Raw genomic sequence first — 461,373 nt, 5'->3', positions numbered from 1 at the left:
TATCTCGAAGAAAGAATACTCCCGGCTTTAAAGTTGGATCACAGGCTTCCTCCGAATCAATTAACTCAGTAGAGATTGCCTTTGTGTCAACTCTTCCGACCAGAAGGATGCCATCTTTTACGGAGCCCAGCTGCAACTCATCGCTGCGACCTTTTTGAGTACAAATCATAACGATAATTCCATAGGCTCTTCCCTGTCTTATAAGCGCTCTAGTTTTGGAAATGATTCTTAAAATTTGTTCTTTATGTTCTCGATCCCAGTAGCCAACATTCAGAAGGATATTCGCTTCATCGAAGCAGACGACCAGTTTGCTCAGCCCTAGTTCTTTGACATGTTTGATACCTTCGCCTAGCTTACTCTTCCTAATTTCTAATTCTCGCGCCACTTCATTTAAAACTTCTTCAATAGAATCCAAGTTTTTAGAGTCGGACGAATCGACGACCGGAAGTTCTGGGAAATCAAAAGGCTTGGTAGAAATCACAAATTTTTGATCAAATTGCTTTAAGACTAGGTTGGCGCACTGAGTTTTTCCAGATCCGGCTTCACCACAAAGATAGAGAAGAGAGATATTACTGATATCTATCGACACCTGCCTTTTTAGACCGTCTTGTCCAATCAACAGCATCCAAGGGTTATCATTGCTCATTTTTTGGGGAAATGCTTTGGCTGGAAACCTCTCAGCTACTATATGAAAAATGGATTGAATAAAAAACCATCTTGGCCAATTTCTTTCGACAGCAATGACAAAAGGCTGACCAAATTTATCTTTGAGCCAAGGAAACTTAGCTCGAATACTGGAAACACTAGTTTCTCTGTTAAAACGAAGCAGATAGATATCTTTGTAGAATCTTAAAGCCCACAAAGCACCAGTTTCTTTATCCGCGAAACCACTAGCTCTCAAATCTTTGCGACGAGCTCTCCAGTTAGCAACAACCAGGATAATTGCGACGACCAAGACAACCGCAAGCGCCCCACCTAAAAACGAATATTTCTTAGTAACAACAAATTTCCAAGCTAACTTAACCAATTTTTCTAAATCTAATGTTTTCATAAAATTCTCCATTAAAATGGGAGGGCGGCAAAGTTTCCCGATTATTTGATTTGTTTGCGAATGCGAATTGAGAAGTCAGCAAAACGACCACTTGGGTATGCGGTTACATACACTTGGAAAGTCCCTTTACCTTTCTTGTCTAACGCAACGTCTGACTTGAGATCTTTTGTCGCCATGATGATCACGGCTTTACCACTTTCATCAATGTCAGGTACAGGAACTGCAACTTTTGCAAAGTACTCCGGCTCGCCTGACTCTGTCTGTCTCTGTCCGGACTCAATAATATCGAGCTCAGAAACTAGCGGAATGCGATGACTGTCTACTTTAACTTTTCGTTTCATTTGATACCTCCGTATCTAGGGATTTGCCGCCCCCATATTTATTAAATGTTCGCCAATCGTTTTTTCGCGAAATTTTCTTGTTCGTTAGAAGAACTGAAAGTTCGCTCCTACTGTTGGATACGGAAGTGCTCATTCCCTTTAACACGTTGAATAAGCCTTACTGGTCGTATCTTCCGTAGGATACGGAACCTTCAAAAACGACTGATTTCTCTTTAATTTGGAATTGGCGTGATCACGCCGTCTCAGAACAAAACAAAAAGCTCACTCCCGTATCCACAGGTAAGGACACAGGAATTCATTGACTTTTCTATGGGAAAATTAGATTGTGTGGGTGGTTAAGTGGCCTCGCGGGGCACCAAATCTAAAAATAAAAAAAGCGACCCAAAGTGGTCGCTTTTTTTATTTTTACCTTAGTATCCACGAGCGGGCTGGAACTCAGAACTTTGGGGGTTCCAAAAAATAGCAGGATGCTATTTTTTCGATGATCGCTTTGCGATCACGCCGAAGGCGCAAGGGCCACTATGGCCCGCAGTCGCACTCCCTCGCGGGGCACCTATGACTTGAAGCGGCCTCGATGGCCGATTCAAGTCACCGACGTTTCTGTTTTACCAGTATCAGAGTTAATTTTTGCGAACGAAGCACCAGGCACACCACCGTCCGTCATTTTTACGTTATTAGCCCCAGCCGTACCTGACGCCACAAAACGCAGACCCATAGTTTGAAGGTCATCTTTGCATTTAAAAACCAAGAGCACTTGCCAATATCTTCTTATTTTCTGATTCTCCTCGACCTTGATCCGTGCTGTGCTTCCTGTTTCATTCCGATAAGAAATGGATGAATAAGAAACAATTCCAATACTTATCTATTTTTGCTGTTTTGTTTTTCTCGTTTTATTTTTTAGGCAGAAAAGCCAAAACTGTTTCTTTGCCGGAAGTGACTTCGGTTGTGCAAGATTCTGCTGTTTCAAATGAGGCGCATGAAACCGCTTCGCCAAGTGAGCCGCAGAAAAAATCTTTGATTGGATTTATCAAACCTGGCACAGCACCTTCATTTCGCTCACTTATTGATGTTGTAACCAGCACGCACGGTGCGCCACTTTATCGTCAGCTCTTCGGTGGAAAAGCACTGGCACAGTTGCAGCCCGCTGATGTTCAGAAATTGCAGAGTTTATTCACGCAGGCTTATCCGCAGACGCGTGCGCAATATCAGGCTGTGATTGCTGATCGCGTGGGAATTTTGAAAGCGCTTGAAGAACAGATACCAGCGAAGCGTTCACCCAGCGCCACTCTTGCCCCACAGCTTAAAAGTTTTTATCAGACGGTTTTAGATAACAAAGACGAAAACTGGTTGGTAAAACGTCAGGCGTTTAAAAATGTAAAATCATTTCTGACGACTTCCGAGCGCGAGAACTATTATTCGCGCTTAGATTCGCGTGTTGTCGCTCTGGCTTCGCAGTCGGAAGCAGAACTTCTGCAAGCCGTGGTGCATGATGCGAAGTAAGCTTTACAAGTTTTCATTTCTATTCATCGCGTGTGTGCTGGGTTTTTCGTGGGGATATTTTTCTCCGTGTGATTTTACTCAGAGCAAAGCGGAATTTAGCTCCGAAGCTCCGTCTCAAGACCCGGTGTCATTTGCGACTTTGCCCTGCCCGACGGAAGAACAATATCAGGCGATGGCAAAACAAGTTCATCTGATAATTCCTGAAGGTCCACTAACGTGTGATCAATCCTACCGAGCGATCTTAGGTAAAGCTTTGCTATACATGAGTAAGCTTAAGATGAGTGCGCCAAAAAATTGGCTGCCCGATGTGCAAAAAGATTTTGCCGACAATTTGGAATACGTTGGCAAAAATGTTGTGAGCATCGAAAACGATCTGACACAAAAAAGTTCCATTGCTTACAACAACACTGTGGAAAAGAAAATCTACATCGGTGGATATTTCTTCGGCATGGATCCGCTTTCAGCCATTTCGACGATCATTCACGAGTCACGTCACTCAGTCCAAACAGCACAGAAACACGTTCTATGCCGAGGTGGAGACATTCCGCGCAGTGATGGCGGTTGTGATCAAAGTTTCGACGTCAGTGCCACCAGTGCTGGTGCCTACGCTTACGAAGTTTTGTGGAATGCAGGCATGGCCCTTTATGGTGTGAATCTATCACAAGCTGAAAGAGAATATCTTTCAACATGGGCGTTAGTTTATTTAGTAGGTCGCTTCAATGAAATCCCAGCTGCCCTTGCGAAGAAAGAAGACGTGCTTGCGGTCCTTGATCATAATCACGATATCATCATTATCGCGCCTGAAACTGGCGTTAGCAAAAAGCTTTCGCTCAAATATTCTTACCCTCATGAATACGCGACACGCATTGAATTCGCGTTCCGCAATAGCGGCATCATGATCTACACAAATCTAGGCCACCTGTATTCATGGAGTACCTTCGCGGGACTTCAGTTCTATAACGACAGTCTCATTCCGCGCGATATGTTTGTGATGGATGCCGCCCGCGTAGGAATGCCGGGACAGGCAAATCGCACTTATTTCTCGGTACAAACTTCAGAAAAAACATATTTAGCAGCAAAACTTCTAGACGGTGCAACAACCCTGAAACTGGTTAAATTCGTACCTGATCACGATCAACAAACAGCTCCGGATTTTTCGCGTTACTTCTTAGCGCAATTTGGTGATGTGGTGTTTTTGACAACGACGGGGGAACTTTATCTGATGTCGCAAGATACAGTGCCACTGTCCTTTTATAAAAAACCAGATGGCCTGCAAGATCCGCAAGGCTGGGTCCATGGTACTGGTGGCGTCGTTTACGAAGATCTTTATCTTTTAAATAAATCAGGAGAGCTTAAAACAGCGAGCTCTCAATTTGAAGAGATTGACGACTATCACTCAGTGACGACGTACACTCTTAAAAACAAAGATTTTCCAATTCAAGGAAGAGGCAGCAAATATTTCCAAGGGTTGAAATACGAAGCTTTGATGAACGATGCAGGTACGATCTTTTATCGCACTTACGGCAATGCTGATTCCAAACAAATCAGCATCCCCGGTGCCGTCGACTTTACAATTCTGCATGCGCCGACTGTTAGCTCAAAAGTGATGCCGAAATAATTATCGTTCAATGTTGTAAACTGATAAGCGATTTCGTTTCTTGGTTCGTGTCCTTGAGACGTGCATTCATAAACGCGAGCGCACGTTGTAAAGCTTGCTTGCCAGCATCACTATCCAGGTCAAATTGATATTCATGTTTAAGTTTGGGCGAATATTCCGCCTCAAAGAACAGCATGTCGTGACGAACTCCTAAAGATTCAGCTTTGCGAACAAGGGACAACGACTGCGGCATCACTGTATCACCATTTCCGACCGTCACAAAAAACGGAGGAAAATCGTGAGTCATGTGATCGACAACTGAAAACTCTTTAAAGCCGCTGGTGTTTTGAAAGTCTTTCTTACCAAAATACGACCACATCATCGCCTTGATATAACTTCCCCAGCCACCCTTCACGTCAACGATTGCAGGATCATAAATTCCACAATACAAAAGCAAACCCAAGACATTTTCTCGCTTCATCGTCGGAGCAAGTCCAATGGCCCTTGCGTATTCAGGTGATGACAAGATATTCGCAACTTGTGCCGTGATTTGCGCCCCTGCCGAATCCCCGGCTAAAAATATTTTCTTGGGATCAATCTTGAAAGCAGCTGCATGACGATTCAAATAACTAAGGGCCTTTAAAGCCTGGCGCACAGGTGTTGGATATCGTGCCCCGGGCGCCACCGAATAATCGATCGCCACAACCGTAAAACCCTTTGAAGCTAGAATCTTTGCGTAGTTGCGCACTTGTGACTTATTCCCCGACACCCAACCACCACCATGGGTCCACACAATCGTCGGCAAACCATGATTGAACTTTTCCAAATCGACTGACGAGAAAATATCTAACAGCGCTTCTTTATCCGTCGCATCGTAAGGCACATCCAATCTTTCGCTGATATGCTCAGGCACATGGCCTTCCATCTTGTGTGAAGCGACCGTAGCACCAACATTAAAAACCAAACGCACCAGCATCGATTTTGCGAACGGAGAAAAATAAGAAGAAACCTGAATAACGACGATCGCGAGAATTAAAACAACTGACACAGTTAAGAAGAACTTACGCATGAAACTCTCCTCGATGGCCCACAAAACTATATAGTTTATGTTAATCATCTACATAAAAAACTAATACTATTCTTTATCAGCTCTGCCGTTTATTTCTTAATACATCAACAACGCTTTCAAATTTATTTGAAATCAAAAACACAAAACGAAAGAGAGATTTATATGAACACATTCAAAGCAAAAGACGGTGCGACACTTTATTATAAAGACTGGGGCAAAGGACAACCAATTGTATTTAGTCATGGTTGGCCATTGAGCTCTGATGCATGGGAAGATCAAATGATGTTCTTGGCATCGAGTGGTTACCGTGTGATTGCACACGACCGTCGTGGTCATGGTCGTTCTGAACAAACATGGGAAGGTAACAACATGGATCAATACGCTGATGACTTGGCGACATTGATCGAAACTTTAAATCTACAAGACGCGATTCTGGTAGGTCACTCGACAGGTGGCGGTGAAGTGGCGCGCTATATCGGCCGTCACGGAACAAATCGTGTCGCAGGTGCCGTACTCGTCGGCGCCGTCACACCTTTGATGTTAAAAACCGAAGACAATCCAAAAGGCGTACCTATGGAAGTTTTCGATGGCATTCGTGAAGGTGTACAAAAAGATCGCGCGCAACTTTTTAAAGACTTTCCTGAAAAGTTTTACGGTGCAAATCGCCTACTTAAATCAGTCAGCGAAGGCGTGAAAGAGTCTTTCTATTTGCAAGGCATGCAAGGAAGTCTAAAAGCGCACTATGACTGTGTAAAACAATTCTCTGAAACAGACTTCCGCGATGATCTTCGTAAGTTTGATATGCCGACATTGGTCCTTCACGGAGATGACGATCAAATCGTCCCTATCGAAGTGACAGCGAAACGTGTTCCCGAATTCGTAAAACAGGCGGAACTTATTATTGTAAAAGGCGGCAGCCACGGCATGCCAACGACTCACAAAGATGAAATCAACAAAGAGTTGCTTTCATTCGCACAGAAAAATGCAAAACGCACAGTTTCGCGCGCCCAAGACAGAACTATGTAATTAGAAAAGGCGGCCTTTCAAAAGGTCGCCTTCCTTTGCACTAAGGAAAAAACTCCTTCATCAGAATTATGTAAAGAGTTTGGAATAAGCAGAAAAACAAATTTAGAAGTATTCCTTGAGTTCCCGCAAACCCATTCATCAATTCAAAACACTTTCAACAAACTCCGCGCTTCGTTCTTCCCAACTTGGCTTTGTGTTTTCAAAATCGAACTCACACAAACCAATAGGAGGTTTCTAATGAAGTTTTACGTATGCAGTCTTCTTGCGAGTGCGGCTATTGCAATGCCAGCGTTTGCCGCTCCAACATCAGTGGTGGCTGAAGAACAAGACAACAGCTCTGAAGTAGCTTTAGCATTCTCTGAAGGCACTTTGTTTAATCCACTTGCAGCTCCAGATGTCTGCAAAACGGTAAATTTGGATGACACTCAGAAAGCATCTTTGAAACAAGCGTACTACGAGTTCGCAAAACAAAAGAATACGCTTTCAGCAGAAGTTAAAAATGCGATGCTCGATGTGCTTCACACCTTCATGGATACAGCATCAACAAAAGACGATGCGAACAACAGTCTGACTGCTGCCAAAACGGCAATGGGCAATTTAGGTGACGCCGTTGGTACCCTTCAAGTTAAAATTTTCTATGATATTTTAAAACCAGAACAAAGAGAGCCTGCATTCAAATGTGCCATGGCTTGGGCAAAAATGAAAAAGGCACAAAAACTTAAAGAAATTTGTGCGGGTATGGGTCAACCAAAACCACCACAAAAACCAAATTCAAATCCAGCGCCATAAGCCTGGGATCAGACCAGAAGCCGCCGCTCATTTTGTAGAGCTGCGGCTTTTTTATTCGTTCATTGCTTTAAGAGCTAAGGGAGCAGAACCCTTTAAGAACTCAAAACTTTTTGTCGCTTTGAATTGCGATGTCACGTCACCTATCAAATCAAAGTTTTTAACTAGCGTGATCTTCTTAACCTCGCTGCCTTTTTTAAAATCAAGTTTCGGTAGTTGCACCCACACTATGTTGGGACTTAGTGTGTTCTCGTAAAAATATATACCTCTTGTTAAATCAGCAACGGTACGCCAGCGTGTTGTGGAAATATAAGGCCGCACCGGATCTGGCTTGCCAAAAGGTTGTGAAACATTTCGCAACACACTTAAAACTCCAGCCACGGATTCTCTATAGTCTGCGGGTGTTGGCAATTGTTGTGAATAATAAGCAGCTCGCACAAAGCGATCGGCAGCGGCAGTGGTTCCTGGCAAATCTTTATCACCTCCGAAACCTTTATAACGTTTCAGAGAATCCAATTGCTGATCAAACGGAGGAGAGTTCGTCATCACTGTGTATTTGCGATCGTGATACACCTTCCGCTGTGTATCGATGTATTCGATAATCGCGGTATCACCCGTTTTGTCCGAAATTGAAAGGTGAACATGGCCAGAACGCGGTCCCATTGCGGTGTTCACCGATGCCGTGACGACTTGAAACTGTTTATCATACATGGCTTCGATCGCTTCGTTCACCGTCGCAAAGTTATCCAAGAAATATTGCGCCCACAGACTGACGGACAAACCTGGTAAATTCGCATCGCGGGGACCGAAATCACTTTCAGTCAGATACAAAATATTCGCGGTCAATCCCTTCTCGTTAGTTCCATCAGCGGTGCCGATGTCGTACATCGAGATAACGACGCTGCCATATTTTGAAGTCCACTTCAGTGGATTCGTTTCGACTCGACCATCACGAGCAATGCCTCGTGGGAATAGCCACATGTTAGAGCCGGTCTCTTCCGACCAATCCATATTGCGCCCAACAATGACATCTTGATTTTTATGATCCCACATCACGCGTGTGCACGGAATGGCAGGAATTGCGATAAAAAGACTTAAAAAAATGGAAAGTGTTTTCATACTTTAAGGCTAATAAGTCTTAAAGTTTCCGTCGACCAGACTTGGTTTAATACAAAATGCGAATGTACAAAAAATAAAAGGAGCTTCCTCCAAGGAGCTCCTTTTATTTTATAAGTTTTTAAATTTTATTAAGCGTTAATTTCTTTATTTAGATTTTCAGTGTTCCGGTGTTTGCCTCCACGAAAAGTTGCAATCGAAATCTCTATTTTTTGCAGACTCTGTAAGAGTCTTCTTCTTAGAATTTTGTCAGAAACAGAAGCCTCCTTCGTGAATGACTGACTTGTTTTTGTCAGCGTTGGTTGAGTACCTATAAACATCGTAATTACTGCCAGTATTAAGAAGCGCATCCTTGCTCTCCCTCTGTTATTACTTAGACCTTGGTAGGTGCCTCGTCGGTTAACGGGAAAATCAAAATTTTTAAATTTTATTGGTTCGCATCCATAAGCAATTTAAGCAAAGGACTAAGGGCCAAATCCAATAGGCTCGTTTCGGCGCAACTTATCAATTGTTGTCAAATATCGATAAACTGAAAATGCACGATGCAATTTTGAGGGAACACAAATGAAGAAAATGGGACTGGTTTTATCTGGTGGCGGAGCCCGCGGTGCTTATCAAGCCGGTGTACTTGCAGCCGTACAAGAAATCAGCGAAAAATCCGGTGTTCCCGTCAAGTATGACTTCTTATCTGGTGTCAGTGCCGGTGCGATCAATGCAAGTTCACTTGCTTCCAATGCCGATAACTTAAAAGTTGCAACTGAATCACTCGCGAAACTTTGGAGTGACGTTTCTTTCGAAAAAGTTTTTTCCACGGATTCAATGACGATGGGAAAAATTGGTCTGCAATGGATGAGTGAGTTATCTTTAGGCGGTATGACGGGAACTACTCCCGGTAAAGCGTTGATGGATACGGCTCCCCTTCGCCAATTGATTCATTCAAATATGGATTACGCCAAAGTCGAAAAAAATATCGACGACGGCCATTTAACAGCATTAGCAATTACTTCGATTGATTACGCAAAATCTGCAACGACAACTTTTATCCAAGGCAAAAACGTTTTGCCTTCATGGGATAAGGGTCGCAAGCGCAGCGAACGCACAACAATTTCTACAGATCACATCATGGCCTCTTCAGCAATTCCATTGCTATTCCCGCCAGTAAAAGTCGACGACAGATTTTTCGGCGACGGCGCCATCCGCAATCACGCCCCATGCAGCCCGGTGATTTATCTTGGTGCTGAAAAATTATTAGTGATCGGCGTACGCTTACAATCTTCGACAACAGCTTACGAACAAAGAGCCGCTCAATACGCAACAGCTCCCAGCGTAGCCAGAGTCGTAAACACAATTCTAAACGGTGCACTGATGGACGCGGTAGAACAAGACGTCGAAAGATTACGTCGTCTGAACGACTACGCCATCGCCATCCCACCAGAACAACAACGAGCAGTCTCTCTAAGACCCATTGACCATTTGTTCATCTCTCCATCCGAAGACATCGGCGAAATGGCAGTCCAAAAAGCCCAAAAACTCCCAAGAGTCGTTCGCTATCTGTTGAAGGGCTTAGGCTCCCTCCAAGACGCCAGCGAACTAATCAGCTATTTACTCTTCGAACCAACCTTCTGCGCCGACCTAATAGAAATAGGCCGCAAAGACGGCCTATCCCACAAAGAAGAACTAATAAAACTCCTACAAAAATAAAAAACGCTGAAAAAAAACAGCGCTACAAAACCAACACACCCAACCAATAAAAGAAAAAAAATTCCACCAGATCCGTCGAAGGCAAAATTTGCGGGAGAAGTTAATTTAACTTTAGCGCATGAGGCCTTCGTGGGCGCCACGATGGCGCGCACCCGCGAGCCAAAGGCTCGTGGGCCACGACCGAGCCAGGAAGGCGTGCCGAAGAAGCTAAAGTTAAATTAACTTCTCCCGCAAATCCCCGCATTACTACCGATCTACTGAATCAAACTTTTTTCTTCTTATTGTCATTCATATGTTCGATTTTATCGCCAGCATCATAGATAGCTTTGCCAGTTTTAGGCGCTTTCTCAGAAATTTTCTGGCCGGCTCTTTCAATTTTATCGCCCACTTTGTGAGAGAGGGATTCTTTCTCATTTTTGTCGATAGCCATAAAATCCTCCTTGTCTTAAGACGGACGGACCTCGAAGTGAGGTGTCACTGCCGCTTAAAGATTCAAGAAGTGTTCCGACGTGAGCTAAAGCAAATTAGTTTTTACCTTGAAGGTTGGGGCAATTTCACTCTTTGGCGTTATTTCGCCCCACGCACCTGAGAAATCAATTCGAATGAACGCAGACGATCGTTATGATCAAAGGCATCTGACACAATCATCAATTCATCAGCTTGTGTTTCATCAATCAGTTTTTGTAAACCTGCTTTTACTTTTTCAGGTCCACCAATCACAGACGTGCGAAGCTTAGAAAGAACAATTTCTTTTTCCATCGGATTCCAAACCGCATCCATGTTTTCAACGGGAGGTTGCAAATTCACACGCTCGTTGCGAATGATACCAAGGAAGCGCATATACAATGACGTAGCTAAACGTTCCGCCTTTTCATCTGTATCCGCAGCGACCACTTGAACTCCGACCATCACTTTTGGTTCTTTCAAAACATCAGAGGGCTGAAAGCCGACGCGATAAAGATCAATCGCTCTCATCATCAGTTCAGGAGCGAAGTGTCCTGCAAAGGCATATGGCAATCCTAAAACAGCAGCCAGTTGTGCGCTGTAAAGACTTGAGCCCAATAACCACAATGGAACTTTTAAACCCGCGCCAGGAATAGCGCGAACTTTTTGACCGGGTTGTACTTCGGCAAAATAATATTGCAGCTCTTGAACAAGATCAGAAAACTCGGCTTCTCGCCCCGTCATTTCACGACGTAAAGCGCGCATCGTCAGTCCATCTGTGCCTGGTGCTCGTCCTAATCCAAGATCGATACGGCCGGGATACAAAGTTTCTAAAGTTCCGAATTGCTCTGCAATCACAAGAGGCGCATGATTCGGCAGCATAATTCCACCCGAACCCACACGAATCGTTTTCGTACCGCCCGCAACATAGCCTAACAACACCGCCGTCGCGGCGCTCGCAATACCATCAAGATTGTGATGTTCTGCCATCCAGAAACGCTCATAGCCCCACTTTTCAGCGTGTTGTGCTAAATCCAAAGTGTGTTTGAATGAATCGGCAATAGACATACCTTGCGCGACTGGAGCCAAATCTAAAACTGAGAGTTTTGTATCAACGAGTTTCTTCATATTTTTAATGTAACAGTATTTGATACTATTTAATATGAAAATCTAGTTCAGAGGACAAAGTATGACCCGATTGCTTACGAAAATTTCATGGCGAACAAGACGAAACGCAGATCGCACATTGCCAAAATCAGGAGCACAATGAGGACAGATGTTAGTTCAAAGTGAAAGGAGCATAAATATGGCTGATTTCACAAGTACTACAAGCTCTAGCGATTCTGGACTTCGTTCATCAAAAGGTCCGATAAATCAACGGTCACTTAAAAAACCTCTTGATGAAATTGCCAGTAAAGTTGATTTGAAAGGCATGTGGTCGAATGTTCAATCAAGAGCTCAAACAGCAATCAGCAGCTCTGAGGATTTCGTCAAAGCACGACCCCTTAGAGTTGTGTTAGGTGCGGCTGCAGTGGGATTCCTAGCGGGCATGATCGCGCGAAGAAGACACTGAGTACCCTAACGGATTACGAAAAGCTGCCTACAGCATGGCAGCTTTTCGCATTTTAAAAGGAGGCCCAATGAAAATGCAGCACAGATTTATTCTTGCCCTGTCAGCGAGCCTTATCGGTCTTTCCTATGCACACGCCATGAATACGCCTGACGAAATTAATGAAACCAAAAACACGATGCAGGCGCCGAAACCTAAAAGCGAAAAACCAAAAGAAAAACCAGTGAACATGCCGCCACCTCGCAAAACTCCGAAGCCCCACAATATGGAGCCACCTATTGCGAAGCCCGTGACGGAGCCAGAGAAAATGAAGAAGTTGCCACCAACGGAACCACCCGTTCCTGGAGAGCAACCACCAATAAGCAATTAACTATTTTAGGAAGTTTTTGATCATCTCATCGAAGTGGAATTTATTCTTGCGAAGAGCTTCGTCGATCGCATTCTTCAAAGCTGGATCAATATTCTTGCGATAGGCCACCGTGATTGAAAGCGGTGGCCAACCTACGACCTTGACCGCCTTTAACTGTTTTAAGTTACTTGTCTTCACCAAATATTGTGCAGTTGCATGCACATGAATATAGGCACCATCGACTCTTTTGCTTTCAACTAAATCAGAGATTCGTTGAGGCACGTCTTCGCCCGACACCTGAAACGATTTAATTTTGTATTTCTCATAAAAGCCGGGAACGTAAGTTCCAATCAGTTGACCAATGGTTTTACCCGCTAATTCTTGCGGTGTGATCGTATCTTTACCTGCATAACGATCTTTTCTGACAACAAGACCACCGGCTTCGTTAAACATGTCGACCGAGCTAAACGCAAAAATTTTCTCGCGCTCTGAAGTTCTAGCAACAAAGCACATCATGTCCAGATTGCCATTCGCAAGTTCTTTAAAGAGACGTGCCGTCGGTGATAAATCCCAAACAACCTTGAGATCATATTTCTTTTCAACTTCGGGAAAAATAAATGTGTTCAGAAATAACGGACCGACTCCACCTGGATTCGTTTCTCCGGCTTTGAAAACAGCCATAGGACCACCCTCAACAAGCCCCACTCGAAAAGTGGTCTTTGCCATAGCGAAGTGGACAGAAAAAAACATCATCCCGATGAATAGAATTATACGCATAGATGTTTATGCTAATTGCAAATGCGAAGGGCGTCTAACAGTTATTCTTGCTTTCCTACACTTGTCTGTATTTAACCGCGCCCCTAGACCCGATCTTTTGCTTCGGCGAAAGTTGAATATGAATGGAAAGCTTCGCCGACTTAATTCACAAAGTTTTAAAGGATGCCAAACCTGGAAAAATCCATCGTTTACGCATTTTAACTCGCCAAGCCCGAGCTGCATTGTGGCTTCATGACAGCACCAAAATTCACGAATACAAAGTGTTACGCAAGCTTGGTAATTTACTCGGAGACTGCCGCCAGAACGACGTCCTTTTAAAAGACGCAAAGACTTATGGCTTCAAAACCACCGCCATCAAAAAAACTCGCGATAAAAGTTATAAAAAGCTTCACAAATATTTAGAAGATCTAGAAATTAAAAAAATTGATAAAGCGATCACACGGCAAACACAAATTGCATTCTTCACGGATCATAAAAAAGAATTGCAAAAACGGATTTTAAAACCATTGAAGAAGTGGCCAACACAATTGCCCGTTGATAAAAAGGAATTGCACAAAATTCGCATCACGACAAAAAAAGCAATTTACCGTCTTGAACACTTGGGCATCAAATCAATGCCTTTAAAGACTCTGCAAAAATCTTTAGGTCGTCTGCATGACTTGGAAGTATTGGAAAAAGAGTTTGATTTGAATCCTCCCAATATTGTTTCCGAACAAAGGAAGCTGAAACATCGCGCTGAACTGAATTACAAGCATATACGCGCATCGGGTCAGCCACGAATTAAATAGGAAAAGTTAAAACCCACTGTTAGATTTTTCCCATGACAACACCAGCATGGAATATCGAATCAGAATACCCGTCTATTAACTCACAAGCCTTTAACGCCGATTGGGAAAGCGTCGTTGGTTATATGAACCAACTTGAAAAAGGTGTCGCAGAAATTAAAAAGGATTTGGCTAATCCTAGCGAGGGCACTCTTCAACAAGTTCAGAAGTTGCTTATCACCAACGAACAATGTGGCATCCTGGTTGGCAACTTATGGACGTATCTGCACTGCATGCTTTCTGTCGATGCGACGGATGCGGCTGCGAAAAGTAAAAGTTCAGAATTAGAAGTTCTTTACTCTAAAGGCTCACAAATCATGACGCCGATTGATTTGTTCATGCAGTCTTGCGATAAAACGCATTTCGAAAAAATTGCCGCGAACGAAAAGCTCAGTGGTTACCGTTTTACTTGGGAGCAACGTCGTGAACGTGCCGCTTATCAAATGACCGAAGCTGAAGAAACGTTGCTTGAAGGTCTTTCGGTTTCGGGTCACAGCGCGTGGCACGGTTTGTATCAAGACCTCAGTGGTAAATTGCGTGTGCAATTGAAATATCCAGATCGCACAGAAGAAGTGGGTTTGGCAAAAGCGCACTCGATGACACGCACATCGAATGAACAAGATCGTCGTGTCGCATGGGAAGGTATTCAAGCCGCTTGGACTGAACATCAAGAAACAGCCGCGGCGATTCTGAACGCGCTTGCGGGCTGGCGCCATGAAGTGAATGGCAAACGTTCACGCAACAAAACAATGACCTTCCTGGATCAACCTTTGTGGGACAATCACATCAAACGTGAAACTTTGGATGCGTTGATGACCGCTTGTCGTAATAATATCGCTGACATTCAAAAAGCTCCGCTGTTGATGGCGAAAGTGATGAAGAAACCAAAATTAGATCCGTGGGATTTGTTGGCCCCAAGCCCAATTTCTGGTTCTGGTAAAGAGTTGACGTTTGAAGAAGGCGCAAATCTTATCAGTAAATCATTCGGTGAAGTTTCTTCTGACATGGGCGACTTCGTTAAAATGATGGTGAAGAACCAATGGATCGAAGGCCGTGTTCTGCCTAACAAAGGCACTGGCGCATACTGCACGGGCTTTGCTAAAAGTCTTGAGCCACGCGTGTACATGACTTACATGGGCTCTGCCAATGACGTTTCGACGCTAGCACATGAATTGGGTCACGCTTTCCACTCGTGGGTAATGCGCGACATGTCCCGTGGTGAAATGAATTATCCAATGACTCTTGCAGAAACGGCCAGCATCTTTGCTGAAACTGTGTTGCACGATGCTTTGGTGAAGAATGCAGCGACTCCGGAAGAAAAAGTTGAATTCGCATGGAGTGACATGGAAAACGCCATGGCGATGCTACTAAACATCCCAAGCCGTTTTGAATTCGAAAGAAAATTCTACGAACGTCGCAAAGAACGTATGTTGAATTCTAAAGAGCTTCGCCAATTAATGGATGAAACTTGGACAGAATGGTACGGCACAAGTCTTTCAAAAAATGATGATCTGTATTGGGCCCATAAGCAGCATTTCTCATTCGCGGGAATTAGCTTCTACAACTTCCCATACACGTTTGGTTACTTGTTCAGCTTAAGCATCTATGCTCGTCGTAAAGAGCTGGGTGCAGACTTCATGAAGACTTATGTTGCGATCTTGCGCGACACAGGCCGCATGACCGCTGAAGATTTGATCAAAAAGCATTTGAACGAAGACATCACAAAACCACAGTTCTGGCAAAAATCGATCGACGTGATCAAAGAAAAGATCGCGAACTTCGAAAAGCTCACTGCGAACTCTTAATTTCTGAAACAGACAAAATAAAAAAAAGCCGCTGGAAACAGCGGCTTTTTTATTTGAATCACTGGTTAGAAAGAAGCCCTAGTGATTGTACTCATCATGACCTGTATCTTTTAGATGAGACAAATCTTTAAGAAGTTGGGTTGCAGTCGCTGTGTCGCCCGCCAACAGTGCTTTTTGCAAGTTGACGCAAGCTTCAACAACTTTGCGAATCTCTGCTTGGTAGCCTTGCATCGCTGCCGCTTGTTGGCTGCTTGGAAGATCACTGATATTTTCAGGAACTTGATCGTAAGTGGCACGGAAATACAAAGCCGCATCGTAAGCCAAAGCCGCGTTGGCTTCGTTTTTAGAAGAATCATTGATTGAAGCTGCGATAGCTTTCAAATTCTTCTCTGCCGCCTTCATGTTTTGCTTCAAGCTGCCAGTTTGTACGTCGAACGCTGCTACTTGAGCCGACATCAACTTCGTATTGGCATTAACAGAAGTCTTACGGTGAGCGTGATCGATGAAGTCGTTTAACTTTTCGCTTTCTTCATACAAAGGATCCCATTTTCTGTCAGCAGCTTTAGTCGCAAGCATCGCTTGGAAACTTGCTTGGTAGTGAGCCAACTGGTCTTTGAATTCAGCCATGAAGTACACGAAGTCTTCAACGTATTCTTTAAGCTCGTCACCTTCTAAGAACATGGCTTTACCAGGAAGCATATCACCTGTTGGATTATCAACAACCGCTTGAGCGCAAGACATTGCAAGACCGATTTTAGTGATCGCATCTTGGATATCCGCATCCGTCACAGTTTCATTTGGATATTTTGCGCCCAACAATGCAATGTGATCAGCTTGGCCAACATATTTGCCGAAGTTGATCATCACACGTTGAATCGTCAAATGGTCATCTTTAGCACCCAATGGGCAAGCCATTGAAGCGATAGGAGCAAAAGTCAAAAGTACGTATAAAAGAAGTTTCATGGAAATAACCTCGTTTTTGGAAGGCCCATGAAGTAACCAAATCCCTAAACAAAGTCATCCGCAGCATTTTTACGATGAATAAATGAAAACCAATTGCCTGAAGCGTGGGCCAATAACCAATTTATGCAGGAATGAGGCGAACGAAATGGGTCCCACGAATATCACCCAGGCGTTCCACAAGCGCTTTGCCTTGCAAAATTTTTTCACACTCTTTGAGGGAATTCCAACCGTGTTCCGAGAGATCACGAAGAAGTAAATAGGCCTGCCCGCGCGCCGACAAACTATTGGCAATCGCAAACAGTAATTCTTTAAAACCAGAATCGATAAAAAAGCGACAACGATTTTTGAATTCCGAAGGAGACAAGCTCCCCTTATCCGCGAAAAAATAAGGCGGATTGCATAAGATCAAGTCATATCTTTGCGCAAATTCCGGAGCACTTAAACACTCATAATTTTCATTCACAAAATTCAGATCACAAGCAACTGATCCTAGGCGTGATTTATTTTCCATGAAGTGAGGCAAATAAACATTTTGCACTTCTAAGAAATCAAAAATCTGCGGTGTTCGTTGCCATTCTTTCTGACAGTGAAACAAGAAATCTAAACCGATGATGCCACATCCAGAACACAAATCTAATCCGCGCATTCCGTCAAGCTCAGAAGGCTTTAATAACTCAAACACCCGACGCGCCAAAAATACCGAATCGTGAGAAAATCGGTATTCTTCCGGTTGCGAGTAATTGAATGTGAAATGCGGATTGATTGATGACATCGAGGCAGATTTAAACTGCCCCGCTTAAGATCGCAACTTATTTGCAGATTTTTTCTAGAAGATTTGAAGAAGGCTCTAAACGATTGACAGTTCCGAAGTTTTTCGCGGCATAGGCCAAGACGTCCTTGTTGCCATCTTTTCCTACTGGAAAAAGTTCAGCGGAAACGCGGAACGTCGGCGTATAAGCGACACCAAAAACTTTGGCTTTCTGGCTTCCCTCTTTACTTAAACCCAAATACACAATCGGGCCGGTTTTACGTTCAACATCTTTTTGGGCGGCTACGAAATTTCCCAGCGAGTAAACCACTAAAGTTTCACGCCCATCCTGAGTGACATACTTTTCCCAAGGTTGCACCACATGAGGATGCGAACCCACAACGGCAACAGCTCCCGCTTCTAAAAAGCGATGGGCAAATACGACCTGACTTGAATCTGGCAACGGTTGATATTCTTGCCCCCAATGCGGGAATACAATCACTGCATCAACATCACTGCGAGCCGCAAGATCCTTAACGATTTGCACCGCACGCCCGTCTTTATAACAATTTAAAATCTGATCCTTGGAATCAAAACTCCCATTCGTCATTTCCGTACAACCGACAACGGCCACATTCAGACCTTTTACTTTTGCGATCTGATAAAAATCGGCATTACGTTCCGAAGAAAGTCGAGTGCCTACAGTTGGCAAACCAATAGCTCGAGCCGCTTGAAGAGTTTTATCAATACCCATCGAGCCACGATCCAAACTGTGATTATTCGCGACAGTTAGCAGATCGTAACCAGAGTCCTTCAGGTCTTTTAAAATTTGTGGGTGATAATTGAACAACATGTTCGTGCCAGAATAGACTTCGCCGTCATAGACAAAGCCGATGTCGCCATGATCGCGACCCTTGCGATCAATGCCCATCGCAGCGGGCCCCTCTAAATTCGCAAGTGACAAGTCCGCTTTTTGAATCAATGGATTAGTGCGCTTCCAGATTTGAGAGAATTTTTTAGTATCATTCACCACGATTTCATACAGTGGCTTATGAATCAGCACATCGCCAACAAACGAAACCGTCGCAATATCATTGCGGGTATCACACTTTGTTGAAAAACTAATGTCTTTAGACGAACTGTCAGCCGACGCCCATAGCGGTGCAAGCAGTAACGCAAAAAGAAACTGTCCGTGCTTCATAGATTTCTCCTGAGGCCCAGACAGTATCCATTCACCCAAAATAAGAGAAGTTACGACTCTCTAATATGTAAAGATTCGTCACAAGAGCTAAGCGCTTTCTTTCGCAGAAGTTACTCTGTCCCTTGCCACTTGCGCTTTACGCGAACGAGCTTTTGAATAACCGGCGACACGTTTCATGTTGGCATTTTCAAAAGCATGTTTTTCACGTAGAGCCTTATTAGAATTATCATAAATTTTCTGTTTATCTTGGTATAGAAAGTGATCGCGAGGAGAATCCTTCAACTCCACTTTCATTTTTGGCTGCACCGTTAACGATTTTTTTCTTGGATATAATAATTTTTTCGTGTCCTGATCCATGCGATCTAATTTTTTCTGATAGCGTTGCTGTGCTTGAGCAAGACTTTTCAAACGAAACTCAACAAGTCGCATGTCCCTCTCGCCCGCCGTACTTCTGGCAGTACGATATTTTCTAAGTAACTTTTCAAGCTGGAAGATGGCTGAATTCAAATGTCTGCGAGTGGACGCTTTGATTTCTGTAGGAAAACTGCCACTGAATAATTTGAACTCCGCTTTAGTCAGATTCTTTTTGGCCTGAGTATGAGCGCTTGCCATGATGTTCTCCTTTCGCTTCACTTTTACATTTTAAGCCCGCCCCACAAAGACCGTTAACGCGAAGACCGAGTCTTGTAGGAAAGCATAAAAAGGCCTAGCCTTTTTTACGTCGAAAGTTTAAATCTAGAGCCAGAACGGGAGTCCCCAATGGCGATCAAAAGAATCTGTGTGTATTGCGCTTCCAGCACTGGTACCAATCCTAACTTCGCAAAAGTCGCAAAAGAACTAGGCCACTTGCTTGCACAGAAAAATATTGAACTTGTCTATGGTGGAGCGAATGTTGGCATCATGGGCATTCTGGCGGATGCGGTGATGGAAAAAGGCGGCAAAGTCATTGGGGTGATGCCACAGAAATTAGTCGACATTGAAAAGGCTCACAAAAATCTTCCTGATCTTCGAATCGTCAACGACATGCACGAAAGAAAAGCGACAATGGCAGCATTAGCTGACGCCTTTATCGCCTTGCCCGGAGGCTTCGGTACTCTGGAAGAATTGTTCGAAGTTCTGACGTGGGCCCAAATCGGTTATCACCAAAAGCCTATTGCTATCATTGATGTCGATGGCTTCTATTCGCACCTGCAACAATTCGTGGATCATGCAACGGCAGTCGGTTTAGTAAAACCCGAAACGGCCAAGGGTTTTGAGCTCAGTTTTTCAGCATCTGAAGGCTTAGCTAAACTTTTAAAAGAAACCTAATGCTTTAGAGGGAAAAATACCCTGTATTTTTAGACATTTGAGCCGGAAACCCTTGCCCTTCCCCGGGCCGACCTGTAGCTTCCCGGGTCTTATGCAGACTACGAAATTTACTGATCTTCCTTTGATTGAGCCTCTTCAAAAAGCTGTTGCAGAATCTGGTTATACAAACCCAACTCCGATTCAGATCCAATCCATTCCCCACTTGTTGGAGGGACGCGATCTTTTGGGTTCTGCGCAGACAGGAACTGGCAAGACGGCAGCCTTTGCGTTGCCGATGCTTCAAACTCTTTACAAAAATCACCGTCGCCCGGAACCGAAACATCCGCGCGCTTTGATTCTTTCACCAACACGTGAATTGGCGATTCAAATTCACGAAAGCTTCAAAACTTACGGCAAGCACATTCGCATGCGCTATTCTGTGATTTTTGGTGGCGTGAACCAAGGTCCACAAACGAAAGAACTCGCAGCAGGTGTTGATGTCTTGATCGCGACGCCGGGTCGTTTGTTGGATTTGATCCAACAAAAATACGTGCACTTGAACAAACTTGAAGTTTTCGTTTTAGACGAAGCGGATCGTATGTTGGATATGGGCTTCTTGCCCGATATCCGCAAAATCGTGCAATTGCTTCCAGCACAACGTCAGAATTTGTTTTTCTCTGCGACGATGCCCCACGATATCAAGAAACTTGCGGACTCGTTGTTAACAAATCCTGTGCGTGTTGAAGTCAATCCAGTTTCTTCAACGGCCGAAATGATCGAACAATCCGTGATGTTCGTTGATAAGAGCAAAAAACGCGATTTATTGCGCACGCTTTTGAAAGACAAAGCGTTCCAACGCGTGATCGTGTTCACTCGTACAAAGCATGGTGCGAACCGTGTCGTTGAAACTCTTCAAAAGAATCAAATTCCTGCGGAAGCAATTCACGGCAACAAATCTCAAAACGCACGTCAACGTGCTTTAGAAAATTTGCGTGAAGGCCGTATCCGCGTGCTGGTCGCTACTGATATCGCTGCTCGTGGTATCGACATCGATAACATCACGCACGTAATTAACTTTGAACTTCCTCACGAAACAGAAAGCTACGTGCACCGTATCGGTCGTACAGCTCGCGCGGGTCAACAAGGCCAAGCGATCGCGTTCTGTGATGCAGAAGAAAAATCTTTCCTTCGCGAAATCGAAAAGCTTATCGGCAAATCGATTCCTGTGATTAAAGATCAGCCCTACCACTCTGAAGATGTGGAAAAAGCGGCGGTCATGTCTAAAGGTAAAGCGAAAGCGATCATCGAAGGTCGTGGCGAGCGTGAAGGTGGTGGCGGTGGTAAAATCCAAAAACGTCGCAGATTCAATCCGCGTAAAAAAGCTCCAACATTCGAAAAGAGTGCTAAGAAAAAATGAGTACACATTCAACCCAAGCAAAAACTTTGAAAGCTGTCCTAGTTGGTGTGCAACTGGGCCGCACGACAGATCAGGAACTCAACAGTTCACTTGATGAACTGTCACGTCTTGTGACGACCTTGGGTTATGATGTTATCGGCCGTATGTCACAACGTCGCTCTTCAACAAAGGGCGCTGCGGTTCTGGGCGATGGTAAGTTGCAGGAACTTTCTGAATGGACTGGTGGCACTGGTAAAGTGGCTGCGATGTTTGTTAAGAAAAAACATAAAGCAGCAATGCGCTTCAATCTTAACACCGACGAATTCGAAGAAGTTGTTGAAGAAGATTTCGTTGAAGAAGCGGAAAGCGATTCCGATCTTGAATCGTCTTCGGCAAAACCAAAAGAAACAGCCGATATCGTTATTTTCGACTGTGATCTTTCACCATCACAATTACGTAACTTGGAAAGTGCGACAGGTGCATCGGTTCTTGATCGTACTGGTGTGATCATTGAAATCTTCAGTCGCCATGCGCGTACACGTGCCGCTCGTTTGCAGGTCGAGATTGCTCGCCTGACTTACGTGGCTCCGCGTATTCGTGAAGTGGGCGCACTGGAAGATCGCCAAGGCGGTGGTGGCGGTAAAGGTGCCGGTGAATCCAGCATTGAGCTTGATCGTCGTAAAATCCGCGATCGCATTAAAGAACTTAAAACTGAATTGGGCGCCATCGGCCAAGAACATCTGACAAGACGTTCACGCCGTGCTCAGGAAAATTGTGTGGCCCTTGTTGGTTACACGAATGCTGGTAAGTCATCGCTTATGCGTGCAATGACTGGCAGTGAAGTTTTAGTGGCCGATAAATTGTTTGCGACTCTTGATACGACGGTGCGCTCGCTACATCCTGAAACGCAGCCTAAGATTTTGTTATCAGATACTGTTGGCTTTATTAAAAAGCTTCCGCATGATCTGGTGGCATCATTTAAATCAACTTTGGATGAAGCCCACAATGCTTCGTTGCTACTTTATGTGGTGGATTCTTCCGATCCGTCATTCCGTTCACAACTGGAAGTCACTAAGAAGGTTCTTGCCGAAGTCGGCGTTGAAGAGACTCCAAGCTTCTTGATTCTGAATAAACGCGATCGTTTGTCGGTGGAAGAAGCAGAAGCGTTGAAACAGGAATTCCCTGAAGCGATTCAACTTTCAACTCGTGATCCACAAGATCTTGCAGATCTTCGTGCACGTTTGGTTGATTTCTTTGAAGAAGATATGGTCGATGAGGACATCATCGTACCGTACAAGATTCAAAACGGCATCATGGGCGAAATCCGCAATCGTGTTAAAGTTTTGTCAGAGTCTTACGACGGGACTGGTGTCAAAATTCATGCGCGCGGTGCTCCTGAAGACTTCGCAAGAATTCGCAGCAAAATGAAAGAGCTTATCCTCGATCTAGAATGAAAATTCAGTCATGAATTTTCGGTAACTGGACGCATCTGCGTTCGTCTTTGAAACTGCCGTCTATGAAAACGACGGCACAATTTCCAATTACTGCTTTAGTCTCGACATTAAGCTTTGTCCTTGCACCACCGGTGCATGCAAAGCAAATCAACTCTATGGATCGCAGCACAGAACGACGCTTGCTGGGACCTCACTACGAGGGACGCTTGGTTCCGGTTGAAACCGACAGCCACGCGCAAGCACTGACAGACGCAGATCCGATGATCCTAGTTCACGGGATGTCAGGCTCAGCACAGAACTTCGTGAACTTGCTGCCGGCTGTGCAAAAAATTTCTCAATATCAATTATTTTATTTCGCTTATGACGATCTTCACCGTTCGTTAAAACGCTCAGCCCTTGAGCTTGCTCGCGGTATTCGTAAACTGCGCTCGCCGCGTGTGACGATCCTTGCACACAGCATGGGTGGTTTGGTGACTCGTGAAGCTTTGAACCTTTTGGCCAAGTCTGCACAACCTGAATTTTTGCCTGAAATTCATGTCATCGCGATCGATTCGCCTTGGCATGGTGGCAGTTCACGCAACTGCGACATGAAAGGGTCTCGCATTGATAACTTTGTCGAGTTATTCTTGCCAGCAGCTGTTGCTGATATGCGCTCCTGCTCTGATTTCTTTAAAGGTCTTTACGCGACCGAGTTGCCAGAAAAATTCTCGACAACTTTGTTCTTCGCAGAAGAAGGCGATCAAGCTTGGGATTATTCGGAAGGTCCTCTTCGCATGATCCCGCAAAAAATTGCCGATCACTACAACACCGGCAAAGACGTCAGTGGAACTTTGGCAGAGATGCACTTTTGGAAAGCGTTGAAAAGTTCATCGCAGTACACGTACTTCGAAGTCAGTCTGATGACTCTTTCAAAAGATCAAAAGCTAACGGCAGAGATGGTAAAAAAAGAATTGCAAACATTCTTCCCACGTCTGCCAGGCGACCATACGACGGTCTTAGCACCCCATCCACAACGCAAAATGGATTTGCCAAAGTATCTGGATCAAATTCTTTAAAACTTTAGGAGCCCTATTCGTGGGCTCCTTTTGCTTTTGCGACATACACTAAAATCAAACAGATGACGCAGAATCCGGCGGCTGCCAGATAAGGGGCCCCTGGCATATGCACAGGATTATCCGCAGCAGTATAACGTGCAAATAAATCGGTATAAAGCAACGGCCCGACAATCGCAGTTAAACTAGCGATAGAAATCAATGAACCTTGCAACTCCCCTTGCTCTTGAGGCGGAGTATTTTTAGAAATCAAAGACTGTAACGCAGGACCGGCAACACCTGATAGTGCAATCAACGGTAAGATCGCCCAAATCATCCATTCTTCAGGAGCTAAAGCGTAACCCGCAAGACTGATAAAGTTAATCCAGGTCCCAAGTTTCACCGAAGTTTCTTCGCCGATTTTTGGAATGATAATTCGAGTCAGATAACCTTGCCCCACCGCGACCATCAAACCCACCATCGAAAGTGATAGACCCACTTGCAACGCGGACCACTTAAATTTGTACTGCGTATACAACGTCCACACGCTTGGATGCGATTGCCCCGCAAGATACAACAACAAATAAATCCACACCAACACACCCATCGCTGAAGATGGTTTCAAAACTTTCAAGATGGATTTGAATGGATTCAATTTACTGATGTGAATATCACGACGATGTTCTGCATCTAATGATTCCGGTAAAATGAAATAACCAAACGCGAAGTTAAGTAAATTCAAAACGGCAGCGGCGATGAACGGAGCTTGATGACTGTAATCGCCCAACAAACCTCCAAGCCCAGGTCCTACGATGAAACCTAAACCAAAAGCTGCACCGATCATTCCGAAATTTGCAGAACGATTGCTGTCGTCAGAAATATCGGCCATGTACGAACTTGCGACTGTCATACTTGCGCCCGTTAAACCGGAAACAATACGTCCAGCAAACAAAAGACCCATCGTCGGCGCCAGTGCCATTAAGATGTAATCAAGACCTGCTCCCAAAAGGGAAACAAGTAACACAGGACGACGACCAAAACGATCTGACAGTGAACCCAAAATCGGTGAAGCCAAAAACTGCATCAATGCATACACAGAGATAAAGTAACCATAGTAGTGATTTACAAATTCTGGATTGTGGCCAAAGCGGCGAATCACTTCAGGAAATACGGGAATCAGCAAACCAATGCCAAGCGCGTCTAAGAAAATAGTCGCAAAGATAAAACGCACACTAGCGGCACGTTGAGTCGTCGTCGTCATCTAAACCTCGGTATGAACCATTCTGAGAAATACTCTGGATGACAGTAATGGATTATCCGACAAAAACACAACTGATTCCTCTGCATTTCAAAATGACTGTGCTATTCTTTTAAAAGGTCGGAGGTGCTTATCTATCACGGAGAACGCTTCAACAGCATCAGTCACTTAGTAGGCGCAGTTCTTTCTGTCGCAGGGACTTCTGTTCTTGTCACGCTTGCAAGTATTCAAGGCGATGCGTGGAAGATCGTGGGCACAAGTGTGTATGGCGGAATGCTGGTTTTGCTTTACACAATCTCGACTCTTTATCACAGCATGCAGGGCCGAGCGAAAAAGGTTCTGCAAAAACTCGATCACATCTCGATCTATCTTTTGATTGCTGGAACTTACACGCCATTTACATTGATCACTTTGCGTGGTCCCTGGGGTTGGTGGTTATTTGGAATTAATTGGTCGCTGGCAGCACTCGGAATTATTTATGAGCTGACACTTTCACATCGCACGCGCATTCCATCACTGATCATTTATGTTGTAATGGGTTGGTTGATTGTGGTCGCATTGAAACCACTGGCACTGGCTTTACCATTTGCGGGACTTGTGTGGTTGACTCTGGGTGGTGTGCTTTACACGGGTGGCGTCGCGTTCTTTTTGTTCGATGAAAAAGTCCGTCACTTCCACGGCATTTGGCATTTGTTTGTGATGGGTGGAAGCATCTGTCAGTACTTCTGCATTTTATTTTATCTCATTTAGTCAGAGTCAATGAAGCAGAGTCAAAACGGCTCTGCTTTGCTTGGCACTCATTTTGTAAATACTTCCTTTGTCGGAAACAAACCACATGGAGGTATTTAGTGAAACACATCGCAAGCATTCTTTTGATCGCACTTTTTTCCGTGAACACATTTGCTGGTGGACTTGGTGATTGGATTAAACCAGGAAGACCAAACCCATACGAACCAAATCCAGGTCGTCCTAACATCACATGTTCTGCACGTGATAACGGCTGGGAAGAACACTGGGGCGGTCACAGAGATTGTCGTGAGTGCGTTGCAAAACATGGCAACTGTACAGAGACATGTTCAGCCTCTTACTTCACTTGCCAAGCAGAAGGCGTAGACTACCGTGGATACAAAATGACTTTGGAAGGCCGCGCACCAAGTCGTTACGAAACAGAACGCCAAGTCATGGATCTTTGCCAACGCCAATACCGTTACCAAAACTGCCGCATTATTAGCTGCAACGAAAACTCTGAAACAGTGTCTCGTCGCTCATGCCGTTAATATTCTAAAGTTTTTTACGATCTGCCATAACAGATTTGTGTTATGGCAGATTCTTTGTTCGAGTCATCCTTTGGAAAAGCCCCTACCCGTGCTATCCTAAATAGATCAAAGGAGTGAAGCTTGAACGAAATTTACCGAGCCCTTCATTCACAGCGCCCCACTGATTTATCCACGCAACTTGATAAGTATGCGTGTGTCGCGATTATTCTGCGCGGACCAATGGATAATCTAGAGGTGGGCTTTATTGAACGTGCTGCCAACGACAGTGATCGCTGGGCCGGTCATCTCGCTTTTCCCGGTGGTAAAAAAGAAGATTCAGACTTCAGTGATTTAGGCGCAGCCTTGCGTGAAACATTTGAAGAGATCGGTGTCGATCTTCTACCAGAAGAACTCATGGGTCGTATCAACGATATACAGGCACGCAAGCATGGAACAATGCTTGAGTTCTTTATCCGCCCTTTCGTGTTTTACACAGAACGCGATTTTAATATCACACTCGACCCGCGTGAGGTTTCTGATTTCTTTTGGGTGTCAGTAAATGAGTTGCGCAATCCACAACGACAAATGAAATACGAATTGAAACGCGATGGTGTGACTTTGCATGTACCTGCGATTTCTTTAGATCACGAGCAACCGTTGTGGGGACTGACTTATATTATGACGATGGAACTATTGGATCTTCTGGAAAAACAACAAGTCGTCGAAAATTCTCTGTGATGTTTCAAGAAGTGACGCTGACTTGCCCAACAAGTCAGCAATGCTTCAGCCTAAGACAAAGATTTTTTAAAATTTCGCAAATTTTGCCTCAACTATCCAAAGGTCCAGCCGATAAGCTTACTACCTATAAGAAGGAGGCCTTGAATGTCTAAGGCTAAAAATGTAGTACGTCACGAATACATCTGGAATAAGGAGATTCGTGAATTGCCTTCTCGAACTGAGACAGGGCCACCTTAACTGCACCGGTTCTTTAATTTTAAAGAAGCGAAATAAAAAAACCAGAGAGAATAGGCTCCCTGGTTTTTTCTTTTTTTACGACTGTAAGATCAGATTATAGGATCGAGAATGTCGTAGAGATATTGAATGTCGTCGATTCCCACTCTGCCGTTTTAGGATAGAAATTCAAGTACGGAGCCAAGTAGATATCACGCGTGAATGCGTAACCCATACCAACACGTGAACTCAAAGTACGATTCCACAATACCGAGTGATCTTCAGTACCACGAGGGTTGATGAAGTTGATCGCAAGCGAAGTGTAAGCGCTGAATTTATCAGAGAAGTTGTATTTCACTTGCGGGAAGAAACCCAAGCTGTAACGGCCTGTGCCTGTTTCCAATTTCTTTTTTGGATTCGCAGCGCGATCGTACAAGTAGTAATCCAAGTTCGTATCAACACCGACTGCCGCACCTGAAGTGCCCAAGTTATAAAGCAAAGAGTTTGAATAGTTCACGCCAGCGAATTCGCCGATCGCGCGGTAGTCAGGATTTGTAACCGCAGTCACACCGTAAGAGTTGCGCATTTGCATATCCCAAACGCGAGCATTGCGATCATAAGACAAGAATGGATTTTTAACGTCGTAACGTTTCGCACCTTGAACCGGAGTCAAAGCACTCACACCCGTACCAACACCCACTGAACTTTTAGAGTCGATACGAAGACGCGCTGAAATCGAACCACCCAAAGATGTTTGATTCGTCGAAACACCACCGTCTGGTTTCGGTTGCATCTCGTTGCTCAAGTCACCCACTGGAGGGCCGTAATAGCTCAAGCTAAATTTCAAAGAGTAACGAGATAGCGAACCAGAATCCGCTTTCATTTTAGAATCCGTGATCTCTTTATCGTCTTCGAATTTTTTTTGTCCTAAAGCCTCGCCAACTTTGAGAGTTGAAGTTTGAGTTGCATCTGCAGAAGAAGAAGCAGAAGTCTCAGAACCAGCAGGTAATGAAAGAGTCGTTGTTGAGGTCTGAGCGTTGGCTGTCAAAGACAGACCAAGCAGGGCACTAAAAACAAAGGCTTTAGTCATCGAGATCTCCGGATTTTTTGGATTTTGGAAACACCCGAGTTTCTATCTGTTCGCACCCCAAAAGGAAAGTCAGGCTTTCATTAAGGGCACCGCGGCTGAAAAATATTCACTGCGTCGAAGATCGGATTTGATAAATTATCGAAGGTAAAAGCTCAATAACGTCTGAAGCCATCAGGGATAGCGGATCGCGGTGCAGAGCCCGCCAGTAGTCTGCACAAGCGCCATGTAAATAGGCACCTAAGCAAGCTGAAGTTGCGGGACTCAAATCACGTGCACGCAGGGCCGTAATCATTCCCGCTAACACGTCACCCGTGCCCGCTTTTGCCAAGCCGGAATTGCCCGACATAATTCTGTACGTGCGCCCTTTCCCCTGCACCAGCGAGTGATGACCTTTTAAAAGCACAATACAATTCATCAACTCTTGAGCTTGCATGATCGACTTCAGGCGCTGCTCTTGCACTTGCTCGCTGGTAGTTCCAAGACATCGCGCGAGCTCTCCTGAATGCGGAGTCACGATCCATGTTGGCAGAAGTGGAAATAATTTTTCTTCAGCACACACCGTAAGGGCATCAGCATCTAAAATCACGCGTTCGGTTTTTCGTTCTTTCAATTTCTCGATCACAGATGCTGTGAATTTATTCACACCAAATCCGGGCCCCACCAAGATCGCATCAAACTGAAGTGTTTCCCAGTTTTTCTCATTTAGATCACAAAGCAAAAAATCCGGATTTTCTAGAGAGGAAATCGCAATATCAGGTTGAGCCAAAGTCACATAACCACTGCCCATTCTTAACGCCGCACGTGCCGCTAGAACGCCCGCTCCAGGATAGCGCGCACTTCCCGCTAGCAGAAGACTTCGGCCTCGACGAGCCTTGTTGTCGCTAATAGAAAGCGGCGGCAGAAACGCTGCTGCAGCTTTGCGACGGAAATTAAAAACGGCTTCGTCTTTCTTCATGCGAACAATTCTATGACGGAGACGATGTGAGGTAAAGCTGCATTGCTCATTACAGATGAATCATCGTCTTGGGAACGTGTTCAGAACATGCTAATATGGACCCATGTTTAAGCGAATCGTATTTCTCGGAATCCTCTTGTTTGCTTCGCTGTCGTCTGCACAAGTTGAAAAGTGTATTCGTATCTTTCGTGTTTCAACCAACGACTACGCTCCGCTGTTTTATTTGAAAGACAATAAGCCTGCAGGTTTTACTCATGATCTTTATGCTGAAATCAAAAAACGTCTGGGCTGTGAATTTGTCGAGGAAAGTGTCGCTGCTCCCCGCGCGGTCAATGACTTCGCAAATTATCGCACCGATCTGACGGGCCTCGTTCCAGAAAATCAAATGCTGTCGCAATGGGGTGAATATGTGCCGTTGTATCGCACAGCCCGCATTCTTATTTTACGCAAAAACAAATTTCTGCCCAATCGCGATGTACAAGATTATATCGACAATAAAAAGCTCATTTTCGGCGCGCAAATTGGTGGCGCCTTCTTGCTTCGTCCCCATGAAACGGAACTGTTTAAAAAACAAAATCGTTTGATTGAAACGCCGAACCCTACGATCAGTTACAAATTGATTTCCGATGGGCGCATTGATGCGTTCTTTGTATCGCCCGTGATTCATCACTATTTCAAAGAGAAAGAAAAAGAATTTCGCACCATTCGCGACAACACTCATAAGCTGGAAGTGGGGATTTATCTTTCCAAAAAGAAGCTTAACAAAAATGAGCGCGACATGATTGTTCAGGCCTTTAAGGATATGAAGGCTGACGGAACACTGAAGAAATTGCTTCTTCCTTATTTAGACAAAGAAGATATTCCTTACTATGAGAATCTGTAATATAACGGGTTCATGATTATCAAGAGCGAAGCAGATTTAGAAGGAATCAAAAAGATTGGCAAGATCGTCGCCAATTGCCTTCAATACATGTTAAAGACAGCAGAGCCCGGCATGACAACGAAAGAGTTGGATGACTTGGGTGGTGCTTTTCTTGAAAAACATGGCGCGCGCTCGGGCCCAAAGCTTGTTTATAATTTTCCTGGTTTCAATTGCATTAGTTTGAATCACGAAGCGGCTCATGGTGTGCCTTCTGACAAAAAAATCAAGAAGGGCGACATGCTGAACGTGGACGTGTCTGCAGAGCTGAATGGCTACTACGCTGACAATGGCGGCTCGACAGTGATTCCCCCCGGTACCAAAAAAGACTTCCAATTGCTCGAGGCGACTCACAAGGCTTTGTACAATGCCATCTCGGGAGTCAAAGCTGGCGCGCCAATCAACGGTATTGGTTTACGCATTCAAGAGATTGCCGATCAGTATGGTTTCTCAATTATCGAAAACTTGGGAAGTCATGGGGTTGGCAGAAGTCTTCACGAAGAACCGGAATTTATAGCGGGCTTCTATGACAAAAAAGACAAGCGCATCTTAAAAGAAGGCCACGTTATTACGATTGAGCCTTTCCTTTCAACAGGAGCATGGGGCGTGGATGAGGAAAAGGACGGATGGACTCTGGTCACCGGCCCGGAACACCGCACAGCACAGTTCGAACACACGATGGTGGTTTTGAAAGACCGCGCCCTCATTGTTACGGTCCCCGACATTATTTTGTAATCATAGCGAACAAGAAATCATCCGACACGGCGTCCCGACGCTAGGATCTCTGAGAAAATGGTGAAACGCTTAAGTCGTCATTTTTAAGGAGGATTTATGAAACTTATTTTTGCATTGGCTGCAACTTTGATCGCATTCTCAGCACACGCTGAAGATCGTAAAATCGGAAACGTTATCGCGGTAGAAAGACAAGTTCCAAACATGTACGACACATGTGTAAAGAACGTGACTGGCGATACTTCAAAAGAACAATCGTTCTATTTCTGCGCTATCAACTTTTTGAAATCACCACTTGAGACTTCATCTTCAAAAGGTGGCGTGATTCGTTATAAAGAAGCAAACTGCCGCGTTGACGGTGAAGTTGCTAACGGTGTTTTGTTGATCACTTTCGGTCGTGAAAGCGGTAACACAGACTACGCAACAGCAAAAGGCTGCTTGCAACGTGCCTTGAACCAACCAAACAACATGTCATTCGTAGTTTACACGATCGAATAGCAGTTGCTGAGAAGTTGATTCTAAAAAGAAAAAGGGAAGCATTTGCTTCCCTTTTTTTATTTGTCTAATCGAGATCTCAAGGCTGCCGACTAGTGCGAGTCTACTACTTTTGTCGTTTTCACTTTGAACTTTAAGAAGAACAAAGGCACGAACGCGAACATAAAGACGAAACCTAAGATGAACATGATTTCACGGAAGCTCAGCATGAAGACTTGAGCTTGCACGCGGTTGTAGATACTGCGCAAAGCAATGTCAGCTTTTGAAGCCATACCCACGCTTGTCGCAAGTTTATCACCGCCCATCGACTGCAAGTACGTCGACCACGTGTTATGGTCCAACAAACTTACGTGCGGAGCCAAGTCGGCGTAATGCTGTTTTCCAGTCTTCGTCATCATTGTTCCGATAAAGGCGATACCGATAGAACCACCAATTTGACGGAACAAATTCAACATACCGGAAACCTGACCCATTGTAATACCAGTGAACTGCGACAAAATTGACGAGTTAATTGGTACGAACAAGAAGGCCATCGCAAAACCACGGATGTACAACGCTTGCAACACTTCGCTTTTCGACGATTGTGGCGTCAACAAAGTCATCGCATAGATACAACCAAGTACGCCTGTAATACCGATCGAGATCAGAAGTTTTGGATTCACTCCTTTACCCATCGCTTTACCAACGAATGGCATGATCATCGCCGTGATAATTGAACCCGGGATGAACAACATACCTGTTTGAGTCGCATCGTAGTGGAATGTTTGCGCAACAAACACCGGCAACACGAACACCAGACCGTACAAGAAGAACCCAAGTAGCAATTGCAAAATCGCACCGTTAAATACGATACCATTTTTAAACAAGCGCACATTCATGATTGGATCTTTCACGCGAGTTTCCCACCATGCAAACAGTGGCAAGCACACGACAGTCAAGATACCGCACAATGTGATGATTTTAGAGTCAAACCAGTCATTCGATTCACCACGCTCGAGCATGTATTGAAGAGAGCCGATTCCGAGTACCAGAAGCACCAAGCCCCACGTATCGAAAGCTTTTCTGTTTTCTTTACCGCCACTTGCGTACGGAGGATTTTCAATCGCCGCCAAACCGATAAGGATCGCAATGATACCCATTGGTAAATTGACGTTGAAGATCGATCTCCAACCGAAGTTATCTGTTAACCAACCACCTAATGTCGGACCCAAAGTTGGGCCGATCATCACGGACATACCGAAGATCGCTCCGGCAGTACCTGCTTTTTCTTTCGGGAATTGCTCGTAAATCAAAGTTTGAGAAGTAGGAAGCAAAGCGCCCCCTGCTAAACCTTGAAGGATACGGAAGAAGATCAGCGTGTAAAGATTTGGAGCGAAACCGCAGGCCACCGAGGTAATGGTGAACAAGCCGATACAGCCCAAAAAGTATTTACGACGACCAATACGTTCACCCGCCCAAGCAGACACCGGAAGTACGATGGCGTTGGCAATGGCATAACCTGTAACGACCATACTGATATCTTCCAGTGTGGCGCCCAAGTTACCCATCATTGTTGGAAGTGCGACGTTGACGATGGAGCTGTCGATAATCTCGAGCAGCGACGCCATCACGGCAACTAGCACTATCAATTTGGATTTAGTATTCATACATCAGCCGCTTTCAATGAGAGGGAAAATTCCCTCTCTTCGCGAATTAACGAACTCTTACAACAACATTCGCAGACAAACCCGCCTGCAATTTTTCGATATCTTCAGGAGTCAGATTCAAAAGTTTGATACGAACCGGAACACGTTGAACAACTTTAGTGAAGTTACCAGTGGCATTGTCTGGTGGAAGAAGCGAGAACACGGCACCTGTAGATGGGCTCATGCTTTCAACTTCGCCTTCGAAGTCTTTACCAGGAATAGCATCAACTTCGACTTTCACTTTTTTGCCTTTAGTGATGTTCGCGATTTCAGTCTCTTTAAAGTTCGCTGTCACCCAACGAAGAGATGAATCTACGAAACCAAACAACGGCTGACCCACTGGAATCACCATACCTGGTTCTACCGCTTTACGAGCGATACGACCGTCAGATGGCGCTTTGATTTCAGTGTAGCTTGCATTCAATTGAGCTTGTGCCACTTGTGCTTGGATCGCGACAACACGTTTGCTTAACTCACGAAACGTTGCTTCAGCAGTGTCGTATTGTTGACGAGACACAACGTTTTGTTTGTACAAGCTTGCCATACGATTGTAGTTCGTTTCAGCGTCACGTTGTTTTACGCGAGCTGATTCAAGATCTGCCTCGATAGCGCGAAGAGAGTTGTTGTAGTCTTTGCTATCGATACGCGCCAAAACTTGGCCCGCTTTAACAGCGTCATTTTCTTGAACTAAAACTTCCATCACGATACCAGACACTTTTGATGACAACATCAATGTGTGCGCGTTGATTTGCGCATTGTCTGTAGAAACATGCGACCATTCGTACCAGCCGAAGATGATCACCACGATCGCAGCAAGAACACCGCCGCCGATCATGACCTGTTTACGTTTACCTTTAAGCTTTTCCATAAAATTACAATTCCTTCCCTAAGGATAATTCTAGATTTACCAATGCTTCTGCCGCATTCACCTGAGCGTTAACAACGCCGGCGCGGGCTCTGAACAAATCAAGCTCTGCATCCAAAACTTCAGAACTTGTACGAGTTCCCGCTTTGAATGATTGAGAGGCTAAGCGCACACTCTCTTGAGCTTTTTCAACGTCGACCAATTTCGCTTTATAAATAGAAGCAGAGTAAAGGTAACGGCGTTTCCAGAAATCGAAGTCATAATTGTTTTTCAAACGTGCTTGACGAGTTGTCTCTGCCGCTTGAACTTGACGAGCATCCGCTTGCGCCGATCTTGCTGAAGAAGCAAAACCGTCAAACGCATTCCATGTCATAGCAAGACCTACTGAATAAGCATCGTTATAATCTTGCTCGTTAATGCCTCTGCTGACGTTATTGTAATAGTCAGCTTGCGCGAACACCGAAAATTTTGGGAACCAGTGTTTGTACGCCGCTAAATGTGCTTTGTGTGCACTCAACTCACGATCTTGAGTCGCTTGGTAGTCAAGGCGTTCAAACGTTGTTGGTTTTTGCAAATCCTTAACTTTCGATGCGTCAGGAACTGGCAATGAACCCGTAACACTTTGACCTTCATCATCAACACCCAAGTTGTTCAAAAGATTTTGGCGTGCAAGAAGAGTATTATCTTCCATGTTCAATTTTTCTGATTGTGCTTCATTCAATTGAACTTCCACACGCAGAACGTCGAAGTTAGTACCCGCACCACTTTGACGGAAAGCTTTGGCGCGATCCAAATGTTCTTGCAAAGTCTTGACGTTTTGATCAGAAACTTTTTCCAACTCGACTGCCGACAAAGCTTTGAAGAATTGAAGTTTCGTTTGTTGTCTTACTTGGAAACGAGCCCAGTCAGCTTCTTTCTCTGCCGCATCAGCCGCTAAAGAGTTAGCTCTATATGTGTCGTAGTTTGCAAAACCGTCGAAGAAAACCCAATCAGCACGCGCACTCCAAAGAGTGTATGGCTGAATCAACGCGATTGAAGTTGGCGGCGTATTCGGTGCAAATACGATCTGCTCCACCATGAACTTGTTATCCATAAGGTGAAGACCTGAAACATTTACCTTCGGCAAGAAGACTGAGAATGCTTCAACTTTCTTCCACTTTGCTTCATCTTTCATTGCCTCCGCCTTTTTAACCTGCGGAGAGCTGTCTTCAGCCGTCTTTAATGACTCTGTAAGCGATAAGTCGGCCGAACTCGCTGCCTGAGCGAAAACGCAGGCCAGAGTGAGAACCATAAATTTTAAGCTTTTCATCGGATCACCAATTTTTCTTGATTTTTGTTAGGACACTAACTAATATAGTTAGGTATCTAATTATTGTCAATGTTCGCTTTCACATTTGTCCATTCTTGATAATTAGGTGAAAGCAACCCTTTCTCAGATAGGAGAAAGCCCTATGGCTAAATTATTCCTTACGACCTTACCTTCGCAGGAAGAACTTCACGCGTCAGCTTGTCAGATGTTTCCTGAAGCCGAACCGATCTCGCTTTACAGCAACTTATTGTTTCGAAAAGTAGCGACAGATATCGAGATTCACTACGATAATTTCTTCGCGAAATACGACTTGTCTCCAGGACGCTTCACACTCCTTATGTTATTGAAGAAAAACCCTGAAGGCCTTATGCCATCAGAGCTTGCGCAGAAGGTAGGAGTGACTCAAGCAACGATCTCTGGCCTTATTAACAGCCTAGAAAAAGCTGAACTTGTTGCGAGAGAGACACACATTAAAGACGGCCGTGCGTTCGTGATCAAGCTGACTAACAATGGCCAAGATCTTCTGAAAAAAATTGCTCCAGAATGGTATCCAAAAATCATGAACTTCTGGGGACAGTTCACTGCAGAAGAAAAAACTAAACTCAACGCTCTGCTCGAACGAATGTCACAAAATATCCATCTGCTTAAATAAAATAAAAAAAAGCCCTGATCACTCAGGGCTTTTTTAGTTTTGGGTCAAAACTATTTTTTGTCAGCTGGGTTTAGTAGTCGCCCGATAAAGTACAAGCCAGAACTTCTTCGAGATTTGTTCCAACAGAATTTTGGAATGGACCGAAGTGATTGTATGACTTACCTGCTGCGAAATGCGGACTTACGCAACGATCTGTTGGCAATTTCAGTTTGCCGTTCACCAAGTTATACGGATGAGTCGCAGAAGACTTCGACGTATTCACTTGCACCGCGAACATACCCGTTACTTTTGAAGCACCACAGAAGGCGTTGAAAGTTTGTAGCGAACTACCTGTGATACGAATCATCTCGGCTTGTGAAGCTTTAGTAGAGATCGTGCACTTCGGATAAATTTTATTCCATTCACGAATACAAGCTTGAACGTTACCACCTGAATTCGGAGTGAATTGGAACAAACCAATGTTCAACTTCGAAGCTGCATCTTGATAAGGATCTTCATAGAACAACACACCTGCTGGTCTACGATAACCTGACGGAGCATATTTTGAAGCGACACTGTTGGATTTCGAAGTATTCGCTGACGTCAAAGACTCTGTATATGAAGTGCACATCATGAACTTCGACCACAATTTCGAAGCTTTCACGTAACCTTCACGATCACCTGACAAAGCTTGACGACGATACTCATTCATTTTGTTTGCGAACTCGTTTGCTTTTTTAATTGTCGATGCAGAAGGAATTTTCTTTCCGCCCAAAGTTGTATTCAAAGTATCTGCCGTCACATTACACAAGGGATGCGAGATCAAGCTGTTTGCAAGATAAGTGTTTTCATTGCTATTCATCCCGTAAGCATCAGCCACATAACCAAGACCGGCTTGCAATGGATGCATTTTCAATTCAACTGCGTAAGCGATACGATCTGAAAAACGATCTTGAGTATCAGGAGTTGTGTCACAGCTATCAGTATAGTGACCTTCCTGTGCATTTCTTTGTGGGATCAATTCACGGTAAGATTGGAATCTTGAATCAACAAGTTGTCCTACTGGATAAGACACTTCGTTGAACACGTTAAAATCTGCTGGAGTGATTGAACCTGTGATCGCCGCAGGTTCACGCACCGGAGTTGCTGACGGAGTCGGTGATGGAGTTGATGGTGTTGAACTCGCAGTGTCCTCTTTCACTGGAGCTTTCGCCATCGCGAAACCGTTTGAAGAGATCAAAGTTGTTACCAAGATAGAAGCCAAGATGTTTGTCGTAGTATGTGTTTTCATGCCTCCTAGATCGGAGCTAGGTCCTAAGACTTAAGGCTTCCTAGACCTTTTTCCCTGTCAAAAAGTCTTGTTTGAAAAAGCGTCGAATTACTATTCAGGAACTCTTCAGACTATGGTCCAGGGGAAAACTTAAGATCGTAATTAGAAACTCCGATAGAAGAGTTGTGACTAATTAAAGATCCAACACAGGAGTATCAAAATGAGTCAATACGATGTACCGAACCTCTTTAACTTTCTTCTTCATACGCCAGAGGCCGGTCTCAGAAAAATGCTTGTAGATAACAAGCCGTTCACTGAAGCTCACTTCAATCTTATGCTTAAGATCGTTCGTGGCTGCGATGAAGCGAAGTTCACAGAGCATTTCGAAAAGCAGGATTATCCGAAAGTGAAATTCGGTCCCGCTGATATCAAAATTAAAGAGAAATTTTGGGCAGACGCCATGACGACTTGGAACAATCGTGGACTTCTGACTCCAGCTGTGGCAACTAAGGCAGCCTAATCCATTCCGGCGCCGCCGGAGTATTAAAGGCTGGCTTACACTCCGGCTTCGTCGGAGTAGGACTGTATGATTGCGTATTTAGCTATTGAAAAATTTCTTCCTGAACTTTTGAAAGAACTGAAAGATGTTCGTTCCGTTCATGGAAACCTAGTTCTAACTGATGGGCCCTTACAGCAAACTGTCTGGGCCCATAATATTTGGTTGAACTGTGAAACCATTGCCTTTGAGTCTATCTCACAAGCTGCGAAAGCTTTAAAAGCGCGTGGTAAATTGTGGGCACACTACTCGGTTGAAAATCACCGCCGGACCGAACTTATTCAAGATCAATTGCCTAAGCTAAAACCTCGCATCCTTGATTTCTTGGGTGAGCTTCCTAAGGACCCACTGGGTGCCTGGACTTTATTAGATAAAAACACGCTATTATGTTCCAGTGAAACGGACTCCCCGTTTCCATTGGGTGTGATTCAGTTTAATGAAGATAAAAAAACTCCGCCATCGCGTGCTTATTTAAAACTGTGGGAACTATTTACGGTTGATGGCGTTCGCCCTAGCAAAGGACAAAGAGTTGTCGATTTCGGTAGCTGCCCGGGTGGATGGACGTGGGTTTTACAACAAATGGGTTGTGAGGTCGTCAGTATTGACCGCGCTCCATTAGACGAAAAGATCGCAAAACTTCCCCGCATCCAGTTCATGAAGACCAATGCCTTCAACGTGAAACCTGAGGACATCGGCGCGATCGACTGGTTTTTTTCCGACATCATCTGCTATCCCGAGAAACTTTTAGAGCTCGTAAAGAATTGGCAAAGTTCAGGACTATGCTCCAACTTCGTTTGCACTATAAAATTTCAAGGTAAGACTGATTTCGAAACGCTTGCGGAATTTCAGAAATTAGAAAATGCACGTGTTCGGCACCTGTACCATAATAAGCACGAGGTCACAGTATGGATAAGGAAATCTTCACCCTAGTTAGCAAAGAGAAAGAGAAAGTAAAACTCTTTCAAGATCTTGCTAATGCGCGTGCAGAAGTCATCTGCAAAGGCGATTCAGACAACCTTTGTAAATTAAAAGCTTATTCCTACAACGACCAAACACATTTCCTTGAGTGCAATAACAACTCAACGACCGTTTTAAAAAATGGCGAAGAATTTTTAGGCTACTTCTTCTTGGGTGGCGAGAAATACTACTTCGAAGGCAATATTCAGGTTTTGCATGGCGCCTATTCCATCGCTTTGCCAAAAGAGCTTTATCATCTGCAACGCCGCCAAAACTATCGCGTGAAAGTTCCAGAAAGTTACGGTGCTCACTTTGACATCTTAAAAGTGAATGGCCAACCGCAACCGATCAAAGGCATTCTTGCAAACCTCAGCAGCCAAGGCTGTTTAGTTGTTTACCGCATGGACAACCCACTTATGAAGGTCGGCGATAAACTTGACGGCAACCTGTTCATCGGCGGGCGCGAAGGCATTGAACTGGAAGGCATCGTTCGTCACATCAAAGTCGACGATAAAAACAAGGTCATCCAAACCTTCGGTATCGAATTCACTCCATTAAACCCGATCCTTGAAAATCGCCTGTTCGCGATCACAATGGAAATCCACAAAGAAATCTTCAAACGCAACTAACAGCGCTGTTCCAGTAATTATCACTCGCGCGACGTCTCATTCAGAGAATGTGTAGATAGTTACATACAGTGCCTAGTTTGCATGCGGTGAGGAACGTTTTACGTCACGTCCACTTGGTCCTTTGTTTGCTTTTCTAAGTAAGCATGGAAACACAAAACTGTATCACTAAAATTGTACTGATGGGTTCTTTGTTCGTTTCTGCTCACGCGTTTGGCGCTGCTGGCATGTGCCGCAGTGATATCGCGACAACAAGCGTTTATTTCATTCCGCACATTAAAGACTATTGTCACTCTTCAACTCCATGTGCGGCTTTTAAAAAGCAAGTGCGCATGCAAGGTTCCGGCACTCTTTCCGGAAATAGAATTCTGACATATACAGGTAAGACAGTCAGTCTTGGCTCTTGTGATACTGCTTTGGGTGCTGGTGGCGATTGTTTGATTCCGTATATCTCGGTAGCTGCTGATCCACGCTACTATAGCATCGGCGATATCATTAAAATGCCTAACTTAAAGGGTAAAGTGATGACTTTGCCGAATGGTAAAACGTTTGTTCATCCAGGTTATTTGATTGTGCACGATACAGGTGGTGCAATTAAAGGTCGTAACCGTTTCGATCTTTTCACGGGCTCAATGGATCCAGAAAGCAGAACAAATTCATTTGGATATTCTGCATCTGAAGCGACACAAATGATTGATGGTACGGACTGTTCGTCAAACAAGCAATTTACTGTGATTCGCAGAAACTCAGCACCTTATCAAAATTCATTGGTGGCTATCGAAGATGCGACTCGCAACACTTCAGGTGGTCGTATGATGATTGCTTCTTCTGAAGCTGGTAGCGAAGGTGTGCAATAATGAAATTCACTCGTCCTATGAAAATCGCGGCTTTACTGCTCTTGTGTTTTGCTTCAACGAGTTTTGCTGAAGAAAAATTCCTCGATATGTCCGAGCCGCCATTTTACATGCCGTCTTACGATGAATTTAAAAATCTGCAACAAGATCAAAAAGAGTTTTACCTAGATAAGGTTCTTCCACTGGCGAAGGACCTTCCTAATTTAGGCAAACTCAACAAGTCACAATTGGATGAAGCTTCGGAATGGTATGAAGGCTGGGGTGACATCCGCAAAAAAGTTTATCTGTCGTGCCAAGACGACAAAGACAATGAAGAGACTTGCGATAAACTTGTCGATCTACGTGTTGATGCGATTAATTTGAAAGCAAATCAAAAAGAACAAAATCGCGATGCCGACGAAAAAGCTCAGTCGGAAAAATCAGCTAAGGCCGACGGCAAAAAAAAGGCTGCTCTTGAAAAAGCAGCCACACCGACTACGGATAAAACCGAAAGCTCTGAAACTAAAACCGACAAATAATTATTCGCCCAATGGCACTGCGGGCTTCTTGTTGATCTCTTCGTATTCTTTATCGAGATCTTTTTCCATATTCTTTTTCTTTAGCTCTGCCTGTTTTTTCAAATCCGCCAGCTCTTTTTTATGTTCGTCATAGCGTTTTGTATAATCGCGGTGAAGCTGATTGAATTCATCGGTTTTGGCGCGGGCATAGTCGTCGAAGTTTTTACGCTTATCGCGCATTTCTTCCTCAAAGGCGTCACGTTTTTCACGTTGTCCTTCATAGAAGTCTTTGCGTTTTGATTCTAAGTTGTCGAAGAACTCCGTGCGTTCGCTGGAAGAATGTTTTTCTTTGGCGAAAGCTTCGCGCTTCTTCGTGGCATCTTTTGAAAACTCTTCGCGCTCTTTGTTTTGAGTTTTGCTGAAGTCTTCGCGTTTCTTCGTCATGTCTTTGCTGAAGGCTTCACGCTTTTTATTTAAGATTGATTGGAAATTATTGCGAACTTCCGATGGCGGTTTTGAAAGATCCGACATCATTTGATCCATGAAGGCTTTTTCGTCGTTTTCTTTTTTTACTTCTTTGGGGATGTTCTTGCGCAAAGCCTCGAGCGCTTCGCGATCTGCTTTCAAAGAATACTTATCATCAACAAGAGGAGTGTCATCAGCCGCATAGGTCTTCAGCGTGGCGAATGAAATCCCGACTGCTGCACACAGACCTAAGGCCAAAGCTTTGAAAGAACAGGACGCCTCAACACGTTTTGGGGCTGCTACACTCATGACGTTCTCCTTAAATTAGACTCCATTCAGTCTGTATTTATTTGAGAATAATTGGACTCTTACTAAAACTCAACCCGCCGATAAGAGGACTATGCTTTACGGAAGACGAGTGATCGAGCCTCAACGCGTTCCCCATGGACAAGGTTCCAAACGCTATATTTTGAACAAAGCCTTTCAGTATAAATACTGTTGGTACATGATCACGGCTGTCGCCGGCGGTGCTCTGCTATTTTTCCTTCCGACTTTCTATTTCGTTTCTCAGAACTATGAGCTTTTCAAAACTTTGGCTTACGATACACAACCTCATTTGGTGCAACATCTAGAGCGTGAAATTACGTGGTTGCGCGTTTTCTTAGCCGCGGCTTTCGTCCTGATCACGAGCGTGACGTTGTTCTTAAGTATGCGTATGACGAAGAATTTGTTGTCGCCACTGGTGACAATGGAAAAGCACATGCATCACCTGATGCTGGGACAATGGAATATTCCTGACTACCACATCCCTGCTGAAGATGACTTCCGCGATCTTTCTATGACTTACGATTATTTCTATCGCTCATTGAAAGCAAACACGGAAACAGAATTGCGCTTGCTTGAAAAGTTAAGCATCGATCCACAAAATCGTGAAGCTTATGCCGCTTGGAAAAATCTTTTGGCGATCAAGAGATCTCGTTTGGGTATTAAAGAAGAATTTATTACTAACGAGAGCGTCGTAGAGTTGAGCGAATTTGATCAGAAACGTCGCGTTTCTTAATCGCTTCACGCTTGTCATGGGCTTTTTTACCCTTCACAAGAGCGATCTCTAATTTAGCACGACCATTTTTAAAATAGATCTTAAGGGGTACACACGAGTACCCTTTTTCACGTAAAGCACCATAGATTTCATCAAGCTCTTTACGATTCAGCAAAAGCTTACGATGTCTTTCAGGCTCGTGATTATTGTAGCTAGAAGCTTTGTATTCGGCGATATGGGCATTTTGCAGGTATGCTTCATCACCACGAAAACTAATATAGGAATCTTTAAGTTGAACGTCTTTGTTACGCAAAGACTTCACTTCACTTCCCATAAGCATAAGACCCGCTTCGAATGTTTCTACAATCGTGTAGTCGAAACGAGCTTTTTTGTTTTCTTGAATGATCAAGATGTTACCGGTCATTACTCAAATCCAAACTTCTGATAAAGCTTAACAAACTGAACGGGGCTAAGCTCTTCCGCGCGAGCCGTTTCTTTAAAACCAAGCTCGGCAAGCCACCCGATCAACTGCTCATCAGTTAGCTTCTTTTGACTTAAAAGACCAGCCAAATTTTTCTTAAGAAGCTTACGTCTTTGTGCGAAAGCGTTCTTAACGAACGTCAGGAAAGCTTTGCGGTTCTTCACTTCCGGCACAATGCGCGTGAAAGCGAGGACTCGGCTTTGCACTTTCGGCGGCGGAGAAAAATCGCGTGCCCCCGCCTCTGTCACCATCGAGATCTTCCAGAAAACTTGCGCAATAACACTTAAAAGGCCGTAGTGATCGTCACTTGCAACCGCACGAATTCTTTGTGCGACTTCTTTTTGGAACATCAAAACCATGTGTTCAACACCGTGGTCTTCCAAAGAACGTTCGATCACAATGCTTGAAGAAATCTGATACGGAAGATTGCTGACGAAAACTAATTTCTTGCCAGCTGCTGCCGTATAGAATTGTTCCCAATCCAGGCGTAAGGCGTCTTCTTCGATAACTGGCAAACCTTGACCGCGCCAGTGTTCGGCAATCACATGATCCAGTTCGATCAATTGCAATGGCACGTTCATTTGTTTTAAGAAGAAAGTCAAAGCGCCGGGACCAGGCCCCACTTCAACCATGTATTCAGGAGCAAATTCTTTGACCTGATCTATGATGCGACCAATGACCACATCACTGACAAGAAAGTTTTGTCCTAGAGATTTTTTTGCAGTCACACCTAAAATTTCAAGTGCTTCCTGCAATCTTTCGCGGGCTGTGCTCATCTAAAATCCGATGCCAAGGCTTGCGGAGAAGGTCCCAAATCAATTTCCGATTTTTCACCGCGAGCCATGCGTAATGCACCCACGTAACCGATCATTGCAGCATTATCTGTGCAATAACGAATCGGAGGAATCACCAGACGAAGATTTTTCTTCGCAGCAAATTCTTCAGCGCGCGCACGCAATCTGGAATTCGCACTGACCCCACCAGTTAAAATAATTCTTTTCGCTTTATATACTTTTGCAGCTCTTTCAAGCTTCGCGATCAATACATCGACGATCGCCTCTTGGAAAGAAGCGCACAAATCAGGAAGACGTTCTTTCACAAGCTCTGGTCCCAACTGTTCCAACATACGTTGCCCAGAAGACTTCAAACCAGAAAAACTCATATCGAAAGTATCGTCATGAATCATGCTGCGTGGAAATTCAAACGCGTGTGGATCACCCTGCTTCGCCATTTGATCGACTTTCACGCCACCTGGAAAACCAAGGCCTGCCATCTTTGCGAACTTATCAAAACATTCGCCAGCCGCATCGTCTTTAGTTGTTCCAAGCACTTTGTATTCACCAAGTCCTGTGATGTGGTAAAGACTTGTGTGCCCCCCACTGATCGCAAGACCCACATAAGGATAATCAAAATCTTCAGGTGGTTGGTGTTGAATGTCTTTTAAGAAGGGCGCAAGCAAATGACCTTCCAGATGATTCACACCCAAGAATGGTAAATGTTTTGCTTGAGCCAAAGATTTCGCCGTCACTAAGCCGACAATCAAAGCACCGATAAGACCGGGACGATTCGTCACGGCGATACCTTGTACGTCATTCCAATTCATGTTGGCTTTTTTAAAGGCTTCCTCAATCAGAGGAATTAAGGCGATGGAGTGATTGCGAGCGGCGATTTCAGGAACGATGCCGCCATAGATTTCATGTTCCAAATCTTGAGAAGCAGCCACAACAGAGTGAACAAATCCTGAGCGATCAACAATCGCTACCGAGGTATCATCACAACTTGTTTCAATGGCTAAAACTCTATCGATCACCTTATTTTTTCAATCCTTTGATACGGATCTTAGCACGACGAGCCTCTTCTGACTTAGGAAATTTGTTCACAACCTCGTCATAAAAGGTTTTTGATTCGTCTTTCATACCCAATTCTTGGAAAGAAACACCGATTTTGTAAGTCGCATCGGCAAAATGTGAGCCTTTTGGATTTTCATCACGATATTTTTGATATTGAAGGATCGCTTGCTTCCAGTCCTTCTTAGTGAAGTATTCCTGGCCCGCTTCATAAGCGTCTTTGGCATCTTTTTTAGCAGATTTCGCAGAACGATCTGCTGAAGCCGCAACTGCTTGCGCTGCCACTGCTGCTTTCAAAGCTTGAATTTCTTGATTCATTTGGAAGTTTTCTTTTTCCATTTTGCTTAAAGCATCTTGGAGCAAAGCAACTTTTTGATTCAAATCTTGAGTCTGTTGAGCAGAATTTTTTAGAGCGCTTTCAACGCCTGAGTTGTTTTGACCCAAACGATTTTCAACGACATCTACACGACCCGTAAGAGATCTGATTTGTTCATCCACGTCAGCAAAACGATTTGAAGCATCGGCGTTTGCTCTTTGCATAGTCGATACTTGTTGTTGCATGACGGATCTTTGTTCGGTTTCACGAACATCATTTCTAGTTTGCAGACATCCCGTGAATGCGAAAGCGGCAGAAATTAGAAGAACTGAGTTTTTTAAGAAAGAATATTTTGTCATAGGACGTCTCCGGTTCTTTGACGAATAAGACGAGCGGAATTTTCAGCTTTTTCAGCGGAAACTCGAGCACGTACAAATTGTTCTTTTGCTTTAGCATAATCGCGGTCGTCGTAATAGAAGCGACCTTTGCGGTAAGCCTCTTCGGCTTGATGCCAGTATCCTGGCGAATGACGAGCGGCTTGAACAGAACGGGCCGCATCGATAGCGGCCCGAGCTAGAGAATAATCTTCAACAGGTGCGGGCGTAGTCTGACAACCGATAGCTGCCAATAATGCAATTCCGACGAGTAGTCTTGTTGCCTTCATCCCGACCCTTTACAGATTACTGAGCTGGTACGAAGTTAGCGCGACGGTTTTTAGCCCAAGCAGCTTCGTTGTCAGCAGTGTCTAGTGGTTTTTCTTTACCGTAGCTGATAGTGCTCAAACGGTCTGCAGCAACACCAAGGCTTACCATGTAAGACTTAACTGCGTTTGCACGACGCTCACCCAATGCTACGTTGTACTCGATAGTACCACGGTTATCGCAGTGACCTTCGATTTGTACTTTCACGCCTGGATTTTTCTTCATCCAGTCAGCATTCGCTGCGATGTCTTTTTTCGCAGATGAATCTAGGCTCGCTTTATCGTAACCGAAGTGAACAGTTACTAGACCAGAGATTTTACCTGAATCTGAACCCATTGGGTCGAAGCTCAATGGAGATGAGTCGATCGCTGTAGATTGTCCACCTGTTGGTGCAGTTTCGATATTTTCGTTTGATTGAGTTTGTTTAGATTTGCAACCTGCAACAAGCGCACAAGCAACAAGACCTAGAGCCAATTTACGAACCATGATGTCCTCCTATGAAGTTCGAATCGCTATGATTAATGAAAACTTTAATTTATAGCACAATATTGTCAAACCTTAGATTTCCTAAGTTGCGGCGTTGCTATAAACCGCGGAACGAAAAAGATATGCACAAAAGTTCAAACATCCTGTGGTTCGCCCTTCTAATCCTCAACCTACTTAGTGCTCCGGCGCAAGCTCAGTGGGAAGTTCGTCCCGAAATAAAATGGAAAGTCATTCGTACGGCTCATTTTGAAGTGATTTATAATGCGGAACAGCAGGACCTCGGGCTTCTTTACGCCGAGAAACTTGAGAAAGCCTATTATCAGTTACGTTCTTACTTTAGCGAAGCCCCGGAAAGAATCCCGGTTGTGATTAACGACAAAACCGATTTGACCAACGGTTACGCAACTCGAATCCCTTATCCCTACATCATGACTTACCCCGTATTGCCAGGGCCTGAAGACAGCTTGGCCGATACGGGCGATTGGGCCTTTGAACTTTTAGCGCATGAGTACACGCATATTCTGAACTTCGAACCTGCTGGCGGAGTGATGAAACCGCTGCGCTACATTTTTGGTAACGTCCTTGCCCCGAACCTGTTGCTACCAAATTGGTACAAGGAAGGTTTGGCCGTGAATGCGGAAACTCGTTTGGGTCATCATGGACGTTTGCGTTCGACGTATCAAGACGCCGCCATTCGTGCGATGGTCGATGAAAAGAACTTCTTCACCTTCGATCTTGCCGAAATCAACGAGATGATTCCAACATGGCCTGAAGGCATGCGTCCGTACTTGTTCGGTTCGTTGATGTGGAATCAAATGATTGCGGATCAAGGCGAAAAAGTGATCGATGATTTGAATCAACGTCATGGTCGCAGAGTTCCCTATTTCGTCGAAGGCCCCGCAAAAGATACTTTCGGTCACACTTACTCGACGGAATATGGCACCGCTTTATCGCAAGTTTCTGAATTGGCTTACGTACAACTAAAAACTTTACGTGAAGTGACACCGACGCCTATTGCGATCGCGAAAAACAGTTATCAATATATCACGGCGCCGGCGATTTCTCCGAATGGCAAACACTTGGCCGTGATCGCTGAAGATGACAGCAACAATCGGTCGGTGAAGTTGTTGTCGCGCGAAGATTTACAGCAAAGCTTCTTGGACTCCAAATCCGCTGACACCATTGAAAAGTTCGATCAAAACTTTGCCCCACCACTTAGCAATGACGAACCGATGTCAGGCAGTATTCAAAGAGTCAGCTGGTTCCCCGATTCTAAAAAATTAGTGTATGACAAAATCAATCTTGTAAATCGTGTCGAAAGTTTTTCTGATCTTCACGTCTATGACCTTGAAACCAAGGTCACTAAGAATTTAGGCAAGGGACTGCGTGGTCGCGAGCCTGCGGTTTCTCCGGATGGATTCAATGTCGCGTTTGTTAAGCTTGAAGGTGGTAAAACTCATCTGGCTATTTTGAAACTGGATAAGCCCGAGATGACTTACGAAGTTTTATTTTCAGCTCCGATGCAAGAACGCGTTTCATATCCGACTTACGTGAATGATCGCGAAATCGTTTTTTCTTGGCGTGACAACAAAGGCAACGAGTACCTGCATAAGTATTCCTTCGACACCAAGAAAGTCGAAAAGATACTGCCTGACTTTCCGAATGCGCGTTACGCCCGTATGACATCAGAAGGTTTGCTGTTTGCTTCGAATAAAAATGGCGCCAATAATTTGTACCTAGCCGATTCACGTTTAGGATCGGCCCGCCCCGTTTCGCACACGCTGACGGGTTTATTCATGGCAGACATTGATCCATCACGAAAAGATATCTTTGCGACGGTGATGACGGCGCAAGGTTATAAAGTCGGATCGATCTTGAAAGCTGACTGGCAACAAACTCCCTCTGAACTTCCAAAAATCGAGGCACTGCTAAAAGATCGTCTGCCTTCAGAAGTGGCGCACGATGAAGAAGCCAATGTCGCTGCGAAAGAATCCGTTTCAAAGGCGACGATTGATGATTACTCTCCTTACGGATACTTGTGGCCGCAATATTGGATTCCATTCGTGCTGACGTCATCAAGCGAAACAGGCCTGGTGCTGCAAGCGATGACGACGGGTTACGATCCTTTGAAAAAACATTCGTACTCGTTGTTGGGTTCGTGGGACACGCGCATTAACAAGGGCAGTATTTCTGGTTCGTATTTGAATCAAACAACATCATTACCATTCGTGTTGGCGGCCTATCGCAGATCTTCGTATTTGGGTGATGTGAACAACGAAATCGATGACACCTCTTACACGGGTGCTTTGCTACCAGACGTGTTTTTCTTTTCACGCTACACAAGTTTGCAAATTGGTTACGAGTACTTTTCAAGATCGTCAGAAACAAGCCCCACAACAAAACGCATGGGCCCGTTCACGATGCTGTCGTACACGAACTACACAAAATCAGGAGCACAAATCGCCCCTGAAAGCGGCGGCGGTGCTTATCTCGGTGTGTATGATTATCTTGCTGTCGAAGGTTATCTTCAACACTGGCAATACTTAATCGGCGGAGAAAAATACTTCAGCAATTTCTTGCCGAAACACAACTCCATCATGGTGCGCGCAAAAGGCGTTTATACTCCAGAAAGAATTCCTTCACTTTATGGTGTCTCAACAGATTCATTAGTTTTCGTTCCAGACAATCCACTGCCTGAATATATTTTGCGCGGCTACCAACGCGGGCAAATCTACGGCCGAAACATGGTGAACGTAAATCTAGAGTACAGATTCCCTGTCGTCGATATCTACAACGGCTCGGGCACAGACCCGATCTTCTTAAGAAGAATCTCAGGAGCCTTAGTCAGCGACGGCGCCGCAACAGACGGTATCTTCGTCAACACCGACACGGGTCGCGCTGAACAAGTAAACATGAAACGCTGGTTCTGGAGCGCCGGCATCGAAGCCAGAGGCGAAGCCACAATCGGTTACTTGTTACCAGTCACCCTGGTCGTCGGAGTTTACAACGCCTTCAACGCCCCCTCAGGCAACGAAGTCGTCTTAGGCTCAGCCCTCCAAGTCTCAGGCTTCTAAAAAAAAGAACTAACCGTTTCCGCAGGGAAAACCATCTAACAAACAGAAACGATGGTTTCCCCATCGCCCAACAAAAAAGAGGTCCCCCACCTCCAAGGGCGATGGGAAGTTCCCCCACTCACTCCATTCACAACTTCACAAGTTCGTCCTTTTATTCAAATAACAGTTTCCAAAAATCCAACCATTACAAATTCCACCACCCATAGTTTCGTATTTTAAATATTTTCGATCCCACCTTTTCAAGCTGACGATTGAAAGGTGAAAGTCGCGGGTCATTTAGGGTGAGGGTTTCTGGGGAGGGATTTAGCGGCAGGGACCTCCGTCGGCGCCACGATGGCGCGAACCCGCCAAAGGCGGGCGACGGCAGAGCCTGGATGGCGTGTCCCAGAGCTAAAGCCCTCACCAGGGACCCTTGCCCTAAATGACCGAACGAGTGGCGCACCGTTCTAACCGGTCCGTCTTGACAAAGCGCGAGGTACTCGAAATTATTGAAGATAACGACAACTAGCGATGGATGCGCTCTTTGTAAGCGGGGGGAATTAATGGAAAAAATCAGCTGGATTAAAGAACTTGTGAAAGCTGAACAACAGATGGAAGAGTCTGGTTTGGTCGACATGTCTTTTGGCTTCGACGCAGACAAGATTCTAATCAACGAAACAATTCAGTTTTTGCTCGAGCTAAAAACAGAATTCGTTGATGCTTCTACCTCGTTCAACGAATTGAAACCTTCGGCGTTAGGTCGTATCAAAATCTACGGTATCGCAAAGACACACGCAGATTTCATGTTGTTCCGTAACGGCTTCAAAATGATCTTCTCTTTGAAAGCTCCGGGACAAATCAGCATTCGTTTTAACTTCATCGGTACGAACTACATTCCAACTCCGGGTGCAGAGGCGACAGCTGCTGCAACGAACGTGATGGATGAACATATCGTTGAAGCAAAATGGGGTGCGTTCGGCGAGATCATCTGGACATACCAAGGCCAACCAGCAAAGTTGGAATACATGGTTCGCCACTACCTGACTCTTTTCATTAAAGAGAGCTCGAAGTAATTGCTTCGCAAAAAATTTTAAATTTCAAAAAACCCGTTTGGAAACAAGCGGGTTTTTTATTTTTAAAAACTAATGCATTTCCTTTATCACTTGCTCTATCCACTGCATAAGCGCTTGGGCCCGGCGTGAAACGTGTTTGCGAGATGGATAAACGATCGCTGTCGGCATTGGCTCTGCAGGAAAATCTTCTAGGACTCTGATTAATGATCCGTCTTTCAAGTTCGGCAGAATATCGTGCTCGGGAACTTGCACCATTCCTAAACCGGCCAGACAACACTCGACATAAGCGTCAGTGTTATTCACTGTGATTAATCCCTTCATTTTTACGAAATGAAGTTTGCCGTTTTCAAGGTATTCCCAATCAGCCGTTTTACCACCCAATCGCGAAGCATATTGAACGGCATAGTGGTTCGCAAGATCGCTGATTTTTTTAGGTTTCCCAAAGCGTTTGATATAGGAGGGACTGCAAACGTTGGCGATTGCCATCGGCTTTAACGGCTTGGCGATCAAATTTGAATTTTGCAGCTCACCACTGCGAATGACGAAATCAATTCCCTCTTGCACAAGATCGACAAGTTGATCCGACACCGACAACTCCACTTCGATGTTAGGGTACTGTTCATAAAATTCGTGCAAGCGCGGAATGATGTGATTCTTCGCAAGACGAGTCGACATACTGATACGCACTTTCCCCGTCAGTTGTTTTGGATCTTGTTTAAACAATCCCTCGAGCTCATCAAGGTCGGCTAAAACATTCTGACAGCGTTCGTAAAACAGCACTCCGTCTTGAGTTAACTTCACTTGCCTTGTTGTGCGATTCAAAAGACGCGCCCCCAACTGCGTTTCAAGTTGCTGAACGGCAGCCGACACCGTGGCCTTTGGAAGGGACAGGCTTTCAGCCGCCTGGGTGAAGCTTTCCATATCAGCCACATTCATGAATATTTTCATAGAGTTAACGTAATCCATAGCCCCACCTCATTGTTCAGAAATCACGAACAGTATATCCATTTTATGCCACTTTATCCAGATTTAGATAACGACTATCTTTAACTCATACGAACGAACTTAAAGCCGAAAGGGGCTGACAATGGATGCAAAAATCGCAGTTATCACAGGTGGAAGTCGCGGACTTGGTAAAAACACTTCAATCGCTTTGGCAAAAAAAGGTCACGACGTGATCCTTACTTACAACAGCAAGAAAGAAGAAGCCGAAGAGGTCGTGCGCACAATTGAATCGCTGGGACGTAAGGCGGTTGCACTGCAATTAGATGTTTCATCAATCAAAAATTTTCCAGCATTTGCGGCACAAGTTGCGGAAGTATTAAAGATGAAATTCAACCGTGAACGTTTTGATTTCCTGATCAATAACGCGGGCATTGGTATCAACGCTCCCCTTGCGGAAGTGACGGAAGAACAATTCGATACGTTGGTAAATATCCAACTGAAATCGGTCGTGTTCCTAACTCAAAAAATGTTGCCGCTACTGAACGACGGCGGTCGTATCGTGAACATCTCAACAGGGCTTACACGTTTCACACTTCCAAGTTATGGAGTTTATGCAGCGATGAAAGGTGCCATTGAAACTTTAACGAAATATATGGCGAAAGAATTCGGCGCGCGTGGCATTTCAGTGAATGCCGTTGCACCCGGTGCCATCGAAACGGACTTCACAAAAAATTCTTTGGGCAATCCACAAGTCCGCCAAGTCATTGTGTCGAACACCGCTTTGGGCCGCGCCGGTCAACCCGATGATATTGGGGGCGTGATTGCGGGTCTTCTTTCCGAAGAAAATCGTTGGATCACAGCTCAAAGAATCGAAGCTTCAGGTGGAATGTTTTTGTAAGAGTTTGCATACAAAAAAAGCCGGTCTGTACCGGCTTTTTTATTTAAGGAATATCGACATTCACTTCTTGAACTTCCCACAAGGTCACAAGTTCTTTAAGTTCTTCATTAATAGCTGCGGAAATATCTTCCGCAGATTTTGATTTAGAGTGATATGTCGAATGCGAATCCGCAACCAACACAACTTCATATCCAAGGGCATGCGCTTTTTTCACGTTCGCAGCAATACAGTACTCTGATTGCAAACCTGCGATAATAAGTTTCTTAATACCTTTTTGTTGTAAGCGTGAGTGCAATTCAGGATTCGTGAACGCATCGTTTTCATGCTTCTGCACAATCAGATCGCCGTCTTCAATCGAAAGCTCGGGATGAATCATCCAGCCTTCTGTGCGCGTTTCATCGGGCTCTCCAGGTTGACCGTTGTTCTGTACGTAAATGACGTGTGTGCCTGAAGCGCGGGCCAAATAAACCAACTTCTTCAAATTCCCCAGAAGACCTTCGGCATTATGAACAGGATTCTCGGGATCAAACATATTCACTTGCGCATCAATGACCATTAGAGCTGTAGGCTTTTGCATTCTGCTAGTTTATTACAAATGCCCCTAAAAAGCCATTTCTCAAAGTGACCTATGACAGGTCTAGTAATCACCTATTTCCGAATGCTCTATATCTATTCTATAGAATGAGTGTTCTAGTGAACCGTAGCTTTCGCGACACTCTATCACCATTCTTTGTTTCGTCGCTATATGAGGATCCGATCTCAGCAGGTCGGATCTTCGTCCCTTAATAACTAAGTCTGATTCGAATTCTTAACTTTGGAGAAAAATGTTAAAATCAAAAACCTGCCCTAATATGAACCACGGGCGAACCAACGTTTCTATACGCTTTTGTCCCAATTGTGGGGAAGAGCTTAATCCCACTCTTAAATCTCGCTGTGATAATGCAAAACACGCTCAACTTCTAAAGAATCGCAATGCCTTCTGCACGGACTGCGGAAAGAAACTTTTCGTTAAATAATTCGTGTCGAGCTACACGAATTCAGCTCTCACCTTGCGCGAAAAATCTTCAGAAATAAAATGGCATGAAGCCTCTTAAAGGAGAGTTGCATGCCTTCGTTAAATACCGAATTCAATTCTCCTATGCTGTCTAAAGCAGCGCATTTTTTGATGAAGCATAAGGTCGCCATCAAAAAAATCTGGGAAAACAAAGCGCGCAGTTTAATTCCTGAATATCCCCACGAAGCCGCTCTGAATCTGGATTTAAATTCTTTAGATCTTTTTTTGGACGACTTAGCAAAGAAATTAAATCAGTCTCCACAGTCCGTAGATACCGTCAGCAGCAAAGGTATGTCCTTCGCTTACGGAGGAAATCGCGCCACTATTGCAGGATATTTTCTGCCGCAGATTTTGAAAGAATACAGTCTGCTACGCGAAGTTCTTTTTCAGTGCTTGAAGGATGCCAACGTATTGACCTTTGAAGTGCAACTGCTGGTGAATCGCGAAATTGATAAGGTTTGCTCAAATGCCGCTAGTGAATTCGCCTCTATCCAAGCGCAAAAGACCGAAGCTGCGTTAGCAGCGGCTCGCTCGTCCAACCGGGACTTGGAACAATTTGCGGGAATTGCTGCACACGATTTAAAGTCGCCCATCAGTACGGTTATCAGTTTTGTCGAAGTTTTAAAAGAAGAGCTAGAAACCCATCCCCAAAATAAAGAAGCCATCGCCAAATATTTCGACATCATTTCGCGAACGGCCGTGCGCATGAGTGCCTTGATCGAAGCGTTGCTTAATTACTCAAAACTCACCAAAGCGCCTTCACAGTTTATCGCCGTGGATTTAAATACTCTTTTGAATGAAGTCTTAAGCAGCATTTCAAAAAACGTCGATAGCTTAAATGCAAAGATTCTTGCTCCGCAGAAGTTGCCCACAGTTTATGGAGACCCCACGCTACTAGGTTTAGTGTTTCAAAATCTTATCGCGAATGGCATCAAATTTCATCGCGACGAACAGCCGCTTATTCAGATCTCGAGTTCTTTGGATAAGTCCCAGAATTATTGGATCATTAGTTTTAAAGATAACGGAGTCGGATTCGATCCTAAATATAAGGAAGATATTTTTATTCTATTTAAAAAGATCAATTCAGAATCAAAAGAAGGCGCAGGGATCGGCCTTGCAACTTGTCGACGCATCATCGAACTTCACGGCGGTTCAATCTGGAGCGATTCACAACCGGGGATTGGTTCGAAATTCTCATTCTCTTTGCCGCGCACAAAATAAAAAAGCCACAGTCGTAAAACCGTGGCTTCTTAGTTTTAATAATTTCTTTTAGAAATTACTGAGCGTTTGCCATGATCCAGTCATAACCAGCGCTTACTTTGCTGTATACGCCTGGGTAGCCAGCACGTGCACAACCACGGCCCCAGCTTACAACACCGATCAAGTATGTTTGACCGTCGTCAGCTTGAGCAACCAATGGACCACCAGAGTCACCTTGGCAAGAATCTTTACCACCAGTCGTGTAACCAGCGCAGATCATACGATCAGTGATTTTGTTAGCGTATGATTTGTTGCAAGATGCAGCAGATACCAATGGAACATCAACTTTTTGCAAAAGATTTGGCAAAGAGTATGAACCTTCAGAAGTTGTACCCCAACCAGCAACAGTTGACATGATTGGTGTGCCATCGTCAGCGATAACGATATCAGTTTTGTTCAAAGCGATTGGAGCATAAGAAGAATCTTTGCTTAGCTCGATCAACGCGAAATCGTAATCAGTTGTTGAAGAGTTGTATTGTGGGTTAGCGATGATGCGTTTTGGAGCAATCGCTTCAGCATTTTGTGGTTGTTTTTGATCGTGAAGACCGATCACAACTTTATCAATTGAACCGCCCTTTACACAGTGAGCAGCAGTCAATACCCAGTTTTTCTTAATCAAAGAACCGCCACAGAAGTGACCATAAGATTTAGATTGAAGAGATACGATATATGGAAATTCACCGATAGCAGCTTCTTGACCGCCAACGATATTAATACCTACTTTACCAGGAGCAGCTTGAGCCAAAGATGCTGCAACGATAAGGCCTGAAACGATTAGATGGTTTAATACTTTCATTTTTTCCCCTCTTGTTTTGATTCTTTCAAAAAAGAACTTAATCAGTTTTGAGTTTTTAAAACATTCGGGCAAAGAAAAGTTCCAACTTGGAACCACTTCTGGTCCTTGGCGCAGTAGATATTTGTCACCACTTAAAGATTGTGAATTCGCAGCAGAAAGTATTTAGACAACTCTTTCGAAGCGCGAACTACGAGAATCAAAAACTTGAAAGCGAAGAGGATCAACACTTGTCACCTGCAAGGTGACGCTTTGTCCTTTGGAAATTTGTTGGCCAGAAAAATTAGAGATACGAAGAAGATCACCGTGGAAATTTAGAAGAACGCCTGTCGAAGAAGAAATGTCTTCTACGACAGCGCGAAGTATTTGACCTTTTTTAAGCGAATTTAAAAAGGCCGCCGTTGCCATTGACTATCCAAGGTCTCTTGATAAATCGATGCGACGGAATTCCACCGGGCGAATCACAGGCTCACCGATGTTTTTCTTAGGAATATGTTTTTGTTGCGCAGGTTTTTCACCTAGGAAGTTTTGCGCGATGTCTTGTGTGACATTCATGATGGAAGGAGCTTTTTGTTCTGCCTTCTTTTCTTCCTCTTCAACTTCTAGACATGCCGCTTTGAAAGCTTCGCCCAATTTTTTCAATTGGTCGTTTTCATTTCTTGGCACTTCAAAGATAGAACTGATGTCAGAAGTTTTCTCACGCTGCAAAGGAGCACCGAAAGAAATGTTATCCACATCACTTAAATCAGAAGAATCCGTCATCGCCGTTTCTTCATCCGTATGCGCTGCCCATTCTGGAAGGCTTTCTTCACAGAACATCAATTGATCGCGGTTCACTTTCGCGATGAACTCAATTTCACCACGCGAAAGCTCTGGGCATTGAGCTGCGATTTCTTCGATATCAGCACCTTGATGGGCCATGCGTGCTGCTTTGACATATTTAATAGTATTTTGGCGCTCAACAATTTCATTATGCGGAATACGATCTTGGAAGATTTTTGCAACTTCCAAAGATTTCTGCATAGATTGATCAATCTTCGCGATTTGCTTTTCAGAAGCTTGGATTTTCGCTTGGATATCTTTTACTTTTTGTTCCAGCAACGCCGTTAATTGATTGACCTGAGTTTCAGTGCGATCTGAAAGATCCTCAAGGACAGCAATTTTGCTTTGTAATAATTGAAGGCCTTTGCTTAGACGAGGATCATCTTTTGGAGGACGGTTTAAACGCACCCACATGCCCACGATTCCCGCCAACAGAATAACGTTCACAAGCAATTGTAGTAAGAACCAAAAACTCACCTAGGCCTCCCTCAAGACATCCGGGCAATACAGATTTAATTGTATGCTGGCGAAGGTCGCGCAAACAATGAGACCAAGGTCCATATTGTCTCAAGGTAAGACAAACCAGGACTGGACCTGGAGAATTTTGAGACGGCGTCATCTTATATGCTATCCTGCACTTAGGGGGAATTTAAGTATGCTTAGAACGTTAACTGGAAAGGCTCTGACGGCAACGTCGGCGGTGGTTTTCTTAGCTCTTTCTGCGTGTGGACCCGTAAAATTTTCAGCGGATTCATCAACTTCATCTGGTGATGTGCCTGTAACTCCTGCAACCCCTACTCCAGGCGTTTCACCAACTGTAACTCCGACAAATCTTCGCGATGTGACTTATTCAAACACGGTCACGGCATCTAATAATAAGCTCGACATCTTACTTGTTGTCGACGATTCGAACTCGATGCTTGCGGATAACCAGAAGCTTGCTGCGAAATTAGCCCCCTTCGTAAACACGCTTCAATCCAATGCAAATCTTGACTGGCAAATGTGTGTGACGACGACTCGTGCGCTTCCAATCAACTCTACGAACACAGCTTGGGGTGCATCGATTTATTGGCAAACAGGTGGCTCGTCTTTAAGTGTGATCTTGAAAAAAGGCCAATCAAGTCTGTCATCAGTGTTCACAAATACTATTAACTATATCGGTGCCGGCTGGGCTGGTACTGATGACGAGCGCGGTATTAAAGCGGCTTATCACCACGTTTATAATGGTGATTACCACTATTCTAATGCCAGTGGTTGCTATCGCGCTGATGCAGCGATCGCTTTCATTATCATTTCCGATGAAGACGAACGCAGTGTGGGTGGCGACGCTTCACAAAAATACTATGCCTCTGAATTGCAACCGCTTGAAGATGACGATCAACCAGCGAACTTCGTTAACTACGTAAAAGAAACTTTCGGTAACGACAAACGCTTCACAGTGAATTCGATCATCGTAAAACCGGGCGATACAGAGTGTATGAAAACTCAGGACGCTGGCGGCGCGAAAAGCCATTACGGCGTTAAATACAATGAATTGTCTTACCTGACTGGTGGTGGTGTTGGTAGCATCTGTGCTAACGACTTCTCAACGAACTTGAATTTGTTCGTGGATAAAATCACAGACTCTTTAAGCTCTATCCCGCTTGAGTGTACTCCGGTTGGCGAAGTAAGCGTGACGATCACACCAACAGTGGGTGTCGTATCAGCTTCCGTGCAAGGTATGAACTTGGTATTTAGCCAGCCGATCCCAGCGGGTCGCCAAGTCGACATTAAATACCAATGCTCTGCAGATTCCCGTGCACCAAGTTCGGTGAAAGCTCTGCCAAAAGCTTCTGAAGAAGGTATTTTCGCTAAAATCATTACGTTCTTCAAAAATTTGTTCTAATAAATCTTAAAAATTAAACTCAACGAACAGAGATAGCCCTAAAAGCTATCTCTGTTTTCTTTTGGCATAAGCTTCATTCCTTCTGCCGCATATCTTTCGCCATAAACTTTTCCTGGCGCAAACAGGTCGTTAAGAAAGCGACGATCATCGCTCGTTAACTTCACATCCAAAGCCTTAACATTTTCCACCAAGTACTTTTCGCGTTTCGTTCCTACGATAGGCATCAGGGACTGCGGGCGATGTAACAACCACGCCAGTGCGATTTGCGCTGGTGTCGCGTTCTTTTGTTTTGCGAAGTCTTCCAAGCGTTGCACCAACTCGTGATTGTGTTGATAGTTATCACCTTGAAAGCGTGGATTAGATTTACGGAAATCGTTGCTTGGTAACTTCGCAGGATCCACTTTGTTCGTCAGAAACCCGCGCCCCAATGGAGAGTAAGCAACGAATGTAATTCCAAGTTCCTCACACTCTTTCAAAACAGATTGTTCTGGATCACGAGTCCACAACGAGTATTCACTTTGCAATGCCGAGATGGGATGAACTGCATTCGCCTTTCGCAAAGTTTCGGCAGACACTTCAGAAAGACCGATATACCGAACCTTCCCCTGCTGCACAAGTTTCGCCATTGCTCCCACAGTTTCTTCGATCGGTGTATTGGGGTCCATGCGGTGCAAATAATAAAGATCAATGTGATCGGTATTGAGTCTCTTCAAACTTTCTTCACAGGATCTAATGACATAATCTGGCTTGCCATTGACCCCACGCGAAGTCACATTGTTAGGATCCCGCACGATGCCAAACTTCGTTGCCAAGAAAAATTTCTGACGACGATCTTTCATGGCTTTTCCGAGCAGAACTTCATTTGTATGCGGACCATAAATATCCGCTGTATCAAAAAGATTAATTCCCAAATCCAAGGCTTTATCAATTGTGGCCAGCGATTCAACGTCGTTTGTGTCGCCATAAAACTCACTCATCCCCATGCAGCCCAAACCTATTGCAGATACAGACTCATTTGTTTTACCGAGCTTAATAAATTCCATAGGAAACCTTTCTAATTTGTTAGCATGCTAACAATAACACCGATTCAAATAATTTGCAATGCGGCCGACACAGCGATAGTCTTATGGAACGAGGAAATTTATGTTTAATCTTTTGATTTTACCTTCTGAAGAGCAACTGAAGAGGGTGAAAAAGCAATATCCGCAGTTGAATTACACGACGATCACCAGCTTTCTTTTGCTGTTGCGCACGGCTACTGAAATTTCAACTTCTCTTGATAAGTTTTTAATGAAGTACAATCTTTTGCAGAACCGTTGGTTGATTCTTGTTATGTTGCTGCGTGAAGAAAACAAAACTCTATCTCCGCAAGATTTGACTAAATTTCTGGGCATCACTGGCGCGACGTTAAGTCGTCTGTTGGAAAGTCTTGATGAAGAAGGTTTAGTAAAGCGTGCCGTAAACAAAAAAGATCGCCGTGCTCACGAGATCACTTTAACGGCAAAAGGGCAGAAACTTCTTAATAAAATTATGCCTGATTATTACGATGCGATTGAAAAGACTTTCAAAGGCATGAACGAAACCGATCACAAAAACTTAGTAAAATTGCTAAAGATGATCCAAGCGTTTAAATAATAAAAAACTCCGGTGTTCAGCCGGAGTTTTTTCTTTAAGCCAGTTGTGAAACGAAATCCTTCATGCGAAGAATCGCCCGATTCATGGTTTCTTCAGAAACTGCGAAGCTTAAGCGCATAAATCCCTCTGAACCGCACTCAGCCCCTGGCACTGTCGCCACAAAGAATTGTTCCAATAAAATATCACAGAAATCTTTTGAAGTTCTGATGTGACGATCGCCGAAGTTTTTACCCAGGCAGTCTTTGATATCAACCCAGTAGTAAAAGGCACCTTCAGGCTTAGAGACTTTAAATTCAGGGATCTTCGCGAACTCTGTCACGCCTGAATCGCGTCTTTGAATCAGCTTTTTCACAACTTCAGCGATATCTGGTTCGCAGTCTTTAAGCGCTGCTAGAGCTGCATGTTGAGAAATGCTTGAAGGTGAACCTGTCGATTGACTTTGATAATCGGCCATTGCCGTAATCAATTTTTCAGGGCCTGCTGCCCAACCAATACGCCAGCCCGTCATTGAATAAGCTTTTGAACCACCATTCACCACGACAGTACGATCACGCAAGTCCGGAGCCACATGCAAGATGTGTGGAGCCACCTTATTGCCATCAAAAACCAAGCGATTGTACATATCATCAGAAATAATCACGACTTGAGGATGTCTTCTGAAAACTTCCGCCAACGCTTTCAATTCATCTTCAGAATACAACAAGCCCGTGGGATTACTTGGCGAGCAGAACAAGAAAGCTTTCGTTTTTGCATTGATCGCTTTTTCAAGTTTTTCGGGAGTAATCTTGAAGTTTTCCGCTTCACCGCATTCCACGATGTGCGGAACACCATCAGCAAGCTCCACCATCATTGGGTAACTGACCCAGTATGGAGTCCCGATGATCACTTCATCACCAGGTGAACAAATCATCTGTAACGCCGCAAACACGATATACTTCGCACCCGACGCTACAGTAATTTCTTTTGTCGAATACGACTGCCCCAATTCATTTTTAATTTTTGCGGCGATAGCTTGGCGAAGTTCCACGGTGCCATTCGCTGGTGTGTACTTCGTAATTCCTTTTTGAATTGCCTCAATACCCGCCTTCGACGGAATATCGAAAGTTGGCCAATCCGGTTCACCCACCGTTAAAGAGATCACATCGTGTCCCTGCGAAGCCAGTTCTTTTGCCTTCGCCACTAGGAACAAAGTTGGAGACGTCTTTAAATTTTGAGCTCTTTTGGAAAGTTGAACCAAAGCGGACTCCTTTATTTTTTCAATTTAGCTTCCATGGCCTTGATAACTACGTCAGGAACCAGATCGGTCAGCGCACCACCATTGATCGCAAGTTCTTTCACTCCTCGAGAAGAGATGTAGTAGTACTCAGGACTTGCGAACACCAACATCGTTTCGATATCTGGCGCAATTTTCTTATTTATATTTGCCATCGTCATTTCGTATTCAAAATCGACAACGGCGCGCAGGCCTCTGACAATAACCTGTGCATTATGTTTTTTCATATAATCCGTCGTAAGACCAACAAAGAAATCGACCTTTACATTTTTCAAATGCGAGAGTGATTGCTCGATTAGAGTCTTACGTTCTTCCGGTGTAAACATCTGTTGTTTCTGAGAAGATTGCGCAACCAAAATGATCACTTGGTCATAAAGACGAGCCATACGATTGATGATGTCAACGTGGCCCATTGTAATCGGATCAAAACTTCCTGGATAGACTGCTGTTTTACTCATGATTGTCCTCTTCTTCCGAAGCTTCTTCTTTCAGAGCATCTTCATGACAAAACAGACTTAAATGTTTGTCACCGTATTCTTTTTTACTAAAGCGTACTAAGTGCCCGTAGCGATCTTCCATGCGCTCTTTAGCTTGCGACTCAATGGCTAACTGCGTATGAACGCCGAAAGCTTCACTGACCTGCGCCGCTTCCATTACATCGTGAGCCATCTTTTCCGTAAATGGAGGATCGGCAAAAATAATATCGAACGGTTCGCCCTTGTATGATTTCAAAAAGGCAATCACGTCCATGTTCACGATTTTGTAAGATGCTGCAGGAACTTTTAATTTTTCAAGATTTTGGCGAGTGATCGTTAATGACTTCGGATTCTTTTCTACAAACGTACAAAAGCTTGCATCACGCGACAAGGATTCAATCCCAAGATTGCCCGTACCACAGAAAAGGTCTGCCACTTTCGCATCAGCAATCAAAAATTGCAGCTTATTGAAAAGAGTTTCCTTCACGCGATCTGTCGTCGGTCTAATATGGTCTGCTTTAAATGCGACCAACTGATGTCCGCGATATTTACCAGCAATAATTCTCATGACAACAAGTCCTCGGCCATCTTCACAATAGCAAAAATATCTTCAAACGGTTTTGGAACAAAAATATCGGCGCCCATTTGTTGAGCTGTTTCCATATTATGTTCTCCGGCAAATGCTGACATTAAAACAACTTTGCCGGTGCGGGCAGCACCCATCTCTTTTAAAACTTCCGGTCCATTAAGGCCCGGCATCAATACATCCAGAAAAATCAGATCGGGATGGAGGCCGCGCCACTGCGCCAAGCCTTCCGTTCCATTGACAGCTTCGAAAACTTCGTGACCTTTCGCGCGCAAAGCACGAGTTAAAGATCTACGCACCAAAGCCTCATCATCAATTACTAAAACTTTCACAGCGTCCCACCAGACGGCAATTCAATCACGAAACAGGCACCAGGATTCTTATTGTGCGCTTCGATTTTACCGCCGAATTTTTCAATGATCGATTTAGACATACTTAACCCAAGACCCGTACCATGTCCTTCTTTTTTTGTCGTAAAGAATGGCTCGAAAATACGTTTTTGAATATCTTCAGGAATCCCTGGTCCCGAGTCTTCGATCTCTAAGATAACTTTATTATTTTCACTGCGCGAAATGATGCGCACGCGACCTGGATCTTTCATCGCTTGGCACGCATTGTTGATCAAATTAAATACGACTTGTTGTAGCAAGTGTGGCTCGACGAACACAGTTTGTTCTAACGTTTGTAAGTCGACCTCAAGTCGATGAGTGCGCAGTGCCGATTTCAACATCGGCAGTGTTCTTTCCACAACTTCATCCACACTGATATACTCTGCAGGTTGATCCTCGCCTTTAGAGAAATCCAAAAGATTTTTGATGATTCTTTGTGAACGTGCTGCGGCTTTTTCAATTTCAAGTAAATCTGAATACAGATGAGTTTTCTGATCCGCTTCTTGTAACAAAACTTGCGTCAATGATCTTAAACCCGTCAGTGGGTTGTTCAGCTCATGCGCGATATTTCCCGCAAGTAGACCGATCGCACCCATCTTTTCATTTTGCAACATACGCAGGTAAAGTTCGCGTGATTGCGTGATGTCGACGTACTGATTCACCACATTCGTGGGATTGCCACCTTGATCCAACTGCACCGGGTAACTGTGCACTTGGAAGATACGGCCATCGACTTGGATTTGCCCGCTTTGAGGTTTGCCCTCTTTCAATGCTTGCGATACCGGACAACCTTCACAGACGGTTTTATTATCTGCGAAACTTTCAAAGCATTTATGTTGCAAAAATTTATCGCTGAATTTTCTATTGGCGCGAACCACATTGTAATCAATATCCACGATCGCGATCGGATCACGCATACCATCGAAAGTTTTTTCCCAACGATATGAAAAGGCCGACAGTTGATTTTCTAAAAGTACACGGTCCAAAGCCATGCTTAGCGGGCGCATACGATCCGTCATGAAATCAACAAACGGTCCCATCTCTTTATCGTTCAAAGAGTTTTCGATACACAAGATGGCTTCGCCTTGTTCGCCACCACCCAAAAGGTGACTGGTCAAACGCAGCTCAAACGGTACGACATAAGCTTTAATGAACGGACGACCAAAGTGATTGGCAAAGTGACGAATCAATTCAGGCGATGGCACTTGGGCCGCCTTTGGAAATTCGAAAGTTTGATTCGATTCTGTTTGCGTAAGATTTCCTAATTGGAAACTCATGAAAACGGTTTTATTGCTTTCAAGTCGATACGCTAAAATCGGATCGCCGATTTTATGAAATTTACGCAGTTCTTTTCTTAGAATAACCAGAATGTCTTCAAAAGAATTTTGCGTCGCAAGATCTTTAATGAAACGCAACAGCTGCCGTTCACGATTCAGTTTGTCGCCTTCTTCTTGATGTGACATTTCGATGTATTGCGTACGCTCTTCAACCATGCCTTCCAATGAATGGGTCAGGCCTTCGAGTTCTTTATTCTGATTGGAAGATTCTTTCAGCAAGACTGAGCGGGATAAGAACATGGAATGTGTTTGTAAAGCATGTTCAAGTTGTTCCCAAATTTCGCGTTCATTTAATGGCCAACGAATAAAGCGATACACTTGGGCTTTGTTGATGCCTTCGCGAACTTCGCTTTCGGTCAGGTCAGCAGAAATATAAAAGCGCGGCGCCATTGGTTGATAGAGGCGGGCTTGAACTAAAAGCTCTAAGCCAGTGCCTTCGCCATCATCCTGGACTAAGATCGAGGAAAATTTTTGGGTCTTTAAAAGCGGCAAGGCCTCCTGAACGGAAGCCTTAATTAGAATCTCTACTTCCCGTTTTTGAAACGGAAAGTAGTGAGGCAGCCTAATTGGCGATACGTTTCCTACCCAAAGAATTGGATCCAGTCGTGTTGGATTGGATAGTAGGTCCTGTGTATTCCCCATTAATAGATCTCTCCAAGAATTGCAGATGTTCAAACCACATTTGCAATACGTTGTTAAGATCATACTCTAGGACGTCTGCTAAAAGAACAAAATCCTTATTCTCGAGCGCGTTTAACGCTTCAAGAACGGTGCGTTTACTTTCAGCTTCCGCTTTCATCCAATCAACTGGACTCGTCACAAGAAACTGATCCCCCATCAAACCTTTAAGGGACATAACGCTATCGATTAAGAACTCACAATTTTGCACAAGATCATGAATCGACTTCAAAAGACCGCTCAACCCTTGAGCACGCATGCGCTTCGATAGATTTTCTGTTTGCTGAATCAATTCAGGCAAAGCTTCAATCCACCCTTTAAGCACTGTACCCATCAGATCGCGGCTGTTTTCAGTCAGATACTCCAAAGTTTCAACTTGTTCCAAAGAAACAGTTCCGAAACGTTTTTCATCGGCTTCGCTGATCTCAAGACCGTTCACCACATAACGGCAAACAACTTGGTTTGTCGAACGTAGATCATTTTCGATATCCGTGAACACACGTGAAAGATCGACATTGCCATTATAAAAATTGCGAAGTTCTTCGCCCGTCACTTTAAAGCGTTCCATCTTTTGCCTCCGCGATTTGAACTTCTTCTTGAGGAATATAGACTTGAAGCTGTTGAGCAAAAGCTTGGTGAACCTGCAAAGTTGCGCTGCGAATTTCCTCTTGTGATCCTGGAGCAATACGGATTTTTTCCGCATGGTACCAGTTAATAAGAGGACTCATCTCAGGGACGATTCGGCTAACCGTTTTAATAATTTCTTCGCCTTGCTCGATAAGAGGCGCGACACGCTCTAAACCCACTGATGGGATTAATGCGATTTGGTCCATAATGAAGGAATTAATTTCATTAAGTTTTAAAGCCGCCTGAACGATTTCCACACGGTCTGCCATTGGATATGGCATGCCCAAGTAAATCGCTTGCACTAAATTCCATTGGAATGCATCAGCCGCGGTTTCATCTTCCTTGGCATAGCTTGCAAGGCCCGAACTTCTGACGATCAGATCCTGATCGACAACACCACTTAAAAGCTGATTTACAACGGAACCGATTTTTTCACCTAATTGCGCTGTTTCCTGTTCAGAACGCAGGATGAAAGCCAAACTTGCTTTTGGACCTGTTTCCCAATAGTTCACAGCCCCCACGCTGATATTCAATGTCGGCGTATCCGTCAATGAAGCCACGTGAATAGGTGCACTGTCACAACCTAACAACAAATCTGCTTTTTGAATAATCGCAAACAAATCTGAAATTTGCGTTTTACCAACGTAATTAAAGAAACGAAGATTTTTACATTGGTCGATAATTTCTTGTGCTTGAATCACTTCGCTATTAGCACCGATCAAAGCCACAGCCGTGTTCGGTCTTTCTGCCGCGATAGCATTCAAAGCCGAAGCCCACGTGAATGATGACAATGCTTTTTGTCTTTCACTCGCGCCCACATGCACAACCATATAGCCTTCTGGCAATTGAATATCAGAAGTAATACCTTCTGCTGTTGCCCAGTCCGCTTCGACATATTCTAAATTCAACATCGAAGCAAAGATGTCGGCCAAGTGCACGCGATTTGCCTTACCGATTCCGACTTGTGCATAAAAATACGCACTCATCTCATCACAAGGACGGAAGTAACCGTCATCAAAGCGTGAATAACCGCTCACTCTTGTATTTTCTGTCGACAAAGCGTGAGTCAAATAACTCGAAAACGGCGAGAATGTCAGATTGATGATCCAATCATAATTTTCCGCTTTCAATGGAGCGATGAAATTTTCCAACTTCGCCAATGCACCTGCGATATCAGGGTTTTCTTGCACAAGAGGTTCTAAAATAGATCCGCTTGGCATCGAGATGTGACGATCAATAGCTGTCAAACCTTGAACCGCGCCTTCAAAGCGTGGACGAGTTAAAAAATGAATCTCTGCATCAGGATACTGACGGCGCAAAGCGCGCACAGCCGGCCAACTGATGTAGATGTCACCAAGTCTAGCGAGTTGCTGAATGAGGATTTTCATTTTTAATTTGTTCCTTTGCTAATTCACTCAAAAGTTTCAATTTCTCTGCCTGCTCGTCGTAAGACTGCTTCTGCGTCAGTTCGTTGTAGGCCTGTTCGAGTCTCTTCAAAGCCACCGATAGATAATTGTCCAATTCCTGTTGCATAGTAGCCTCCCTCCTTGGAGAGCGATTCAAGATATCGCATCAACGTCGAGCGAATTTCTAACAATTCGCGCGCTTCTTCCAATGCTTGCAAAACGCGATCATGTAATTGCACTGGATGTGAAAAACGGCTGATTAAACTTTCTAAAAATCCGGTAAAGTATCCACCCACATCTTGTTTGGAACGAATAATGTCTTGTCCAACAAGAATGAGCTCTGACATTTCTGAAGCTTGCAGAGTGCGTTTCGTTAAAAGCTGTTCTCTGCTTGGCAACGCATTCAGAGCACTTGTTAACCATGAAGTCAGAATCTGACCTTGTCGTTGTGACTCAGCCAAAAGTTCCTTCATATTTGCAGTGTGATGTACAAATTCTTGAGCGGCATGGAAAAAATAGGGTTCTAGATCTTTGTGCTCTTTATCCAGGTACAAAGACCATACTGCACGGTCGAGGTCCAGTTGCCCAGAGATCACCTTTTTCTTTTCACCACTCAGCTTATCCCACACGGCTGCGAAAACTTGATCAACCGTGATTTCTTCCGCACATAAATGAGATTTTTGTGTGCAACCCTGAGCATGACCACACGGAGCACACGGCACCGTTGTCGTAATAACTTCTGCATTCGCAGAATAGGCACCCGTTTTCACCGGATCACTGGAACCAATGGCGATTTCAACAATCGGCGTACCGATTTGTGCAGCCAAGTGTTTAATGCTCGTATCACCCGTCACTAGCAAAGCAGCTGCCTGCAAATGTTTTTGCGCGTCTGGAAGATCACAAATCAACAGGTCAGAATCGCTGAAGTACTCAAGCAATTCTGCGCGTTCAAAAGATGCACCAAGAACCTGCACTTTATAGTCTACCAGTGCCGATTCAATAGTGCGTTTAAGTCGTGCGAAATTAAAAAGACCCCAGTTCTTTTTCTGATTGCTGGTTAAGCATTGCAGAAGAACTGTTTTAGATTTGGCTCTTTGTTCATTTTGTTTTTTAGGCACTGGGATATCGAATGATTTTCCCAAAAGCTCAACATAGTGAAACAAAGATTTTTGGTTTGCAGAAAAGCGATCGTTAAAATAACGAAGCCATCTGTTTTCCAAACCGGCAAACTTCCCGTCTGTTTGGTGCAATCCTTTTTTCGCTTTCGCGTCGATGGCCCCAATCAAATAGGCGCTTAATTTTGTATGCGTGAAATTTAAAACCTGATCGTAGCCTTCAGCATTTAGCGACTGAACCAGATTTTCCAATTGCGAATAAGACCACAGAATATTGAATTCCGCCTCACCCAAGCCACGTTGCAAAGCTTCGCGATCAAAAGTAATGAAACGATTCACGACTCCGCTCAACAATCTTTCGATGCTGGAGAATTGCTTATTCACCAATAAATGTATCTCTGCTTCAGGATATTTATCCCGAAGGCCACGCAATAGCGGCTCTTGTTGAATGATGTCACCCAAGCGAAGCAAAGATACGACTAGAATTTTCATCTATTTTACCAATTCCCCTAACGCACGAAACATTTGTTTCTGCTGTTCTGGCATAACGGATGCTTCCACCACTGGCAGAACATCGTTAATAGAAAGAAGGTTGTTGTTTTGGAAATACAACGCCTTCATGTTGATACCGAACTCTTGGAAGTGGAAACGAACTGACTCCACTGTACGGCCTGTTAAGTGAGCAAAAAATTGCGAATACAAATCAACTTGGTTGCCCCAGCACTCACGGAACGAAATCACGTAAGCTCTGTCACGAACAACATCCGCGTAAAGATCTGATTTCATCAAATCTTGCACGTTTTCAGCGATCAAAATATTTACGCGGCCTTCAAGCTCTGGAAACTGAGCTCTGAAAACTGGAAGCAAAGCTTCGCGTGAATCAACAACCGTGATTTGTACAGTTGGATCAAGATCTGCCAATGCAGAAATATGAAAGCCTGAACCTAAACCCACAACCACAACGTGATTTGATGGGAATTGGCCTAATGAATAAACCCATTTCAAAGCCTCACCACGAGGATCACGCAAGGAAGCCAGGGCTTGTCCTTCTTCAAAAGAGATCAAAGAAGATTCATGATTTTCAGAGAATGTGATCATAGACATAATTATGCGGCCCTTTGCGATGATGTAAGTTTCTTTTTAAGTTGGCGTACTTCTTTATGTTCTGGGTTCCACAAAAGAACTCTTTCAATTTCCAAAAGAGCTTTTTCGATTTGACCTGTCGTGCAGAAAAGATTGATCAGCACTAACGACATGTCTTCGTCTTCCTCCACCGAGCCCAGATAGTTTTGAAGTGCTTCAATCGCCTTCAATGTCTTACCATCACGCAAGCCCCAGTTCGCAGCCAAGTGCACTGCCGTTCTGTTTTGTGAATTGATATCAAGAGCCGTCTCAAGATTGGCCCAAGCAAGTTCACTGTCACCAAATTGGTTATGAACCATCGCCAAGCCAACCCATGCTTTATCGTTTTCTGGATTGATCTCGACTGCTTTACGGAAGCAATACAAAGATTTATCGAAATCATTGCGTTGCACTTCTAGCGTACCGAAGTTCACCAAAAGAACGTCAGACGTCGTGTTCACCGTATATGCTTTATTGTAGTATTCTTCCGCACCGTCGAAGTCGCCTTGACGTACGAAGATATTTCCCATGTTTTTATACAACTCGAACAAGTTGTCGTTTTCTTCCGTCAATACAGACAAAGCTTCAAAGTATTTATCCAAAGCTTCCTGATCACGTCCCATTTTGTACAGGGATGTGGCAAAACCGAACAAGCTGTCGAAGCCGTAATCAACAGACAGCAACGTTTTTTGCACGATCAACGCTTCATTGTGGCGTGACGTTTTTTCTAGGCAAAACGCCAACAACTTCAAGGTTTCTGGATTGTGAGAGTCACGATTGCTAGCTTCACGCAAAAGATTCAACGCAAGTTTGTATTCTTTGTGCTTCGCCAACACGCGCGCATTCAATAGATATGTTGGAATCTTGGCATCTGGTCTACCCTCTGACTTCGTTAGAGTAGAAGCTGCAACTTCTTGCTGAGTTTCAGCATCGAAATCGCTGATCGCCTGTACGGTATCAAAATAGATTTTGCCAGCGCCTTCGCTGAGGTTTTCTTGCGGCGTAATATCGCCAAAGGTTTCACTGGACTTTTGAACGAACTGATTTTCCAACATCTGACTGGATCTCCTTCGTGAAGTTGATGGAGCAACACAGATGCCAATGCTTCGTTCTTGATTTAATTTAATCTGAGAAGTTCTGACGCAAGTTTAGTCGTGGGATTTGACTCTTCAACCAAACTTGCTGTCAGTATTTTGTCGGGAAAAAATTTCCTAGACCTCTTCGTCTAGTCTGTTTGTGAAAGTCTTCGTTTTGTAACCGCTAATACCTTTGCGATTACGACGCACTTCCTGAAGTTCCTTAATAATAGAGTTCTTTGCAGTTTCGATACATGCCAAGACCTGGATATCTTGCTCAATGATACGAGTTACGTATTCATCTTTGATCGCCAATGCTTCACAAGCTTGCGCGCGCATATCTTCGGCAAGTTGTACATCAGGACCCATTTCGTTTTGCGCCTTATCGATTTGCGCATCAACGTATTTCAAGACATCAAGGATTCTTTCACGTGTTTGGTAAAAGTGTTGCAGGTTATCAAATTGACCTTGCGCGAAGTTCGCAAGTTCAACCTCATTCAATGAGTAGAACTTTTCCAAATAGTGATTCTTTTCGTTCAGCAACGTGATGATTCTAGTCATGTTCTCCTCCATGAGAATTAACCTGCTTTCTGTCCTGATGAGCTGTCTGATTCTTTTTTGATTTTTTCTACTGCTTGTACCCAACCATCATAAAGCGTTTGCAAAAGCTTTAGATTTGCATGCAATGGCGCTGTATCGCCATGGATGTTGGCTTTCGTGTACTGTTCCATCATGAACATGTATAGCTGCTCAAGCTGAGAAGCGATTTCCCCTCCCACTTTGTGGTCCAGAGTGTTGTTCAGTTCCATGATGATGTCGAATGCACGACCGATGTTCATACCGCGGTCAGCGATCTTCTTTTCTTCGATGGCTTTGATTGCAAGTTTTGTGAACTTGATTGCGCCTTCATAAAGCATAAGCAAGATTTTCTCTTTGCTTGCACTTTGCACCGACGTGGCTTTGTACTTCTGTTGATATGCGTTTTTGTTCATTGCTCCCTCTTCGTCCTAAATCGGAAAACTATTTTCTAAAAACTAATTACCTAATTAATTCTATCCACCCTGTCGAGACATCGCCGCAAACTTCGCTTGTTGCGCCTGCATCTCTGACATTTTGGTTTCAAGGTCAGCAAACTTTTTACGTAAGCTGTCCTCTTTTCTTTCAAGCTGTCGTTCTTTCGTATCAATACGTGAATTGATCTGCTTGATCTGAGAATCCAAACCTTTTTTACGGTTTGCGATGCCCCCGAATTGACCATTCGTCAAATTCGTCACCATTCTTTTCACGTTCGCTACGAAACCTGTAGAGAAGCCGTCTCCTCTGAAGAAGGCAGCGACTCCTTGTGGATTTGCATTCAGAACTTTATTGAACTTGTCCTGGCTGAAATCCAAAGTACCGTTACGATTAAATGTAATACCCAATTCGCTAATACGAGTGACCGGAGACTGCACTCCATTCACCGGATTCAAAAGCGTGCTACGTAAGCTGCTTTCAATCGTGCGAAGCAAACCGTCACCACCCAAAGGACCCAAAGATGGATTTCCACCCTTTGCACCCGGTTGCAATTGATGCTGCTTTTGGATAAATGCCAAAGCCGCATTGTATGCATCGACAAAGCTTTTCACTTTACCGCTGATGACTTCTAAATTTTCTTTCACAGTCATGTTGATCACTTTTCCTGGAGCCGCCGATTTCAAATCAAGCGTCACACCCGGAATAATGCTCGTCGACTTATTCTCCGGAAGTTCAATTTCAAACCCGTCCACTTTGACCTTGGCATTTTTTGAAGCTCGGGACTGATCGAAATACATGTCCTGATCTCCATCCAAGAGATAAATTTTTGGGAACGTAATTTGTTTATCGTCCCCTGTGCCAAGCCCTGATACCAAAAGCTTGAACGGATTTTCTTTGTCCTTACGGTCTTCCAACACTTGCGCTTTTAAGCCAACGTTCGCAGAGTTAATTTGCTTTGCGACGCCATCAAGAGTTGAATTCTTGCCGTTGATATAAACTTCTTTTTCACCCTCTTCAGTTTCGAACTTGATGTAACCAACACCAATCTGAGTTTTGTCCTTGTCAGGAAACCCGTTCGAAATCGCCGCAGGTTTTTCCGCCAACTGTACAACTTCCAAAGAATAATTCCCTGGAACCGCCGTTGCCGGATCAAGTGCACCATCGACAACTGTGTTATCGCTAGTCACAAACTTTTTATCAGTGAAGCCACCATTACTTGTCAGCTCGCCCAAGTTTTTAGTGATGTCGTTCACTTTGGTTTCAAGCTCCGTCACGAGTTTCAACTTTTCGTCTTTCTCGGTACGTTTCTCTTCCATTTGCTTCACAGGAATACGCTCAGCATCCATGAGCTGATCGACGATATTTGGTGGTAGCCCAGAGGCCATTCCTGTAATGCGTATGCCTGCCATGAATTTATCGTCTCAAATTCATACAGCGACCGTGAGTCAATTAAATGTCTAGAGTTAGGGCTAGCGACGAGTAAAAACTCGCTCTATTCGAATTTATGCAGCAGCGATTTTGACAGAGGGGTCTTTTTCAGGACGTACATATAGGAAACAAATACTGCTCGGAAAAAAATATTAAGCAGATCTCTTCAGAAGCTGGCCTCGAGGAGAATCATCTGTCGGCAAAGTCCACAACTCTGCTTCAGGAATTCTACGAATCAGTGTGCCCAAGTTATCTTTTACAAGAACGAAGCGCGCACCGTCTTCATTCACAAGCTCCACGGACCAACGATGCTCTTTGAAAGCAGGAAGCGCACGCAAGTGCTGCATCGAAGTTTCAAGTTGCTCTTCTGTCATTGGAGGTTTTTGCTCTTGCTGCTGTTGCTGATAACTTTCTTGGCCGTTCGCATCTCTGTCATGCGCGGAATCAGATTGAATAGCGCGACCCGCTCGGTCGACCGCTTTCACTTCTGGCGCATTGATGTTTGGAATAAGGCCTTTAATGTTCATAGCGATACACTTATCGGCCTTGAATGCTGAGGACTTAAGCACGCACGTCCCAGGTCGAGAATTTCAAGGCCGATGTCGAGTCGTGATCGCGAACTTTCTTAGCGAGTACCTCGAGAAAAAGTATCCATCTGTGAATCGTCTTTTTTCTTGAGCGGTGATTCTTCATTCTTTTCCTCTTTTTTCAGAGGCAGATTGTGCATCGCGGGACCGTTCAGAACTTCTCCCATTTTACTGAAGCGCGAACCGTGACAAGGACAATCCCATGTTTCTTCTCCGGCATTCCACTTTACGATTCCGCCGGCATGGGTGCAGATCGCTGACATCTTATGAAGTGAACCTTCTTTATCACGATAAACAGCGGTTTTGGTTAAACCTGAATTCACTACGCAGCCTTCGCCTGGCAGTAATTCAGTCAGATCTTTTTCATCGCGATAAATCCAATCCGCGTATTGAATTCCATTCTGTAAATTGTCTTTTAAAAAATCATTGAGGCCGCTGAGATGAAATCGACTTGGATCATACACCGACCCCCAACGATGTTCTTTACCTTCAATCAAATCCGTCAGGATCATCGAACCGATGGCAGCATGTGTAATTCCCTGCCCTGAATCGCCCGTATGAATGAAAACATTTTTATCTCCGGGATTTCTGCCAATGTATGCAAGGCCATCCATGGGTTCGATAATTTGTCCCGACCAACTGTAAACCACCTGCGGATCTTTCAAACCCAATCTTTCGGTGACCCATTGTTGAATTCGTTCAAAACGCAACTCGGGATGTTCTTCTTGCCCTACGCGGTGATCTTCTCCCCCAACGATCAGAATGTCATAATCACGCTCAGGCGACGCATCGATACGGATGTAATGATAAGGATCGTGAGTATCCCACATCAAAGCTTGATTCACACTGCCACGCGGAACTTTAATTCCCAACACGTAAGAGCGAAACGCCGCTTCTTTAGCAATAATGGAAATCAAATTATTCACGGGCACATTTGTCGCCATGACGACTTTTTGTGCGGTGACTTTCGTACCATTTGCCAATTCCACCCACGGCGCTTTCACATCGTCGTGAACTTTAACAACTTGTGAGCGCGTGAAAATCTTCGCCCCCCTATTTCTGATGATATTTATCAATGCACTTGTAAATTTTAAGGGATGAAATTGCGCCTGATGTCCGAAGCGCAGGGCTGCACCCATATCAAAGAACATTCCATGCGTATTTTCTAAAAGCTCGACCTCAATCACTCCACAGGTTTTTGCGGCTTCCAGTTCCTTTTGCAAAGTTTGTATGTCATCGCCTTCACCAAGGAAAAGATAGCCATCGACGCGTTTAAAATCACAATCAATATTTTCTTCACGCGCGATTTGCTCTAACAAATCGATAGCCTCATGATGACTTTGATAAGACAACTGAGCTTTTTCTTTGCCATGCTTTTTTAAAATTTTTGTGAAGTGATCATCAAAGGCATCAGAAATATGCGCGGAAGTTCGCGACGACTCGTTGTATCCCAAAGGGTCTTTATCTAGCAGGACGACTTTATGTCCTGCTTTCAGCAAGCGATACGCAAGCAATAATCCGGCAAAACCAGTTCCCACAATACAAATTTCAGTCGTGATAGATTCACTCAACGGTTCGAGATTTGGGAAAATGATATCTTCCTGCCATAAAGACAGGTGACTTTGTTGGTATTGTGCCATGGTTCCCCCTCTGAAAATAAATTTTAGCAACTCCACGACGATCCTCATAAGTGCCCGAGGCCCAGTGTCGATAATCACCACAAATCATGTCATTGCTCAAAATGGTCTGCGAAATTTTGTGTGAACTGGTTGCGGGTCTACAATGCAGATATGAACTCGTAAGAGAAATGGAGGCATTTATGAAAAAAACATTAGAAGGAAAACGCGTAGCAATCGTTGCCACGGATGGTTTTGAACAATCCGAACTGTTTGAACCGAAGAAAGCGTTAGAAGATGCCGGAGCACAAGTCGACATTGTCTCTTTAAAGTCAGGAAAAATTAAAGCCTGGAATAAAAAAGATTGGGGCGAATCCATCGACGTGAATGCCACAATCGATATTGCTGATGAAGAGGATTACGATGCCTTGATGTTACCCGGCGGTGTGATGAATCCTGACAAACTTCGCCAGGAAGAATCTGTCGTTCATTTCGTTGAAGACTTCATCGCGCACGGAAAACCGATTGCGGCTATCTGTCACGGCCCCCAAGTTCTGATTGAAACGGGATATCTTCGTGGAAAAAACATGACCAGCTATGGCTCATTAAGAACAGACATGATTAATGCGGGAGCAAATTGGATGGATACAGAAGTTGTTGTCGATAACGGCTTAATCACAAGTCGTAAGCCTGACGATATTCCTGCATTTAACAAAAAGATGATCGAAGAATTTGCGGAAGGTCCGCACGATGTTTCACTCTTTGGCTCGATGTCGAATCGAAACGAGAAAAAGGACAGAAGTCTTCATCACTAACTGCCCCACACCTTAAGTACCCCAGGGTGAGTATTAAAGCACCCTGGGTAGGTTGGTACCGAGAGGACACGGAGGCATCCTCTCAGAACAAAACTCTTTTAATATTAACCAATCAATTTCATCGCTGCATTCGGCATGGAGTTAGCTTGTGACAATACTGATGTATTTGCTGCCATCAATACTTGGTTACGAGCTGACTCAGCTGTTGCTGCTGCTACGTCAGTATCACGGATACGTGAGTTCGCTGCAGAGATGTTTTCGTTTTGCACACCCAAGTTATCAACTGTAGATGTCAAACGGTTTTGAAGGGCACCAAGACCTGCGCGGAAACCGTTCACTTGCGTTTGCGCTTTATCGATTTTCTCTAGAGCTTCTTGTGCGCCCTCTTTAGAAGAGAAGTCGAAACCAGCGATACCCAAGTTATCGATAGATGCGTTTGTCTCAGCCGCGTTGTAAGAGATACGGTCCGCTTCAGAGTCGTTACCTGTACCTACTTGGAAATCAAACTTATCGCCTGAACCGTCGATCAATTTCGCATTACCAAATCTTGTTGTTTGAGTAATACGTTGTGATTCAGCTTTAAGTTGTTGAACCTCTTTATTCAAGAAACCGCGTTCTGTATCACCGATAGTGTCAGAAGAAGCTTGGATACCCAACTCACGCATACGAGTTAAGATATTTGAAACCTCATTCAAACCACCCTCAGCAGTTTGTACCATCGAGATACCATCGTTCGCGTTTCGTTGTGCTTGACCTAAAGATCTGATTTGGGATTTCATACCCTCACTGATCGCCAAGCCGGCAGCGTCATCGGCTGCTTTATTGATGCGCGATCCAGAAGCCAATTGCTCCATAGATTTGCCAATTGCACGTTGAGACTGGCTCATCGTTCTTTGCGCATTCACGGCAGAAATATTTGTAGAAATTCTCATTCCCATTTGGGACCCCCATTAATTGCGGCAGCCTTATACCTACTTAGGCTTGCCTGTTGTACACGTTGGGACTTCACTTCCGTCTAGGGCTCTACAAGCGATTCTCATCAGGCAGTCACTCCTTCAGAGTCTCTCGAGCGTTTCGACTTTAGTTCCGTCGTTGCTTCTGACATACCTTTCGGCGAGGTCTGTGAAGCCTTTAGTCACGTCCAGCAAAACTAGACCATGGTCCCGAAAAACCTAGACCAAGGCCCTGAAATCCAGCCCAAAATCCACAAAAAACCCCGACCAAAGCCCGGCCCACCAAATCCAAGACTCGCCAACAGAAGAGGGTGTCTGTCGTTTTTTTGGGTCTACATCGCGTCAGATTTTTTTGAATTTCGGATTCACACGAAGGTATTGATGTATTTAGTGCGGGTATATCTAAGAAAGAAGTTTGCTCTTCAGTCGAGAATGGGAAGAAAGCAATTTATCAATCAGTCAGAGTATCCATATCACGTCACTGCTAGATGTATTAATAAGGAATGGTTCAGCCAAAATCCGGAAGTAGTTTGGGAGGTGATGACTAGAAATTTATATTTCATCAATCACGCGTTCAACTTGCGAATCCAAGCATTCGTATTGATGAGTAATCATTTTCACATGCTAGTAAGAGCACCTGACGGCAACATCAGTGAAGCAATGAAATTCTTTATGACTCAAACGAGCAAAGAGATTTCAAAGTTAAGTAAAAGAATCAACCACTGTTACGGCGGAAGATTCCATCGCACACTAATTGCCTCTCCACTCTACTATTTGCACGCCTATAAATACGTTTACCGAAATCCGGTCACAGCAGGATTAGTTGAAAGAGTAGAAGATTATAAATTCAGTTCTCTTCATGGAGTTTTAGGAAATAGTTGGATGGAAGTACCCGTTCAAGAAGATGATAATTGGGGAAATTGGGAAACAAGACAAGCAACTCTCGCTTGGTTGAATACTGCACCATTAGAAGAAGATTGGGATTTAGTCAGAAAGGCGCTCAAGAGGCCAGAATTCGTTCTTAGCAAAGTTAACAAGCGTTCTTCAGACTTGGAATTTAACGCGTTGTAGACCCAAAAAAACGACAGACACCCTAAAAATCCCCAGAAGGCGGAGGCCTTCTGGGGTGGGCTTAACATGAGCAGTTTTTGTGGGCGACTACTCATTGAGAGGGCTCTATCCCAAGAAAACCCTCTCGAATTGCTAATTGTGGTTCGTAACTTTTTATTTATTAACTAAAGAGCTTTCTTTCGCTCATGCTCCCGCAGCTTCGGGTGTAGGCCGAAGTTGAAGGAGCTTTTTCTTGGATATTAACTAGCTAAGGCTGTGTGGATTAAACTTAGCCCACTAGTTTCATAGCTACGTTCGGTAACATGTTCGCTTGTGACAGAACCGATACCGCCGTATTTTGGAGAATATTCGCAGACGCAAGTTCTGCAGTTTCTTTCGCTACGTCAGTATCACGGATACGTGAATTCGCAGCAGATAAGTTTTCATAAGACACATCTAAGTTAGAGACCGTAGATTCAAGTCGCGATTGAGTCGCACCAAATCCCGCACGCATCTCTGAGACCTTCACCAAGGCTTTGTCGATTTTCTCTAACGAGTCTCGAGCATCACCTTTGTCGGCCATGGCAATTCCGTCGATACCAAGATTACTTGCAGTCGCATCGGCATCGAAGGTCACCTTAATCATATTATCTTCACCGGCATTCGCACCGACTTGGAATTGCAAGTCACCGCCAGAGCCGTCGAGGAGTTTTCTATTACCGAACGTTGTTGTTTTCGCAATACGGTCCGCCTCTTGAAGAAGCTGTTGCGTCTCTTTGTTCAAGAATCCGCGCTCTGTTTCACCGATAGTGTCAGAGGCTGCTTGAACTCCAAGCTCGCGAAGACGAACCAAGATATTAGAAACTTCAGAAAGACCACCCTCACCTACTTGCGCGAATGAAATCGCGTTGTTGGCATTATTACGGGCAGCAGAGATACCTCTTAACTGTCCTCTGAAGTTTTCGGAGATCGCCAAACCGGCAGCGTCGTCGGCGGCGTGAACGATACGGCTACCAGAAGCTAATGCCTGCGCCGAATGTTCGGAACGTTTCTGCTGAGTACCCAACACACGTTGTGCTGCGATCGAAGCAGTATTGGTCGCGATTCTTAAGCCCATAGTAATCCTCCTTGGGATTTTTGAGATCAAGTCGCTGTCTTTTTTGGGAATCGGAATAAGATCTGTGGTCGCACCACTTACCTTCAGAAAAAATCCGGGATCCAACAACGTACTATGATCTGCGTTTTAAAATTTCCTAACTCTCACTAACTTAAAAATTGGAATAAAAGGTTGGAGCAGGTTCCTCGATGACAGCGGTGACTGACGCTCTCGTCGAGGAACTTGTCCGAAGAGGGATTCCTGCTTTTCAGGAGAAGGAGGGGTCCGTATTCGGTTGCACCAACGTGTACGAGGTAACGTATCGACGAAGGTCCAGAAAACTTTAGGCTTTGGTCCAGAAATTTTTTGTGAGGTTTATTAAACCCCTGATTTTATTGATAAAAAATTTTGCAAGAAATATCGCCAAAGGTCTAGCTAGACCTCGACTAAGGGTGGGAAATCGAAGAAAAATCAACGTTTTATGTTACACAAAAATGAGACCTTAAAGCTCCTACTCCACCGATTTAGGAGGAGCAGAAAGCGATGCGGGACGAGCCCCATAAGGCCCTTCAGGAGAGATAATAATCTCTTTTTTCAAGCCAGGATAACCACGGCGATCGCGCACTTCTTTCGCTTCCTCCTCTGAGGCGACACGGAATTCAAACGCATTTGTTTTATCGCCGAAGCCTAAGCGTGCCAGAGTATTTTCGCGCGCCAGATGATTGTAGAAACCCGTAAAGAAGTCGAAACGATTGGCACCATTAATTCCACCACCCGCATCGCGCACGACAAGGAAACCATCATGCGTTTGTCCATCAGGCATCAACTGTCCTACTAAGCGCGGAACAAAAATCACGTCACCTAATTTATAAATTTTCAAATCAGCAGCGACGGTAAAGTACGGATCAAGACACGTATTGCGCATGCCATAGCCATAAGGACAACGACGAATATCCACTTCTACAAAACGTGGAATCGTATCAGGACCGCGCGCATAGTAGTTAAACGAACGCATGCGCGAATCTTCAGAGACAATGAAACAAGAACCTTGCATCACACAGTTATTGAAATCACGCAAACACATCACGGCTAATACTTTATCTTCAGGAGATTTCATCTCTGTGATTTCGGAAGCATCGCACTTTGTGCGATCAACACGAATCGTCGGCTTGTAATAGATTGTGGGATTTAACATGTTCGCATCGCCGTCAGACGCCTTCGATGCCGCACACGACACGATCTGAGAAGCGAAAGCAAAAAGAACGAGGACTTTCTTGAGTGTTTTCATTCGAGCTCTCCCTTCCTAACCCCATTGATAACAAAGAAAGGCGATTATTTCAGGAGGAAGAGCGAAAAGACAAAGCCTCTTATGAAGCTTACTTAAGTGTAAAACTGCTATTCAACTCTGCGTTGATAGCGCAACAAATATTCATCGACAAGTCGTTGATAATTCACGTTTTTCAAAGCTTGTTTGAGTTTATCAATCTTGCCTGCACTCTTTTCATTAATGCCGATGAACAACTCTTTTGTTTCCAAAATTTTAGGATTCACTTCGACTTTAGTGAAAACTTCGGCCGAAGAATTAAATAAAAAATATCGGGCATTGTTAATATCGGTCATCGCTCCGTCGAGTTCTCCCGACGCAACTCTAGTCAAGTTAATGTCATCAGAGATAGCCGTTTCAACTTTGATCGCACCTGACTTCACAAGACGATTAAATTCTTCCGAGTAATTGTAGTCTTGAGTCACACCGATCTTCTTTCCTTTGAGATCCGAAAGATTATTCCAGACTAAAGGTTTTTTACGCTGTTGAATGATTCCGATCGGCGAAGAAAACAAGGCTGGTGATCTGATAAAACCCGGCTTCAACGTATCGTACCACATAGGAAAATAACCAAAGACCTTAGGTTCTGCGGCTTTTTTGATTGTTTGCGACCACGTGTAGAAAACGAATTCCACTTCAACACCAACAGTTTTCAAAGAGTCGCGAAGAGCTTTAGCCGCAGCCCCATTTTCCGCGCAACGCGAGCACGTGTAAGGCGGCCATTCGAGTGTATTTATTATCCAGTGTTCCGTCTGAGCCTTAACCTGGAACGTCACACCAAAGAATACAAAAACTAGTACAAGGATCGGTTTTATTACATTCATTTAAGGTCTCACTCTACGGGCTGGTTTTCACTCTAAAAACACAACTACTCGTTGCCGTGTTTCCGCCTGTAAGATATCAATAACTTTGCGAGGCAATTTTATAGCATGACTTTACGACTAAGGATCTTCTTATTCAACCTAATCTCGGTCTTTCTCGCGACCTTTGTTGTTGCAATTATTGGCCTCAAGATTGTTGAATCCACGGTTGTCGACAGCACTTACGAACGCCTCACACAAATTCGCATCGCAAAAACAACGGCCATCGAAAATTATTTCCGCGATTTGCAAATGGCGATCAACCTTATTGCATCTCACGAATTGACGGACGATTTGCTGGGATCGGATAGTCCCGATGCGCAACCCGAATTCCGTCGCCTTCTCGACAACTACGTTCTTGATTTCAACATCTACGACATGGCTTTGCTTAATCCCAAAGGCAAAATTCTTTACACCACTCGTAAAGACATTGAGGACGGAGTTTCCGTCTACAAGAACACTGCCGGCGGAACAAAGTTAAAAGATCTATTCACGTGGGCGCAGAAAGCACAGGAAGGCAGCACTCTCTTCCTGGACTTCGACAAAGACCCGATCAATCCAAAAATTTCTACGGGATTCGTTGCTTCGCCGATCTATCGCAATAATAAATTCCTGGGTGCTGTTCTTTTAAAAATTTCCATTTCCGAAATTGATCGCATTACCAGTGACAACTTCGCGTGGGCGACTCACGGCATGGGTCAAACCGGCGAAACCTTGATTTACGGCGAAGACTGGAGCTTGCGTAACACCGGTCGTTTCCGCGTTGAAAGCGGTGGTTCTAACGGGACTGAAGGCGAGCTGTTCTCGAGCAACCGTGGTGATGAAGATATCAAGAAAATCGAAAACCTCAGCGAGGTTCGCGAAACCGGTATCGATTATCGTGGGCAAAAAGTCATTCGCTCGATCGGTAAGATTTATTTACCAAATGGTGAGCTGTGGTACATCCAAAGTAAAATCGACGAAAGCGAAGCCTTCGCCGTCTTGGATCGAATCGCGATCGCATCCAGTGCCGCTGCCGTCTTGATCTTCATCTTGTTCTTCTTCGCAACATTCGCTGCGACTGGAAAAGTTGTCGAACCAATTCAACTATTGACGGACCGTTTGGAAAAACTGGGCGCGGGTAACTTAACTCAAAAAATCAATTATCATTCGAAAGACGAAATTGGTTTGCTGGTTACGAAATACAACCAGCTTGCCGACCGTCTGGAAACAACCGTGGTTTCCAAAGAGTTCCTTGATAGCGTTATTCAATCGATTAAAGCATTCCTCTTCATCGTTAAAGTCACGCATCACGATGATTGGCGCCAAGCTTCGTACATGATTTCGCAAGCGAATGAAGCCGCGCTGAAACTTTTAGGTTTAACGGCGCAACAGGTTTCTAAGATCGACTTAAAAACTTTGATTCACTCCACGGAAGAGTTCCAAAACTATACTTGGCTTTTGCAAACTCGCCACAGTATCGAAGCTGAAATCGTCAACCACGATGGTCGTCGCATTCCGATCTTGATGAACTGGGCGGCTTTACCAAATCGTACAAGCAAAGACTTAACATTCGTGTTCGTATGTACTGACATCACGGATCGTATCCAGGCCGAAAACGCTTTAATCGAAGCGCGTGAACAAGCCGTCAAAGCATCGCAAGCGAAATCTGAATTCTTGGCGCGTATGTCCCATGAAATCAGAACGCCACTGAATGCGATCATCGGTATCACCGACATCTTAGGTGAGTCAGAATTGAAGCCAGAGCAAGCTCAGCTTGTGCGCGTGTGCGCAAATGCCGGTGAAAACTTGCTGGCCCTGATCAACGACATCCTGGATATCTCGAAAATCGAAGCGCGCGAAGTGCGTTTGGAAAAAATCGCCTTCGATCTTGAAGCGACAACAAAAAATATTTGCGACATCTTAAAACAAAAAGCCAATGAGAAGAGCCTGAACTTCAACTTGAAAGTTGATTTGGATCACGCGGAAACTCACATGGTCATCGGCGACCCGACTCGCCTTCGTCAGATTCTGTTCAACTTGATTGGTAACGCCATCAAGTTTACGCAAACGGGAGAGATCTCTGTCAAAGTTGACTTCGAAGGTAAAGAACACAAATTCGTGCGCTTTGCGATTCGTGATACAGGAACTGGGATCCCGAAAGACAAGCAGCACTTATTATTCCAAAACTTCGTTCAAGCCGATTCATCAATCACTCGCAAATTTGGCGGCAGTGGTTTGGGCTTAACGATTTCAAAGAACCTTGTCGAACTGATGGGTGGACGAATTTGGTTTGCCAGCGAGGAAAATAAAGGAAGTACGTTCTTCTTCACAATTCCTTACGTTCCGACAGACGCGAAAGCGCTGGAAACAACTCGCACTTATGAAGAGCCTATCCCAGCATTGCCGCTGACTGATGTGAACGTCGCTAGAAACGCGCGTATTTTAGTTGTCGACGACACTGAAGATAATCGCTTCTTGCTTTTAACTTATTTAAAGAAATATCCATTCGACGTTGTTCAAGCGGAAAATGGTAAGGTCGCGGTGGACAAAGCCACACATGAAAGCTTTGATTTGATTCTGATGGACATTCAAATGCCTGTGATGGATGGCTACGTTGCGACTCAAAAAATTCGCGCGTGGGAAAAACAACATGGGAAGAAAGCGATCCCAATCATTGCCGTCAGCGCCAACGCCATGGCTGAAGATGTACAAAAATCTTTGGATGCTGGCTGCACAGAACACCTAACTAAACCGGTAAAAAAGACTGCGCTCTTGGAAATGGTCCAGCGTTACACTATCTAGAATCATATAAATAAATTTCTAATTGTTGATGTAATCAGTTGCTATGATTAAAATTTACGTTAGAGTGCCCGCACTCTGTAAGAGTCACTCCGAGGATTGAATGTTCAAGTTCTGGAAAGATCTGTCTGTCTCGAAAAAACTGTATGCAGTAGTTGGCTTCATGGCCTTCCTTGTTGCGCTCGAGTTAGTCACGCTTCTTTTTGCGATGAACACTCTATCAACGTTACGTGCCTTCGTCGGTGGCGAAGGTTCGTGGTCTAAGGCGCAGAAAAACAGCATTCACAGTCTTTATCTTTATATCCTGACGCAGGAACCGAAATACTACGAAGATTTCTCTTACAATTTACGAGTGAACTTGGGTGATCGCCAGGCACGCTTGGAACTGATGAAGCCCGCAGCTGAGCGTGACATGAAGAAAGTCTTTGAAGGCTTTCGCCAGGGTGGTGTTGCTGAAGGCGATATTCCAGGTGCTGCAAATCTGCTTTTGCGCTTTCATAACGCCCCATACATCGATCATGCACTGGTTGCGTGGGAACAGGCTGACGTTAAAATTGATCAGCTCATGCACTTCGCGGCAAACATTCACGACGTGATCAGTTCAGGGCGCGCTGATAATAAAGAAATTAAACGTATTCTTATCGATTTACATAAGCTCAATACTGAAATCACAGCTTTAGCTGATGATTTTTCTGCGACAATTGGCGACGGTGCGCGCTGGCTTGAACACATCTTGATGGTGACATTGTTCTTTGCAGTCCTGACAGTAGAAAGCACGGGCCTGATGCTAACGGTGTCTTTCAACCGCAACCTAAGCCGCAGCCTTGCAGAGCTGAATCGTGCCGCCAAAGACCTTGGCGAAGGCAATCTTTCACAAACAGTTCCTGTTCGCTCGAACGACGAACTGGGACAGCTTGCGATGACATTGAATAAAATGAATTCTGACTTGGAAAAAAATATCGGCCAAAGGATGCAAGCCGAAAATGCCAACCAAGTGAAGACCTTATTCCTTGCGAACATGAGCCACGAGATTCGTACTCCGCTGGGAATTATTCTTGGTCTGACAGAAATCATCAAAGACAACAATCTGTCAGAAGAAGAGCGTCTTAAGTACATTCATATTATCGAATCTACCGGTAAAAATTTAACTGGCATTATTAACGACATTTTGGACATCACGAAAGTTGAATCAGGCCACTTGCAATTTCAAGGCAGTGATGTGCATATCGACGACGTGATCAGCGAGATCTCGACAATGATGGGCATCAAAGCGGATTTGCAAGGCAATCGTTTTGAAGTGAAGAAAGAAACGCCAGTTCCTGAAGTGATCTTCACGGATAAAAGCCGTCTGCAACAAATCCTGATTAACTTGATTAACAATGCCATCAAGTTTACTCACAACGGAACGATCCAAGTTTGTTATGGTTTGAAAGATAAACAGATTTATATCGACGTGAAAGACACCGGCATTGGTATTCCTGCTGAATCCAAGAAAGACTTGTTCCAAACGTTTTCGCAAATCGATTCATCAAGCACGCGCCGTTATGAAGGCACAGGCTTAGGCTTGGTTCTTTCTAAGAAGATCGCACAATCTTTGGGTGGTGAGGTCGTTCTTCTAGAAAGTTACGTCAACAAGGGCTCTGTCTTCCGTGTAACGATTGCGACGGATATTCCTGACGTTGAAAAACCAGCGAAAAAGCCGGCCGTGGCACAGAACAAACCAGATCTTATGCAACTTCAGGGCAGAAAAGTTTTGATTGTCGACGACTCCAGCGACAATCAATTGCTGATTCAACTGTACTTAAAGAAAAAAGGCGTGATTTCGGAATTCGCTGACAATGGCGAAATGGCTGTTAATAAAGCCTTAAATAGCAACTACGACGTCGTGCTGATGGATATGCAGATGCCCGTTATGGACGGCTACACGGCGACTAAGCGCCTGCGTGAACATGGCTTTACAAAACCGATTATTGCTTTAACTGCACATGCGATGTCTGAAGATCGCAACCGCTGCATTGAAGCTGGCTGCAATGACTATCTGACAAAACCAATCGATTCAGGTGTCCTCTACATGACCCTGCTCGATTATATGTCTTAGTTTATAGAACTTTTTCTTCAACAATTTTGCCGTTACGAATCGTGCTGACTTTGTTCGCAAGATATTTCACGTCTTGTTCGTCATGAGTCACCAGTAACGTCGGAATTTTTTCCACTTCGATCACATGTTTTACCAAACGACGACTTTCTTCGCGCAACTCTTGATCCAGTGCTGAAAACGGCTCATCGAGTAATAACAAGCGTGGCTCACCCATGATCGCACGAGCAATTGCGACACGTTGTTTTTCACCGCCCGAAATAATACTAGCAGGTCTTTCCAAAAACGATTCCATTTTCAAAATCGTCGCCAGTTCTTTCAAACGATTGCGGGACTTTTCTTCACTGATTTTACGAGCGCGAGCGGCGAACAAAATGTTCTCTTTAGCCGTCATATGCGGGAATAAATCTAAACTTTGAAACACAACTCCTAAATGACGTTGCGGGGTTTTGACTTTCGCAAGATCGACACCTTGAAAATTCCATTTCATACCAGGGCACGTTTCTAAGCCTAAAAGAATTCTAAAGACCGAGGTCTTTCCTGAACCCGACGGGCCCCATAGCACAGTGACTCCTTCATCAAGGATTTCCCACTGTGGGATATCTAATTTAAAGTCGCCATAATCACGGCGTAAGTTTTCGACGAAGGACACGACTTCCCCCTACACAAATTGCAAAACAAATTAAACCTGCAACCACAATCAACAGACTTAGCACTGTTGCCTGATTCAGGCGATAGCTCGACATCAATGTCTCGGTCATCATCGCGATACTTAAATCACGATGGGCTAAAATTCTTGAAACTGCGAAATCCCCGCAAGCCCAGATCGAAGCGATCCCGGCAAGAACACCCGCTCGTGAAGACAGTTGTGGAAATAAAATTTCCCAAAAGATCTGCTTCGAAGACGCTCCCATACAGCGCGCGACTGTCATTTGTGAATGCAATGAATGAAGCTCTCCATCCCAACCCATGCGGAATAAGCTGTTTAAGCTTAAAAGCGTTAACGCTAACGGAATTTTGATAAATGGATTGATGCCTTCGTTAGGACCGAAGATCAATAATGCAAAACACGCAAGCGAAGTCGACGGTGCCACATATCCATTTAAGAATTTTTCAAACCACGCTTTCGGCCAACAGAACGCAATGACCATAAGACCTACATAACAAAACACACCGACACTAAGGCCCACACTCAAGCTGCCTAAGAAATTCCACACAATCGCCGACTGTGCTTCATAAAAAGTCGAGAGCATCTTCACGCCAGCAAATAAACCCTGCACATACCCTGCAAGGTAAAGAAGCGAAATACCACCGATAACTAAAATACCCGTTGGCATGCGCACAAGATTCAAGTTCGCAAGACGACTTCGGTGTGAGCCCTGCCCTTTGCCTGCGATCCAGGATAGCGCGAAGATAAAGATGGATTGAAGGAATGCTAAGAAAACCGCATTGCTCCAATCACTCGATAAACGGATCTTTTCATAAATCAATACTTCGACCGTTGTGCCTTTGCCGCCACCCACGATTAATGGAACCGAGAAGCTGCCGAAACACACCACAAAAATGAAAAGCCACAAAAGCCATAAGTCTTTTTTCAACATTGGGATTAGACCCTTTGTTAAAAAATTAAAACGGCTGGAACCTTCGACGTAAGCAAGCTCGATCACTCCACCCACTTTATTTTCAATCAATCCTGCCAACAACACCGCAGCCAGGCCGAAGTTCATAAGCGTGTGAATGAAGACGATACCCGTGATCCCCATGGGAAAAGGATCAACAACGTTCAATGTCGCTAGCAAAATAAAGATAGGTGGCAGAAAGTTCGGAAGCAGACACAGGATCTCTAAAACCATGCGGTAATGACGACGATGGTTTGTGAAAGTCAAAAGACCTAGAGCAGACCAAAAACCAAATATCAAAGCAAAGACTGCGGAAAAGAATGCTTGTAAGAAACTATTTTTAAAAGCCCACGCCAGCTCAGCCCAATCTGTTCTACCGCCAAAACGAAATTGGGTTAGCAGAAACAGAAATGGGAATACCAAGAATAGCACTAAGCTAAGACGTAAAAGATTACGCAGGTTCAGTTGACTCAATTAAGTTCGCCTCTGCGGATGTCCGTCCATTTTTTCAATAAGCGATCGACTTCAGTCGTCGATAGGATTTCGAACTTATCCATCGTTTTCATCGGCGGCAAAGTCGCAAATGGAGTATTTTCGCGAACACCCTTCATCACCGGGAACATATAGTTCTTTTCCATGATGATTTTTTGCCCTTCAGGAGAAAGCATCAAATTCACAAACTGTTCAGCCAGATCGCAGTGACGACAGAATTCAGGAATACCTACGAATTCAAATTGTAATGGCAAAGCCTCAACGAAAGAGACCGCGTAGTACTCTTTCTTTTTTTCTTCAATTTCGTGATACAGCGGTGACGTCACATAAGAGTACGCCATCTTTGCTTGTTTGTTTGTGAACAAGCCATAAGCTGTCGACCATGTCGGTGAAAAGCTGTGCGCTTGGTCCATCATCTTTTGAATGAACTTAAAGCCTTCGTCTTCACCTTTTGTACGAATCACCCAATACAAGAACTGCATACCCGGAGAACTCGTGCGTGGATCTTCCAACGCGATTCTTTTATTTAACTCTGGTGATAACAACTCATCCATTGTGGAAGGAACTTTGGAAAGCTCCCCTTTTCTTGCGATGAACGTTAAAGCACCCCAGTCATAAGGAACAAAGAAGTTATTTGAAAGAGCTGGCTTCACAGAGTCATAGACATCCATTTTACCAAGACTGAGGCTTCTCCATTTTTGTTCATCCATTGCTTTTGAAAGATCGAATTGATCAAGGCCGACTACGAGGTCAGCTCCTAAACTTTCGCCTTCAATGCGCAGGCGTTGTAACAAGATTCCGGAATCGCTGCCTTCGATGAATTCCACTTTGCATTTGCAGTGTTTTTCAAAAGCTTCTTTCAATAACGGGCCTGGGCCCCAACGCCCTGTGAATGAAGAATAACCGAATACACGCAATGTCGCTTGCGAACCTGCAACTGGATTTGAATCAGGACGGTTTAGTACCGCCAAGAACAAACCCAAGAAGATCACCGCAAGGAAGATAATGAAATGTCTCATGGATGCCTACCACCAGATGCCGCGACGACGTTTGAAGAAATAATAATCCAGCCCCAAGCAGCGACCCGCGCCAACCCAAGCAAGAATCAAATGAATCGCAAAGAATGTTTTGTATAAGTCTTCGTGACCTGGGCCCGAAATAAACAGACTGACCACACACAACAAAATACCAATCAAAGCCATCGGACGAACCACGTAACCGATGATATAGGAAATCGCTAACGCGAACTCAAGCCCCAACAAAATGAAAGCCACTGTTTGCCAATTTGGAATCATCGTTGAACTTGCGAAAATTTTAAACCAGTTCGGAGCATGACTTGCTGGCAACCACTCTGCGATTTGATCGGCAATACGTGGACGAGTTAAAAAGTCGCCGCGGAATTTGATCAATGCTTGTTCAAGATAGTAATAACCCAAGAAAATTCTTAAGAAAGAGATCGGAAGAAGATGGCCTACGTATTTAACGCTCTCAAAGAATGAAGTGAACATGAGCACATTGTGAACTAGACGCCCCTCTTAGGGCAAGTCTCCTCTAAGAAGCAATGACTGCAATCAGGTTTTCTCGCCTTACAGATAGCTCGACCATGCGAGATCAACCAATGCGATAACATAATCCAATCTTCTTGCGGAACTTCTTCCGAAAGTTCGCGTTCGATTTGCACAGCATTTTCTGTGTCCACCCAACCTAAGCGATTGGACAAACGAGTCACGTGCGTATCAACCACGATGCCACTTGGAATTCCGAACGCATTGCCAAGAACCACGTTCGCCGTTTTGCGACCGACGCCACCTAACTCGACCAAAGCCTCGAGATCCTTTGGCACTTCCCCGTTGTATTTCTCAACAAGAGTTTCAGCTGCAGCTTTTAAATTCTTCGCTTTATTTTTATAGAAGCCACACGAATGAATCATCTTTTCGATGTCTTCAACCGGCGTTTTCAATAAGGCTTGCGGTGTCGGGCATCTTTTAAACAGCGCCGGTGTCGTCATGTTCACGCGCTCATCCGTGCATTGTGCAGACAAAGACGTTGCAACTAACAACTCCCATGGATTGGTGAAATCCAAAGCACAGTGAGCATCAGGATAATAACGTTTTAACAGAGCGATTGTAGGTAAGATCGGAGCCGCTTTTTTAAACGGTGGTTTTTTCAGAGCTTTTTTAGCAGGAGCTGTGGCAGCCTTCGCAGATTTCGGAGCTGCCTTCTTAACGACTTTAACTTTTTTCTTAGTCTTCTTACTCGTCGCCATCGTTGCCGATAGCCTCTACGGGACAACCTTCCATCGCTTCTTTACAAAGAGCTTCTTCTTCAGGTGTTCCTGGTTGCTTTGTCACGAAAGCGTGGCCGTCTTCTTCATGCATTGAGAAGTTATTAGGAGCCGTCAATACGCAAGCATCGCAAGCAATGCATGATTGATCGACGAACATTTTGCCGGGCTTATTTTCTTTCCAGCTTTGACTTTTCTCTGCCATGGGGACTCCTAAATATGCGCACAATATAGTCTTTTTCGTCCTGAAGTCAAACCCCGGAGCAGCCTTATTCCAGACTTGGGTCGCATTTTTCTAGTCCCCTTTTGCTGAATGCTGGGGGTCTGGCCCATTTACCGGTATTCTTAAAGGAATATGTAAGGAGGGTTCATGGAAGGACCTCGTTCGCCGCGGGAAGCTGAGTTACCGCAAGTTCTAGATTTCCTTAATAAAAAACTTCGTTCTGAAGCTCCTTGGTCGATTGCAGCGGAATACCCTACAGCGTTTACAGCTAACAACTTGCACAATATGCGCATTATCTCGGATGAAGAAAGAGTGCTTTCACACGCCGTGATGAAACCGCTTATCATCAAATCTCCCCATGTAATTTTTAAAGTGGGCGCCATCGGTTCCGTCGTTACCGACGATCAACACCGTGGGCAAGGCTTAAGCACACGCGTGATTAATGACTGTTTAAAACTGGCGACAGAGCAGTCTTGTGATATCGCGATTCTTTGGACAGACCTTTTCGATTTCTATCGCAAAATGGGTTTTGAACTGGCCGGTAGCGAAATCAGTTTCATTATCGATGAAGAGTTCGATGTTCCGACTTCAAACTTACGATTCTCTACGGATTCAAAAGTTTCTCCGGATGCTATCTATCGTCTTTATTCCTCGCACTCAGTGAATTCCGTGCGCACGATTGAAGAAACTCGCAAATTCTTGGCGATCCCTGAAACAAAAGTCTACACAGCTTGGGAGGCAAACGGTCAATTAGCGGCCTATGCAATCGAAGGCAAAGGTGTGGATTTAGGTGGTTACATTCATGAATGGGGCGGCTCTGTTTCTAAGTTGATGGCTTTGTTTAGCTTCATTCGTACCCACAAAGCTCAACCGTATACGATCATTGTTCCTAAACATGCGACGAACTTGATTGAGCAATTGAAAGCGAAGCCTGTGATGATGAATCAAGGCTTCTTGGGCATGATCAAATTCGTCAACTTCGATCAATTGGCGGCAAAAATCAAACGCGCCTTCCGTGCTGAAGGTGTTGCTGACATCGTTCTGGAAAAACATCCCGATAATTTTGTTTTCGGTTGTGGCCAGGATCTTTACACGATCAACAATGAAACGGACATGGTTCGCTTGTTATTCGGTCCGGTTGATTACCGTGCGCTTGGCATCTTCAAAGAAGAAACTGTACAAAAATTTGAAAAAGTTTTGCCGTTGAACTTATGGGTCTGGGGATGGGATTCGATATGAGATCTTGGCGCTTAGCTGTGTTGCTACCGATGATTTCATTGGTCAGCAGCTCGTGTATGAAAACACCTGAACTTGATGAGAAAGCAGAACCCGCTTCTGTTCAAGAAGTTCAAAGTGCAATGGCGAAAAGCTGGGGCAATTCAGATCCTTTATCAATGACCGTGAACGATTTCGTTTACACAGAAACAGATCAGCGCATTGAACAGCAAGATCCACGTTTGGTTTTGCAAGAAGGTATCACCGTTTCCAATAAAGCCGATGCTACCAACGAAGTGAATTATACTTATCTCTATCAAGTCGCTGTCATTAACGGAACATCGTCGCAGCAATCAACGCGTGAAGATCACCGTTGTGTTGCTAAAAACGACAATGGCTGTCCAGATCCTACTCCTTCAGACGGCTCGTCTGATTCTTCCGATGGTTCGTCTTCAACGACTGCCGTTCCGAAAGAGCTTAGAGGTCTTTCGAAACTGCAAAAAGCCGCGGGTGGTTCATCAGATATCAAACCTTATGCTGATGATTATCAAATGTCTTTGGGCTTTGAAAAGTTTTTGAGTCTTGCTTACGCCTGCCAAAAATCTGATAGCCTTGCGCAGTACTGCAAAGACCAACTGGGCGTCGATACATGCGACATTCAATGTTCAAATCTAGCAGTTAAAGAGGACTCGCAAGATGCGCCTCCTTCAATGAAAGCTTTGGCCAACTGCGGTGGATTAACAGACTGTAAGATCAAGTTGAAACGCATCAATTTCGATTGGTCGTTCATTACGAAAAAAGGAACTACAACTCACTCGCAGAAAATTAATTACTCAATGGCGCTAAGTCAGGATCTTCCATTCTTGTCGCGCTTAGTTGAGTACTGTTCGCGAGGTCTTGTCGATATTCCATCCAGTGGAACAAAGGTACTAGTTACTGTCTGCAACAGACAAAAAGACTACAAGCCCGCGCCACACTAACATTTGCCTCTTATAATCGCCTCCTGTAGAGTGTGTTCTTCGGGAGGTTTTCATGAAAAAAATCGCTGTTGTCCTTTCTGGTTCTGGTTACTTAGACGGAAGCGAAATCACTGAAGCCGTAAGTCTTCTTATTGCTCTAAATCAAGCTGGTGCTGAAGTTTCGTGCTTTGCTCCAGAAGTCGAATTGTCAGTTGTAAATCACATCGATGGTAAAGCCACAGGCGAAAAACGTTCTGTGTTGGTTGAAGCGGCCCGCATTGCTCGCGGTCACGTTCAATCACTTTCAAAACTTCACGCAAAAGATTTTGATGCCGTGGCATTCCCAGGTGGCTTCGGTGCCGCTAAGAATCTTTGCAACTGGGCTGAAAAAGGTGCGAAGTGCGATGTGAATCCTGAAGCGGAACGCGTGATCATGGATTTCTTCAACGCAAGCAAGCCGATCGGCGCCATCTGTATCGCTCCCGCTTTGATCGCTCGTGTTCTTGGCAAACAAAAAGTCACAGTGACGATCGGTGAAGACGCAGGAACAATCGCAGAGATTTTGAAAACCGGCGCCCAACACGAAGAATGTCCCGTTGATGATTACATCACGGATCGCGAAACAAAAGTCGTTTCAACTCCGGCATACATGTACGGCGATGCAAAACCAAACCAAGTCTTCGCAGGCATTTTCGGTTTGGCGCATGAATTGGTTGAGTGGGCTTAAGAAAGAATTGGATTTAAAATGAAAAAGACAATCGCACTTATTTTCGGTGGTAAATCTGCAGAGCACGAAGTATCTCTTCGCTCTGCTAAAAACATTGCAGATGCTTTGGATAAAGATCTTTTCTCGCCTGTATTTATCGGGATCAGCAAACAAGGTAGCTGGTACCGTTTCGCGAATAACGACGTATTTAAAAATATCACGATCGACGACACGCACTTGCCTGCTGAGGCAGAACCGGTTGCGTTGATCGCCTTGAAAGGTGCTCCAGTACTTTACTCTTTGAAAGATCAAAGTAAAACGACTGTCGACTGCGCCTTCCCTATCTTGCACGGAACAATGGGTGAAGATGGTACGATCCAAGGTTTGTTCAAAATGGTGCAATTGCCATTCGTTGGTTGCGGCGTTTGGTCGTCTGCTGCTGGCATGGACAAAGAAGTGATGAAACGTCTTTTGGAACAAGCTGGTATCCCAAGTGCACGTTACATGTTGCTGACTCCGTACAAAGATACCTCTTATGAAGAGATCGTTGCCAAATTGGGAACTCCATTCTTCATCAAGCCTGCAAACGCGGGTTCTTCCGTGGGCGTTCACAAAGTGAAGTCAGCATCTGATTTCGCTGTGAACTTGAAAGACGCTTTCCAATTCGACAATAAAGTTTTGGCGGAAGAATTCATCAAAGGCCGCGAACTTGAATGTTCGGTCATGGGCTTGAATCACAAACCAAAAGCTTCATTGCCTGGTGAAGTGATCCCGCAACACGATTTCTATTCTTACGAAGCGAAATACGTAGATGATAACGGGGCCTTGATCGAAATTCCTGCGAAGCTTAATGGCGACGAAACAAAACGCATGCAAACTTTGGCAGAAAAGACTTTCCACGTGATGGGTTGCGATGGTTTGACTCGCGTAGATGGTTTCCTTCGTCCAAATGGCGATATCTACATCAACGAAATCAACACAATCCCTGGTTTCACGAAAATTTCCATGTATCCAAAAATGTGGGAAGCTTCAGGCGTTTCTTATAAAGAGTTGATCACATCATTAATCAACTTGGCTTTTGAGAAATTTGAAATCGAAAGCAAATTGAAAACAAGTTATCTAGAATAGTTCTTCTTCACCGAAGAAATAAAAAAGGCGCCCTTTGCGGCGCCTTTTCTTTTTTGGGCTCTTTCTTTTTATTGAAGAGCGTTTTTAATACCGATTCCCTGAAGATTCATATCTGTTGCGCGTTTGACAAGTTCCGTGAATACGGGCTGCAACTCTTCATTTAATTTATCGGCTTTAAGTTTTGTCAGGGCTGCGCAGTTTTTCATAAGTGGCACTGAGGATTGATCTGGCGTCACTGTTGAAGTCGCCTCGATCTTTTTCGTTTCTACATTCCAAAGCTCAGCGCGCATTAGGAAGTATGCAACTGACTCGTTCGTTTTACTTAAGTTCTGAGCACAGTACACACCGTAACCAGCGCGGTAGTTTTTAAATCCGTTGTTAGAGATTGGGTGCACCATGATCACGTGCTTAGCACCTTGTTGCTGCGCTTGTGTCAGCACATATTGCACAAGAATCTGCCAACGATCACCAAGGTAAATGTCTTTTAACCCGCGTGCTTCAGCGATCAGATCTTTCACAGTTTTTGCGTCGAGATTGATACGAATGCTATTGCGGTAGAAAGTTTTAAGTTGGTTATCGTACTCGCTGATAAATTGGTTATTGATATCCCATGCTTTGGTATCAACTTTAATATCTTTGAATTTGCCCGTCGAAGAGATCAGCAATTGATCATCGAACAATGACACAAGACCCACAACTTCTGGTGGTGGTCTTTGTTCAGGAGCTTTCGTTGCACAAGAAACTACAGAAATCAGAATAAGAAATAAACTCAGTCGCAGCATATGATTTCCTCCACGTTGACCAGATGATTTTATTAACTTTGTACTACGGTGGCAAAAACAAAGGGCGATCCCTCGACCGCCCTTTTTAATTCCACATAAAATTTAATTACATGACCTTTTATCACCTATGATCTGACAGAACTCTTGCTTCTCACCGGCTTGACCTGGGTTGCCTGGATTTCCTTGTTCGCCAGAACTCGCTCTTGAAGGACCACCCATACTCAAATTTGCACAACCGTCATGTCCTTTGGGACCGTTCAAACCACCTTGGCCACCGCCGCCACCGTCACCACCAATGCCTCCTTTTCCTGCAAACTTATTTATGACAGGAAAGAAGCCTTTATCCTCATTCATCTTAATTTGAAAGGCTCCCGTATTTCCACCTTTCATGCCCGTGCCGCCCTGATAACCTTGCTTGCCGGGTTCACCTGCACCTCCTGGTCCGCCACTTTTACAACCGGAAACTCCATTGAAACTGTCGCCGGGTTTGCCTTGGGTATAGTTATCTTTACCATTCAATTCCGGTCCCGGATTAGCACCCCGGGCTCCTTTGCCACCATTTTCCCCACGTAAAGTTACCAACAATGTTCCTATCGCAGAGTTTGTTTCAACAAATATTAATCCACCATTTCTACCATCTCGCTGATCGGATGCTGTTTGTTCTGCTGGAAAAGTAGTAATTTCGCCGCTCTCAGAAATGAATTCGTTCGTTTGAATATGTAACCAGTTGTCTCCGACAATAAGAACACCACCTTTTTCAATAGTTAGTGTTTGCAAACGAAGTTTAAGCTCTTTGATCGGCTGAGCTTTTGCTTCGAAAAGTTCTTTTTGCTCCTGAAGGTAAGACTTTTCATCCAAGATCTTGCCATTGAAGAAGTACATGCGCTCGCTGATTGTAAGAGAGTCATAAACTTCTTCTTTAATCTGTGGAGGCGGGGTCTCTGCCTTTTTGTTGTCGCGGATTTCTACGCAGGCGTTGCAGAGGATCGATAGAGATAAAATCGTGAAGAATAATTTTGGGGATTGCATATTTGCTCCTTTGATAGCGCGAGGGAGCTTTTCAAAATGGTTTCCTGATCGAATTGGCATTAATCGAATGACGCGTCCGGCGTCCGGACTTTCGCCTGTGAACAGGTTTTGCAGTGACTCTATTTTGCTTTCTTTACAGGACGTTTAGATAAAGCAACTCAAGGATGAGAAAATGGACTACAGCAAGATCAACTACTTCGAAAAATCCGACACTCCAAAATACCGCGAGTTTATAATTTCCCAAAACAATTGCATACTTTGCGGCACTGTACTGGAACTAAAACACATCACAGATCGTGATGCTGATGAAGTAAAAGAAGAAGCGTTTTGCACTCATTGTGATGTCAAAACTCGGGCGAAAACGCATATTTTGAACTAGCTTTTGTCAAAGTTCCGACGGTGAAAATTGTCAGAAGGTTGACGCTTTTAGATGCCCGTCAACTTCTTGCCGTCAGAATAGAACGAACTTTTCCAATCCATTTCTAGATTTCCAAAGCTTGATTGTTTGTGACCAAAAATTATGTTGCTTTCACCGTTCATCCACGAGTTTTCAAACACGTGAGCGCACTCAAGCTTCGTCGCAACTTTTTGAACTTTCTCTGCACCACCCCAAAGTACGGCAGAGTGTCCTAAGTAAGATGTATTCGCCCACTTCAAAATTTCATGTTGATACTTCACCGAAGTGATTAAAAACAGAGGCGCATGAAGTTCATCTTGTTGCATGACCGAACAATTTGGCAGATCAAGCATCCATGTTGGCTTCACAAAATTTCCCGGAAGATCCAACTTTTGCTGACCCCAGATAACTTTACCGTGCTCCGAAACACCGAAGCTTGTACGTTCCGCTAAAAGCTGCGCACGTTCCTCGCTGATAAGTGGTGTCCACACCGATTCGCCATCAGGAGATTGCAGCGGTTCCAAAGTTTGCATGTAGGCGTGCAAAGCTTCGTTGAATTCTTTATGAAAAGATTCGATCAAAAATAAACGTGAAGTGTTCCAACACATTTGTCCTTGGCCGATCATGAACGAACGCATGACTTCAGGCATTCGAGTCGCATAATCAAAATCAGACAAAACCGCCGCACCATTTTTTGCGCCAGCACTTAACTGTAATTTTTTAAATTGCGTAAGACCTGCTTTCGCAACGGCTTCCATCGTCGAATTGCGACCTACCGCTGTCACGGCACGAATGCTTGGATGACCGGCAACGATTTGTGCGACGTCAGCCTTACCTTGAATGAATTGCACCCAGCCCGCAGGTGCATTTACCGCTTTCAGTGCTTCACCTAAAACAACTGCTGTGATCGGCGAATGCTCTGATACTTTTACAATCACTACATTGCCTGCTGCCATCGCTGGTGCCAAACGCTCGGTGATCAAACGCAATGACAAACACCAGGAAGTAATCACACCGATGATACCCGTCGCGTAAACTTCAAAGCCCGACGGCAATGGCTGCAACAATCTTTCAGACGTCGCACGCAGATGAGCAATTGCTACTTCTACAGAATTTTTTAGAACAAAACTTTTTGGCAAACCTTGATGAAGAGCTTCCAAACGAGCGATATCGGATTTTTTCGACTCTAGATAGTCTGCAAGATCAGAAAGAACTTTTGCGCGCTCTATGACCGACAACGCTTCCACTTGGGGCAAAACTTTTTTGGCTGCCTGCAAGGACTTAATGACATCCATCGCATCGGATTCAGTGACCTGCGCAAGAGCGCTGCCATCAAATGGAGATTTTTTGCTGAAAGATTTTTTACTGTCAGAGGCGACAAATTCGCCCCCGATAAAGTTAAGAATTTCCAAAGTACTTTTCTTCCTCGAGCTTACGTCGGTTCTTCTCCGACGTGCCAGAGAAGATTAATACAAGTTCTGATTTCGATATTGCATCAGATAGCCTGAAAGCGCATCAGCTTTTAGTACCTCATCCGCCACACCGAGTTCAATCGCTTTTTGTGGGCCATAAGGGAACTGCGCCTCATCAGGATGCTGCACAACAGTAGCTCCACCAAGCTTTTGCACGTCCGTCAAACCATCCACGCCATCTGAGCCGAATCCACCCAAGAGGACTGCGAACACACCTTTATTGAAGGAAGCCGCTGCCGACTGGAATAAAACGTTACTAGAAGGAAGTTGCGACGCCACCGGCGCACCTTTCGCCAATTTCAATACGGGGCCTTGAGGACCTGGAGCAATACGACCATGGTGCTCTGCCGGGATGAAATAAACGTGACCCATTCTTAAAAACTCGCCGTCTTTTGCAACGACAGGAGTCACTTTCGATGCTGTTTTTAATTTACCGATATATGCCGTCACGAAGTTCGCAACTGTACTGCATGACACAACCACTGGCGGAGTATCGGCAGCCAAACCTTTGATAAATCTTTCTAAAGAGTCAGCACTTCCGGCATTGCCACCAACCACAACAACTTTCAATTCCGCCGCACGTTTTACAACCGGCGAAGATGACAATGTTGGTCTGATATCACTTACAGGAGGAGCTTCTTTTAACTTCTTCAATACATTCACAGAGGCCGCAGCACGTACTTTATCAACAAGCATACTTGCTAGATCTTTCAAGACCGCTGGATCGAACTGCGAAGGCTTATGAACGAATTCAACTGCACCCAATTCAAGGGCTTTCATTGCCGCATCACCCGTACTTGCCAGTGAAGAAACCATCACCACCGGAATTGGATGATGCTTCATGATTTTTTCAAGGAACATCACACCAGACATCTTTGGCATCTCGATATCCAAAGTCATCACGTCTGGTTTTTTATTTAAAATTAGTTCACGTGCTTGATAAGCGTCTGCTGCTGCACCGACAACCTCAAGGCCACTCTTCGTGAAGATGTTCGTAAACAACGTACGAACTGTCGCCGAGTCATCAACCACCAGAACTTTCACATTCTTAGCGATGGCCAATGGCTTAAATCCCGACACGTCGACGGGTTGTTTTGACGTTTCGCCAGCGCCACCGCCTGAAGAGTTGTGAAGGATGTCGAAGTTTGCAGTATTCAGCTTAATCGTGCGCGCGTGTTCTCCCGCAACGTTCTTTTCGATGATCGGGATATTCATTTGCTTCAAAATAGTTTCAGCCACTTCAATATTACGTTTGCCGATACCGTCACCCAACGATGACACGGCGATAACATTGGCACCGCCATAGATTTTGGCCTGAAGACGACTGCGATTTGCACCTAAGCGCACACATTCATCAATCAACGCTGGAATAGCAAACGATCCATAACGCGTATTCAAAGACTCATTCGGTAAACCATCTGGAAGCAAGTAGTGATTTAAACCACCGATGTGAGTTGTCGGATCATGAATCGCAACTGCAACACAAGAACCAAGCAGAGTTGAAATGATGGTCTCTTCTTTAAAAGCTGCCATCTTACCAGGGAATAAATAGTGCGAATTCACGCCGCCACCAATCTTTCAATATCTAGGACCATTACGCTGCGTTGATCTTTGACGAAGAAGTTTCGAATAAAGGGAACCGAAATCATCACAGGGTTCGCTTCGATACTTTGCAATTCTTTATTGCGAAGACTGATAAGTTCTTCAGTCTCTGTCACTTGTAACGAGAAGCGCGTGCCTTCGTAATCACAAATCACATAAAAGAAATCGTTGGTTTCATTCTTATTGAACCCATAGTCCTGCAAACTGAATACAGGAATAGCATCACCACGGAATGGAATCACACCCAACAGGCCTGACTTCTTTTGCGGCAACGGAAACAACGGCAAAGCAGGAATTACTTCGACAACGTTCTTAATAGGAATCACGAATTCTTGATCTGATACTTTACAATGAAGATAAAGACTCTCGCCCTGTTGTTCGACTGTCAGAGTAAACTGCGCAGCGATTTCAGGAGAATCTTTTTTAGTGTCCATCAATTGCTCGACGTATTTATTCGCCAAACGCAATGCTGGAATCAGGTCCGCAGGACCAGCAAATTGATCTAATTTTTCAGAGAATGTTTGAAACCAGTTCGACAGAAATTCGAACTCATTACTTTTGGCATCGACAATCCACGTCTTTGTGGCGTCACGAATTTCCGCACGAATACGGTTCCAAGTTGATTCATCAAGTAAATCGACGAATTTATCGAGCTCTTGCGAAAGGCTATCTAGATAATAGCCTTTCAGCTCGGCCGTAAAATCATCACCAAAGAAGTCGCTCATGCGGCCTCCTGTTCAAGCGAAGAAGGTTTCGCAATGACTGCAAATAACAAATCTGGATCAACAATGTAAGCCACTTTTTCATCTGCCAGGATCGAAATCCCTTTAAAGCCTTTTTGCGAACCCAGAATCTTACCAAAGCTTTTCACAACAAGGTCTGTCTGCCCGTCAATCTTATCGACTAACAATGCAAACGTCGCATCTTTCGTTCGAATAAACACAGCCGACGAACGTTTTACTTTTTCTTCGGCTTCAGCCACGCTCATATTAAGCATTTCATGGTAATTCAATAATGGCACCGTCAAGCCGCTGAATTGACAATAACGCAAGTGATTCACAGTCGTGATCTGCAATTGCTCACACGAAGTAATGTGCGATACCGCCATCAGTGGCACGGCCATCTGATAATCTCCCCACGAGCATAACAATGCTGATTCCACCATGATGTGCTGTGGAACTGGCAACTCGATTCGGAACGTCGTTCCTTTGCCGAGCTCTGTCTCGATATAGATCTGTCCCGCATACGCATCGACAACGTTTTGCACGACGTCCATACCGACACCACGACCCGAGATCGTTGTGATTTTTTCTTTCGTTGAAAAGCCCGCATTGAAAATAAAACGATAGATTTGATCATCGCTTAATTGCGGTACTTCTTCTTCAGTCACAAGACCTGTTGATAAAGCGCGCGCAAGAATACGGTCTTTATTCAGACCAGCACCGTCGTCTTTAAAAATTAAATTAATCAGACCGTTCTTTTCAGAGATCTCTAGACTTAATTGACCGATGGAAGGTTTGCCCTCTACCGTTCTTTCGAATTGATCTTCGATACCGTGATCGATCGAGTTACGTGCTAAATGCACAACACAATCGGAAAGGTCTTTCCCCAAAGCCTTATCAATTAACAAATCCATTCCGTACATGTCGAATTGAACTTGTTTATTAAGCTCGGTTGCTGCTTGACGAACAAGCAGCGTAATACCTTGAAAACTTTCTTCCGCTTTTTCTTTACGAACGCTTTGGATTTGTGACTGAAATTGGTCGCAAATCTTCGTCAAATTATGAGAAAAATCGCTTTGACGACGTTCAAACAAATCAGGCTGCGCACGGAAGTTCACAGTCTGATTCATCATATTGAAGAAGTTTTTAAGAACCAAAAGCTCGCCCGAGATTTTTAACATCTCGTTCAATTGCTTCATCGACAACCACACGCCTTGCTCGTCTTCTGAGTTGACGACACGTTTTGGCGTCGAAGATTTGCGCGGCATCGCTTTTTGACCCGAGAACTGAAAAGCACCATAACGAGTGATCGTTTCGATCGCTTCGCTGAGCTCTTCCGGATACACTTCGCGTTTTTCACGAAGCGCTTCTGCTAGGATTTTTAGTAAACGTGAACTTTGTAAAAACAAATCAATCGCTTCACGCGTAACCGTTTTGTATTCTTGCTTAATTCGGTTTAGTAAAGCTTCGAATTCATGCGATAACGAACCAAACAATTGTCCACCAGGAACTGCGCCCACACTGCCTTTCAGCGTATGAACTTTCCTGAACACCAAATTGATTTGATCCATGTCATCGGGAGTTTCTTCGAGCTTAAGAATTTGCTCTTCAAGAGTCTCGAGGATCTCTTTGGATTCTTCAAAGAACGCAGCAGACACCTGTTCGACTTGTTCAAAGTCGATCACAAACATCTCATCGAGCTGTGATGGAGAGTTTTGATTTTGCTCGTCTGACATAAAATCCTTGAAGCGTTGACCACTAGCGGTTCAAGAATTTATCGGAATTTCAGTGATTTAAGAGAGGTTCTTAGTATTACAAAAAAGACTAGATTTTTATGAGTGAAGCTTCATTTGCCCTAAATAGAAAGGCCACTCGACTGGATCCGTTTCCGGTGCTCATCGCGTGGCCTTATGTAACACTGATTCTTTTCAGAATCCTAGGCGAAGGTCATGTCGGCTAAGAAGCCGCCACCTCCGCCTTGGTTATGTCACAGTTATTATAATTAACCATAAGCACCACCCCCTTCCCAGCCCCAATAGAAGCTTTCCCTAATCCTACAATAGTCCTTCGACTTTTCTCCACTTTTCTTTCTATGTTTATTCTTTGGTCTCGTTTCATTTTCTTTCAAATCCTTTACCAGAGCGGGTTTCCTGTCTTTCGGTTCGTGTTTCAAGCGGGGATTTTTTCTATTTTAGGAGGAACCCCCTTTGCTTCTCGGCACGCCGTCCGGGCTCAATCGTCGCCGAAGCTTCGCTTCGGTTCGGTTCGCGCCATCGTGGCGCCGACGAAGGCCGTTCCGCATAGGGGGTTCCTCCTAAAACAGAAAAAATTTTGCTAGATACACTAATGACAGGATTTTGCGTGAAGGATTGTTTGAAAATGAAACGTGGCCAATGAGTTCACAGAAAGATTGTGAAGAAAGAATCGGAAAAATTTGTTTGTTGGATGTAGTTTGAAAGTTGAGTGCTCGGACACACACAACAAGAAGCATCCCAGTACTCAAAAAATCCCGAGCTCTTTTTTGCTGGAACTGTCTCATTGCTGGCATTCAGCGAGACACTTTATTTTAATTTGCACACTGAAAGTGGCTTAGGGCTTTTTGGAGTCTGACCCGAAGGTGGCCTTCGTCGGCGCCACGATGGCGCGAACGGAAGCGAAGCTTCCGCGACGATTGAGCCCGGATGGCGTGCCACCGAAGCGGTTAGACTTCAAAAAGTCCTAAGCCGCTTTCAAGCGTCGCCCGAAGTAAGAATTAAAGTGACTTGATGAAAGCCAACAATGCTTGGCGGTCTTCGGCTGGAAGATTAACGAATTTGTCTTTTGAGTATTGTGCTTCGCCGCCGTGCCATAGGATTGCTTCTTCGAACGTGCGTGCACGTCCATCATGCAAGAAGCCACCGCGTGGGTTGACTGTTTGTGATTGGCCGATGCCCCACAATGCTCTTGTTTTCCATTGTTTGCCAGAAGCATCGAAGTCTTTTCTGCCGTCTGCCAAGCCATCGCCCATGTCATGCAAAAGCATGTCTGTGTATGGGTAGATTTTTTGATTCGCTAACGCAGGAATTGTGTGGGGACCTGTTGTGTAGCTTGGTTGATGGCAGCTTGTGCAGTTTACTTGGTGGAAAACTTCTGCGCCACGAACAACAGTTGGTTCATCGACGTTACGACGTGATGGAACTGCCAATGTTTGTGAATAGAATACTAGATCATCAGCCACTTGGTTTGAGGCTTCGATTGCCGTTGGCACTGGACCGTGATTCGCTTCGTATTGTTTCCACAAGTTTGTACCGAAGATGCTTTCTTGTGGGAATGCGTAGTTCGTTACACCGATGTCGCCACGAAGTGCGCCCAAAGATTGATGGAATACTGACGGCGTGTTGTTTTTCAAACCAAAGCGACCCATTGAAACTGGATACGCGTCGCCCGCCATTGATTTTTGAATATCAAAAACGTAGTTCGGTTGACCGTGAACGCCTTCAGCAGACAAATCACGAGCGGCCAATGCCAAGATGTCAGATTCTTTGATCGCTTCAAGCAAACCCAAACCGATCATTGGTGTGCCCATACGAGGACCCATTTTCACGTCTTTTTCATAAAGGCGGCTGCGAGTTTGACCTGTGACAGAGTCAAAGTATTCATCGTAGGCGCCAGTTACTTTGAACAACGGTTTACGAAGTTCTACAACTTTGCCATCTGGATAAGTGAAGTTAGTTTTTTCGTATTTCATCCATACTTGAGCTTGGCCTTGGCTAGGAAGATCTTCACGAACTCCCCATGAGCCCAAATGGAATAATTGGTCCGAGAAACCAGGAACAGGGACTGGTGCGCCCCAGTTATTTTCTTTCGTCTTAGGATGATTCAAACCATCTTCGATACTAATACGAAGGAAAACAGCTTCGTTCTGTTTAAGTGGAACCCACTCTGCGCCAACGGGTACAACTGGCAAAGCACCACGGCCATCTTTAGAGTGGCAAGCATTGCAGTTTGTGTTGTTGTATACAGGGCCTAATCCGTGATCGAAACGAGTTGGATCATCAGAAAAGTTTCTTTCGAAAAGCATGTCGCCAGTCAAATGCTGGCGAATTTGCTCTTCAGTCAAGTTAGCCGCTGGATTGCGGTAAGCTTGAATCGATTCTCCTTTAATGAATACAGTTGTGTCGCCACCAGATTTGATCGCGCGCACATAGTCCATGTTGATATCGGAAGCAGCCGAAGCTGCTCCTGTCATGATCATTGATACTGCAAAAAGAAGAATCGAATTTTTCATATTATTTGTCCGCCAATGGAAGAACTTGTTGTTCAAGAGTTGCGTGAAGAGCATTCAATGCTTCAATCGCTTTTTGAGTACGTGCACGACCGTCTGCTGTGAAGATCGCTTGGCCGAAATCGCCACCGCCAGCTGGACGGATTGCTTCGATCAAGTTGATGCAGTTCACGATGTCAGCTTCGATTTTAGCAGCCAATGTTGGGTTGTAACGAGCAACCAACGCTTGAACGCCAGGGCCTTTAACAGTGCCGTAAGTACCAGTGTAAACTGAATAGATTGAACGGATGTTCATTTTGAAGTCGTTGATAGAGTTCCAAGAGAATGGAGACTCAACAAGCGCCATGTTTGCAGAACCAATGTCACCGCCCATTGGGTCAGCGATTTTACCGTTTGCTACTTCGTCAGCGATGCCCATCATACCTTTGATAAGCTCTTCCAATACTGCACCTTCAGATGAGTAGTATTGGTTGTTCCAGTTTGGTTGGCTGATAACAGTCACGTAACCTGGAGCACCTGGATTTTCTGGATCGTAGTTTGTTGTCCAAGCGTAAGCCAAAGCCGCTGCGTGCTCTGCCAATACAGTTGAAGTTGCTTTCAAGTAGTCAAATTGACGAGATGTGAAAGCAGAAACTGGTTTTGTGTTTGAGTTCACACCGTTACCGAACAAAAGATATTCGATCGTGTGGAAACCTTGAAGGTTCGTACCCAATGTGTGGATCAAATCAACAGTGATGTTTGATTTACCAGCCAAAACGCCATCAAGATCTGAACGGTTCAATGGCCAAGTGTCCAACATAGGATCGATACCCAAAGCATCTACGGGACCGAACAAGAAAGCTTCTGAAGCTTCCCAAGGAACACGCGTGTAGCGCCATTGTTGTTGTGCCAACGCCAAGTTTTCTTCTGTTGGGTTTGCTGCGAAGTTTGCTACTGCGACTTTCAAGTTTGCAGTTGCGTCCGCTAGGTCAGTGTACGTTTTCATGATTACGTTGTAGCTAACGTGCTTGATAATTTCTGCGTTCGTTGCTGCTTTTGCATTTACACCAACAACCATTGTCAGTGCTGCAAACATCATTTTAAGAGCGTTCATTCGAATCTCCTGTTTGGTTATTAATAAAAAATAAACTAATTAAATTTCGCGATGTCGAAGCCAAGCGCCAGGCTCGCTTGATAAGTCTCTGGAAGATCATCAAGTTGAGTTTTTTGGCGCGTGTATTGAGCCTTCATGAATGCGCCTTTATCGAACGCCCACATGAATCCCAAAGATTTTTTAGCAATGTCGTAACGAGGAAGCTTTTGAACAGTACCTTCCGTGTCAGCGAAAGTATCTACGTGTTCTGCCTGAACGTATGCTACGAATTCATCAGAGAAGTCATAAGATACAAGCAAGCTTTGCAAAACCGCTTTCGAACCCAATGCCACGAATGATTTTGGTTTTGCCAAACCACCCAAAGTTGCATTGGCTTTAACGATAGCTTCAGAGTTTTCCAAAGTACCCGTCATCGCTTCACCTTGGAAGCCGAAACGACCCAGTTTGTAATTTAAAAGAAGTGACCAAAGTTCAATGTTGGAATCAACAGTCAGCTTGTCTTTCTTCCAACGGTTGTCTGTCGTATTACCAGTGTAGTACGCAAGCGCAAGGCCCGTGCCTTTTTTGATCGAGCCGTATTCGATGCTTGCAACAGTTGCTAGGTCATCAGCATTGATCGTTTCGAATTGACGTTGGTAACCGCCGCCAATCCAAGAGTAAGAACGGAAGAACTCAGAGTTCAAACCAGAAACCAAACCTACACGGCCTGTGAAGTCCCAAAATTTTTGTTCAACTTGCACACCTGTTTCATTCCACTCTGGCGGAATCATGTATGCTTCAACACCTGAAGCAAGAACTGTTGGATAACGACGTGGTTTTTCCAATGTCGTGCCCAAAGAGATGAACAATGGGAATTTACCAACTTTCAACAATGTGTCTGTTGATTTGAAGTTCTTGATGTACACGAATTCAGGAAGGACAACTTCACCACCCTTTTCAACTTCGGTTTCAAACTCACCGAATTCTTCGAACGGGTCAAATTCCATCGCCGTACCAGTACCACCGTGTTCAAGTTCGACTTCGAATTCGATCAAAGAGGAATTTGACATGATGTACGAACCTTCAAACGCGATCGCTGCAAGATCAATCGAACGCTTTACGTAAGGTTTATTGTAGTTCGGATCTGTCGGAGTATTTGTTTTAAAAGTCTCGCCTTGGTTGAAGATGAAGTAACCATAAGAAACCAAGCTGAAATAAGGATATTCACGCTTTGGTTTTGCATCTTCCACTTTCGTCGCCATTGTTGCTTCAGGAAGATTTTTAGAAGCTTCTTCCGGAGTCACATTTTGTTGTGGCTTCGTCGCTTCATCGTTCTTTGTTTCAACTGTTACGTCAGTAGATTTGATAACAGACGCAGGTGCCGACTCTTGGGCAACAGCGTAGGAGGACATGCATAAAAATAGGGCAATTAGACTCTTCATTAAACTCGGATCTCCATGGAAGGCCGTTGTAGAGGGGCCCTATGGAAAAGACAAATTTCCTGGGCGTATTCACCTTTGTTGAGAAGGCCTTGTAAGCTAGTTGAAAGCGTATTGATAACACCCGCCTAAGCTGTGGAATTCTTACATAAAACTCCACCCCAGCAGGCAGGTCTAGAGATGAAAATTCCTGGTACATTTCGGTGTCTTTAGCCACGCAAAAAGCCCTCGCAACATGGACAGTCTGGCCAGCGAATGCCACGCTTTTTGGATGAGGGGGATCTGTATGAAAGTTTTTGGAATGATCGCAGTGTTGTTATTTTCGTTAGCGGCTTCTGCACAAAATAATGAAGTATCGTGTGTCGTAAAAGTGAACGGAGAAATTCGTTATGACTTTATTTTGGCGTCACCAGAAGGTCAGAAAATTGAAGTCGGTGAATTCGAAGGCTACAAAGTTCTTTTGAATCACACAGTGAACAGCCGCTATTCAATGGAAATTTACGATATTGATGCCACGGTTCGCTCGTATGCAGATGCGACTTTGCGCAATCTTGAAGACGATGTGACGAATACAATTTGGAAAAGAGAAATCTTGGTTGAAGCTCAATGTAAGCTTCACAAGTAATGCAAAAACGGACTTACTTTTTAAGAGTAAGTCCGTTCTTTTTTACGGAAATAAGAATTTAAAGCGCGGAACTTTTTCGCCGTTTACTTCGACTAGTTCTGACCACATGCCCAGCGGACGACTCCACAAGCGGCCCAAGACATTTTCATACAAAGCTTCATACAAAACGACGTCTTCAAGTGTTTCACTGTGTTTTCCAACACCGATCACACGATACATTTTGCCCTTGTAGTGCTGATAGATGCCATTCACGACCGGAGATTTAGGTTCAGACACTATTTGCCTTCCAAATGCTGGGGCAAGTGTTTGATGATCTCAGCTTGGATTTGTTTCATCTCGGCTTCAGAACGACGAGTCGCTTTTTTGAAATCAAGATCTGGAATCGACCACGCAGGAATCAAGTGCAAGTGATAGTGAGGAACTTCGAAGCCCGCAACCATTTGTCCCACACGCGGTGATCCCGCCGCTTTCAAAATCGCCTTGCCGATTTTCTGCGAAACTTTATGTAGATGCGCATAAGTATCTGCAGGAACTTCCGTCCAATGATTCACTTCTTCTTTGCAGATCACTAAGCAGTGACCCAAGTTCACTTGATCCAATGCCAAGATAGAAATGATTTGGTCATCTTCATAAATTTTGTAGCTTGGTAGCTCACCATTAATAATTTTCGTAAAAATCGACGCCATGTGTACCTCTTTCGCATTGAAGTATAAACAGTGACTTTCCGCGCAGGCAAATTAGAACCCAGTGGGAGAATCATTTTTTGATGGCCACCTTAATACATTCTAATGGAGCAACTCAAAAACCAGGGATAGAATAAGCAAGATAGCGCTTGTAGGACCCATAACAAGCCTGTCAGAAATGATCAGTCAGCTGGTCATTTCTGACAGGCTCGATCGGAGACTGTATGTCTAAGAATATGTTGATTGCGGACGACCTTCTAAATGCCACGGCCTACTCTAAGGAACGTTCCCGTCTTATTCACGAATTCTCTTCTGAGCTTGCACAAAAACTAAAAGCTTCAGCCAAACTTCTTTATGTGAAAGATACATCTCGTAAAGAGGAAACCTTGAACGAAAATCAAACCAGAGAAGAGGTTGCGGCGTTTTTTGCGAAACGCAAAGTACGTTTGCAATTTGTGGCAAAAACCGGAAGCCCGGTGGAAGAAATTCTGCGCGCTGAAACGAGTTCTCCCCGTCCAAGTTTGATTGTTATGGGGACTCACGGCAAGACGGGTTTAGATCGTCTCTTCCTTGGCAGTGTCGCAGAAGAAGTGATTCGTCACTCTTCAACGCCGGTTCTGATTTTAGGTCCGCAAGTGAAAGACACCGAGGTTAAAACAGGTGGCAAGATTCTAGTGGCGACGGACTTAACTAAGAACAGTCGCCGCGCGGAAGCTTACGCATTGAAACTGGCAGCGGCCTTAAAAGCTGAAGTCGTATTCTATCACTCTTTGTTTGAAACGATTCGCACGGCCGATCAATATGCAGCCATGTCTGGCAGTCTTTATGTCGATGATACTTTTATCGCGACGTTAAGAAAGAAATCGGGTCAGGCTTTAAAAGATAAAGTGAAACAGTTCCGCGCAAAACGCGTGAAGGCTTCTTTCATCATGGATGAAAAAGGATCGACCTCTTCAGAAGCATTGGTTGAAGAGGCCAGCAAAGGTTATCAGTTCTTGATTATGGGAACTCACGGCCGTAATTCCTTCGTTAGCGCATTTGTAGGTAGTACGGCTCGCCAGACCCTGATTTCGACTTCGATTCCAACCGTGATCGTACGATCTCGTTTGAAATAATGTCTTGATAATCAAAAGGGTGATGCCAAATATCTTCGGATATCAGAGTTCTGATCGTAGGAATCGATCACAAATCGGATGACGCCGTCAGAACTCATTTGTGAAGTCAGATATGCGAGGTACACCGGCATACGCTGCTCTTTCTTCAATGAGATTTCTGTCGACTTATTTAAAACTTCACCCGGTTTTGCAACAGTGGCTTCAATCACCTGACGAGTCCACTGCGTACCCTGTAGAAGATATTCGGCAAGATCAAACGGTTTTTCTAAGCGAATACAACCCGAACTGATTTGTCGTTGCGGCTCCGCAAACAGCTCGCGTTGATTTGTATCGTGCAAGTAAATCGAGAATGAATTCGTCAATTCAAACTTCACGACACCTAAAGCATTACCAAGATGCGGTTTCTGACGAATATAAATATCGACAGCTACAGTACCTTGGCTGATACCCCACCAATCGATCGTTGATGGATCAATACGTTTCGTAAAATTCTTATTCCAAACTTCATAGTTGTGGCTGTTGAAGTAGTTATTAATTTCCCAATACGGAAGATTTTTAATCTCTTCCACCTTGTCTTGCATGAATACTGTTGGTGGCACGACCCACGATGGATTTAAGATTACCGTCACAATTTCATCACGCATCGTTGGTGATTTACGCTCGGGACGACCATTGATGGTCCTGAAAGCCATCGACATATTTTGTTTTCTATCCAGCATACCGAAGTAAGTCATCGCAAGATTCACGAAGATATAACGATCTTCGAAGCGTTGTGGAAACCAGCGCATTTTTTCCATATCGGCTTGCATTTGTCTGACACGATCAACACAAGATACGTTAAACCACGTCCATGTTCTACCCCCAGGGGAAATCACGCCGTCTGGTTTCACTCTTAAATTCCACTGAATATCGTTGATTGCTGCTAACAAATCACTGTCATAAAGATTGTCGTAGTTCGTGAAGCGATAACCTAAAAGTGCTAGGCGCTTTTTAATATCGATAATCACGTTATCTTTCACATTTAATTTCAAGGATTTTTTCGAAGGTTTGATCGGCGTCCACTGCCCATTCGAGCATGCCGGATAAATGCGCTTCAACGCTTCTTTCACTGATAAGTACGGAGGATTCTGCGGAGCTACGGCCTCGACAATCGCACCAGCACTGTTACCTGCGGCAAGCAGTAGCGCCTGCAACTGTTTTGTCGTCAGGAAATTTTTCTGCACAAACTTAATATCAAAGCCGACAAGTTGTGGATCGACGCTGCCGCTGTACAAGTCTTGGAGCATTTGCAGAAATTCTTGGTTAGTGCGCGCTTTTAAATTTTTATCAGCACTGCCATTACGTTGATAGGCCCACTCCATGTCATCAGTCCAATAAGCGCGCGGATTTAAACCCTGCACCCAAATTCCTAACAACGTGTTGCGCATGTCATCTAAAGACAATTGATCGATAATCGCGATGTAATCAGGCTGCCCAGAGACGGTCAAAAATCTTTCAGCTTCGGATTGATTGTACTGCGCGCGAACAGGGCCACTGATCATAAGCGCGCCGATAAGAGTAAGCATCCATACTCGGAAAAAAGACATAAAATCCTCCTCTTCGTACTATCTCTATTGTCTTCTTAAATGCGTTGTAGAGTTAGTTGATTTTGGCCACGAGCCGAGGGGATTTCGAATAGAAAAGCGAGCTTTCTGCCGGAATGCATGCGCGAAAAATACTTCGCACGACTGAAGAACAGAATAAAAAAAGGGAGTTCTGTTGAACTCCCCATTTTTAGTAGATTTTCGTCTGGTACAGTCGGATTAGCGTTGAGCTACCGGCTTCCAAGTCAAACCTTCTTTACCAGCCCATTTACCACGAGGACGGTAGATACGATTGTTCGCATATTGCTCGAACGCGTGAGCGCACCAGCCAGAGATACGAGAAGCCGCGAAGATTGGAGTGAACAAATCAGTTGGGATACCCATTGCGAAATATACTGTCGCAGAATAGAAATCCACGTTCGGCATCAAGCCTTTTTCTTTGTACATAGTATCGTCGATCAAAGTCGACATTTCGTACATCGTGTGGATGCCAGCGTCTTTAGTCAATTTGTCAGACATGCCGCGAAGGATACGAGCACGTGGGTCACCGTTTTTGTAAACGCGGTGGCCGATACCCATAACTTTTTCTTTCGCTTGAAGAGCGTCTTTTACGAATTGTTGAGCTTTATCCATTGTGCCGATTTTTTGAAGCATTAGGATCACTTGCTCATTCGCACCACCGTGCAAGGGACCTTTCAACGCGCCAATCGCAGAAACGATTGCAGAGTGAAGATCAGACAATGAAGAAGCTGTTACGCGAGTTGCGAATGCAGAACAGTTCAATTCATGGTCAGCGTGAAGGATCAAGCAAGTGTCCATGACTTTTACGTGTTCAGTGTTTGGCTCTTTACCGCCGCCCAACATGTACATCATGTTCCAAGCGATTGATTTGTCAGTTTTAGGAGCGATTGGTTCTTTACCTTTGCGGATTGCATCGAATGCGCAAAGAAGAGTTCCCATTTTCGCAGTCAAACGAACTGATTTGCGCAAGTTTGCTTCAGCGCTCATGTCGTTTGCATCTTTATCGTAGTGAGCCATCAAAGATACAGCAGTACGCAACCAGCCCATTGGGTGAACGTCTGTTGGAATACCTTTAAGAACTTTGATGAAATCTGGCGAAAGAGCCATTTCGTTATGAAGTTCCGCAGAGAATTTTTGCAATTCCGCAGCTGTCGGAAGTTTGTCATTCCAAAGAAGGTAAGTAACTTCTTCGAATGTAGAGTTCGCAGCTAGATCGTCGATTGTGTAACCGCGGAAATTAAGATTGTCGCCAACGATGAATGATACTTTCGTTGTACAAGCAACAACGCCTTCTAAACCTTTATCCAAGGCGCCTTCGTAGATATTAACCTCAGCCATTTGAGTGTCCTTTCTGAGTTTTGAATAACAAAGTAATATAAAAAGCCGATACCATTGTCACGCACCTAGTTCTTAGCTAGCTTAATCACTCGATCTTTCACTTCAGTGACGATCAGAGTTTGATCACGAACTGGATCTTCTTTGCCCGTGTACTGCTGGTTGGCGTAGAGAATTTCGTTACGAAGTTCATGGACGCCCTGCTTCGGGGCCTTGGAGATCGCTTCGGAAAGACGGTGTCCTCCCCATGCAACTCCCAAAGAATTCTGCGAGTTTTTAAGACCTTCAGTGGCGATAATGAGTCTATCACGTGGATTCAGTTGAATCGTGCGACTTTGAGGCTCTGTGTTAAAATCTCTTCCAAGGCTTGGTCCAGTCGGTAACAGTTCTTGAAGCGAGTCTTTCCCGTAAACTGATAGGAAGCTATCGATGTCGCCCACAGAACAATACTGAAACTCATAACTGCGGCGGTCGACGATACCATAGAAGATATTAGCGCGATCGTCGTTGGAAATATTGGGAACGACTTCTTTGGCAAGCAGCGCCACAACTTTGTGCGCCTCAAGACCACGGCGAGCTTCGATCTGAGATGAAATCTTAATGATAACGGACAACAAAAGAGAGCTTAAAGAATAGCCCGAAGCGCTGGAAATCAAGATTCCAAACTTGAGTTTGTCTTCATGCTCAAAGATATCAAAGTAATCCCCACCCGAGCGCGTACCGGCCAAAAACTTGGTACTAAATTCGAAGCCCTGGATATTTGGAAGCTGAGTCGGAGACAAAAGTTTTTGCAACGCTTGCGCCATCTTCAACTCTTGGCTGATCTGCGCAATCATTTTCTCGAGTGAAGCATTTGCTTTAGTCAGCTCTAAACGATAGCGATGCAGCTCGGCCTCTTTAACAGCCAACTCATGTTCAAGTTCTGAAATTCGTTCTTTGAGTGATTCGTCATTCGCCATGAAACTTCCTCGACAACAGATATGGTAGAAAGTTTTTGAAGGCGAGTCAGACGCTTTTATTTTCGCAAGATTTGTTCAGACCAAAGACCTAGGACTAAGGGCTGACCGTTCTCATTAAGAGACAATCTAATTGAGACATCTTATTAAAGATTCCAACAAAAAAACCGAAAAGATAAGGGAGATGAGTCTTGCAACGTACCTGAAACACCTCATTCTGTTGGCCGTTATTTTCTTCCATCAATTTGTGATGGCAAGTCCCGCCGTACTTACCTATCAGGGACGTATTTTAAAAACCGACGGAACGCCTCTCGAAAACAATAACGTCAGTTTCATTTTTCAAGTCACAGATCCAAGTGGTCTTTGCGTTGTCTATCAAGAACAAGTCAACGGTATTAACATGGTGAACTCGGGCGGTGTGTTCGACGTTCCGATTGGTAAAGGCTCTGTCGCTTATCCAACATCAGGCTCATTCACAGTTCTTGATGCTTTCAATAACGGCGCGACATTTACATGTCAGGGTGGTTCACCTTATTCACCAGCAGCTTCGGATGAACGCCGTTTGCGCGTGCAATTTTATGACGGCACTGGTTGGAAAGTGATCAGTCCCGATTCAGTTGTGCGCTCGGTTCCTTATGCTGGTTATTCTTATTCCGCCGCAAAACTTGGAACCAATGTCGCTTCTGATTTCGTTTTGAAAACGGGAATTCCTACCTGTGCTTCGGGCACCTTTCTTTCGTGGGATGGCACGCAACTGACGTGTGCGGGTGTGGCCGGTGCCAGTGGCGGTACGGTGACTAACGTCACTTCTGCGAACAGCTACATCACGATCATCAATAACACATCTACACCAACGCTGACTTTGAACGTTGGTACATCAACGAACACTGTTGCCGCTGGTAACGACCCGCGCTTTAGCGATGCACGCACCCCAACTGGAAGTGCTGGCGGAGATCTGAGCGGCACTTATCCGAATCCTTCGGTTGCGAAAATTCGTGGTAGCGATGTTGATAGTGCCACGCCAACTTCAGGACAGGTTTTAAAATTCGATGGTGCAAAGTATACGCCCGTCACTTTAGCAATCGGTGACGTTTCTGGATTAAGCGCCAATCTATCTTCTTATTTAACGAAGGCTGCGTTCAATGGTTACGTGGCTTCTGCAAGCTGTTCTGTCAGTGAAACGATGTATTGGAATTCTGTATCTGGAAATTTTCAGTGTCAGACAATCAATGTCGGTCTTGCTGGTGACGTCACAGGTTCTATTGGTGCCGCGAAAGTTGTGGCTTTGCAAAATCAACCTGTCGATGCAACCGTTCCAACTTCAAATCAAGTTTTGCAATGGAATGGTTCGAAATGGATTCCTGCCACTTTGCCTGCTGGCAATGCGGGAACTGTGACTTCCGTCAGTGGCACCGCACCGATTAGTGTGGCGACTGGAACTTCAACTCCTGTTGTTTCAATTTCGCAAGCGACGACGTCAACAAATGGCTACTTAAGCTCTGCGGATTGGAATACTTTTAATAACAAACAAGCCGCTGGAAATTATGTCACCGCTTTAACTGGCGATGTGACTGCAAGTGGTCCTGGCTCTGCCGCTGCAACGGTTGCGAAACTTCAAGGTTCGACGTTAACGCTGACGGCGCCTGCGAATAAAGACTATTTAAAATTTAATGGCACGGCTTTCGTGAATTCGCCATTGGCGGCAAGTGATTTGACGGGAACATTGCCTGCCTCGGCATTGCCTGCATTTACTGGCGATGTGACTTCGTCTGCGGGTTCCACAACGTTGACTCTAGCTGCTGCCGGAACTGCCGGTACATACTATAAAGTAACGACAGATTCCAAAGGTCGTGTGACTTCTGGATCTGCTTCTTTAGTTGCGGCAGATATTCCTTCATTAGATTGGTCGAAAATTACTTCTGGCAAACCGACCTCACTAAGTGGCTATGGTATCGCTGACCAGCTTGTTACAAACGCAGGCGGCACACCATCAATTCAAACAGGTACGGATGCTTTAAAGCCCGGCTCCCCTTCCGCCGGCGCAATTTATTTCGCAACTGATACAAAAATTATTTATCAATACAACTCAAGTGCTTGGGTTGCGATTGCATCAGCGACGGGATCTGGTGGCACCATCACGGCTCTTACAAGTGATGTTAGCGCCAGTGGTTCAGGATCTGTCGCGGCGACAGTAAATTCAGTTGGCGGCTCAACGGCAGCACAAGTTCACTCTGCGGAATTGGCTGCGAATGCTGCAACCAATGCGAATACGGCAAGTGCGATTGTTAAACGTGATGCTTCTGGAAACTTCGCTGCCAGCAACGTGACTCATGCTGCGAATACCGGCGATGTTTACACGGCAGGTTCTGGCTCTAATACGGTGACAGTGCAAGGTCCATCGGGTGCGGTGACGGCGAATTATGTTTTGCGTTTACCGACCGCTCAGGGAAGTGCGAATCAAATCATGCTTAATGATGGTGCGGGAAATCTTTCGTGGATCGCGCAGCCGTCTTCTTCAGGTCAGGTCCTTCGTTATAATGGTACGACATGGGTTCCTAATTTTGTAAGCATGTTTGATTTGCGTTCTACAATCACGGGCACTCAAGCATTTGGTGGTGTGGGTTGTACGGCAGGGCAAACTTTGACGTGGACAGCCGCGACCGATAATTTATCGTGCACAAATATTTCAGTCACAAGTTCACAAGTTTCTTTCGGTTCACAAACTGCGAATACATTCTTTGCGGCACCGAATGGTTCTGCTGGTACACCGACGTTTAGAACTCTTGCAGCAGCGGATTTGCCTACAAGTGGTGTCGGGGCTGGAACTTATAAATCAGTGACTGTCGATACGTATGGACGAGTTACTGCGGGAACAAATCCAACGACCTTGAGTGGTTATGGAATCACCGATGCTTTCGCGCAAGGTGGTAATTCTTTTGGTGCGACTGCGGTTCTTGGTACAAATGATAGCAATAAATTAAGTCTTGAAACCGGTGGCACTACTCGCATGACAGTGGATACATCAGGCAATGTTGGTATCAATACCACAAATCCAACATCAATGCTTCAAGTTGATAACGGCTACATCACAACGGGTCGTTACGGTTCCTCTGGAACAACTGCTGGCGCGTTAGTTTTACAATCTGCAGATGGCACTCAAGCAGCTCCTACAGCGGTGGCTTCGGGACGATTGATTTCATATATCGGTGGCCGAGGTTGGGATGGCGCTGCCTATAGAGAAATCGCATCGATCGGATTTAGTTCTGATGCTGCGATCTCTTCCTCTTCTTCTCCTGGATTAATCACATTTGGAACAACTCCAAGTGGTGCGACGGCTACGATAGAGCGCATGCGTATTGCTGCAAATGGTTTGGTTGGTATTGGCACAACAGCACCGACTTCCGCGTTAACGGTGGGTGGTGGTCTAACCAACGGCGATATCCTTTTAAAAGCGGGTTCGGGTCTTCCGAATGATGCGGGTGATGTGATCTTCGCAAATTACTCTGGCACTCAGCTTGGTCGAATTTGGACAGATGGCGGAGGCGGATCAGGTATGTTTCTTACCGGTCAGACCGGCGTCACTAATGCCAACATGTATTTGGCGAACAATGGGTATGTCGGTATTGGAACGACTTCTCCCGTTCGACAGTTTCATCTTAATGGCGTTGGTACCGAAGCCTCTATGGTCTTAAGTCGTTCCGATGGTATGGCGGATAAGAAAAACTGGCGTATCATGGCGCAAAATAGTGGCGCGGGTAACGCAAATAATTTCTATATTGATCAGATCAACGACGCCGGAACAGCAGCTACGAATATGATGACCATACTTCCAAACGGCAACGTCGGCATTGGCACATCCGCTCCTAACTACCGTCTGCATGTACCTGGGGTAGCGGCGATCGCAGCAATTGTCGGAGGTGAAACAAATGGTTCAGGTAATTTCCATTTGGATTCATGGAGCTCTGGCGCAGATCGCGCCGTGTACATCAATTGGGGTGTCGGCACTGGAGGCTTGAAAGTTGGTAACGGCTCAAGCACGTGGGGACCGGCCTATGCAGCGTCCTTCAACGTCACTTCAGATCGTCGTCTAAAAGAGAACATCAAGCCAATTGAAAATCCTCTAGAAAAAGTATTGCAACTCGAGGGCGTGACTTTCACTTGGAAAGACAAAAATAGAGCCGCTGGCGAAGGACCGAAGATCGGTGTGATCGCGCAAAATATCGAGAAAGTTTTCCCTCAAGCTGTGCGCATCGAACATGGCGAAAGCTCTTTGCCAGGTGGTACGAAAGTAGTTTCTTATCCGGATTTGGTGGCGCCATTGATTGGCGCTGTGAAAGAGCTTTATCACAAGTGGTTTGATGATTCTCAACAATTGCATGCTTTGGTTGAATCCCAAGCGCGCGAAATTGCATCGATCAAAGAACAACAGGCACAAACGGCTTCTGAAAACGAAAAGATCAAGGCCGAGAATCAAGAAATGAAAGCTCGTCTTGATCGTCTAGAAAAACTCATCGAGAAAAAATAATTAAAAGCGCGCAGAAGGATCGAGCTGCGCCGCTTTTTCAAGAATCCACGGCATATAAATATCAATTCGCGTATAGACAGCTGTGCCCTTGCACAGCTTCGTTAGCTTTTTGTCTTTGCCGGTAATGCGATTTGCAACTCCGAACACTTTGAGGCCTTGGTTCGTTTGTACCAATGCTGGTCCGCCCGAATCTCCGTGGCAGCTTCCCGAGTCCGTGTTGAGCTGATCAATTGCTACTGTGGTTTCTGAAAACGCCTCTGTCGCAATTCGCAGATTTGTTTTACGAAGAGTTCCCACGCCTGTTTCCCAACGAGCGTTGCTATAACCATAACCCGCTGTCGTAACAGTCGTACCTGGTTTCAAAATCGAGAAGTCTTCAAGAATCGAAGTGATTCGATAGTTACTTGGTATCGCTGATGCCAGTTGAATCAAGGCAACGTCGTTCATGTTTTTCAAAAGTGTCAGTTGCACATAGTGCGTATGGACTTCAATTTGTTTTGCAACCTTAACCGCGTCCCGTCCTGTCAGACCGAAACGCACTTCAATATCAGAAGCTTTCGCCTTGTAAACACAGTGGGCTGCCGTCAAAATCAGACGCGAGCTGATAATGATACCAGAGCACGATTGTTTTTTATTTGTATCTTTGATGTAAACCGTACGAGCTGCGATAGGATCAGATGAAGACACTTTATCGCCGCCCACAATCGCAGCATCACTATTCACAACAACATTGTTTGAAAAATTATTTTCCGCACAAGCTGACAGAAGAAGCGATAGTACTAAAGCTTTAAGCACAGAAATCGTTTTCATAGGTCCCACTTTTGTTGAGGCCTTCATTTGTAACAAAAAGCAAAGGGGCTTCGATAGCCCCTTTGTAAATCTAACAGGAATGTAGTGTTCCACGACCGCTTAGAAGTTCTTTTCTACTTCGCAACCTTTAGCGCGAGTTTCTTGAACTCTCTGTTTAAGGTAAGCAAGTTGTTCCTCTTTAGTAAGAGTCGAACGGCAAACCAAGTTTTCTTGAAGATCGCTATATCCGCCATCAGAACCTGTAGAGCAGCTCCAGCCCAGTTTTTCAGTACCGCTAGCGATAACAAAGCCCACGTCATCAATTCTCATGAAAGAGATTCGCGTGTGGGTTTGGTAATCTTCAAGATCCGGGCAGTTTTCAACGTAGGCAGGCTCAACCAAGATGTTTTGAATTTTGCGCATAGAAAATACGGAATCAATACGTGCGACACCATCTGCGCCCGTTAATGTCGTCACCTGATTATTGATGGATTTACCGCTGGAATGTGGGATCAAAATTTTTGAAAGATCCGTGGCCTTTGTCTGCAACAATACCGGGAAGCCAGCGATCGGCTGGTTATTTTTGTCTACAAGTTTGACAGTCATTGCCGGCGTTGAATAAGCAAAACTGCCTTGAGCACACAATAAAAAAGCTAAGCAAGTAACAAGTGCTTTCATCGATTTCTCCAATAAGGTTTTTTCGAGGAACTTACGGGAGCAAAAGTTATTCCTACTTTGTTCCATGTGCTGTGCAATTTAAGCGTATTTGGCGGCGGAAACGTCGAAAAAACTAACAATATTTTGCCTCTGTCGTTTTGCTCTACACTTCTTTCCCCGGCCTCGGTGAGATGATTTTGTTTAGAGAATGGGAACAAGCTTTGCTTTAAGAGGGCTATCAACCCCAAAGAGGTGTTCCATGAACAAAGCTTTACTCGCTCTTTCATTTTTTCTTCTTTCAGCGCAAGCCCACGCGGGAACATCGACTGGGACCATTGCCGTTAGCCTGACAATCGTTGAACAAGCGCAAATGGCATCCACGCTGTCTTCGAACAGTGCCGACTATCAAGGGGCCACCGCATTGCATGTTTTAACGAATGCGACCGATGGACAAGCGGTCGATATTTATTTGAACGGAGCAAAAGTCGCGTCGACTCGATCGAACAATGGTGTCGTTGTCGTGACGATGAATGAAAAATTGGCGAATGCTAAGAATGTGGATTTATCATTCCGCTCGGGCGGCAAAAATCTTCAGGTTTTGCAAAGTGCTGTTGAGCGTGGGAATAACCTGATCCCTAAAATGACTTTGGACCCGCAAGTACGCCAGGTCCAAATTGGTAATCGGACTGTAGGAATTCAGTCGGTCGTCGTAGAATTCTAAACTAACAACTTTTCGATACGCTGAAGCTGTTCTTCTTCAGAACGTACACGCGCTTGAATATGATCAGGGACTTGGCCTTCTTTGAAAGTACCAAGGCCTTGCACGTGATAGCGCACTTCACTGAGGCGCTTGTGCACTTTATCTTTTGCCCAAGACATCACACCCACAGATTTAAATTCATTTCTGAACCACACATTTGAAATGTATTTGGCGTCTTGAATTTCTTCAAGCTTGCTGTTGCCTGCAAAGTGACCCCAAATCATTTGCGCAATAAATTGGAAGAATAAGATGCCGATAAATAGAATCATGAACTGCAAACTTTTATCTTGAAAGCCGCCTGTATCGTTGGAGTATCCCAACAGCATACCATGACGAATTTCCCCGGCGACCAAGAAACCGACGATGGCGCCAACTGCCGAAACAACCGCGAACTGCGCACCCAGTTTACGACAATCTTGATTCAACGAACGCGTGTGCCACCAGAATAAAATCATACGACCGATGCGCTCTCCCGCAAGAAGTGCAAGAGCGCCGTTGAACGAAATGAAGTTAGTGAAAAGCAAGCTTAAGCCCAAAGCCATCGACCAGAACTCGACTTGTACAAAAAGACTGACCACAATCGCTGCCGCCAAGATAGCTAGTACTGATTGGAATCGTCCGTCGGCTAAAAAGAAAATGAATTCGCTTTCCATACCGAACGTGCTTTGCACAACCGAAGAATTACGAAGCAGCACTTCCCCACCCAACAAAAACAAGCCCGTAAAGAAAATCCATTTTAAAACTTTATCAAGCTTCGGAGTGATAAACGGTGTTAACAAAAACACTGAGCACAAGCCCATCAAGAACAAACCATTGAAACTCATGTACAAGAAGCCAAGAATCAACATCCACCATGCGCTTAACGTACTTAAACACATAATCAAGACGCTGGGTCTGACGCCCACGATGCGCAAATTGTAAAGCGCCATTCCGGCGTACAAAGATTTTTGCGGAGAAGCCTCAAGAATCGCGACATCAAGCGAACGAATCAGCATGCTTTTAAAGTCTGATTCAAGACCTTTACTTAAAAACTTCTTTTGAAGGTTTGCGAAAAGCTCGCCTGCATATTTTTGTGATTGGCTTAAACCCATCATCATCAATACGAAACTTCCTAACCACAATAAAATCATAAGTGCTCCATGACCAAGGCTATTCAGCTAGCGATTGCTATTTAGCTCTGCATTTACATAGGTATCAAAACGAACAACTTTGCCTTCGAAAGAATGAATTTTTCCCGGCAACAGGTCTTCAGCCTTCATCGGACGCTTCACGACCACACGACGAACCGGACATTGCAACGCCAGCTCTAAAACTTTCGCGGCGTCATCGTCATGACCGACAAGATCACGGAAGACGACCATTTCTTGTTTCGGCAAAGCGGATTTCTTTTTATGCGGATACATCGGATCGAAGTAAATCGCATCAATGTCCATCGTATCTTTGTGATCTTTTAAAAACTGCAAGCTATCGCCGAAGTGCAGTTGATAAGACTTCAGATATTCTTTCGTCGTGCGCGCGAAAGCTTCTTTCAAAAGCGCATACAAGATTGGCGAACGTTCAACGCCCGTCACTTGAAATCCCAATTGCATTAAGAATACGCTGTCGACACCCATACCGACTGAAAGATCCAAAATCTTGCGACAGCCTTTGGCTGCGCCAAGAGCTTTCGCAATCAATTCATTTTTGCCAGAATGCCCACGACGTTCATAATCAAGATGGTTTTTATCAAAATCAATTTCAAGCAAGCGCTTTTCAGCATCACGTACAAAAACACGCTCCCCTTCAACATGAAATCGAAAGAAATACGACTCAAGATTTTCCGGATTGATCGGACAACCGAAGAACGCTGCCCACTCGTTAGCCTTCGCTAAACCTGCCTCGTCTGAAATAATACAAACTTCTTTAACGCTCATTTGAAAGCCTCAGCCGCACAAGTGCCAAAGGCACTTGCGACGAAGTCCACGCGCGAGGAGGAAGGCGTACTGCAAGTACGTCGACGACGAAGCAACGAAGTCGGATGGGGCTTTAAAATGAGCGTTACGTGAACAGGTACCACAGACATTCGAATACCCAGAGGCCTATGGTGATAAGGAATAATGACAAACCGTATTTGTGTACCAAACGAAGTTCGCTGCCGACAGAACTAGAAATATTCTTAAGCTTTTGAACAAAGCTTATCGATGCAAGCAACACTGCCACCGTCAAATAGAAACCCCAGTAAAGGCCCGCATAGATGTAGTGATACGCCAAGTTCATTGCGACAAATGCAAACCACCAGAACGCCAGCAAACGACGAGCTTTATCAAAGCCTAACCAGTTCACGGTGTTTTTAAAACCAGCTTGGCTGCTTGGCAGAATGTTTACGAAGTTTTTCAAATGCACGACGTACAAAACGCCCCAACCCCACAAGCATCCCAACCAGAAACTTTCTGAATCTAAAGGACCACCCAGTGAAAGTTGATAACCGATCGTCAACAATGGGCCCAGCAACAAGAACAAAGCAATCTCGCCACCGATTTGATACTTAAACGAATTTTGTTTTTTAAACTGCGCCCACATGCCGACGACAACTGAGACTGCAATCACGGCAGCGACCATTGGGAAAGCAAAGATCACCGGAAGCGAACACAAGATCGCAAGCAACAACAACAACGATGACAAGTTCTTTACTTGCATCGCAGTCATCCAACCGTTTTGAATCGCACGGCTTCCGCTGTTATCGATAATACGATCGACACCCTTCACATGATCCATAAAATCATTGCGCAGATTTGCCGACCAGAACGCCAGGAACAAACCAACTGTGGCAATGATTCCTGTGTAAGGATCACGAATGGTGTGATCAACCACGTTTTTAGTCAGAACCAAAAACAACGGGACCAGAAGAAGCAGAAAACTGCGCGCTTTCAAAGTCTTCGCCAAAACCACGGAATAAGAGGGATGAACAACATCTTTGGTCGGTACGATTTTAAACGTCACCGTTTCTGATGCTGAGTTCACGTTCAAAGATTGAATTGGCAAAGCACGCTTATCTGTTGCGAATGTGCCCAGCAGATAAGACTGAAATTCAGGTGAATTTTTAGAAAGCGTGATCAATTCACTCACGAAGAAGGCTTCCTTCTCCAGTAAAGAATCTCGGTCAATGGACGAAGTTGATCGATCAAACGCTCTTCACCCGGCTTCAAGTGTTTTTTCAAACGTTCAAGATGGTGATCGTACATTTTGATCAAACCGTTATTGATTTCGTCGAACTCTGCAAGTTTTGCATCGAAGATCTCTTTACCACCGATGCTTTTATAGTAGTCTTCCAAAGTTTTCGACTTCACGATTTGGTCGATCTCTTGGCGAGAGCGGCCTTTGCATACGAACGCACCAAACGAATTCAAGTAGCCTGACTTAAGATCACCCAAGATCGCTTTGCCTTCGTCGTTGCGAATGTCGTAATCCAAAAGATCGTCACTGCGTTGGAACAATTGTCCAAGCAAGGTGCCCATCTCTTCCAAAGTTTGGTGAAGATCTTCATCGTAACGTTCCTGTGCGATGAACGGCGCACGAATACACCATTTGAACAAACTTGCTGTCTTCAAATTGTGAATACGATCAAGTTGTTCAAGAGTGACGAAGAAATCGCCAACCACTGAATCTTGCAACCACTCGCCCTCGAGCAAATCAGAAATCACTTCTGCTGTGTATTGCACAAGCTTGATGTTGCCGTGACCAGAAAGATTCACCATCACGCGCGCTAACAAATAATCGCCCGCAAGAACTGCGTATTCTGGAGTGTACTTCAACCACGCTGCTGTTTTGCCACGACGAAGATGCGAACGATCGATCAAGTCGTCATGAAGCAAAGAAGCGTTGTGAATGAACTCGATTGTTTGTGCTAAAAGAAGTTCGGCTTTGCCATCCAAAGAAAGATTGGAAGCCATCATGCGAATCAACTTCGCGCGGAAACCTTTACCGCCAGCAAAGAGGTCATCGTAAAGCTTGTTGAGCTTTGGTAAATAGGCAGGGAAATCCCTGGAATCATAGACTTTCAAATCAATGACGTTGCGCGACAATGAAGACTCCTCATGTGACGTCAAAATGTCGAGTTAATCGCTTGCTGTCAAGGGGCTAGAGGCTTTAATGTTCGAGACATTATGAATCAAATCTTCAAAACGAAAAAGACCCTGACTTTCAGGGAAGCAGACCCAGCTAAAATCATGTTTTTCGGGAATATCTTCGGCTTTGCTCACGACGCTTTTGAGCAATTTATTTTGGAAGCCGGATATACGTGGAAAGAGTATTTCCAAGACCCCGAATACGCGATCCCTTTGCGCCACACAGAATCGAACTATTTAGCGCCGTTTTTTCCTGGCGAAACGTATGATATCGCGGTCACGGTCGCAAGTTTTGGTGAGACTTCCTTTAAAATGAAATACGTCTTTAGCCAAAAGGATAAAGTTCACGCCGTTGTGACAATGGTCCACTCTGTTCTTGATTTAAAAACGAAGCAAAAGACAGCTCTTCCTGATAAGATGAAAACTCGTTTCGGGAAATATCTGGAAACTCCAAGCGAGGTTAAAGCGTAATGGAAGAATTCAAATTCACTGGTAAAGAGTGGTGGCGCGAAGGCGTTCGTTTTGAGTGCACAGGTTCTGGCAAGTGCTGCACATCTCATGGCGAATTCGGTTTCGTTTATTTGAATTTAGAAGACCGCCAACGTTTCGCAAAATATTTCGGTATGACGACATCGGCATTCACACGCAAACACTGTGAAAAAACTGGTGGCATCTGGCATCTGAAAGAAGATCCGAAAAATCCTGACTGCCGTTTTCTTAAAGGCAAATCATGTGGCACTTATGAAGCACGCCCGACGCAATGTCGTACTTGGCCATTCTGGCCCGAAGTGATGAACGCAAAATCATGGGCCAAAGATGTGAAAGCATTCTGCCCAGGAGTCGGCAAAGGCAAACTCGTTCCAGCTGAGAGTATCGAACGCCAACTTCGCGAACAGATCGAATCGGAAAAGGGCTGGGGGAAATAACAGTCCTTTAACTTGATTGTCGTGATGCGGGGATTTGCGGAGGCTTTAGATTTTAGCCTTTGCTTCTTCGGCACGGCTTCCTGCCTCGTCGCTTCACCACTTCGTGGTGAGGGCCATCCAGGCCCCGCGAAGGCCTCATCCGCAAATGCTAAAATCTAAATCCTCCGCAAATTTTGCCTTCGACAATGTTATTGAACTGTTATTTTCGTGTGTCTATCCACGTTTGATTTTTGTATCGACATTGGCAATCCACATCCTCTTTTTGTTTATTCGTTGCCCTTTCTTTTTGTTGGTGAAATTCTTTTGGTAATGATTTTCCATCGTTGTCGGTAGGAGTTTTTGGCTATGAAGTTGCCTCATGTAAAAGTTGTTCCGGCTGTCATTGCTTTTATTGTTACTTGTCTTTTTTGGTTTGTGATTTCTCCTCCTGAGGGAGTCGACATTAATGCTTGGCGATTGCTTGGGATTTTTGTTGGGACCATTGTTGCGATTATAGGTAAAGCGCTTCCTATTGGTGGGGCTGCTATGATTGGGATTTTGCTTGTGGCTATTACGCAAGTTACGAATCCTGGGAATCCTGCTAAGGCGATGGCTGATGCTTTGAGTGGATATTCGAATACGCTTATTTGGTTGATTGGGATTTCGTTTTTTATTTCGCGTGGTTTTATCAAAACGGGTTTGGGTGCGCGCCTTGCCTATTACTTTGTTCGACTTTTTGGTAAACGCACTTTGGGAATCAGTTACGGGCTTTCGATTGCCGAACTTGTTCTTTCACCGGTGATGCCAAGTAATACGGCTCGTGGTGGTGGTGTGATGTATCCGATCAATCGTTCTATTTCGGAATCGATGGGATCTTATCCTGATGAAGAGACACGACGCAAATTAGGTGCGTTTCTGACTCTTGTTGCTTATCAGATTAATATTATTACTTCCGCGATGTTTGTAACTGCGACGGCACCCAATCCGCTGGTTGTCAGCGGTATTCGTGACATCGCAAAGATTGATGTGTCATGGAGTCAGTGGGCGATTGCCGCGATCGTTCCTGGTCTGCTTGCGATTTTGATTATTCCGTGGGTGCTATACAAACTTTATCCGCCGGGAATTAAAGAAACTCCGAATGCAGCGGAATACGCAAATCAGAAACTTGCTGAAATGGGCAAGATCAAAATGGAAGAATGGATCATGATCGGTGTCTTCTTCCTTTTACTGATTATCTGGGCTGGAGTTCCAAAGTTGATTTCTGACGATCCACATTTTGATATTGATGCGACGGCGGGAGCGTTTGTTGGTTTAGGTGTGTTGTTATTCTCGGGCGTATTGACGTGGGATGATCTGCTAAAAGAAAAAGGTGCCTGGGATACAGTGACGTGGTTTGCCTCACTTGTGATGATGGCAACATTCTTAAACAAATTGGGCATCATCGCGTGGTTTTCAAAATCCGTACAAGCACAGATCGCAACAATGGGTCTTGGTTGGGTGTCAGCAGCAATTATCCTCGTGTTGTTGTACGTCTATATTCACTATTTCTTTGCGAGTAACACAGCTCACATCTCGGCGTTGTTTGCTTCATTCTTTGGCGTTGGCGTCGCGCTGGGTGCTCCACCGTTGGCGTTCGGTTTGTTCTTGGGTTTTGCTTCTTCTTTATGTGCTTCGATCACTCACTACGGTACGGGTTCAGCTCCCGTCTTATTTGGTGCGGGTTATGTCAGCATGGGTGAATGGTGGAAGTTTGGTTTGCTTGTGAGTATTTTAAATCTGATCATCTGGTTTATCGGCTGTGCAGGCTGGTGGAAGATTTTAGGATATTACTAAAAACAAAAAAGGCAGCTTCAACAGAGCTGCCTTTTTCATTTAATAAACTCACAAAATCTCATTCTTATCTTATTCAAAATCATTTTTGACGTTTCAATCTGAGACAGAAATCTTACATTGGTAAGAGACCTGTTAAGAATCTCGTTCTGAATCTTAAGCGCTCCTAGGTATCTGTCGAAAAGTACTGCATGAAGCACGTACGTTCGAAGTCCTTACTTCTATCACTCATGTCGTTTGCTATTTTAGCTGGTTGCGAAGATCCCGCCGTGGAAGTGGCATCTTTAGGCAAAAAGCTTTCAGCTCCAACGTTAAAGAGTGCAAGCCCCTTCGATCAAACTTTTGATGGCAACAATTACGTGCACATGAGTGGTATCTGTGACAATCGCGTCGGCGATCTTTCGGTTAGCTTTGTGATTGGCACTAACAACTCAACGACAACTGGCACAACGACCTCTTCGGGACCAACAGCCGCACAAATTGCGGCGGCTGCCATGTATCACTCGCCTGCATTAAGTTCTGATATTTCAGGTACGACTTTGCAAACGACACCTACGAACGATATCAACTGTGCCGACGGCGTATTTGATTTTTATATCACTAAAAAAGATATCGCTTCGATCTGGGGATTTGACGCTTCTGACGACTCCATTGATGTCAGTCAAATCATGATGAAAGGTTCGACATTGATCGGCGACACACAGGTGCTGGTCATGACGGACAAGAATAGTAATGGCGGTAGTTCCAACATCGCGACTAAAATCGTCTTGGAAAAACAATGGCCACGCGGCTTGGCCGGCGGTGGTCGTTGCGAGTCATTCAACGTCTTTTTAACGGATGGCAACGGAAATTACGCCACGAACTCAACTGCAACTTCATTCACTATAAACAAAGGCATTGCAGGCTCAACAGGCCCGGTGGGTGGCTATTTAACTTGGAGTGATTGCAACAATGCCGTCTCAGGCGCGAGCAGTGCCATCCCAGTAAGTACATTCACTTTGCCGGCGGGCCAAAACAGTATGCAGGTCATCGTGATCATGCCATCAACAGGTTATGATTCTACGTTCACCTATCAGGCAGCCAGTGCAAACCTAGCATCGGGTGCGGCAGATTCCGTTCTACTTCGTGATCCTTCTTCAACCCGTACTTGGGTTGCTGTTGATCCAAATACAAGTCATAAGATTCATAAAGACATTTGCTACCCGTTAGGTTTCGACCAATATTCTTATTCAGGTGGATACTACGCAGGCAGCTCTCAAGTTGTTGTGACCCCAACTGCGGCAAACACGAATTTAAAATTTTACAGTGACGCCTCTTGTGGAACTGCGATCACAGAATTCAATATTGCGTCGGGCAACTATCACGCGGGAGTTTACGTAAAATATGTTTCCGTTGCGAGTGATTCCAGTGATGAACGCATCAAGGTCGGCCTAACGACCGATAAGCCAGCAAATATTGATGCTGCTTCTTTCATTCTTGAAGTAGACAAAACGGGTTCTGCAACAGTGTCACAGCTCGACATGTGGGGACCGAATGAAATTCAACGTGGAACTTGCAACGCTTACATGGGAATTCTCGCCAACAATCACTTTGCGCCAATTCCTGCTACAACAGATGTTACCGTTGGCTTAACGACGACTGCGACTGGTTCTTTTTATTCCGATTCATATTGTACGACTACTATTTCCTCACTGGCGTTTTCACCAGGACAGTGGAACAAACTTTATTACTTCAAAACAGAAACGAATGTGACTCCTCAGAGTTATTCGCTGAATTTGTATTCATCAGGCCTGACTTCAATGAGTCGTAGTCTGAAAGTAAATGCCGGACCGGCCATTTCCTACAGCATCAACATTATGCATAGCCCACAATCACTCGCAACGGGACAATGTACAGAGATCGCTCTTTATACGTCAGAATCTTCGGGCGAGCTTGTCGCACAATTACCAGTAAATGTGACGATAGCCACAACGGGTCTTGCAGATTTGAGTACGGTGAAATTCTATACAGATGCAAGCTGTGCAAATCCAATTTCAAACAGCGTAGCGACAGCCATACAGCCTTATAATAGCAATTCGTATCGCTTGTATGCTCTTTCGACTAACACCAACTATTCAGAAACCAGCGTAGGTTTATCACTGATGGTGGGGTTCGGTTCAGGCGGAGCACAAACTCAAAGTTTCGCGCTTCCGCTTTCCCACTAAATTTTTTGTCTTAACATTTTCAACAGCTCTTCACGGTCTTTTTCTGGATGGACCGTGAAAGTTTCTGTTTTACCGTCTGTGCTTGCATAAGTGATTGCTTGAAGTTCATCAATACACACATCTAAGCAACTGCTTGTGACGATGCGGATTTTAGAAAGATCACCCGTCTCTTTAAAACTTTTCTTCAAAAAGTTTTTTAAGTTTTCGCCAGCATTGCCTTCTTCTTTCAAAGAAGAAGCTGAGATAGATTTAGCGCATTTCGTGCAAACGAGAACGATACCTTCGGACCAAGGATTTTCTTCTTTTTTAATCATAACCTTCTCCTTAACTCGCTCCACTGGATCTTGCCTAAATCGGTGCGTGGAATTTCACTGACATAATAAATCTTACGAACTTTTTCGAACGGGAGTACTTTTTCAGCGTAACCGTTTGCGATTTTTTCGGCAACTGCCACATCCAAAGTGGAAACCATATGAATCTCTGCACCCAGACGAGGGGACGGCATATCTAATAAAGTAATATGTAGTGGCCATTGAGGATTCATTTCCAAGGCCGTTTGCTCTAGGACAGCCCGAAGTCTTGCGACGTTAGTACCCTCCCCGCCGATCTTTATATAGTCTTTGCTACGACCAGAAATTTTCAAAGCTCGTCCATCGACTTCACCACGATCTTCAGAGACAAACCAGCCCTGAACTTTCGGGTCCCAATGACGAAGCCCTTCAGAAGTGTTTTGAGCGTAGCATGTGAAGAGTGACTGCGCATTTACTTCTAAAAATCCTTCAGGATTGGTGCGAGCTTGAGCATGCGATAACAATTCAATATCGGGATATTCAGATGTTTTAAGTGATTCCAAAGATGCCGTCGCAATTTGCGAAGCCGTTTCAGTCATTCCATAACTTGGAAGAACTGGCCAACCCAAAGCGCGCGCTTGATTAAACAATGGCACATCAAAAACACCACCACCCACAACAATCGCACGCAGATGTTCAGGGCATTTTAAGCCATGAGCCACAAGATCGTAAACTTGTGTGGGCACCAAGGCTGACAACGTACATTTTTCAGTAACGAGTGTTTGATAAAAATGATGAACGTCCCAGCTGTTGTTTTTCAAAGCCTTCACCACGCGGGAACCAGCAAGCTGTGCGCGAATTTCAATTCCTAAACCACCAACATGAAAATGCGGCAGCACTTGAGTCCACACGTCTTCAGGTCCCGCTTGTAAATGTTTGTTCACCGATTGTGCGGAAGCCATCAACGCTTTTTTAGAAAGTGCCACCAGCTTTGTGGCACCAATCGAATCAGCCGTGGAACCCGAGGTTGCAATCCACACGTGACCTTGCAGTTGCAATTTATTTTGAACAGTTTCAGCAAGGGAATGAAGTTTATCAAAATCCGCTTTTGGAAAACGCGGATTAAGTAAGATCACATTATCGTCAGAATAAAGATCTAGCGGAGCTTGATGTGATACCACGGCAAGGCCTCCAACAAGTCATCAAAGCCAACACCCGTCCCACGAATGCGACGAATGAAGGGCCCCTTGGTGTCGATTTCTGCGGAAAAAATATCCATCTGATACAGACGATGAGTCAAACAACCTGCTTCAAGAATCATATCGCCGTGAAGTTTTTTAAGTTCCATCGCAATCGTCATGGCGTGAGCAACACCCACAGCGTGATCCATGTAACTTGTGATGGTTGCTTTCAAGCCGTGCTCTTGGCATTTTGTGATCGCTTGATCGACATCCATTTTTGCGGGCTTAATCACGATCACATCAAACGGTGCTTGCGTGAATTGATCCCACTTCACTTTGTGGTATTGATTGTCGATGGCGATCTTCGCTAAACCTTGCGCTTCTTTCCAGGCATTGGCATCGAATGGAAAAGGATCTTCAACATATTCAATCCTCGCACGCACTTGCGGCGTCAGATTTTTCATAAAGCGTTCAAAGATCTGCCAGTTTGCCAAAGCATTAAAATCCAAACGGATTTTAAAATCACCGGCTGCAAGGTAAGTCAAAGCTTCCGCTTCCTCTTGCAAGTCTCGGCCGATTTTCAACTTCACCGTGTCGTAGCCCTCCTTCTTGATTTCATCAAGAAGGAGCGGCTTTACGTCTTCAGCATGGGTGATCAGATAATTATTTTTTAGCGGAGTACCTACGTCGAATAAATTTCTTTTCTTCGAACGAGCGTCAGCATCCCTGCGTGCAAGCCAAATCGTTTGTTCAATCTGTGAACTGATTTTTCCTGCACGAAGTCCCGCGAGTTGTTCTTCCAAAGTCGGATCACCCAACTCGGGCCACGGTTGCAAATCGGCATAACCGACAAGACCGTCCCCCCATTCAACTTTAAAAAGCACGCCCTCACGATGAGTTTGCACACTCACCGCGTTTAATGACGTGATTGGTTTTAAAGTGTAGGGACTGTAACTAAGTTTAATCAAAAAATAAATCCTAGGGTGATTAACAAACCAAATACCAAGTGCAAACCAGCTGCTTGGCCTAAGAATTTATTGTAAACAGGACCGGGCTCTGTCGTGAAAACGTTTTTTGTCAGTTTGATTGCTAGTGGCAATGCAAACAATGAAACGATCGCAGCGATTTTGTAACCTTCAAACCACCAGTAAAGATTCATTACGAACGGCAAGAATGCCATCGCGGCGATTTCATAACGTGCAAACTTTTTACCGAAACGCACGGCCAAAGTTTTTTTATTCACAAGCTTATCACCATCAGCATCGCGCAAGTTATTTACGGCAAGCAATGCTGTCGCGTGAAAACCAATTTGTAAACCAAGAACGAGGGCTTCAATCATCCACTCGCCTGTGTTTAAGAACACGATGCCGGTCACAGCAAGGATTCCGAAAAACACGATCACAAAAAGGTCCGCGATTCCAAGATAGGCCAATGGGAATGGGCCGGCCGTATAGCAATACGCCATCAACACAGACGCAAGACCAATCGCTACGATCGTCATGCCCCCCTTCATCACCAACGGAATTCCACACACCACCGCCAACACTAACAACACACTTGCTAGTGCCATCACTTGATTGGCAGAAAGAATTCCAGCCTGAGTGATACGTTGCGGACCGATACGTTTTTCGGTGTCAGCACCCTTTTTAAAGTCGACAGCGTCGTTCACAAGGTTGGTACCGATTTGGATAAGGAAAGAAGCCGCCAGGGCATAAAATAAAACGTGTCCGTCCCATGAAAGACCGATGGCTTTAACAAGGGCTGTACCTGCTAAACAAGGTACCAATGCCGCCGTCAGAGTTTTAGGGCGAAATGCGAGAATAATACTTTTAAATTGACTCATCCGCGCATCATACACTGTTTTTCTCGTGACCTGAAGCACTTCTAAAGGCAAAAAGTGGGCACGGGGGCCTCTATGAACATCCTTAATTTTGTAGCATTTTTCGCAGGTGCGTTGATCTCGGGATTGATCGTCTATTTCCGATCTAAAGCTATTTCTGCCTCAGAAAAAGCCGAAATGCAGGCGGAAGTACAAGCTTTGGAAATGAAAAATGATCTTCTTTCGCAAAGTATGGCCGAACAAAAAAATTTAATGCATGAAGCCCGTCAGCAGCAGGAAGAACTTGCGAAGCGCATGAACATGCAATTTGAAGTCGTTGCGCAAAAAATCTTCGAAGAAAAATCGACTCGCTTTACCGAGCAAAACCACAAAAACATCGCCGCCGTCCTTGAACCACTGAAAGAACGCATCAAAGATTTCGAGAAAAAAGTTGAAGAAACGTACTCGACAGAACGATCTGAACGCGGCGTTCTTCGCGGTGAGCTGACAAAACTGATGGAACTGAACAAAGTGATGTCAGCCGATGCACAAAATTTGACGAAAGCTTTAAAGGGCGAAGTAAAAACCCAAGGTAATTGGGGCGAGCTGATCCTTGAAAACATTCTTGAGCGTTCCGGCCTGCGCAAAGGTGAAGAATATATCGTGCAAGGTACAGACATGGATTTGCGCGGTGACGATGGACAGATTCTACGTCCTGACGTGATCGTAAGCCTTCCCGACAACAAACACATCATCGTCGACTCGAAAATGACATTGTTGGCGTACGAGCAGTATTCATCAGCGGAAACTCACGAAGACCAAGAACGTTTCGGCAAACTGCACATCGAATCTTTGAAAAAGCACATCGATGGTTTGTCAGAAAAGAAATATCACGCGGCCGACAAGTTGTTATCGCCTGATTTCGTGGTGTTGTTTATGCCTTTGGAACCAGCATTCGCTTTGGCGTTTAAATTAAAACCAGATTTGTTCCAATATGCTTGGGAAAAGAACGTCGCGATTGTAAGTCCAACGACTTTGCTTGCGACTTTGCGCACAGTTGCAGCCTTGTGGAAACAAGATCGCCAAGAAAAGAATGCGCTTGAGATCGCAAAACGCGGCGGTCTTCTATACGAAAAATTCGCCGGCCTACTACGCGATCTTCAAAACCTGGGCGAGAAGCTGACAGCCGCACAAAAAGCCCATGAAGACGTGATTAAGAAGGTTTCTGATGGTCGTGGCAACCTAATGGATCAAGTCGAAGATTTGAAACGCTTGGGTGCTAAAACTGAAAAGTCGCTTCCGCAATTGGAAACGACTTAATTCATTCGATTAATTGACTCCGTTAACGGCGTCGGAGTCTTTGATTTGTGATGGCGATCCACGAACAGCTTTTACTGTCGCGATTTTTCCGGAATTCATACCTTCCTGGATTCGACGAGATGATGAATTGAATTTTTCAAGTTCTTCCGGATTCGCGCACATGCTTTTCATAGCTGCGAGCTTTTTATTTAACTCAACCGCATCGGCTGTTCTAAGGTCATTCACTAAAGCGTTACCGTTCGTAATGGCGAAACTTTCTTTCCCGCGCAAAGTGATCTTTTCAAGCTCCCCTTGCAGTTCTTTTTTACCACTGATTTCGCTGTAAAACTTCTGTTTGCCGTCAGGTTGAATTTCGATCACCAGACGATCTTTGCCTTTAGACTGCACGATACGATTCGCAGAGCATTCCATCTTTAAAGGCTCATTCGAATTCTTATACCACTTGTAGCCGAAGTACGCGGCAACGGCGACACCAGTGATAACCAACGCGGCCGTCACACCGACGAATGTAAACAGCATTGCATACAGCGGTCCGACGTCAGCCTCTGCTGAATTCATGAACGGATTATAGTGCGCGATGGGGAAGTTCAATTCTTTGAATTGCCCCCATGACTTTTTCATTTCTTCGAAATTGGCTTTCACTGATTTTTTTGGATTGTAAACGTAAGTGATGCCTTTGTACGTGAACTCGTACGGCGAAGCGCCCACGATCACAGGATCAGCTAAACCTTCGAAACGGATTTTGTTGCCGTCGAATTCCATGCCCATGAATGGGCGAGACAAATCCATTTTGTAAGTTTTAAAAAGTTCACGGCTTTCACGTTCGAAGCGATCGTTGCCTGTGGCTGCTGTTACTAAATGCAAAGCAGATTCAAGCGAGCTCACTTCATAAAAAACCGGTGCTGGAAAATTGGGGGCTGCTAAGACTGGCAGAGCTGCGAATTGCACCGTCAAAGGAAACAAAAGAAATGTTAAAAACAAATTTCTAATACGCACAAAATCCTCGGCTGTAGCTTTGCTTAAAGCGTATCAAGCTCGGAACTTTTCGCAATTCTTTTATAGTTACAACTGGGCCTCGACGTGGGACGAAAAACAAAAAAGCCACTCTTACTCAGAGTGGCTTTTCGTTAATTAACATTCTAAGAACGCAGATTATAATTCAGCGTCTTTCACAACAGTTAACTTCGTTGCGACATCAATACCAGTTGATTGGTTTTTGATTGCAACCGCTGGGTTTTGCACCACACGCTGTTGAAGTTTTGTGAAGATAGGTTCACGGATCGCCAAGTTGTTATCTTGAAGAACACACTGACGAGCGATTCTTTCAGTCACATTCACAACCACTGGAGCTTTCAAGTTCGCAGTCATTTGTGTTGGATCATCTGGAATTGTCACGATTGAGAAATAACGAGCTTTATCTTGGCTTGGAAGTTTCAAAGCTTCAAGATCGCCCTTCGTTAGACTTGCCTTGTATTGAGGAGCGAAAAGCTCAGGCTCCAACACAGGGAAAGCAATTTGCGGAGCTTCACAGCTTTGCAGCCACGCGAAGATCTCGTCATTCGGATCATCAAGAAGCGCAAACTTTCTCAAATCAGCAAAGCCCAATAGGCCTTCTGGGAAAGTCAGTACATCTTCTTGTTTCAGCTCAACTTGGCCGAATCTCGAAGTCGAAATGATCATTTCGTTCCCCCTCTGGAAGCAAGGATTCACCCTAATAGTTTAGACACGCAAGGACGCAAGATAGGTGAATCCATATATAAATCTGGACCTAAATCTAGGGAGACTCAATTAAAATCTAAGGAATTTGACTGGGCGCTTCAGAGGAAAATTCGCCGAACGGCCCTCCAGAAGCGGAAAAGGGACCAATTGGCCCCTTTTTTTCGCACTTTGAAGGTAGAACGAGGACTAAGGCTTTAAAAGCTTTGCCACGCTACGTGTTTTATCTGCAGAAACGTCAGCGGACTGCACGTTTTGCTCTTGAATAGCAACGTATACTTCTTCGCGGTGAATCTTAGTATCTTTAGGAGCTTCGATGCCGAGACGGACCTGCTTACCCTTGATTTGAACTACTCTAATTTTGATGTGGTCATCGATAGCGATGCTTTCACCCAACTTCCGTGTGAGAACCAGCATGACAACTCCTTTTGCTGCAGTCGTTATCGGTAAAATTTGGCGGAACTGTAGGTATTATTTTTATCTTAGAAAGTCAAGAAGGCTTGGTTGAATAAGCTTACCTGAAGTTTCAAGAGTCGCTTTGAGCGTGCTATCGGTCTTGTTGATATCTGAAATCACTTGGAAAGCATCCGCATCTTCAAGCTGCGAAGCCGTCGTTTTGTTATCCACTACGGCCTTTTGCAAGGAATCCATAGTGTTATTAACTGCCATAATTCTGGACCCAACCTCGGAACGCGCGAGAACTACTTGGGAAATCGCTTGATCGAGAGTGTCCAATGCATCTTGAATCCCGTCTTTGTCGTTCGAACGAAGAGAGATCTCAAGGCCCTTCAAAGTCTCGAAGATGTTAATGCCGGCAGAGCCCGTTACTGGGTCTGACTTGCCCGTGGTCGTTTGACGCGACACTGAAGCCGGGCCGCGAGTCGGCAAATAATTTTGCTCGATTTCTTGGTTTTGCTGCTGGCGTTGGATTTCCTCGGATTGGAAGTCTTTTAAATCCTGAACATTTGTTGGGGTCTCATAACGAGGGCGTACCACCCCGTCACCGTTCAAGCCACGACCCAAGAATACCTTGTTCCCTGCGATATTCATCGCAACAAAGGCATCCTTTTGCGTTTGCACTTTGATGTCGCCATCATCGCCCATGTAATCACCATCGTGATTAAACGGTGCTGTTTGCGTTTTAAAACCACCAAAGACGTAACGCTCACCCAGCTTACGGTTACCGATTTGGATCGATTGATTGTAGATCTGTTCGACTTCTGAAGCCGTGACGTTACGAGTTTCAGCGTTACCGCTGGCATCATTCGATTGGCTGACTGCAAGTTCTTTTGCACGAACTAGGATATCAGACAACTCTCCCAATGATTGGTCAGAGAATTCCAAGAATGATTTCGCATTATTGATATTTTTAATGAACTGCGAATTCGAGTGTTCTTCCGTACGAGCCGCCAACACACGTGCCGATGACAAAGGATCATCAGAAGGTTTGTTAATACGTTTTTGAGTCGCAGCCTGATTTTGCAAATCAGACATATCCGAGCGGTTCTTGCCCAGATTCTGATTCACTTGATTGAAGGCCATTTTATCTGCGATTCTCATTGCGCTCTTACTTTCCTATTACAGACGTTTCAAGTTAAGTACTGTATCGAACATCTCATCTGCTGTTTTGATCAAACGTGCAGAGGCATCGTAAGTTTTTTGGAACTCGATCATTTTCGTTGTCTCTTCATCCAAAGAAACACCGCTGATACTTTCACGGATGTTGCCTAATTGGTTCATCACGTTCTTTTGTGACTCTTGAGCTTTTTGAGCTCTTTGCGACATCGCACCGACTTGACCGACTTGCGTATTGTAGTAGTCGTCCATCGTCGAAGTGCCACCGTCCATCACTTGCTTGTATTGCAAAGCAGAGATCACGTTCGCAACCGTATTGTCACCCGGAGCATCCGGTCTTGAGGCCGCAGCAATTCGCGACACGTCGTTGAAGATCGTTTTATTTACTGCGATTTCAGAAGCGGCGCCTTTTTCTTGCATCGGCATATCGAAGAACAACACACCGTTTTTACCGTTCTTGTCATAACCTTCGATATGGGCCGCATTCACTTCTTTCGCCAAAGTGAAAGCAAGTTTATCAACGTGACCCAAAAGATCTTCAATCACGTGATCACGCACATCTAAAGCACCACCGATACGACCACCCGTAATTTGATTGGTGATGTTCGCTGGAGTTCCCGTACCTTGGAAGAAAACTTCCACACGGTCGTTTGTATCTGTTTGTTCTGCTTTCAAATCTGACGAGCTTGTACCCGATACAAGGATCGCAGTTCTACCCGCTGTGACTGTCACAAGGCCGTCTTTACCTTCCGCCCAAGTGATGTCGATTTTTTCACCCAACTTTTTAAGCAAGAGATCACGGCGGTCACGTTCATCGTTCGCTGGAACTTTTTGAACCTCAACCGTTTGAATTTTTTCATTCAAAGAGGCAATTTCTTTTGTGATCTGATTGATCTCGCCCGTTGTTGTTTTGATTTGTTGGTCTAAGTCTTCTTGCACGCCTTTCAACTGCGTTGTCACGCGGCCGAAGTCTTTCACCATGCCCACTGCTGACTCACGCACCATTGTACGAGACGCCAAACTTTCTGGGTTGTTTGAAAGTTCACGGAAGCCATTGAAGAAATCCGTTACGTATTGATTCAAACCTTTATTATTTTGCTCATTGTAGATTTGCTCTACGCGACCCATCGCATCGGCACGAGAATCCTCGTAACCCATGCTCATGCCTTCTTTTTGGATTTGTTTTTCTAACCACGGATTATTAACGCGTGTAACGACACCAGCACGAGCGCCCATACCGATCTGCAACCCACCTTCACCAATTGGAACATTGGAAAGAAGCTCCACTCTTTGACGAGAGTAGCCTTCTGTGGATTTATTGGCGATGTTGTGACCGACAGTTTGCAAAGATGTCTGAGAGTTCATCAGAGATCTTTTACCTGTGTCCATCATTGCCGAGATCTTCGACATTCTGTCTCCTAGCGAACCGTCCTAGCTCGCTCTGGTTTGTTGTTTCGGTGGTTATGCTTCCTTACTAACGAAGTTGCCCGAAACTTGTGGTCCTTGTTTGTACTGACCTTTGCGTTCGTAAGTTTTTTTACCGCTCAATGTTTCTTTGATGTTGTCCAAAGCACCATTCAAAGTTTTAAGAGCTGTTTTAGTGTACTCTTCATTGTCCTTGTTGATCTCAGTGATACGTTTGATCAACATGTCCAAAGCGGCGTGTTGTGTGCGCAAACGATCTGCACCTGGGTGACCTGCCATTTTCTGCGCAAGTTCCAACAAGCGAGGATTTTCAACGTCACCACCAACCACAGTCGCAAGATCCATCGCGTAACGTGAACGCAAAGAATCTTGTGCGCGAAGTTTAAAAAGAAGTTCTTCCTTCACAGCATTGTTTTCTTCCAATGCTTCGCGATCAGCGCGAATAAGGATTTCTTTTTCTTTGCGAACTGTTTCTAAAAGAGTGCGATAGATTTTTGTGAGTTCTTCGAGATTTGCTTCAAGCTTTTGATAAGCTCTTTCAACCGTTGTGTCCATTCTTCATCATCCTTGTGAAGTATGTTTACTGATCACGCGCTACGTATGTGGACTCCAGTCCTCGGCGCTATTCAGAGGCAGCTTCGTCGCTGCCGCTGATTAGAATTCTAAATGCTCGTCGACCATTTTGTCGGCTATAGATTTTGCGTCAACTTTGTATTGACCCTTGTCGATAAGCTCACGGAATTTTGCAACCTTCGCTTCATCAACATCAGGTGCTGCCATCGCAAGTTCTTTAATGCGTTTTGCTTCTTGCGCTTTCGGAGACAATTCAACTTTCGTTGATTCACCAAGCGATGAATTTACCAACGCATCCGCTTTAGCATTACCTGCAGCTTCAGTTGCTTTGTTCGCAATGCCGCCTGCTTTATCTGCTTTGCCAGAATCTGTAAGGTTCAGATTTTGACCAATTTTATTATGCGTGATTTTCATCGCGGGCCTCCTGTAATCGAATGTCTAAAGACACTCTTTCTATTCTTTTCATAGTATCACAATGGGACATTTATCACCAAATCATTCTGAGACACTTTGTGGTCCAGGTTCTTGGTCCGACTCCACTGTCCAATAGAGCGATTTCGACTCAGGACTTAAAACCCCAAGGGTCTCGCCAGCTTGGATCTTTTCCCCTGTCGAAATCTTAGACAAAGCCCCTTTAAAAACCATTTGGCTTTTAAGACCATTGTCGTGCTCAATTTCCACCATTGTTTGCGAATCAGCCAAAGTCTTCGATCCCAGCAAAACCCCGTCCCATGGGGATTTCACCTCAGGCTTCTCTTGTGGAGTACCCTGTGGAAGACCCAATTTGTCTATGCGATAAGACAAAGCCTGTTTCTTGCCAGGATGACGAAACTGATGAGCCGAATAATTACTACGCTCATCCAACGGCAGAGGACCCGCAGGCTTCGCAACAGATTTTTTGATCCCCATCTGCACACCAAATTTTTCAACAAGTTGTTCGTAGATCATTTTCGAAAGACCAATGCCGCCCTTCTCACTCCACTTATCAACGTAATGATCATCAAGCTGCTCACGAAAAATCTTTTCAGCTTGATTCACTTGAATAAATCCACTCTCATGCACAGTCGAACGCATCGCCTTCATCATCTCACGAAGAAAATGCTTCTCATACATCTCAGAAACTTCATGCAACTTCGTATCAGCATCCTTCTGCTGCGGCTTCGTCATAAAGCGCGAAGGCATCTTCATAAATTTCGAACGATCAACCTGCGCAGCAGGAGTCCCATCCGAATTTACAGCAGCCACTTGCGAGTTACCATTCGAGTTCTGCACTTGAGCCGATGCACTTTGAGAATTCAAATTTTGATTCGCAGACTTTTGAGATTCCTTGGGAGCCTGCGAAGCAGAATCAATCCCAGCACGATCCGCCTCAACAGAAATAAACTCCGCAAAAGCAAAATGCGAAAACGAAACCACTGCGGCAGCAACCACCACACGCAGTCCGCAAAACCCATTTTTTTCTATTGCTTTTAGCAATGAGCCCCCGAAGGAAAACTTAGCAGAGGGAACTCTGATCGAGTTCCGCAAGTTAGCAAAAAATTTTTTTGAAGACAGCAGCACCGCCGAGGATGCCAACAAAGAAAAAACCGAAAACCAAAAATGAGCGAGGACTGTCCGAAGAGCAGAGTTCCCTCTGCTAAGTTTTACTTCGGTGGCGTCGTCGCTTGAAATACAAGAGGAAGAAAAAAAGGGGAGTTGAGTCGGAGAATCATATGCATCCTGCAATTGATTCTTTAGAGTGTAGCTTCGGCTCAATTTGATCACTCCGTGATCTTGCTGACCTTGTGCTTCTGTTTCCTGCGAGAAACTTTTGACTCTTGACCTTCCATGGTTCGCGATCTCTTCCTCACCCTCCCCGCGTTTCAAACACGTCCATGTGTCTGAAACATACTTACTAATTTTATTAAACTCCGTGTCATTATGAAACAAAAATTTCACAATACTTCCAGTTCCCCGTGCAAAGCTCCAGCTGCCTTGATGGACTGAAGTATAGTAATCAAGTCTTTAGGCGAGACTCCAAGTTTGTTCAACGCCTGGACAAGATCACCGACACTGACACCTGTATCCAACACAGCGACTTTATCATCGCTGGCTTTTTTACCTTCTCCCACTTTCACAGACAGTGAACCGTGTGAGATTGCAACTTTCGAAATTTTGACTTTATCACCAATGACAATCGTTCCTGTTTTTTCATTGATCACAACACGAGCTTTTTGATCAGGATTGATCTCGATAGACTCGATTGTTGCAAGCAACTCCACACCACGATTTTCATAGGCAAATGGTGTGATGATATCGATTGTTCCCGCATCTTTTGCAGAAGCGTAGTGACCACCCAACTCTTTATTGATCGTCAATACCGAGCGCGCCGCAGTTGTGAAATCAGGATTGATCAAATTCAAACGATACATTTTACGAGCAGCAAAATCCGCTGACATATCACGTTCAATGATTGCACCATTTGGAATTCGGCCTGCAGTTAAGTGTTCTTCTTTGCCATCGCCACCAATCACTAAGCTACCTTGAGCAACTGCAAACACTTGTTCGTTCGCTGCACGAAGTGGTGTTTGCAAAAGTGTACCGCCCTTCAAGGAAGCAGCGTCACCAATTGCACTAACAGTGATATCGATAGGATTTCCTGCTTTACCAAACGCTGGCATTGTCGCCGTCACGATAACAGCTGCCACGTTTTTACTTGCGAATTCTGGCGAATCCAATTTCATTCCAAGTTTGTCGAACATGCGCACAACAGACTTGCTCATGAATTCATTTTTACCGTCACCAGTACCTTTAAGACCAACAACGATACCGTAACCGATTAATTGATTTTCACGCACACCACGAATGCTTGCGATGTCTTTAAGGCGTGCGGCATTCGCTTGTTCAAAAGAAACAAGCAAGATTAAAGCTGCTAAACCGATGATGCTTAAAACTTTATTCATTGCTCTTATTCCTTCTGATACTTACGACGTCATATTGAGGATCAAGAAGTTTTTGTGAAGTCACACCCTCATCATTGAAGTCTTCCGGACGAATCATACCGGTTAAAATAACTTTGTATTCACGTTTGCCAATCATGAAAGGTTGTTGACCTTTCACGCGATAATTTCCATCGGCTAATTTTTCAACGATACGAGATGGGATGGCTTGGATATCGGCCAATGCATCTTTGTCGTCTTCTTTTTTCTCTTCAGGTTTTGCTGCCGCCGGAGCAGCCGCTGCTGGCGCACGACCAGCATCGCCATTCGCTGCCAATGGAGAACTCAACTCGCCACTTTGTTGTGGTTGCGGATTGTTTTGTTCTTCCAATTGTTTCAAAAGTTTTTTGATCACAGAAACTTTTGTTTCAACTTGCTTCATTGCTGGAGCATCCAATTTAACATTCAACAAATCGCCTTCGCGGCGCATTTTGTTTTGAGCGAACAGATAAGCCCCTTGGCCTTCCATCACCCATGTTGAACCCGCGTTTGAACCTAAATCAGATTCCTCTTCCATGCGATTTTTAGTCATGCGTTTGTACTGACGATCTGTCGGCACAGCCATGTTCGCACCGTCTGAATAACGAGGCGACGTCGCGATTTTTTCCAATGGCGGATTATTTTTCTTATTCAGTGATTCAAGATAGTCGTTCACAGACGCGCAACCTGTGGACATCACTGCCGTTAAAATGAAAAATAAAGAAATCAATTTACTCATTGCAACTTCACCACGCCTTTTTCAGTAACTAGGGCTGATAACATTTTTTGGGTTTCCAAGTTTTTAACTTTAACTAGGTCACCGACAAAACCATTATCCTGAGCCTCCACATTGACAGAGATTTCGAACGAGTCGTCTCCGATCAATGCTTTTACGATCTGCCCCTTCTTAGTTGCCGGTTCACGTTTGAGATCGGAAGACCATACTGGGCTTCCAACGGGAAGTGTGCGAGCTGCCATCATTCCTTGCACGTCTTCGATACGAAGACTCGCGTCCTTCGCGAAAGTAATGTCCATCATAGACATGCGAAGGGCTTCCGGTGTGAGGCGCTCTCCTTGTGAGATCATTCGAGTCGTCACAGGGGTTAATTTCGAAACGTGAATTGTTCCAGAAATCCATTTTATTTGGCGGTTATCAGCCTCTTGCACAGGCAAAAGGAAACCACCTTTAGCTGAAAGCTGCGTAAAATCGAGCTCCCATTGACGCGTTGCTGGAACTGGAACCGATTGAATTGTGAGTCTGTATTCACAATCAGCACAACGCGCTGTTAGCACGTTCATGATTTTTCTTTCAACTTCCTGTTTAGAAATCGGAGTTGCAGCAAAACTCACTTTGACTGTTTGCGGAATCTTGAAAGCAGGATTGATGTTTTTAAGAGTCTCGTTGTTTTTCATTTCTTCGCGGATCTTATTTAAGATCTCCTGCGATTCGAAATGTTGCGACAACAACAACTCACGAGCATCATCGCGCAAAACCAAGTTTTGAATTTGCGAAAGCAGCTCTTCCGTTCCACCTTTAACAATAGCAATATCGCTCAAACGCAATGCCGGACGCTGAGACACTTCCACAGTTGATGGAATGGTGATCTCAGGTCTTGCGAATGCTTGAATACTAAAGAGCGTTAAAGCCGCAATTAAAATCTTCATAATACCTATTTCAAGTTATTGATGGATTGAAGCATTTGATCCGATGCTTGAATCACTTTTGAATTCGTCTCGTAAGCACGTTGAGCCGTGATCATATTCACCATCTCATCAACGATATTTACGTTACTTGCTTCCAACTGACCTTGCGCCAAATAACCGGTTCCGTTCAAACCAGGACGAGATTGAATCGCCTGACCACTTGAAGGAGATTGCATGAACAAGTTTTTACCCATCGCTTTAAGACCTGCTGGATTTACGAAATTCACAACGTCAATTTGACCGACTGTTTGCGGTTGATCACCCAAACCCACGATCGTGCGCACTTCGCCATTCGGAGAAACTTCAATACCCGCTACATTCGGTGGAATTGTAATTTCTGGTTGAAGAGCATTTCCGTTTTTATCAACGATTTTACCGTTGGGATCTTTTTTGAACGAACCGTCACGAGTGTAAGCCGTCTCACCGTCTGGAGTCAGAACTTGGAAGAAACCTGCACCTTCGATTTCAAGATCTAGTGGGTTCTTTGTGATCTGAGCCGCACCACCCGTGAAGTCTTTTTGAATCGCAGCCGTTCTTACACCCAAACCTGTTTGCACACCGTTTGGTGAATAAGAATTCATACCTGTTGCAGCACCGGGCTCTTTTTGAGTTTGGTACATTAGATCTTCGAACTCAGCGCGGGATTTTTTAAAGCCAGACGTCGAAACGTTGGCGATATTATTGGCGATCACATCCATGTTTGTCTGTTGGGCCGCCATGCCCGTTGCTGCTGTATTCAAACTTTTAAGCATCTAGGAATCCTTCCGGTGGTGCTCTTTAATTTTTATTTCTAGTTAAACGCAAACCATCCTGGTTTACGGAGTTGTTTTACCAACCACATTGACCATTTTTTCTGCCATTTGGTCATAGGCACTGATCGCTTTTTGAGTACTTTCAAAAATACGATTCGTAGAAATCATGTCTGTCATTTCTTGAACGATATTAACGTTAGATGTTTCCAAGAAACCTTGTTTCACACTTGGATTGTTAACGTTAGACACTTCGGCGTTCATGTTCGGTTTAAAGCCGTACAAAGAACTTCCTTGTTTTTGCAAAGCATCTGGATTTGCGACATTCACCATCGAAAGTTTTCCAAGATTATTAATACCTTGGATCACATCGCCGGAATCAGAAATTTGGATTGGAGCAGAGGAATCAAAACGAATCACACGGGAAGCAGGATCAGCGCCCGCATCACCGGCTTTTAACACAGGGAAACCTTCTTTAGTAACAAGTTGCCCGTTGCCATCTAATGTAAAATTACCGGCTCTTGTTAAACGCACGCCACCTGGTGTTGCCACTTCAAAGAAACCTTTGCCATCAATCGCAACATCTAATGTGTTACCTGTCGGGCGCAAACCACCTTGAGAGAAATCTGTGAAAGTTCCTTTTGTGTCGACATAAGATTTATCGCCACCTTGCATGTTGTAGAAACTTTCGATCGAAGCCACGTCTTTAGGAACTTGAATCACTTCAGGTGGCTTCTCGTTTGCAGTTAGATATTCTTGAAATAGCTGTTGGTCGCGTTTAAACGCGGGAGTATTCACGTTCGCCAAATTATTGGCAATCGTATCAAGCTTCGTACTTTGCGCCATCGCTCCACTAAGTGCTGTATAGACACCTTTTATACTCATTGATTCTCCCTCGAATTGCTAAGCAGCAAGGGATATGCCACGTTTTGACAGGACCGACATTGGTCTAGGAAAGAAGTTTCCTTCAGGACCTTTTACTAGGAATTTTTTTATGGACTCAAGTTTTTTGCGATTTGACCGTGTGAAGGACCTTCGTCGATGGTGTCGATGAATTGTCAGATCCTTGTCGACAGTGTCAAAGAATCGACTTCATAATAACCTAATGAGAACGTTGGCAGCCGCTATTTTATCACTCACTCTTGCTTCGCAAGCATTCGCTGAAACGAAGGCGGCAACATCTGTTCCGGCATCTGCACTCAATCAAGATACGCAATCACTGAAAGAAAAATTGAAAGCTCTGACCGCGCGCTCAACGCACGTTCAATCAGACAATCTAATTTTCGATTTACCTGTGACGTACAATAAAAAAGTCAGCAAGTGGGTCGCATACTATCAAGGTAATGGTAACAAGTGGTTCCGCAATTGGTTGCAACGCTCGTACAAATTCATGCCGTTCATTCAGAATGAATTGAAAAATTCAGGTCTGCCATTAGATCTTGCTTACATGGTTATGATTGAAAGTGGTTTTTCTTCAACCGCAACAAGCCACGCTGATGCCGTGGGGCCTTGGCAATTTATCGAACCAACGGGCGCACGCTATGGTTTGGAAAAAACTTGGTGGTTGGATGAACGACGCGACCTGAAAAAATCGACTCATGCCGCGATTAAATATTTGAAAGATCTCTATAGCGAATTTGGTTCATGGTATCTTGTCGCTGCAAGTTACAACATGGGTGAAAATGGTCTTCGTCGCCAGATTAAAAAATATGGTACAAAAGATTACTGGTCGCTCATTAAGCTTTCAGCTTTGCCAGCAGAAACGCAAGAATATGTGCCTAAAATCCTCGCGGCGATGTTAATTTCAAAAGCACCGAACCTTTATGGCTTCCGTGATCTTGAAAAGATGGACCCGCTTGAGTATGAGGTTGTCCTCGTTCCCGGAGGAACTGAGTTAGACACTTTAGCAGACCGAATTGGTGTCACTAGAAAATCACTAAAAGATTTGAACGCAGAGCTATTTTTGGGATACATTCCTCGCCAGGTAGAGAAGCACTACATCCGAGTGCCTAAAGGCGCTGGAAGTATTGTTTCGAATTATGTGTATTCGAAAAACCAAAAGGTCGCGGTTGAATGAAGCCTCTGATAGTTCAAAAATATGGTGGTGCTACTCTCGCTGATCCGCAAAAGATCAAAGCCGTTTCAGCCCGCATCGCTAATCAATCTCAGGAAAATTCTTTGATTGTTGTTGTCAGTGCCATGGGTAAGACAACGAACTCGCTTATCGATCTTGCAAGCCAAGTTTCTTCTCACCCACAACGTCGTGAAATGGATATGCTTCTTACTGTCGGCGAACGCATTAGTATGTCGCTTGTAAGCATGGCCTTGAACGATCTTGGTTGCCGCGCGATCAGCTTCACCGGCAGCCAAGCTGGGATTTTCACTGACGACTCGCACGTCAATGCTTTCATCAAAGACGTTAAAGGCTTCCGCGTTGAAGAAGCGCTTCAAGACAACAAAGTTGTGATCTTGGCAGGCTTTCAAGGTGTTTCACCTGTGACAAAAGAAATCACGACACTTGGTCGCGGTGGTTCCGATACTTCGGCGGTTGCGATGGCTGCTGCTTTCAAAGCGGAACGCTGTGAAATTCTTAAAGACGTACCGGCAGTATTCACGGCCGATCCAAATGTTGTGAAGTCAGCTCGCCCCCTACAAGAATTGAATTATGATCAATTGATGGAGATGACTTTCTGGGGCGCGAAAGTTCTGCATTATCGCTCTGTTGAATTGGCAAAACTTCGTGATGTCACTTTGTACATCGGCCCAGCTTCGAATAAAACTTCTGATGGAACGCTAGTTAAAAAAGGATTGAATATGTTTGAATCGTGCAAAGCTTTATCTTTGAATTCTCACGAAACAGTTCTTGAAATTAAATCTGTCGAAAAAAATTCTGCGAAAGCGTTGAAACAGTTGCAAGATTTGTTTGAAGCAAAACAAATCGCATTCCCACAACTTCTACACTGTGAAATTCACCAAGATAAAACAGAAATCCTGTTGACTGGCCCACAGGAAATTATGGGTGCAGTAAAACGCGAATTGCAAAATTCAAAAGATTTTGAATTGCACGCTTCTGATTTTTCAACTGTGACTTTGACGTGCACGGGTTCTACATCGCCCGAAATTCCACAAAAAGTTTTAGAAAAAATCGATCAAGCCCAAGTACAAGCTCGCAAACTTATTATGAGTGCGATGAGCGCCACTGTTCTTGTTGATGCAAAAGAAAGAAATAAAACAATTGAAGCTCTTCACGCCTTGATCTAATCACGGCATCAAAGACGGCTGAACGACTCTGTAACGATTTTGGATTTTCTTCCAAATATCTGTATTCGGTCCTGTGATTCCATCGGGACCGGAAACTCCAGCGACACCACGTTGTGGATCCATGGTTCCCCCCGGCAAAAATTGACGAAGATCAGGAACCGCACCTGCTGCTTTTTGCGCAAGCTTTTCAATTAGGCCTGGCTCTTGATTGCTATTGTCGGAACCGCTTCCACCACTTGAACTTGAGCCGCCCCCACCGCCCGAATAAAAACCACCTGTTACTTGTGGAACTTCGTTTGCGGTTTTGCCATTACCTGCTGCCTTCGCATTTGCCGCAGCACCTGAACTGCTAACCCCATCACTTGAGATGTTTGCACTTGCCCCTTGCTTGCCATCGACAACATCGCCGGAACCTGATGATGTGACCGCTGCTTGCTGCACTTCAGGCAGACCATAAAGATCACCATCCAGTGAGTCGGCAGAGCTGGCGGTACGCGAAGCAAGCGTTGTCCCGTCAGAAGATGTCACTGTTGTCGCTGATAAACCTGCAACGCAACTGGCGTCGTTTGGATTCTTCTGACAGATACAAACCTGATTCGTCGCCATCGCCGCACTTGTACAGTCGACCACCGTCGTTGAACAACCTGCCAAGCTGGGATTTGTCGTACATAAATCGGCAACTGATGTACCATCGGTTGCCGTCGAGCAGTTTTGGGCTTGCATCGTCGTTTGCAAAAAGTTTGTTAATGCTTGTTGTGCCGTTGAAGCTTTTGCACTCAATGCCGTACAAGATTTTTTATCCGTTTGAATGGAGGAAAGATTGCCCGCTTCGATCCCACCGTTTTGTGCAGAACAACCTTTGTTGTCGTTATAATATTGAATCGCGGTCTGACAGGCCGAACTGCAAGTGCTAACTGAATTCTGACAACTCAACTGATAAGCCGCCGTCGCTGCATTCGCACCTTGCATAACTTTGCCTAATGTCGAACATGCTGCCGTGACACTGGAAGAAACTTGTTGGCCTAATGTCACTGCCACTTGTTGTGCTTGTGCTAATCCGGAATTTTGTGAATCATCGCAAGAAGACGTGGCGTCTGTTGTCGCAGTCGTGCAAGCTTTCGCAAGCTCTGTCAGACGCTGCATGCACGTCACACCACTGGCCGAGCTCGCTGCCGTTGACGACGTGTTATTATAAACACCCGTTTGCAAACAAGTGTTATAAGCAGGAAGAGTTGAATCGCTATTTTGATTTAAGCAAAATTCCGTGCGCTGATTCATCTGCGCTTCCGTCAATTTTGAGCTGTCCGTTCCAGCATACGCATCGGCCACATAGCCTGCGCAAACGTTCTGCATCGTAAGAGACACTAAGAAATTAAGAGTGATTGCGAACTTTCTCATACGCAAAAACTATCGGGCTGCGCATACAGCCTCTTGATCCATATTCACTCCATGTTTTTTAAATAAATTTTATCGAGGATGCAGAATAAAGATTTAAATTTCGTGTAGTGAACTGTTAGCGACACAAATAAAAAACGCAAGGGCCACTTGCGTTTTTGTCTCATCTGATTTTGGTTTTTCTTTACGGCATTAAGCTAGGGCCGACGACTTGGTAACGATTTTGAATCTTCTGCCAGATATTTGAATTTGGTCCCGTGATGCCATCAGGTCCCGAAGCACCTGCAACACCTCGGCGTGGATCAAAACTTCCTCCGGGAAGGAATTGGCGAAGATTTGGTCCACCTGGCAATCCTGCTTTTGCAGCTAAGCCACCCACGCCTTGCGGATTTTTTTCTCCAGCGCCACCGGAACCGCTACCCCAGCCGCCACCTCCACCGCCACCAGAATAGAAACCTGCAGTGACTTGCACAGGATCCGTTGCTTTACCGCTAGCGCCACCTTTGCCCGCAGCACCACCAGAACCTGAACCTCCACCATCACTGCCTAACGGTGCGCCCGCACCTTGTTTACCTTCAACAGCTTCGCCTGGAGTTCTGTTCACAGGTGCTTGATCAATCGTTGGCAATCCAAACATGTCACCATCAGTTCCTAAATCTGAACTACTCGCGGTACGTGAACCCGAAATTGCTCCTGTGCTTGCAAGGCTAGTAGAGTTACCTGCGCTTTGCCCGCTCATACATTGTGGATCGTTTGGATTTTTTGAACAGATACAAACCTTATTGGTATTCGCTAATTCCGGCTTCGTACAATCGACAGTTCCTGCGGCCGTACATCCCGCAAGATTAGGATTTGCCGCACACAATTCTGGTGTCACGGCTGCTGATGTACCCGAAGATTCATTCGCACAATTCTGCGCTTGCAAAGTGGTTTGCAAAAAATTGTTCATCGCTTGCTGTGCAGTATCAGCCTTCGCCTTCAAGTCTGTGCAAGATTTCTTTTCAGATTGAATAGAATCCAGAGACATAATAGCGACGCCGTTATTTTCTGAAGCACATCCCTTCGTGCTGTTATAGTATGAAACGACATCCTGACAGGCACTGGTGCAATTACCTACTGAATTCGAACAACTCATTTGGTACGCCGCTGTCGCGGCGTTTGCTGCTTGTGAAATCTTACCCATGCTTGAACATGCGGCCTGAACACTTGCAGAAACTTGTCGCCCTAAAACAACTGCTGCTTGCTGCGCTTGAGCCATACCTGAGTTATTAGATTCATCACAAGAGTTTGTGGCTTCTTGAGTTTTTGAAGTGCAGGTCGAAAGAAGCTGATTCAGTCGTTGGGAGCATGTTGGCCCGGCTGGTGTCGCAGGCAAATTTCCTGTTTGCATACAACTTTGCAGGTCTGCCTGATTGAGATTTCTTCCAAGACAGTACATTTCACGTTGCTCGCCTTGAGCTTCATTAAGCTGCGAAGAGGGAATACCAGCATAGGACTCGGCCGTGTAGCCGGCAAAAGCACGACCACTCATGACCATCATGAGAATACATAGAAAAAATCCGAAATTTCCCATGATATATTCATCGGAATGTGGGAATACGCTCTAAAGATGAGGTCTCATCTATGAACGCTCTTTAATTGAAAATTAATTGCTGCTCTCAAATTGAGACGCTTTTGCTTATGGCATCAAGCTCGGGCCTACCACTTGATAACGATTTTGAATCTTCATCCAAATATTTGAGTTAGGTCCCGTGATTCCATCAGGACCCGAAGCGCCTGCGACTCCTCTGCGTGGATCGAAGGTTCCACCCGGAAGGAATTGACGCAAATTCGGTCCACCCGGAACTCCGGCCTTTGCAGCTAAGCCGCCCATGCCTTGCGGATTTTTTTCGCCAGCTCCACCAGAGCCACCGCCCCAGCCGCCGCCGCCACCACCGCCAGAATAAAAACCTGCAGTGACTTGAATTGGATCCGTCGATTTACCACCGCCGCCACCACGACCGCCTGCTCCGCCAGAGCCAGAACCGCCGCCATCACTGCCTAACGGTGCACCCGCACCTTGTTTACCTTCAATCGCATCGCCAGGAGTTCTATTCACTGGTGCTTGATCAATTTGTGGCAAACCAAACATGTCACCATCAGTTCCTAAATCAGAATTGCTCGCGGTACGAGATCCTGAAATAGATCCAGTGCTTGCAAGACTTGTCGAGTTGCCAGCGCTTTGACCGCTCATACATTGAGGGTCGTTTGGACTTTTCGCACAAATACAAACTTTGTTGGTGTTCGCCAATTCTGGTTTTGTACAATCCACTGTTCCTGCCGCAGTACAACCCGCAAGATTAGGATTTGCCGCACACAATTCTGGTGTCACGGCAGCTGATGTGCCTGAAGAATCATTCGCACAGTTTTGTGCTTGCAACGTCGTCGTTAAAAAGTTGTTCACCGCTTGTTGAGCCGTGTCTGCTTTTTTTCTAAGATCGCTACACACTTTTTTTAGATCATTAATTTCAGTTGGCGCCCCCGCCATACTTCTTTGTCCTGGCAATGGAGGACCGACGATACAACCACCTTGCTGATTGTAGAATTGAAGCGCTTGATCACACGTAGAATTACATGAGTTCACATCGCTTGCACAATTCATTTGGTAGGCTGCGGTTGCCGCATTTGCAGCTTGAGAAATTTTACCCATGCTTGAACATGCAGCTTGAACGCTGGTTGAAACTTGCTGACCAAGAACCACCGCAGCTTGTTGTGCCTGCGCCATGCCCGTGTTTTGACTTTCGTCGCAAGAATTTCTGGCTGTATCACTCGCAGTTTGGCATGCATTCACCAATTGCTGAAGGCGATCCATGCAACTTGGGCCGGAGGCTTGAACGGGTTGTTGTTCGGGAATGGAAGCGCACTTACTAAGACAGTCTCTGCCACCTACAGAATCGCCCGTTCCAAACGTTGAGTTGCAACTATTCGCACATTCAGCACGAGTCTCGGCAAACGTGTGACTTCCGAACAATAAAACGGCGGCTGCTATGGCAAAAACGTATTTCATTCCCATAGCTGGACTTATCGGAATGTAATCAAACTAACTTGATTGTAGATTACTGTTTTGAATCATCTCATAGTGAGACATCTCCCTTAAAAAAATGCCCAAAACATCTAGGGAATCAAACTTGGAGTAACAACCTGATAACGATTCTGAATCTTATGCCATATATTCGAGTTCGGTCCCGTGATGCCATCAGGTCCCGACACACCCGCAAGGCCGCGTGCGCGTGGATCCATATTTCCACCTGGAAGAAATTGACGTAAATCCGTTCCGCCTTTTTTCAACGCACTTACTGCACGCTCCATCATCCCGCGTGGAGTACCTTCAGATCCAGAGCCATCACCTCCATAACCGCCTCCGGAACCTCCGCCATAAAATCCTGCGGTAACTTCTGTCGGAGATTTTCCTTTCGCTGCAGCTTCACCGCTTTTTGCCGTTGCTCCCGCGCCGGAGGATTTTAAATCATCTCCGGATAAATTTGCGGAAGCTCCTTGCTTACCATCAACAGACTCACCCACTCCACTTGAAGGAGTGCCTTGCTCTGGAAGTGGCAGACCATTCAAATCACCACCGCCCAAGTCTAAATCATTAGCCCCACTCCCCGTAAGAGGAGTGTTGGAACCTAATACTGTCGTTCCAGAGTTTGCGGTTTTGACATTCATACATTGCGGATCATTAGGATTTTTTGAACAGATACAAACTTTGTTGGACGCTAACTCTGGCTTCGTACAATCGACGGGCCCACTTGCGGTACAACCTTCAAGATTCGGATTCGCCTGACAAAGTGCTTGCACTTGCGCATCTGAAGTTCCCGAACTTGCCTGTGCGCAATTCGAAGCGTTTGCCATTGTTAACATATAATTTTGCGCAGCCTTCTGCGCATCTTGTGCTTTTGACGTCAAGCTTCGGCACGTACTTAATTTTTCCTTAGCTTGTAAATAGATTGAATCAGATGGCCACGGTGATGGCGGACCATTCGCTCCCGTTTCACGGCAGTAGTTATTTGACTCCCAATAATTGACAGCTTGCTGGCAGGCCGAGGTACAACTGCCGATGTCACTTGAACAATTCGCATCATACGCTGCTAACGCGGCATTGGCTGCTGCAGAATATTTCGCCATATTTGTACATGCGGCTTGCACACTTGCCGCGGTTGCAGTGCCTAACAATGAAGACGCCTGACGAACGGTATTCATCACACCAGAGTCTGATTTCTCGTCACATGAATTCGTGGCTGCTTCGTTTTTCGTGCGACATGCTTCAACAAGACGTTGAAGATTCGCCATACATGAAGTCGTCGATAAATTATTAAAGCGTGAATTTTGAGTTGTTTGATATTCAGAGTTGGAATCGAGTGTTTGAGACGGCGCAACTTCGTAATTAAGGCCCCCTGCTTGGGCATGCACACCAAACAGCGTACCGATGAATACAGAGAATAAGAGTAGTACAAGTTTCTCCATACAAACTACTTTTCGGTCTAGAACGCGAGAGTCTAAACACAAAAATGTATTGCAATGAGAAGCCTTTCAGCTTTTTAATCGTCATTAAAGGAATCTCGTTAATTTCCTGACAAAACTCAGTGATAATACATTTTTTTAACAGGAGCTTTGCATGGACCAAACCCTTTCATCATTTAAAGTTAAAGCAGCTGACGGTAGTGAAGTCTCTTTAGACAAATATCAGGGAAAACCTGTGCTGATTGTTAACGTCGCAAGCAAGTGCGGCTTTACTCCACAATACAAAGGCTTGGAAGAGTTGTACGAAAAATTCAAAGACCAAGGCTTCATGATCTTGGGCTTTCCCTGCAACCAGTTCGGTTCACAAGAACCAGGCAGCAATCAAGAGATCCAACAATTCTGTAGTTTAAATTACGGAGTCAGCTTTCCCGTCATGGCGAAAGTCAACGTCAACGGCAGTGACGCCGATCCATTGTACAAATGGCTTAAAGAGTCTGCTCCGGGCATTTTTGGCATCGAGATGATTAAATGGAACTTCACTAAGTTCTTAATTAGCAAGGATGGCAAAGTTTTAAAACGTTATGCCCCTAAGGATGAGCCCAAAGATATCGTAGACGACGTGCAGAAAGCGTTGTCTTAATGTTTGATACCGCCCCCGCTAGTGCCTATGATCAGGGCATTAGTGGAGGCTTATCATGAAATTCTCAAGAGTTCTTGCTGCTGGCGCGCTTTTGCTGGCAATCGCTGGTTGTAAATCCGTAGACATCAAAGACGGAAAAATTCCAGACGCTTATATTTCTCAAGCGAAAAAAATTGAAGGTGTTTACACAGGAAAATTCAACGGCGTTGCTGGTGAATTGGTCATCACAATTGAAGGTAACAAACCGGTTGTGACTTTCAGAAACTCTGCTGGCGACGATATCTTAAATAACAACTGCCATTCATTCTTTGGCAACTTGACGACAGTTTATTTAAAAGGCAGCAAAGGCGACTACTCTTTAAGTGGTGCGACGTTCGCATTCAATGCGGGCGCATGCAGCTTGATGGTTCAAGGTCGTGAAATGAACATCGACTTCAAACAAACAGACAAAGGTGTGCGTTTGAATTTGTCGTTGCTTCGTGAAGTTCGTCAAAATCAAGTTTGCCAATGGAGCCCAGGCGCACCACCAAACGTTCCACCGCAACAAATTTGCCGTTGGGAACAAACTCCTTATTACCTGAACGGCAGCTTCTCTCGCTAGTTCTACGACAAAGTTAAAAATAAAAAACCCGCTTCTTCACAGAGCGGGTTTTTTTATTCTCTAGATTTGATTTTTTCTTAGTCTACGTAAACGATCTTCGTGGACATCAATCTCATCGTATCCTTTTGAACCCAGTAACTACCATCATCTGGCGAGCAGATGATACCCGGTTTATAGCTGCACGTCTTGCCCCAAGAGTTACGAACGTTGTAGTAACATTGACCGTTGATCATCTTACGACCAATTACAGTCGATGCGTGGAAGCCACCGAATACGCCGCCCACTTCTGTGATGTATTTTGCGTTGTATTCAAGACCAACAACTTTGCCTCTCTCAAGAGCTTTGTTCAATTTGTAGATAAATGTTCTCGTCTCATCAATGCCTACGTAATTTTTTGTATTCGGTTGCGGTTGCTCGACACCAGATTGAACTTTCAACCATGGATACACGCGCACCTTATTGTTGCCACAAGAAGCATCTACGATATTGAACAACAACTGATCGATCTTAAGCTGTGAATTCGAACGTACGTAAGAAATCAATTGGCTCATTGTTAAGTTCGGCGTGAAGTGTTTCACCATATAACTCATCTTCTGTTCACAGTATGAATCACATGTGTTGTTTTGGATTTTTGAAATGCCATCAATAAAGAAAGCCGTATCGCCACGAGATACGTAACCAGGAGTCAGCTCGTAAGGAAAAACACCTTGGCTTGTTACACCACGAGTTGTGCATGCCATACCAAGTTCTTTCATTTCATCAAGCGCCGCACCAATGAAGCCGCCTGTAGTTTCACCGTCAGCTCCGTAAAGAATCGAGCGACCCCAACGGCCTAGAGTTCCAATTTGTGTTTGATAATAAGCAGAGGTATGAACCGCTGAAACCGGTTGACCCACTTTTTGTGAAAGGACGTCAGAGGCGGCATAGCCGTAACACCAACCAACACTGCCCTGATTCACAGGTGTCTGGAAATGCTTCTTAAGATCGCCTTGCATGCCATCACGTACGTCAATGGTTCCGCAGCTTGCAGCTTCCGAATTATCCACTTGTTTAGCCACCGCCAAAGATTCCAAAGATAGCGTACACGCAAGTGCCAAGATCACTTTCGACATCTTCATAACAGGTCCTTTCTTCAACGTGTGCCTAACAAAGCAAGACTGAATCCACCCTCAGCTGTGACTAATAAGCATTCACGTGTTCAAGACTTAGACAGGTGACCCTCTACAGACCTAGCCACAGTTTTTTTGGTAATTCTGTTCCGGTTGATTCTGCGATTGCGCAGTGATTTTTTTGTATTCATGCAGTGCTGAACTCCCCGCTTATTTCACTCTCTTGTATGAGTGAAAATGAGCAGATCAAGGAGGTCTTTCATGCCTGAGCATTCACAAATTCAAAACGAACCAAAGCCACCTTTTCCGAAACAACAAATGAAATCACCAGGTGTTGAAGCAGAGATGGATTTGCGTCCCAAATTCGAAGCACCTCTTTACAAAGAAGCAGGGAAGTTGCAAGGCAAGAAAGCCCTCATCACGGGCGGAGATTCCGGCATCGGTCGCGCGGTCGCACTGCTTTATGCCCGTGAAGGTGCTGACGTTGCGATTACTTTTTTGCCGGTAGAGCGTGAAGACGCTGAAGAAACCAAAATCGACGTTGAGGCGTTCGATCGCAAATGCATTTTGATTGAAGGTGATTTGACCGACGAAAAGTTTTGTCAGAAAGCCGTCGAAGAAACCTTGGATCAACTTGGCGGGATTGATATTTTAGTCAGCAATGCCGCCCATCAAATGCGTAAGAGCGATATCGCAGATATTACTTCCGAAGAGTTTGAACGAACATATCGCACCAACATTTTTGCTTACTTTCATTTAGCGAAGGCGGCGATTCCGCATATGAAGCCGGGATCAGCGATCATCGCGACAAGTTCCGAAACCGCAACACGCGCACCGAAAGATTTGTTGGACTACGCTTCAACGAAGGGTGCGATCAACACGTTTACAAAAAGTTTGGCGCAGCAGTTGATTGAAAAAGGAATTCGCGTCAACGCGGTGGCACCGGGCCCTGTGTGGACACCGTTGAATCCTTCTGACGAAGGCACAACCAAAGAGCGCATCTCTGAATTCGGCAGCAACCAACCAATCAAGCGCCCCGCCCAGCCAGAAGAAATCGCTCCCGCGTACGTCTTCCTTGCGTCCGACGCCGACTCAAGCTACATCAGCGGCGCGATCCTTCCAGAAATGGGCGGCGAACCCATGTAACCGTGTCTGCAATATTCTAGACGTTCTGTTAAAGCCCAGCTAAGCATCAAACAAATTATTGTTAATGATGCGAAGCTGGACTTACAAGAACAAACCCCCTTGACGACACTATATACATGACTAAGTTTATAAAACTAATTCTGTTTAGCTGCGTGACCGTCCTTGTACTTGCTAACTGCTCTGGTGAAGAGAAGCTTGCGACAAGCTCTGAAACTCCAATAACCCTGGTCGATGGGGTCACATCAGACACTCCGTTGTATTTGAAGCTAAGCCTTCACTGGGAAGGTCTGAGCGATACAGATCCCTATACTTTTCATCAAGCATGCTATTTAGAAAAATACGGATCTTATTTCACAACATGTACACTTAGCGTGCCTGAGGCGAAATTATTTTACTCACATGTTCAGTTTACGGTTGGCACTACTGACGCAATTTCTTGCCCGATCGTGCACTTTCAGCCTTACTTCTACCAACGAAGTGAAGTTGCAGGATTCATACAAAATACTCATAATGCCGCAACATATGACTGTTCGAAAACGGTTGGCACACCGAAAGAGTGCTTTGGAGGAGCGGCCCCACAATTAGTGACCACGTTTCCGAACGATACCGGCCTATACTTTATGAGTGCCGTAGCCCTGTCTTCAGATTTTAAACTTGGATCAAGTAATTCTATTCGCACTTATGATGGAAGATCTAACTTGATGATGACGAACGACCTTTCAGACGGTGATTCTGCAGCTGGAACCGGCAAATACAAAACTGTTGCTGCGGGTAACGGCGCTAGAATTGGCGGAACGAATGGCTCAAACTGGGTTGATTATTACGTATACTGCGAAAACCTATGGGGTGAAACAACCCATCAAATCAAGATCATTTTAAAAGACGAAAACGTCGAAAATGGTATCGACATCGACGACTATCCTGACTGGGACCATCCAGTAAACAACTAAAGATAAATCATTAAGAAACTCCTGAAGTTAACCGATGTAGGTGCTTCAGGAGTTTGCATGTTTAAGTTCGTCGTATTTGCTTTCTTAGTTGTGACGTTTTCGTTTCCGCTTTACTACGATGCGGATCGCATTTTCACTCATGGACCAACGTCGAGGGAGCCAGCACAGGCGCCGTTTCATTCTGCGACTGAAGAAGAAATGGCAAATCCACGTTGCGTGAACCAAGATCACGTTCGTCGCAACAACGTACAGAACTTCCTGAAAAAATATTCTGATCTTTCTAACGTCGAACTTCCTGCTGTGTATGAAGTTGCCGGCATTCGCTTCGAAGATGAGCATCCTGAGCTGATCTATCGCTTCATGCAGCTTGTGACTTTGCCGACAGGCCCTGCATCTTATTTTGCAAACGTGAACTACAAAGAAGACCAAGTGAAGAAAGCTTTCGGTGAAGCTCGTGGTTGCACGAAAGTTCTGTGTGCTGTGCAAAGAATTTTCGGGCAAGAAGAAGGCCCACTGATTCTTTTACTCCTAACCGAGTACGATTTGAATCTCTCACACCTCGTGTGGGGCAACGCCGACAAATGGAAAGCTTCAGAAATCCGCGACGTCATGAAAGCGATCGAAGCAGTTCCTTCGTTCTTATTGCCACTTGATCTAAATCAAAAGATGACACACTTTAAGCGCGGCTATGGTTACGCAAACGGCGAAGGCACCATAGCGAACGCCAGCATCGAAGTCTTCGATGTGTGGAACAATGAAACACAACCCGTGCGCCAATATTCGATCTATCACGAATTTGGTCACAACTGGGCAGCCCTGCATTCAAATTCCATGGACGTATCACCAGAGTGGTTGCGCGTTTCTGGCTGGGAATCTAGCGAAGCTAAAAAAGGTCAATCCAAACACGACTTGGACTGGCGCCTGCACCCCGGTTCAAAATCCGTTTCGATCTATGCGAAAACAAATCCGTTCGAAGATTTCGCAGAGAGTGTCTCTGCTTATCGTTACGCTCCCCAACGTTTGAAACAAGTCAGCGCTGAAAAGTATAAATTCGTGAAAGATGTTGTTTACGGCGGCATCGAATTCACAGGCGCGTGCCCTGATTACAAACAATCACCTTATGAAAAAGATTTCTTGGCGTTCGACGGTAAGGCTGATGCAAAGTTCGTTACTAAAATTTCAGGCAGCTGCTTTAATCAAAACTTAAAAATGTTAGAAGAGCCAAGTTTGAAATCGGGTTTCTTGTCTTGCTTAAGCATTGAGGCTGCAAAAGAAGTGCTGAATCAAAAAGGTATGACTCACGAACAAGGCAACAACCCCTTGGCATTATACAACAGCATAGAATACGCGCGCGTACGCTTCCCTGCTGTTGAGCGCGCCGGGGTCAGCAACTTAAAAGACCTTGTCGCAAAAGTTGAAAAGCCGCACATGAAGGCCTTCCAAGAGGCTGTGCAATCGAAAGACTGCGATCACGCGTTTGATTACAAAGCAACAGAAGCTCAAGCAAAAGAACTTGGTGTTGAAAAATTCCAAATCTATTTCGCAGTTCAAAAATTGAATAAAAGAATTTGCCGCCAATACTTAGACAGCGGCGAAAGAAGAGTCACAGCCGATAACTTCAAAGAAAAACTTGGCATCTTTTTCTAAGCGAAGGCAGCCACAAAATTAAAACTTTTAAAAAACCCGTTTCACAAGAACGGGTTTTTTCTTACCACGGCCAATGAATAAAACGATCGTCGTCTTCACTCACAGCCAGAAGGCACTCTGGCATCACCAGAGTTGATTCATTCAGCATAAAATCCCTTTATATGCGCCAGCTGAAACTCAACCAGCAGAAGATACTTCGTGTATCTTCGAAAATTATAGCATTAAGAGATGACTGAATTGTTAGTTCTTTATTTGAAGACGTTTGGATTTCGCTTAAGTAGCAGGTAAATGAGAATAAAAAAACCCGCACATTTCTGCGCGGGTTTTTAATTTTAAAAGCTTATGTTTCAGTGCTTGTTTGGATGGAGTTGCTCCAGCCTGCGCGACTACCGTCGCTCCGGCACTGCCCGCGTCTGCGGTTAGTGCTTACCTTTTTTCGCTTTCTTAGGAGCAGCTTCTTCAGCTTCAACTGGCTCTGTACCTTCGTGGTCTTCGCCGGCGTTGCCTTCAGCGTCTACCAAAAGTTTACCGATGCCGTTCGCTGCCAAGATTTTAGAGCGAAGTTCAGTCATGTATTCTGGGTGTTCTTTCAAGAATGTTTTCGCAGCATCGCGGCCTTGGCCCATGCGCTCACCATTGATAGAGAACCAAGCACCAGATTTTTCAACGAAGTTTGCAGTTACTGCTAGATCTAGCAAGTCACCTTCTTCAGAAATACCTTCACCGTACATCAAGTCGAATTCAACTTTAGTGAACGGAGGAGCCATTTTGTTTTTCACAACTTTAACTGCAGTACGGTTACCAGTCACATCTTCGCCATTTTTGATCGCGCCAACACGGCGTACATCCAAACGAACTGAAGAGTAGAATTTCAACGCGTTACCACCAGTTGTTGTTTCTGGGTTACCGAACATCACACCGATTTTCATACGGATTTGATTGATGAAGATAACTAGAGTGTTTGAACGGTTGATCGCCGCAGTCAATTTACGAAGAGCTTGAGACATCAAACGAGCTTGAAGACCTACGTGAGAATCACCCATGTCGCCTTCGATCTCTGCACGAGGAACCAAAGCCGCTACAGAGTCGACAACCAATACGTCGATCGCGCCAGAGCGAACAAGAGTTTCAGTGATTTCCAAAGCTTGTTCACCAGTGTCTGGTTGAGAGATCAAAAGATCTTCAGTGTTCACACCCAATTTACGAGCGTAGTTTACGTCCAAAGCGTGCTCAGCATCTACGAATGCAACAGTGCCACCTTTTTTCTGAGCTTGAGCAATAACTGACAAGCACAGAGTTGTTTTACCAGAAGATTCAGGTCCGTAGATTTCTACAATACGACCTTTAGGAAGACCACCGATACCAAGAGCGATATCCAAGCTCAATGCACCAGTGCTGATCGCTTCAACGTCTTTAACCAAAGACTCGTTAGCGCCCAAACGCATGATAGAACCTTTACCGAATTGCTTTTCGATAGTCGAAACTGCCAATTCCAAGGCTTTTGATTTTTCTGAATTTGCTTTGCTGTCTACAGTAGCGTTTGCCATCTGTGTTCCCTCTCTTGTGGCACCTGCCACAACACCATCTTATTGTTAAAAATTAGCAGCGGGGGCTGCCTTACTATTTCTTGCCGAGAATTTCACACAGCCAATTCACAGAATAGTCGACTGAAGCCTGTTGAATGCCTTTGCGATCTCCCGAAAATAACTCTTTTCGTGAGTCTTCAAAGTCAGGCCCAGCAATAGCAATACATACAGTGCCCACAGGTTTCGTTGGCGTTCCACCACTCGGACCTGCGATGCCTGTGATTGCCACAGACCAATCTGTTTTCAGCTGGCGACGCACTCCGTGCGCCATTTGACGAGCGACTGACTCGCTCACCGCACCCTCTTGCATGAGAGTGTCTCGACGGACCCCCAGAAGATCCACCTTCGCCTCGTTAGAGTAAGAAACCACAGAGCCTAGAAATATGTCGGACACGCCTGCTTGCTCTGTTAGAAAACTAGAAAGTGCACCTCCAGTACAACTTTCCGCAAAACCCACTGTGAGTTTTTGGTCGCGAAGGGATCGAATGAGTTCTTGAAGTTTATCGTCTCTCAAAGCCATGTTTAACCAACCAGGATCTGTGACCCCAACCAATTAGTGTGCGTAAAGAGCAGTTGCATAACGAGGCTGGCAATAATACCGGCAGCTACGTCATCCATCATAACTCCAAGACCCCCTTGGATCTTCTTATCTAAATATCCTATGAATAAAGGCTTGGTAATGTCCAGTAATCTAAAGAGGACAAAACCAATTAAAATGGCCTGCCATGTCAAAGGCAGCCAAACCATTGTAATCAGGAAGCCAACGACCTCATCAATGACGATTTCCTTGGCATCATGACTCCCCTTGTCTTGTTCGTAGATCTGAGCGGCAATAATTCCGATCGGAATCAGAGCGATAGTCACGAGCATATAAGGAATTGGACCTGCCCAATTCAACAGCAAAACAAGTGGAATTGTCGCAACCGTAGCAACCGTTCCCGGAGCTTTCGGACTCAAACCTACACCAAAAAAAGTTGCGACAAGTTTCATGAAGTTTCTCATGCTCAAAGAGGTACGATGTGCGCTTTGACCATGCAATGCTAAATGATCAGCGTCATGGCGAGTTAATCTTATGGAAGCCATCAAAATTAGCGATTCGACTTCGTTTGCAAAATACTTCAATACTGTTCGAGCTGTCTTGGAGGCTTTCGATGATGATGATCCGATGGATTGTTTTTCTCTTTGTTCTTGGCGCGGTCACGGATGAGATCGCATTCGGACAAGAGGTTCCATTCATCAATGATGATCCTTCCGTCCAACAAGAGCTCGATCAGGATATGTTCGATTTTGTGGCTAAGACATTGGGTTCAGCGAAGCTCTCTCCTCATATGAAGTGCACATTGAAGACTCGCACTTTGAGGGAGCTTCGCAGATTCTCTGACGGAGAAAAATGGACCGACATCCTTGAAGTCACTTACAACACTAACGGTTTCGAAAGCGGTCAGAAAGTTTCTTTCAAAATCCCGATGATCGCAAAATACGGTTTGAAGAAAGCCGCAAATCAATGGTCAGGCTTAGGTGAGACTGTGAAAATCGAAATGGGTGATTATTACGAACATTGGCTGACGTTCACTCACGATGGCAAAGGCAGTCTCGTTTATCTAAACATCGGCAACCGACTGCGTGTGTTCCCCTGCCAAGTCCCTTACTAATCTTCCAAAACTTGAAAGAAATAATCCCTGAACTGTTCTGGTAACGACGGAATTTGAATATATTGTTCTGCTTGCGAAGGTGAAACCACCACTTGCGACAACGTTACTAGATCGACGATCGGCAATAAGATTTTTTCGCGGCTAACAAGCTTTAGCGATTGCCCAACATCAATCATGCCTTCTTGAAGAACACGGAAATAAACTCCGGGACGACCGGATTTTGTAAATGTCTTTACAATTGAAAGATCATTGTACATTGCGCCCAATTTAAAACATGGAAAGCGCGGTTGAGCCGCTTGCAAAATCGCGCCACCGATTTCAAAAGTATCGCCGACACAGATTTGCGACTCATCCAAGGTTTCCATAGAAAGATTTTCGCCAAAGGCGCCGAATTTAAATTCATCTTGCGGGCGTTGCTCTTGCCACCACGGATAGGCATCGACAGAGTAAGCGTACACAGCTTTATCCACACCACCATGCACAGTAAGATCAGCTTGGCGATCACCAACGATATTTAGTTTTTCAACTTTTACGGGACCAGCGATAGGATTTTTAAAAATCCCCGTAGTGATGTCTTTGCCTTTGAATTGAATCGTCTTAGGAAGTCCCACTTGAATCGAAAGAATTTTCATCAATCCTCCGGCGTCGTGAGACTATTATGAAAACAAAAAAGCCTCTTCTTCAAGAGGCTTTTTATAGGAACGCTACTCGTTTGGTTCTATGTAAGGAATCTCAACGATCGCGCGAATTCCTTTTCGGGCCATCATCGCAGAAATCACTGCGCGGATGCCGCTGATATTTTTCCCTTTGGCGCCGATCAATTGGCCCAAACTTTTTGGATGGCACTCAACTTTGAAGATCGTCGTTCTTTCACCTACAGAGTAAGTGACGGCGATATCTTCTGGGCGATCCATGATCTCTAGAAGAATCCCGTGTAAGAATGCACGGCCTTTCTCGCGGGAAATCTCTGCCTCTTTGTCATCCGCACGCGGAGGTTCTACAGGGCGAGCCATTTTAACCACTTTAATTTCCTTATCGCTAGACGACATATACAACGACCTTTCGTCTCTGTAACTCACCCCTATTAAATCGGCTAGCCTCCCATCGAACTAAAGTTATCTTAGCCTAGAAAAAGGTCCAAAAAATATCTGAGTGGTAATGTTCAATTTATTGTCTAACTTTTTTCCACGTTAAGGAAGATCTTGTGCCCAAGTTTCCGGTAAACTAGCTCGGGCGTCCTGTTCCCAGAACTCATAAGGCGATTTTTCATTCGCATTTCGCTTTTCTGTCTCACGTTTGATCATGTCAATTCTTTGTAAATTTCCTTCGGCATCTTTGGATAAATCGTGGAATTCCACTCTGCGCACGCGTTTGAAGGGCGCAAGTCTATTGCGCGTAAAGTTCATCAGATCAATCGCAACTTCTTTCGTGGGCTCTATGCCTTTTGCAAGAACAACGATGGCCTTCGGCACGGCATGTTTGATGGGATCAGCACTTGGAATTACGACAACTTCTCGCACTGCTGGATTTTCACGAAGGACGGCTTCGATCTCAAACGGACTAATGCGATAATCCGAACATTTAAAGAGTTCATCATTTCTGCCAATGTACGAATAATAACCATCAGCATTCTTCTTACCAACATCGCCTGAATGAAATGGCTGTTGCGGCAAAGTCGGTGAGGTAATACAGATCTCGCCCACATTCGTTTCTTTACCGTCGCTATCAAGCAATTCGATCGCGTAACCTGGCAGAGCTTTCCCCAAAGTTTCGCGCATTGGTTTCATACTTGGTGTCACACCGATTAGCATCGTCGTCTCGGTTTGCCCGAAACCTTCCCGGATTGTGACTCCCCATGCGGCTTGTACGGCGTCGACCGTGTCTTGATCTAACGGTTCGCCGGTACTCAAAGCTTCACGCAGTGGCACCTGATATTGTTTCAAATCTTCTTGCAGCAACAAACGCCACACTGTTGGCGGCGCACAGAACGTAGTGATTTTATATTGCGCCATTGTGTCGAGTAAAACTTTGGCGTTAAAACGACTTAAGCGATCGATAAAAATAGTCGCTTCTGCATTCCACGGAGCGATGAAGCTATTCCAGTCATGCATCGCCCATCCCGGTGAACTGACTCCTAAGTGAATGTCACCAGGGCGAAGCCCCATCCAGTACATCGTCGCAAGATGACCGACAGCAAAACTTAAGTGACTGTGTTCGACCATTTTTGGTTTCGGTGTTGTCGAAGATGCGAAGTACAAAAAAATCGTATCTAAAATACTGGTGCCTTCGCGTCTTTCGAACTCGGCGTTTTCTTCGGTGGCCTCTTTATACTCTTTCCAATTTGGCAAAGTTCCATCGACAAGAACAGGAATCACTTCAGTGTTTTCAACCTTGAAACGATCCGCATATTCTTTGCTGGTAACGATCATACGCGCGCGGCCACGCAGCAGGCGATCTTCCAATTCTTGCGAAGTTAAGAACTGACTTGCCGGGATAATTATGACTCCTAATTTTATTGCTGCGAGCATAATTTCCCAGCGCGCGGATTCATTTCCTAACATCAGTAGGATGCCTTCGCCTTTTTTCAGGCCCAGTTTTTTCATGTAATTCGCAACTTGATTCGAGCGTGCAGACAGATCGGCAAAACTGTATTTTTCTTCTTTGCCGTCCTCAGCAATAATCCATAGTGCAGGATTGTTATTACCGACTGCCATCTTATCGAAATAATCCAAAGCCCAATTGAAATCAGGGGCTTGAGGCCACGCAAAATTTTTGTAGGCATAGTCATAGTCGGCACGGTGAAGAATGAGAAAATCACGAGCTTGATCGAAACTACCTCTAGTAGACATACAGCAACCTCCACACTTCCCTCTAAATTAACATTCTGCGCGTGGTTGAGGGATTTGTGTTTTTACACTTTCCTGTGCAATCACAATGAGGACGTGTTAGAAGAAGTCATGGGAATTTTCAGAGTCGTCCTTGTTACCATCTTCGTAGTTGTATTCTTCTATATGGGCCATCAACTGACGCGTTTCGCGGACTTGTCATTGGCACTCACACTCTCGGTAAATCTTTTGCTTTTTGTTATGCTGGCCATAGTTTTAGCGCAGCCTTTGTATTTTTGGTCGCAACATCGACTCGAACATCAGCCTTGGCATGACTCTTACTTTGCGATGAGCCACTTCATCATGGCTTACATCAACTTTCTTGTAAGCTTTGTGATCATTCGCGACTTAGCAGCATTCATCATGGAATACGCGACTCCAAATTTTGATACACAGATTCTTTATGGCCAAGAAAGTCTTGCGGTAATGTTGCTATTGCCATTGGCGTTCATGGTTCTTGGAACTTTGGTTGTGCGCGTGGGTCCGCGCCTGAAAAAAGTCACTTTGAAATTTAAGAATTTACCGGAAGGACTTGATGGACTTCGTATGTTGCACATCACAGATTTGCACATCAGCCCAAGCCTGCCCGTGAAATTCGTCGAGCGTTTGGTAAAACAGGTGAACAAGCTTGATCACGATCTGGTGATGTACACCGGCGATATCTTGGACAGTCAGGCGATTCGTCATTTGCCTGAGTTTGAATTACTTAAAAAACTAGAACCGCGCCTAGGCCATTACTATGTTCCCGGCAATCACGAATACTATTGGGAAGTCGAACAGGGCTTGGCGGCATTCCGCATGGTGAACTTCCATGTCTTGGTCAACCAAACAGCGGACCTAAAAATTAAGAATTCATTGTTGCAGATTTCAGGCGTTCCCGACCCTGCGGCTCGCATGTTCAAAAAAGAAGAACCTGATTTTAAAAAACTAGATGCCACACTCAAACCTGAAGGTTTTAAGATTTTATTATCGCACCAGCCGTCTTTGGCGAAGGTTTCTTGCGATCATGGCTATGATCTTCAACTTTCCGGCCACACTCACGGTGGACAATTCTTCCCGTGGAACCTGTTGATCGGTTTTTTTGAGCGTTACTCGAAAGGTCTTTACCGCATTAATGGTTTGCAGCTCTATGTCAATCAAGGCACCGGCTACTGGGGGCCAAGTTTACGTCTAGGAACCTACTGCGAACTAACGCTGATCACACTGAAAAAAGCATGACAGTACTTTGGATTGCGAGTAACTTTTTACTCGCATGTCGGATGAGAAAAATCCCCTAAAAACCAAACAAGCTGCGAAAAGGAAGGTCATGGACCTTTTGGCTCGTCGCGACCATTCTGAAAAAGAACTCAGAAAAAAGTTGCGCGACAAATTCGCGGATGAAGACGAGGGCATTGAGGCCGTGGAAGAAGCCATCGCCTATGCTCGCGACAACAATTGGTTGGGCGATCCGAAGACACTCGCCTATCGTATGGCTGATATGCTTCATCGCCGCAATAAGGGCATCATCTACATTAACAATTACCTGAGGGAAAAAGGTTTGCCGTCTGTTGAGACAGATCGTGACTTGGAGCTTGAAAAGGCTCTTGCGATTGTGAAAAATAAGTACGACGAAGATTTTGCCTTCAGTCGTGAAGATAAGGCGCGCGTTGGCCGTTTGCTTGCTTCACGTGGATTCGATCCTGAGACCGTAAGAAAGGTTATTTATGAAAAGCTCTGAGATTAGAAATGCTTTCATCGAGTATTTCAAACGCAATGGTCACACTGCTGTGGCTTCATCCTCTTTGATTCCTGAAAACGATCCGACGTTGCTTTTTGCAAACGCCGGTATGAATCAATTTAAAAATACTTTCTTGGGTCTCGAAAAACGTGATTACGTTCGTGCCGTGTCTTCGCAAAAATGCGTACGTGCCGGCGGTAAACACAACGACTTGGAAAACGTAGGCTTCACAGCTCGCCATCACACATTCTTTGAAATGTTGGGTAATTTTTCTTTCGGCGATTACTTCAAGAAAGATGCAATCCATTTCGCGTGGGAATTCCTAACTAAGACATTGGCGATTCCAAAAGAAAAACTTTATGTGACCGTTCATATCTCTGACGATGAAGCAGCAGATATCTGGCACAACCAAGAAGGCGTACCACGCGACCGCATCTTCCGCTTCGACAAGGACAACTTCTGGAAAATGGGCGACACAGGTCCTTGCGGTCCTTGTACAGAGATCTTCTACGATCACGGCCCTGAAGCTGGCACGATTGCTGATCCATTCAAAGGTATCGAATCTGGCCAAGATCGTTTCGTTGAAATCTGGAACTTGGTATTCATGCAATACTTCGAAAATCCTCCAGGCACGTTGACTCCACTGCCAAAACCTTCTGTCGATACAGGTTCGGGTCTTGAGCGTGTGACAGCAGCGATGCAAGGCAAGTTCAATAACTACGATACAGATTTGTTCCAACCAATGATCAGCCTTGCTTGCAAGATTGGTGGTTTGGAATACATCACGGACAAAAAAGTTTTAGCAGCAAATCCAAAAGCCGCTGAAACAACTTCAGCACTTCGCGTACTGGCCGACCACTGTCGTTCCACTTCATTCTTGATCGCTGACGGCGCCCTTCCTTCCAACGAAGGTCGCGGTTACGTTCTTCGTCGTATCATGAGACGTGCGATTCGTTATGGTCGTAAGTTGTCTCCAGATAAATCATTCTTGCCAGGTATGGCAGAAGCGTTGATTGCAACAATGGGTGACATCTATCCAGAGTTGATCACACGTAAAGATCATATCTTGAACACAATCCGCGACGAGGAAGACAGATTCCTTGCGACTTTGGACAAAGGCACAGAGATCTTGATGTCTGAGCTTGCGAAAACAAAAGCAGCTGGCAAAAAAGAATTGTCAGGCGAAGTTGTTTTCAGAATGTACGATACTTACGGCTTCCCTGCTGACTTAACTCGCGTGATCGCGAATGAAAACGGCATCGAAGTAAACGAAGAAGCTTTCGAAAAAGAGATGGAAGCAAATCGTGCAAAATCAAAAGCATCATGGAAGGGCAAAGCCCTTGGTGCCGATGAACAACACATGATCAAGTTCGCGAAAGATTACGCTTCAGCTGGCAAGAATGTAAAATTCTTGGGCTACGAAGGCATCATCGCTGACGGTCACGTAATGGCTTTGTCAAACGGTCAAGCAGCTGTGACAGAGTTGAAAACAGGCGATACGGGTTTGATGATTCTAGATAGCACAAGCTTCTATGGTGAAGGTGGCGGTCAAGCTGGTGACGTCGGTTACATCATGCAAGACACAAATCGTGCACGCGTTGTGAATACAACAAAGATTGATGACGTCTTCCTTCACCACGTTGAAATCGAACATGGTGGCTTCAAAGTTGGCAACACAGTTGTGACTGGCGTTGATCCGATTGAAAGAAGAAACACGGCAAGCAATCACTCGGCGACTCACTTGTTGCACGCAGCTCTTCGTAAAGTTTTGGGCGTACATGTAACACAAGCGGGTTCTTTGGTTGATTCGCAAAAAACTCGTTTCGACTTCACTCACAACAAACCGTTGAGTTCTGCAGAAATCAAACAGATCGAAGACCTTGTGAACGAACAAATCGCTCGCAGCCTTGATGTAAAAACGGAATTGATGCCACACAAGCAAGCGATCGAAAAAGGTGCGATGGCTCTGTTTGGTGAAAAATACGCCAACGATGTGCGCGTATTAACAATGGGCGATTTCTCGTGTGAACTTTGCGGTGGTACTCACGTAAAGAACACAGCTTCGATTCGTCTGTTCAAAATTACTTCTGAAAGCGGTGTAAGCTCTGGCGTACGTCGCGTGGAAGCAATCACTGGCGACCTTGCAGTTAAATTTGCGATGAACGCCGTTGAACACTTGGATGACGCTTTGAATGCAGCGGGTTTACAAAAATCTGCGCATTACTTGAAAAACTTGGAAGCCAACGCTGATGCCGTTGCTGTTGATTCAGAAGCTTATAAAAAATCAACTTTGGCTGGCAAAATTGAACAGCTGAAAGACCAAGCGAAGTCTTTGGAAAAAGAGATCAAGAAACTTCAAGGTGGCGCGATCAACGTTGATGACTTGGCAGCGAAAGCATTGGCATTCAAGTCGAAATCAGGCGTTGCAGGCAAGTTGGTTCTTGCTGACGTTGCGGTTGATGACCGCGAAGTATTGGCGAAAATCACTGACGATTTGAAAAACAAAATTCAAAGCGGCGTGGTCATCGTCGTCGGTCACGGAGAAGGCTCAAACCCAATCATCGTCAGCGTTTCTAAAGACATCACTGGCGATAATAAAGCCGGCGATCTTCTGAAAGAAGTTGCAGGCGTGATGGGTGGTAAAGGCGGCGGTCGCCCTGACTTCGCACAAGGTGCGGCTCCGGATCGCTCTAAGATCAATGAAGCTTTCAGCAAAGTTAAAGGTTTGTTGAGCGTTTAATCTTTCACGAGAAATTTTAAAAAATAAAAAAGGGCTTTGCTTTCGCAAGGCCCTTTTTCTTTTCAATAAGCAAATCTCAAACAGAAAACCTATTGGCACTTCATCGTGTGGAAGTTCGCAAGGATATACGTTACCAAACCACGGAAGCTATCGCCTTGTGTGCCGCAGAAGTCTTTAAAGCCCTTACCACAGCCATCAAATGATTCGCCTAAGTTGAGCCTTTGATCATCAACGATCAAGCTGGCGTAGCCTTTCGTGTATTTTTGTGTGCACAAGTCCGCTTTCACAGTCGAACCGCACAGGTTGTACGCCTTCGTGTAGCTTTGTAGCTCGCGCAAATCTTTCGCAGGCAAACATGCTTGTTCGATGACTTGATCTTGGCTATCGATCAACGTGATCTTTCCAGTTTCTGCATCGATTGTCAGTGGACCTGAATCGGTTGGAACTTCCACAGCAGTGACAGGCGATTGTGAGGCCTCGTCATCGGAACCCTCAACCCCACCGACACCGGTCGTGACTTGAGATAGGTTTGAAGAGCTCGAAGAGTCTGGAGCAAAACCATTACGACCGCAATTTTGGAATCCCAAAATGAGACAGCCTATAATAATTAAAGCCCAGTTTCTAAACATGTCCTACCCCGCTTTATTGAAATATCGGCAATTCAGCAGGGAACTTGACGTTCGTTTTGTTAGTTTGTGACGAGATTTTGCGGTTCTTCCGCACAATATTTTGCGATCAGCTCTAGAATCGTTCTTTTACGAATAGGTTTGCCGCAATGTTCGTCAGCGCCTACGGCCAAGCTCTTCTCGCGGTCTTCTGTAAAATTATTAGCCGATACTACGATGACCGGTACGCGTGGCAAACCGTTCTGTTTTTCGATTTCACGCAATCTACGGATCGTATCGAGACCGGAAATTTTAGGCATCTGAACATCCATAAAAATTAAATCATAAGAATGCTCTAGACACTTTTCCAAACACTCCATACCATTGAACGCCGAATGAATTTCAATATGTGGAAAGCTCTTCATGTACGCTCTTAAAAGCTGATGATTTTCTTCCATGTCATCAACTAACAAAATACGTTTCGTGCGCGGAATTTCTGTCGCCTGACCATCCGTCGCCGCCATCGGAATGATGTGATAGTCCTCTGGGCGAGCAATCCATGGACCTTGCATAGCCGTGGGTGCATCAACATAAAAACTAAACGTCGAACCCACGTACTGCGTAGAACGACAACTCATCTGTCCATTCATCAGTTCAATAATCTTTTTCGAGATACTTAAACCCAAACCTGTGCCACCGAAGCGACGTGTGACAGACGAGTCTTCCTGACGGAATTCATCAAAGATAGTATCAAGATTCTCGCGTGCGATACCGATTCCCGTGTCTTTCACATCGAAGTGCACGCGGCGTTTTGTTGGATCAGCAAGCTCTTCAATTCGCACAGCCAGATCGACACTGCCATGATCCGTAAACTTCACGGCGTTGCCGATCAGATTTAACAAAACCTGTTTCACACGCAAAGCATCGCCCAACACTTTTGCATCCAATTTTGGATAATGAACGTGGAACTGCAAACCTTTACGATAAATAGACGGCATCACCAACAGTTCTGTTTCACGCACAAGCTCGCTTAGTAAGAACTCTTTATTTTCTAAAGACATCTTGCCGGCTTCGATTTTCGAAAAGTCTAAGATGTCATTCACGACACTTAATAAAGACTCACCCGCACTCATCAGCGAATTGACGTATTCTTGCTGCTCGCCACTTAATTTCGTTTCATTCAACAGATCCGCTGAACCTAACATGGAGTTCAGCGGCGTGCGAATCTCATGGCTCATTGTCGAAAGAAAAACTGATTTCGCCTTCGTCGCCGCTTGAGCACGGTCACGTGATTTTAAAAGTTCTTCAAAAGCTTTTCTTTCCCGTAAAATCACATAACGGCCCGTGAAATACAGAGTAAACGATCCCAACAAGTAAGCGACGAAAACCGACGCCAACAACATAAAGATCTTCCCGTACATCACAGAATAAGCTTCTGATTTTTTCTGATAAACAGCTAGAAACCAGTTGTGACCTTTGATCGCCAATGGCTTGACCAGCGTCACGTAGTCTTCTGAATCAACGCCTTCGAAATCTTGAATCTCTGCACTGCTGACGTTAATGGCCTTCGCGCTATAGCGAGGCATCACTTTAAACTGCGACGGTGTTGTTGCTTTACTGAAACGTGAACCCAGCATCGGAACATCTGATGAAACAAAAGGTAAAACCAAACGACCTGCTTCATCGACGATGTAAGCACCACCGGTCTTACCGAGTTTAAAATCAGCAAGACGTTTTGCGATCTCTGAAGTCAAAACATCAATTCCAACAACGGCACTCACTTTGCCATCTTTGTAAATGCCCATGGAAGAAGTGAACATCACTTTTTCCATGTAGCCTTTGTCGAAATAAAAATCCGTATAGTTCACGCCCGACGAGACGTTTTTATTGATTGTCCACCACTCCATCTCTGGATTGGTTAAATAATCAGGCGAATTAAATTGCTCCACAACGAACGATGAAGGCTCCATGTATTTTGGATTTCCTTCAAGCGAAGCATTGCGATGAATTGTGATGACGTACGAATCGCGATTGAAATATTTTTTTGCCGCTTCACCCGAAAGGGCCAACCACGCGTTGTACTCCATCGGATAAGAGGCGATTGTTTCTGCCGCAAATTCAGAATAAATTTTCTGACGCATCTTCGGCGGAAGATACTCAAACATCTGTACGACGCTTTTTAATTTCTGCAGATTTCGTTCAAGATTGAAGAATTCCGATTTCAAGCGAGAAACTTCAGACGACAGAACCGGTTCGATTCGTTCTCTTAAAGCGCGCTGCTCTTGCGTGACAAGATAAGTTCCGTAAGCGCCAACGACACCTAGAATAATCACCGTCAGTACAAGATGATTCAGCAAGAATAAGTGAAGAAAGGTGATTTTCCGTTTCATAGGTCGGTGATAGAACGCACTCCTAACTAAGCCTAAGAGTAAACTAAGTTTGCTGTATTGCTACATTACAATACTGGTTTAAAAATTCTTTAGACTTATCTCTGGCTTAGAGTTTTGCGGATTTCGCGATGCATTTGCGTTGCTAATTCCCCAGGACCTTACTAGCCTCCCCTGGTCTAGTTAACCTAATCAAAGGGGATATAAATGAAATCATTGATTCTTGCTTCATTGCTTATCGGTTCTTCTGCATTCGCTGACACAACTCTTTTCAACTGTGTTGTTCCAGCTCAAACTCCTTCAGTAAAAGCGACTGTAGTATTGGCTGACGATCAATCAGCTGACTTCGTAACTTTGACTGTTGTAGAGAAAAAAGGTACTTCAACTTTCTTCTTCCAAGGCGATAAAGGTTCAGTAACTGAACAAGTTAAAGCTGGTTCTTTGCAATTCTTGGCGATGACTGAGCAATCTGCTCAAGGCGCAGACGGTGTGATCGTGAACACTGGTTTGTTCTCTATCAACGCTGACCAAAAAGGTGCGTTCTCTGGTTTGTTGCTTGCTAAAGGCAACATCTACCCATTGTCTTGCTCTAAGTAATTAGTCGAGACGAACTTAAGTTCGAATGAATAAGGAACCTCTCGGGGTTCCTTTTTTTTATTTCAGCGATAGCTTAAAAAAGAAAAAGCCCGGGAGACCCCTGGGCTTTTTTTGTATGTACCAAATTTTTGGTAAAAAAAAGGGAGCTTTGAAGCTCCCTTTTTTGTTCCAAATCCACCGAAGTGAATTCCCAAAATTTTAACGTTTTGAGTATTGGAATCTGCGACGTGCACCGGCTTTACCGTATTTTTTACGTTCAACCATGCGTGGGTCACGAGTGATGAAGCCAGCTTTTTTAAGCGTGCCTTTGAATTCTGCGTTGAATGCGATCAATGCGCGAGTGATACCCAAACGGATCGCACCAGCTTGACCAGATTCACCACCGCCAGAAACAGTGATTTTCGCGTCGAATTTACCAAGTTGGCCCAATAGATCAAGAGGCTGTACGATCACCATGCGTGATTGCATACGGCTCAAGTAATCATCAGATTTTTTGCCATTGATAGTGATTTGACCTTTACCAGGTTTCAAGAAAACACGTGCAGATGACGTTTTTCTTCTTCCAGTAGCATAAAAGAATTTTTCAGTTGCTGCCATTGTCTACCTTCCCGATTACTTCTTAGTTGGAAGAGTTAGAAGTTGTGGCTTTTGAGCAGCATGAGGATGCTCAGCACCAGTGTATGTCTTCATTTTCATGATGATCTGACGAGAAAGCTTGTTTGTTGGAAGCATTCCGCGAACAGCTTCGTGAATGATGAAAGTTGAATCTTTCTCTTTCGCTTGAGCTGCTGTCATTTCTTTCAAAGAACCGAAGAAACGAGAGTGACTAAAGTATTTTTTGTCATCCCATTTTGATCCTGAAAGTTCCATCTTGTCCGTGTTGATGATAACAACGAAGTCACCAGTATCAACGTTTGGAGTGAAGATAGCTTTGTTTTTACCGCGAAGGATATTCGCTACGTGAGTCGCTACACGACCAACTTTTTGGTCAGCGGCGTCTACGATCCACCATTTTCTTTCAACTTCGTCTGCTTTTGCATTGAAAGTTTTCATTGAGAGTCTCCAGTTTCTATTGAGTAGCCGGTTTTACCGTCCGTCCACTCGGCAAATAAATGTTTGAGTCTTACAACGGGCTCTTACACATTTTGCGGGAAGAGTTGTTTTAAAGTTCTAGGCACCTAATGTCAAGGTCCTGAGGATAATAAACTCGCATCAAATAAAGCCCCTCAGCCGGTGCTGGAGGACCCGCTTGTTTGCGATCCTTAGCCTCTATAATTTCCTGCATTTTAGAGGGGTCTAAGCCCTTCTTCTCAAGCATCAGGGACGTACCCACGATATTGCGAACCATCTGCTTTAGAAACCCACTGCCAGTCACAGTAAATTGCAGGACACCTTCTCGGCGCCATTCCCATTCAGCTTTATAGATTTCGCGGATAGTATCTTTGACCGGAGTTCCCACCGATTGAAAACTCTTAAAGTCTTGATTTCCCAAAAGAAATTTAGAACTTGCTTTCAAGTGTTCAATATCAATCGGCAGACGCGCCCAATGCATATGACGGCTCAGATGAGCGCTCGGGCGAGGTTTATTCATAATCAGATATCGGTAAGTCTTATGAGTCGCTGACAAAGTCGCATGAAACTCTTCGGGCGCGATCCATGCTTTTTTTACAACGATCCCCGCTGGCAAGTGGGTATTCAAGGCCCAGCAGAAGTCCCATTTCTTAGCGGGATCTAGCACGCGTTGCGTAGAAAAGTGGCAAACCTGGTTGAGGGCATGCACACCCGCATCGGTTCTCCCCGAAGCAAACAGTACGATCTTCTCATTAAAGATCTTCTGCAGAGCCTCTTCAATAACCTGAGCCACAGAAACCTGATCTTCAGGCTTCTGCTTCTGCCACCCACAATACCCGGTGCCATCATAAGAAACAGTAAATCGAACTTTAGTCATCGGCAGGAGATGTACCACACCAAAAAGGTGCCTGCCACTTTTTTGGGTCTACAGCGCGTTATTTTCCCGAAGAGAGGCGGAGCTAGTAATCGACGCCGACACCTAATGTGACGATAGATGAGCTGAAGTCTAATTCTTCATTGAAGGTCTTCAGATAGCGGTATTCGGCTGTCAGCCATAGGTTGGCGATGCCGTATTCGTTTTTCAGAGTGAAAGCGGTTTCGCGGTCGATTCTTGAAAGATTGATCATCAAGCCGCCAGCACCATAGACACCTGGAGTGCCGACAGCGTTTGGTGATTTATCGTCGTCGCGGAATTCAGCAACCGGAATATAAGTACCACCGCCCGAGATGTAGGGAGCGAACAACTGACGATCCGCCCATTCAAGTCGGTAGATCACGCCCAAGTTCAATGGCACAGCAACGAAGGTATATTTTTCTTTCGCTTCTGTTCCGTTCATTGTTCCGCACTGAGCAGGGTCACAAGCAAAACGACCGTTACCTTGCGCAACGATCACACCCAAACCACCTTGAATCCCCAAACGACCAAAAGAAGTAAACGGTTGCCATTCGTAATCGAACATCACAACCGGAACCGGTGGGCCCTTGTACATTGTTTCAAAGTTCGTTGCGCCATCTGCTGAAGTGATTTTCGGCGCATCCATCATACCTACACGGATCGTTCCCGTTTGCGAAAACTTATGATCTTCGCGAGTGCGGTAGATATAACTTCCATCCTTTTCAATCATCAGCAAACCCTTAGCAGCTTGCGGATGGTGAATGTATTCAACGCCACCTTTAGGTGACTGACGAACAACTTCGCCCGCTTTGATTTCTTGAGAAGGATGAACTTCAACAACCGGAGCCACAGGAATAACCGCAGGCTCTTCGTTTGTGATTTGCTCAGAAGGTTTTTCTTGTGAAGGTTCAACAGGAACTTCAGGACCTGCTTCCGGAACTGTTTCGTTCAAGTTCACAGACTTCTGTTCTTGTTTCGGCTCTGCCGCCGGAGTCTGCGGATTGGCACTGCGAATTTCGTCTTCAATACTTAACACATCATCCGACTGTGCCGGCGTTGAAGGCGTTGAATTTTCAAATTCATTTTCTTGAGTATACGGCGGCTCTTGCGGAGCAGATTCTTGGCTTTGCGCTTTCGCCATCTGCATTGATGACAACGTCGCTAAAACGGCTAATGAAAGTCGCAAAGATCTCACAACTCACCTCGCACGTTTCTGCCAAGAATTAGACGACGATACAATCCGTAGAAAGTTAACATCGCTGCACCCATGATTAACAAGGTAATCCAGAAACCAAACGCCACACTCATACGAGCAAACAATAGAAGAGGCCACAACGCAATTCGTACCGTGGCTTTTGCTGTTTCATTGCCAGCAATCATGTTCGCGTATTTTGGACTGTACTTATAATAAGTCTGAACGAACTTTTTACCCCAAGCGAACGGCAACAAGTATTCGTTACGGAAATCACGGAACGATTGCACTTCAGGAGCCATGTCGCTACCAAAAGCGGCCGTCGCAATAAAGCAGTGCTTATCATCCAGAAGACCGACAACTGGTTCAGGCATTCCGCACACAGTGGTTGGATCAAAGCCTACCGCAGTTCTGTCTGTGAAGAATTGAATTGTGCCCGTTAAATCTTGCGAAGCCATCAGCATGCAGTAACGAACACCATTAACAAGACCCGTTACTTTTGGATCATCACTTTCAGAACCGGAAGTGTTGTAAGGATAAAGAGTCATCGGCGAGCTATTAGAAATGCGCGCCACAGTGTCGGCATCTGTTTCACCAGTCTGCTGTTCTTCATAAAAGAACACCGCATTCTTATAGTTCGCACCACTTGGTGAAGAAGGATAGCTTGTACCCACTGACAATTCATCGGCGTAAATTTTTTCGTCACCAGGGAATGCTTTGAAATGACAGAAACCAACTTTGCTGGTGTTTGTATCCGTATCAGCGCAATCAATATAAGAAGAAGCAGCAGCACCGTTCGCGTAGCTTGTGATGATGCGAACCAAAATCGAATCCGTCGAACCGCCCACGTTTTCAAACGCGATATACAAATCCGCATTCACGTTCGTTGAACAATCTGTATTGCCGCCAGCTGAAGTGGCCTTTGAACACAAATCACTCCACGGTACTGTCACAGTTAAAGCTGTCTGACCGCTACCGCTGACCCAGTCTGTTGTTCCAACAACCTGACCTGTTGAACCGCCCATTTTCACAGTCGGTGTCACGGTCCCCGTCGTCGGAGCTGTTACGCTCGAGTTATTGACCGTCAACGTGATAACAAAATTAGTATTTGTCGATGGAATGGCTGAAGTACTGCACGGAAAAATATCCGTCGTGCTTGTGCAGCTATTGCAAGTAGTAGAAGTGGAATCCGGCGTGCAAGTTCCCGCAAACGAACCATAAACAATTGGTTTTGCGGTATCAGAAATATCAATCGCTGAAGTTCCCGCAGAAGAACTATAAGTAAGCGTAGCAAACGCATTTGCTCCTAAAAGCAAAGTCGTTGCAGCAGCTATAGATGATAGAAACCTCTGGCCTAACATACTAATATCGCACCACTAGTCGGGACCTTTGTCAAAACAACCGGGAACGACTGCCTCATGCCGGACCTTTGTCCTTAAGCTTTACACTTCCGCTGAAAATAAAAAAGGGACCTCGTGGGTCCCTTCCATACTTCTTCAGCACTCTTTTGCACTTAAGAGAAGAAAATCTTTTCGGCGATTTGAATACCGTTCAATGCAGCCCCTTTGCGGATGTTGTCTGAAACAACCCACATCAACCACATTTTTGCGTCTTCAGGATCGCGGTGGATACGACCCACGTAAACCGGGTCTTCACCTGACACTTTTTGTGCCAAAGGATAAACGCTTTTCTTTGGATCGTCTTGCACAACGATGCCTTCGCCGCTGTGAAGGGCTGCAACGATCTCTTCGCGTTTTGCTTCCTTGTTCAAAGTCACCCACACTGATTCGCTATGTGAATTCAAAGCAGGAATACGAACTGTGAACGCTGACACTTTCAATTTTGGCTGACCCAAAATCTTGCGTGTCTCTTTCATGATTTTGACTTCTTCACTGCAGAAACCTTCGTCATTGAAAGAACCAATTTGTGGAATGGCGTTGAATAAAATCTGATGAGGGAATGTTTTTGGTGCATGTTCTGCAGAACCGTTCGCCGCATGAGCGGCCGTTTGCACCAACAATTCATCAGCACCGTCTTTACCGGCACCGCTGACTGCTTGGTATGTGCTAACGCGCACTTCTTCCAAACCGAACTTATCAAGCAGCGGCTTCAAGGCCACAACCAATTGAATCGTTGAGCAGTTAGGATTTGCGATGATTTGTGGTTTTGAATCCTTGTTCACAAGATGACCGTTCACTTCAGGAACAACCAACACTGTATTCGGATCCATACGGAAAGCTGCAGAGTTATCGACTGCAAATGCACCAGAGGCCACTGCTTTTGGCGCCCACTCTTTAGAGATGTCGTCGCCAGACGAGAAGAACACTAGGTCCAAACCGTCGAAGCAGTTTTCTTTAAGAACTTGGCAAGGCCATGCCTTACCTTGAAGTTCGATTTTTTTACCCAGAGAATTTTCTGAAGCAAAAGGGCGAAGTTCCTCGATAGGAAATTCGCGCTCAGAAAGAATATTCATGAATGTTTGGCCGACCATTCCGGTCGCGCCAACGACGCCGACTTTAAGTTTTCTTTTCATCGTGTTTGCTCTCTTCTTCCTCTTCTTCAAGGACGAGGTCACTTTCATGAACTTGAGCAGGAGCATACACGCTTGGCTTAATCTTACGGATGTTTTTACCCAGTTTGAACACACCAAACACGGCGCCTAAAGCCGCATAGCCCATGAACAAAACAAAGAGCATAACTTCTGGACGAAGAGCAACGACAACAAGAACACCCACACCCAAAATCAGGTAGCGGAATGGCAAGCGCTCTTTCAAATCCAAATCTTTAAAGCTACGGAAACGGAAGTTTGAAACCATCACGATCGCCAGCAAGATTGTCATCACTAACAATCCCCAGTTACCCATGGGTTCAAGTTCCAAATCCTGGAAAGCTAAAACAGAAGAAGCAACGATACCCGCTGCCATTGGAATTGGTAAACCTTGGAAATAGTTTTTTTCAACAATGTTTACTTGAACGTTAAAGCGAGCCAAGCGCAAAGCACCGCACGCGACGAAAAGGAAACATGCAACCCAACCCAAACGACCAAATGGTTGTAGAGCCCACAAGAAAAGCAAAACACCAGGAGCCATACCGAAAGAAACAAGGTCACACAAAGAATCGTATTCAGCACCGAACTTAGAAGTTGAGCGAGTCAAACGAGCTAAGCGGCCATCCAATTGGTCAAATACTGCAGCAACTACGATCGCATAAGCAGCCCAAAGATAGTTTCCTTTGATTGATTGAATAACTGCGAAGAAACCAGAAAACAGATTTCCCGTCGTCATCAAATTCGGAAGGATGTAAATGTACATGGAAAGGCGCTGTGCGCGTGCTTCTTCAGTGTCTAAATGCGGATGTGTATGATCTATAGCCATGTCGGAAATCTATCCGACATTGGCGAAAAATCCAAAGAAATAAAACAAGATAGAGATACCAACGGCACTCATCAGAGGAAGAGTCAAATTGTCGTCAAGTTTACCGATTGGAATCAACTCTGCAAACGCGCCCACAAGACCCGCCAGAAGACTGACAACAATCAAACGATCTGTCAGATAGTTGTGCGTCAACAAGTAAACTAGAGTTAAAGCTGTACACACAAAGAATGCAGCTGCGAAACCTTGGATCGATTTGTGGCCAAAGATTTTATCTTTGCCATATAAAATTCCAAAGTAGCTGGCGATAGGATCTGCAAATGCCAAGAACAACAACGTCAACGCCACAACAGGGCGCGGGAAGATAATATCAACGACCAACACACCTGTTAGAAGGAATGTTGTACCCGCCAAGTTTCTAGCTTCGCTTTGACGCATGATTGGCTTGAATGCATGCAGGGCCCAGTCATTCAGGGCAGGATATTTTTGACGCAAAAAATCGAATGGAACGAACAGGCACCATGCGACCACAAGAATCGTCATAGACACAGCAGGCGGCAAATATACATAAGCCAAGAACATGCTGAAGACGCCTGACATGTGCCAGATCTTTCGAGCATAGTGAATGTCCGAGCGTTTCTTTAAATCCACAGGTTGAATCAGTCCTTCTAATATCATTCGGCGCTAACTTAAAGAAAGGCCGCGCTAGAATCAATTTAATTGATCTTACTCTAGCCGATTGCATCAAGAGACTGATATTACTAAATTAAATCTTTGTTGAATGAACGTGAATGACCTCTTCAACCGATTTTCCAGAGCGTTCACGATAACGAATCGCAATTTCGTTCTCGCCCTTATTCAATTGGATGAGGTCTGTTTGGTATCTGTCAGTGCCACGAGCAAAGATAGACGCGGTATAGCCATTGCTTTTGTTAACGATCTCAACATCACCTTCGTGGATGCCTTTGCCACAGCTCTTGCCCTGAAGTTGCACGAAACCGCTGTTCACGGAAACTTTTACTTCGGCCTTCTTTGAACAATTCAAATCGAACTGTGTGAACTGTTGCAAAGCAGATTCAGGCTTTTGTGTCGCCATTGCTGCCGCAGGAACGCTCGCAGGTTGACGTGACGACGCCATAGAGTTTTGAGACGCCACGACAGGCTCAACAGAAAGAGCTTCCTCTTCAGTTAAATTAAAGAATGTACGTGCGCCCAAAAGTGCGACGAGCACAAATGTCACAGCGATAAAATGAATGTCTGAAGCTTGTCTCTTGAACATGATAATTCTATTCGGAGAAACCAAGCCCGACTTTAGCTGTGTCAATTTGAGAATTGTCGATCAGAAAGTAAACACCGTCTTAAGTATAGCTAATGAAAAGCCGATAAATACGAGTACGAGTGGCATCGCTGTTGCTCTTAAAAGTATTCGATAGTTCTCGGGGGATGAAACTATGGAAGTACGTTTTCTCAAAAAGACGCGCCCATTGCGCGTTTTATCCGTCGCCACACTTTTGGGTGTGATGGTCGTGAGTTTCCAAAACTGTGCTCCGCAAGCGTGTGGCACTGGTTCCGGCGATTCTAGTTCATCGTGCTCGAATGAAAGCGCGTCGACAACCACACCAACATCCAACTCAAATTCGCAGTCACCTTATCAAACAGGAGCTGGAAATCTAGTCATTGGTGGTGGCAGTTCTGGCGGTTCTTCTAGTTCTGGAAACAATGGCACAATCACTGTGGGCGGCGGAAGCTCGTCTGGCAGCGGTTCTTCCGGTGGTGGCTCTTCAGCTTCTGGTGGTTCGTCATCAGGAGGCTCTTCTTCGGGTGGAGGCCTTGTCATCGGCGGTAGCGGCAGTTCTTCTGGCGGTTCATTCGCAATCACCAAACAACCTGTGGGCGGATCTGTTTATGAAAAACAAGATTTCAATTTAGAAGTTATCGTTAGCGGTGGCAAAGCCCCATACACTTATCAATGGTATAAAAACGGCTCGCCTATCACGAATGGTCTTGGCACTTTTGCGTTTTATTCTGACAACGCAGACACATGGTTGAAAGAGGGTTACTACTACGTCGTTGCAAAAGATGCGGCGGGTGCTTCGGTCACGAGTGTGCAAGTGAACATCGGCGTGATTGAACCGAACACCGGTTGTGCTGCGGGCACTTATTTCACTTACACGAATGCCACGTACGACCAAGCTTACAACTTCTTCCCGACTTATTTCGATGGTCCACGTGGTAAATACATCATCCACACAAGCTATGACTATTTGAATTTCTTGTCGCAATATCCATCACAAACAGGATGGAAAGGCTGGAGCTTCCCGGCGCTGGCGCACTTAGGCCGCGCACAACTTAATTGCCGTCAAAATGTCCCACGCATTAATACGCCCATCAATAGTTGCTACAACTATACAGGAACAATTACTTTCGAGTGTCACAACAATAAGTTGAAATTGATCTCGAATACCTGCGCTCAATCAACTTATGCTTGTGATTACGGTGGCGGGAACTAGAATCGGTTGAACGCTTAGTGAAGAAATAAAAAAGGCTGAGTTTCCTCAGCCTTTTTCTTTTTTAAACGTCGTGAATGACTATTTCTTGTCGATGCTGATCGCGAATTTCTTCACGCCTGCACCTTTTACGATATCAAGAAGGGCTACAACTTTACCGTGTGGCACGTCTTTATCGGCAGAGATGATCGCTTGAACATCTGCATTTTTAGCTACTTCTTCAGTCGCTTTTGCTTTCACAGCATCTTCGTTAACGAAAGTGCCATTCAAGTTAATACGGCCGTCAGCAGTTAAAGCAATATTCAATTTGCTTGGCGCTGTTTGATCACCACTTGCTGCTTTTGGCAGATTTACGTTGATCGTTGGCTTAATAAACATGGGTGCTGTGACCATGAAGATGATCAAAACAACCAGGATGATATCAACCAACGGGACAACGTTAATATCCGCGATGGATTCGTTATCTTGTCCCGTTTTCATTGCCATGGTTAAACACCTTTTTTCTTAGCGTAAGCAAGGCACAACTCTTTCACACTCTCAAGAGATTGGAAGATACCGCGCACTTGTTTGCTGTAGTAGTTGTAGAAAATAACCGCTGGGATCGCCACGAAAAGACCTGCCGCTGTTGCAACAAGGGCCATCGAGATACCCGCCATCACCGTTTGTTGGCCAGCCTCTGGAGATTGTGCCAAATCGTTGAAGGCTTTCATGATACCCAAAACCGTACCGAACAATCCCACGTAAGGAGCATTCGAACCGACTGTTGCAAGGAAGTTCAAGAACTTCTCTAGCTCTGGGCGTTCCGTTAAAGCAAATGTGTTGAATACTTCTTCAAGACCTTTGCTGCCTGATTCACGCATGTGTTTCATTGCGTAACCAGCTGCACGGCCTTCCAAAGAGTTTGGATCTTTCGCAAGATCTTCAACATCTTCCAAGCTGTTGCTTTGAAGAGCCATCTTGATTCTTGCGCGAACACGCGTGGATTCCGCGTTCACTTTTTTCAAAGCGAAATATCTTTCAAGGATCATTCCGATGCTCAGCACACTGAGAAGAAGCAAAAGCCACAAAACCACTTGGTCGGCTAGATGAGCTACGGTGAATATTTTTTCTGCGAGCATGGTGTGAAGTCCTCCAAATCTTTGACCTATATAAACTATTGAGCCATTATCTCTAAATCGATTACACATGGTCAAGGTATGCTGAGAATCATTTTATTTACCACACTTTTTCTACTGAGCTTGGTCCAGCTTTCTTGTCAGACAAATGACAGGAAATCGATCCTATTGATCGCTGTAGACGAATTGTCAGTGGGCGACGTGAATTGCAATTCTGAATCAGGAAATGGGACGCGCAGCGGTTTTCATTTGCTTTGCAAAGAGTCGGTTCGTTTCACTCATGCCTATACGCCATCAACATTGGCAGCACCTGCGTTGTCTTCTGTTTTAACCGGGCTTTATCCTTTTCAACATAAAGTGCGTCACAACGGTGGTCCAGGTCTAGCACCCGAGTTGGACTTAGCATCTGAATTGGCCGTGCGCTTAGAATATCGAACAAGTTTCTTTTCCGGTGGTGCACCAATCTTTAGAAGAACGGGCCTTAATCAGGGCTTCGAACTTTTCGACGATAACATCGTTCCAAATTTTAATTCTTACTATCGCCCGATCAAAAAGACTTCAAATCAGTTTTTGCAGTGGTTGAAACATGATGTTGGCAACAACGCATTCTTTAGCGTTTTGTATGCTCCGGATCTTGCTTATGTTACGACGGAAACAACAACCGATCTTGGTGAAACTCGTAATTTAAGTTTCGAAAGCCAGCTGGATGAATTGGACGAGAGTTTATATGAACTCTTCCAACAATTAAAAGCGCAGGGCCGTTGGGATAAAACGACTGTCATCTTGGTGGGCTTAAGCGGACACAATGTTGAAGATCGTACGGGCGAACTAAACCCCACCAACTTGCACAGTGAAAACACGCAAGTCGCATTGTTGATTAAGCCTGCACAAAGTAAAAAACGTGATGAAGCGATCTATTGGAAAATCGATCAAAACGTAAGCTTGGTTGATTTAGGTCGTACCCTTTATGATCTTTTGGGTGAAACGAATTTAGATGAAGACGATAATACCGACTTCCCTGCCCATTCGTTGTTTTCTGTCCTAAAAAATCCCGTAGCCCACTGGCCTGAAGATCGTCCGATCTTGATCGAATCAGGTTGGTCGATGTGGCGTAATGCAGGTCCGTTAAAAACAGCGGCGATTTCCAATCACGTTTTGTACATCAACGATGAATCACCGAAGTTGTACAACACTTTATTGGATCGTTTCGAAGTGAATCCGCTACCGATGCTTCAAGAAAGTATTTTGCCGACGACAACAAAGTTGCAAAATCTTTTGCGTAAATATCAGCTTCCTCCGTACATCCAACCCAACAGTGAATGGATGAGCAAGATGAGCTTGGCTTATTCACGCTGGATGCGCCAGGATCAAGAGGCGTCGCTACTGCGTGATCTAAAACGTCTTAGCAATAACCAATCTCGTAGCATTGATTTATTGAATTGGACTGCCCAAGTGGCCTTGAACCAGAAAGACTGGGAAACGCTTCGCAGTCTTGGTAACAAAAATAAGATTTCTTTGTGGCAGTACGTGGCCGAAAAGAATCTGAATATCAAAAACTCAAAAACGTCGGATAGCTGCATCGTTTTGCTGAACTCTAAAGAGCTTGAATCAAATCACTTAAAAGACTGTGGTGATCCATTGTTCTTAGAGCTGATCGACTGGTTGCGCGCGGATACTCGCGGCCTTTCAAAAGATACTCAACGTAAGAAGTTTGAACGTTCATTTAAGAACTACATGTTAGATCAAGAAATCCAAAGAGCGAACATTGCTTTAGGATTAATCTGGGATACATCTCGGGACAACACTTATGCGCCATCACGAACGGAACTTGCTCTCCAGCTACCAGAGCTTGCGAAAGTTCGCATCCAAGCTTACAAAGCCTTAGCGACAATCGACGAAGAGGACTAATAAAAAAGGAGCTTTGCAGCTCCTTTTATTTTAACTTATTTCAATTTCAACCCCGCACAGTCGACGTGTGGATCATACGGCTTATAGTGGTTTTGCCACCAGATCACTCTGTTAATTTGATAGCGAGTATCGCCATTCAAAACATTTTGATTCAAACTTGCTTCAACATTGGATGTGTACCATTCACCGTTCGCATCAGTGCCCTCTTTTTTAGCGTAAGCACCGACATAATTCACTTTCAGCGAAAACACTTTCTTTAGTTCAATTGTTTGCAAAACCTCTGAACCCAAAGTCAAAGCCACGGATTTTTTCGAACCATCAACCGCAGTGATCGCCAATTCGCAGGCCTGGCCTGAAACTGTGTCTTTACCAACCAGCACATCACCAGCTTTAAGATCTTTAAGATTTAATCCACCAGCTGCGAAGGCAGCACTACTCAAAGTCAGTAAGCACGCACAAGTGATGGCTTTAGAAAGTGCATTCAACATGATTCCTCCAAATTAATTTTGTGGTTCTGGCAACTTCGTTAATTTTCCAAAACTAAGGTCTTTCGTCACAGATCCAATGTATTCGCCTTCGTCATTGACATCAGCACTAACGTCTTCAGTGATCGTGAACATGTGTGATGCTTCAAAAAAATGACCTGTTCCGTCGTTTCTGAAACCCACAAAGAAAGTATAGCCAGCGCCCGCGCCCATCCAGCCACCACGACCGAATGAAGTTTGCACACTGTTTGTGACTTCGACTTCACCACAACCGTCAATCCATGGATTTTCCGGAGTGCTCGTCGCACCTTCACACGTTTCTTTTTCAATTTGCGTTCTTAGCTTTGCCAACGTTGACGTTGGGTCCGCTAAAAGCATTTTGATGAACTGATCGTTTTCTTGAGCATCGACAAATTCAGCAGCTTGGACTCCAGAATCAGCGCCTCCATCGGGAAGAATTTTAACCGTCGCTTTTTCTGCGCTCACTTTTTTAAACGTGCGGCTTTCCGCATGAGCCACTGTAGAAACAACTAAACAGGTAAGTACAAGCATAAGTTTTTTCATAAAAAAGCATCCTTAAGTCTTCGCTAAATTTTTAAATCAGAAGAATCTTCGCAAGATTCAAACCAAGCAGAGTTGTAAATGAAGAGCTTTAGGCACTGAAGTTTCTGTTCAGAAATATGACAGCTAACAAAAAAGCGCCCTTGCAAGGCGCTCTAAATAGCTAAAAATGATGAGTTCGCAATAGTTTAGACGGCGACAAGGCCCAGCCAAAATGGCGATTCAGGGAACTCTTGAATCATACGATTTGTGATATCACCCAAATCCTGTTGATAAGCGTCGCGAGTCCACAACGACGTTGCTGTCGCAGGGCTTGCTAATAACACCAGTTGATCGCCCTCACGCACGTAAGTGTGACCACATTGAATATGGCAAGTTGGATCCATCCCCAATAATTGCGCAGGCAATGGCGGCAGAACGGAACCATCTTGCAATTCACTGGATAAATCAAGACCTACAGACAACGGCTGCAAACGCTGCCCATTACGTTGCAAATACAAACTTGGACAACCGACGTGAGCATACGCGATCTGCGAGCCACGACGGAACAGCGCCATCACTTCAACACCCGACTGATATTGCGCACGATTATCACCACGATAGATAATATCATTTGCGATCAATAAACTTGTGCGCACGTAATTCGCTTCATCCGTTAAACAAGTTAAAAACTCAAACGGCGAAGTCACTTCAACGTCAGCCTTTGCAGCACTAACGTATTTTACGACCTCATCAAGCGCACGTTGCGCATGTTCAGGTTGCCCCCATGAAGTTGCAACCACGATCAACGAGCCATCCTCTTCCGTATGAATTAACGGCTTCGGACGAAGAACTTTGGTGCTATATGATCTTTCCTGCAACTTCATTACAAAGCTCCGTACTTTTTAAGCTTGATGTAGGCTTTTTTGTAGTACTCGCCATCTGGGACATCAAGATCCAAGATCTTTTTCCACTTGTCTTTGGCGCCTGCTTTAGCTTCGCCACCTTCGACGTTACCGAAGCTTTCTTCAAGAATTCCTTCTTGATAAAGACTCATCATCTGCTTACGAAGTTCACTGACATATCTATCGATCTTCGGTTGAAGTTCGTCATTATTAGGATCAATCTGACGAGCTTTACGTAACGACAGAATCGCGCCTTTGATGTTTTGTGACGAATACAATTTGTCAGCCTCTGCTTGGAAGCTTGCTGTTTTTGTATTCATCATCTGACGAATCGAAGCGATGCTACGTTGTGATTGTCCTTTCAGACCGTTTGGATCTGGAAGTTTGGCTTCAACCACTTTTTCGTAAGCCGCGATAACATCCAATGGATTTTTCGCCGACTTATGCACTGATTGAGCTTTGTCGTAAATCGCACGAAGCTTCGCCACTTGCCCTTGATAAGCCGCTTTTTCCGCTGCTTTCGCTTGACGAGCAATGACGATCGTTTGCACTTGAGCTTTCAAATCGTTGATCTTTGGATGATCCGGATTGAATTGCATCACACTGCTTAAGCAATCATCCATCATCTCTTCTGTGATGTCTGGATTGATTTTCTTTTGGCATTCGGCCACTTGCTTAAGAATTTTTTCTTCCGCTTCGACTTTTGCTTTTTCGATTTCTTCCTGACGGCGTTGTTGTTCTTGGATGAACATCGCCTCTTTAGAAAGACGTTCGATTTCTTTTAAGTCTTCATAGTCGGGAACGATCTCGCGAATTTTTACGATCTCGTCTTGCGCCAATTGATATTTACCAGCCATGTACAAGTTCTTCGCGTCTTTATAACGCTGACGAACAAGTGCTTGCTGTTCCGGTTTCAATTTCGCAAAAGCATCTTGTGGAGAGCCCGGAGCCGCCGGACCTGCTGCCGTTGGGCCGCCTGGTTTCGGAGCCGTATCATTCTTATTACCGCTGAATAACCACGCTAATAGAATAACCGCCACCGCGCCGATGATAATTTTTGGACGATGCTTTTGAAAATCAAATTTACCGCTCGCCGCTGGTGGCGGCATGTGCCCTGTCGGCGCGGGTGCTCCCATCGGATACTGCGGTTGATATGGCATCGGCGCCATACCGCCTTGATAAGGCATCAATTCATTCGGCATGTGAGCCTGTTGATATTCCGGAGGCAAGACATCGCTTGCGACTGGTAACAACGGACTTGGCGGAGCAACGTTCACCATTTCCAAACGACTTTGGAAGTGGGCATCGTGCAACTCAAAATAAAGATAGTTCTCTAACACTGTGATCGCATCACCCGATTTAATTGGCGTCGGATCACTTGAAGAGATTGGATTTCCGTTTAATAAAGTTCCGTTCACGCTGCCCAAATCCAGGATGTGGTATTGTGAACCGGCTCTTCTGATTTCAAATTGTCGGCGACTAACACGTTGATCGCGAATTTGGATGTGGCAAGACGACTCGCGTCCTGCGATCCATGAATCGCCCGCATCCAAACGAATCATTTCTTTCGTTTCGTTGCTACTGTCGACGATTTTAATGAAGGCTGCTGTTGGAGCAACACCGATCACAGTCTTTTCTTCATTCGCATAATCGTCGCCACCACCCGCATCGATGTGTGCAGGAGGATTTTGCAACTCACCACCACCGTAGCCAGCATCCGCTGACATAGCAGGAGCTTCTGCAACCGGGCCGACATCGGCAGTCATCATAAATTCAAATTCATAAGGAGGAACTGTGAATGCCGAACCATGCTCAAGTGCGAATTGCTGAGCTTGTTCACCGTTGAAAATAAGATCCCCGTAACGAGAAATCACTTCAACCATCCAGCCACCATTTTGGAAGCTCAATTTGAAGTGTTCGCGCGAAATGCCCTTTTCAGGTTGCAGAACGATATCGCAATCTTCCTTACGGCCAGCGATATAGCTGCGATCTTCAGCTAAGGCGACGTCATATACTGTTTTACCGCGTAAGCGAACTTTCAAACGTGCCATTAGAATCTCCCGGTCTCCACATTCAAGCTGCATTCTTCATAGAACTGCTTGGCTTCCTTAAACGTAGGATCGTCTTTGCGGTTCTGTAGCATAGTCATCACGTTAGAATAATTCGACTGACACATACGCCAGTTTTTCTTTTCTCTGTAGCGATTACCTTGAATCATATTAAACTTAACTAACTCATCGAACTTAATTTTTGCTAAATGATAATAGCGCTTCGCTAATTCATTATCCGGGTCCAAGTTCAATACGACTTGGAACGCTTCACGCGAACGAGCGTATTGACCTTGTTGGAAATCGCGGAAACCACGAATAAAGTTTTCTTGGGCACGACGGTATTGAACCGAATCGTACTTATCTTTCTTCAGTGAAGCGAGCTCTTGCGTACGTTTGTCTGCCTCCGCCATATCTTGCAACGAAATCGAAGACGTTCGGATAGCATTTGGATCTTTCGCCTTATTCCCTTTTGACGGAGAGAAAATGAAATATCCCACCACCGCAACAATCGCGATGATTCCATAGAAGCGCGCTTTTGGATTTTGCAAAATACTGCCGCCACCACCACGCATTGCTGGAGCCGGTCCCGCAGACGGAGGAGCTTGGAATCCTCCACCATAGCCCATACCTTGGGAAGGCATTGATGGTGGCATTCCCATTGGTGGAACTGACGGTGCCATTCCTGGTTGCTGGAATGCTGGTACACCTGCTTGTGGACGTGGTGCCGCTGCCGGAGTTGGCGCTGGCGTCACTGGCACAAACGGACTGTTTGGTTTTAAACCTGGTGTCGCTGCTGGCACAGACGAAGGAACCGCCGCTAATTGCGGTTCTTCAGCACCTTCGCAGATGAAACGCATTTCTGTTTCACCGATTTGAATCACAGTTCCTTTTTTAAGAACTTCTGATTGAACAGCTTCACCATTTACGAGGATAAAATTTTTCGAACTTAAATTAACAACAACGAATTCACTACCACGCTGTTTGATTTCAGCATGTTGACGGCTCACACGTGGATCACTTGAAAGAACGATATCATTCTCGGGTCCACGACCGATCGTCGCACTTCCTTTTGAGAAGTTTAAACGAAGTCCGATATGAGGCCCCTTGGTGACCTCAACTTCGAACGACAATGCATCTTTCACATTCGGAGCCGCGCCCATTACGACCCTCCGTCAGTTGGTGATACGGTGATAAGATAATAATCGATATCTGTCGGCGATGAACTCATCGCCTGACAGCTTAATACACATAAATGACCACTGAACTCCAATTGGTCCGTATGAATCACGCGAGGATTTTCGCGGCTCTTACCCACCAAGTGTTCAATATTTTGTTGCATGGCTGTGTCTGGAATCGCCGTATACATTTGCCCAGCTAATGCTGTTGCTTCTGCGTGTGCGACCGCTGCAAATGAAGGACTGCATGCGATGATGCGACCGTCTTTAGCAATAGCCACCGACGGGAAACCGATCATCTGTACAAGGTTTTCAGCCTCGCCATCTTTATTGACGAAGTTGCCGCCGCCGCCTTCATCACGTGCGCCACTGATATAACGAGTCAGCAAACTGTTAATATTGCCAACAAGAGCTTGCAATGGTGGGAACATGAAGTCGACTTCAGTGCTGTCTTTCTTTTCGCGCATTGCAATGTCTAATTGCGAATTCAAGCTCGCAATTGGATATTCGATCAGCTTGTACATAAAGAAGTAAATCAACAAACCTACAAGGGTTGCGATAACCAAAGTTTGCATGAACAACGAAATCGCACGACCGTCATCAAATGCCAAGCTTCCGATATCATACAAGACAATCGCATGAGCTTTCACCGACTGTTCACCCGTATTTGGATCGAACAAGCCGATTGGGAAACTTGCACCGATCGTTGAAGAATCAACTTCCACCGACTGCGGGCGCATTTCACGACGAGCCACATGCACGAATGGCAAATCCGGAGTCGTACCTGCACGAGTCGCTGGAGCCAAGATCATACCGTCAGATTGTTGCACGATAAGAACTTGTTTCACACCGTCTTCAGACTCTGCCTGGTTCGTTGTTAACTGTGAAAAACTATTTTGCAGAAGGGCCGCTTGGTTCATCGTCGCAACTGTTCTTGCGATAGAAGCCGCACGACGTTTACTTTCATTGATGATGCTGGCTCTTGAAATCGCCACCATCGGAATCATTGAAAGCAATGTTGTGACAAAGATAAATAAAACGACAAAGCCCAACAATACCATTTTGAATTCAATAAACGTTGGAAGTTTATAAACCCCTGGCAATGCGACTTTATCAATGTACTCCATCAACTTATCAACAAGGGCTTTGACACCACCCGGATGATAAGCCGGAGCTGGCGCTGGGGCCGCACCTGGAGCTGCTCCTGGCATTCCTGCCATAGGTTGCGGTATACCTTGCGGCTGACCGTAAGCTTGTTGTTGATACATTTGTGGCGGCATTTGCGGAGCCGCACCACCACCATAATATGGCATTGGAGTTTGCGACGGCACTTGCGCTTGTTGTGGACGTGGCGCTTGTGGTCTTGCATCCGGAGCTGGAATCACATCAACCAAAACATCGTGAATACCCAGTTTATCACCAAGTCTCATGATCCCGGTTTGCATACGAATACCATTTAAATAAGTACCGTTGCTTGATTTCAAATCCGTGACGACAATTTTTTCTTTATAAACAGTGACTTCGCTGTGTTCCTTAGAAACGCCAGCACTTGTGAGTTTAATATCACAAGTTGGAGCACGACCGATCACGTTGCGCCCCATTTTCAATTCTAAAATTTGGCCGGCTTGAGGACCGGTTAAAACTCTAAGCGCCCACATAGAGTTGATCTCCCACGCTGATGTTCAACTTGCTGCTTGTACCTGCTGCCATCTCAATGACTGAACTGGCTCCCCATACTGGGAAAACCATTCGCCAAGGTTTCACATCTTTATAGATGGCTTTGACTTTCAAATTTTTATCTACAAATACACAGTCGATAGAAAACTGCATAAAACACGTATGAATGCTGTTGCACTGATGAATCCAAAGCGCTGCGTCCTCGGACAGATTTTTTCTGCCAAGCAAGCCCTTGCCACGACTCCAGAAAGTCTTTGCGACTTCCAGATTCGGAACCAGGTTTACGTTTGTGGATTTATTCTGCAACACTGCCATCATCTATTTTCCACCCGACATAAATGAAACTGCTACTGGACCGAAAACCATGATGAAGACCGCTGGTAAAATGAAAATCATCAGCGGAATCAAGATAGCTTGCGAAGCACGAGCACCCGCTTTTTCGGCGCGTACGAAACGCTCCAAACGCATTTGCTCGGACTGGTCCTTTAATACTTGCGAAATACTTGCACCCGTTGCTTCCGCGTCAACCAAGACCGCGACGAAGCTGGTAATCTCGTTCATGTCTAAACGCTCGGCCATTTCTTTCAAGGCTTGCGTTTTCGACGAACCGATTTTGATATCTTTCAAAACAATTGAAAACTCATCCGCCAAAACTGAATCTGTACCTTGTGCTTTATCCACGATCTTTTGAATCGCAGAAAAGAAGTCCAAACCGGCTTCCACTGAAAGCGCTAGCAAGTCGATGAAGAACGGCAAATCGGCACGCACTGAAAGCTCACGCTTCTTCTTTTCACCTTTCGAGTGAATTTGTGGAAGATAGAAACCAATCAACCCCATACCGACGCACATGTAAGGCGATAAACCCAACTGCAACGAGAAGTTCATGATCAGCAAGAAGATCGGGAACATAATGCCCCACAGAAGTTGCAAGCCGATGAATTCGTCTTCATTCAACTCTGCTGACAAACCTGATGTTTTGATGAACTTACGAACCTTCTTACGATAACCTTCACTTCTAATCTTCAATGCATGTTGCAATGTGAACTGATGCACAAGTGGACGCGAAAAGTTGATAATAGGATTTTTCGACTTCACGGGTTCTGCATTGTTCGCCCATGAAAGTTGCGACTTATCCGCGTTACTTGCAAAGATGGAACTAACGAATAGGAAAACCGCCACTCCTGCGAGCAGCAATCCTAGTATGAGCATTAACTCTGCACTTCCCATTTTCGCCTCTTTGTGTTCAAGTGAATTCATGAAACCAATTGTGTTGGCATCTGAATCCCCACGTCGTCGTCAACTTCTTCACGAAGCTGGTTTTTCATTCGACGTGGTACCAGTTAAAGTATCGGAAATTCCTAACAAAAACCTGAATGTGAATGACCAGATTTTGGATATCGCCCGACGAAAAGCTAGACAGGCTTTAGCTGACCATAAGTCGAGTGGAAAAGGCCCTGCGATCCTCATATCCGCCGATACGGAAGTGATTTTTGGTGGGAGCCCGCTTGGAAAACCCGCAGATCGCGACGATGCCTACCGCATTTTAAAACTTTTGTCTGGGAATTATCATGAAGTACTGACCGCAGTTTGCGTGGTCGACACCGACACCGGCAAAGAGTTGTCTCATGTTGAGACGACAAAAATTTTCTTCAAGACACTTAATGATGATGAAATCTGGACCTATATTGCGACGGGTGAGCCCATGGATAAGGCCGGCGCCTATGGCATTCAAGGTCATGGGGGCAAGTTCGTGGAAAAGTTCGAAGGCCCATTTGATAACGTCGTTGGTTTACCAGTTGCGGTAGTTCGCCATCTTTTGGCAAAATTGGAGTCATGAAAGAGTACAATCTCGACATCTATTTTGACGAGAACCTTCATGATCGTCCTCAAAATGAGAACGATATGGATTTGTACGTACAAGAAAAGAAGATTGCTCTTTCAACAATTCAAAATCCTGTAGAGCGCGTGAAAGCTCTTGGTGAAATCGGAACTTACTTGCGCATTCTGGGATTCCTGGGCGAAGCACGCGATTATCTTTTAAAATCTTTGGAAATTATTGAACGCCACAATTTGGGCGAGGCGTGGAAAATCACGCAACAAATTCGCCTGGCCCACGTCTATCAATGGCAGTCGTGTTTTGATTTAAGTAATCCGATGTTTGACGATTTGATGGCCCTTGCACAAAGCCGCGATCTTGGTCACTTGAATGATTTTATCTGGCAACATGCGGGGAAAAATTATTTTGATCAAATGAAGTGGGCACAAGCAAAGGTGTGTTTTGAAAAAGCTCTAGTTCTTCGCGAAGCCCGTAACGCTTCGGAGGATTTGCTGGAGTCTGCCCGTCAGTCGATTCAAGCCACTTTGCAGAGAATGAACTGACTTTACGACTGGCGATGTTCTTTTTGCCAGGCACATTTTTTTGAAAGCCACTGCGCACAGCCGTCCAGAACGCCTGCCATCGCGGTTCACCGGGAACCATCTGTCCACTGAAAGCATAACGTTTACCATGCAAGCGTTTTGAATTGGAAAGAACGATATCACCCAGTGCTTGAATCGATTCTGCAAAAATATGCTTTTCGATGCGATTGTTCCAAGTGATCTTCACAGCCTCGACATCTTTAAAAAATGGCGTCAAATAACCGCGAACCGCACCGTTATTTACGAAGACTTGAGAAAATAACGACATTTCTCCACGCAAAAAATAATAAGGTCCGTACAAGATAAAGGTGTTATTCATTCGCGCCAGATTCGTTGACGTTAAATCCGCTTTTAAATTGAAGGTTGGATTTTCAGCATCTTTATTGAACTGAACACTAGCGCGAATCCAGCCTTCTCGTTGCAGGCGGGCTGACATTTTAATCTGACCTGGCAGTTTTCGATTCACCTTTTCAGTATTGTGCAAATTCATAATGCTGACAGAGATTTTATCAATACTAACTTGCACGGGTTTCTTATAGTCGCGATTCACGAACACAATACTGCCATCGGCGACTTTGATATTTTCGACATCGTAGGGAATGAACTTTTCAAAAAGCTTTTCCCAATTTTGCTCTTCACCGTATTGCTGATTGCCCTTGATGACGCTGTCGATGATATGAAGGCGCGGTCGATCAACGTCGACGCTAACTAAAACTTTCTTTTCAATAAACAAATGCGTCAAAAAGCTCACGCGAATTTTATCGACAGCGATAATGGGATCGTACTCCGCCCGATCTTTGCGCCAGATACGCAGTCCATCTATTTCGTAGGAGCCTCGATGAAAGGAAATACTGAAATTGGAAATGCGCCCCACATACGTCGGCATATCATGACTTAGTTTTTTATTGATGACGTAAAGAAATCCCAGCGGCAAAGCGATGCGAGCCACGATGAAAAGCACAGCAAGAGAAATAAGAATTTTATATCCGCGCTTCATTATTATCAGTGTTGCGTAACTACTTCTTGCAGGCATCGTGGTTTCTAACAAAACACCGCCGTCTCAAAATGAGAGGCAGAAGCCTTTTTGGTCACCCTCGACTGAGATCGACAATCTTACTGGCGTGAAATTCAACTGTTTAGATTTAAGACTGGCACCATCGATGAATAGTAAATCTTTGTCGAGGTCACTATGAAATTCAACGTAAGGCTAACTATCATCGCTACCGCCTTTTTATTCCAAGCATCGCTTGCGTTTGCGGGCGTTGAAGCAAGCAATTGTGTTGAATGTTCTTTGCCCTCTACAAAATCACGCGAGCAAATGTTAGCTCGTGATATCAGAAACACAGTCAGCAACGGACAAGTGGCTCAAGCCGTCAGTGATGTTCAAGAGCGCATGAACTGGGCTGAGACTTGTGGGAAATTTTCAAATGGCTCGTCTTATGGTCCCTGGGGCCAAGAGGTCATCAAACAACTTCAATCACGTCAGTATTCAGAACTTGAACGCGGATCACGCGATTTAAAAGAACTTTGCCCTGGCTATGAACAGATGAGTCCCGAAGGCAAACAAGGCATGTGGGTCACGATTATCGCTGCGATGTCGAATCACGAAAGCTCGTGCCGTAAAAGTCCGCCGCTTCATGGTGGACCCAACGGAACTCTTGTTGGTCTTTTGCAACTTCATAAAGGTCGCGAGGGCGAATATTCTGGCGGCTGCCGCAATGGCGATGGCAGCACGGCAGAAGGCAGTATTAAATGTTCAATGGCGATGTTGAATGACCAGTTGGGCCGTGGTGAAGACCTATTTACCCGCTCCCCTTATTGGGAAGTGCTTAAAGTCACTTCTAGAAAAAAAATCTATTTAGAAATCCAAGAAGCCGTTCAAGCTTATAGCCTTTGTAAATAAAACTGACTAAGATAGCTGCATGTCTTTGCAACAAGTCTTGAGTCAATTAGGTAAAGCCAAACTTCTCGCCGTTTCCAAGTTACAACCTATGGAAAAGATCCGCGATTTATACGGACAAGGACAACGTCGTTTTGGTGAAAACTATGTGCAAGAGGCTTTAGACAAACAGGAAGCTCTTTCCGACCTACCCGATATTGAATGGCACTTGATCGGCCATCTGCAAAAAAATAAAGCCAAATACGTGGTTGGGAAATTCCATCTGATTCATTCGGTGGAAAGCCTTGAGCTTGCCCAAGTTTTAAGCCGTCAATGCGACTCTAAAGGCGTTCAACAAAATATTCTTATCCAAGTGAACCTTGCCCACGAGGAAACCAAAAACGGTTTTGATAAGAACGACGTTCTTGCGGCATGGCCTGAGCTGATGAAACTTCCCAACTTGCATATAATGGGTTTGATGACGATGCCGCCATTAACCGAAACGGGGTCTGAAGTACGTCATTACTTTGCGGAGCTCCGCGCTTTGCGTGACGAGCTTAAACGGCAAACTGACACGACAGTTCATCCGATGACGGAGCTGTCAATGGGCACGAGCCATGATTATCAAGTCGCCATAGAAGAAGGCGCAACCATTGTGCGTCTTGGGACTATTTTGTTTGGCGAACGCCCTGTCAGACGTTAGACTGACACAGTACTGGAAGGAGCCAATACTCCATGAACCCACTATTAAAAGCGCAAAAAATTGGATTTTTGGGTGCCGGGAATATGGCGCAAGCCATGATCAAGGGTCTTGTCGAAGGCGGAATCCCCGCGAAACACATCTACGCAAGCAACCGATCTGAAGGCAAACTGATCAAACTTAAAGAACAATTCCAAATCAATACTCTGACTAACAATGAAGAGCTTATTGATATCTGTGACATCATCATCTTGGCCGTTAAACCCCAAGATTTGTTGGTGGCACTGGAACCTGTTGGTCGTGCGTTTGACGAAAATAAAATCGTCATCAGCGTGGCTGCAGGTATTCGTATGGAAAAACTTGAAAGATTCCTTAACGGAGCACGCCTTGCGCGTGTGATGCCGAACACTCCGTCGATCATTGGTCGCGGTGTGATCGGATATCTTTTGAATGATGACGACGACGAAGCTCTTGAAAGCACCGTCGAAGATTTATTCGCGCCACTAGGTCGCGTGATTAAAAATAGCGACGAAGATCAATTCGAAGCCCTGATGATTTCATGCTCAAGCGGAACAGGTTTCGTCTTTGAGATGATGATGTACTGGCAAGATTGGATTGAAGAACACGGCTTTTCTGATGAAGAGGCTCGCGTTATGACAATTGAAACATTTGTCGGTGCTTCGTTGTTAGCGGCCCAAGCTCGCGAACGTGTTGAAGACCTCCAAGCCCGCGTCACATCTAAGAAAGGCGTGACCGCAGCTGGACTTCAGTCTATGCGCGAACTTGAAATCGAACGTGCTCTTCGCATCAGCTTTGAAAAAGCCGCGATGAGAAACAAAGAAATGGCTAGAGAAATCAAATAGTCTTGCCCATCCGCAGACTCGCCCTTTATCCTTAATCATATTGTTCAAGGAGGAACAAATGAAAATTACTCCAATTGATATTGCTCACAAGTCTTTTGGTAAGAAGATGATGGGCTTAGATGCTGATGAGGTTATGGATTTCCTTCAGCAAATCGCCGCACAAATGGAGTCTTTGATTCAAGAACGTAATGCTTTGAAAGAAGCCGTTCGTGAAAAAGATCTATCATTGATGGAATACAAAGAACGCGATCAAGTTCTTAAAGAGACTATTCAAACTGCAACACAAATGTCAGATCGTCTTCGCCAAGACGCTGATCGTGAAGCGAAGTTGATCATCGCTGATGCGAATCAAAAAGCAGAGATCATCACTCGCGATTCACGTGATTCATTGAAAAAAATGTATCAAGAAGTCGCAGAGTTGAAACGTACACGCATGCAATTCGAAGCGAATTTGAAAGCTTTGGCGCAAGCTCACCTTGCTCTTCTTGAACAAGGCGAAAAGTACATGCCACAAATGAACATGCCGAACCAAACTTTCGCAAACGGTAATACGCAAGCGAACAACGGCAGATCAACAAACGTATCGCCTCTTTCTGCTGAATAATGATTGAAGTGACAAAAGGTGGAGTTCGACTCCACCTTTTTATTCAGCCCAAGTCTTCCAAAAACGAAATCGTCGGTTCCCACAACGGTCTATTAAAAATAAAAATCACAGCTCCACCCGTCGATGGCAAAGCCAACGAAGGATTGATCGCGTTTTTGTCTGATTATTTTGATTTACCTAAAAGAGACATCACCATCATTCGCGGTGACACTGGCAGGCAGAAAACAGTCGAACTGCTCGGGGTTTCAGAGCAGTTCGTACGCGAAAAGTTAAAACTTTAATTACTTCTTCTGCGTTTCTTCTTTTTATCTTGTTTCAACTCAATTTGCATTTCAGCGTCGTCCATCTGTCTTTGCAATTCATCATCGACAGTCTTTGGTTTCACTCTTTGCGTTGGTTGCGGTTGGAACAAGCTTTGATCGACACCGTCATCTGTTTGCTCTTTAAAGTTTTTAACTTTCTTTTGCGAGCTCAAATCGGTGTCAGTTTCTTTATACATATTCGAACGACCGCGCGGCACCGGGTTTGTCACAGGCACAAAACGGTCTTCTTGTTGTGTGTAGCCTTTGCTCATGTCGAAGCTGTAGCGAATGAAACCACCGACGTGATAACCAGCTGCTGTGTTTTCACCGGCAACCGTTGCGCCACCGTTGACTTGAATACTCCATGCAGGATTGATTTCCCATGTTGCATACAACAATGTGTCTACAACTGAAGGATTCACCATGTACCACTTGAAGGATTCCGCATCGACCGTGTTGATATAAGCAATACGCACGGATCTATCACCCGTATCGTCCGTCACACTTTGTGTACCGAAAAGCTCACCGCCCAATTTGAATGACGTGAACTTGCCTTGCACACCGACACCCCAAGGCATCAAGTAAGAACGACCTTCACCGCGATAATTCAAACCCAGCCAACCGTAAATACGAGCAGCGCCGAAATCTTTTTGTGCCGTCAAACGCGCCCACGCTTCGAAAACTCCTTCGGAGGTCAAAACTTGGTCCGTTGTGCCGTCAACTTTATCAAACGGAATCAATGTCGCAATTTCCGGAACTAATTGGAAAGGACCGTCATACATCACGAAATCAAGGCCCAAAATCATCTTTGAAAAGCTGCTGTTTGAGCGCGTTGCCACTGAATTTTTACTTTCAGCCGTGCTCAACACACCCGCCGCAAAGAAAGACCAGTCTTTACGAGGCATATAACGAGTCTCAAAGTTCACATCAATCAACTGATAGTGATTTCCGCTCGTTAAATTGGTTGTTCCACTCCCCATGTTTACGTAATTGGCTTCCGTATAGAAGAATTGCGTGCCTAATTCGAAATCCCAGTGATCTCGTTTAAATTCTTTGTAGTTATCAAAGGCATGGGCTGTGGAAGAACCCAGGACAATACCTGACAAAACAAGAGCGCAGAGTGACGTCAAAGACTTAAGATTATTTGCCATTTTCATAACTTCCTAATATTAACAAGCCTAGATAAAGGAGCAAGTATTACTCCATGAACGAGACTTCAAATAAATCCCAAATGGCCATCATATTTTTCACCGTCTTCCTGTATTTGGTGGGCTTTGGTGTCGTTATTCCAATTCTTCCCATTTTGAGCAAAAACTTCGGTGCAACGGCAACTCAAACGGGTCTTCTTCTTTCTGTTTATTCGGCGATGCAATTTTTGTTTTCTCCATTCTGGGGTCGCTTGAGCGATCGCTTAGGCAGACGACCTATCTTGCTATTCTGCTTGGCCTGCGAAGGACTTTCTTATCTATTGTTTGCTTGGGCGCGCACACTTGAGTGGTTGTTTGTCGCTCGTATTCTTGCAGGCTTCTTTGGCGCAAGTATTTCAACTGCCTCTGCATACATTTCCGATATCACTCCCAAAAATCAACGCTCGAAAGGCATGGCCTTGATCGGTGTTGCCTTCGGTTTGGGTTTTGTTGTCGGTCCTGCGTTAGGCGGTTTGCTTGCAGTTTGGGGTCGTCACATCAATTCGGCTCCTCACTTTGATACTTCGTTCTCGTTCTGCTGGGTTGCGGTTCTTTGTTTTGCAAACTTCCTTTTCGGTATCAAGTATCTGAAAGAATCTTTGTCAGAGAAAAGTGAATCCGCTGAAAAGAAAAAACGCTTCTCTGTGATGTGGCACTATTTGAATGTGAAAACTGTGGGTCCATTGATGACGGTTTTCTTGCTGTCCTCTTTGGCGATGTCAGGCATGGAAGCGACTTTGATTTTGTTCATGGGTGAAAAGTTCGGCTGGGATGTAAAGCAAGTCAGTTTTGGTTTCGCATACATCGGCGTGATCATCATCTTCACTCAAGGTTTCTTGGTTCGTCGCCTTCTTCCTAAATGGGGCGAGCGTAAAGTTTTGCGTCTTGGAATTTTACTTCTAGCTTTAGGAATCGCAGGCATTGCGTTCTCTAACAACTTGGCGTTGATGTGTTTGACGATGACTGTTCTGTCTTTGGGTAATGGGTTAGCGAATCCTTCGACATTGGGTTCAATCAGCTTATTGACAGATCAAAAAGAACAAGGTGTTGCGATGGGAGTCACACAAAGTATGGCTTCCTTAGGTCGTATCATCGGCCCTGCATTGGGTGGTTTGTTGTACCAACACATTTCCATCACTTCGCCCTTCTTAACTTCGGGTTTGCTTGCATTGATTGGTTTCATGATCGTGATTTCAATCTATCGTTCAATCCCAGAACACGCTCGCGTAGGATAAAAATATTATGATCGACGTTGCACAAATTGGTTATTTTCAATTCGATAATTTAGTTCGCGGTCGTGTGCCGTTCATGTTGATCAACCTTGGGGTGGATCTTAGCGTTTGGTACAAAAGTGTCGAAGCGATGCACATTGCTGCCGTCACAGTTGAAGTTGAAAACGAAGACTATGTCGGTGCTATTAAAGCGAAAAAACTTCCTCCGCACTTTGCGATTGTCGTTCTTGATCAAGACGGTTCGCGCTCTAAGAAAATCGCGGATGAGTTAGAAGCAGCGGGCTTCCTCAACGCTCACTATGTGCGCGGTGGTTTCATCGGTATTCAAAAAGAAAAGAATGAAGAAGCTTAAAGCTCCTTCATTCTTTTGCTCCGTTCACTCTGGCTTCGCCGGAGTCACCAACTCTCTCGACTGTTTTTATTTTTCTATTTTCGCGAAACTGTTTTGTTCACCAAATTAGTGCAAAAACGCAAAAATCATTTATCTCAACAAAACCTTTTTATCTAAGCAACGATTCTATTGTCATGATTTGATTCGTGTTCTTCTTAACTCTTCGAATATTTCAGCGTCGTCTTGAAGCTTGGACAAATTATTCTTGATTCACGGACTCGCTCAAAACGCAAAACTAAAAATTTATAAGCCAAGCGACACAAAAAAGAATGCGTTGTTGGATACCGACCAAGGATGTAGCATTATTTTCAATATACAAATTAACACCCATAAAACTTTAACCAAGGATGTAGGAATGAAAAAGTTTTTGATGGCAACTTTAGCAACGACAACGCTTGCTGCGACAGCACACGCTGGCAGCATCAGCTATGATTTCCGTGGTGATTTCCAGTCACTAGATTTCAATGAAGAAGCGGCGAAACCTGACACAAACAAGTTCTATTTCAAAATCGGTCGTATCGATTTTAAAGGAAACTTGAATGAAGATTTGTCATACCGTCTACGTTGGGGCTTCTACAGCACGCCAACTTACACGACTCGTGACAATGTTAACACTCAAGTGCAATTGGCTTACTTGACTCAAAAATTGGGTTCAGGCTTCAGCATCACTTTGGGTAAAATGGCGTCGCAAATCGGTGGCTTCGAAGCTGCTACTTCTGGCGCAGACTTGTACCTAACTTCTCAATCTTATGCGTCTTCATTGAGCGGCGCTGGTCACCTGTACAATACTGGTGCGGCGAACATTCTATATATGACTGGTGCAAGAGCTGAGTACTCTTTCGGTGATGGCACTCAAACTATCGGTTTGATGGCATTCAATCCAGCGCAAGACCAATCTAACAATGGTGCTGCTTCTGGTTTCGACCAAAACTCTACAAACGCATATGGTTTCGTTTACCAAGGTGCATTTGCTGATAAAGCTTTCGGCGTAATGGCTTCTTACCACCAACTTGGCGGTACAAACACTGGTGCATTCACAACTGCTGCATCAATGGCTGACGACAAAACTGGTTTGTGGGCTGTTGGTTTGAAATGGGATTCAAATCCTATCTTGTTGCAATTGGACTACTTGGGCCAAAATGCTGAATACGAAGCAGGCACTGATAAATTGACTACTTTCGTATTCAAAGCTGCTTACACTGGCTGGGAAAACTGGACTCCACGTCTTGAAGTTACAAGCGACAACCAAGAGATCGACGTTGCATCTAACGGTTCAATCGCTGGTACAAACAAAACAATGGGTTACGGCGCGGTTCTTGAGTACAAACCACGTAAAGACGACATCTTCCGTTACCACGTAGCTTACAACTACACGACTGAAGACGCTGACAACACGAAAACTCGCCAAGAGATCGTAGTTGGTACACGCCTTTTGGGCGACTTCTTGAAATAATCAAGAAAACCAAAGCACAACTCAAAAAGGGAGGCCAAAAGCCTCCCTTTTTCTTTTTGGGAAACTCAGGGGTGTCTGTCGTTATTTTGGGTCTACAGTGCGTCATTAATCTTAAGTTTTCGCTGCGGTGTAGACCCAAAAAAACGACAGACACCTTCGGGCTGGACTCTCGACGCGATTGCCGCGGCTATACTCGTCAATAGACCTTGAATTTGGTAGTCTCTAAGGGTTAAAAACCTTGGGATTTCGTGTCCTTACTTCGGTGTTCGCCGAAGAACTAAACTGTTTGGGGTATTCTTAGATGTCAGAGCAAAATCCAGCGCAATTGTCAGATCGTTATAATCCCGCTGATGTAGAAAACAGAACATATCAGTGGTGGGAAAATTCGGGCTTCTTCAAAGCTCAGGATCAATCCACAAAACCTCCATTTTCGATCATCTTGCCTCCACCGAACGTCACAGGTTTCTTGCACATGGGTCACGCCCTGGATCACACGATTCAAGATATGTTGATCCGCTGGAAACGCATGAATGGTTACAACACGATGTGGTTGCCGGGAACGGACCACGCCGGTATCGCAACTCAAACAGTTGTTGAAAAAGAGTTGAAGAAAACAGGCGTGACTCGTCACGAACTAGGTCGCGAAAAATTCGTAGAAAAAGTTTGGGAGTGGAAACACCAATACGGTAATCGCATCTACTCGCAAATGCGCAGACTTGGTGATTCGTGTGATTGGGATCGCGCGGTTTTCACTTTGGACGAAGGCGTATCAAAAGCAGTTCGCAAAGTATTCGTGTCTTTGTACAACAAAGGTTTGATTTATCGTGGTCAACGCCTGGTGAACTGGTCAGGTCCTTTGGAAACTGCCATTTCAGATCTTGAAGTTGAGCACCAAACAATCAAAGGGACTTTGTATCACATCAACTATCCTCTTGAAGATGGTTCTGGTTTCTTGACGGTTGCTACAACTCGTCCTGAAACAATGTTGGGTGATACAGCGGTTGCGGTAAATCCAGAAGACGATCGCTACAAACACCTTGTTGGTAAAAACGTGATCCTTCCACTGACTGGAAGAAAAATTAAAATCATCGCTGACACGTACGTTGATAAAGCGTTCGGTTCAGGCGTTGTGAAAATCACTCCAGCGCATGACTTCAACGACTACAAAGTTGGTAAAGCGCACAACCTCGATTTCATCAACCTTCTGACTCGCAAAGCAGAGATGAATGAAAACGCTGGCGTCTACGCTGGTTTGAAAGTTCAAGAAGCGCGTAAACGTGTTGTTGAAGATTTGAAAGCTCAAAACTTGCTAGCGAAAGAGGAACCACATGTTCACTCTGTCGGCCACTGCTCGCGTTCAGGCGCCGTGGTTGAACCATTCTTGTCCGAGCAATGGTTCGTTAAAATGGAAGCTCTTGCAAATCCAGCGAAGCGTGTTGTTGAAAGCGGCACAATTCGTTTCGAACCAGAGTCTTGGACAAAAGTTTATCTTCACTGGTTAAACAACATTGAAGACTGGTGTATCTCTCGCCAATTGTGGTGGGGTCACCGTATTCCAGTTTGGTATTGCGATAATTGCAATCACACGACTGTGAGCGAAACAGACGTAGCAGCTTGTGAAAAGTGCGGCAACACACACGTAAAACAAGATGACGACGTCCTTGATACTTGGTTCTCGTCTGCTCTATGGCCGTTCTCTACAATGGGTTGGCCAAACGAAACTGAAACTTTGAAAACGTTCTACCCAACTAGTTACCTAGTAACTGGTCACGATATTATTTTCTTCTGGGTTGCACGTATGATCATGATGGGTCTTGAGTTCAAGCGCGATGTTCCTTTCCGTACGGTTTATATCCACGGTTTGGTGCGCGATTCTCAAGGTCGTAAAATGTCGAAGTCTTTAGGCAACTCGATCGATCCAGTAGAGATGATCGATAAATACGGAGCCGATGCTTTGCGCTTCACATTCGCTGCGCACTTGTACTCTGGTAAAGACTTTAAATTCAGCGAACAACGTCTTGAAGGCTATCGTAACTTCATGAATAAGATCTGGAATGCGACTCGTTTCGCACTTTCAAACTTGTCTGACTTCAAAGCGCCTGCAGAAGGTGTAAAAGCATTACCGAATAAAGCTAACATCAGCGTATTCGATCAATGGATCATCACGAAGCTTGCTGAGGTGACAAAACAAGTTGAAGAAGCCATGGAAGCAGAGAAGTTCTCTGAAGCCGCGACAGCGCTTTATCAGTTTATTTGGAATCAATTCTGTGACTGGTATATCGAATTTACGAAACCAATCATGAACGGCACGAATGCGGAAGAAAGAGCCGCGACTCAGTTGGTACTTGCACAAGTATTAAACCGTATCGCGCGTTTGCTTCACCCGTTCACACCGTTTATCTCTGAAGAGATTTACCAAAAACTTCCGATCCGTGGTCAAGCGTGCATCATCGATCAATATCCAAACACAAGAAACGACAAAGAGTTCTTGGCCTTGGGTTCTGAAACGGCAGCACAAGAAATCGACTTGGTAAAAGAAGTGATCACAGCAATGCGTAACATCCGCGGCGAAAACAGAATCAGCCCGGCTGTGAAATTGAATGTGCGTTTGGGTGTAACAAACGATCAAGTGCAAAAAGTTTTGGGCAACAACCGTACAGCAATCATGACTATGGGTCGTTTGGAAAATATGGAAGTGGGACCTGAAGGCAACTTGATGAAGTGTGCTGTGGCACCGGTAACGGTTGGCGATGCAAACGTAAAAGTGATCATCCCTCTTGAAGGCTTGGTAGATTTCGACGAAGAGTTGAAACGTATCAACAAGTCGATCGAGAAATTGCAAAAAGATATCGGCATCTTGAGCGGTAAGCTTTCAAACGAAAAGTTCGTTGCTAACGCTGATGAAGACGTTATCGCCGCAGACAGAGTCCTTCTTGCGCAATCAAAAGTGCAGTTGGAATCTTTGCGCGATGCTTTGACTCGTTTCCAATAGTTTCTTAGTTCAGTAAAAACTAAAAGCCCCGTGCTAAAAACACGGGGCTTTTTTTTATTCTCAGCGAGTGATCAGCATGAATGGGGAACTTCTAATGCAGTTTAAAAATCTGCCCCGTTTGAATTCCCAATACTGATTTTTCATAAGCCTGCGCCACTAATTTGCCCGGCACCGGAGTATAACCAGGGAAGAATGGACTATAGGCTGCTGCCGACTCTTCTAGCAAAGTAGGACTGACGACATTGATGCGTAGGCCTTTAGGCAACTCGCAAGCTGCCGCTTGGACATAACCCTCGACAGCACGATTCACAACCGTAGCAACTGCCCCGTGAGCGATAGGATATTCACTCACCACGCCTGATACCAAAGTGAATGAGCCCTTTTCATTTATAAACGGAATTGCTTGTTGTACCAGATTCACTTGGCCCAAAAGTTTGCTGTTGATCGCGGTCATCCATTGCGCATGCGTGATTTTGTCTAGTGGTGCAAAGGCCAAATCCCCAGCCGCATTCACGACCGCATCGAAGGACCCGATTTTTTTATAAAGCTCGCGCACACTTGCGGCGTCCTCGATGTTCACTTGAAAATCACCTGAGGTTTTACCAACACTCACGACCTCGTGACCTGCTTTTTCTAAGTTTGCTTTAACTAATTTTCCGATGGTGCCCGTGGCACCGATGACTACGACTTTCATCTAGAACTCCTTATGATTGTTTCCATAAATGAATATACGTCCGCCCCAGTCTTGAAAAAACCGCGATATAGAAACATATTGTCAACATATGGAAACAATCACACGCAACGTTCAGGATTTACTAGCTTTCTATTCTGTCGCTAAAGAAGGTAGCTTTACCAAAGCGGCAGATGCCGTGCACTCTTCAAAAGCCCTTCTCAGTAAACAGGTGAAAGCGCTGGAAGCTCAAATGCGTGTGACTCTTTTCCATCGCACAACTCGCAGCTTAAATCTGACGGAAGAGGGTCGCTTTCTTTATTCATACTGCGAAAAGATTTTTGGCTTAACTGAAGAAGCAGGAAAACTGATCAAAGACATGAGTCAGGAACTTTCGGGCAATGTGAAAATCTCGGTCCCCGTTTCTTTAGCAGAGACTTTCACAGCTTCATTTTTAGGGCAGATCAACGACATTCTTCCCAACGTGCAAGTTGAAATTGATGCCTCTAATGAAGTTCGTGACATTAAAAAATCGGGAGCTGATTTTGCGATTCGTTCAAAAGACAACCATGACCCTGATGTGGTCGCACGCTACTTAGGCAGAATGCGCGATGTGATTTGTGTGGCTCCGAATAAAGTCAAACTGCCTAACAATGCCACTCCTGAAGTATTGAACAAACTCAATTGCATCATGCATGCACCTTCACGCAACTGGAATTCTTGGACTCTGACCTCGGGCGATAAAGAGTATGTTGTGCAAACCCAAGGGAAATTTGCATCGAACCAATACACGCTTTCAAGAAAGATGTGTCTTGAAGGTTTGGGTGTCGCTCGCCTGCCCTATTTCCTGGTCGCCGATGACATCAAAGAGGGTCGACTTATTCACCTGTTCCCCGAATACAAAATCTCGACGCATTCGTTTTACTTGGTGTACTTGAAAGAAACCTACACATCTCAAAAAATAAAAACCACGAAAGAGGCTATTCTTTCGTGGTTTAAAAATCGCAAAGATATCTTTATTTAAATTTATCAGAAGGCTTACTGCTTAACTCAATTTTGCAGCGAGCACTTCCTTCTCCCGCAGAGTTATTCAGAGGAAAATCCATTTCTGTCGAAGCTTGAGAACTTGCGAAACTCAACGTTTGATCCTGTTTCATTTCGCCATTGATGTTCTTTAGTATCGTAAAGCCCATTTCGGTATCGCTTAATTGGCGAATCCAGATGATGTAGCCATAGTTACCAATCACCAGATTTTGGTTCTTGGAAACATCCGGTTGATAGATCACTTTTTCATTGGGCTTGAAATTCAAAGGTAAGCCTTCCGCCGTCTTCAAAAAGACGTGGTTGGTTTCACAGGTATACTGCGCAGAGATGTCTAGCCATTTGACACCCGCGTGTGCGCTGACCGCCGTTAACAATATTGTTAAAGCCAATAATGCCTTCATATAAATCCCATGATTTGTGGTTCGCGAGTCTTTTTACAAACTCCACGCCAATCCCGGAATCACGTATAAATGTTTAGGGAAGGATTTCGCTGTTCGATATTTTTCCAGCAGCCCAAATTGGGCTTCACAAAGTAGTGCGCTAGCACTTCGTTTGCCGCCATTCCCATCACACCAAGAATGGCGATCAAAAACAACGCAACGAAAGCTCGGCGTTTGAAAGTCTTATCCGTCGTCATTGTACGGATCAAAGGAATATTAATTAGAATACTTGTAAGGCTTGAGATGATCACGCCATTCACGCCGGTACTTAATGGCAGCTCGCCATGACTCATCAAAGTCGCAGCAGAAGCAATCGACGAAGCGCTTGATAACAAACCACCTAATAAACTTACAAAGTAAAAACTGTTCGAACCGAAATTCCTTTGCACTAAAGCGCCAACGATATTGAGCACCAAGAATACAAAACCAAATTTCAACGCGGCTGTTAAACGGAATGGAGACTCCAAAGACAGCGAAGCAGCGCCCTCTTTATGAATTAATTTCGTTGGATAGAAATACCAAAGAGCCGCACAGGCCGCGATCATCAGCAAAAACGGCGTCGCACAATACAAGGCAGCCGCAGGTGCGAAAATCAAAATGATGATGCCGTTACGCAAAAGCATCGCACCCGTTGCCAACATCACGCCACTGTAGACGGAAGGCAATAAGACTTCGCCCGTTGTTTGCAAACGTGACGTCAACTCAACGATAACTTTACGACTATTTACTAAACCACCAAAGAATGCTGTGATCTCCATGCCTTTGGGACCAAAGATTTTCATCAACACATAGTTAATAAAACCAATCGCTGCGATAATAATCACTGTGACGAAAGCCTGTTGCGGAATAATCAAACCCCAAGGGTCGACCGCGTGCTTCGGTAAAATCGGATAAATTGCGAAGGTTAAAATCGCAAGCAAGATCTCAGCGCGTACTTCTTCCGTCGTTAACTTATGACTGAAATTTGCAAGATGCTCCTTCCATGCAAGCAAACCCGCCGACACAACTCCGACCGCCGTGGGCGTGATGGTATGACCTTTACCGCACAACACGCCAACAACTCCCGTGACCAGCAAAGCTGCTGAAGTTGTTAACTCTGTACCTTTATTATCTCGCAACGATTGCCAATTCAGGAAGAATACAAGAATTCCTAAAAGACACACGCCCATGATCGCATAGCCATCGCCAAGCAAACCACCCATGCCACCAATCAGTGCGGCGAAACCAAATGTGCGTAAGCCAGCTTCCTTGCCACGCCACTCGCGCTCTAAACCGATGAACAAGCCAATTCCAAGAGCCAAAGTCAGACGGTACAAACTGTCAAGAGGAGCCCAAGATACTACGGGAGCCAATGGATCCATATCACCTCCGAAAATTTCATCTAATACCCAAATGTTAAGTCGCGCAACCCTTGATGGCCGATTGAGACAAACTTTTCATTTGAGATGTCAATTTCAGAGTGATCTTCAAAAATTTTTAATCAGAAAAAAGAAAAGGCGAGATTGCTCTCGCCTCTTTAGATTTATTTGCAGCTACAAGAAAGTGATTTCGCAGCATCAACACCGCTGCATTTAAATGTCTTACCATCGTGAGCAAGTTCGAACGAATACACTCGACCGTTGCGTTCAACGACGCTTAAATCATCGCCGTTTTGATAATAAACTTTGCGCGCGACAGATTTGCTGACCAATTGTCCATCGCCTTCAAGACTTGCAAGCAATGTATCAGTTGGATTTGTTCTTTGCTCTTTCGATAAAGAGATTTCTTTTTGCGCGCCATTGGGTTGAATCGAATAATAATTCAAAGTTTTCGTTTGCTCTGTATCGTTGCTTGGATTTGTACGTAAGAAGATACGACGAATTTCACCAGAGTTTGTTTTAATATCTGTCGCTGACCAGTCTTCCGTCGTTGTCACGATGTCGCCCAAATCAGGAGCGATGATTGTATTTAACGTTTCGAAGTTCATGTCATCGCCTTGCGAGAACGGTCCCATCTTCATATTCAAGCACACCGACATTTGCTTGAAGTTCGTTTGCAGACCTTCGAAAAGTTTTGGATCTTCCATTTTTGTTGGCAAGAAACCATTCGCATCGGTTGCGGGTTCGCCAGAAGCGGGCTCTGGCACTTCGGCCGTTTGTGTTTTACTTGTTGTTGGAACTGCGGGATCTCCGTGTGGATTTGGAAGATCCGGCGGCATGTTCGAAGATTTTCCGAAGCCACCGCCGAAATAGCAGTATGAAAGAACTAAGATGATCGCGACTACGATCGCACCAAGGATGATTGAACTACGTTTTGTCATCCCTTAACTATCGAACGATCTCTATCGAGACGTCAACGGGATCTACTTCTGTCGCAAGACCGATAAAGCGAAAGCGAGTATTATACACCTCTAAGTGTTCTGCTAAGCGTTGGCAATTTGGTCCTTTTAAGGTGATATACATTAAATAATCAGGAAGACCTGGACGATATTCAAATTGCCATTGCGAAACTTCAGTGCAGCCTTCGCCTAATTCTGGATCAACAAGTGGAACAACTTCAACGGTGCGCGCAGTCGCGAAGTTTAAGATTTTTTCTGTCAAGATTGGGTCCACGTATGTGGGCACAAGTCCCATGCGCACCATCGCTTCTTGCGTTGTCGGATTCCACACCACCGACTTCTCAAGGCTCTTACGCTGCTGTCCCAAACGTTTCACTTCAAAGCGCATCGGCAGATCAAGAGCCAATGATTCCAAAGCCCAAAAACTCACCATCACTAGAGTTACAGTCACCAAGTATCGCATGAATCCCCCCTCATGTTTCTACGAGTGAGTCTTGTCTTACCTAGCAATCCTCCCAGAATGCAAGAAGGGGAACATTACTGTTCCCCTTCTTGAAGTCATTACTAAATTAGTGACAATAAACGTATCAAGCTAAAGAGGAAAGATAGACTTCCCTACTCCGGCGAAGCCGGAGTGCAGACCTGCCTACTTGATTAGACCAATTTCGCGCAAACGCTGCATCAAGAAGTCATGGCTAGAAATATCAGTGTATTTCGCGCCAGTGCCTTTGCATGAAGGCAAGCATGACAACATCGCTTGTGGATGCGGGTGCAAGAAGAATGGCATAGAGTAACGGCTGCCGTTCTTACCATCATCTGGATTCACCACACGATGAGTAGTCGAAGGCAAAACGTCGTTCGTCAAACGAGCCAACATATCACCAACGTCAACGATCAAAGTGTCTGGTTCAGAAACGATATCCAACCAAGTGCCATCGCGATCTTTCAATTGCAAACCAGAAGCGGTCGCCGCAGGCAAGATTGTGATGAAGTTAATATCTTCATGAGCTGCCGCACGCACACAACGAGGATCAACACCCTCTGGAATTGGTGGGTAATGCAAAAGTCTTAAGATCGAATTTCCATCTTTCGTCATGCGCGCGAAGAAGTCTTTGTCGACTTCAAGAGGCATCGTCAATGCTTCAAGCATAACGTCGCCGGCTTCTTCCAAAGCCGCATACAAATTAACGAAGTGATTTTTAAATTCAGGTACGTGAGCTTCTGGCCAGATGTTTTCTGGGTAAACAGATTTCAAGTCGTGACCGTCAGCAAGAACGCGACCCACGTGCCAGAACTCTTTCAAGTCCATCACTGGAGAATCTTTAGCGTGTTCTTTACCGAATGGAGTGTAACCACGTTGGAAGCCTGCGTTTGGAGAGATGTAAGATTTTTTTACGTCTTCAGGCAAAGCGTAGAATGTTTCAAGAAGTTGGTAGGCTTTGTGAAGATCAGCTGGTTTTACGTTGTGATCTTTCAAGATGATGAAGCCGTACTCTTTAAGGCCTGTGAACAACTGATCGATGAATTTCGATTTCTCTTCAGAAGTTCCTTTTGTGTAACTTGCTAAGCTTAGTGTCGGCACCTTGCGAAGAGTGTTCGCTGCAGCCTCATTATGAGAAGTAGTTTCCGTTCTCATTTTTCCCCCTGTTTAAGTTTCTAGGTTACAGAGGCTATGTAACTTGGCGCCTTAATAAAAGGCAACTGCAACTAATTATGCGTAAAAAGAATATCGGTAACTCGAACGAGGGTGGGTGTTTCGAACTTGAAATGGACATCTCCATCGAACAAACGAACCGCATGTTCAGAGCGATATGGAGCATCGTCTTTTTGCTCGTAACCCCTGTAAATTACAGGACGCGGATCTAATTGCAGAGTTTCCTCGATAATTTCACGCAACGCTTTGTCGGGATTTTTCTGTTCCCACTTCGAAAGCGCAATTTGCGCCTGCTCTGTAAATTCGACATGGATTGGTTCTTTGACAACTTCTGCGGGCCAACCCGTGCGTGCTCCTGGGATCGCTTCGACCTCAGGCAAATATGGTTTGATATCTAAAATGGGAGTTCCATCCACCAGATCTGCACCACTGACGATGATCCCATCTTTTTCAACACTGATAAGCTCAACCAAAGAAAGACCAATCGGATTTGGACGATGCGGAGTTCGTGTCGCAAACAAACCCATACTCTTCCCACCTAAGCGCGGAGGATGAACTTTCGCGTGATAACGAGAGACTTTGTTTTGATGGAAAACCCAAATCAGCCACACGTGCGAAAAGCCCTCAAGACCTTGCAGAGCTTCTGCAGGCTGAAGATCACCGCGAATCTTAAGTTTGGCCGTAGCCTTTTTCACAAGACCAGGCTGGCGCGGTGTTCCAAATTTATCTTTAAAGCAGCTTTCGATGAAGCCAATTGGTTCCATAAGCTAACGACCTACCCGCTTGCCTTGCTTGGCGTCAAGGAGTTTCAAATAACAGGCGGTTTTCGAGTGACAACAGGCCTCGTTTGCAGAAAAAAAGAGCAAACATTTTAAGGAGGAATTCTGATGAAACATCTGATTCTTGTAGCAGCCTTGGCATTGGCTTCTGGTTCTGCATTTGCCGGTGAACTTGATAACGAAAGTTCAGTTATCAATCAAACAGCGATGAACGGTGCAGTTGTTGTACGCGTTGATGCTCGTGATAACTCTGCAGCGGTTGCAACAGCAGCAGCTCCAGCAAACGAAGTTCAAGCGAAAGCATTGGCTCAAACTGGTAACTTTGCAAAAGTAGCAGCAACAAACGTTGGTGGCGAACTTGATCACGACGGCGGTTCTTCAAGCTGGTACTTCTACAATGGTTACAACACATACTACTACAGCTACATGTACTGGTATGGAAACTGGTACCGTCCTTGTTACACATACAACTACGGTTACTACACTTATTACTACTACTCTAACTACTGGTACTAATAAGCCTGCTCGGCCCTTGCTCTTCATCTTGTCATAAAACTTCACAGGGCCGGCTTCGTTTTTAATTTTTTAGAGAGCTGCTGCAAACTCAAAACTGCGGCAGCACTCAAAGAGAGTCTTCATGAAGTTTTATGTTTCATTTTTAATTTCTACATTCATTTCTGTTGCCGCGTTTGCAGGTCCATTCACAAATTTGGATTCTTTGAAGTCACAACTTGGCTTTGCAAAGTTTTACCAAGCGCAAAACCCGGGTCGTAAATTAAAAATCGCTGTCTTCGATAAAGGCTTCGCTGGTTTCCAAAAAGAAATCGGTGTGTCTCTGCCTGCGGGCACTCGTTACATTGCGGGTCCTGTGAGTGCTCCTACAAATAACGAAACTGAACACGGTTTGCGTATGGCGCAAATTCTGACTGCTTTCATGACGAACGATATGCAAGCGTCGCAATGGGCTCCAGAACTTACTTTGTACAATGTGTTCGGTTATTCAAACTTTAAAGCGGCGATCGACGATGCGATCGCAAGCAAAGTGGATCTTATCCTGTACTCGGAAGTATGGCAGTACGGCGGTAACAATGACGGTAAAGGCTTCATCAATAAAGAGGTCAACCGCGCCACATCTGCAGGCATCATCTGGGTGAATGCCGCAGGTAATTTTGATTTAACAACTTACAACTCTACGATTCAAACCATCCAAGACAACTGGGTGCGTTTGCCTGATCAAAACAATGCCTTGGCTATTCGTTGCGAACAAAACGAAACAAAGTCGTGCTTCTTGCGCGTGGTGCTTTCGTGGAATGACTTCAAAGACAATGTCGATCTTGGAACAAAGAAAGATTTAGATCTGGTTTTAACTGACGACACTTTGAACGTTCTGCAAGTGGGCGCGACAAAACAATCTGACGACGTGAATGAATCGCGTCCTGGTTTTTCTAAATATCCACGTGAAATCATCGAAACACAATTGTCGCCAGGTTTGTACTTCTTGCGAGTGAAAAACCGCTCTGGCAATTTTGCGGCTCAAGATTCTTTGCGCATTTCGATTGAACCCGACAACATCACGATGCCGTCGCATTCAATCAATGAATCTGTTTTGAATCCAGCTGACAACCCAACAGTGATTGCCGTGGGCGCAAGCGATTTCCCAATGTCTTCGCGTTCAGCATCGTCTGGTAAACCAGATATTTTTGCGCCTTCACGTTTGCAACTTCAAGACGGTCGTACTCCATTTGGCAGTTCAAATTCAGCAGCGATCGTGGCTGCGGGTCTTGGTCTTTTAAAATCGCAACAACCGAAATTAGGTCGCGCTGATTTGCTTCGTATCGTGAAATCGGCTGGTGCGTGGAACCAATCCAGCAATATTTCTTTGAACGTTCTTGGTTTCAGACCAACGGGACCGGGATGTTTTGTCGATATGGCTTATCCAAATCCACCGGCATATTTGCGTGATGTCTTCAATAAAGGCGGCGTTTTGGTTGCGACAACTATCGGTAACCGCATTATTGTGCCGTTCGACCCAATCACTCTTGCTTCGGGTCTGCGTCGTCAGTTGATAAATGATATGATCGTCGCTTTGCCACAAGGCGGTTATGCCGTTTACAACCGTTATGCGGCAATTCCTGCAGGTGCCGCGGAAATTTTCCAAAGACCGATCGAAGCCGGCTTGTGCCGTGCAAGTTCGTTCCCTGCGAACGGTTTTTACCTGCCGTAGACTTTTGGGCATAAAAAAACCCACAGTGTTCAACGCTGTGGGTTTTTATTTTTCTAAATTGCTGGTCTACACTCCGACTTTGTCGGAGTAAGGATTTAGAAGTTTCCAGATCTTCTCATCAAACCTTCGCGGTTTTTGATGATAATTTCTTTACCATTCAAGTCGATCAGACCTTCATTTTTGAACTCAGTCAGATGACGAGACAATGATTCGTTAATTGTACTAGCCAATTGTGCGAATTCATTGCGTGTCAGTTTCAAGTTCAAAGAGATTCCATTTGGCGTTTGCACACCGAATTTGTCGGCAAGCAATACCAATTGGTAGGCGATACGCTCTTGAACAGAAGCCAAATAGTGAAGTTGGCTTGTCGTCTCGAAAGACTCCAGGTCATTCACTGCTTGATTCAACAAAAGCTTAATCAGTGGAGAAGCTTGTGCCATCGCAACTTGAATAAGTTCACGAGGGTACAACCACAACACTGTCGATTTCACAGCTTTCGCATGCGACACCGAAGTCATCCCCTTAACAAGCGACTTGTAACCAAAGTACTCGCCTGGAGATACCAGTTTTGTAACGTATTCGTTTGTTGTCGTACGTCCACGGGCATGAGAACGATTCACGACAACTTTTACACATCCCGATTGAACGTAATAAAGGCCCTTCGGCGTGTCCCCTTCTTTAAAAATCATTTCCTCTTCTTTGAGGTGAATGACTTCGTAAGGAACATTCGAAGTATTCGGAATGCTTAGGTTTTGATTGCCCATAAAACCAAGGGAGTTTACTCCGCCATTGAGTATTGTTTGAGATTCCATACTCTTATCCTCCGCACTTTCTTCGTTGGGTTAAATGTTGAAGTCATCCTAAGCTGATATTATACAACCGCCTAATTGAAATTTCGACATAACCGAGTTGTAACGGCACTCGATTATGTGCCTGAAATGATTATGACTTGACTGACTAACGTCAGTCTCCTAATTTGAGCCCGTTCAAAAACTGAAAATTTTTGTAAAATCAAACGCTTAATTGCTGTGCACTCTCATCTGTGAATGCGCTTAATAAGGAACCCAAATATGGTAAAAGCTTACCTTACTCCCTTGTTAACTTTGTTGTTCTGCACTCTTTCTTCAATCACAACATTCGCAAATCCGATTAAAGTGGGTTTGGTACTCGATAAGGGTGGCAAAGACGACAAATCTTTCAACTCAGCAGCCTACATTGGCGCAACGAAAGCTGAGAAAGATCTTAAAATTGAACTTAAGTACGTTGAGGCAACTGACACAAACGCGATTGAGAATCTACATCGCGCCTTCGCACGCAAAAATTTCGATCTTGTGATCGGAATTGGTTTCGCACAGAAAGAAGCAGTTAAAAAAGTTGCTTCGCAATTTCCAAATATCAAGTTCGCTGTTGTTGATGGCGAAGTCACTGCTCCTAACGTTCGTTCACTGATGTTCGCTGAACACGAAGGTGCGTTTGTTGTCGGTGCTCTTGCAGCGATGGCTTCAAAAACTCACTCGGTTGGTTTCGTTGGCGGGATGGATATTCCGTTGATCCGCAGATTCGCGATGGGTTTTGCAGCGGGTGCTAAGTACGTCGATCCAAAAGTCTCTGTAACTGAAAACTACGTCGGTGTTACGGGTGAGGCTTGGAACAACCCAGCTAAATCAAAAGAGCTTGCCTTATCTCAATACGGCAAAGGTGCTGATGTGATCTTTGCAGCGGCTGGTGCTTCGAACTCTGGCGTGTTTGATGCCGCTGAAGACAAAAAGAAATTGGCGATCGGTTGTGACAGCAATCAAAACTGGATCAAGCCTGGCTTCATCTTGACGAGCATGTTGAAAGCCGTAGACGTTGCTGTTTACGACACAATCAAAGATGCACAAGCAGGCAAGTTCACTGCCGGCATCGAGCAATTCGGTTTGAAAAACCACGGTGTCGATTACACGCTTGATAAATACAACGAAAAACTGATCACAGCTGACATGAAGAAAAAAGTCGAAGAGATCAAAAAGAAAATCATCGCGGGCCAAATCCAAGTTCCTGATTACTACAAAAAGAAATAGGCCCCATGAGTTTAGTTCCAGCAGTTGAATTTAAAGGAATCTCTAAGCACTTTGGCGCAGTAAAAGCCAACTCGGACCTTTCATTTTCAATTTCTGCTGGAAGCATCCACGGTATCGTTGGTGAAAACGGTGCCGGCAAATCCACAGCTATGAAAATCCTTTTTGGTCTTTATCGTCCCGATGAAGGCCAAGTTTTTTTAAACGGCCAGCCTGTTTCATTTCACTCTTCGATCGATGCGATGAATGCAAAGATCGGCATGGTTCACCAACACTTCATGTTGGCAGAGCCCTTCACTGCTTTAGACAATATTCTGTTACAACAAAAGGGTTCAGCCTTTTCTGTTCTTCCGCGCAAAGTTCAAAAAGCTCGTTTGCATGAAATTGCACAACGTTATGGTTTCGATATTGATCTTGATGCTCGCGTGGAATCTTTGTCCGTTGGCGCCCAACAACGTATCGAGATTTTAAAAATTCTTTCTGAAGATTCGCAAATCCTTATCTTGGATGAGCCGACGGCGGTTTTGACTCCGCAAGAAGTGCAAGATCTTTTCAAAAATCTGCGTCGCTTACGTGATGAAGGTAAAACGATTCTGATCATCACGCATAAGTTGAAAGAAGTGATGGCACTGACTGACGAAGTCACTGTCTTCCGTGCCGGTTGTGTGGTTGCTTCGAAAAAAACTTCTGAAACGTCGACGGCTGAACTTGCCGAACTGATGGTTGGTCGCCGCTTGCAAAATCCGCAAGAGCGTTCAACGTCAGTTGAAACTGCAAAAGCGGTTCTTGATATTCAACGCTTGCATGCAAAGCTTGGCACTTGTTCTGTGGAAGATGTGTCTTTCAAAGTCCATGGTCGTGAAATTGTCGGCATCGCCGGTGTTGAAGGTAACGGTCAGGATATTTTGATTCGTGCTTTGCTTGATTCGCACTCTTTAATTGGCAAAAGCTATCAAGGATCGATTGCAACCTTGGGTCACGTTGGCTCATTCCCTGAAGATCGTTTACGTTTTGGTATGTTACCAGGCCGCCCAGTGTGGGAAAATTTCTTGTTGGGTCAGCAAAAACTTCTGCGCTTCTCGCGTGGGATCTTCTTGCGCAAGAAAGATATTCTGCAAGCCACTCGTGAAGCGATGGAAACTTATGATGTGCGTCCTCGTAACGAACATCACTCTTTTGATAAACTTTCTGGTGGTAATCAACAGAAGCTCGTGGTGGCCCGCGCGCTTTCGCAAAATCCAGGTGTGGTGATTGCGGCGCAACCTACTCGTGGTGTGGATATCGGTGCGATTGAGTTTATTCATAATCAATTGCGCCGATGTCGCGATGAAGGTTCTGGTGTGTTGTTGATCTCTTCCGAGCTTGATGAATTGATGGCTCTTTCAGATCGTATTCTTGTTCTTTATAAAGGCCGTGTGGTGAAAGAATTTACGCGCACGCAGTTTGATGAAATCGCCTTAGGTGCCGCTATGGGAGGTGTCTTGTGAGACGTCTTCTTGGTTTCGCCGTCGGTTTGATCCTGGCTTTGCTTTTAACTTTGTTTGCTGGTGAAAATCCATTCCACGTTTTCATGATCCTGGTGCGTTCGGCATTTGGCTCGATGTATGACTTGGGCTTAACTTTATCGTACACAACGCCGTTGATCTTTTGCGGTCTTTCGGTGGCGATAGGTTTTCATGCGGGTTTATTTAACATCGGCGCTGAAGGTCAGTTGACGATGGCGACCGTGACGGCGGCGGCGGTTGGGGTTTTGTTTCCGCAAGTGCCCTTTCCTATTGCTCCGTTGTTTGCTTTTATCTGTGCTTTGTTTGTCGGTGGTTTGTGGGGCTTCATTCCTGGTTGGTTGCGTGCCGTTCGCGGCAGTCACGAAGTTATCATCACGATTATGATGAACTTCATCGCGGCCGGACTTGCAAGTTGGTTTGCTTTGAAAGTCATTCCAAATCCGAATTCACAAAATCCAGAAACCGCTGTTGTGTCTGCGAATTATTTGTTTAAAGACTACGATCTGATTGCAAGATGGTTCCCGGATACTCCGGCGAATGCTTCATTGGGTGTTGCGATTGTATTGGCAGTATTAGTGTGGATTTTCCTTTGGAAAACGACCTGGGGTTATCAACTTCGTGCCGTGGGTTCAAATCCTGAAGCGGCTCATCGTGGTGGAATTTCTGAAAAGAAAACTCTGATGATTGCGATGACTTTAGCTGGTGCCTTTGCGGGTTGTGTCGCACTTTCTGAAGTCATGGGCAGTTCGGGACAATATCGCGTGGGCTTTTCGCCCGATTACGGTTTCATCGGTATTGCGGTCGCTTTACTTGCGAATAACAATCCGTTGGGAATTATTGCCGCAGCCTTCTTGATGGGTGCACTTCATAAAGGTGCTTCCGATTTGGATTTAGAAACGACGACGATCACGCGTGATTTTTCGCGTATCATTCAAGCTTTGATTATCTTAGGTGTGGCTGCCCAAGCTTATTGGGAACATCTTCGTGCGCGTAAGGGGAAGAAATAATGGATATGTTTCTTGTTCTGACGACTTTGGTTTTAGCAACTTTGCGTTTAGCGACTCCGTTAGTGTTTGCTTCGATGGGCGGCATGATGAGTGAACGTTCTGGCATTGTGAACGTCGCACTAGAAAGTTTCATGTTAGTCGGCGCATTCGTTGGCGCTGTGGGTGCTTATTATGCCGGTCATGCGTGGATTGGATGGCTTGCAGCTCTGGTTGCGGGCTTACTGATTGGCGCTCTTTACGCTTTGTTTGTGATCGAATTAAAAGCCGATCAGATCGTCACTGGCATGGCGTTCAACTTACTTGCCATGGGTGTGATTCCATTTATCACAAAAATTCTTTTTAACTCGACAGGCTCAACTCCGCCAATTGCGGTGGAAACGCGTTTTTATTTTGAACCCCTTGTGATGGCAGGACTCTTAGTAGCGGGCCTGACATGGTGGTTGCGCCAAACTCGCTCAGGCTTGTGGTTGTTGTTTGCAGGTGAACATCCTGAAGCTTTGCAAGCGTCTGGTGTCAGTGTTCGCAAAGTGCGTTGGACCGCTGTGACTTTAAGTGGTGCGTTTGCTGCTTGGGGTGGCGCGAGTTTGTCTTTGTTCTTGGCGTCTTCTTACTCTCCTATGATGACGGGTGGTCGCGGCTTTATGGCTTTGGCTGCTTTGATTTTTGGTAAGTGGAAACCTCTTCCTGCATTTGCGGCGTGTTTGTTCTTTGCATTTGTTGATGCACTTCAAATTCGTTTGCAAGGCATGCAGATCGCGGGAATGGAAATTCCTGTTCAGTTCGTTCAGATTTTACCTTACATCGTCACTATCATTGCTCTTGCTGGGTTTATCGGTGCAAGCCGTCCGCCGAAAGCATTGGGCAAAGAATTTTAAAAGGAGCTTCTATGAAGAGCATTCTACTAGCGACTTTGCTTCTATCTTCAACTGCATTCGGTTGGGGCGGTCGCGGTCACGACACTATCTGCCGTACGGCAAGTTTCCTAGTGAAAGAAAAAGGCTTGAAGGATTACCTTCGCAACAAACCTCAGATGATGGGTCACTTGTGCAATATGCCTGACTTCTATTGGAAATCTTTGGGCGGCGATGCTGTGAAATACGGTAGCCCTGCGCACTTCATGGACCCGGAAGTAACCGGCATGGCTGTGAAAGACATTCCTGTTGATTACAAACAAATCGTTAAAGACTTCACAGGCAAAGAAAACAAATTCAAAAAAGATGGTTCAACTCTTAAATTCATTCCAAATGAATTGGGTTCTGCATGGTGGAGAGCTGATCAATTCGTTCGTCGTATCGAAGCTTTGAAACCACAATTCGACGCTGCAAAAGTTCCTGCAAATCGCAAAGAAGAACAAGACAACGAACTTGCTTACAACAAATTGGCGTACCAAATGGTCACTGATATGGGCTTGATGGGTCACTTCACTGGCGATACATCTCAACCTTTCCATACGACTGCTGATTACGACGGGTGGGCAACTGGCCACGGCGGTATTCACGCATACTTCGAAGACGCTATTGTTGGCGAATTCGATGGCGATCTTGATGCTTTGGTTTTGAAAGAAGCGCGCGCGATGAAAAATCCTTCGTTCTTGAAACCACCGACTGTGATCGAAAAAATGAAAGCGTTGTCACTTCTTTCTATGAGTGATGCTCCGAAGATTTTGAAAATGGATCCAGTGATTAAAAAATCTTCTGTTGTTAAAGACCACGGCATGGAAGTGCGCACGGATGCTGAAAGAAAAGATCCCGCAGTTGCGTTCAAACTTATGAAAAACATCGCTTTGCAAAATCTTGCTCGTGGTGCGGTGATGACTGCAGCGTTGTGGGATGAAGCTTACGTTAAAGCAGGTCGTCCTAAGATCGGCGCTTACAAGTCTTATAAATATCCGTTCACGGTTGATTTCGTGATGCCGGATTACTTCGATATTCCTGAAGACAAAGCGACAGACAAAAAGTAATTTTTTGAATCTCCTCTGCTCCCCGTCCTGCGGGAGCACTGTCTCAGCTTGAGACAGTTGTCGAAGATCTAACACATTAAAAAGACAGCACAAAGGCCCCTCTGGGGCCTTTGTCTTATTCATAGACAGCAACATCCACGTTTATTTTCAGCTCACCCAGGCACAAGCCTCGCACTGTTTACTCTCCGGAAGATTTTAAATTAAAGGAGAGAGATTATGAAAAAGGTACTTATTGGTTTGATCGCAGCTGCAATGTTGTTGGGTTCTTTCGCGAAGGCGGAGGAAGTTGACGATATCATGATGATGAATACTGAAGGCAAAATTGAAGCGGCTATGGCAGAAAATAAATTCTATGCTAACTTAGATACGATCAACGCCTCAATCGCTCACTTAAACAAAGTTCAAGACAGCTTGCAAAACGTTGATGACACTCGCGGCGTTCTTTCAGCAATTGGTCAAGAAGTCACAGTAGCAAGTGCAACACTTGAAAGAATCGTACAAGATCACGATGATCAAGGTGCTAAAGAGTTGAAAAATCACCTAGTAAAATTCTCTAAACAAGTTGATCAGATCATCAAAGCTCAAGGTCTGTAATTCTCAGTAAATAAACGACGACGAATATATGCGTCTCAGAAAGAGTCATGCCCGGTGGGTATGACTCTTTTTCTTTTGCGCTCACGACATCGGTCTGGGATTACCGGGAAAAGGGTCGCAAAAACGTGAAACAGTTCCTAAGATCATAAGATATGAAAAACACAATGAACCGTCGTGAGCTTCTTGTACTTCTTGGTGGCCTCTCAACTGCTGTTCTGTGGAATCAGCCTCTAGCAAGGGCCGCCCAGGAATTGGAAAATAAGGCCTTTGCAAATGATCTCCTTAAGCGTGGCTTCGTGATCGGTGACGGTCGCAAAGAAAAAGGCGTCGACAAAGTCTATGCCTCGGTTCGCGTGGATTTACCTGGCAATATCTTTCTTGGCAACTTTGCTGGCACTGAATTTAAAAAATTCGAAACAACTTTCCTTACCCATCAGATCATTCAGAATCCTGTGAATAAAGATCAGCTGATTGCCATTCAAAAATGGGGTAAGAACGCACTCGATATCAAAGTTAGATCTGCCTCAGTGACTCCCCTTGTTCTTCCTAAAAACACGGTGTTCTTTGGGCATGGAGTTTTCACTCCTGATGCAAAACATTTTTTAGTCAGCGCGATGGATTACGATTCGGGACACGGTTGTTTGTTGGTATATGAATCTTCGAGCTTAAAGTGTGTTGATCGCATCAGCACTTACGGAATGAATCCGCACGAGTTGCAACTATCCCACGATGGCAAAAACTATATGGTGATGAATTCGGGCGTCCCAAAATATCAAGTGGATCGCTACGCGAAAAGCAAAGTGACGTTGCAGACAAACTTCACAAAGATCGATGTAGCGTCTGGCAAACTTGTGTCGCAAGTTGAATTGCTTCACGGTTCCAAAGGCTATGCGCACTTTTTTAATATCGACGATAAAAATATTCTGGCACTTGGTTTAAGTTTAGATGATCCAAATTCAGTGCAAACCCCTTCGGCGCTAGCGTTGATCGAGGGCGAAAAGGTCACGGATCTGATGGTCGATTCAGCAATCAAAGACTGCATTGGCGAAGCTCTCAGTGCGCGTGTCATGCCTGGTGGTAAAGAAGCGCTAGTTACTTTCCCCGAATCTGATAAGGTGGCTGTGATCGACATCGAGAAAAAGAAAGTTACTAAAACACTTTCTATGACTTTGCCACGCGCTGTGATTCAAACCCCAGAGCCGACGCTTCTGCTTTTATCACAAAGCGCCAGTGGACTGCCATTTCTGGCGTACTCAAGTAAAACGAAAGACTTTGTTGATCTAAAAAAAGTTTTTGATAATCCAAAAAAGGAATTACACAACTGGGCGGGGCGTGGGCCTCACGGCACAGAAATTAACTGGCCATTCATTGCTTAGTCCGGCTGCGTAGACATTATGAAGACATGGCTTAAACGTTTGTGGTCACTTCCAGCATTCTTGCTGACACTGCTGTTGTATGTCCTACAACTTATGACCACTCTATATATCGCGTCCGCACTTCCACGTGGAGTCAGTGATAAGCTGGTCGACTTTGAAGCCGTTTGGCAGATCGCTCAATTCTACATTGGCGACCTCTGTCTCTTTATATTTTTCTACGCGCTTTTGGCGACTTTAGAAAAAACATTTATTAAAAAATTTCGTTGGGTGCATATCACGCTATTCGCTGGGATCATCTTTGCAAAACTGGCGCTTTATCATCCGGCACTCATTGAAGATCTTCCCGGCGGAAAGCTACTGTTAGCAAACTCTCCGATTTATGCCTTTCCGTTGGCCGTCATTTTATTCACCGGGTGGATTATAGTCGGTGTAATGCAAACCCCCGCACTTCTGAAAAATCCACAGAAGTCGCAAAAAATCGTCGGTTGCGCATTTTTTCTAGGTTTTGCTATCTATATATTTTGGGCATTATTTAAATACGACAACGTCACAATTCCAGAAGCAACTGCAACGGAAAAAAGTAAACCTGACGTCGTCCTAGTCACACTGGATTCTGTAAATCATGACTCATTCATCAAGAACGGGATGAGCAAAGAAAACGATGCCCTTGGACGCTTTCTTAACGACAGTATCGAGATCACAAGTCCCGTGACACCGGTTGCGCAGACTCACGCCTCACTGACCAGTTTACTAACTGGCCAAAGTCCTTTTGAGCACGGCATCCGCTATAACTTAGGCAAAAAAGCGACTGATCCAGACTATCTGCAAAATTCATTACTGAACGACTTTAAAAAGCTTGGCTATTCAACAAGCATGATCGTTGATTCGATGGCGTTTAAGTTCATTCCGCCAGAACGCTTCGATCATGCGATGAATCCGCCGGGAGGCTTGCCTAGCGTCTTGTTACCGATGATTGCAAGGCCATTCTTGTTTTATTCGCTTTTCAATAACGACTTAGGAAAGATCTTTGTTCCAAGCCTTTATCTTAATGCCGCTTATAATCCTGCGTTTCGAGTTCCTCTCTTTGCTAATAAAACCTTAGCGATGCTCAGCGAGCGACTCCAACAAAAAGAGCCGCAATTTATATTCTTGCACACGTGTGCGCATCACTGGCCGGCATCAAGTTCTTATCCATATTATGCCGAGCAAAAAGATTTTCATGGCGGCTTGAAGTTTTCGTATACATCTTGGAATAAGGCGGCACGCGAAACGCTGACAACCGAACAATGGAAACAGCGTGCTTCGTACAATCAAGCTTTATACGATAAGTCCTTAGAAAGAGTCCGCGATCAATTTATCGACCCCGTCCTGCAATATTTAGAGAAAAGAAAAAAGAATACCATTATCGTCTTGATGTCGGATCATGGCGAAAACGTGTGGTCGACAGGTGGAGAATATCCCACACAAAGAATGGTCGCACATGGCGACAATCTTTTGTTCTCTGCCCGTTCAGAATTTCCATTGATGCAAATCTGGTTGCCAAATCAGACAGCAACGAAACATCACATGACTTTTGAATTTCAAAATCTCGTGCCTGAGCTATTGGACTTCGTAAAAAATGGAAATTTTACTCCGAAAGAAGCGACGGCAGGTGCTTACACCGAAACGGGACTTTGGGTTTCCAGCACTTATCCAGAACAATTCTTGTTCTTTGATAAAAGCGGCGGCATTCGTGATCTTTACGATTTCAACCCAAGCAATGATTTAGTCTTCGTCCGTTCAGAGCTCGATCCCGCATTGCTTTTACAAAAACAAAGAGCGCTGATTAAGAACGGCATGCGCCTGACATTGCATCCGACACTTACAGGATTTCGTCTGTTCTTGTGTGACCTAGCTAGCGACATCAATTGCGCGAAGAATCTTGTTAAAGAAAATCCAACGCTGGTGAAAGAGATGTGGCAAGAGCTGCTTAAGCAAAGCGCCCCGGATTTTAAAAACGGCATTCTGTTCCCTATGGAGTTGGCAGAATTAGATGGTGAACTGCAACCGCAACCGCTGTGGGATCAAATTAAAGACGAAGATATCAATCCCTATCAAAAGTTTTATCTGGCGATTGAGGCTTATCACAAAGCTAAGGATAAGGACCTTGCGATGTTCTATATGAACGAGCTGATGCGCTTGCGTCTGAAGAATAATTTCATCCAATATCGTTCATTTGATGTGATGAACTCATGGTGTAAAAACGGCGATCGTGATTTGATCCTTAAAGAATGGAGCGAAGGAACAAAACGTCTGCCCGGCTTCATGCAGAAACCAGCAGAAAATCTTAGAGCTTGTCTTCTTGGCTCTTGAAATCTCCCCGACGACCATCAATGGGATTAGCGTCACGAGTTCGCTCATAATCTTTGACCAAACGTGGTCCAATTTTAAGTCGTTCCGAATCTGGCAGATATACGCGCATGGCCTCTAGGAAGCGCGCATCACTCATACCACCGCGATACCAGTAAATTTTTTTCGCAAGCTCTGGCTTAGTCTTCAACATGTTTTTAATAATATTATAAGGACGCCAGTCGTATTCGTTTTCTCCCATGATGATGGGAATCGAATCTGGCATGACCTCGATCATACTAAAGATTGCTCTGTTATTCAGGAACATTCCGACCGTTGCATGTTTCGCTTCAAGTATATGACGGAATTTATATGAGCCCAGATTTCTGACATCAATGATAAGAAGTTGATTTTTCTTACGCATTTCTACGATCTCAGCGCCACTGACTATCTTTACATTTAAATCATTCGGCGCAAGAATCGGCACACCTGCCCATTCATCATAACCGCCGCGGAAAATATAAATCTTTTTAAAATTCTGCGACCCCAAGATTGTGGCTATGTTATATGCACCGAAGTGAATTTCATTTTTATCGTACACAATAACAGGCTTGTCCTTATCCAACTGCTTAAATAAAGCAGCGTAAGGTCGTAAGTCGCCAATCGCGGCGATATGCATGCGCAAATCTGGTTTAAATTTATTATAAACAATAGCACCGGGAAGTTTTTTATCCCCATCGATAGTTTCGCGTACGTCCACCACCTGTGGTTTTTCTTTCAAAAGCGATGCTACTTCCTGCTTACTAATTGTGGCAGCCAAGGGATGGAAAGAGGGCACTTCATAATTACGTCGCGACCAAGTGATTTTCAGGGGCTGTACACTGACCCAAAGAAAATTTCCTTTAAGCGCTTCCGGTCCATAAGCTTTCTTTAGGTCTGCCTGCAATTGATCAAACTTAGAATATCCCAGATGCTCTAGCGAAGTTTTGTCGTTAGCAAAATCTTGCATCACATAGGTGTCTGCGCTTTTCGTCAAAGCTAGCTCCAATGAATGATTGTAGCCAAACGGCACGAACTCGGGACTTTGAAAACGAATGAAATCTACCATTCCCGAAAAGGAATTTGGCAAACAGCTAGTATCTGCAACAGGAATTAAAACCGCTTTCGAAAAACCGGAAATGATGCGCTCTAAATAAATATCATTTAAATAGAAGTGACGATCGGGTGCTTTGTAATCACAAAGAGTTCTTCGCCCACTCGTCGTGTTATTGTTATGGTTAACTTCCTGTATGACGGCGCTTGTATTTGTATGATGGTTTTTGTTCCTAGTTAAAAAGAAACTGACAACTCCGATGGAGCCGATAACAAGAATCGTAAAAAATAGATGTGAAGGTCTTAATCGCATACAAGTGGTTCCCGGGAAATTAATAACCTATTAAAATCCTATCGGCGAAATTGGCACTTCACCTTAAATCCTTTAGTCCTGCGAGAAAGTCACAATAACGTCTCACTTTGGGGCGTTCCCAGTGTTCCAGAAAAAAACTTAAACTTTTATCGGTTTTTACCGATAAGCATGGGTAAGAGGATCACTATGCTGCCGGTTCGTCTTTGTAACAGCATTCTTGTTCGACTTGTGTACGCGATCTTTAAACCACTAGGGATTTGGATCGGTGCGCTTCTATTGTTGCTCACGGGTTGTACCCTTGGGTCAATCACTGGTCTTATTAAAGAGACCAATACTGACATTTCATACAACCTGACAAAGATCGAGTTAGAACAAGACGCGTCCCTGATTACTTCATTAAACCTTAAAAACAAATTCGTTCAGCACGCGAGTTCTACGACAACGGGTAAAGTTAAAGACGTCTTTTTGAAAGTCACAGTTTATGACGTGAAGCCCGCTCCCAAAAAAGGTTTTCAGCCGGAATTAAAAATCACAGGGACAACGCAAATTACATCCAAGTGCGGTACGACTGACGATACCGGTGTTACTTATTGCGGACTCAGCTCAACAAAAACGGGTCAGTATCTTGTAACTTTGGCGAATGCCAACGTGAAAGCTCACATCGAAGTTACATTCTATGACGACAACAACGCTGTCACTGTTCAGCCAGGAACAACGTACGCTAACGGACAAGATCCAGTGGTTATTGATGTTACTGTAAGAACGCCAAATGGCGATATTGATCCGGGTGCAGTTCCGCAATTAACAGTTACTGGCCCAGGTCATCCACAATACCATTGTGATCCTGCGGATAATAATGGTGTTGCTAAATGTTATATCACGAACGATACATCAGGTCCTGTCAGCGTCACGTTTACGAATCCATTAGTTCAAGATCCGATCGAAGTTGATTTCGTAACTTCTCATATTACTCCGGTCGATTCTCATGCTCACTCAAGTGACAATGGTGGCAATGCCGGCAGTGTGACTGATGATGGCGCCAAAACGACTATAAATGTTCAATTACCAACGAATCCAGACGGCACACCACAAACCGGCGTTACACCCGTGCTAAACGTTTCTCCTGCCTCGAATACAAGCTACGTGTGTGAACCAAGCAATGCGAGCGGTGTATCGACTTGTACAATTACTTCAACTACACCTGGCGATAAAACAGTTAGTGTTACGGAGCCATCAGGAATTTCTGAAACAGTGACTGTAAGCTTCGGTGATAAATACTCTGATGCCACTGTGACGAATCCGCCTGGCAGCACAACAATTCCTGCCGACGGAAGCAGTGAACAAATCGTTTCGGTTACAATTCGCGACAATAATGGTAATCCAATTGCCGGTCAAACTCCGCAAGGTACTGTTACAGGTGGCGGTAACAATACTATGACGTGCTCGCCTTCCGATGCGAATGGCGTGGCGGAATGTCATATCAGTTCAGATACTCCAGGTGATAAAACTGTCACATTCACGGAACCTCCTGTGTCTGAACCAGTGACTGTCACGTTCGGCGAATCAAATGTCAGCATTGGTAACAATAGAGCAGAAGCTGGTACTGGTGACCAGGACGTGATCACAGTTATCACACGTGATGCGCAAGGTAATATCATCACTGACACAACTCCGACATTGACGGTTACAGGCCCTGGTGAAGCAACTTATACTTGTACGCCATCGAATGCTCAGGGTGAGTCTCGCTGTTATATCTCCGCTGACACGTCAGGTGAATATAATGTCACAGTGACTTCTCCAGCTGGAAGTGAGCAAACGGTTGAAATTCTGTTCGGCGATTATTCTTCAAGTGCCGAATTGACTAAAGATTCTGCGGCGGCAGACTTGGTGGATTCTGCGACCTTGTCATTAACAATCAGAAATGAATCGAACTTGCCGCGTGTTGGTTTTGTACCAACATTGAAAATTACTGGTACAGGCAATACAACAGCAAACTGCCCAGCTACTGGTTTGTTGGGTGGTACGGATTGCGCGATCACTTCAGACACTTGGGGTTATAAAACGATCGAAGTTTCTAATCCTTTGTTGAAATCGCGTTTCGTAGTGAAATTTATCAATACTTTCTCAAGCATTGTTGAATCGTCATCAGGTACTTTGACGACTTACGCCAACGCTCCAGGCGCGGTTGCAAAAGTAAAAGTAACGTTGAAGAAAAACTCAACGACTGCGATGTCTGGCGTGATTCCAAAACTTGAAATCACGGGCCCAGGCACGATTAAATACGATTGTGATTCTTCAGATACCAATGGTGTTGCTGAATGCCGTATCAGTTCTGACACAATTAGCACGGCCTCAATTAAAATTTCAGAACCGTTCTCGAATGCAGCGCCGGTTACAGCGACGTTCTTAAATAAAACTCGCGCTTGTACTGTTGATTTCGGTAACGGTGATCAAACTTGGACAGGTCCTGCCTTTACGGACTTCGGCTCTTGTGAGCACGTTACTTGTGATGTTGGTTACACATGGTCTAACAACCAATGTAAGGAATTTGATGCTCCTCAGGGTGGTGACTTCGCTATCAATGGTGGCGCGGTAGGTACAAACTCTGCGCTAGTGACATTGGCGATCACATATCCAACCGATGCGACATTGCCACTGTATATGTTGGCCAGCGAGGACTCTTCAGACAACACGTCTTGGGAACCAATCGCTGCTTCAAAATCGTTTACGTTGTCTGCGGGTAACGGTGTGAAAACGATTTATATGAAATTCAAGGATCGTTTCGACAATATCTCTGCGATCGTCACACACTCTATTCGTCTGGATACATTAGCTCCAGTGGGTGGTGGTTTCAATATTATCAACAACGGTAACAACGTTGTCGGTGATCCAAATCTTGATGTGGTTGTGAATTGTCCAACGGATATTTCAGGCGGAGTACAGTCAGCGACGGCAGAGTCTGCTCACCCATCGAACTGGGTCGACTGTATTTCTTCAATGAACTATCTTCTGACGAACGTGTCTGGTTCACATACTGTCTATATGGCGTTCCGTGATTCGCTTCACAACACAACGCCGGATTATACAAACTCTGTGATCCTAGATATCACGGGCCCGACAACAACTGTTTCATACACGGATGGCTACTTGAACAACACATTCAATACTTCGGTAGGTGTTGCGGCAGTAGATGACTTCTCGGGTGTATCTGGTTGTACAGTTCAATACCAAGAGACGACATTGTCGAATGGTGTGTTAAATACTTGGAGCGCATGGAAACCTTTAACTCGTACTGGCAACGGTTGCGGTACTCAAGGTTTCACAGGTGCACTTGGTAAGGCTTATAAATTCCAAGCGCGCAGTGTGGATGAGTGGGGTCACGTCGGTAACTATCACTCCCCTGCAGCGATCTTGCGCTTTGATAATACGCCTCCTGCAAGCGGTGGCATTGCAAATCCAACTGGAAATCAAACGACGACGGGAATCACAGTTTCTTTGAATAAAGGTGTGGACCCTGAATCAGGTATGAGTCCAGCAGATGCAAGTTATGCATTGTACTACCGTCAAGCCACGAACATTGATGGCAACTGCCAAGCGGACTGGTCAGGTTGGATTGGTCTTGGCGGTCTTACTGCCGGAGCGACTTCATATGGCTTCACCGGTACACAAGGTCGTTGTTATCACTTCAGATATGTGGTGACGAACAACGCTGGCTTGCAATCAATCTATGATACAGTTTCCCCATCACGTATCGACTATACATACTGGTGGGAAATTTCAACGGGTTGGTATGGCTGTACAGCTCCACAACCAAATTGGTATCAAGGTGGTTTCGGTGGATGTTCCGTTGGTCAACCAGCTTGGCAATACGGTGGATGGTCTGCGTGCGGTTGCGATCAGATGCAGTATCGTGGCGAGTCTTGTCCGGTTGTAGGTGGTACGCAATCACAAACCGTTTATTGTCCTGTGAACTATGGTACTGAATACAGAACTGTTGTATGTCGCAGAAGTGATGGTGCCGTAGCTGCTGATGGTTATTGCGGCGGTGGTAAACCAGCGACGGCGCAAACATGTTCACGCAATGATTGTCCAGGCGGTGCACCAGCGTCAGTGATCGGTTGCTCTCGTGGTGGTGGTACAGACTGTTACAACAGACAGGCCACTTCTCAAGGTTGCTACCTCTATTGTGGTGGCGATGGCGGTGGTGACGACGGTGACGGTGGTGATGGTGGTGACGGTGGTTACTAGTAACTGAATACTTGTAATCCGGCCTTCTCTTGCAGGCTTACGTAAATTTTATTATCAAAAACGGACGGCATCGAATTTAAGGTGCCGTTCATTTTTTTCCGCACAATACTTTTTCCGTTCTTAGCATTTACAACACAAAGACTGTCCCCGCCACAGGCTATCAACAACGAAGAATCGGTCTTGCCTTTCAACAATACAGGCGTCCCAGCGGTGGGATTAGCCGGGAAATCGTTTTGCCAAAGTGAATGTCCATCCTGCAAAGAAAAAGCGAATAGCGAGCTGGTTGTTGCGATATAACCGATATTGCTATCCTGATCAATTGTGACGGAACTTAACAGACTTTCCTTATACTCTTTTTTCCATACAACCTTTTTGGTTGTGATATCCAAAGCGTAAATCCAGTGATCGTAGGATGTAATAAAGGCAACACCGTTAGCGATACTTGCGGTCGAACGAATGGCATCACCTGTTTGCAAGATCATTGAGTAATTTCCGGTTTCTTCTTCAATAGCGGAAACCGAACCAAAAATATTTGCGATAACGACAGTCCCACTTTTTTCATCTAGAGCTGGTGATGAATGGACTGGGGCCCCTGTAAATGTTCCGCGCCACACTATTTCGCCATTACGTGCATCCAGTTTTGCCAGGAAACCGTCTTTTTCTGTCTCGACACCGACATAAAGAAAGTTCTTTGTTAACAATGCTGATGAGCCAATGAAGCCACCTAATTGATGCGCCCACACAAGCTCTCCGTTTTCTTTACGCAGACAATACATTATGCCGTTATACGCACCGACATAGACAAAGTTTTCATCAAGTACTGCGGTTGCATGAAATCCTTTAGTGGCGGAACTTGCAAAATACGACCATACTTTTTTACCCTGATGATCGAATTTGAAAAACCAACCCGAGTCAGAACCCACATACACACCAGAGGCATCAACCGCTGGCACCGACTTCATGGCTTTGTGGACACCAATATTAAGTGGTTCTGTTTTCCAAACTTCGGTCAGCGACTTCGGTTGGCGATCGACCGTCACCCAGCCCTGGCGCTTGTTGTTACCACGATACTCAAACACGGGCGCGGTTACGGGTGCACCGGGTTTTGAGAATTGCACCGGATGCGTATAAGGCATCTTCACCGGCGTCGGCCAACTATCTAAATTAATCGTCTGAAAGTGTGGATTATGACGGAAAGCCATGACGAAAACGACAAGGCAATACAGCACAAAGAACGCTAGGAAATATTTTATCTGAGGTCCTTTAATCATGTTGAGCCTCGAACATTTCTGCCCACAACAAGTTATAAGACTTGTGGCACGCATCTTTGATATCTAAAACTTTATAGAATTTGTCATCCGTGCTTAAACGCGATTGCAGCGACAAATGCAGTTTTTGGTTTGGATCTTTTTTGCAAAGTTGATTTACCTGTGACAAGTAAACGACCGGATCGCACTTCGTTCTAACCGCGAATGTCTTCGAAAAATAGTTGCTATCCATACGCGTATGGTCGTCGATATCTTCAAATAAAGTGACGTGGCATTCAGTTCGTGCATCAAGCATATTTAGAGAAGGAATACGCATCAAACCATCTACCGCCGAGTTAGTACGAGTCGCCTTGGGCACCAATTGACATAACCAAAATACCGCAAGCAATGCTAGAGCACCTTTAGCTGAAGGAAATTTCAATAAGAAGTTTTCATCACGCCAATAATCTTTTTGTAGCGCCTTCAGCACATAAATTGAAACCGTACAACTCATCACACATGGATAGAAATATCCCACGATGTGCCAAGAAAACGCATGAAACGCAAAAACTTGAATGACTGCAAGCCAGAACAACCATTTGCGTTTTACTAATAATCCCCAACAAAAACACATTTCGAACAGAATCACGTAAAGCAACGAAATTCCTAAAAGAGTTCCGCCGATAATGGCGGGTCTTAAAAGTGAAGCTCCCGACAACCATTCATAGTTGAACTTAATCAGTCCCGCACCCATGTAAAACGAAACGATAAGGTAAAACAAAGTTCGCACTTTATCCGCAAACAATAAGTAAGCCACGCTCGCCCATAATGGCATGTAGTGATAGTTCCCCATGAAGTTATAGCTCTTTAGCACGAATAACACTTTTACTATGACAAGAACTATCAGCGTCCAATAACCCGCTTTGACTTTCTTAAAAAGGAACAACAATGTTCCAACGATGGCTAAGGCCAAGTAAGCGTAAAGTGCAATCGCAGCCGACGTTGCCGATGAAAAAGCAATCGATGGGCAGTCCGGAAAAAAGGGCCAGCACATTTCAGAACCGGCACCTCGATTAATAAAATGATTTATAAAATTTTGATTGTTCCAAAATGTAAAGGTGAAGATATGAACGATGCATAAAGCAGCGCCGTAATAAATAAGCGCAATATCGCCTTTGATTTCTTCAACCTGCTTCGCAAAGTAGCCAGTTATTTTTCCCATAACATCCCTTTGCTTAAGGCCTGCTCTTTAGAAAATGGCAACTTCGTTGCATGATTAAATTTAGCGCCCTGAAAGCTTGCTCCCACCAATAAGGCGTTACTTAAGTCGGCATTCCGCAAATCGCTGTTTTCAAAATTACAATAGCGCAGATCAGAGCCCCACATCTTTGCGTTTTTCAGATTTGCACTTTGAAAATTGCTAAAGTAAGCCCGAACCGCTGACAAATCTGCGTTTTCAAGATTTGCCAGTCTGAATTTGGAGTGATCGAAATTTATTGAGCGTGCATCAAGATTTACGCCATCGATTTCAGAAAAATCGCAATAGCGGCAAGTACCAAGTTTCAAGACAGTGTTCTTTAAAGAAGCGCCCTGCAATCTGCAATTCTGACATAAGAAATTTTCATAGGTTCGCCCCTGCAATAACGAAGCTTGAATGCGACGATTGCTGCCTTGAAGAGGCGAAACATCCGCTTGTGCAAATCCACTAAACACACAAAACAAAATCAGGAAGATCATCACTGCGCGTCCCATTGCACCATCCTCCCCATTGCTGTTGTTACGTGTCCTTGCAAATCTGCCTTCAAAGTATCGTTATCGTAACTTAAAGGAATCCCACCTAGCGCATTTTCTTTATTGCCCGTAAATGGCAAGTTCCATGACGTGCGTTGGATGCGACCGACACACGTAAACATTTTTTGGATCGTTGCCTTTTCTAAAACTGATGTTCCTTCTGCTGTCCGTAAATCTTTCGCAGTAACAAGCCCCTCTAACAAGAGTCCGGTCAAATGATGTGGATTATGAATGACTACACTGCCTGGCATTTGTCCATACAGACAGCCTTCCATGTCAGTGCCCACATCGGTTGATAACAAACTTTTTGCGTCTAAGAACAATTGATGCAGGCGCTGGGCATAAAGGGGCTTTTTAGTTTGCTCAAAGGCTAATGCCAAAGATTCTGACAGCCAGCGAATATAAAAAATATTTCCGGAAGCCCGATAAGAATCCCAATAAGTGTTCAGATATTTCTCAAGAGGCAGATCTTTATTTCCAGTTTTCAAAAGATACAAAAGTCCTTCACCATAAGAGAATAAATCTCTTTCTGGTGTTAGTTCCGATGCGCTTTTCGCATCGTAATAACCTAAAATGATTTGATGAATATCTTGGAACTCGTCACGTAACTGATCATTCCAGTCTGCCGTGTTCTGCAAAGACAGATAAGAGTATGCTAGCGTCGCCCATTCTCCCAGTTTATGCTCGATAGGCCCTTGCATATTTTTGTAAGCGGCATTTAGCGCGCGAACACAGTTGCTAGAATAATCTGCGTAGGCTTTGTCCGATTTAAACAATTCCTTCTGCTCGCATAATGCCCAAATTCCAAGATGAATACGAATGAAGGTCGATGAAGACTGGTCCGTAAATTTATTTTCGTCTTCAAAGTCATAGGGCAATTCGCCATTATTTTGGGAAATCAGACGGCTTAGGTAATTCAAGCTTTCTTGTAGTCCCGTACGAAGAAATTCTTTTTCACTGCGCTCGGGATTAAGACCAGGGCGGCTTGCGATCCACTTCCCATCTTTCTTATTGCATTGAGTACTGCGATAAAGTTCAAACGCTTGATAGGGCTTTTTCGTGCTAAGCATCTTCGCAGAGTTATAAAATTTCTTTTCCGCTTTGTCCCAGTACAGATAATGACCTTTTAAAAAAGGATAAAGGCTTCCGGCAATATCTTCTGAAGACTTGGTTAGAACCACATAACTTTGAAAATTTTTATTCGGCTGAGCGGAGTATTTAAAATCATCCTGAAGATTTGAAGCAAAATAGCGTCCTTCCAGGGCTTTTCCGTCGCAGTCGTTATTCATTGTTTGAGTAACGTTTTTATTTGGCTCACGCAATTGCAATAATTCAAACTTTTCGTCTTCGTAAATCTTAACTAAATATCCTTGAGTGCTTTTAATTGTAGCGTAACTACGATGGGCTTTTTCAATTAGCAAGACATCCGTATTCCACGCCGCAAATAGATCTCGCGTCTGCTGCCAGGTTAAGGAATCTGGGCGATCAACAAAACGACCCAACTGTTGCATGCGACCTGAGTCTTTGAAATCGTAAATGAAGACAGAAAAGCCAGGTTCTGCTTTCGTGTAACGATCATTATAAAATAATGGACTCCAGTATTCCCATGACATGACTAAGAATGGTTTGCCACGATACTCGCTGCCGTTATACCAAATCGCAAATTTTTCTAAATCGCGAGCAGTCCCACTGTCACCGCGAAAATTCTTTTTTAAAGCCGTGATATTCATTACCGCGCAAATCAAAAATACGACGGCAACTAGTTTCGCGGTGTATTCAGTCCACTTTTTTTGATTGTCCCGGAATTCGGAAAGCGCAATTGCAAAAATAAGGAAAGCCAATAAACAAAACAAATAACTAAAGCGTGTGACTTCTAAAGAAACGATCAATAGACCCGAGGACGCAAGCAACAACTTGTGAGTCAGAGTGAATCTATTTGAAAACTCTTCCTTGGCCTTTTGAAACCAACGCAAACATACGGCTGACAGAAAGATAATTAAGAATAATCCTAAAACGTCTGCGGGTTCTTTGGCTGCTTGCCATTCACGAATCTTTTTTTCAATGAACAGATTGTAGTAAAGAAGGTTCGCAAAATATTTAATTTTTTCGACCGGGAAAGGTGCTAGTACGAATGACAAGGCCACGCCCGATACCAAGGCAGCCACTTTTTTCCAAGATGTATTCTTAAAATCAAACAGAAAGAAACAACCGAAAGCCGCAGTTAAGAACGCGGTTTCAAAACTAACCATGGAAAATGCATAACCAACAATAAGCCACAGCCACGCACCTATTTGTTTTTGACTTAGCAGCAACAGAAATAAAATCGCGATAAAATTAATCGGCGCCGGTCGTTCCCAAAAAACGCGCGTGATTGCATTGCCGCCTAAAAAAACGAATGACACCGTTAACGCTAGCGCCATCACGTCGCTCATATATTTGCGCAGTATTCTATGCATCAGAAATAACACGATCCCAATCAATACCGACATCGCGACTTTTGTTGCAACGAATGGACTAAAGAAAATCAAAAAGGGAATTAGATAGAGATGATAAAGAATGTGTTGATCGATAAAAACTTTATCGAAATAACTGTGCGAAAGAATTCCTAAGTCGGCGAAATTCCAGATGCCTTTGGCGTAAGTTCTTGCGAATTGGATGTGATAGAAAGTGTTTTGCGTAAATGCGAAATCTTTTTTCGCAAACACATACAGGCATACAAGAAGACCTGTGACAAAAGCGCAAATGCTGAAAATCCAAGAAAGCTTCTTCTGCATTAGTCTATTTTAAGGTCTTAACTAATGCGTGGGCAATTCCTTGGCGCCAAACAGGTCTCCAGACCTGAGGTTCACTTTGACTTCATAGTTTGTCTGCTCTCGCAAATCAGTCAGACAGATTGCCATCACACCGTTGTCCACCGAGGCATCACCACAGACTTTCGTATGTGTCGCCCAGTAATGCACAAGTGAAAGATGCTCATCGAAAATATAAAACTGACCAAAACGTGTGTAGATCACCACTGAAGAATCATCAAACACTTGCGCTAGCGGCGATGTATTCCACTGTATGTCTGGAATATAAACGTAGCGAGAGATGTTCTTCTTTGGATTACTTAAGAACACCCATCCTGTGTTGAAGATATCAATAAACAACTGCCCTTGCTCAATATGTCCTTCGGGTTTCAAGCTATAACCCTGGATATTATACGAGCGGTCCTGTAATTTCGCTTGTGGTGGATTTTTATAAGGGAATTTCGTATCGAATACTTGCTGCCAGGCTTTATCTTTTTTGTAGTTGGGCTCTGCGATTGCTCTGCGCTCGCGGCGCTCATCGCAGGCGTTTGCTTCGTTTAAGCTGATACGATACCCATAGACATTGCCTTCGCGCACTTGCATATAAGCGCTAATGCCTAAGAAGTCGGGATTGGCTTTGAAGGCTTCGCAATGCTTTTTCGCCATTTCTATTAAGTTGCGAACGGCACATTTATCTTTGGCTGGCTCCCACAATTCTTGTTCCAGTTTCATTTCTTCATTCGGGAAACGCGCCCACAGCAACGTTTCACAAGAGATTTGCACCTTGTGAAATAGGATAAAATAAGTCGCGGTGGCCAGCGCGATCAATAAAAGCGACGTCAGAATTGTTTTCTTATTTTTCAATAATTCCAAGTTCTTGCGCTTTCTGTTGAGGGAATGGCAGCTTCGTTGCTTTATCGACAACCGCACCTTTAAAAACAGCACCATACCAAATGCATGAAGTTAGATCGGCACCACGAAGATCGGCATCAGTAAAGTTGGCAAAGCGCAAATCACTGAACGCTAAGTTCGCACGTTGCATGTTTGCACGTAAGAACTTGGCTCCGGTAAAGCGATTGCCTTGAATATTGCTGTCACTCCAGTCCGTTTGCGTGAAGTCGGAATAATCGAAGTGGGCGGCATGTGCGCGGGTTTGTAAGAACAACGAATCGCTGAAGTCAGTTTTCTGCGCCGACATACGATCCATCACAGTGTTTTTAAAATTGCCCTTGCTGAGGTCGCTTTGATGCCAATCGCTGTGGGTCAGGTCACTTCCCATGAAGTTCGCCTGAGGCAATTTAGTTTGAATGCGTTTTTGGACATTGAAGTTTGAACACTGAAGGTTGCGAGTCAGCTCTTTACTTTCCGTGAGCTTTGCACAGACCGACGTTGAAGCTGCCGAAGCTGAAATCGCAAGTAGTAAACTTAGAAGTAATTCCACCACTCGTTTACTTTAGCAGCGGAACAGAAAAGTACTAGCTTAAAAAAGCAAAAAGCCCAGGTTGCCCCGGGCTTTTTGAGTTTCAACTTATTACGTCTTCTAAAATTAGAAGTTGTAAGTAAGAGCTACGTCAGCCAACAAAGTGTTGCCGTTTACGTCGCCTGAAGTTGAACCAGCAAGTGAACCATCAAGTTCGATTTTGCCCCATTTCAAACCAGCACCAGCTGCAACAACAGTGTCGTTTGTAAGGTTTGATTTAGTGTTAGCAGATTCGTTTTTGTTTTCGCCAACGATAACTGTTTGTTTAACAGAACCGCGAAGAGTCAACCAAGAAGCTGCATCCAATTCCATACCAACAACCAATGGAAGACCTGATTGAGTTGTTTTTACTGAGCCTGAAGCTGGTTCTTGTTTAACTTCGTTTGAAAGGTAGCTGATACCGTAGAAGAAGTTTCCGCCTTCTACTTTATGGTTGTTAACCATACCGATTTCCCAAGCATTTTTAGAAATATCGTTATCACCAGTCAAAGTTGAAGACGCTGTACCTTTTGCGTATTCGTAGTTAGCGAATGCATAGATAGAATCAAACCAGTAACCGCCGCCTACTTTGTAAAGGCCTTTAGCTTCCAACTCAGGAGCGCCAACACCAGCTAGATCATTTTCAGTTTTACCCATCAAACCAACGCGTGCGTATGCATTCCAAACGTCAGTACGAAGACCAGCTGAAAGACCCAAAGTGTTTTGTTTTTGAGTGAATGTAGCCGTTTCATTTTTAGAATTAGAGTAGTGAACTTCAGCACCGAATTTCATACCGCTGAAATCTGTTCCGTAGAAAAGATCTAGAGGATTTTGCTCAGTCAACAATACGTTAGTGTGAGCTGCAGAAGCCAAAGCTGCCTGATTCACGCCATCGATGAATGAAGTCGTAGTGTCATTGCGGTGACCAAGGTACGCACCAACTTTACCGAAAGAAGTAGTTCTTACGAAACCACCTTCAGCTTTAGGGCTTGTGTTAGTAACGACAGATGTACCGTCCCAAGAGTAAGTTGTTCCGTTAGTAGAACCGAACTCAAGAGTCGCGAAATCGCCAGTGTAGTTCATGTCAGCTGGGTTTACGAAGATCGTTTGAGTATCGATCAAGTGAGCTGCGTTACCTAGAGAATTCAAGCGAGCTTTAGAAGCCATCGCTGGAGCTGCTGCCATTGACAATGCTGCCAATACCAATAGTTGTTTCATTGTTGCATCCTTTCGTTTCGTTGCAATCTAATTACTTTAAATCCATTAAAGTTTGTAATTCGTTACACAAAAAATGCTAATGAGGGTCCAGTGCGAGATCAACAACAAAAATGTTGAAGCCCAAACTGCTCCATCAAAAAACTTCAAAAAAGCAATTCACTTCTCACGCCATTTTTTCGCACAAAAATTTTTATGTTTCTTTGAGATGTGTGCGCTTAACTTTTGCAAGGTCCTGCCGATGAAATCCGCTACTGGAGCACATTTCATGACGATCGCGACGAAAATGTCACATGTGGATAAGTGCGAATTTTTCGCACTTCATTTTCATTTTCTTTACGCCTCTTTTTTAAGCTTTTGTCCCCAATGACGCTTGATTTCAAATTAGAGCTGCCGCACTAGATCATAGTCCAGCTCACGTGTAAAAAGAGACGCAAAAACCTAGACCTTCGTCTTAGATTTCGAACTCTCATGAATTTTAAAAGCTGCTCGCTCCCCCGAAATATTGAATGAATATTTAACAAGACGAACGCGTACCACGAATTTCGGGATATAAATTCTGCGAGTGAAAAGTCTCTCTATATATTGATGTGGCCAAGTTTTGTCGGATCGCGAGATCTTAAGAATTCATAAAGAAATACTCTTCGAGATTCGCTTGAGCCGTTTATTTTCTATCGCTGTAAATCAGTTGAGTGATAGTCTTTAGATAATAAGGATGAACATCTCGCACATGCAGAAGAAACAAATTCTCCCAGGCACAATCAAAAGACATCCAGACGGTTTCGGATTTTTCATCGCAGACGACAAAGACCAACCAGACGTATATATCCCACGCAATTCCATGGAAGGCATCATGACGAACGATAAAGTCATGGTGGAGGTTTATCCAGAAAAAGGCGGCGAACGTTTTCGCGGTGAAATCGTAAAAATTATCTCTCGCGGAACTAAAACATTTGTAGGACGCTTCTTTAAACTGAACGATAAATTCGGAATCCTTCGTGACGAAGGCAAAGGCTGGGGTCAGGATCTTAAAATCAAAATTGAAGACTCCATGGGCGCCAAAGACAAAGAGTTGGTTGCTGCCGAAGCCATCAGCTATCCCGAAGACGGCAAAGGTTTCACTGGTAAAGTGACGGCCGTTATCGGCGACGCCCTTGATCCATTGACTGATATCAAACGCGTGATTCTTTCAAGCAACATCCCACAAGAGTTCTCGAAAGAAACTTTGGAAGAGGCGACTCATTATAAAGAGGTGCCGGAAGAGAAAGACTTTAAAGGTCGTAAAGATCTTCGCCACCTAGACCTGATCACAATCGACGGCGCGACAGCGAAAGACTTCGACGACGCCGTTTACGTTGAAACAAATAACGAAGGCTTTCTATTATATGTAGCGATTGCTGACGTTAGCCATTACGTGCAGGTCGGTTCCGCGATTGATCGCGATGCTTATGAGCGCGGGACTTCGGTTTACTTCCCTAATTTCGTTGTCCCGATGTTGCCTGAAGTTCTAAGTAACGGTTTATGCTCTCTGAATCCTCACGTCCCTAGATTGTGTGTGGTTGCTGAGATGCAGTTCGACTTCACGGGTGAAATGACAGGATCTGATTTCTATGAAGCCGTCATGGAAAGTAAATCTCGCGTTACTTACGGTGAGGCCCAAGAAGTTATCGACGGCAATAAAGTAGAAAAACACGAACATGTTCGTGAAGGCATTCTACGCCTTGCCGATTTAGCTAAGATTTTAATGGCAAAACGCTTTAAAGATGGCTCGCTGGACCTAGAAATCCCTGAAACAGAGCTTGTCATCGACGGCGCCGGCGTACCGATTGACATTCAAAGATCTGAACGTCTGTTTTCACATCGTTTGATTGAAGAGATGATGTTGGCAGCAAACGTCGCGGTTGCAAAATTCTTGCACTCGCGTGATGTACCGGCTTTGTATCGTATCCACGAACCACCTAACGAGCAGGCGATTCATATCCTTGAAAAGTATTTGATGACGTTCGGTGGAAAAACGAAGTTAAACCAAGGCAAATTGCAAAAGCGTTTAACGAAAGCTTTGGAAGAGTTTGAAAACCGTCCTGAAGCGCAGATCTTAAACATCCTTGCACTTCGTTCGATGAGCCAAGCGAAATACAGCCCGAATAACGTCGGCCACTTCGGTCTAGGCTTTGAGTTCTACGCGCACTTCACTTCTCCGATCCGTCGTTATCCTGACTTGATCATTCACCGCTTGCTTAAAAACCAAGTTGTGAAAAGCAATCAATACCGTTTGATGAGCGAAGACGATCTTGCAACAGCGGGAACAATTCTTTCCGCGGCAGAACAACGTTCAACGAAAGCAGAACGCCAAGTTCAATCGATTAAAAAAGCTCGCTTCATGGAAAAATTCATCGGCCAAGAGTTTGATGGCATCATCAGCTCGGTTGCGAAATTCGGTATTTTCGTTTTATTACGTGAATACGATTGCGATGGTTTGATCCGTCTTGATGATCTTGGCAACGATAAGTGGGAGTACGACGAAGAAAATATTCGCCTTGTTGCCCGCCGCTCTGGCTTTTCTTTCAATATCGGTGATGCCATTCGCATTCAAGTGGCGGCAGCCGATCCTGAACTAGGCCAAGTCAGCTTCGTAAAAGCAGGTCTAGAAAAAGATGAAGATGATGAGATGGATGAACTTGATGAGCGCACAGACGCACAAAAAAGTTCTGAAAAATATCTTAATAAGCTTCGTAAGAATTCTAAAAATGAAAAATCACGTGATGAACGCGATTACCCGCGCATTCATAACAAGAACGGCGATCGAAAAGATCGCGGTAGCGATCGTCGTGATCGCAACGCACGTCCTGATCGCAATGACCGTCAGGAAAAAGTTCGTGGTGAAAGCGGATCTCGTCACGAGATGGGTCCACGCAGTGAACGTCGTGGTGGAAAATCCGGCCGCGAAGAAACATTCTCTGATCGTGGTGTAAAACCATCTCGCTTCGCTGGCAAACAAGGCAATAAATCCAAATTCTTCCGTGACAGTCGTGAGGATGAATCTGGACAAGCTGAAAAAGTGCGCAAAGCTTCGCAAAGTTTCCGTCCTGTTGACCGCGAAGACGATGCACGCAAGGGTCCTGACGAAAACTTGTTACGCATGATCTTGGGACCTGCAGAGTATCGCAAGTCTAAGGGCGAGGATTCAGCAGACAAACCTAAGCTCAGTAAAAAATTGATGTTTGCCGAACAATCTAAACTCCGAGATAATAACGAGAATTCGGAGAAGAACAGTGACAGCCTTAAAGACCGGAAGTCAGATAGGAAAAACCCTAAAGAACGCCGCTCGTCTAAGAACGATAGTGGGGGTGTTCGCAAAGCACGGGTTTCACAAGGTCGCGGAAAAGGTAAAACTCGGTAAGTTCATTATTGAAAGGCTGAGTTCCTCTTCGGATATTGAATCTCTTTCCATGGCAGAACGCATGCGAATGAGTTTCGAAGAGCTCGGCCCGACATTCGTAAAATTGGGACAAGTATTAGCGACTCGTCCCGATTTAGTTCCCGAAGAATACGTCGCTGAGTTCGAAAAATTGCACGATCGTGTGCAGCCCCTACCCTTCTCTGTTGTCGAAGAAGTCCTTAAAGAAGAATTCGGAAATACTCTTTATCAAAAATTTGCATCCATTGATCCCGAGCCTTTAGGTTCAGCAAGTATCGCGCAAGTCCATCGTGCGCGTCTGGCAACGGGTGAAGATGTCGTCATTAAAGTACAACGCCCCGGCATTATTCTTACGATTAATGACGATTTGAATGTGTTGTACCTATTGGCCGATCTTTTAGCGACTTATATTCCGGAAACCCGCCCGTTCAATCCAACAGGTATCGTGAATGAGTATTTTAAAACACTGGAACTTGAAACCAACTTCGTCGTTGAAGCAAATAACATTCGCCGCTTCCAAGAAAACTTCGCCAAAGATGCGACGATCAAAATTCCGAAAGTTTATTTCGACCTAACGACCGAGCGAGTTCTGACAATGGAAGCATTGCCAGGAGTTCCGTTAAGCCAAGAAACTTCATTGGCTCAAGGTGGTAGTGACGCGAAAGAAGTTATTCGTCGCGGTTTAGGTGCTTATCTTAAGATGGTTTTCCATGACGGACTTTTCCACGGTGATTTACACGCAGGAAACTTTTTCGTCCTTCCCGACAATCACATAGGGCTTATTGATTTCGGCGTTGTCGGTCGCTTAAATACGCGCACACAAACGGCTATCGCGAATATGCTTTTAGCTTTATCGAAAGAAGACTATGACCGTTTGGCGTTTGAATATGTCGATCTGGCTCCGTTTTCAGACAAAGTGAATAGTGATTTGTTCGCGAAAGAATTGCGTGAATTGATTGCGCCTTATTACGGACTGACACTAAAGAACGTGAACTTGGGCAAAATCCTTATGCGTTCTTCTGGAATCGCGGCTCGCCATCATATTCAAGTTCCAACTGAACTGATGATGTTCTTTAAATCGATTGTTTCGATTGAAGGCATTGGTCGCAAAATCGATAAAGACTTCGACTTCCTGACGTACTCTTTGCAATTTGCAGGGGAACTGGCGAAGACTCAATACGGACCAGAGCGTGTGATGAATGACCTGACACAGGTTGCGCGTGAATCGCGTGCGTTCATTCATGCGCTTCCACGACAGTTGAATTTCTTCTTCAGAAAGATCAACAGTCCCGATCACGCATTTAAAATTAAAGTGGCAGAGATTAAAGAGCTTAAACGTTCCGTTGAGGTTTCGTTTAATTTATTATTCTTGGGCGTGATTATCTCTGCTTTGATTTTAAGTTCGTCTTATATTTTCGTCCACGATACTACGAATCATGTCTGGGGTATTCCGACTGCGAGTTTTGTCGGTTATATCCTGGCTGTGATTTTGGGTCTAATAGCATTCGTAAACTATATTAGAAAGCCCTGAGGTGTAGAACTTTATGCAACAACTTTATTATGAACTCAGCGTTCTAGCCAAAGCTGTTCACTTTAAAAACCTTTCAGCCGCAGCATTGCACGTGGGCTTAAGCCAACCACAACTGTCGCGCATTATCGCAAAGATCGAAGACGAGCTTAAAATCGTTCTTCTTGATCGTTCTGCAAAAAGAAAATCCGGCTGGACTGCCGTCGCTTTCCAGTTGGCAGAGATCTTTGAAAAGTCCATTCGCCGTCTTGAACTTGAAATGCAAGGGATCAGCAACAATCAAATGGTTGGCGAATTGCACATTGGCACGCTAGAAGGCCTTTCGGACTTCGCTTTGAAAGCCGTAAGACTGTGCTTTGAAGAAGTGGGCGTAAAGAAAATCACTCTAGATATCTTTGACTTGAATGAACTTGAAGCGAATTTCTTGTCAGGAAATTTGGATTTGATCTTCACTTCCAAACAACCGGGTCGTCAGAAGTTTAAATATTTGATGGAACTTGGTTTCCAAAAATTGGAAGAGATCAACACGAACAAGAACTTCGCGGTTTTAAGTTCGTTTGAATACGGTCGCTCGAATAAAAAAGAGCTTGAAGCGTATCCACACATTCTTGTTTCAAATTCTTTGGCGATGAGAAAATCGTGGTTTGAAAAAACCGGCGGTACAGGTCACATGCCTACGGAAGCGAAGCGTGGCAGAGCAAAAGATGCGGAACCCGTTTTGATGATCGGTTCGGAACTCTTAAGCCCTGTGCTTTGGGAAAATATCACAACAGCTATTTCTGAATAAAGCCTACGTATTTATTAACGGCGTCTGCCACTTCGGCAGACTCGTTGATGATACGCTGACTGATGGCCATATCTGGGCCGAAATAACCGAAGGCCCTGATCACTTGAGTGTTCGCCAAAATCGGCGACGTGTTCTTCAAATTATAACGAGCATTCATATACGCATTTGCATTCCAGATATTGTCGATCCCAATATCCGCACGATTGCGACCAATCCATTCACGTGCCGCCTGCGCCACATGACAACTAACGCAGTCCATGTTTTCAGGATTATAGACTGTTGGATTTTCAATGCGCAAAGAACCCGCAAGATCCTTACGCAAAATATCTTCCATACCCGATTGGAAACGCTGTGAATCACGAATAACTTGATTCACTGAATCCGGGCTGTTTGGCTCTGGAGAAATTTGCCCACGTTCAAAATGATCAGAAGGAACTGCGAAGTTGATAAATGCTTGAGCGGAACGATCCAAACGCGGAATTTTAAGCAATTCCAATTTGCCATTCTTCACACTAAAACCTTGGAAAGCCCACATGTCACCGGCGCCACGTACAACCATCGCGGTCACACGCGAAAGATTTGCAACACCAGCATACTTGCGCACGATCTGATTAAAATCAGTAAGCGCAGCACTTTGATCTTTTTCACGAGCCCACGCGGGATGAATTTGCAAAGGCAGGCCTTGGGTTTTTACTTGGTATTTATTTTTCCACTCACCGATATCTTGAAGAAGCGTATCGAATTCTGCGTCTGTTAAAACATAGAAACTGTGAAGAGCCGCATCGACTGTTTGCGGTTGATCTCTGCGACCTGGTTCGATCGGCTGCCATACTAAACGCATTTGCTTCTGGCATGACTGCGGAGTTGGCAATGGGAAACAAGGATCAATACGCACAGCAATTACGCGCAATGTGTTTTTAATTTCCTCTTCCGTGTGCACTGGCGAAAGTGGCGGCAGTGTGCCCAAGAATTTTGAAGGAAGAAGAGCGCCCCCTTTTCCCGGCATATCCAAGCTTAACAATTTGTTTTCACCAATACGCACTGGCAACGGCATAAGATAAGACACGTCATTCAAATCCCACGCAGCGTGAGCAGAGATTGAAGTCATCGCGAAAAACAGCACAGCAAAGATATGTTTCATGAGGGCAAAATTTCAGTTTTCCGCTTCGAATTCAATGATAACCGGTTTACTCTGTGCGCCATCGCCAGCAATGAAAATCTAATGAAAACATGACGTCACTTTTGGTAAATTTGGCTCGGAAATTGATTATATTGAGGACTAGAGGTGAAGATTACGATGAAGTCCATTTTAACGCCTGCTCGCACCCATATGGTGATGAACATTTTGACAGCTTTCGCCCTATTGGCGCCTGCTTCGGCGTTTGCGGCTGGCGAGGTTTGCACCACTATTTTTGGCGCCACCGATTCACAAGGTGTACAGCTAAAAATCGACGGCACGTGGAGAAAATACGACGGCAGTCTGTTCATGGCTTTCCGTGCGAATGCACCGCACTTTTGGAATTGGCTGCGTGATAATCAAATCCCACTTCTTCAACCACGCGGCACCGTCACAGGTGATCCGCACATTCAAAATTTCGGCGACGTCGCTCTTAAAGACGGTGGAAGAAAATATGCGCTCATCGATGTCGATGACAGTGGTATGAATGCGCCCCTTGCCGGTGATTTCTTGCGCTATTTCGTCGGCAATCAAATCTCTCCATTTAAAGTCGACGCAAAAGACTTATTCAAAGCTTATGTTGATGGAGTTTCGGGCAAAAAAATGGATAAGCCTGATTACTTAAAACAAGTTGAAGACAAATCAGATAAAGATTTCGCCGATCGCCAGCTAAAAAGAATTTCTAAACTTTCAAATGGCAGAAATTTTTCGCCCGATGCCGAAGTAACTCCGATTCCAAATACTTCGGCAGAGATTCGTGCCTTATATGAACAAGTTCTTCCTGCATTTCAAAATGAAATGACGGGTTATGAAATCTTAGACGTCGGTTACCGCACTAAAGACAGTGGCGGCAGCCAAGGTCTTCCACGTTTTTGGTTCTTGTTAGAGAAAAAAGGCGAACGCCATGTCTTTGAATTTAAAATGGAAACAGATCCCGCGACAGCTCTCTACACACACCAGCCTGACGCTTTAACGCGTTTTAAAAACATCGCGGATACTTATCGCCCGTCTCAAGAAGTGCTCGGTCCTTACAAGTTTTTGCAAATTGGCGACAAGGTCTTTTTGTTACGCGAAAGACTTTATTCCTACGTGAATCTTGATCCGGCTTTAATGACCGCTGATAAAGACAAAAAAGATGCTCAAGAGATGTCGTTGTATATTGCAAACAAAATGGGTCTTGCTCACGGTCAACAACAAATGGGTGGCGAGCTAAAAAAACGACTCGAAGCCGACGGAGCTTATGACAGCTTCACGTCCCTAGCTGTTCAATACATCACTAATATCTCTAAAGCGAATCAATAATAAAAGGGCCGCGTTTCCGCAGCCCTCTTTACTCCCAGTCTTCAGGGAGATTTATTTTAACTTTTACTCAATTAGCCCAAAAGTTTTAAAGCCAATTGTTGCGACTGATTCGCTTGACCTAGGACTGATACACCCGCTTGCAACAAGATGTTATTTCTTGTCATCTCTGATGTTTCTGCCGCTACGTCAGTGTCTCTGATTCGCGAATTTGCTGCTGACAAGTTTTCATCTGCGATCAACAAGTTATTAGATGTTGATACCAAACGATTTTGTAGAGCACCAAAGTTTGCACGAATCGCATTCACCGAAGTGAGTGCTGAGTCGATCGTACTCAAGCTTAGTTGCGCACCTTGTTTCGTTCCTACTGATTCAGCAGTTAGACCCAAAGCCTCTAGTGAAGAGTTCGCTGCACCTGCGTTGAAACTGATGCGATCTTGGAAAGCATCGTTGTTCACGCCCACTTGAATATCAATCATTCCACCAGTTCCGTTCAGAAGATCGTATCCGTTGTACTTCGTTGATTCAGTAATACGCTGAACCTCTGACTTCAACTGTTGATACTCAACATCTAGGAACTTTCTTTCTGTGTCACCAATAGTATCAGATGAAGCTTGAACGCCCAACTCTCTCAAGCGAATGAGCATGTTGGATACTTCGTTCAATGAACCCTCTGCCACTTGCACTAACGAGATACCATCATTGGCATTTCGGTTAGCTTGTCTAAGACCGCGAATTTGTCCTTTTAAGTTTTCGCTGATCGCAAGTCCCGCAGCATCGTCTGCAGCTTGATTGATTCTTTGTCCAGAAGCCAATCTTGCCATTGATTTATCTGCGTTCAGACGTGTCATATACAGGTTTTTTTGTGCATTCAATGCCGACACGTTTGTTCCAATTCTTAATCCCATTCTATCCTCCGTGCATAAGTTTCTTCCTCCGTGAAGTGTTGCCATCCATTGGCATAAGGCGCGATCCGTGCACCTGTTAAATTAATAATGTGGATGCTTGCGAAGAAGCTCCGCTATACTCATCGACAAAAATTCAAGAGATCTCGAGTCCAGATTTTCGATTTCTTTTTTTTATTTTTTGGAAATTTACGAGAGAAAACTTTTTTGAAACGTGCGCAGGGTGCGCGAATAAAAATCACACGACTAAGAACGTCGTCATCGAAGCCGAGAGCTTCGGAAGAAAATTGTGTTCCCCACATTTCTGTGGGGACACGTCGCAGGAAACAGATCAATATAGTCAGCTCTTTTAATAGAGCTTCGGGCTTTTATACACTCGGAACCGTCGTTAGACGGTTCTCTTGAGGGTGATCTTGATCATTGAAGATAAGATCGGGAACCGAAATCTTTTCGGAAGTTGAGTCTACTTACTCCGACAATCCATTATCGAAGTAAGTTGTTAGACTAACCTTGGAAAGATTTGTTCAAGAGTCCAAGTGCTACGTTAGCTTGTTGGTTCGCTTGTGCTAGTACGCTAGTACCTGCTTGCAACAAGATATTATTTCTAGTCATTTCTGAAGTCTCTTCAGCTACGTCTACGTCTCTGATACGAGAGTTAGCAGCAGACATATTCTCAACCGATACTTGAATGTTCGAAACAGTTGATTGAAGACGATTTTGGATCGCACCGAAGTCTGCACGCATTGCAGAGACACTTACGATCGCTTGGTCGATAGCTGCTAGAGCATTTTGTGCTGAAGCTTTATCTGCTACTGACGTCAAGTTTACACCAAGTGCTGCAGAGTTAGCGTCTGCTTTTGATGCGTCGAAAGAGATACGGTCGATTTCTGGATTATTTCTAGTACCAACTTGGAAGTCCAAGATAGAACCAGTTCCTGCCAAAAGTTGAGTTCCGTTGAACTCTGTACCTTCGGAGATACGGTCGATCTCTGATACTAGTTGATCATACTCTACGTTTAGGAACTGACGCTCAGTCGGTCCGACAGTGTCAGAAGCTGCTTGTACAGACAACTCTCTCAAACGGATTAAGATCGAAGAGATCTCATTCATTGAACCCTCTGCCACTTGGACTAGAGAGATACCGTCTTGAGCATTGCGTGACGCTTGTTTTAGACCGCGAACTTGAGCTTTCAAATTCTCAGAGATCGCTAGACCGGCAGCATCGTCACCAGCGCGGTTAATACGGAATCCTGATGCAAGCTTTTCCATGCTCTTATCAAGACCAATCTTCGTGCCCCACAAAACTCTTTGTGCGTTCAACGAAGCTGTATTCGTGTTAATACGTAAACCCATAATTCCTCCTCCTTGAAGATTTACTGAGTTTCGATCCTTGAAACTCAGAGCACCGTCTTAGTGCCGATGGGCGGTTCATTTCTTACCTTACTCATCGGAGTCGTGAGAAATTCCTAAAGTGATACGTATCATTTTTTTACATTTCTAGCCTAAAGTTGTGAGATTTTTCGCTTATGGAGAATATATGCGCTCACTACGCACAAATTGCGGCAACAAATATGACTTTGTCTCTTTAGGAGGCACCTCGTTATACCGATTAATTATATAGATATATTCCCGTGAACAACTTCGACTTGTGCGTACTGGTAATGAGGCTGGAATTGATTAAAAAACTGCTGAACGGTTTTTATCTATTATATCTGCTAACACTGATTGGGTGCTCTCCCCAAGGAGTCATCTCGTCATCTGCTTGTCTTAATAATAACGCCAACTGTGCTTCCGCTTCTACATCGATTGCCTTCCAAGGCAGTGATAGCGATTCATCTTCAGTTTCTGTGGGTGCAAATGGCTCACTGGGTTCTTTAAAAATCAAAACAGTTCGTTATGGCGAACAGATTCTTTTAGAGTTCGTTGTTACCAACCCTGGTCTTTCTCCGTTAACGTTCGCAAGTAAGGCCTTAAGTCCAGGTGATGCTGCGTTTACCGACGGCGATGCTCGCTCTGCAAAGTCATGCATTGGTACAACACTATTATATAGTCAAAGTTGTTCAGTAGCGATTTTGTATAAACCCAACGATCCAGCTCCTGCGGCGCAAACTGTTCAGCTGAATTTTAAAACATTCCTTGGTGAAGACTTCATTATCAATTCAGGCTTCGATGCTAACTCGCTGCTTGCGGATTTTTACGTCGATCCAACCAAACTTGCTTTGCCGGATACGTTTGTTCACGATGTTGCTGCCGGTGCACCCGTCTCTTTCCAATTTAATTTAGAAAATCACGGACAAGATGTTGCTGGTACAGCGATTGATCTTAAAAACATCCATTATTCTTTGAAGCCCGGATCAGCATGTACTTTAAGTGATGGCCTGACAGGACCATGCAGTGCAGTCACTGATCTTGCTGGAAAAACCTCGTGTGAACTGACTTTGACTTACAAGCCAACGACAGCTGGTTTGCAAACGTGTGATCTTTTAGTCAGCGCAAGCAACGGCATTTCGCAGGTCCTTCGCTTCCAGGGTAATGCTTACCAGTGGACGACAACACAATCATCCTTAGATTTTGGAACGAGCAATGCAACGGCTCCGATTGTTCAAACATTGCACTTGAATTTGCCTTCTGGTCCTAGCTCCCCTGCAACTGCATGTACGTTCAATACAATCGGCGGCACGAATGCTTCGCAATTTGCAGTCACTCCGGGGGGAACATGCACGAGCTCTGTGGCTGGTGGCACGGATTGCGATATCAATGTGCAGTGGACACCGATTGTAAGTTCTGGTGATGCGAAGGCACAGCTGCAAATTCTTTGTGACACTCGTGGTGGCAATTTAACAATTCCCCTTCATGGTAGAAAAACTTCTAGCTTGTTAATCGCAAGCACCAATGAAGCGAATTTCGGTGACGTGTTGTTGTCATCAACGAAAGATCAGACAATTCAGTTCACAAACACAGATGCTTCGCCCTTAACCGGCCTACAAATTACTTTAAATAATTTATCGGGAACACGTTTTGCGGTTCAATCATCTACATGTGCAAGTACGCTGGCGGCGGGCGCAAGCTGTAATGTTGTCGTGAGATTGAATGGTACTGCGATTGGAAATTATTCTGCTTCATTAACGGCAAAATCCACACAGGCCACTTTGGATTCTAATATTGCGCTAGTGGGGTCTGTTTCTACTGTCAGAGCGTCGCAAGCACGAGTTGATTTCGGCAGTGTCGTTCCAACCAAAGATCGTCCAAGCTATAGCTTCGAATTTAAAAATCCAACGAGTGTGGCAGCAACTGGTTGTCGTCTAGACAGTTCAGCACTGAGCGCACAGAATTTCGTCGTTGATTACGATAGCTCTTGTTATGGCGCCACTTCACTGGCGGCTGGTGCAAGTTGTAATGTGAAAGTTCACTACACTGCGAAGTCGCCTGAGGTTGATAATCAAGCAGCCCTTTCTTACGTTTGTTCTGTCGGTGGCACTGCGACCGTACAACTTTCGGGCTCGTCACGCAGTGAGCTTCGTTTAGTGACGCTGCCACCTGCGCAAGCGGACGCAAAAAAACGTCTTGTGGGAATAACTCAGGATTTCGATTTTGTTTTAGCGAATTCTGATTTAAGCGCCGACGTTCCTGACTTAAGTGTGACACTGCCTTCTGCTCCGACAAGTTGGAGTTTGGTTTCAGCCGGAGCCAGCGATTGTGCCAACTTAGCAAGCGGCACTCTTCTGCATTCCGATCTTTGTAAAGTGCGTGTTCGCTTTAATCCTTCAGCAACGGCAGGTAGCGAAGCTATTGGTGCAACGACGGGTGCTTTAACTTTAAGTTCTTCTGACGGCACGTTAACAACGATGCCTTCTCTAAAATTTTCTGGCGAAGCTGTGAAAATTCAATCGTCAGCAGCGAGCTATGACATGAACATCGTGCCAACTGGTACGGCACAATACTCTCAGACGTTTGTCTTCTCGAATCCTTCTGATGTGGATACGGCAAGTTCTTGTACGCTAAGTACTTCTGCGCAATTTGTTGTGACTAACTCAACTTGTACTTCATCGTTAGCACCTTTGAGTTCTTGTTCGACTCAGGTTGTATTGCCATCACAAAGTGCGTCTGCGGATTTCAACGAAACTCTTGATTACACATGTTCGGTGGGTGGTCGCGCTCGTGTTGCACTTCATGCTTACGTACAAAAGCCGCCAACATTAAGTTTAACTGGTACGACAAACTTAGGTTATGTGGATATTGGTCAGACTTATACAACAACGATGACTTTAACTCATACGGGTGTGGCGCTTGATGATGTTGCGAAAGCCGTGCTTGCCGCCGTTTCAAACATGCCTGAATTTCAAATCACAGCGAACAACTGTCCAACCCAGATGTCCCCGACTGCTTCTTGCACAATCGACGTCACTTGGACACCGAGTATTTCGGGAACTCGCACTGCAACTCTTTCAGTGACGGGTTCTAACTTCGCGACGTTGACAGCATCATTTACAGGAGAAGCGGTTGATCCTACTTCGCGCGTGGTCCCTTCACCAATGTCCGTAAGTTTCTTAGGTCACTTAGTTGGTTCGCATACCGAGCAAACAATTACTGTCAGCAACAATGCTGCGAATGGAACTTCCGCTGCATTAGTGTCAGGGGCTTTAAGTCAGGGTTTACCGTGGTCTGTTTCAAATGATCTTTGCAACGGCAATACGCTTGCGATTGGGGCGAATTGCACGATGAAGATTAATTTTGATCCAAGTGCAACCGGAACGACTTCAGGCACGTATACTGTAAGTGCAGGAGCTATCAGCAAAACTATTTCTTATGCAGGCTCTGCAGAACAAATCACTAATTCAGTTTCTTCTGTCTATAACTTTGGGGATATTGACATTGGCGCAGCCGCGACCTCTCCAGCTATCACGATTGCGAATCCGTCTTCTTTAGATCATGCGACAAGTTGTAACTATACAATCGACTCACCGTTTACGATTGACGGGACTTCGACATGTGCTGCGACTATTAATAGCAGTTCTTCGTGCTCGATTAAAGTGACTTTGCCAAGTCAGTCTTCTGGCATTTCGTTGACTGGTAAAAAATTGAATGTCGATTGCGCAGTGGGTGGACATACGGAAGTGGCACTGAGTGCTGAAGTAAAAGAAATTCCGAAAATGAATTGGACTGGCACAGTTGCTTTCGGAGAACAAGATATTAACACCGAACAACTGACTCAGACTTTCACACTTACGAATCCAAAATCTTATGCGATTGATTTAACTTCATTTGGTTTTGTCGGTTCTGATTCTTCATTTACGATCACGGCCACGACTTGCGCTATCGGGAATCACATGAATCCAGGCGATAGCTGTACTGTGACTGTGAATTTCCAGCCAACGACTTCGGGTAATAAATCAATCGTGCTTCGTGCAGGAGCATTGTTGCCGAACCCGTATAACAATGACATCACGCTAACTGGTAAAGGCACGACGATGAGCTTGGCTCTTTCCGTCAACACGTTAGCGTTCGGCCCCGTTGAGCTTGGTTTTGCAGGCCCGCATGATACGAAGTCTGTTGTCATCACAAACAACGGTAATCGTGTTGCGAATCTTGGTTTTACTGGATTAACAAATCCACCATTTGGATTGAACTCAGGCACATGTGCGACGATTGCGGCAGGCGCGAACTGCACGATTCAGGTTTCAAGTTATGCGGAAGGTTCCACTGGAAATGCTTCGCAAACTTTGACTTTGACGGAAACTCAAAACGCACATAACTCGACGAAGACCGTGGCAATTACTGGTTCAACGGTTCCGGTTGCGGCACTTGCGATTAAAGATACACGTGCGCAAAGTACTTTCATCACGACAATTGCGACAACAGATATCACGGGTCCAACAGATGATGCGAATAACATCGTAAATCTAATCCCTGCCAATAAATCTGTGACTTATACAATTCGCAATAATGCATCTGGTGCAGGCGATATCTCGGGTCTTACTGTGGGCCTTGTTTCATCAAGTGGTGCGACTGGCACAATGACAGTTGCAAATGACACTTGTACGGGAACAACAATTGCGGCACTTGCAACTTGTACTTTCGATGTTGTGTATACGCCAACAACAAACAATGAAACGTCTGATTATGCTTTGACCGTCACTGGCACAAGCGTCCTGAGTGGCAATACAGTTACGGCAGCCGCTTCGCACGTCGTAGGTCACTCATTGAGATCTGTTTCGATCACGTCTTCGCCGGCTTCGATTACTTTCGGCCCAACGAAAGTGACTCAAACCGCAACTTCAGGGACAATTACAATCACAAACAACGGTGATCGCACTGCAACGGGCTTAAGTCTTTCAACTTTCACGGGCACAAATTCAAGCGTGTTCACCGTCACAAGTTCAACATGTGGTTCGACTCTTGCTGGTCAAGCTAGCTGTACTTATTCAATCTTATTCAGCCCTACACAAGCCGCTTCGTTCGTCGCAGCCCAAGATGTAGTTACAACACAACAAACTACAACGTCGGCTTTAGCAATAAAGGCTGCCAGTTATAACGAAACAACCGGAACCCTTGGAGCAGTCAGATTTGGTTTGGAAGGTGACGTCACTTCAGATGGAACTTACTATTACTTTGCATCTCGCAGTACAGATGGCACAGTAGCCAGCGCGTACTCTCGTCCCGTAATTACGGTATGCCCGATGACGACAGAGTCGGCAGTTAATACGACTTCTTGTCAACAAAGTGAAATTAATGATGGTACAAGATTGTTCCTATCAGGAATTGGAAACGGTTCCGGTCCGCGCATCCAACAAAGCGGAAATAAAATATTTGTCGCTCTTCAAAATCAAGAAAATGATAGTTCCGGGTATGGTGATGCGACGATTCTAAGTTGCATCAAAAAAGGTTCATCTAGCCCCACTCTTTCAGACTGTGCGATCTTGAAACCACATACATCGCCAACCATTAATAAAGCTGGTGCTGGTTTGTATCCTGCAATGGTAATCTCTGGCGACAAACTCGCTATGGCTAATCAAACTCATACCGGATTCATCATCACAGTCTGCGATATCGATACCGCAGGCACTGATCCTTCCAACGGCGTAAATGTTAATACTTGTAAAGCCTATGAGAACGCCACTTTAGGCGACAACAACGCATCTTACATCAGCCTGGCCTTCAATGGGGCGCAAGCTGTCGTTTCATACTTTACGCAAGCTTCAACCCGAGTCTTAATGGGCACAGCATGTACGATTGGTGGGGATAACACGCCAACATGTGGATCAAATTCTGTGATCGATAATCAAAGCGTTGTTATCGGCGGCGATACATTTGAACCCGGTGTTTATCCATCAATGGTTATGGATGGAACGAAATTCTATGTCGCTCATCAAGCGGGCGAAAACATCTATAAAGCATCTAAGCTTTCAACGTGTGACTTCACTTCAACAACAACATTCACATGTGCTTCCCAAGTCACCGCACAAAGTGCTGATTCTTCGGGATTAGGTCTATATCCGAGTTTACAAATCGTGGGGAGCGGCACCGGCGCACATCTTTGGATTAACTATGTTGTGACTGGTGATTACGGGGATCGTCTCAACAGCCCACGCTACGAAGTACGCTATTGTACGACGACGGCAACAACACCGACTTGCGCGGGAAGCGCTTACTTAACTCAAGCGACCTCTGGCAATCCAGCGACTGTTTACTCTCGTCGTTCTTACTACAATACGACAGGAAAACTGCTCGTCGTTCCTTACGCAGCCACTACGCAACGTTTAGGACTCGCAAACATTGGATTAACACCGGAGCTTTAGATTTGAAGATAAAATTTGCCTTAATCACCACACCACTAAAAATTTCGAAGATGTTCTGCATCTTCGTCGTCGCTATTTGTGTGAATGCTAAAGCGCAATCTCAAACTCAAGAACCGGCGCAAACACCAGCGAAAGCGACGAAAACTTCCGCGAAACCAAAACGGGTTCCGAAAATTCTTAACTTCTCTTTAGGTGTAGGTTACCCAGGCAATGCTCTTGAAGCACCAAGCAAGCATCTAAGCATCAGTCTTGATTTGTGGGATGCAGGCAATTGGAAGTGGGGACCTTATTTCGCGTATTTCTTAGCCGATGGCAAAGAGACTGTGAACTTCCCATCGACGGGTTACACCGAAGTACGCCACAGTCGCATCAACTCTTATGCACTTGGAGCGCAAGGTCGTTTAAGACTTCGCCCACGTTATAATTTAATTACGGCATTGGGCCTGTCGTACGCTTCACAAGAAATTACAAGCGTCGATACGACAGCACCGATTCCATCATCAAGTGTTGGCTATAAAAAAGAGTTCCCTGTTGGCCTGTACGGCAAGGCCGGAGTTCAATATACGGTGACTCGTAAAAATTGGGCTTATGGGGCCGAATTGGGCTTCGAAATTACCAATATGACGAATAGTAACGAGTCTTTCTCTGCCGGGTACTTAAGCGCTTTGATTCGTTATGGCTTCTAGATATTAGAAAAATTTCTCGGCATAGGATGTCAGGCTTCGATATCTAGGTGATAAAGGGGCCCCTGAAGCTAGACCTAGTGGCTTTCTGACATCCCTAACCTCGACAAATCCCCTCTATTGACAGAATAATTCTTAGTACTCATATATCAGTCTGAAAACGTTCGCCCGAGGAGCCCTATTATGGAAATCAGAGATCCCGTTCATGGTTCAATCTATTATGCTGACCCTGAAGTCGCGATCTTAGATACCGCTGAATACCAACGCCTTCGCGCGATCAAGCAACTTGGCTTTTCAGAGTTCAGCTTCCCAGGAGCCACTCACAATCGCTACATCCATTCGATTGGTGTCGCCCATTTAGCAAGCCTCGTGTTCGATTCTATTTTCAGAGTTTATCCATTTTCAAAACCATCTGTGAAAACGCGCTTCCGCCAGGTCGTGCGTTTGGCGGCTCTTCTTCATGACGTGGGCCACGGTCCTTTAAGTCATACGACAGAGCAAGTGATGCCGCCCTTGGCTGATTTGCAAATTAAAATTTACGAAGAAGAACAAAAGTACGGCGATGCCGCACACACAGTGATGTACAAAAATCGTAAAGCGAATCACGAAGACTATACGATTAAGTACGTAACGGATTCGCCGATTTCTGAAACGATCATCAAACAGTTCCCTGATATTTCTCCAGTACACATCGCATGCTTGATCGACAAGGCTTTGCATTGCCCTGACGATTTCTTCGTCGATGCCGGCGTAGATTTCCGTCCTATCCTTTCGCAACTCGTAAGCAGCGAAATCGATGCAGATCGTATGGATTACCTAGAGCGTGATTCTTATTTTTGCGGAACGAACTACGGTAAAATTGATTCAAACTGGTTGATCCAAAACATGACTTTCCACCGTGTGGAAAATAAATTGTATCTGGCAATGAATCGTCGCGCCCTTTATTCATTCGACGATTTCTTGATTTCGCGCCATCACATGCATTTGATGGTTTACGGTCATCATAAAAGTATCATCTATGAAGAAATGCTGAATCGCTATTTGACGTCACCTGATTGCACGTTCAAATTGCCAGGCGATATTAAAGAGTACACTCTGTACAACGACTATCGCCTGCATGAACACTTGCGTAGCGTTTCTAACCCATGGGCCCGTCGTATTGCTGAACGTCGTCCATTCAAAGTTTTGCTAGAGCAACATCACACCACTGAATCTGATCGTCCTGAGATGATTAAAGGTCTTTTGGAAAAAGAAGGTTTGGAAGTTATTTGGGCAAGCTCGAAAGCGCGCTTGTCGAAGTACCACACCGCTTCTCCGGAAGAGCGTGCGGCGCAGATCTATGTCGTCGACCAATTCGATCCATGGAGCAAACCAACGCCAATCAATCAATCGACAGAGATCTTTAAACGCTACGAAGGAACACGTATCATCGATCGTATTTACGTAGCGCCAGAAGACTTTGCAAATGCAGAAAAGGTTTTGAAATCTTTGAAGTTCTAACTCGGATGGATCGCTGTTGAATGAGCATCTTCAGCGGCGATCCAGTTTTTAAGATAATCAGTCATCGCAGGTGGCTGTTCTTTAGATCCCATCGCATCCATCAATTCCTGAGGCGCCACCAGGCCACCCTTTCTAGATAAGAAGCGCGCACGAATCATTCCCCACGCAACTGCTTCACCACCGCTGACAAAAGTGTGCTCAATGTAAATATACTTATCATCCCAGTACGCAAGCTTCGTGTGGATTTCAAATTTTTTGAAAAGCTGCAAAGACTTTCTAAAACGCAAACGTTCGGCCACGACAACGGGATACCAGCCACGTTCGGTGAACAAATGCAGTCCACCGATGCGAATCATATAATCAGTACGAGCTAAATCTTGCAGAGAAAAATAAACCCCGTTGTTCATATGCATCAGCACATCAAGGTCTGTCGGCAGAACACGGAACGGAGTAGGACAAGTATCCAAGAGATGCAGTTTACTTCTGTATTTGGAAATGAAGTATGTCCATAACAGACGGAAAAACATATTCATGGATACATCCCTTAAACTTAAGAAAGAGCGAACTTCTGTCCATTCATAGTCGCACCCATTGGGCTCACCATGAAGGCGATTGTTTGTGAAATCTTATCTGCCTCTGTGATTTTCAAAGATGGATCAATGGCTTTCATTTTTTCCATCGCTTCTTTGATCGATTTCGATTCCGGGTCGTGAGCTAAGATGTATTCTTCAGTCAGCGCCACGGTCATCGCATTCACAGTCACATTGAATTCACTTGTTTGTTTCGCTAAAGCTTGGGCGAATTGCACAAGACCCGAACGCACAGCTTGAGCTGCGATATCTTCTTTTATTTTTGCAACGGGTGATTCATTCAACAAATAAACCACACGGCCTTTTTTACGACTTTTCAAATAAGCCATCACACTTTGAGTTAGCATCATCGGCAATTTCAAATGCTTGTCGATCAAGCCATCGAAGTTTTCAATGGAACCATCAAATTTCATAGGTGTCGGCTGTTGAATCATCAAAGCGTCGATGTAGATATCCAAGCCACCGAAAGTTTGTGCGGCTCTGCCGACAGCGTCTTTCACTTGTTCAGGAGTTTTAAATTCACCTTGAATCACCATGGCGCGACCGTACTTGTCGTTGATTTCGCGCTGATCGTTGATTTGATTTGTGAAAGCTGAGGCAACGGATTTATCCGTATCTAAGATCACACAGTCAGCACCTAATCTTGTCAGACTCATTACGATACTTGAAACAGTTGTCGTCATTGGGCCAGCAATCAGGGCTACTCTTTGATGTAAATTTAATCCGTTTTCCATGTCGTCCTTAACTCAAAAAAAGAAAGTTGCGGCAGTCATGCTTAACCGCCGCGAGCAGACACTCCTACTCCGGCGAAGCCGGAGTGCAGACCTTACTCCGGCAACGCCGGAGTGCAGATCAGAGTCTTTCGATAATAACAGCGATACCTTGACCGCCACCGATGCACGCAGAACCCAAAGCGTATTTCGCGCCTCTGCGGTGAAGCTCATAAACCAAGTGGTTCATGATGCGAGTGCCAGAAGCACCCAATGGATGTCCTACGGCGATCGCGCCACCATTGACGTTTGTTTTTTCTGGATTCAAACCAAGTTCTTTTTCAACAGCAAGATATTGCGCCGCGAATGCTTCATTCACTTCAACAAGATCCATTTGTTCCAATTTCAAACCGGCCTTTTCCAACGCTTTACGAGCAGCGCCCGCAGGGCCGATACCCATGATCGTTGGATCACAACCCACAGACGCATAACTTACGATGCGCGCAAGTGGTTTCATGCCCAACTCTTTGGCTTTGCTTTCGCTCATCAACAATGAACAAGCAGCACCGTCCACAATACCAGAAGAACCGGCAGCAGTGACAATGCCGTCTTTTTTGAAGACTGGTTTCATCGTTGCTAGTTTTTCCAAAGTCACATCTGGTTTTGGATGTTCATCTTTTTCTACAACCACAGGACCTTTGCGAGTTTCAACAGTCACTGGAGTGATCTCTTGCGCGAAGTAACCTTTTTGTGCGGCTGCGTGATAACGCTGTTGTGAACGGATCGAGAATTGATCGGCTTGTTCACGAGTGATGTTGTATTTCACTGCCAAGTTTTCAGCTGTAATTGCCATCGGTGTTTTCGCATAAGAATCCGTCAATGCACCTGTCATCATGTCTTCAAGTTCGAAGTTACCCATGCGCATGCCATCGAAACGAACTTTACGAGCAACGTAAGGAATCAAAGACATTTGCTCAACACCACCAGCAAGAACTGCTGTGGCTTCACCGGTTTGAATCATTTGAACTGCATTGACCCATGATTGGAAACCAGAACCGCACAAACGATTCACGCCCAATGCACCAACACCAACCGGTACACCTGTTTTCAAACCAATATGTCTTGGAAGATAAGCTGCGTCTGCAGAAGATTGAACAACGTTACCAAAAACAACGTGATCAATTTTGTCAGCCGATAGACCGGCTTGTTCTAGAGTTGCTTTAGCGGCAGCAACGCCTAGATCAGTTCCTGATACATCCTTTAGAGATCCGCCGAATGCTCCAAAGGGAGTTCTTTTTCCAGAGATAAATACGATATTTTCCATGTCCTAAGGGTAGGACTGATTACCACTGCCAGGCAAGGCCAATCATTGATAGACCTTGTTCTTTATTTCCTTTGTGGCTTAGAACGAGTTCTTTATCAGAGAAGAGCTTCTCTTTGAATGAAACGTCAGTGGCTGCGGCCTTTGCGTCATAATTGATCGCTGCCTTCATCCAGCCCGTGTATTCGAGTTTCGCTAATGCTTGAAATGCTTCGATGCGGAATGAGAATTTATGTGTGACACCTTCAGCTGAATCCGCTGGAACAATTACGTCAGTTTTCAATTTTTCCTGAGTTTCATCAACAGCTCGACCCAGCAAACTAGATTTAACTGCCGGGGAATTGAACCACACGTTAAAACTCTTATCGGCAATACGATACATCATCGTTGAAGTTGAAGAGCCTGGAACAGAAGAATCGCAAGGAACAAACTTAGCCATATCCTTAGAGGTAAAAGTGGGCGTCACGTTATCCACCGGGATAACAAGAGGTTTTGTGTCAGCAAGAGACACCTTCGCCTTGCACTTCGGGCAAATTAGAAGACCACCAATGAATAATAAAAAGCATGAAATAAAAAATCTCATACCATAACTCATTTCAAGTACTGTTCCAGCCAAAGCACCTCTTCACCACTTAAATTGGAATTCATAACCAATATAAAAAGGAATCTTCAGAAAACAGTCATTCGGTGCCCAATGCGAATTCGATTGACGATAATTCGACACTGCTTGCTGATCCTTAGACAGTTCACTGTCTCAAGATGAGATCAGTGCAAGCATCCACTTTGCACTCCTACACAATTGATAAAACGAGATCTGCAAAAGCACGGATTCTATTCAGTCATTTCAACAACTTGGAATGACAAAGAGGGATTGAATGCCTCATTTTGGCGCGCGCAAACAGTTACTCGTCGCAAAGTTAGACAGTGGAGTATCCATGAAAAAGAGTTCGATCTCTAAAAAAGCAATCTTGATGGCGCTATCATTTACGGTAGGCGCGCAGATGCCCGTTTCGGCGTTCGCTAAAAATCGCGCACATCAAAGCGGTGGTTCTCAATCACAACAACAAAGTGTTGATGACCTTTTCCCTGTCGATCTTTTCAATGATACTTCATCAAGCGACACGGCAACCGCAGACAGTTCCGATACAAGCGACACAGGCTTAGGAGTTTCATTTCCAGAGCTAAATGTTGGTGGCAATGGCTCAGGCTCTGGTTCTCGTAGTGGTCAGCAAAAACGCACTGGCAATGGCAGTTCTTCTTCAAGCACGACAACTCGTCCTGGCCAACAACAACCACAACGTATGTCGCCAGCGACGGTGCCAGACGCCTACGCGTGCCCATTGTTTGAAAATAGACCTCATGCCGAGTTGATTTCTGCCGTCGATGCTTTGACTAAAGAAGTTCGTGCATCACAAGAATGTAGTGACGATACAAACGTCAAATCGTTGCAAGATAGTGGTAAGACAATCAAAGACAATATCACAACATTGCAAACGATCATGGATACCCAAGATCCAACACAAGTAAATACGGCGCAGATCGATCAATCAATGACGACGGCATTGCAAGCGGTTTCAAGCATCGGTGAAGTTCTGAATAATAACGTCTTCTTAAATTCAAAATGCGGTCGTCAAACTATGTCGACGGGTAAAGCTTTGATTGCGTTGAATGACGTGATCAATGGTATCGCTCCTTATGCGTTGTTCGCAGTATCAATGAATGCAGCCCTTGCGCCAGCATTGCCTTTCGTAATTGGTGGCGTGGTTGCGACTTCTGGTATCTCGGCATTGGCGAAAATGATCAATGCAAACACTTTGGATATGGAAAATCCAGAGCATCGCAAAGCCGTTTTGCAAAACACTTGTCAATTCACGAAAGTGGCGAAAAAAGTTCGCTTCATGCAGCTTGCCCAAAGTGGCAAGATCGACAAGATCACGCAAGAGCTTGAAAAAGACGTAACAATGTACAAACAAAACTTCGCAAAACCTTCTGCGGAGCTTTATTCGTTGTTGAAATATAAAGACACAGCGACAAAACAAATCACTGAAGTTCAAAAACAATTGGCTAGCGACCAAACGGATCTTGCAACAATTGACGGCCAAGTGAATTCCAATAATGACGACATGATGGTTTGTACATTGGCGCAAGAACTTGTGAACTGGTCACAAGATGGAACGTCCTTCCCAGCTTCTGTATTTAACAACCTGTCAGCGGCAAGCGCCCAAAACAATAAATCGCAACGTTTGCAAGCAATGACGATGAAGTCGCTTCACCAAGCTTCTATCAAGCGCATTTCTGAAACAGCTCCACAAGCTTCGGAAAGTGACAACGCTTTGAAATCATGTGCGCAAGCAGGTCGCTCGTGGATTGCTGGCATTCGCCAATCAATCACAGCAACGGCGGCAATCATTGGCCAAAACAAAATCGCTTTGGAAAATGAATTGAACCAAAATATGGAATACCGTTCTTGGAAAGCTCAATACAGCCGCATCCAAGTACAACAAGTGACTGTTCAACGTGTTGAAAAAGCGATGCAAGAGCTTTCTAAAGACAATTCCATCATCGATCGTTCTGAACTTGCACAACGTATGGTGATCTTGAAAGCTGGTTTGTTCGGCGCAAATAAATTCTGGAGCTTAGGCAAGTCGCCGGTGCTTGCTTGGATTGAACATACAAGAACGATGCACTCTCAATCGATTTCCGCATTCTTGATTGGTTTGAAAGCGGTGAAGTCAGGTTCTTGGAGTTTAACAGGAACAGGCCAAGGTAAAAACGTGATCATCACTCCGGGGGGTGGCATGTACTCTGATCCTGTGAAACAAGCGCAAGATGCGAAAATCATGAACACCCTTGCGAATTTCACACTCGACAATTTGCCGTTGGGTTCTCGTGAAAACGAAATCGCCTGCCAACAACTTGAAGGTGCATGGCTTGATTGGAGTGCAGCGATGGATCACCTTGGTGCGATCCAATTCTTCTGCGATATGATTGATCCGGTTCTTGACGTGAAAATGGATTCTTCAGTTGTGGCAGCTTGCCGCGGTGTCGGCCAATTGAACGGTCGCATGCAATCTGAATCAATCGTGAATCAACAAAAAAATATTTTGATCAGCAAGGGCTATCACAATGAAGCTGCACTTGTAAGCCGCAAGCTTAAAGAATTGCAGTGTCCACTTCCAGCTGTATCGGTCATGAATCAGTAGTCCGTTTTATGGCATCACAGTGACTAAGTCGGAGTTGACTCGTGCAACTTCGACGATGTCATCCTTCGTAAGTGCTGATTGATTCGAACGAATCACCACTTGCACCCCGACATCTACCAAAGATTTTAAATCGTCTTTAGTGACCGCCGAATTCACGTTATAGACAAAAGATTTCGCACGAGCGATGTCACGCAAATCAAAAGTACTTAACCCTGCAGTTGCACTGATAATCACCAGCTGCGCCCCGGCTTTAGCGATATCAATCAAATACTCTTTTGGAATTCTGGTTGAGTCGACGTACAAAACGTAACTTCCCGTTTTGGCCAAATCCATCAGATCTTCGCGAGTGTAATTGGTTTTCGCGATGGAAATTCCCAACTGAATATTTTTATTTTTTAAAAGCTCTTGCGTATCAAGCTTATTGGTTAAGCCCAATTGATTTTGACAATAAGTGACTTTGGAAACTTTTGCGATATCGGCAATATCACCGCTTGAAACCGTACCACTGTCACCGTTCAAACATTCAGAAAATTGTGGAGGAAGTGCCGCCATACTTGGCAGTGAAAAACACGTCATTAGCGCGAATAAAAGTGAAGAAGTAAATCCTAGAACTTTCATAATTGCCTCCACTGATGTCTCCATTCAGTTTAGGCCTTTGCAGAAAAGTTCAAACTTATATTAACGTGTTATTCGTCAAGGATGTAGTTGATTGGATCGACTGGAGTTCCGTTGATACGAACTTCATAGTGAAGATGCGGACCCGTCGAACGACCTGTGTTACCTACCGCACCCAAAACGTCCCATTTATTAATACGCTGACCCACCTGAACGTAGATCTGCGACATGTGACCGAAACGAGTGCTAACGCCGTAACCGTGATCGATACTAACAAGCTTACCGTAACCTTCATCGTAACTCGCGAACGTCACGACACCATCTGCTGGCGCATACACCGGTGAACCTGGAGCTGCCGCGATATCAAGACCCGCATGCAGAACGGATTTACCCGAAAACGGCGAAGTTCTGTAACCGAAACGTGACGTCAACCAACCTTTAGCTGGCTTGATGTTTGGTGTGGCAGAAAGCAAACTTTGTCTTTCTGAAAGACCTTCCCACAAATCGATAACACTTTGTTCTTTAAGTTGAGTTTCTTTAACGGCTTTATCGATACGCACAACCAGTGAAGCGTAATCTTTGTCCGTCGTTTCATTTGCCAACTCACCCGTTTGATCGTTCAAAGGCTTTTTATTAGCAAACACTTGATCTTGTTCCGTTAAAGCTTCGCCGTCTGCACGTTGCTCCATCGGTTCGTACTCTTCAACCTGCTGACCCGCAGCTGGTTTTGGTCCCATCGTCAACTTCGTGATACGGTCATCCGAATCGACGTTCGTGATCAATTTCAATTTCGTTGTGAATGTTTTTACGCGCTCTAAAGAATTCTCAAGCGCACTGACTTTACTTTCCACGATTTGGAATTGTTTGATCAATTGAGCGTTTTCAACTTTCAAACGCTTATTTTCCATCGCTTGCAAAAGCAAACCGAAGTAATCGACCATACCGGCAGCAAAAATGACGATCACGATCGCAGAAATAAAAGAAATCGCCTTTAGCCAAGCGGCTGATAGAACAATCTTACGAGTTTTACCCGTTTGATTGCTCACAACAAATAAGGTGACTTTCTTTTTCTCCAAAACCTGGGATCCCTTCTCTCTCGCTGCTTATTCGTAGAAGTGTAAAAGCATAACTGTGACGTTGTCGTCACCACCATTAGCCAGGGCTTGTTCTACACAGGCTTTGACCGCTTTGTCAGGTGTATTTTGATTTAAAATCTCAGAAATTCTTTGATCGGGAACTAATCCTGAAAGTCCATCGGAACACATCAAGAAAATTTCGCCTGGAGCCACTTCTCTCTCGATGATATCGGGATAAACATCGCGCTCGTAGCCGACACTTCGTGTGATCACGTTACGTCCGACAAATTGCATCACTTGTTCTTCACTCATGACACCGGCGCGCAATTGCTCGTTGATCAAAGAATGATCTTCAGTCACTTGCCACAAATTTGGTTTCTTAAATAGGTAGCAACGCGAATCACCGACGTTACCGATGTAAAGATGACGACCACGAATGTGCGCCATCACCATCGTTGTGCCCATGCCTGCAAGCTCGGGACGCTCATTAGCAGCTTTATCAAAAATACGCTTTGATGCTTCTTCGTAACTCAACTGCAGAAGTTCGCGTGGTGATTTTTTCATGGCATCTGGTTGCAGCATGATTTCTTCAACCGTCTCGACAGCCATACTGGACGCCACTTCCCCGCCGGAGTGACCTCCCATGCCATCTGCAACAATAAAGAGGCCTAGCTCTCTATTGATCAAGCAAGAATCTTGATTGGATTCACGTCGGAGGCCTTTATCTGTCAGGTACCAAGAGTCAAATTTCATAGATGTATCATTTTCACTCAAAGAATCGATAACAGTCAAAGTCCAGGCCTGGACCTCTGTCGAATCTTTAAAACCTGGCTCACCTAAAGCTCATTTTGTCGTGTCATAATACCGATAGAGAGGCGAGGTCCTATGAAAAAGTCACCGTCTTTCAAAAAGTATGTGTCCCTTTCGTTGATCGTCCACGTTGTTGTACTCGGAGGACTCTTCCTTTTTGGAGAGCTGGATAAATTAAAACCCAAAGAGCAAAGCGTGAGTATCGATCTTCTTACGCCTGAAGATATGGCTAAGCTTGCTGCTGCCCAAAAACTTCAGGAGCAAAGATCACAACTTAATCCTGCTAATCAAATCGTTGAACAGAATGAAAACTCTGTGAACGAAAAAGAGCCCGTGGATTCTCGTTTCTTGAGCGCTAAAAACCAAGTCGTTACCAAACAGACTATTGCTGTGGATAAAGGCCAATTTCAAAACTTGAAAAAAGCCGCCCCACCAAAATCAGGTCCTAAAGGTGATGGCAAAGTGAAAGAACAAGCGAAGGAATCGACAGAGGCTACTCACGAGCGTGTGGCTAAAGATTTATTCAAAAGTTTTGATCCTAGTGAAGCATTAGAACGCCAGAAAAAACGTGACCAAGCCCAAGCTGCTAAAGAAGCAGGCCAAGGTCTAGGTAATGGTGACGGTTCTGAAGTTGCGAAAGACGGTGCGGATGCAAGCCGCACAAACGATTATATTAAAGATGTCGATCAGGGACTTGAAACGATGCTGAATACGCGCGAGTTCAAGTATTACTCTTACTATAATCGTATTCGCAGACAATTGGCCCAACACTGGGAAGGCCGTGTTCGCGATAAACTTTCCAAAATGTTTAAAGAGGGTCGTAATCCTGCTTCCACAGGACAAGACCGCGTCACTAAATTGATGATCGTATTGAATGACAAAGGAACTCTAGTTCGTGTGCAAGTCCTTATGGATTCAGGTGTTCAAGATTTGGATGATGCTGCCATCGATGCATTCCGTGCAGCTGCTCCGTTCCCTAATCCTCCAAAAGGAATTATTGAAGGAGACGGTACAGTGAAAATTCGCTGGGACTTCGTTTTAGAAAGCTAATGTTATATTCCCTGAAAGCCAGATTTCAACAACTGGCAAATTCATTTGCGTTTTCAGGAATGACCGCCAACCATGCAAGCTTGCTGGGTTGGCTTTTCGTATTTCTATCGACGGCTGCTCTGTATAGTGGCTTTCGCAATTTAAATCCTGAGAATATTCAAACAGCTTGGCCTTTACTCGCATTTCCAGCTCTGGTTTTGTTTCGTTTAGTGTTTAACGCATTAGATGGAATGATTGCCAGAGCACAAAATCGCGCCACTCCGATGGGCGAAGTTCTGAATGAACTTGGCGATATCTGGGGTGATACGATCACTTATGGTTCGCTCTTCTTCATTCCTTACGTTAATGGTCTTTATCTTGCGATCTTTATCGTGTGCTGTTGGTTTGCAGAGTTCACGGGCTTATTAGGCCGCGCACTTCCCGGCCACATTCGCAGACAAGAATCTATTTTAGGTGGAAAGCCCGAGCGCAGTTTGTGGTTCTGCCTTTTTGCCATTTGCTGTTTCTTCAGACCGATGAGTGCTTTTTATATAAATCACTTCATCATGGCGTTATCGGTACTGACGTTCTTAACTGGTTTATTTAGAATTTATAAAATAAAAAAACAAACACAAGGGCTTAGCTACCAATCACACACTTTGTACGGCAGGTAAGATGTTTCAGATTGCTTTCTTTGTGGTCGCAAATGGGCTTGCACTATATCAATTCGGCAGCACGGGACAAAACGCGCTTCTGATTTTCTTTTTAATCTGTATCGCTCTTTTGACTTTCTTTTCCGTGCTTATCACACGTCTAGAAAAGAAAGGCCACAAGAGTGCCCATGAACTCATGGCTCGCACCCTAACATTTTGGTGGATGTTGTCACTATTCGGCATCGCCTTGGTTTTACATCCCTCTGTTTTAGCGGCATTGCTTGCGTGCGGAAGTTTACTATCTTTGGCTGAATATCACAGCCTGGTTTTCCCGGAAGAAAAGTCTCTTGGGAAAATTGTCGCTGATCCTTATTTTCAGTTTCCCGCTTTGGCGTGCATTGCGAATTACGTTCTTTTGTATTTCGGCTTAGAAAATGAGTTCTTTGCTTTCAGTGCCACTTTCGTTGGCGTGCTAATGCCATTATTTTACGTAATGAAAAATCAAACCAGCGGCAAGGCCACTTCCCTATCGGCACTTAGCTTAGGTTTTAGTTTCTTTGCGGTCCTTTTGCCGTTGTCATTTGCATTCTATAAATTAGAAGCGTACGCCTTCCTATTGATCGTGTTCTTAACTGAAATTCGCGATTTGATTTCTTACTGGGTGGGAAAAGCGTTCAGTAAAACCCCAGTGAACGATACACCACTAAGCCGTATGGTTCACAAAAAAGTCGCAGCCCAAGTCAGTCCGCAAAAAACTTGGTGGGTTGGAGTTTTAAGTACATTCGCTCTTTTAATTTTGGGTTTACCACTTAGCTATTCTGTTTTTCATCTTGAAGGCTTGGGCTTTTTCAAAATATTCCTGATGATTGTAACAACTGGCATCTTAGGTTTGTATGGTGATCTGGCATTTTCATTGATCAAACGAATTCACGGTCAAAAAGATTCCGGCACCTGGTTACCGGGAGGATCGGGCATCATCGACCGCATCGATGCACTCGTATTCACGGTACCCGTCGCCTATTTCATACTTAAATTTTTGTAGGAGCGTTTCATGGACGTAGGACTTTATTTATTAAAATATCCGTTTCGCAAAGTGATTAGTTTCTTAATTCCTGCTTGCGAAAACGTTGACCCAAATAAAATCAGTTATGCTTTGTTACCCGTGGGTGTCGCAATGGCGTGGTGCTATTACTATGCCTTATCTGGCGGACACAAAATTTTCTTTATTATTGGTGGACTGCTTGGAATCCTGCGAATGATCGTCGCAACGCTAGACGGACTTGTTGCAGTTCACTACAACAAGTCCTCGGTAAAAGGGGATATCTTAAATAGAATTACTCCTGAACTTTGTGATTTGATGTTGATCCCTACACTTGTGGTCATGAAGGGGATTTATCCTCTGGGTGTCTTCGTGATGCTATTTGCCTGGGCTGTTCCTTTCTTTGGATTGTTCGGCGCTCCTTCCGGATTAGCCGTTCAAAGTGTAGGACCCGTTGGACAAACAGATCGGTTAGCAGCGTTGATGCTTCTTTCACTTTTTCAGTATTTTAGCTTGGAATTTCATTGGGGCATCGACTTCATACTTTATTTCTTCTATTGGGTAATCATCGGCGGAACGATCACTTTGATCTTACGTTACACGCGCGTGTACAAAGAAGCCGGCAGAAAAGATCGAGGCCAAGCATGAGCAACGATCAAGCGATTTTAGATTTGCGCAATCAATTGCCCTTCTTGAAAGGGCAATGCTTTTTAAATTATGCCGCAACTTGCCCGGTTCCCACATCCAGCATTCAAGCGATGCAAGAAGAAATCGGCTTGATGCAAGAACCTTTGGGGAAACATTTCTATCAAAGCCTCAACAAAGTAGAAATGATCCGCAAAGAACTTGCTGCCTTCCTTGGCGCCCACGCCGGTGAAATCGCATTCGTACAAAATACCTCTAGTGCAGTCAGCACCATTGCCCTTGCTCTGAACCTACAAGAAGGTGATAAAGTTCTAGTTCCCGACAATGAATTCCCTTCGAACTATTATCCGTGGAAGAACTTGCAACGCTTCGGTGTTGAACTTGTTCCTTTTACTATTAAGAAAGATCAAACGATCACAGAAGCATTAAGTTCGCTGGATCTTTCTAATGTCAAAGTTATTAGCATCAGTGCTGTTAGTTTTGAAACGGGCAAACGTATTGATTTAAAAGAGTTCGCTAACTTCTGTCGTAAAAATAAAATCTATTCATGCGTCGACGCGATTCAAGCCATCGGCAACTCCCCTATTCACTGTCATGATATGGGTTTTGATTTCTTAGCTTCCGGTTCACAAAAATGGTTGCTGGGTTCTGTAGGGGCAGGCTTTATCTATGCCCGCAAAGAACTTTTGGAAACTCTTTTCGTTCCGATGGTGGGCTGGACAAGCCATCGCTATCCTGAATATTTTGATTTAACAAAGCTAGAATTCTCGAACGAAATGACCCGCTTCGAACCAGGACTTCCCAATTATATTCCAATTCTGGGAATGGGAACTTCGTTAAAACTTTTCCAAAAGTTTGGTATTGAAGAAATTTATACGCGCCTGCAAACGCACTTAAAGTTTTTACGTGAGCAGCTAAAAGCTTTGAATCTAGAACTCATGACCGGCGAAAAAGATCTTTCTGCGGGCATTATCTGTTTTAAAATTCCACAAAAAGTCGATCACCGCAAAGTGCACGAGTTCTTTGATAAAAAGAAGATCTCGGTCACCGTGCGTGGCGATTATGTGCGCGTCTCACCACATTTCTTTACTTTGCATTCAGAGCTAGAATTTTTCATCGCCGCTGTGAGTGAACTTGTGAATAAGCCACTCGCCCAACCAGTGGCGTCTCAAACGCAAGTCGCGGCTCATTCTGCTATCACTTCTTCCGAGCCCGTTATCATTAATGGTGCTACTGGAAATCTTGGTGCCCTCGTTGTGAAGCAGTTCTTATTACGCGATCAACCTTTGTTCCTTATTGGGCGAAGTGATCTAAAGATGACAAGCCTTCTACAAAATCTTTCCGACAAAGAGCGCAAACTGATCGTGGGTTCTGCCGTTGTCGATTACTCTGAAGATGGCTGGTTAGAAAAATTAAAACAACAATTACCTGCGATGAAATTCACAGGCTTGGTGAATGCCTCGGGTGGATTGACCGTCGATCTTTTAGAAAACCAGTCGCTGGAACAAATCAAAGGCATCTTTGATGCCCAATTCTTTGGGCCCTTGGTGTTGATGCAAAACTTCTTGAAAGAATGGAAAAGCAAAAAGCCACTGGGTGTTTTGAATGTCCTGTCTTCAAGCGGACGCGTCGGTTATCCCCTGCTGAGCACTTATGCCTCGTCACATGCAGCACTGTGGACTTTAACGGAATCCTTACAACGTGAAGTCGCTGGCGAAGTTCCGTTTATGGTGTACATCGCGCAAAGCCAGCATTCCCCACTGCAAAAAGATATGGGCCGAACTTCATTGCGTTATTATCAAATCGGCAAATCCTTTGATTATGCGATTCCTGAAGACGTAGCGCTCGATGTAGTGAATCAGTTTTACTCTGGCAAATCCAAGCAGGCCGAGTTCGGTTTACAAATGAAAGTGTGGATTAATGCCGTGGCTCCGGACTTCTTCAGCAAACAAGTTGCGAAGGCTTGGCGTCGCTAAAGTGTAAAGATCTTTGACGGCTGTGAACTAGTGACATAGTCATTGAGTTTTTAGAAACGCTTTGCACCGAGTAAATCGCATTAAAATTTTGATAGCCTTCAAAACCCTGATATATATGCTGAGTTCATTAACTTAGGAAGTCAGGGTTTTATAGAATGAAAAAGTCATTACTTCTTTGTGCCTTCATCGCATTAGCTGCGTGCTCGAAATCCAACGATAAAAGCTATATCCCTTCAAGTGGAAGCCCTGACGTATTCCACATCGTTGATGAAAACCTAACCGATAAAGACGCAAGCTGGACACCAGCCACTGATTGCCGCGCCAATATTGCAAAGGTTCTGTGCGAAGTTGATGACGAAAACAACGGCTCGACACTAGATAGAAAATGTCTTGGCGGTGAAGAACAGTATCTTGCAGCCGTTGAAAAAATCTACGACGCTTTTGATCCAATTACACAGGGTGCGTTTTGCCATGTTCGTCGTATCTTTATCGAAAATAAATTCTTTGCGACAGCTTATGCATCACAGGTCTTCACTCGTGATGCTGATGGCAAATACGTCCAACTTCCTGGTGGCGTGATTGGTGTTAGAAAAACATTGCTTACGAAAGCGCCGGCATATGCACCATGGGCTTCTTGGAAAGAACAACAAAACTTCGCCCGCGTTGGCGAGTTAGAAACTCCTCTAGCATTTCCGCGCTATCAAGCTTCCGACGAATTGCCGTTGCTAGAATACGCCTTGGTGCACGAAGTAGGACATCTTCTGGATTTCGCAAATCAACTGAATAACTATCACAACACCCTTGATTGTGACATGAACGACATCCACTCTGCAGAAGAATACATGGAGAAATGTAAGCCTGTATTCGCAGAGGGTTCTTGGGGTTCATTCGACTGGGCTACGCCGTTCAACGTAAAAACAGAAAAAGACTACACGTTAAGAAGTAAGTTGTGCTTCTACGAATGCAAAGAAGTGATGAATCCAGAAACGGACGTTCTGCCTCTTTATACTGGTTTTTCAAAATCAACTTTTGCATCTACATATGGATCGACAAATCCAATGGATGACTTCGCAGAAGCCTGGGCGGCTCGTTGGATCTTGCAGACCAAGAAACAAAACATCGTTATTAAGGCATCGACTGATTTCGGCGTTAGCACAGAAGAGATCTATTACTCTGAACGCTTCAAACAAAAACGCGAATACATCGAGCGCTTCGTTCAAGGGCCGATTCTTTACCCATAATTTTCGCGGCCAGTGCTCATTAAGTTTTACGGCCTTCTCAGGAACGACTTATTGTAGGAAAGCATCTAACGACTCTGCAACTTGCCCTTTGAGAATGAATGTTCGACGCTGAACACCTTCAACAATTTGAATGTGCTTCACCAAGGACACTCTATGCAACGAAGAAGATTTTTGCAGAACTCTTTGGGTTTATTAGGATCGAGTCTTTTGGCACAGCTTCCCTTGTGCGCAGTTGCCGAAGATAAAACAATCTATGATTGTATCGTTATTGGTGCCGGCCCAGCGGGGTTGACAACAGCTCGCAACCTAGCGAACACGCGCATAAAAGGAAAATCTTTAAAAATCCTAATATTAGAGGGCAGCGCTCGTATTGGTGGGCGCATGTTCACGGATCGTTCCCTGGCAAAAGATTTTGGTTCACCTTTAGAGTTAGGTGCAGAATACATTCACGTTGCTCCCGGCCTCGCACCGATTTGGGATGAAGTTTCTCGATACAGGCTTGAGACGAAATCTTATCCAAAGCTTTTGAAAGGCTATCTGTACAACTCCGAATTCTTAGCGCCAACGCCGCATTCCCCTTTATATTCCATTGGCCATCTGAATTTTAAAATTCTTCGTTCGTACAAAATATTTAAAGACATTCAAAATTATGACGGGCCCGATATTTCTGGCGCAAAGTTTATGAAGCTTATGGGTTATGACGGTTTCCCCGCTGAATCTGCGGAAGCACTATTAACCGGTCATCTGGGCGCTCCCCTTAACGCCGTCAGCATGAAAGGCTTTCAGTACGATCACATCATTCCACAAATAAAAGGCACGCATGAGTTTTATGTACAAGGTGGCTACGATCAGATTTTGAGAGGCATGTGTAATGAAATAACCGCGGAAAAAATTTTACTTAATCATAAAGTTCAAAAACTGCGCCCAGGAAAAGACAACACCGTCGTCGTGCAAACCTCACAAGGGACATTCACTGCGAGGTCTGTTTTATCAACGGCCTCTTTAGGAATGTTGAAGTCTCACTCGATCGATTTTGGTCCTTACTGGACAACTGATAAAGACACCGCTTTGCAATTCCTGGAATCTGCCCATCAAATCAAAGTCTCGATTCGTTTTAGTAAACAGTTCTGGCCCGATGATATGTGCATGCTCAATCACCTAGAAAAATCAGAACGCAGAACAGGTCACACTTATTTTGTTCCCAATTATAAAGAGGGCGACAAACCTCCAGTATTAACCGCTCTAATAAGTGGTGATCCAGCGAAGCGCTTGTTACCAATGGCGAGCAAAGATATCGTCATGGAAGTATGCAAGGATTTAGATGTGATGTTTAAGTTGCAAAGTTCTTCATTCAAGAAAATTGTTCTGCGCAAAGATAAGTCGCTTATTTATTCGTGCAAGAAATGGATGGACGATCCTTTTGCGAAAGGTGGCATTTCGTATTTGCAAGTGCATGGATCACAGGGAAAAGTTTCAACTCAAAATGCGCGCAAGACTTTAGCACAAGAAACTCGTCCCGTGTTTTGGGCGGGTGAAGCGACTTCACTTGTGCAACAGCCCGCTTCTGTTCACGGCGCGCACTCGACCGGCCTCCGCGCATTCACAGAGATATTTAACTATCTTCAAGGAATCTCATAACCAAATAAATTTTAACTCGAACCCCAAGAGCATAAAATGAAACTCTTCATCTTTACTTTGATAACTGTATTCGCAACTGTGTCGTTCGCAAAACGTCGCGTATTAGTCATCGGGATCGATGGCGCCACCGGAAACCAACTGCACTATCGCGCGCTTATTCAAAAAAAAATGCCCGCGACCGCACAACTGATGCACGAAGGAATCTATGCTCCGTGTATCAACGACGATCATCCTGCGTATGGCGGCCACAAAGATCCGCGTTGTGCTCGCGCGCATAGTGGTCCAAAATCAGGATCAGAGTTTCAATGGCTTACCGGTCCCGGATGGCTCTCGGTTTTAACCGGCGTCGATAACAATTTGCATGGCGTGAAAGACAACAAACCAGAAAGTCTTGCAGCTTACGTGCAAGTTCGCGATCGCTATCCCACTTTCATGATGCGCGCGAAAGAGGCTGGCCTAAAAACAGCCGCAGGTGGTGTTGCCAATTTTCTGACTTCAACCGGTGACAAATCAAAACCGGGAATTCTCGACTATGAATGCGGAATCAAATCTTCATTTTGGTCGACAGTGAAAAACTCCGCGAACAGCAGTTGCAATTTGAACGTGCGCATGGCAAACGATAACAACTCTGCCTCACGTGATAAAAAATTAGCGCAATTTACTTTAAAGCAAATTCAAGACGAGCAAACGGATGTGATCATGTCTGTCTTTGATGGCGTCGATCACGCCGGTCATCGTTATGGTTTCACTTCCAACGACGGCTACCTAGCAGCCTTCAGCGAAGTCGATCGCTTGATCAAACCACTTCTTGAGGCGGTGAAATCACGCGCACAAAAAAATTCAGAAGAATGGTTGGTGATTCTGACGTCGGATCATGGCGGGCATAAAGTTTTGTTGTGGGGCCTGCATGATCAACGTGAAGGTGAAGACGATGCGATTCCCTTTATCATGGCGACTTACGGTACAAAAAAACGACTTGAATCTCTTCGTTACCCTGTCACGCACATGGATGTTCATCCGACGATTTTAGCTTTCTTGGGTCTGAAATATGGCGCAGTGAGCGGCAGAGCTCAGAGCGAAAACTCATTCTAAAAACAGCGGTTTTTCACTCTCAAAACTGAAGATTCTATTAAGGGCTCTAAGACATTTTTCAAAATATGAGCCCTTAAGAGTCGCTCGACACGAATGTTAAATACTCCTAACTAGCTGTGATCAGGACCTTTTTAAGGTTTTTCGCACCCAACACAACCCCTTTGTCCCGAATAGAGCCAGTACTCTTGCTGCGGGGTTTAAATACATGGACTCCTCCTCTGTAGAGTGCTAGTTTTCCAGCCGATAATACGACTGAAAAACTCAAGGAGAACCATCGTGGATAACTCTCAATTTAAGAATGTCAAACCTGAGGTTTTGGACGTAATCGCGAAACGCGCGCTTTACTTGTCCACTCAGATGATCTGGCAAGCCAACCATCGCTCTGATAAAGAAAAAGGCGATCCAAAAGTTGGTGGTCACCCTGCTGCTTGTGCCAGCTCGCTTCACATCATGGGTGCTTTGCACTTGTTGGTTAAAACTGGCTTCGATCACATCGCGAACAAACCGCATGCTTCACCAGTCGATCACTCATACAACTACTTGCTTGATAATTTGTTGAAGAGCGATCTTTCAAAATTAACTCAAGAACAAGCAGACCAAGCGATGCACGGTCTACGTAAATTCTCTGATGGCAGCGAATTCGTATTCCAATCATATCACTCTGCTTACGATCCTGATCATCACAACTTCTTCCCTTCTGGTACTGTAGGTATTCCACCTGTTGAAGCTGGTTACATGGCTTTGGCTTACCGTTATGCTCGCGAGCACGGTTATGAAGTTCCAGATGCTCACTTCTGGGCTGTGTGCGGTGACTCTGAATTCCGTGAGGGTTCAATGTACGAAGCCGTTCCAGACTTTGCAGAGCGTGAGTTGGGTTCATTGACTTGGATCTTGGACTACAACCGTCAATCACTTGATGGTCACCGTATCACAAATAAAGAAATCATGAACGGTACGGATGCTGACCGTGTTGAGCGCACTATGGCTGCCAACGGTTGGGAAGTTATCCAAGTACGTCACGGTTCAAAACGCCAAGCTTTGTTCGCTAAAAAAGACGGCGCTCTTTTCCAAAATTTCCTAGAGAAAGAATTGGAAGACTACGAACTTCAAGCATTGCTTCTTGTTCAAGACATGAAAGCTTTGAAAAAAGGTATCGCAAAAGAACATCCTTCTATGAAGAAGTTCTTAGACAGCATCACTGACGAAGAGTTGTTCGATGCTATCCGCGATTTCGGTGGTCATGACATGTTGGCTTTGGCTGAAGCAATGGCGAAGTCAAAACTTTCAACTCGCAAACCAACAATCATCATCGCCCACACTCTTAAAGGTTGGGGCTTGAAATCTGCAGCTCAACCGGGCAATCACTCGTCTCTTCCACAAGAAGAAGAAGTGATGGAATTGAAAGCAAAACAAGGCATCACTGGCGACAAACTTTATGAACGTCTTCCAGCAAACTCTGCTGAAGGTAAGTTCTTGGCGGCTCGTGGTGAAAAAATCTTGGGCGAAATCAAAGCGCAACATGCTTTGAAAGCGAAAAACCAAGAGTACTTCTTGAAAAAATTGACTGAGTTCGGAGAAATCCCTCAATCACTTGATATTAACACAAAAATGACAAGCTACCCTCACACGCAATGGATGTTGGGTCAGTTGACTGCGAAGTTGACTCGTATCGCGAACACTCCGCTTGATGAGAAAAAATTGGCAGACAAACAAAAGCCACTGACTGACTTGGAAAAACCATTCAAGTTGCCTGGTGAATTGTTTATCTCTATGGCTCCTGACGTTGGTACTTCAACAAACTTGAATCCAGCGATGGACGGTAAGATCTTCGGTGCGCCAGTAGTCACTGACCACGAAACAGATCTTGGCGTTAAAGACCATAAGCTTCCTGACTTGGTTCCTGGCGAAGACGTTTCAGACCGCTTCTTGCGTTTTGAAATCGCTGAAGGCAACGTTATGTCTTGCGTAGGCGCGTTTGGTAAAATGCGTGATATCGTAGGCGTACCAATCATTCCTTTGATGACGGTTTATGACTTCTTCATCAAACGTGCATTGGATCAATACTTCTACAACCTTTACTGGAAGTCTTCGTTCATTTGCGTGGGTACTCCATCAGGCGTGACTCTTTCTCCGGAAGGTGCGCAACATGGTTGGAAGTCTGACATCCAAATCCCGAACCAAATCACGTGGGAACCGTTCTTCACTCAAGAGTTGGATTGGATCATGTGCGATACAATCAAACGTCACGTTATGAACGACAATGCGGGCCGTACAGGTACGTTGCTTCGTCTAGTAACTCGTGGTGCGGAACAAAAAGACATGCTTCACTACTTGAAGAAACAAGCTCGTTTCAAATCAGGTCTTGAGGGTGCTCTAGCTCGTGCAGAATTCCCAATCACTGGCGCTGCTAACGAAGAAGAACTTGGCACAATTGAAGACGCAGCAATCTTGTCGACAATTCGTGAAGAAGTATTGCAAGGCGCATACTACTTGATCGATTACCGTGGTTACGCTGGCTATGAACCAGGTGACAACGTTGTGAACATCTTCGCGTTGGGTACAATGGTTACTGAAGGCATCAAGGCTTCTGAAGCTCTTCTTGCTCGCGGTATCTATGCAAACGTGATCGTGGTGACTTCACCTGATCTATTGGTCGGCATCCAAGCTCACGACAGCGATTATGAATATTTGAAAAACGGTTTGGGCATCAACTCAAACTTGTACTTGAGAAAAGCGGAAGAAGTTTCTACTGGCGATCTTATCACTGTAGCGGGTAAACGCGTTCCAGTGGTCAGCGTTGCTGACGGTGAAGCGGGTCTTCTAGACAATATCGGTTCTGTGATCGGTGTTCGTCAGGAAGCTTTGGGAGTTCGCAAGCACTCTAAGTGCGGTCGCCCTTCTGAAATCTACGCTTACCATGGCATCGACGCTGAATCTGTAGTTGAAGCTTGCGGTAAAGTATTGGCTGAAACAGCACTTGAAAAAGTCATCGTTTCTGAAAATGCTTTGGGCGAGACTCACCAAGCAGAAGCACGCTCTGCACACTGGACTGATTTGTGGCCGGCTAAATCGCCTGTGCACAAACACTAGACTGATCGACACTAAATAAAAAAGGGAGCTGATGAAGCTCCCTTTTTTTATTCTTTTTATTGAGTTCTTTGCTGTTCCATTCTTTGTTCATCTTGAATGCGTTGTTGATCTTGGCGCATTCGTTGAATTTCCCGCTCTTGCTCCATTCGTTGATTCTGTAAGTTCTGATCAGGAGCCCCCAACGTATTCTGCGATGTCGATGGCGCTGTTTGAATCGTAGAGCCCGGCGATTGCGTGTTAACGCCAGGACCGGTCGGTGGATTACCAAGATTTGGCGTCGTATTACTTCTACCGATTGTATTCATGTTTGAAGAACGTGGCGCCCCGACACTTCCCGAAGGGGCCGTGCTTTGTGTGCCGGGTGAACCACCGGAGCCGCTGCCGGATTGAGCCTGCGCAATCGCTGCTGAAAGACTTAGCATAAGTACTAAGGTCATAGAGCTATTTATTTTCATAATAATTCTCCTTCATTGTTGCGCATCCGTTGTTTGATCAAGCCTAGAGAATATATGCCCGGTTGTATTCATGGTTTTCGGCATAGAGCACACGTCTATACCAATGTTGATTGCAACGCACAGGCACAACCAACCTACGAACCTTGCTCCCCTTAGTGATCGACCTTATGATGAACAAGATGGATTATTCCCCGTTTAAAGACGTTAAATTACCATTCGAAGGCGAATTCTATTTATCGCGCAAAAAGAAGTATGAAGAGTTGATCTTCTTCGTGCACTTTTATGAAGGCGGCAAAAGACAATTGCTTCGTCACATCCGCATGGTTAACGATCTGGGGTTTGATGCCTTTGCGTTTCAACTGCAAGGCACAGCGAAAGATCTGTGGAAGAAACTGCCGATCAGTTCGGACAATCACTTTGGCGTAAAACATTTGTATGCCGATCAAATTGAAAAATTGCTGAACGAAGTTCCCGGCAAAAAAATCATTTACGCTTTTTCAAATCCTTCAGCGGCTGCGATTGAAGCGATGGCACGTCGTCATTGTTCGGACACAGTCGCTTTGATCTGTGACAGTGGGCCGACGGCGCGCTTTATTCCTTCTGCTTACAACTTGTTCGCGGAAGAATACAAAGTCCGCTCGTTCTTTCTGAAAGTCGCTCTGACACCGGTGTTGAGCATTGGTTGGAGCACGCATTTGCATAAAGACATACATGCGCAACTCGATTCATTTCCTGAAGGATTTAGAATTCTTTCGATTCGCGGCTGGAAAGATAAATTAATTCCGCCCGCACACATCGATGAAGTATTTGAACCCCATCACAATTTGAATTGGAGCAAACTGTCCTTGCCTGAATCAGACCATTTGACAGGCTTGCGTGATTTTCCAAGTGAATACATTCCGGTCGTTGAAAAATTCTTAAGCGAAGTCGCGACTGCTAGTCCTGCTATGGTCGCCGAAGCACAACAGTAGATTTCCCCAGTGTAACTGGGACTTCCATGCCAATTTCTCTAGTCTGATTTCTGGAGGAACTGGCAATGCACGTTTCTAAAAAAACCATTCTTATTTTTACTGCCCTGACGACTTTTGCTTCGACATCTTTTGCGGGGTGGTTCGGTCGTGGTCGCGATAGCAATCAAGCTCCGGCAAATTATCTTTACGAACAAGAGTTTCGCAATATGGGTAAAGGCTATACGGCGTTGCTGGAAGATCTTCCTAACGACAACATTGCGATACTTCCCGCAGACCAACAACAAATGTGTCGTCAACGCTACGATGGAATTTTAAATGACGGCGTGATTGATATTCGCATAGCACTTGGTTACTTCGATTGGACGACGGGTTCGACTGTTTACAACTATGGTTATTCTCCATCAATGGATCTGGGCGGCTATGCTGCTTTAAAAGATCTCATCACTTCGCGCTGTAGCGGTAATTTGCGTATCTGCGGATTCAAACAACAGTCGGCAAATAATGCTTACGCCTTCACTCGCAATGTTACTTTATTCGGCAAGCAGTATCCGGTGCGCTTAGAGATACAATTTTCTTCGGCGACAGAATATTTCGAAAGCAACACTGGTAAATATTCGGCGCAACAGCAGGCGCGTACAGCATTCATGGAAAAATATTTTGCCGATGCCCTTCGCAATGCTGACGCCGCTTTTTATTTCGGACATTCACGCAATGGCGGCGGGCCTGACTTTGCGCCACCGCGCTTAACTAGTGCACGCAAGGTAAATTACTCGGGCTATTACGAAGTTGTACGCCCTGGCTTACAAAAAATGATGGCGGCTTTGGATTCACCGAAACAGACTAAAATTTTTGGTTTGATGTCGTGCGATTCACGCGATCACTTTTGGCGCAAACTACGTACCGCGGCCCCGCATACCGGTGTGATTACTTCAACAGCGGTTTTAAACGTGAACGAAGTTTACACGGCGATGATTGGTGCCGTCGACGCTGTTCTTCGTGGGCAATGTCAGAAATCTTTTTATAAAGAACTAAGAATGACAGATCGAAATCAGAAATTCATTACCATGGACGGAATGTTCGAATAACAAGGAGGCCATTGTGGTACAGATCGAAAGTCTTCCTCACCCGGATTACTTGAAATACCCAAAGAAACACACGCTGTGTTTTTTCAATACGAAAGAACAAGCGCAAAACGCAGCCGATGCGATTATTCGTCAGGGCTTTGACGAACAATGCATTAGCGTTTACGAAGGTGAACGTGGTTTAGAGGCGGTGGATGCTAACGGTGAAGCGCACTCTATCAAAGAAGCGTGGGCCCGTTGGGTGCAAAAATTCTTGGGCACCGGCGAATGGGACTTGGTTGCCGAAGCAGATAAAGAGCTGCGCGAAGGACACTTGCTGATGAGCGTTCTTACGGTGGATGAGCAAGATAAAGAAGACGTCGCGGATCTCATGCTTTTAAACGGCGGGCATTCGATTCGCTATATAGATCCCTTATATAATGAAGAACTGACGCCACCAACGCAGCATCCATCTTGATTTTTAAAGCATGACAGGCTATGTCTGCCTCCACACGAGGTGGCAGACATGGCAGATCTAGAGTTTAAAATTTATAAAGTTCCTTCTGAATTCGGTGAATGGCTTGCAGCGTTCGAAGCTGACGAGTTGATCTTCTTAGGTCACTACGGCACAAGCAAAACTCTTGTTCAAGACGACCTCGCAAAACTTTTCGAGCAGAACTATTCGTTCAAAGTCGGCAAATTCGAAGCGGCCAAATGGACGAAGGGAAATTTCTGGAAAACAAAACACAAAATCAAAATCCAAGGCACAGATTTCCAAATGAAAGTGTGGTTGGAGCTTCTGAAAATTCCGGCTGGAAAAACTGTCAGCTATTCTGAGCTTGCGAAAAAAATTCGCAAACCTGAAGCAGTTCGCGCGGTTGCTTCTGCCGTCGCGAAAAATCCTGTTGCATTCTACATCCCTTGCCACCGCGTTGTGGGTAAGGGTTCTTCGCTGGCTGCGAAGTTGAAGTATCACTGGGGTACAGAGTTGAAGCGCAACTTGCTTCAATCCGAAGGCGCTCTTTAATTATGAAAGCCGGTGACTAAACACCGGCTTTTTTATTTTCAGCCAATCTAAGTAAATTCACATTTTCAATGGGGCAAAATCTTAAACTGCTCCGCAATGTCATTAAGCTTAACTGCTTATATTTTAAGGGGTTTTCTCCAAACTCCCACAAAAAGGTCTAGATCCCGCACCCGCTCTTTGACTTACACATTATTTACATAGTAATTTCTATGTAAATGGAGAGCGTATGAGTATCCTTGCCCTTCCCGAATTAGCAAACATTCCGTTCGTCTCTGCAGAAAACCTTCAACCCCCTGCAGGCGTTCCAACTGGCGTGAACACCCTGGATGACTTTCTTTTATGGAAAGGCGTTCCCAAGGGGGATCTGACTTTGTTTCAAGGCAGTCCCGGCACCGGGGCGACGTCATTGTGGGTGTCGATGACCCAGAAAGCTCACGAACAAAATAAGTGGGTGGCGTGGATCAACGGTGGCGCGCAGTTGTTGCCAACTCATTTGGTCAGTCGCCAAGTGAATCTTAAAAAACTTCTGGTGGTCAAAGAGCCGCGTGAAGCCGAACAGTTATTTTGGGTTTTGCAAGAGCTGATCACAAGTTCACTGTTCGAAGTCATCGGTTGTGAATTGAAAGAGATGTTTTTTAAAAATCATCAATTGCAGAAATTAAAAAAGCTCTGCCGTTTTCACAAAGTGGCTTTGATTTTTGTGTGTCATAAAGCCATGCGCTTTGTGAATCCTCTTTTCAGTTTGGTTATTCAATTTCAAAGGGACTTCGTCACAATTCAACGCGCCCTTCACCGCCCAACCCCATTCAGCGTAGCTGGGAGTACGATCAATGCGAACTTTATGCCTCAACTTAAAAACGCCGCAAGAAAGCTCCTCGGCTGAGGCTTTTTTGGTTTTAAGTCCCAAGGTGCAGTTTCGTTTTCCGCACTTTGTATTCATTGATATTGAATCGACCGCGCATCTTTTAGGTGGCGAACTTGCGTGCATGCAACAAGCTTTGCAGATTGCGCGTAAGTTTTCTGCCGATCCATCAGTGGCGATTGCTGATACTGCACCGGTGGCACAAATGCTGGCGAAGTGGAAACCGCTCGCGGTCGCTCCTCACCGTCAAGAGCATAAAGCTTTTCAGGGTTTGGGCCTTGATGCTTTGAAGGATCTTGAAGGCTTGTTGCCGTGGACACAGAAACGTCAGATTGAACATGTGATTTCGTTTGCTCACTCTTTGGGAATTTGCACCTTGGAAGAAGTTTATAACTTCCGTTTGATTTCACTGCGCGAAAGATGGGGGGATTTCGGTGTTTTACTTTGGAATCGTTTGCACGCTCAGGACTCTCAGGTCATTTCACCTCTTGTTCCTCGCGATCCTCTTGTGGGCTATGGTTACATGGACGATCCCATAGGGGTTGCACCGATTCTTTTTAATCGCATCAAACCACACATTGATATTTTGTTCGCACGCTTAACTGGTCTTTCGCGATACGCGCAAAAAATGGAAGTGATTTTACACTGCGAATATTCGGATAAAAAACACATCTTAGATATCGAACCGGTAAGCGCCAGTCGCGATCAAGAGCTGTTTGAAGATCTACTTTTTAAGCGTATGGAAAAAACCGCGCTTGAAAATCCTATCCGTGAATTTGAAATCATCGTTTACGATGTGCCTGAAAAAATTCAGCAACTGGATTTTTTTGAACCACGCGATAACAATGAAGATCGCTGGCGCCGTTTGGTCAGTTTTGCGAAACAAGCAAACTGCGAAATGGGCTTCTTACAATTAGAAGCAAATCACTTTCCTGAAAAAAGTTTTAAACTCGTGACCGACTGGCCTGAAGATTTTAAATCGGAAGATTTCGTCGAACGACTAGATGATGCTTTACAAATTAAATCGACATACGCGAAGGGCTTAGCACAAAGTCCTCGTCCGTCGTTATTACTGGAACAACCTCAACCTCTTTCCGAGGAAGATTTTCGCAAGATTCGTCTTGTTTCATCTCTTCCCAGCGAGCGCATCGAATCGGCGTGGTGGCAACTTACCACGCAAGATCTCAAAAACCGCGATTACTACTTTGCACTTTCACATCAGGGACAATTGCTTTGGGTCTTTCAAGATCGAGTGAGCACGCAATATTATTTGCATGGCTATTTTGATTAAGCCCGGACTTAAAAACAATCTCGTAAAGCCTTCCAATAAAGCGGTGACTCCGGTTGTGCGCGCGAAAGGTTTTATTGAATTACTTGGGCGCAGTAATTTTTCATTTCTGCGTGGAGCTTCGTCACCTGAAGAGATGGTTACGGAAGCGATTCATCATGATTATGACGGCATCGCAATGTGCGACCTTAATGGTTTGTATGGCGTGGCCCGCGGATATTCGTTGTTACAAGCGCCCTCGGGATTGACCACACAAGTAAAAGCGAAAGAGGGTTTTCATTATCTCGTGGGCTCAGAGCTGACGTTAACAGATGAGACCGCCATCACTCTGCTTCCTATCAACAAACAGGGCTATTCGCACTTATGCGAGATTCTGACGCTGGGTAAACGCCAAGCTGGTAAAGGTTTTTCAGCCCTGCATTTGCATCAAATAGAAAAGTATAATCAGGATCTTTTGTGTTTTGCCATACCGCCAATTAATGAAGAACGCTTTAAGAGCCTGCATGAAATTTTTGGCGACCGTCTTTACATTCCTGTGTGGCGGGACCTGACATGGGAGTCGCATGAATTCTGCAAACAAGCTTTTGCGCTGGAAGAAAAATTAAATGCACAACTGTTTGTTACACAACGGCCATTTATGCATACGCCAGATCGCAAACCTTTGTTCGATATTTTAACATGCATTCTTCATCACACCACCCTGGAAGAGGCCAGGGATAAGCTTATCCAGAATGGCGAGCGCGCTTTACACTCGATCGAACACCTATCTTATGTATGGAGCGATCGCCTTGATCTTGTGGAAAAAACGGTGGATATCGCCGCACGTTCAAAGTTTTCATTAAAGGAATTGCGCTATCAATATCCACGTTCGAATATTCCTGACAACCTGACTCCTGCTGAATATTTGAGAAAGCTTACGGAAGAAGGGCAAAAATGGCGCTTTCCTGAGGGGACTCCACCACGCATTCAAGCAATCATTGAGAAAGAACTGACACTTATCAGTCGCATGAAGTACGAAGATTACTTCATCACCTTACGAGAAATCTGTCAGTTCGCTGACAAAAAAAAAATTTTATATCAAGGGCGTGGATCGGCTGCGAACTCGGTGGTGTGTTTTTGCTTAGGTCTGACTTCCGTGAATCCGAATGCCATAGATGTCTTATTTGAAAGGTTCATTTCAGAAGAACGACATGAGCCCCCTGACATCGATATCGACTTTGAACACAGTCGTCGCGAAGAAGTGATCCAACATATCTATCAAAAGTACGATGAACGTCATGCGGCCATGGTGTGCACGGTGATCCGCTATCGCTCGCGTATGGCGATTCGCGAAACCGCAAAAGTGTTTGGTATTCCGCTGGCGACAATCAATGAAATGGTGAAGTACATGGGTCGCGATGGCATGCGCCGTTTGGTAGAGCCCGATGCCGCTGCCCGCTTTGGTGTTGATCCTGCTCGTTGGACGTTGATGCTTGCGATGGCGCAACAAGTTCATGGCTTTCCCCGTCACTTAGGAATTCACACTGGCGGTTTTCTTATCACGCAAGATTCGATCACCGAGATGGTTCCGGTTGAAAAAGCGACGATGAATGGTCGTTATGTGATTCAGTGGAATAAAGATGATGTTGCTGCTTTAGGATTGATGAAGATCGACGTTTTAAGTTTGGGGATGCTGACGTGTCTGCGAAAGTGTTTCGATCTTTTGAAGAAGCATAAAAATAAAGATTATAATCTTGCGACCATCCCTCAAGATCATGTTCCTACTTACGATATGATTTGCGAAGCTGACACTGTCGGCGTTTTCCAAATTGAATCACGCGCGCAAATGCAGACTTTGCCCCGCATGCAGCCTCGTAAATTTTATGACTTGGTTGTGGAAGTTGCGATCGTCCGCCCCGGCCCTTTACAAGGGGGCATGGTGCATCCGTATTTAAAACGCCGCCAAGGTTTAGAAAAGGTGACTTATCCTAGTAAACTTTTAGAGCCCATTCTTAACAAAACTCACGGCGTACCTATTTTTCAAGAACAAGTCATGCAAATCGTAATTGCTGCCGCAGGATTTACCCCAGGACAAGCGGATGAGTTACGACGAATCATGTCCTCTGCTTGGAGAAAAAAATCCAGCATGGATGCTATACGCGATAAAATTCTCATAGGATTTCAGTCCAAAGGCATTAGTGCAGAATATGCAGAGCAAATTTATAAAACGATCGAAGGCTTTGCGAACTACGGCTTTCCGGAAAGTCATGCTGCAAGTTTTGCGTTACTCACATACGCAAGTTGCTACATTAAAAAAGAATATCCCGATGTCTTTGCTTGTTCATTGTTAAACAGCCAGCCGATGGGCTTTTATGCTCCTCGCACACTTGTTGCCGAAGCTCAACGCCACGATGTCACTGTTTTGCCTTTGTGTGTACAGAACTCTGATTACGATTACACTCTTCACGATCACGGCAACCGGTATCTTGATTTGCGTGTGGGTTTACGCTCGCTTTACGGTATGCCCGAAGAACTGGCTCGTAAAATTGAAGACGAAAGAAAACTTAACGGCGCTTACGCAGACCTTAGCGATTTCATTCGCAGAACCTCTTTGCCACGTGCGATCTTGGTCAAACTTGCAGCTTCTGGTGCGATGGAATGTTTCAACACCAACGCACGTGAATTAATTTGGCATTTGGAAAGTTTAAGTTTGGATCAAAGTAGTTTCTTATGGGGCAAACCGAAAGAGGCTTTGGTGCAACAAGAGTTCGATGACGATGATTCCGACAATTTACCATTCGAGTCGAATTGGGACCGCATGCAGCGTGAATATGACAGCAAGGGTTATTCTGTCGACTCTCATCCGATGTCGGTGTTGCGCAGTTATTTAAAAATGAAAAATGCTGAGTTTATAAAACAACGTTACGTGCCATTTGCAACGTCAGCTGATTTAAAAAATTTCCCTCACAAAAGGAAAGTTCGTCTTGCAGGACTTGTTTCTGTCACCCAACGTCCACCCACGGCAAAGGGAATGTGCTTTATCACTCTAGAAGATGAGTTTGGCTTTATGAACATCGTCATTCATCCTGACGTTTATCAGAAAGACCGCATGGCAATTTACGGCAAGTCGTTGTTAGAAATTCAAGGACAAGTCGAAAAAGTCGGAAAACTTATTAACATTCGCGCCGAACGTGTTCTGCCATTGCAGTAATTGCTCTACGGGGCTATAGTGCCTCCATGTTTGTAGAATCCATCGAATATCTTTTAACTCCGACATCTCCTCTTGCACGCAAGTATGGATTTCTTTATTCATCAATTTCTCTAAGACACCGTTACGAGCGCTGTAAGAAAAAATGGATTCCGCATCTGAAAAACTGCCAAGACGTTTTCTTGGAGGCAGCTAAAGACCTTCCGCAACGAAATTCAGTTGTCGTCTTGGGCAGCGCGCACTTGCATGAAATTCCAATTCATTTGCTGCTGCAAAACTTTGAAAAGATCACTTTAGTGGATGTTGTGCATCCATTAAAACATCACTGGTTAGCAAAGAAGAATCCGCGAGTCACTTTAGTGACTCAAGACCTCACTTCAGCGCTCAAGCATCTTGAAAAATTGCATTCACTGAGCGATCTGCATGCTCTGGCCAACGATCTTGCCGGCGAACAGCTCTTCAAATTCAAAGCGGATTTAATTGTTTCAGGAAATCTTCTTTCACAACTGGCACTTTTACCAATCAGTGCGATTGAAAAAGTGATGAAACGCGAACTGACGACAGAAGAAAAAGACGCTATTTGTTCAGACTTTGCCCAAACTCACTTACGTAATCTGAACGGTTGCGAAGGCAAAAAGTTAATCTACGCCGATCGCGAAGTTATCTACAAAGATCCGGAAGGCAAAGAAATCTACCGCGGTCACTACGATGTGAACTTCAATAACTATAAAGAGATGAGAAAGTGGACGTGGGAAATCGCACCACTGGGCGAAGCTTCCAAAAAATATTCCATCGACATGAATGTTGAAGCGTATATTAAGGACTAAGGATTAGCGTAAACTCGCTGTGCATCCTCGTATCCACCGATGTTAGTCACATCTTTAAAGCCATTATCCTGCATGATGGTGACAGCCTGGGCGGCACGCTTGCCGCCCTTGCAATAGACTTTGTAAGAATCTTCTCGACTCAGCTTTGAAACTTTCGCCGCAAAGTCTTGTTTCAGCACATCATAATTAATCGCCGCGGGAATGTGCCCTTCAGAATATTCTTTCGCCGTTCTAACATCTAACCAAACTTCTTTGGCAGATACTACCCCTACAAAAAGCACTATACACAAAAAGAAGAAAAGCTGTCTCATAATCGTCTCCTTAGTGGGCATAACTTCGACAGATCACAACCGGAACTGGGGAATTCAAAATCAGATTTCGTGCAGAACTTCCGACCACCGCAGTCATGAACTTGCCTCGGCTGTGAGTGCCCATAACAATAAGATCGCACGCATCACCGATTTTTTTGGGAACGATGTCCTCAAGATTTTTTTCATCCATCAGCAAAATGCTGTCGACATCGACGCCACGTCTTTGCAATTGTTGAACTCGTTTACGCAACATCTTATCGCTGTCTTCGCGCATTTCGCGAAACATCTGGTCTATAAAGCCGGTGGTGACTCTGCGCGAATACAGCATCTCCTTAAGATGCAAGATTTGATGTCCAACGGAATGGCATAACGTGAGCTTCGCTTTAAGGCGAAAAGCTAAAGACGCCGCATATTCTTCGGCAGGAATACTTGCAGATGACAGATCCGTTAACACTAGTATGCGTAATGAATCGTCGTAAGGAAGCTCAAATTTATTCGCACGAGCTTCAGGCCCAAGAATCATCACAGGTACATGGGACTGTCTAAGAACTTCTTCTGATACACTACCAATTAGAGCTTTGTGCAAACCGGTCTTACCTTGCGCTCCTAAGATGACCATTTCTAAAGGACCCTGTTCATCTTCCTGCGCAAGAACCCCTTCCACCGGATCACCTTCAAGGACAACAGTTTTGCTGATGACTGGATAGTGTGACATCTCTTCTTCAAGTTCAAAAAGAGATCGTCGCGTTTGCTCTTTGATTTTAAGAGCGGCACTTTTTGTATGAAAATATTTTGGCGTTTCCGCGCAATAAACTATTTTTAAGGGATCGTTTAATCTTCTTGCCATTTCTGCCGCAAGATCACGCAACAGATGTGATCGCGATCGCGCCGCTTTGGTCGAACCTGAAAGATCATCTGCTAAAAGAATTTGTTTTGCTGCCATAAAAACTCCAACGAAAGTTAGATACTAAAAAGCTTCAGAAAATCCGTATCTGTAACCAACCCCACTAGGCGTTTGCCTTCGACTACTGGCAAACAACTAATCTGCTTTTCCAACATAATTTGCGCCACTTTAGTCAGGGAAGTATCGGCGGAAACTGTTTCAGGAGATTTTGTCATCACACTGACGACGGATTTTGACCGCCAGAACTCAATTACGCTATCCATGCTTTCCCAAGATTGAGATTCCATCGCGATACTTAAAAGATCTCGGTCCGATAGAATGCCTTCCAGTTCCTGATTCGCATTAACGACGGGCAAATGACGAATGTTATTTTCGAACATGATTTCATTCGCAAGCGCGACTCCATCACCTGTCTTTATCGTTTTGGGATTTTTGTGCATGATTTTGCTAACAACAAGATTGCCAAGATTTTTACGGAGAGCATCGATTTCATAAGCTTCTAATCGTGTCGGTTCCATGACTGACCTCTTACTCGCCCTTATTATTCCAATGACTCACGGGAAGATATATAAGTCCTTTAACATTCAAACGGCAAAGACCTTTGTCCTTAAGAACAACGATCTGAATTTGGATATGTGACCTAACTCGGTTCCCGGCTCTGACAAAGTCGCCGCTGCCGCAGCCAAGCCCCAGCGCAAAATCTCTTCTTCAGATGTCACACCTGCTGAAATTTTCGCGACCATTGCTGCCACCATAGAATCACCTGCACCGACGGTAGACTTGATTTTTATCGGAGCCGTCTTACCAAAAAAAGCGCCTTGCTTGGTGATCAGCAATGCACCCCCTTCCACAGAGGAGACACAGACATAACTCGCAAATTTCAAAAATTCTTGAGCTCTCTTTTTCACAGCAGCAATGGAGCGAACATGACTGCCGGTCATTTCCTGAAATTCTTCAAGATTGGGTTTTAGCAGCAGTACTTTTGGCGATCTTAGTTCACGTAGAATTTTGCCGGGACAATCGATCACGACATCAACATGATTCTTCACAGCGATATGAATCAAATTATTCAGATGTTTAATAGTAAAGCCCGGCGGAAGAGATCCACCTATGACAAGCAATTCAGGTCCATTCCGCTGAATCACCTTTTGAAGGCGTTTAACATCACTGTCTGTAATTTTAGGTCCCGGAAAACTGAAGCGCGTATGACGATGATCCTTCATTAACGACACTGTCACGTTGACACGAGTTGAACCTTTGATATTCACAAAATCACAAAGAACTTTTTCCTGAAGTAGTAAATCATTAACTTCTTCGCCAATTCTTCCACCGATAAATCCTGTGGCAATAACTGGAATCCGCCAGCGCGTTAACATTCTTGCGACATTAATCGCGTTGCCGCCCGCCGAAGTGATTTCATTAGAGACATAAGTCTTTTCATTCGGCTTAATTGTTTTCGCAAAGCCGCTAATATCTAACGAGGGATTAGGAGTAATAGTTAATAGTCGTTTATACATACTTTACTGCGATGCCCATCTGCCTTCAGTAGTTAGTGAATGCCCAGTCACCAACGAAGATTGCTCTGAACACAACCATAAGACCGCCGCCGCGACTTCTTCCGGTTGTGCTTGCGCTGGACAGATGGCATTGATGCGAATGTTTTTCTTACTGTATTCCAACGCCATTGCTTTCGTTAAACCCATCATACCGTGTTCACCGGCAAGATACGCGGGTGTAACATTTTTCCCGCTCAATTCCATATTTGGTGCGCAGTTCACGATGGCTCCCCCGCCCGATCGCAAGATCAGGGGAATCTCGTACTTCATACTTAAAAGGGCTCCTCGCAGAACCACATCAATGACCTGGTCCCAGATTTCGATAGTGCATTCCGTGCAATTACTTGAGTCATTAGTGCCCACACAATTAAATGCATAACTCAGACTGCCCATTCTTTTTTCAATATGTTCAATCAGTGTCTTTATCGATTCTGGTTGCAATATGTCGTACTGATAAAAAATCGCGTCACCGCCGTTTTCGATAATTTCGTGAACGGTCTTAAGGCCTTGATCAACATTCATATCAGCAACTGCCACCCACGCGCCGGCTTCCGCAAACGCTCGGGCAGTTGCGTGCCCAATCCCAGATGCTCCTCCGGCTACCAAGGCCACTTGTCCTGAATAATTATATGTGAGCGACGACATTGCTATCTCCTTTCAAACTCAACCTCGGTCTTTGCTTCTGACAACCGACGGTAAACACGGATGCGGTCATAGATTGGATACCAATCGAACAAAAGCAACTCGATGGGCTTCCACATTGAAACCCAGCCGAAAATCACAACACCTTCACGTAAAGTCGTACCGACGTTTGACGGAATTTCCTTGTGAATCCACTGTGCGACAACAAGGCAAAAAAAGAGCAGTGAAATTCCAATTAACAAAAACAACTGCGCGGTCTTCATATTTTTAGTTAGCTGAGATCGCTTAAGAAGAATCTGATATTCAAAATATTGGCGAATGGCCTCTTTGATAATATTTGGAGTCACATCTTCACTTAGGTTAGTAATTCCAATTTTGATTTTTAATGGGTAACGTGTCGTCACTTCATCCGTATAAGCTTCTAAGTAACGAGTAAAATTTTCGTCCAGGTCTTTTTCACGAAAAGGTGCGGGATCACGAAGATCAAAGAGCTGTTTGACATCGCTGACTTTGATTTCGATTATTTGAAGACCATTTTCGATTTTATATCTCTCTGATGTCATAATAGTCCCCGAGAGATTCGCTATTGTTACCTTTAGCTTAAATCTTAAGCCTTTCTACAAAAGCCACAATTAAACTTTAGACAAACTGAGTGACCACATATCCGGATCGAACTGCTTGCAAAAAATTCTGTTTATTTAAGAATGATACTAGGAGCTGACTTATGAAGATTCAATTCCTGGGTGGAGCCAGCACCGTTACTGGCTCGAAATTTCTTGTTACCGATGAAGACACAAAAGTTTTAATCGACTGCGGCATGTTCCAAGGTCTAAAACAACTTAGACTTTTAAACTGGGAAGATATTAATGTAGACGCTCACAAGATTGATGCGATCTTTTTAACTCATGCGCACTTAGATCATTGCGGAGCCCTGCCTTTAATTGTGCGACAAGGTTTCCGCGGCCCGATTTATTGTACAGCTGCGACTCAAGAAATTTCTAAGGTTGTACTCTTAGATGCCGCTAAAATTCAGGTTGAAGAAGCCGATTATGCGAATTTAAAACGCTTCTCAAAACATCATCCCGCAAAACCCCTTTTCGACATTGAAGAAGCAGAGAAAGTCTTTCCTTTATTTAAAACCATAGCGCTAGACCAAACGGTTCACGTAAATTCTTTGCAAATTCGCTTCGAGTCTAGCGGACATATTTTAGGGGCCGCTTCAGCATATGTTTCAAACGGCAAAACCACGATGCTCTTCTCTGGTGACTTGGGAAGATATATAGATCCAATCATGTCGCCGCCTGCTCGACCACAAAATGCTGACGTGGTTATTATGGAGTCGACTTACGGAGACAGACTGCATGCTCACCAGAAATCTTCTGCTCTATTAACTGAACTTATTAATGACGCCTGGAGAAGAAAAAGTGTGCTTTTAATTCCCGCATTTGCGCTCGGGCGGTCGCAGAATCTTATTTACGAAATTCACCTACTAAAAAAACAAGGAAAAATTCCAAACGAAATTCCGGTTTATTTGAATTCTCCGATGGGCCAGGAGATTTGCGATATTTATCGGGATTTTCTACCTCCCGGTGATTTGCAAATAGATTTTGCTGCCAGTCTTAAAACCATTCATTTCGTTAGAACCGCCGAAGAGTCTAAGGATTTAAATAGGGGCGCCGGCCCATGCGTTATCATCGCGGCAAGCGGAATGCTAACCGGGGGACGAGTTCTTCACCACCTTAAAGCATTTGGTGAAAACTCAAATAATACAATTTTATTAGCAGGCTTCCAAGCCGCCGGAACCAGAGGCTGGGCTCTTGCGCATGAACAAAGAAAAATCAAACTGCATGGCGAATATATAGATATTAAGGCACGAATTATCAATTCAGATTCATTTTCTGCTCATGCGGATCAAAGCGAACTGTTAAAATGGCTTGCACAGATGCCTCATCCCGCAGAAAAAATATTTTTAATTCATGGGGAACCTTCAGCTGCGGACGATTTAAGAAAAATCTTACAGGAAAAGTATAACGTACCGGTTTTAGTGCCAATTCTAAATGCGCTATACACAATTAACTAGGCATCACACTTTCTTACACGAAAACGTCGCACCAACTTGACTATCACTTGGCTTCTTCTTCCGTTTCACTCCAAAGGCCATCAATTGCTGATGGCCTTTGTCTGATATAATCAATGGACGGAAATCTGTTTAGATTTAGAAGTTTCCGTTTTTGGAATTGTAATTTGCAAAACACCGTTTTCGAACTTCGCGTCTACTTTTTTTTCGTCAATCGACTGTGGCAGACTGAAACTTCTAATGTAAGAGCCATAAGAAATTTCAGATAAAAATCTTTTTTTACTTTTCTCTTCTTTTTCAGTTTTTCTTTCCGCTTTGATGGTCATGGTATCGCCAGAAACCTCCACCTTGACGTCTTCCTTTTTTACTCCGGGAAGATCTACTTTTAATAGATATTGATTTTCCTCTTCCGTGATTTCACTTGAAGGCGAAAAATCCATGGTGCCACTTGGAGACTGTCCCTTTAGCTCCAACAGTTCGTTCATCATCCGATCAATACGATTCTGAAAATTCGACATTTCTTTAAATGGACTGGAAGAAAAATGCTCCTTCCACAATGATGGTAAATTAGCCATAGCATCCTCCTTGATGTAGCCAAAGAATAAATCTGATTGGCTTAAAAAATAATTGATGCAAGGTCGAGTTGATTTAAAACAACCGCATTTAATACGACACACTTCTATATTTTAGGCCGGTGTTAAAGAACTGATTGGACATTTTGGAATTCAAGCGGATGTGCATTCACGCACAACCATTTAAAATCGATATTCCTTTTTAAAAGGTTTTGAAAAAATCGAAGCATCTACATGCGTATGAGGTAAATATGGATCCGTCCCCAGCTGATTCAAGAATTCTTTGGCTAAAAGAAATTAACTCAGATCAGGTTAAAATAGTCGGCGGAAAAACAGCGTCACTTGGCGAAATGTACAATAACCTTTCGTCGTTGGGGATTCGTGTGCCAAACGGGTTTGCGATCACCGCACAAGGATTTGAAGATCATTTAAAAGAACATGGCTTGTTGGAGCCGATTAAAGAACTCTTTGACGAAATTAATATCGATAATTCTAAAAGCCTTAGTGAAAAAGCGTATTGGGCTCGGCAACTTATTATGACCTCTCCACTTCCTGCCGCTTTAGAGGTCGCGATACTTCGCGCATACTCCGAACTCAGTCAGGAGTCTGGTGAACCAGAAACTGATGTTGCAGTTCGCAGCAGTGCCACAGCAGAAGATCTTCCACAAGCGAGTTTTGCTGGCCAGCAGGAAACATATCTTAATGTCCGCGGCAAACATCAGCTGATAGAAGCCTGTCGGAAATGTTTTGCCTCTTTATATACCGAACGTGCCATTTCGTATCGCAATAGAATGGGCTTTAATCAACTTAAGGTCAGTCTATCTGTCTGTATTCAAAAGATGATACGTTCCGACTTAGCGGCCTCTGGAGTCATGTTCACTATTGATCCAGAAACAGGTTTTCACAATGTCGTCGTAATTAGTGCTTCTTACGGACTTGGTGAAAATGTCGTTCAAGGATTGGTGACTCCCGATGAGTACACCGTTTTTAAGCCCACACTTAAAAATTTCCGTCGCCCGATTCTAAATAAAGAACTTGGAAGCAAAGAAATGAAACTGATTTATGACGTCAACGGTGAACGTCAGACCAAAAATGTTCAAGTTTCATCGCAAGATCGACAATCCTTTGCTTTGGAAGAAGATGATATTCTGGAACTCGCTAAGTGGGGTTCTGCCGTCGAAGAACACTATAGTTTATTGCATGGGCGTTACACTCCGATGGATATCGAATGGGCCAAAGATGGGAAAGATGGAAAGTTATACTTAGTGCAAGCTCGTCCAGAAACTATTCACTCTCGACGAAGTCCTACCATTGTAACGGAATCACATTTGTTGGAATCAGGCACGGTCTTACTTCAAGGGCACAGCGTAGGTCACAAAATAGGCCAAGGGAAAGTCCGAATTATTCGTGATCTTTCCGAACGAGATTTACTAAAACCCGGAGAAGTTCTAGTTGTCGATAAGACCGATCCTGATTGGGAACCCATCATGAAAAATGCCGCGGCCATTATCACCAACAGCGGTAGTCGAACATGTCATGCCGCGATCGTTAGTCGCGAACTTGGCATACCTGCCATCGTCGGCACGCAAAATGCGACCTCCATTTTACATGAAGCGCAGTCTGTGACCGTCAGTTGTGCGGAAGGCGAAGTAGGAAATATTTATGAAGGTCTTCTTGAATTTTCCACTCAAGAAATAGATCTGTCGAAAATCGAAAAACCTTCCACAAAGATTATGGTTAACGTGGCAGACCCCGCACGCGCCATGGCCCTGTCGTTTCTTCCGCAAGATGGTGTCGGTCTTGCGCGCGAGGAATTTATCGTTAGTAACTACGTAAAAGTGCATCCGTTGGCGCTTATAAATTTCGATCAGTTAAAAGACTATCGTATTCGGTCTGAAATTGGCGCGTTAACAAAAAATTACATTCATAAAGAGCAGTACTTCGTCGACAAACTTTCACAAGGTATCGCCCTTATTGCCTCTGCATTTTATCCAAAGGATGTCATCTTGCGCTTTAGCGATTTTAAGACCAACGAATATTCACACTTAATCGGAGGCGAGCAGTTCGAACCCAAAGAAGAAAATCCCATGCTCGGTTTTCGAGGAGCATCTCGATACTATCATCCCCTGTACCAAAAAGGATTTGCGTTGGAGTGTGAGGCAATCAAAATCGTGCGCGATGAAATGGGACTAACAAACTTGAAAGTGATGGTGCCTTTCTGCAGGACTCCTGAAGAAGGAAAGAAAGTGATCGCGGAAATGGCGAAACACGGCCTGTCCCAAGGAAAAAATGGCCTTGAGGTTTATGTTATGGCCGAAATTCCAAGCAACGTCTTACTTGCTGAACAGTTTGCAGAGATATTCGACGGATTTTCAATTGGCTCGAACGATCTAACCCAATTGGTGTTGGGCGTGGACCGTGATTCTCAATTGCTCGCAAACCAATTCGATGAAAGAAACGACGCCGTAAAAATCATGATCTCCGCAGCTATTAGGGCGGCAAAAAAGAAAGGTAAGAAAATTGGAATATGTGGTCAGGCACCAAGCGATTATCCGGAATATTCGTCCCTTCTTATCAAAGAAGGCATTGATAGCATTTCATTGAATCCGGACGCTTTGCTTAAAGCTTTTAAAGTTATTGTCGCGGAAGAAAAAAATCTTCAGCGTGGCAATGAAGGGAAACGAAATGAAACCACAGCACGAAACGATTCATACCCTATCTAGTGAAGAAGTAAAAAACCTATTTAAAGAATGTAAGTTCGCACATCTAGCCTGCCATCATCATGACGAGATCTATTTGGTTCCGATTAGCTATGTATATTTTGAAAATGCGCTCTATAGTCACTCAGAACCGGGGCGAAAAATTGAGATCATGAGAAGCAATCCCCATGTTTGCGTGCAAGTCGAAAAAATTAAGGACTTCTTCCACTGGCAAAGTGCCCTTGCATGGGGCAATTACGAAGAATTAAGTGGTGACGAAGCAACTCAAGCCATGCGTATGCTTATTATGAGCCTGAATGAATTCGCACCAAAAATTTCTTCTCTGGCTGTGGATATGACTTCGCAGCTTGAGTCGGCGATTATTTATCGAATTAACATCACTTCAATGACTGGTCGCTATGAAAACTGAAGCAATCATTGCGTAATCGGAATCCAGAAAGTGAAGGTAGATCCATGTCCAAATTCACTGCTGGCATAAATTTGCCCACCATGTTGTTCGACGATTGCTTTCGCAATACTAAGTCCCAAACCCGTGCTGTGCTCCCCTTCACTCGGCAACGTGCGCGTTTTACCAAACTCTGTAAAAAGCTTTGGCAAGTCGTCATTGCGAATCCCCTGGCCTTGGTCTGCTACTGAAAAATGCAAGCGCGCCTGCTGCACCCAAACAGAAAAATCTACCCTGGTCTTTCTTAGCGAAAATTTCACTGCATTCGAAAACAGATTTTCGACGACCCTGCGGATAAGGTTGTGATCGCAAAAGCATCGATCCGGTAAATCGGAAGCAATCGACGCGGTAAATTCAATTTCCTTGCTTCGACACAGAATTTTGCCAGATGAAACAAGCTCTTTACAAAATTCATACAAATCTATTTCTTTCGGGAATGCAGTGATGAAGGATTCTTTTTCTTTGTGATCAGATAGCTCATTCAAAAGAGCCACCATAGAATTTGCATTGCGCTTCAGAATACCACAAATATCTTTAACATCCGCTGGAAGAGAATCATACCAGTCCTCGCTGGAAGCCAAATCAAGATATCCCTCGATGATATTCAAAGGGGATCTTAAATCATGCAGAACTTTAGCAAAAGCTTTGTCTCGCTTTTCGATTTGTGCGAATAGGTTTTTTAGCCGAGCCTGCTCGACTATCACCGACAATTCATCTGCCATCGGTGTGAAGACGTTAACATGTGATTCATCATAAGTGTGTTTAAAGCGGCTGGAAAAAAACACGACGCCTATCGCATGGTCATTGGCTCGCAATGGACACGTTAGACTGGACAATATTTTATCTTTTAATATCAGCTTCGTGGATTCTGATGTCGGATGTAACCTTGCATACTCTTCAAGATCATTAATAATACGTGGTTTTCCCGTTTCTATAATAGCTCTTAAACTACTACTGACAAGAAGTGAGGAATAGTTCTTGGGCAGCGAATCCACTGGTAACTTGGATCGCACCCACACCAAACGAATGCGTTCGCCACCTTCTTCTAAAAGAGCGATGCCCATACGATCAAATGGAATCAAAACACCAAGGGAGTCGAAAAACGAATCCAGCAGTTGATCAAACGCAATGCCGGAACCCATTTTATGAGTGATTTCCTGCAACACTTTACTAAGAAGCGAATTAAGTCGCTCGCTATCGCCTGAAACTTTCTTCTCCATAATTTTTGCTCACAGTTCACGACTTCGCGAATTAAAAATCCGCGAATTCACCACCTTGTCGGCATCTACAGCCTGACCACGGTAGTAGCGATTTATATTTTCCAAGGTCGTGCTGGCTATGTTTTCTAAAGCTTCTTTGGTTAGAAATGCTTGGTGCGAGGTGACCAGGACATTCGGAAAGGTAAGTAGGCGCGCAAGGATGTCGTCATGTAAAACCTTTCCCGACAGGTCCTGAAAAAAAATATTCTCTTCTTCTTCATAAACGTCTAAAGCAGCGCCAGCAATACTTTCGCTTTTTAGAACTTCTAATAATGCCCTTGAATCAATCAGTGCGCCCCGGCCGGTGTTGATCAGAACAACCGACTTTTTCATAAGAGCAAATTTTTCGGCATTAATCAGGTGATGCGTTTGCGGAGTCAAAGGGACGTGCAGTGAAATAACATCTGCTTCTTTGCACACAAAATCCAGATCCACATACTGCACATTCTTTTCGGCTGCGAGCTCTGGATCTTTCGCGATATCGTAAATGAGCACATGACATCCGCACGCTAGCATAATTTTCGCGAAAATCTTGCCTATCCTTCCGGCGCCAATGACTCCCACTTTTTTCCCATGGAGATCAAAACCCACCAGTCCATCCAAAGAAAAATTAAGATCTCTGACCCGCAAAAATGCATGATGAATTTTCCGATTCAGGGAAATCAAAATGCCGACAGCGAATTCTGCGACCGCATAAGGCGAATAAGCGGGGACCCTAGTGACTAAAAGATCATTGAACTTGGCAGAGGCTAAATCGACATTATTAAAACCTGCCGAACGAAGTGCGATATGTTCAACCCCAATTTCCCGAAGTTTCGCCACACAGCCAGAGTCGAGTTTATCATTTACAAAAACACAAACCGTTCGGCTGCCTGCCGCCAATGTCGCCGTCTTTACGCTAAGGCGAGTTTCTATAAATTCAATATCAAAGGAATACTTCTGATTAGCTGCTAGGAAAAAATCTTTTTCAAAGTTATGGGTATCAAAGAAAGCGACTTTCACAAATCCGCCTCTGTAAAAACTCATTGAAGATCTTAGATTATTTAATCCTGAAATGAAGACTAAGACGATAGAGTTTTTTAACAAGTTGTCGCGGACCGAACTTATGACAGTTTTTAAAGATTATTTTTTAATTGCGACATACAGACCTTCAAACGTCGGCACAATCACGCCTTCATACAAATTCGGATCGGCCAAGCGTTGATTCACTTCTTGCAGAATGCGCACTTGTTTGTCAGAAAACTTTTGCGCAGAACGATCGCCCCACACGGAACCTGACAAGAACACATTGTCAGCTAAAATCAAACCGCCACGGCGCACGTTCTTTTCAGCCCACAACAAGTAATCCATGTAAGCTGCTTTGTTACCGTCGATGAACACACCATCAAAGGGACCCAGCGCTGATAACTTTTCAAGCTCTTCACGGGCATCGCCCATAACTAAATGAATTTTCTTTGGGCTTTGATCTAAGTTCGCAAAAACCGCAGCAGATTTTTCACCGTGCGCGGGATCTTTTTCTAAAGTCCACAGCTCCCCACCATCTGGTAAAGATTCAAAAATATATTGAGCCGACAATCCTGTCAGAGTCCCGATCTCGACAAACTTACGGCAACCATGAAGCTTCACTAACAACGAGATTAATTTTGCTTCAGGAGCCGAAACACTGATGCGAGCTAGACCAAGCTCTTCTGCAAATTGGCGCGAAAGTTTTTTATTCTCGCTTTCATTCGCAAATAGAGAGTTCAAATATTCTTCTTTGTTCGATAGCACTGATTCACGCATGAAGCGATCTTCTCACGAGATGATCTTGAAGTTAACTGGAAACAGCGGGACAATTGAATAACGGAGGCGTTATGACAAAGTTCTTCATGCACATTGGGCTGGGGCTGTTTGCAACATCCACACTGCTGCTTGCATGCAGCAACTCGATGCCGAAGGATGACTTCAACTACCCTTTGCGCGCGCATGACATTACCGAAGGCTCTCCGTATTCTTCTGGGGTCGGCAGCGCTGGTGAAGATCTTCGCCGCAACAATCAGTTAGAAATTCTCAGCAATCAAATTGTCTTCGCTCCGGGAAGCTCAAAACTTTCTGACGATACGAAAGCAGCACTTGATCAAATTGCACAGCGTATGAAAACAGGCTCTGAATCATTCGAACGTATTCGTGTGGCGGGTTATGGTGATGCCGGTGGATCGGCTTCTAAAAATCTGACTTTGTCTCAGTCCCGTGCGGATAATATCAAGAAATACTTAGTTTCTCAGGGCGTGCCAGACGGAAAACTAGAGGCCATTGGTATGGGCTCGACAGGTTTAAATGTCCCAGGTGACGATAAGAAAACGGCGCGTTCTCGTGTCGACTTTGTGATTGTGCACTAACACGAAAAGCTGCAAAATGGGGTCATGAATCCATTGTTAGTTTTTGACCTCGACGGCACATTGATCGATTCCGCTCCTGATATCATCACGGCAGTAAATCAAACTTTGAAGGCTCACAAGAAACCGCAGCTCGGTGATGCTGAAATTATTTCGCACATCGGGGAAGGTCTTAAAAAACTTCTCGCAGATTTATTTATTGGTGAAAACCTTTCCCCGGAACAAGTCACCGCACTTGAAGAAGAATTTCTTCACAATTATCAGGCCGAGATGCTTAACAAAACTCGTATTTTTCCAGGGGTTGAGAAATTTTTGGAAAGCTACCAGGGGCCGATCGCGATCATCACGAACAAAAACGAAGCTCCCGCTAAACGAATTTTGGAGCATTTAAATCTTCATCGCCTCCCGTGGGTGAATGTCTTTGGCGCAGACACCTTGGCAGAGCGTAAACCAAGTCCCTTGCCCTTAAGAACGATGATGAAACTTGCCGGTCATGACGTGCACAACACGCTGATGATTGGTGACGGCATCCCCGATATGGCGTCGGCGCGCAACGCAGGTGTTCCAAGTTTGGCGATCCATTTCGGCTACACGGCGCCCGAGATTCTGGGCAAATATGAGCCCCGTGGATTTTTACGCCACTATGACGACCTCCACGGCCTGGTTCGCGAGTACTTTCCCGCAAGGTAACGCACTATCGCTCAGAAAAAAGAACCTGGGGCCTTTTCACGACTTGCCTCACGGCGGCGCGAAATATATAAGATGAAAACTTTATGAATGGGGGGCTGTCCCAGGTGAGTGATATCCTTTTAGAAGTTCAAAATTTGAAGACACGTTTTAAGACGGATGATGGTCAATTCCTAGCCGTTGATGACGTTAGTTTTTACGTTAAAAAAGGTCAAACCCTTGGAATCGTTGGCGAATCGGGTTGCGGCAAGTCCGTAACATCGTTGTCAGTGATGCGTTTGATCCAAAAGCCGGGCAACATCGAGTCAGGTAAGGTTCTATTTAAGGGCCAAGATCTTCTGTCACTCTCTGAAGAGAAAATGCGTTCGATCCGCGGTAACGAAATCGCGATGATCTTCCAAGAGCCGATGACTTCATTGAATCCGGTTTACACAATCGGCGATCAAATCGAAGAGGCCGTTCTTCTTCACCAAAAAAATCTAACGAAAGAACAAGCTCGCGCGCGTTCAATCGAAATGCTTCGTCTTGTGGGTATTCCAGCTCCGGAAAAACGTTTCCACGAATTCCCGCACCAACTTTCAGGTGGTATGAGACAACGTGTGATGATCGCGATGGCGATCTCATGCAACCCTGAATTGCTTATCGCCGATGAACCAACAACTGCATTGGACGTAACAATCCAAGCGCAGATTTTGGATTTGATGAGAAAGCTACAAAAAGAATTCAACGCCGGCATGATCTTGATCACTCATGATCTTGGTGTCGTTGCAGAGATGTGCCAAGAAGTTGCAGTTATGTACGCTGGTCGCATCGTCGAGTTCGGTACTGTTGAAGATATCTTCTATCGTCCGAAACATCACTACACTCGCGGTTTGTTGAATTCGATCCCGCACTTCGAAACAGGTCACAGACTTAAAGAATTGCAAACGATCAAAGGGATGGTTCCAAGTCTTTACAATCTTCCAAAAGGTTGCAGATTCGCGGATCGTTGCCCAGCAGCTCAAGAAGACTGCCGCAACATTTATCCTACTCTTGAAAACATGCGCGGCATCCACAAAGTGGCGTGCCATCACCCATTGACTGAAGAGGTGAAATAACTATGAGCACTCCTCTTTTAAAAGTCGAAAATTTAGTTAAGTCTTTCCCAATTTACGGCGGCATCTTTTCTCGTGAAGTTGCGAGCGTAAAAGCAGTTGCTGACGTTTCATTTGAAATCCAAAAAGGTCAAACTTTGGGTCTGGTGGGTGAATCTGGTTGCGGTAAATCGACACTAGGTCGTTGCTTGACTCGTTTGCATGACGTGACTTCTGGAAAAATCTATTACAACGGCAAAGACATCACGAATCTTCAAGGTGATGAACTTCGCGAGATCCGTAAAAAGATCCAAATCATTTTCCAAGATCCGTTTGCATCTTTGAATCCACGTATGACGATCGGTGCGATCCTTGAAGAACCGCTTATCATTCACGGTCTTGGTGCAACTGCGGAAGAGCGTTTGAACCGCGTTTACGAATTGATCGACCTTGTGGGTCTTCGTCGTGAACACTTGAATCGTTACCCGCATGAATTTTCAGGTGGTCAACGTCAACGTGTTGGTATCGCTCGTGCTTTGGCTGTAAATCCTGAATTGATCATCTGTGACGAACCTGTTTCGGCATTGGACGTTTCGATTCAAGCGCAAGTTATCAACTTGTTGATGGAGCTTCAGCAAAAGCTAGGTTTGACTTACGTATTCATCGCCCACGACTTGAAAGTCGTAGAGCACGTTTCTTCACAAGTGGCAGTGATGTACTTGGGTAAGATCGTTGAAAAAGCGTCTTCAGATGAATTGTATATGAATCCTAAACATCCATATACAAAAGCATTGATGTCTGCGATCCCAGTTCCAGATCCACGCCGTAAGGAAGACCGTATCATTTTGACTGGCGACGTTCCGTCTCCAATCAATCCTCCTTCTGGCTGCCATTTCAATCCTCGTTGCCCTATGGCTATCGAAGAGTGCAAGACTAAGGTCCCGCCTTTGGAATTGAAGGCGAAAGATCACGTCGCGTCTTGTATCCGCGTATAAAGAAGTCCTGAAAAATTCCGATAAACTCCCTACTAGTTCGTACTCGAATGTTCGTTAGGGAGTTTATGAAAACACAAGGCAAAGTCTGGTTATTCTTTGATTCTGAAAAGAAAGTACAGTCTAAACCATTATCATTGGTTCAGGCACAGGCTCACCTTTTGACGTTGAAACAAACTGATTTCAATAAATTCTTCCTTTGGACTCCAGGTTGGACTGACTGGGTCTGCGTTCGCGACTTCTTGGCTTCAAATCAAAAATATTTTGTGATGATGCAACCACCAAAACCAATGAAAGATGTGGTTGATGTGTTGCCTGCGGTTCCCAAGGCTTCTGTTGCAGAAGATGTGAGTGAAGATACTCTGACGGCGACCCACAATGCTCCACCGTCACAAAACCCTGACAGCCCTTATACACAAGTGGTTGCGGGCGAACCAATGAAGGCTGAAAAAGACGATTACGGTTATTATCATCAAGACTTCAATGGTGATGATTTGGATTTGAAAAAAATCAGCCAAATCAAAGTAGATCCAACAACGAAAAAGAAAATCACCCGCGAAGCTCCGGCTGCAAAACAGGAAGAGCGTCGTTCAGGTGCTGACCGTCGTAAAGACACTCGTCACAACTTCAAAATCGAAGTGGTGCTGGTTTCGAAAATGCGTTCGTTCAGAACTTATTCTCGCGACATCTCTTTAAGTGGTACTCAACTTGAAGACGAGATCCCAGGGGATTTTTTAAATCAACAGTTCGACCTTATTATCGTCAATCCATTCGAACGCGATCCTTCTAAGGCGCGCCTTCTATTCCGTGCAAAGATTGTTGGTGATCTGACTGATCCCCGTCGCTTGATGTTCATCGAGCAAGACGTTGCAATGACTTTGCGTCTAGATGCTTTGTTGAAAGCTTACGTCGCTTACCAAGCGCAACTTCGCAAGTCCGCAGGCTAGTTTTTTTCGGATTGTTAAAAAGTTAACAAGTTTTAATAAAGTTCCCTTAATAGAGCTCCGATATCTCATCTTGAAGCACGTTAAGGAGAGCACATGAGTACATTGAAGTACGCTGCTACCATTCTCGCAATTTCATCTTTGGGTCTTACAATGGGCGCATGTCAGCCTAAGGTCGAGGATGAAAACGGATCTAATTCATCACTTTCAAATACTCGTTATCTGTACGCCGTCAGCGGCGGATGTTATGCGGGAAGCGCGACAATTTCGACAGCATCGAAAACAATCGTTCGCTACAATCTTGAGACTGGAAATATTGATCGGACAGTTTACGATTACAACTCTTCAGCAGGTGATACGCCGGTTGCGGCGATGAACTTTGATGATAACTATCTTTTAGTTCTGATTGAAAACACCAGCGGCCGTCGCCTGGAAAAAGTTTCGAAAACGGCAATGACTCGTTCGACAGTTGCAACCTACCCGACTGGTACGTGGAACTCTGTCGCACGTGATATCGTTCCTTTGGCATTAGGTGGTTACATGATTCCACGCAGTGCTTCGATGGAAAAATACAGCAGTGGTCACTCGCGTGTGCCGACTGCGACAAGCACATTCCCGTGGTTGAATGCACCAGCTGGTGCGTGTGCGACGTCGACAACTTTGGTCACTCGCGCCGTGGAACTTAAAAATGGAAAAATTATTTTCTCGCACGCAACTGCCAATCAAAATCGCGTCGGTCTTTTACCAGACACGATGAATGCAAGTACTGACTGTTTAGCAGCACAAGCTTCACCGATTCCTGCAACGGCCTTCCCGACGGCAATGGCTTATATCACTGATGCGGGTGGCGCAGGCGTTGGTCATCTTCTTGTTGCATATTCAAGTTCAACAGCCGGATCAAACTTGGTTGGTCAATATACAGTCGATGAGACTGCAAATACGATCACGCCAAGTGCGGCAACTAATCACGCGGCCTTTGCAAACGTTGGCGTCTTAAATGGCGTGACCGCAATGACGTACGACTCAACAACTGGTTATGTTTATATCGCGAACGGTTCGACGGCCCTTTCCAACACGATCGAAAAGTTCACGTACTCGGCAACAACGAAGACTCTGACTCGTGTAGGGTCTTCGTCGTTCGCTGGAGAAACGATTAACAGTCGCTGTATTAACTCTCTGTTTTTAGCGAATTAATTAATGACCCACGACTCCGACGAAAGCGGAGTCGAGATAAGTCTAGATTTATTCGTGTTAACGGGAAAGTTGTCATGATTTCGTGAAGTTTTTGAATCGCGCACCCGATATCTCATCTTGAAGCGCGTTTTGATTTGAAATTTAAACTTGTGCGTTCTTGATCATGTACGTTCGATAGCTAGCTAGACTCTGTCGAAGCTAGACCTGAAGCCTGCCCAGTCCCACATAACTAGGCAGGTTTTTTTATGCTCAAAAACTAATGAAGAAGTGGCGTGTTGTTATTGCGCTCGTAAACTTCGATCCACGACATGTAGCGCTTCATGTCTCTGACATAGCCATTCGATTCAGGTGTCGCTGTTTTCTGCACCAAGGCTCTTGTTCCACCGAAATAAATGTAGGGCAAGTAATCAACGTATGTCGCTGGCGTAATGAAATCTAATTTGTTAGTCACTACGCGACGTTTTAATTCACCTAATGCCTCGATTAAATAGCCCACCGTCGCAATGGCTGCATTTTCTGGAATGTACAAATTGTCTGGCTCAATCCCATAACGTTCTGCCACTTTTGTGGGAACGATTTTGATTTGCGTTGGACCACGGCTATTGTCAGAAGGCTTTTTGTTTGAACCTTCGATATAGATTTCCAAAATCTTTGCCAAACGCACAGCCCACGGCATTGCTTCTTTCAAACGGTAGCGACGGCTTGTAAAAAACAAGGACTCGCGACCCAAGATACCCACGGACATGTGTGCTAGGAGGTTGTATTCGCGGCCATCAACGCCGTAAAGCTCTTGCAATTCTGCTTTGTGCGCTGCCAAGGCTTGAATAAAAAGGCGAACTTTTTCGGTGCGAACTTCATCGCGTGTTGGAAGCAAAAATACTTCGCAATTCGTGCACGTCGACTTCTGCCATTCCCATGGGACATAGCCATTATTATCCAAAAGGCTATGCTCTTGAATAAGGGATTGCTCTAGGGCCGTTAACGCAAAACTGCTGTCAACAAACCCGACAGAGACAAATACTGACACTAATAAATAGAACCAATAGCGATTTATAGTCATTACGTACTCCGGTTCTGCGATATTGCAACTCGTAGACCAGAAAATCGCCGTGGACCTCCCCTTTGGAACTCTGTTAAAAATGGAAGAGTGGAAACAAAATCTAAGATCCTTCTGATTCAGCATACCGATTCAAGCACGCCTGGCGTGGTTTCTCCGTGGTTAGAAAAAAACGGCAGGGAGTTCGATCTTATTCACATGCAAAAACACGCGTTACCACGCGACGTGCACTATGAAAACATCATCATTTGTGGCGGTGGGATGCATGTCGATCAGGAAGAAAAATATCCGTGGTTGAAGGACGAAAAAAAATTTCTTGAAGCAAGCATGAAGAATGGTTCACGCATTGTCGGACTGTGCTTGGGTGGTCAATTGTGCGCACAGATCTTGGGTGCGGAAGTTTATCCTCATCCGCAAGGATGGGAAACAGGCTGGCACACGGTGCACTTACAGAAAACCGAAAATCTTGCCGGCTTTGAAGAAGATCGTTCGCTGATGTTTTCCCAATATCATCGCTACATTTTTGAAGCGCCCAAAGATGCAAAAATCATCGCCCACAACGATTGGTGGCAAACCCAAGGTTACGTATGGAATAACCAAGTGGTGGGCTTTCAGTTTCATCCTGAACGCGATTTAGAAATCAATCGTCTGATGGCGGAAGACCGTGAATTGCCAAACGAAGGCAGAACACATACCAAAGAACAAATCACACAACTGGGAGACCTGCATCAGCCGATCTCGCAATTGTGGTTTGAAAATATGTTGAGTGGATTTTTTAAACTACGTATTTAGTTTAAGAAGCGTTTCGACAGTTTTCTTTAATTTCTCAACGTCGAATGGCTTTTTGATGTAATCGTCTGCACCGATATCGAAAGCTTTTTTCATATCGTCTTCAGAAGCTTGGCCAGAAACAAATACCAATGGAATCTTTTTCAAGTCTTTGTGTTCTTTTAGTAGTTGCGCGAGTTCAAACCCGTTCACCCATGGCAAGCCCACATCCATAAGAATAAGATCAACAGAGTGGTCATCAAGAACTGTAGAAAGTTCGGTCGCATCGGCAGCAAGTTTGATCACGTGCCCTTCAGTTTCCAAAATTCTTTTCATCGCTAAACGCATTGTTTCGTCGTCTTCGATGACTAAAATGATTTTAGGATCCAATTTCTTTTTAGCTTCACGAAATTGATCCAAAGGCACCACATCTTGGCTTGCGATGCGCGCCTTTGTCATTTTCTCAATCTTCTCAACCAAATCCTTGGTGTTGATCTTCTTCATACTATCCTTAGTGATGAGCTTCTTGTGCTTCCAACCATCTTTCAGCATCAATCGCAGCCATGCAACCTGTACCTGCTGCTGTAATCGCTTGGCGGTATACATGATCTTGCACGTCCCCAGCTGCAAAGACACCTGGAATGTTTGTGTAAGTCGTGTTTGGTTGAGTCACAAGATAACCTGTCTCGTTCATATCGAGAACACCTTTAAACAAATCAGTATTCGGCTTATGACCGATGGCTAGGAACAAACCAGTCACTGGAAGTTCTTTAACGCTATCATCGATAACATTTCGGATTTTGGCACCTGTCATTGACTTGCCATCACCCAAAACTTCAGTCACTTCAGAATTCCAGATCACTTCGATCTTAGGATTTTTCATCGCACGATCCGCCATGATTTTTGAAGCACGGAAATGGTCACGACGGTGAACAAGGTAAACTTTTGAAGCAAAGCGAGTCAGGAATTGCGCTTCTTCCATCGCCGTATCACCACCACCAACGACGATGATTTCTTGATTGCGGAAGAAGGCACCATCACAAGTTGCACAAGCAGAAACACCACGATTCATGTACGCGCGCTCTGAAGGCAAACCCAAGTACTTCGCGCTTGCACCTGTAGAGATGATGATTGATTTCGCCAGATGAAGTTTATCGCCAATCCAAACTTTGAATGGACGTTGTGACAAATCAACTTTAGTGACGTTGCGAGTGATGAAACGCGTACCGAAACGCTCCGCTTGTTTTCTCATCACGCTAATAAGCTCAGAACCCGTTACACCGTGTTCAAAGCCAGGGAAGTTTTCAACTTCAGTTGTAAGCATCAACTGTCCGCCCGCTTCTTCACCTTCGATCATCAAAGGATTCAAATTCGCGCGCGAAGTATAAATCGCAGAGGTCAAACCCGCTGGGCCCGAACCGATAATAATAACGTTTTCAACTTTTGTTTCTTCAGACATAAATACCTCTCACGATTGTCTACACGGACTCGTTAGACAAATATGAAGCCAGCCTAGCAATAATCAAGGTGGTTTTCATTAGTTCTTTGCTTGTTTTGGACCGCGTCAGTACAATGAGCCATGCCTTTGATTTCTTTTAAGAAAAACCGAACTCCCCTGTCCGTTGAACCAGGCGCGAACCTGATGAAGGCTCTGCTTGATGGTGGGCTGCCCGTGGCTTCTAGCTGCGGCGGTGACGGCGTGTGCGCTAAATGCAAAATACAGATCCTAGAAGGCGAGCAAAACCTGTCGCCCGCAAATGAAACAGAGAAGTTTTTAAAAGAATCTAAAGGCATTCCAGCGGGTCAGCGAATTAGCTGCCAGTGCGAAGTACTTGGGGACATCACGGTCGACACGACTTATTGGTAATAAAAAAGGGACCGCATTGGGTCCCTTTTGTTAATCTCGTTTTGCAAGTAATTGTGATTACACTTTTTCGAGTTTTACGTAGTTAATTTTGATTCCTTCGCGCAGGAAGATTTTCTCAAACGCAGTTTCAAAGTTTTGTTCCTTGATTGGCGAGTTGTGAAGATCTTGAGTCTCGTACACGATTTTGTACGGAGACTGACGGATTTCATCCATCGCCCACAAGAAATAAACCAATGAGTCCGTTTTGAATTCAATCACAGAACCTGGTTTTTGCAGTCGGTGCAGGATTTCTAAATTTCTTTTTTGTACGAAACGATTCTTAGGTTTTTTCGGTGACGTCCATGGATCTGGGAAATGAATGAAGACGTTATCAATTTCACCTTCAGTGAAAAGATCTTCGATATTGAACGCATGAAAACGCGTGATCGCTGCATTGTTAGCGCCCGCATTCACTGCGCGACGAATTGTTTGAATCAATGGTTTGTATTTCAATTCCAAACCCACAAGCAAACGCTCGGGATGTTTGGTTACGTGATGCGCGAAGTGAGTCCCGTTACCTGTACCAACTTCAACGTCCATCGGCTTGTTCGCGTCAGCTCTAAAAACATCTGAACGCCATTTGCCTTTGTTCAAAGGAGCGCGCACTTCATCAAAAGCGACGTGCGAATACTCGCCGTTCAAAGCCAGAGTGTACTCTGTTTGATGAGGAAGATTTGTCGTAATATTGATCTGACGTCTTGAGCTATCGATTACCGGTTTCATAGGCCAACTGATTAGTCGGCGTCGGTCCGTCGGTCAAGCTTTTCACGGTAAAGGGACGCAAACTCTGAAATGGTGCGCGTCTGATAGGGCAATTTTCGACGTTGCAGATTTCACAGTAGGATTTTTTACAAGGGTCGACGTGAAACGCGATCTCACCATCAAAGGGATAATCCTGAACGACTTTACCTTCGAAAGCAGTTGTTTCCGTGTGAGTTTTTAAAACATCCCAATATTCAGGGACCACTAAATGCGCGTCAACGTGATGAAAGCTGCCCGAGCGGATGATACGCAAATGATGAATGTCGATGATACCGGGATGGCGATTTTTTTCTAAGCTTTGCGCCAAATTTTCAAGTGCGCCTTCATCCATTTCGTCAAGCAAACCGCCCCACGAACTGCGCACAATTTTCGAACCTTGCCATGCCAATTGCAAGCCCACAAGGATCGCAATCGCTGGATCAAGCCATGGAATTTTCGTCCAAATCACAAGCCCCAAACCAACCATCACGCCGACTGTAGTTGTGACATCAGAAATAACATGTGCACCACTAGCAACCAGGGCTTCCGAGTGATGTTTGCGACCGACACGTTTTAAGAAAATACCCAAAACTAAATTCAACGCCGCTGCCACACCGATAATCAACACACCGATTTCAAGTTTCTGCGCAGGCTCGTGCATTAACAAGGCCTTCACACTTTCGCCGATGATCATCAACGCCGCAAAAAAGATCAAACCACCCTCAAAAGCGGCAGAAAAATACTCAGCCTTACCATGACCATAAGGATGTTCATGATCGGCCGGTTGTGAAGCAAAACGAATCACAAACAGCGCAACGATAGAGGCAACAACGTTGACGATACTTTCCAGTGCATCCGATAAAACCGCGGCCGATCCTGTCAGACGATACGCGCCAATTTTAAGAAGAAAAATGGCCAGACTTGCGGCAGCAGAAATCCACGCAGCACGATTACGAAATTTTTCAGAGGAAGTAGAAGCGACTGTCACCATGACTAGGTTGTCCTAGCATAGCGAAAAACAGTCAATGAAATTTAGCCCGCTGCGCGTTTGCGCTTTGAAGCGGCAGGATTAAGCTCCACAACTTTTGATTTCTCGGGTTTGTGGTAAGACACCTGATTACGACCGCCACGTTTGGCATCGTAAAGCGCATGATCGGCTCTACGCACAAGTTCGCGGGCGCTTAAGACTTCGCCAGGAACTGTGATAGCAAAGCCTAATGAAGCCGTTAATTGAATCGAATCTTCACCGTTTTTAAACGTCGTGCGTTCGATACTTTCACGCAGGCGTTGGCAGAAATGCATCGCACCTTCGTGATTTGTCTCTGTCAAAACAACAAGGAATTCGTCACCGCCGTAACGGGCCGGAATATCAATGTTGCGTGTGCACGCACGAATGATCTTACCCACTTCCGAAAGCACATAACTTCCGAACAAGTGGTCATGACCGTCATTCACGGTTTTAAAATAGTCCATATCCATCATCACAACGCACACATCACGATTGAAACGTCGAGCACGCTCCATCTCGAAATCCAGACGTTGATACAACGAACGCATGTTGTATAGACCTGTCAGATCATCTGTATCGACAAGCTCTTTCAAACGTTCATTCGCATAGAGCAATTGTTCGTTCAAATCGCGAATACGAAGTTGGGTACGAATGCGCGCAAGAAGCTCAAGTGGAACAAAAGGTTTTACAATGTAATCGTCAGCGCCCGAGTCCAGGGCTTCGATAATCGCTTCAGTGGAAGAGTTCTCTGAAACGAAGACACATGAAACGTGAGCCAGGCGTTCGCGCACAGCTTTCAAAACGCGCAAACCCGCCATTGACGGCGCCATCCAATCCAAAATGACAACGTGAGGAGTCCATGACTCAATGAGTTTGTGAGCTTCTTCTTCCGAAGAAACTCCACGGGCGTCATACCCCTCCCAACGGAGAGGCTCTAACAAAATTTCCATGCTGTCCTTATCATCATCGATGACTAGAACGCGCCGGGTTTTAGGATTTTTGATGTTTACCTCAAAACTCATCTTACATACCAGTGTAACTTCAGAGCTTCTTTTCGGTTAAACTGTCGAATTTATTTAGGGCAAAATCTCACCATTCGTCTGACCCAGGACCAAAATCTTAGTCTGGAAAAGCCGGCCCAACTAGGCCTTCGTCGCTGTCAGACTAACGCGGATTCTCGCGCCAAAATGTGTGAGGTAAAGGTTTGAATTGTCCTGAAAAATTCGGTATTCAGATGGAGCGAAAATAAACTCTTTCCGTAGGTGTGTTTTAATGGCTTTAGATTTTAAAGAGTACGAAGGTAAGTGGCAGAAAAAATGGGCTGACGCAAAAGCGTTTCAAGCTGAGGCACATTCATCAAAGCCGAAGTATTATGCTCTAGATATGTTTCCGTATCCTTCTGGATCGGGCCTGCATATTGGTCACATGGCCTCGTACACTCCAGGTGATATCGTTTCTCGTTACAAGCGTGCTAACGGTTTCAACGTTTTGCATCCGATGGGTTACGACGCTTTCGGTTTGCCTGCTGAACAGTACGCTATTCAAACAGGTATCCACCCTGCTATCACAACAGACAAAGCCATTGCGAGCTTCCGCAAAACTCTTCAATCATTTGGTTTTAGCTTCGATTGGTCGCGCGAGATTTCAACGGCTGATCCGAAGTACTACAAGTGGACTCAATTCATTTTCTTGAAACTTTATGAGCGCGGTCTTGCGTATCAAAAAGAAGTGCCTGTGAACTGGTGCCCGGAATTGAAAACAGTTCTTGCGAACGATGAAGTCATCGATGGTAAGTCAGAGCGTGGCGGTCACCCTGTGATTCGCGTTCCGATGAAACAGTGGATGCTTAAAATCACGGACTATGCTGAACGTCTTTTGAACGACTTGGATAAAGTTGACTGGCCGGAACGCACGAAAGAAGCGCAACGCAATTGGATTGGTAAATCTGAAGGCGCACGCGTGACTTTCAAAATCGAAGGAGAAACTGAAGCTTTTGAAGTGTTCACGACTCGCCCTGATACTTTGTTCGGCGTGACGTTCATGGTGATGGCACCAGAACACCCACTTGTTAAAAAAATCACAACTCAACCCCAACACGCAGCGGTTGAGGACTATGTTCTTGCGACATCACGTAAATCTGAAGTTGAAAGAAAAGCGACAACGGATAAAACCGGCGTCTTCACAGGTGCACACGCCTTGAATCCAATCACGGGCGAGCGCATTGAAATCTGGATCGCTGATTACGTCCTGACTGACTACGGTACGGGCGCAATCATGGCGGTTCCTGGTCACGATGCTCGTGATTTTGAATTCGCAAAAAAATTCAATCTTCCAGTAAAACGCGTTTTGGAAGGTGGCGATGAACTTCCATTCGAAGGCGAAGGCACTTTAGTTAATTCTGATTTCTTGAATGGTTTAACGAAAACAGCTGCGATCCAAAAAATGCTTGAGCACTTGGAAGCGAAAAAAATCGGCGTGCGCGAAGTTCAATACAAACTTCGTGACTGGTTGTTCAGCCGTCAACGTTATTGGGGCGAACCGTTCCCGATCGTGAACCTTGCGGGTGGCAAACAAATCGGCGTTCCTTACAACGAACTTCCAGTTGTCTTGCCAGAAGTGGCTGACTATGAACCCTCTGAAACTGGTGAAGCTCCCCTTGCGAAAATCCACGAGTGGGTGAACTACCACGGTCAAAATGGCGAAACAGGTCGCCGCGAGACTGATACAATGCCAGGCGCTGCGGGTTCTTCATGGTACTTCTTGCGCTATATTGATCCTACAAATGACCAAGCCGCGTTTGATCCAAAACTTGAAAAGTACTGGTTGCCAGTTGACCTTTACGTTGGCGGCCCAGAGCACACGGTGGGTCACTTGTTGTATTCGCGCTTCTGGATGAAGGTTCTTTTCGATTGCGGTTTGGTATCACACGACGAACCTTTCCAAAAGTTAGCGCATCAAGGGATGATCTTGGGACCAGACGGTCAAAAGATGTCGAAGTCTCGTGGAAACGTGATTTCTCCGGAAGATATCGCGAAAACTCACGGTGCTGACTCAATCAGAACATTTATCAGCTTCATGGGACCTTTGAACGCCGATAAACCGTGGTCACCGACTGGGATCGACGGTGTGAAACGCTTCTTGGATCGCGTAGGCCGCTTGGTTGTTTCTGACGACGGCGCTTATGTGGCGACAAAAGAAGCTTTACCGCCAGCGATTGAGAAATTACTTCATAAAACAATCAAAAAGGTCACAGAAGACATCGAGAGCATGAGCTTTAACACAGCAATTGCGGCGATGATGATCCTGGTAAATGACCTGTATAAGGCTGAATGCCGCTCGGAATTGGTTCTAAAACCACTTGCGCAGATCTTGGCTCCGTTTGCTCCGCACTTGGCGGAAGAATTGTGGGAAAAATTAGGCGGAGAGGGACTTTGCTCTTTGGCTCCATGGCCAAAATATGATAGTACCCTGTGCGCTGACGACACTGTAACTATCGGCGTGCAAGTAAACGGCAAAATGCGTGGCACGATCGAAATTGGGGTAGCGGCTTCTGAAGAAGAAGCACTCGCTGCCGCGAAAGCCGTTGCCAGTGTTGAAGCTGTTCTTGCTGGAAAAAATCCCGATAAGGTGATTTATAAAGCCGGTAAGATTTTGAACTTGATCGTTAAGTAGTTTTTTAAAACAACAGCTCCGTCTTTGAACGGAGCACTGCAAGTGAGGGCCAACGAAGATGTCAAATTGGAGTCCTGAAAAAAGCGCGGAGCTATACGGTATTAACAACTGGGGCAACGGGTATTTCAGAATTAACGGATCAGGAAATGTTTCTGTAACTCCAATGGGTGCAAATGGCCCTTCGGTAGATCTAAACGAATTAACTCAAGATCTTTTGGATCGTGGTATTCGCGTTCCAATCATGATCCGCTTCCCTGATATCATCAAATCTCGCGTTGAGCTTTTGAATGGTTGCTTCAAAAAAGCATTCGCCGATCACGGTTACAAAGGTAACTACAACGGCGTCTACCCAATCAAAGTGAATCAACAACGTCACTTGGTTCAAGAGCTTGTAAAATACGGCAAAGACTTCAGCATGGGTCTTGAGTGCGGTTCTAAGCCTGAACTTCTTGTTGTTCTTGCACTGATGAACACTGAAAACGCGTTGATCATCTGTAACGGCTTCAAAGATGCTGAATACATCGAGACAGCGATCCTTTCACAAAAACTAGGTCGCAACACAATCATCGTTGTCGATCGTAAAGAAGAATTGAAAATGATCGTGGACGTGGCGAAGAAGTTCAACACTCGTCCAAAAATCGGTTTCCGCGCAAAATTGAACACTCAAGGCGCTGGTAAATGGGTTGATTCTTCGGGTGCTCGTTCTAAGTTCGGTCTAACGGCTTCTGAAATCGTAGACGGCGTTGAGTACTTGAAAGCTGAAGGCATGCTTGAGTGCTTGGAACTAATGCATTACCACATCGGTTCGCAAGTTCCTGCTATTCAATCTATCAAATCATCTTTGAAAGAAGGCGCGCGCTTCTTCACTGAGCTTTACAAAATGGGCGCAACAGGCTTGAAGTATTTGGACGTTGGTGGCGGTCTTGGTATCGACTACGACGGTTCAGGTCACTCTGACAGCTCTGTGAACTATTCTGAGCAAGAATACGCGAACGACATCGTGTCGGTCGTGCAAACTCTTTGCGATGAAAAAGGCATTCCACATCCAAACATCGTAACTGAGTCAGGCCGCTTCTTGGTGGCCCATCACTCGGTTTTGGTTTTCAACGTTTTGGGTATGAATGACCTTCACCGTAACGAACCGCCTCGTCCTGCAACAAAAGCTGATCCTTCGATCATGCAAGACATGCAGTACATTTTCGAAAAAGTGAACAAAGACAATATCAACGAATGTTTCAATGACCTTGAACAATCGAAAAACGAAACTTTGCAGTTGTTCACATATGGCGTTCTTTCACTAGAACAACGCGCGTGGTGTGAATCAATGTACTTCACTATCGCAACTAAGATGGTGAAATTAGCGAAGACAGTTCCGGACACTGAAGACATCATCGCGGTCTTGTCTAAAGAGTTGTGCGACACTTATTACTCGAACTTCTCTTTGTTCCAATCGCTTCCTGACTCTTGGGCTGTTGGTCAGTTGTTCCCAGTGTTGCCAATTCACCGTCTAGGCGAAGAGCCGACTCGTGAAGCAACTTTGGCGGATTTGACTTGTGACTCTGATGGTGTGATTGAAAAATTCATCGACACAGAATCAGGCGAGCCCAAAGATACAGTTCGTTTGCACAAATACGAAGACGGCCAACAATACTACTTGGGTGTGTTCCTAACGGGCGCGTACCAAGAGATCTTGGGCGACTTGCACAATCTATTCGGTGATACGGATGCAGTTCATATCTCTTTGAATGGCGTGGGCTACACAATTGACCACTACGTTCCAGGCGACACTGTGACTGAGGTTCTTTCTTACGTTCAGTACGGCCGTTCAGAAATGGTTGATAACGTTCGTCAAGCGACAGAGGAATCTATCCAACGTGGTACGATCACAAAACAAGAAGCAAAACTTCTGATCAAGCACTACGAAGAAGGTCTTTCAGGTTACACATACTTGGAAGAAGCAGAATAAGAATTCATTCTTTAAAAATAAAAAAGGGAACCACACGGTTCCCTTTTTTATTGTCTAAAATTCGTCCAGACTAAATTACTTAGATAAAGTCACAGTCAGATCAGTTGAAGAACCCAACTTCGTTGGAATCGTCACGGCAGGGCATCTGTCGTAGTCACGACGAGACTTCCAAGCTTGGCGATCTTCAGAAGCTGTACGGTGCAAAATCCAAGAGCCATTGATCTCTTTTAGGTTGTAAGTGATTTTATTTTGCAAAGTCAGAGTTTTTTTACCGATGTAAGACATACGGCAATCGAAATCATAGTGGTAGTCCATGTATGTTTGCGAAGACTCTAGAACTTCAGTGAATTGATAGCTGCCATCTGCAAGCACAGAACCTTTTTGCACGCCGTTCGCATCAACCAATTTATCGCCCACGATAGAATAAGCGACCGGCCAATCATTCCATGAAGTCAGTTTCGAGCATTCGAACACTGAGAACTCAACAGCAACAGACTTTGCGTCTGCATGAATGTTCATCGCGACATTGCACGGGCTGCTTCTTTTCGTTGAAGAACCGTCGAAGTTTGCGTAGCTCGCGTTAATTTGGCCTTGGCCTTTCAGCTCGCCCAAAACTTGCGCGTTTGCAGAAAGCGAAAATAAAACGAATAGAACGGATAACGTCTTCATTGTCATGTCCCCTTTTTCTCAATTTGAATCACTTCGTAACAAATCCAGACCTTCTTGTATAGAGCAAACCTCGCATACTGATTAGCCTTATTAAGTAGCCCATAAAATAAACCGTTTAATCCCCCGAGGGTTTACTTGTCCGTTCTTTTACCGCGAGGTCGCATGTTTAAATCACTGAAGTTCAAGATCATTACAATAAGTTTATTGGGTATCGTGGCACTGTTGATTACCAATCTGGTGTATCTACTTCCTTTGTACCGTCAATCAGTCCGCGAAAGCCTGAAGCACGAAGTGAAAGCTTCGGTCGATCTTGCCGCTTCAACGATTGTGCACTATGCGGAACTCGCAAAGAAAAAAGAGATCTCGGAAGACGAAGCCAAGAAGCTTGCAAAAGAAACTTTGCGTTCGCTTCGCTACAATAAGACCGATTATTTCTTTATCTATGACTACAAAGGTTTCAACGTCATGCATCCGCTGAAACCAGAACTGCAAGGCACTGACAGCAGTGCTGCTGCTGACCTGAACGGTGTGCCTTACGTTAAGAACATGATCGCAATCTGCAATAGCTCTGAAAACGAAGGTTTCACTGAATACGCATTTCCAAAACAAAAAGATGGCCCAGCAATTCCTAAAATTTCATACGTTCGCTGTATGAATGACTGGAACTGGTTCGTCGGCTCGGGCGTTTATAAAGATGTGATCGAAGCACAGATCAAAGAATTTGAAATGAAGTTCTTGTTGTCAGTGACGTTCATCAGCTTAATCGTATTAGCATTAGCTTTAGGATTTTCGTTCAGTATTTCAAAACGCATCAATGCTATCGTGGCTTCACTGTCTTCAAGCAGCACAGAAGTCAGCCATTCTATTTCCGCAGTATCAGAGGCCGGTAAAACATTGGCCCAGTCTTCAACGTCGGCGGCTGCTTCACTAGAAGAGACCGTTGCATCGCTTGAAGAGGTCACATCTGTTGTGAATATGAATTCAGGAAATGCGCAACAGGCGTCTTCCCTATCACAGACTTCGCGCACAACGGCTGAGCTTGGTGAAGATCAAATCAAATCGTTGGTTAAATCCATGGACGAAATCTCTTCTCAATCTAAAAAAATTGAAGAGATCGTTAACGTTATCGACGACATCGCCTTTCAAACTAATTTACTAGCGTTGAACGCTGCCGTTGAAGCCGCGCGCGCTGGCGAACAAGGTAAAGGCTTTGCGGTGGTGGCCGATGCCGTTCGTACTTTGGCGCAAAAAAGTGCCGATGCTGCGAAGGAAATCAATGGCATGATCAAAGACAGTGTTGCGAAGGTTGAAGAAGGACAAAAAGTCGCTGATAAGTCCGGCGAAGTTCTGAACAACATCGTAAGCTCTGTTAAAAAAGTGGCGGATCTAAATACGGAAATCGCAACTGCCAGTGGCGAACAAACTCAAGGGGTCCAACAAATCGGCAAAGCGATGAACCAGTTGGATTCAGTCATTCAATCGAATGCCGCTTCGACAGAAGAGATTTCAGCGAACGTCACTGAAATCGCAGATCGCATTAAAGTGGTCGAACAAAACGTGGAATCACTGAAGAAACTTGTGAACGGTTAAACTTAAAAAGCACAAAAAGAAAAAGGGCGAAGATCATCTCTTCGCCCTTTTTTATTTTCATTTTCAATTTTCGAACTACATTTTCGAGTCGAAAGCGTCACGAACCGCAGTACCGATGTTGTTCAATAGGATCAAAGTCACAACGATCGCAACCAACGGACCCCATACCAACCACTCAGCAATCGTGAACCACTTCTGAGCTTGCGCCATCAACTCACCCCATGACGGAGTCGGTGGACGAAGACCCAAACCCAAGTAATCCAAGATCGACAACGCGTAAACGTTTGCAGAAATCGCAAACGGAGCGAACGTAATGATCGGAGTCAAAGCATTCGGCAAGATGTGTTTACCGATAATACGTTTATGATCCGCACCAATCGCACGAGCCGCTTCAACGTATTCACGTTTACGCAACGACAAGAACAACGCACGCATGTAAGCAGAAATACCAGTCCAACCAAGAAGTGACGAGAACACCACTAGCAATGGCAAGCTTGGCGTAAAGATCGAAATCATCGTGATCAATACGAACAAGTACGGAACTGATTCAACGATCTCTACGATACGTTGACCAACAAGGTCAGTTTTGCCGCCCATGTAACCCATCAAGGCACCGATCGTCACACCGATCAAGTAAGTCACGATCCACGCGCCAAAGGCGAAGATCATCGTGTAACGGAAACCGTAAAGAAGACGTGTGATAACATCACGACCCGATTCATCTGTACCCAACCAGTTTGTTTTAGTTGGCGGAGATGGATACGTGTCTACAGTTTTATTGCTCTCGTAAGGGTCCCATTGGATGATTGGCCATACAGCCCAGTCACCTTGTGCGGCATCCAATTCAAGAGCGCGGTAGTCCATCACATAGATATCATCACGACCGAACTTCGTTGGATGGTAATCCACGAACAATGGGAAATAAGTTTTCCCGTGGTAGTGCATGATGTGCGGACGATTGTTTGCCCACCATTCAGCCGTGAAGCTGAAGAAGAACATTGCCAAAAGAATCCAAACCGAAACAACGGCAACACGATCGCGTTTGAAACGCTTGTATCTCTTGAGAGTAAGCTCGTTCGTAATAAGTTTGTTTTCGATCATTTGAAGTCAATCCTTGGGTCAATAAGAACGTAGATCACGTCGCTCAAGATACGACCGACCATTAGAAGAACAGACGAAATAAACGTAATACCCATGATCACGTTATAGTCGCGCGAAAGAACTGATTGGTAACCCAACAATCCAAGACCATCCAAGTTGAACATCTGTTCGATGATCAATGAACCGGCAAGGAAAGCACCCAGGAAACCACCAAGGCCCGTAGCGATTGGGATCAACGCATTTCTTAGAGCATGCTTGAACACAACCACACGCTCTGCCAAACCTTTGGCGCGAGCCGTACGGATGAAGTCAGACTTAATAACGTCCAACATCGAGTTACGCATAAGGATTGAAAGCTCCGTGAAGCCACCAATCATGTAACAGATTAAAGGTAGAATAAAGTGATGTACACGGTCCCAGATCTGCGCGCCAGTCGACATCGACTCGTAGTCATCAGATTGGAATCCACCAATTGGGAAGAGATTTAATTTCCCGGCAAAAACCACGATCAGGAAGATACCAAGGATCAATGGCGGAATCGCGTACGTGAAATTCAAAATAATAGAAGAGATACGGTCAAAGCCTTTACCCGCAGTCATCGCCTTGCGCACGCCCAATGGGATACACACAAGATATGTCAGGAATAAAGAAGCGATACCAAAGCTGATCGAAACAGGAAGTTTCGATTTGATCACGTCGATCACAGGCTCTTGGTAAGTGAAGCTTTCGCCGAAATCGAGGCGAGAAAGATTCTTCAACCAGATAATGTAACGCTCATGAATTGGTTTATCGAAGCCATATTGTTTTTTTAAGGCTTCGATAACCTCTTGGTTCACGGCCGTGTCGCCACGCTGGTTAGCGCCACTAGATCCGCCGCCACCCGCAGCCGAACCGAAACGGATCGCCTGCAGCTTTTGTTCAATAGGACTGCCTGGAGCCAAATTGATAAATATAAAAGTAACAAGTGTGATCCCGAAGAATGTCGGGATCATCAGCAATAGTCGACGGATCAGGTATACGAACAAGGCCCTACTCCAAATTTCTTCTTACGGTTGTTTCATCCACCAGTAGTCTTTACCAATATCGAACTTGAAAGTCTCTGCTGGCATACCTACTTTTGAAGAATTTGCATAGAAATCGTACTTATCGTTGAACAAGAACGCGTATGGAGCGTCGTCAGCGATCTTTTTGTAAACTTCTTTTAGTAGTTTCACACGTTTAGGTTTGTTTGGCTCAACGCGAGCTTCATCAATAAGCTTGTCCACTTCTGGATTTTTGTAAGCGATGAAGTTCGAACCACCTGGAACTGCGCCAGATGAGTGCCAGATTTGTTTTGGATCTGGATCTACAGAACCGCCACCCCAAGCCATTGTCACAGCGTCGAAGTTACCTTCATCAACTAGTTTCAAGAATGAGTTCCATTCAAGATACTTAAGGTCCATTTCGATGCCGGCTTTTTTAAGATCTTCACGGTAAAGAGTGTAGTATTTCTCTACGTCTTTATTTGGGTAGATCAAAGTGAAGCGGAATTCAGTTTTCTTACCGTTGATAGTTTTCTCAAGAACACCGTTCTTGTCTGAATCTGTCCAACCAGCTTTAGCCAAAAGTTCTTGAGCTTTTTTCGGATTAAACTCAATCGCTTTGTTGCCTGGGTTGTATTCAGATTTCAAGTAAACTGCACCGTTCGCAAGATCAGACATACCGTAACGGAACTTTTTGTTCATCTCTTCACGGTTCAACAAGTGCGCAAGAGCGATACGAGTGTCTTTATCTTTGAAGATGTCTTTACGGAAGTTCCAACCGATGAAACCGAAAGATTTCGGAGCATCGTTAGCAACTTTGTGCTTGATGATTGTTTTGCCCCAAGGAGCACCATCAGTTTTCTTCATGAAAGATTCGATACGAAGATCGATGTAATCCAACTCACCTTTTTTAGCGCGCTCAAGAACAACGTTGTCGTCTTTGTAGAAACGCATAGTGATGTTTTCAAAGTTGTACATGCCTTTGAAAGCTGGATCGTTGTTGCCATACCATTTGTCGAATTTTTTCAATTGGATCAATTGACCACGATCGAATTTGTTCAATGTGTATGGACCCGCGCAGATCAATTCACGATTCATTTTTTTAGACTTAGCTACGTCAGAGTAAACGTGCTTAGGAATGATCGTCATCGTTGCAGCAGATTCGAAGTTTTGGAAGTAAAGATCTTTTGCTGTGATTTTCACAGTCAATGGATCGATAACTTCAACTTTCGCCAAACCTTCGTAGTATGGGCGCAAGTGAGCAGCTTCATACTTTGGTTCAAAGATAGCGTCGAAAGAGAATTTCACGTCTTCAGCAGTGACAGGTTTACCATCATGGAAAACTGCGTTTTTGCGAAGGTGGAATGTGAAAACTTTATTGTCCTTAGAGATTTCCCACTTTTCAGCCAAGCGAGGAGTCCACTCATAAGTTTCATAGTCATGAGTCGCAAGAGTGTCACACACATAGTTCTGAACATAACGAGCGTATTGATCAGTCGCTGTGATTGGGTGCACTGTTGGTGGCTCACCGCCAAGGTTATATACGAAATTTCCGCCGATTGGTGCCTTGTCATTTGGTTTGGCAGCCAGAGCGGGAACGGTCAAAGCTGAGCTCAAAGCGAGCGCAAGGAGTCCCTTCATTTTCATTGTCATTCCTCCAAAGAATTTCGCTGGGAATCTCAATAGTTCCCAAAGTTGGGTTAAAATGGGTTATGCCGGAAAAATAATCAAGTTATTGCTCGATTAACGCTATGCTTAAATGCTAATGTTCAGGCGAATTTTCAAGGAGAAAAAAATGTCTGAAAAGACAGAGAAAAATGCACCAAAGTTTGACCCGACAACAACCATCTCAGCTGAGTTCGGAATCTTCGGGATTCCCATGTCAGAAGAAGAGTCAAAAGTCGTTCTTGTTCCAGTTCCGTGGGAAGTAACGACGTCTTATGGCGAAGGTGCCTCTCGTGGCCCTAAAATCATCCGCGCTGCCAGCGAACAAATCGACCTGTTCGATATTGAAGTGGGCAAAGCTTATGAAGTGGGCTACCACATGCGCGATATCTCTGAAGAGTTATGTAACATGAACGATCGTTTCAAGGGTGTCGCCCAAGAACTGATCGAGATGAAAACGAACTTGAGCGAAGACACGGCTAAAATGGCGTCCTTGGTTTCTCAAGTAAACCTGGCTTGTGAAGAAATGTCGCAATGGGTTTACGATCAGTGCTCTGATGTTCTTAAAAAGGGCAAGCTCTTGGGCCTTGTCGGTGGTGACCATTCCACTCCACTGGGTGCGATCCGTGCTGTTAGCGAAAAATTCAAAGGCGACTTCGGCGTTTTGCACATCGACGCCCACGCGGATCTTCGCAAAGCCTACCAAGGTTTCACGCAATCGCACGCTTCGATCATGTACAACGTGATGACGGACGCGAAAAAACCTAAAAAGCTTGTGCAAGTTGGTATCCGTGACTTCTGTGAAGAAGAATACGATTTCAGCGAATCACGTGAAGACATCAAAACGTTCTATGACTTGGAATTGAAACGTCGTTTGTTGAAAGGCGAAACTTGGGAAAAAGTTTGCCAAGACATCATCAAAGAACTTCCACAAAACGTTTATATCTCTTTCGATATCGACGGTTTGGATCCAGCATTCTGCCCGCACACGGGAACTCCAGTTCCAGGTGGCTTGAGTGTTGACCAAGTGTTCTTCTTGTTCCGTGAAGTTCATGCTTCAGGTCGTAAGATCATCGCATTTGACTTGAATGAAGTTTCAACAGGTGGCTTGTCTGAAGCTGAAGTTGAATGGGACGGCAACGTAGGCGCCCGCATTCTTTATAAAATGTGCGGCTGGTTGGTAAAATCAAATGCTTAAGGTTTACGAATACGCCAAGTGTTCAACTTGCGTAAAAGCACTGAAGTTTTTAGACGCGAAAAAAGTAGCTTACAAAAAACTTCCGATCGTTGATGAAGTGCCGACACAAAAAGAATTAAAAGAGATGCTAGCTGCGCTGAAAGAGCGCGGCGGCAGCATCAAAAATCTTTTTAATACGTCGGGGCTTTTGTACAAAGAATTTAAAATCAGCGAAAAACTTCCGAAGATGACGGAAGCAGAAGCGATTAAACTTTTATCTGAACACGGCAAACTGATTAAGAGGCCTTTCGTCTTGGGTGACGATGTGGCTCTTGTTGGTTTTAAAGAAGATGAGTGGAAAAAAGTTTTCTAGAACTGCTTTCCGACATTTTCGCGCGAATGCGAATAGGTATTGTGCGTGTCCCAGGTAAAATAGAATCGGTAACAAGGAGGTCTTATGGTAAGCCTCACCGTTGTGATTCTAACTTTTGCTCTTATTTTTACAGGCCTCTGGTTTGTATTTAGATTTTCCGCTGGTGGCGAGTTAAGGAAGCAACCCTATAAACGAACACCGGCACATCACGCCCATGATAAAAAAGGGAGAGCTTAACTCTCCCTTTTTTTATTGTCTTCTGACTTAGTAGCAAAGTGTCGCGCCAGATTCAGGTGCGCAACCATTCCAAGAAGTCGATTTGCAGTAAAGGTTTTGTGGAGTTTTCCATTTACCTTTAGCCATGCATGACTGCCAGTAAGGGCTTGTTACGTCTTCAGCTTGTGCTTGGAATTCTTTGTTCAATGAAACCAAGAAATCGCGAGCTTGCGCTTCAGACATATCCAATTTGCCAGCCAATGATTTGATCGCAGAGCTTGATGGCAATTGGTGTTTCATCATTGTTTTGATATCTGATTGATCCAAACCAATTTTTGCGAATGAAGATGTGCCTTCAGTTTGTACGCCTTGGAATGCAGAGTTTACTTTTTCTGCCGCTTCCAAAGAAATGTTGTACTTCAATGCGAAATCAAGAAGCGCTGGATTTTCATCAGTTGTCACAGTCGCAACTTCAGTCGTACCTGCCGTAGAACCCGCTGCCACAGCATCATAGTGGCGTGGACGACGTGGATGATATGGAGGAGGACGGTGGTGATCGTGGCCATTATCGCTGCCAAGACCGATACCAATGATAACACCGATTGCTCCTGCGGCCACTTCGCCATCAGTACAACCAGCATTGAAGACAGTCGCGCACACAAGAACACTTGCAAGAATAATTTTTTTCACGGGATGGTTCCTTTCGGTTTTTAAAGCGATGTCGAAATGCCACCGCCTTGTAAGCGAGGAAGGATAAAGCAACAGCAGTGCCAAAATCTGCGCACCACTTGAAAATTTGTAAACTTACATTAAATGGATGTACGCGAGCGCAATGACGATGCGTGAACTATTTTATATCGCGAACTTCAATTGATTGCTGGTGACTTCGTGACTCTGCTGCGTGCGCGAGCCTGATTTATTTTGTGACCCTAAACGCACTCCCAACCCTACAAGGCGCACTGGGACTGAGCGACGTAGCCATGCGTTTTCTATTAAACGTTCGAAATCTTTCTGCGTAGGAATTCCGTGACAGACTTCTTCGTGAGTTGTGCCTTTGAAATCAAAGAACTTTAATTTCACAACCATGCCTTTGATACGATCTTCATACTCCCCTTTAACAAGACGATTATGGAAGTCTTCATAAAGACCCGGCACCTGCTTCAAACATTCTTCTAATGTCTGTAGATCCTTATTATAGGTCTCTTCAACGGTTAAGGACTTGCGTTCCCACTCCGTCACGACTTCCCGGTCATCAATACCGTGAGCGAAATCGTGCAGTTCTTGTGCGCGTGAACCAAACCAGCGATACAGTTGATCGACAGAATGTTTTTGAATATCAAGGCATGTGTGCAAACCAAGCTCGTGCATCTTTTGCGCAGTGACTTTGCCGACACCAAAAATCTTTTCGATCTTCAACTCTTTTACGAAACCTTCAACATCTTGTGGACGTACCACAAACTGCCCGTTTGGTTTTTTCCAGTCGCTTGCAATTTTCGCTAAGAACTTGTTGGGCGCAATGCCCGCGGAAGCTGTCAGATTTAATTCGGTGAAAATCAGACGACGAATTTCTTGAGCGATCAACGTGGCGCTACCACCAAACTGCGTGCACTCGGTAACATCAAGATAAGCTTCGTCTAATGACAACGGTTCGATTTTCTTTGTGAAGCGTTCAAAGATTTCGCGAACCTTCGCGCTTTCTGCTTTATACAAATCGAAATGGGGCGGAATTAAAATCAATTGTGGGCACAAGCGCACCGCTTGCGAGGAAGGCATGGCAGAGCGCACACCGAACTTACGCGCTTCATAGCTGGCTGTACACAGCACACTACGAGTATTCGGCGGTCCTCCGATGCCCAAAGGTTTCCCTTTCAGCTTCGGATTGTACTTTACCTCAACGGCTGCATAGAAGCAGTCCATGTCGACGTGGATAATCTTCCTCATTTACACATTATTTACATACCCCTTCACAGGACGTCAAGGGGCTTTTTGAAACTAGGACTTCGGCCAGGCCTTATGTCGTTTCCATCTCTGCTGGCGCGGGTTCTGGGACTGGTGCGCCTTTAACTGGGACGAATTTTTCCGAGATCATTTTGTGAGCTTTGTCAGCAACCAAGCCACGATCATCTTCAGGTGACGTGTGGATTTGCTCAAGGAATTCAATTTCAGCATCCACAGATCTAAGTGTCAGAGATTTCCACAGGGATGTCGCAAAAGGAATATCACCATACCAGCACAAAGAGTCGCGATACTTCATCGTCCACTCTTCGCCATTTACTTTGCGGAAGTTCACAACCGCTGGCTGAATCGGCACACCCGCATGTGAAGCGGCCATCATCAACGTGCGCTTAAACGGAAGCACGCATTCACCGTTGTGCGAAGTCGCTTCAGGATAAAGCACGATACGGAAACCTTTTTGTAAAGCGTCCGTCATTGATTTCATTTCTTCGATGATGCGTGTGCGGCTGCGACGTTCAACGTACATGCAACCACCCATTTCAGTCAGCAAACCCAAGAACGGAGTTTCGCGCATCTCGTTTGAAGTGATGAACAACATCGGGAAGATCGAGCACATCAAAAGAATGTCGATGAATCCCATGTGATTGCTGACCAAAAGAAACTTGTCGCCGTCTTTGGGTTTATTTTTAACCGTCAGACGAATATTGAAAGATCTGATGATGAAACCGCAAAAAAGGCTGGCGTTCTTAGAAAATCTTGCGCGGCGTTTATCTTGATCGCGAATCACAAGATGGCATAGGAATGACCAAGCCAAGAAAGTCAGAATAATCAATACGAATAAAATAAGTCTTAGGACTCCACGGAGTCCAGCTTGAATCTCTTCCACAGAGTTCTATTTAAGTCTTCTCTATGCAGAATCGTCAAGAAATCAATGCATTGGAACTCCTTGTCCCATGCTGGTTCCCCACCTATGTAAGAGCCAATTTTGAGATAAGCTCGACATAACGGCGGTAACAGTGCCTCCGCTTCCGCTCTCTGAGTCTCCGTGAGAGGGTTGCGAAGTTCATCTTTGAACAAACTAAACAGTGGCATTGTATATGCCAAGGTCGGGCGTGCTCTGAAGCCGGGATTGATTCGTCCCTCTTCTTCAAAGTACTGCGTTAAGAGCGCAGCCTCGCGGGGATCGTCGGTTTTCACTGTCGCACAACCAAACAAAAATTTCGAATCAGTCGCAACCATATAGTCTGCGATACCTCTCCATAAAAGCGAGATCACGATGCCGCGGCGATAGTCTTTATGAATACAAGCGCGTCCGAGTTCAAGCTTCACTCCAGGTTGTTGAAGGATGGAGTTCATCATGAACTCGTTCGCAGAATAAAATTTATTTGTGAATTCAGAACAGCGCACTCGGTAAGTACCGACGATTTTGCCCGAGCGTTTTTCTTTGATAATCAAGTGGTCGCAGTCGAAATCAAATTCATCGACATCAAGACCCCAGACATTTTTTTTGCCGATCATTTCTTTGTGAAAAACTTCGAAGCGCAAAGCAAAGGCTTCTTTCAACTCTTCAAGACTGGTCGCCGTTTTTAGTGTGAAAGGACCCACGTCGGATTCGATTTCGATCTTCGGTCTGAACTTATGGATGTTATTCGAACGCAACTGATAGAACGATTGAATATTCTGAGTCAGTCTTTGCACCATTTGCCCTCCGTGGTTAATTGAAGGTTAACAAAGTCGCGCAAGAAAGATTGTTAGGACTGAGTGAGGATATTGTTGGCAACTTGTTGATGCGCGAGCAACAATGTTCCATGAGCAAGCAACAGCAACACCGCACGATCTCGGCGACACCTATTAAAACTTCTATCTTTCACTCTGGTGAAAGCCTTTTAGACTTCTTGGTCCAGTCTCTTCATGGCGTTGATCTTGAAGGCCAGGTCCTTGCGATCACTTCGAAGATAGTTTCGCTTGCAGAAAACAGAACGGTCGCGAAATGTACGATCAGCAAAAAAGATCTTATTAAAAAAGAAGCGGATATTTATCTGACCCCTGGACAGTACGATATTGAACTGACGATCACGAAAGGTTTGTTGATTCCGTCGGCCGGGATTGATGAATCGAACTCGGCCAATCAGTGTTATATTTTGTATCCAGAAGATCCGTTCGCTAGTGCGCATTTGATATGGCAAGGTTTGCGTCGCGCGTTTGGTTTGAAAAACTTCGGCGTGATTCTAACGGATTCGCACTCGATGCCTTTGCGTCGTGGAGTTACCGGAATTGCTTTAGCTTATTGGGGTTTCAACGGTGTTGAATCGTTAGTGGATACGCCTGATCTTTTCGGAACGAAGTTAAAGTTCACTCACCTTGATGTCGTGGATTCTTTGGCGGCCATGGCAGTTCTGGTGATGGGTGAAGCCAACGAATCTTGCCCGCTTGCTGTTGTTCAAGGTGCGAAGGTTACATTTAGTGAAGTGACTGATGCGAATGAATTGATTTTGTCGCCGCAGAAGGATCTGTATTATCCTTTGCTGCAAAAATTTATCGAGCCGACTAAAGAATAAGACTTGCCGCTTTATTCAAGCGATCAAATAAAGATTCCCAGCGCTCCCCGACTTGGTGGGGCTCGCGGTAAAAGATGATACTGTCTTTACCCTTGGCAGCCACGTCACGCAATTTGCCATAAAACTGGCGAGTCGCCAGAACGGGATCTTTAGAAAGCTTCAAAACTTCTGCCGAATGAATACCTTGTTCAGGCTTGATGATCTTGATGCTTTCAATTTCATCGGGAAGCTGTGTGATCTTTTCGTTCACTTCTTGCAGAATGCTTTCAACCGAACGATTTGGATCTGTCACAACAAAAAACGGGACCGGCGGCATGTAGTGATGTTTCATGTGGCCTGGTGATTCACGCTTATCAACTTGTTCGATGAATTCGAAAGTAAAACCTTTTTCTTCAAGAATGTGCGCGATATCGGATTTTAAAACGTGACCGCGACGAAGAATGGAAAGTTCAACTTTTCCTGGACGATGACGAATCAACAAAACTGTCGATTCAATCCCGATTGGACATTCACCACCGTCTAAGACAAAAACATTTTCGTTTTTAAACTCAACCCGCACGTGCGTTGCCGAAGTTGGCGAAGTTCTGCCAAATTTATTCGCGCTGGGTGCTGCTAAAGGTACGCCCACATCTTGAATCAACTCTAAAGCGATAGGATGATTAGGCATGCGGATGCCCACGGATTCCAAACCCGAAGTGATCATGCCGTTAATAGAAGGATCTTTTGGCAGAATCATCGTCAGTGGTCCTGGCCAGAATGCTTCCCCCAATGCCTGGGATGCAGGCCCCCAATAGGCTGTTACTTTTTTTGCCATTTCAATCGATGAAACATGCACGATCAGTGGATCAAAGAACGGGCGTTCTTTCGTCGTGAAGATCTTTTCAATCGCGCCCGGAATATCGATGCGCGCTGCTAGGCCATAAACGGTTTCCGTCGGTAAACCGATGACTCCGCCCTCTTCTAGGATTTTTTTGGCTTTCGCAAGACTTTCATTCACTGACTTCATGGGGACAACTTACCCTAAGTTTGTGCAGAATTCTAGTTCTACCAATACAACTGCACATTTCTATGGGTCTTAAATAAAAAAGGCCCGCTAATGCGAGCCTTTGAGTCTTTATGATTCGCGCAGAATACTCAGCGCGCTTTCTTTGACGATATCGAGACTTGCTAAGTACGAGACGATCAAACTTAACACCGTGATGATCACAACCGAGATCATTGGCTGCATCAGTGAAAACTCGAAGGATCCTTCGAATAAGAAGCGATTCAGGGCGAAACTTACGCCAATACTTAAGAACGCTCCAAAGAATGAACTGATAAAAGCCAGGAAGGCGAATTCAGTCAGAATAAATCCTGAAACTTCGCGGAAGCCTGCGCCTAAGATTTTAAGCATGTTCAACTCCCAACGACGCAGCTTGATCTGGCTGCGCACGATTGAAAACAGAACGATGTATCCCGTTAATAACGCAAGATATGCCATCAACTCTAACGACCAGCTCATCTTTTCTGCGGTCTTAAGAATTTCATCAACCAGGCGTACAACATCGATGATCGAGACGTTAGAAAACTTCGTCGCAATCTCGGTCTGCAATTGGTTACGCGTTTCTGGTGGAAGCGACGGGACTGCTGTGATGAATGTCTTTGGTGCTTCATTTAAAACGCCGTTTTGTACCAAGATAAAGAAATTCGGCTGGAAGCTTGTCCATTTCACTTTACGGAAGTTGACGATTTGTCCTTCAACTTCAACACCCTGAACGTCAAAGATCACAAGATCGTTAAGTTTAAAGCCCATGCGTTCCGCAAATTTTTGCTCGACTGACAATTCCGCATATTTTTGTTTCGTCGAATCAAAATCCCCGCTGATAGGACGACCCTCTGTGATTTCTTCGGAATCAGACAGATGTTCACGGTAAGAAAGATTCACGCCACGATTTCTGAATCGAGCATCGCGTTCTTCTTCGCGAGTTTTAAATCCGCCAGCCTCAATCATGCGTTCGTAGTTTTGCCCGTTCACTTTAATGATACGTGCGCGCACCATCGGTGAATCCATGATTGTTTTAATTTTCTTTTCAGCGAGTAACGACTTCACACCACCGATTTGGTCGTCTTGAATGTCGAACATGAATAACGACGGCAGCTTACTTGTCGCATCGACTTTAAAATCAGCCTGCAAGGAATTCTTTAATTGCGGCAGGATATTAATCAACAAGGCACCCATCCCCAAGGCCACGAACACCGCAAGGCTTGCACCGGATCTGCGTGCGACACTTAAGAAACTAAAACGAACGAACCACAGGCGGAAATTTTTAAGCAGGCCCGCTGCTTTCACGGTCAGGTATCCCAAAGCAACCAGCAATAGAACGACAACTAATAAGGTCGCAACAAAGATCGAACCAATCTTCCACGAGTGCGCTTGATAGACTGAAAGACCATAAAACAAAACCAACGTCGGCAAAAACGGCCACAAACGACGTTTGCCTTCGCCAGCCGAAAACTTTTCTTCGCTAAACAGTTTTGCGGCTTTCAGATCGAAGATTTTGACCAGGAATGGAAGGCTGACGACGAAGCTACCAACCACGGCCATCAACAAACATAAAGCCCACGCTTCCATCGTTACTCGTGGAGTTAACGAAAACGGCGTAAAACTGCCTAACAGCTTCGTCAACAACGGCAAAAGGATTTCGCTGAAGATCGCAGTTGGAATTGTCGCAAGCAAACCAAGAAGCGACGCTTGAATCACGTACACGCCAACAGCTTGTTCACTCTGTAAGCCCAACGTACGCAAGATCGCGACTTCTTTCATACGACTGGACAGAAATAATCTGTAAATGTAGGCCGCACCCAAGGCTGACATAAAAAGTGCTACCAAGGCGACAAGCCCCAGATAATCAGATAGGTAACCAAGCTGACGACCCGAATCTTCCCCGGCAGTCCCCGGAGTATCGACGGAAACTTGTGGGTCCGTTAATTTCGCATAAAGATCGTTTTTTAAAACATCTTCTTTGGCTGTCGGTGGAAGTTTAAATAAATACGCGATCGAGTACGTACTGCCAAATTGGATCAGACCTGATTCAGGAAGATACGCACGATTGATGAATACTCTGGGCGCCATGCTGGCCGCTCGAAATGTTTGAGTTTCATCCTTATCAACGATGTCAGAGATCTCTAACTGCAATTGCCCCAGCTTGATCTTATCGCCCATCTGCAAGCCCATTTGCGATTGCAGCTCTGGATAGATCCACGCTTTCTTTTCCTGAATGATATCCTTGGCAGCACCACTTTCGATGTGCTTGCCCGAATGAAGCTGTAAATCTCCATAAAATGGATAAGCATCATCAACGGCCTTCACCAAAACTAAGCGCGAACCCTTATCTGAATTCAACATTGCAAAGAATTCGTAGTTTTTACCTTCTTGCGTTCCCGCGGGTAAAACACTGCGCATGTCATTCATCTCGGTCTCTGTTAATTCACGACGAGACGAAACCGCGATGTCAGCCGATAAAATATTTTTCGCGTTATTTTTGATCTGATTTTCTAAAGAGCTATTAAACGCCTTTAAAGAAACAAAGCCCGTTAAGCCCAGACTTAAATTAAATATAAAGAACAAACCAAAGCGCCACGAGCGTTTCAGCTCACGCCAAGCCAGTCGAAATAAAATCATCTTTCCACCAACTGACCTTCTTCAAGACGCAAAGTACGTTCGCACTTTTTCGCTAAAGATTCACTGTGGGTCACTAAGATCGTTGTGATCTTATGCTTGCGCACAACTTCAAAAAAGACGTCCATCACTTTATCGCCCGTATGCGTATCCAAGTTTCCACTTGGTTCATCGGCCAATAAAATTTTCGGCTGCACAACCAACGCTCGCGCAATGGCGACACGCTGACTTTCACCACCACTCAACTGACTTGGGAAATGATTCAAACGATGCCCAAGACCCAGCTCTTTCAAAGCCGCTTCAGCGCGTTCACGGACGTTTTCCATTTTTAAAATTTCCAACGCCAACATCACGTTTTCTAAAGCCGTTAAATGTGCGATCAAATGATATTGTTGAAACACGATAGAAATATTTTGCGCTCGGAAAGACGTTAAATCGTGTTCCGTCATAGGAACCAGATTGGCGTTATCCACCATGATTTCCCCACTGTCAGCGCGTTCCAGGCCCGCTAAGATCGACAACATTGTCGACTTACCACTGCCTGACTGACCCACGATGGAAACCACTTGGCCGGGTTCAATTTTCGCGTTCAAACCTTTAAGAACTTGAATTTCGGTTTCGCCTTGATGAAAACTTTTACGAACGTTGTTTAAAACCAAACTCATAGCTCACCCTTCAGAACTGCAAAAATATTCTCTGCCACGATTTTATGACCTTCTTCATTCGGATGAATGCCGTCGGCTAAATTATATTTAGGATTGCCTGCGACTTTATCCAAGATGAATGGAATGAAAGTGACTTTGTACTTCTTCGCAAGTGACTCGTACATTTTTTTGAATTTGTCAGAATAGTCTTTGCCATAATTGGGCGGCATGTACAGACCACCTAAGATCACGCGCACTTTTTGTGATTGCGCGTATTCGATAGCTTCCCCTAAATGCTTTTCACTTTCTTCTACTTTCAAACCGCGCAAGCCGTCGTTTGCTCCAAGAGCTAACAACACCACATCAGGTTTTGATTTGAAGATCCACTTCATGCGGCTGATGGCAGAAGCCGTCGTAGAACCGCTGACGCCAGCATTGATGACAGTCCATTCCTTCTTACCTGCTTCGTGCAATTTCTTTTCAAGCACGGCGGGATAAGCGGCTTCCTTCGCGACGCCATAGCCTTCCGACAACGAGTCACCAAGGACGACTAATTTTTTAGGGTTTGCAAAAGACAGAGAGGAAATAAATAGAAGAGCGAAAAATAAAAAAGGTCTCATAGATGTCTATGAGACCTTCTTCGAATTTTTAATTCAAGGCTTGATTCGTCATTCGAAAATTTGCACTCCGAACAACTAACAACAGTGAACTAGTAAGTTCGATTAGCGACGACCGCCACCACCGAAACCACCACGTCCGCCACCGTCACGGCCACCGCCGCCACGACCGCCACCGAAACCACCACGACGTGGGCCACCGCCCTCGCGAGGAGCTTGAGGACGAGCTTCAGAAACGTTGATCGCGCGACCATTCATTTCTGCGCCGTTTGCTTTTTCGATTGCTGCATCAGCTGCTGAGTCATCAGACATTTCAACGAAGCCGAAACCTTTTGAACGGCCGCTTTCTCTGTCCATGATAACTTTTGCTGAATCAACTGCACCGTATTGTGCGAAATGAGAGTGTAGAGTCTCATCGTCAACTGAATAAGGCAAATTGCCTACGTATAACTTCTTAGCCACAAAGACCTCCTGTGGTCATTATAAAAACCCGAGGAAGCCTTCGAACAACTTGAAATCGAGTCACTCACACGGGGAACTTAAATACCTGCTTCAAGGCTAGCATAGCCTATTTAGCGTGCAAGAGCATTTTTACGATCTCATATTATTAAATTGTAAGGGAACGGCGAAGCTACCCGAACGTATTGTTTGGATACAGGCCTGAAGTTCGTCGATACTTTTTGACGTCACTTTGATTTTATCGTCAGCGATTTGCGGCTGAACTTTTAATTTCGAGTCTTTGATAGCTTGAATAATTTCCTTCGCAGCATCGCGGTCAATCCCTTGCTGCAAAGTGACCTTCTGGCGGAGCATTTTGCCACCAGCTGGTAAAATCTTATCGAATTTCACGGCTTTAATATCGATACCGCGACGGTGGAGCTTGGTTTGCAAGATGCTCCCCATTTGCTCAACCTTGTATTCATCTTCCGCTGAAAGAGTGATTTCTTTTTTATCTTTGTCCCATTCAATTTCACAGTTGCTACCCTTGAAATCATAACGGCCATCAACCTCTTTACGAGCTTGGTTTACAGCGTTATCAACTTCCTGAATATCAAGTTCTGAAACAATATCAAATGAAGGCATGGGCAAATTCTCCGAAAAAAAATCTTCAACAAAGTTTCCACAAATGAGAGCGACCTTTTAACAAAGATCGCTCTTCACAAGTTTTTAATGGTGGTGACCGGCGTCGCCGTGAAGGCCGTGCGGGTGACCGTGCTGAAGTTCTTCTTCAGTTGCTGGTCTTACCAAAACCATTTCGATGTCGAATTCTAGAGGTTGACCTGCCAACGGGTGGTTGCCATCCAAAGTAACTTGGTCGTCAGTGATTTTGCTAACACGAACGATGTGTGCACCACCGCTCAACTCAAGGCGAAGGTGTGCGCCGATTTCAAGTTGTGGCAAGTGTGCAAGTTCTGCTTTTGGAACTTCCATGAACATGTTGTCGCGAACTTCGCCGTAAGCATCTGCTGCAGAAAGCTTAACGATTTTTTTGTCGCCTTCTTTAAGGTCTTTAATTTCTTCTTCCAATTTAGGAATAATTTGACCAGCGCCTTCAAGGAATGGAAGCGGTTGATTTTTCTCAGATGCATCCAGGATTTGACCATCTGCTCCCTTTAAAACGTAATTAAATGCCAATACTCTTCTCATTTTGAGGCTCCTTTTTTAATAGCAGACGTATCCCATTGAACTAGACCTTTGGCAATGGGAATGCCCTGCATTTCCCAATAATTATGTACAGGGGCTTGTATTAGACTCCTCAACTTAGATATAATTAGTATAGGAACGCACCAGAAGGGGGATTCATGCAGCACATGGCCTCAGCAAGGTCCTTGTTGCTCAACGCAAGTTACGAACCCATGCGGATTGTAACATGGCAAAAGGCTCTAGTTTTGTGGTTTCAGGATAAGGTTGAGATTCTCGAATATCATTCAGCCTTCGCTCGCTCAGTCAGTCTCAGGTTTAAATTGCCGAGTGTACTCCGGTTGAAGTCCTACGTCAGGCCCCGGGCAAATCACGCCGTGCGGTTCTGCCGAGAAAACGTTTATATCCGCGATAATTACACCTGCCAATATTGTGGAGAAAAATTCTCCGCGAAGCAGCTCACTCTCGATCACGTCGTCCCCGCTTCTCAGAATGGTCCTAAAAACTGGACAAATGTCGTTTCCGCTTGTCGCGACTGCAATCAACGCAAAGCAAATCGTACTCCACGCACCGCAAATATGCCTTTACTGACCGAGCCGCATACGCCATCGTGGTTGCCAACGCTGCAATTAGAAATCAGCGAAGACCACGTTCCGCCAGATTGGGCGCCATATTTACGACTGAAAACAGGATGACGAATCTTTACGAAATTAAATTAGTAACAACACGCGAAACTCTTCCTCTGCGCAAAAAAGTATTGAAACCTTTTTTATCAGAGGAAGAATGCGTAAACCCCGGCGACGATCTTCCCACGACATATCACTTAGGCCTTTTTTCTAACGGCGAACTTGTTTCCATTTCAACTTTTATTCAAGAGGCACATCCCGATTTCCCTGCGCAATTTCCGTATCGCTTGCGTGGCATGGCCACTGACGAGACTTTCCGCGGGAAAGGCGTCGGTTCTATTTTGTTAAAACATGGCGAGGATTTTTTACGAGGAAAAGGTTGTGATTTTTTGTGGTTCAACGCGCGCATCAAAGCATTTTCCTTCTACGAAAAATTAGGCTTTTCATACTATGGTCCACTCTTCGAGATGAAGAACATCGGCCCACATAAAGTCATGTACAAGGTCCTTGATCACAAGTAACCTCTTCAGAGGAGGAACTGGTGAATAAGGACACTCATAATCAGCTTGTTTCAGCACTCACAACAATCATCAGCGAAACCAATGGGCTTTCACTTTCTGACACGATTGATCTTTTGGTCTCGTCAGGTTTGGAAGTCACTTCTCCAGAAACTTACGCGGTCGTTTACGATTTCCGCGAATTGCTCAATCGCTTTCAAGTCAATCAAGTTACAATCCAAGCGTTGTTGAAACATCCTGTTTCTGCCGCGTTGTTTGAATTCTTTAAAAACTTTCCTTTGAAATATCGCGAAGAGCACATTCATTTAACGGGCGCTATTTCGGCTGAATTCATTTATCCGCGCTTGATGAAACTTTTAGAAGGCCCTGATAAAAAAATCTACGAACAAAAAATCACAGAAGTTTATGGCGCTGACGCTTTACCGATTCGCACCGTCGCTGATGTTGATAAATTGATTCGTCTGCAAGAAAACGAAGGCTTTTCGCGCTATTTAAAAATCTTGTATCTTCCAAAATTGATCTTCATCAATCGCGAAGTGCATGCCGAAGCCGCTTACCACATGGCTAAAGAGTTGAATGATAAATTCAACGTTGGCGCCATTCGTTTGAAATTTTCTTTATCGCGCGCATCCTCTAGCTCATCTGAACAAATCCCCGGCATTGACGATGTCACTCCTGAAGATGTGGTGCTGGGTTTATATGACGGCTTTAAAAAGTTCGAATCAGAACATCCCGGCTTTCACTTCATCTTGTCACCGTCATTCAGAAAAGAAGCGACTCAATTCGACGCCGAAAACTATGCAAGCCGCAAAGATCACTTCATGGCGCAAATCGATGAACTTGTGAAGATGCTTGATAAGTATCCGTTCCTTGTGCCGCACATGACAGATGTCGACACTGTCGGTGACGAACGCGAACTTTATCGCAAAGAGCACTTCAACGAAATGCAGGCCGGTTTCAGAAAATTGCAATATCGTGGATTTAAAATCCGTTCGCATCACGGGGAAACTTGGCACACTTTGAAAAAAGGCATTCAAGCGGTCGATAACGCCATGAACATCTGGCACATCGACACACTTGAGCACGGAATTAGTTTGGGTATTAATCCCAACAAATATTTCCATCGCCTGTATCAAGACGTTTTGAAAAAGAATAAAGCAGGACAACCGATCACACCGAAAGATTCACTGTATCGTGAATTGACGGAGCTTGATTGGGGTTCACACCGCAATGTTTTGGAAAAGCTTTACAAAGGTGAAGCGCTGAATGAAGAAGAAGATATCTTGTTCGTAAAAGCAAAGTTCCATACGGCGCGCGAAGTGGAACACTATCAGCATGACGTTTTAAATCGTATGATTCAAAAAGGTGTGACACTGGTGTCCCTGCCTTCTTCGAATAATAAACTCACAGGAAAATTTGAAGACTATAAAGATCATCCGTTTTCTTGGTGGGAGAAAAAAGGCGTGCAACTTGGAGTGGGAACTGACAACCACATCACGTTGAATACAAACTTTATTTACGAGATGTTGATTTTACTTTACACCGACGCCGTTAACCTTAAAATCACCAAGCTCTTGATGGTGACGACGGGTGAAACTCGCAGACCATTTATCAGTCATCTTTTGTGGACAATGAGAAAGCAACTTAGAAAGAACAACAAGTAATGAGCGAAAAGAAAAATATCCTGAAAGAACTGCTTAGCAAGAACATGCTTGTGATTTTCTTGCTTGGTTTTTCAAGCGGTCTTCCCCTAGCACTGACAGGTGGCACTTTAAAAACTTGGTTGTCACGTGAACACGTTGACATCAGCACGATCGGTTATTTTAGCTGGGTTGGTATCGCTTACTCTTTGAAGTTCTTGTGGTCTCCCCTTTTAGATCGTTTCACGTTGTTTAAAGCAGGTCGCAGAAGATCGTGGATGATCACAATGCAAATCGCATTGATTGGCGCCCTTGCTTACATGGGGACGCTGGAGCCGACATTGAATTTGTCATTGATGGCGATCATGGCCGTGTTGATTGCGTTTTTCAGTGCGACTCAAGATATTGCGATCGATGCTTATCGCCGCGAACTTTTGTCGAATGAAGAGTTAGGTCTTGGTTCCTCTTTAAATATTTACGGTTACCGTATCGCGATGCTGATCGCGGGTGGTGCCGGTATCGGTTTGGTGGGTTCAAGCTTCTGGCCGATTTCTTGGGGTCAGCTTTATTATTTAATGGCTGGTTGTATGCTGGTTGGTTTGATCACGACTTTACTTGCTCCCGAACCGAAGTTGGATTCACCTCCGCCAAAAACTTTGTTGCAAGCGATCGTGGAACCGTTTGCAGAATTTTTGAAACGTCCCGGTGCTTGGTACATCCTGGCTTTCGTGTTGTTATTCAAATTAGGTGATGCACTTGCGATTTCTTTGTTAAATCCGTTTTATGTTGAAACCGGATTCAGCAATGCTGACATCGGATTGATTGCAAAAACATTCGGTTTGATTTCATCACTCGTCGGTTTCTTCTTAGGTGGCGTTGTCATTTACTACTTGGGAATTTATCGCTCCCTTTGGACATTCGGTATTCTACAAGCTATTTCGACAGCTTCTTTTGCTGTGCTAACATACACCGGCGCCAAACTTGTGCCATTTGCACTAGTCGTGGTCTTCGAAGATGTCAGTACTGGCATGGCGACATCAGCGTTTGTGGCGTTCATGGCCGCTTTGAGCAATAAAAAATATACGGCGACTCAGTATGCGATTCTTTCTAGTATTGCCACTCTGGGAAGAACGTTTTTCTCGGGCTTTACTGGGGATATGGTGAAGCATCTAGGATGGGCGAACTTCTTTTATGTTTGTGCCTTAGTCGCAATTCCAGGATTACTCATGTTAGTTGGAATGCGCAAATATCACACTGATGACATGTTGAAATCGTCTTAGTGTTTTAACACTGGATCTTCTTACGCCATACATGCCCTCTTAACATGAGGGTATGTACTTACAAAACTTTCTCTCTATTCAGCCGCCCTACTCAAGTACTCAGGAACAGTGCTTTCGTTGGCTGTCAGAAGCCCACGAGATTGCACAACAGGGAAGAAACAATACTCAAGAAGAGTATCTTAAATTGTTTCACCGTGTTGGTTGCAGCGAACAACAAATAAACCAGCGTTTTTTCTTTACACCGGATTTGAAAGAAGGCGACTGGGAACATAAAGCCATTTATCCAGTCCGTATTTCCGCTCGTGGTGTTAGCATGCAAGAACGTCACGAGTTCTATCACAAAACTGTGCGCAAACTTTTTGAACAAATATATAGTGAGCGAAAATTTCCTGACGACATTATTCATGTCAGTTGTACGGGATATATTTCTCCAAGTGCCGCGCAGATGGAAGCATTGAAAGCTCCACAGAACGTTACGGTCACACATTCTTATCACATGGGTTGTTATGGCGCCTTTCCGGCTTTGCGTATGGCCTCGGGCTTTTTAGCGAATAAAGAGGTCCTAGGTAATAAAAAGGCTGTCGACTTAGTTCACACCGAACTTTGCAGTTTGCATTTGAATCCACAAGATCCAAGCCTTGAACAACTTGTGATTCAAAGTCTGTTCGCCGATGGCTGCATCGCTTATTCGATGAGTGAAGATCAGCCCACTCAAGGTTTTAAGCTACATTCTTTGTATGAAGAACTTATTCCCGGAACTTCAGATGCGATGGAGTGGATGGTTTCTGACTGGGGCATGAAGATGACTTTATCTAAGGACGTGCCCAACATGGTTGGCAATAAAGTCGTCGATTTCACTTTGCGCTGGTTGCACAAACGTGGCTTTGATATACGCGCCATTCGCGACAAAGCTTTATTCGCAGTCCACCCTGGCGGTCCAAAAATCATCGATCAAGTGAAAGAAAAAATGGAATTGCGCGAAGATCAAGTATCCGCATCGCGAGAGTTATTACGCGAACGCGGCAACATGTCTTCGGCGACTCTTCCACATCTATGGCAAAAGATTTTGAATGACGACAAAATTCCTTCTGGTACACCGATCATCAGTTACGCCTTCGGCCCTGGTTTAACTATTTGTGCAAGCTATATGGAGAAAATCTAAAATGAGCGCATTCGTGATCGTTTCCGTGTTGCAGGGATTTTTCATTTTAGTCGACGAATTCTTCTTTCACATGCGCCGGGGTTTGCCTCGCTGGGAACGCATTGGACATCCGGTGGATACTGCGACAGTGATCGCGTGTTTATTATTTTTGTATTTCACTGAACCAACACCACTGAACACTGGAATCTATTACGCGATGGCGATTGCTTCATGTCTTTGTGTGACCAAAGACGAATGGGTGCATATCAAAGTGTGCACGGCGGCTGAGATGTGGTTGCATGCAGTGTTGTTTATGCTCCACCCCTTCGTTCTATTTACGGCAATGAACGAATGGCAAACTTCAAAGCCGATGTTTTTGGTGGTGGCTTCAGGCGTGGGTGTTTTCTTTGTCTATCAAGTGATCTATTGGAATTTTATCGAAGCAAAACTTCGCCATCACGTTCAAGAATCCCGTCATCGCCATTTTACCAAAGAAGAACTCTACGAATATTTCGGCGAGTAGCCCGCGAAGACTTGCATTGCCGCCTGGCGCAATGTTATCTTGGCTCTCCAATACAGTTCCAGTTGCGGACAGATGGCCGAGTGGTTGAAGGCGCTCGCCTGGAACGCGAGTATACGCCAAAAGCGTATCAAGAGTTCGAATCTCTTTCTGTCCGCCAATTTCATTTCTAACTGACACCGCAAGTTCCCCTGAAAAATTAAATAGTTAATAAAAACGGCGAAACCACAGTTGCCGTTATTTTTACCCTATTCGTCCTGATTTCCGCAACTTTTGGCATGAGATTTTCAATACAACGTTTTTCGAAAGCTAAAACGAAAGGCGGAAATTCATTATGCCGAGACAGAAAAGAAGCTCACACAAAACACCACTCGCGACTTTCTTGCAGAGGATTTTGCAAGAACAGAATATCTCAATGCTTGAGGCCGCGAGAATCGCGGGATGCGCCCCCTCTGTTCTTCATGGTTGGATACAAGGCTCATATCCTTCCGAGACGATCGATAAGCTTAAAAAGCTTTGCAATCACTTCGGATACTCTCTTGCCGTCGCATTGAGTGGAGAGCCCGATAAAATCGCAAATAACTTTAATCTCAATGAATACTATACACAGACCACGGTCTTTGAAGGTCTCGCACAAATTCAAATTAAAAAACTCGAACCTCTGAGAAGAGGAGGCTCCGATGAAAGATAAAATCTATGAATGCGAAGTGAAGCGCCAATATCTGATCGATGGGCAAAGAGTTTGGAGATGGAAGAAAAGCCCAGTGTCGGAAGTAAGCGACGGAGAGGAGATCCGATGTTATCAATGCCAAGGCAAAGTTCGACGCCACAAGCAAAGAGTCGTCCACGGTCCTAAAGATCATGTGGAACATATTTCTCGAGAGGACTCGGAGAAGTGTCCTCTTGGTCATTATTTCGAAAAGTAATTGTGAGAGGTTGGCGATGGCATCACACTCTCCCATACCTCGCTGACCAAAATTCTATTTCATGGAAAATCTCATTAGTGAAAGTACTATCAGAATAATAACTATTATCGGCCAACCGATTTCCTTCCTGTTATTCACGTTCTGATTTGGATTCTTTTGTTCATAAGTGCGCTTGGAAATACCTGTGCCCGGAATGGAGGTATGAGAGTATTTCCTTCCTTTGGAATCTACACCAGTTCTAAAGCCTCTAGCACCAACGCTCCATCCAACACCGGATCTAGAAAATGTAATCCGCAAAGGACCGAAATTGATGCTTTTTGTGACTCTCCAACCCATAGGATACCTCTTATCTTCTAAATATTTCTTGTGCCTTTACATCTCGGATAGCGTGAACACCCCCAAAAAGCACCACGCCTTCCAGAGCGACGAACCATTTGACTACTGCACTGTGGGCAAATTGGTGCAGTTACACTTGGGCTCTGCGAGGTTTGTGAAACAGATGCGCCACTATACGATTGAGGTCTCTGCGCAAAAAGAGGCTTTTTAATAGGCGCAACTGGGGTTGGCGCAGGAATCGGCAATTTTAAAAATTTTAAATCAACTTTCAACTGTTCTAGGACTAAATGCTGTTCGCTCAGATTCGCATCTTCGAATTGAGAAATTTTACTAATTGATGCTCGAGCCTGATCAAATATTCTCTTTTGTTGTTCTATGTAGTTCTTTTTGTCCCGCATTTTTAACTCAAACTCATTGGCTATCTGATTCTGTGCAGATATATCACGAGACTGAGTTGAGGGATTATACTGAAAAGACTGCTCGATCCCTCTTCGCCAAGCCACGAGATTTCCAGTACGAACATCCCCGAACTGAGGGAGATTCCTAATTCTATTATAGTCGATATCTGCTGCAGACTCGATACCATACGAAGCCAACGAAGTTACTAGGGAAGGTGAGATACTTTTGATCTTAACATTCTTGATCAAATGCCTATCTAAAAATTCTTGCAGTTGTCTTTCTCGATGCCCTTCTTTCAATTTCTTTAATCGATAATCTTTCTCTTTATCTAATTCCTTCAATTCAAAAATGGCTTTTTCCAAATTGTACTTCGTTTGAAAAATTCCTAATGCAACTTTCTCTCTCCACGAGATGAGAGATTCATTCCATTTATTTTCGAGATCACGGTACTTCGTAACCCAGTGCTTACTTTCATTGTTTCCTAACTGATATGCCAACCATCCAAAAAATCCGGCGCAAATTAACATAGCAATTCCCTGGTTCGCAAAAAGAGCTAACAGAGACAATAACGAAACACACCAGAGGAAAATCGAAATACATTTCTTTACAAATCGCTTGGTTTTTGCAGACTTTGCAAGCCATGTCGCCGAGGGATCTAAAAGATCAGGAAGTTTCGGAAAAAGTCGTTCGTCGTCAATTTTGAAGCTTAAAATTTCAGACAAAACTTTTTCTATATCTCCTATTGTAAAAGACGAAGAAAGAACGGAGACACCGCTATTGAATAGTATTGCTCCGGTAGCATTTTCCATCTTACACCAAGGACATCCATTTTTTTGACCTACGTAGTAATGCTTAGTATTTACGGAGCATTTTACCAGTGAATTTTCCATCTCCTGTAAAAGTGAAACCCACTGATTAGCTGTTGTTCTTCCATTGATTCCTGAGCTTGCAAAGGAATATTCAAACGCATTTGAAATAGCCTCCGGAAAACAATCCAGTGTCGGCACACCCGGAGGGGGCGTAATACCATGTGAGCTTATCTTGGTGTAGGCAAACAGGTTTTGCGCAATACACTCCTCTAAGCTTAAGTCACGACCTTTACCAAAGAACGGATGGCGGCCCATCATAAGAACTTGAAATATCAGTACGGCTAAACCGAACTGATCATGAATTTGTGTTCTCTCGACACTTCTTAAAGACTTACCTTGTAGTTCGGGAGGAGTAAAATCTGGAACTCCTACTACGCATGGATAAGTAAGCCCACCTTCCTTCAACTGAAAGCTGTCGGCATCAATTAGGGCCACTGTAGCATTTTTTGATATTAATACGCCCGAATGATTAACATCTCCTATTACGCAAGGAGATGCATGAACTTGGGCCATCGCTCTCGCGATGTTTGTAGCGACCCGAACGAGAAATCGATAATCAACGTCAGGAAAAAGATGCTTTCTAGATTTGACGCCATACAAATTATGTACTGGTTGGTGATCACGCACAAAGTTCATCGAAAAACCAATTATCTTACCTGAATCAGACGTAACTATCTCATCCGGAAATGAAATCAATTCCGTCTTCTTTGATAGGCCCAAAGAGACCATTTTTTGGATTTTTTCAGATCTAGTTGAGTTACCAGAATCACCATATATTTTTATCGCCTTGGATGGTGCCTCAGCAGAAAGATAAACCTTTCCCTCGCCACCCGAGCCGATGAGCTTGCCAAGTTGGATTTGCCGTCCTGAGATATAATAACGACTCATTTTGAAGAAATAATTATTAGGCTTTTGTCGTCATCGGTGCGCTCGTTGACTTTTTCGCTGCCTAGAAAGTTGGTAAGTTCTTTGGATAGACCTTCAATCTTTCCACTTTTTGCCATTCCATCCACAGCTCTTAAAAGACCATTGAAAAAGGGCGGGTGTGGAGTTTGATTTTTAAAATCAAGTGCAAGATTTTCTATTCCATCACTAAATAAGGCATACCCATCATATTCATTTGTAAAACGTGATATTTTCAATTTTGGTGACGGATCATCTATTAGAAAGTATGTTGTAGACGCATACTCACCAGTTTCTGGCCATGAAAGTGCCGTCCATTGTTGATCTGTCTTTCTAGCAACAACACTTCCATCTCCGATATGAAGAACAATGAGGTCTTTAGGAGTAATTATAAGAGCGACCAGAGTCGCGGAAAAATCCCGCCGAGCAGCTTTTCTTTTTATCGCGCAAGCACTAATGAGTTCTCGGGCACTATCAACCCAAGACCATAATTCTTCATCACTAGGATTTGCCGAATTAGATCTATAGTACTCTCGAAATCTCTGAATAATGCTATAACAAACGATTGCTGCCCCTTGCTTACCCATTGAGGCACTTCCAGCGCCATCTGAAATAATCGAAAGAGTAACCTTACCAATTTGGGTTTCCAATTGGACACACCTTGCCCAATCTTGCTTCTCAGTTCCCAATTTAATATGAGAAGTTCCTATTTTTGAGGCAAGAGCCCAGCGCAAAACTTTAGTCAATCGCACTCCATCCATTAGGAGGAAGTACCACTACATCGCCCGGCTTTGACTGTGAAACGGCTTTTAAAGAGCTTGAAAGCCATTGGAATAGCTCTCTAAACGCCAGACCTCTAAGCTTAACTGGTGGTCTATTAGGAGAAGTGATTTGTGATAAAGTGCCAAGGTTCGCTCCTTCGACGCCAACCGCAAAAAATGAAAACTCTTTGCGATCTTCGCCAGAACGAACTCTGCTTGCAGCTTCGTGATAAGCATCCGTCGGTTCACCATCCGTAATCAAAAAAATCCACGGACGATAATACTTAACTCCCGCGTTTTTATATTTATCTTTTCGCTCTTGCAAAAGATTAATTCCGCGAACTATGGCTTCTCCCATGGGGGTATTGCCCTGGGGTGAAAGATGCTCAGGGTAAAATTGATCTACAGTAACAAACTCTTGTTTCACTTCAACAGGTCCAAAGGTCACAACTCCAATTTCGACCCGCTTAGACGCCAGAGAGTCCGCTAGCAGTTCATTTTTAAATGCAATAAGTCCGTCATTTAGCTCATTTATTTTACTTCCAGACATTGAAGCAGAAACATCCAGTAAAAGCAGACATGGACAACGTTGTTCTGAGTTTTCTGCAAACTCAACTAGTTCAAATGGCCTCTGAGAAAAATCGTCATTCATATAAACTCCCTTATTCGAAAGGATCACATCCAACTCACGCGTCTAATCCTACGGATTTGATTTCGGCGTAATACGGATATAACTAAACTATTTTGTGATTGCAGAAAAATATTTGCATTCTTTTTGGACACAAGACGATTGTCCGATAGCTTCCAGACGAATTCAGAATATTATAAGCAAGATCTGCACGACTCGGAACGCGGATTTTCTGGCCGTATTGTAGCAAAGTGAGACCTCGGAAATCCTCGAAGGATATCCCCTGTCTTGGTCGTTTAAACAATACTTTTACGTTTAAATGATTCGTGCGTTGAGAACAGAGTGCCAAGCGTTGCCAAGAGATGCCCCTGCAAAGATCATTTATCTTTTCTGATCGGCAGGAGACGTTGTGATCAAAGACGAACACACTTCAAAAATTGATATGGCAAAGATTTATGGCATAGACTTGAGTGGCTATAGATCAAAAAGAACAGCCGTAGTTCGACTTGAAAGAAATGAGCCTTCTGCAATTACTATTACCATCTTAGATGATCATCCATTCAATAAATTCTCCGATAACGAGATAATTGGCTCTCAGATAAGTCGGGAAATCGAGTATCTGAATAAAATTAGCTCCATGAATCAAAGCACGGTTGTTATCGATGCTCCTCTTGATCTCTCGCAGCTATATATGAAGGAGGAGCAAGCCACCGAACTGAAGAATCTCTGGGAGCTACAGATGCGTCCTATCGATCATGTCTTCAAGGCACTGAGACCGACGACTTCCTTTTTAGGGGCTGTTTCGCAAAGAGCTCAGATAGCCACTGCCAAGATTTTTGCGACCGAAACATATCCAAAGGGAAGCCGTACGCTACTTGGATGCTTTGATCATCGGCCCACAAATCCGCTGGCAGCGCTATCAACGTTCTTCAATGAGCGTGGCGTCTCAATCTGTTCTAACGTAAAAGATTTAACCATCGACGAATATGATGCCATTTGGTGCGCATTTGCAGGACTACATATAGAAAAATGCGTTTCCACGAATCACGAATCCGCGTTGATGAACGAATGCTACCGAGAACTGACAGCAGATAAAGGTTACATCGAATGGCCGAAGGGATATTCCCTAATAACAGAATGGCCCGATGCAATTTCAAAAATTGAAGTTCAAAGGGCCTCTTAGGCCCCTCGTTAGACATTAATATCGTATTCTTTACGAATCCTTTCGATAACCATTGAATGATTCTTTCTTAAATCATTAAGTGTCCACTGGTCGAAGTTGGCCCAGATCCGCAGAGAGTTTGGATTTGTTTGAATATTTTTAACGAAATACTTTTTCATCTTATCTTCAAAATCCAGCCTTCCAAGAGAAGAGTTTTTGCCTCTTCCCATCAGAATCAGGTTCCCTATCTTATGGGTCCACTCCTCGCGGTCTTGCTCCGAGAAGTTTTTATGCCACTGACTGTCGGTTGAAGGGTTTTGTGGTGCTATATGTTCGATACTTATTGTCTCGGGCAGATGATAAGGCCCCTCCGAGCTGCTATAATAAAAATCGAGTTTAAATAATAAGTATCGTGCAAATTTTCTACCATAAACGTCGCCTTGAACATTCGATAGAAAGCTTTCGTGATCGAATGCAAAGATATTGCTTGAGAGCAAACTATCTATAGACGCGGACTTTTCAATTGCCGTAATAATAGCGGCCATATTTTCGATTCTCGTGGTTGGAGTTTCTCCCGCCACCCAGTCGCCTGAGAATTTTCTATCAAGCATAACCAGAAACTCATAGATGCTCTTAAATTCATATTTATCGAAATATGCAAGTAACGGCGGAATCCAATCAGTCGATGGAAGCGAGTTCGCCATAATCAAAATTAAATTATCGAACTTCCAGTCCATTTCTAAACTTTGATTCTTACCCGAGAATAAGGTGCCGTAATTCTCCCGATGTTTTTCAATCAGCTTTAAGGTTTCGAGCCCCTTGCTTAGGAGCGGTCTTTTTGACCTATTGTCATTTCCATAAATCCGATCTTCAAATTCTTTAAGAAGACTTAAGCGCGCTTTATCCTTAAGAAGCAACATTCTGATGTAAGATAGAAACCTGTCAAAGTGTTCGCCGAATTCGCTTTCAGTGTCTTCCCAAAACTGGCTATATCTCTTTCTATCTAAATCGTTCTGAAGAACACCCAGATTCCAGGCCTTAAGAATATCGCTCTGACTTAACGGCAAACCCCGATTATTTAGGATAGTAAAAAGCTGGAAAGCATCTTCAAAGTCCTCGGTAGCGACATACACCATCAAAACGTTGTTCAAAAGGAATGGAAAGAAAGTGTCAATAGAAGGCGCCTCAGGTGATGAGAAAAAGGAGGTCATTGTCTGAATCGCCTCAGCCATACTCTTTACAGTTACATCATCCGACCTAGCTGCCTCCGCTTTAATGGCTTCAGCATTACAAGTTGCATCTTGTTTCTTAACGAAGGTTTCTAAGAAGTCTCTGGCGCCGTCTCTAGTTTCAAAGAAAATGCGAAATCTTTCTGGAATACGCAAATCGGGGTTGGCTTGCTGATAGATAAACTTCTGACAGGTATCTTTCCGCGTCTGATTGTCTGTTAAGTCTCTTATGACTGCAAAAAGAAGCATCAGCGTAGTTAGACGTTGTTGACCGTCTAACAGGTCATTTTCATCAAAACTTACCGGAGATCTAGTGCCAGCTTTCTTTTGATAAACGAAAGACCCTAAGAAATATTCTCCTGCGGGATTTAGCGTCGCAGCTTGAGATACGTCCTCAAGAAATGTTTCTATTTGCTCACGTCCCCATCTGTAAGGTCTCTGATACTCGGGAATGCGAAACCACAATTCAAAGATACTTTTTACGCTGATTTTGTCGCTATCTATGGAGCCCTTTTTTATCATTTGTACCTCTGGGTGTATAAACTCGTTTTACATTATATTTTAACAGTTACGACCTTTCAACGGCTCGGGGATATACAAAGCTTCCATTAAGACCTTTAACCAGATGAATGTTGTTCTGTAGGGGCTATTTTTTCCAGAGGATTTCTATGCTCTCTCCGAGCTCATGGAGCATGAATCCTTTCTTTATGTAGCCTTGAGTTGCTCGAAAGCTGCGTTCCTTAGAAGCTTCTGAGCATAGAGTGAGTTCGTCGTCGGTTATTGGATCTCTTCTAAAAGTCTGAGTGAAGAAGAACTGTGCCAATTGCTGCTTACCGGAAACAGACATACTTATTTCCACTATTCGAAAATTTTTGTGAGACCATCCCCAAAGATCCGTAACCGTAGATATAACTTTGCAACCCATCCTAGAAACGTCTTCAAGGAAAATTAGCCAGTCCTGAGAGACCCTTTTTCTTAAGGCGAAGTCGATGCAATCGATAAAAATGGTTTTAAACGCATCTACTATAGCTGCACAGTCGAGTTCTAAGGGCATTATCCCTAGCCGAAGGCAGAAACTAATCAGACAATCAAGACTGATTTGTGGACCCTCATCTTTTTGGGCAAACAAGACTGATCCAACCAGGTGAGTTTTTCCAGAGCCTACGGGACCAAGAACAATAAGAGGTTCTACGTCAGATGATTGAAGGTAGTTTTCTACAGCAAAGAGCGCTCGTTCATTATCCGCTATCTTGAGAAAGGGAACTGTTCCGAACTGGTAGCTTCTATCTTTTATAAAATCTATTACTTGATTTGTTTTATTCATAGCTGCTTTTGCTTATGGAGTTGAACCGAAAGTCTTAATCAAATGGATGGGCCGGATACCATATTCTTTGTGAAGTTTTGCAAGGTCTTTCTTTGAAAGGTTCTCGATACTCACGGTAGTTGGCCCTTCAAGGGGCTCAGTCTTGCTTTTGTAGATAAAATCGATCTTAAGAAAGAGGTATAGTGTGAACTCTTTGTCGCAAATACCCTCTCGAATGCTTAATAGGAAATTTTCTCGATCGAAGTCGAATAGATCGTTTGAAAGAAGACTGTCGATAGAACTCGAAGCCTCGATGGCTGATAAGATGGCAGACATATTCTCAACTCTTGCTCGTGGATTTTCCCCTGCAATCCAGTCCCCAGAGAATTTCCTATCGAGCAAGACCAGAAACTCATAGAGCGCTATGGATTTGTACTTATCTAAGTAGGCTATGAGCGGAGAAAGCCACTCTATCGAAGGAAGGCCCGCTGCCATTATCAAAATCAAATTATCGAACCGCCAGTCTCGCTTGGTACCGTCGAAGACCATAACAGAATACTCAAGGTGTTTTTGAATAAACTGAAATATCTCAAGTCGAGTGTAGTCAAATGGCTTAAGAGACTTGCCGCTGTTGTTTTCAACATATCGCTTAAGCTTTCTAAGAGTATTTATGCGAATCTTGCAGTAGTCGTCTATATATGGTCCGTAGTTGGACGTATTCTTTTTCACTATCGTACCTTTTGCAATTCAAACTCATAGGCACGTTCTCTTAGAATAGAGAGCCTAAGCAACGCAGATTCATTAGGCTGATGGTCTATTCGATAAAAGGACATTCGTTTTAACGAACAAAAATCCTTTAAAAGACTTTCGCTTATTGATTTTCAGTTTATTCCGATAGTTTTTCGTAAACTTCACATCTTGTCGTTGCGAAGAGAAAGCACGCCTGAGTGACAAATACAAATTAGCTTCCGAGGTAAGCCGCCATGAAGAGAGTTTTTTCGATCGCTGCAATTCTTATTTCCATGTGTTTCTCTGTAGCATTTGCTCAGGGCCAGCCGATCAAGGTTGAGGACTTTAACCTAGCGCTGGTTCACCCGGAAAACTACCTCTCAAAGGAGATTTCATTTAATGCAGTCTTCTGTCTGCAAAACTATGACACTAACCAACGCATACTCAACATACGAGCGGCAAACTCTATAGACGACTGCTACAATCGTTATATAGATGTTATCCTGACCCAGGATTCGCCAGATTTTGATAAGTATGCCGTCACTTCACCATTGCACTACAAAGACAAAATGCAAGTGGTGGGTTTTTTCAAAGAATACGACAGAAAATATCAAAGCAGGAATAATCAATATATCCAAGTTAGCTCAATATCTGCAACGCCAGCAGAAAAATCTCTATCGTCAATGATTGGAAGTCAGGGATTTCTCATAGGTGGCATTGTAGTTATCGCTCTGTTGGCATTGGTCCGGGTCGCAGCGGCGAGAAGAAAGCAATAGATAAAACGTATAAAAAACCTTTAAACGAATATGAATAGAAAAACGTTAAATCGTTTTGGTATTCTTTTTCCGTGCCTAGAAAGAAACGCGACTCCTCATCGAAAACGCCCCTCTCCCAATTCCTTAGTAAATTACTGAGGGAAAGGGATCTAACTACGAAAGAGCTTGGAGCCATAGCAGGTGTCGCTCCATCGGTTGTTCAGGGGTGGAAGGATGGCGCAATGCCTTCGGAGAACGTCGCTAGCCTCAAGAAACTGTGCAATCACTTCGGTTACAGCTTGTCTTACGCCCTCACAGGGGCGGCTGACGATATTCAAGGCGATGATCCTTTAAAAAACTATATCGAGGATGATTTCTTTGAGGGTTATGCGAAAATTAAAATCACGAAGCTGATTCCCGCTGGAAAGTTCAAAAAGCTCTAATGGTTTTCTCGCTTCAATAGAAAGCTCATGGACAGAAAATCGTTATGGAGCTTTTTTGCGATAAGACGAAAATTCGCATCATCGAAAATCTCACGAATCTCTCGCACAAGTCTATCGTAGTCATCAGAGGATATGCCTTCCGTGATGATTATTTTTGCCTCTAAGCGGTCTTCACCCACATGATGACAAAAAGTTTCTCCGTCTGCGATGGCCTTCAAGGGAAACCGTTTGGCGATAAGGTCCAAGCGTCCTTCTATAGAAAGAAGAACAGCGTGGTCGGCAATGGATAGTTCTGAATAATAGGCATCGAAAAGTTGTTTGGTGAGCATTGATTGTCCAGGCATGACATCTCCTTGCACACCTCTTATGGGAATGTCGTAACAATTGCAGTAGAGATTCATTTACCCCACACCGTATTCGTTTAAACGTTATGAAAGCCTTTAAATGACTTTCTTAATTTAATTCGCGTTTAGGGCCGATATATACAAGGAGAGCTTTCTTCTGAGAGGGAACAGCATGAGTATCAAATTTAAAATAGGCATGATGATTCCTTATCTCGCACTCCTTTTGGCGTCTTGTGGAAAGTTGAAAACAGCGGACCAAGCCAGTCTGGATAGTACGACGCCATCACCAACGCCAGTTTCGGCAACACAAGTTTATACTAATACGAGTGCGTTGATTGGGAACTATCTTGGATTGTTGGGGGCAAATTCACTTCTTGTTCAATTTCCAGATGGTGCGGTCGGCATAATAGATACTGTGAATTATGGAAGCAATATGCCGTTGCTGGGTATTCCGGGAAATCTTGATACTGCCAATGCAGGACTAAAATGTACTTATTCGTCAAGTGACTGCTCTGGGGACTGTCTTGTGCGCATAGAGACGCCAAGGATCTATGGTCTTATGCAAGGTAGTGTTACATACAATGGAAGCCAGTATCTCGTGTACTCAGGTACTGAATCTACTTTTACTTTGGCAAGTGGTTCATCTAGATCATTTGTTCCCGACTCAACGACAGGTGTCCCCACGGCTGGTTCATGCAGCACATTCAACACTAACACTACAGTCGTAAAGCCTTCCAGAGCATTGACTCTTCCAAATGGACTCGCCTTCCCCATACAGGGCTTTAGCTTTCGTTCGAGCAATTAGATGAGCTGGCAGAGCGCTTTGTTTGCAGCATTGATTTTCCTCTATGGCGCTAACGGGTTTTCGCAAGAAGCCCCTATCAAAAAAAATCCGCAGATGAGCTTCATCGTCGTGCGCGGTAGCTACATGAATGTTCATCAAGGCAATGGCGGGGATCTTTCAACAGGCGTGCTAGAGGTTGGTTATCGTCATTGGTTCAATTCAAAAATCTATGGTGCCTTTTCAGGTGGTGTATATCCCTTCTCCGCAGATGGGAGTGAAAGTATTGTGGGTGTCGCCACCGCCGCATACTTGGGATTGAATGTTGATAACATTATGAGGCTTGAATATGGCATAGACTATCACTGGTGGGGGGACGCTATGCCTAGCACGGTTGGAGGTACAGTCCGAGTCTCCGTGCCTGTGCGGTTTTGGAATCTGAATGAGGTCTTTGGTGGCGTGAGCTTCCCCGGGAACTCCTCGGGGAAGACGCCGTCATACATTCTACAAATTGGAGTCGGTAAACTTTTTTAGTAAAGACTTACTCGATGCCCAAGATGTCTTTCACACGCCTTCCATACCTTGCTTCAAGCAGTGCTTCGGGAGTGGTCGCACCGGGCGCATAAACCTTCAACTCGATCTCTGTTTGCAGGCTCAGGTTGTCTTTGGCTGTTCTTCCCGTGAACAGGTAAAGCCCGGGCAGCGAGTGACGCTGAAAAAACGAAGCGTGAATCCTGCGATAAGAAGTCGAACCAAGCTTTTGCTTAAAGAGCTTGTAAGAAAGTTTCGTAATTCTTGTGGACATCCTTCTGTTGGCACTGGGGGACGATGTGGTCGGAATGAGATGTTTCAACCCGCGCTTCTCCAATTCTTCAAGATAGGTTTTGAAAAATGAATAATACCAAGGTGCCAAAGGTGCAGACGCCTTTGGGGCCTTAGTGCGCCAAGCAGTTTTGCTTGGAATGTAACTGATAAAGAAAAAATCCCTTCCATCTCTGCTTTGATGGGCAGAGATGCAGTCTACAGTCAGTGTCTGCACAAGGTCGTTTGGTCTCCATCCGTATTCGACCTCAAGGATGAAAGTCAAAAGGTCACGCTGTTTGCGAAAGGTATCAACACCTTGTGCTTTAAGCTTTAGGATTTTTGCAGATTCTCGCTTGAAGTATTCCATAAACTGCGGATAGAGCCCTTCATACAAGGGCAATCCTGGGCCTTCACTAAGTTTGTCTAAAACACCTTTCTTGTCGAAAACCTCCACAAGCTTTGGATTCAATGACCAGAGATTGCGCTTCATCGTGCTCATATCTTGGCTGTTGAGTGTAAGATGCTCAGTTTTTTCGAGAAGGACCATGCACTTTGAAATGGAGGCAAGTAATGTCTCAGCCGTATTTTTTGTAATGCCGTCGCCGAGTTGATTGCGATGATCGAGATAGTCGGTCACGACATCTGTAGCGAAGGCCTTACTCCAATCCACGTTTGTCAGCTTGATAAATTTGTTATCCACAAGAAAATGCACATAGCGGATAAAGTCGCGGGAAACTTTCTTCCATGTTTTTTCTAAAATGGGCTGCAAGTCGTCTTCCTGCATGGCTTGCCGCAAAGTTTTCTTCTTAGTCGTGCTTTTGTGCCCTTTGAGCGCCAAGGCCTTCATGTCGTCAAAGACGGAGGTCAGTTCTGTCGGTACTGAAAACGTTTGAGCCTCTGGTTCCACATAAAGTTCTCTTTTTCTCAAGTGGCAACGGATCTGCTTGGTAAAGTTATGTGCTCCCTCAAAGGGATCAAAGTCCTTTGTTACAAGGTAGGCTTTAAACTGCGCCAGCTCATCAAAAGACAGCGGCTTCACTTCCCATCCGACAGTCATGATAAAAGCCAAGAACAGCTCTTTAGCCCGTGGTGACGGTAATACGGATGCACTTTCATTATTCTGAATGAAGACCTGCCTCCAAGCCTCGGAGGATTCGTGAAAAAATTGCTTCTTAGGGCTCTCGTCAATGATTTTTCGAAAGCACCACATCAGGTTATTGATGTAGGAAGCGCTCAAAGCTTGGCCGTTATCGCGGCGTTGCTTTGCCAGAAAAGAACGGAACTCAAGTTCCATGTTGACGATAGAGTAGTCATCAAGATCAAAGCACGCATCAAGCCACTTTTCACAGATACGCAAGTATCGCAGTAGTTCTCGATTGTCTGTTTTTTCTTGTAGCGCGCTTACGCCCCCGCGCCAGTCCGCCGTATAGTTTGATTTTGTCATAATGCCTCCGATGCGCATGTATGCGCACGTTCACACCGTTATGGCCGAAAAAACAAAAAATGTGACTGTCGGTATAATGAAACTTGGACCCCAGTTACACCTCGAGACCCTCACACAATTTTTTTTGGTCCGGCCTTTTTGAGTGATTTTGCGACGATATGGCGACACCCCTCCATGTGAGAGATCGCACGGAGGGGGGAGCGCCTGATATTGCTTATAAAGCTGATCTACGCTGACGCTTGATCATCCTTACTTGCCCTGATCTCAAGCTTGAGAGCGCTGTGCTTGAGCGCTTTGTAAGTCTCCAAGGCTTCACGCGTAACGCGATAACTGCGCTTGCCTGGGCGATAAGCGGCGATTTCTCCGGTGCGGATAAGCGCTCTAACTTTTGCTGCGGAAACGTTAATTTCTGCGGCGGCTTCTTTGACACTAAGATCTTGAGACATGTCGTCCTCCTTGATGTGGAGGGAAAAAAATCTTTCCCCTATAGGTTTTAGTCGTCAGCACCTCCGCATGCTGCATTGCTCAGGAAACTATTTTTTTAAATCCAATACAGCGGTCCTGATAGACGTACGACTGACTATCATTGGTTCCGCTTTCATTTGGATTTAAAGATGCGAAGGCATCTTAGTGATCTCTTTGGATAATGATTTTTTATTTAGGTCAGAAGGAATGCCTCGATAAAGTCACGAGAAAGCTCGGTTACTTCCTGTAAGTTTGGAATTCCCTTGATTGCTGAAGATGGGTGTCCGTAGCCATTTGTTGTCCCGTATGGCACTACGAAATTTTTGACATTCTGAAGAACTTTAAGATCTTGAATATCAAAATTCTTACCTGACCCATGATGGGGTATTTGAAAAGTAATGATTCGATCAACAGTTGGCCTGATTGTGTTATAGAAATTTGTTTTTGTGAGACCATGTTTAAGATCAACGTCTCCCGTGCCTATCCAGTCAACATGATCCACTTTGCTAAAAGAGAAATTTCCGCCCAAACAACTGAGATAAGAATATCTACTTTTCACATGGTAGTTAATCAACAGGCATAATGAGCTGCGATTCACATTTCCAGCAATCACCTTTTGTAAGCCGCGAAGATCTTTACGTACCTTCTCAAAGGAGTTGCCATTCTTCAAATCGTTTAAAATATCCTCGCAGTTTGTAGTTCCAAAATGCAGCTGACATGCTTTCATGAAATCTTGCGGATGAAAAAGATCTTGTTTGAAATAAAAAGGCCTAAAGGAAATTCTGCCTCCAGCTGGCCCCAAAGATAAAACTCCTTCGCTTCCTGAATGCATTGTGGGATTTATTCCAGATTCCGGCCATTCTAGATGAGGACGATCGGTGGAAAAGGTATCCTCCGTATTCTCTAATAGCGGCTCTTCAAATAAAGGCGTTCTCTCTGAGTTCATAGGTTCCACTTGTCGAACTACGGTGTCAGCGCCAAAAGTTTCTTTTAACCACGTTTGAGGGTCTAAAAAGAACGGAAGTAGATTTTCAGCGGCTCTACTGCCGATTGTAAAGTCCACCAAAGAAATTATGCGCTCTTGATCATTTAGAGCTGGAATAACAAATTCTTTGACGGAAATACCTTTTTTCTTGAGAAGTGGGATTCCATTAACGTGATCTTGATCAAAGTGAGAAATAAAGACCACATCCACGGTATTATTAGTTATCGCTGGGAACATACGAGGACGCATGAATCGGTCAATAGCTGAGGCAAGTTTACTCTGACCTCCCAAAGATCTACTTCCAATGTCATATATCCATCTCATTGGTTCGTTAGGAAAGAATATTGTTCCTCCGTGGAATGCGCCTTGACCAGTGGCAAACTGAATCCGTTCATGCGGTAAAATCTTTCCTGATTTCATATTTATCCGAAACTATGATTTGATTGATTTAAAATAGCCTAATAAGTGATTTTGTCCTAAAAATTGCGATCTCTTGCCATCTTGCTGTTGATTTTTGGCGTTATATCTTTTGTTACCTACACAGAAAATTACAATGTCCTTAGCCCTCGTAATTCCCACATAGTGCAAGTTTTTATCTTGCACTAGTTCCTTTTGGTCCTGTTCCTTCATCCATTTGAAACCAGGCATTACCCAATCGTATAAATCCAAATGGAAAACGACTCTAAACTCGAGACCTTTTGATTTATGCAAGGTCATTAATTGAACCTGATCTTTATTTGGAGGAATAAATGAGCTTAGGTAAATTTCTGTCGATACTGTCTGCTGAAGTTGTTCCACTGCCTTTTTGCTTTTATCATTGGGCAGAATTTGTACGGCGAATGAAACAAGTTGATCGAGATAAGTAACCAAATTTTGCGGATCTAGGGCTATCTGGTTCTTTAACAAGAGGAGTTCCGAACACAGACGAGAGAAGAAAACTCCATTGTCATCATTAGAAAGATAATCCTCCAAAAGATCTAAAGCGGAAATATCTCCATTTAGGAGATAAGTAATCAACCTTTTAAAAAATAAACACCATTTTATATTGTATTTATCCAACGGAGTTTCTTCAGGAAGAAATGTATCTTGTGTGATATGTTGTCGAACTCTTGCAAGACTTGCGTTGTTTCTAGATAAAATCGCGAAATCAGAATTGTTTTCGATTCCGAATTTCTTCTGAATTCTTGGAATAGCATCAGAGATCCATTCTCCAATTTGTTTTTCATCGCCATCAAGCTCACGCAAAAATACACGAATTTCATCCACTGTTGGCAATCCAATAACGGTTGGATTAAGAAACTTAGTTGCATAGTTTGCAATGCTTTTGTGACATCTATGGTTAACATCAAGCGGATAAGTTTTAAACGAACCATTCGTAGTTAAGCTGTTTAAGTATGCCGGATCTTTTTTTGAAAAGGCGTATATAGATTGATTCAAATCGCCTACAGCAACTCCAATGATGCCAAGTTCAACACACTCAATGAAGAACCGATGTTGATCCCATCCGCAGTCTTGATATTCGTCTATAAAAATGTGAGTAAATCGAGACCGTAGGTATAAAGAAACGGACGGATTTATCTTCAACAAATATAAAGCTAACTTTCCGAAAAGTTCTAAAATTATCTCTCCGGTTAAATATAAGGTCCTAAGGGTATTAAAGTCATCTTGAGTAAGGGATTTTGATTGCTCCATCACCTCAAGCGCAGTACCGAACTCTTCGAAAAAAGCTGATTCCGCTATTTTAACAAATTTGATTTCAGTTGTAGCATTTCCAAACATTTGCCGCATGAACGGCATAATGATCTCACCGACAAAAAATGAGTCTATCGTTCCGAAGAAGCTATTCTTAACGTCGGATGACATTTTAAGAGCTCTATGTTTAAGTTCATCGCTGGCCTTATTTGTGTATGATATCGCAATGATTCCCTTGTACCACGGTAGGGTGCTGACGATATCTCCAATCTTCCTAGAGATAGTAAAAGTCTTTCCGCTCCCGGGAGATGCAATTACCGCACAGTTTCCGTTTTCTTCAAGAATTTTGATTTGCTGTGGTGTGGGATCTTTCTTAATCACCACCATTTTTATCCTCAATAATTTTTTTGCATGTCAGAAGTGGGGCTAGTAAGACTTCCGCTTTGATCTTCTTAAGGCTCTCGCTTTTCTCGGATAGAAAATTGAACATTTCTGAAGCTTTTCTTTCCTGCATACTTATCAAAAGATCCTCGTCGTTATCGACTTCGTGATATTCAAGCAGGTCTTCATTAATCTCACTGTTTATTAGATCCAGCTCCAAGTTTTCAGAGCTCAAAAATATATTTCCTTTCCTTAGAGACTGACGAATTTCTGCGATTTGATCCAACATATTGTCTGGCACTTCTGGAGTGGGGAGATTCTTTATAGTGTTAGAAACTTTATCGAACAATTCGTTCAATTCTTTATTTTCTACATAAACATTAGTATAAAGCGAGTAAGCCCTTTGCAATCCAGCGCATCGATAAGTCTTCTTTCCTTTGTTCTTAAAAAAATCAAAATCCGTTCTAAGAACCCAAGGAATATTTAGGTGTTCATAAATTTTAATATACTGACTGAAACTGAGTCCCTCGACAGAAACTATTGCCATGTTCAGACGATCAAGATCAATTTTCTTTTCCTTGGCAAGAGCTCTATAGAAAGATACTTCAGACATCCCCTCCACCAGTAATACGGCAGAGGAAAAGAAAGATTCACAGTTGATCGTATTTAAGCGATACCCCAGTTCCATAACTGCATTTTTAAACTTTCTAGAGCATCCATCATCTGCAGCTTCCGTTGCTGGTCCTGCGTTAAACAGACTGACTATGGAGTCTGCTTTAAACTCAGATACAATTTGCGGAGAGTGTGACGTTATCAAAACTTGACCATCTAGTTTTTCAACCAGGTATCTGGCGAGCTTTCGTTGCTGATGAGGGTGCAGATGGGCTTCTGGCTCCTCTATACAGAAGATGGAAACCTGAACAGAATCAACAGATTCTTGCGTAAGAGAGTTTGCCCACAGAGCTAAGAAAACCTGATTGTTTCTTCCGTCGCCACCGAGGTTAACCACTTTTCCATCAACTTTTGCGGCAAGACTTAGGTTCTCAACAAATTTCTTTGTGTCAGCCGTTTTAGGATCGAAAACTACTTCATTAGTACTATGATGCTCTGATAGAGACGAGAGCTCTTTGTTCAGATCTTTCGTAGCTGATGAAATGTAGCTCAAACTGCTAATTGCATCATTGACCTGTATCAATGATTTTTGAATTTTATCTATTGAAGCATCATCACTTTTTATTTCGGTAGCGTTACGTCCTTCTTTTGCTCTTTGAAGAAGTTTTTTGCGCTCTCTAGAAATATATGTTTGCAGGTCTCTATAGCTATTAATGAATTTAAGATTGAGAAATCGCAAATAATTCCTAGTCTCAATCTCCTCAAATTTTTCTTCATCTGCCCCGATAAATATACGATATGGAGTTTCTGGCACATCTCGATATCCTTCGTATCGAATGACAAACTTTCCCTCCGCAACATTACCTCTTAATTTAGATAACAGAACTTCCTCATCGACATCTTTGAAGTATAGTGTAATTGATGCTGTAGCAGTGTCTTCGAAGACATAAAAATCTGAGTCATCAAGCTCCAAAGCGAGCTCTGACAACCCTTTATCCAAAAGTAATCTGAGTGCGTATAAAAAATTTGATTTCCCAATGTCGTTCGGCCCGATGACTAATGACTTCTCGTTTAAGTTAATTTCACAATCTTTAAAATTCCTAAACCCTTTTATATGCACTTTATGAAGAAGCAAAGTAATCTCCCAATCGATAATAATCGGGATTTAATTTACATCTACAACGCAATTATGTTTAGTCCAGACAGAGTGTTTTTGGTAAATCATGGACTATCCATAGGTCCTGATGCTATTTCTTTAGCTTATCCTGCTGAACTTTGAAGTCGGCATCTGAGGCAATTTTTGTAAGCGATTTTGCAACTCGATCAGGATTCTTAGCATAATCAGCTTGAATGAGCTGCCATTGGCGGTCTGACATTTCCATTTCTTTTAATAATTCTTTAGGCCGATCAATAAGAAGATATTTCCCAAACTCAGGGTCATGAATGGAAGTTCCTGTTTTAAGTTTTCCTTTTAGGCGAACTTGATATTCCTTGTGATATTTGAATTCGTTCGGAATCATTGCTGTATATATTAAAATTGGGCCGATTTTTGCGTAACCAATTAACTTTTTAGGGTTATCCAGAATCGTAATTTCCGAGGCTCTTAAAACATAATGATTAATATTTACTGGAGCATGAGCAGGGAGGCGCCCTTCTCCCTCCGCTACATTTTGCAAGAAGAATATATAAGAGCGCCACTCTCCAGTTGTTTCACGGCGTCCAAGAAGAAAATCTCTCCAAACCGAAATGGCTTTTTTGATTTCCTCGAATTGATTTGCAGGCAGCTCTTCACTTTCATAGGTGGAAATAAGTCCTCTCCATTGCAATGACAGACAAAACTTTAAAAGCCACGAATCATATTCGATTTCATTCACAATCAGCTGAGCGACAGCATTTTCAGAAAGTTCTTCCTTAACATAGGGATGGAATACCTTAGCGGCAAATTCACTTTCCCAACGAGAAAAAAGCTGTTCGCATTGTCTACATAACAGCGGAATTTTCGCACCATCTTGCACTCTTCGATTTGGACTTTCTCCGCTGCGCAAAAATCCAGTTGCAGATGTATCCTTCTTCCATTTAACAACAAACGCAGGAATAATATGACTAACCTCAAGGACGTTGGATTCCTGACAAAGAGCGCAGTAATCGCTTTTCAACCCTAGCTTTTGCAAGAAGTTTTTATGAGCATTCATCTGCAGCTTTTCCTTTTTTCCAAGCTTCTGCCTTTAGATATCAAATTGAAGTCCATGCTTAAGTAATAAAGTGATCTGCCCGCAAGGTTCAATTCTTATACATGAAACTAGCGATTTTAGCACGTTGCGACGATCTTCAAAGTTCGATAGCGGCAATTGATTTTTAATAGATTCGATGAGGACATTAAAATCAATCTTTTCGTTGCTATCATTGAAGCTCTTGAGCTCTTCCTCTGCAGAGTGAAGATACTCCGTAATTCTCTTCTGCTCTTGCAAATTCTCTGAGTTTGCAATTAAAAATTGCTCCTCACTCAACAGCCCCTTGCCTAAACGCCTGGCGAGATTCTTAGAAATCTCCTTCAATCGGGTTAGATCATTAGACAAGCCTGTTTTCGCAGAAGATAAACTTTCTTTCCTTTTTTGAATTTGGTCTTCTTGCTCCAAGTTGTTTGCTCTTGAAGGTAAAAATTCAGGTTCAGTCAGGAGGCGGACGATTTCATTCCAAACAAGTGCATCAATAACCTTAGAGCTGTGACACTTGTTCGCAGAACATCTAAATCCGCTCGTTTTCTGTTTTCGTGCACAAGTGTAGTAGAGAGTCGGCGGATAATGGACCAAGCGTTTTTCGCGTTTTAAAAACCTTTCTGTGTCCTTTGGGCGAGCAGCTAAAGGTATGCCACATGCTGAGCAGACAAGAAGATCTTTACAAAGATATTCATGTTGAACATTTCGCCTCGCCCATTTTCTTCTTTGATTTCGCTTGAAGCAAAGATTTTCCCAGTCCTCATCGGACAAGATTCTGGGCACGCCAACTTCGTATGTTACTCTCTGTTCGTTGCCATTTTTAAACTTCGGATTTCCTACCTGATCAGCTTTCTTTAATTTAAAAATGATTTTTCCACGGCACGTATCTGAAGCAAAAATGGCTTTAACACCACTGTAATCGATACCGTGGCTAATTGATCGCTTGGTAATTCTTTTTGTAAAGCCCGCACTCGTAAGAGCGCTAGCGACTTCTTTATCTGGCACTCCACCAGGACTCAATTCAATCAAACCTTTCATGCTATCGGGCATATCATCGTAAATCTTACCAATCGAAAGACCTACCGCGCAGCGAATGATTCGGGCCTCTTCGGGCACAAGCTCCCATTTCTTTTCTTTCTTATTCCAGTTCAAGCCAAAGGGAGCCCTGCCTGTTGGCGGCCTTCCTTCCGACGTCAAACGCGTGATTTTGGCTTCATGACATTTTCGAAGCATAGCGCGCTTATCATCAGCACCCACGGCAGATACAATCTCCATCGCTAACGAACCAGTGGATACTTCACCGTTCTTTGTGATAACACGCACACCATTCTGTTCGATAAGATCAAGAACACGTCCGCGAAACTCACGGGAACGAGCACGGAACAGACGATTCTCCTCATCGACATAGATCGCATCTACTCCTTCGGTTTGAATCAAAGTCATTAAACGATGAAAATCGGTATCCGACTTCCACTCTTCAAGATTATAACCCTCGTCCTTAAAGTACTGATCCTCCTGCTTGCCACCAGGAATACGCTCGTACAAATCGAAGGACTTTGAAAGTACCGTCCATTGTAATTCAAACGTCATGATTTGACGTTGAACTGTGTCGTCTTCTTTCTGTCCCAGGGTAGATACTCGGAAGTATGGAGCCATTTTAGGTTTCACTTGCGGCCCCCTTTTCTTTTAGGGCACACAAAACCTTCCAAAGCTTTCGAAAGTCTTCTTGAGTGAAGGGATTTGTCGCGTCGGTTGCTACTTTGACGCGAAGATTGTACTGCGGATTCGGATGATTTTTTTTGCTCATCCTCTATCTTGTGGTTCGTGCTTTGCGTCTTCAGCATTGCATCAGGCGGAGGTGTCTTATATTTCACCTGAGCCACAATTTTTTTGTCGGAGGAGATGTTATCAAGCCTTGATAAGGGTTGATAACATCCGTGTATAACTTTTTGAAATTGTCGAAAAGTTCGACTGAATTTTGGCGCCATCGCGAGCCTTAAACTCGGGTCTCGCGGTGTCAGTTGACGCTGCTATTTCGCCATTTTTGGCCCCGTGTTCCTTTAATAGAACTCAATAACAAAAACCTGCGCTTGGATCTTTCATACATAGGTATTTCTTTAGCGCTGCGTTTTCGGCTTTTAGACTTTCTATTTCACGTTGCTGCAATGTCTGTCCCTGAAAAATCTCTTTAACAGCTGCGATCAGCGGCGCCACCAGTTTCGCATAAGAAACACTTTTATAACCATCCGAAGCTGTATTCACTGCCTCTGGAAAAACTTTTTCCACTTCTTGTGCGATCACACCAATATCGTGAGTTTTTTCATGCGCAGTTGGTTGCTGAATATCTTTACGCCAATCAAATTCCACACCACGCAGTTGCATGATCTTGGTTAACGGATTTTCAAGCGCGCTGATATTTTCTTTTAAGCGAATATCAGAACTCGTATCCCACGATGTCGCTAGTGCCGAACCATTTACTTGAAACAGTGCCGTTGGTGAAGTTCCACTGCCAATCGCAACATATCCTGCCGGTGTGATGGTTATCGCCGCATTGGTCACTCCTGAAGATGGAGAATTGCTTGTACCAAGATACATATAAGAATTACCGCTCATATCCTCAAGCACCCCAACCCTGGAAATGGGCGTATTGTTGCGACCAATAAAATCTAAAGAAGAAACTTTCGCAAAGGTCCCCGTATTAACAATCGCAAGTTGGCCGACATTAGTGCCAGTGAAACCCGTGTACGGCTGACCAGCGACTTGAGTTTTTCCTGCAAGATAATTTTTCGCAGAAGGATTTTCTTGATAGATACCATAGTGAGTCGTGATACTGCCTTCAGTTCCTGACGTTGTCCCTAAGTGAAGATCATAGGCCGTCGTGATCGTACCCGAATTTAAAATCGGACTTACTTTGACTCCATAGGCAGTCGTCGTTTTTGGCACCGCAGCTGTGTTCACGTTTTGATGACCATACGAAATATTCCCAGCTACCATCGTCGCAACCGTGCCACTGTCATTTGAATTAGTAGCGACATTATTACGAAGGCTTGAGGCAGCAAGAGCAATTTGACTTCCCGAGTTTGAAACACTTCCCGAGATGACTCCGTAATTCCAAATCTGCGCGGCGTAAGTATCATTTGTTCCCGTCGTTGTTGTGCTTGGATAAAATGCTGAATTTGTCTGTGTACCGCTTGCATTAGGTAAAGTGCCGTAAATCGTTAACGGTGATGACGGAATTGTGGTGCCGATACCCACACGCCCGGCTGAAGTTATCCGAACTCTTTCTCCGATAGTATTTCCCAATAGAGTATGAAAGCTCATGAATGAATTGCGTGATGTCGTATCGTCAGTCTGATCATTTTCCCAAGCTCCAGCAATAAGATGTGTCAGTACATTCGTACCCGCACCGAATCCCGCAAGATTAAAAGCTAATTGCGAACCAAAGTTAGTCTTCGGAGCCGCAGCATCAAGGCGCGAACGCTTCAAAGTGACGCCAGGTTTAGGCGTATCACTGTTATCATTTCGCTCTGTCAAAAGAGGCGTGTTCGCTGTCGCCACTGCATGTATCAACATCTGTGGAGTTGACGTTCCTACACCAATAAATCCATTGGAAGCAATCGTCATCGCATTTGAATTATTAGTTTTAAAAATAAGCTTGTTAGCATCATTCGTCCCTAACACAGCATCGGCCGCAAATGAGTTTCCTCCGTTAGAGAAAACTCCGCTAACCTGAGAGCTTGCAATCGCAATATTGGTGCAAGCCAAATTATCAGTCGCTGCTGTCCATGTTAAAGTTTGATTCGCAGTACATCCAACGCCGCCAAAAGATTGAGTCCCCGTCACGGTTGATCTTAAATCGAACATGCTAATGAAACTTGGCGACCAATTCGCTCCGTTATAACGTAAAACTTCTCCGCTATTTGGTATTGCAGCTGCAATTGAAACACCCCGCAAGCCGACAACGGAAGGACCGGGGTATACACCGCTTAAATCCCCACTGGCCGTAGTCCCACTCTGCATCGCATTCACTATTCTGGAGTCATTACCTGCCGCGACTGTGTTTGCCACAGTCCCAACATTAACTGTTAAAACAGGCGTCGTTGTTCCCGTTGCGACCGTCAGATAAGAGTTCGCTGAAGTCACATTCGTAACAGTCCCACCGCTGGTACCGGAAACTCCTGCGCATGTTAAGTTTGTCCCGTCCCAACTTAGGAACGTTCCGGTCCCACATACCGGAAGTCCCGCTTTTGCTAAAAAATCACTCGCTATATTATTACCTAATTTCTGCGCTGATTGAGCATGCAAAGCATAGGGTACCGAGCGAATGATGTTGTCCGGTGAAATAGCTTTCCAACCTGTACCGTCATCAAAAGACACACGTAATCTGCGGCTATCGTTCGCACTAGGCGTGTAAGTGCTTGACGAGTTGGAACATGTATAAGAGTTGCCCGAAGCAACGCAATCCGCACAATTAAAAACCGTCGAGTTACTGAAAGCCTCTAAAACAGAAGAGCTTAATGGAAACTGCACGGCTCCGGCTCCTATAGGAACATCGAAGACGCCGCCCGAGTTCGTCATATTAATTCCACTAACTTGTTCTTGATAAATGATGCATTGACCTGCTGGATCTGTAATCTGAAACAAAAAATTTACGTTGGCGTACTCTAATGGCACACCATCAGTTCGAACAATACGACCTTGGTAAGTAAGACTTTCTAGAGTTGCCTCAGAGCGCATTCCCCACAAGCTCAGCAGAACAGCCAATCCTATGGCTGTTCTTAGTTTCCTAATGAGCGTTCCAAAAAATAAGTACATGACGTCCCCGAATTTAAATTTTTTGTGTGCAAGTAGCTTTTCGGGGCATTAACAAGTGAGTATGAGGCTACAGCCTTCATCTTTAAAAATATCCGTACAGTATTGCTGAACCACCATGAATTCTCGTTGAAAACGACGACCACTCCGGCAAGATATCTTTCATGGACAACAGCCTGAACACGCCTACACGACCTCAGATCACGGAATACACGGACTATCGTCTTTATCTTTCAGATTTCTTTGCATGGAAGAAGTTCGAGTCACCGCACTTCACACATCAATATTGTGCAAACAAACTTGGAACAGCGAAAAGCTATCTTTCACAAGTTTTCAAACAGAAAATTCATATCTCAATTGATCGCGCATCTGATATTGCAAAACTTTTTGATCTTTCCGACTTCGAAAAACAGTTCTTTATCATCATGATTATTCAAGGCTTGGTCACAGATACAGATCTGCAAAATCATTTTCGCGGAGTACTTGGACGAATTCGTATTAACGAAGAAGTTCACGGCCTAAAGTCATTTCGTGAAAAAGTAAACTCCCCCGTCCCTTATGCAACTTGGCTTCCCGTGACTATTGTTGCAATGGCGAATCTTCCAGAGTTTCAGGCCAACGCCGAATGGATTCAAAAACATCTATCCGACAGTGTTCCCTTAAGTGAAATCACTGATGCGTTAAAGAAGGTCATAGACACGAAAATGATCGAATTTGATGGTCAAAGATATCATGAACCAGAATCTCATTACAGTCCCGACCCGAATGAGATCAACAGTCATCGCAGATTTATTCCCGGCGCACAAAAATCGATCGACATCTTGATGGGAGACTTAGTCCCCCACAAGCCTGCGCTATTTTTCAACGGCGGCCTGGCCATTTCACAAAATGACTTCAAGGAAGTTGCTGAAGCTTATTATCGATTTATTAATGAGTTGATGGAAATCAGTAAGAAATCTAAAGATCCGCAACGGGTCTTATTTGTTTCAAATAATTTGTTTCACGTCACGAAGCCGCAGCAACCTTAAAAAGCCAAGGCGACGACGAAGTTCTGGCAATTTAACTCATTCGTGATTTTCCAGATAACTCTTTATCTTATCCCAATTGTACTTACGCCAACCCAGTTCAATCGACGGAATCATTTCTTTCGGCACTCCCCGATGAACCAAAACAAGTTCCGTCCCATGCTTACCCGTCGGCTTCAGATTAAAAGTCGCCATCGAGAAAATTCCTTCAGGAAAACTATGCCCCCGCCAAGCTTGCACTATTCTTTTATTACGAACCAGCTCTACAATGATTCCGGTCGCTTGTCCGCCGTAAACTGAGAATGGCGCTCCGGCAGATTTTCCAATCGAAGCTTTCTTCCCTGTCAACGAAGCATATTTTTTAGAATCCGTAAGCAAACTATAGATAACGTCAGGAGGCGCCTTAAAATGAATTTTTTGTTTGATCGTTTTGCACATCGAATCCCCCTAAAAAGAATATAAAATAACGTCATCGCCAACTCTACACTTCATTTAGTTGACACTGCTAAAAATGCGAACCAGCATTGTTTATGGATTATTCTACATTTCAGCTTCTATCTTTCCCTGGAAAGATTCATTTAATTAACACGAATCAAGAATTACACATCGTTGCGAATGCCCTGGCATCAGCAAAAGAATTTGGTTTCGATACAGAAACTCGTCCCGCATTCAAAAAGGGTGAAGTCTATCCGGTGTCTTTGTTGCAACTCGCGACAGACACTGATGCTTTCGTGGTTCGTTTACGTCACATCAATCATTTCGATCTGATCAAAAGTATTTTTGAAAATCCCAATATAGTTAAAGCCGGGGTCGCAATCAGAGATGACATCAAACAACTACAGAAGAAAGTTCAATTCAACCCGCATGGATTTATTGAACTGCAAACTGTCGCAAAAGCTAAAAACTTGGAAAATCTTGGTTTAAAAGGCATGGCTGAAGAGGTCCTACAGGGCACAATCACCAAAGGACCCAAGACTACAAATTGGGACGCGAGCGAATTGACTGATCGACAAATCCTTTACGCAGCAACTGACGCTTGGATCGGCCTTAAACTTTATCAAAAACTAAGCCTGTAAAACTAAGATTGCTCCCCATGTTCTGCTTCAAGCTGAACATGACGAAGCTTAGTAATGACCAAGAATGAAAGCACTGCCAACACGACGGCACCAATTAACATCACTGAGCTAAAAGATGCGGTGTAAGCCACTTTCGCTTGCGTGATTATATTATCACCTGCAGTCCCAGCTGATTTTGCAACTTCAATTGCATTTTCTAAAGTAGTCGCCGCAGTTTTCTTAATTTCCGGATTTATATTCTCCAAAACTGCGTTCGTCATCTCTCGACGATAAATAAACGTTCCGATACTTCCTAAGATCGCGATACCCAGCGCACCGCCCATTTCATTTCCCGTTTCAGAAATAGCCGCAGCAGCACCTGCTTTTTCAGGTGGAGCACTATTCACAAGCATGTTCGTTGTAAACAACAAGACTGGGGGCGCTCCAAATGATTGCAGTACTGTTCCAAAAATCATCAAACCCAAATCTTGAATGCCATTCACTCGAGAGATTATGAAGAACGCGACAGTTCCTAAAAACAACCCAAACGACATGATGTAAGCAGGTTTTATTTTCTTCGCTAGCAAAGGTGATAGAGAAGAACTTAAAATCATCGCAAACGTTGACGGCAGCGACCATAGCCCAGCAACCAAAGGCGAAAATCCCAATACCAACTGCATATATTGAGTTTGGAAAAGAAAAGTTCCGAAGAAGATCGACATCGTCAAAGCGTTCGTCAAAATCAAAGTATTAAAGGTAAAATTCTTGAACAGATTTACATCCACCAAAGGATGCTCAAGATGTTCCTGGCGACGAATAAATATCGCACCCAAAACAAGACCTGCGAGCAAGCTGATAACTGAAAGGGATTGAAAGCCAGTCTCTGCGAATTTTTTTAAAGAAAAGATAATCAATAATATCGCTGTCAGCGATAAGGCCGCGCTGATTAAATCTATCTCGCCGCCATTTTCATCTTTGAACTCTGGTAACAGCTTCGGTGCAATCAGCAACAGAACAATCATAAATGGCACGTTGATCAGAAAAACCGATCCCCACCAAAAATGTTCAATCAATGCTCCGCCCACTAAAGGGCCAATCAAGCCCCCGATAGAAAAACTCGTGCCCCATAAACCAACCGCTTGGGCTCGTTGTTTAGGGTTACGAAAAAGCACACGTATCAAAGACAAAGTCGACGGTGCTAACGTCGCACCCGCAATGCCTTGTACAGCGCGCATAAAAATTAGCATCTCGGCACTTTTAGAAAAGGCTGCGATGGCAGATGTAATGGCAAATACACCACTGCCAATTAAAAGAATTTTCCTACGCCCGATTCTGTCTCCAAGAGTGCCCATCGTAATTAAAGCACCAGCCAGAAAGAATCCGTAAATATCAACAATCCATAATAGTTCAGAGGCGCTGGGCTTTAATTCCAAACTCAGCTGCGGAATCGCAAGATTTAAAACCATTAAGTCCATCGAATAAAGCATGCATGGCAATGCCAGAACTAGCAGTCCAATCCATTCTTTCTTTGTTGCATTCGGGGATTCATTTAAAGTGGCATTGAAATTCAAATTTAACTCTTCTTACTAAGGATAACATGCGTGGCGTTTTCTGTATTCACCTTCTCGGTGACAGAGAATCCTAACTTCGGCATATCAATTCCCGCAAGCAAACTTTCACCCGTTCCAAGATAAATCGGGCTGTACACCAAATGCAATTCGTCGATCAAGCCCGCTTGTAAGTACTGACGAACAGTTTGGACACCACCGCCGATGCGAACATCTTTACCGTTTGCAGCTTCTTTTGCTTTTTGCAGAGCAGACTCAATACCGTCAGTGATGAAATAAAAAGTTGTTCCACCCTCCATGACGAGCGGCTCGCGCTTATGATGGGTAAGAACAAAAACAGGCGCATGGTAAGATGGATTTTCACCCCACCACCCGCGCCATTCGTCGTTAAGCCAAGGCCCGCGAACAGGGCCGAACATATTTCGCCCTAAGATCCATGCGCCGACGTTTTTGAAGGACCGTTCAGCAAAAGAGTTATCTACGTCTTCAACACCATTGCCATCGCCGTACATACTTTGGAAAACTTTTGTTTTGAAAAACCAATTATGAAGTTCTGTGCCTCTGACACCCAGAGGATTTTCCAGACTTTGATGAGGCCCCGCACCGAATCCATCCAAAGAGACTGAAAACGCCGCGACTCTGACTTTGCTCATGACCCCTCCGTGCTAGAGCGAACTATTTATTTTCGCAAGTATAGTGGCCTTCAGGGCCCATGCCGATAGAATTGCTAGTTGCTGTCAAAACACCTTGAACTTCTGTCACATGCAAACCAATCAAACCACCTTGGCTATCCGAGAAACTGGCCTTACCAGAAGCCTGATCATATACACGCGCTGGAATAGTAAGGCTTTGACCGCTGTTGTCTGAGATAGTCATAGTTGCGTTAGCTGAGTTCGTAAAATCCACACTGATCACTTCTGTTTTGTCTAAAGCTGTACAAGTGACTTTGGGACCAATCTGCGCTTGAGAAACCAAAGCTGATAAAATCGTGCCCGCAAAGACCATAGAGGCTAAAGTTTTCATAAGAAACTCCTGTATTTTTGATACCGTTTTAAAGACCAAATTTTCCAGAGGTCTCATAATGCGAACCTCGTTCCAATGTCACGTACAAATAAATCGCTCTAATGACAAAAGAGTGAGTAAGAACTTTGCGAAGTGCCAAATTAGATCGATTTAATTCCTCTAAAAATAAGCTGTAGGTTTCAAACGAGAAATCTTGCTCGTTTTAGAAAGCTTGACAAAAAAAGTAGTGTTCCTGGAAACGAAGGATCTTGTGGCAAGACGTCGAACAGCGTTCGCCTCAAAATTCAAATCGAGACTCGCAGCTAAGAGACTTATTGTTCAGCCCACTTCAAGGCCTTTTCTTTTTCTAGAAAAGATTGAAAGTGTGAGATCTTGCCATTTTTAAAAGCGAATCCGTCGGCGACGTGACCATCGATCCAATCGGTTTTGTCTTTCAGTCTAACGTGAACATGCACCAGAACTACGAACTTATCGCCAACGTTAATGAATTGTTCTGGGTTACAGCTGCCCTCTGCCCAAGTACCACGGGCAGCTGTGAAGTGCGCCAATATTGCCTCTTGACCGCGATAAGTACCTGATGCCGGAAAACCTTCGGGCTCAACTCGCACAATGTCTGAATCCATAAGATTGATCATCGCAGGAATATCATTACGGTTCAGTGCAGAGTAGAACTCTTGCAATACTTCGGTCTCATTCATGTCAATCACCTATTCTGGCTTGTAGACGTTGATCATCGCACCTGTGCTGAAAGCTTTTGTCTCTAACAACTTTAAATATAAAGGCTGATCGAGCTTTTCGAAAAGATGAAATCCTTTGCCAACCGCCAAAGGATGAGTCGCAAGCCAGAATTCATCCACCAACCCAGTGCCTACTAAATGCTGTGCAAACTCAACTCCGCCGTGAGCGATTAGATCTTTGCTTGTTTGCTTTTTAAGTTCAGAAAGTCCAAGGGCTAAATCACCAGTCATCACCTTGGCATTCGACCAACCTTCAGCATTCGTGACAGAAGAAGGATCAAAACCTTTACGTGAAAATACAATCTTAGGAATCTCATTCATCTTCTGCGCGATCGGACCCGGAGCTGTCGGCCAAAAAGAAGATAACTGACTGAATGCCTTTCGACCCATTAAATGCGCCCCGGCCTGACTAATCTTTTCAGTAAGCCAAGCTGCACCTTCTGGACTGCGGGTTTTCCCAAAATCGACTTTGCTTTCAGATGATTCGATAAATCCATCAATCGAAACCGAGATTCTTAAAATCAATTTTCCCACAAGACCTCCACAAGATGTAATACGCAATTAGACCACAGTTTCTGTATTCGCCAGATCTGAATTTAAAATTTTCTTTTTGTCAGTTGCTGGCGGCTTACCAAACAGTCTACGGTATTCGCGATTAAACTGCGTGACACTTTCATAACCAACTTGAATGGCACTGCTCGCTGCATCCATATCTTCTGCAATCATCAAACGACGTGCTTCGTGCAATCGCAATTGCTTTTGATACTGAATTGGACTCATCGTCGTGATTTCAGAGAAATGACGATGGAACGTCGATACGCCCATATTCGCCATTTTTGCTAAATCATCGATAGAAAGCTTTTTTTGAAAGTTTTCACGAATCCAGTTCACAGCTTTACTGACACGATTTGTTTGTGAACCAAATTGCGCAAATTGACGAAGACGATCTCCACTCGGTCCTGATAACAGACGATACAGAATTTCTCGTTGGATCAGTGGTGCAAAAATCGTAATGTCTTTTTTCTGCGATGCTAAAGTGGCAAGTCGCAGAATTGATTCCATCAAATCTAAAGTCATCGGACGAATCGCGATGGCAGGTTCGGAATGCTCGATGGGCATGCCAGAAATTTCCATCTCTGCGATGATCGAGCGGATCATTTCTAGGTCTAAGCGCATGGCAAATCCCGAATAAGGAATTTGTGGGCTTGCTTTAGCAATCGAAACGATCGTAGGAATTTCAATACATGTTAAGAGATAGTGTTTGTCGTCGTAAGTAAGATAATCTTTTCCGATAAGAACTTTTTTGCGCCCGCGCACACAAACACAAAGACTCGGTTCATAAATATGTGCGGTCGGTGGCAATGGTGACGTTGTCATCGCCATGCTGACACCAGGAATGGCCGTGACATACGTCTGATTTTTTTCAGCAAAATCTGCAATCACTGCTTCAAGGCGATCGCGAACTGCCTCAAGCTCTTCTTGTTGAGATAATTTGGCAACTTTACCCATACTTACATCCCTATGTCTTTCTAAATACTATCACAAATTCTCGGGATTGGAATACTTAGACATGGTAGTAACTATTGCTGGCGAGAGAATTAGGCAATAAGTGTAGAGAATCAGGCTCACGCTAAACAGGCGGTCGAAATACACTGATTAGGCACACAGAAGGAGTTTTTATGTCTCTTAATAAATATATCACATTGGGAAAATCAGGTTTGCGTGTAAGTCCTTTGGCTTTGGGAACGATGACGTTCGGCGAAGACCTTGGATGGGGATCAAGCGTTGAAGAATCAAAGCAGATCATGGACCGCTACTTTGAACTTGGCGGCAACTTCTTGGATACCGCGAACTTCTATACGAAAAGCCATTCCGAAAAAATTATCGGTGATCATGTAGGTCGTAATAAATCTCGCCGCGATCGTTTGGTTATTGCAACTAAGTTCAGTGGCAATCTTTATCCGGGCGATCCAAACGGAGGCGGTTCTAGTCGTAAAGCGATTATCGAACAAGCAGAAAACTCTTTACGTCGCTTACAAACAGATTACATCGATCTTTACTGGCTTCATAACTGGGACATCCATACACCGATCGAAGAAACGATGCGTGCACTTGACGATTTGGTTCGCGATGGCAAAGTTCGTTACGTCGGTGTTTCCGATACGCCTGCCTGGAAAATTGCTCAAGCAAATATGATTTCTCATTTCCGCGGATGGAGTGCTTTCATCGGCATGCAAATGGAATACTCGTTGCTTGAAAGAAGTATTGAACAAGAACTTGTTCCACTGGCTCTTGAATTCGATATCGGCATTACGCCGTGGTCCCCTTTGAAAAGCGGCGTCTTAAGCGGCAAGTACACGCGTAAAAACGCGGGTCAACAAACTGCAGATCGCGCGGCGTTCATTGATGGAATCTGGACTGAAAAAACTTATTCAGTTATCGACGAATTACAGGCTATCGCACAAAAACACGACAGCACTCCAGCACGTGTGGCTTTGGCGTGGGTTCGCGCTCAGCCAGGTGTAACTTCAACGATTATTGGCGCACGTCGTATGGCGCAACTTGAAGACAACATCAAATCGCTCGATATCACTTTGACTGCGGATGATTTAAATCGTTTGGATGCTTTGACGAAACCTGTTTTTGGTTTCCCACAAAATATGCAACCCATGTTCCCTGCAATTCATAATGGTGGAACAACAGTGAATGGAGTTTCTGCAGAATTGTCTCCGTTTGTTATCGGAAAAGATGACAAGCCTTACTAGCCTTTTCGGAAGGAGGACAACCTCCTCCTTCCATATTCCCACCCACCCGTAGACCACAAGGCCCACACAACTAAGACCGGCTGGAAAAATAAACGAATCAAGCGAGCGGTGTCGGAATTTAATCCAAACGCATCGATGTGATAAATGTATTGATTGATATTGCCAGGAAAGACCGCGACGAAAAACAACGCGCCAATAATTCCGACTTGCGCTTTGTATTTACCTAAAACAATAAAACTCAGCCCCAGAATGATCTCAACCACGCCTGAGGCAAGCACCACAAAATCGGGATCGAGTGGTTGCCACTTTGGAACTTGCGCTAAAAATTCGGTGCGAAGCCAGGTTAAATGACCGACTCCCGCATACATCAAAAATACACCGAGCAATATCCGTAATACCAGTTTCACTTTCACAGTAAGACCTAGCGCGGAACGCAAGTGAAGTTATCGTACGGCACTGCTTGCGTTGGCACACCTGATTTGGGATCAAGCATTAACAAGTCAAAACGGCGACCCACTTGTTTGATCACCGCAAGGTATTGTGGGAATGGACTGTCGACAGAGATCTTTCCATTCGTAGTGACAACCTCTTTCCAGCCGAAATCTTGAAGATTGTTATAACCGACCATGACTTGCAAGCGAGTGCGATACACTGACGTCGCACTATCGCCCTGAATTTCGTACTTGAAAAGCATATCCATATCCGGAGCAGAGCCGCGGCAGCGAACACTCACTTGCTCGGCACTGGCAGAATAAGAAATAAGAATTCCAAGTAACGAAATTACGAAATGCTTCATGGTCACCTTACCAACTAGGGATTCATCTGTTTAAAGATAGTATCAGTTGCCTGCTTAACTGCAAGCCTGCGAGTTTCCGAAGATTCATAACCGAACTCTTCATCGCCTTGTTCCAGATGCTTCATGCAGTGATCCGCGAACAAATTCAAATCCACACCATGGTTATGCAAGTTCTTACCGCCCAGATCGGTATTCACGGCTGGTGGCGCAATCTCGACAACTTTAATTGGTGTTGCTTTCAATTGATGGCGCAAAGTCAGAGTGAATGAATGCAATGCCGCCTTCGTCGCACAATAAGTTGGGAGGAAATAGATCGGTACAAATGCCAACCCCGAAGTGACATTAATGATAAACGGATTTCTTTGCCCTAATAGATGCGGAATAAAAAGCATCGCCAAGTGCATAGGTGCTTCAAGGTTCGTGGCGATTTCCATTTCATGTTTTGACCAGTCCTGTTTTTCGGTCAATGGCGGCAGGCGATTCTGAATGCCGGCGTTGTTAATGACGACATTCAAGTCAGGATACTTCTGTATAATCTCACTCACCAACTCTTCGCGACCATGAGCCGTCGAGATATCGGCTTGTAATGGGATAAGTTCGGGACAGCTTTTCTGTGCCTCTGCAAGTTGTTCCGCTCTACGCCCGCAGATGATGACCTTGTTTCCGTTCTTAGCCAGACGACTTGCGAGTGCAAAACCGATTCCGCTTCCGCCACCCGTGATCAGAATTGTATTGCCCTTTAGTTCCATGATGCCCTCCATCCGCGATATATGTACCTCAACAATAATTTTTAAAACGCAATCGTGCAACTTCGGTTGCCCTGTATTTCGACTTGCGTGTTACACTTTGAATTATGCTGAAGGTGTTCGCTCTGACGTTATTACTATTCTTTCTTATTTCCGCGTCAACAGGATGGAGCGCAGATAAAAATCCTTGTCGGCGAGTTTTTCGTGTGGGGGCCCTAAATAACGAACCGATTTATTTTCATGACGATAAAGGAGTCGTTCGCGGCGTTCTTATCGAACTTATTGATGAACTAAAACGTCGCACGGGCTGCAATTTCGATCCTTCGGAATCCACACGACCGATGTTGGTAGCAAGCTTGCGCTCGTCTGCGATTGATCTGACTCTTATTTCCATTAAAACTCCAGTCATGGATCAAGTCGCAAGTTTTATTCCGATGTACTTAGGAACTCGGGCGATCGTATTGGCTCCGCAATACGCGAAGAAAAAGACAACGCTTGCTGAAGCACTCAAAGACAAAAAAATTATTTTCGGATCATTCATTGGAGCTACCGGTTATTACAAAGCGAATGAAATCGAACAGCTACGCAAAGAGCAGCGCCTGGTAGAGTTTTACGATTACTCGTCAATGTTCGCGGCTTTAAAAAAGGGGAAAATTCAGGCAATGATTAGCTCCTATGTAGTAGGCAGCTATTTTATGGTACAAATGAAATTGACAGACTTTTCTTTTACTCAAGATAAATCGGACTTCACGCCAGTAGGTTCTTACTACAACCCTAAAAGACTTCGCGGCGATGAAGTCCAAATGTTTTCAAAAGTCTTTGATGACATTGTGAAAGACGGAACGATGGCTAGAATCTACATGCACTATGTTCCCAAAAAGTACGTAGAACAAAGCTTCGTTCCGCAAGATTTTACTAACGCGCACTAATTCGATCACTACCCGCTAAAAACTTTTGAAGGGCTGCAATCGTTGGCTGGGGCGCTTCTTCCATAAGCCAGTGACCGACATTTTTTAGAACCACACTTTCAGATTGTGGTGCCACCACTTTCATTGTCGCTGCCAACTCATTACCCAATGCTTTATCCCCACCAATTGAAAGAACCGGCATAGGAAGTTGTTTTTTCGAAAGCTCTCGATTGTCCTTCGCATCTTGCGGGAATGCCGCAAACCACGCCATGGCCGCTTTCATGTGGCCAGGAGCCGCGTATAATTTGGTGAAGTAATTCTTATGTGATTCTGGGAAAGTTTTTGGATCGGCAGAAAATGTGGTCCATAGATGATTTAGATAAACTTTCTCGCGACCCTTCACAAGATTTTCTGCGCTGGCACCATGAAAACGAAAATGCCAGATATCTGGACTGTTATAAATGTCATCGCCGGGTCCAACACCAGGAACGAAAGCATCAAGAACTGCAAGCTTGGAAGTTGCAGCAGGATATTTTGCAGCAAAAGCATAAGCGACCATCAAACCAATATCGTGCCCCACGATATCAGCCTTTGCGATATCATAGTGATCAAGTAACGCTTTAATATCCGCTGCCATTTCAACTTTTGTATAACCTGATTCAGTGACTTCACTTAAACCACCACCGCGCAGATCCGGCACAATGACAGTGTAATTTGCAGAAAGAGCTTTCATCGCTGGTTCCCACCACAAGGCGGTTTCTCCCATTCCATGAATCAAGACGACGGGAGTGCCCGTTCCGCCTTTATAGACGTTCATTTTAAATCCATTGATTTGAATCTTTTCTTGCTTAAATCCTTTAGGAACATCGATTGCGTAAACGGAATGCGCGAACAATGTTACCAACAAAGTCAGAACCATTTTTTTCATAGTCGATCCTTTTTATTTTTATGAATTTAGAATGAACAAGCTAAACCAAAAGAGTATCCGGTTACATCAACACCAAACATATAACGAGCCACTAAACGTGTGCGTGTCACCCAGACCTTATAAGCACTCGAATCCAACTCGACGCCCAAACCCACCGACGTCAAATAATCAAAACCAAGTACGCCGGCTTGATCGCCCATATAATGCGAAAGTGATCCTTCAAGTACGTAGCGAAATGGTTTCTGCAAAACCTTCCACTCATCAATCGGTGCGCGATAACGATAATAAAGACTGCCGGTACTAGAATCGGAATAACCTTTCACCGAGGTACTTCCACCCATCGTTTGTAAATGAATATAAGAATATCGGGCTTCAAAATCGATATCATGTGCATCAGGTGCGTGAAATTCATAATCAAGCATTAACGATCCACCCAAGCCACCGACCGTCATTGAACCACCATCAAGAAACTCGATTTCTCTACCTAAATAGGCTCCAACTAATGCAGAAGCGATTTTCATATCACTTGTCACTACACCAGCTGCCATATTAAAAATCGGACGGATCGCCCAATGTTCCGCAATCATAAAGTCATAACCGATACCGGCCTGCAAAGTTCCTGATGTCCATTTCACTGGAATTTTTCTTTCATCAGTACCATTGCTGGCAATAAAGACCGGATCATATCGGCTGTACGCCACCGCGCCTTCCAAATAAATTGGAAAGTCTGTGCTCATAGTGGCTCCCCCACCGATCTGTGACATCGCGATCTGCGGGTTTCCGGTATTCGCATTGCTGATGGAAAGAGAACTCGAAGCCAAATCCGGAATCGCGGAATAAGACATCAACGCTAAGACCGCGTTCGCTTGTTTGCTTGCGTCGTCTTGGCTGCGAAGCAAAGCGTGACCTGCGTTCATTTGTAAAAACGCGATCAAGAAACAGAAGCACGGCATTAAATAACGAGCTTTAAAAAGGACTCCGCCCATAACTATTAAAGATAATCAAAATATACATTATTACCTGTTTTGATTCGGTCATCTGCTATCAATCATGATTGAGTGTCTAGTTAGATCTACAAAAATATTGCTCATTAACATGCACCACCTGCACAATAAACCCTCAACCAACAAAAGAGGATCTTATGAAGCACACAGGTGGCTGCCATTGCGGCAAAGTTCGATATGAAGTTGATATCAACGTTGCAAATGCAATTAGCTGCAATTGTTCGATTTGCATGAAGAAAGGCACTTTGCTTGATTTCGTGCCAGAAGAAAACTTCAAACTTCTTTCCGGTGAACAAGATCTTACTCACTATCATTTTAATAAAAAAGTCATCGATCATTCATTCTGCAAACATTGCGGAGTGCAAGCCTTCGCAAAGGGCAAATCACCGGATGGCAAAGTCATGGCCGCAATCAATCTGCGCTGTCTAGACAATGTTGATCTTTCAAAACTTAAAATCCAAGAAATCAACGGCAGAGACTTCTAAGACAACTGGAGAAAACATAATGAAGAAAATGATTCTTCCCGCGCTGGTAACGGCCCTGATCGTAGCAACTGGCTGTCAAACGGCGACTAAAACGACGAAAGTAAATCCCGACTATATTCCGCGCGAGGTTCTATTTAGTAATCCCGACATCGCGGGAATCAAAATCAGCCCAGACGGCAAATACGTTGCCTTCCTTAAAGAACACAATGGCGTCTTGAACGTTTGGTCACAAGAGTTCGGCAAACCTGAAACTTCAAAACCTGTAACAAACGATTCTAAAAGAGGCGTCTTTAATTACAATTGGACGTACACAGCAGGCACAATCATCTTCACCCAAGACGTTAGCGGCGATGAAAATGACGGGCTTTTCACTGTAAACGTCATTACAGGTGAAACCAAAGAAATCACAAAACCTGGTAAAGCGAAAACGGACGTCGCCGAAGTTAGCTTCCAACGTCCGAACGAAGTTGTGATCATGACCAATGCACGCAACCCCCAGTACTTCGATTATCAAATCCTCAATTTAACGACTAAAAAGACTGAAGACCTATTTACGAACAAAGATAACTTCGCAAGCATCGCCTTCGATAAGCAGTACAATCCCGTTATTGCCTCGAAAGCAAATGGCGACGGCACATCAACGTATTTCTTGTGGGATAAAAAATCTCGCTCTTTCAAAAAGAAATTCGTGGTGCCATTTGAAGACAGCATGAGCACGGCTGTGGCCGACATTTCATTTGATGGCAGCAAAGTCTATCTTGTCGATAGCCGTAAAAGAGACAAAGCCGCATTGATCGAATGGAATTTGAAAACGAACAAACAAAAAGTTCTTGCGACAAATAACAGAGCCGACATTGATAACTTGTTCTTGCATCCTAAAACTGGAGCCTTATTAGTCGCTTCTGCAACGTATTTGAAAAAAGAACTTCAGTTCTTTGATATGGATTTCCAACAGAACTTTGAATCGTTGAAGAAACAATTAGGTGAAGACATTTCCGTAACGTCCATGAGTTTTGAGGGTGACCAATGGGTTGTGACTTCAACGGCTCCAGATAAACCGGTCACGTTCTATTTCTACGACGCCAAAGCAAAGAAACTTGGCGAACCTATGGTTGGTCGTAAGTCACTACAAGCCTATGCGGATCGTTTAAGCCCCATGACTCCGGTAGAAATCAAATCGCGTGATGGTTTGACTTTGGTTTCTTATCTGACACTTGCGAAAAAGCCTGTGGATAAGTCTTTTGTGCTTCTTGTGCACGGTGGTCCTTGGGGGCGCGATTCCTACGGATACAATTCAATGCACCAGTGGTTTGCAGATCGAGGCTACAACGTCTTGAGTGTGAACTTCCGCGCATCGACTGGCTTCGGTAAGAAATTCTTGAATGCGGGCGATTTGCAATGGGGTCGCAACATGCACAATGACTTGATCGATGCCGTTAACTGGGCCATAGCGCAAGGTTACGCAGACTCTAAAAAAGTAGCGATCGTCGGTGGCTCTTACGGTGGTTACTCGGCTCTTGCAGCAGTCACATTCACACCTGATGTCTTTGCTGCATCCGTTGACATCGTCGGTCCTTCAAACTTAGAAACTCTTTTGAAGTCAGTTCCGCCTTATTGGGAAAGTTTTAGAACGACACTTTACAAACGTGTTGGCGACCCAAGAACAGAGCAAGGTCGTAAGATCCTGTACAACGCTTCGCCATTGCACTTTGCGGATAAAATCAAAACACCGTTACTGATCTTGCAAGGTGCAAATGATCCACGCGTGAAAAAAGCCGAAGCCGATCAAATCTATAACTCGATGGTTACTAAAAAAATTCCTGTTGAGTATGTGTTGTTCCCAGATGAAGGACACGGTTTCGCTAAAGCTTCGAATAACATGGCCTCTAACGCCATCATCGAAGACTTCCTTGGCAAATACTTGAAAGGCCGCGTGCAGCCATTCGGAAGCCAAGTTAAAGATTCAACTGCACAGTTCATCACTCAACCGCAGTAAAAACAAAAAAGCCGGAGTCCCCTCCGGCTTTTTTGCTTCCAGATAAATATTTTCAATTAGCTTCTACTATTTCTCAAAAATTCATTAACTCCCTTTTTTAAATGCTCTCCCACCTGTTGAAGGTTATCTGGTGGAACCAAGGAAAGTTTAATTTCATATTCACCAGGCGTTCCATTTTCTACAATTCCTCGCAAATCAGCCCAAATCCTATCCACTTGGTCAAAAATTTCTTTCGTCCAACCAAGCATACCATCTTTAACTTTTAGATATTCGTCCGGAAATTTGGTGAATCTTAAATCCTTTTCCCACTCGAGCATTCCAAGACAAACTTCAACTAACTTATCAGCTGACCTTTTAATTAATACCATGTCACTCGGAACTCCGGGTGGGGCCCATCCTTTTTGCAACTCTTCGTTTATTAACACATTTAAAAAATGAAGCACTGTTTGTAGGTCGTCAATTTTCAGCTGAAACCATTCAGGGACTTTACGTCCATCCAAAATTTTGGTTGGGCGATAAACAAGCCCACGCCTCAAGTCGTCATACTCTGTCTTTATATGCATCATTTTCGATCTTATTAATTCGATCGTAAGAAGTAAGTGCCAATGCTTTGGTTTATCGATGACAATCTGCTTCGCTAATGGAGATTCATTTTCAAAAGCACGTATTTCATTGTCGATGATCTTGCTCTCCAAGCCATTAATCTGCTCTAAGATCTTTCTTTCATGGTTTCTTTTCCATGAATAAAGAAGCTCTACCGTAAATTTTTTCTCATCAGAATCGATTAATTTCCCACAAGTTCTGCAAAGCCAAATACCATTAGTTATACTAGCGCGCTCGAGTGGAGACATTAATTCATCATATCGTGCACTACCGGGATTCGCGCCTCTAATGTGAGAAGCCTCACCGATATTTATAGAATCATCTTCGTCTGAATGTGGCCCTGAAGTAATTTTTCCACAGAATGGATTGCTACAGACCGAAGCTGCTCTTTTCTCAAGAGTTTCTTTATCAGATTTATTAAACCGATTTGGATCCATTGGCATTTATTTAGCCCCATCTCATTTCAATGATTTTTTTCAATTGATAGTTAATAAAGTAACCGCTTTGGAAATCTCATTTCCCATAATCTTGCCGCCATGTCCTTCTTCTTCGATGACAACAAACTTACTTCCGGGCCAAGCCTTGTGAAGTTGATAAGGTGTCGACATCGGCGAGCTGATATCGCGACGACCGTGAATAAGAACTGCAGGTATATGAGTGATACGCCCTAAATCTTTTCGGATACTATCACCTAAGAATGCGGCACTTCGCCAGTAATGAACCACTAAGGTCGCAAAAGGCACCGCGAATTTTAAATCTTTGAACATCGGATCAGGCTGATAATCGGGTTTTAAGGAAATGTGCACGTCTTCCCACGCACACCAATCAAGGGCCGCTTGATCTCGAACAGCTTTATCGAAGGAAATCAGTTTGCGATAATAAGCATCGATAATTCGTTCACCCGTTTGCGCTCCAGATGCTTGCGCAAACTTTTCCCACGCTTCCGGAAAAATACGTCCCATATCTTCAACAAGCCATTTTACATCTTCTGCACTTGTCGTCGTCACGGCCGCCAGAATAATTCCGCGCACGCGATCAGGATGAGCAATCGCATAAGCTAATGCCAACGTCGTTCCCCACGAAGCACCATAGAGCAACCAATCTTTTACACCTAAATGCTCACGCAACTTTTCTATATCTGCGATCAAGTGTTGAGTTGTGTTCGTGGATAAATCAAAATCAGCATCACCAACGCCAGGACGACTGCGACCGCAGCCTCTTTGTTCGAACGATACGATCATAAATTTCGCGGGATCAAAGTGTTTGCGATAGCCACCACTGATTCCCCCACCAGGACCACCATGCAAATACAGCGCGGGTTTTCCTTTAGGATTGCCAGAAACTTCCCAATAAATTTCATTGCCCTCGCCGACTGACAAAAATCCAGATGTATAAGGTTCGATTCCTGCAAACATATTCACAACGATAAGGATGCGCGACTACGAACGTCAACAGAAGGCTCATAAACAAATTTCGAGAACGACATCTATGTCGTTTAGGCGAACCTTAACAGCTTGAAGTCGCTGCTTGAAAAATCCTAGGACTAAGATCCAGCTTCGCTTTCGTATCTTTGCCGATTTTTTATATTCGCGATCAATTCTGAGACACTTTTGACCCGTTTCTCGACGTAATTCTAAGTTTGGAACACATATATCACTAAATTTTGTTAAATGAATTTAGCTCGCTAATCTGAATGAACGGGAACTGATGGAATCGTCAAAGCTTGGTCGAGTGGTTGCCTTTCAGGCAGTGACACAGTGACTGGCGGAAATCACTACAAAGTAAATATAACTTTCAATAGTGGTGGAAACTACAACTCGAGCATCGAATGGTATACCGGCGGTAGTTGTTCAGGTTTGCCGATCACAGTCGTGTACGGAACTTCGGGCACTTACAATGTAGGCAACACGATTTCAGGAAGCGCGAAACAGATTTCCTTTGTCGTAAATAGTTCTTACGTGATGGCGGGTTCCGTGACAGTTCAATCAGCATTCAATAGCGATTGTGGTGGTACAAGTCCGTACAGCTCAGGCACAAGCACCGGTGCGAATGGTGTTGCGAAATCATCATACATGATGTCATGCCTGAACATGGACTTCCCGAATAGTGGGAATAAGAACGTTGAAAATATCGCAACTTACGACGGGACTGTTCTGACAATCGGTGCGCCAGATCCAGGCCTTCCTGGCGCGTTCAATACGCCTCCAGGTTCTGCAACTCTGCAACTTTACTAATAGCGAACTTCGTATTTAACTTCGACCATCGTTCCACCAATGATGTCTGTCTTCAATAGCTTCATTGGTGGATGAATTCTTCGAGGAAACAATGGCGCCCCACCATCTAACGTGAGCGGCGCCATTTGCCAGACAACCTCATTCAATAATTTGGCATCGTAAAATTTAGCTGCGAGTTCTCCCCCGCCGACGATCCAAATATTTTTTCCAGCGGCTGCCTTTATCATTTCCGCATGAATTGGCGTGACATCACCTTGAACAAAACGAATATCAACACCGTCAATACCTTTTAATTTTCGTGTGGTAAAAACCCATGTCGGCACTTGATACGGCCACGCATTTCCTTGCGCCATGTGATTGTCGAGCATCCACTGATAAGTGGTTGAGCCCATACAAATAGCGCCCGTGTTTGCAATCAACTCTTTATACGACGAAATTTCAGCGACCTCATCACCCCCACCGAACTGAAAAAGCCAATCCAGTGAATTGTTCTTATCGGCGATGAATCCATTCAAACTTGTTGCGCTATAATAAATCGTTTTAGCCATGCGCCGATTCTAAAACAAAAAACCGGATCTTCACAGACCCGGTTTTCATTTTTTTAGTTAACTTAATTTAAAGGTTTCACTTTCATTGTGTGGAACTGAGAGCTCACACCTTTCATATTCGCGACAGATCTGAATTGATCCAAGCTGTCGTAGTATTGATCCCAAGGACCACGTTGATCGTTACCGAACCAGTTAATCGAATTGTCTTTAACATATTTCGTTTCACGGCAACCGAACACGATCATTTTCACACCTTCAGCATCTTGTTTAGAGAAACCGATATTTTTAACAGCTTCCTCAAAACGTTTACCCAGTTGGCCCGTGCGATTTAGCATGTTCACCATTTCGTCGTACTGAGGCACACGGAATTCACGTTTTGCTGTGTGCATGTCGTTGCAACCTTTGAACGTTTGGTAACTTGCATCCCAAACCAAGTTCGTTTCACGCTCGTAAAATCTCGTTCCCTTCGCGATGGCTTCCATATCATCCTTCGAAGAAAAGATTTTCGCTTCAGGCAATACCACCGCTTGTTCAGACATATACTCTTTTGCGACTGCGATCACTGAATCGGCTTGAGTCGGATTTGTTTCGCGCAACGCAGAGGCATACAAAGAAGCCGCCACCGCTTGCAAAGACATGTACTTTTCCAACTGCGTATTTACGATCTCTAGATATTCTTTATTCACCAATTGTCTTTGCAAGTATTGATTTTGCGAAAAGATCTTTTGCAATGGAGTGATCGATCCTTCAGTCACAAATTCACTGTGCACTTCAGTTACGAAAGTCATACCCATAGCATTGATTTGTCTTACATAGTCTTGACCCGCTTTGATCACGTCTTGTTTAACTTTTTCATCACCTGGATGTTTCTTTGCGATCAAATCAGTCGCTTTCATTTGATCAACAATCGCAGCATAGTGACCGTATTTCTTCCAAAGATCCCCGGCACGCAAGTTGTACTCTTCCTGACCAATGGCCACTTCAATTCTATGAAGTGAGGCTTCAATCGCCGCGATTCGCGCTAAGACTTGATTTAGAAGATCAATGATCTGCTTATTGCTATCCGGGAAACCAATTCCCGCCATGAAGCCCGAGAAAATATCAGCACCGATTTTTCCAGCAACACCCGCCAACAATTTTTCCGCTAACCATTCAGAGGGAGAGGCCGTTAGCAGCTCTTTGTTTTTAGGAGATACAAATGGATGAATTGTTTTATTATCTGCCGCCATTTCACGCGCAAGGTTCTTAGCATAAGAATTGAAGCCACCATTTGCCTTCGCAGCTTTTTCCATCTCAACCGCACTGAAGACAGTTAAATGAGGATTCTCGACACCGTAACCTAGACTTACTACGGAAGGGATTTGTAAGAAGTTACGAAGACGAGCTTCTGTCTGGACTGCATTCACATCGCGACGATAACCTTGATACAAAGAACCAAGCGTCGTAACAGAGTTCAAATGTACAACCTCTGTCGTCGCTTGCACTGGCACCGTACTTAATAAATTGCCGTCGAATTTTTCGGTGCCGTTTTTGCCGCCCGCAGATTGAAACACCAGGCTTGAACCCGCGCCCAAAGTTTCGGTTGGCACTGTCACTTCAAAGTAACCGTCTTTATCAGTGACTTTATTAGACGTTGCCAAAAGATTTCCATGGTCGTCATACACTCGCACCAGTGCATTTACGATTGGATTAGAAGCGACCACAACACCCGATACATTTAAAGGACGAGTGCTGCGTTTCGTTTCGGCGTTCGCCACCAAAATTGGATTTGCGATCAATACCGCTGACATCGCAAATGCTTTCAATTGCTTTTTGAAATCGATCGTTGCGTACATAACTTCCCCTGTCTACTCTCCGACTGCGCCGGAGTAGATTATTGTTTTGAATCAGTTTGTTAAACTCACTGACTCTTTCAATTGCAGAGGTTGTGCCAACGCTATTGCGTAAATTATTGATATTACAAGGTTTTTCTGCCGAATTTCCGGCAGACCAGACTGCCGCCAACCCGGCAGCTGCCGAAAGGGCGACGCTTAAAAAAGAAAAGGAGTCTTCCGCAAAGAAGACTCCTTCATGTGCATTCAATTTGAATTTTAAAATCGAACTAGCCGTTGAAATGCTTTTTAACTGTATCAACAACGTACTGAAGTTCTTCCTGAGTGATGTATGCAAAACATGGAAGATTCAAAACTGCTTGAGAAACATAGTGAGCATTGCCGTTATCGATCTTACCAGCCAAGTGATCTTTCGCACCTGATTGCAAGCTCATCGCGCCCGGATAGATTGTGCCGTGACCGATGTTTGCTTTTTTCAAAGTCTCGATCAAAGCAGGACGCAATGAAGGTTCGATCATCGCAACCGCGCAGTAACCGTTTTCTTTTACTTTTGAACTTGCTCTGTATGGTTTTAGTGGAAGACCTTTCAAGGCCTCTTCGTAAAACTTAACCGCTTTCATACGGCTTTCGATACGCGCATCGATGTGTTTCAAAGACATGTTCAAGAACAATGACTCATAAGCACCGATACGAGAATTCCAACCAATCATACCGTGAGAATAGTGATCAGTACGACCGTGGTTGATCAATGTGCGGCAGTTCTTCGCGTATTCATCATTCGCTGTGAAGATCGCACCCGCATCACCAGAAGCACCCAAAACTTTTGCTGGGTAGAAGCTTGTTGTAGAGATCAATGCTGTTCCAAGAACTGATTGACCTTCGATTTCAGTACCGAAGCATTGCGCGCCGTCTTCAATCAAAAGAACGTTATTTTCTTTTGCGAATTTTCTGATTTCCAAAGTATCAGGAGTCACCCAACCGTAAAGGTGAACCATGATAGCAGCTTTAGGTTTGAACTCAGTCACTGCTTTTTTGAAAGTCGCAAGATCCCAATGGCAAGTCTCTTTGTTCACGTCAACAGTCACAGGGTTTGCACCCACGTTAACTACTGCTTCAAAAGTTGCCCAGAAAGTCATATCTGGAACGAGAACTTTATCGTTCTTTTCAACACCAACTGCACGAAGCGCAATTTGAATTGCATCTGTACCGTTTGCGCAACCGATTGCATGTTTTGAGTTTGTATATGCCGCAAGATTTGCTTCCATTTCGCCAACGATCGGACCGCCAACGAATTGAGTTTTATCGAAAAGGGAAGCAACACCGTTCAAGAACTCATCACGGAAGCCAGGCTCAAAACGATTCAATGTAATAAATGGGACTTGTGAAATGCTCATAAATCTCTCTCGGTTAGGATTTAAACTGATGAAGAGATTTTCCAATAGGAACAGAGAAATTGCAACTCTGCTGGACACTCTGGCGAGTGCGTCGTCGAGTGTGCTGCTTTCTAGCAACACACTTCTGACGAATAAGTCACACAAAAGGCCTTTTAGGTCCTGAGGCTAGCTTATTTTTTCTTCTTTTTGCCCTTTGATTTATACAAATCTTCGCTGGCAAGAAGAGCTTCAAGATCCATCCCAAGACCACTTTCAGGTTGAGACGCAATGATTTGATAATCCTGTTTGCTGACTTTGATAACTTCGATTTTTTTCGTCAGCAATGCTTCGATATCTTCAAGCAACGGCTTTTCTTCAGCGGCACAGAATGAAACAGCGATACCTTTGTTGAAGCCACGGCCCGTACGACCAATGCGGTGAACATAGTTTTCTGGTTTTTCCGGAAGATCGTAATTAATAACATGTGTAACGTCAGGAATATCGATACCGCGAGCTGTGATGTCTGTCGCGATCAAAAGCTTGCACTCGCCTTTACGGAAAGCAGTCATCACTTCGTTACGATTTGATTGATCTTTTTCACCATGCAAAGTCAGCGAAGAAATCTCTGCACGTTCCATCGCTTTTGCAACACGCTCTGCGCGCACGCGAGTTCTAACAAAGACGATGAACTTTCCTTCAGGATGCTGACGAAGATATTCAGCCAAGAAGAAACGTTTATCATCCATCTCTACAAACATCACAAAGTGCTGGACGTTTTTAGAAACCGGATCATCAGGAGAAATCTGAATGCGAATTGCAGAGCTACGCACTTGTGAAAACGCAAGCTTCTTAATTTCCGGATTAATGGTTGCAGAGAAAAACAACGTTTGATGACGACGAGTCAGTTTGCGCTTAATAGATTCGATATCTTCAATGAAACCCAAATCCAACATGTGATCGGCCTCATCCAAAACCAAAGTTTCAATTTGGCTGATGTTCACAAAACCCTGGCTGATCAAATCGAACATACGCCCTGGAGTCGAAATCAAAATGTCGATACCGTCTTGAAGTTTTTTGATCTGGGCATCTTGTTCAACACCACCGTACAACGCGAAGGCTTTCGCTTTAGTGTGTTTTGCAAGTTTATTGAAGACTTCACCGATTTGTTGCGCAAGTTCACGTGTTGGCACCATCACCAGGCACTGGATACCGACTGAACGCTTGCTGCTTTTGCTTGAATGAATCATGTTGATGATTGGAATCGCAAAGGCCGCGGTCTTACCTGTTCCCGTTTGCGCAATCGCAAGCACGTCTTCGCCTTTTAGGATCGAAGGAATGGCTTTGTATTGAATGTCTGTTGTGCGAAAGAACCCATTGTCATTAAGGTTACGAAGCAGGTCTTCAGATAGATGGAATTTCTCGAATTTCACGGGGAAACCTCACAATGGATGGGAATCAAGGGTGCTAGTATCTACCACGCCAAGATCCCCTTCGCCAGTCGATTGTGAAGTTTACTTGACCGTAGAGTACCCCGAATGCGAAGTGCGCCCCGCTGCTTGATTAATAAGATCTGAGAGGTTGCGAATAAGATCATAACGTCGCATTGGTTTGCTCAAATGAGCGTCGTAACCCGCCTCAAGACAGCGTTCGCGTTCCTCTTTCATGGCGTTGGCAGTAAGGGCCACGATCAAGCCTGTATAGCCACCATCACGAAGTTCTCGGGCCGCTTCGATACCATCTTTCACAGGCATCTGCACGTCCATCAGGACAACATCATAACTTCCTGCCTGCGCAGCCTTGACGCCTTCATCACCATTATCAGCAAGAGCCACCGAAGCGCCGGCCCCTTCAAGGAAACGTTTTACTAACAAGCTGATATCGACAGAGTCTTCAACTAACAGCACACGTCTGCCATTTAGAACAAGAGTTTGGTCTTCTTCCGGTTGCACTGGTGTTACTTCAACATCCGTGGCGATGATTTCGTTAAACGTCGCAAATTCGCTGACGTCCCCCGCATTGATCGTAATCAAGAATGTCGAACCTTTGCCAACTTCTGATTCTTTCAACACAATATCGCCGCCCAAACCGCGCGCAAGATTGCGCGAAAGTGCTAAGCCTAAGCCCGTGCCCCCGAATTGACGAGTGTGCGATGAATCCGCCTGACTGAACGGTTGGAATAAAAGTGAAGCTTCCGCTTTACCAACACCGATTCCCGAGTCAGTCACTTCAAAGAAAATGCGCTGCTCATGCGTAAAGAATTTTCTGTCAGAAGCATTTACATAATCAAGGTTGCCAATTTTCACTCGGACATAGCCTTGATTCGTAAATTTAATCGCGTTGCCGATGATATTCGAAAGAACTTGCGACAAACGCGTTTCATCTGTGTGAATGAAGCGCGGTAAGCGACCTTCAACAATGAATTGCAAATCAATGTTTTTATCACCGACACGGCTACGAGCAAATCCGTAAATATCATTCAGAAGATTTCTAAAATCGATCTTCTTCACTTCAAGATCTAAACGACCGACTTCGACCTTTGAAAGATCCAAGATATCGTTGATGATGCGGGAAAGATGACCGCTGTTGTTGCGAATCTTGTTGCCCCAATCGGTACGATCCTTCAAAGAAGGCGAAGCCGATGCCAGCAATTCAGAAAAGCCAAGGATCGCACCAAGTGGTGTGCGAATTTCATGGCTGACGTTCGCTAAGAAATTTGTTTTCGCACGATTCGCTGACTCTGCAGCATTTTTCATCTCGGCCAAGTTTTTATAAAGCAGCGCACGTTCAATGCTAACGGCCACTTTACCTGCGAACTCTTCAGCCATCATCAAATCAATCGCATCAAAGTCTTGCGAACCCGTGATGCGAGCGAAGGTCATACTGCCGACAGTGTCATTACCCTTTTTAACGGGCACGCAAATGTAAGAGCTTAAACCAACGTGTTGCAACAATGCGAATGTGCGCGGCGAACTTGCCAATACTTGCAGTAATTCTTCAGAAACATTTTCTTTAAAAACAGAAATACCAGAACGAATGACCTTCACCGGACTTAAAGAGGCATCCGCATTTTCAAATTCCAATGCGTGCAATTCGCCTAATAGATTTTCTAGCGCTGCCGTTTTGTGCGCGTAAGTACCGCGACCTAAATTCAAATCAGAGCGAAGATCAATACGACACCAGTCACAAATATCCGTCAGAGCAATACGAGCTGATTGTTCAAGGATATCCGCACAACTTGTTTCGACATCAAGATGATCTAGAGCTTTTAAAGTTGTCGCGAAAAAAGAAAGCAGACGTTGTGAATAAACTTGATCGCGCGTGTCCTGTAGATGAAACACCAAGAAATCGCCGCCATCAAGTTTTACAGAAGTTCTTTGCAAGCGAATCGCCTTACGCAAGTTCACATGCAAGCGCGCCAGAATACATTGCAGCTTTTGCGCTGAAGCATCGTAACTTTCAAGATTAAGAAGTTCTTTGGCCGCTTGGTTCAGATCGACAAGGCGTTCATCGGAAGTCGTTATAAGCATAGCCTGAGGTGAGCTTAAAAAAGCTACCTTCCAAATCTCATCATGACTGCATGAGGCCTGCTTTACATCCGACATCGACATCCTTAGATTTATACGAGCTTTTTACTATAGTTTTCCAAGGGCTCTCAAACAATTAATTGGTTATAGAATTTTTATACTTCTGTAAGACGTACCTAGAAACGACTCTAGGCAGCCTTTTGAGATCTGCCAGCCGCTAATAGCTTGCCAGAGGCGCTAATTGCAAAGATTTTTTGATGGGTCTTTCCCTTAAAATACGCTCTGGCAGCAGCCAAAACGAGAGAAAAAGAGGCCCCAATTTGGATTTCACCCACGGACGTGAGGATACTTTCAGTCGCGGTCAATTCTTCAGGTGTAATTAAGAATCTCTGATCGAAACTTTGCGCATTTAATGAATCTTGATCACCATATCGGTCGATGGCCACATTACGAACCCCCGATACCTTAAACGAGGCAGGCTCCGCGCTGATCGCTTGAACACCTGCGCCACAGCCTTCTGAAATTCCTAATAACGAATGCCCGGTGCCCACTCCACCGATGACGGCTGCCAATGGTCCAATCTCATTTTGAATAAGTGAACCAAACGAGTTGTAATGACGGCGCTTTGAAACATCGTAAAGTTGATTAAAGGCAATGAGTTCGGGATGACTTTTCATAAAGACATCGAAGACCTGATAAATTTGCGCGAGTTCTTCTTGATAAACCGTAGCCCCTTGGCGTCGTAAGTTCGCAACGATCTCGGGCGAAATTCCGTTCGGCACAAAAAGCACACACTGCAAATCATTACGCTGACAATAGTGCGCAAGCGACACCGCCGTACTGCCAGCACTGACCTCAGCAACACCGCCGCCTTTTTGTAAGCGGCCCGTGTTTAACAGCTCTTCGATTTCACCACGCACCATATGATCTTTCATAGAGCCACCCGGATTTTCACCCTCAAGAGAAGTGAAAATCCGATTGCCTGCTTTTAACTGCAAAATGGGATCTATGATTTCTACGATGCGTGGTCGTAAATTCATGCTGCTTTTTTCTTTCTTAAATGATCCGGGATATTTAATTGTCGAGCTTTGTAAGAAGCCTCGAACACTACGGTCTTCGCATTGGCAAGATCCACAAAGATACCTTGTGGCGCATGGATTGGTTTACCAAGTCCCACGATATTTTTTGCGATCTCGGAAGCGCATGTGGCCGCGGCACTTTCACCACCCGGAGTTACAAACGGAATGTAACCCGAACGATCCATAGCATGAATCAATTGCCCCCACATATACGAAGGGACTTCAGGACAAATGAAGCGCAAGAAGCGCGACAGATTTTCTTCATAAGGAAGCTCCGGAGAAATCCCCGTAAGCTGCGCAAATGAAGGTGTATTTTTATTAAAGACAACACAGCATCCTGAAAAACCAAGCGTTGCACATGACGCCACCGGGATGCCACGCTTGTGCGCTTCCACATTCAGCGCCAGCTTGTCATTCATCGCAAATAAATCGACAACGTCGACCACCCAATCAACGCCATCAAGAAATTCATTTAGATTTTCTGGCTTCACGCCATCAGGGAAAGTTTTAATCTTCACTGCGGGATTGATTGCTTTTGCTTCCGCTAAAGAGCATTCATCCTTACGCATTCCGATCGTTGTTTCTTTCGCCATACGCTGACGATTGATGTTCGTTCTTTCAAACGTGTCTGGATCGGCGATGTGGAAATTTTCAAATCCCATTCGCACTAAGTTAATAAAAATCGATCCGCCCAGTCCTAAACCGCCGACGGCAATCTTTGTTGATTTGAATTTATGAAGCTGCTCTTCAGAGAATATCCCAATGCTGCGAAGGAACCGTTCGCGGTATGACTCATCCATATACGTACTCCATTTTTTTCTTTTGAACCTAAACAAAATCCACCATACTTAGGTAAAAATTATTCTGCCTATAAACGCGAAGAATTCTAAGAAATTTAATTGGGTTGTTTCAATTGAAGACATCAACGAGGAGTTTAAGCAGTGGGGAACGTTTTAGATCAGTTTCAGCTTTTGATTTTAGAATCTCCATTTGAGAATTGGGCCGAGCCTTCTGTGCAAAATGCCTTTGCTAAAATGGTAGAACTTAAAAAAATCGGTTACGGTTCATGTTATTCAAAAGGTGTTTTACCTGTCGACACGAGCGACTTTTTTGCGACTCATGTGTTGCTGTGTTTGCCTGATCAAAGTGGCGAACTGCAACCGGTGATGGGTTATAAAACGATCACTCTTGATCAATGCAAACAGTTCAATCAAAATTTTCCGGGGCTCAGCTTAGTGCAAAATGCGAAAGCCCCACAGCACACTGAAGTTGTAAAAACCATTATCGGTAAGTGTGAACGTGAGGGTGGCAAACTTGCTTACCTAGGTTCATGGACCGCTGATCCAGCCTTTAAAAAAGGTCCACTCACGCACATCAATTTGAAAGATGCATTTGTCGCTTTCTATCACCTGCTTTACCGCGAACAAAATGTGACTGATATTGTGATCGGCGGCACTTTACGTTTTAAAACGGAAAAGCTGTTTGCAGAAATTGGCCATAAACCTTTAAGTCTTAACGGCGAGGTCTTGCCTAATATTGAAGTTGCTCATTTAGTGAAGGAGCCTGTGCTGGTCATGCACTCGTCATTCGATAAAAACGTGATTTCACTTGCCGAACGCAAATGGCAAAGCGTGTGGGATCGTCGTGCGTTAGTAGAAAAAACAGATATTAAAAGATTACGTAAGGCGGCCTAGATCTGGAGCCGGCGCAAAAGTGATTTCAAAGATGCACGAAGGCGCGCCTTTGTGCACGCAGCACTTTTCTTTCACTTGTGCTTGCGAATGACCCAAGTACATTGGTGCGGATGCCATCATGCCTGCTTTGAGTTGGCAGATGTGTTCGTTCCCCAAATGGGCAACACGCATTTCCTCTGCCACCAATGGTTCAGAAATCACTTCAAGCAATCCACCTTGGTCATCCAAGCGCAAGAAACGATAGATGCAGTTCTTTTCATAGAACTTCAAACAATCGCCCCACATGTGTTCAAGGATTTCTTTAGGACTGCTTAAGCCCGCATAGAATTTGCCAAGAATTGTATTTACGTTACCAACGAACGAATACATACCCATTGCGAAAAAATCTTTAGGACCGAAATGACGTTGCGCCAAGTAAGCGGCGGCGTCAGTAATGATACGCATACTGATCGGTGCAAATGGATCGCGCATCACCGACTCACTCAAATTCAAATGCTTTAAAAGATCATAGCGCAACTGCCAGCCATGATACTTCTCTAGATATTCAAATGTTGTGATTGTTGTACGGCGGCGACCATAGGCTGCATAAGAATAGCTTTCTGGCATCGTCCAATGATTGATTTCGTTTTTGATCTGAATGTCATGGAAATCGATATTTCCCGAAATCAGTGATTGCGGATCGTATTGAAAGTGATCAGAAAGTTTGATCAATGAAGTTTCGGGCAATTTTCTTTGGCCCGAGCGAATCATTTTATAATCCCACCAGCCCACGCCCAATAGATCTTGCCAGTCACTCTCATTGAGGTGGCTGGTAAGGCGCAGTCTTTCCAGGGTCTCTGGAGAGATCGCGTAATTCGACTGATGGAAGTCTTTTTTTAATCCGTTCATTGATGTTGCCCTTTTTATACAAAAACGGACCCAACCGAAAGTTATTTGTTTTATTGGGGCCCTATATTATCCAATAGTAATGAAATAAACTCCGGGTTGTATGTTCCATTGACAACAAGTTCGTGTTTACTTAGTATTTTTATATGCAGATTTCGCTGGTTTTTAAAGTTGTTTTAATGTGCATCGCTCTTGGTATTTTCTCTACGGCCTTCATGGATCTATGCAACATTCTTGGCAAAAAATTGAGAATTCATAATGGTGGAAGCTACGCCTTAATTGGTCGTTGGATCGGTGGCTTCTTTCACGGGCAGTTCCGTTATCAAAATATTTTACAGGCTGCTCCCCTTCGTCACGAAAAGGCGATTGGTTGCTTTGCTCATTATGGTATCGGGATTGGTTTAAGCTTTTTGTATTATGTGACAAGCGTAGCGATGGACATGCCGCTGGATAATATGTTGTGGGCAATAGCGTTTGGGATTTTCACGAATGTGCTGCCGTGGTTCTGGATGTTTCCAGCATTTGGCTTTGGCGTGCTTGGTAGCAAAGGACCACAGAACAACACTCTTCTTCGCAGTAGTTTTTTAAATCACTTGGGATTCGGTGTTGCTCTGGGTATCGGGGCTAAGCTGTTATTACTTGCGCTTAAATAGCTGTTTCACAGTCGGTGAATACGGAGCAGAGAAGAACGCCAAGTACACTTCCAAAAGACCTAAGATGATCGCCAATGGCAAACCACTTGGAGCTAGGAAAGCGTGAACAAACAAAATGTTCAACAAGATCGGCGCTAGTACAACAAGAGCAAGTGGCACCCACATTCCCGCCAACAACATCAAACCACAAAGAGTCTCTGTAATTTTCAAGAACGGCATGAAGTAGATTGTCGCTTCAAGACCCTTGTTAAAAGTCACCAACGATTCTGGCAATCCTTCTGGCATAGGCGAACCTTGAAACCATTGAATCAAACCAAACAAACCGGATGCAAAGAAAACGAAACCAAGAAGAATGCGCGCGATCAAAGGCAATTTAGCTTTCATAGATGTATCTCCTTACTTTGATTGCACCTCAACAGTCGTAACTAGACAAGCAGTTTATGTTCTTACGATAATTGGTTCGGGGGACCCATGCGCAAAATCTTAGTGTTTAATTCAATTTCACTGGATGGTTATTTCTGCGATAAAAACGATGGCGTCGAGTGGGCGCACAGTAATGAAGGCGATCAAGACTTTCTTGATTTCGTTAAAAACAACGCGAGCAGCGGCGGAATTCTTCTGTTTGGGCGAAAGACCTATCAACTGATGGAATCCTTCTGGCCCACCGAACAAGCGAAACAAAGTATGCCCGAAGTCGCCGCCGGTATGAATGGCATGCAGAAAATCGTTTTTTCTAAATCGCTTAATCAAGTGACTTGGGAAAATTCTAAACTCATCAAAGGTGACCTTGTTACCGAAGTTCGCAAACTCAAAGAATCCGCCTCATCTGACATCGCCATTCTTGGCAGCGGCAGTCTTGTCGCCCAATTAAGTGACGCGGGCCTTATCGACGAATATCAAGTCATGATCGTACCCGTGGCTCTTGGCGAAGGCCGCTCCCAATTTTCTGGCATGAAGAAAAGACTGAATCTGCAATTGACGAATTCACGTGTTTTTAAAAATGGTTTTGTGTTTTTAAATTACGTTCCGAAAAAATAAAGGCCTTAAAACCAGACCTCCCCTGCCAAGGTTGTTGCGTGGTTTTATGGGGTCTTCTAACATTTACGCATGAGCCAAAAGAGTTTTTATCACTATCAAGACTACAGAGAATTATTGCGCGATAAATTTGAGGACTTAAAACAGACTCATAAGAACATCACTTTGCAACTCATTGCGGAAGAGATCGGCATTTCTAAGTCTTTTTTTAAAATGGTGATGGATCAAGAACGCCATCTGTCGCTTGATAAACTTTCTGGCGCGGCGAAAGCGTTTCGCATGGGCAAAGATGAAAAGAACTATTTCGTCTTCCTTGCCTGCAAAAATACCGTCGATGATAAGGACATGACTTATTTCTTCGACACACTTTTAAAAATTATTTCGGGCCAAAAGGGCGCAAGCTTTCCTTCTGCGGATCAAATCAAAGTGGATGAAGCCGTGTTTAATAATTCTTTAAACACCATCGTGCAAACGATGAGTCAGCTTGAAGGATACCAGAAAGATCCCGAATGGATTCAAGCGCAACTACGCAATCAGAATATTTCCAAAGCGGATGTTGCGAAGTCTTTAAAGACTTTAAAAGACAGTGACGTTCCTGAAGGACATGTCGAAACGGCTGCGACGACCGAAGAGTCCTTTGCCCGTGGTCGTGTGGGACTCAAACTTGCTTCTGAAGCTTTTGGTGAACCCGCTACCTATCGTCCAATTCGTTACTTCAACATGACGTATGCAGTGGACGAAGCTTCTCGTAAAGAATTATTCAAATTGTTTTCTGATTTTCACGACAAAGCCGAAGCCTTAGGGAAGAAATCGAAAAGTCCCACTTCGATTGTGTACTCCTCATGCAGCATGTTCACAGTGGCGGATACCGTTAAGAAGTAACCGCCACCTTGAAAGTTTTAAGCGTGACCCATAATTGTTTTTGGCTCGAGATAAGCCTCTAACCCAAAAGTTCCAAATTCACGACCGATACCCGATTGTTTGAAACCTCCGAATGGAGCTCGTGGTTCTTCGTACATTCCATTGATGAACACGCGACCTGCGACAATTTGTGAAGCCATTTTTTCAGCACGTTTTTGATCTCCTGATATATAAGCGTGAAGGCCATAGTCCGTGTCGTTAGCCATTTCGATGGCTTCGTCTTCTGTTTTATAAGTAAGAATCGACAAAACTGGGCCAAAGATTTCTTCTTTAGCGATCTTCATATCTGGTTTTACGTTTGCAAAAGCAGTGGGTCTTACAAAGTTTCCGTTTTCCAAACCTTGCGGATGTCCTTCACCACCAATAAGTAGTTCCGCACCTTCAGCAATCCCCTCGCGAATATAGCTTTGCACGCGTTCGTATTGTTTTTCTGTGACCATCGGACCTACTTGCACGTCTTTACCGTGAGGGTCCCCCACTTTTACGTTCGCAATAGCTTTCACAACCAAGCGTTTCACTTCTTCCAAACGATGCTCTGGAACTAAGAGACGAGTTCCCGCAATACATGCCTGGCCGCTATTCATGAACGCCATCATCACTGCCAGAGGAATTGCTTTTTCAAAATCAGCATCATCCAAAAGAATGTTCGGTGATTTTCCGCCCAATTCCAAAGTCACGCGCTTCATCGTATCAACCGCGCCACGAGCAATCGCCTTACCTACAACTGTTGAACCCGTAAACGAGATCTTTGCAATATCACGATGTTGAGTGATCGCATTACCAACCACATCCCCACGACCGCTGACGACGTTATATAATCCTGGGGGCAATCCTGCCTCATGGAAGCATTCAAGTAACAACTGCGTTTGCAAAGAACTAAGTTCGCTTGGTTTAATCACGGCCGTACTGCCCGATGCTAAGGCCGTCGCAAGTTTTCCGCAGATAAAGCTGTAGTTGGCATTCCACGGAGTGATAAGACCGACGACGCCAAACGGTTCTAAAACGATTTTAGCTTCGCCAATCTTTCGAGTGAATTCAAAATTCAACATCGTATCTTTCGCCAGCAAGAATGAATTGATGGCGCGATTCACAGTGCCCTCGGCCATCGTTCTTGTACCACCATACTCTGCAATCATAGTTTCAACTAATTCAGAGGCACGAGCTTTCACAGCCTTATGTAAGCGCTCCAAATAGTCTGCACGTTCTTGCAGTGAAGATTTTGAATATTTTTTGTAAGCGGCTTTCGCTGCCGCAACGGCGTCTTCAACGTCTTGCGCATTTCCTAATGTCACGCGCCCGATGACTTCTTTATTGATGGGACTAATAAGATCCATCACTTCCGTACCGTGAGGCTTTACAAATTTCCCGTTAATGTAGATTTGTTCGACCTGTTTCATCTGACGATCCTTTCTTGAGGTTCGCTAAGCTCGTCCACTTCGGGATGGCTTTTAAGTTTTTTAATGTCCTGCAAAGGAGGCGCGCCAAAAAGTCGTCGATATTCGCGCGTAAATTGCGACTGACTTTCATAGCCCACTTCAAATGCCGCTGATCCTGCATCCATTTTTCCACTGAAGATAAGTCTTCGAGCTTCTTGCAGGCGTAATTGTTTTTGATATTGCAATGGTCCCATCGCCGTCACCGCTTTGAACTTGTGATGCAAACTCGAGACACTCATATTGGAAGCTTTTGCTAAGTCTTCCATCTTCAAGGGCTGATTGTAGTTGTTCTTCAACCACGTGATGGCTCTGCCAACACCCACTTCGCGTTGGTCTTGAATAAGATTGCGATAAATATTTTTCCCGTACTCGCTTCTTAAAATGCGATACAAGATTTCGCGTTTAAGATTGTCTGCCAAAAAAGCGGCATCTTCAGGTTGATCGACAAGTTTTACTAAACGCACGACTGCATCTTGCAAAGATTCATCGGCTTGTCCCACGAAGGCCGCGGGACCGGTCCGTTTTATATCGTCAGACAAATTTAATTTTGCTTCCATGACGATGGCTGCAATTTCTTTCGGATCAAATTCGACTTTCAAACCCAAATAAGGGGCTGCTTTACTGGCTTCGATAATTTGCCCTGATGTTGGTAAATCAATTGCCGATACGACAAAACTGCCGACGCCGTATTTAAAGATGTCCTGGCCGATATGAATCTTCTTCGCACCTTGGACGACGATACAAAAAGAGGGCTGCAAGATACCGTGGTTCAAAGTCGTCGGAGTTTCGGAACGGATGATCGAAAGATAAGAAACGCTTGTTGGCGTAACCCCGTCTTTTTGCCCGATTCTCTTTGCGACTTGCAGGATCTCTTTACGGATTCCTGGAGCGGTTTTGCTAGGTACTTTGCTTTTCATGTCTAACCTCTTTCATAAGAATAGCTCTTTAAGCACAACAGGGGTTAGACGGATCGTGCAACATATTTGCCTAATCCTGCAAACATTCAGACCCCGCCTCAAATCAAGACGAGCGCCCTTTTAGCGGCCAAGAGGTCCAGATATGCTGAGTCATTGCATTTTCGTAGCAAAATATCGGGCGTCAGGATTAGACAACAGGTTTAAAAAAAGCTAAATTAATCGCACTGTTGAAAGGGTCCTGGATGGAAACAACATTGGTTAAATCGATTTTTAGAGAGACAGAAAAATTCTTAGATAAAGAAGTTCTGTTGTCTGGTTGGGTACGTAAAATTCGCGATCAAAAAAGCTTCGGCTTTATTGAATTGAATGACGGAAGTTTCTTTAAAGGACTTCAAGTAGTATTCGACGAGAAACTTTCTAATTTCGAAGAGATCGCAAAGCTTTCTATCTCAAGCTCTATCATCGTTCATGGTAAAGTTGTGAAATCACAAGGTGCGGGTCAAACTTTTGAAGTTCTTGCGAACAAAGTAGAGATCGTACAAAAAGCATCGGCTGAATATCCTTTGCAAAATAAACGTCACTCGTTTGAATTCTTGCGCGAGATCGCTCACATCCGTCCGCGTGGTAACACGTTCTCTGCAGTATTCCGTGTGCGTTCAGTTTTGGCTTATGCGATTCACAAATTCTTCCAAGAGCAAAACTTTGTATACGTGAACACGCCAATCATCACTGGCTCTGATGCTGAAGGTGCTGGCGAAATGTTCCGCGTAACAACTTTGAAATTGGACAACCCGCCACGCACTGCTGATGGCAAAATCGACGCGACAAAAGATTTCTTCGGTAAAGAGACGAACCTGACTGTATCGGGTCAGTTGAACGGTGAAACGTTCTGTGCGGCTTTCCGTAACATCTACACTTTCGGTCCCACTTTCCGCGCAGAGAACTCAAACACTTCTCGCCACGCTGCTGAGTTCTGGATGATCGAACCTGAAATCGCATTCGCGGACTTGTCAGCGAATATGGAATTGGGCGAAGCGATGATCAAATACATCATCCGCTACGTGATGGAACAATGCCCAGAAGAGATGGAATTCTTTAACCAATTCATCGAAAAAGGTTTGTTCGATAAATTGAACAACGTTTTGAACAATGAATTCGCACGCGTAACTTACACTGAAGCGATCAACATCTTGACTAAGTCTGGTAAGAAATTCGAATACCCAGTTGAATGGGGTATCGATATGCAATCTGAACACGAAAGATTTTTGGCTGAAGAACACTTCAAGAAGCCTGTGTTCGTGACCGATTATCCAAAAGATATCAAAGCGTTCTACATGAAAATGAACGAAGACGGCAAAACAGTTCGCGCGATGGACTTGCTGGCTCCGGGCATTGGTGAAATCATCGGTGGCTCTCAAAGGGAAGATGATTTAGAGAAGTTGGAAACTCGTATGAAGCAAGTTGGCCTTCACCCTGAAGACTACTCGTTCTACTTGGATCTTCGCCGTTACGGCAGCTTCCCGCACGCAGGCTTCGGCTTGGGCTTTGAACGTATGTTGATGTACGTCACTGGTATGACAAACATCCGCGATGTGATTCCGTTCCCACGTACTCCGAACAACGCTTTGTTCTAGTCTTAAAAAATAAAAAGCCCGGTCTCAACAACCGGGCTTTTTTATTTCTTTTTAAATCCTGATTTTGATTTTCCTGCTTGGGGCCTTCCGCCACCGCTGTGGCTTGGTTTTCCACCCTTTAATGAACGCCCTTGCGGAGCGCTTGCGGCTCTTTGATCACTCAAAGCTTTTTTCTTATGACCAAATTTGCGGGAACGATCAATGAACTTAAACATCGGATCGATTTTGATTTCTTCGGCGCCGACAAGATAAGTTTTAATCTTGTGGTACATACGCGTGTCTGACGGTGTGACGTAGGTTAAGGCTTCGCCGCCACGACCTGCGCGCGCCGTTCGACCGATACGGTGAAGGAAATCTTCCGCTTGGAATGGCAAATCGAAATTAATCACGTGATCCACGTGTGGCACGTCAAGACCACGCGCTAACAAATCAGTGGCAACAACAACACGCAATTCACCACTTCTGAAATCACGAACGACACGATTGCGTTGACCTTGTGAAAGTCCACCGTGAATCAAATCCGTCGCGTAACCATATTCTTTTAAATAATTACCAAGCGCTTCGCAGCTTTCTTGGTTACCAGTGAAAACAATGACACCACCACGAGTGGCATTTAAGTCGTCAAGGATGCGATCGTTTTTCATGCTGCGATCCATGAACAAAACTTTTTGTTTTAATGCCGAAACTGGTGCTTCCGCTTCAGACGTTTTAATCATGAACGGTTTATACTTAATGAAGACTTGTGCAATCTCTTCAACGTTTTTGCCAAAGCTTGCAGAAAACATCAGTGTTTGGATTTCTCCACGCATAGTGTTTTGAATAGCGCGCAATTGTGGGGCGAAGCCCATGTCTAGCATGCGATCAGCTTCGTCGATGATAACTGTTTCGACTCCTTGAAGAAGAAGTTTATTACCCGTCAGATGATCGATCATACGACCCGGAGTCGCGACGATGATCTTGGGATTTTTCTTTAATTGATTGTCTTGTTTTGAACCTGCGGCACCACCGACGACCAATGCCACTGACATGGGAAGCTCTTTCACCAGCTCGATCAAAACTTTATAAACCTGCTGAGCCATTTCGCGACTTGGTGATAAAACCAACGCACGCGCTTCAGGTTTATTTTTTAAACGAGTCAAAGTCGCAAGGGCATACGCAAGAGTCTTACCACTGCCCGTTTGAGCAATCGCGATTAAATCATGACCTTCCATCGCAACGGGGATGGCCTGGCTTTGAATTTGTGTGGGCTTAGAGATGTTCATCTTGCTTAAAGCCGTTAGAAGTTCCGGCGCAAGATTCATGTCTTGAAAGCGATTGTGATGCAGTGTCGAGCTTTGCGTTTTCATAGGGCGCTAGGTGTACCACAACGCTTCGAAATGACAATGGAATAGGGCAGAAGATCCTTCTCCCACCCTAAGATTTGTATTTATTTACAGATAGAGATGTTTTTCGTAAGACTGACGATGTTGCTATAAGAACCCGAAGATGTGCGAAGCACTGACCAATAACGAGCTCCACCCTTCCACGAGCCACTGACTTTACCAGCCATACGAGCATCACGACCAATCCAACGATTCAAAATTCTCACACCACAATCCAAGTTTTGAAGAGGATCATGCAAATCCGAAGTTGATTTGAATGCGCAACCGTAGGCATTACCGCTTTCGATAGAAATTTGCAAAAGACCACGGCTGATCACATTATTGCCCGAGCTATCGCTGAAGCTTTCTGTGTATTTTGAATTTGTGTTGAAGGCACTTTCGTATTTAGTCATTGCTGACATCATGAAGATCCAGAATTGTTTTCTTTGCGCATAAGACAATGATGCATATTTCGGGCAGAATGTTGCGCCATCAGCAACCTCTGTATCCAGCAGATCTTGCCCCAAAGTATCAAGAGAACTATTCAAATGTTCTGTCCAAGCTTTTGAACCAGAAACTTTTGCTTCCCACAAAGGTGTCACTTCAATTGTTGAAGATGATGAGCCAGAGCTGCTTGAACCCGATGATGAAGAAGATCCTGAAGAAGAATTCGAACCAGAAGAAGACGAAGAACCTGAAGACGAACTACTACTGCCTGTACCTGGAAGACGAATACCCATCGCAGATGCACTGTGAGAGTAAGAGATTAATAATCCAGCCAATAAAATGATTGTTGCGTTTAGTGTTTTCATTACACAACCCATCGGGCGGTTTTTTCCAGGCCTTTAGTCTTCGATTTCCTGTCGAAATATTTTTCAACACCTCTGGCGAAAGCGTCTAAAACAAGTGCGCTTTTTCGCAAATACGACGCAAAATTCACTGCTTAGCTGTTTAGTCAAAGAGGCAAATGTGAGGAAGGCCGTTGTCCAAAGTATTTCATTGACCCTTTAATGTGCCAGTGATAGTTACTATTAAAGAACTCGAAAGGCCCCCTCATGTCCTCCCGTAAAATTAGTAACTTTTCGCTGATCCTCATTCTTGGGGCACTGACTGCTCTTTGCCCTTTTTCTATCGACATGTACTTGCCTGCATTTCCGAAGATGGCAGAGGACTTTCATTCCAACGTCGCGCAAGTTTCTTTGTCGCTTTCAAGTTTCTTTATCGGACTTGCAATTGGTCAGTTGTTTTATGGACCACTGTTAGATCGTTTCGGCAGAAAGCGTCCGCTGTATTTTGGTTTGGGGATTTATTTGCTGGCGACACTTGCGTGTTTGTCTGTTCATTCCATCGAAGCATTGATTGTTTTGCGCGTAATTCAAGCTTTAGGTGGCTGTGTTGCTAACGTTGCGGCGATTGCGATGGTGCGTGATTTCTTTTCACCTAAAGACAGCGCGAAAGTTTTCTCACTCCTGATTTTGATTTTAGGTGTATCGCCATTACTTGCGCCAACAGCTGGTGGCTATTTAGCGGCGTCATTGGGATGGCAATCCATCTTTGCCGTTCTTGCAGCCATCGGCTTTGCGATCTTGCTTCTTGTTTTCTTCTTCCTTCCCGAAGGACATGAGCCTGATAAAACTCAATCACTGATGCCGGGACCTATTTTGAAAAACTATTTCGAGATTTTCAAAAATACTCAGTTCCACACGTTCACTCTTGCGGGCGCCGTGATCTTCTCTGGTTTGTTCGTTTATCTTGCGGCTTCTCCGGTTATTTTTATGGAGATCTTCAAAGTCAGTGAAAAAGAATACGGTTGGATTTTTAGTTTTCTAGCCATGGGCTTTATTGGTTCAAGCCAGTTGAATATTTTCTTCCTGCGATTGTTCCACAACGAAAAGATTTTGAAATCCGCGATGTATGCTTTCGCGGTTATTAGCTTGGTGTTTTTCGCAGGGGCTTGGCAAGGCTGGTTGAGTTTACCGACAATCATTGCAATCTTCTTCATGTTGCTTGCAATGGTGGGCCTTGCCAATCCCAATGCATCTGCCTTAGCGATGGCGCCGTTTTCAAGAAACGCAGGCAGCGCTTCTGCTTTGATGGGCTCTTTGCAAATGGCGGTTGGTTCGTTGGCTTCTGTATGCGTGGGTGTGTTCGATGCCCAACAGTTATTGCCAATCTCTGGAATTTTTATCGGCGCTTCAGTGGTCTCGTTGATTATTTTGTTCTGGGGCAACCGTAGAATCGATAATAAAGTCATCGCAGATCCAAACGATGCTCCAATCGTGTCCCACTAGGGAATTCCCTTCCCCTTTAACGCATAAAACCGTATAAGGGGAACATGCAGTTTGATAACAGAATTCCTTTAATCCTTGAACTCGGCTTCCGCGAAGAAGCTCTGCCACAACTTCAGGCCTATATCGATCTTCTTTGGGCAGCCAACGAAGAACTGAACCTCTTCAGCCGCCAAATGAAGTTTGAAGAATTAATCGACAATCACTTGATCGATTGCCTTCTGCCATTAAAGCAATTCCCAAAAAACATCAAAGCAGCAGCAGACTTCGGCTCGGGCGGCGGCTTACCAGGAGTACTCTACGCAATCCAATTTCCAAACGTCGCGTATCACTTGTATGAGAAGAGCCCGAAAAAACAAGAATTCCTAAACCGCTGCAAAAAAATCGCCCCCAACCTGCAAGTCCACGGCGAAATCCCACAAGACTTAAAAGACATTGACGTCGTAACAGCAAGAGCCTTCAAGCCCATCGACGTCATCCTCGACATCAGCCGCACTTACTACAACAAAGGCGGCAAGTACTTCCTACTAAAAGGACGTATGGAAAAAATCGAAGAAGAAATGCAACTAGCCCGCAAAAAATTTAAAAAGCTAGAAGCAAAAGTAGAAGTTCTAAAATCCCCAGTGATGGAAGTAGAACGCCACCTAGTACTGATCTAATAAAGAATTCAAAACCAACACGATAAAAGGGATGAAAGATCATCCCTTTTTTATTTCCATCGAAGACGAATTTCGCTGGAGGGTTAGAGCTATGCTCTTGCGGATGAGGCCTTCGTCGGCGCCACGATGGCGCGAACCGATGGGCACAGCCCATCGGCGACGATTGAGCCCGGATGGCGTGCCGAAGTAGCGAGAGCATAGCTCTAACCCTCCGGCGAAATCCCCGCACTAAGATGAAAAAAGAAAGGGGACCGGTTTGAATCCAAACCAGCCCCCTGTCCCATCTCTTTATTCCTGTTCTAGAAGGAATAAGAGACAACCAAATTAGCGAAGTCAATTTGTGCAGGAGATTTTTCGCTAAACCAGTTGAACACTCGCAGGTACTCTAAACCAACGCCCCAGCCGTGGTTTAAAGAATAAACCGTTCCAATTTTTAAAGTTGGTCCAAACAATGTGTCGTCATCGCCAGCTGAAGTCGCAGCATCTGAATTCGTCACTGCGATACCTGGCGAGATATAAACGTCTAAATCATTTTTATCGATAAGGTGAGAAGTCACATCCAAGCCGAATGTGAGAGTTTCAGGTTTGTTTGCATCTGAATCTTTAGTTGATGAGAGTAAGAAACCGCCAACACCGAATGTGCCGCTTCTTCTTTCATATGCAACACCGCCGCTGAATGCTGATTGAGATGCGCCCAATAGCAAACGAACAGTGTTTGATCCCTCTTTAATGCCTTCTACAGACTGAGCATGTACTGCGCCCGACATAAGAATTCCTGCAAAGATGATAATCAGTTTTTTCATGCTGTATTCTCCTTAGTAGTTGATGCAAATTTTTTGAGGAAACGCAGGCCGCCCCATAAGGATGCAATTTACAGGGCGGCCCAATAAGCGGTAGCAAGGGATGACTACCTACTTAAAATATTTTTGTGTATTTTTTTAAAAGCTTTACTAGTTTTGATTTCACTTCTTCTTGATGAAGTCCCGATTTTGTCTCGATCAAACCAAAGATGGCTTTCAAGCTACCTTTTGTACGATCCCACTCATCTGTCGTGATGAAATCCCACTCTTTTTGCAAATCGATCTTGAGACTTTTCCAACTCTCTTTCGATAATTGTAGATTAGTCATGTGTTCTCCTTGAGTTCGCAAGACTAAGGTTGCACATGAGGTGCCAAGACTGAAAATGGATTTATTTCGATCTCACATGAATGAGGGGGAATTTCTCCCCGCGAATGGGGTAGAATTATTTTTCGCGATGCAAATATTCGAGGTGATATTCACCACGTCTTCCAAAAAAGAGGACCTTTTTACCCAACAAATAGATGGTAAATCCCGTTACTCCCGCAAGCATAATAAAGTTGAAAAACTCATGCAGGGATAATTTGCGTAATAACAATGATTTGAAATCGAGAATGATTTTCTCTTCAGAAAAAATGTCGGCAACACGGGGTCCTTCGAAATAGAACGACTCTTCGTACACATGTGCTTCAGGGGTATGAAATGTAATGCGCTTTGCAAATAGATCGACATGTGCTGATTCGATGCCGGCGCGAAGAAACTTGTCACACATATCTTCAAAACTGATTTGATTGCTCAGTGTTTGATCGGTGGCGGTGCGGAGAATCTCTGGTTCCATGAAATCCTCACTCTCTTCAAATAAATTCTTTATTCTAGAATTTTCTTAAGCTGAGCTTTATCGACAGAATCATCGGGAACCAACCACTCTGGTGGAACATGTTCCGTCACATACTTCCACGAAGCTTTTAACATCGGTTTTGCTAAAGGCTTCGCATGCAAATCCTTTAGTAAATTCAAATGACGAAGAAGAATCGTGCGTACCGGTTTATAAAATCCCTCTGCATCTTTTCCTGCATTTGAAATTTCAGACGACTCTACTTTGTCGATCAACTCGCGAAAGAAAACATCTAAGCTCATTTCTTTATTAAACGCAGTCTTTCACGAATGATCAAGCTTGCTGACTTCGTAAGGTCTCGATCTCTTCAATTTCTTTTGCGACTTTCGTAAAGGACTCGTGTCCTTTTGCAGTGACAAGTATGTCGTCTTCAATGCGCACGCCCATGTTTTTGAATTTCGAAATCTTGTCAAAGCCGCTTCTGAAGTACAATCCAGGCTCTACAGTAAACGTCATGCCTTGCTCCAATTTGATCGCTTGCCCCAGATCGTCAAAATATGCAGATGGATCGTGCACATCTAAACCAATCCAGTGCGAAGTCGAATGCGCCATCAGTGAGCTTACCTCATTTTTTACTTCATCCTTATTGTAACCATGACGTGCAAGCCCTTCACTCAAAACCTGCAGAGTGTGTTCATGCAACTGCGTAAGTGTCAGTCCTTCCTTCACTTCAGAAATAACATCTTTATGAGCTTTCAAAACTATATCGTAGAGTTCCCTCTGTGCCTGAGTGAACTTACTTCCCGCTGTGATTGTGCGAGTAATATCAGCACAGTAGCCTTTCCATTCCGCACCGGCATCTATAAGAACAAGTTCGTTATCTTTAATCACTTTATCTGTAGCTCGCGCATGCAACAAAACAGTGCGCTCTCCCGAACCGACGATGGTTTGATAGGCCGTCCATGACATGTCTTGCAGCATGAACTGCGCTTCAATCCAATTTGCCACTTGGCGCTCAGTTTTCCCGACGATCTTTAATTTCATAAGTTCATGATGCACCAAAGAACTTCTGCGTCCTGCTTCACGCATATTCGCAATTTCATCGTCGTCTTTTTTCAAACGCAAAGTGCCGACTAAGGTACGTGAATCCGTTATAGCAAGTGGTGTCGCCAATTTTCTGCCACGATAACGTTTTTCGAAAGCGATACTGTTCAATAGCTCATCGTCGGCTTGTGCATTACGTCCCAGTGCAAATGCTAAACGATCAAATTGCGCAAGATGTGATTGCACGATATCCGCAAGTTTATCCACGCTTTCTTTTTGCACATCTTGAACGAACTCTTGCTCTTCAGAATTTAAAATCGCTTCATCATCCCAAACCGCGGCTTCGTGTGAAAACGCCTTCGACAATAAATACGATGTGTCGCTAGCAAGAACAAGATACGCGCCTGACAATTCTAACCCCGTCAGATAATAAAAATCCGAAGCGACCTTAAAGCGATGGGCGACTGAGTGCGATCGCATTTTTTCATCACCCGAATAGATCACAAACAATGTACGAGAGTATTTAGCGGCCAACTGTTTTCTTCTTTGGATATAAGTCTGTGCTTTCATACTTAAAGAGTACCGCCAGTCACCCAAAATGTGTCATGATGATTAAATAGTTCCAAATATTGGTACTTTTAATCACTTTGCGGAGACTAAAGTGGAACACTCGATCTACCTAGCCGGACTGAAGAAAGCGCTAAAAGCCAAAGACGTAAATTACGCTGAGCTTGCGTCGGAATTAAAGATGACCGAATCCGGCGTAAAGAAAATGTTGAATGCAAAAGACATTTCCTTTCGCCGCGTCTTACAAATCTGCGAAGTCTTAAACATTCTTCCGGGACAACTTTTTAGTCTTTCAGAAAAATCAGCGATTGCAGAAATAACTCTGACGAATGCTCAACAAGATGCCTTACTGAAAAATCGTAGCTTACTCGCAGTGTACTGGCGTTTGGCGATTGAACATCACGAACTCAGTGAAATCGAAACTCTGCAAAAAATTTCAAAGGCAGAGCTTAAAAAATTATTGGATCGCTTAGTGAGCTTAGATTTATTGTCTTACTCAAAAGGCCGTTACAAATCACGCCACCCCGAAAAATTCAAATGGGCTGATGATTCAAGGTTAGCTATTCAACTCAATCGCGAATGGTCGGAACTGACGCTACAAAGGTCTTTACAAAAAGATTCAAAGAATCTCCATCGCTTAATCGCAGTAAAACTTAGCGATGATACTTACAACGAATTCAAAAAAAGAATCTCAAACCTGATAGACGAAACAATCCAAGAATCCCAACGCGAAGAACTGACCCAACCCAAAAACACCCTAAAAACCGCAACCATCCTTCTAGCAACAACCCCAAAAGGCGTCTTAGACCCCTAACCCAAAAGGTGCCTGCCTATTTTTCCGAAAAAATGGCAGGCACTTTTTTGGGTCTACGGTGCGTTAGTTTGTTCAGATAGAGTTGAGTGATATCTGATAGATAGGTTTAGCCGTGTGGCGGATTGTTGTTATTTTACTTTTAAAATAATTTTGCCGGTGTGTTGGCTTTCTTCCATCAGACGATGACCTTCCGAGGCTTGCTCTAGAGGCAAAACTTTGAAGATGTGGGGCTTCATTTTGCCCTGATTTAAGAGTGGCCAGATCTTTTCTTCGAGTGCGCGAGCGATGCGTGACTTTTCTGTGACGTTGCGTGGACGAAGAGTTGATCCTGTGATCATTAGACGTTTCATCATCATTTTGCTGATATCTAGTTCGACCTTGGCTCCGTGTAAGCTTGCGATTTGCACAAGACGGCCTTGATATGCCAATGCATCTAAATTTCTGACGAAGTAATCGCCACCCACCATATCAAGAATGACATTTACACCTTTATCGTGCGTAAATTCCTTTGCAACCTTCACGAAGTCTTCTTCTTTATAAAGGATCACACGATCCGCACCGAGCTCTTGTAAAATTGCGACAGATTCTTTCTTCCCCGCTGTTGTTAAAACTTTTGCACCAAGTGCTTTCGCCATTTGAATAGCAGTTGTACCGATGCCACCGGCTCCGCCATGAATTAATGCTGTCTCATTCGCGATTAAACGGCCATCTTCGAAAAGATTTGTCCAAACTGTAAAGAAGGTCTCAGGCAGTGCAGCCGCGTGAATAAAATCAAAGCCGTGAGGAATCGGAAGACACTGTCCTTCGGGCACATTGACGTACTCTGCATAACCACCACCACTTACAAGTGCGCACACTTGATCGCCCTTTTTCCAACGCTGAACTCCTTCGCCGCACGAAACAACGACACCAGCCACTTCAAGACCTGGAATTACAGAAGCTCCTGGCGGTGGAGGATATGTTCCTTGGCGCTGAAAAACGTCAGGGCGATTAATTCCCGCTGCATGTACTTCGATCAAAACCTCTCCAGCAGCGGCTTTCGGAGTTTCTGTTTCTTGTTGCACAAGAACTTCAGGGCCACCGAATTGAGATATGTTAATGAACTTCATGCGCACCTTCTTTCTATGTTTCCATTCAAAAACATCTTGAGACCAAGATCTAGTTTATTCTAGGACGCGATCGACCTCTTTGACAGCATAACAATTGTCAATGGAGCCTTTAAACATGCTACATATTATTTTTTCACTTTTAATTTCGATGCATGCCCCAGCGGCTTCTACCAACTATTCAACGGTGCAAGACAATCTTAAAAGAATTGCGCAAGAGAATCCAACTACCACTGAACTAATCAGCATCGGTACTTCAGATGCTGGTGAGCAAATCAATGGTTTGAAAATCGGTAACGGTGAAACAGCAGACCTTATTGTTGCCACTCACCATGGTAACGAATACGGTTCGACGGCAGTTGCGGTTGGCGCAGCAGAGTCGTTCGCAAAAAATCCAATCGTAGGCCACACAGTTTACGTTATTCCAGTTTTGAACATCAACGGTTACAACAACCGCAACCGTTATGAAAGACTTCCAAGCGGAAGCCTTGATCAAAACCGCGACTACCCAGGACCTTGTGTAACAACGAAATCTTTCCGCTCGAAATCAACAAAAGCTCTTGCTGATTTCATCGCTGAAAAGAATATCGTAAGCTCTGCAACTCTACACACTTACTGGCCAGCAGTTCTTTATCCTTGGGGCTTTTCCACAAATGACGTGACGACTTCTTACGAATCCACGTTCATCAACCTGGCAAAAGCAGCCGTGGTTGAAAGCGGATACGCTGTAGGAAACTCTAAAGAGCTTCTTTACGCGGCAGACGGTGCCTTTGAAGATTACGCTTTCTGGAAACACGGTGTTTGGTCATTGTTGTTTGAAATGGGTAACTCGCACAATCCATCACAAAGTGCGATGAACCAAATGGTAGCGACAAATGTTCCGGGTCTTCGTCGCTTTATCGAAAATGCTCCGAAAGAACGTGCCGCAAATCACGAGTTCACGGGCAAATGTGATTACACTCGCGCACTACAAAGAACTCACCTAGAATAGTTTGAAAATTAAATCCTAGTTCGATCACCTAATAACGGAGTCCACAATACTCCGTTATTTTTTTATACGGCCTCTACCGGTTCTGCGGTTGAAGCGTCTTTCAACGATGCCGGCAATTGCCAAAAGATCCATGCCGAACTGCAAGTAATCACACCCATACAAACAAAAGTCCAACGGAACGCTTGAATTGCATAGACTCCGTCTTCGTAGGTACCAAAGTGTTTTGCAAATGTTGATAGCAAAGCTCCTGCCGCAGCCACCGCAAAACTCATGGCCAACATCTGAATCATTGAAAATAAACTATTTCCACTGCTTGCATATTTGGCGCCCAAGTCTTTCAACGTCAGTGTATTCATCGCTGTGAACTGCACGGAATTCACGGTACCGAAGAAGATCAACTGAATGATTCGTAACCAGATTGGATGATTGGGATTGAACAGCGCAAAGCTTGCCATTGCAAGACCAACAAGAATCGTATTACCAACCAAAACATTTTTATAACCCATCTTCACGATCAACGGAGTCGCCAAACGTTTCGCAAAGATCCCCGCTAACGCGACCGGAATCATTGTCATCCCCGCTTCAAACGGCGAATACTTCAAACTTACTTGCAACAGCAATGGAATCAAAAATGGCATACTGCTGCTGCCGATACGCGCGAACAAGTTGCCCATCAATCCGATGCTGTACGTTTGCGATTTAAATAAGTGCAAAGAAAAAAGAGGATCTTTCGTGCGCGAAGCATGAAGCCAATAAGAACTCAAACTTGCTAGACCGAAAATCAAAAGCACCAATACCGTCGCGTGAGGAAATCCCAGTTCCGACAAGCCATCAAGTGCGAATGAAATAAAGACCATGCTGACTGAAAGCATGACGAAGCCAGGAATATCAAACCGGCGTGGCTCCCCGCGAATATCAGGCATGTGGGTGTAAGTAAAAATACAACCTAGAATACCAACGGGAATATTGATTAAGAAAATCCAGTGCCACGAAGCGAATTCAACCAGCCAACCACCTAATGTGGGACCTATGAGCGGCCCTACCAACGCCGGAATGGTAACGAAGCTAATCGCACGTAAGAATTCATTTGCAGGAAACGCACGCAGAACAGCTAAGCGTCCCACTGGCATCATCATCGCGCCACCCATCCCTTGAATCACACGCGAGATCACCAATTGCGGAAGCGTTTGCGAAAACGCGCACAATAGCGAACCAATGCTAAACATAAAGATCGCAGAAAAGAACACACGCTTCGTTCCGAAGCGATCAGCAATCCAACCTGACGCTGGAATCACAACGGCAATTGTTAATGAATATGCGATGATCACCGACTGCATAAGCAAAGGACTTTCGCCCAAACTTTTTGCCATGCTTGGTAATGCGGTATTAACGATGGTGGCATCGAGAGTTTCCATGAAAAACCCGACTGCCACCAACCATAGAAGAATATTTTTTGAAACTGGTTCGTTCACAGAGCTTTTCACTGCAATCCTCCCACAGAGGATAAATAAAAAGCTCCTCTGTTAGTTATGCTTTTCACTAACGGCAAGAAGATCCGCCAAATCATTTGCGTGCTCTTCTTCATCTGCCATTATTTTTTCAAGCATGACACGAGTCGTAGGATCACCCAGCCCGAACCAAGAAATCATTTTGCGATAAACGTCGATAACGATTCTTTCAGCAACGAGATCTTCACGAATCATCGCGCGCAAATCATGAGATTGACCATAATCAGTAACCGCCTTGCCAGCGACACTGAGAGGATTGAAATCAGGATTTCCGCCTAATTGATTGATTCGTTCAGCAAGCATCATCATGTGCCTCTGTTCGTTTTCGGCGTGCTCCTCGAACTCTTTTGAAATATCGAGGAAATTGATTCCTTTGGCAATGATTTGATGGTGACGATAACGGAGCACACAATTTATCTCGGTTGCCAAAGCTTCATTTAAAAGTGCACATGCTTGATTTACATCAAGCGGATAATTTTTTGTGACTGCGCCTTCAATTATAGAAGAGGCTGCTTGTTGCTTAATCTCATCAACATCATAAAGACCTGGCACTGCTTGTGGTGTGTTCGTCGTAAGATTCTGAGTTGGTCTATGTGGATTCATTTGTCCCATAATGCACTCCTTCAGTTTCTATTTTGCTACGGCTTTACCCGCATTGATCTGCACTTGTTCAAAATACAAAGCCAACGCCGATATATCTTTATCTGACAGTCGTTTTGCTATGGGTCCCATCAGATCCGCGCTGTTTTTGCGTTGCCCATCTTTCCATGCTTTAAGCTGAGCTTCCAAATAATTTGCATGTTGTCCCGCTATTGCAGGAATCGCTGGCGCCATTCCCATTCCTCCGGGTCCATGACAGTTGTTGCAAGCTTGCACCTGAATTTTTAGATCACCGACAACCGCCAATTCTTCGCCACGCTTAAGAACTGCGCTTGCTGCCTTTTTTACTTTTGGAGTTGGAAAAAGTATTTTTGCATAATAGGCAGCAACATCTGCTTTTTCCTTATCCGTTAATGCCTTTGCAATCGGTCCCATCACGGCGTTATTGCGTGCGCCGCTGGAATAATCTTTCAGCTGTTGCAAAATATAATACTGCGATTGATTGACCATTCTTGGGAACGATCCAGTTTTATTTTCTTCAGTGCGCGTGCCATGACAGGCAAAACATGCCGTCGCACCTTCAGGTGTGCCTTTCATTGCAATGTCTTCACCCGCTTTCATATCAGGCTCATCAGCCGCGTAAGCTCCTGCCGCAAATAAAATCATGATAAGAGATTTAATAATCAATTTCATAACTACACCAACGCCCCAGGCGACTTCACATATTTTTTTAATGCTTCAGCAGCCCAATAAGTTAATGCGCCGACAGTGCCGGTCGGATTGTAACAAGCATTTTGTGGGAAGGCTGATGCACCAACCACGAAAAGATTTGAAACATCCCAACTTTGCAAATAGCGATTCACGGCACTTGTATTTGGATCAGTGCCCATGACAGCGCCACCCGTGTTATGTGTCGTTTGATAAATTGTCGTGTCCCAAGATTTTTGACGAGGCTGCACGGCCACTTGTTTGCCGCCCATGGCATCACCGATTTTTTTCATCTGCGCACCAATGTGCTGAGCCATGCGAATATCATTATCTGGGAAATCAAAAGTGATACGCAATAATGGCAAACCCCAGGCATCTTTGTATGTTGGATCTAAATCCAAATAATTCTGACGACACGCTGTCGAGCTGCCATGACCATTTAAATTCACGGTGTGATTATAATGTTTCGCAACTGCCTTCTTCCAATCCGCACCCCACTTCGGTGTACCCGGCGGAGTTGGTCGATATTCAATCGGGCGTCCGTTGGTATTGATCGCACCAATATAAGCGCCACCAATAAACTTCAATGGACCATGATCAAAATTATCACCCGAGAAATCGTCAATCAAAGTTCCCGACGATCCTGAAGCCATGAAAGGATTAATGTTCACGCTTTCATCATAGAAAATTTGTCCTGCACTCATCGTTTGATACGCGTAATTGCGACCGACAACGCCTTCACCCGTTTTCGGATCGTACGGCTTACCAATGCCTGACAATAACATCATACGCACGTTGTTTAACGAAAACGCAGTCAACAGAACTAAATCTGCGGGTTGCTCGAACTCTCTTCCCGCAGCATCGACGTAGGTAACCCCTGTCGCTTTCTTCTTGGTACTGTCCAAGTTAATTTTCGTAACTTGGCAACCGGTACGCAGTTCATAATTCGACATCTTCAAAGCCGCTGGCAAAATAATTGTCTGTGGACTTGATTTCGCAAAGTGTTCGCAACCAAAGCGTTCACAGAATCCACAGAATGAACACGTTTGCATCGTCAAACCTTCAGGATTTGTATACGGAGCACTTAAATTGGAAGATGGCTGTGGAAAAGGATGAAAGCCTAACTCATTCGTGGCTTTTCTGAATAAAGCACCGGCATAGTGTTCTTTCATCGGCCCTGTTGGATATTCACGCGAGCGCCACCCTTCAAAAGGATTACCACCTGCTTGAATTTTTCCTTTGATGTTGCCAGCTTTACCACTTGTACCGCACAGGTATTCAAAACGATCATAGTGCGGTTCAAGCTCATCGTAAGTCACACCCCAATCTTGAATTTGCAAATCTTTATCTAAAAAGTTTTTGCCATAACGTTTTTCAATATGACTTTTATAAATGAAGTCGGCGACTTGAAAACGATACGTCTGCCCATTCCAATGCACCATCGCACCGCCAAGTCCCGTGCCAGGAAGAAAGCTATCCCAGCGACGAATCGGCAATGCCGTTTGATCTAAAGAGTTGCGCGCGGTAATGGCCTCTTTGGTATTGTCCTGCATCAGGCCCTTGCGAACGGCGAAGCGCAGTTCATCATGCATATTTGGAGATTGAAAATCCGGAACCGTGTCGAGGTGTGGTCCACGCTCAAGCCCCACGACTTTCAAGCCTAATGCCGCAAGTTCCTTTCCAAGAATTCCGCCGGTCATGCCCACGCCAATTGTCACAACGTCTACGGGTTTTAGTTTCGTGGCCATTATTTTCCACCTTTACCTTTCACAGTTCCAAGGCTTGCAGGAATATTGGAATGTTGATGAATTTTTCCCATAGAGTCTTCAGCAAGACTCATCGGTGCACGATCAATTTTGATTCCGTGTTTATCGAGGACGTCATAATAACTTCCATAGGCTCCAGGAAAGCCAATCATGCGCCATGAAATCATGTCGTAGTTACCGCCATAGACTGGATCAGAAAAAAATCCTTCCATCGTTAGTTGCAACAACGACGAAAAGAAAACTGCCGACGGAACTCCATCTAAATCGGCACCGCCCTTTTCAAGTTCCTTTAAAAAAGAATCTTGTTGGTCAGGTGACATTTTATTTAGCGGAGTCTTCATTTGTTTATTGAGCGCCTTTAAAGCTGTGCGGAAAAGTTCTGCCGGAGTAAAAGGCAACTGATAACCCTGAGTTTTCGTACCTACTTGCCAAGGCCCCGAACGATAAAGGCGTTCACCTGCGCCCCAACTTCCACCGAGTTGTTTGTCGATGTAGTTTGGCACTCCAGCTTCGATCGCTCCGCCCCATTTTTCATCAGCCGGAATCAATCTTGCGGTTGCAGCTTCAATGAACGCCGCTTCTTGTTTATTCAAAAATATGTAAGTGGTTTTTACTGGCTTCTTTGTCGGTGTTGTTGCTGCTTTTGATTTAGTAACCGCAGCTTCCGCTTTTTCTGCTATACCCGCGATAGGTAAACTGGCAAGCAACCCAGTTGCTGCAATCTTTAAGGCTTCACGTCGGGAAACCTCAAACTTTTCCGTTGATTCCTCTTCCACGCATCCCTCCAAAGTTCTTAAACAAGATTTAGGATCAGGTAAATTGCGGGCTAAGTTCAAATCAGCACAAGACTTCTGCGAACAAACAAGCAAATCGCTGCTAAGCCACATCTGATAAATTGGACTTAACAATTTCCCAGATTGTCGCACGATAAAGTAAAGGAGTTCCCCATGAATAACCTCGCACTCTTCTTATTTTTTTCGATGATTGTTCTTGCCTTCCAACACGCCAAAGCAGAATCGCCACAGCCGATGCTAACTTGTACAAATTCTGTGATTAACAACGTTTATATTCCGAAGCTACGCGAAGTAGTTGACTGGCCAGATAGTCAAATCAGACCTTACGCAAAACAACTCTGTCAGCTTGATAAACAAAAAGAGTCATTGCAAAAATCCATCAAAGCGCGCGCGGATGAATTGCGCACTACCAACTGGAGAATTTGCAAAGAAGTGATTCCCGGAAACCCAAATCCAACCGATGCTGAATGCCAAGCCGCTTACGCACAAAGAATTAACGATCACATTGATCAATGCATCAGCCTAGTAAGTTTAGGACACAATCCGCACAACGTGATGTTGTTCATAGATCCGGCACAAGTTGAGGTGGCGTGCTTAAAGGGTACGAATACGTCACTTCAATGATAACGAAGTGCTCGAGTCAAAATAATATGACCCGCAACAACCCCACCGATTCCGATGGGGTTTGCTAGAATGAAGGGCCATTGATAGACAAATGGAGAATCCATACCTTTGCTAATCTGTGTTATGCCCAACACTGAATCAATCCCAAGGACATGAAAGAATAAAACGATTCCCACGATATTGATTCCCCAGGCAATCCAGCGATAACGATTGGCCAAGGGTGCAAAGATTAACGCCAGCATACCTGTGACCACATCATAGTTAATCCCGATCCATGTATATGCTTTAGGAAGAATTCCATCTTCCACCCACACATCCAGCATCAGGTTGATCGGCAAACGAAAGACGTGAAATCCAACAAGAAATGCCAGGGGAACAGACAGCGCAATTTTTGCGCCTTTATCGGAAAGCGCAAACCAAATAGGAATAACAAAACTAAAAAACATCACCAGAGGGTACAGCAACTGTGGCAATTGATTTATGGCACCCGTCAATGAAAGCACAGTGATGATACCGAGCCACACTCCAATAAACGCAAATGATTTAATCGTTTCTTTTTTTGGATCGCCAAGCAGGCGAAGGTTTGAATAATAGATAGCCGACAAGACCATAACAACGACGCATAGAAGAACCAATCCAAAGACCAAGAGTTGTTGAGTGCTTGCTGGCGTTAAATTCATAACCTATTCTAGGACGATGAAAATCATTACGTCACTTTTAATTCTTTTCTCGTTCCATTTTGTTTTTGCAGAGAACTGTCAGGAAAATCGCGCGAGCATCGATATCGGATCAGGCACCACTAAAGGTCTGGTCGCCGAAGTCGACGTATGCCAAAAGAAAATCGTAAAAGTGCTGTTTGAAAATCGCCTTCCGCTTGCGTTCAATGAAGCCATGGAAAAAACCGGCAAACAAATTATTCCCGCTGACATGACTCGGTCGGCAATTCCGCAAATGCAGAATATGCTCGGCAAGATGAATGAATTTCATCCCACAAAGATTAAAGCGGTTGCCACATCGGTGTTCCGTGTTGCGAAGAACGGTCAAGAAGTCGCACAGGAAATTTCTAAGTCTTTAAAGATCCCAGTGATAGTGATCACACAAAACCAAGAAGCAGAACTTGGTTACCTTTCAGCGATCAGCCAAGCCAATCCCGCAAAGGATAAAAAACTGATTGTGTGGGACATTGGCGGTGGCTCAATGCAGATGTATTCACAGACGGGAAAGAAAGCAGAAATCTACAAAGGCGATCTGGCATCGGTAACATTCAAGAACCAAGTCTTGCAAACACTGCAATTCAAAGATCCAAAAAATAATCCGTCGCCTAATCCACTGGGTGCGAACAAAGATGCTGCGGTTCAGTTAGCGAAAAATCACGCTTACACCAAAGTTCCCACATATTTTAAAATTAACGCACCCAAAGCTTATTGGATCGGTGTCGGCGGAGTTCTGTCTGAATCCGTGCAAAATCAAGTCAACAAAGAAGCAAAACACTTCTCTCAAGATGATTTGACAAACACCTTAGCGGAAAAAGCAAAGTTCACCGACCAACAATTGCAAGGTGATTATAAAATCACTGACGTCACAAATTTGGCCCTGGTCTTGGGATATATGAAAGCTCTCGACATTAAAGAAGTGGAAACGGTAAAAGCCTCATTAGGCCAAGGCCTTCTTTACAAAGATCTTCACTAGAAATAAAAAAAGGCTGTCCGAAGACAGCCTTTTTTTAAGCCTTAAAATTCTTTTTAAAATTTTGCCAGCAGTCTTGATAGTCGTCTTGGATAAATCCTTTCGACATCGCGAAGTCTGTTACCATATATGGCATTCTTGATTCGAACATAAACGCCATAGTTTGATCGATCTTATGCGGCTTCAATTCAACGTCACTTGCTTTGACAAACGTGTCTGAATCCGGACCGTGAGCCGCATAGAAGTTATGCAAGCTTCCACCACCAGGAATAAAGCCACCGCTTGTTTTTGCGTCGTACACGCCATAAATCAAGCCCATGTATTCGCTCATGCAGTTGCGATGGAAATATGGAGGACGGAACGTATGTTCTGCAACCATCCAACGTGGTGGGAAAATCACAAAATCAACATTCGCAGTTCCCGGAGTTTCACTTGGTGAAGTCAACACAGTGAAAATCGAAGGATCTGGATGATCGAAGCTAACAGTATTGATCGTATTGAATTTACGAAGATCATATTTGTACGGTACGTAGTTACCATGCCATGCAACTACATCAAGTGGCGAGTGACCCATTTTAGCATGCCACAACTCTCCCGCAAATTTTCCGATTAATTCGAAATCACCCTCAAGATCTTCAAAGGCAGCAACTGGTGCTAAGAAGTGACGGCGATGGGCAAGACCGTTCGCACCGATCGGTCCCAATTCTGGCAACTGAAAAGGAGCACCGAAGTTTTCGCCGATATAACCACTGCAGCCACCGCTTAATGGATTGACTTGAAATTTCATTCCGCGCGGAACCACGGCAATTTCACCCGGTTCAACTTCTAGAATGCCAAGCTCTGTTTTGATTTCTAATTTTCCAGTTTGTGCGACAAACAAGAAATCACCATCCGCATTCATGAAATATGTTTTGCCCATACCTTCAGTGAATGAATACAAGTGCACTTGAATACCACGTTGTTCGTGGCTGTTACCAGTCCCAACAACACAACGAATACCTTGCACGAAGTTTTGTTTCACGTTCAATTCTGGATGTGGATTCCAACGCATTTGATTTGGATTAATCGAATGCGGCTTAAAGAAAGTTTTCGCCGTCAGATCTTTCATTGGCGTAAATGCTTTATGCATGACCGAAGGACGCAGGCGATACAACCACGCATATAAGTTGTGCGCACGCGGAGCCGTGAAAGCAGATCCGCTTAACTGTTCAGGATAAAGACCGTGCGGAGCTTTTTGTGGAGAATTCTGGTCCAACGGCAAAGTGCCAGGACGAGATTCAGACGAAAAATGATTTCCAAAGCCAGATTGATATAATTTTTCCATATAAGCAGCTAATCGGTTTGCTCGGCCAAAGTCAACACGGCGCTAATTACCATTATGATTATAAACACTTTTGCAGAGCTTCACTCTCCTCCCAAGTCGTAGAGGTTTAAACTTGCAGTATGTCTTTCACAGGGAGGGAGGAATGATGAACAAACTTAAATTACTTATCGCAGCAGGCTTTTTGTTTTGTGCAGCACCGTCACACGCAGTGGGACTTTTTCTTGAACCAGGTATCTTCTATGAAAAAGGTGACCACGAAACAACATGGCCTTCTCCATTCTCTTCATCAACAGGAAGTACGCATGGTGGTGGGATCGATTTAAAACTAGGAGTCAGCTTCGGAAGTGTTTTTTACCTTGCGGCCGATGGCATGTGGTCCAAAGTGAAATTCGAAGATTCGTCAAACGACTATAGCGCCAATGCGACTTCGAATGCTTACGCGGGTATTCTCGGTTTTCAATTCCCCGTTGTTGGCTTGCGTGCTTGGGGTGGTTACGTCTTCAATGCGACGCTCGATCCCGATCAAGACGGCACTTACGATGTCAAATTTGATGAAGGTAAAGGTTGGAAAGCAGGTATTGGCTTTAAAATTTTTATTGTCAGTCTGAATGTTGAATACATGCAGATCAAATACGACAAATCAAAATTAGAAGCCCCCGTCGCCACCGACTTTGACGAAAAAATGGAAAACAAAGTCGGCATGATTAGTGTCAGCTTCCCAATGAATTTCGGTGACTAGCCTGCTACTTCACGAAGTCTTGAACGTTTTTCCCCATATCAAGCAAGATTTTACGAGTAGAATCGTAATCCTTGTCATCGCAGTCTTTAAAACCAGTTAGGTGATACAACTTCTTGAGGGCGACAGCGCCCTCGGGAGTTGAGCCGAAACTCTTCAATGCCGACGTTAATTTCTTTTCTAAATCTGCCGGAAAATCTTTTCTGAAAACAACTGGATCACTGGGGATCGGACCTGTTAATTTCAAGATGCGAACTTTCTGGAAAACATCTGGGAATTGTTCTTTCACCAAACGTCGCGCATCTTGCGGTACACCGTTTTCTTCAGGCGTGTGATACGTAGCCCCTGCATCAATGCGCCCTTGATACACCATCGTTACAACACTGTCGTGTTTGCCGGCGAAAACAATTTCAGATGGCTTGATGTTTTCATCTTTAAAAAGTTTTGCAGCTAACAAGTAACCTGACGTCGATGCCGGATCGACGAAGGCAATTTTTTTACCATTCAAATCCTGAATTTTTTGTATCTTAGGATCGGAGGTAATGATCTGCCCCCAGTACTCCGAGCGGCCCAAATTCACGCCAATCAGTTTTGCGTTTGCGCCATATTTTTCATGCGCCATGATGTAACCGAAAGTATTCATAATCGCGACATCTACGCGCTGCGATCCCATACCCTCCACCACCGCTACAAAATTCGTCGGAACTTGCATTTTTACGAACAGGCCGGTTTGTGCATGAATCCACTGTTCTAGGACTTTTCCATTCTCCATAAGAACGGTAGAATCTTGTCCTGGAACGAGTGCAAATTGAATGGGACGACCCTCTGTTCCAAGCTCTTTTTTTGATGTGCAAGCCATGGAAACTAAACAAAGAAAAAGGATGAAAATTTTCTTCAGCACAAAGCGCCTTTCGAGAGAAAAAACAACTCAATCTACTCCTGTTATTAAATGTATGCAATAAACTGGGAGATAAACTAAAAAGAATTGAAACCTGAAGGGTTTTTACGAGATAAGGGGACCATGGCAATGGCGAAAATTAAAGTCGAAATCGATGAAGATCTTCAGGATCTAATTCCTCAGTTTCTAGAGAATCGCAAAAAAGATATCGAATCTTTGCAGTCCCTAGTAGCGCAAAAAGACCTGACTGCTATTGCGCAGTTGGCTCATAAAATTAAGGGAGCCGCAGCAGGTTACGGTTTTATCGATCTTAGCGCCATGGCTGCAGAAATGGAAAAGGCTGCGAAGAACAACGACAGTTCTCCCCTTTCTGGAATCGCAAATAACATGAAAACCCATTTTGAGAACATCGAAATCACTTTTGTACCGATGTAAGTAGAAAAACCATGACAGTTCGGGCTCGCCTGCTTTTATTGACGATCGTCCTATTCGTAGGCGCCCTAATGGCAGCTGGGACCATCGGTTATAAAATGGGTAACACTTCTCTAGAAAGAAGTTATAACGATCGCCTGCTGCAAGCCCGCTCTGCAAAAGCTCAAGCCCTTAAAAATGATTTAGAAAACGTTGGCAAAACTCTGCTAGTGACATCGGAACTGATGCGCACTCGCGCCGCGCTTCGCGGTTTTCTACAAGCAGAGTACGAGACGTTTAACTGGATGAATAAAAATCCAAATGTGCAAGAGTGGCAAGAGCAACTTAGTGTTGCTTACCAAGCGGATCGCAATCCTGAAGTTGCCAAGGCCATTACTCACCTGCACAAGCTGCCATTGTTTTTACAATCGCAGTTCGTGAAACAAGCAACCAATGATGACGTTCCAGCACGTACCATCGTTAACATTCGCGGCTTAGAGAAAATGAATTTCTTTAAACTGCATGAAACGATTCATCCGTTCTTTTTCGATTATGCGGAACGTTTCAATATCGATGACATCATGTTGATCGATAACACGGGTACGATTGTTTACACTCTTCAAAAAGGTTTGGCGTTTGGAACAAATCTGAATTCAGGTGTTTTCAGCAGCACATCATTGGGCGAGGCTTATCGCTGGTCGTTGAATGCAAATCCTCGCACTTACAAATTCATCGATTTTTCAAACAGCAATGGCATGACACCGCCAGTAGCGTTTCTTGTCGCGCCTGTCTTTGATAAATCGCAATTGCTTGGTGCCGTCGTATTTCAAATTAATCTAGAACGTATCGATTTACTTCTTAGTGACAATCATCAATGGAAAAAATTAGGCCTGCAGGAAACTGGAGAAGTTTTGGCAATAGGACCTGATGGTCTGTTACGCAATAACTCTCGCGTTTTTTTTGAAAATCCAACAGAGTTCCTAAAAAAGTTTTCAAGTGCAGGAGCAAGTTCACAAACCGTCAAACAGGTCGAACAGGCAAAGACGACGGCTTTAAAACTGGGTCTGCCTATCGAACGTGTTCGCCATTATTTCCGCGCCGAAGATAGCATCGTGCAAACTGACGATTATCTGAATGAAAAAGTTCTGGCTTCTGTGGGTCGAGTGCATTTACCAGGCGGTGGCGAATGGTTATTGATCGCAAAAATCAATCGCGATGAAGCCCGCGCCCCATTGACTCCATACATGCTGTTGTTCACGGCCGTAGGTCTTTTATTATTGGCAGCGTTGTTACTAATTTTCTTCATGCTATCGCGTCGCCTAGTAACGCCAGTGAAGACTTTGGAAAACGCGTTTTCGGATCTTAGACAGAATCACTGGGATCGCCGTCTGCCCGCTTTGGATAACGATGAATATTCGCAGCTTTTCAAAGATTACAATCAACTGGCAGAGACTTTAGAAAAAACCACTGAAGCAAAAGAGATTTTAGAAAACGTCATGCATTCGTTGCGTGAAGTTTTATTTGTAGTCGATATTTATCAGGATCAAGAACAAGCGCCACGCTGGGCGATTCGCCAAGTAAACGCAGCCGGTAGCTTATTGATTGGCATACCAGAATCCTCAATTATCTCTTCAGATTTGAAGTTATGGATTGATACAGATTATTCGCGCATCACGAAGTGTGTTATTGATGACGAACCAATGACGGAATCTATTGAAGGCACGTTGAAAAAGATTTCGGGCGAAAAAGTGCCGATGACCCTGTCACTTTCACGCGTGAAGTCCGCGCCTCATTCTTTAGGCAGCTTTGTGTTGATTGCTAATGACGTCAGCCGCCAGAAAGAAATCGAAAAAGAACTGAAGACTCAAGAAGTTATGCTGAAAGAATCGCAGCGCATGTCCAGAACAGGTTCCTTCCGTTGGGAAATGGACACTGGCAAAATGGCTTGGTCGGAACAACTTTATGATATCTTTGGAATTGAAACAACGGCTCGGCCCTCTTCGGATTTATTTAGATCTCTTGTCGTAGCGGATGACTTGCATCTGGTTGACAGCGCCTTTAGCGAGGCACAAAAGAAAATGGCGCCGTACACGGTGGACGTGCGAATTCGCCAGGCAGATACCCATGAAGTGATTTGGATTCGTGCCGTGGGTGAAATTCAGTACGATCGCTATGGCAATCCCATCAGCAGCACCGGCATCATTCAGGACGTCACAAATCTGAAACGCGCCGAAATCGCTTTGATCGCTGCCAAAGACGAAGCTTTGAAATCCTCACAAGCTAAATCCGAATTTCTTGCACACATGAGTCATGAAATTCGCACCCCAATGAATGCAATCATGGGTATGGCAGAGCTACTGCGTGAAACAAAGTTAAGTGCCGATCAAGATTATTACGTCACCATTTTCTGTAAAGCCGGCGAAGTGTTGATGGCACTAATCAATGACATCTTGGATCTTTCAAAAATCGAAGCCGGTGAAGTTTCGATTGAGAATATTCCGTTCGATTTGAAAAAATTGATGAACGATCTAGAAGACATCATGAAGCCACGTGCTTTAGAAAAAGGCATTGGCTTTTCATTCGAGATCGCGAAAGGAATTAATCCTCATTTGATGGGTGATCCCAATAAACTTCGCCAAGTCTTGATCAACTTGGTCAGTAACTCTTTGAAATTTACAGAGCGTGGACAAATTCGTTTGAATGTGACGAAGAATCCAACAAAAAAAGACAGCTTGATGATTTCAGTCAGCGACTCTGGTGTCGGAATTGCACCGAATAAGCAGCATTTGATTTTCCAGAAGTTTTCACAAGCTGACAGTTCCATCACTCGTAAATACGGTGGAACAGGTCTAGGTTTGGCGATCTCAAAAAGCTTAGTCGAGTTAATGGGTGGCCAAATCTGGTTTAAAAGTCGCGAAGGCGTCGGTACGACGTTCTTCTTCACCGTACCACAGCGTGAACAAGTTTATAACGTCGGCACAATGAAGCCTGTCCCGATGAAAACGCCTCAATTGAACTTTGCTCCTTCAGTCCCTCGCGATCCAAATAAGCGCGTACGTATTCTTGTTGCCGATGACACGGAAGACAATCGCATTTTATTCACGCACTATTTAAAAAATGGACCTTATGAAATAGTTGAAGCAGAAAATGGACTTGAGGCTCTGAATAAGATAAAGTCGGATAAGTTTGATATCGTCTTTATGGACGTTCAAATGCCAGAGATGGATGGCTATGCAGCCACTGCTCAAGTACGTGAATGGGAAGAACATGAACATCATGGACACGTTCCTATCATTGCACTGACAGCCCATGCCCTTTCTGATGACCGAGATAAATCTTTAAAAGCGGGTTGCGATGATCACATCACTAAACCTTTTAAGAAAGATACTTTGCTCGGCGTGATTGATAGATTTTCGCACTAAGGAGATGGCCTGATGGCGGCCCAGGAAGAAAAAAGCAGACTACTGATCGTCGAAGACGATGCTGATATTCGTGAATTGCTAAAGCACTTCATGAAAGAGTTCGTTGACGAAATCGTAGAAGCAGAAAACGGATCTGCGGCACTTCAATATGTGAAGGCGCAAGAATTCGACACAATTCTTTCTGATATCGAAATGCCTCAGATGAACGGCCTTAAATTTTTGGCTTACGTTCGCTCGCTAGGTCACATGACGCCATTTGTGGTTTTAACGGCACACGGCGATCATACGCGCGCCCTGGAAGCCTTATCTCTTGGCGCCTTTGACTTCATTACTAAGGATTCCAAACGTAAAGTGGTGATCGAAAGCGTGTGTTCTGCGCTGAAAATCGGTCGTGAGATGAAAGCATCTAAAAACGATGCGGTTCGTTCAAATCACCTAAAAAAGCTTTACGCTGATATGTCTAAATCTTCAGAGCTTCGTCTTCGCAAAATCATCGAAGACATGTCCTCTTAATTACTCCGACGCAGTCGGAGACCAGACAAGAATTGACCACGAAATTTTTTGCGGTACTTTAGAGCTTTCGAACGAAATGCTCTAAGGAGGCCTCATGGTTAAAATGTCTGCTGTCTATCAAGGTGAAAAACACTGCGAACTTCTTCACGAACAATCTGGTTCTAAAATCGTCACAGACGCACCAAAAGACAATGCCGGCCGTGGTGAGGCGTTCTCTCCAACAGACCTTGTGGCCATTGCAATGGGTTCGTGCATGTTAACGACAATGGCTATTAACTGTGAAAAAGAAGGCGTGGTTATTAAAGGCTCACGTGTGAATGTTGAAAAAGAGATGGCTGCAAATCCACGCCGTATTTCTAAAATCAATATTGTTATGCACTTGCCGCAATCAGTTCCGCACGACTATCGCAAAAAACTTGAAGGCTTCGCATTGGGTTGCCCAATTAAACAAAGCCTGCACACAGACGTTCAAGTTCCAGTTGTATTCCACTACGACCTGTAAGCTATTTTACAATCACCTGAACTTTTTGAGTGGCCGTGTTGCCACTTAAAAGTTCAAAGGTGTGTTTACCGGGAATCGGAGTCCACAAATAAGGTTCAGCAGCCGATCCCACTTTCTTGCCGTTAATCCTCCACGAAATATTTTTCTTCTGTGGTCCTTCAACCAACAATGGCATCTTTTGGTTTTTCAAAGGAATCGCCGGATCAACCGCCAAGATCATTCCATCTTGTGGATATAAAATTCGCGCCTTTGGATAAACACGCGGACTCTTTTCTTTTCCCGTAGCAGTCGTATTAAGCGTCAGTTTAAAACCAGGCGATGGATATTTATCCTGAAGATAAGACATCACCGTATTCCAAATAGGAGCAGCACCGGTAACACCCATCACGTTCCACATGGGCTGACCACTAAAGTTTCCAACCCACACGCCCACGGTAAATTTAGAATTGTAGCCTACACACCAATTATCGCGCATATCTTTGCTGGTACCGGTCTTAACTGCGGCATCACTAGATAACGATAAGTTTGAATCCATACCAAAACCAAGCGCACGATTTTCTTTCGCGGATAGGATCGCAGTGATCTGTTCACTGGCTTCATCCGTAAAAACACGTTCGTGCGAACTTGCATCGCTCGCAGTGAATAGGAGCGGACTCCACTGCCCACCATTTGCAAACGTTCTGTAGGCTTGTGTGAGGTCTTCTAAATTGATATCAGCCACGCCCAATGCCAATGCAGGACCATAAAAATCAGGATCACGTAAATCGCGGAAGTGCAGGCTTTGCAGCTTTTCCCAGAATGAATTGTCATTTAAAAGTTTAAATACTTTTACCGCAGGCACATTCAGTGACGAGGCTAAAGCTACTTTTGCCTTCACCCACCCATAAAACATGTGATCATGGTTTTGCGGCTTATAAACTCCACGATCAAAAACAATATCCACGGCCGAATCTTCCAACCATGAATCTGGTTTCAAGACATTTTTTTCAAACGCCGTCGCATACAAAAACGGTTTTAATGTCGAGCCCGCCTGGCGTTGCGACAGAATGCCATCAACATAATTTGCTGAAGACAAAGCACCACTTCCACCAACGTAAGCGACAACTTTACCGGTTTGATTTTCTACGACGAGGACTGCGGCATCATGAACATTTTGATCTAACAAAGCTTGAATTTGTGATTCAATCGTCTGCTGTACAAAACTTTGCAATTCCGAATTGATAAATGTCTTTAAGGTTCCTGTGTATTGTTCACGCGAAAGTCTTTGCGCCAAATGCAAAGCGCGTTGCCCTTCTTTTGGAAAATTCGCGGACTTCAACATCGAGTTCGCGATTAAGTTTGGAAAATCACCACAAGACGAAGGTTCTTGCCAGCAGGCGCGCTGGGCCCACTCTTTTTCATTGGCGTTGGGTGAACGCAAAAGCACCGAAAGCAACGTCGCTTCCTTCGAAGTTAAAGCGGATGGTGCCTTATTATACAAAGCCCAAGAAATTGCGGCGATACCACGATACTCGCCACGGAATGGAGCAAGATTTAAATAAGCTTCAAGAATTTCTTCTTTAGTCCACGAGCGTTCTAAACTCCACGCAGCTAAGGCCTGCCTGATTTTGCCCATCCAGCCATTCCAAGCAGTGCTGGGTTTGGCAAGTTTCACGACCTGCATCGTAATTGTACTAGCCCCCCGCGAAGAGCTTTTTAGAATGCGTTGGTAAGCGGAAGCGGCCATCGCTTGTATATCCACACCACTGTGCTTGAAGAAACGTTTGTCTTCGGATTTTAAAAGTGCGGGAACTAAGGCGATGGAAATCTCTTTTAACGGCGTCCATGCAAATGTGCGCTTAGTTTGATCCTGACGCCATTGGTGCAATAATCGTCCTTCATTATCCAGCAACATCAGATCAGAACTTTGATGATTCTTTTTAACAAGCTCATAAGATGGCACATCGGGAATTGATGATTTAACAAAGATTCCCGTTGCAACAATGCTTGTCAGTAGTAACGGAAGAACAATCTTTTTCATCACTCTGCAACCTGCCATTGACCTTCTGGAAGTTCCGCAAATACGTCAGGACTGTACATCGCCTCAACACGTGTTACCGGCAACTGATATTCGCCAGCCTGGTTAAAGCGTACAGTGTATTCTAATTTCTGTTCGCCTTGTTCGAACCACTCTTGATAGAAGCGAATCAATTCTGATTTTCTTTCCACCGCCGTCGCATAACTTGAAGTCAAAATCGTCGAACCCGCAGGGATTGGATCTTCAATTACAACCCAACTTTGCACTGCTGGCGATTTGATTTTCAACGTGACCTTTGCAGTATCACCCACACTCCATTGGCCTTTTTTCTTTTGTTCCACAGCTTCAACAGTTTTTTCCACATTGAACCCCGCAAAAACCGCTTTAGTCGCGGGAATCGCGGCTTTCGCTGATGCCGTAATCCACGGCTTTCCAGTTCCAATTTGTTGAACTGCCAGTTTGCTTTCTTGGTCTTTCCACGGAAGCTCCAGTGTAATCGGACCTTTCGCCCATGACGCTTCTTTAGAAGACCCTGCCAATGTCGCTTTAAAATTACCACTTACCTTTTCGCCTTGGAACGTCTGATCGAATTTGTTCATCGCCAAGCGTCCCCAGGCGTTCGCGTTAGTTAACATCCACGAACCGCCGTGCTGACGTGCGATCGATCCTTGCATCATGCGTGGCACGTCGTTCTTCCATGAAGGTTCATTGGCGACAGTGTCAATCAAACGTAGCAACGCTGAATCCGCATCGCGCATCATCCATGGCATGTTATCGGCACCCTCTTCGCGAATCAGCATGCGACGACCGGTGAAATAAAACTTATTGCGCAGAATTGATTCAAGTTCGGCGATTTTTTGCGTGCGACCTGGAATTGATTTTTCCCATAAATGAATCTCGTACCATTCGACCAGTGTTGCTAGCGGCCATTGTGTTCCTTGGAAATTGATGGTGCTTAATAAATCAATATTCAAGCGACGGTAGCGAGATAAGGCTTCAAACGCGGAAATCTTTTTTAGAACTTCATCGACGCGACCTGAAGTAAATGCTTCTTTCAAACGACCTTCGCTATAAGCTGACAGCGCACCCAAAAGTTTTTGTTCGTTTTCATCGCTCAACTCGAATCCCGCTTCATTTGCGATGCTCAACACATAAGAAGTCAAAGCGACACTGCCATATGTCCCAGAAGGGAAATACGTCAAAAGTCCCTGCCCATCCATATATGTCGAAAGGCGCGCTTCGATTTTCTTCCACATATTTTTGTCATTCAAACTGACCGCGCGAGAGATCTGCTGTTCTAAGCAATTGTATTGATAGTTCTTCCAGAAATCTTTGATGCCACTGTCGTTACTTCCAATTGAAGCAGAAGCTTCAACGATGACCGACGACGAACCGGGCTCTGCTCCCGCGGCTTGTTTTAATGCTATCTCTTTTAAACTTGGCCATTGACCAAATTCGCTTTGATAAACGCGGGGCTGACGAACTGGCAAAACCTTTTGCGTTTTCTTAATTTCATCTAGGAATTTTCCGTCGGCTTCTTTCGCAGTCATCACGTATTGAATTTCTGCCTCTGAACCAGCTGCAACTTTCCAAAAAACTTCTTGCGACGAATTTGCTTCAAGATGAATTTTCTTAGGCGCCAAACCCACTTGCGCTGGTGTTGTATTCAAAGTCAGAACCACATCCTTCGCTTTGGCCGTGGTATTGCGAACCGTAAAGCCCGCATTGAATTTATCACCCTGACGAGTCACCGCTGCCAAGCCTGGCATAATCATCAAGTCTTGCGTCGACTGAATCGATGTCCAACCCGTTCCAAATTGATCGGCGTTTTGTAAAGCCACCGCCACAATACGGAAACTTGTCGTGGAATCGTTTAATTTCACTTCGACCTGGGCATGACCATTTTTATCTAACTTCACGGATGGATTCCAATAAAGCAGAGTATCGAACAACTCGCGACGTAAACCACGCCCGCCATCACCACCGATAGGCAATGCCTTCAGTCCAAAGTGACGTTTACCGATGACCATTGATTGAGCCGTCGCAGTACGGATCAAATACGGATGCATTTGCATCATCGCCGTCAGCACGTCCCAGGTTTTATTATCACGAAGTTCCAACAATCCTTCATCAACCGCAGCGATCACGACTTCACCATTATGAGCGGGCTTGCCGTTGAAATCCGTGACGTTGATATCTACCTTAGCCGTCTGTCTTGCGCTGAACACTTTCTTGTCAGTTTTCACTGCAACTTTCAAAGTGTTGTGCTTCCATCCAACTTTAATTTCACTAAGTCCCAATTTGAACGCGGGTTTACCAAGATCCACAAGTGCCGTTGGTTTTGGTTCTCCTAAGCGACCACGAATCGCGAAGGCTGACACTACAACGTTCGGCGCATATTCAGGTTTAATTGGAATACGAATTGTTGGATTCGATCCCTTCACATCAATCACTTCAGAATAAAGAACTGATTCACGCTCGACCGTCACCAAAACCTTTGCTTCGGGAAATGGCGTGCGCAGTTGGAATTCAGCGGTTTCACCGGGTTCGTAATGTTTTTTAAATGGGATTAGATCTGCACGATCATTATCGTCAGGACCAAACCATTGTTGTTCTTCCGAAGATACAATCCACTGGCGAGTATTGGCCTGACTGATACGACCCTGGCTATCTTTCGTTGATGCGACGGCAACCACCGATCCCGCAAAAGATGTTTTACCAGAACAGTTAAACTCCCCTTTATTGTCAGTCACACCTTGGCACAACGATCCGACCTTTTTTACTTCCTCGAATGAATCGTAAGAATAGAATCCACCGACCAAACGCTTACGGTGCGAGAAATAGCGACTTGTGTACAAATCTACTGACACGGCTTGGTTTTTAAGTGGGCGTTGTTGCAGATCTAAGGCAGCAACCTTGAATTCTACTTTATCTTTGGTTGCAGACCATGATTTGGCTTTAATACCAACAATGACGTTCGAACTCCATAAATCGAATGATCGAACGGCACTTTGAATTTCACCATTGGGATCTTTGTATTCCGCTTCGACACGCAAGCGTTGTGGCGCGGAAGAATATTTGATCTTTTCAAGTTCCGTCTTACCAGAACCAGTTTTATCAAGTTTAAGTTCCTTCACACCACTTTGGGGAACGTGACGACCGGTTTCTTCTTCACCTGATCGGAACAGACCTTCTTTTACTGCGCCATTTGCAAAAGCGTATTCTTGCAAATCATCATCTTGAACAGAGAAATAACTTGGTTCCACACTCCAGCGAACTTTCAGCGGCAGCTCTGTTGCAGGACCGCCCGAAAAGTAGTTGCCTGTCACGTGAACAGGAATATCACTTTGTAAAACGAATGGCGTTGGCGAACCCTGCACTTGAACTTGCATCAAAGGCACACGGAAGTTTTCAATGCGCACATCACCGACTTCTAAAGTCATATCGGGATTCTTGCGTTCCAGTTGCAAAACCCAACGCCCAAGTTTCGCACCGGCAGGAATATTCCACTTAATCGCAGCCGTGCCAGAACGGCGATCCCATTGCACCGGCACTTTGAATGTTTGCAATCCCGAATCGTGCATCACCACCAAAGTAGAAGGCCAATCCTTGGCTTTGGGAATGCTAAGGCCTTTTTCATCAAGATCACGAAGAATCAATTTCGCCGCTAATGTTTCTTCAGGCTTCAACAAACTGCGATCAAGAATCGCATGACCAATCGTCGGCTCGGTACTGCGATAGGACATTTGATAGCGCCAGCTTTCAATACCGCGATTCCAGTCAGAATGTGTAAATGTAAAATCATCGCCTTTTTCAGCAACCACAAAGAATCCAGAAGAATAAGGACCATACTGATTTTCAATACGTGGAAGCTTTTCAACCTCTTTAGACAAGGTAACCTTAGCAAAACCATTCTTATCCGTGGTCGCTGAACCAAGACGAGCTCCACGGATGTCATACAAATTCACGTTCGCAGATGCGATCGGACTAGCGGACTTTAAATCAGTGACCAACGCCCACGCTTGATTCTGGTTGTACTTCACGTGCACAGCCATCTTCGTAACGAGCGCGGCAGTTCTTACATAGTAATTAGCCTTACGGTCTAAAAGACTTTGTCCCAGCAATGGGCTTGCCATTTCCAGAACATAGAAACCAGATTGCTTTAATGGAACGCCAACCACTTCCGTTTCCGCACTGGACAAGGGCTTAGTGACGACGATCTTTTGTTGCGGTGTTGTGCCCCAGCTAGCAAAAGGCTTATCACCGTATGGTTCACGATCAATACTTGTTAAGGCGTTGATGATCTCTTTAAAGTTCGATGCTTTCCACTCACCTGTGATACCGATGAACTTAGTTTGTAGATTTTTTTCCACCCGACGAACTGTCACAGCAACGGCAGCGTTTGGTTCCGCTTCCACCACACCGAAGTTCGCTGAAAATTTTAATAAGGCCGGATTATCGCCGGTTTTAATGCTCAACGGGAATTGAGCCTTATTAGCTAACGACCTTCCCCCGTCATCTTTAACATCCGTGGGAATGAAAAGTTTCATCTGCGCTTTTTCAGGAAACGGTCCTTTAAATTCGAAATAACTTTTCCAATCTTGATCGACGTCAGCATCATTCAAATTAGGCTTAATTTTTTTACCGTCTTTCATTTCAAGATACGAACGCTTGATATCTTTCACTTGAATTGGTGACGTCAAAGACACTTGCATATTCGAAAGCGGCACACAGGGCTTACCTTCACCTTCGCGAACGCAATTGAATTGCGCTTTGAAATCTTCTTGCACTGTGAATTCAAACGTTTCGTCTTCTTTGGATTTCATGCCCGACAAAGACTCGACTTCTTTGGACCAAACCAAAACCACCTTTGCAGAAGGCGGAAAGTTCCTTGTGGCACGAAGAACAACCGGAATGCCTTTGAAGGATTCTTTTTCGTATTGATACTGCTTCTTCGCGGCTTCAAGAATTTCTGTCGCTTCAGATCCTTCGATGATCATTGCAGGAATCTCGTCCCCTAAGCCTTCCATCGTGAAGTAGATACCTTTTGCCGATTCTTTTTTGAAAGAAGCATCCAGCATTAAGATGAAATTCTGATCTGAATCAATCGGTTGATACGTCATCGGGAAAACATTCGTGACGTGTGGTCCACCCGTATTAAAGCTAAAGGTCTCGCCCTGAATTTTTACCGCACATGACTGACCACCTTTGATCGGAGTTTTAAAATCGAAGACCCAGTTCTTGGTATCAATCCAACGACCTTGACCGTCTTTAAAACAAGAGCTTTGCGCTGGTGGCGTTAAGTTTAAATCCCCGAATTTTACTTGAGGTTTCGCAAACTCGACACGCACTTGTTCAACCGTGCGAACGGTTCCCTGCGGAGAAAAAGTTTTAATCTGACTTTTCTCTTGAGCGAACGACAAAGACAGCAAAGAAAAAGCGAGAAAGCTTAACACGAAAAACTCCTTGGTTCTCTATAAGCTTCCCCGCCGTGAAGTTAGGGTGTCATCTGTTTATGCTCTATGGCTACGAATCATCCATGCTGCTTTATCATGGAATGTAATTAAATCTTCATAGAGTGTGACCGCCGACGTGTCTTCCGATTGTTCCGCTTCTTCGAGATGCTCTTTAAGACGTGTGGACATTGCCATGTGATCTTTGTTCAATATCTCTATCATTTGGTGTGCAGTTAGCATGTCATTTGGCGCCTCATCTATAAGCGCGATTTTTTGAAATTCTCTGAAACTGCCCGGTGTTTTTACGTTAAAAGTTCGGATTACTTCCGCAGTGTCGTCGATATATTCTAAGAGCTCTTTGTATTGAGACTCGAATAACTTATGTAAAGAAAAGAAAAGTGGCCCATCGACATTCCAGTGAAAGTTCTGTGTTTTCAATAACAAGACGTACTCCTCAGCTAAAGTCTTGCTGAGAGCGACCGCCGTTTTATTCGTCGTAATAGTATTCATCCCTACCTCCCCATACACTATTTCATATCGAGATTTTAGAAGGCTGAAAATGAGACCTTCGGCAGAGTGCCCAATAACAATATTCTATAGTTGAGTTAGATAATATCGATTGGCCCAATAGCAAAAGACCGTGAGATACTAAAAAAAGTTAAGGAGGACCTATGACGTCAAATACTAATATACTGGCCTCGAAAATCAGAATCGGTAGAGCGGTCTTGTGGTTCTATACTATTACTTTTTTATCAGTCGAGATTATCCGTCATATGACAAATCAATAGTGACAGCGAAGCGCAGACTTGTAAGATAAATTTCATGTAAACAACAAGGAGTTATACATGAAACAATTCGCATCTGCTGTCCTTCTTACTTTCGCACTTGGTGCTTGCGCACAAAAACCTGTGGAGCCTGTTGCTCCAGCAACACCACCACCTCCTCCAGCTCCAACAAAAGCTCAAGCTGTGTTGAAAGCTGCTAAAGGTACAAAACAAAAAGGCATGGTTCACCTTACTGAAGCAACTCCAGGTCATATGACAGTGGAAGTTATGGTAGAAGGTTTGAAACCAGGTCCTCATGGTTTCCATATTCATGAAAAAGGCGACTGCTCTGGTAAAGATTTCTCTGCAGCAGGTGGTCACTTCAATCCAACTGGCGTAAAACACGGTGCTCCTGGTACAGGCTCACATGCTGGCGATATGGGTAACATCATGGTTGACCGTAAAGGTAAAGCAACTGTGACTATCAACGTAGAAGGCATTGATTTGGGCCCAGGTCCAAACGGTATCGTTGGTAAATCAATCATCGTTCACCAAGGTAAAGATGATTTGAAATCGCAACCAGCAGGTAATTCTGGTCCACGCGTTCTTTGCGGCGTGATCGAAGCGATGTAATAAAAAAAAGCCCACTTCAACAGTGGGCTTTTTAATTTCTAACTTTAGATGAAGCTGTCTATTGGACAGCTTTTACTTTTTGGAAGATTCTTCCGAAAACGTTTTCACCCTTTTCGTTGAACATTTTCATTTCAACAGTGTCGCCCGCTTTCATGAACGGCGTTTTGATTTCGCCTGTCTCGATCGTTTCGATCATGCGCACTTCCGCCAAACAACTTGAACCTGTACTGTGATCATCGTTTGAAACCGTACCGCTGCCGATAACTGTGCCTGCTGCCAAGTTTCTAGTTTTCGCTGCGTGAGCGATCAACTGACCGAAATGGAAATGCATCGCACCTGCATTCGCTTTACCAAAGAACTTACCGTTGTAATCAACGTTTAATGGCAAATGAACACGACCTTCTTTGTAAGCTTCGCCCAATTCATCAGCCGTCACAGCAAATGGTGACAATGCAGAAGCTGGTTTACTTTGGAAGAAGCCGAAACCGCCTGCCAATTCTTCAGGAATCAAACCGCGCAAAGACACGTCATTGATCAACACAAAAAGTTTGATGTGTTTCAATGCCTGATCAGGAGTCACACCCATTGGAACAAAATCAGTGATGATTCCCACTTCACCTTCGAAGTCCGTACCGTGAGCAACGTCACGCTGAGGAATCTCTTCCGTCGGAGCCAAGAATTGACCGCACTCGCCTTGATACATCAAAGGCACAGTCGTCAAAGTTTCTGGAAGTGGAGCTTTGCGCGCCATACGCACAAGCTTGATGTGATAGATAAACGCCGAACCATCAGCGAACAACCACGTGCGTGGCAACGCTGAATGGAAATCTTGTTCGTTTACTGCGAAAGAACCAGCCGCTTTGCCTTCATTCAGATCAGAATAAACTTTTTCTAGAGCAGCTTGGTTTTCGCTCCATTTTTCCATTGCTTCGCGAAGATTCGCAGCAATCTGCGGAACCTTCACGGCTGTTTTTAAATCACGGCTAACGACGCACAATACGCCGTCCAAGCTTTCTTTCGATTTCAAAGATCCAAGTTTCACGAAAAATCCTAGTTAAAAGTAATCAACAAATTCGCACCGACAGCTCTGTAATTTTTCAAGTTGTCTGGTGGTGATTTCGCGACAGTGTCGCCATAGCTTTCAAAGTAAATAGTCGCACCCAATTGCGGAGCAAACTTAAAGCTTGCACCGAAGATAAACGGCAAGATCGGAGTTTTAACATCCGTCACCACACAGTTTGGAGCATCACAAGATTTATCCAAGTTCATACCCAGAGATACGCCACCGAAAATGCCCGCGTAGTCTTCGAACTTGTACATGATCGCAACTGGTACATCCAAGTAGTTCATTGAAACTTTATTTTCAACAGTTGAACCAGATGTTTTAACGATCAACGGTCTTTGTGTATAAAGCATACCCGAACGAATGTGCCAGCCACCTGAGATCGGATAGTGAATAATGCCACCGAATTGAATGGCTGTTTGTGAAGTCGTTGAAGAGCCCGTTGCATCAGCATCACCTGACTGCGAACGAATACCTACTTCAAGACCGTAATCAACGTCAGCCATTGCTACAGAAGAAATAGATCCCAAAACAAGTAAAACTGAAAGAATCAGCTTATTCATAAAAATCCTCCTGAAGGATTCATAGTTTCATATTTTTGCTTATTTATCAAAACACCACACGGCATTAAGAGCCATTTCATTCAGCTCTTTGCTGTTTGAGACTTCGCTATGTTCCAACGCAAGGTGATGCGCTTCCACTGTGCCACGAGCAGCCAAAACAATAAGTACTAGAGGCACCAAGATACGTAAGGCCATCTCGCCCTTTTTGGCTGGATGCGGAGAGTACTCATCTTTCCATTCGCCAAATTTCAATGATTTGATCAACATGTGACCCAACACTAAAAGCACGATCGAAATAATTGTAAACACGACGATCTGATTAATTTGCAAAGCCTTCGCCTGCTCTAAAGTTACTTCTGGTGTCCATGAAGAGTATTCAGCGAAGCGCATTCTTTTTCCGTGATGCACGAAATAGAAGAAATCAATGAACGTCAGACAGCAGATCAAAATCCACGCGATGCCGAAATAAGTTTTATAAACCAAGAATAACTTTTGAGGCCACTTCTCCCACACCGCTTGCAACATGATGAAGAAATAAACCGGGATAAATAAGAAGCCGAAGATCAAAATATCAAAACGCAAACCCGCAAAGAACGACTGCATGATCTCGGTAAAATTCAAATCCGGCAAAACGTAATAAACGTTCAAGAAAAACAAATTCATGCGGAACAAAGTCATGAAGAAAATCATGGCAATGGACAGCTTCAAAAGTTTTACGAATACTTTGCTTGAAAAGCGCAGTGAAAAGATAAATCTACTCGGCATAGAAAAGTCCTTTGACTGAGAGTGAAAACGGGACTGAAATGACTCAGATCAACAGGAGTCAGTGTATATGTCCTCTTTTGTACTTTACAACTACTTTCGAAGCTCGACTTCCTTCCGTGCGCGCGTAGCTTTGAATCTTAAAGGCATCGCCTTCGAATACAAACCCATCAATCTTTTGAAGGATGAACAGCATTCTGCAGAGTACAGAGCGCTTAATCCCATGGGCGGTATTCCCACATTAGTTCATGACGGTAAGGTGATCCCAGATTCCTCTGCAATCTTGTGGTACTTGGAAGATCTAAAACCAGAACCCGCATTACAACCAAAAGACGCTTACCTAAAAGCACGCATGCGCCAAATTTGTGAAATCGTAAATTCTTCGATGCATCCTTATGGAAATTTGAAGATCACAAAAGCGTTGATCAAGGACTATGGTCTAAGTGAAGAACAAAAGAATCAATGGTTCCAACGCTGGATTGGCGAGGGATTAGTCGCATTGGAAAAAGTGTTGTCACAGACGTCAGGCACGTACTGCATCGGCGACCAACTGACAATGGCAGATATTTATCTGTATCCACAGATCATTACGTGTCAGCGTTTCAACACGGATTTAACTCCGTATCCAACGATCAGAAAAATCTACGACAATTGCCACAAGCATCCGGAATTTATGAAGGCACACTTCAGTCGACAAATCGACACACCCGAAGAGCTTCGCGCGAAATAAAAAAAGGCGGTTTCAAGACCGCCTTTTTTTTAATTGGAACCGATGAAGAGGAAGTTCCATTTGTCGATTACTGGGATCACTAAAAACACCAGCATCGAAACGTTCAACCACATGAAGAACGCAAGGAAACGCTCTTGCGCATTTGATTTTGTATAACGATAAGCCTCTTGCAAGACTTTGAATACGAACGGCACCGTTAACAACACATACAACCAGCTTGCGTGAACGAACAATGGCGCCGCCACCGCAACACCGACATATGCCAACGTGTACAAATTGATTTGGAAAAGAGTTTCTTTCAAACCTTTGGCCACAGGCAAAACAGGAATGCCACCCGCTGCATAGTCGTCTTTGTACTTAATCGCCAAAACCCAGAAGTGCGGCATTTGCCACAAGAACATGATTAAGAACAAGTACAACGATTCAGAATTAAAGATATCAGGATTCGCTGCCGCATAGCCGATCGTCACTGGCAAAGCACCAGGGAACGCACCAGGAACAGCTCCGTAAGCCCATTTCTTTTTCAAATAAAGAGTGTACGGTCCGTTGTAGAACACAACGCAAACAAGTCCTACCCAACCCGCAACAGGCTCGATACCAAACAACAACTGCAAACCAACAAAGATAAATGCAACGGAAAGAATTCCACCGGCAGCAGGTTTGATTTTTCCAGAGGCAATGGGACGCTTTGAAGTGCGCGCCATCTTTTGATCAAGCTTCCAATCTTGAACTTGGTTCAACGCCAATGAACCAGAGCTTAGGAAATAAATCCCAAGCAAGGTTTCAAGAAAGATTTTCCAGTCAAAGGAGTGTTCGATTTGAAAACCAGTGGCATAGCCGGCCAGTCCCGTCAGAACTGAAAAAACGACTATGCCAAACTTAGTAAGATCCGCGTATGTTTTTAACACGGTCTTATAGAGGACTAACCTCAAGAACGCGAGTCGCGATATCGATCACGCTAAAGAGGAGAAGAACTACTAGGAAGAAGAAACCAGAAGCAAAGATCGCGCGGTTCATGTTGTTATCGTCCTTCAAGTGCATGAAGTACAAAAGAACAAGACACGCTTTTACCGCTGCAATTGCAAACGCGATTGGACCAGCAAATGATCCCAAAGCTTCATGGAATTGGTGAGCTACGACAGTCAAGATCGTCAACGCGAACAAAGCTGCTGCAACTTTCAAGTACATTGAAGTTGGAGAGATGTGCGGGTGAAGAACGTTAAGATCGTTTTTTTCGTTATGATTGCTTGCCATGTTTAACCCACCAAATAAAGAAGAGGGAATAGGAAGATCCAGATCAAGTCGACGATATGCCAGAAGATACCAACGCCCTCTACCGGGATCCAGTATTGAGAGTGGAAATCACCGCGGATCGTTCTGATCAACAACCATACGATCAAGCCCATACCGATCAATACGTGAAGACCGTGAAGACCTGTCATGCAGTAGTAGAATCCGAAGTACATACCAAGGTTCGCATGCTCAGCGTGAGTTTTAGCTACGTCTAAGAAACGACCTGGGTAGAAACCCAAATGGAATTTATGAGTCCACTCGAAGTATTTGATCACCATGAAAATCGCGCCGCAAAGAACAGTCGTTGCCAAGGCAAGAGCCGCTTGCTTCGTTTTATTTCTTTGGATCAATTGGATCGAAAGAGCCATTGTGAAAGAAGAGAAGATAAGAACAAGGGTATTTACGAAACCCAATCTCCAATCTAACTCTCTTGCGCCTTCAGCGAACATCGCAGGATAAAGAACGTGGAAGATACCATAGCCAACCAAGATCGCACCGAACATCAGGATCTCAGTTACCATGAACAACCAAATACCTTGCTTACCGCTGTCGTACTCTTGTGTCGCATCTTTAAAGTGATGTGACACGTGAGCTGAATGTGGATGTGCTACGTTATCTGTACTCATAAGGCCCCGCAGTTACTACTGGTTCAACATCAAAGTTAAAGTGAGGAGGTGGAGAAGACGTTTGCCACTCAAGAGTTTTTGCACCCCAAGGGTTCATCGGAGCTTTCTCACCTTTTCTGATACCTTGAACGATTGTGTAAAGACCGAACAAGAAACCAGTTAGAATCAACCAAGAACCTACAGTCGAAATCTTATTCAAAGTTTCGTATGCAGGGATGTAGTCGAAGTAACGACGTGGCATACCCATCGCACCCAATACGAATTGAGGGAAGAACGTCACGTTGAAACCAACGAAGATGAACACGAAAGACAAGCGAGCTAGTGATTCGTTGAACATCTTGCCGAACATTTTTGGGAACCAGTAGTAGAAACCACCCATCAACGCCATCAAAGTACCACCCACCATTACGTAGTGGAAGTGAGCTACCACGAAGTAAGTATCGTGGAAGTGAACGTCGATTGGAAGAACTGCTAGCATGATACCTGTCACACCACCGATGGCGAACAAGAACAAGAAGCCCAAAGCGAACAACATTGGAGAATCAAAACGTACTGAACCTTTGTAGATTGTCGCTACCCAGTTGAACATTTTGATCGCTGTAGGAACACCAACTAGCATCGTGATGAACGAGAAGATGATACCTGCAGTTGCTGATTGACCAGATACGAACATATGGTGACCCCAAACGAAGAAGGACACCGCTGCGATACCTAGTGAAGAGTAAGCAATCGCCGTGTAACCGAAGATCACTTTTCTAGAGAACGTCGCGATCAGCTCAGACACGATACCCATTGCTGGAAGGATCATGATGTAAACCGCTGGATGCGAATAGAACCAGAAGAAATGTTGGAACAATACCGGGTCACCACCAAGCGCTGGATCGAAGATACCAACACCGAAGATTTTCTCAGCAGCCAACAACAACAATGTGATCGCAAGAACCGGAGTCGCCAACATCTGAAGGATCGCAGTTGAGTAAAGCGCCCATACGAACAATGGCATACGGTGCATTGTCATACCTGGAGCTCTCAATTTGTGAACCGTTACGATGAAGTTCAAACCCGTCAATACTGACGACATACCCATGATGAACGCACCAAGAACCATCAACACAGTCGATGTACCAGTACGGATAGAGTACGGAGTATAGAACGTCCAACCTGTATCAATCTTGTGCGTGAAGAAAGTTGCAATCGCCAAAGCCGCACCCGCCATGAAGCAGTACCAGCTTAGAAGATTGATTTTCGGGAACGCAACGTCCTTCGCACCCAAGTGAATTGGAAGGAAGAAGTTACCAAGGATCGCAGGGATACCAGGAACGATAACCATGAAGACCATGATCGCACCGTGGTACGTAAGAACTTGGTTGTAGATATCGCCGTTTTTCAAAACTTGGCCAACACCTTGTACTGTATTTGGAGCAAAAAGTTCCAAACGAAGTAGAAGGGCCATGATACCGCCCACCAAGAAGAAGAACATAACTGTGATCATGTACATAAGGCCGATACGTTTATGGTCGACAGTCGTCAACCAAGACCACAAGCCTTTTTCATGATTCAAATAATTTTCGCCGGCAGCTGATGAATGATTTCCCATTAGCTACTCTCCTTATTTACCACTCAAGCTTTTAACGTACTCAACAAGTGCGTTTAGCTCGTTTTCGTTAATTTGACCTTGGAACGTTGGCATCACACCGTGAGGGAAGCCATTCACGATCTTCGCATTTGGCTGAAGGATCGATTCACGAAGATAGTTTTCGTCAACCACCACTTTTGCGCCGCCTTCAAGAACTTCTTCCGTTCCGAATTTTTTGAACAATGAAGGACCTACTTTTACAGCAGGGCTATCAACAGAGTGGCAAGATGCGCAGGCTTTCAAAGCAAAAAGCTTTTCACCACGTTTAGCCAATGGAAGTTGGCCTTCTTCTTGTCCCTCTTCAAGGTACTTGTTGAACTCTTCTTGAGTTACAACACGCAATTTACCGATCATGCCTGAGTGAGAAGTTCCGCAATATTCTGCGCAGAAGATATGGAATTCACCCAATTTAGTCGCATTGAACCATAAAGCTGTGTAACGACCTGGAACCGCGTCTTGTTTGATACGGAAGCTTGGTACGAAGAAAGAGTGGATCACGTCTTGAGAAGTCAAAAGAAGTTTAACGTCTGTGTTTACTGGAACAACAACTTCGTTAACTGCTTTGAAACCGTTTTTGTATTCGATTTCCCAAGCCCATTGTTTACCAAGAACGTTAATCTCTAGAGCATTCTTCGGCATAGTTCTCATGCCGTGGTAGATGTACCAACCCCAAGCGAACACCGCCAAGAAGATCACAAGTGGAATGAATGACCACAAGAACTCCAACGCTGTGTTGTGAGAGATGTATGCTGTTTTGTCGTTGTCTGACTTACGTTTATATTTATAAACGAAGTAGATCATGCCGCCGATAACGAGCACGCAGGCGATGAAACTTGTAATCAGCAAGAAACCATAAAGATTGTCCACCTGCTTGGCAATCTCGGTCCCTTCTGTTGGCATGAAGGATTGGGCCTTCGCTAAATTAAACCACATCATGTACCTTTATCTCCCCGCCGAATTATTCTTAGCTCTGCGCGAGCGGATATAAACCGGCAATAACCATAAAACCATCAACAGAACCATCAATGCGCCACCAAGTTTCATAACTTGAACGGCAGCTAACACGAATTTGCTCTGATGTGGGTCATACTTAAAACAATAGAGCACTAAAGAATCTACGAAAGAACCAATCTTGCCTTCCGCTGCTTCATTCAATGCGATTTTGATATCCTGAGGTTGAAACATGATCCCAGGAAGGTAGCGGGAAATTGTGCCATCTGGAGAGATCACAACTGCTGCTGAAGCATGTGCCCACTCTTTAGATTGCTCATCCCATCTGAATTTAAAACCAAGTTCTTTTGTGATTGCTTGAACAGAAGCTTCGTTGCCAGTAAGGAAGTGCCAAGATTTTTCTGCACCTTCGCGACCATACAACTTCATGTAAGTGTCTTTTTTATGTAAAGCGAGATCCGGAGTTTCTTTCGAATCGAAACTCACAGACAAGATTTTGTATTTCTTGCCGACCGTCCACTCTTTGTCCATAAGCTTAAGAGCATCAGTCAAACCGTTAAGATGGAAGTTGCAAAGACCAGGACAAGCAAAATACACAGGCGAGATAATCACTGGGTGTTTACCATCAAAGTAAGAACCCAATGTTACTGTTTGTCCGTTTTCGTCTTTGAACGAAGTATTCAAATCGATTTTTTTACCAAGATGCTCATCGATACCGATACCTTGAAGCTCTGGCGCTTTATCACTTGCAGCCATGCCCGCTTCAGGACCGTTGTAGGCAAAAGAAGCTGTTGAAAACAAAACGACAAAAGCGGCTGTAAGCAGAGCCGCTCCGTTTGTTTTTGATTTCAAAACAAGCTTCGTCGTAAGCATTTACTAACTTCCTAATTACTGTGCAGTTTTCGCAAACTCAGCAACTTTAGCAGGATCGTCTTTAGATTTGTTATTTGTGATAGATTCGATGAACTGAAGAACAGCCCAACGATCAGCTGGTTTGAAGTGACCGAAAGCAGCCATTGATGAACCAGGGATACCATGTTGCAACACTTTGTAGTGAGCGATGATACCTTCACCTTGAGTCCATTTACCTTCAACGAAGTTACGTGGTTTTGGATTCAAAGCCGCACCCGCAGCACCGTCACCTTTACCTTCGTTACCGTGGCACATCGCACAGTTTGTCATGAAGAATTTCTTACCGTAAGCAACCAATTCAGGAGAAGAAACCCATGGCTCTTTCACAGTCGTGATATCAAACGCAGGACCCGCAGGGCCTTTCGCCGCATTTGGATCAACAACGTTTTCACCAAGATCCACACCCTTGTTCACGAACACGATGTAAATGAAGAATACAAATACGAAGGCCATTGAAAAGCCGAACGCAAGTAATCCACCACGATTATAATGATCTCTATTTTCAGACATAGGCTGACACTCCCAAGGGGATGCAAAATAGTTTTGTCACAATATTGTAATAATGTTCGATAAGTACCGGAAAACGCTAGGGACCGCAACAAATTACACCTCACCTCGACGAGATACTTTTATTGCGGCGCAAAACGAATGGAGACTAAAATAAAAACGAATTCGTAATTGCTACGAATTTTTCTGGCGATTCAACGTTCGCGCAGTGGCCTTGGCCTTCAATAACTTGAAATTTTCCTCGGGAAAAAAGCTGCGCAAGAGCTTCAGAATCGGCCTGCGGAAGAAGCTTGTCGTGTTCTCCATGCAAAACCAAAACTTCATTTTTTACGTCAGCCAAATCGGCGCGAACATCAAGTCCATCAAGGGCTTCAAGCACCCAATGACCAACGGCTTTTACAGAGTGAAATGCATCTTCAACAATGACGTTATTAAAGAAATCCGATTGTGGATTATTATTATGAATCGTAGATCCGATCACGGCCGCCGTCAGATTGCGATCGACCTTCATTTGCTCAAATGCCGCGATCATCGCTTTGTCAAACGTCACCCCTTGAGCACCCACTGGATCCAAAAGAATCGCCTTTTTGAAAAGAGTCGGTTCTTTGGCAAGCATCAAAGCGACGATTAAACCCCCGGTTGAGTGACCCACCAAGTGCACAGGTCCCCTATCTAATTTCTTAACCAATGAGATAAAGTCTTGAGCAAATGTGTGCATGTTCACTTCGCTCGAGTCTTTTGGAGCAGAACTTTTTCCGCAACCACGAAATTCAGCGAAGATCAAAGAACCAGGCAGCTTTTTACCCGCAGCTTGTTTCTTCCAAACTTCAGTCGCTGGATACCACCAACGATTCGAAGCAAGATTGCCGTGAACAAAAAGAACGTTTTCTGGAACTACACCTTCGATAATTTCGTAGTTAATCATCATTCGCCAACCTTGATTTTTACGCTGTCATCTTCAGAATCAACTTCACCAAGAAGTGGATAACCTTCAAAAGTTTTTCCACCAGAGATTTGCGGATTGCCCATTAAAATTTCGTAAACCCAAGAAGCCGTGAACAACGGAACAGCTTCAACCATTTTATGTTCAGAGCCATTCACAAACAGACGGCTTACTTTCGCATCCGCTGGAATTTTGCTCCAATAATCTTCAAGCACATTCGCTGGGATGTATTGATCTTGGCGAGCCACCATCAAGTGCACAGTGCCTGCTGGCAAGCGATCCGCAAGAACTTCCGTGTTGAAGTGACGGATACCTTGAGCCAAGCGATAAACCGCCTCAAGCTTGAATGGGTTTTCCAACACGATCGGCTCCGCAGACGGATAAGTCGCGTAAACGATTTGGTGCAAGAAATAGTCATACAATTCTTCGTCAGAATATTGGTTGTAAGGGAACATTTGACGAGTCGCCCAGATCTGCGCCTTGATCCACGTATCTTGTCCATCAAGAGGACGAGTAAATGGAGCCATCATGATCAGCTTGTTGATCTCGGATGGATAAGCAGCGGCATAGCCTGCGGCTAAGCCGCCACCGTAAGAGAGCCCAGCTAAATTATAAGGGCCTTTAATATTCATTGTTTGAAGAAGCGCATGAAGATCGCGGATTTGATCTTCAATAGGGATCACCGCAAGCACTGGAGCATATCTTAAAAGCGTCTGCCCCATGCCATAAGGATCGTAACGAAGAACGCCAACACCTTTTGCCAACAAAGTTTGAGCGAAGCGTTCCCATTGAAGAGTGCTATACGTCAAACCGTTCAACAAAATAACCGTCGGCATTCCTGCTTTAGGTTCTACGTAATCGACATAAAGACTGCGCTGCGAACTGATCGCAACGAAACCCTTCACGGATTTAGCATTCGCAACAGAGCTCAAGGAGACGGCCGATAAAACCAAAACCGTCAGTACAGAAAATAAAGCCTTCATAGAATCCCCTTTTTGAAAAGCTTCGCTGTTGCTGAATCCACGATGTCGTTACTTATTAAAGTACAATGCCACCATCAACGCTGATAGTTGCGCCGTTGATATAAGAAGCCTGCTCACTTGCCAAGAACAAAACGGCATTGGCAATATCTTCAACTTCGCCCAAGCGCGCCACAGGAACTTTAGCTGCCATACTATCGATAACTTCTTTAGGCATAGCCTTCGTCATCGCCGTTGCAATGAAGCCTGGAGCGATCGCATTTGCCGTGAAGCCTTTACGACCCAATTCTTTACCCCAAGTCTTCGTCATACCGATGACGCCCGCTTTCGCAGCCGCATAGTTTGTCTGACCAAAGTTTCCGTACAATCCAACAACTGAAGAGATGCTGATAATACGTTTGTGTGAAGAAGAGGCGTTAAATTTTTCTAACAAAGTCTTTGTAACATTAAACAACCCAGTTAGGTTTGTAGAAATAACAGCATCCCAATCTTCAGGTGCCATTTTCGCAAAAGATTTATCGCGTGTGATACCCGCGTTGTTCACAAGAACGTCCACCGCCCATGGCAATGAAGCAGCCGCTTTTGCAACTGAATCGCGATCGCCAACATTCACTTGTGCAAAGTGAATTTGCGCAGCGTACTTGCCGAATTCAGCTTTCGCAGTTTGCAAAGCTTGTTCAGAGTAATCCCAAACAGAAACGTTTCCGCCTGCTTCAAGAAAACTTTTTGTGATTTGAAAGCCGATACCTGATGCACCACCAGTAACGACAGCATTTTTGTTTTTGAAATTATAATTAATGTTGCTCATGACATATGTCGTACCTCGCCTAACCCCTTACCCGTCAATGCAAAAAGGAGTTTTTCGCTCGGAGTATAGAGCAAATACACTATTTTTTAGTGCTTGCAAAAGTGGCGAAAATATTTTGTAGATGGCAAATCTATCTGCACTTCGACTTCGTCGAAGTAGAGTAACGGAGGAAAAAACTATGAGACGCGCAGTAATTGTTGGCACCGGAATGTACGCACCAGAGCGTGTGGTAACAAATAAATATTTCGATGAGCTATACAAAAAAGATATCGGAACTTTCTTGGAGTCTTCTCGTAATATTAAAGAACGTCGTTGGATGCGCGAAGATCAACGCACGTCTGATCTTATTATTCCTGCTGCTGAAGAAGCGATGAAAACCGCTGGCATCACAGCAAAAGATTTGGATTTGATCATCGTATCTACTGATACTCCTGACTATCTTTCTCCTTCGACAGCGTCAGTCGTGGCGTATCGTATGGGCGCAGTGAACGCAGGCACATTCGACATCAACACAGCTTGCGCTGGTTTCGTTGTTGGTTGTGATATGGCAAGCAAGTACATCGCTGCTGATGCGAAATACAAAAACGTATTGGTTGTTGGCGCTTACGGCATGAGTAAATATTTGAACTTCGACGATTATAAAATCGCATCGTTGTTCGCCGACGGCGCTGGCGCTGTTGTGATTCAACCTTCTAAAGACAACTCTGGCTTCATCGACAGCCAAATGTACACTGACGGTCAATATCACGACTATATGGGCATCTACGCAGGTGGTACGGCTCAGCCAGTCACTCATTCAGTTGTCGAAAACAAGCAGCACTTGTTGGCATTCCCTAAACGTATTCCACCTGAAACGAATGGTATTCACTGGCCACGTTTGACGAACGTTCTTTTAGATCGTTTGCAAAAACGTGCAAATGACATCAATCACTTCTTCATCACTCAGTTCAACGTCCAAAGCATTTACGAGACATTGGATAAATTGGAGCTTTCTCGTGATCGTGCCCATTACGTCATGGATCGCTTCGGTTATACGGGTTCTGCGTCAATTGGCATGGCCATTGCGGACGCTGCTCGCCAAAAGAAAATGAAAAAAGGTGATTTGGTATTTATGTTGGGCTCTGGCGGTGGTATGAGCATGGCCGCTCTTGCGATGGAATGGGGCTATGACACCTAATATGGAACTCGATTGGCTAAAAAGATGGAACCTGTATTCACCTGGTAAGATCGCTATCAAAGATGGCGAAACTGGGCAGGAACTGTCATATGCAAAGCTTTACGAGCTGGCTAATCGTGGTGCCAACTATCTTCGCGGGCAATTCGGCATCAGCAAAGGCGATCGCGTTGCGGTGCTAGCAACAAATGAACTTGAGTACGTGACACTGTTCTTTGCATTGCAAAGACTTGGCGCGATCATGGTTCCAGTGAACTTCCGCCTTACTCAACGTGAGGTGGATCACATCATCACGGATTCCGCTCCGAAATTAGTTATTCACCAAGAAGTTTTCGGTTCAATCATCGAAAATCTTCCGGTCGCGGTTCGTGCAGAGCGATTGCTTCTGCAAGGTGCAAACAGCTTTGCAGAAAATATTTTGAAAGCTTCTGCTGAAGTTTATCCGTTTGTCCCTGAAGAGCTTGATCCAGCCATGATTCTGTACACGTCAGGTACAACGGGCTCTCCTAAGGGCGCGGTCCTGACACACAAAATGATTTTCTGGAATTCGATCAATACCTCTTTCCGTTTGAACGTGTCACAGAACGACGTCACAGTCAGTTTCTTGCCGTTCTTCCACACGGGCGGCTGGAATGTTTTAACAAATCCATTCCTTCACCGTGGCGCGAAAGTTGTGATCTTAAAAAAATTCGATGCAGATCAAATTCTTGCTTTGTCTGAAAAAGAAAAAGCGACAGTGATGTTCGGCGTTCCTACGACAATGGATATGATGACGAAATCGCCTTTGTTTACGAAGTGTGATTTGTCGTCTGTTCGTTATGCGATCGTTGGTGGCGAACCGATGCCGCTTGAACTGATCAAAGTTTGGGACGCGAAAGGCATTCCAGTTCGTCAAGGCTACGGCCTGACTGAATTCGGTCCTTCGGTATTTTCTTTAAACGAAGAAGACGCTTTAAGAAAAATTGGTTCGATTGGTTTTCCAAACTTTTATGTCGAAGCGAAAGTTGTCGACAATGAAGGTCGCGAACTGGGCGCTGAACAAATCGGCGAATTGATCTTAAAAGGCCCCGCATGCATGCAAGGTTACTGGCACAACGAAAAAGCCACGAAAGAAACGATTCGTGACGGCTGGTTGTACACAGGCGATCTTGTTCGTCGCGATGCTGAAGGTTATTACTACGTTGTCGGTCGCAAAAAAGAGATGTTCATCTCTGGCGGCGAAAACGTTTACCCGGTTGAGCTTGAACAAGTTTTACGTACTTGCCCAGGCATTTTGGAAGTGGCCGTTATCGGCGTTCCAGATGAAAAATGGGGTGAGGTCGGTAAAGCCTTCATCGTTAAAAAAGAAGAATTGGAATTAAACCAAGTGATGAATCACTGCTTAAAGAATTTGGCGAAGTTCAAAATTCCTAAGCACTTCATTTTCTTAGACGCACTTCCAAAAGGTGACAGCGGAAAAATCTTGAAGCGCAAACTTCAAGAGTACGTATAACCAATTTCCCCTCTGTAAAGATTCATTAAATAAGGGCTTCGCGTAAGCGAGGCCCTTTGTTTTAAAACGAGACATTCCGAAACTTTCGTCCAGGATTCCCTGAGTTTTTTTCGCGTAACTCCCTTACTTAAGCTAAACTTATAAGAGTGGAGGAGTTGATGTCGAGCACGAGAAAGCTCAAACTTTCATGGCAGTTACGAACCATCGTAGCCATTCTGATTGTGACACCAATCGCCGTTTTCTCCATTTCTGCTTTTAAGAAAAATTCCATCGCGATGAATGTTCAACAAGCTCGTGGCATCGCTTCAGTCAGCGAAGAAAACGTGCAACTACCAATCATCGACGTCGATTCACAAGATCTTTCTGAACTAAATACCGAAGAACTTAAGAAAGCTTTCAAATATCAACTTCTGCGCGACGTCCACGCGACAAGATTCAAAGACTCAATCAATTTGTCGTTGGGATTGTTCTATGTAAAAAACGAAAGCGGTACAAAAGTTTTCGTGTGCGATAGATTCTCAAACATCCAAGTGACAGTGAAATCCGACAAGGGCTTAAAAGTCATCGAAAGCCCCTGCAATATCAGCGACGACCAAAACCATATCGAAGCCTCAGTAATCAATTTCGAAGGCCGCGAAAACCTAAAAATCACAGACGTAAAATTAGTCAGCGACAACAACAAGCAAGACTACTTAGAAGTCGACGCCAACGAAATCAAATCCGTCCTGGGCCAAACAATCGCCATCGAAGAAATCCGCTAACCCCAAAGCACCAACCAACCACCCCACACCAACAAATTCACTACGCCCCACTCTCTAATCCATTCGTAAATTTAAATAGATCAGTCGAAGGCATAATTTGCTAGAGCGTAGAATTTAGCTTTTGCGTATGAGGCCTTCGCGGGGCCTGGATGGCCCTCGACGCCAACGGCGTCGAAGCGACGAGGCAGGATGCCGTGCCGAAGAAGCTAAAGCTAAATTCTACGCTCTAGCAAATCCCCGCATCACGACAGACCTAGTTGAAGATTAACGAATCGGTTCGAAATCGGGTACGTAGCGAACTTTGTCTTCGCCTTTGGATTGGGATTCAAAGTTTTGATAATCGCGTCTGTGTTTTTCGATATCCGCTGCGATTTGATCGTCGATCTCTTGATTCTTTTTAGCATTCTTAGCGTCGATAGCCGCCGCAGTCTGCGCGACTTCCGGTTGCGAAATATCGCCTACGTAAACAGCGCTACCCTCAAAGAATTGGATTTCTTTTTGAAAGCGGATTTTATTTTCATAGAAATTATAGAACCAACGGTCCTTGCCATGAATACGGCGAGTTTGTTGGGGGCTACCCATGATGGACAGCACTTCTGCCTTTTCCATCCCAGGCTTCACTTCTTCGAATTGCTTTACCATTGAAGTCTGACAGGCTGACGTCAATAAAGCCATTAGCGTGATTGGAATCGCCAAATGTCGGAGCATACTTCCCCCATCTTTAAAAGATACCAGTTTACTCGGATCTTCGAAAGAAAGCCCCAGCACTGTGTATCAAAGCGAAACAGGAATTTTTAAGCCTGTCACTCTTTTCGCCACTCTGAGTTTCTATTTTTTTAGAATTACTGGATCTGTCAAAGATGGTGACGAAGGTTTAGACGACTTTTTGCCATGACCTTCCACATTCTTCTTCTCTTCACGGGCCTTCACATCTTCCGCCGTTTCGTACTGCGTGCGGACTTTGCGTAGGGTGTGATTGACTGAGCTGGTAAGGCTCATCTGCGTTTCCATGTCTTCAATGGATTTAACGTCAATGCGTTCGTATTCGCGCTTTTCTGTCTGACCTTTTTCAGGGTAGCGGTATTTCAACAAAGCACGCTGCTGATCATATTCCTTAGCATTTTTTTCAAGTTCTTTATGAATGCCCAACATCTGTTTCACAATTTCGTTTACTTTTGCTGGGTCTTTTTCGTGCTGCTTTTCTTCGATCAGTTTTTCTAGTTCTTCTTTGCCAGAATGAACTTTGGCTTCAAGCGCTTGCACGCGCGCTGCGACGACCGAAAAGCTTTCTTCAGACGATTTTACTTCTTTCTTTTCTTCGCCACCGCCTTCTTTTTTCTCTCCCCCCTCTTCTTTCTTTTCACCACCACCGTGGCCGCCGCCCTCATTTGCGAATGCAAAAGAGCCGCTCGAAAGCAGAGCAAGGACTGTCAAAAAGATTGGCAAAAACTTAGGAACCGGAAAGAACATCTTGTCTCCAAGAAATTTTAAAAGGCAGATATTTAATTCGGCCGATTAGCACCGATGCTTTAGCGGGATTCAGTCCTGGAATAACCAATCTGCCGCCACCAACTTGAGTTAAGAGTTCATTCACATCCCAACCAAAGCGTGAATCCGTCATCGCTTCTTTAAGCTGATACAGAAGCTGACTAGACTCGATCCCATCAATAATCACAACATATGTAAGCGGCCCCGCCGTCGTATCAGCATTCGCAAAATCAGTAACGTCAGAAAAATCCGCGCTGTCTGAAACGCATGCTGGGGGCGGCGCTTGCATCGGTTGTTGATCCAAGGTCGCATTGAAATCAAAAGGTGCTTCCTCCACAGGAGCTTCGGCAACCGGTGCTTCTTGATCGGCAGAGTCCGCGTATTCCGCAGAAGAATCTTGATAAGATTGCTCCCCGCCAAAATTCTGCTCAACTGCTTGTCCTCCGACTCCGTGAGAGTCGTTATTATAGACCGATGCTGGCGAACCAAATTGATCAGCACTTTGCTCAACATTATTTTGTTCGAAACCGTTTTGTTGAAATCCATCTTGCGATTGGAAGTCGCCTTGCTGTTGGAAGTTCTGATCGGTTGAGTAATTAGTTTCCGCAGAAAAATCCGTTGCGACGGGGCTTTGACCGAAATCTTGTGAACCTTGATTCGCGAAATCCTGACCGTCAGAAAAATCGGCAGGTTGCTCAGAGACTGGAGTTTCGAAAGACTGAGCCGGTGTTTCATCCGGCTCGGCTTCGTGATTTGCCATTTCAGGCTGTCCGTTAAAATCGATAAAGTAAACTGCGCCACAATGGGGACATGTAAACAAGGTCCCCAAGTGTTTATCAAGAATCTCTACCGGTTTTTGGCAACTCGGACAGGCCAGCAATTAGCGTTTTCCTTTACCTTGCTTTTCCAAACGACGACGCTCTTCACGGTTCATGTTTGGAGATTCCGCAGGACCACTTTGGAAAGTCATTTTACGTTTTGGCGGCTCTGCAGGACCTGAAACGTCCGGCAAAGAATGACCAATGTCAGCCTCAGAAGGCGAAGAGTAATTCAACTCATCCAATTCTGGTTCTTCTGGGCGAAAGCTTTCCATGATATCTGCTTCAGATTGTTGAGCAACCAACTGCACGCGCATGATTTTTTCAACGGCGTCAGATTTGATCGTGTTGTTCAATTTTTCGAAAGTCATGAAGGCTTCTTTTTTATACTCAATCAAAGGATCTTTTTGAGCATAACCACGAAGACCAATACCTTCTTTCAATTTATCGATCACTGCCAAATGCATTTTCCAGTGATGGTCGATCGATTGAAGAAGAATCATTTTTTGAACCTGTTCAAAGAATGGGCCCATTGATGATTTTTGTTTTTCATACACTTCTTTAACGCCATTTTTCACAGCTTCAAGAACAGTGTCTGAATTCACAGCCATGTTATCTAAATCGATTTTGAAACCGAAAGTTTGAGTTAATGAATTGTTCAAACCTTCCATGCTCCAGTCTTCTTTTTTACCGTCTTCTGGCATGTAAGTATCAAGCAAGTTAGAAACAACATCGCCTAACATATCAAGAACAGTGCGCTCGATTTCCTGACCTTCAAGAACGCGGCGACGCATTCCATAGATCGCATTTCTTTGCGCATTCATGACAGAGTCGTATTCCATCAAATTTTTACGAATATCAAAGTTGTGACCTTCAACTTTACGTTGCGCACCTTCGATAGCATTCGTAACCATTTTTGCAGTGATTGGTTCGTCTTCAGGGATGTTCAACATCTCCATGATTTTTTGGATACGTTCACCATTGAAGATACGCATCAAGTTGTCTTCAAGAGACAAATAGAAACGAGATTCACCCGGGTCACCTTGACGACCTGAACGACCACGCAACTGATTGTCGATACGACGCGATTCATGGCGTTCAGTACCCACGATATATAAACCACCGGCTTTACGTACTTCTTCACGTTCAGCTTCAACTTGCGGTTTAATTTTCGCTAGTGCTTCAGTGTATTCTGGAGTGTCATCGTTACCTACTTGAGCCTTCGCCAACATTTCGGCGTTACCACCCAATTTAATGTCAGTACCACGACCCGCCATATTTGTAGCGATCGTTACGGCACCTTTACGACCTGCTTGCGCAACGATTTCGGCTTCACGCTCATGGTGTTTTGCATTCAAAACTTCATGGCGGATACCTTCGTTACGAAGGAAGCGGCTAAGGGCTTCAGATTTTTCAATCGACGCTGTACCGACAAGCACTGGTTGACCTTTTGCAGATCTTTCCTTGATGTCAGCAGTGATCGCTTTGAATTTCGCTTTCTCAGATTTATAAACCACGTCTTCTTGGTCTTGACGTTGAATTGGTTTATTCGTTGGGATCACGTTTACGGCAAGTTTGTAGATCTTTTGGAACTCAACCGCCTCTGTATCCGCTGTACCTGTCATGCCCGAAAGCTTGTTGTACATAAGGAAATAGTTTTGGAACGTGATTGTCGCAAGAGTTTGATTCTCTGACTTCACTTCAACGTTTTCTTTTGCTTCGATCGCTTGGTGAAGACCATCTGACCAACGACGACCCGGCATCAAACGACCCGTGAATTCATCGACGATAACGATTTCGCCATCTTTGATCATGTATTCAACATCAAGACGGTACAAGTTGTGAGCTTTCAAACCTTGGTACACGTGGTGAAGAAGTTCGATGTTTTGTGGATCGTAAAGATTGCCTACGCCCAACAACTCTTCAACTTTCGCATTACCTTCATCAGTCAAAGAAACAGTCTTAGACTTTTCTTCCATTGTGAAGTGGGTGTCGCGTTTCAAGTGCGGGATGATCGAGTTTACGACTTGATATTTTTCCGTCGAAGCTTCCGCAGGACCAGAAATGATAAGTGGCGTACGTGCTTCGTCGACAAGGATCGAGTCACACTCATCCACGATTGCGAAGTTGTGACCACGTTGCACGTAATCGTTCAAATCAAACTTCATGTTGTCACGAAGATAGTCGAAACCAATTTCATTGTTCGTGCAGTAAGTGATATCGCAAGCGTACATTTGCTTACGTTCTTGGTCATTCAAACCGTGAACGATGATACCCGTTGTAAGACCCAACCATCCGTAAAGACGGCCCATCTCTTCAGCGTCACGACGAACCAAGTAATCATTCACTGTCACAACGTGAACACCTTTACCAGTAAGGGCATTCAAATAAACAGGAAGAGTCGCAACCAGGGTTTTACCTTCACCCGTTCTCATCTCTGCGATAGAACCGCGATTAAGAACGATACCACCGATCATCTGTACGTCATAATGGCGCATGCCAAGCACTCGGATCGCAGCTTCACGACAAACCGCGAAGGCTTCAGGCAAGATGTCTTCGACAGTCTCACCTTTTCTGAGGCGCTCTTGGAACTCAGGTGTTTTAGCTTTTAATTGTTCATCGGAAAGAGCTTTCATGCCCGGTTCAAGAGCATTGATTTGATCCACAAGTGGTTGGATCTTTTTCATTTCACGATCGTGCTTCGTACCAAAAATTTTTGTGAGGATCTGTGTTACCATAGGCTCTGAGGATAGCCTCAAATCAATAATGCCTGCAAGTACTTGCGCGTTTTTCAGCCCTCACAAGTCGCACCCAGACTAAAGCCTTACAGAATTAAAATCCTACGCGCTCTGACGTAGTTATTTTGAATAGTTTTGCTGACGAAGTCCTTCGTAGGCAGCAATAGCGACACTCGTCGCCAAATTCAGACTGCGCGCGCCTTCGCCAATCATAGGAATAGTCACAGTTTGATTTGGAAATTTCGCAAGCAAATCTGGATCAAGACCTTTCGTCTCTTTACCAAAAACGAACCAATCGCCCGATTGATATTGCGGCTCAAAATATGTTCGTTTTGTTTTCGTCGTGAATAACCACACGCGTGATGGATCTTCAACTTTGTTCCACCAATCTTCAAAAGTCAGATGGCGGTGATAAGTTAAGTGAGGCCAGTAATCCAGCCCCGCTCTTTTTAGATTTGTATCATTGATCTCGAAACCCATTTTTCCGACGATGTGAAGTTCACAGTTAGTCGCTACACACGTGCGCCCGATATTCCCCGTGTTTTGTGGAATTTCGGGCTCAATTAGAACAATTCGGAAAAGTTTCTGAGTATTAGGCAAGATGTCTGAAAACCTCTTGGCCGAGCTTAGACAATGCAAGTCTGCGCCCCTTATCCACGATCAATTCAAGATTCATCAATTCGCGGTAAAGAGTCAGATCAATGGGAACAATCTCGCGGCCAGTTGAGCGTCCCAGACGTTGAATATAGGTCATTTGCTTTTCTGTCAGCTTCGAAGTTAAAGCTGGCTGATCTTCAATCGACTTTTTCCAATCACCACCCGGAATTACCGCTGCGTTAACAGGCAATTTCAGAGGGTTCAAAAAATATGTCCAAGCTTTGATAGGTTCTGATGAGCCTTCGACATAAACGTCGACTTCTTCGCGCGCATACAAGCTCTTGTCTGGATCTAGCGGATTAAAACCGTAAAACTCATCCAAAAGAGCCTTCAAAAGTTCAGAACCTTTAAGTTCTACTAACTGACCCGGAACAAGGTCACTGCCACCCTTAACTAGCGCAGGGAAGCCTACTTTCAAGCGATATGCTGTTCCTTTGATTCTTGCAAAAGCTAATGATTCCACGAAGTTCTGGATCTTAGCGTAATGGATCATCCCCTCGGTCAACGAGCCGTAGATGAAAAAACGTGTTGTAGTCATTATCCCCCCCGGTCAGACAACAATATTGGTTTTTCCTAAAAAGCGAGCCCGTGTGTACCAAAAACCACATACCACCTCAACAGGTTCTTTCACTTTTCTAGAGTATTTTTTCGATTTTACCAAATTGGTGACACTTACTGTTTTGCGTTAATGGCAATTAAATAAATAAAATTCATTTAACGATTTTTTGCTTTCTTGCGGACGTTTGCTATTCTTTCGAAGTCGTACCACTTACATGAAGTAAGTAAGATTGCAGAACGTTGGACCTGATGAAAAAAATAGAGGCGATTATCAAACCTTTCAAACTTGATGATGTCGTCGATGCCCTTGCGGAAGTCGGCGTAGAAGGGGTGACTGTCTCTGAAGTTCGCGGGTTCGGTCGTCAAAAAGGTCGCACCGAAGTTTATAAAGGTGCGGAGTACGTCGTCGATTTTCTCCCTAAAATTAAATTAGAAGTCGTCCTTCCAGATGCGCTCATTGATAGCGCGATTGAAGCAATTCGTAAGACGGCCCACACTGGGAAAATCGGTGACGGAAAAATATTTGTGATTCCGGTGGAATCAGCGCTGCGTATTCGTACCGGCGAAAAAGATGAAGAAGCATTGTAGTTTGTCTACACTCTGACTTTGTTGGAGTAGATTTAAATTTTGATTTTTGAAAATACAATTTTGCAAGGAGACAGCAAAATGACTGCGAAAGAAGCTCTGAAGTTTGCGCACGAAAAAGGCGCTAAAATGGTTGATCTAAAGTTCTGTGACATGGTCGGAACTTGGCAACATCTAACAATTCCTCTGCACCAACTAGAGGAAGATTCATTTGAAAACGGTTACGGTTTCGACGGAAGTTCGATCCGCGGCTGGAGAGGCATTGAAGAATCAGACATGATCATCAAGCCAGATCCTGCAACTGCGATGATGGACCCGTTCATGGAAGTTCCGACTCTTTCATTGATCTGTGATGTGTGCTTGCCGGAAACTCTTCAAGCTTACAATCGTGACCCACGTCAGGTTGTTAAAAAAGCGATCGCCTACATGCAGTCAACGGGCATTGCTGACACGGCTTACTTCGGTCCTGAAGCTGAATTCTTTATCTTTGAT

Annotated in this window: 437 protein-coding genes and 1 tRNA gene (2 of these 438 running past the window's edge); 173 read left to right on the top strand and 265 right to left on the bottom strand. The window is 44.5% G+C overall.

Annotated elements, in window-relative coordinates:
• The 3 genes from DOE51_RS03380 to DOE51_RS19350 form a co-directional block, all read right to left on the bottom strand.
• Positions 1–1,051, bottom strand: partial view of an ATP-binding protein gene (locus DOE51_RS03380; protein ID WP_168196385.1) — the 5' portion only. It extends 47 nt beyond the left edge of the window; only the first 1,051 of its 1,098 coding nucleotides appear in the window; the start codon lies at positions 1,049–1,051; the stop codon falls past the left edge of the window.
• A 41-nt stretch (positions 1,052–1,092) separates the two neighbouring features.
• Entirely contained in the window at positions 1,093–1,392 is a 300-nt protein-coding gene (locus DOE51_RS03375; RefSeq protein ID WP_142695180.1) for a hypothetical protein, read from the bottom strand.
• A gap of 583 nt (positions 1,393–1,975) precedes the next feature.
• Complete coding sequence (locus DOE51_RS19350) at positions 1,976–2,107, bottom strand: hypothetical protein (protein WP_256373175.1); 132 nt, start codon at positions 2,105–2,107, stop codon at positions 1,976–1,978.
• A 119-nt stretch (positions 2,108–2,226) separates the two neighbouring features.
• Between DOE51_RS19350 and DOE51_RS03370 the strand changes: the two genes are divergently transcribed.
• Both DOE51_RS03370 and DOE51_RS03365 read left to right on the top strand, forming a co-directional pair.
• Entirely contained in the window at positions 2,227–2,892 is a 666-nt protein-coding gene (locus DOE51_RS03370; protein ID WP_142695179.1) for a hypothetical protein, read from the top strand.
• Positions 2,879–4,510 (top strand): hypothetical protein, encoded by a 1,632-nt coding sequence (locus DOE51_RS03365; protein ID WP_142695178.1) that lies wholly within the window; start codon positions 2,879–2,881, stop codon positions 4,508–4,510. The genes DOE51_RS03370 and DOE51_RS03365 overlap by 14 nt, the downstream gene beginning before the upstream one ends.
• 7 nt (positions 4,511–4,517) lie before the next feature.
• Here the strand turns inward: DOE51_RS03365 and DOE51_RS03360 are convergent, their stop codons facing one another.
• On the bottom strand, positions 4,518–5,558 hold the full coding sequence (locus tag DOE51_RS03360) for an alpha/beta hydrolase (protein ID WP_168196384.1): 1,041 nt from the start codon (positions 5,556–5,558) through the stop codon (positions 4,518–4,520).
• A gap of 162 nt (positions 5,559–5,720) precedes the next feature.
• On the opposite strand from DOE51_RS03360, the gene DOE51_RS03355 reads away from it, so the two are divergent.
• Together DOE51_RS03355 and DOE51_RS03350 are read left to right on the top strand one after the other, a co-directional pair.
• On the top strand, positions 5,721–6,584 hold the full coding sequence (locus DOE51_RS03355) for an alpha/beta fold hydrolase (protein ID WP_142695176.1): 864 nt from the start codon (positions 5,721–5,723) through the stop codon (positions 6,582–6,584).
• A 237-nt stretch (positions 6,585–6,821) separates the two neighbouring features.
• Complete coding sequence (locus DOE51_RS03350; RefSeq protein ID WP_142695175.1) at positions 6,822–7,373, top strand: hypothetical protein; 552 nt, start codon at positions 6,822–6,824, stop codon at positions 7,371–7,373.
• A 51-nt stretch (positions 7,374–7,424) separates the two neighbouring features.
• Here the strand turns inward: DOE51_RS03350 and DOE51_RS03345 are convergent, their stop codons facing one another.
• Positions 7,425–8,489: a linear amide C-N hydrolase gene (locus tag DOE51_RS03345; RefSeq protein ID WP_142695174.1), complete on the bottom strand. Its 1,065-nt coding sequence runs from the start codon at positions 8,487–8,489 to the stop codon at positions 7,425–7,427.
• Between the two features lie 561 nt (positions 8,490–9,050).
• Between DOE51_RS03345 and DOE51_RS03340 the strand changes: the two genes are divergently transcribed.
• On the top strand, positions 9,051–10,187 hold the full coding sequence (locus tag DOE51_RS03340; RefSeq protein WP_142695173.1) for a patatin-like phospholipase family protein: 1,137 nt from the start codon (positions 9,051–9,053) through the stop codon (positions 10,185–10,187).
• A gap of 262 nt (positions 10,188–10,449) precedes the next feature.
• On the opposite strand, the gene DOE51_RS19125 is transcribed toward DOE51_RS03340, so the two are convergent.
• Both DOE51_RS19125 and DOE51_RS03335 read right to left on the bottom strand, forming a co-directional pair.
• A complete protein-coding gene (locus DOE51_RS19125; protein WP_168196383.1) occupies positions 10,450–10,617 on the bottom strand; it encodes a hypothetical protein in 168 nt (55 codons plus the stop codon).
• 137 nt (positions 10,618–10,754) lie between these two features.
• A complete protein-coding gene (locus DOE51_RS03335) occupies positions 10,755–11,759 on the bottom strand; it encodes an LLM class flavin-dependent oxidoreductase (RefSeq protein WP_142695172.1) in 1,005 nt (334 codons plus the stop codon).
• Between the two features lie 178 nt (positions 11,760–11,937).
• On the opposite strand from DOE51_RS03335, the gene DOE51_RS03330 reads away from it, so the two are divergent.
• Together DOE51_RS03330 and DOE51_RS03325 are read left to right on the top strand one after the other, a co-directional pair.
• Complete coding sequence (locus DOE51_RS03330; RefSeq protein WP_142695171.1) at positions 11,938–12,204, top strand: DUF883 C-terminal domain-containing protein; 267 nt, start codon at positions 11,938–11,940, stop codon at positions 12,202–12,204.
• A 67-nt stretch (positions 12,205–12,271) separates the two neighbouring features.
• Entirely contained in the window at positions 12,272–12,571 is a 300-nt protein-coding gene (locus DOE51_RS03325; RefSeq protein ID WP_142695170.1) for a hypothetical protein, read from the top strand.
• Here DOE51_RS03325 and DOE51_RS03320 read toward each other — a convergent pair whose 3' ends face one another.
• Positions 12,572–13,231 (bottom strand): ABC transporter substrate-binding protein, encoded by a 660-nt coding sequence (locus DOE51_RS03320; RefSeq protein WP_168196382.1) that lies wholly within the window; start codon positions 13,229–13,231, stop codon positions 12,572–12,574.
• A 218-nt stretch (positions 13,232–13,449) separates the two neighbouring features.
• Between DOE51_RS03320 and DOE51_RS03315 the strand changes: the two genes are divergently transcribed.
• The gene (locus DOE51_RS03315) at positions 13,450–14,115 is read left to right on the top strand and encodes a CHAD domain-containing protein (RefSeq protein WP_142695168.1); all 666 of its coding nucleotides are present in this window, start codon (positions 13,450–13,452) and stop codon (positions 14,113–14,115) included.
• A gap of 32 nt (positions 14,116–14,147) precedes the next feature.
• A complete protein-coding gene (locus tag DOE51_RS03310) occupies positions 14,148–15,956 on the top strand; it encodes a M3 family oligoendopeptidase (protein WP_142695167.1) in 1,809 nt (602 codons plus the stop codon).
• Between the two features lie 78 nt (positions 15,957–16,034).
• Here the strand turns inward: DOE51_RS03310 and DOE51_RS03305 are convergent, their stop codons facing one another.
• The 4 genes from DOE51_RS03305 to DOE51_RS03290 form a co-directional block, all read right to left on the bottom strand.
• A complete protein-coding gene (locus DOE51_RS03305; RefSeq protein ID WP_142695166.1) occupies positions 16,035–16,919 on the bottom strand; it encodes a cytochrome b562 in 885 nt (294 codons plus the stop codon).
• 121 nt (positions 16,920–17,040) lie between these two features.
• On the bottom strand, positions 17,041–17,691 hold the full coding sequence (locus tag DOE51_RS03300; protein WP_142695165.1) for a methyltransferase: 651 nt from the start codon (positions 17,689–17,691) through the stop codon (positions 17,041–17,043).
• A 37-nt stretch (positions 17,692–17,728) separates the two neighbouring features.
• Complete coding sequence (locus tag DOE51_RS03295) at positions 17,729–18,868, bottom strand: CapA family protein (protein ID WP_142695164.1); 1,140 nt, start codon at positions 18,866–18,868, stop codon at positions 17,729–17,731.
• A gap of 87 nt (positions 18,869–18,955) precedes the next feature.
• Positions 18,956–19,480, bottom strand: coding sequence for a hypothetical protein (locus DOE51_RS03290; protein ID WP_142695163.1), 525 nt, complete (start codon positions 19,478–19,480; stop codon positions 18,956–18,958).
• A 147-nt stretch (positions 19,481–19,627) separates the two neighbouring features.
• Here DOE51_RS03290 and DOE51_RS03285 point away from each other — a divergent pair, with 147 nt between their 5' ends.
• The 4 genes from DOE51_RS03285 to DOE51_RS03270 all read left to right on the top strand — a co-directional run bounded on the left by DOE51_RS03285 (position 19,628) and on the right by DOE51_RS03270 (position 24,060).
• A complete protein-coding gene (locus DOE51_RS03285) occupies positions 19,628–20,176 on the top strand; it encodes a TIGR00730 family Rossman fold protein (RefSeq protein ID WP_210415558.1) in 549 nt (182 codons plus the stop codon).
• Between the two features lie 91 nt (positions 20,177–20,267).
• A complete protein-coding gene (locus tag DOE51_RS03280; protein WP_142695162.1) occupies positions 20,268–21,572 on the top strand; it encodes a DEAD/DEAH box helicase in 1,305 nt (434 codons plus the stop codon).
• Complete coding sequence (gene hflX, locus DOE51_RS03275) at positions 21,569–23,005, top strand: GTPase HflX (RefSeq protein ID WP_142695161.1); 1,437 nt, start codon at positions 21,569–21,571, stop codon at positions 23,003–23,005. The genes DOE51_RS03280 and hflX overlap by 4 nt, the downstream gene beginning before the upstream one ends.
• A 62-nt stretch (positions 23,006–23,067) precedes the next feature.
• Entirely contained in the window at positions 23,068–24,060 is a 993-nt protein-coding gene (locus DOE51_RS03270) for a triacylglycerol lipase (RefSeq protein WP_142695160.1), read from the top strand.
• 13 nt (positions 24,061–24,073) lie between these two features.
• Here the strand turns inward: DOE51_RS03270 and DOE51_RS03265 are convergent, their stop codons facing one another.
• Positions 24,074–25,297 (bottom strand): TCR/Tet family MFS transporter, encoded by a 1,224-nt coding sequence (locus DOE51_RS03265; RefSeq protein ID WP_142695159.1) that lies wholly within the window; start codon positions 25,295–25,297, stop codon positions 24,074–24,076.
• A 129-nt stretch (positions 25,298–25,426) separates the two neighbouring features.
• Here DOE51_RS03265 and DOE51_RS03260 point away from each other — a divergent pair, with 129 nt between their 5' ends.
• The 3 genes from DOE51_RS03260 (at position 25,427) to DOE51_RS03250 (ending at position 27,288) form a co-directional block, all read left to right on the top strand.
• Entirely contained in the window at positions 25,427–26,044 is a 618-nt protein-coding gene (locus tag DOE51_RS03260; protein ID WP_168196503.1) for a hemolysin III family protein, read from the top strand.
• A 98-nt stretch (positions 26,045–26,142) separates the two neighbouring features.
• Positions 26,143–26,571, top strand: coding sequence for a hypothetical protein (locus tag DOE51_RS03255; RefSeq protein ID WP_142695157.1), 429 nt, complete (start codon positions 26,143–26,145; stop codon positions 26,569–26,571).
• A gap of 120 nt (positions 26,572–26,691) precedes the next feature.
• Positions 26,692–27,288 carry a CoA pyrophosphatase gene (locus DOE51_RS03250; protein ID WP_246845314.1) on the top strand — a complete coding sequence of 199 codons (597 nt, stop codon included), beginning with the start codon at positions 26,692–26,694 and terminating at the stop codon, positions 27,286–27,288.
• 331 nt (positions 27,289–27,619) lie between these two features.
• Here DOE51_RS03250 and DOE51_RS03245 read toward each other — a convergent pair whose 3' ends face one another.
• On the bottom strand, positions 27,620–28,591 hold the full coding sequence (locus tag DOE51_RS03245; RefSeq protein WP_142695156.1) for a hypothetical protein: 972 nt from the start codon (positions 28,589–28,591) through the stop codon (positions 27,620–27,622).
• 106 nt (positions 28,592–28,697) lie between these two features.
• The gene (locus DOE51_RS03240) at positions 28,698–29,546 is read right to left on the bottom strand and encodes an NAD(P)H-hydrate dehydratase (RefSeq protein WP_142695155.1); all 849 of its coding nucleotides are present in this window, start codon (positions 29,544–29,546) and stop codon (positions 28,698–28,700) included.
• 103 nt (positions 29,547–29,649) lie between these two features.
• On the opposite strand from DOE51_RS03240, the gene DOE51_RS03235 reads away from it, so the two are divergent.
• The 3 genes from DOE51_RS03235 (at position 29,650) to DOE51_RS03225 (ending at position 31,695) form a co-directional block, all read left to right on the top strand.
• Positions 29,650–30,429: an ABC transporter substrate-binding protein gene (locus tag DOE51_RS03235; protein WP_142695154.1), complete on the top strand. Its 780-nt coding sequence runs from the start codon at positions 29,650–29,652 to the stop codon at positions 30,427–30,429.
• Between the two features lie 12 nt (positions 30,430–30,441).
• The gene (gene map / locus DOE51_RS03230) at positions 30,442–31,200 is read left to right on the top strand and encodes a type I methionyl aminopeptidase (RefSeq protein ID WP_142695153.1); all 759 of its coding nucleotides are present in this window, start codon (positions 30,442–30,444) and stop codon (positions 31,198–31,200) included.
• Positions 31,201–31,296: 96 nt separating this feature from the next.
• Complete coding sequence (locus tag DOE51_RS03225) at positions 31,297–31,695, top strand: hypothetical protein (RefSeq protein ID WP_142695152.1); 399 nt, start codon at positions 31,297–31,299, stop codon at positions 31,693–31,695.
• 89 nt (positions 31,696–31,784) lie between these two features.
• On the opposite strand, the gene DOE51_RS03220 is transcribed toward DOE51_RS03225, so the two are convergent.
• The 3 genes from DOE51_RS03220 to DOE51_RS03210 are packed head-to-tail and all read right to left on the bottom strand — an operon-like array spanning position 31,785 to position 35,533.
• Complete coding sequence (locus DOE51_RS03220; protein WP_142695151.1) at positions 31,785–33,338, bottom strand: DHA2 family efflux MFS transporter permease subunit; 1,554 nt, start codon at positions 33,336–33,338, stop codon at positions 31,785–31,787.
• A gap of 46 nt (positions 33,339–33,384) precedes the next feature.
• Positions 33,385–34,245, bottom strand: a complete 861-nt coding sequence (locus DOE51_RS03215) for an HlyD family secretion protein (protein WP_142695150.1) — start codon at positions 34,243–34,245, stop codon at positions 33,385–33,387.
• A 4-nt stretch (positions 34,246–34,249) separates the two neighbouring features.
• On the bottom strand, positions 34,250–35,533 hold the full coding sequence (locus DOE51_RS03210; RefSeq protein ID WP_168196381.1) for a TolC family protein: 1,284 nt from the start codon (positions 35,531–35,533) through the stop codon (positions 34,250–34,252).
• 160 nt (positions 35,534–35,693) lie between these two features.
• On the opposite strand from DOE51_RS03210, the gene DOE51_RS03205 reads away from it, so the two are divergent.
• Entirely contained in the window at positions 35,694–36,203 is a 510-nt protein-coding gene (locus tag DOE51_RS03205) for a MarR family winged helix-turn-helix transcriptional regulator (RefSeq protein WP_142695148.1), read from the top strand.
• Between the two features lie 70 nt (positions 36,204–36,273).
• On the opposite strand, the gene DOE51_RS03200 is transcribed toward DOE51_RS03205, so the two are convergent.
• Positions 36,274–37,473 carry a hypothetical protein gene (locus DOE51_RS03200; protein ID WP_142695147.1) on the bottom strand — a complete coding sequence of 400 codons (1,200 nt, stop codon included), beginning with the start codon at positions 37,471–37,473 and terminating at the stop codon, positions 36,274–36,276.
• Positions 37,474–37,672: 199 nt separating this feature from the next.
• Between DOE51_RS03200 and DOE51_RS03195 the strand changes: the two genes are divergently transcribed.
• From DOE51_RS03195 to DOE51_RS03175, 5 genes are all read left to right on the top strand, one after another.
• Positions 37,673–37,972, top strand: coding sequence for a hypothetical protein (locus tag DOE51_RS03195; RefSeq protein WP_142695146.1), 300 nt, complete (start codon positions 37,673–37,675; stop codon positions 37,970–37,972).
• Positions 37,973–38,038: 66 nt separating this feature from the next.
• Positions 38,039–38,938: an SAM-dependent methyltransferase gene (locus DOE51_RS03190; RefSeq protein WP_142695145.1), complete on the top strand. Its 900-nt coding sequence runs from the start codon at positions 38,039–38,041 to the stop codon at positions 38,936–38,938.
• Complete coding sequence (locus DOE51_RS03185) at positions 38,914–39,594, top strand: flagellar brake protein (protein WP_142695144.1); 681 nt, start codon at positions 38,914–38,916, stop codon at positions 39,592–39,594. Before DOE51_RS03190 ends, DOE51_RS03185 begins: the two co-directional genes overlap by 25 nt.
• Before the next feature lie 143 nt (positions 39,595–39,737).
• Positions 39,738–40,448, top strand: a complete 711-nt coding sequence (locus DOE51_RS03180; RefSeq protein WP_142695143.1) for a 3D domain-containing protein — start codon at positions 39,738–39,740, stop codon at positions 40,446–40,448.
• A complete protein-coding gene (locus tag DOE51_RS03175; RefSeq protein ID WP_142695142.1) occupies positions 40,448–40,963 on the top strand; it encodes a hypothetical protein in 516 nt (171 codons plus the stop codon). Before DOE51_RS03180 ends, DOE51_RS03175 begins: the two co-directional genes overlap by 1 nt.
• Here DOE51_RS03175 and DOE51_RS03170 read toward each other — a convergent pair whose 3' ends face one another.
• The gene (locus DOE51_RS03170; RefSeq protein ID WP_246845310.1) at positions 40,964–41,716 is read right to left on the bottom strand and encodes a hypothetical protein; all 753 of its coding nucleotides are present in this window, start codon (positions 41,714–41,716) and stop codon (positions 40,964–40,966) included.
• A gap of 91 nt (positions 41,717–41,807) precedes the next feature.
• Here DOE51_RS03170 and DOE51_RS03165 point away from each other — a divergent pair, with 91 nt between their 5' ends.
• Positions 41,808–42,467, top strand: a complete 660-nt coding sequence (locus tag DOE51_RS03165; protein WP_142695141.1) for a hypothetical protein — start codon at positions 41,808–41,810, stop codon at positions 42,465–42,467.
• On the opposite strand, the gene smpB is transcribed toward DOE51_RS03165, so the two are convergent.
• From smpB to pal, 6 genes are read right to left on the bottom strand one after another with little or no spacing between them, the layout of a single operon-like run.
• Positions 42,412–42,870 carry an SsrA-binding protein SmpB gene (smpB, locus tag DOE51_RS03160; RefSeq protein WP_142695140.1) on the bottom strand — a complete coding sequence of 153 codons (459 nt, stop codon included), beginning with the start codon at positions 42,868–42,870 and terminating at the stop codon, positions 42,412–42,414. The genes DOE51_RS03165 and smpB overlap by 56 nt on opposite strands.
• Positions 42,870–43,703: a 16S rRNA (adenine(1518)-N(6)/adenine(1519)-N(6))-dimethyltransferase RsmA gene (rsmA, locus tag DOE51_RS03155; RefSeq protein WP_142695139.1), complete on the bottom strand. Its 834-nt coding sequence runs from the start codon at positions 43,701–43,703 to the stop codon at positions 42,870–42,872. Before rsmA ends, smpB begins: the two co-directional genes overlap by 1 nt.
• Positions 43,700–44,734: a tRNA (adenosine(37)-N6)-threonylcarbamoyltransferase complex transferase subunit TsaD gene (tsaD, locus tag DOE51_RS03150; RefSeq protein ID WP_371726642.1), complete on the bottom strand. Its 1,035-nt coding sequence runs from the start codon at positions 44,732–44,734 to the stop codon at positions 43,700–43,702. The genes rsmA and tsaD overlap by 4 nt, the downstream gene beginning before the upstream one ends.
• 4 nt (positions 44,735–44,738) lie before the next feature.
• Positions 44,739–45,449, bottom strand: coding sequence for a tol-pal system YbgF family protein (locus tag DOE51_RS03145; protein WP_142695137.1), 711 nt, complete (start codon positions 45,447–45,449; stop codon positions 44,739–44,741).
• On the bottom strand, positions 45,446–45,754 hold the full coding sequence (locus tag DOE51_RS03140; RefSeq protein ID WP_142695136.1) for a DUF4398 domain-containing protein: 309 nt from the start codon (positions 45,752–45,754) through the stop codon (positions 45,446–45,448). The genes DOE51_RS03145 and DOE51_RS03140 overlap by 4 nt, the downstream gene beginning before the upstream one ends.
• Before the next feature lie 16 nt (positions 45,755–45,770).
• Positions 45,771–46,277, bottom strand: coding sequence for a peptidoglycan-associated lipoprotein Pal (gene pal / locus DOE51_RS03135; RefSeq protein ID WP_142695135.1), 507 nt, complete (start codon positions 46,275–46,277; stop codon positions 45,771–45,773).
• 122 nt (positions 46,278–46,399) lie between these two features.
• Between pal and DOE51_RS03130 the strand changes: the two genes are divergently transcribed.
• Together DOE51_RS03130 and DOE51_RS03125 are read left to right on the top strand one after the other, a co-directional pair.
• A complete protein-coding gene (locus DOE51_RS03130; RefSeq protein ID WP_142695134.1) occupies positions 46,400–49,351 on the top strand; it encodes a hypothetical protein in 2,952 nt (983 codons plus the stop codon).
• 542 nt (positions 49,352–49,893) lie between these two features.
• A complete protein-coding gene (locus DOE51_RS03125) occupies positions 49,894–50,403 on the top strand; it encodes a hypothetical protein (protein WP_142695133.1) in 510 nt (169 codons plus the stop codon).
• A 69-nt stretch (positions 50,404–50,472) separates the two neighbouring features.
• Here the strand turns inward: DOE51_RS03125 and DOE51_RS03120 are convergent, their stop codons facing one another.
• Complete coding sequence (locus tag DOE51_RS03120; RefSeq protein ID WP_142695132.1) at positions 50,473–51,369, bottom strand: LysR family transcriptional regulator; 897 nt, start codon at positions 51,367–51,369, stop codon at positions 50,473–50,475.
• A gap of 121 nt (positions 51,370–51,490) precedes the next feature.
• Between DOE51_RS03120 and DOE51_RS03115 the strand changes: the two genes are divergently transcribed.
• Entirely contained in the window at positions 51,491–52,246 is a 756-nt protein-coding gene (locus DOE51_RS03115; RefSeq protein WP_142695131.1) for an SDR family NAD(P)-dependent oxidoreductase, read from the top strand.
• Positions 52,247–52,289: 43 nt separating this feature from the next.
• On the opposite strand, the gene DOE51_RS03110 is transcribed toward DOE51_RS03115, so the two are convergent.
• The gene (locus DOE51_RS03110; RefSeq protein ID WP_142695130.1) at positions 52,290–52,823 is read right to left on the bottom strand and encodes a cysteine hydrolase family protein; all 534 of its coding nucleotides are present in this window, start codon (positions 52,821–52,823) and stop codon (positions 52,290–52,292) included.
• 528 nt (positions 52,824–53,351) lie between these two features.
• Here DOE51_RS03110 and DOE51_RS03105 point away from each other — a divergent pair.
• On the top strand, positions 53,352–54,521 hold the full coding sequence (locus DOE51_RS03105) for an ATP-binding protein (protein WP_142695129.1): 1,170 nt from the start codon (positions 53,352–53,354) through the stop codon (positions 54,519–54,521).
• Positions 54,522–54,576: 55 nt separating this feature from the next.
• Here the strand turns inward: DOE51_RS03105 and DOE51_RS03100 are convergent, their stop codons facing one another.
• The 3 genes from DOE51_RS03100 to DOE51_RS03090 all read right to left on the bottom strand — a co-directional run bounded on the left by DOE51_RS03100 (position 54,577) and on the right by DOE51_RS03090 (position 56,652).
• Positions 54,577–55,356, bottom strand: a complete 780-nt coding sequence (locus tag DOE51_RS03100) for a serine protease (RefSeq protein ID WP_142695128.1) — start codon at positions 55,354–55,356, stop codon at positions 54,577–54,579.
• Between the two features lie 162 nt (positions 55,357–55,518).
• Entirely contained in the window at positions 55,519–55,761 is a 243-nt protein-coding gene (locus DOE51_RS03095) for a hypothetical protein (protein WP_142695127.1), read from the bottom strand.
• A gap of 3 nt (positions 55,762–55,764) precedes the next feature.
• Positions 55,765–56,652: a DUF2802 domain-containing protein gene (locus DOE51_RS03090; RefSeq protein WP_246845308.1), complete on the bottom strand. Its 888-nt coding sequence runs from the start codon at positions 56,650–56,652 to the stop codon at positions 55,765–55,767.
• A gap of 178 nt (positions 56,653–56,830) precedes the next feature.
• Between DOE51_RS03090 and DOE51_RS03085 the strand changes: the two genes are divergently transcribed.
• A complete protein-coding gene (locus DOE51_RS03085; RefSeq protein ID WP_142695126.1) occupies positions 56,831–58,060 on the top strand; it encodes a hypothetical protein in 1,230 nt (409 codons plus the stop codon).
• A 38-nt stretch (positions 58,061–58,098) separates the two neighbouring features.
• Here the strand turns inward: DOE51_RS03085 and DOE51_RS03080 are convergent, their stop codons facing one another.
• Positions 58,099–59,103, bottom strand: a complete 1,005-nt coding sequence (locus DOE51_RS03080) for an aldo/keto reductase (protein WP_142695125.1) — start codon at positions 59,101–59,103, stop codon at positions 58,099–58,101.
• A gap of 100 nt (positions 59,104–59,203) precedes the next feature.
• On the opposite strand from DOE51_RS03080, the gene DOE51_RS03075 reads away from it, so the two are divergent.
• Positions 59,204–59,695 (top strand): MarR family winged helix-turn-helix transcriptional regulator, encoded by a 492-nt coding sequence (locus tag DOE51_RS03075; RefSeq protein WP_142695124.1) that lies wholly within the window; start codon positions 59,204–59,206, stop codon positions 59,693–59,695.
• A gap of 34 nt (positions 59,696–59,729) precedes the next feature.
• On the opposite strand, the gene DOE51_RS03070 is transcribed toward DOE51_RS03075, so the two are convergent.
• From DOE51_RS03070 to DOE51_RS03000, 15 genes are all read right to left on the bottom strand, one after another.
• Positions 59,730–60,932 (bottom strand): pyridoxal phosphate-dependent aminotransferase, encoded by a 1,203-nt coding sequence (locus DOE51_RS03070; protein WP_142695123.1) that lies wholly within the window; start codon positions 60,930–60,932, stop codon positions 59,730–59,732.
• Positions 60,933–60,943: 11 nt separating this feature from the next.
• Positions 60,944–61,426 (bottom strand): pantetheine-phosphate adenylyltransferase, encoded by a 483-nt coding sequence (gene coaD / locus DOE51_RS03065; RefSeq protein WP_142695122.1) that lies wholly within the window; start codon positions 61,424–61,426, stop codon positions 60,944–60,946.
• A complete protein-coding gene (gene rsmD, locus DOE51_RS03060; RefSeq protein WP_142695121.1) occupies positions 61,419–62,012 on the bottom strand; it encodes a 16S rRNA (guanine(966)-N(2))-methyltransferase RsmD in 594 nt (197 codons plus the stop codon). Before rsmD ends, coaD begins: the two co-directional genes overlap by 8 nt.
• Positions 62,009–62,362: a response regulator gene (locus DOE51_RS03055; protein WP_142695120.1), complete on the bottom strand. Its 354-nt coding sequence runs from the start codon at positions 62,360–62,362 to the stop codon at positions 62,009–62,011. Before DOE51_RS03055 ends, rsmD begins: the two co-directional genes overlap by 4 nt.
• Positions 62,359–64,248 (bottom strand): ATP-binding protein, encoded by a 1,890-nt coding sequence (locus DOE51_RS03050; RefSeq protein ID WP_246845306.1) that lies wholly within the window; start codon positions 64,246–64,248, stop codon positions 62,359–62,361. Before DOE51_RS03050 ends, DOE51_RS03055 begins: the two co-directional genes overlap by 4 nt.
• Before the next feature lie 70 nt (positions 64,249–64,318).
• On the bottom strand, positions 64,319–65,002 hold the full coding sequence (locus DOE51_RS03045) for a hypothetical protein (RefSeq protein WP_142695118.1): 684 nt from the start codon (positions 65,000–65,002) through the stop codon (positions 64,319–64,321).
• The gene (locus DOE51_RS03040; protein WP_142695117.1) at positions 64,989–66,449 is read right to left on the bottom strand and encodes a glycosyltransferase family 9 protein; all 1,461 of its coding nucleotides are present in this window, start codon (positions 66,447–66,449) and stop codon (positions 64,989–64,991) included. Before DOE51_RS03040 ends, DOE51_RS03045 begins: the two co-directional genes overlap by 14 nt.
• 23 nt (positions 66,450–66,472) lie before the next feature.
• Positions 66,473–68,074 (bottom strand): glycosyltransferase family 9 protein, encoded by a 1,602-nt coding sequence (locus DOE51_RS03035; protein WP_142695116.1) that lies wholly within the window; start codon positions 68,072–68,074, stop codon positions 66,473–66,475.
• Positions 68,075–68,680, bottom strand: a complete 606-nt coding sequence (locus DOE51_RS03030) for a hypothetical protein (RefSeq protein ID WP_246845304.1) — start codon at positions 68,678–68,680, stop codon at positions 68,075–68,077.
• Between the two features lie 8 nt (positions 68,681–68,688).
• Positions 68,689–69,759 carry a lipopolysaccharide assembly protein LapB gene (locus DOE51_RS03025; protein ID WP_142695114.1) on the bottom strand — a complete coding sequence of 357 codons (1,071 nt, stop codon included), beginning with the start codon at positions 69,757–69,759 and terminating at the stop codon, positions 68,689–68,691.
• Positions 69,760–69,915: 156 nt separating this feature from the next.
• Entirely contained in the window at positions 69,916–70,341 is a 426-nt protein-coding gene (locus DOE51_RS03020) for a hypothetical protein (protein WP_142695113.1), read from the bottom strand.
• A 17-nt stretch (positions 70,342–70,358) separates the two neighbouring features.
• The gene (gene fliS, locus DOE51_RS03015) at positions 70,359–70,772 is read right to left on the bottom strand and encodes a flagellar export chaperone FliS (RefSeq protein ID WP_142695112.1); all 414 of its coding nucleotides are present in this window, start codon (positions 70,770–70,772) and stop codon (positions 70,359–70,361) included.
• A 60-nt stretch (positions 70,773–70,832) separates the two neighbouring features.
• Complete coding sequence (fliD, locus tag DOE51_RS03010; RefSeq protein ID WP_142695111.1) at positions 70,833–72,203, bottom strand: flagellar filament capping protein FliD; 1,371 nt, start codon at positions 72,201–72,203, stop codon at positions 70,833–70,835.
• 171 nt (positions 72,204–72,374) lie between these two features.
• A complete protein-coding gene (locus tag DOE51_RS03005) occupies positions 72,375–72,749 on the bottom strand; it encodes a hypothetical protein (protein WP_142695110.1) in 375 nt (124 codons plus the stop codon).
• 98 nt (positions 72,750–72,847) lie between these two features.
• Positions 72,848–74,449, bottom strand: a complete 1,602-nt coding sequence (locus DOE51_RS03000) for an FAD-dependent oxidoreductase (protein ID WP_168196380.1) — start codon at positions 74,447–74,449, stop codon at positions 72,848–72,850.
• 179 nt (positions 74,450–74,628) lie between these two features.
• Between DOE51_RS03000 and DOE51_RS02995 the strand changes: the two genes are divergently transcribed.
• A complete protein-coding gene (locus DOE51_RS02995) occupies positions 74,629–75,240 on the top strand; it encodes a type 1 glutamine amidotransferase domain-containing protein (protein ID WP_142695108.1) in 612 nt (203 codons plus the stop codon).
• 104 nt (positions 75,241–75,344) lie between these two features.
• On the opposite strand, the gene DOE51_RS02990 is transcribed toward DOE51_RS02995, so the two are convergent.
• Entirely contained in the window at positions 75,345–76,178 is an 834-nt protein-coding gene (locus tag DOE51_RS02990; RefSeq protein WP_142695107.1) for a flagellin, read from the bottom strand.
• 447 nt (positions 76,179–76,625) lie between these two features.
• Between DOE51_RS02990 and DOE51_RS02985 the strand changes: the two genes are divergently transcribed.
• The gene (locus DOE51_RS02985) at positions 76,626–77,264 is read left to right on the top strand and encodes a transposase (protein ID WP_168196379.1); all 639 of its coding nucleotides are present in this window, start codon (positions 76,626–76,628) and stop codon (positions 77,262–77,264) included.
• A gap of 268 nt (positions 77,265–77,532) precedes the next feature.
• On the opposite strand, the gene DOE51_RS02980 is transcribed toward DOE51_RS02985, so the two are convergent.
• The 3 genes from DOE51_RS02980 to DOE51_RS02970 all read right to left on the bottom strand — a co-directional run bounded on the left by DOE51_RS02980 (position 77,533) and on the right by DOE51_RS02970 (position 80,487).
• The gene (locus tag DOE51_RS02980) at positions 77,533–78,360 is read right to left on the bottom strand and encodes a flagellin (protein WP_142695105.1); all 828 of its coding nucleotides are present in this window, start codon (positions 78,358–78,360) and stop codon (positions 77,533–77,535) included.
• A 490-nt stretch (positions 78,361–78,850) separates the two neighbouring features.
• Entirely contained in the window at positions 78,851–79,627 is a 777-nt protein-coding gene (locus DOE51_RS02975) for a 3D domain-containing protein (RefSeq protein WP_142695104.1), read from the bottom strand.
• 107 nt (positions 79,628–79,734) lie between these two features.
• Positions 79,735–80,487 carry an ABC transporter substrate-binding protein gene (locus tag DOE51_RS02970; RefSeq protein WP_142695103.1) on the bottom strand — a complete coding sequence of 251 codons (753 nt, stop codon included), beginning with the start codon at positions 80,485–80,487 and terminating at the stop codon, positions 79,735–79,737.
• 105 nt (positions 80,488–80,592) lie between these two features.
• Here DOE51_RS02970 and DOE51_RS02965 point away from each other — a divergent pair, with 105 nt between their 5' ends.
• Both DOE51_RS02965 and DOE51_RS02960 read left to right on the top strand, forming a co-directional pair.
• Positions 80,593–83,307 carry an ATP-binding protein gene (locus DOE51_RS02965; RefSeq protein ID WP_142695102.1) on the top strand — a complete coding sequence of 905 codons (2,715 nt, stop codon included), beginning with the start codon at positions 80,593–80,595 and terminating at the stop codon, positions 83,305–83,307.
• A gap of 100 nt (positions 83,308–83,407) precedes the next feature.
• Positions 83,408–85,402, top strand: coding sequence for a response regulator (locus DOE51_RS02960; RefSeq protein ID WP_142695101.1), 1,995 nt, complete (start codon positions 83,408–83,410; stop codon positions 85,400–85,402).
• Position 85,403: 1 nt separating this feature from the next.
• On the opposite strand, the gene DOE51_RS02955 is transcribed toward DOE51_RS02960, so the two are convergent.
• From DOE51_RS02955 to DOE51_RS02930, 6 genes are read right to left on the bottom strand one after another with little or no spacing between them, the layout of a single operon-like run.
• The gene (locus DOE51_RS02955; RefSeq protein WP_142695100.1) at positions 85,404–86,051 is read right to left on the bottom strand and encodes an ATP-binding cassette domain-containing protein; all 648 of its coding nucleotides are present in this window, start codon (positions 86,049–86,051) and stop codon (positions 85,404–85,406) included.
• Positions 86,023–87,492, bottom strand: a complete 1,470-nt coding sequence (locus DOE51_RS02950) for an ABC transporter permease subunit (RefSeq protein WP_246845302.1) — start codon at positions 87,490–87,492, stop codon at positions 86,023–86,025. The genes DOE51_RS02955 and DOE51_RS02950 overlap by 29 nt, the downstream gene beginning before the upstream one ends.
• Positions 87,489–88,529, bottom strand: a complete 1,041-nt coding sequence (locus DOE51_RS02945) for a thiamine ABC transporter substrate-binding protein (protein WP_142695099.1) — start codon at positions 88,527–88,529, stop codon at positions 87,489–87,491. Before DOE51_RS02945 ends, DOE51_RS02950 begins: the two co-directional genes overlap by 4 nt.
• Positions 88,530–88,535: 6 nt before the next feature.
• Entirely contained in the window at positions 88,536–89,018 is a 483-nt protein-coding gene (locus DOE51_RS02940) for a DoxX family membrane protein (RefSeq protein ID WP_142695098.1), read from the bottom strand.
• 14 nt (positions 89,019–89,032) lie between these two features.
• Positions 89,033–89,776 (bottom strand): endonuclease III, encoded by a 744-nt coding sequence (nth, locus tag DOE51_RS02935; RefSeq protein ID WP_142695097.1) that lies wholly within the window; start codon positions 89,774–89,776, stop codon positions 89,033–89,035.
• Positions 89,763–89,999, bottom strand: coding sequence for a ferredoxin (locus DOE51_RS02930; RefSeq protein ID WP_142695096.1), 237 nt, complete (start codon positions 89,997–89,999; stop codon positions 89,763–89,765). The genes nth and DOE51_RS02930 overlap by 14 nt, the downstream gene beginning before the upstream one ends.
• A gap of 165 nt (positions 90,000–90,164) precedes the next feature.
• Between DOE51_RS02930 and DOE51_RS02925 the strand changes: the two genes are divergently transcribed.
• The 4 genes from DOE51_RS02925 to DOE51_RS02910 are packed head-to-tail and all read left to right on the top strand — an operon-like array spanning position 90,165 to position 94,025.
• Positions 90,165–91,256: a GNAT family N-acetyltransferase gene (locus DOE51_RS02925; protein WP_142695095.1), complete on the top strand. Its 1,092-nt coding sequence runs from the start codon at positions 90,165–90,167 to the stop codon at positions 91,254–91,256.
• Complete coding sequence (locus tag DOE51_RS02920; protein WP_142695094.1) at positions 91,253–92,212, top strand: hypothetical protein; 960 nt, start codon at positions 91,253–91,255, stop codon at positions 92,210–92,212. Before DOE51_RS02925 ends, DOE51_RS02920 begins: the two co-directional genes overlap by 4 nt.
• Positions 92,213–92,264: 52 nt before the next feature.
• Positions 92,265–92,918, top strand: a complete 654-nt coding sequence (elbB, locus tag DOE51_RS02915; RefSeq protein ID WP_142695093.1) for an isoprenoid biosynthesis glyoxalase ElbB — start codon at positions 92,265–92,267, stop codon at positions 92,916–92,918.
• Positions 92,919–92,936: 18 nt separating this feature from the next.
• A complete protein-coding gene (locus DOE51_RS02910) occupies positions 92,937–94,025 on the top strand; it encodes a D-alanine--D-alanine ligase family protein (protein ID WP_142695092.1) in 1,089 nt (362 codons plus the stop codon).
• Positions 94,026–94,093: 68 nt separating this feature from the next.
• On the opposite strand, the gene DOE51_RS02905 is transcribed toward DOE51_RS02910, so the two are convergent.
• On the bottom strand, positions 94,094–94,807 hold the full coding sequence (locus DOE51_RS02905) for a hypothetical protein (RefSeq protein WP_142695091.1): 714 nt from the start codon (positions 94,805–94,807) through the stop codon (positions 94,094–94,096).
• Between the two features lie 102 nt (positions 94,808–94,909).
• Positions 94,910–95,836, bottom strand: coding sequence for a hypothetical protein (locus tag DOE51_RS02900; protein WP_142695090.1), 927 nt, complete (start codon positions 95,834–95,836; stop codon positions 94,910–94,912).
• Between the two features lie 172 nt (positions 95,837–96,008).
• On the opposite strand from DOE51_RS02900, the gene DOE51_RS02895 reads away from it, so the two are divergent.
• Positions 96,009–96,215 (top strand): hypothetical protein, encoded by a 207-nt coding sequence (locus DOE51_RS02895; RefSeq protein ID WP_142695089.1) that lies wholly within the window; start codon positions 96,009–96,011, stop codon positions 96,213–96,215.
• A 47-nt stretch (positions 96,216–96,262) separates the two neighbouring features.
• On the opposite strand, the gene DOE51_RS02890 is transcribed toward DOE51_RS02895, so the two are convergent.
• From DOE51_RS02890 to DOE51_RS02860, 7 genes are all read right to left on the bottom strand, one after another.
• Complete coding sequence (locus tag DOE51_RS02890) at positions 96,263–97,645, bottom strand: aldehyde dehydrogenase family protein (protein ID WP_142695088.1); 1,383 nt, start codon at positions 97,643–97,645, stop codon at positions 96,263–96,265.
• A 54-nt stretch (positions 97,646–97,699) separates the two neighbouring features.
• The gene (locus DOE51_RS02885; RefSeq protein ID WP_246845300.1) at positions 97,700–99,238 is read right to left on the bottom strand and encodes a chemotaxis protein CheB; all 1,539 of its coding nucleotides are present in this window, start codon (positions 99,236–99,238) and stop codon (positions 97,700–97,702) included.
• Positions 99,239–99,264: 26 nt separating this feature from the next.
• On the bottom strand, positions 99,265–100,032 hold the full coding sequence (locus tag DOE51_RS02880) for a chemotaxis protein CheW (protein WP_142695086.1): 768 nt from the start codon (positions 100,030–100,032) through the stop codon (positions 99,265–99,267).
• Positions 100,029–101,765, bottom strand: a complete 1,737-nt coding sequence (locus tag DOE51_RS02875; RefSeq protein ID WP_142695085.1) for a chemotaxis protein CheA — start codon at positions 101,763–101,765, stop codon at positions 100,029–100,031. Before DOE51_RS02875 ends, DOE51_RS02880 begins: the two co-directional genes overlap by 4 nt.
• 1,016 nt (positions 101,766–102,781) lie before the next feature.
• Positions 102,782–104,296, bottom strand: a complete 1,515-nt coding sequence (locus DOE51_RS02870) for a di-heme oxidoredictase family protein (RefSeq protein ID WP_142695084.1) — start codon at positions 104,294–104,296, stop codon at positions 102,782–102,784.
• Position 104,297: 1 nt separating this feature from the next.
• Positions 104,298–105,386, bottom strand: coding sequence for an imelysin family protein (locus tag DOE51_RS02865; RefSeq protein WP_142695083.1), 1,089 nt, complete (start codon positions 105,384–105,386; stop codon positions 104,298–104,300).
• A gap of 35 nt (positions 105,387–105,421) precedes the next feature.
• Positions 105,422–106,777, bottom strand: coding sequence for a hypothetical protein (locus DOE51_RS02860; protein WP_246845299.1), 1,356 nt, complete (start codon positions 106,775–106,777; stop codon positions 105,422–105,424).
• 313 nt (positions 106,778–107,090) lie between these two features.
• On the opposite strand from DOE51_RS02860, the gene DOE51_RS02855 reads away from it, so the two are divergent.
• Positions 107,091–107,429, top strand: a complete 339-nt coding sequence (locus DOE51_RS02855; protein WP_142695081.1) for a hypothetical protein — start codon at positions 107,091–107,093, stop codon at positions 107,427–107,429.
• A gap of 42 nt (positions 107,430–107,471) precedes the next feature.
• Here the strand turns inward: DOE51_RS02855 and DOE51_RS02850 are convergent, their stop codons facing one another.
• Both DOE51_RS02850 and DOE51_RS02845 read right to left on the bottom strand, forming a co-directional pair.
• On the bottom strand, positions 107,472–107,705 hold the full coding sequence (locus DOE51_RS02850; protein WP_246845297.1) for a DUF1653 domain-containing protein: 234 nt from the start codon (positions 107,703–107,705) through the stop codon (positions 107,472–107,474).
• Positions 107,705–108,115 (bottom strand): HIT family protein, encoded by a 411-nt coding sequence (locus DOE51_RS02845; protein WP_142695080.1) that lies wholly within the window; start codon positions 108,113–108,115, stop codon positions 107,705–107,707. Before DOE51_RS02845 ends, DOE51_RS02850 begins: the two co-directional genes overlap by 1 nt.
• Before the next feature lie 221 nt (positions 108,116–108,336).
• On the opposite strand from DOE51_RS02845, the gene DOE51_RS02840 reads away from it, so the two are divergent.
• The gene (locus DOE51_RS02840) at positions 108,337–109,227 is read left to right on the top strand and encodes a universal stress protein (protein ID WP_142695079.1); all 891 of its coding nucleotides are present in this window, start codon (positions 108,337–108,339) and stop codon (positions 109,225–109,227) included.
• Positions 109,228–109,238: 11 nt separating this feature from the next.
• Here the strand turns inward: DOE51_RS02840 and DOE51_RS02835 are convergent, their stop codons facing one another.
• The 3 genes from DOE51_RS02835 to DOE51_RS02825 form a co-directional block, all read right to left on the bottom strand.
• A complete protein-coding gene (locus tag DOE51_RS02835; RefSeq protein ID WP_246845295.1) occupies positions 109,239–110,813 on the bottom strand; it encodes a murein L,D-transpeptidase in 1,575 nt (524 codons plus the stop codon).
• 216 nt (positions 110,814–111,029) lie between these two features.
• On the bottom strand, positions 111,030–112,169 hold the full coding sequence (locus DOE51_RS02830) for a citrate synthase (protein ID WP_142695078.1): 1,140 nt from the start codon (positions 112,167–112,169) through the stop codon (positions 111,030–111,032).
• 65 nt (positions 112,170–112,234) lie between these two features.
• A complete protein-coding gene (locus DOE51_RS02825; protein ID WP_142695077.1) occupies positions 112,235–113,125 on the bottom strand; it encodes a PP2C family protein-serine/threonine phosphatase in 891 nt (296 codons plus the stop codon).
• Between the two features lie 181 nt (positions 113,126–113,306).
• Between DOE51_RS02825 and DOE51_RS02820 the strand changes: the two genes are divergently transcribed.
• Positions 113,307–117,647 carry a tail fiber domain-containing protein gene (locus DOE51_RS02820; protein WP_142695076.1) on the top strand — a complete coding sequence of 1,447 codons (4,341 nt, stop codon included), beginning with the start codon at positions 113,307–113,309 and terminating at the stop codon, positions 117,645–117,647.
• On the opposite strand, the gene DOE51_RS02815 is transcribed toward DOE51_RS02820, so the two are convergent.
• Entirely contained in the window at positions 117,648–118,457 is an 810-nt protein-coding gene (locus DOE51_RS02815) for a trypsin-like serine protease (protein ID WP_168196378.1), read from the bottom strand.
• Positions 118,458–118,556: 99 nt separating this feature from the next.
• Positions 118,557–119,114, bottom strand: coding sequence for a hypothetical protein (locus tag DOE51_RS02810; RefSeq protein WP_142695074.1), 558 nt, complete (start codon positions 119,112–119,114; stop codon positions 118,557–118,559).
• Between the two features lie 238 nt (positions 119,115–119,352).
• On the opposite strand from DOE51_RS02810, the gene DOE51_RS02805 reads away from it, so the two are divergent.
• Positions 119,353–119,814, top strand: coding sequence for a hypothetical protein (locus tag DOE51_RS02805; protein WP_142695073.1), 462 nt, complete (start codon positions 119,353–119,355; stop codon positions 119,812–119,814).
• On the opposite strand, the gene DOE51_RS02800 is transcribed toward DOE51_RS02805, so the two are convergent.
• The 4 genes from DOE51_RS02800 to DOE51_RS02785 form a co-directional block, all read right to left on the bottom strand.
• Positions 119,811–120,983, bottom strand: coding sequence for a hypothetical protein (locus DOE51_RS02800; RefSeq protein ID WP_246845293.1), 1,173 nt, complete (start codon positions 120,981–120,983; stop codon positions 119,811–119,813). The genes DOE51_RS02805 and DOE51_RS02800 overlap by 4 nt on opposite strands.
• Before the next feature lie 27 nt (positions 120,984–121,010).
• The gene (locus tag DOE51_RS02795; RefSeq protein WP_142695072.1) at positions 121,011–121,766 is read right to left on the bottom strand and encodes a class I SAM-dependent methyltransferase; all 756 of its coding nucleotides are present in this window, start codon (positions 121,764–121,766) and stop codon (positions 121,011–121,013) included.
• A gap of 124 nt (positions 121,767–121,890) precedes the next feature.
• Complete coding sequence (locus tag DOE51_RS02790) at positions 121,891–122,958, bottom strand: UbiA family prenyltransferase (protein ID WP_142695071.1); 1,068 nt, start codon at positions 122,956–122,958, stop codon at positions 121,891–121,893.
• A complete protein-coding gene (locus tag DOE51_RS02785; RefSeq protein WP_142695070.1) occupies positions 122,955–123,914 on the bottom strand; it encodes a polyprenyl synthetase family protein in 960 nt (319 codons plus the stop codon). Before DOE51_RS02785 ends, DOE51_RS02790 begins: the two co-directional genes overlap by 4 nt.
• Positions 123,915–123,995: 81 nt before the next feature.
• On the opposite strand from DOE51_RS02785, the gene DOE51_RS02780 reads away from it, so the two are divergent.
• The 4 genes from DOE51_RS02780 (at position 123,996) to DOE51_RS02765 (ending at position 128,895) form a co-directional block, all read left to right on the top strand.
• Positions 123,996–124,427, top strand: a complete 432-nt coding sequence (locus DOE51_RS02780; RefSeq protein ID WP_142695069.1) for a thioesterase family protein — start codon at positions 123,996–123,998, stop codon at positions 124,425–124,427.
• On the top strand, positions 124,427–124,882 hold the full coding sequence (locus DOE51_RS02775; protein WP_142695068.1) for a YkgJ family cysteine cluster protein: 456 nt from the start codon (positions 124,427–124,429) through the stop codon (positions 124,880–124,882). Before DOE51_RS02780 ends, DOE51_RS02775 begins: the two co-directional genes overlap by 1 nt.
• A gap of 345 nt (positions 124,883–125,227) precedes the next feature.
• A complete protein-coding gene (locus tag DOE51_RS02770) occupies positions 125,228–126,694 on the top strand; it encodes an anion permease (RefSeq protein WP_142695067.1) in 1,467 nt (488 codons plus the stop codon).
• Positions 126,695–126,882: 188 nt separating this feature from the next.
• Positions 126,883–128,895, top strand: coding sequence for a hypothetical protein (locus tag DOE51_RS02765; RefSeq protein ID WP_142695066.1), 2,013 nt, complete (start codon positions 126,883–126,885; stop codon positions 128,893–128,895).
• On the opposite strand, the gene DOE51_RS02760 is transcribed toward DOE51_RS02765, so the two are convergent.
• Genes DOE51_RS02760 through menA form a run of 4 tightly spaced genes read right to left on the bottom strand, consistent with a single transcriptional unit; the run spans position 128,892 to position 132,209 of the window.
• Entirely contained in the window at positions 128,892–129,209 is a 318-nt protein-coding gene (locus tag DOE51_RS02760) for a (2Fe-2S) ferredoxin domain-containing protein (protein WP_246845291.1), read from the bottom strand. The two genes, DOE51_RS02765 and DOE51_RS02760, sit on opposite strands and share 4 nt — an antisense overlap.
• A complete protein-coding gene (locus DOE51_RS02755) occupies positions 129,206–130,366 on the bottom strand; it encodes an AMP-binding protein (RefSeq protein WP_142695065.1) in 1,161 nt (386 codons plus the stop codon). Before DOE51_RS02755 ends, DOE51_RS02760 begins: the two co-directional genes overlap by 4 nt.
• The gene (locus tag DOE51_RS02750; protein ID WP_142695064.1) at positions 130,342–131,334 is read right to left on the bottom strand and encodes an enolase C-terminal domain-like protein; all 993 of its coding nucleotides are present in this window, start codon (positions 131,332–131,334) and stop codon (positions 130,342–130,344) included. Before DOE51_RS02750 ends, DOE51_RS02755 begins: the two co-directional genes overlap by 25 nt.
• A complete protein-coding gene (gene menA, locus DOE51_RS02745) occupies positions 131,331–132,209 on the bottom strand; it encodes a 1,4-dihydroxy-2-naphthoate octaprenyltransferase (protein ID WP_142695063.1) in 879 nt (292 codons plus the stop codon). Before menA ends, DOE51_RS02750 begins: the two co-directional genes overlap by 4 nt.
• Before the next feature lie 72 nt (positions 132,210–132,281).
• Here menA and DOE51_RS02740 point away from each other — a divergent pair, with 72 nt between their 5' ends.
• Positions 132,282–133,505 carry a DNA recombination protein RmuC gene (locus DOE51_RS02740; RefSeq protein WP_142695062.1) on the top strand — a complete coding sequence of 408 codons (1,224 nt, stop codon included), beginning with the start codon at positions 132,282–132,284 and terminating at the stop codon, positions 133,503–133,505.
• A 9-nt stretch (positions 133,506–133,514) separates the two neighbouring features.
• On the opposite strand, the gene DOE51_RS02735 is transcribed toward DOE51_RS02740, so the two are convergent.
• The 8 genes from DOE51_RS02735 to DOE51_RS02700 form a co-directional block, all read right to left on the bottom strand.
• Positions 133,515–134,501, bottom strand: a complete 987-nt coding sequence (locus DOE51_RS02735; RefSeq protein ID WP_142695061.1) for a hypothetical protein — start codon at positions 134,499–134,501, stop codon at positions 133,515–133,517.
• 156 nt (positions 134,502–134,657) lie between these two features.
• Positions 134,658–135,185 (bottom strand): flagellar assembly protein FliW, encoded by a 528-nt coding sequence (fliW, locus tag DOE51_RS02730; RefSeq protein WP_142695060.1) that lies wholly within the window; start codon positions 135,183–135,185, stop codon positions 134,658–134,660.
• A gap of 225 nt (positions 135,186–135,410) precedes the next feature.
• Positions 135,411–135,638 (bottom strand): carbon storage regulator CsrA, encoded by a 228-nt coding sequence (gene csrA / locus DOE51_RS02725; RefSeq protein ID WP_142695059.1) that lies wholly within the window; start codon positions 135,636–135,638, stop codon positions 135,411–135,413.
• Positions 135,639–135,698: 60 nt separating this feature from the next.
• Entirely contained in the window at positions 135,699–136,781 is a 1,083-nt protein-coding gene (gene flgL / locus DOE51_RS02720) for a flagellar hook-associated protein FlgL (protein WP_142695058.1), read from the bottom strand.
• 18 nt (positions 136,782–136,799) lie between these two features.
• A complete protein-coding gene (gene flgK, locus DOE51_RS02715; protein WP_142695057.1) occupies positions 136,800–138,206 on the bottom strand; it encodes a flagellar hook-associated protein FlgK in 1,407 nt (468 codons plus the stop codon).
• Positions 138,207–138,257: 51 nt separating this feature from the next.
• Positions 138,258–138,776 carry a flagellar protein FlgN gene (locus tag DOE51_RS02710; RefSeq protein WP_142695056.1) on the bottom strand — a complete coding sequence of 173 codons (519 nt, stop codon included), beginning with the start codon at positions 138,774–138,776 and terminating at the stop codon, positions 138,258–138,260.
• Positions 138,777–138,875: 99 nt separating this feature from the next.
• Complete coding sequence (gene flgM / locus DOE51_RS02705) at positions 138,876–139,208, bottom strand: flagellar biosynthesis anti-sigma factor FlgM (protein ID WP_142695055.1); 333 nt, start codon at positions 139,206–139,208, stop codon at positions 138,876–138,878.
• 81 nt (positions 139,209–139,289) lie between these two features.
• Positions 139,290–140,093, bottom strand: a complete 804-nt coding sequence (locus DOE51_RS02700) for a rod-binding protein (RefSeq protein WP_246845289.1) — start codon at positions 140,091–140,093, stop codon at positions 139,290–139,292.
• A 28-nt stretch (positions 140,094–140,121) separates the two neighbouring features.
• On the opposite strand from DOE51_RS02700, the gene DOE51_RS02695 reads away from it, so the two are divergent.
• Positions 140,122–140,397 carry a hypothetical protein gene (locus DOE51_RS02695; protein WP_142695054.1) on the top strand — a complete coding sequence of 92 codons (276 nt, stop codon included), beginning with the start codon at positions 140,122–140,124 and terminating at the stop codon, positions 140,395–140,397.
• A 331-nt stretch (positions 140,398–140,728) separates the two neighbouring features.
• Here the strand turns inward: DOE51_RS02695 and DOE51_RS02690 are convergent, their stop codons facing one another.
• From DOE51_RS02690 to flgF, 5 genes are all read right to left on the bottom strand, one after another.
• Positions 140,729–141,736 carry a flagellar basal body P-ring protein FlgI gene (locus tag DOE51_RS02690; protein ID WP_142695053.1) on the bottom strand — a complete coding sequence of 336 codons (1,008 nt, stop codon included), beginning with the start codon at positions 141,734–141,736 and terminating at the stop codon, positions 140,729–140,731.
• On the bottom strand, positions 141,729–142,490 hold the full coding sequence (locus tag DOE51_RS02685; protein WP_142695052.1) for a flagellar basal body L-ring protein FlgH: 762 nt from the start codon (positions 142,488–142,490) through the stop codon (positions 141,729–141,731). Before DOE51_RS02685 ends, DOE51_RS02690 begins: the two co-directional genes overlap by 8 nt.
• The gene (gene flgA, locus DOE51_RS02680) at positions 142,487–143,416 is read right to left on the bottom strand and encodes a flagellar basal body P-ring formation chaperone FlgA (protein ID WP_142695051.1); all 930 of its coding nucleotides are present in this window, start codon (positions 143,414–143,416) and stop codon (positions 142,487–142,489) included. Before flgA ends, DOE51_RS02685 begins: the two co-directional genes overlap by 4 nt.
• 5 nt (positions 143,417–143,421) lie before the next feature.
• On the bottom strand, positions 143,422–144,207 hold the full coding sequence (flgG, locus tag DOE51_RS02675; protein WP_142695050.1) for a flagellar basal-body rod protein FlgG: 786 nt from the start codon (positions 144,205–144,207) through the stop codon (positions 143,422–143,424).
• Between the two features lie 63 nt (positions 144,208–144,270).
• Positions 144,271–145,089, bottom strand: coding sequence for a flagellar basal-body rod protein FlgF (flgF, locus tag DOE51_RS02670; protein WP_142695049.1), 819 nt, complete (start codon positions 145,087–145,089; stop codon positions 144,271–144,273).
• A 220-nt stretch (positions 145,090–145,309) separates the two neighbouring features.
• Here flgF and DOE51_RS02665 point away from each other — a divergent pair, with 220 nt between their 5' ends.
• Both DOE51_RS02665 and DOE51_RS02660 read left to right on the top strand, forming a co-directional pair.
• Positions 145,310–146,281 (top strand): lytic transglycosylase domain-containing protein, encoded by a 972-nt coding sequence (locus DOE51_RS02665; protein ID WP_142695048.1) that lies wholly within the window; start codon positions 145,310–145,312, stop codon positions 146,279–146,281.
• Positions 146,278–147,465 (top strand): aspartate kinase, encoded by a 1,188-nt coding sequence (locus tag DOE51_RS02660; RefSeq protein WP_142695047.1) that lies wholly within the window; start codon positions 146,278–146,280, stop codon positions 147,463–147,465. Before DOE51_RS02665 ends, DOE51_RS02660 begins: the two co-directional genes overlap by 4 nt.
• Here the strand turns inward: DOE51_RS02660 and DOE51_RS02655 are convergent, their stop codons facing one another.
• The 4 genes from DOE51_RS02655 to DOE51_RS02640 form a co-directional block, all read right to left on the bottom strand.
• On the bottom strand, positions 147,466–148,863 hold the full coding sequence (locus tag DOE51_RS02655; RefSeq protein ID WP_142695046.1) for a hypothetical protein: 1,398 nt from the start codon (positions 148,861–148,863) through the stop codon (positions 147,466–147,468).
• Positions 148,864–149,044: 181 nt separating this feature from the next.
• Positions 149,045–150,391: a hypothetical protein gene (locus tag DOE51_RS19120; RefSeq protein ID WP_168196377.1), complete on the bottom strand. Its 1,347-nt coding sequence runs from the start codon at positions 150,389–150,391 to the stop codon at positions 149,045–149,047.
• Between the two features lie 147 nt (positions 150,392–150,538).
• Positions 150,539–151,906: a hypothetical protein gene (locus DOE51_RS19115; RefSeq protein ID WP_168196350.1), complete on the bottom strand. Its 1,368-nt coding sequence runs from the start codon at positions 151,904–151,906 to the stop codon at positions 150,539–150,541.
• 107 nt (positions 151,907–152,013) lie between these two features.
• Positions 152,014–153,363 (bottom strand): hypothetical protein, encoded by a 1,350-nt coding sequence (locus DOE51_RS02640; RefSeq protein ID WP_142695043.1) that lies wholly within the window; start codon positions 153,361–153,363, stop codon positions 152,014–152,016.
• 151 nt (positions 153,364–153,514) lie between these two features.
• Here DOE51_RS02640 and DOE51_RS02635 point away from each other — a divergent pair, with 151 nt between their 5' ends.
• Together DOE51_RS02635 and DOE51_RS02630 are read left to right on the top strand one after the other, a co-directional pair.
• Positions 153,515–154,000: a glutathione peroxidase gene (locus DOE51_RS02635; RefSeq protein ID WP_142695042.1), complete on the top strand. Its 486-nt coding sequence runs from the start codon at positions 153,515–153,517 to the stop codon at positions 153,998–154,000.
• 55 nt (positions 154,001–154,055) lie between these two features.
• Positions 154,056–154,601: a hypothetical protein gene (locus DOE51_RS02630; protein ID WP_142695041.1), complete on the top strand. Its 546-nt coding sequence runs from the start codon at positions 154,056–154,058 to the stop codon at positions 154,599–154,601.
• Positions 154,602–154,678: 77 nt separating this feature from the next.
• Here the strand turns inward: DOE51_RS02630 and DOE51_RS02625 are convergent, their stop codons facing one another.
• The gene (locus DOE51_RS02625; protein ID WP_142695040.1) at positions 154,679–155,719 is read right to left on the bottom strand and encodes a hypothetical protein; all 1,041 of its coding nucleotides are present in this window, start codon (positions 155,717–155,719) and stop codon (positions 154,679–154,681) included.
• 252 nt (positions 155,720–155,971) lie between these two features.
• On the opposite strand from DOE51_RS02625, the gene DOE51_RS02620 reads away from it, so the two are divergent.
• From DOE51_RS02620 to DOE51_RS02610, 3 genes are all read left to right on the top strand, one after another.
• Complete coding sequence (locus DOE51_RS02620) at positions 155,972–156,856, top strand: SDR family oxidoreductase (protein ID WP_210415557.1); 885 nt, start codon at positions 155,972–155,974, stop codon at positions 156,854–156,856.
• A gap of 116 nt (positions 156,857–156,972) precedes the next feature.
• A complete protein-coding gene (locus DOE51_RS02615; protein WP_142695038.1) occupies positions 156,973–157,806 on the top strand; it encodes a hypothetical protein in 834 nt (277 codons plus the stop codon).
• A gap of 57 nt (positions 157,807–157,863) precedes the next feature.
• Positions 157,864–159,453, top strand: coding sequence for a hypothetical protein (locus tag DOE51_RS02610; RefSeq protein ID WP_142695037.1), 1,590 nt, complete (start codon positions 157,864–157,866; stop codon positions 159,451–159,453).
• Between the two features lie 419 nt (positions 159,454–159,872).
• Here the strand turns inward: DOE51_RS02610 and recA are convergent, their stop codons facing one another.
• From recA to DOE51_RS02595, 3 genes are all read right to left on the bottom strand, one after another.
• Positions 159,873–161,000: a recombinase RecA gene (gene recA / locus DOE51_RS02605; protein WP_142695036.1), complete on the bottom strand. Its 1,128-nt coding sequence runs from the start codon at positions 160,998–161,000 to the stop codon at positions 159,873–159,875.
• A 73-nt stretch (positions 161,001–161,073) separates the two neighbouring features.
• Positions 161,074–161,559, bottom strand: coding sequence for a CinA family protein (locus DOE51_RS02600; protein ID WP_142695035.1), 486 nt, complete (start codon positions 161,557–161,559; stop codon positions 161,074–161,076).
• Between the two features lie 2 nt (positions 161,560–161,561).
• Positions 161,562–162,029 (bottom strand): phosphatidylglycerophosphatase A, encoded by a 468-nt coding sequence (locus tag DOE51_RS02595; RefSeq protein ID WP_246845288.1) that lies wholly within the window; start codon positions 162,027–162,029, stop codon positions 161,562–161,564.
• A 161-nt stretch (positions 162,030–162,190) separates the two neighbouring features.
• Between DOE51_RS02595 and DOE51_RS02590 the strand changes: the two genes are divergently transcribed.
• On the top strand, positions 162,191–162,691 hold the full coding sequence (locus DOE51_RS02590) for a hypothetical protein (RefSeq protein WP_142695034.1): 501 nt from the start codon (positions 162,191–162,193) through the stop codon (positions 162,689–162,691).
• Here the strand turns inward: DOE51_RS02590 and DOE51_RS02585 are convergent.
• The 3 genes from DOE51_RS02585 to DOE51_RS02575 all read right to left on the bottom strand — a co-directional run bounded on the left by DOE51_RS02585 (position 162,688) and on the right by DOE51_RS02575 (position 165,540).
• The gene (locus DOE51_RS02585; protein ID WP_142695033.1) at positions 162,688–163,323 is read right to left on the bottom strand and encodes an MOSC domain-containing protein; all 636 of its coding nucleotides are present in this window, start codon (positions 163,321–163,323) and stop codon (positions 162,688–162,690) included. The two genes, DOE51_RS02590 and DOE51_RS02585, sit on opposite strands and share 4 nt — an antisense overlap.
• A gap of 72 nt (positions 163,324–163,395) precedes the next feature.
• Positions 163,396–163,704, bottom strand: coding sequence for a KH domain-containing protein (locus DOE51_RS02580; RefSeq protein WP_246845286.1), 309 nt, complete (start codon positions 163,702–163,704; stop codon positions 163,396–163,398).
• 177 nt (positions 163,705–163,881) lie between these two features.
• A complete protein-coding gene (locus DOE51_RS02575) occupies positions 163,882–165,540 on the bottom strand; it encodes an AMP-binding protein (protein WP_142695031.1) in 1,659 nt (552 codons plus the stop codon).
• Between the two features lie 108 nt (positions 165,541–165,648).
• Between DOE51_RS02575 and DOE51_RS02570 the strand changes: the two genes are divergently transcribed.
• Genes DOE51_RS02570 through alaS form a run of 3 tightly spaced genes read left to right on the top strand, consistent with a single transcriptional unit; the run spans position 165,649 to position 170,033 of the window.
• Positions 165,649–166,794 (top strand): metallophosphoesterase, encoded by a 1,146-nt coding sequence (locus DOE51_RS02570; RefSeq protein ID WP_142695030.1) that lies wholly within the window; start codon positions 165,649–165,651, stop codon positions 166,792–166,794.
• 34 nt (positions 166,795–166,828) lie between these two features.
• Positions 166,829–167,293 carry a regulatory protein RecX gene (locus tag DOE51_RS02565; RefSeq protein WP_246845284.1) on the top strand — a complete coding sequence of 155 codons (465 nt, stop codon included), beginning with the start codon at positions 166,829–166,831 and terminating at the stop codon, positions 167,291–167,293.
• A complete protein-coding gene (gene alaS, locus DOE51_RS02560; protein WP_142695029.1) occupies positions 167,280–170,033 on the top strand; it encodes an alanine--tRNA ligase in 2,754 nt (917 codons plus the stop codon). The genes DOE51_RS02565 and alaS overlap by 14 nt, the downstream gene beginning before the upstream one ends.
• An 89-nt stretch (positions 170,034–170,122) precedes the next feature.
• Here the strand turns inward: alaS and DOE51_RS02555 are convergent, their stop codons facing one another.
• Both DOE51_RS02555 and DOE51_RS02550 read right to left on the bottom strand, forming a co-directional pair.
• Entirely contained in the window at positions 170,123–170,662 is a 540-nt protein-coding gene (locus tag DOE51_RS02555; RefSeq protein ID WP_142695028.1) for a hypothetical protein, read from the bottom strand.
• 59 nt (positions 170,663–170,721) lie between these two features.
• On the bottom strand, positions 170,722–173,028 hold the full coding sequence (locus tag DOE51_RS02550) for a hybrid sensor histidine kinase/response regulator (protein WP_142695027.1): 2,307 nt from the start codon (positions 173,026–173,028) through the stop codon (positions 170,722–170,724).
• Between the two features lie 204 nt (positions 173,029–173,232).
• Between DOE51_RS02550 and DOE51_RS02545 the strand changes: the two genes are divergently transcribed.
• Complete coding sequence (locus DOE51_RS02545; protein ID WP_142695026.1) at positions 173,233–173,622, top strand: hypothetical protein; 390 nt, start codon at positions 173,233–173,235, stop codon at positions 173,620–173,622.
• A 198-nt stretch (positions 173,623–173,820) separates the two neighbouring features.
• Here DOE51_RS02545 and rpsI read toward each other — a convergent pair whose 3' ends face one another.
• From rpsI to DOE51_RS02500, 9 genes are all read right to left on the bottom strand, one after another.
• On the bottom strand, positions 173,821–174,219 hold the full coding sequence (gene rpsI / locus DOE51_RS02540; RefSeq protein ID WP_142695025.1) for a 30S ribosomal protein S9: 399 nt from the start codon (positions 174,217–174,219) through the stop codon (positions 173,821–173,823).
• Positions 174,220–174,234: 15 nt separating this feature from the next.
• Positions 174,235–174,675, bottom strand: coding sequence for a 50S ribosomal protein L13 (gene rplM, locus DOE51_RS02535; RefSeq protein WP_142695024.1), 441 nt, complete (start codon positions 174,673–174,675; stop codon positions 174,235–174,237).
• 109 nt (positions 174,676–174,784) lie between these two features.
• Positions 174,785–175,570, bottom strand: a complete 786-nt coding sequence (gene truA / locus DOE51_RS02530; RefSeq protein ID WP_142695023.1) for a tRNA pseudouridine(38-40) synthase TruA — start codon at positions 175,568–175,570, stop codon at positions 174,785–174,787.
• An 82-nt stretch (positions 175,571–175,652) separates the two neighbouring features.
• The gene (locus DOE51_RS02525; protein WP_246845282.1) at positions 175,653–176,783 is read right to left on the bottom strand and encodes a hypothetical protein; all 1,131 of its coding nucleotides are present in this window, start codon (positions 176,781–176,783) and stop codon (positions 175,653–175,655) included.
• On the bottom strand, positions 176,780–178,141 hold the full coding sequence (locus DOE51_RS02520) for a CFI-box-CTERM domain-containing protein (protein ID WP_142695022.1): 1,362 nt from the start codon (positions 178,139–178,141) through the stop codon (positions 176,780–176,782). Before DOE51_RS02520 ends, DOE51_RS02525 begins: the two co-directional genes overlap by 4 nt.
• 152 nt (positions 178,142–178,293) lie before the next feature.
• The gene (locus DOE51_RS02515; protein WP_142695021.1) at positions 178,294–179,313 is read right to left on the bottom strand and encodes an aspartate-semialdehyde dehydrogenase; all 1,020 of its coding nucleotides are present in this window, start codon (positions 179,311–179,313) and stop codon (positions 178,294–178,296) included.
• Positions 179,297–180,154 (bottom strand): CDP-diacylglycerol--serine O-phosphatidyltransferase, encoded by an 858-nt coding sequence (pssA, locus tag DOE51_RS02510; RefSeq protein WP_142695020.1) that lies wholly within the window; start codon positions 180,152–180,154, stop codon positions 179,297–179,299. The genes DOE51_RS02515 and pssA overlap by 17 nt, the downstream gene beginning before the upstream one ends.
• A gap of 9 nt (positions 180,155–180,163) precedes the next feature.
• Positions 180,164–180,802, bottom strand: a complete 639-nt coding sequence (locus DOE51_RS02505) for a diacylglycerol/polyprenol kinase family protein (RefSeq protein WP_246845281.1) — start codon at positions 180,800–180,802, stop codon at positions 180,164–180,166.
• 115 nt (positions 180,803–180,917) lie between these two features.
• Complete coding sequence (locus tag DOE51_RS02500) at positions 180,918–181,430, bottom strand: hypothetical protein (RefSeq protein WP_142695018.1); 513 nt, start codon at positions 181,428–181,430, stop codon at positions 180,918–180,920.
• 172 nt (positions 181,431–181,602) lie between these two features.
• On the opposite strand from DOE51_RS02500, the gene DOE51_RS19110 reads away from it, so the two are divergent.
• Positions 181,603–182,661: a hypothetical protein gene (locus DOE51_RS19110; RefSeq protein ID WP_168196376.1), complete on the top strand. Its 1,059-nt coding sequence runs from the start codon at positions 181,603–181,605 to the stop codon at positions 182,659–182,661.
• Between the two features lie 78 nt (positions 182,662–182,739).
• Here the strand turns inward: DOE51_RS19110 and DOE51_RS02485 are convergent, their stop codons facing one another.
• Both DOE51_RS02485 and DOE51_RS02480 read right to left on the bottom strand, forming a co-directional pair.
• Entirely contained in the window at positions 182,740–183,144 is a 405-nt protein-coding gene (locus tag DOE51_RS02485) for a biopolymer transporter ExbD (protein ID WP_142695015.1), read from the bottom strand.
• A gap of 2 nt (positions 183,145–183,146) precedes the next feature.
• Positions 183,147–183,776: a MotA/TolQ/ExbB proton channel family protein gene (locus DOE51_RS02480; RefSeq protein WP_142695014.1), complete on the bottom strand. Its 630-nt coding sequence runs from the start codon at positions 183,774–183,776 to the stop codon at positions 183,147–183,149.
• Positions 183,777–183,941: 165 nt separating this feature from the next.
• Here DOE51_RS02480 and DOE51_RS02475 point away from each other — a divergent pair, with 165 nt between their 5' ends.
• The gene (locus DOE51_RS02475) at positions 183,942–185,681 is read left to right on the top strand and encodes a sulfatase-like hydrolase/transferase (protein ID WP_246845280.1); all 1,740 of its coding nucleotides are present in this window, start codon (positions 183,942–183,944) and stop codon (positions 185,679–185,681) included.
• Between the two features lie 35 nt (positions 185,682–185,716).
• Here DOE51_RS02475 and DOE51_RS02470 read toward each other — a convergent pair whose 3' ends face one another.
• The 8 genes from DOE51_RS02470 to DOE51_RS02435 form a co-directional block, all read right to left on the bottom strand.
• A complete protein-coding gene (locus DOE51_RS02470) occupies positions 185,717–186,169 on the bottom strand; it encodes a hypothetical protein (RefSeq protein WP_142695012.1) in 453 nt (150 codons plus the stop codon).
• Positions 186,170–186,181: 12 nt separating this feature from the next.
• On the bottom strand, positions 186,182–186,730 hold the full coding sequence (locus tag DOE51_RS02465; protein ID WP_142695011.1) for a hypothetical protein: 549 nt from the start codon (positions 186,728–186,730) through the stop codon (positions 186,182–186,184).
• A 185-nt stretch (positions 186,731–186,915) separates the two neighbouring features.
• Positions 186,916–187,593 carry a hypothetical protein gene (locus DOE51_RS02460; RefSeq protein WP_142695010.1) on the bottom strand — a complete coding sequence of 226 codons (678 nt, stop codon included), beginning with the start codon at positions 187,591–187,593 and terminating at the stop codon, positions 186,916–186,918.
• Positions 187,593–189,662 (bottom strand): FHA domain-containing protein, encoded by a 2,070-nt coding sequence (locus DOE51_RS02455; protein WP_142695009.1) that lies wholly within the window; start codon positions 189,660–189,662, stop codon positions 187,593–187,595. The genes DOE51_RS02460 and DOE51_RS02455 overlap by 1 nt, the downstream gene beginning before the upstream one ends.
• A complete protein-coding gene (locus DOE51_RS02450) occupies positions 189,662–190,822 on the bottom strand; it encodes an FHA domain-containing protein (protein ID WP_142695008.1) in 1,161 nt (386 codons plus the stop codon). The genes DOE51_RS02455 and DOE51_RS02450 overlap by 1 nt, the downstream gene beginning before the upstream one ends.
• Positions 190,822–192,495 carry an FHA domain-containing protein gene (locus tag DOE51_RS02445; protein WP_142695007.1) on the bottom strand — a complete coding sequence of 558 codons (1,674 nt, stop codon included), beginning with the start codon at positions 192,493–192,495 and terminating at the stop codon, positions 190,822–190,824. The genes DOE51_RS02450 and DOE51_RS02445 overlap by 1 nt, the downstream gene beginning before the upstream one ends.
• The gene (locus DOE51_RS02440; protein WP_246845279.1) at positions 192,482–192,832 is read right to left on the bottom strand and encodes a DUF192 domain-containing protein; all 351 of its coding nucleotides are present in this window, start codon (positions 192,830–192,832) and stop codon (positions 192,482–192,484) included. The genes DOE51_RS02445 and DOE51_RS02440 overlap by 14 nt, the downstream gene beginning before the upstream one ends.
• On the bottom strand, positions 192,833–193,771 hold the full coding sequence (locus DOE51_RS02435; RefSeq protein ID WP_246845278.1) for a type II secretion system F family protein: 939 nt from the start codon (positions 193,769–193,771) through the stop codon (positions 192,833–192,835).
• On the opposite strand from DOE51_RS02435, the gene DOE51_RS02430 reads away from it, so the two are divergent.
• Entirely contained in the window at positions 193,770–194,351 is a 582-nt protein-coding gene (locus tag DOE51_RS02430) for a nucleoside triphosphate pyrophosphatase (RefSeq protein ID WP_142695006.1), read from the top strand. The two genes, DOE51_RS02435 and DOE51_RS02430, sit on opposite strands and share 2 nt — an antisense overlap.
• A 375-nt stretch (positions 194,352–194,726) precedes the next feature.
• On the opposite strand, the gene DOE51_RS02425 is transcribed toward DOE51_RS02430, so the two are convergent.
• Entirely contained in the window at positions 194,727–195,929 is a 1,203-nt protein-coding gene (locus DOE51_RS02425) for a DUF748 domain-containing protein (RefSeq protein ID WP_168196375.1), read from the bottom strand.
• Positions 195,930–196,121: 192 nt separating this feature from the next.
• Between DOE51_RS02425 and DOE51_RS02420 the strand changes: the two genes are divergently transcribed.
• Genes DOE51_RS02420 through DOE51_RS02400 form a run of 5 tightly spaced genes read left to right on the top strand, consistent with a single transcriptional unit; the run spans position 196,122 to position 199,259 of the window.
• Positions 196,122–196,835 (top strand): hypothetical protein, encoded by a 714-nt coding sequence (locus DOE51_RS02420; protein ID WP_142695004.1) that lies wholly within the window; start codon positions 196,122–196,124, stop codon positions 196,833–196,835.
• Positions 196,836–196,854: 19 nt separating this feature from the next.
• The gene (locus tag DOE51_RS02415; protein WP_142695003.1) at positions 196,855–197,514 is read left to right on the top strand and encodes a YggS family pyridoxal phosphate-dependent enzyme; all 660 of its coding nucleotides are present in this window, start codon (positions 196,855–196,857) and stop codon (positions 197,512–197,514) included.
• 32 nt (positions 197,515–197,546) lie between these two features.
• Positions 197,547–198,374, top strand: a complete 828-nt coding sequence (locus tag DOE51_RS02410) for a pyrroline-5-carboxylate reductase (protein WP_142695002.1) — start codon at positions 197,547–197,549, stop codon at positions 198,372–198,374.
• A 58-nt stretch (positions 198,375–198,432) separates the two neighbouring features.
• The gene (locus DOE51_RS02405) at positions 198,433–198,978 is read left to right on the top strand and encodes a DivIVA domain-containing protein (RefSeq protein WP_142695001.1); all 546 of its coding nucleotides are present in this window, start codon (positions 198,433–198,435) and stop codon (positions 198,976–198,978) included.
• Entirely contained in the window at positions 198,978–199,259 is a 282-nt protein-coding gene (locus DOE51_RS02400) for a DUF167 domain-containing protein (protein WP_142695000.1), read from the top strand. The genes DOE51_RS02405 and DOE51_RS02400 overlap by 1 nt, the downstream gene beginning before the upstream one ends.
• On the opposite strand, the gene DOE51_RS02395 is transcribed toward DOE51_RS02400, so the two are convergent.
• Positions 199,256–200,431, bottom strand: a complete 1,176-nt coding sequence (locus DOE51_RS02395; protein WP_142694999.1) for a hypothetical protein — start codon at positions 200,429–200,431, stop codon at positions 199,256–199,258. The genes DOE51_RS02400 and DOE51_RS02395 overlap by 4 nt on opposite strands.
• A gap of 53 nt (positions 200,432–200,484) precedes the next feature.
• Here DOE51_RS02395 and DOE51_RS02390 point away from each other — a divergent pair, with 53 nt between their 5' ends.
• From DOE51_RS02390 to DOE51_RS02375, 4 genes are all read left to right on the top strand, one after another.
• The gene (locus tag DOE51_RS02390; RefSeq protein WP_142694998.1) at positions 200,485–201,702 is read left to right on the top strand and encodes an MFS transporter; all 1,218 of its coding nucleotides are present in this window, start codon (positions 200,485–200,487) and stop codon (positions 201,700–201,702) included.
• 7 nt (positions 201,703–201,709) lie between these two features.
• Complete coding sequence (locus tag DOE51_RS02385; RefSeq protein ID WP_142694997.1) at positions 201,710–202,051, top strand: rhodanese-like domain-containing protein; 342 nt, start codon at positions 201,710–201,712, stop codon at positions 202,049–202,051.
• A 394-nt stretch (positions 202,052–202,445) separates the two neighbouring features.
• Positions 202,446–203,543 carry a porin gene (locus DOE51_RS02380; RefSeq protein WP_142694996.1) on the top strand — a complete coding sequence of 366 codons (1,098 nt, stop codon included), beginning with the start codon at positions 202,446–202,448 and terminating at the stop codon, positions 203,541–203,543.
• A gap of 301 nt (positions 203,544–203,844) precedes the next feature.
• Entirely contained in the window at positions 203,845–206,535 is a 2,691-nt protein-coding gene (locus DOE51_RS02375; RefSeq protein ID WP_142694995.1) for a valine--tRNA ligase, read from the top strand.
• Between the two features lie 91 nt (positions 206,536–206,626).
• On the opposite strand, the gene DOE51_RS02370 is transcribed toward DOE51_RS02375, so the two are convergent.
• Positions 206,627–207,229 carry a short chain dehydrogenase gene (locus DOE51_RS02370; RefSeq protein ID WP_142694994.1) on the bottom strand — a complete coding sequence of 201 codons (603 nt, stop codon included), beginning with the start codon at positions 207,227–207,229 and terminating at the stop codon, positions 206,627–206,629.
• Positions 207,230–207,317: 88 nt separating this feature from the next.
• Here DOE51_RS02370 and DOE51_RS02365 point away from each other — a divergent pair, with 88 nt between their 5' ends.
• Positions 207,318–208,229: a LysR family transcriptional regulator gene (locus tag DOE51_RS02365; RefSeq protein WP_142694993.1), complete on the top strand. Its 912-nt coding sequence runs from the start codon at positions 207,318–207,320 to the stop codon at positions 208,227–208,229.
• On the opposite strand, the gene DOE51_RS02360 is transcribed toward DOE51_RS02365, so the two are convergent.
• The 6 genes from DOE51_RS02360 to tsaA all read right to left on the bottom strand — a co-directional run bounded on the left by DOE51_RS02360 (position 208,222) and on the right by tsaA (position 213,424).
• Entirely contained in the window at positions 208,222–208,650 is a 429-nt protein-coding gene (locus DOE51_RS02360; RefSeq protein ID WP_142694992.1) for a hypothetical protein, read from the bottom strand. The two genes, DOE51_RS02365 and DOE51_RS02360, sit on opposite strands and share 8 nt — an antisense overlap.
• Before the next feature lie 59 nt (positions 208,651–208,709).
• The gene (locus DOE51_RS02355; protein WP_142694991.1) at positions 208,710–210,050 is read right to left on the bottom strand and encodes an MgtC/SapB family protein; all 1,341 of its coding nucleotides are present in this window, start codon (positions 210,048–210,050) and stop codon (positions 208,710–208,712) included.
• A gap of 161 nt (positions 210,051–210,211) precedes the next feature.
• The gene (locus tag DOE51_RS02350; protein ID WP_142694990.1) at positions 210,212–210,988 is read right to left on the bottom strand and encodes a hypothetical protein; all 777 of its coding nucleotides are present in this window, start codon (positions 210,986–210,988) and stop codon (positions 210,212–210,214) included.
• A gap of 7 nt (positions 210,989–210,995) precedes the next feature.
• Positions 210,996–211,469 carry a hypothetical protein gene (locus tag DOE51_RS02345; RefSeq protein ID WP_142694989.1) on the bottom strand — a complete coding sequence of 158 codons (474 nt, stop codon included), beginning with the start codon at positions 211,467–211,469 and terminating at the stop codon, positions 210,996–210,998.
• A gap of 183 nt (positions 211,470–211,652) precedes the next feature.
• Positions 211,653–212,642, bottom strand: coding sequence for an isopenicillin N synthase family oxygenase (locus DOE51_RS02340; RefSeq protein ID WP_142694988.1), 990 nt, complete (start codon positions 212,640–212,642; stop codon positions 211,653–211,655).
• Between the two features lie 71 nt (positions 212,643–212,713).
• Positions 212,714–213,424 carry a tRNA (N6-threonylcarbamoyladenosine(37)-N6)-methyltransferase TrmO gene (gene tsaA, locus DOE51_RS02335; RefSeq protein ID WP_142694987.1) on the bottom strand — a complete coding sequence of 237 codons (711 nt, stop codon included), beginning with the start codon at positions 213,422–213,424 and terminating at the stop codon, positions 212,714–212,716.
• A gap of 123 nt (positions 213,425–213,547) precedes the next feature.
• Here tsaA and DOE51_RS02330 point away from each other — a divergent pair, with 123 nt between their 5' ends.
• Together DOE51_RS02330 and DOE51_RS02325 are read left to right on the top strand one after the other, a co-directional pair.
• The gene (locus DOE51_RS02330; protein WP_142694986.1) at positions 213,548–213,955 is read left to right on the top strand and encodes a hypothetical protein; all 408 of its coding nucleotides are present in this window, start codon (positions 213,548–213,550) and stop codon (positions 213,953–213,955) included.
• A 121-nt stretch (positions 213,956–214,076) separates the two neighbouring features.
• On the top strand, positions 214,077–215,663 hold the full coding sequence (locus DOE51_RS02325; protein ID WP_142694985.1) for a S8 family serine peptidase: 1,587 nt from the start codon (positions 214,077–214,079) through the stop codon (positions 215,661–215,663).
• Positions 215,664–215,758: 95 nt separating this feature from the next.
• Here the strand turns inward: DOE51_RS02325 and DOE51_RS02320 are convergent, their stop codons facing one another.
• Positions 215,759–216,475, bottom strand: a complete 717-nt coding sequence (locus DOE51_RS02320) for a Crp/Fnr family transcriptional regulator (protein WP_142694984.1) — start codon at positions 216,473–216,475, stop codon at positions 215,759–215,761.
• Positions 216,476–216,733: 258 nt separating this feature from the next.
• Between DOE51_RS02320 and DOE51_RS02315 the strand changes: the two genes are divergently transcribed.
• The 8 genes from DOE51_RS02315 to DOE51_RS02280 all read left to right on the top strand — a co-directional run bounded on the left by DOE51_RS02315 (position 216,734) and on the right by DOE51_RS02280 (position 226,517).
• Entirely contained in the window at positions 216,734–217,726 is a 993-nt protein-coding gene (locus tag DOE51_RS02315; RefSeq protein WP_142694983.1) for a BMP family protein, read from the top strand.
• A gap of 5 nt (positions 217,727–217,731) precedes the next feature.
• Entirely contained in the window at positions 217,732–219,210 is a 1,479-nt protein-coding gene (locus DOE51_RS02310) for an ABC transporter ATP-binding protein (protein ID WP_142694982.1), read from the top strand.
• Positions 219,207–220,235, top strand: coding sequence for an ABC transporter permease (locus DOE51_RS02305; RefSeq protein ID WP_142694981.1), 1,029 nt, complete (start codon positions 219,207–219,209; stop codon positions 220,233–220,235). Before DOE51_RS02310 ends, DOE51_RS02305 begins: the two co-directional genes overlap by 4 nt.
• On the top strand, positions 220,235–221,110 hold the full coding sequence (locus DOE51_RS02300; protein WP_142694980.1) for an ABC transporter permease: 876 nt from the start codon (positions 220,235–220,237) through the stop codon (positions 221,108–221,110). The genes DOE51_RS02305 and DOE51_RS02300 overlap by 1 nt, the downstream gene beginning before the upstream one ends.
• A gap of 11 nt (positions 221,111–221,121) precedes the next feature.
• On the top strand, positions 221,122–222,195 hold the full coding sequence (locus DOE51_RS02295; RefSeq protein WP_142694979.1) for a hypothetical protein: 1,074 nt from the start codon (positions 221,122–221,124) through the stop codon (positions 222,193–222,195).
• A 216-nt stretch (positions 222,196–222,411) separates the two neighbouring features.
• Positions 222,412–222,789 carry a hypothetical protein gene (locus tag DOE51_RS02290; protein ID WP_142694978.1) on the top strand — a complete coding sequence of 126 codons (378 nt, stop codon included), beginning with the start codon at positions 222,412–222,414 and terminating at the stop codon, positions 222,787–222,789.
• A 152-nt stretch (positions 222,790–222,941) separates the two neighbouring features.
• The gene (locus DOE51_RS02285) at positions 222,942–224,165 is read left to right on the top strand and encodes a DUF1513 domain-containing protein (RefSeq protein WP_142694977.1); all 1,224 of its coding nucleotides are present in this window, start codon (positions 222,942–222,944) and stop codon (positions 224,163–224,165) included.
• A gap of 18 nt (positions 224,166–224,183) precedes the next feature.
• Positions 224,184–226,517 carry a sulfatase-like hydrolase/transferase gene (locus DOE51_RS02280; protein ID WP_142694976.1) on the top strand — a complete coding sequence of 778 codons (2,334 nt, stop codon included), beginning with the start codon at positions 224,184–224,186 and terminating at the stop codon, positions 226,515–226,517.
• On the opposite strand, the gene DOE51_RS02275 is transcribed toward DOE51_RS02280, so the two are convergent.
• Complete coding sequence (locus DOE51_RS02275) at positions 226,492–227,898, bottom strand: rhodanese-like domain-containing protein (RefSeq protein ID WP_142694975.1); 1,407 nt, start codon at positions 227,896–227,898, stop codon at positions 226,492–226,494. The two genes, DOE51_RS02280 and DOE51_RS02275, sit on opposite strands and share 26 nt — an antisense overlap.
• A 186-nt stretch (positions 227,899–228,084) precedes the next feature.
• Here DOE51_RS02275 and DOE51_RS02270 point away from each other — a divergent pair, with 186 nt between their 5' ends.
• Positions 228,085–232,146, top strand: a complete 4,062-nt coding sequence (locus DOE51_RS02270) for an Ig-like domain-containing protein (RefSeq protein ID WP_142694974.1) — start codon at positions 228,085–228,087, stop codon at positions 232,144–232,146.
• Here the strand turns inward: DOE51_RS02270 and DOE51_RS02265 are convergent.
• The 7 genes from DOE51_RS02265 to DOE51_RS02235 all read right to left on the bottom strand — a co-directional run bounded on the left by DOE51_RS02265 (position 232,143) and on the right by DOE51_RS02235 (position 240,650).
• Positions 232,143–233,417 (bottom strand): PQQ-binding-like beta-propeller repeat protein, encoded by a 1,275-nt coding sequence (locus DOE51_RS02265; RefSeq protein ID WP_168196374.1) that lies wholly within the window; start codon positions 233,415–233,417, stop codon positions 232,143–232,145. The genes DOE51_RS02270 and DOE51_RS02265 overlap by 4 nt on opposite strands.
• Positions 233,410–234,615 (bottom strand): hypothetical protein, encoded by a 1,206-nt coding sequence (locus DOE51_RS02260; RefSeq protein ID WP_142694972.1) that lies wholly within the window; start codon positions 234,613–234,615, stop codon positions 233,410–233,412. Before DOE51_RS02260 ends, DOE51_RS02265 begins: the two co-directional genes overlap by 8 nt.
• A complete protein-coding gene (locus DOE51_RS02255; RefSeq protein ID WP_142694971.1) occupies positions 234,603–235,145 on the bottom strand; it encodes a pentapeptide repeat-containing protein in 543 nt (180 codons plus the stop codon). Before DOE51_RS02255 ends, DOE51_RS02260 begins: the two co-directional genes overlap by 13 nt.
• On the bottom strand, positions 235,130–237,958 hold the full coding sequence (locus DOE51_RS02250; protein ID WP_142694970.1) for a hypothetical protein: 2,829 nt from the start codon (positions 237,956–237,958) through the stop codon (positions 235,130–235,132). Before DOE51_RS02250 ends, DOE51_RS02255 begins: the two co-directional genes overlap by 16 nt.
• Positions 237,959–237,979: 21 nt before the next feature.
• Positions 237,980–238,837, bottom strand: coding sequence for a hypothetical protein (locus tag DOE51_RS02245; RefSeq protein WP_142694969.1), 858 nt, complete (start codon positions 238,835–238,837; stop codon positions 237,980–237,982).
• Positions 238,827–239,417 carry a pentapeptide repeat-containing protein gene (locus DOE51_RS02240; protein ID WP_210415556.1) on the bottom strand — a complete coding sequence of 197 codons (591 nt, stop codon included), beginning with the start codon at positions 239,415–239,417 and terminating at the stop codon, positions 238,827–238,829. The genes DOE51_RS02245 and DOE51_RS02240 overlap by 11 nt, the downstream gene beginning before the upstream one ends.
• A 102-nt stretch (positions 239,418–239,519) precedes the next feature.
• Positions 239,520–240,650: a hypothetical protein gene (locus DOE51_RS02235; protein WP_142694967.1), complete on the bottom strand. Its 1,131-nt coding sequence runs from the start codon at positions 240,648–240,650 to the stop codon at positions 239,520–239,522.
• Positions 240,651–241,377: 727 nt separating this feature from the next.
• Between DOE51_RS02235 and rnr the strand changes: the two genes are divergently transcribed.
• Genes rnr through DOE51_RS02220 form a run of 3 tightly spaced genes read left to right on the top strand, consistent with a single transcriptional unit; the run spans position 241,378 to position 246,380 of the window.
• Positions 241,378–244,047: a ribonuclease R gene (gene rnr, locus DOE51_RS02230; RefSeq protein ID WP_142694966.1), complete on the top strand. Its 2,670-nt coding sequence runs from the start codon at positions 241,378–241,380 to the stop codon at positions 244,045–244,047.
• Positions 244,048–244,096: 49 nt separating this feature from the next.
• Positions 244,097–245,596 carry an AarF/ABC1/UbiB kinase family protein gene (locus tag DOE51_RS02225; protein WP_246845275.1) on the top strand — a complete coding sequence of 500 codons (1,500 nt, stop codon included), beginning with the start codon at positions 244,097–244,099 and terminating at the stop codon, positions 245,594–245,596.
• Positions 245,597–245,609: 13 nt separating this feature from the next.
• A complete protein-coding gene (locus DOE51_RS02220; protein ID WP_142694965.1) occupies positions 245,610–246,380 on the top strand; it encodes a LysR family transcriptional regulator in 771 nt (256 codons plus the stop codon).
• On the opposite strand, the gene DOE51_RS02215 is transcribed toward DOE51_RS02220, so the two are convergent.
• Complete coding sequence (locus DOE51_RS02215; RefSeq protein WP_246845273.1) at positions 246,367–247,521, bottom strand: hypothetical protein; 1,155 nt, start codon at positions 247,519–247,521, stop codon at positions 246,367–246,369. The genes DOE51_RS02220 and DOE51_RS02215 overlap by 14 nt on opposite strands.
• A 156-nt stretch (positions 247,522–247,677) precedes the next feature.
• On the opposite strand from DOE51_RS02215, the gene DOE51_RS02210 reads away from it, so the two are divergent.
• Positions 247,678–248,859: a DUF2252 family protein gene (locus DOE51_RS02210; protein WP_142694964.1), complete on the top strand. Its 1,182-nt coding sequence runs from the start codon at positions 247,678–247,680 to the stop codon at positions 248,857–248,859.
• Between the two features lie 71 nt (positions 248,860–248,930).
• Here the strand turns inward: DOE51_RS02210 and DOE51_RS02205 are convergent, their stop codons facing one another.
• Together DOE51_RS02205 and DOE51_RS02200 are read right to left on the bottom strand one after the other, a co-directional pair.
• Positions 248,931–249,764, bottom strand: coding sequence for a flagellin (locus DOE51_RS02205; RefSeq protein WP_142694963.1), 834 nt, complete (start codon positions 249,762–249,764; stop codon positions 248,931–248,933).
• 501 nt (positions 249,765–250,265) lie between these two features.
• Positions 250,266–251,114, bottom strand: coding sequence for a flagellin (locus DOE51_RS02200; protein ID WP_142694962.1), 849 nt, complete (start codon positions 251,112–251,114; stop codon positions 250,266–250,268).
• 320 nt (positions 251,115–251,434) lie between these two features.
• Here DOE51_RS02200 and DOE51_RS02195 point away from each other — a divergent pair, with 320 nt between their 5' ends.
• From DOE51_RS02195 to DOE51_RS02185, 3 genes are all read left to right on the top strand, one after another.
• Positions 251,435–257,557, top strand: a complete 6,123-nt coding sequence (locus DOE51_RS02195) for a choice-of-anchor D domain-containing protein (RefSeq protein ID WP_168196373.1) — start codon at positions 251,435–251,437, stop codon at positions 257,555–257,557.
• Between the two features lie 2 nt (positions 257,558–257,559).
• Positions 257,560–258,243 carry a hypothetical protein gene (locus DOE51_RS02190; RefSeq protein ID WP_142694960.1) on the top strand — a complete coding sequence of 228 codons (684 nt, stop codon included), beginning with the start codon at positions 257,560–257,562 and terminating at the stop codon, positions 258,241–258,243.
• Between the two features lie 180 nt (positions 258,244–258,423).
• Complete coding sequence (locus tag DOE51_RS02185; RefSeq protein WP_142694959.1) at positions 258,424–259,740, top strand: HD domain-containing protein; 1,317 nt, start codon at positions 258,424–258,426, stop codon at positions 259,738–259,740.
• On the opposite strand, the gene DOE51_RS02180 is transcribed toward DOE51_RS02185, so the two are convergent.
• The 4 genes from DOE51_RS02180 to DOE51_RS02165 form a co-directional block, all read right to left on the bottom strand.
• Positions 259,737–260,273: a thioesterase family protein gene (locus DOE51_RS02180; RefSeq protein ID WP_142694958.1), complete on the bottom strand. Its 537-nt coding sequence runs from the start codon at positions 260,271–260,273 to the stop codon at positions 259,737–259,739. The two genes, DOE51_RS02185 and DOE51_RS02180, sit on opposite strands and share 4 nt — an antisense overlap.
• Positions 260,274–260,290: 17 nt before the next feature.
• Entirely contained in the window at positions 260,291–261,064 is a 774-nt protein-coding gene (locus tag DOE51_RS02175; protein WP_142694957.1) for an SDR family NAD(P)-dependent oxidoreductase, read from the bottom strand.
• A 118-nt stretch (positions 261,065–261,182) separates the two neighbouring features.
• Positions 261,183–262,364 (bottom strand): acetyl-CoA C-acetyltransferase, encoded by a 1,182-nt coding sequence (locus DOE51_RS02170; protein WP_142694956.1) that lies wholly within the window; start codon positions 262,362–262,364, stop codon positions 261,183–261,185.
• 19 nt (positions 262,365–262,383) lie between these two features.
• Positions 262,384–262,800, bottom strand: a complete 417-nt coding sequence (locus tag DOE51_RS02165; protein WP_246845271.1) for a hypothetical protein — start codon at positions 262,798–262,800, stop codon at positions 262,384–262,386.
• Positions 262,801–263,296: 496 nt separating this feature from the next.
• Here DOE51_RS02165 and DOE51_RS02160 point away from each other — a divergent pair, with 496 nt between their 5' ends.
• Positions 263,297–265,564 (top strand): hypothetical protein, encoded by a 2,268-nt coding sequence (locus DOE51_RS02160; protein WP_246845269.1) that lies wholly within the window; start codon positions 263,297–263,299, stop codon positions 265,562–265,564.
• Between the two features lie 6 nt (positions 265,565–265,570).
• Here the strand turns inward: DOE51_RS02160 and DOE51_RS02155 are convergent, their stop codons facing one another.
• From DOE51_RS02155 to DOE51_RS02145, 3 genes are all read right to left on the bottom strand, one after another.
• Entirely contained in the window at positions 265,571–266,182 is a 612-nt protein-coding gene (locus DOE51_RS02155) for a hypothetical protein (RefSeq protein WP_142694955.1), read from the bottom strand.
• A 68-nt stretch (positions 266,183–266,250) separates the two neighbouring features.
• Positions 266,251–267,225 (bottom strand): M23 family metallopeptidase, encoded by a 975-nt coding sequence (locus DOE51_RS02150; protein ID WP_246845268.1) that lies wholly within the window; start codon positions 267,223–267,225, stop codon positions 266,251–266,253.
• Positions 267,226–267,282: 57 nt separating this feature from the next.
• On the bottom strand, positions 267,283–268,008 hold the full coding sequence (locus DOE51_RS02145) for a Stp1/IreP family PP2C-type Ser/Thr phosphatase (RefSeq protein ID WP_168196372.1): 726 nt from the start codon (positions 268,006–268,008) through the stop codon (positions 267,283–267,285).
• 132 nt (positions 268,009–268,140) lie between these two features.
• On the opposite strand from DOE51_RS02145, the gene DOE51_RS02140 reads away from it, so the two are divergent.
• From DOE51_RS02140 to DOE51_RS02100, 9 genes are all read left to right on the top strand, one after another.
• Complete coding sequence (locus DOE51_RS02140; protein WP_142694953.1) at positions 268,141–269,115, top strand: TonB family protein; 975 nt, start codon at positions 268,141–268,143, stop codon at positions 269,113–269,115.
• Positions 269,115–269,768, top strand: coding sequence for a CDP-alcohol phosphatidyltransferase family protein (locus DOE51_RS02135; RefSeq protein WP_142694952.1), 654 nt, complete (start codon positions 269,115–269,117; stop codon positions 269,766–269,768). Before DOE51_RS02140 ends, DOE51_RS02135 begins: the two co-directional genes overlap by 1 nt.
• 1 nt (position 269,769) lies before the next feature.
• Complete coding sequence (locus DOE51_RS02130; protein ID WP_142694951.1) at positions 269,770–270,789, top strand: phosphatidate cytidylyltransferase; 1,020 nt, start codon at positions 269,770–269,772, stop codon at positions 270,787–270,789.
• Positions 270,790–270,798: 9 nt separating this feature from the next.
• Complete coding sequence (locus DOE51_RS02125) at positions 270,799–271,434, top strand: hypothetical protein (protein ID WP_142694950.1); 636 nt, start codon at positions 270,799–270,801, stop codon at positions 271,432–271,434.
• Entirely contained in the window at positions 271,431–273,407 is a 1,977-nt protein-coding gene (locus tag DOE51_RS02120; protein ID WP_142694949.1) for an aminotransferase class V-fold PLP-dependent enzyme, read from the top strand. Before DOE51_RS02125 ends, DOE51_RS02120 begins: the two co-directional genes overlap by 4 nt.
• 155 nt (positions 273,408–273,562) lie before the next feature.
• Positions 273,563–274,648 (top strand): hypothetical protein, encoded by a 1,086-nt coding sequence (locus DOE51_RS02115; protein WP_142694948.1) that lies wholly within the window; start codon positions 273,563–273,565, stop codon positions 274,646–274,648.
• Positions 274,649–274,801: 153 nt separating this feature from the next.
• Positions 274,802–276,286: an NAD(P)/FAD-dependent oxidoreductase gene (locus tag DOE51_RS02110; protein ID WP_142694947.1), complete on the top strand. Its 1,485-nt coding sequence runs from the start codon at positions 274,802–274,804 to the stop codon at positions 276,284–276,286.
• 36 nt (positions 276,287–276,322) lie between these two features.
• Entirely contained in the window at positions 276,323–277,378 is a 1,056-nt protein-coding gene (locus tag DOE51_RS02105) for an alkaline phosphatase family protein (protein ID WP_142694946.1), read from the top strand.
• Positions 277,379–277,654: 276 nt separating this feature from the next.
• Positions 277,655–280,468 carry a pyruvate dehydrogenase gene (locus DOE51_RS02100; RefSeq protein WP_246845266.1) on the top strand — a complete coding sequence of 938 codons (2,814 nt, stop codon included), beginning with the start codon at positions 277,655–277,657 and terminating at the stop codon, positions 280,466–280,468.
• Positions 280,469–280,524: 56 nt separating this feature from the next.
• Here DOE51_RS02100 and DOE51_RS02095 read toward each other — a convergent pair whose 3' ends face one another.
• A complete protein-coding gene (locus tag DOE51_RS02095) occupies positions 280,525–280,923 on the bottom strand; it encodes a hypothetical protein (protein ID WP_142694945.1) in 399 nt (132 codons plus the stop codon).
• A 167-nt stretch (positions 280,924–281,090) separates the two neighbouring features.
• Between DOE51_RS02095 and DOE51_RS02090 the strand changes: the two genes are divergently transcribed.
• The 8 genes from DOE51_RS02090 (at position 281,091) to DOE51_RS02055 (ending at position 290,146) form a co-directional block, all read left to right on the top strand.
• Positions 281,091–281,894, top strand: a complete 804-nt coding sequence (locus DOE51_RS02090) for a hypothetical protein (RefSeq protein ID WP_246845264.1) — start codon at positions 281,091–281,093, stop codon at positions 281,892–281,894.
• 65 nt (positions 281,895–281,959) lie between these two features.
• Entirely contained in the window at positions 281,960–282,979 is a 1,020-nt protein-coding gene (locus DOE51_RS02085; RefSeq protein ID WP_142694944.1) for a hypothetical protein, read from the top strand.
• Between the two features lie 13 nt (positions 282,980–282,992).
• Positions 282,993–283,433 (top strand): hypothetical protein, encoded by a 441-nt coding sequence (locus DOE51_RS02080; RefSeq protein ID WP_142694943.1) that lies wholly within the window; start codon positions 282,993–282,995, stop codon positions 283,431–283,433.
• A gap of 48 nt (positions 283,434–283,481) precedes the next feature.
• Positions 283,482–283,982, top strand: coding sequence for a methylated-DNA--[protein]-cysteine S-methyltransferase (locus DOE51_RS19390; RefSeq protein ID WP_142694942.1), 501 nt, complete (start codon positions 283,482–283,484; stop codon positions 283,980–283,982).
• A 226-nt stretch (positions 283,983–284,208) separates the two neighbouring features.
• Positions 284,209–284,865 carry a recA protein gene (locus DOE51_RS02070; protein ID WP_142694941.1) on the top strand — a complete coding sequence of 219 codons (657 nt, stop codon included), beginning with the start codon at positions 284,209–284,211 and terminating at the stop codon, positions 284,863–284,865.
• A gap of 25 nt (positions 284,866–284,890) precedes the next feature.
• A complete protein-coding gene (locus DOE51_RS02065; RefSeq protein ID WP_246845262.1) occupies positions 284,891–286,135 on the top strand; it encodes a hypothetical protein in 1,245 nt (414 codons plus the stop codon).
• Positions 286,119–289,322: a DNA polymerase III subunit alpha gene (locus DOE51_RS02060; RefSeq protein WP_142694940.1), complete on the top strand. Its 3,204-nt coding sequence runs from the start codon at positions 286,119–286,121 to the stop codon at positions 289,320–289,322. Before DOE51_RS02065 ends, DOE51_RS02060 begins: the two co-directional genes overlap by 17 nt.
• 26 nt (positions 289,323–289,348) lie before the next feature.
• On the top strand, positions 289,349–290,146 hold the full coding sequence (locus tag DOE51_RS02055) for a hypothetical protein (RefSeq protein WP_142694939.1): 798 nt from the start codon (positions 289,349–289,351) through the stop codon (positions 290,144–290,146).
• Here the strand turns inward: DOE51_RS02055 and DOE51_RS02050 are convergent.
• The 6 genes from DOE51_RS02050 to DOE51_RS02025 all read right to left on the bottom strand — a co-directional run bounded on the left by DOE51_RS02050 (position 290,143) and on the right by DOE51_RS02025 (position 294,122).
• Positions 290,143–290,457, bottom strand: coding sequence for a rhodanese-like domain-containing protein (locus DOE51_RS02050; RefSeq protein WP_168196371.1), 315 nt, complete (start codon positions 290,455–290,457; stop codon positions 290,143–290,145). The two genes, DOE51_RS02055 and DOE51_RS02050, sit on opposite strands and share 4 nt — an antisense overlap.
• A gap of 10 nt (positions 290,458–290,467) precedes the next feature.
• Complete coding sequence (locus tag DOE51_RS02045; RefSeq protein ID WP_142694937.1) at positions 290,468–291,400, bottom strand: universal stress protein; 933 nt, start codon at positions 291,398–291,400, stop codon at positions 290,468–290,470.
• A 17-nt stretch (positions 291,401–291,417) separates the two neighbouring features.
• On the bottom strand, positions 291,418–291,879 hold the full coding sequence (locus DOE51_RS02040) for a CBS domain-containing protein (protein ID WP_142694936.1): 462 nt from the start codon (positions 291,877–291,879) through the stop codon (positions 291,418–291,420).
• 66 nt (positions 291,880–291,945) lie between these two features.
• Positions 291,946–292,878 carry a 1-phosphofructokinase family hexose kinase gene (locus DOE51_RS02035; RefSeq protein ID WP_142694935.1) on the bottom strand — a complete coding sequence of 311 codons (933 nt, stop codon included), beginning with the start codon at positions 292,876–292,878 and terminating at the stop codon, positions 291,946–291,948.
• A gap of 3 nt (positions 292,879–292,881) precedes the next feature.
• Complete coding sequence (locus tag DOE51_RS02030; RefSeq protein ID WP_142694934.1) at positions 292,882–293,562, bottom strand: SDR family oxidoreductase; 681 nt, start codon at positions 293,560–293,562, stop codon at positions 292,882–292,884.
• Positions 293,563–293,564: 2 nt separating this feature from the next.
• Positions 293,565–294,122, bottom strand: coding sequence for a hypothetical protein (locus tag DOE51_RS02025; RefSeq protein WP_142694933.1), 558 nt, complete (start codon positions 294,120–294,122; stop codon positions 293,565–293,567).
• 161 nt (positions 294,123–294,283) lie between these two features.
• On the opposite strand from DOE51_RS02025, the gene DOE51_RS02020 reads away from it, so the two are divergent.
• Positions 294,284–295,639 (top strand): MBL fold metallo-hydrolase RNA specificity domain-containing protein, encoded by a 1,356-nt coding sequence (locus DOE51_RS02020; RefSeq protein ID WP_142694932.1) that lies wholly within the window; start codon positions 294,284–294,286, stop codon positions 295,637–295,639.
• A 110-nt stretch (positions 295,640–295,749) separates the two neighbouring features.
• Here the strand turns inward: DOE51_RS02020 and DOE51_RS02015 are convergent, their stop codons facing one another.
• Positions 295,750–296,211, bottom strand: a complete 462-nt coding sequence (locus DOE51_RS02015; RefSeq protein ID WP_142694931.1) for an Hsp20/alpha crystallin family protein — start codon at positions 296,209–296,211, stop codon at positions 295,750–295,752.
• 248 nt (positions 296,212–296,459) lie between these two features.
• Here DOE51_RS02015 and ppsA point away from each other — a divergent pair, with 248 nt between their 5' ends.
• Entirely contained in the window at positions 296,460–298,931 is a 2,472-nt protein-coding gene (gene ppsA / locus DOE51_RS02010; protein WP_142694930.1) for a phosphoenolpyruvate synthase, read from the top strand.
• Positions 298,879–299,337 (top strand): pyridoxamine 5'-phosphate oxidase family protein, encoded by a 459-nt coding sequence (locus tag DOE51_RS02005; protein ID WP_371726640.1) that lies wholly within the window; start codon positions 298,879–298,881, stop codon positions 299,335–299,337. Before ppsA ends, DOE51_RS02005 begins: the two co-directional genes overlap by 53 nt.
• Before the next feature lie 5 nt (positions 299,338–299,342).
• Here the strand turns inward: DOE51_RS02005 and DOE51_RS02000 are convergent, their stop codons facing one another.
• The 3 genes from DOE51_RS02000 to DOE51_RS01990 all read right to left on the bottom strand — a co-directional run bounded on the left by DOE51_RS02000 (position 299,343) and on the right by DOE51_RS01990 (position 302,414).
• Complete coding sequence (locus tag DOE51_RS02000) at positions 299,343–300,593, bottom strand: GAF domain-containing sensor histidine kinase (protein ID WP_142694928.1); 1,251 nt, start codon at positions 300,591–300,593, stop codon at positions 299,343–299,345.
• Positions 300,594–300,602: 9 nt separating this feature from the next.
• A complete protein-coding gene (locus DOE51_RS01995; protein ID WP_142694927.1) occupies positions 300,603–301,634 on the bottom strand; it encodes a 2-hydroxyacid dehydrogenase in 1,032 nt (343 codons plus the stop codon).
• 120 nt (positions 301,635–301,754) lie between these two features.
• Positions 301,755–302,414, bottom strand: coding sequence for an O-methyltransferase (locus tag DOE51_RS01990; protein WP_142694926.1), 660 nt, complete (start codon positions 302,412–302,414; stop codon positions 301,755–301,757).
• Between the two features lie 71 nt (positions 302,415–302,485).
• On the opposite strand from DOE51_RS01990, the gene DOE51_RS01985 reads away from it, so the two are divergent.
• From DOE51_RS01985 to DOE51_RS01960, 6 genes are all read left to right on the top strand, one after another.
• Positions 302,486–303,010 carry an OmpA family protein gene (locus tag DOE51_RS01985; RefSeq protein ID WP_142694925.1) on the top strand — a complete coding sequence of 175 codons (525 nt, stop codon included), beginning with the start codon at positions 302,486–302,488 and terminating at the stop codon, positions 303,008–303,010.
• A 24-nt stretch (positions 303,011–303,034) separates the two neighbouring features.
• A complete protein-coding gene (locus DOE51_RS01980; RefSeq protein ID WP_142694924.1) occupies positions 303,035–303,697 on the top strand; it encodes an HAD family hydrolase in 663 nt (220 codons plus the stop codon).
• An 83-nt stretch (positions 303,698–303,780) separates the two neighbouring features.
• The gene (locus DOE51_RS01975) at positions 303,781–304,791 is read left to right on the top strand and encodes an ABC transporter ATP-binding protein (RefSeq protein ID WP_142694923.1); all 1,011 of its coding nucleotides are present in this window, start codon (positions 303,781–303,783) and stop codon (positions 304,789–304,791) included.
• Positions 304,792–304,793: 2 nt separating this feature from the next.
• Positions 304,794–305,762, top strand: a complete 969-nt coding sequence (locus DOE51_RS01970; protein ID WP_142694922.1) for an ABC transporter ATP-binding protein — start codon at positions 304,794–304,796, stop codon at positions 305,760–305,762.
• 65 nt (positions 305,763–305,827) lie between these two features.
• Positions 305,828–306,706: a PilZ domain-containing protein gene (locus DOE51_RS01965; RefSeq protein ID WP_142694921.1), complete on the top strand. Its 879-nt coding sequence runs from the start codon at positions 305,828–305,830 to the stop codon at positions 306,704–306,706.
• 93 nt (positions 306,707–306,799) lie between these two features.
• Positions 306,800–307,897, top strand: coding sequence for a hypothetical protein (locus DOE51_RS01960; protein ID WP_142694920.1), 1,098 nt, complete (start codon positions 306,800–306,802; stop codon positions 307,895–307,897).
• 256 nt (positions 307,898–308,153) lie between these two features.
• Here the strand turns inward: DOE51_RS01960 and DOE51_RS01955 are convergent, their stop codons facing one another.
• Entirely contained in the window at positions 308,154–308,957 is an 804-nt protein-coding gene (locus DOE51_RS01955; RefSeq protein ID WP_142694919.1) for a hypothetical protein, read from the bottom strand.
• An 87-nt stretch (positions 308,958–309,044) separates the two neighbouring features.
• Between DOE51_RS01955 and DOE51_RS01950 the strand changes: the two genes are divergently transcribed.
• Positions 309,045–309,746, top strand: a complete 702-nt coding sequence (locus DOE51_RS01950; protein WP_142694918.1) for a type 1 glutamine amidotransferase — start codon at positions 309,045–309,047, stop codon at positions 309,744–309,746.
• Here the strand turns inward: DOE51_RS01950 and DOE51_RS01945 are convergent.
• On the bottom strand, positions 309,735–310,226 hold the full coding sequence (locus tag DOE51_RS01945) for a response regulator (RefSeq protein ID WP_246845258.1): 492 nt from the start codon (positions 310,224–310,226) through the stop codon (positions 309,735–309,737). The genes DOE51_RS01950 and DOE51_RS01945 overlap by 12 nt on opposite strands.
• Positions 310,227–310,233: 7 nt before the next feature.
• Positions 310,234–311,181 (bottom strand): thioredoxin-disulfide reductase, encoded by a 948-nt coding sequence (gene trxB / locus DOE51_RS01940; RefSeq protein ID WP_142694917.1) that lies wholly within the window; start codon positions 311,179–311,181, stop codon positions 310,234–310,236.
• A gap of 120 nt (positions 311,182–311,301) precedes the next feature.
• On the opposite strand from trxB, the gene DOE51_RS01935 reads away from it, so the two are divergent.
• Positions 311,302–311,589 (top strand): 2Fe-2S iron-sulfur cluster-binding protein, encoded by a 288-nt coding sequence (locus DOE51_RS01935; protein ID WP_142694916.1) that lies wholly within the window; start codon positions 311,302–311,304, stop codon positions 311,587–311,589.
• Positions 311,590–311,646: 57 nt separating this feature from the next.
• Here the strand turns inward: DOE51_RS01935 and DOE51_RS01930 are convergent, their stop codons facing one another.
• Genes DOE51_RS01930 through DOE51_RS01920 form a run of 3 tightly spaced genes read right to left on the bottom strand, consistent with a single transcriptional unit; the run spans position 311,647 to position 314,400 of the window.
• Entirely contained in the window at positions 311,647–312,351 is a 705-nt protein-coding gene (locus DOE51_RS01930; protein WP_246845256.1) for a tRNA (guanosine(46)-N(7))-methyltransferase TrmB, read from the bottom strand.
• Positions 312,332–313,360 carry a cation diffusion facilitator family transporter gene (locus DOE51_RS01925; RefSeq protein WP_246845254.1) on the bottom strand — a complete coding sequence of 343 codons (1,029 nt, stop codon included), beginning with the start codon at positions 313,358–313,360 and terminating at the stop codon, positions 312,332–312,334. The genes DOE51_RS01930 and DOE51_RS01925 overlap by 20 nt, the downstream gene beginning before the upstream one ends.
• Before the next feature lie 41 nt (positions 313,361–313,401).
• Positions 313,402–314,400: a diguanylate cyclase gene (locus tag DOE51_RS01920; RefSeq protein WP_142694915.1), complete on the bottom strand. Its 999-nt coding sequence runs from the start codon at positions 314,398–314,400 to the stop codon at positions 313,402–313,404.
• Between the two features lie 250 nt (positions 314,401–314,650).
• On the opposite strand from DOE51_RS01920, the gene leuS reads away from it, so the two are divergent.
• Both leuS and speA read left to right on the top strand, forming a co-directional pair.
• On the top strand, positions 314,651–317,050 hold the full coding sequence (leuS, locus tag DOE51_RS01915; RefSeq protein ID WP_142694914.1) for a leucine--tRNA ligase: 2,400 nt from the start codon (positions 314,651–314,653) through the stop codon (positions 317,048–317,050).
• Positions 317,051–317,108: 58 nt separating this feature from the next.
• Positions 317,109–319,016 carry a biosynthetic arginine decarboxylase gene (gene speA / locus DOE51_RS01910; RefSeq protein ID WP_142694913.1) on the top strand — a complete coding sequence of 636 codons (1,908 nt, stop codon included), beginning with the start codon at positions 317,109–317,111 and terminating at the stop codon, positions 319,014–319,016.
• 75 nt (positions 319,017–319,091) lie between these two features.
• Here the strand turns inward: speA and DOE51_RS01905 are convergent, their stop codons facing one another.
• Positions 319,092–319,685, bottom strand: coding sequence for a hypothetical protein (locus DOE51_RS01905; RefSeq protein ID WP_142694912.1), 594 nt, complete (start codon positions 319,683–319,685; stop codon positions 319,092–319,094).
• Between the two features lie 162 nt (positions 319,686–319,847).
• Here DOE51_RS01905 and DOE51_RS01900 point away from each other — a divergent pair, with 162 nt between their 5' ends.
• On the top strand, positions 319,848–321,275 hold the full coding sequence (locus DOE51_RS01900) for a methyl-accepting chemotaxis protein (RefSeq protein WP_142694911.1): 1,428 nt from the start codon (positions 319,848–319,850) through the stop codon (positions 321,273–321,275).
• Between the two features lie 75 nt (positions 321,276–321,350).
• On the opposite strand, the gene DOE51_RS01895 is transcribed toward DOE51_RS01900, so the two are convergent.
• The 3 genes from DOE51_RS01895 to DOE51_RS01885 are packed head-to-tail and all read right to left on the bottom strand — an operon-like array spanning position 321,351 to position 325,045.
• Positions 321,351–322,376 (bottom strand): ABC transporter permease subunit, encoded by a 1,026-nt coding sequence (locus DOE51_RS01895; protein ID WP_142694910.1) that lies wholly within the window; start codon positions 322,374–322,376, stop codon positions 321,351–321,353.
• Positions 322,373–323,401: an ABC transporter permease subunit gene (locus tag DOE51_RS01890; RefSeq protein ID WP_168196369.1), complete on the bottom strand. Its 1,029-nt coding sequence runs from the start codon at positions 323,399–323,401 to the stop codon at positions 322,373–322,375. Before DOE51_RS01890 ends, DOE51_RS01895 begins: the two co-directional genes overlap by 4 nt.
• Before the next feature lie 21 nt (positions 323,402–323,422).
• Positions 323,423–325,045, bottom strand: a complete 1,623-nt coding sequence (locus DOE51_RS01885) for a peptide-binding protein (RefSeq protein WP_142694909.1) — start codon at positions 325,043–325,045, stop codon at positions 323,423–323,425.
• A 148-nt stretch (positions 325,046–325,193) separates the two neighbouring features.
• Here DOE51_RS01885 and DOE51_RS01880 point away from each other — a divergent pair, with 148 nt between their 5' ends.
• The gene (locus tag DOE51_RS01880) at positions 325,194–326,261 is read left to right on the top strand and encodes an agmatinase family protein (RefSeq protein ID WP_142694908.1); all 1,068 of its coding nucleotides are present in this window, start codon (positions 325,194–325,196) and stop codon (positions 326,259–326,261) included.
• Positions 326,254–326,613 carry a Spx/MgsR family RNA polymerase-binding regulatory protein gene (locus DOE51_RS01875; RefSeq protein WP_142694907.1) on the top strand — a complete coding sequence of 120 codons (360 nt, stop codon included), beginning with the start codon at positions 326,254–326,256 and terminating at the stop codon, positions 326,611–326,613. The genes DOE51_RS01880 and DOE51_RS01875 overlap by 8 nt, the downstream gene beginning before the upstream one ends.
• Positions 326,614–326,877: 264 nt before the next feature.
• On the opposite strand, the gene DOE51_RS01870 is transcribed toward DOE51_RS01875, so the two are convergent.
• From DOE51_RS01870 to DOE51_RS01855, 4 genes are all read right to left on the bottom strand, one after another.
• Complete coding sequence (locus tag DOE51_RS01870; protein ID WP_142694906.1) at positions 326,878–327,519, bottom strand: hypothetical protein; 642 nt, start codon at positions 327,517–327,519, stop codon at positions 326,878–326,880.
• Positions 327,520–327,681: 162 nt separating this feature from the next.
• Positions 327,682–328,770 (bottom strand): DNA polymerase IV, encoded by a 1,089-nt coding sequence (gene dinB, locus DOE51_RS01865; protein WP_142694905.1) that lies wholly within the window; start codon positions 328,768–328,770, stop codon positions 327,682–327,684.
• Positions 328,771–328,840: 70 nt separating this feature from the next.
• On the bottom strand, positions 328,841–329,617 hold the full coding sequence (locus DOE51_RS01860; protein WP_246845252.1) for a 1-acyl-sn-glycerol-3-phosphate acyltransferase: 777 nt from the start codon (positions 329,615–329,617) through the stop codon (positions 328,841–328,843).
• Positions 329,618–329,634: 17 nt separating this feature from the next.
• Entirely contained in the window at positions 329,635–330,486 is an 852-nt protein-coding gene (locus DOE51_RS01855) for a GNAT family N-acetyltransferase (RefSeq protein WP_142694904.1), read from the bottom strand.
• A gap of 107 nt (positions 330,487–330,593) precedes the next feature.
• Between DOE51_RS01855 and DOE51_RS01850 the strand changes: the two genes are divergently transcribed.
• Entirely contained in the window at positions 330,594–331,343 is a 750-nt protein-coding gene (locus tag DOE51_RS01850) for a coenzyme F420-0:L-glutamate ligase (RefSeq protein WP_142694903.1), read from the top strand.
• On the opposite strand, the gene DOE51_RS01845 is transcribed toward DOE51_RS01850, so the two are convergent.
• The 7 genes from DOE51_RS01845 to DOE51_RS01815 form a co-directional block, all read right to left on the bottom strand.
• Entirely contained in the window at positions 331,333–332,349 is a 1,017-nt protein-coding gene (locus DOE51_RS01845) for an L-threonylcarbamoyladenylate synthase (RefSeq protein WP_142694902.1), read from the bottom strand. The genes DOE51_RS01850 and DOE51_RS01845 overlap by 11 nt on opposite strands.
• A gap of 108 nt (positions 332,350–332,457) precedes the next feature.
• Positions 332,458–335,004, bottom strand: coding sequence for an ABC transporter permease (locus DOE51_RS01840; protein ID WP_246845250.1), 2,547 nt, complete (start codon positions 335,002–335,004; stop codon positions 332,458–332,460).
• Positions 335,001–335,666 (bottom strand): ABC transporter ATP-binding protein, encoded by a 666-nt coding sequence (locus DOE51_RS01835; protein ID WP_142694901.1) that lies wholly within the window; start codon positions 335,664–335,666, stop codon positions 335,001–335,003. The genes DOE51_RS01840 and DOE51_RS01835 overlap by 4 nt, the downstream gene beginning before the upstream one ends.
• Positions 335,663–336,265, bottom strand: a complete 603-nt coding sequence (locus DOE51_RS01830; RefSeq protein WP_142694900.1) for an arylesterase — start codon at positions 336,263–336,265, stop codon at positions 335,663–335,665. Before DOE51_RS01830 ends, DOE51_RS01835 begins: the two co-directional genes overlap by 4 nt.
• A gap of 102 nt (positions 336,266–336,367) precedes the next feature.
• Entirely contained in the window at positions 336,368–336,724 is a 357-nt protein-coding gene (locus DOE51_RS01825) for an RNA-binding protein (protein WP_142694899.1), read from the bottom strand.
• A gap of 129 nt (positions 336,725–336,853) precedes the next feature.
• Entirely contained in the window at positions 336,854–337,345 is a 492-nt protein-coding gene (locus DOE51_RS01820) for a YajQ family cyclic di-GMP-binding protein (protein ID WP_142694898.1), read from the bottom strand.
• 84 nt (positions 337,346–337,429) lie between these two features.
• Positions 337,430–337,909 (bottom strand): peptidylprolyl isomerase, encoded by a 480-nt coding sequence (locus tag DOE51_RS01815; protein WP_142694897.1) that lies wholly within the window; start codon positions 337,907–337,909, stop codon positions 337,430–337,432.
• A 371-nt stretch (positions 337,910–338,280) separates the two neighbouring features.
• Between DOE51_RS01815 and DOE51_RS19105 the strand changes: the two genes are divergently transcribed.
• The 9 genes from DOE51_RS19105 to DOE51_RS01770 all read left to right on the top strand — a co-directional run bounded on the left by DOE51_RS19105 (position 338,281) and on the right by DOE51_RS01770 (position 344,554).
• Positions 338,281–338,598, top strand: a complete 318-nt coding sequence (locus DOE51_RS19105) for an HNH endonuclease (RefSeq protein ID WP_168196368.1) — start codon at positions 338,281–338,283, stop codon at positions 338,596–338,598.
• Positions 338,595–339,050 (top strand): GNAT family N-acetyltransferase, encoded by a 456-nt coding sequence (locus tag DOE51_RS01805; protein WP_142694895.1) that lies wholly within the window; start codon positions 338,595–338,597, stop codon positions 339,048–339,050. The genes DOE51_RS19105 and DOE51_RS01805 overlap by 4 nt, the downstream gene beginning before the upstream one ends.
• A gap of 20 nt (positions 339,051–339,070) precedes the next feature.
• The gene (locus tag DOE51_RS01800) at positions 339,071–340,711 is read left to right on the top strand and encodes a hypothetical protein (protein ID WP_142694894.1); all 1,641 of its coding nucleotides are present in this window, start codon (positions 339,071–339,073) and stop codon (positions 340,709–340,711) included.
• Positions 340,711–341,967 (top strand): AmpG family muropeptide MFS transporter, encoded by a 1,257-nt coding sequence (locus DOE51_RS01795; RefSeq protein ID WP_142694893.1) that lies wholly within the window; start codon positions 340,711–340,713, stop codon positions 341,965–341,967. The genes DOE51_RS01800 and DOE51_RS01795 overlap by 1 nt, the downstream gene beginning before the upstream one ends.
• A gap of 52 nt (positions 341,968–342,019) precedes the next feature.
• Positions 342,020–343,129 carry a 3-oxoacyl-[acyl-carrier-protein] synthase III C-terminal domain-containing protein gene (locus DOE51_RS01790; protein WP_142694892.1) on the top strand — a complete coding sequence of 370 codons (1,110 nt, stop codon included), beginning with the start codon at positions 342,020–342,022 and terminating at the stop codon, positions 343,127–343,129.
• Between the two features lies 1 nt (position 343,130).
• Positions 343,131–343,631 (top strand): hypothetical protein, encoded by a 501-nt coding sequence (locus tag DOE51_RS01785; protein ID WP_142694891.1) that lies wholly within the window; start codon positions 343,131–343,133, stop codon positions 343,629–343,631.
• A 66-nt stretch (positions 343,632–343,697) separates the two neighbouring features.
• Positions 343,698–343,788, top strand: a tRNA-Ser gene (locus tag DOE51_RS01780).
• Between the two features lie 174 nt (positions 343,789–343,962).
• Positions 343,963–344,319 (top strand): helix-turn-helix transcriptional regulator, encoded by a 357-nt coding sequence (locus tag DOE51_RS19420; protein ID WP_142694890.1) that lies wholly within the window; start codon positions 343,963–343,965, stop codon positions 344,317–344,319.
• Positions 344,309–344,554: a hypothetical protein gene (locus DOE51_RS01770; RefSeq protein ID WP_142694889.1), complete on the top strand. Its 246-nt coding sequence runs from the start codon at positions 344,309–344,311 to the stop codon at positions 344,552–344,554. The genes DOE51_RS19420 and DOE51_RS01770 overlap by 11 nt, the downstream gene beginning before the upstream one ends.
• 54 nt (positions 344,555–344,608) lie before the next feature.
• Here the strand turns inward: DOE51_RS01770 and DOE51_RS19415 are convergent, their stop codons facing one another.
• From DOE51_RS19415 to DOE51_RS01750, 4 genes are read right to left on the bottom strand one after another with little or no spacing between them, the layout of a single operon-like run.
• Positions 344,609–344,890, bottom strand: coding sequence for a DUF4236 domain-containing protein (locus DOE51_RS19415; protein ID WP_142694888.1), 282 nt, complete (start codon positions 344,888–344,890; stop codon positions 344,609–344,611).
• Positions 344,891–344,907: 17 nt separating this feature from the next.
• Positions 344,908–347,046 carry a topoisomerase DNA-binding C4 zinc finger domain-containing protein gene (locus DOE51_RS19230; RefSeq protein ID WP_142694887.1) on the bottom strand — a complete coding sequence of 713 codons (2,139 nt, stop codon included), beginning with the start codon at positions 347,044–347,046 and terminating at the stop codon, positions 344,908–344,910.
• The gene (locus DOE51_RS01755; protein WP_168196366.1) at positions 347,043–347,807 is read right to left on the bottom strand and encodes a PP2C family serine/threonine-protein phosphatase; all 765 of its coding nucleotides are present in this window, start codon (positions 347,805–347,807) and stop codon (positions 347,043–347,045) included. The genes DOE51_RS19230 and DOE51_RS01755 overlap by 4 nt, the downstream gene beginning before the upstream one ends.
• Positions 347,800–348,474 carry a VWA domain-containing protein gene (locus DOE51_RS01750; protein WP_142694885.1) on the bottom strand — a complete coding sequence of 225 codons (675 nt, stop codon included), beginning with the start codon at positions 348,472–348,474 and terminating at the stop codon, positions 347,800–347,802. Before DOE51_RS01750 ends, DOE51_RS01755 begins: the two co-directional genes overlap by 8 nt.
• 385 nt (positions 348,475–348,859) lie before the next feature.
• Between DOE51_RS01750 and DOE51_RS01745 the strand changes: the two genes are divergently transcribed.
• Positions 348,860–349,633, top strand: coding sequence for a hypothetical protein (locus tag DOE51_RS01745; RefSeq protein ID WP_142694884.1), 774 nt, complete (start codon positions 348,860–348,862; stop codon positions 349,631–349,633).
• Positions 349,634–349,641: 8 nt separating this feature from the next.
• On the opposite strand, the gene DOE51_RS01740 is transcribed toward DOE51_RS01745, so the two are convergent.
• The 3 genes from DOE51_RS01740 to DOE51_RS01730 all read right to left on the bottom strand — a co-directional run bounded on the left by DOE51_RS01740 (position 349,642) and on the right by DOE51_RS01730 (position 352,873).
• Positions 349,642–351,363: a DUF262 domain-containing protein gene (locus tag DOE51_RS01740; RefSeq protein ID WP_142694883.1), complete on the bottom strand. Its 1,722-nt coding sequence runs from the start codon at positions 351,361–351,363 to the stop codon at positions 349,642–349,644.
• 124 nt (positions 351,364–351,487) lie between these two features.
• A complete protein-coding gene (locus DOE51_RS01735) occupies positions 351,488–352,165 on the bottom strand; it encodes an ATP-binding protein (RefSeq protein ID WP_142694882.1) in 678 nt (225 codons plus the stop codon).
• Positions 352,166–352,177: 12 nt separating this feature from the next.
• The gene (locus DOE51_RS01730; protein WP_142694881.1) at positions 352,178–352,873 is read right to left on the bottom strand and encodes a hypothetical protein; all 696 of its coding nucleotides are present in this window, start codon (positions 352,871–352,873) and stop codon (positions 352,178–352,180) included.
• A gap of 254 nt (positions 352,874–353,127) precedes the next feature.
• On the opposite strand from DOE51_RS01730, the gene DOE51_RS01725 reads away from it, so the two are divergent.
• Both DOE51_RS01725 and DOE51_RS19410 read left to right on the top strand, forming a co-directional pair.
• Positions 353,128–353,649: a hypothetical protein gene (locus DOE51_RS01725; RefSeq protein WP_142694880.1), complete on the top strand. Its 522-nt coding sequence runs from the start codon at positions 353,128–353,130 to the stop codon at positions 353,647–353,649.
• 71 nt (positions 353,650–353,720) lie between these two features.
• A complete protein-coding gene (locus DOE51_RS19410; protein WP_168196365.1) occupies positions 353,721–354,071 on the top strand; it encodes a helix-turn-helix transcriptional regulator in 351 nt (116 codons plus the stop codon).
• On the opposite strand, the gene DOE51_RS01715 is transcribed toward DOE51_RS19410, so the two are convergent.
• Entirely contained in the window at positions 354,068–354,415 is a 348-nt protein-coding gene (locus DOE51_RS01715; protein ID WP_142694878.1) for a hypothetical protein, read from the bottom strand. The two genes, DOE51_RS19410 and DOE51_RS01715, sit on opposite strands and share 4 nt — an antisense overlap.
• 172 nt (positions 354,416–354,587) lie before the next feature.
• Between DOE51_RS01715 and DOE51_RS01710 the strand changes: the two genes are divergently transcribed.
• Entirely contained in the window at positions 354,588–355,220 is a 633-nt protein-coding gene (locus DOE51_RS01710; protein ID WP_142694877.1) for a hypothetical protein, read from the top strand.
• Positions 355,221–355,730 (top strand): hypothetical protein, encoded by a 510-nt coding sequence (locus DOE51_RS01705; protein WP_142694876.1) that lies wholly within the window; start codon positions 355,221–355,223, stop codon positions 355,728–355,730. It abuts the gene before it with no gap.
• 7 nt (positions 355,731–355,737) lie between these two features.
• On the opposite strand, the gene DOE51_RS01700 is transcribed toward DOE51_RS01705, so the two are convergent.
• The 8 genes from DOE51_RS01700 to DOE51_RS01665 form a co-directional block, all read right to left on the bottom strand.
• Entirely contained in the window at positions 355,738–357,444 is a 1,707-nt protein-coding gene (locus DOE51_RS01700; protein ID WP_142694875.1) for a hypothetical protein, read from the bottom strand.
• A 227-nt stretch (positions 357,445–357,671) separates the two neighbouring features.
• Positions 357,672–357,890: a helix-turn-helix domain-containing protein gene (locus DOE51_RS01695; protein ID WP_142694874.1), complete on the bottom strand. Its 219-nt coding sequence runs from the start codon at positions 357,888–357,890 to the stop codon at positions 357,672–357,674.
• Between the two features lie 212 nt (positions 357,891–358,102).
• A complete protein-coding gene (locus DOE51_RS01690) occupies positions 358,103–359,314 on the bottom strand; it encodes a hypothetical protein (RefSeq protein ID WP_142694873.1) in 1,212 nt (403 codons plus the stop codon).
• A 12-nt stretch (positions 359,315–359,326) separates the two neighbouring features.
• Positions 359,327–360,973 carry a UvrD-helicase domain-containing protein gene (locus DOE51_RS01685; RefSeq protein WP_142694872.1) on the bottom strand — a complete coding sequence of 549 codons (1,647 nt, stop codon included), beginning with the start codon at positions 360,971–360,973 and terminating at the stop codon, positions 359,327–359,329.
• On the bottom strand, positions 360,960–362,714 hold the full coding sequence (locus tag DOE51_RS01680) for an ATP-dependent endonuclease (RefSeq protein WP_168196363.1): 1,755 nt from the start codon (positions 362,712–362,714) through the stop codon (positions 360,960–360,962). Before DOE51_RS01680 ends, DOE51_RS01685 begins: the two co-directional genes overlap by 14 nt.
• Before the next feature lie 112 nt (positions 362,715–362,826).
• Positions 362,827–363,771 carry a hypothetical protein gene (locus DOE51_RS01675; protein WP_142694870.1) on the bottom strand — a complete coding sequence of 315 codons (945 nt, stop codon included), beginning with the start codon at positions 363,769–363,771 and terminating at the stop codon, positions 362,827–362,829.
• Positions 363,772–363,804: 33 nt separating this feature from the next.
• Complete coding sequence (locus DOE51_RS01670; protein ID WP_142694869.1) at positions 363,805–365,463, bottom strand: hypothetical protein; 1,659 nt, start codon at positions 365,461–365,463, stop codon at positions 363,805–363,807.
• Between the two features lie 402 nt (positions 365,464–365,865).
• Positions 365,866–368,532, bottom strand: coding sequence for a tail fiber domain-containing protein (locus tag DOE51_RS01665; protein WP_168196362.1), 2,667 nt, complete (start codon positions 368,530–368,532; stop codon positions 365,866–365,868).
• A 239-nt stretch (positions 368,533–368,771) separates the two neighbouring features.
• Between DOE51_RS01665 and DOE51_RS01660 the strand changes: the two genes are divergently transcribed.
• Positions 368,772–369,635 carry a TIGR02147 family protein gene (locus DOE51_RS01660; RefSeq protein WP_142694867.1) on the top strand — a complete coding sequence of 288 codons (864 nt, stop codon included), beginning with the start codon at positions 368,772–368,774 and terminating at the stop codon, positions 369,633–369,635.
• Between the two features lie 36 nt (positions 369,636–369,671).
• Here the strand turns inward: DOE51_RS01660 and DOE51_RS01655 are convergent, their stop codons facing one another.
• Positions 369,672–370,070: an SRPBCC domain-containing protein gene (locus tag DOE51_RS01655; protein ID WP_142694866.1), complete on the bottom strand. Its 399-nt coding sequence runs from the start codon at positions 370,068–370,070 to the stop codon at positions 369,672–369,674.
• Positions 370,071–370,162: 92 nt separating this feature from the next.
• Between DOE51_RS01655 and DOE51_RS01650 the strand changes: the two genes are divergently transcribed.
• Complete coding sequence (locus DOE51_RS01650) at positions 370,163–370,708, top strand: 3'-5' exonuclease (RefSeq protein WP_142694865.1); 546 nt, start codon at positions 370,163–370,165, stop codon at positions 370,706–370,708.
• Positions 370,709–370,710: 2 nt separating this feature from the next.
• Here the strand turns inward: DOE51_RS01650 and DOE51_RS01645 are convergent, their stop codons facing one another.
• The 6 genes from DOE51_RS01645 to DOE51_RS01620 all read right to left on the bottom strand — a co-directional run bounded on the left by DOE51_RS01645 (position 370,711) and on the right by DOE51_RS01620 (position 375,524).
• Positions 370,711–372,258: an MFS transporter gene (locus DOE51_RS01645; protein WP_210415555.1), complete on the bottom strand. Its 1,548-nt coding sequence runs from the start codon at positions 372,256–372,258 to the stop codon at positions 370,711–370,713.
• 2 nt (positions 372,259–372,260) lie between these two features.
• Positions 372,261–372,908 (bottom strand): dihydrofolate reductase family protein, encoded by a 648-nt coding sequence (locus tag DOE51_RS01640; RefSeq protein ID WP_142694864.1) that lies wholly within the window; start codon positions 372,906–372,908, stop codon positions 372,261–372,263.
• 22 nt (positions 372,909–372,930) lie between these two features.
• The gene (locus tag DOE51_RS01635) at positions 372,931–373,278 is read right to left on the bottom strand and encodes a hypothetical protein (RefSeq protein ID WP_142694863.1); all 348 of its coding nucleotides are present in this window, start codon (positions 373,276–373,278) and stop codon (positions 372,931–372,933) included.
• 311 nt (positions 373,279–373,589) lie between these two features.
• Positions 373,590–373,976, bottom strand: coding sequence for a nuclear transport factor 2 family protein (locus DOE51_RS01630; RefSeq protein WP_142694862.1), 387 nt, complete (start codon positions 373,974–373,976; stop codon positions 373,590–373,592).
• A gap of 9 nt (positions 373,977–373,985) precedes the next feature.
• The gene (locus DOE51_RS01625; RefSeq protein WP_168196361.1) at positions 373,986–374,549 is read right to left on the bottom strand and encodes a dihydrofolate reductase family protein; all 564 of its coding nucleotides are present in this window, start codon (positions 374,547–374,549) and stop codon (positions 373,986–373,988) included.
• Positions 374,550–374,576: 27 nt separating this feature from the next.
• Positions 374,577–375,524 (bottom strand): AraC family transcriptional regulator, encoded by a 948-nt coding sequence (locus DOE51_RS01620; protein WP_142694860.1) that lies wholly within the window; start codon positions 375,522–375,524, stop codon positions 374,577–374,579.
• 170 nt (positions 375,525–375,694) lie between these two features.
• Here DOE51_RS01620 and DOE51_RS01615 point away from each other — a divergent pair, with 170 nt between their 5' ends.
• Positions 375,695–376,780 carry an aldo/keto reductase gene (locus DOE51_RS01615; RefSeq protein ID WP_142694859.1) on the top strand — a complete coding sequence of 362 codons (1,086 nt, stop codon included), beginning with the start codon at positions 375,695–375,697 and terminating at the stop codon, positions 376,778–376,780.
• On the opposite strand, the gene DOE51_RS01610 is transcribed toward DOE51_RS01615, so the two are convergent.
• Genes DOE51_RS01610 through DOE51_RS01600 form a run of 3 tightly spaced genes read right to left on the bottom strand, consistent with a single transcriptional unit; the run spans position 376,777 to position 378,325 of the window.
• Positions 376,777–377,193 carry a DoxX family membrane protein gene (locus DOE51_RS01610; RefSeq protein WP_371726578.1) on the bottom strand — a complete coding sequence of 139 codons (417 nt, stop codon included), beginning with the start codon at positions 377,191–377,193 and terminating at the stop codon, positions 376,777–376,779. The two genes, DOE51_RS01615 and DOE51_RS01610, sit on opposite strands and share 4 nt — an antisense overlap.
• An 8-nt stretch (positions 377,194–377,201) precedes the next feature.
• On the bottom strand, positions 377,202–377,576 hold the full coding sequence (locus tag DOE51_RS01605; protein ID WP_142694858.1) for a hypothetical protein: 375 nt from the start codon (positions 377,574–377,576) through the stop codon (positions 377,202–377,204).
• 14 nt (positions 377,577–377,590) lie between these two features.
• On the bottom strand, positions 377,591–378,325 hold the full coding sequence (locus DOE51_RS01600) for an SDR family oxidoreductase (protein WP_142694857.1): 735 nt from the start codon (positions 378,323–378,325) through the stop codon (positions 377,591–377,593).
• A gap of 203 nt (positions 378,326–378,528) precedes the next feature.
• Between DOE51_RS01600 and DOE51_RS01595 the strand changes: the two genes are divergently transcribed.
• A complete protein-coding gene (locus DOE51_RS01595) occupies positions 378,529–379,251 on the top strand; it encodes an ABC transporter substrate-binding protein (RefSeq protein ID WP_168196360.1) in 723 nt (240 codons plus the stop codon).
• Here DOE51_RS01595 and DOE51_RS01590 read toward each other — a convergent pair.
• Positions 379,238–380,158, bottom strand: coding sequence for an alpha/beta fold hydrolase (locus DOE51_RS01590; protein WP_142694855.1), 921 nt, complete (start codon positions 380,156–380,158; stop codon positions 379,238–379,240). The genes DOE51_RS01595 and DOE51_RS01590 overlap by 14 nt on opposite strands.
• Positions 380,159–380,184: 26 nt before the next feature.
• On the bottom strand, positions 380,185–381,144 hold the full coding sequence (locus DOE51_RS01585; RefSeq protein ID WP_210415554.1) for a hypothetical protein: 960 nt from the start codon (positions 381,142–381,144) through the stop codon (positions 380,185–380,187).
• Positions 381,145–381,299: 155 nt separating this feature from the next.
• Here DOE51_RS01585 and DOE51_RS01580 point away from each other — a divergent pair, with 155 nt between their 5' ends.
• Both DOE51_RS01580 and DOE51_RS01575 read left to right on the top strand, forming a co-directional pair.
• Complete coding sequence (locus DOE51_RS01580) at positions 381,300–381,647, top strand: GFA family protein (RefSeq protein ID WP_142694854.1); 348 nt, start codon at positions 381,300–381,302, stop codon at positions 381,645–381,647.
• A gap of 19 nt (positions 381,648–381,666) precedes the next feature.
• Positions 381,667–383,643: a S9 family peptidase gene (locus DOE51_RS01575; protein WP_142694853.1), complete on the top strand. Its 1,977-nt coding sequence runs from the start codon at positions 381,667–381,669 to the stop codon at positions 383,641–383,643.
• A gap of 56 nt (positions 383,644–383,699) precedes the next feature.
• On the opposite strand, the gene DOE51_RS01570 is transcribed toward DOE51_RS01575, so the two are convergent.
• Together DOE51_RS01570 and pip are read right to left on the bottom strand one after the other, a co-directional pair.
• On the bottom strand, positions 383,700–384,689 hold the full coding sequence (locus DOE51_RS01570) for a hypothetical protein (RefSeq protein WP_142694852.1): 990 nt from the start codon (positions 384,687–384,689) through the stop codon (positions 383,700–383,702).
• A gap of 33 nt (positions 384,690–384,722) precedes the next feature.
• Positions 384,723–385,661 (bottom strand): prolyl aminopeptidase, encoded by a 939-nt coding sequence (gene pip / locus DOE51_RS01565; protein WP_142694851.1) that lies wholly within the window; start codon positions 385,659–385,661, stop codon positions 384,723–384,725.
• A 342-nt stretch (positions 385,662–386,003) separates the two neighbouring features.
• Between pip and DOE51_RS01560 the strand changes: the two genes are divergently transcribed.
• Complete coding sequence (locus tag DOE51_RS01560) at positions 386,004–386,480, top strand: hypothetical protein (protein ID WP_142694850.1); 477 nt, start codon at positions 386,004–386,006, stop codon at positions 386,478–386,480.
• Here the strand turns inward: DOE51_RS01560 and DOE51_RS01555 are convergent.
• The 7 genes from DOE51_RS01555 to DOE51_RS01525 all read right to left on the bottom strand — a co-directional run bounded on the left by DOE51_RS01555 (position 386,477) and on the right by DOE51_RS01525 (position 395,636).
• Complete coding sequence (locus tag DOE51_RS01555) at positions 386,477–387,028, bottom strand: dihydrofolate reductase family protein (RefSeq protein WP_142694849.1); 552 nt, start codon at positions 387,026–387,028, stop codon at positions 386,477–386,479. The genes DOE51_RS01560 and DOE51_RS01555 overlap by 4 nt on opposite strands.
• Positions 387,029–387,090: 62 nt before the next feature.
• Positions 387,091–388,863, bottom strand: coding sequence for a hypothetical protein (locus tag DOE51_RS01550; RefSeq protein WP_142694848.1), 1,773 nt, complete (start codon positions 388,861–388,863; stop codon positions 387,091–387,093).
• A gap of 266 nt (positions 388,864–389,129) precedes the next feature.
• Positions 389,130–390,254, bottom strand: a complete 1,125-nt coding sequence (locus DOE51_RS01545; protein ID WP_142694847.1) for a DegT/DnrJ/EryC1/StrS aminotransferase family protein — start codon at positions 390,252–390,254, stop codon at positions 389,130–389,132.
• Between the two features lie 170 nt (positions 390,255–390,424).
• Positions 390,425–391,663, bottom strand: coding sequence for a DEAD/DEAH box helicase (locus tag DOE51_RS01540; RefSeq protein WP_142694846.1), 1,239 nt, complete (start codon positions 391,661–391,663; stop codon positions 390,425–390,427).
• 81 nt (positions 391,664–391,744) lie between these two features.
• On the bottom strand, positions 391,745–393,835 hold the full coding sequence (locus DOE51_RS01535; protein ID WP_371726638.1) for a response regulator: 2,091 nt from the start codon (positions 393,833–393,835) through the stop codon (positions 391,745–391,747).
• 110 nt (positions 393,836–393,945) lie between these two features.
• Positions 393,946–394,797: a pyridoxal-phosphate dependent enzyme gene (locus DOE51_RS01530; RefSeq protein WP_142694844.1), complete on the bottom strand. Its 852-nt coding sequence runs from the start codon at positions 394,795–394,797 to the stop codon at positions 393,946–393,948.
• A complete protein-coding gene (locus DOE51_RS01525) occupies positions 394,794–395,636 on the bottom strand; it encodes a ThiF family adenylyltransferase (RefSeq protein ID WP_142694843.1) in 843 nt (280 codons plus the stop codon). Before DOE51_RS01525 ends, DOE51_RS01530 begins: the two co-directional genes overlap by 4 nt.
• Before the next feature lie 141 nt (positions 395,637–395,777).
• Here DOE51_RS01525 and DOE51_RS01520 point away from each other — a divergent pair, with 141 nt between their 5' ends.
• Positions 395,778–396,530 carry a hypothetical protein gene (locus DOE51_RS01520; RefSeq protein ID WP_142694842.1) on the top strand — a complete coding sequence of 251 codons (753 nt, stop codon included), beginning with the start codon at positions 395,778–395,780 and terminating at the stop codon, positions 396,528–396,530.
• Here DOE51_RS01520 and DOE51_RS01515 read toward each other — a convergent pair.
• Positions 396,513–397,418 carry a hypothetical protein gene (locus DOE51_RS01515; RefSeq protein WP_142694841.1) on the bottom strand — a complete coding sequence of 302 codons (906 nt, stop codon included), beginning with the start codon at positions 397,416–397,418 and terminating at the stop codon, positions 396,513–396,515. The two genes, DOE51_RS01520 and DOE51_RS01515, sit on opposite strands and share 18 nt — an antisense overlap.
• Before the next feature lie 143 nt (positions 397,419–397,561).
• Here DOE51_RS01515 and DOE51_RS01510 point away from each other — a divergent pair, with 143 nt between their 5' ends.
• Positions 397,562–398,068 carry a DUF2938 family protein gene (locus DOE51_RS01510; protein WP_142694840.1) on the top strand — a complete coding sequence of 169 codons (507 nt, stop codon included), beginning with the start codon at positions 397,562–397,564 and terminating at the stop codon, positions 398,066–398,068.
• Here DOE51_RS01510 and DOE51_RS01505 read toward each other — a convergent pair.
• Positions 398,051–398,452, bottom strand: a complete 402-nt coding sequence (locus DOE51_RS01505) for a DoxX family membrane protein (protein WP_142694839.1) — start codon at positions 398,450–398,452, stop codon at positions 398,051–398,053. The two genes, DOE51_RS01510 and DOE51_RS01505, sit on opposite strands and share 18 nt — an antisense overlap.
• An 87-nt stretch (positions 398,453–398,539) precedes the next feature.
• Between DOE51_RS01505 and DOE51_RS01500 the strand changes: the two genes are divergently transcribed.
• The gene (locus DOE51_RS01500; protein ID WP_142694838.1) at positions 398,540–399,106 is read left to right on the top strand and encodes a dihydrofolate reductase family protein; all 567 of its coding nucleotides are present in this window, start codon (positions 398,540–398,542) and stop codon (positions 399,104–399,106) included.
• Between the two features lie 69 nt (positions 399,107–399,175).
• On the top strand, positions 399,176–399,985 hold the full coding sequence (locus DOE51_RS01495; protein ID WP_142694837.1) for a TIGR02147 family protein: 810 nt from the start codon (positions 399,176–399,178) through the stop codon (positions 399,983–399,985).
• Between the two features lie 17 nt (positions 399,986–400,002).
• Here DOE51_RS01495 and DOE51_RS01490 read toward each other — a convergent pair whose 3' ends face one another.
• Together DOE51_RS01490 and DOE51_RS01485 are read right to left on the bottom strand one after the other, a co-directional pair.
• The gene (locus DOE51_RS01490; protein WP_142694836.1) at positions 400,003–401,421 is read right to left on the bottom strand and encodes an aldehyde dehydrogenase family protein; all 1,419 of its coding nucleotides are present in this window, start codon (positions 401,419–401,421) and stop codon (positions 400,003–400,005) included.
• Complete coding sequence (locus tag DOE51_RS01485; protein WP_142694835.1) at positions 401,418–402,377, bottom strand: AraC family transcriptional regulator; 960 nt, start codon at positions 402,375–402,377, stop codon at positions 401,418–401,420. Before DOE51_RS01485 ends, DOE51_RS01490 begins: the two co-directional genes overlap by 4 nt.
• 242 nt (positions 402,378–402,619) lie before the next feature.
• On the opposite strand from DOE51_RS01485, the gene asnS reads away from it, so the two are divergent.
• Positions 402,620–404,011 carry an asparagine--tRNA ligase gene (gene asnS, locus DOE51_RS01480; RefSeq protein ID WP_142694834.1) on the top strand — a complete coding sequence of 464 codons (1,392 nt, stop codon included), beginning with the start codon at positions 402,620–402,622 and terminating at the stop codon, positions 404,009–404,011.
• A gap of 41 nt (positions 404,012–404,052) precedes the next feature.
• Here asnS and DOE51_RS01475 read toward each other — a convergent pair whose 3' ends face one another.
• Both DOE51_RS01475 and DOE51_RS01470 read right to left on the bottom strand, forming a co-directional pair.
• On the bottom strand, positions 404,053–405,357 hold the full coding sequence (locus DOE51_RS01475) for a DEAD/DEAH box helicase (RefSeq protein WP_142694833.1): 1,305 nt from the start codon (positions 405,355–405,357) through the stop codon (positions 404,053–404,055).
• A gap of 80 nt (positions 405,358–405,437) precedes the next feature.
• Positions 405,438–406,184, bottom strand: a complete 747-nt coding sequence (locus DOE51_RS01470; RefSeq protein WP_246845246.1) for a transglycosylase SLT domain-containing protein — start codon at positions 406,182–406,184, stop codon at positions 405,438–405,440.
• Positions 406,185–406,427: 243 nt separating this feature from the next.
• On the opposite strand from DOE51_RS01470, the gene DOE51_RS01460 reads away from it, so the two are divergent.
• Positions 406,428–407,663 (top strand): multidrug effflux MFS transporter, encoded by a 1,236-nt coding sequence (locus tag DOE51_RS01460; RefSeq protein WP_142694832.1) that lies wholly within the window; start codon positions 406,428–406,430, stop codon positions 407,661–407,663.
• 44 nt (positions 407,664–407,707) lie between these two features.
• Complete coding sequence (gene rsmG / locus DOE51_RS01455) at positions 407,708–408,319, top strand: 16S rRNA (guanine(527)-N(7))-methyltransferase RsmG (RefSeq protein WP_142694831.1); 612 nt, start codon at positions 407,708–407,710, stop codon at positions 408,317–408,319.
• A gap of 299 nt (positions 408,320–408,618) precedes the next feature.
• On the opposite strand, the gene DOE51_RS01450 is transcribed toward rsmG, so the two are convergent.
• The 5 genes from DOE51_RS01450 to DOE51_RS01430 form a co-directional block, all read right to left on the bottom strand.
• Positions 408,619–409,122: an outer membrane beta-barrel protein gene (locus DOE51_RS01450; RefSeq protein ID WP_142694830.1), complete on the bottom strand. Its 504-nt coding sequence runs from the start codon at positions 409,120–409,122 to the stop codon at positions 408,619–408,621.
• 112 nt (positions 409,123–409,234) lie between these two features.
• The gene (locus tag DOE51_RS01445; RefSeq protein ID WP_142694829.1) at positions 409,235–409,447 is read right to left on the bottom strand and encodes a hypothetical protein; all 213 of its coding nucleotides are present in this window, start codon (positions 409,445–409,447) and stop codon (positions 409,235–409,237) included.
• Between the two features lie 115 nt (positions 409,448–409,562).
• On the bottom strand, positions 409,563–409,955 hold the full coding sequence (locus DOE51_RS01440; RefSeq protein ID WP_142694828.1) for a hypothetical protein: 393 nt from the start codon (positions 409,953–409,955) through the stop codon (positions 409,563–409,565).
• 29 nt (positions 409,956–409,984) lie between these two features.
• Positions 409,985–410,254 (bottom strand): hypothetical protein, encoded by a 270-nt coding sequence (locus DOE51_RS01435; protein ID WP_142694827.1) that lies wholly within the window; start codon positions 410,252–410,254, stop codon positions 409,985–409,987.
• 31 nt (positions 410,255–410,285) lie between these two features.
• A complete protein-coding gene (locus DOE51_RS01430; RefSeq protein WP_142694826.1) occupies positions 410,286–411,566 on the bottom strand; it encodes a Xaa-Pro peptidase family protein in 1,281 nt (426 codons plus the stop codon).
• A gap of 91 nt (positions 411,567–411,657) precedes the next feature.
• On the opposite strand from DOE51_RS01430, the gene DOE51_RS01425 reads away from it, so the two are divergent.
• The gene (locus tag DOE51_RS01425; RefSeq protein ID WP_168196358.1) at positions 411,658–412,377 is read left to right on the top strand and encodes a helix-turn-helix transcriptional regulator; all 720 of its coding nucleotides are present in this window, start codon (positions 411,658–411,660) and stop codon (positions 412,375–412,377) included.
• Positions 412,378–412,505: 128 nt separating this feature from the next.
• Here DOE51_RS01425 and DOE51_RS01420 read toward each other — a convergent pair whose 3' ends face one another.
• The gene (locus tag DOE51_RS01420; protein WP_142694824.1) at positions 412,506–413,486 is read right to left on the bottom strand and encodes an NAD(P)H-quinone oxidoreductase; all 981 of its coding nucleotides are present in this window, start codon (positions 413,484–413,486) and stop codon (positions 412,506–412,508) included.
• A 115-nt stretch (positions 413,487–413,601) separates the two neighbouring features.
• On the opposite strand from DOE51_RS01420, the gene DOE51_RS01415 reads away from it, so the two are divergent.
• A complete protein-coding gene (locus DOE51_RS01415) occupies positions 413,602–414,474 on the top strand; it encodes a M14 family metallopeptidase (protein ID WP_246845244.1) in 873 nt (290 codons plus the stop codon).
• 62 nt (positions 414,475–414,536) lie between these two features.
• Here the strand turns inward: DOE51_RS01415 and mdtD are convergent, their stop codons facing one another.
• Genes mdtD through DOE51_RS01390 form a run of 5 tightly spaced genes read right to left on the bottom strand, consistent with a single transcriptional unit; the run spans position 414,537 to position 419,832 of the window.
• The gene (gene mdtD / locus DOE51_RS01410) at positions 414,537–415,964 is read right to left on the bottom strand and encodes a multidrug transporter subunit MdtD (protein ID WP_142694822.1); all 1,428 of its coding nucleotides are present in this window, start codon (positions 415,962–415,964) and stop codon (positions 414,537–414,539) included.
• A gap of 33 nt (positions 415,965–415,997) precedes the next feature.
• The gene (locus DOE51_RS01405) at positions 415,998–416,594 is read right to left on the bottom strand and encodes a bacterioferritin (protein WP_246845240.1); all 597 of its coding nucleotides are present in this window, start codon (positions 416,592–416,594) and stop codon (positions 415,998–416,000) included.
• Positions 416,595–416,612: 18 nt separating this feature from the next.
• Entirely contained in the window at positions 416,613–417,275 is a 663-nt protein-coding gene (locus DOE51_RS01400; protein ID WP_142694821.1) for a c-type cytochrome, read from the bottom strand.
• Positions 417,276–417,277: 2 nt separating this feature from the next.
• Positions 417,278–419,038 (bottom strand): GMC family oxidoreductase, encoded by a 1,761-nt coding sequence (locus DOE51_RS01395; RefSeq protein WP_142694820.1) that lies wholly within the window; start codon positions 419,036–419,038, stop codon positions 417,278–417,280.
• Entirely contained in the window at positions 419,038–419,832 is a 795-nt protein-coding gene (locus tag DOE51_RS01390) for a gluconate 2-dehydrogenase subunit 3 family protein (RefSeq protein ID WP_210415553.1), read from the bottom strand. The genes DOE51_RS01395 and DOE51_RS01390 overlap by 1 nt, the downstream gene beginning before the upstream one ends.
• A gap of 171 nt (positions 419,833–420,003) precedes the next feature.
• On the opposite strand from DOE51_RS01390, the gene DOE51_RS01385 reads away from it, so the two are divergent.
• Positions 420,004–420,474 carry a hypothetical protein gene (locus DOE51_RS01385; RefSeq protein WP_142694819.1) on the top strand — a complete coding sequence of 157 codons (471 nt, stop codon included), beginning with the start codon at positions 420,004–420,006 and terminating at the stop codon, positions 420,472–420,474.
• Here DOE51_RS01385 and DOE51_RS01380 read toward each other — a convergent pair.
• Entirely contained in the window at positions 420,468–421,154 is a 687-nt protein-coding gene (locus DOE51_RS01380) for a hypothetical protein (RefSeq protein WP_142694818.1), read from the bottom strand. The genes DOE51_RS01385 and DOE51_RS01380 overlap by 7 nt on opposite strands.
• 16 nt (positions 421,155–421,170) lie before the next feature.
• Between DOE51_RS01380 and DOE51_RS01375 the strand changes: the two genes are divergently transcribed.
• Positions 421,171–422,163 (top strand): Ppx/GppA phosphatase family protein, encoded by a 993-nt coding sequence (locus DOE51_RS01375; RefSeq protein ID WP_142694817.1) that lies wholly within the window; start codon positions 421,171–421,173, stop codon positions 422,161–422,163.
• A gap of 34 nt (positions 422,164–422,197) precedes the next feature.
• Here DOE51_RS01375 and hmgA read toward each other — a convergent pair whose 3' ends face one another.
• Positions 422,198–423,484, bottom strand: a complete 1,287-nt coding sequence (gene hmgA, locus DOE51_RS01370) for a homogentisate 1,2-dioxygenase (protein ID WP_142694816.1) — start codon at positions 423,482–423,484, stop codon at positions 422,198–422,200.
• Between the two features lie 142 nt (positions 423,485–423,626).
• Here hmgA and DOE51_RS01365 point away from each other — a divergent pair, with 142 nt between their 5' ends.
• Entirely contained in the window at positions 423,627–424,223 is a 597-nt protein-coding gene (locus tag DOE51_RS01365; RefSeq protein WP_246845238.1) for an outer membrane beta-barrel protein, read from the top strand.
• A gap of 4 nt (positions 424,224–424,227) precedes the next feature.
• Here DOE51_RS01365 and DOE51_RS01360 read toward each other — a convergent pair whose 3' ends face one another.
• A complete protein-coding gene (locus tag DOE51_RS01360; RefSeq protein ID WP_256373174.1) occupies positions 424,228–425,121 on the bottom strand; it encodes a phosphate/phosphite/phosphonate ABC transporter substrate-binding protein in 894 nt (297 codons plus the stop codon).
• A 126-nt stretch (positions 425,122–425,247) separates the two neighbouring features.
• Between DOE51_RS01360 and DOE51_RS01355 the strand changes: the two genes are divergently transcribed.
• From DOE51_RS01355 to DOE51_RS01340, 4 genes are all read left to right on the top strand, one after another.
• Complete coding sequence (locus DOE51_RS01355) at positions 425,248–425,553, top strand: Hpt domain-containing protein (protein ID WP_246845236.1); 306 nt, start codon at positions 425,248–425,250, stop codon at positions 425,551–425,553.
• A 68-nt stretch (positions 425,554–425,621) separates the two neighbouring features.
• Complete coding sequence (locus DOE51_RS01350; RefSeq protein ID WP_246845235.1) at positions 425,622–428,951, top strand: ATP-binding protein; 3,330 nt, start codon at positions 425,622–425,624, stop codon at positions 428,949–428,951.
• Positions 428,952–428,963: 12 nt separating this feature from the next.
• Entirely contained in the window at positions 428,964–429,464 is a 501-nt protein-coding gene (locus DOE51_RS01345) for a response regulator (protein WP_246845233.1), read from the top strand.
• 94 nt (positions 429,465–429,558) lie between these two features.
• The gene (locus DOE51_RS01340; RefSeq protein ID WP_142694811.1) at positions 429,559–429,966 is read left to right on the top strand and encodes an OsmC family protein; all 408 of its coding nucleotides are present in this window, start codon (positions 429,559–429,561) and stop codon (positions 429,964–429,966) included.
• A gap of 1 nt (position 429,967) precedes the next feature.
• Here the strand turns inward: DOE51_RS01340 and pbpC are convergent, their stop codons facing one another.
• Genes pbpC through DOE51_RS01325 form a run of 3 tightly spaced genes read right to left on the bottom strand, consistent with a single transcriptional unit; the run spans position 429,968 to position 437,949 of the window.
• Positions 429,968–431,986, bottom strand: coding sequence for a penicillin-binding protein 1C (gene pbpC / locus DOE51_RS01335; protein WP_142694810.1), 2,019 nt, complete (start codon positions 431,984–431,986; stop codon positions 429,968–429,970).
• On the bottom strand, positions 431,986–437,439 hold the full coding sequence (locus DOE51_RS01330) for an alpha-2-macroglobulin (protein WP_142694809.1): 5,454 nt from the start codon (positions 437,437–437,439) through the stop codon (positions 431,986–431,988). The genes pbpC and DOE51_RS01330 overlap by 1 nt, the downstream gene beginning before the upstream one ends.
• 57 nt (positions 437,440–437,496) lie before the next feature.
• On the bottom strand, positions 437,497–437,949 hold the full coding sequence (locus tag DOE51_RS01325) for a Dps family protein (RefSeq protein ID WP_142694808.1): 453 nt from the start codon (positions 437,947–437,949) through the stop codon (positions 437,497–437,499).
• Between the two features lie 335 nt (positions 437,950–438,284).
• On the opposite strand from DOE51_RS01325, the gene DOE51_RS01320 reads away from it, so the two are divergent.
• Positions 438,285–438,836, top strand: a complete 552-nt coding sequence (locus tag DOE51_RS01320; protein WP_142694807.1) for a superoxide dismutase family protein — start codon at positions 438,285–438,287, stop codon at positions 438,834–438,836.
• A 58-nt stretch (positions 438,837–438,894) separates the two neighbouring features.
• Here the strand turns inward: DOE51_RS01320 and DOE51_RS01315 are convergent, their stop codons facing one another.
• The 3 genes from DOE51_RS01315 to DOE51_RS01305 are packed head-to-tail and all read right to left on the bottom strand — an operon-like array spanning position 438,895 to position 441,227.
• Positions 438,895–439,878: a fumarylacetoacetate hydrolase family protein gene (locus DOE51_RS01315; protein ID WP_142694806.1), complete on the bottom strand. Its 984-nt coding sequence runs from the start codon at positions 439,876–439,878 to the stop codon at positions 438,895–438,897.
• An 8-nt stretch (positions 439,879–439,886) separates the two neighbouring features.
• Positions 439,887–440,462: an outer membrane beta-barrel protein gene (locus tag DOE51_RS01310; protein ID WP_142694805.1), complete on the bottom strand. Its 576-nt coding sequence runs from the start codon at positions 440,460–440,462 to the stop codon at positions 439,887–439,889.
• A 39-nt stretch (positions 440,463–440,501) separates the two neighbouring features.
• A complete protein-coding gene (locus DOE51_RS01305; RefSeq protein ID WP_142694804.1) occupies positions 440,502–441,227 on the bottom strand; it encodes a hypothetical protein in 726 nt (241 codons plus the stop codon).
• Positions 441,228–441,294: 67 nt separating this feature from the next.
• Here DOE51_RS01305 and maiA point away from each other — a divergent pair, with 67 nt between their 5' ends.
• On the top strand, positions 441,295–441,954 hold the full coding sequence (gene maiA / locus DOE51_RS01300; RefSeq protein WP_142694803.1) for a maleylacetoacetate isomerase: 660 nt from the start codon (positions 441,295–441,297) through the stop codon (positions 441,952–441,954).
• A 29-nt stretch (positions 441,955–441,983) separates the two neighbouring features.
• Here maiA and cyoE read toward each other — a convergent pair whose 3' ends face one another.
• The 10 genes from cyoE to fabG all read right to left on the bottom strand — a co-directional run bounded on the left by cyoE (position 441,984) and on the right by fabG (position 450,610).
• On the bottom strand, positions 441,984–442,862 hold the full coding sequence (gene cyoE / locus DOE51_RS01295) for a heme o synthase (protein WP_142694802.1): 879 nt from the start codon (positions 442,860–442,862) through the stop codon (positions 441,984–441,986).
• A 4-nt stretch (positions 442,863–442,866) separates the two neighbouring features.
• The gene (locus tag DOE51_RS01290) at positions 442,867–443,208 is read right to left on the bottom strand and encodes a cytochrome C oxidase subunit IV family protein (RefSeq protein ID WP_142694801.1); all 342 of its coding nucleotides are present in this window, start codon (positions 443,206–443,208) and stop codon (positions 442,867–442,869) included.
• A gap of 2 nt (positions 443,209–443,210) precedes the next feature.
• The gene (locus DOE51_RS01285; RefSeq protein WP_142694800.1) at positions 443,211–443,873 is read right to left on the bottom strand and encodes a cytochrome c oxidase subunit 3 family protein; all 663 of its coding nucleotides are present in this window, start codon (positions 443,871–443,873) and stop codon (positions 443,211–443,213) included.
• On the bottom strand, positions 443,860–445,470 hold the full coding sequence (gene ctaD / locus DOE51_RS01280) for a cytochrome c oxidase subunit I (protein ID WP_142694799.1): 1,611 nt from the start codon (positions 445,468–445,470) through the stop codon (positions 443,860–443,862). Before ctaD ends, DOE51_RS01285 begins: the two co-directional genes overlap by 14 nt.
• Positions 445,471–445,482: 12 nt before the next feature.
• Positions 445,483–446,445 carry a cytochrome c oxidase subunit II gene (gene coxB / locus DOE51_RS01275; RefSeq protein ID WP_142694798.1) on the bottom strand — a complete coding sequence of 321 codons (963 nt, stop codon included), beginning with the start codon at positions 446,443–446,445 and terminating at the stop codon, positions 445,483–445,485.
• Positions 446,446–446,451: 6 nt separating this feature from the next.
• On the bottom strand, positions 446,452–447,333 hold the full coding sequence (locus DOE51_RS01270) for an SCO family protein (RefSeq protein WP_142694797.1): 882 nt from the start codon (positions 447,331–447,333) through the stop codon (positions 446,452–446,454).
• A gap of 15 nt (positions 447,334–447,348) precedes the next feature.
• A complete protein-coding gene (locus DOE51_RS01265) occupies positions 447,349–447,882 on the bottom strand; it encodes a cytochrome c (RefSeq protein ID WP_142694796.1) in 534 nt (177 codons plus the stop codon).
• 145 nt (positions 447,883–448,027) lie between these two features.
• On the bottom strand, positions 448,028–448,807 hold the full coding sequence (locus DOE51_RS01260; protein WP_246845231.1) for an alpha/beta fold hydrolase: 780 nt from the start codon (positions 448,805–448,807) through the stop codon (positions 448,028–448,030).
• Complete coding sequence (locus tag DOE51_RS01255; RefSeq protein ID WP_142694795.1) at positions 448,804–449,805, bottom strand: alpha/beta hydrolase; 1,002 nt, start codon at positions 449,803–449,805, stop codon at positions 448,804–448,806. The genes DOE51_RS01260 and DOE51_RS01255 overlap by 4 nt, the downstream gene beginning before the upstream one ends.
• 55 nt (positions 449,806–449,860) lie before the next feature.
• A complete protein-coding gene (gene fabG / locus DOE51_RS01250) occupies positions 449,861–450,610 on the bottom strand; it encodes a 3-oxoacyl-ACP reductase FabG (RefSeq protein WP_142694794.1) in 750 nt (249 codons plus the stop codon).
• A 178-nt stretch (positions 450,611–450,788) separates the two neighbouring features.
• On the opposite strand from fabG, the gene DOE51_RS01245 reads away from it, so the two are divergent.
• The 3 genes from DOE51_RS01245 (at position 450,789) to DOE51_RS01235 (ending at position 454,037) form a co-directional block, all read left to right on the top strand.
• Positions 450,789–451,787, top strand: coding sequence for a ketoacyl-ACP synthase III (locus DOE51_RS01245; protein WP_142694793.1), 999 nt, complete (start codon positions 450,789–450,791; stop codon positions 451,785–451,787).
• A complete protein-coding gene (locus tag DOE51_RS01240) occupies positions 451,777–453,276 on the top strand; it encodes a class I adenylate-forming enzyme family protein (RefSeq protein WP_246845229.1) in 1,500 nt (499 codons plus the stop codon). The genes DOE51_RS01245 and DOE51_RS01240 overlap by 11 nt, the downstream gene beginning before the upstream one ends.
• Before the next feature lie 158 nt (positions 453,277–453,434).
• The gene (locus DOE51_RS01235) at positions 453,435–454,037 is read left to right on the top strand and encodes a hypothetical protein (RefSeq protein WP_142694792.1); all 603 of its coding nucleotides are present in this window, start codon (positions 453,435–453,437) and stop codon (positions 454,035–454,037) included.
• Positions 454,038–454,301: 264 nt separating this feature from the next.
• Here the strand turns inward: DOE51_RS01235 and bamE are convergent, their stop codons facing one another.
• The 6 genes from bamE to DOE51_RS01205 form a co-directional block, all read right to left on the bottom strand.
• Positions 454,302–454,745, bottom strand: coding sequence for an outer membrane protein assembly factor BamE (bamE, locus tag DOE51_RS01230; protein WP_142694791.1), 444 nt, complete (start codon positions 454,743–454,745; stop codon positions 454,302–454,304).
• Between the two features lie 120 nt (positions 454,746–454,865).
• A complete protein-coding gene (locus DOE51_RS01225) occupies positions 454,866–455,507 on the bottom strand; it encodes a hypothetical protein (RefSeq protein WP_142694790.1) in 642 nt (213 codons plus the stop codon).
• Positions 455,488–456,285 (bottom strand): hypothetical protein, encoded by a 798-nt coding sequence (locus tag DOE51_RS01220; protein WP_246845227.1) that lies wholly within the window; start codon positions 456,283–456,285, stop codon positions 455,488–455,490. Before DOE51_RS01220 ends, DOE51_RS01225 begins: the two co-directional genes overlap by 20 nt.
• A gap of 120 nt (positions 456,286–456,405) precedes the next feature.
• Positions 456,406–459,081, bottom strand: coding sequence for a preprotein translocase subunit SecA (secA, locus tag DOE51_RS01215; protein ID WP_142694788.1), 2,676 nt, complete (start codon positions 459,079–459,081; stop codon positions 456,406–456,408).
• A 120-nt stretch (positions 459,082–459,201) separates the two neighbouring features.
• Positions 459,202–459,681: a tRNA (cytidine(34)-2'-O)-methyltransferase gene (locus DOE51_RS01210; protein WP_142694787.1), complete on the bottom strand. Its 480-nt coding sequence runs from the start codon at positions 459,679–459,681 to the stop codon at positions 459,202–459,204.
• Positions 459,674–460,276 carry a gamma-glutamylcyclotransferase gene (locus tag DOE51_RS01205; protein WP_142694786.1) on the bottom strand — a complete coding sequence of 201 codons (603 nt, stop codon included), beginning with the start codon at positions 460,274–460,276 and terminating at the stop codon, positions 459,674–459,676. Before DOE51_RS01205 ends, DOE51_RS01210 begins: the two co-directional genes overlap by 8 nt.
• Before the next feature lie 269 nt (positions 460,277–460,545).
• Between DOE51_RS01205 and DOE51_RS01200 the strand changes: the two genes are divergently transcribed.
• Together DOE51_RS01200 and glnA are read left to right on the top strand one after the other, a co-directional pair.
• The gene (locus DOE51_RS01200) at positions 460,546–460,884 is read left to right on the top strand and encodes a P-II family nitrogen regulator (protein WP_142694785.1); all 339 of its coding nucleotides are present in this window, start codon (positions 460,546–460,548) and stop codon (positions 460,882–460,884) included.
• Between the two features lie 78 nt (positions 460,885–460,962).
• Positions 460,963–461,373 carry the start of a type I glutamate--ammonia ligase gene (gene glnA / locus DOE51_RS01195; protein ID WP_142694784.1) on the top strand. Its footprint extends 1,005 nt past the window's final position, so only the first 411 of its 1,416 coding nucleotides appear in the window; it begins with the start codon at positions 460,963–460,965; the stop codon falls past the right edge of the window.

This window comes from Bdellovibrio sp. NC01 (assembly GCF_006874625.1).
Taxonomy (GTDB): domain Bacteria; phylum Bdellovibrionota; class Bdellovibrionia; order Bdellovibrionales; family Bdellovibrionaceae; genus Bdellovibrio.
The sequence above is the reverse complement of the archived record's forward strand: the minus strand, read 5'-3'. Positions and strand labels throughout refer to the sequence as shown.

Bases quoted from the DNA above. Each gene is read 5' to 3' on its own strand.
- DOE51_RS03035 (WP_142695116.1), bottom strand. From the start codon at position 68,074: ATGAAAATTCTAGTCGTATCTTTGCTTCGCTTGGGTGACATCATTCAA.
- DOE51_RS03355 (WP_142695176.1), top strand. From the start codon at position 5,721: ATGAACACATTCAAAGCAAAAGACGGTGCGACACTTTATTATAAAGAC.
- DOE51_RS01660 (WP_142694867.1), top strand. From the start codon at position 368,772: ATGGACAACAGCCTGAACACGCCTACACGACCTCAGATCACGGAATAC.
- DOE51_RS01440 (WP_142694828.1), bottom strand. From the start codon at position 409,955: ATGGAACCAGAGATTCTCCGCACCGCCACCGATCAAACACTGAGCAAT.
- DOE51_RS01820 (WP_142694898.1), bottom strand. From the start codon at position 337,345: ATGCCTTCATTTGATATTGTTTCAGAACTTGATATTCAGGAAGTTGAT.
- DOE51_RS01875 (WP_142694907.1), top strand. From the start codon at position 326,254: ATGCTTAAGGTTTACGAATACGCCAAGTGTTCAACTTGCGTAAAAGCA.
- DOE51_RS01675 (WP_142694870.1), bottom strand. From the start codon at position 363,771: ATGAATGCTCATAAAAACTTCTTGCAAAAGCTAGGGTTGAAAAGCGAT.
- DOE51_RS01965 (WP_142694921.1), top strand. From the start codon at position 305,828: ATGAAAACACAAGGCAAAGTCTGGTTATTCTTTGATTCTGAAAAGAAA.
- DOE51_RS03025 (WP_142695114.1), bottom strand. From the start codon at position 69,759: ATGTTGGAAAATCAGTTCGTTCAAAAGTCCAGTGAAACCTTTGGCGAT.
- DOE51_RS01570 (WP_142694852.1), bottom strand. From the start codon at position 384,689: ATGCCAATGGATCCAAATCGGTTTAATAAATCTGATAAAGAAACTCTT.
- DOE51_RS03040 (WP_142695117.1), bottom strand. From the start codon at position 66,449: ATGAAAATCCTCATTCAGCAACTCGCTAGACTTGGTGACATCTACATC.
- DOE51_RS01405 (WP_246845240.1), bottom strand. From the start codon at position 416,594: ATGGGACAAATGAATCCACATAGACCAACTCAGAATCTTACGACGAAC.
- DOE51_RS03320 (WP_168196382.1), bottom strand. From the start codon at position 13,231: ATGGCTGTTTTCAAAGCCGGAGAAACGAATCCAGGTGGAGTCGGTCCG.
- DOE51_RS02025 (WP_142694933.1), bottom strand. From the start codon at position 294,122: ATGACATCAGAGAGATATAAAATCGAAAATGGTCTTCAAATAATCGAA.
- pal (WP_142695135.1), bottom strand. From the start codon at position 46,277: ATGGTTCGTAAATTGGCTCTAGGTCTTGTTGCTTGTGCGCTTGTTGCA.
- DOE51_RS19230 (WP_142694887.1), bottom strand. From the start codon at position 347,046: ATGAGTCGTTATTATATCTCAGGACGGCAAATCCAACTTGGCAAGCTC.
- DOE51_RS01900 (WP_142694911.1), top strand. From the start codon at position 319,848: ATGTTTAAATCACTGAAGTTCAAGATCATTACAATAAGTTTATTGGGT.
- DOE51_RS02455 (WP_142695009.1), bottom strand. From the start codon at position 189,662: ATGGCACGTTTGAAAGTTCGCTTACGCGGTAAAACAGTATATGACGTC.
- DOE51_RS01685 (WP_142694872.1), bottom strand. From the start codon at position 360,973: ATGGTGGTGATTAAGAAAGATCCCACACCACAGCAAATCAAAATTCTT.
- DOE51_RS02815 (WP_168196378.1), bottom strand. From the start codon at position 118,457: ATGAAAACGATTTCTGTGCTTAAAGCTTTAGTACTATCGCTTCTTCTG.
- DOE51_RS03295 (WP_142695164.1), bottom strand. From the start codon at position 18,868: ATGAAGCACGGACAGTTTCTTTTTGCGTTACTGCTTGCACCGCTATGG.
- rpsI (WP_142695025.1), bottom strand. From the start codon at position 174,219: ATGGCAGCAACTGAAAAATTCTTTTATGCTACTGGAAGAAGAAAAACG.
- DOE51_RS03005 (WP_142695110.1), bottom strand. From the start codon at position 72,749: ATGAACATTAAAGGCCTTATTCCAAACATCAATGCGCCAGAAGTGAAA.
- DOE51_RS01725 (WP_142694880.1), top strand. From the start codon at position 353,128: ATGAAGAGAGTTTTTTCGATCGCTGCAATTCTTATTTCCATGTGTTTC.
- speA (WP_142694913.1), top strand. From the start codon at position 317,109: ATGTCAAATTGGAGTCCTGAAAAAAGCGCGGAGCTATACGGTATTAAC.
- DOE51_RS02945 (WP_142695099.1), bottom strand. From the start codon at position 88,529: ATGAGACATTTCATTATCTTCCTTGCGGTGATCTTCTTGGGTTTGTTC.
- DOE51_RS02300 (WP_142694980.1), top strand. From the start codon at position 220,235: ATGGATATGTTTCTTGTTCTGACGACTTTGGTTTTAGCAACTTTGCGT.
- DOE51_RS02280 (WP_142694976.1), top strand. From the start codon at position 224,184: ATGAAGACATGGCTTAAACGTTTGTGGTCACTTCCAGCATTCTTGCTG.
- DOE51_RS02030 (WP_142694934.1), bottom strand. From the start codon at position 293,562: ATGTCGTCGCTCACATATAATTATTCAGGACAAGTGGCCTTGGTAGCC.
- DOE51_RS03265 (WP_142695159.1), bottom strand. From the start codon at position 25,297: ATGACGACGACGACTCAACGTGCCGCTAGTGTGCGTTTTATCTTTGCG.
- DOE51_RS01420 (WP_142694824.1), bottom strand. From the start codon at position 413,486: ATGAAGTTCATTAACATATCTCAATTCGGTGGCCCTGAAGTTCTTGTG.
- DOE51_RS02775 (WP_142695068.1), top strand. From the start codon at position 124,427: ATGGAAGAATTCAAATTCACTGGTAAAGAGTGGTGGCGCGAAGGCGTT.
- DOE51_RS01395 (WP_142694820.1), bottom strand. From the start codon at position 419,038: ATGGCCACGAAACTAAAACCCGTAGACGTTGTGACAATTGGCGTGGGC.
- DOE51_RS02215 (WP_246845273.1), bottom strand. From the start codon at position 247,521: ATGAAACATATCTTTGCTGTGCTGTTTTTCGCGATGACTTCAATCTCT.
- DOE51_RS03290 (WP_142695163.1), bottom strand. From the start codon at position 19,480: ATGGCAAGCGCTCATACTCAGGCCAAAAAGAATCTGACTAAAGCGGAG.
- DOE51_RS02440 (WP_246845279.1), bottom strand. From the start codon at position 192,832: ATGATGGCAGTGTTGCAGAATAAATCCACAAACGTAAACCTGGTTCCG.
- DOE51_RS02880 (WP_142695086.1), bottom strand. From the start codon at position 100,032: ATGAGCGACTTCTTTGGTGATGATTTTACGGCCGAGCTGAAAGGCTAT.
- DOE51_RS03370 (WP_142695179.1), top strand. From the start codon at position 2,227: ATGAATAAGAAACAATTCCAATACTTATCTATTTTTGCTGTTTTGTTT.
- DOE51_RS01805 (WP_142694895.1), top strand. From the start codon at position 338,595: ATGACGAATCTTTACGAAATTAAATTAGTAACAACACGCGAAACTCTT.
- DOE51_RS01530 (WP_142694844.1), bottom strand. From the start codon at position 394,797: ATGAATTTACGACCACGCATCGTAGAAATCATAGATCCCATTTTGCAG.
- DOE51_RS01400 (WP_142694821.1), bottom strand. From the start codon at position 417,275: ATGAAATTGATTATTAAATCTCTTATCATGATTTTATTTGCGGCAGGA.
- DOE51_RS03030 (WP_246845304.1), bottom strand. From the start codon at position 68,680: ATGATCACATTCTCTGAAAATCATGAATCTTCTTTGATCTCTTTTGAA.
- DOE51_RS01710 (WP_142694877.1), top strand. From the start codon at position 354,588: ATGAGTATCAAATTTAAAATAGGCATGATGATTCCTTATCTCGCACTC.
- DOE51_RS02410 (WP_142695002.1), top strand. From the start codon at position 197,547: ATGAACCCACTATTAAAAGCGCAAAAAATTGGATTTTTGGGTGCCGGG.
- DOE51_RS02910 (WP_142695092.1), top strand. From the start codon at position 92,937: ATGAAAAAGACAATCGCACTTATTTTCGGTGGTAAATCTGCAGAGCAC.
- DOE51_RS02135 (WP_142694952.1), top strand. From the start codon at position 269,115: ATGTTATATTCCCTGAAAGCCAGATTTCAACAACTGGCAAATTCATTT.
- DOE51_RS19350 (WP_256373175.1), bottom strand. From the start codon at position 2,107: ATGGGTCTGCGTTTTGTGGCGTCAGGTACGGCTGGGGCTAATAACGTA.
- DOE51_RS01505 (WP_142694839.1), bottom strand. From the start codon at position 398,452: ATGAAAGCTAAATTGCCTTTGATCGCGCGCATTCTTCTTGGTTTCGTT.
- DOE51_RS01850 (WP_142694903.1), top strand. From the start codon at position 330,594: ATGAGCAAGCAACAGCAACACCGCACGATCTCGGCGACACCTATTAAA.
- flgF (WP_142695049.1), bottom strand. From the start codon at position 145,089: ATGAGTATAAAAGGTGTCTATACAGCACTTAGTGGAGCGATGGCGCAA.
- DOE51_RS02205 (WP_142694963.1), bottom strand. From the start codon at position 249,764: ATGGGATTAAGAATTGGAACAAACGTGTCGGCATTGAATGCACAAAAA.
- DOE51_RS01340 (WP_142694811.1), top strand. From the start codon at position 429,559: ATGGTTAAAATGTCTGCTGTCTATCAAGGTGAAAAACACTGCGAACTT.
- DOE51_RS03225 (WP_142695152.1), top strand. From the start codon at position 31,297: ATGAAACTTATTTTTGCATTGGCTGCAACTTTGATCGCATTCTCAGCA.
- rnr (WP_142694966.1), top strand. From the start codon at position 241,378: ATGCAGAAGAAACAAATTCTCCCAGGCACAATCAAAAGACATCCAGAC.
- DOE51_RS02710 (WP_142695056.1), bottom strand. From the start codon at position 138,776: ATGGACACAACGGTTGAAAGAGCTTATCAAAAGCTTGAAGCAAATCTC.
- DOE51_RS02290 (WP_142694978.1), top strand. From the start codon at position 222,412: ATGAAAAAGGTACTTATTGGTTTGATCGCAGCTGCAATGTTGTTGGGT.
- DOE51_RS02460 (WP_142695010.1), bottom strand. From the start codon at position 187,593: ATGAAGTTGCAGGAAAGATCATATAGCACCAAAGTTCTTCGTCCGAAG.
- DOE51_RS01535 (WP_371726638.1), bottom strand. From the start codon at position 393,835: ATGTCGGATGTAAAGCAGGCCTCATGCAGTCATGATGAGATTTGGAAG.
- DOE51_RS02110 (WP_142694947.1), top strand. From the start codon at position 274,802: ATGCAACGAAGAAGATTTTTGCAGAACTCTTTGGGTTTATTAGGATCG.
- DOE51_RS01550 (WP_142694848.1), bottom strand. From the start codon at position 388,863: ATGTACGCAACGATCGATTTCAAAAAGCAATTGAAAGCATTTGCGATG.
- DOE51_RS02140 (WP_142694953.1), top strand. From the start codon at position 268,141: ATGAAAAAGTCACCGTCTTTCAAAAAGTATGTGTCCCTTTCGTTGATC.
- DOE51_RS01635 (WP_142694863.1), bottom strand. From the start codon at position 373,278: ATGAAAACTTTAGCCTCTATGGTCTTTGCGGGCACGATTTTATCAGCT.
- DOE51_RS02160 (WP_246845269.1), top strand. From the start codon at position 263,297: ATGAAAAAGAGTTCGATCTCTAAAAAAGCAATCTTGATGGCGCTATCA.
- DOE51_RS02940 (WP_142695098.1), bottom strand. From the start codon at position 89,018: ATGTTCACTTCATTCTTTGAGAGCGTTAAATACGTAGGCCATCTTCTT.
- DOE51_RS02740 (WP_142695062.1), top strand. From the start codon at position 132,282: ATGAACATCCTTAATTTTGTAGCATTTTTCGCAGGTGCGTTGATCTCG.
- DOE51_RS01795 (WP_142694893.1), top strand. From the start codon at position 340,711: ATGAGCGAAAAGAAAAATATCCTGAAAGAACTGCTTAGCAAGAACATG.
- DOE51_RS02625 (WP_142695040.1), bottom strand. From the start codon at position 155,719: ATGAAGATGTCGAAAGTGATCTTGGCACTTGCGTGTACGCTATCTTTG.
- DOE51_RS02975 (WP_142695104.1), bottom strand. From the start codon at position 79,627: ATGAAAACACTCAAGAAAGTCCTCGTTCTTTTTGCTTTCGCTTCTCAG.
- DOE51_RS02120 (WP_142694949.1), top strand. From the start codon at position 271,431: ATGAGCAACGATCAAGCGATTTTAGATTTGCGCAATCAATTGCCCTTC.
- DOE51_RS02805 (WP_142695073.1), top strand. From the start codon at position 119,353: ATGAACAAAGCTTTACTCGCTCTTTCATTTTTTCTTCTTTCAGCGCAA.
- DOE51_RS19390 (WP_142694942.1), top strand. From the start codon at position 283,482: ATGGCAGATCTAGAGTTTAAAATTTATAAAGTTCCTTCTGAATTCGGT.
- DOE51_RS03305 (WP_142695166.1), bottom strand. From the start codon at position 16,919: ATGAAACTTCTTTTATACGTACTTTTGACTTTTGCTCCTATCGCTTCA.
- DOE51_RS03200 (WP_142695147.1), bottom strand. From the start codon at position 37,473: ATGAAAACACATACTACGACAAACATCTTGGCTTCTATCTTGGTAACA.
- DOE51_RS02615 (WP_142695038.1), top strand. From the start codon at position 156,973: ATGACTAAGTTTATAAAACTAATTCTGTTTAGCTGCGTGACCGTCCTT.
- DOE51_RS02060 (WP_142694940.1), top strand. From the start codon at position 286,119: ATGGCTATTTTGATTAAGCCCGGACTTAAAAACAATCTCGTAAAGCCT.
- DOE51_RS03325 (WP_142695170.1), top strand. From the start codon at position 12,272: ATGAAAATGCAGCACAGATTTATTCTTGCCCTGTCAGCGAGCCTTATC.
- DOE51_RS02170 (WP_142694956.1), bottom strand. From the start codon at position 262,364: ATGGAAAATATCGTATTTATCTCTGGAAAAAGAACTCCCTTTGGAGCA.
- DOE51_RS02155 (WP_142694955.1), bottom strand. From the start codon at position 266,182: ATGAAAGTTCTAGGATTTACTTCTTCACTTTTATTCGCGCTAATGACG.
- DOE51_RS02435 (WP_246845278.1), bottom strand. From the start codon at position 193,771: ATGAATTCACTTGAACACAAAGAGGCGAAAATGGGAAGTGCAGAGTTA.
- rsmG (WP_142694831.1), top strand. From the start codon at position 407,708: ATGCAGTTTGATAACAGAATTCCTTTAATCCTTGAACTCGGCTTCCGC.
- DOE51_RS01665 (WP_168196362.1), bottom strand. From the start codon at position 368,532: ATGCGCTCTGAGGCAACTCTAGAAAGTCTTACTTACCAAGGTCGTATT.
- DOE51_RS01790 (WP_142694892.1), top strand. From the start codon at position 342,020: ATGTACTTACAAAACTTTCTCTCTATTCAGCCGCCCTACTCAAGTACT.
- DOE51_RS02125 (WP_142694950.1), top strand. From the start codon at position 270,799: ATGGACGTAGGACTTTATTTATTAAAATATCCGTTTCGCAAAGTGATT.
- DOE51_RS19420 (WP_142694890.1), top strand. From the start codon at position 343,963: ATGCCGAGACAGAAAAGAAGCTCACACAAAACACCACTCGCGACTTTC.
- DOE51_RS03185 (WP_142695144.1), top strand. From the start codon at position 38,914: ATGGATAAGGAAATCTTCACCCTAGTTAGCAAAGAGAAAGAGAAAGTA.
- DOE51_RS02835 (WP_246845295.1), bottom strand. From the start codon at position 110,813: ATGTCTTTTTTCCGAGTATGGATGCTTACTCTTATCGGCGCGCTTATG.
- DOE51_RS02620 (WP_210415557.1), top strand. From the start codon at position 155,972: ATGCCTGAGCATTCACAAATTCAAAACGAACCAAAGCCACCTTTTCCG.
- DOE51_RS01695 (WP_142694874.1), bottom strand. From the start codon at position 357,890: ATGTCTCAAGATCTTAGTGTCAAAGAAGCCGCCGCAGAAATTAACGTT.
- DOE51_RS03165 (WP_142695141.1), top strand. From the start codon at position 41,808: ATGCTTTACGGAAGACGAGTGATCGAGCCTCAACGCGTTCCCCATGGA.
- DOE51_RS03100 (WP_142695128.1), bottom strand. From the start codon at position 55,356: ATGAAAGTATTAAACCATCTAATCGTTTCAGGCCTTATCGTTGCAGCA.
- DOE51_RS02315 (WP_142694983.1), top strand. From the start codon at position 216,734: ATGGTAAAAGCTTACCTTACTCCCTTGTTAACTTTGTTGTTCTGCACT.
- DOE51_RS01260 (WP_246845231.1), bottom strand. From the start codon at position 448,807: ATGATGATTAACTACGAAATTATCGAAGGTGTAGTTCCAGAAAACGTT.
- flgK (WP_142695057.1), bottom strand. From the start codon at position 138,206: ATGTCGAAGATCTCGGCAATGATGGACACAGGTAAAAGATCTCTGATG.
- DOE51_RS02970 (WP_142695103.1), bottom strand. From the start codon at position 80,487: ATGAATGTAATAAAACCGATCCTTGTACTAGTTTTTGTATTCTTTGGT.
- DOE51_RS01365 (WP_246845238.1), top strand. From the start codon at position 423,627: ATGATGAACAAACTTAAATTACTTATCGCAGCAGGCTTTTTGTTTTGT.
- csrA (WP_142695059.1), bottom strand. From the start codon at position 135,638: ATGCTGGTTCTCACACGGAAGTTGGGTGAAAGCATCGCTATCGATGAC.
- DOE51_RS19415 (WP_142694888.1), bottom strand. From the start codon at position 344,890: ATGGGTTGGAGAGTCACAAAAAGCATCAATTTCGGTCCTTTGCGGATT.
- DOE51_RS01835 (WP_142694901.1), bottom strand. From the start codon at position 335,666: ATGAGTTTGGTTTTAAACAACGTTCGTAAAAGTTTTCATCAAGGCGAA.
- DOE51_RS01885 (WP_142694909.1), bottom strand. From the start codon at position 325,045: ATGAAAATGAAGGGACTCCTTGCGCTCGCTTTGAGCTCAGCTTTGACC.
- DOE51_RS02035 (WP_142694935.1), bottom strand. From the start codon at position 292,878: ATGTATAAACGACTATTAACTATTACTCCTAATCCCTCGTTAGATATT.
- DOE51_RS02145 (WP_168196372.1), bottom strand. From the start codon at position 268,008: ATGAAATTTGACTCTTGGTACCTGACAGATAAAGGCCTCCGACGTGAA.
- DOE51_RS03095 (WP_142695127.1), bottom strand. From the start codon at position 55,761: ATGGCAACGGCGGCCTTTTTAAATTCGCTTAAAAAAGGTCAAATACTT.
- DOE51_RS02005 (WP_371726640.1), top strand. From the start codon at position 298,879: ATGAAGGGAAACGAAATGAAACCACAGCACGAAACGATTCATACCCTA.
- DOE51_RS02965 (WP_142695102.1), top strand. From the start codon at position 80,593: ATGACTTTACGACTAAGGATCTTCTTATTCAACCTAATCTCGGTCTTT.
- DOE51_RS02235 (WP_142694967.1), bottom strand. From the start codon at position 240,650: ATGAAACAACTATTGGTATTGGCAGCATTGTCAATGGCAGCAGCTCCA.
- DOE51_RS01855 (WP_142694904.1), bottom strand. From the start codon at position 330,486: ATGGTGCAAAGACTGACTCAGAATATTCAATCGTTCTATCAGTTGCGT.
- DOE51_RS03115 (WP_142695131.1), top strand. From the start codon at position 51,491: ATGGATGCAAAAATCGCAGTTATCACAGGTGGAAGTCGCGGACTTGGT.
- DOE51_RS02285 (WP_142694977.1), top strand. From the start codon at position 222,942: ATGAAAAACACAATGAACCGTCGTGAGCTTCTTGTACTTCTTGGTGGC.
- DOE51_RS19110 (WP_168196376.1), top strand. From the start codon at position 181,603: ATGGAAGTACGTTTTCTCAAAAAGACGCGCCCATTGCGCGTTTTATCC.
- DOE51_RS02920 (WP_142695094.1), top strand. From the start codon at position 91,253: ATGAGATCTTGGCGCTTAGCTGTGTTGCTACCGATGATTTCATTGGTC.
- hmgA (WP_142694816.1), bottom strand. From the start codon at position 423,484: ATGGAAAAATTATATCAATCTGGCTTTGGAAATCATTTTTCGTCTGAA.
- DOE51_RS01450 (WP_142694830.1), bottom strand. From the start codon at position 409,122: ATGAAAAAACTGATTATCATCTTTGCAGGAATTCTTATGTCGGGCGCA.
- hflX (WP_142695161.1), top strand. From the start codon at position 21,569: ATGAGTACACATTCAACCCAAGCAAAAACTTTGAAAGCTGTCCTAGTT.
- DOE51_RS03300 (WP_142695165.1), bottom strand. From the start codon at position 17,691: ATGTCATCAATCAATCCGCATTTCACATTCAATTACTCGCAACCGGAA.
- DOE51_RS03285 (WP_210415558.1), top strand. From the start codon at position 19,628: ATGGCGATCAAAAGAATCTGTGTGTATTGCGCTTCCAGCACTGGTACC.
- DOE51_RS01925 (WP_246845254.1), bottom strand. From the start codon at position 313,360: ATGGTGACAGTCGCTTCTACTTCCTCTGAAAAATTTCGTAATCGTGCT.
- DOE51_RS03085 (WP_142695126.1), top strand. From the start codon at position 56,831: ATGCTTAGAACGTTAACTGGAAAGGCTCTGACGGCAACGTCGGCGGTG.
- DOE51_RS01320 (WP_142694807.1), top strand. From the start codon at position 438,285: ATGAAACAATTCGCATCTGCTGTCCTTCTTACTTTCGCACTTGGTGCT.
- DOE51_RS02575 (WP_142695031.1), bottom strand. From the start codon at position 165,540: ATGTCTACTAGAGGTAGTTTCGATCAAGCTCGTGATTTTCTCATTCTT.
- DOE51_RS02800 (WP_246845293.1), bottom strand. From the start codon at position 120,983: ATGATTTTATTGTGGTTAGGAAGTTTCGTATTGATGATGATGGGTTTA.
- DOE51_RS01255 (WP_142694795.1), bottom strand. From the start codon at position 449,805: ATGAAGGCTTTATTTTCTGTACTGACGGTTTTGGTTTTATCGGCCGTC.
- DOE51_RS02595 (WP_246845288.1), bottom strand. From the start codon at position 162,029: ATGAAACTTGTCGCAACTTTTTTTGGTGTAGGTTTGAGTCCGAAAGCT.
- DOE51_RS02545 (WP_142695026.1), top strand. From the start codon at position 173,233: ATGAAATCATTGATTCTTGCTTCATTGCTTATCGGTTCTTCTGCATTC.
- DOE51_RS02085 (WP_142694944.1), top strand. From the start codon at position 281,960: ATGCACGTTTCTAAAAAAACCATTCTTATTTTTACTGCCCTGACGACT.
- DOE51_RS02610 (WP_142695037.1), top strand. From the start codon at position 157,864: ATGTTTAAGTTCGTCGTATTTGCTTTCTTAGTTGTGACGTTTTCGTTT.
- DOE51_RS01590 (WP_142694855.1), bottom strand. From the start codon at position 380,158: ATGAAAAAAATGGTTCTGACTTTGTTGGTAACATTGTTCGCGCATTCC.
- tsaA (WP_142694987.1), bottom strand. From the start codon at position 213,424: ATGGAACCAATTGGCTTCATCGAAAGCTGCTTTAAAGATAAATTTGGA.
- DOE51_RS02820 (WP_142695076.1), top strand. From the start codon at position 113,307: ATGAGTCTTGCAACGTACCTGAAACACCTCATTCTGTTGGCCGTTATT.
- maiA (WP_142694803.1), top strand. From the start codon at position 441,295: ATGTCCTCTTTTGTACTTTACAACTACTTTCGAAGCTCGACTTCCTTC.
- DOE51_RS02070 (WP_142694941.1), top strand. From the start codon at position 284,209: ATGAGTATCCTTGCCCTTCCCGAATTAGCAAACATTCCGTTCGTCTCT.
- DOE51_RS03220 (WP_142695151.1), bottom strand. From the start codon at position 33,338: ATGAATACTAAATCCAAATTGATAGTGCTAGTTGCCGTGATGGCGTCG.
- DOE51_RS02465 (WP_142695011.1), bottom strand. From the start codon at position 186,730: ATGAAAAAACTTATGCTTGTACTTACCTGTTTAGTTGTTTCTACAGTG.
- pbpC (WP_142694810.1), bottom strand. From the start codon at position 431,986: ATGAAAAAGATTGTTCTTCCGTTACTACTGACAAGCATTGTTGCAACG.
- DOE51_RS02990 (WP_142695107.1), bottom strand. From the start codon at position 76,178: ATGGGAATGAGAATTTCTACAAATATTTCTGCCGTGAATGCGCAAAGA.
- DOE51_RS01640 (WP_142694864.1), bottom strand. From the start codon at position 372,908: ATGAGCAAAGTCAGAGTCGCGGCGTTTTCAGTCTCTTTGGATGGATTC.
- DOE51_RS03315 (WP_142695168.1), top strand. From the start codon at position 13,450: ATGGAAAGCTTCGCCGACTTAATTCACAAAGTTTTAAAGGATGCCAAA.
- DOE51_RS03045 (WP_142695118.1), bottom strand. From the start codon at position 65,002: ATGGAACGCTTTAAAGTGACGGGCGAAGAACTTCGCAATTTTTATAAT.
- DOE51_RS03240 (WP_142695155.1), bottom strand. From the start codon at position 29,546: ATGAAGAAAGACGAAGCCGTTTTTAATTTCCGTCGCAAAGCTGCAGCA.
- DOE51_RS01985 (WP_142694925.1), top strand. From the start codon at position 302,486: ATGACAAAGTTCTTCATGCACATTGGGCTGGGGCTGTTTGCAACATCC.
- DOE51_RS01630 (WP_142694862.1), bottom strand. From the start codon at position 373,976: ATGAATGAGACCGAAGTATTGCAAGAGTTCTACTCTGCACTGAACCGT.
- DOE51_RS01265 (WP_142694796.1), bottom strand. From the start codon at position 447,882: ATGTCTGAAAATAGAGATCATTATAATCGTGGTGGATTACTTGCGTTC.
- DOE51_RS02225 (WP_246845275.1), top strand. From the start codon at position 244,097: ATGGCAGAACGCATGCGAATGAGTTTCGAAGAGCTCGGCCCGACATTC.
- DOE51_RS01930 (WP_246845256.1), bottom strand. From the start codon at position 312,351: ATGAAACCGGTAATCGATAGCTCAAGACGTCAGATCAATATTACGACA.
- DOE51_RS01270 (WP_142694797.1), bottom strand. From the start codon at position 447,333: ATGCTTACGACGAAGCTTGTTTTGAAATCAAAAACAAACGGAGCGGCT.
- DOE51_RS01490 (WP_142694836.1), bottom strand. From the start codon at position 401,421: ATGAAACAGGTCGAACAAATCTACATTAACGGGAAATTTGTAAAGCCT.
- DOE51_RS02985 (WP_168196379.1), top strand. From the start codon at position 76,626: ATGGGAAGAAAGCAATTTATCAATCAGTCAGAGTATCCATATCACGTC.
- DOE51_RS03000 (WP_168196380.1), bottom strand. From the start codon at position 74,449: ATGGCACAATACCAACAAAGTCACCTGTCTTTATGGCAGGAAGATATC.
- DOE51_RS02765 (WP_142695066.1), top strand. From the start codon at position 126,883: ATGAAGCACGTACGTTCGAAGTCCTTACTTCTATCACTCATGTCGTTT.
- DOE51_RS01500 (WP_142694838.1), top strand. From the start codon at position 398,540: ATGCGCAAAATCTTAGTGTTTAATTCAATTTCACTGGATGGTTATTTC.
- DOE51_RS01690 (WP_142694873.1), bottom strand. From the start codon at position 359,314: ATGAAATCAGGAAAGATTTTACCGCATGAACGGATTCAGTTTGCCACT.
- DOE51_RS03120 (WP_142695132.1), bottom strand. From the start codon at position 51,369: ATGGATTACGTTAACTCTATGAAAATATTCATGAATGTGGCTGATATG.
- DOE51_RS01840 (WP_246845250.1), bottom strand. From the start codon at position 335,004: ATGATTTTATTTCGACTGGCTTGGCGTGAGCTGAAACGCTCGTGGCGC.
- DOE51_RS02905 (WP_142695091.1), bottom strand. From the start codon at position 94,807: ATGCTGCGACTGAGTTTATTTCTTATTCTGATTTCTGTAGTTTCTTGT.
- alaS (WP_142695029.1), top strand. From the start codon at position 167,280: ATGAAAAGCTCTGAGATTAGAAATGCTTTCATCGAGTATTTCAAACGC.
- DOE51_RS02980 (WP_142695105.1), bottom strand. From the start codon at position 78,360: ATGGGCTTAAGAATCGCGACCAATACTGCTTCGATCGCAGCACAACGT.
- DOE51_RS02760 (WP_246845291.1), bottom strand. From the start codon at position 129,209: ATGATTAAAAAAGAAGAAAATCCTTGGTCCGAAGGTATCGTTCTCGTT.
- DOE51_RS02600 (WP_142695035.1), bottom strand. From the start codon at position 161,559: ATGGCTTTGAGAGACGATAAACTTCAAGAACTCATTCGATCCCTTCGC.
- DOE51_RS02415 (WP_142695003.1), top strand. From the start codon at position 196,855: ATGTCTTTGCAACAAGTCTTGAGTCAATTAGGTAAAGCCAAACTTCTC.
- rsmA (WP_142695139.1), bottom strand. From the start codon at position 43,703: ATGAGCACAGCCCGCGAAAGATTGCAGGAAGCACTTGAAATTTTAGGT.
- DOE51_RS03130 (WP_142695134.1), top strand. From the start codon at position 46,400: ATGCACAAAAGTTCAAACATCCTGTGGTTCGCCCTTCTAATCCTCAAC.
- DOE51_RS02405 (WP_142695001.1), top strand. From the start codon at position 198,433: ATGAAAATTACTCCAATTGATATTGCTCACAAGTCTTTTGGTAAGAAG.
- DOE51_RS01895 (WP_142694910.1), bottom strand. From the start codon at position 322,376: ATGATCGAAAACAAACTTATTACGAACGAGCTTACTCTCAAGAGATAC.
- DOE51_RS01970 (WP_142694922.1), top strand. From the start codon at position 304,794: ATGAGCACTCCTCTTTTAAAAGTCGAAAATTTAGTTAAGTCTTTCCCA.
- DOE51_RS03245 (WP_142695156.1), bottom strand. From the start codon at position 28,591: ATGACTAAAGCCTTTGTTTTTAGTGCCCTGCTTGGTCTGTCTTTGACA.
- DOE51_RS02445 (WP_142695007.1), bottom strand. From the start codon at position 192,495: ATGTGGGCGCTTAGAGTTTTAACCGGTCCTCAAGCCGGCCAAATTTTA.
- coxB (WP_142694798.1), bottom strand. From the start codon at position 446,445: ATGATGTGGTTTAATTTAGCGAAGGCCCAATCCTTCATGCCAACAGAA.
- DOE51_RS02885 (WP_246845300.1), bottom strand. From the start codon at position 99,238: ATGGCAGCTTTTAAAGAAGAGACCATCATTTCAACTCTGCTTGGTTCT.
- DOE51_RS01945 (WP_246845258.1), bottom strand. From the start codon at position 310,226: ATGAAGAAGATCAACACCAAGGATTTGGTTGAGAAGATTGAGAAAATG.
- ctaD (WP_142694799.1), bottom strand. From the start codon at position 445,470: ATGGGAAATCATTCATCAGCTGCCGGCGAAAATTATTTGAATCATGAA.
- DOE51_RS01205 (WP_142694786.1), bottom strand. From the start codon at position 460,276: ATGACTACAACACGTTTTTTCATCTACGGCTCGTTGACCGAGGGGATG.
- DOE51_RS01975 (WP_142694923.1), top strand. From the start codon at position 303,781: ATGAATGGGGGGCTGTCCCAGGTGAGTGATATCCTTTTAGAAGTTCAA.
- DOE51_RS02040 (WP_142694936.1), bottom strand. From the start codon at position 291,879: ATGGAACCGACACGATTAGAAGCTTATGAAATCGATGCTCTCCGTAAA.
- pssA (WP_142695020.1), bottom strand. From the start codon at position 180,154: ATGGCTATAGATCATACACATCCGCATTTAGACACTGAAGAAGCACGC.
- recA (WP_142695036.1), bottom strand. From the start codon at position 161,000: ATGGCAAACGCTACTGTAGACAGCAAAGCAAATTCAGAAAAATCAAAA.
- fliW (WP_142695060.1), bottom strand. From the start codon at position 135,185: ATGATCATTTCGACTTCGAGATTCGGCCAAGTTGAGCTGAAACAAGAA.
- DOE51_RS01415 (WP_246845244.1), top strand. From the start codon at position 413,602: ATGCTACATATTATTTTTTCACTTTTAATTTCGATGCATGCCCCAGCG.
- DOE51_RS02090 (WP_246845264.1), top strand. From the start codon at position 281,091: ATGATGAACAAGATGGATTATTCCCCGTTTAAAGACGTTAAATTACCA.
- DOE51_RS01905 (WP_142694912.1), bottom strand. From the start codon at position 319,685: ATGAAGACGTTATCCGTTCTATTCGTTTTATTTTCGCTTTCTGCAAAC.
- DOE51_RS01705 (WP_142694876.1), top strand. From the start codon at position 355,221: ATGAGCTGGCAGAGCGCTTTGTTTGCAGCATTGATTTTCCTCTATGGC.
- DOE51_RS02255 (WP_142694971.1), bottom strand. From the start codon at position 235,145: ATGGGACGCGCAGTGATGATCTTCCTGATTTTGTTTTGTGTGTTTAGT.
- DOE51_RS01960 (WP_142694920.1), top strand. From the start codon at position 306,800: ATGAGTACATTGAAGTACGCTGCTACCATTCTCGCAATTTCATCTTTG.
- DOE51_RS03345 (WP_142695174.1), bottom strand. From the start codon at position 8,489: ATGAAAACACTTTCCATTTTTTTAAGTCTTTTTATCGCAATTCCTGCC.
- DOE51_RS02210 (WP_142694964.1), top strand. From the start codon at position 247,678: ATGAAGTCCATTTTAACGCCTGCTCGCACCCATATGGTGATGAACATT.
- DOE51_RS01515 (WP_142694841.1), bottom strand. From the start codon at position 397,418: ATGAACGGATTAAAAAAAGACTTCCATCAGTCGAATTACGCGATCTCT.
- DOE51_RS01325 (WP_142694808.1), bottom strand. From the start codon at position 437,949: ATGAATACTATTACGACGAATAAAACGGCGGTCGCTCTCAGCAAGACT.
- fabG (WP_142694794.1), bottom strand. From the start codon at position 450,610: ATGAGCAACATTAATTATAATTTCAAAAACAAAAATGCTGTCGTTACT.
- DOE51_RS02855 (WP_142695081.1), top strand. From the start codon at position 107,091: ATGAAAGTTTTTGGAATGATCGCAGTGTTGTTATTTTCGTTAGCGGCT.
- DOE51_RS02340 (WP_142694988.1), bottom strand. From the start codon at position 212,642: ATGAGAACGGAAACTACTTCTCATAATGAGGCTGCAGCGAACACTCTT.
- DOE51_RS02020 (WP_142694932.1), top strand. From the start codon at position 294,284: ATGAAGATTCAATTCCTGGGTGGAGCCAGCACCGTTACTGGCTCGAAA.
- DOE51_RS02175 (WP_142694957.1), bottom strand. From the start codon at position 261,064: ATGGAAAACGGATTAAATTTACATCAAAGAGTAGCCCTGATTGCTGGC.
- DOE51_RS01830 (WP_142694900.1), bottom strand. From the start codon at position 336,265: ATGAGACCTTTTTTATTTTTCGCTCTTCTATTTATTTCCTCTCTGTCT.
- DOE51_RS02330 (WP_142694986.1), top strand. From the start codon at position 213,548: ATGAAACATCTGATTCTTGTAGCAGCCTTGGCATTGGCTTCTGGTTCT.
- DOE51_RS01920 (WP_142694915.1), bottom strand. From the start codon at position 314,400: ATGAGTTTTGAGGTAAACATCAAAAATCCTAAAACCCGGCGCGTTCTA.
- DOE51_RS02400 (WP_142695000.1), top strand. From the start codon at position 198,978: ATGATTGAAGTGACAAAAGGTGGAGTTCGACTCCACCTTTTTATTCAG.
- DOE51_RS02395 (WP_142694999.1), bottom strand. From the start codon at position 200,431: ATGGCAAATAATCTTAAGTCTTTGACGTCACTCTGCGCTCTTGTTTTG.
- DOE51_RS02655 (WP_142695046.1), bottom strand. From the start codon at position 148,863: ATGAGAAAGTTCGCAATCACTCTTAATTTCTTAGTGTCTCTTACGATG.
- DOE51_RS02470 (WP_142695012.1), bottom strand. From the start codon at position 186,169: ATGTTGAATGCACTTTCTAAAGCCATCACTTGTGCGTGCTTACTGACT.
- DOE51_RS01495 (WP_142694837.1), top strand. From the start codon at position 399,176: ATGAGCCAAAAGAGTTTTTATCACTATCAAGACTACAGAGAATTATTG.
- DOE51_RS01285 (WP_142694800.1), bottom strand. From the start codon at position 443,873: ATGAGTACAGATAACGTAGCACATCCACATTCAGCTCACGTGTCACAT.
- DOE51_RS02630 (WP_142695041.1), top strand. From the start codon at position 154,056: ATGAAATTCTCAAGAGTTCTTGCTGCTGGCGCGCTTTTGCTGGCAATC.
- secA (WP_142694788.1), bottom strand. From the start codon at position 459,081: ATGGTAACACAGATCCTCACAAAAATTTTTGGTACGAAGCACGATCGT.
- DOE51_RS02665 (WP_142695048.1), top strand. From the start codon at position 145,310: ATGAGAACGTTGGCAGCCGCTATTTTATCACTCACTCTTGCTTCGCAA.
- bamE (WP_142694791.1), bottom strand. From the start codon at position 454,745: ATGCTCCGACATTTGGCGATTCCAATCACGCTAATGGCTTTATTGACG.
- DOE51_RS01555 (WP_142694849.1), bottom strand. From the start codon at position 387,028: ATGGCTAAAACGATTTATTATAGCGCAACAAGTTTGAATGGATTCATC.
- fliS (WP_142695112.1), bottom strand. From the start codon at position 70,772: ATGAACAAAAACGCATATCAACAGAAGTACAAAGCCACGTCGGTGCAA.
- DOE51_RS02860 (WP_246845299.1), bottom strand. From the start codon at position 106,777: ATGTCCTCCTACGCTGTTGCCCAAGAGTCGGCACCTGCGTCTGTTATC.
- leuS (WP_142694914.1), top strand. From the start codon at position 314,651: ATGGCTTTAGATTTTAAAGAGTACGAAGGTAAGTGGCAGAAAAAATGG.
- ppsA (WP_142694930.1), top strand. From the start codon at position 296,460: ATGGATCCGTCCCCAGCTGATTCAAGAATTCTTTGGCTAAAAGAAATT.
- DOE51_RS01445 (WP_142694829.1), bottom strand. From the start codon at position 409,447: ATGACTAATCTACAATTATCGAAAGAGAGTTGGAAAAGTCTCAAGATC.
- DOE51_RS02055 (WP_142694939.1), top strand. From the start codon at position 289,349: ATGTTTGTAGAATCCATCGAATATCTTTTAACTCCGACATCTCCTCTT.
- DOE51_RS02425 (WP_168196375.1), bottom strand. From the start codon at position 195,929: ATGAAGCGCGGATATAAAATTCTTATTTCTCTTGCTGTGCTTTTCATC.
- DOE51_RS03360 (WP_168196384.1), bottom strand. From the start codon at position 5,558: ATGCGTAAGTTCTTCTTAACTGTGTCAGTTGTTTTAATTCTCGCGATC.
- DOE51_RS02570 (WP_142695030.1), top strand. From the start codon at position 165,649: ATGGGAATTTTCAGAGTCGTCCTTGTTACCATCTTCGTAGTTGTATTC.
- DOE51_RS03205 (WP_142695148.1), top strand. From the start codon at position 35,694: ATGGCTAAATTATTCCTTACGACCTTACCTTCGCAGGAAGAACTTCAC.
- DOE51_RS01345 (WP_246845233.1), top strand. From the start codon at position 428,964: ATGGCGGCCCAGGAAGAAAAAAGCAGACTACTGATCGTCGAAGACGAT.
- DOE51_RS02275 (WP_142694975.1), bottom strand. From the start codon at position 227,898: ATGCGATTAAGACCTTCACATCTATTTTTTACGATTCTTGTTATCGGC.
- DOE51_RS02960 (WP_142695101.1), top strand. From the start codon at position 83,408: ATGTTCAAGTTCTGGAAAGATCTGTCTGTCTCGAAAAAACTGTATGCA.
- DOE51_RS01290 (WP_142694801.1), bottom strand. From the start codon at position 443,208: ATGGCAAGCAATCATAACGAAAAAAACGATCTTAACGTTCTTCACCCG.
- DOE51_RS02640 (WP_142695043.1), bottom strand. From the start codon at position 153,363: ATGGAGAAACTTGTACTACTCTTATTCTCTGTATTCATCGGTACGCTG.
- DOE51_RS02895 (WP_142695089.1), top strand. From the start codon at position 96,009: ATGGACTACAGCAAGATCAACTACTTCGAAAAATCCGACACTCCAAAA.
- DOE51_RS01430 (WP_142694826.1), bottom strand. From the start codon at position 411,566: ATGAAAGCACAGACTTATATCCAAAGAAGAAAACAGTTGGCCGCTAAA.
- DOE51_RS02500 (WP_142695018.1), bottom strand. From the start codon at position 181,430: ATGTTCAAGAGACAAGCTTCAGACATTCATTTTATCGCTGTGACATTT.
- DOE51_RS02770 (WP_142695067.1), top strand. From the start codon at position 125,228: ATGAAGTTGCCTCATGTAAAAGTTGTTCCGGCTGTCATTGCTTTTATT.
- DOE51_RS02900 (WP_142695090.1), bottom strand. From the start codon at position 95,836: ATGCAATCCCCAAAATTATTCTTCACGATTTTATCTCTATCGATCCTC.
- DOE51_RS03110 (WP_142695130.1), bottom strand. From the start codon at position 52,823: ATGCAAAAGCCTACAGCTCTAATGGTCATTGATGCGCAAGTGAATATG.
- rsmD (WP_142695121.1), bottom strand. From the start codon at position 62,012: ATGAGAATTATTGCTGGTAAATATCGCGGACATCAGTTGGTCGCATTT.
- DOE51_RS02450 (WP_142695008.1), bottom strand. From the start codon at position 190,822: ATGGGCGCGGCTCCGAATGTGAAAGATGCATTGTCGTTCGAAGTTGAG.
- DOE51_RS02385 (WP_142694997.1), top strand. From the start codon at position 201,710: ATGATCGACGTTGCACAAATTGGTTATTTTCAATTCGATAATTTAGTT.
- menA (WP_142695063.1), bottom strand. From the start codon at position 132,209: ATGAGTCAATTTAAAAGTATTATTCTCGCATTTCGCCCTAAAACTCTG.
- DOE51_RS02580 (WP_246845286.1), bottom strand. From the start codon at position 163,704: ATGGCTCGCCCTGTAGAACCTCCGCGTGCGGATGACAAAGAGGCAGAG.
- DOE51_RS01475 (WP_142694833.1), bottom strand. From the start codon at position 405,357: ATGAAAACGCAAAGCTCGACACTGCATCACAATCGCTTTCAAGACATG.
- DOE51_RS01200 (WP_142694785.1), top strand. From the start codon at position 460,546: ATGAAAAAAATAGAGGCGATTATCAAACCTTTCAAACTTGATGATGTC.
- DOE51_RS03125 (WP_142695133.1), top strand. From the start codon at position 49,894: ATGGAAAAAATCAGCTGGATTAAAGAACTTGTGAAAGCTGAACAACAG.
- DOE51_RS03180 (WP_142695143.1), top strand. From the start codon at position 39,738: ATGGAAACACAAAACTGTATCACTAAAATTGTACTGATGGGTTCTTTG.
- DOE51_RS02810 (WP_142695074.1), bottom strand. From the start codon at position 119,114: ATGAAAGCACTTGTTACTTGCTTAGCTTTTTTATTGTGTGCTCAAGGC.
- DOE51_RS03190 (WP_142695145.1), top strand. From the start codon at position 38,039: ATGATTGCGTATTTAGCTATTGAAAAATTTCTTCCTGAACTTTTGAAA.
- DOE51_RS01770 (WP_142694889.1), top strand. From the start codon at position 344,309: ATGAAAGATAAAATCTATGAATGCGAAGTGAAGCGCCAATATCTGATC.
- DOE51_RS02795 (WP_142695072.1), bottom strand. From the start codon at position 121,766: ATGAGCGTTAAAGAAGTTTGTATTATTTCAGACGAGGCAGGTTTAGCG.
- DOE51_RS03080 (WP_142695125.1), bottom strand. From the start codon at position 59,103: ATGGAATTTATTAAGCTCGGTAAAACAAATGAGTCTGTATCTGCAATA.
- DOE51_RS03140 (WP_142695136.1), bottom strand. From the start codon at position 45,754: ATGAAGGCAACAAGACTACTCGTCGGAATTGCATTATTGGCAGCTATC.
- DOE51_RS01350 (WP_246845235.1), top strand. From the start codon at position 425,622: ATGGCAGCTGGGACCATCGGTTATAAAATGGGTAACACTTCTCTAGAA.
- DOE51_RS01580 (WP_142694854.1), top strand. From the start codon at position 381,300: ATGAAGCACACAGGTGGCTGCCATTGCGGCAAAGTTCGATATGAAGTT.
- DOE51_RS01605 (WP_142694858.1), bottom strand. From the start codon at position 377,576: ATGAAGCATTTCGTAATTTCGTTACTTGGAATTCTTATTTCTTATTCT.
- DOE51_RS02585 (WP_142695033.1), bottom strand. From the start codon at position 163,323: ATGAAAATTCTTTCGATTCAAGTGGGACTTCCTAAGACGATTCAATTC.
- DOE51_RS01225 (WP_142694790.1), bottom strand. From the start codon at position 455,507: ATGTTCTTTCCGGTTCCTAAGTTTTTGCCAATCTTTTTGACAGTCCTT.
- DOE51_RS02050 (WP_168196371.1), bottom strand. From the start codon at position 290,457: ATGAGACAGCTTTTCTTCTTTTTGTGTATAGTGCTTTTTGTAGGGGTA.
- flgM (WP_142695055.1), bottom strand. From the start codon at position 139,208: ATGAAAATCACGCATAATAAAATTGGTCAAAATCTGAACCTTACAGAT.
- DOE51_RS02265 (WP_168196374.1), bottom strand. From the start codon at position 233,417: ATGATTAAAGGACCTCAGATAAAATATTTCCTAGCGTTCTTTGTGCTG.
- DOE51_RS02130 (WP_142694951.1), top strand. From the start codon at position 269,770: ATGTTTCAGATTGCTTTCTTTGTGGTCGCAAATGGGCTTGCACTATAT.
- DOE51_RS02260 (WP_142694972.1), bottom strand. From the start codon at position 234,615: ATGGGAAAAATAACTGGCTACTTTGCGAAGCAGGTTGAAGAAATCAAA.
- DOE51_RS02370 (WP_142694994.1), bottom strand. From the start codon at position 207,229: ATGAAAGTCGTAGTCATCGGTGCCACGGGCACCATCGGAAAATTAGTT.
- DOE51_RS02635 (WP_142695042.1), top strand. From the start codon at position 153,515: ATGGACCAAACCCTTTCATCATTTAAAGTTAAAGCAGCTGACGGTAGT.
- DOE51_RS03195 (WP_142695146.1), top strand. From the start codon at position 37,673: ATGAGTCAATACGATGTACCGAACCTCTTTAACTTTCTTCTTCATACG.
- DOE51_RS03020 (WP_142695113.1), bottom strand. From the start codon at position 70,341: ATGACTAGAATCATCACGTTGCTGAACGAAAAGAATCACTATTTGGAA.
- DOE51_RS01880 (WP_142694908.1), top strand. From the start codon at position 325,194: ATGTCTGAAAAGACAGAGAAAAATGCACCAAAGTTTGACCCGACAACA.
- DOE51_RS03365 (WP_142695178.1), top strand. From the start codon at position 2,879: ATGATGCGAAGTAAGCTTTACAAGTTTTCATTTCTATTCATCGCGTGT.
- flgL (WP_142695058.1), bottom strand. From the start codon at position 136,781: ATGAGAATCGCAGATAAAATGGCCTTCAATCAAGTGAATCAGAATCTG.
- DOE51_RS01620 (WP_142694860.1), bottom strand. From the start codon at position 375,524: ATGGGTAAAGTTGCCAAATTATCTCAACAAGAAGAGCTTGAGGCAGTT.
- DOE51_RS01615 (WP_142694859.1), top strand. From the start codon at position 375,695: ATGTCTCTTAATAAATATATCACATTGGGAAAATCAGGTTTGCGTGTA.
- map (WP_142695153.1), top strand. From the start codon at position 30,442: ATGATTATCAAGAGCGAAGCAGATTTAGAAGGAATCAAAAAGATTGGC.
- DOE51_RS02830 (WP_142695078.1), bottom strand. From the start codon at position 112,169: ATGGCTGAGGTTAATATCTACGAAGGCGCCTTGGATAAAGGTTTAGAA.
- fliD (WP_142695111.1), bottom strand. From the start codon at position 72,203: ATGGCAGGCATACGCATTACAGGAATGGCCTCTGGGCTACCACCAAAT.
- DOE51_RS02325 (WP_142694985.1), top strand. From the start codon at position 214,077: ATGAAGTTTTATGTTTCATTTTTAATTTCTACATTCATTTCTGTTGCC.
- DOE51_RS03335 (WP_142695172.1), bottom strand. From the start codon at position 11,759: ATGAAGAAACTCGTTGATACAAAACTCTCAGTTTTAGATTTGGCTCCA.
- DOE51_RS03210 (WP_168196381.1), bottom strand. From the start codon at position 35,533: ATGGTTCTCACTCTGGCCTGCGTTTTCGCTCAGGCAGCGAGTTCGGCC.
- smpB (WP_142695140.1), bottom strand. From the start codon at position 42,870: ATGACCGGTAACATCTTGATCATTCAAGAAAACAAAAAAGCTCGTTTC.
- DOE51_RS02480 (WP_142695014.1), bottom strand. From the start codon at position 183,776: ATGCTCGCAGAAAAAATATTCACCGTAGCTCATCTAGCCGACCAAGTG.
- DOE51_RS02660 (WP_142695047.1), top strand. From the start codon at position 146,278: ATGAAGCCTCTGATAGTTCAAAAATATGGTGGTGCTACTCTCGCTGAT.
- DOE51_RS01935 (WP_142694916.1), top strand. From the start codon at position 311,302: ATGCCTTTGATTTCTTTTAAGAAAAACCGAACTCCCCTGTCCGTTGAA.
- DOE51_RS02015 (WP_142694931.1), bottom strand. From the start codon at position 296,211: ATGGCTAATTTACCATCATTGTGGAAGGAGCATTTTTCTTCCAGTCCA.
- DOE51_RS01385 (WP_142694819.1), top strand. From the start codon at position 420,004: ATGAATAACCTCGCACTCTTCTTATTTTTTTCGATGATTGTTCTTGCC.
- DOE51_RS02360 (WP_142694992.1), bottom strand. From the start codon at position 208,650: ATGAAGGCATTATTGGCTTTAACAATATTGTTAACGGCGGTCAGCGCA.
- trxB (WP_142694917.1), bottom strand. From the start codon at position 311,181: ATGTCTGAAGAAACAAAAGTTGAAAACGTTATTATTATCGGTTCGGGC.
- DOE51_RS01575 (WP_142694853.1), top strand. From the start codon at position 381,667: ATGAAGAAAATGATTCTTCCCGCGCTGGTAACGGCCCTGATCGTAGCA.
- DOE51_RS01700 (WP_142694875.1), bottom strand. From the start codon at position 357,444: ATGACAAAATCAAACTATACGGCGGACTGGCGCGGGGGCGTAAGCGCG.
- DOE51_RS01980 (WP_142694924.1), top strand. From the start codon at position 303,035: ATGAATCCATTGTTAGTTTTTGACCTCGACGGCACATTGATCGATTCC.
- DOE51_RS03235 (WP_142695154.1), top strand. From the start codon at position 29,650: ATGTTTAAGCGAATCGTATTTCTCGGAATCCTCTTGTTTGCTTCGCTG.
- DOE51_RS02870 (WP_142695084.1), bottom strand. From the start codon at position 104,296: ATGAAAAATTCGATTCTTCTTTTTGCAGTATCAATGATCATGACAGGA.
- DOE51_RS01545 (WP_142694847.1), bottom strand. From the start codon at position 390,254: ATGAGCATTTCACAAGTCCCATTTATTACATTGAATCGTTTTGAGCCT.
- DOE51_RS02310 (WP_142694982.1), top strand. From the start codon at position 217,732: ATGAGTTTAGTTCCAGCAGTTGAATTTAAAGGAATCTCTAAGCACTTT.
- DOE51_RS01240 (WP_246845229.1), top strand. From the start codon at position 451,777: ATGACACCTAATATGGAACTCGATTGGCTAAAAAGATGGAACCTGTAT.
- asnS (WP_142694834.1), top strand. From the start codon at position 402,620: ATGGAAACAACATTGGTTAAATCGATTTTTAGAGAGACAGAAAAATTC.
- DOE51_RS02000 (WP_142694928.1), bottom strand. From the start codon at position 300,593: ATGGAGAAGAAAGTTTCAGGCGATAGCGAGCGACTTAATTCGCTTCTT.
- DOE51_RS02115 (WP_142694948.1), top strand. From the start codon at position 273,563: ATGAAAAAGTCATTACTTCTTTGTGCCTTCATCGCATTAGCTGCGTGC.
- DOE51_RS02270 (WP_142694974.1), top strand. From the start codon at position 228,085: ATGCTGCCGGTTCGTCTTTGTAACAGCATTCTTGTTCGACTTGTGTAC.
- DOE51_RS02590 (WP_142695034.1), top strand. From the start codon at position 162,191: ATGATGATGATCCGATGGATTGTTTTTCTCTTTGTTCTTGGCGCGGTC.
- DOE51_RS01460 (WP_142694832.1), top strand. From the start codon at position 406,428: ATGTCCTCCCGTAAAATTAGTAACTTTTCGCTGATCCTCATTCTTGGG.
- DOE51_RS02550 (WP_142695027.1), bottom strand. From the start codon at position 173,028: ATGAAACGGAAAATCACCTTTCTTCACTTATTCTTGCTGAATCATCTT.
- DOE51_RS02350 (WP_142694990.1), bottom strand. From the start codon at position 210,988: ATGACAAAACGTAGTTCAATCATCCTTGGTGCGATCGTAGTCGCGATC.
- DOE51_RS01305 (WP_142694804.1), bottom strand. From the start codon at position 441,227: ATGCCGAGTAGATTTATCTTTTCACTGCGCTTTTCAAGCAAAGTATTC.
- DOE51_RS02485 (WP_142695015.1), bottom strand. From the start codon at position 183,144: ATGGCAATGAAAACGGGACAAGATAACGAATCCATCGCGGATATTAAC.
- DOE51_RS19125 (WP_168196383.1), bottom strand. From the start codon at position 10,617: ATGGCTATCGACAAAAATGAGAAAGAATCCCTCTCTCACAAAGTGGGC.
- DOE51_RS01220 (WP_246845227.1), bottom strand. From the start codon at position 456,285: ATGGCAAATCACGAAGCCGAGCCGGATGAAACACCGGCTCAGTCTTTC.
- flgG (WP_142695050.1), bottom strand. From the start codon at position 144,207: ATGCTTAAAAGTTTGAATACAGCAGCAACGGGCATGGCGGCCCAACAG.
- DOE51_RS02320 (WP_142694984.1), bottom strand. From the start codon at position 216,475: ATGGAATCTCAAACAATACTCAATGGCGGAGTAAACTCCCTTGGTTTT.
- DOE51_RS02365 (WP_142694993.1), top strand. From the start codon at position 207,318: ATGGAAACAATCACACGCAACGTTCAGGATTTACTAGCTTTCTATTCT.
- DOE51_RS02345 (WP_142694989.1), bottom strand. From the start codon at position 211,469: ATGCGATACTTGGTGACTGTAACTCTAGTGATGGTGAGTTTTTGGGCT.
- DOE51_RS02380 (WP_142694996.1), top strand. From the start codon at position 202,446: ATGAAAAAGTTTTTGATGGCAACTTTAGCAACGACAACGCTTGCTGCG.
- DOE51_RS01310 (WP_142694805.1), bottom strand. From the start codon at position 440,462: ATGAATAAGCTGATTCTTTCAGTTTTACTTGTTTTGGGATCTATTTCT.
- DOE51_RS02390 (WP_142694998.1), top strand. From the start codon at position 200,485: ATGAACGAGACTTCAAATAAATCCCAAATGGCCATCATATTTTTCACC.
- DOE51_RS03105 (WP_142695129.1), top strand. From the start codon at position 53,352: ATGCCTTCGTTAAATACCGAATTCAATTCTCCTATGCTGTCTAAAGCA.
- DOE51_RS01655 (WP_142694866.1), bottom strand. From the start codon at position 370,070: ATGTGCAAAACGATCAAACAAAAAATTCATTTTAAGGCGCCTCCTGAC.
- DOE51_RS01585 (WP_210415554.1), bottom strand. From the start codon at position 381,144: ATGGGCGGAGTCCTTTTTAAAGCTCGTTATTTAATGCCGTGCTTCTGT.
- DOE51_RS03350 (WP_142695175.1), top strand. From the start codon at position 6,822: ATGAAGTTTTACGTATGCAGTCTTCTTGCGAGTGCGGCTATTGCAATG.
- DOE51_RS03375 (WP_142695180.1), bottom strand. From the start codon at position 1,392: ATGAAACGAAAAGTTAAAGTAGACAGTCATCGCATTCCGCTAGTTTCT.
- DOE51_RS02200 (WP_142694962.1), bottom strand. From the start codon at position 251,114: ATGGGTTTACGTATTAACACGAATACAGCTTCGTTGAACGCACAAAGA.
- DOE51_RS02555 (WP_142695028.1), bottom strand. From the start codon at position 170,662: ATGTTTAGAAACTGGGCTTTAATTATTATAGGCTGTCTCATTTTGGGA.
- DOE51_RS01525 (WP_142694843.1), bottom strand. From the start codon at position 395,636: ATGGATGAGTCATACCGCGAACGGTTCCTTCGCAGCATTGGGATATTC.
- dinB (WP_142694905.1), bottom strand. From the start codon at position 328,770: ATGAGGAAGATTATCCACGTCGACATGGACTGCTTCTATGCAGCCGTT.
- DOE51_RS02520 (WP_142695022.1), bottom strand. From the start codon at position 178,141: ATGTTAGGCCAGAGGTTTCTATCATCTATAGCTGCTGCAACGACTTTG.
- DOE51_RS03170 (WP_246845310.1), bottom strand. From the start codon at position 41,716: ATGAGTGTAGCAGCCCCAAAACGTGTTGAGGCGTCCTGTTCTTTCAAA.
- DOE51_RS02220 (WP_142694965.1), top strand. From the start codon at position 245,610: ATGCAACAACTTTATTATGAACTCAGCGTTCTAGCCAAAGCTGTTCAC.
- DOE51_RS02375 (WP_142694995.1), top strand. From the start codon at position 203,845: ATGTCAGAGCAAAATCCAGCGCAATTGTCAGATCGTTATAATCCCGCT.
- DOE51_RS01435 (WP_142694827.1), bottom strand. From the start codon at position 410,254: ATGAGCTTAGATGTTTTCTTTCGCGAGTTGATCGACAAAGTAGAGTCG.
- truA (WP_142695023.1), bottom strand. From the start codon at position 175,570: ATGACTAAAGTTCGATTTACTGTTTCTTATGATGGCACCGGGTATTGT.
- DOE51_RS02845 (WP_142695080.1), bottom strand. From the start codon at position 108,115: ATGGCGTCGATTTTTACGAAAATTATTAATGGTGAGCTACCAAGCTAC.
- DOE51_RS02840 (WP_142695079.1), top strand. From the start codon at position 108,337: ATGTCTAAGAATATGTTGATTGCGGACGACCTTCTAAATGCCACGGCC.
- DOE51_RS03075 (WP_142695124.1), top strand. From the start codon at position 59,204: ATGTTTAATCTTTTGATTTTACCTTCTGAAGAGCAACTGAAGAGGGTG.
- nth (WP_142695097.1), bottom strand. From the start codon at position 89,776: ATGGCGACGAGTAAGAAGACTAAGAAAAAAGTTAAAGTCGTTAAGAAG.
- DOE51_RS01845 (WP_142694902.1), bottom strand. From the start codon at position 332,349: ATGAAGTCAGTGAATGAAAGTCTTGCGAAAGCCAAAAAAATCCTAGAA.
- rplM (WP_142695024.1), bottom strand. From the start codon at position 174,675: ATGAAAACTTTCAATGCAAAAGCAGACGAAGTTGAAAGAAAATGGTGG.
- DOE51_RS03280 (WP_142695162.1), top strand. From the start codon at position 20,268: ATGCAGACTACGAAATTTACTGATCTTCCTTTGATTGAGCCTCTTCAA.
- DOE51_RS01740 (WP_142694883.1), bottom strand. From the start codon at position 351,363: ATGATAAAAAAGGGCTCCATAGATAGCGACAAAATCAGCGTAAAAAGT.
- pip (WP_142694851.1), bottom strand. From the start codon at position 385,661: ATGTTTGCAGGAATCGAACCTTATACATCTGGATTTTTGTCAGTCGGC.
- DOE51_RS02185 (WP_142694959.1), top strand. From the start codon at position 258,424: ATGGAAATCAGAGATCCCGTTCATGGTTCAATCTATTATGCTGACCCT.
- DOE51_RS01990 (WP_142694926.1), bottom strand. From the start codon at position 302,414: ATGCGTGAATCAGTGCTATCGAACAAAGAAGAATATTTGAACTCTCTA.
- DOE51_RS01355 (WP_246845236.1), top strand. From the start codon at position 425,248: ATGGCGAAAATTAAAGTCGAAATCGATGAAGATCTTCAGGATCTAATT.
- DOE51_RS02780 (WP_142695069.1), top strand. From the start codon at position 123,996: ATGAATCAAATCTTCAAAACGAAAAAGACCCTGACTTTCAGGGAAGCA.
- DOE51_RS01750 (WP_142694885.1), bottom strand. From the start codon at position 348,474: ATGAATGACGATTTTTCTCAGAGGCCATTTGAACTAGTTGAGTTTGCA.
- DOE51_RS01650 (WP_142694865.1), top strand. From the start codon at position 370,163: ATGGATTATTCTACATTTCAGCTTCTATCTTTCCCTGGAAAGATTCAT.
- DOE51_RS03175 (WP_142695142.1), top strand. From the start codon at position 40,448: ATGAAATTCACTCGTCCTATGAAAATCGCGGCTTTACTGCTCTTGTGT.
- DOE51_RS01485 (WP_142694835.1), bottom strand. From the start codon at position 402,377: ATGAAAAGCAAAGTACCTAGCAAAACCGCTCCAGGAATCCGTAAAGAG.
- DOE51_RS01715 (WP_142694878.1), bottom strand. From the start codon at position 354,415: ATGCCTGGACAATCAATGCTCACCAAACAACTTTTCGATGCCTATTAT.
- DOE51_RS02875 (WP_142695085.1), bottom strand. From the start codon at position 101,765: ATGTCAGACGAGCAAAATCAAAACTCTCCATCACAGCTCGATGAGATG.
- DOE51_RS02165 (WP_246845271.1), bottom strand. From the start codon at position 262,800: ATGGCTAAGTTTGTTCCTTGCGATTCTTCTGTTCCAGGCTCTTCAACT.
- DOE51_RS02295 (WP_142694979.1), top strand. From the start codon at position 221,122: ATGAAGAGCATTCTACTAGCGACTTTGCTTCTATCTTCAACTGCATTC.
- DOE51_RS01785 (WP_142694891.1), top strand. From the start codon at position 343,131: ATGAGCGCATTCGTGATCGTTTCCGTGTTGCAGGGATTTTTCATTTTA.
- DOE51_RS01375 (WP_142694817.1), top strand. From the start codon at position 421,171: ATGAAAATCATTACGTCACTTTTAATTCTTTTCTCGTTCCATTTTGTT.
- coaD (WP_142695122.1), bottom strand. From the start codon at position 61,426: ATGAGTAAAACAGCAGTCTATCCAGGAAGTTTTGATCCGATTACAATG.
- DOE51_RS02565 (WP_246845284.1), top strand. From the start codon at position 166,829: ATGTCGGATGAGAAAAATCCCCTAAAAACCAAACAAGCTGCGAAAAGG.
- DOE51_RS02095 (WP_142694945.1), bottom strand. From the start codon at position 280,923: ATGAAAATAAATAGCTCTATGACCTTAGTACTTATGCTAAGTCTTTCA.
- DOE51_RS02930 (WP_142695096.1), bottom strand. From the start codon at position 89,999: ATGGCAGAGAAAAGTCAAAGCTGGAAAGAAAATAAGCCCGGCAAAATG.
- DOE51_RS02690 (WP_142695053.1), bottom strand. From the start codon at position 141,736: ATGAATAAAGTTTTAAGCATCATCGGTTTAGCAGCTTTAATCTTGCTT.
- DOE51_RS01600 (WP_142694857.1), bottom strand. From the start codon at position 378,325: ATGGAACTAAAGGGCAATACAATTCTGATCACGGGTGGCGGAAGCGGA.
- DOE51_RS01955 (WP_142694919.1), bottom strand. From the start codon at position 308,957: ATGACTATAAATCGCTATTGGTTCTATTTATTAGTGTCAGTATTTGTC.
- DOE51_RS19120 (WP_168196377.1), bottom strand. From the start codon at position 150,391: ATGAGTGGTCGTGCTTTTGCCGGCTACACGGCCGAGTCCTATGCTGGT.
- DOE51_RS02685 (WP_142695052.1), bottom strand. From the start codon at position 142,490: ATGAGTAAATTGATTTCTTTATTTTTCATTTTAACGGCAGTGATGTCC.
- DOE51_RS01815 (WP_142694897.1), bottom strand. From the start codon at position 337,909: ATGAGAAGAGTATTGGCATTTAATTACGTTTTAAAGGGAGCAGATGGT.
- DOE51_RS01510 (WP_142694840.1), top strand. From the start codon at position 397,562: ATGCAGATTTCGCTGGTTTTTAAAGTTGTTTTAATGTGCATCGCTCTT.
- DOE51_RS01470 (WP_246845246.1), bottom strand. From the start codon at position 406,184: ATGAAAACACTAAACGCAACAATCATTTTATTGGCTGGATTATTAATC.
- elbB (WP_142695093.1), top strand. From the start codon at position 92,265: ATGAAAAAAATCGCTGTTGTCCTTTCTGGTTCTGGTTACTTAGACGGA.
- DOE51_RS02995 (WP_142695108.1), top strand. From the start codon at position 74,629: ATGAAAAAAACATTAGAAGGAAAACGCGTAGCAATCGTTGCCACGGAT.
- DOE51_RS19115 (WP_168196350.1), bottom strand. From the start codon at position 151,906: ATGAAATACGTTTTTGCCATAGCAGCCGCCGTTTTATTGTTCGGAAGT.
- DOE51_RS03270 (WP_142695160.1), top strand. From the start codon at position 23,068: ATGAAAACGACGGCACAATTTCCAATTACTGCTTTAGTCTCGACATTA.
- DOE51_RS02105 (WP_142694946.1), top strand. From the start codon at position 276,323: ATGAAACTCTTCATCTTTACTTTGATAACTGTATTCGCAACTGTGTCG.
- DOE51_RS03215 (WP_142695150.1), bottom strand. From the start codon at position 34,245: ATGGAAAAGCTTAAAGGTAAACGTAAACAGGTCATGATCGGCGGCGGT.
- DOE51_RS01735 (WP_142694882.1), bottom strand. From the start codon at position 352,165: ATGAATAAAACAAATCAAGTAATAGATTTTATAAAAGATAGAAGCTAC.
- DOE51_RS02865 (WP_142695083.1), bottom strand. From the start codon at position 105,386: ATGAACGCTCTTAAAATGATGTTTGCAGCACTGACAATGGTTGTTGGT.
- flgA (WP_142695051.1), bottom strand. From the start codon at position 143,416: ATGAAGATTTTAATTGCGGCTTTAACGCTCTTTAGTATTCAAGCATTC.
- DOE51_RS02045 (WP_142694937.1), bottom strand. From the start codon at position 291,400: ATGGCAGCAAAACAAATTCTTTTAGCAGATGATCTTTCAGGTTCGACC.
- DOE51_RS03340 (WP_142695173.1), top strand. From the start codon at position 9,051: ATGAAGAAAATGGGACTGGTTTTATCTGGTGGCGGAGCCCGCGGTGCT.
- DOE51_RS02925 (WP_142695095.1), top strand. From the start codon at position 90,165: ATGGAAGGACCTCGTTCGCCGCGGGAAGCTGAGTTACCGCAAGTTCTA.
- DOE51_RS02515 (WP_142695021.1), bottom strand. From the start codon at position 179,313: ATGAAAAGAAAACTTAAAGTCGGCGTCGTTGGCGCGACCGGAATGGTC.
- DOE51_RS01245 (WP_142694793.1), top strand. From the start codon at position 450,789: ATGAGACGCGCAGTAATTGTTGGCACCGGAATGTACGCACCAGAGCGT.
- DOE51_RS01380 (WP_142694818.1), bottom strand. From the start codon at position 421,154: ATGAATTTAACGCCAGCAAGCACTCAACAACTCTTGGTCTTTGGATTG.
- DOE51_RS03145 (WP_142695137.1), bottom strand. From the start codon at position 45,449: ATGACAAAATATTCTTTCTTAAAAAACTCAGTTCTTCTAATTTCTGCC.
- DOE51_RS02430 (WP_142695006.1), top strand. From the start codon at position 193,770: ATGAAACCAATTGTGTTGGCATCTGAATCCCCACGTCGTCGTCAACTT.
- DOE51_RS02825 (WP_142695077.1), bottom strand. From the start codon at position 113,125: ATGGCGAATGACGAATCACTCAAAGAACGAATTTCAGAACTTGAACAT.
- DOE51_RS02420 (WP_142695004.1), top strand. From the start codon at position 196,122: ATGAAATTCAACGTAAGGCTAACTATCATCGCTACCGCCTTTTTATTC.
- DOE51_RS01235 (WP_142694792.1), top strand. From the start codon at position 453,435: ATGTCGAGCACGAGAAAGCTCAAACTTTCATGGCAGTTACGAACCATC.
- DOE51_RS03330 (WP_142695171.1), top strand. From the start codon at position 11,938: ATGGCTGATTTCACAAGTACTACAAGCTCTAGCGATTCTGGACTTCGT.
- DOE51_RS02355 (WP_142694991.1), bottom strand. From the start codon at position 210,050: ATGGATCCATTGGCTCCCGTAGTATCTTGGGCTCCTCTTGACAGTTTG.
- DOE51_RS02250 (WP_142694970.1), bottom strand. From the start codon at position 237,958: ATGCAGAAGAAGCTTTCTTGGATTTTCAGCATTTGCGCTTTTGTCACA.
- DOE51_RS03310 (WP_142695167.1), top strand. From the start codon at position 14,148: ATGACAACACCAGCATGGAATATCGAATCAGAATACCCGTCTATTAAC.
- DOE51_RS02180 (WP_142694958.1), bottom strand. From the start codon at position 260,273: ATGAATATGTTTTTCCGTCTGTTATGGACATACTTCATTTCCAAATAC.